The organism is Micromonospora craniellae (genome assembly GCF_014764405.1).
GTDB lineage: Bacteria > Actinomycetota > Actinomycetes > Mycobacteriales > Micromonosporaceae > Micromonospora > Micromonospora craniellae.
The window spans coordinates 5336338-5796476 of the sequence record NZ_CP061725.1; the positions used below are offsets into that span (position 1 = coordinate 5336338).

The window sequence follows — 460139 nt, forward strand, 5'->3', positions numbered from 1 at the left end:
GGACCTCAACCACACCGGCGCGCACAAGGTGCGCAACGTGCTCGGTCAGGCGCTGCTGACCCGACGGATGGGCAAGAAGCGGGTGATCGCCGAGACCGGAGCCGGTCAGCACGGTGTCGCCACCGCCACCGCCGCGGCCCTGTTCGACCTGGACTGCGTGGTCTACATGGGGCAGGTCGACACCGAGCGGCAGGCGCTCAACGTGGCCCGGATGCGGATGCTCGGCGCCGAGGTGGTGCCGGTGACGAACGGCTCGCGCACGCTCAAGGACGCGATGAACGAGGCGATGCGGGACTGGGTCGCCAACGTCGACGACACGCACTACCTGATCGGGACCGCCGCCGGCCCGCACCCGTTCCCGGCCCTGGTGCGCGACTTCGTTCGAGGCATCGGCGACGAGGCGCGGGCCCAGTGCCAGGAGCTCACCGGCGGGCTGCCGGACGCGGTCACCGCCTGCGTCGGTGGCGGTTCCAACGCGCTGGGCATCTTCCACGCCTTCGTCGAGGACCCGCAGGTGCGGCTCTACGGCTTCGAGGCCGGCGGCGACGGCGTGGACACCGGACGCCACGCGGCCAGCATCACCGGCGGCTCCACCGGCGTGCTGCACGGCACGCGGACCTTCGTGTTGCAGGACGAGGACGGCCAGACCGTCGAGTCGCACTCGATCTCGGCCGGCCTGGACTACCCGGGTGTCGGGCCGGAGCACGCCTGGCTGCACGACACCGGCCGGGCCAGCTACCTGCCGGTCACCGACGACGAGGCGATGGCGGCGTTGGAACTGCTCTGCCGTACCGAGGGGATAATCCCGGCGATCGAGAGCGCGCACGCGCTGGCCGGCACCCTGACCGTGGCGCCGAAGCTCGCCGCCGAGCTGGGCCGGGAGCCCACCATCGTGGTCAACCTCTCCGGTCGGGGCGACAAGGACGTGCACACCGCCGGCGAGTACTTCGGCATTCTGGGCGCGGAGCGAAGCGGAGCGCGGGTATGAGCGAGCGTCAGCGAGTGAATCGTCGGTCCAGTGCCGTGGTAGCTCATGACGGCGCGGAGCGAAGCGGAGCGCGGGTATGAGCGAGCGTCAGCGAGTGAATCGTCGGTCCAGTGCCGTGGTAGCTCATGACGGCGCGGAGCGAAGCGGAGCGACGGCATGAGCCGGATCGGGGTGGCGTTCGACAAGGCCCGCGCCGACGGCCGGGCGCTGCTGGTCGGCTGCATGCCGGCCGGCTTTCCGACGGTCGAGGGCAGCATCGCCGCGATGAAGGCGATGGTCTCGGCGGGCGTCGACGTGATCGAGGTGGAGATCCCGTACTCCGATCCGGTGATGGACGGCCCGGTGATCCAGCGGGCCAGCGACATCGCGCTGGCCGGGGGCGTACGTACCCGGGACACGCTGCGCATCGTGGAGGAGGTCGCGGCCACCGGTGCCCCGGTGGTGACGATGACCTACTGGAACCCGATCGAGCGGTACGGCGTGGACGCGTTCGCCCGGGACTACGCCGCGGCCGGCGGCACCGGGCTGGTCACCCCCGACCTGATCCCCGACGAGGCCGAGGAGTGGCTGGCCGCGTCGGACGCGTACGGATTGGACCGGACCTTCCTGGTCGCTCCGTCGTCCACCGACGCCCGGTTGGCGATGACCGTCGAGCACTGCCGTGGTTTCGTCTACGCCACCGCGATCATGGGCGTCACCGGTGCCAGGGCGCAGACCTCGCAGGCGGCGCCGGTGCTGGTGTCGCGGGTCCGGGAGGTCAGCGAGATCCCGGTCGGCGTCGGGCTGGGCGTGGGCACCGGGGAGCAGGCCGCCACCGTCGCCGGGTACGCCGATGCGGTGATCGTCGGCAGCGCCCTGATCCGCTGCCTGCTCGACGCCCCCGACCAGGAGGCTGGGCTGTCCGCCCTGCGGACGCTCAGCGCGGAACTGGCCGAGGGCGTACGTCACCCGGCCCGTTGACCCGACCGGCACGCCACCTGAGCCTGGCGCGCACGATGCTTCAAGGGACAAAAACCCCACCGGGTGGGGAGAACCCGGGACGGTGGGGGCGGACCGGGGTGACGGCACGGGGGTCCGCAGCGGTAGCGTGTGCATCCGTGAGTCTCGCCTCGCCGACGTCCCTGGCCGCCCTGCCCAGCCCGAGCACCGCCGTATGGCATCTCGGCCCGATCCCCCTGCGGGCGTACGCGCTGTTCATCATCGCCGGCATCGTGGTGGCCTGCTGGGTCACCGACCGGCGGCTGCGTCAGCGGGGCGTCGCCCCCGGCGCGGTGCTCGACATCGCCCTCTGGGCGGTCCCGGCCGGCATCATCGGCGCCCGGATCTACCACGTGATCACCTCACCGGCGGCGTACTTCGGCACCGGTGGTGACCCGATCAAGGTCTTCTTCATCCACGAGGGCGGTCTGGGCATCTGGGGTGCGGTCGCCGGTGGCGCGGTCGGCGCCTGGATCGCCGCCCGGCAGCTCGGCATCCCGTTCGCGGTGGTCGCCGACGCGCTGGCGCCGGGCCTGCCACTGGCTCAGGCCATCGGCCGGCTCGGCAACTGGTTCAACAACGAGCTGTACGGCGGCCGGACGGATCTGCCCTGGGGGCTGGAGATCCACCGGATGGACGGCGGTCAGGCGCTGCGCGACGAGGCGGGCCGGCCGATCCTGGAGGAGGGGCTCTACCACCCGACCTTCGCCTACGAGGCGCTCTGGAACGTCGGCGTCGCCGCGCTGGTGTTCTTCCTCGACCGTAAGCTGCGTCTCGGCCGGGGCCGGGCGTTCGCCCTCTACGTGATGGGCTACACCGCCGGCCGGTTCTGGATCGAGATGATGCGTACCGACGACGCCACCACCATCCTCGGCGTACGCCTCAACGTCTGGACGGCGGCTGTGGTCTTCGTCGGCGCGTTGATCTACTTCCTGCGGGTGCGCGGGCCCCGGGAGTACCTGATCCCGGTCGGGCTGCCGGCCGCCACCGCGACACCGGCCGATTCGGACGTCTCCCAGGTCGACCTGTCGGCGACGCGCGGCGGCCGGGTCGAGCCGGAGGTGCCGGAGGGTTACCGGGTGGTCAGCGAGGAGCAGTTCGCGCACTGGCGGCAGACCGGCGAGGCCCCCGACGAGGTGACGAACCCCGCCGAGCCCGACACCGGCGCCTCGACCGACGACGACGGGGACACCCCGACCGCCGCCGAGGGCGCGGCGGCACGTCCCGCCGATCGCGACAGCTGAGGCCATGCGCAGCGCGGTCGTGGTCGGCGGCGGGCTCGGCGGCCTGGCGGTCTCCGGTGCGCTCGCCCGCTCGGGCTGGCAGGTGACCCTGCTGGAACGGGCCGACCGGATCCGTCCCGAGCCGACCGCCGTGGTGCTCTGGCCCAACGGCGTACGGGCGCTGCGTGCCCTGGACCTCGGCGCCGGCCTGGACGCGATCGCGACCCCGCTGCCCGACGGCGGGGTGCGCCGCCCGGACGGGCACTGGCTGGTGCAGCCCCGGCAGACCCCGGCCGAGCGCCTGCCGGTGGTGGTGCACCGGGAGGACCTGCACGACACGCTGATCGCCGGCCTGGGTGAGCGGGTCGAGCTGCGGACCGGCGTGACGGTACGCACCGTACGCGCAGCCCCGGGAGCCCGGCCGGCGGTCGGTGACGGCCGGCAGACCTTCGAGGCCGACCTCGTGGTCGCGGCCGACGGTGCGGACAGCGTGATCCGCCGCCAGCTCGCCCCGGAGGCGAACGTGGTCAGCTCCGGCTGTGCCGCCTGGCGTGCCGTGATCCCCTGGTACCGCGCACCGAGCCTGGCCGCCGACGGGCCCGTCGGCGGGGAGTTCCTCGGCGCCGGGTACCGCTTCGCGGCCGCCTCGCTCGGCGAGCGCGGCTCCTCCGGCGCGTCCAGCCGGGGCGGGATCTACTGGATGGCGACCGCCGCCGGGGCGCCCCGCCCCGAGCCGCCGGAGACCCAGCTGGCGCTGCTACGTCGCTGGTACGCGGGCTGGCCTGCACCGGTCGACGAGCTGCTGGCCGCCACCGACCCGGCCGACCTGGTGCAGCAGGAGATCCGCGAACTGCGTCCGCTGCCCAAATCCTACGGCTTCCCGGTCGGCCCGGGCGGCGTGGTGCTGCTCGGCGACGCCGCCCACGCCATGCCACCGCACCTCGGGCAGGGCACCTGCCTGGCCTTCGAGGACGCCGTCACGCTCGCCGCCCTGTTGCGCGAGTCCACGCTGCCGGACGCGATCGTGGCGTACGACCGGACCCGCCGTCCCCGTGCGGCCACGGTGGTCAGGCAGACCCGCCGGATGTCGGCGGTCCTGCAGACCCGGGGTCGGCTGGCCCTGCGAGCCCGTGACGCGGCCCTGGGCACCATCACCCCCCGCCTGCTCGGCAGCGCCGCCACGGTAGCCGCCCAATGGCACCCCCCAACCTGACCCACCCCACCCCTGTCCGGCAGTCCACCCCTGCCCCGGCCTACTCCTCGCCGTCCCGCCGTCCGCTGCGTTGATCAAGAGGTTCTGGCGCTAGTTGATCGCCAGGAGCGGCCAAAATCTCTTGATCAACGCGGCGGTGGGTGCGGCGATTCCACGCGGCAAGCGGGGCAGCGGTGGGTGCGGTGATCGGGGGGGGGGGGGCGTCGGGGCGCGGACGGGCATAGAACGGCCATCCCGGACCTTCGCGGACGAACAGCACGCAGCCACCGTGTTCTTCCGCGCGGGCCGCGTCGCGGGGCGCCTTGTCGTAGAGCTGCTCCAGCCGATCGAGCAGGTCGGCGTGCCGTGTATCCACCGCGCGAGACTACCCGTCCCAGAGTCTGGACGGTGTGATCAATCTGCACTGGCCTTGCGTACCGCGCCCTAACGTAGACTCAATAGTCCGATAAGGGCCGACGTCGTCCCGACCATGATCCACGCCTGAGTGACGACAGGAGGCCCGGGTGGCCTTTGCGTACCCACACCACCCCCAGCCGGCGCCGCGCGACGGCCAGGTAGCGCCCCCTGCCGGCCTGTACGACGCCTCCCACGAGCACGACGCGTGCGGGGTGGCCTTCGTGGCGGACCTGCACGGCCGACGTTCGCACACGGTGGTCGCCAGCGGTCTCGGCGCCCTGTGCCGGCTGGACCACCGAGGTGCCCGGGGCGCCGAACCGAACACCGGTGACGGCGCGGGCATCATGATCCAGGTGCCGGACGCGTTCCTGCGCGCGGTGGTCGACTTCCCGCTCCCTCCGGCCGGCGAGTACGCCACCGGCCTGGTCTTCGTCCCCGCCGACGACGCCGCCGAGGCGCGCGCCCGGCAGGTGGTCGAGAAGTACGCCCTGGTGGAGGGCGCCGAGCTGCTGGGCTGGCGGGAGGTCCCGGTCGACGCGTCGGACCTCGGCGAGACGGCCCTGGCGGCGATGCCCCGGGTACGGCAGCTCTTCCTCGCCGCGCACCGGCTGACCGACACCCCCGCCGGTCCGGCCGGCTCCCCGCTGAACGGCCTCGAGTTGGAGCGGGTCGCGTTCTGCGTCCGCAAGCAGGCCGAGCGTGAGTCGGCCGAGCGCGGTGTGCCGGCGTACTTCCCGTCGCTGTCCGGGCGGACCATGGTCTACAAGGGGATGCTCACCCCGGACCAGTTGCCCGCGTTCTACCCGGACCTCACCGACGAGCGGGTGGACAGCGCCATCGCCCTGGTTCACTCGCGCTTCTCCACGAACACGTTCCCGTCCTGGCCGCTGGCGCACCCGTACCGGTTCATCGCGCACAACGGCGAGATCAACACGATCCGCGGCAACCGGAACTGGATGCAGGCCCGCGAGGCGCTGCTGCGGACCCCGGAGCTGTCCGGCAACATCCGCCGGGTCTTCCCGGTCTGTACCCCGGCGGCTTCCGACTCGGCCAACTTCGACGAGGTCCTGGAGTTGCTGCACCTGGCCGGGCGCAGCCTGCCGCACGCGGTGCTGATGATGATCCCGGAGGCGTGGGAGAACGACCCGGACATGGCCGCCGACAAGCGTGCCTTCTACCGGTTCCACGCCAGCCTGATGGAGCCGTGGGACGGCCCGGCCTCGGTCGCCTTCACCGACGGCGAGATCGTCGGCGCGGTGCTCGACCGCAACGGGCTGCGTCCGGGCCGCTGGTGGCAGACCGCCGACGGGCTCGTGGTGCTGGGCAGCGAGGCGGGCGTGCTCGACCTCGACCCGGCTCGCGTGGTCGCCAAGGGGCGGCTCCAGCCCGGCAAGATGTTCCTGGTCGACACCACCGCAGGTCGGATCGTGCACGACGACGAGATCAAGACCGAGCTGGCCGCCGCCCAGCCGTACGCGGACTGGCTGCACGCCGGGTTGATCGAGATGGACGACCTGCCGCACCGAGAGCACGAGGTCTACACCCACGACTCGGTACGCCGTCGCCAGCAGACCTTCGGTTACACCGAGGAGGAGCTGAAGATCCTGCTCGCCCCGATGGCCCGCACCGGCGCGGAGCCGATCGGCTCGATGGGCACGGACACCCCGATCGCCGCGCTGTCCACCCGGCCACGGCTGCTCTACGACTACTTCCACCAGCTTTTCGCGCAGGTCACCAACCCGCCGCTGGACGCCATCCGGGAGGAGTTGGTGACCAGCCTGGCGACGACCATCGGGCCGGAGGGCAACCTGCTCGACCCGGGCCCGGCGAGCTGCCGGCAGATCGTGCTGCCCTACCCGATGATCGACAACGACGAGCTGGCCAAGATCCTCTCCATCGACGAGGACGGCGACCTGCCCGGCTTCAAGGCGGTCCGGGTCTCCGGGCTCTATCGGGTCCGGGATGGCGGGGCCGGCATCAAGGCCCGGCTGACCGAGATCTGCCGGCACGTCTCCGAGGCCATCGAGGACGGCGTACGGATCCTGGTGCTCTCCGACCGGGACTCCAACGCCGACCTCGCGCCGATCCCGTCGCTGCTGCTCACCGCGGCGGTGCACCAGCACCTGGTCCGGGAGCAGACGCGGACCCAGGTGGCGCTGATCGTGGAGTCCGGGGACTGCCGCGAGGTGCACCACGCGGCGGTGCTGATCGGCTACGGCGCGGCGGCGGTCAACCCGTACCTCGCCTTCGAGTCGGTGGAGGACATGATCTCCACCGCCGCGCTGGTCGGTGTCGAGCCGCGTACCGCGATCCGCAACTACGTCAAGGCGCTCGGCAAGGGCGTCCTCAAGATCATGTCCAAGATGGGCATCTCCACCGTGTCGTCGTACTGCGGGGCGCAGGTCTTCGAGGCGGTCGGCCTGGAGACCCGCCTGGTCCAGCGGTACTTCCGGGGCACGCCGAGCACGATCAGCGGCGTCGGGCTGGACGGCATCCACGCCGAGGTGGCCGCCCGGCACGCGCTGGCCTGGCCGTCGCCGGGCGCCGAGGCCAGCGGCCGGCTGCCGGTGGGCGGTGAGTACCAGTGGCGCCGCGAGGGCGAACTGCACCTGTTCAACCCGGAGACGGTCTTCCTGCTCCAGCACGCCACCCGCACCCGCCAGTACGACGTGTTCCGCGCGTACACCGCGAAGGTCGACGAACTGGTTGCGAAGGCCGGGTCGCTGCGCGGGCTGTTCCGGCTGCGGACCGGTGACCGGCCGACGGTGCCGATCGAGGAGGTCGAGCCGGCCACTGAGATCGTCAAGCGGTTCGCCACCGGCGCCATGTCGTACGGGTCGATCTCGGCGGAGTCGCACGAGACGCTGGCGATCGCGATGAACCGGCTCGGCGGCAAGTCCAACACCGGCGAGGGCGGCGAGGACGTCGAGCGCCTCTACGACCCGGCCCGCCGCTCGTCGGTCAAGCAGATCGCCAGTGGCCGCTTCGGTGTGACCAGCGAATACCTGGTCAACGCCGACGACCTCCAGATCAAGATGGCGCAGGGCGCCAAGCCCGGCGAGGGCGGTCAGCTCCCCGGCAACAAGGTGTGGCCGTGGATCGCCCGTACCCGGCACGCCACCCCCGGTGTCGGACTGATCTCGCCGCCGCCGCACCACGACATCTACTCGATCGAGGACCTCGCCCAGCTCGTACACGACCTCAAGTGCGTCAACCCGGCCTCCCGGGTGCACGTCAAGCTGGTCAGCGAGGTGGGTGTCGGCACGGTGGCCGCCGGGGTGGCCAAGCTCAAGGCCGACGTCATCCTGATCTCCGGTCACGACGGCGGCACCGGCGCGTCCCCGCTGAACTCGCTCAAGCACGCCGGCACGCCGTGGGAGCTGGGCCTGGCCGAGGCGCAGCAGACGCTGCTGCTCAACAAGCTGCGCGACCGGGTCACCGTGCAGGTCGACGGCCAGCTCAAGACCGGCCGGGACGTGGTGGTCGCGGCGCTGCTCGGCGCCGAGGAGTTCGGTTTCGCCACCGCCCCGCTGATCGTCTCCGGCTGCGTGATGATGCGCGTGTGTCACCTCGACACCTGCCCGGTCGGCATCGCCACCCAGAACCCGGTGCTGCGCGAGCGGTTCACCGGCAAGCCGGAGTTCGTGGAGAACTTCTTCCTCTTTCTCGCCGAGGAGATCCGTGGCTACCTGGCCGAACTGGGTCTGCGCAGCATCGACGAGGCGATCGGCCGGACAGAACTGCTCGACGTCGCCCCCGCTATCGCGCACTGGAAGGCCGGCGGGCTCGACCTCGGCCGGGTACTGCACCTGCCGGAGCTGCCGGAGGGCGCGGCCCGGCGGGGGACCCGGGCCCAGGACCACGGTCTGGAGCTGGCGCTGGACAACGAGCTGATCGCGCTGGCCGCCCCGGTGCTGGCCGCGTCGGCGGCCGGCGAGGGGACGCCGGTCGGGTCGGTGCGGGCCGAGGTGGCGATCCGCAACGAGCACCGCAGCGTCGGCGCGATGCTCGGCGGCGAGGTGACCCGCCGGTACGGCGGTGCCGGGCTGCCCGCCGACACCGTCGAGTTCACCCTGCGCGGCACGGCGGGTCAGTCGTTCGGCGCCTTCCTGCCGCGCGGGGTCACCATGCGGCTGCACGGTGACGCCAACGACTACGTCGGCAAGGGGCTCTCCGGCGGGCGGCTGGTCGTCCGGCCGGACGCGTCGGCACCGTTCGTCGGCACCGGGGCCGAGCCCGGCCACCGCGCCGAGGACCAGATCATCGCCGGCAACACCATCCTGTACGGCGCCACCGAGGGCGAGGTGTTCCTGCGCGGCCGGGTGGGGGAGCGGTTCGCGGTACGCAACTCCGGCGCGGTGGCCGTCGTGGAGGGCGTCGGCGACCACGGCTGCGAGTACATGACCGGTGGCACGATCGTGGTGCTCGGTCCGACCGGGCGCAACTTCGCGGCCGGCATGTCCGGCGGTACCGCGTTCGTCTGGAACCTCGACCGGCGGCGGGTCAACACCGAGCTGGTCGACCTCGCCGCCCTCGGTGAGCAGGAGCGGGTCCGGCTGCACGAGCTGGTGCAGCGGCACTTCGCGGAGACCGACTCGGCGGTCGCCGAGGCGCTGCTCAAGCGCTGGCCGGAGGCGGTGGAGGAGTTCACCGCCGTGGTACCCCGGGACTACCGCCGGGTGATGGAGATCATGCGGGCCGCCGAAGCCGCCGGCCAGAACGTCGACGACGCGGTGATGAGTGCGCTCGCACCGGCCGCGCAGCCGCCGCAGGCGGCGCCCGTCGACGCGTCGATGCCGGTTCCGTCCGCGCCGCGGGCGGTCGCCCAGGAGGTGGCTCGTGCCTGACCCGAACGGTTTCCTGCGCTACCCCCGTCGGGTGCCGGCGCGCCGGCCGGTGCCGGTGCGGATCAGTGACTGGCGGGAGGTCTATCCGCCCGCCGGCGAGGAGCTGATCCGCGAGCAGGCCACCCGATGCATGGACTGCGGCATCCCGTTCTGCCACAGCGACACCGCCGGCTGCCCGCTGGGCAACCGCATCCCGGACTGGAACGACCTGGTCCGCACCGGCAACTGGGACGCGGCGGTGGAGTCGCTGCACGCCACCAACAACTTTCCCGAGTTCACCGGCCGGCTCTGCCCGGCACCCTGCGAGGCGGCCTGCGTGCTCGGCATCGCCGGGGGCGACCCGGTGACCATCAAGCAGGTCGAGGTGGAGATCGCCGACGCCGCGACGGCCCGGGGCCTGACCCCGAGCCCGAGCGCGACCCCGTCCGGGCGGTCGGTGGCCGTGGTCGGTTCCGGCCCGGCCGGGCTCGCCGCCGCGCAGCAACTGGCCCGCGCCGGGCACGCCGTCACCGTGTACGAGCGTGACGACACCCCGGGCGGCCTGCTGCGGTACGGCATCCCCGACTTCAAGCTGGAGAAGCGACACGTCGACGCGCGGCTGGCGCAGCTCACCGCCGAGGGCGTGGTGTTCCGCACCGGAGTGAACGTGGGGGTCGACGTCACCGCCGCGCAGCTCCGCGCCCAGCACGACGCGGTGCTGCTGGCCTGCGGGGCGTTGCAGGGCCGGGACACCGACACCCCGGGCCGGCACCTGCGCGGCGTACACCAGGCGATGGCGCACCTGGTCGCCGCCAACCGGGTGGTCGCCGCAGCCGGCGCGGGCCGTCCCGTGCTGGCCACCCTGCCGGACGGTACGCCCATCGACGCGGCCGACAAACACGTGGTCATCATCGGCGGCGGCGACACCGCGGCCGACTGCCTCGGTGTGGCGCACCGGCAGGGCGCGGCCGGAGTCCACCAGCTCGACCTGTACCCGCGCCCGCCGCAGGCCCGCGACGAGGAGCGCGACCCGTGGCCGACCTGGCCGTGGATCCTGCGCGAGTACGCGGCGCACGAGGAGGGCGGCGAGCGCGTCTTCGCGGTCGCGGTGCAGGAGTTCGTCGACGACGGCACCGGGGCGGTGCGCGCGGTGCGGATCGCCGAGGTGACCGTCGAGAAGCGGGACGGGCGGCGCATCCTGACCCCTGTCCCGGGGACCGAACGGGAGCTGCCCGCCGACCTGGTGTTGCTGGCCATCGGGTTCGAGGGCACCGAGGAGCAGCCGCTGCTGACCCAGTTCGGGGTGACCCGCAACGCCCGGGGCGCGATCGACTCGCGGGCCGACTGGCAGACCGAGGCCGACGGTGTCTTCGTCGCCGGTGACATGCACCGGGGCGCGTCGCTGATCGTCTGGGCCATCGCCGAGGGCCGGGCCGCCGCCGCCGCGATCCACGGGTACCTCGGTGGCGTCGGCACCCTCCCGGCCCCCGTACACGCCGCCGCCCAACCCCTCGCTGTGTAAGGAAGGGTCCCCTGCTAACGCCTCGTGCATAGCAGGGGACCCCTCCTAACAACCGCGCACCACACACGCCCGGCCGTGCCTCGGCCGGGCGTGCTGCGTCCGCGCAGCAACGGCTATTCACTTCATCGGCATGTTTCGATAGCATTACCGGCTAGTAACAACCCCTGGCCACGCGCGCGGTCCATGGGCTCCACCACCGCCCTCTGTGGAGGTCCGCCATGTCCCACCGTCCGCTGGCCCGTGCCCTCGCCACGCTGGTCGCCCTCGCCACCGCCACCCTCGGCGCACTGGCCGTCCCCGGCACCGCCCAGGCCGCCGCACCCGTGCACTACGTCGCGCTCGGCGACTCGTACTCCTCCGGTGTCGGCGCCGGCCCGTACGACCTGTCCACCTGCCTACGCAGCCAGAAGTCGTACGCGCCACTGTGGGCCGCCGCCAACGCGGTGGCCAGCTTCCGCTTCCCGGCCTGCGGCGGCGCGGTCACCGCCGACGTGCTCGCCAACCAACTCGGCGCGCTCAGCGCCACCACCACGATGGTCACCATCACCGTCGGCGGAAACGACGCCGGATTCGCCGACGTGATGACCAGTTGCCGCTTCGGCAGCACGTCCACCTGCACCAGCGCGGTCAACGAGGCCAAGGCGTTCGCCACCGGCACCCTGCCGGCCCGGCTGGACCGCACCTACGCGGCCATCCGTGAGCATGCCCCGAACGCGCGGCTGATCGTGCTCGGCTACCCGCGTCTGTTCGAGACCCGGTCCTGCGGGCTGCTGGCGATGAGCACCTACAAGCGCACCATCCTCAACGAGGCGGCCGACGTCCTCGCCGAGGTGACCGCCGACCGGGCCGCTGCGGCCGGTGCCACCTTCGCCGACACCCGGCCCACCTTCGCCGGGCACGGCGTCTGCGGCGCCCAGCCGTGGATCCGCGACGTCACCGGCGTCATCGAGGCGTACCACCCCAACGCCAGCGGCTACCGGCACGGCTACCTGCCCGCGCTCAACGCGGTCACCGGCTGACCGCTCGCGATGTTAGGAAGGGTCCCCTGCTATGCACGAGGCGTTAGCAGGGGACCCTTCCTTTCACCACACGCCGGGGCGTGACGGGACCGTGCCCGGATCGCCGCTGTCCGATAGGGTTTCAGCGGACCAGGCGGCCGTCGGCGGAGGGGCACACGTTGGGCAGGCTCGCGTCGGCGTACGGGCAGGCGATGGCCGCCCACCGGGCCGCCCGGGCCCACCTCGACTCCGCCCGTGACGCGCTGCGCGGCGCCGTCCCGGTCACCCCGTCCGCCGACGCCGACCTGGTGGCCCGACTGGCCCGGGTCGGCACCGCGTTGGCCACCCCGACGCCCGGCACCCCACTGGTGCGCCAGCCCGTGCCGGTACGCGTCGGCGAAGCGATCGTCGCCGGTGGCGGATTCCCGGTGCTGCTGCCGCTCGGTGCCGGGCACCACCTGGCGGTCGACACCGACGCCCGCGACCCGGCCGTGGCCGCCCTGCTGCGGGCACTCGTGCTGCGGATACTGGCCACCGCCGCGCCCGGTGGCGTCCGGGTCGCCGGGCTGGACAGCGCCGCTCTCGGTGCCACCTTCGGCCCACTGCGGCCACTCGTCGACGCCGGGGTGATCGACCCACCGGCCACCACCGACGCGGACGTCACCGCCCTGCTCGACGCCGCCGAACAGCACGCCCGGGACGCCCGCCGCACCGACCGTCCCGACCAGGAACTCCTGCTGGTGGTCGCCGCGTCCGTCCCGTCACCCCGCGAGGCGGCCCGGCTCGCCGCGCTCACCCACGCCGGCTCCGCCGCCGCAGTCTGCGTCCTGCTGGGCGGCTGGCAGCAGGGCGGGCCCGGGGAGTCCACGCCGCACCTGGGCTCGGCCACTGTGGTCCGGCTCTCCGGCGACCCGGCTCGTGCCGGTGGCGTGCCAGGCGTGCCGTCATCCGGGGACATCGGCGGCCTGGCTCGCGTCGGCGACCCGCCCGGAGCGCCGTTCAGCACCGACGGCAGTGGTCTGGCCGTGCCGGTGCGTCTTGACGGTGACCCGCCGCCGGCCTCGGTCGTCGCCCTCGCCACCCACCTGGGCGACGCCGCCCGACGCGGCGCTTCGGTCAGCTTCGCCGACCTGCTGCCCGGGCAGCGCTGGGCCGCCTCGGCGCGCGTCGGTCTGCGTACGGTGGTGGGCCGCGCCGGACGCGACCCGTTCGGCATGGCCTTCGACGACGCTACCCCGCACTGGCTGGTCGCCGGGCGTACCGGTGCTGGCAAGACGGTCTTCCTGCTCGACGTGCTCTACGGCCTGGCCGCCCGCTACTCGCCGGCCGAGTTGCAGCTCTACCTGCTCGACTTCAAGGAGGGGGTGAGCTTCACCGAGTTCGTCCCCACCAGCCGTGACCCGTCGTGGCTGCCGCACGCCCGCGCGGTCGGCATCGAGAGCGACCGCGAGTACGGCGTGGCCGTGCTCCGCGAACTGCGCCGCGAACTGCAACGGCGGGCCACCGCACTCAAGCGCCACGGCGTCACCAAGCTCGCCGACCTGCCCGCCGACACCCCGGTACCCCGGATCGTCACCGTGATCGACGAGTTCCAGGTGCTGCTGGCTGGCAACGACCCGATCGCCCGCGAATCGGTGAACCTGCTGGAGGAGTTGGCCCGCAAGGGCCGCTCGTACGGCGTGCACCTGGTGCTCGCCAGCCAGAGCACGACGGGGATCGAGGCCCTCTACGGCCGGGCCGAGGCGGTCTTCGGCCAGTTCGCGCTGCGGGTGGCGCTGGCCGGCGGCGGGGGAGTGCTCGACCCGCTCAACGACGCGGCGGCGACCCTGCCGGTCGGCTCCGCCGTGGTCAACACCGCCGCCGGCGCCCTCGGGGCGAACACCGTGATCCGCTTCCCCGACGCGCACGCCGCCGGTGGCACGCTGACCCGGCTGCGGCACGAGCTGTGGCAGGCCCGTCCGCCCGGCGCGCACCCGCCGTCGGTCTTCCGGGGGTACGACACCGCCCGCGTCGAGGCCGACACCACCTTCGCCGGCCTGCGTCCCGGCGGTCGGCGTCCCCTGGCCCTGGTCGGCCGGACGGTCGACGTGGACGGCACCACCGCCATGTTCATCACGGACACCGCCCCCGGCCGGCACCTGGCCGTCGTGGGCACCTCGCCCGCCGGTGCGGAGGTGCTGCGCGCCGCGACCCTGAGCCTCGCCCGGCAGCATACCCCCGGCGAGGCGACGTTCCTGCTGGCTCCGCTGGTCGCCGCCGCCGACTCGGCCGCCGACGACACCGCCGCCGCGCTGACCGCTGCCGGGCACCAGGTCCAGCGGCTGGACACCGCCGCGTTGCGCGCCCAGATCGCCACCCTCGCCGCATCCCCGCCCGTGACCGGCATGTCCGATCCTGGCACGCTTGGCGCTGACACGCTCGGAAGCGGTACGCCCGGGAACGGCGCGCCGCACGCCGCGTCGTCCGACGGAGCGGCCGCTGCGGCACGTACCTATCTGGTGGTGTTCGGGATGGACGCCGCCGCCGGGCGGCTCGCCCAGAGCGACCCGGTGACCTTCCGCTCCGGTCACGACGACCTGCGGACCCTGTTGCGTCAGGGCCCCGGCCACGGCGTGCACCTGTTGGGCTGGTGGCGGGGCCTGCGTCGGCTCGCCGACGACCTCGGCGGCACCCAGAACCGCGACGATGTCGCCTGCCTGGTCGCGTTGAACGTGCCCGGCGCGGACCTCGGCCTGCACCTCGGCGTGCACGACCTGGCGTACACACCCCGAGCCGGCCGCGCGCTGCTGGTGGACCGGCACGACCAGCGGGTCCGGCTGATCGTGCCGTTCGCCCGCGACGGGTACGACACCGACGGGCAGGAGTGAGGCGTGTCCACCTTCGACGAGTACGCCGCGCTGGCCCGTCACCTCTGTGCGCAGCAGCGCGCGGGCGAGCAGGGTGTCGCCGACGAGGCCGAACGACGGCGTCACCTCGAAGCCGCCGTACAGTACCTGGACCAGCGGCTGAACGCCCAGGGCCAGCGCCTCGACGACCTCGGCCGCGCCATCGGCCTGGACCCGGGCGTCGCCGTCCCGCCCCCGGGCGTCCGGCCGGTCTCCGGCCAGCCGATGCCGCCCGGTGCCGCGCCGCTCTCCGCACCACCGGGCGTCCCGCCGGTGCCACCGGGCACCGCCCCGATCTCACGGGTGCCCGGGCCTGCGGAGCCACCATCCATCGCCGGTCATCAGCCGGTCTCCGAACCGTCGTCGGTCGGTGGCGCAGCCACCGCGCCGAGGCGGCCGGGTGTCGGGGCGTACTTCCATTCTGGTGTGGGGGAGGAGGGCCGGGCCCTGCCGGTGGTGGTCGGTACGACGGCGGCCGGGGCACCGGCCCAGCGGGCCGGTGAGGTCGATCCGGCGACGGAGCTGGAGCTCGCCCGGCGCTGGGCCGACGAGGCCGACCGGTACGCCCAGCAGACCGAATTCGTCGCCCAGCGGCCGGCGCTGCTGCCGACGTGGTCGCCGATGGCCCGAGCGGTCGCCGTCTACCTCGGCTTCTCCGGCGTCGCCGTGGTGTTGATGCTGGTCATGGTGCTCGCCTCCGGTGTGGGCGCGGTCAGCTTCGGCACGCTGATCGCCTGGATGTGTGCTGGTCTGCCCGCCGTGGCCCTGATCGGCGGCTGGCTGGTGCTCGGCCGCTGGGGTCGGCCCGCCGCCGGTGCCGCCACCCCACCGCGCTACCCACTGCTGGGCTTTCTGCTCTGCTTCCTGTCCGTCCCGCTCGCCTACTGCGGCTACCTGCTGATCTTCCGCACCCTGCGCTGATCCCGGTCTGCCTGACCCGCCTGTTGCTTGCGCGCCGCCCTGCCCCGGGTGCGATCGCCGTCCGGCTCGGAGGCGTCGCCGTGGTGCTCCTGGTGCTCACCGACGGCGGCTATCTGCTGATTCTCCGCATCCAGTGCTGATTCGGGTGGTTTCTGCTCACTGATGGCCCGGGCGGCGGCCTCCGCCACCGCCTCGGCACCGCCGCTCGTGGCTGCCCAGCCGCCCGTCGAGCAGGCTGCGCAGGGCGAACGTCGTCATCCCGGTCCGACTCTGGGCCCGGTGCGCGGCGTGCCGCCACGGATGGCCCGTAACGCGGTCGCGGCACCCCGGGCGGTGAGGTCGGCGGCGGCGTCCGGGGTGAACGGTGAGACGGGGGTCGGTTCGGCCCGGCCGTCGAGCCCGGCCGCCCATCTGTCGATCGCTCGCGCCGACCGCCAGCCGGGTGGCGACCAGGTCGAGCCGCCGTGCCGCCGCCGCGAAGCGGAGCGCCGCTCCGACCGGCTGCCGGGTGCCGCTCCGTCCGGCCCGGCGGCGCAGCGAGTCGTCGGAGGCGGCGAGCCACCAGCGGGTACGGGCGGCCAGGGCAGCGGCCCGGTCCGCGTCCGCCCGCGCGCTGCGCAGTCCGGCAAGCAGGTCGGCGGCCACGCCGGAGCTGGCCCGTGCCTCGCCGATGCCGGCGTGCACCAGCGCCAACGCCCGCCAGCACTCGGTCACCGCGTCCTGCCAGGGCAACCGCCGCCCCGGCGGCCCGGCACCGTGCAATGCGGCCCCGGCCCGGTCGGCCGCCGCGATGGTCGCCAGCCAGGCAGTGCGCAGCTCGTCGCGCGCGCCCTCGTGGCCCGGCAATGCCGACCCGCCGACATTCATGATTCTGCCCGTACGACGGCAGCCCTGACCAGCCGAGCGAAACGCGCATGATCGCAGGGGTACCCCAGCCCGCACTCGCAGACCTGCCGAAGTGACCCGAGAGGACGATGGAACTCCAGCTCCTCATCGGCCAGCCTCAGGTCTTCAGTGGACGCAAGTGGCACACCGTGTCTGAAGCCGTGTACGCAGCACCTGCCGGGTACGCAGCAACGGTGGTGCGGCTCGGGCACACTCATCGGGACGCCCGTACCGTGGCAGCCTTGACCAGCGTCGCGAAGCGCACCTCCGCGCAGGGGTAGTCGTCGCCGCACCCACACCGCAGGCGCGACACCGCGCGGGGCGCGTGGGCGATCAGGATGTCGTCGGCATCCGCGACGTCCTCCGCCGAGGCGAGCGGTGTCTCGCGCGGATGGGCGCAGCAGTGCTGCTGCACCGGCTGCGGTTGAGGTCGCGGCTGGGGCTGTGAGGTCGAAGGGCCGTCGTGGCGTGGGTCGTCGGGTTCGTGGCGCATGTCGTGGTCTCCCGTCCGTCGGTGCTCGCGATGGGCAGGTGCGGTGGGTGGGTCGTCTGGCCGCGTGCGGCGGCTCGCGGCACGCCCGGTCGGCCGGGGGGAATCGGCCGGCCGGGCGCTCTGTGCGGTGGGTGCGACCGGGCCTCATGGGTGCTGACCAGGGCATCGGATCGATTCGAGCCTACGATAGCAAGCTATCGCTGTCAAGGATTGCTTGCTATCGCAAGGTGGTCAGTGATCGAATGGAGGTGCTGACCAGGGAGTACTGCTATGTCACCGAGCCCGAAGTGGGTTGAACTCGCCGAGCACATCCGCCAACAGGTCGCCAAGGGTGAACTATCGCCAGGCGACAAGCTGCCGTCCACCGCGCAGTTGTGCCAGATCCACGGCGTGTCGGCGATCGTCGTGCGTAACGCGATGCTGACGCTGAAAGCCGAAGGGCTTGTCGTTGGCGTTCCCGGAGTCGGCGTATTCGTTGCGGAGCGGTGACCGTCTCCCGGTAAGTTCGTTGGACGTAGCTGGCCCGGTCATGGGTCAGGCGGTTTGTCGGGTTCGTGGCGCATGCCGTGGTCTCCCGTCCGTCGATGCTCGCGAAGGGCAGGTGCGCTGTTGGGTCGTCGGGCCGCGTGCGGGCGGCTTACGGGACGCCCGGTCGGCCAGAGGGAATCGACCGACCGGTTGCTCTGTGCGGTGAGTGTGACCGGCCTCGACTCTTTGTCGCGGAGCGCTGACCTGCAGCACTCAAGACCGACCTTGCCGTGTCCGTGGCTGCCCCCACCAACGTCGGATGGTCGCTCACGCTCGGATTCGGTGTGCGGGTGGTCGCGGTGCGTGTGCGGGTCTCGTACTCTCCTGTGTGGTCGTCGCTCGTGCGGGAGTGCGGGACCGTGTGCCGGGTGAGGCGGGGGAGGACGTGTGAGTGCTGCGGAGATGATCGCCAGGTTGGCGGCTGCGGTGCAGAAGCTTGATGAGGCGAAGGCGAAGACGGCTGCTGCTGCTCAGGATGCGGCTGAGGCGCGTCAGCTTGTCGCGGGTGCGTTGCAGGGTGTGGCTGCTGGTCCGTTGATCGGCGTGATCGACGCGTATCGGCAGGCGCTTGGTCAGGCTGCTCAGGGAGGGGAGCCGGCCAGGCAGCAGGTCCAGGAGACGATCACGAAGGTTCGTGCCTTGGGAAACTGACCACGGGTGGTGGCAGCGCAACCAGCCAGCCATCCACAGCAGGTACCTCAGTGTTCAGACGGCCGTTCAAGGGCGGCGGCAGGGCGGTGAACCGGCGGTCGGCTCCACCGCCAACCCGCCGAGAGCGATTCAGTTCGGAGGCCATCGCCTTGGGCGGGTCCGGTGCCGCCGTCATCTGGGCGAGCTTTGTGGAGTTTCTGCCGACCGTCCCGAAGACGATCGGTGGGGTCCTCCTGGCAGGCGTCGGTGCGTGGAGCGCGATCAAAGCGTGGCGGAACAAGCCGGACGAACGGAGGGGACGCGATGAAGATCGATGACGAGGTCGAGAACCGAGTTCGTACGACCCTGCATCATGTCGTCAAGCAGCAGTTAGGGGACTTCACGGACTCCGTCGCGTCCTACCCCGATGACCGGAGTCGGCGGCAGGCTCTCGAACTCCTCGTTGCCGTCACCCACTTTGTCGTTCTCGACGCCTATGGCGGGCTACCGACTGACGACGAGGTCCGCGACCTCGCTGAGACTGTCACCGATGCCGAAAGCTGGCTTCCGGTCTCTGTCGATGAGGTCGAGGGATACCTGAGGGCAGTGTTGGTCGGAAGGCCATTGGCCGAGGTGCTGAGTCCGACCACGGCCGTCGTGCTGGCGTTCGCCGTCACGGGGAGTCTGCTGTCGAGCCGATGCCAGCCTGACGGCGAGTGGTGGTTCAACTATTTGGACAAGGTGGAGGCGGCGATCGAGGCGGCGGGGTGATGGGCGTGTCGCGGGGTGGGGGCGAGCTGGATGGGTTCCGCGTCGGGTTCGTGCCGGACGGTATGGGCGGGGAGGTCTCGGACTTTGCCAGCGAGTGGGAGGACGTGGCCTTCGCCAGCCGCTTCTGGGAGCGGCAGACGCCCGACGGGCACCAGGTCGACCTACGTGTTCATGTTCTGCGCGGGGAGCGCCTGGTCGATCGTGAGGCTCTGCGCGAGTTCCTTGCCGCATACCAGGAGCGTGACCCCACGCAGTGGCAACTGGCGGAGTTCCCGCATGATGACGGTCCCGGTCTGGCCGGTGAGGCGGAGGCGTTCTGGCTGGTCGAGCCGGGTGTCGCGGGATGGGTGCTGACGTCGCCGGAGTTCGGCGCGACGACCGTTCCGATCGCGCAGGCCGTCCGGCCGGTGACGGAGGTGCGCTGAGCGTACCGAAGCTAGCTGTGTCTGACATGTAGCGTTCGGTAGAAGTCGATCACTGTGGCGGCTAGCATCCCGGGTAGGAAGCGTATCGATGCATCGCCTGTCCACGGAGGTTTCGGTGAGCAGCCTGCCCGATCAGAGTGGCGACACCGCAACAGTCGTCGAGATGAATGACGATCAATGGCGTGAGGCTGTCGAACAGGCGCTCGGCCGGCTTCACCTGACGTATCGTGAGCTCGCCGAGATGGCGAAGCGACGGGACTTCTCGTCGATCGAAGCCAAGAAGTTGTGGATGTCCATTGGCACCACACGTGCGTAGCTCGCTGGGCCGTAAGGCCCGCGAGTTCGCGGACACGTTGCAAGCTCTGCTCAACCAGACGGTGTGCGACCACGCGCAGGTCACCGTCGACATCACCGCCGACCGGGCCCTGGTGGGCACCCGGCTCGGCGGGTTGATGTCGGAGCCTGTTCCGCTCCGCTCCCACGCGCGTACGAGAATCTGGCTGGATGTGCAGTGTCGCCTCACGATGGACGGTGACGAGGGCGAGTTCCTGGCCGTCGAGGCGTCCTATTGCGGACTCAAGTTCGGCGATTCCATGGAGCCGCTGCTCCACTACGACTTCGAGCGGGACAAGGAGCAGTACACCGAGGCTCACCTCCAGGTGTGCGCGAGTCATCCGACCTTCGAGGCGTTCCTGCAGGAGACCGGCCGTAAGGGGCCGGGCGGCCTCAGCAAGATTCATCTTCCGGTCGGCGGCCGGAGGTTTCGGCCCTCGCTGGAAGACCTCCTCGAATGCCTGATCGACGAGGGTCTGGTGCGGCCGAAAGCGGGCTGGGAACAGGCTATCGGGAGGACCCGAGACGAGTATCGGCGCAAGCAGATCGCGGCGGTCGTCCGGCGGAACACTGGCACCGCCCAGGCCGAGTTGCAGCGGTTGGGATACCGGGTGGTCCCGCCGGACGACCAGCGCCTGCTGGCGAAGATCACGCGACTGATCACGCCGCGTCCCCGTTCCGGAGACCAGGAGCGCGGCGTCGGTCGGCAGCAGCAGTCCGGTGGCGGGCGGCGGACGAGTGATCGGCTGTCGGATATGCGATAACCGTCGCGTCGAGCTGTCCGCCGGCGGTGGACCGTCGATATTCTGACGCGTTCATCGGGGCCTATGGACGTGGGGGAAAGTGGATCCTCGACAGGTACGACGCTTGGCGGAACGCTCCGCGAACTTCGGTTTCCTGAGAGATCATTCTGTGCTGGTCTGGTATGGCGCAGGAGCCGAGTTGCTGGTCTATGTCGACGCCCAGGCGGCGATGTTCAAGATTCGCACCTTCGGCGACGAGATGGCCAAGGATCTGCTTCGCCGGACGAGTCAACAGCCACGCAAGGACTTCTACAGCCGGGTCGAGGCCCTGCACGCTGACGGCACGCTGACCCGCGACGTGTACCAGGCGTTCCACAGCCTGCGGGATCAGGGCAACAGGGCGGTGCACGACCATCTCGCCGAGGTGCGGGCCGCCCTGGAGATGCTGCGTACCGGCTTTGAACTGGGGTTGTGGTTTCATCGCGCGTTGACCGGCGACCGTTCGCCGATCGGGTTCGTCCCTCCCACGCCGCCGCCGCAGCAGGTGCCGCAGAGCGTCGCCGACGCGCTTCAGGCGGAGCTGGCCCGTTACCAGCAGGAACTGGCCGAGACCAAACTGCTGCTGGCCGGTAAGCCTTCGGTGGCGGTGGCGCAGGCCGACGCCGACCGGGACGCCGAGCGGGCGATCCGGCGGGCGGCAGCCGACCGCGACGAGGCCGTCGCCCTGGTGACCAGTCTCGCGCCGGAGGTCCGCGCCGCACAGGACGCGCTCGACGCCTCCGTCACCGGCAAGGTGTCCGCCGCCAAGCGCGAGGAGTTCATCAGCCGCGCCCGGCGGGCCTCGCGCGAGCCGCTCAACGAGACGCAGACCCGGGTCGAGATCGACCGGCAGCTCACCGCCGCCGGTTGGCAGGTCCAGGACGAGAACCAGATCAACCTGTACGCGGCCACGGGCGTCGCCGTCCGTGAGGTCACCCTGGCCACCGGGCGGGCCGACTACCTGCTCTATGTGGACCGGCTGCTGGTCGGCGTGATCGAGGCCAAACGCGAGGGCACCGCACCGCGCGGTGTCGAGGCACAACTCGACCGGTACCAGCGTGGGTTGACCGCCGAGCAGCGCATCTGTGCCTGGCGGCGGGACGAACCGCTGCCGTTCGGGTACGTGGCCACGGGCACCGAGACAGCGTTCGTGAACCGGCTGGACCCGTTTCCGCGTACCCGGGAGGTCTTTGCCTTCCACCGGGCGGAGACGCTGGCGCGCTGGATGCGTGAGGCGGACGACGACCCCGACGCGCCGACGCTGCGGGCCCGGCTGCGCCGGATGCCGACGCTGGACCCGCTCGGCCTGCGCCCGGCGCAGGTGGACGCGATCACCGGTCTGGAACTGTCGCTCGCCCACGACCGCCCGCGCGGGCTGGTCCAGATGGCCACCGGCGCGGGCAAGACCTTCACCGCGGTCACCGGCAGCTACCGGTTGCTCAAGCACGCCCGCGCCAACCGGATCCTCTTCCTGGTCGACCGCAACAACCTGGGCAAGCAGACCCTCCAGGAGTACGCGGGCTACCAGACCCCCGACGACGGCCGCAAGTTCGCCGAGCTGTACAACGTCGACCGGCTCTCCGGCGCCGGCATGCTGGCCTCATCCAACGTGGTCATCTCCACGATCCAGCGGCTCTACTCGGCGCTGCGCGGCGACGACCTGCCCGACCCGGACACCGACGATCGTGCCTTCGACGACTACGACCTGGACGCGCCCGCCGAGGTGGCCTACAACCCGGCCATCCCGCCGGAGACGTTCGACCTGATCGTGGTCGACGAGTGCCACCGGTCGATCTACGGCAAGTGGCGCGCGGTCATCGAGTACTTCGACGCGTTCGTCGTGGGCCTCACCGCCACTCCGGTGAACCAGACGCTCGGCTTCTTCCAGCAGAACATCGTCTCGTCCTACACCTACGAGCAGGCGGTCGCCGACGGCGTGAACGTCGGGTTCGACGTCTACCGCATCCGCACCGAGATCACCGACGGTGGGGCGACTATCGACGCCAGCACCGTCGTGCCGCTGCGTGACCGGCGCACCCGGGCCGAGCGCTATCAGGAGCTGGAGGACGACTTCACGTACGCCAGCAGCCAGGTCGGGCGCTCGGTGATCTCGAAGGGCCAGTTGAAGCTGGTGCTGGAGACGTTCCGGGACCGCCTGTTCACCGAGATCTTCCCGGGCCGTACGACCGTGCCGAAGACGCTCATCTTCGCCCGGGACGACAACCACGCCGAGGAGATCGTCACCATGGTCCGCGCGGTCTTCGGGCGGGGCAACGACTTCGCCACGAAGATCACGTACGCCTCGCGGCGGGACGGCGACAACCCCGACACGCTGATCCAGGCGTTCCGCAACAGCCCCGAACTGCGCATCGCGGTGACCGTCGACATGATCGCCACCGGCACGGACGTACGCCCACTGGAATGTGTCTTCTTCCTCCGCCCGGTACGCAGCGCCACCTACTTCGAGCAGATGAAGGGCCGGGGCGCCCGCACCATCGACGCCGCCGAGTTCCAGGCGGTCACGCCCGACGCTGAGGTCAAGGACCGGTTCGTCATCGTCGACGCGGTCGGCGTCACCGATGCCGAGCTGGACGAGGCGGTGCCGCTGCACCGGCACTCCGAGCAGCAGATCTCGCTGCGGGACCTGCTCCGCAAGGCCGGAACGCTGACCGCCGACCCGGACGAGGTGGCCACCCTTGCCGCCCGACTGGCCCGGCTTCACCAACAGCTCACCGACGACGAACGCGCCGAGCTGGCCGAGCTGGGCGGACAACCACTCACCGGCATCGTGCGCGGGCTGGTCGAGGCGGTCGCACCGGAACAGCTCAACCCCGCGAAGGAAGCCGGCCCCGCCGCCGTACGCGACCTGCTGGCCGACGCGCTGCGTCCGCTCGCCGCGAACCCGCCGCTGCGCGAGCGCATCCTGGAGATCCGGCGCGCGCACGACATCACCATCGACGAGGTGAACACCGACACCCTGCTGTCGGCGCGCGGCGTGCCGCCCGAGGAACTGGCCCAGGTCACGGTCAAGAACTGGCACGAATACCTTCAGGAACACCGCGACGAGATCACCGCGTTGCAGGTCTTCTATGAGGGACGCGGCCGGATCGGCTACACCGAACTCAACGAACTGGCCCGCCGCATAGCCCGGCCGCCGCAGGCATGGACCCCGGAGACGCTGTGGCGGGCGTACGTCCTGCTGGGGCGCGCGGTCGACGCACCCGGCGAGCGTACCGTGACCGACCTGGTCAGCCTCATCCGCTACGAGCTGGGCATCGACGCCGAACTGCGGCCCTACCGCAGCCTCGTGGAGGAACGCTTCCGTGGGTGGCTTCTCCAACAGGAACAGGCAGGCGCTAGGTTCACAGCCGACCAGACATGGTGGTTGGAGAGGATCAAGGACGTGATATCGGTCAGCGTGGAGATAACCCCCGACGACCTCGACGGCGCACCCTTCACCGAACGCGGCGGCATCGACGGGTACGCCGACACCTTCGGCACCCGCGCCGAACCCCTCCTCACCGAACTGAACCAGGAGCTATCCGCGTGACCAACCTGCCACCGGGCTGGGCAGAAGTGCGTCTTGGCGACATCGCTACCTCCGTCAAGAATGGCATATTCGTCTCACGGCCAGGTGCAGATCCTGGCGGCGTGCCGATCTTGCGCATTAGTGCCGTGCGGCCCGGTCATCTTCGAGTAGAGGATATCCGTTACACAGGACAGAATGCAGAAGCTCTGGCAGAGGCGGACTCCCTGCTGGATCCCGGCGATCTGGTTTTTACCCGTTACAACGGAAACATTGACTTTGTTGGGGCATGTGCAATCGTCCCGCAGAACGTTGGGCCGTTGACATATCCCGACAAGCTCATCCGTGTCCGAGTGGCCGCCAGTGTGGCCAGTTCGGCTTTCATTGCATATCTCTTTCAATCTCCCCGTGTTCGGCCCCAAGTTCGCGCGCTGGCGCGGACAACCGCAGGCCAGGCCGGTATTTCGGGGGCCAGCCTGAAGTCGATCAGCATCCCATTGCCGCCGCTCGCCGAGCAGCGGCGCATCGTCGGGTTGCTCGATAATCTACTTTCTCGTTGGAATGCGGGTTTGAATGCGCTGAACGCGACGACTCGTCGTGCTGATCGCTTACGCGAACAGGTGATGTACGCTGCTGGCGTCGGGCGGCTGGCGGGTGAATCATCGAAGAACTCTGCGCCACCTCCTGATCCGGCAGGGGTCGTCGATGGCGAGTTGCCCGACATTCCCGGCACTTGGCAGTGGAAGCGGCTGGGTGAGATCGCCGATGTCGTCGGCGGTGTCACTAAGGATGGCAAGAAGCAGGCAGACCCCGATCATGTCGAAGTCCCTTATCTGCGGGTCGCGAATGTTCAGCGCGCCCGCCTCGACCTTTCCAAGGTGGCGCTGATCAGGGTTTCTCCCAAGAAAGCCGAGCAGTTGAGGCTGCTGCCGGGCGATGTTCTTTTGAATGAGGGTGGCGACCGAGACAAGTTGGGGCGCGGCTGGATCTGGGAGGGGCGGATTCCTGACTGCATCCACCAGAACCATGTGTTTCGCGCCCGGATTGCGGACGGATTTCTGCACTCGAAGTTGCTAGCGTGGCATGCGAATGGCGGATTCGGCCGAAGTTGGTTCCAAGCCAACGGGCTGCAAAGTGTGAATCTCGCGTCTATCAGCCTTGGCAAAATGCGGCTGTTTCCTGTTCCTGTGCCACCTTTGGGTGTCCAGGACTACCTGGTCAAGACGGCTGAATATCACCTTTCGATGCTGGACGGTATGGAGGAAGCCGTATCCGTGGCGCGACAAAGGGCTGCAAACCTGCGGGCGTCGTTGTTGGCGGAGGCGTTCGCTGGGCGGTTGGTGCCGCAGGATCCGGATGACGAGCATGCCTCCGAGTTGCTCGCGCGGATCAGGGCCGAGCGGGAGTCCGCGTTGCCGAAGCAGAAGGCGCGTACCCGGCGTACCAAGAAGGAGCTGGCGGCACCGCCGACCAGGGTGACCGGTGACGACTACCAGCAGGAGGCGTTTCCCCTGTGAGCGTGAGGAGTGAGCGGAGCGAGCCCCGCAGTCGCGAACGGAGGACGGTTCGGTGAGCACTGTGGATTCGCGCCGGTTGGTGCAGAAGCTGTGGAACTACTGTGACGTGCTGAGGGACGACGGCGTGTCGACCATCGACTACGTGGAGCAGTTGACGTTCCTGCTGTTCCTCAAGATGGCCGACGAGCGGGCCCACCGGTCGTTGCGGCCGGAGCAGATCGTGCCGGACGAGTTGAGCTGGCAGACGTTGCTCGACGCGGACGGGGACGCCTTGGAGGTGCAGTACCGGCATGTGCTCACCGGGTTGGCCCGGGAGGGCGGGACGCTCGGCACGATCTTCCGGAAGGCGCAGAACAAGATCCAGGACCCGGCGAAGCTCAAGCGGCTGATCGTGGATCTGATCGACAAGGAGCAGTGGTCGAGCACGGGGGTCGACGTCAAGGGCGACGCCTACGAGGAGTTGCTGGCCCGGGGTGCGGAGGACACCAAGTCGGGGGCCGGGCAGTATTTCACGCCCCGCGCGCTCACCGCAGCGATGGTCGATGTCATGCTGCCCACCCCGGACGACACGATCACCGACCCGGCCTGCGGCACCGGGGGCTTCCTGCTGGCCGCCTTCGAGTACGTCCAGCGGCACCACGGCGCGAGCCTCACCCCCGACCAGCGCCGTCGGCTCGGCGGCGGTGCCGTCACCGGCACCGAGCTGGTCGACGGCACCGCCCGGCTGGCCGCGATGAACATGCTGCTGCACGGTATCGGCAACCCCGGTGGCGACTCCCTCATCACCGTCGGTGACGCGCTGGGCAAGCCGCCGTCGCAGCGGTACACCCTGGTGTTGGCCAACCCGCCGTTCGGCCGCAGCTCCACGATCCGCTCGGTGACCGAGAGCGGGCGGGCCTCCCGCGAGGAGCGGGAGATCGAACGCCCCGACTTCTGGGCGGCGACCGCCAACAAGCAGCTCAACTTCGTACAGCACATCGCGTCGCTGCTGGAGATCGACGGCCGCGCGGCCGTCGTCCTGCCCGACAACGTGCTGTTCGAGGGCGGCGCGGGCGAGACCATCCGCCGTCGGCTGCTCAAACAGTACGACCTGCACACGCTGCTGCGGCTGCCCACCGGCATCTTCTACGCCGGCGGGGTCAAGGCGAACGTGCTGTTCTTCGAGCGTCGGCGGGCCCGCGAGGAACCCTGGACCCAGAAGCTCTGGGTGTACGACTTCCGGACCAACCAGCATTTCACGCTCAAGCAGAACCCGCTGCGCCGCGAACACCTCCAGGATTTCGTCGACTGCTACCTGCCGGGCAAGGACCGGTCGGAGCGGGTGGAGACCGAGCGTTTCCGGGCCTTCACCTATGCGGACCTGATAGCCCGGGACAAGGTGAACCTGGACATCACCTGGCTGCGGGACGCCTCCCTGGACGACGTCGACGCGCTGCTGCCACCCGAGGTGATCGCGCAGGAGATCGTCGAGGACCTCCAGGCGGCGCTCCGCGAGTTCGCGGCCATCGCCGACGCGCTCGGCAGTTCCCGATCCGAGTCGGTCTGACCGATGTGGAGGATCGTGGCGGTGTAGCTGTTCGACACGCCGGGCCTGTGCCTGCTGCACTGCCACGATCCGGGCCGGTGCCGACCAGGCCGCGCCCGGGTGGCCTCCTCGTCGGGCGGGACGGTACGTGCTCGCGGGCGGTCGGCCTGCCCAGCCCCTCCACCGCAGCCTCGGCGCCGTCTCTCGCCCCCGCCAGCGCGCCTGCTCCCCACCACCGCGTCGATCATGGAGTCATGGCTACGACATAACGCTACAGACCATGGCAAACTCCTGACCACAACTCCATGATCGGCGCAGGTGTGGCCGAGGTCCGGCATGACGAGGCGCGGTGATCCGGACGCACGCCCTCGCGGTCAGCCGGGTCGCTCGGCGGTGGTGGCGAGGAGGTGGGCGAGTGCGGTCCGTGCGTTCTGGAGGGTGGAGATCCGGCGGTCGAGGCTGTGGAGCTGGTCCGCCAGGGTCGGCGTCGCGCAGTGTTCGAGCTCCGGGCCGGGCCCCTCGACGCAGGGGAGCAACTCGCGGATGACGCTCGTGGTCAGCCCGACGACCGGGTCCGTGCCCACCTGCGCGCGGCGCTGGAGCAGAGCCCGGACGATGTCTCGCTGCTGGCCACCGTGTACTCGTCGGCGGGTGAGTTCACTGTGGCCGGTCCGGACGACGAGCTGGCGGTGCTGGTGCGTACCGGCCCGGCCGCGTCCGGACCGCAGGGCCCGCTGGCGCTGGCCACAGTCGGGTACGAACGGGTCCTCCCGGCGGTGAAACATGTCGGCGAGGTCGCCAAGACGCACCTCCTCCGCCACGCCGTGGAACGGGGCTTCGACGACGCCGCCTTCGTGGACCGTCGGGGTCGGCTCAGCGAAGGGTTGATCTGGAACCTGGCCTTCTGGGACGGCACGTCGGTGGTGTGGCCGGAGGCCGAGATGTTGGGCGGGACCACGATGGGCATCGTGGCACCGGGCCTACCGGGCCGAACCGCTCACCGCTCCGTGAGGCGGTGCCGCGTCGGCAGACCGGTGCCCTGCGCGACACGCGGGTACGGACCGCGCGGGGTTGCGGCGGGACCTCCGGCACGGTACGCCATGCGTACGCAGATCGGCCGATGGATCCGGGTGCCGACCCGGCGGCGGTCTGAAAGTCGAGGACGAGATGGAATTCTTGACCAGTCCAGAGCTGTGGATCGCATTCGCGACCCTGCTCCTGCTGGAGATCGTGTTGGGCATCGACAACGTCGTGTTCATCTCGATCCTGGCCGGACGGCTGCCCGAGCACCAGCAGGCCCGGGCACGGACGATCGGGTTGTCGCTGGCCCTGATCACCCGTCTGCTCCTGCTGGCCTCGCTGTCCTGGATCATCGGGCTGACCGCGACGCTGTTCACCGTGTTCGGTCAGGAGATCTCCGGACGGGACCTGATCCTGTTCCTGGGCGGGTTGTTCCTGGTCGGCAAGGCGACGTACGAGATCCACGAGCATCTTGAGGGCGGCGATCACGGCCGCGCGAACAAGAAGGTCGTCTCGTTCGGCGTGGTCATCGCGCAGATCCTGGTGCTGGACGTGGTCTTCTCGCTGGACTCCGTGATCACCGCGGTCGGTATGGTCGACGAACTCGCCATCATGGTGGCCGCCGTGGTCATCGCGATGATCATCATGTTGGTCTCGGCCGCCGCGGTCAGCAACTTCGTCAACAAGCACCCGACGGTCAAGATGCTTGCCCTGTCCTTCCTGCTGATCATCGGTGCCAGCCTGATCGCGGAGAGCTTCGACCAGCACATCCCGAAGGGTTACGTGTACGGCCCGATCGCCTTCTCGATCTTCGTCGAGTTCCTCAACCTGCGGGTCCGGTCGCGCCAGCGCCGCCAGCAGGAGGCGCAGCCGGTGCAGTTGCACCCGACGTACGTCAAGGACGGCCAGGCCCGGCCCGAGCCCGAGCCCGAGAAGACCCCGGCCGGCTGACGACCGCACCGGCCCGGACGCCGCACGCACCCCATCGGGTGCGTGCGGCGTCCGCCGTCCGGCGGTGAGCGGGTCGGGTCGAATCCGATGAGCGGCAGATGCCGGTCACCGGTCCGTGCGACGCTCAGGGTTACCGCCGTGCGTGCTGCCGCAGGGCGGGATGAACTGTGGAAAGGAACGTGATGGCAGGAGAGCCTCGGGTCGACTTCGCGCTCGACACGTTCGAGTGCATCGTGCTGTATCCCGGCGCCGCCGGGCGGGCGTTGCCGGCCGAGACCATCCAGCGTCTCCAGGCCGAGCACGCCGAGCACATGGCGGCGTTGCAGCGCCGGGGGATCATCCTGGTGGCCGGGGCGGTGGACGGGAACGACGCCCGGGAGCCGGACCCGCCGCTCGGGTTCGGGCTGGCCCGCACCGGCTCGGTGGACGACGTCCGCAGCGTGATGGAGGCCGACCCTGCGGTGCAGGCCGAGCTCTATCGGGTGGACGTGATGACTTTTCTCTGCCCGGCGGGCTCGCTGGAGTTTCCGCTGGCCAAGACGGAGAGCTGAGTCGAGGGCGGGAGCGCCTCACCGTCCGTTGGTGTCAGGGGCGTACCATTCCGGCGCGCGGTCGCTGTTGCCCGCCGTTGACGTCCGGTGCGGCTTCGCCCGCCGGCTGCGCGCGTACGGCGCGCAGCGTTGGACAAATCGTTCCGCAACGCGCAAGGGGTCGGCCCGTGGTCCGACCCGGAGGAGAGACTAGCCTGATGGGCGTGACACGCCGCGCGAAGATCGTCTGCACTCTTGGCCCCGCCACCTCGTCGCCCGAGCGCATCCGTGGGCTCGTCGAGGCCGGCATGAACGTGGCGAGGCTCAACTTCAGCCACGGCAGCCACGCCGACCACGAAGCGGTCTACCGGCTCGTCCGGGAGGCAGCCGAGGCGGCCGGCCAGCCGGTGGCGGTCCTGGCCGACCTGCAGGGACCGAAGATCCGGCTGGGCCGGTTCGCCGACGGGCCGCACGAGTGGCGTACCGGCGACTCCGTCGTGATCACCGGCGACGAGATCCTGGGCAGCAAGGAGCGTGTCTCCTGCACGTACCGCAAGCTTCCGCAGGAGGTCAAGCCCGGTGACCGGCTGCTGATCGACGACGGCCGGGTCGCCGTCGAGGTCACCGACGTCACCGGCAACGACATCCGGGTACTGGTCACCGAGGGTGGGCCGGTCAGCAACAACAAGGGCGTCTCGCTGCCCAACGTCGCGGTCAGCGTGCCGGCCCTCTCCGAGAAGGACGCGGCCGACCTGCGCTTCGCGCTCGGCCTCGGTGTCGACCTGGTGGCGCTCTCCTTCGTCCGCTCCGCCGAAGACATCAAGCTCTGCCACGCGATCATGAGCGAGGTCGGCGTGCACCGGCCCGTACTCGCCAAGGTCGAGAAGCCGGAGGCCGTCGACCACCTGGAAGCGATCGTGCTGGCCTTCGACGGGGTCATGGTCGCCCGTGGCGACCTCGGTGTGGAACTGCCGCTGGACGAGGTCCCGCTGGTGCAGAAGCGCGCCGTGCAGCTCTGCCGGGAGAACGCCAAGCCGGTCATCGTGGCCACCCAGATGCTCGACTCGATGATCGAGAACTCGCGGCCGACCCGCGCCGAGGCCTCCGACGTGGCCAACGCGGTGCTCGACGGCGCCGACGCGGTGATGCTCTCCGGCGAGACCAGCGTCGGCAGGTACCCGGTGCTCACCGTCAGCACCATGGCCAAGATCGTCACCACCACCGAGGCCGGGTCCATCGCGGTGCCCCGACTCCAGCACGATCCGCGTACGCACGGCGGGGCGCTGACCGTCGCCGCCTCCTCCATCGCCCGGGCCATCGGCGCCAAGGCGCTGGTCGCGTTCTCGCAGACCGGTGACACCGTGCGCCGGTTGAGCCGGCTGCACTGCGACCTGCCGCTGCTGGCCTTCACCCCGGTCCCCGAGGTGCGCCAGCAGCTCGCCCTCTGCTGGGGCGTGGAGACCTTCCTGATGCCGTTCGTCGAGCACACCGACGACATGTTCCGGCAGGTCGACCAGGCGCTGCTCGGACTCAACCGGGGCAACCCCGGTGACCTGGTGGTGGTCGTGGCCGGCAGCCCGCCCGGCAGCCCCGGCTCGACCAACACGCTGCGGGTGCACCAGCTCGGATCGCTCGTCGACGCCGCCACCGCGAGGGCGTTGCAGTGACCGACGGCGAGGGGACCATCGTCGGCCAGGCCGCCGTCGACCAGCTGCTGGAGGTGCTCGACCTGGAGTCGACCGGCGCCATGTCGTTCCGGGGGATGAGCCCCCCGGTCGGCCCGCAGCGGGTCTACGGTGGCCAGGTCGCCGGCCAGGCACTGGTCGCGGCCGGGCGCACCGTCGCCCCGGAACGCGTGGTCCACTCGCTGCACGGCTACTTCGTCCGCCCCGGCGACCCGGTCGAGCCGATCGCGTACGAGGTGGAGAACATCCGCGACGGCCGCTCCTTCTCGGTACGCCGCTCGGTCGCCCTGCAACACGGCAAGCCGATCTTCTTCATGTCCGCCTCGTTCCAGCTCTCCCAGGAGGGGCTGGACCACCAGACCCCGGTCCCGCCGGACGTGCCCGCGCCGGACGCCGTTCCCACGATGGCCGACCGGCTGGCCCGTTACCCCGAACGGCTCGGCATCTGGGGACAGATCCCCCGACCCATCGACGTCCGCTACCTCGGTGAACCCGGCTGGGTACGCCCCGGTGAACGACCGGCCGACCCGTCCCCACGGGTATGGATGCGCATCGACGGCAAACTCCCCGACGACCCGCTGCTGCACGCCTGCGCCCTCACGTACGCCTCCGACCTGACCCTGCTCGACTCGGTGCTCTCCGCACACGGTGAGGTGTGGGGGCCGGGCGGGGTGGTCGGGGCGAGCCTGGACCACGCCCTGTGGTTCCACCGTCCGTTCCGCGCCGACGAATGGATCCTCTACGACTGCGCCAGCCCGTCCGCCTCGGGTGCCCGGGGACTGGCGACCGGCCAGATGTTCACCGTCGAGGGCCGGCACATCGCCAGCGTCGTGCAGGAGGGCCTGCTGCGCCGGGTGTGGGAGTAGGACGACCACGTGAACCGATCGGCCAAGGGGTGATCGTCCAGCTGGACCGGGCGGCCCGCTAACCTGTCCGGCATGCGACTCTCCGCTCGGGTGGACTACGCCCTCCGCGCGGTCACCGAGCTGGCCTCGGTGACCGGGGGTGGGCGCGGTCGCCCGGTGACCGCCGACCAGATCGCCCGCGCCCAGGAGATCCCCCCGAAGTTCCTGGAGAGCATCCTGCTGCAACTGCGCCGGGGCGGCGTCGTACAGGCGCAGCGTGGCCCGGAGGGCGGCTACTGGCTGGCCCGCCCGGCCGAGGAGATCTCCCTCGCCGAGGTGATCCGGGTGATCGACGGACCCTTGGCCCACATCCGTGGTCAGCGCCCCGAACAACTCGGCTACCACGGCGCGGCCCGCGCGTTGCAGGACGTCTGGATCGCCCTGCGCGCCAGCGAGCGCCAGATCCTCGAACTGGTGACCGTGGCCGACGTGGCCCAGGGCACGCTCCCCGAGCCGGTCACCACACTGGTCGCCGACCCTCGCGCCTGGACCTGACCTCTCCCACCCCAGCGGCCCTTCCGCTCCCGCCGAGCTTCGCCGGCACCGAAGCTGTGCGTTGCGCGGGCGGGCACGGGTAGCGGGCGGTGTCCGTGGGTCGTCCCACTGACCGATCAGGGGGTTGACCGGAGGGCATCGCGTACCGCATTCTCGACCAAGTTGATAGGAGATGCCGAAAAGTAGGGGGCGTCCGTGCGCAAGTTGCTCGTCATCGCACTGGTCGGGCTGGCCGCGCAACTGGTCGACGGTGCGCTCGGCATGGGCTACGGGTTGACGTCCACCACCCTGCTGCTGGTGGCCGGCGTCGCACCGGCTGCGGCGTCCGCCTCGGTGCACCTGGCCGAGATCGGCACCACACTCGCCTCCGGGGCGGCGCACTGGCGGTTCGGCAACGTCGACTGGCGGGTGGTTCGCAGAATCGCGCTGCCCGGCGCGATCGGCGCGTTCGCCGGGGCCACCTTCCTCAGCGCGCTCTCCACCGAGTCGGCCGCCCCGTGGATGGCCACCATCCTGTTCACCCTCGGCGCGTACCTGCTGGTCCGGTTCTCCCGGCCGCTGCGCCGCAACCCGGCCGCCGGCCAACTGCGCGGGCGTTTCCTCGGCCCCCTCGGGCTGGTCGCCGGTTTCGTCGACGCCACCGGCGGCGGGGGATGGGGGCCGGTCGCGACGCCGGCACTGCTGGTCTCCGGGCGGATGGAGCCGCGCAAGGTGATCGGCTCGGTGGACACCTCCGAGTTCGTCATCGCGGCTTCGGCCAGTCTCGGCTTCCTGATCGGCCTCGGCACCGGGGGCTTCCTGCTGCCGATGGTGCTCGCCCTGCTCGCCGGTGGTCTGATCGCCGCGCCGATCGCGGCCTACCTGGTACGGATCATCCCGGCACAGATGCTCGGCGCGGCGGTCGGCGGCGTGATCGTGCTGACCAACGCCCGCGTCCTGCTGGGCACCGCCGACCTGCCCAGCGCCGTGCCGGTGGTGGTCTACCTGCTGCTGGCCGCCGGGTGGGTGACCGCGCTGGTGCTGGCGGTGCGGGTGCTGCGGCGCACCCGCCGCGAGGGGGCACTCGCGGCGGCCACCGCCCCGGTCGACGATGCGGCGACGCACGCCGAGGGAACCACCTCCGCCGACGCCGACAGCAGCACCCGCGCCCTCTCCGGCGCGGATCGCTGACGGCCCGCGCGTCATCCGCTGCCGCACCGCCCTCGGCGACCCGACGCCCGGATCGCCGAGGGCCTGCACCCGCCGCCCGCGTCGTCCCGGCCCGCATCCGGCGCTGGCGTCGGCGCCCGGGGCTCAGTCGGCCGCGGGGAGCGCCGCCTGCGAGATCAGCTCCCAGGCCTCGTCCACATGGACCTTGGTGGTCTGCGGCGCGCCGACGGCCAGCCGCAGCGTGTGCCGGCCGGCGACCCGGGTGTGCGTCAGATAGATGCGGCCGGTGGCGTTCACCGCCGCCAGCAACCGCTCGTTCGGCTCGTCGGCGCCGCGCAGCCGGAAGCAGACCAGGGCGTACGGGTGCGGACCGACCAGTTCGAAGCGGTCGTCGGCGCGTACCCGGTCGGCGAAGCGGGCGGCCAGGGCGACGCCGCTGCGGATGTGCTCGCGTAGTCCCTCGACGCCGTACCAGCGCAGCACGAACCACAGCTTGAGCGCGCGGAAACGCCGGCCGAGCGGCACCTGCCAGTCCCGGTAGTCGATCACCGCACCGGACTCGGTGGCCGCGTTGCGCAGGTACTCGGGCAGCACGGTCAGCGCCTCGACCAGCTCGCCGGCATCGGCGACCCAGAACGCGTCGCAGTCGAAGCCGGTGAGCAGCCACTTGTGCGGGTCGAAGCAGTAGGAGTCGGCGTACTCCAGCCCCTCGTGGCCGAACCGCAGCTCGGGGCAGACCGCCGCGGAGCCCGCGTACGCGGCGTCGACGTGCAGGAAGACCCCGTGCTCGGCGCAGATCGGCCCGATCTGCGGCAATGGGTCCACGGCGGTGGTGGACGTGGTGCCGACGGTCGCCACCACCAGGGCGGGTGTCACCCCGGCGGCGATGTCCGCCTCGATCGCGGCGCGCAGCGCCTCCGCCGACATGGCCCGGGTGTCCGGGTCCACCTCGATCAGCCGTACGCCGTCGGCGCCGAGCCCGGCGATGCGGGCGGCCTTCTCCACCGAGGAGTGGCCCTCGGTGGAGGTGTAGACGCGGTAGCGCCGGTCCACACCGACCTGTCGCCACCGTCCTGCGGCGGCCCGGTGCACCGCCACCAGGGTGGCGACCAGCGTGGCGGAGGAGGCGGAGTCCTGGATGACGCCGCCGCCGGGGCCGGTGGAGCGGAACCTCTGCGGCAGGTCCATCAGGTCGGCCAGCCAGTCGAGCAGCACCGTCTCCATCTCGGTGCAGGCCGGGCCGGTGGCCCAGAGCATCCCCTGTACGCCCAGGCCGGAGCTGACCATGTCGCCCAGCACGCTGGGTCCGCTGGTGTTGGCCGGGAAGAAGCCGAAGAAGCCGGGGTGCTGCCAGTGGGTGAGCCCGGGCGTGACCAGCGAGTCGAGGTCGGCGAGTACTGCCTCGACCGGCTCGCCGTGCGTGGGCGGTCCGGCCGGTAACCGGGCGGCGACGGCGCCGGGTGGGTCCTGCGGGGTGACCGGACGCTCGTCGAGGGTGGTCCAGTAGTCGGCGATCCAGTCGACGACCGCGTACCCTGCCTGGCGGAACTCGTCGGGCGTCATGTGGGTTGCCATGCGGCGAGTCGATCAAGAACCGGGCGCGGTGGCAAGCACCCGGCGCGATTGTGTCGAGAAAGCGCTTGCCCTAGCATCACAGCTGCGCGGGGCCGCGTACACCGACGTCGATGCGTCGGGACTTCTGCCTTCAGCGCGGGGACGCCACCGTCGGACCGGGCACGCCGGCGCACGGGCGTGTACCGCGCGTGACCTCCTTCGGAGGGACGACCATGCCCCGCACCACCCGCCGGGCCGCTCTGCTGGCCACGGCAACCGCCACCATTGTCGCGGCCGGAGGGCTGACCACCCTCACCGCCTCGGCCGCCGCCGCCGGCTGCCGTGTCGACTACCGGGTCACCAACCAGTGGTCCGGCGGCTTCGGCGCCGACGTGACCGTGACCAACCTCGGCGACCCGCTCACCGGCTGGACCGTCACCTGGACCTGGCCCGCCGCCGGTCAGCAGGTCAGCCAGGCATGGAACGCCACCGTCAGCCAGTCCGGCGCCCAGGTCACCGCCCGCAACGTGGACTACAACGCGGCACTCGGCACTGGCGCCAGCACCTCCTTCGGCTTCAACGGCTCCTGGTCCGGCAGCAACCCGCCGCCGACCGCCTTCGCCGTCAACGGCACCACCTGCACTGGCACGACCCCACCGACCACCACGCTCCCGCCCGTCACGCCCACCCCGCCGCCGACCACCCCGCCGCCCACCACCCCGCCGCCCACCACGCCACCGCCGACCACGCCACCGCCCACCACCCCGCCGGCCGGCACGATGCAGGCGGAGAACCTCGACCGGGGACTGGTCAGCGTCCGCGCAGGCGCCGGCAACCTGGTCTCCTGGCGACTGCTGGGCACCGAGACCTCCGGCGTGGCGTTCAACCTCTACCGGGGCGGCACCCGGGTCAACGCCACCCCGATCACCGGCGCGACCAACTACCTGGACAACGGCGCCGCCGCCGGTAGCGCGTACACCGTGCGGGCCGTCGTCGGCGGCGTCGAGCAGGCCGCCTCGGCGCCCGCTCTCCAGTTCCCGGCCGGCTACCTGGACGTGCCGTTGCAGATCCCGCCGGGCGGCACCACGCCCAGCGGCGAGGCGTACACCTACTCCGCCAACGACGCCAGCGTCGGCGACCTCGACGGTGACGGCCGCTACGAGTTCGTCGTCAAGTGGGACCCCTCCAACGCCAAGGACAACGCGCATTCCGGCTACACCGGCAACGTCTACGTCGACGCGTACACCCTGACCGGCACCCGCCTGTGGCGGATCGACCTGGGCCGCAACATCCGCGCCGGCGCCCATTACACCCAGTTCCAGGTATACGACTACGACGGCGACGGCGACGCCGAGGTGGCCATGAAGACCGCCGACGGCACCCGCTCCGGCACCGGACAGGTCATCGGCAACGCCGGCGCCGACCACCGCAACTCCGGCGGATACGTCCTCGCCGGACCCGAGTACCTGACCATGTTCGACGGACGCACCGGCGCCGTCCTCTCCACCGTCGACTACGACCCGCCGCGCGGCAACGTCTCATCCTGGGGCGACAACTACGGCAACCGCGTCGACCGGTTCCTCGCCGCCACCGCCTACCTCGACGGGCAGCGCCCCTCGCTGATCATGGCCCGGGGCTACTACACCCGCGCGGTGATCGCCGCCTGGGACTTCCGCAACGGCAGCCTGACCAAGCGCTGGACCTTCGACTCCAACGCCTCCGGCAACGGCGCCGCCGCAGGCCAGGGCAACCACGGCCTCTCCGTGGCCGACGTCGACGGCGACGGCCGCCAGGAGATCGTCTACGGCGCCGCCACCATTGATGACAACGGCCGCCTGCTGCACTCCACCGGCACCGGCCACGGCGACGCCATGCACGTCGGCGACCTGGATCCGGCCCGCCCCGGCCTGGAGGTCTTCAAGGTCAACGAGAGCGGCAGCCAGCCCAGCTCCTACCTCGCCGACGCCCGCACCGGGCAGCGCATCTGGTCCACCCCGGCCGGCGGCGACAACGGCCGAGGCGTCTCCGGCGACATCTGGGCCGGCAGCCCCGGCGCCGAATCCTGGTCGTCCGCCGTCAGCGGCCTGTCCAACACCCGAGGCCAGAACGTCGGCCGCAAACCGTCCTCCACCAACTTCCTGATCTGGTGGGACGGCGACCCGGTACGCGAACTGCTCGACGCCACCCGGATCGACAAGTACGGCCCGAACGGCGACACCCGCCTGCTCACCGGCAGCAACGTCGCCTCGAACAACGGCACCAAGTCGACGCCCGCGCTCTCCGGCGACATCCTCGGTGACTGGCGGGAGGAGGTCGTCTGGCGGACCAGCGACAACCGGGCCCTGCGGATCTACAGCACGCCCACCCAGACGAGCACCCGCCTGCCCACCCTCATGCACGACCTGCAGTACCGGGTGGCCATCGCCTGGCAGAACACCGCCTACAACCAGCCACCACACCCGAGCTTCTTCCTCGGCGACGGCATGACCACCCCGCCGGCACCCCGCATCTACCTGCGTTGACGTCGAGGTGAGAAGGCGGTAGGACAGAAACGGACAGGCACCGGGCCGCGATCGCGGAATCCGCACAATCGCAGCCCGGTGCCCCACACCGCGGCACCCCCGACCCGTCCCGACCGGGGAGTGCCGTACCACCACCGGTAACAAAGTTAAGCGGCCTCCGCGTCGCGAGGGTGACGCTGTCGTGAAGATCGTGTTTCGTCCGCGTCGGACCGCTGTGACCTGGATTACCGCCTCAGCGGCGCAGGCCCCCGGCCACCTCGCCCGCGATCAGCTCGAACGAGCGCACCCGGTCGGCCACGTCGTACACCATCGCGGTCAGCATCAACTCGTCCGCGCCGGTACGCGCCAACAGCTCCCCCAACTGCCGACGGACCGTCTCCGGTGAACCGGTCGCCTGCCCCTCCCGGCGCTGCACCACGAACTCCCGCTCCAGATCCGTGTACGGGTACGCCGCCGCCTCCTCCGGCGTGGCGAGCGGCTCCGGCCGCCCCGACCGCAACCGCAGGAACGACAACCCCGCCGGCCCGGACAACCACTCGGCCCGCTCGTCGGTCTCCGCGCAGACCGCGTTCACCGCCACCATCGCGTACGGCCGCTCCAACCACTGCGACGGGCGGAAACTCTGCCGGTACAACGCCAACGCCGGCAACGTGTTCTGCGCGCTGAAGTGATGCGCGAACGAGAACGGCAACCCCAGCACACCCGCCAGCCGGGCACTGAACCCGCTGGATCCGAGCAACCACACCGCAGGCCGCTGCCCCCGCCCCGGGGTGGCTGTGATCGGCCCCGACCCGTCCTCGCTGAAGTACTCCATCAGGTCGGCCAACTCCCGGGGGAAACCCTCCGCCGACAACCCCTCCATCGTCCGGCGCAACGCCAACGCGGTCACCTGGTCGGTGCCCGGCGCGCGACCGATACCCAGGTCGATGCGGCCCGGATGCAACGCCTCCAACGTGCCGAACTGCTCCGCGACGACCAGCGGCGCGTGGTTCGGCAACATCACCCCACCCGACCCGAGGCGGATGGTCTCGGTGTGCGCGGCCAGGTGCGCGAGCAGCACCGCCGGCGCCGACGAGGCGATGGCCGGCATGTTGTGGTGCTCGGCCACCCAGAACCGGCGGTAGCCCCACTCGTCGGTACGCCGCGCCAACTCGCATGTGTGCCGCAACGCCTCGGTCGCGGAGGCGCCGGCCGCGACGGGGGCCAGGTCGAGGACAGACAACGGTACGTCGATCACACGGCTGCCAACCCGCCGGATGCCGCATCTGTTTTCTACCGCCGGGGACGTGAGTCATCCCATCCCGCGCGCCTGCTCGAAGATCAGGCTGGTCTGGGTGTGCTGCACGGCCGGATCCACGGCCAGGTGATCGAGCACGAAGTCCCGCAGCGCCTCCGCCGACGCCGCCCGCACGTGCAACACGTAGTCGTCCGCCCCGGCCACGTGGAACACCGACACCACCCCCGGCAGCCGGACCGAACGCGTCCGGAACGCGTCCACCGCCGCGCGCGCGTGCTCGGTCAACCGCACCGACACCAACGCCTGCAACGGCAACCCCACCGCCGCCGGATCCACCTCGGCGTGGAAACCCCGGATCGCCCCACACTCCCGCAACGCCCGGGTACGCGCCAGACACGTCGACGGCGCCACCCCCACCCGCTCGGCCAGCGCATTGTTCGGCAACCGCCCGTCCGAGACCAGCTCGGTCAGGATCGCGCGATCGGTGTCGTCCAGGGCCGCGAACGGCCGCACATCGTTCGGAACGAGGGGCATGGCACCATCCTCCACCGAACATCACCAACTCAGATAGGGGTCTGTAGCGAATGATCTTCGGAACTATTGCCCCTGTGTGGCAACTTGTTCGATGCTTGCCGGCATGACGACCGTGGACACCCGAGCCGTGCACGCCGGCCGCGACGACCTCGCCGCGCTGGGCGTCCACGTGCCCCCGATCGACCTCTCCACCACCAACCCGCTGCCCTCGGTCCACGACGGCGGCGACGCGTACGAACTCCTCGCCACCGGCGGCACCCCGCCGCCCGGCACCAGCGCCGTCTACCAGCGGCTCTGGAACCCCACCGTGGCCCGCTTCGAAACCGCCCTCGCCGAACTCGAAGACACCACCGACGCCGTCGCCTTCGCCAGCGGCATGGCCGCACTCACCGCCGCCCTGCTGGCCGCCACCCGCGACGGCAGACGACACCTGGTCGCCGTCCGCCCGCTCTACGGCGGCACCGACCACGTGCTCGCCACCGGCCTGCTCGGCACCGACGTGACCTGGGCCCGCCCCGACGAGGTCGCCGCCGCGGTCCGCCCCGACACCGCCCTGGTCGTCGCCGAGACCCCCGCCAACCCCACCCTCGACCTCGTCGACATCCGCGTCCTCGCCGACGCCGCCGGCGACGTGCCACTGCTGATCGACAACACCGTCGCCACCCCGGTCCTCCAGCAACCCGCCCGCCACGGCGCCGCGCTCGTGCTGCACAGCGCCACCAAGAGCATCGGCGGACACGGCGATGTCCTCGCCGGCGTCGTCGCCGGCGACCCGCACTGGGCCGCCCGGCTGCGCCAGGTCCGCGCGCTCACCGGTGCGGTCCTGCACCCGCTCGGGGCCTACCTGCTGCACCGGGGCCTGCAGACGCTGCCGCTGCGGGTCCGCGCCCAACAGGCCGGCGCGGAGAAGATCGCCGCCTGGCTCGCCGACCACCCCGCCGTCGAACGCGTGCACCACCCCGGACTCGACGACCACGCCGGGCTCATCGGCCGCCAACTCGCCGGCCCCGGCAGCCTGCTCGCCTTCCGGGTACGCGGCGGCGCACCCGCCGCAGCGGCGGTCGCCGGCGCCTGCCGGCTGATCACCCATGCGGTCTCGCTCGGCGGCGTCGACACCCTCGTCCAGCACCCGGCGTCGCTGACCCACCGCCCGGTCGACGGGGACGCCAAACCCGACGGCGGCCTGCTGCGGCTCTCGGTCGGACTGGAGGACCCCGAGGACCTGCGCGCCGACCTGGCCCAGGCGCTCGCCGTCGCCTGACCCGCCGAGCCTGCGGTCACGACTTCGGGCCGACGTGGCGGTCCAACGCGCCGACCGCCTCCCGGCGCGCGACGGAGAGGCTGTTGCGGCGGTTCATCCGCCAGGCCACCCCGAGCAGGTCCAGCGCCCACTGGCACAGCCCCATGATGTCGGCCGACTCGTTGACGAACATGTAGCGCGGATAGACGTACGTCCTGCCCCGAACCGTGACCCGGTTGGCGAACCGGCAGCCGTCGGAGTGGAACAGGCCCCGCAGGAAACTGCCGGCATGCGCCTGCACGATCGGCCGTTGCCAAGCCGCTAGCACGATCGGTCGGCGGTGTTTGGGGCCCGGGCCGTGCTGCGGCAGCAGGCGATTCGCAACACCGGCACCCGGGCGGCGGTGACCAGGTGCCCGTCGCCGAGATAGAGACCGAGCAGGTAGGCGTACTGATCGAGGTCTGTCGGATTCTCGACCTCGCGGCGGCACCGGAAACAGCGCGACGCGGTGCTCAGTTGTCTCGGTTCCGGCTGGACCCGGCACCAGTGGCGGACGGTGGGGTAGGGCACCCCGACGGCGCGGGCGACCTCCGCGACTGTTGCACCGCTGCGGTGCATCCGCAGCGCTCGGGAACGCAGATCAGGTGGGTGCACCGGGGCATTCTCGAACGCCCGTGCGACACTTCTGGTGTCCCCGGTGGGACTCGAACCCACACTGTCGGAGGTTTGAGCTCCGTTTCTCTGCCAATTGGAATACGGGGACGTGCACGCTCAACGCCTGTCGCGTCGGCCCATAGGTTACCCACTACGCTAGGAGCGGCGACACCCGGTACCGCGGGTGTCGGGCACAGACTGGGTGGGAGTGGCTCGTGGCCGAGACGCAGACGGATGCCGCGCGCAGGCGGGTACTGATCGCCGAGGACGAGGCGCTGATCCGGCTGGACCTGGCCGAGATGCTGGCCGAGGAAGGCTACGAGGTGGTCGGGGAGGCCGGCGACGGCGAGACCGCCGTGCGGCTGGCCGAGGAGCTCAAGCCCGATCTGGTCATTCTCGACATCAAGATGCCGATCATGGACGGACTGGCCGCCGCCGAGCGGATCGCCGGCGCCCGGATCGCGCCGGTGATCATCCTGACCGCGTTCAGTCAGCGGGACCTGGTCGAGCGGGCCCGTGCGGCCGGCGCGATGGCGTACCTGGTCAAGCCGTTCCAGAAGTCCGACCTGGTGCCGGCGGTCGAGATCGCCCTGTCCCGCTACTCGGAGATCGCCGCGCTGGAGGCCGAGGTCGCCGGGCTCAACGACCGGCTGGAGGTCCGCAAGAGCGTCGAGCGGGCCAAGGGTGCGCTGATGACCACCTACAACATGACCGAGCCGCAGGCGTTCAAGTGGATCCAGCGCACGGCGATGGACCACCGGATGACCATGAAGGAGGTCTCCGAGCGCATCCTCGCCGAGACCGCAGGTGGCGGCGAGGTCACTCGCCCGGCGGCTCCCTGACCGCCGCCGTCACGGGGCTGTCGTGATCCCCGGTGGCCGTTAGCGGCGGCATGGGTGCCCGGCGTTCCGCGCTGATCCGGCGACCTGGGGCACCTCGTGTGGGCGTACCCGGTGGTCGTCGGTTGGTCCTGGTGGTGTGCGGGCTGCTGGCGGTGGTGCTGGCGGGTTGTCCGGCGCCGCAGCGGCGCGACGCCGACCCGGAGCCGGCCCGGCTGCAGTGGCAGCGGGTGGAGTTGCCGAGCCCGGACGGGCCGGGTCGGGTCCTGGTGCGCGACCTGGTGGTGTGCGCCGGCCACCGGTACGCGGCCGGGGCGGTGGCGGATCCGGGCGGTGTCACCCGTCCGGCGCTCTGGTCCAGTGTGGACGGTGTGGCGTGGACGCCGGTGCCGTTGACCGCGGACTCGTTCTACGGGCGGCAGAGCGTGCTGTTCTCGGTCGGCTGCCGTGACGGCGCGGTCGCCGCGGTCGGCGGCAAGGTCGGTGGCGCGCACGGCAATCCCCGGGTGAGCACCTGGTGGCAGCGTCGGGACGGCACGCTTGTCGAGGTGGCGGCGTCGTTCGAGCTGTACGGCGGTCCGAAGGCGGTCAACGTGTCCCGGTTGGCCGGTGGTCCGGACGGGTGGTTGATCGTCGGGAACCGGGCCGGCGGGGCGGCGGCCTGGGTGTCGCCAGACGCGGCGGAGTTCGCGATCGTCGAGGGGGCGCCGGAGTTGGCCAGTGACGGCCAGGGTGTGACCTGGGCGTTCGACGCGGTGGCCGGGCCGTCCGGTTGGTTGGCGGTGGGCGGCCTGCTGGCGCCGGGTCGCATCGACCGTGACCCGGCGGCGTGGACCTCCTCGGACGGGCGTACCTGGCAGCGGACGGTTCTGCCGGGCGGCCAGGAGTACGAGGAGATGCAGCGGGTGGTCCTGGTCGACGGGGTGCCGCTGGGGGTGGGGTTGCGCGGGTGGGCGTTCGGCGCGTGGCGCCGGGAGCCGGCCGGGTGGACGGCGGCGGGCGGGTTCGGTCGGGTGGCCGGTGGGGTGCCATCGGTCGGGGGGTTGGCCGTCTCCGCCGGGCGGGTGCTGGCGGTGGTGTCCGACGGTGAGCGGTACGGCGGTTGGCTCTCCGAGGACCGAGGCGACGGCTGGCGGCCGGTGGAGCTGCCGGTGGCGGCGCCGGTCGGGGCGGCCCGGGCGGTGAGTCTGTCGGCGGACGGGGGACGGTGGTGGCTGGCGGTGGACGACGGGGCGCAGACCTCGTTGTGGGTGGGGCAGCCGGGTGCGTCACAGAAGTGACGCACCCGTAACTCTCGGTGGTTTTCGCTGTGGAAACATGATCTTCATGAGAGGGCCGCCGGGACGCCTGTCCGGGCGTGTCGGCGATGTTCCGTGGTGTTCCGACTGGCGCACAGGCATCGGCCAACGACCGGTCAGCGGATTGACCTGTTACGGGAGTGGCAGGCTTGACGGCGCTCTTCGTAACGGTTTCGCAGACCCCGCTCCGCCCTCTTCCTTGGCCGAATGAGTGTGGGTACGCTCCGCCAGCACGAGCCGTAATGCAGGGGGCGTCCCTGCCCGGCGGCGGCAGACGGGCCACACCTTGTCGCCGCCCGCCGGGCCCGGTGCCCGCCTGCTTCTGGAGGAGGTCAGGAAGCCGTGAGGCGAAGCTATTCAAGGGCGCTGGGTACTGCCGCGCTCGCCGCGGTGCTGGTCGCCGCCGCCGGGTGCCAGGACGCCGGCGACAGCGGCGACAACACCGCGTCCGGTGACTGCGGTGGCAAGATCGCCATCTTCGGCGCGTTCACCGGCGACAACGCGGGTCTGGTGCTGCCGTCGCTGAACGCCGCGAAGCTCGCGATCAAGCAGCACAACGAGGCGAACGCCGACTGCAAGGTCGAGATGGTCGAGTTCGACACCCAGGGTGACCCGGCGCAGGCGACGCCGGTCGCGAACCAGGTCGCGGGTGACACCTCGTTCCTCGGCGTCATCGGTGGTCACTTCTCCGGTGAGTCGGACGCCACCATGCCGGTCTACCAGGCCGCCGGTCTCGTCATGATCGCACCGTCGGCGACCCGGACCGACCTGACCCAGAAGGGCAACACGTCCTTCTACCGGGTGGTCGGCAACGACGGCACCCAGGCGGGCGCCGTGGCGACCTACCTCAAGGGCGAGAACGCGCAGCGGGTCTTCCTGATCGACGACGCCAGCGCCTACGGCGCCGGTATCACCGCCGAGCTGACCAAGAACCTGGGCGCCACGGTCGCGGCCAGCGACAAGATCCAGGAGCGGCAGTCGCAGTTCGAGGCGACGATCTCCAAGATCAAGGCGGCGAACGCCGACTTCGTCTTCTACGGTGGCTACACCCGTGAGGCCGCGCCGCTGGTCCGCCAGATGCGGGCCGCCGGTGTGACCGCGAAGTTCATCGGCCCGGACGGTCTGTACGACCCGGCGTTCCCGGCCGGTGCGTCCGGTGGCGCCGACGGCTCCATCATCACCTGCCCGTGCCTCCCGCCGGACAAGGCCGGTGGCACCTTCACCGCCGACTACCAGGCCGAGTACGGCCAGCTGCCGGGTTCGTACGGTGCTGAGGGCTTCGACGCCGCGCAGATCTTCATCGACGCCTTCAAGGATGGCAAGAAGAGCCGCGCCGAGATCCTGGAGTTCGTGAAGAACTACGACAAGCAGGGCGTGTCGAAGTACATCAAGTTCGACGCCAACGGCGACGTGGACCCGTCGAGGGTCGTCATCTGGGCGTACCAGATCAAGGGTACGGAGATCTCTCCGCTGCAGGAGCTCAAGCTCAGCTGACGAACAGTGTCGGGGTGCGGCCGGGGTGATCCCCCGGCCGCACTCGATGCAAGGAGACCTGGTGAATTTCGCGGACCTCTTCAGCCACATCGGTCAGCACACCGTCGACGGGTTGTCCAAGGGGGCGATCTATGCCCTGATCGCTCTCGGTTACACCCTGGTGTACGGCGTCCTGCGCCTGATCAACTTTGCCCACTCCGAGGTCTTCATGGTCGGCACCTTCGCGGTGCTGGGCCTGTGGACCGCCCTCGGGGTGGAGAACAACCCGCCGCTCGGCCAGGCGGTGCTCTTCCTGGTACTCGGCCTGATAGTCGCGGCGATAGCCTCCGGCGGCACGGCCCTGGCGATCGAACGGGTCGCGTACCGACCGCTGCGGCGCAAGAACGCGCCGCCCCTCATCTTCCTGATCACCGCGATCGGGCTGTCGCTGGTCCTGGTGGAGATCTTCGGCCTGGTGCTGCCGAAACTGCTGGGCGACCTGGTGCCGTCCATGTTCGGCCGCGGCCGGATCATCCTCGGCATGCCGACGATCATCGAGCAGAAGACGCTGTTCACGATCGGCAACACCGACATCAACAACATTCAGTTGATCGTGATCGTGTCCGCGGTGGCGATGATGGTGGTGCTGGACCGGTTCATCAACCGCACCCGGTACGGCCGGGGTGTGCGGGCGGTGGCGCAGAACCCGGAGACGGCGGCCCTGATGGGCGTCAACCAGGAGCGCGTGATCATGCTGATCTTCGTGCTCGGTGGCATCATGGCGGGCGCGGCGGCGCTGCTGTGGGGCATGCGGTTCGGCTTCACGCAGAACAGCATCGGTTTCGTGCTCGGCCTCAAGGCGTTCACCGCGGCCGTCCTCGGCGGCATCGGTAACCTGCGCGGCGCGTTGCTGGGCGGACTGTTCCTCGGCATCGTCGAGGTCTACGGCGCCACCATCTTCGCGTCCAACTGGGAGGACGTCATCGCCTTCGTGGTGCTGGTCATCGTGCTGATGTTCCGCCCGACCGGCATTCTGGGTGAGTCGCTGGGGAGGGCCCGAGCATGATCGACAAGATTCGTGACCTGGACCGGAAGCGCACCGACGCCCTGCACTCGGTCGGTGACCGGTGGCGGGCGCTGCCGAAGTGGCAGCGGGTGCTGTCCTTCGTCGCCTTCGTGATCTTCCTCTACTACCTGCCGCTGCTCGGCATCCCCGGCCTGACCTGGCTGCGCACCGACTCGATCTCGGGCGGTAGCAACTGGGCCGGTGTGCTGTTCACCTGCGCCGTCTACGTGTTGGTGGCGATCGGTCTCAACGTCGTGATCGGCCTGGCCGGTCTGCTGGACCTGGGCTACATCGGCTTCTTCGCCATCGGCGCGTACGCGGTGGCCCTGTTCGGCTCGGTGAACTCGCCGGTCGTGCAGTGGATCCAGGCGGAGTTCAACCTCCCGACGACCTGGGCGGTGGCCTGGGCGATCTGCGTGTTCATCGCGTTGGTGATGTCGCTGATCTCCGGCGTCATCCTGGGCTGGCCGACGCTGCGGCTGCGCGGTGACTACCTGGCCATCGTGACGCTCGGCTTCGGCGAGATCATCCGGATCGTGGCCCGCAACCTGGAGGGCGTCACCCGGGGTCCGCAGGGCATCTCGGCGATTCCCGGGCCGGAGGGCCCGCCCTCGCCGGACAACCAGATCTTCGGCCTGGTCGACGTCAAGCCGTGGTACTGGCTGGCGATCAGCGTCGTGCTGCTCATGGTCTTCGCGGTGCGCCGGCTGGAGAACAGCCGGGTCGGCCGGTCCTGGCTGGCCATCCGGGAGGACGAGGACGCTGCGGCGGTGATGGGCGTCTACCCGTTCAAGTTCAAGCTCTGGGCGTTCGCCATCGGTGCGGCGCTCGGCGGTTTCGCCGGTTTCCTGTTCGCCAGCCGGTACGCCTTCATCGACCCGACCCAGTTCAACGTGAACCTGTCCATCCTGTTCGTGGCGATGGTCGTGGTCGGTGGGTCCGGCAACATGGTCGGCGTCTCGGTGGGCGCGGTGCTGCTGGCGTACCTTCCGGAGCGGTTCCGTGAGGTCGCCGACTACCGGTGGCTGGCCTTCGGTCTGGCCATGGTGCTGGTGATGATCCTGCGTCCGCAGGGCCTGATCCCCAGCGGACGGCGGGCCCGTGAGCTGAAGGACCGCGCGGCGGAGGCAGAGGAGGCGCCCGCTCATGTCTGACGAGACCAACACCCCGTCCGACGAGACGGAGACCCCGGCGACGCCGAAGATCCCGGCGCAGCCGGGACCGCGCAAGACGCTGCTGGAGATCGACGACGTCACGCTGCGCTTCGGTGGCGTGGTCGCGCTCAACGGGATCAGCTTCGATATCAGGGAAGGCGAGATCCTCGGCCTGATCGGGCCGAACGGCGCCGGCAAGACCACCTGCTTCAACGTGATGACCGGGGTCTACAAGCCGACGTCGGGCGCGGTCCGGTTCCGCGGTGAACGGGTCACCGGCCGTAAGCCGCACCAGATCAGCCGGATGGGCATCTCCCGGACGTTCCAGAACATCCGGTTGTTCCCTGAGATGTCCGCGCTGGAGAACGTCATGGTCGGGACGGACTCCCGGCACAAGACGAGCGTGCCCGGCGCGCTGTTCCGGCTCTACCGGGTGCGGCCCAAGGAGGAGGAGCTGCCGCAGGTCACCGCCTCCGGTGGCATCGTGCGCACCTGGCAGCAGTTGCGGCGGTCCTTCGCCAAGACCTTCGGTCTGTCCCGGCACATCCTTGAGGAGCGAGCGGCCGAGGACAAGGCGATGGAGCTGCTGCGCTTCGTCGGCATCGCCGACCGGGCGAACGACGCGGCCCGTAACCTCCCGTACGGCTACCAGCGACGACTGGAGATCGCCCGGGCGCTCGGCACCGAGCCGAAGCTGCTCTGCCTGGACGAGCCGGCGGCCGGGTTCAACCCGGCCGAGAAGGAGGATCTGCTCGGGCTGATCCGCCGGATCCGGGACAAGGGCGTGACCGTGCTGCTGATCGAGCACGACATGCGACTGGTGATGGGTGTGACCGACCGGATCGTGGTGCTGGAGTTCGGCAGCAAGATCGCCGATGGTCAGCCGGCCGAGGTCAGTCGAGACCCGCGGGTGATCGCGGCGTACCTGGGGGAGCCCGCCGATGCTGCTTGAGTTGAACGACGTCAGCGTCTCGTACGGTCGGATCGAGGCGCTGCACGGCATCAGCCTCACCGTCAACGAGGGCGAGGTGGTGGCCCTGATCGGTGCCAACGGCGCCGGCAAGACCACCACCATGCGGGCCATCTCCGGGATCCGTTCGCTGTCCGGCGGCCGGATCACCTTCGACGGCGAGGACATCAGCAAGCTCCGTGCCGACCTGCGGGTGGTCCGGGGTCTGTGCCAGTCACCCGAGGGCCGGCAGATCTTCCCCGGCATGACGGTGCTGGAGAACCTGGACATGGGGGCGTACACCCGGCGGGACCACGCCGGCATCGCCGCCGACCTGGAGAAGGTGCTGGAGCTGTTCCCCCGGCTGCGCGAGCGGCGCAAGCAGGCCGGTGGCACGCTCTCCGGCGGTGAGCAGCAGATGCTCGCCGTCGGCCGGGCGCTGATGAGCCGGCCGAAGCTGCTGCTGCTGGACGAGCCGTCGATGGGCCTGGCCCCGATGATCATCCAGCAGATCTTCGACATCATCGTGGAGATCAACCAGCAGGGCACCACGGTGCTGCTGGTGGAGCAGAACGCGCAGCAGGCACTCTCCCGCGCACACCGGGCGTACGTCCTGGAGACCGGGCGGATCGTCAAGGAGGGCACCGGGCAGGAGCTCCTGCACGACCCCTCGATCAAGGAGTCGTACCTGGGCGTGGCCTGACCGCCGCGTACCGTCGACGGCCGCCCGCCCCCACACCGGGGCGGGCGGCCGTCGACGTTCCCGGTGGTCCGCCGGTGCCGCCGCGGCGGGGGCTGTCGGGGGTACGGGCTAGAGTCGCAGCCGTGACAGCTACGACGCCGCGCCTGCTCCTCGTCGACGGACACTCCCTGGCATACCGGGCGTTCTTCGCCCTGCCGGTGGAGAACTTCTCCACCACGACCGGGCAGCCGACCAACGCCGTCTACGGCTTCACCTCCATGCTGATCAACGTGTTGCGCGACGAGCGGCCGACGCACCTCGTGGTCGCCTTCGACGTGTCGCGTCGCTCCTTCCGCGCCGACAGGTACGCGGAGTACAAGGCCGGCCGCAGCGAGACGCCGACCGACTTCAAGGGTCAGGTCAGCCTGGTCAAGGAGGTCCTGGCGGCGTTGCGGGTGCCGGTGGTGGAGAAGGAGGGCTACGAGGCCGACGACGTCATCGCCACCCTCGCCTGCCAGGCGCGGGACCAGGGCATGCCGGTGCTGATCTGCACCGGTGACCGGGACGCCTTCCAACTCGTCGGTGAGCAGGTCACCGTGCTCTACCCGCGCAAGGGCGTCTCCGACCTGGCCCGGATGGACCCGGCCGCGATCGAGACGAAGTACGGCGTGGGCCCGCAGCGGTACCGCGATCTGGCCGCGCTGGTCGGCGAGACCAGCGACAACCTGCCCGGCGTCCCGGGCGTCGGGCCGAAGACCGCGGCCAAGTGGATCAACACGTACGGCGGGGTGGAGGGTGTGATCGCCCGCGCTGACGAGATCAAGGGCAAGGCCGGCGACAGCCTGCGGGAGCGGCTGGCCGACGTGATCCGCAACTACGAGATCAACTGCCTGGTCTCCGACCTCGACCTGCCGGTGCGGCCGGAGGACGCCCGCTGGCAGGGGTGGGACCGCGAGGCGGTGCACCAGGTCTTCGACACCCTCCAGTTCCGCATCCTGCGGGACCGGCTCTACCAGTACCTCGACGCCGTGGAGCCGGAGGCCGAGGCGGGCTTCGACCTGACCGGCGAGGTGCTCGCCGCCCCCGGTGCGTTGGCCGGCTGGCTGGAGACGCACGCCACGGCCGAGACCACGGTCGGCGTCGCGGTGAAGCTGGACACCGGCCCCAACCGCCGGCACACCGCCGTGGTCACCGGCATGGCCCTGGCCACCGCCGACGGTGCGGCGGCCTGGTTCGAACCGAGCGGGCTGGCGCAGGCCGACGAGGTGGCCCTGGCAGGTTGGCTGGCCGACGAGAGCCGACCCAAGGTGCTGCACGACAGCAAGCCGGCCGTGCTGGCCTTCGCCGCGCACGGCTGGTCCCTGGCCGGCATCGCCCGGGACACCCAGATCGCGGCCTACCTGGCCCGCCCCGACCAGCGCTCCTACGACCTGACCGACCTGGCGCTGCGCTACCTGCACCGGGAACTGCGGGTCGACGCGCCGGACGACGGCCAGCTCACGCTGGACGGGCTGGGCGGTGACGGCGAGGCCGAACAGAACCTGATGCTGCACGCCCGCGCCACCCTCGACCTGGCCGAGGCGATCGACACCGAGCTGTCCCGCGACGGGGAGCAGTCGGCCCGGCTGATGGCCGGGGTGGAGCTGCCGCTGATGCGGGTGTTGGCCGGCATGGAGCGCATCGGCATCGCGGCCGACACCGACTACCTCTCGGAGTTGGAGGCGCACTTCGCCGCCGAGGTGAAGGCCGCCGCCCAGGGCGCGTACGCGGTGGTCGACCGGGAGTTCAACCTGGGCTCGCCCAAGCAGCTCCAGGAGATCCTCTTCGGCGAACTGAACCTGCCCAAGACCAAGAAGATCAAGACCGGGTACACCACCGACGCCGACGCCCTCCAGTGGCTCTACGCGCAGACCGAGCACCCGCTGCTGCACCACCTGCTGCGGCACCGCGACGTGGCCAAGCTCAGGTCGACCGTGGACGGTCTGCTCAAGTCGGTCTCCGACGACGGGCGCATCCACACCACCTTCAACCAGACGGTGGCCGCCACCGGCCGGCTCTCCTCCACCGAGCCGAACCTGCAGAACATCCCGATCCGCACCGAGGAGGGGCGCCGGATCCGTCGCGCCTTCGTGGTGGGCGAGGGGTACGAGTGCCTGCTCACCGCCGACTACAGCCAGATCGAGATGCGGATCATGGCGCACCTGTCGGCGGACGACGCGTTGATCCAGGCGTTCCACTCCGGCGCCGACTTCCATGCAGCCACCGCCTCGTCGGTCTTCGGGGTGCCGGTCACCGAGGTCACCCCGGACCAGCGGCGCAAGATCAAGGCGATGAACTACGGCCTGGCGTACGGGTTGAGCGCGTTCGGCCTGTCCCAGCAGCTCGGCATCACCGCCGACGAGGCGCGGGGGCTGATGGAGGACTACTTCGCCGGGTTCGGCGGGGTCCGCGACTACCTGCAGGAGGTGGTAGCGCGGGCCCGCCAGGACGGCTACACCTCCACCGTCCTCGGTCGTCGGCGGTACCTGCCCGACCTGGTCAGCGACAACCGGCAGCGGCGTGAGATGGCCGAGCGGATGGCCCTGAACGCACCGATCCAGGGCTCGGCGGCGGACATCATCAAGGTCGCCATGCTGCACGTCGACACCGCGCTGCGGGAGGCGGGGCTGGGTTCCCGGATGCTGTTGCAGGTGCACGACGAACTGGTCTTCGAGGTGGCGCCGGGCGAGCGGGCGGCGCTGGAGGAACTGGTCCGACGCGAGATGGGCGGGGCCTATCCGCTCTCCGTGCCGCTGGAGGTGTCGGTCGGCGAGGGCCGGGACTGGAACAGCGCCGACCACTGACGGCCCGCGCCGGGGGCGACCGCCACCACGCGGACGCCGCGCGGCGCCAGCTCCACCGCCCAGCTGCGGGTCAGCGAGTCGAGGGCGGCCTTGCCCGCCGCGTAGAGCGCGGAGCCCGGCCAGGCCCGCTGCCCGGTGGCCGGTCGCGGTCTCGGCCAGCGGCGCGGCGCGGCGGCCGACCGCGAGCACGTGCGCCCCGGCGGAGCCGAAGGCACGGGCGGTGGCGCGGCCGATCCCGGTGCCGGCGCCGGTCACGATGACCACCCGGCGTGACGTGTCGTCGTTCATGTCCCCGAGCGTCCGACCCTGCCGTCAGTGGCAGGGTCAAGCGGGGGCGGCGCGGCGGGCGGGTCAGCGGGTCGGGCCGCGGCGGTTCCTCGGTGGGGCGCCGTGCCGTTCCAGTGCCCGCCGGGACGGGCCGCCGGGTGGCGGCAGCGTAGCCTTGACGGGATCGTGGCCCCAGTTCATCAGCGAGTAGCGCCACCGTGTCTCGCGGACGTCGCCGCTGGGCCGCTGCGCCATGTGCCGCCGCACGTACCCGACGACCTTGCGCATGTGCTTGTAGTCGGCCGCGCTGAGCTGGTCCCGTTTGCGGCGGAGCAGGTCGACGATCTTCCGGCCGGATTCGTGGCCGACCGACTCGCCGCCCCCGGTCCCCTTCTTCTGCCAGCCGACGTGCTTGGACTCCGGCGTCTCCAACCACTGCTGGAGCTCGCCGGGCTTCATGTTCACCGCCTCGGTGAACTCCCGGTAGGTCTGCTGCTCGTCACTCCCGCTCACGGCGCAGCACCTCCTTGACCACGCCGTACGCCCGGCCGCTGTGGCTGGCCCAGGAGACGTGGTCGCCCCGGCGGAACTCCTTCTCGGCCATGCCGCCGGTTACCCGGGGGAGCGGGGCGGAAACGGGCCGCCCCTGCGGTGGACCTTGAGTGGGAGAAGACCTTCAACGGGGCCTCGGCGCACCACGTTCTTGGCCGCGTTTCTCGGTGACGAAGACGGCGGTGCCGGGGAAGAGGCGACCGCGTAGTGGGCTCCACTGTCCCCAGATCCCGTCGTGCCCCTCGGGCCACTCCGGCTCCACCAGGTCCACCAGGCGGAACCCGGCGCCGACCAGCTCGCGGATCCGGTCGCCGAGGGTGCGGTGCTGCTCGACGTAGGTGGCCACGCCGGTCTCGTCCTGCTCCACGTACGGCTGCCGGTCGAAGTAGGAGTGCACGGCGGTCAGCCCGCCCTCACCCGGGTCGTCGAGGAAGATCCAGCGCATCGGGTGGGTGACCGAGAAGACCCAGCGACCGCCGGGGCGCAGGATCCGACACACCTCGCGCATCAGCGCCGCCGAGTCGTCGACGAACGGCACCGCGCCGAACGCCGTGCAGGCGATGTCGAAGCTGCCATCGGCGAACGGCAGCGCCAACGCGTCGGCCTGGGCCAGCGGCACGCGTACCCCGCTGCGGTCGGCGGCGTGCGCGGCGTGGCGCAACATGCCGGCGGACAGGTCCACCGCGACCGGGTGGGCACCCTGGGTGGCCAGCCAGCGGGCGCAGGACGCGGCCCCGCAGCCGACCTCCAGCACCCGGCGTCCGGCCAGCTCGCCGAGCAGCCGGGCGTCGGCCTCGCGCAGCCCCTCCGGGCACCAGACGAAGTCCACGTCGCCCAGGAAGGCCCCGTGTTCGGCCTGGTAGGCGTTGGCGTCGGTGTCCCACCAGCGGCGGTTGGCGCGGCGGATCTCGGCGTCGCCGACCCGGCGCCGGGTCACCCGGTTGTCGTCGTCCACCCGCTCACGCTAGGCGTCCGCAGGGGGCAGATCGGCGGTGGGCCGGGGTGTCGTGGTATCCGCTGGCCGAAATCTCCGCTTTCGCGGGTGGTGAGGTGATGAGGAGGCGGGAGGGCTTGCACGCTGTGGTAATGCAGCGGGTAGGGTAGACGATGCGCTCGCGGATCGTGTGCCTCGGCAGGGAGCAGGTGCGCGGTCGACGGAGTCACATCAAGATCTCGTTCAGCGATTTCCGGGTGGTGGGTCCGCCGACGGATCCGTTGGCGCGCACAGGTCACCGCGACACCAGCCTGCTGTGACACACCATCCGACCGGAGCAACCGCCCACATGACGAGCAGCATCGAGGCCCCCTCGAGCGCCACCAAGGTCACCGTCGACGATCTCGGCTCTGAGGAGGCTTTCCTCGCCGCGATCGACGAGACCATCAAGTACTTCAACGACGGCGACATTGTCGAAGGCACCGTCGTCAAGGTCGATCGGGACGAGGTCCTGCTCGACATCGGCTACAAGACCGAGGGTGTCATCCCCTCTCGGGAGTTGTCGATCAAGCACGACGTGGACCCGGCAGAGGTCGTCTCGGTCGGTGACCACATCGAGGCCCTTGTCCTCCAGAAGGAGGACAAGGAGGGGCGGCTGATCCTCTCCAAGAAGCGGGCGCAGTACGAGCGGGCCTGGGGCACGATCGAGAAGATCAAGGACGAGGACGGTGTCGTCCGCGGTTCGGTCATCGAGGTGGTCAAGGGTGGCCTCATCCTCGACATCGGGCTGCGCGGCTTCCTGCCCGCCTCCCTGGTCGAGATGCGGCGTGTGCGCGACCTGCAGCCGTACGTCGGCCGCGAGCTCGAAGCCAAGATCATCGAGCTGGACAAGAACCGCAACAACGTGGTGCTGTCCCGCCGTGCCTGGCTGGAGCAGACGCAGTCCGAGGTGCGCACCGAGTTCCTCAACAAGCTCCAGAAGGGGCAGGTCCGCAAGGGCGTCGTCTCCTCGATCGTCAACTTCGGCGCGTTCGTCGACCTCGGCGGCGTGGACGGTCTGGTGCACGTCTCCGAGCTGTCCTGGAAGCACATCGACCACCCCTCCGAGGTGGTCGAGGTGGGCCAGGAGGTCGAGGTCGAGGTCCTGGACGTCGACCTGGACCGCGAGCGGGTCTCGCTGTCGCTGAAGGCGACCCAGGAGGACCCGTGGCGGCAGTTCGCCCGCACCCACGCGATCCAGCAGATCGTGCCGGGTAAGGTCACCAAGCTGGTGCCGTTCGGCGCGTTCGTCCGCGTCGACGACGGCATCGAGGGCCTGGTGCACATCTCCGAGCTGGCCGAGCGCCACGTGGAGATCCCCGAGCAGGTCGTGCAGGTCGGCTCCGAGGTCATGGTCAAGGTCATCGACATCGACCTGGAGCGTCGCCGGATCTCGCTGTCGCTCAAGCAGGCCAACGAGGGCTTCGTCGAGGGCGAGGAGCACTTCGACCCGACCCTCTACGGCATGGCCGCGACCTACGACAACGAGGGCAACTACATCTACCCGGAGGGCTTCGACCCGGAGACGGGCGAGTGGCTCGAAGGGTACGACAAGCAGCGCGAGACCTGGGAGAACCAGTACGCCGAGGCGCGGCAGCGTTGGGAGGCGCACCAGAAGCAGGTGCAGACCTCTCGGGCCGCCGAGGCCGAGGCCGCTGCCAACCCGCAGCCTGCTCCGACCGGCACCACCACCTCGACCAGCGCGGCGCCGAGCCGCCAGGCCGAGGAGCCCGCGGGCACCCTGGCCACCGACGAGGCCCTCGCCGCTCTGCGGGAGAAGCTCGCCGGCGGCAAGTGATCCGCTGCTGACGACGACGGGCCCCGCCCCGACCTGGACGAACCGGGTCGAGGCGGGGCCCTCGACGTCGACGGACCCGCGCGCGTGGCCGGTGGCTTGGCGCAGCCGCCATGGTCAGGTTGACTGGGTGCCGTGTTGAAGATCGGACTCACCGGCGGGATCGGTTCGGGCAAGAGCGCGGTGGCGCGCCGGCTGGTCGAGCGCGGGGCGGTACTCGTCGACGCCGACCGGATCGCGCGGGAGGTCGTCGCCCCCGGCACCGACGGTCTGGCCGAGGTCGTCGCGGCCTTCTCCGAGCGGGTACTCGCCGACGACGGCGCCCTGGACCGGGCGGCCCTCGGCGAACTGGTCTTCGCCGACGAGTCGGCCCGCCGCCGGCTGGAGGCCGTCGTGCACGGCCGGGTGCGGGCGCGTACGGCGGAACTGGTCGCCGCGGCGCCACCGGACGCCGTGGTGGTCAACGACGTACCGCTGCTGGTGGAGGTGGGGCTGGCCGCCACGTACCACCTGGTGGTCGTGGTGCACACGGAGGTGGAGACCCGGCTCGCGCGGTTGGTCCGCGACCGGGGGATGAGGCGGGTCGAGGCGGAACGGCGGATCGCCGCCCAGGCCGACGACGACCGTCGCGTGGCGGCGGCGGATGTGCTGCTGACCAACGACGGCACCCTCGACGCGCTGCATGCGGCGGTCGACGCGCTGTGGCACGACCGGCTGGTGTCCTACGAGGTCAACCTGCGCCAGCGGCGGGCGGCCCGGCTGGACCGGGTACGCCTGGCCGAACCCGACCCGACGTGGCCGCAGCAGTACGCCCGGCTGGCCGCCCGGATCCGGCACGCGATCGCCCCCGCTGACCTGCGCGTCGACCACATCGGGTCGACCGCGGTGCCGGGGCTGGCCGCCAAGGACGTGATCGACATCCAGCTCGGCGTGTCGTCGCTGGCCGAGGCGGACGGGCCGCTGGCCGACCGGCTCGCCGATGCCGGGTTCCCCCGGCTGCCCGGTGAGTGGTGGGACACTGCGCGGACCGGTGGCGGCCGGTGGGAGAAGAGGTTGCACGGCAGCGCCGACCCGGGCCGCCCGGTGCACCTGCACCTGCGGGTGACCGGTTCGCCCGGCTGGCGGTACGCGCTGCTGATGCGCGACCACCTGCGCGCCGATCCGGGCCGGCGGGCCGCGTACCTGGTGCTCAAGCGGGAGCTGGCCGCCTCTGCGCCGGACAGCTTGGCGTACGCCACGGCGAAGGACCCGTGGTTCGACGAGGAGCACCTACGGGCCGAGGAGTGGGCCGCCCGGAGCGGGTGGCGTCCCTGACCGGTGGGCCGCGTACCGGCCGGATGTGTCAGGTCCGCGGGGTCAGCCGGGGCACCCGCCCGGTGGTGAGGTCGAGCTGTGCCCAGGTCCCGGCCGGAGTCGGGGCCTCCAGCCGGCGCAGCGTCCCGGTGCGGTCGATCCAGTAGCGCGTCGGCCCCTGGGCGGTCTCGACCTCGACGACGTCCACCGTGACGCCGGTGTGGCTGTCGCCACGTACCCGCCGGGTGCTGCCCTGCGGACCGCTGCCTCGGGCGGCCCGCAGCGCGGCGGACACCAGCGGGTCCAGGGCCGAGGTGCGGTGCGGGCCGGTCCGCCAGCCGGTGGCCGGCGGGGGCAGCGGCGGCGGTGCCTCGGGGTCTCCGACGGGTCGCGTTTCGATCCGGGCCACCGCCTTGCGGTCCTGCCGCACCAGGGTACGAAGGTCCGCCGCGTCGAGAGCGGTGACACCGAGGTACGCGGTGCCCGACGTCCAGCTCACCCAGCCGGCGCCGCGCAGGTCGAGGCCGGTGCCGACCGGGCCGACCAGGGTGACGGTGGCGCCGCCGGCGGCGCGTAGCCGGGCGGGCAGCCGCTGCCAGCGGTGCCGTTCGGCGGCGGTGAGGGCACGGGGCAGGCCGGGGCGGCCGCCCAACGCGTCGACCGGGCGCAGCGTGGGCCGGTCGGCACGGTGTAGCCGGAGGTGCACCGGTCCGACGCCGGGCAGGGTGGTCTCGACGCGGTGCAGCCGCCCGGCCGCGTCCAGCCAGTACCGGGCGGTGTCGCCAGGGGCGGTGCGGGGCTCGGCGGTGGGCGGACCGGCCGGGGTGGGGCCGCCGGGGGTGGCGGTGCCCCGCAGGGACGCCTCCAGGACGTCGACCGTCTCCCCGTCGACCTCCGCACGCCGCAGCCAGCGGCCGGACAGCTCGTCGGCGGGCTCCGTCCGGTCGCGGGCAAGGTCGAAGATCAGGCCCAGCAGCGGGTCGAGGGACCGGTCGGTGGGCAGTCGCCAGTCGCCGCCCGGCGGCACCAGCGGCGGCATGGCGGGGGTCGACATGGCGTCCGGGTCGGGGCGGACCACCGTCACGGCGGGGGTCGCCTGGGCCAGTCCGCGCAGCGTGCCCGCGCCGGGACCGCTGACGTCGAGATAGACCAGCCGGCGGGCCCAGTCCACCCAGCCGAGCAGGTCGGTGCGGCCGGCGGCGCCGCTCACCGTGAGATGCAGCCCGGAGCGGACGTCCCGGTAGTTGACGACCCGCATGGCGGCCAACCGGTCCCGCTCGGCGGCCGTCAGCTCGCGAGCGGGCGGTGCGGCGGGTGCCCAGTTCACCAGCGTCGCGATCAGGGTGACGGCGGAGGCGGCGGCGGTCAGGGCGAGCGCGGCCAGGACGACGCGGCGGCGCCGGGCGGCGGCTCGCCGGGACTGCGCGGCCTCGTGGTCCGCTCCGGCGAGGTCGTCGTCCTCGCCGGGGTGTCCGGCCGCCGGGTCGTGCATGCCCCGCATCACGGCCGCCCGGCGGACGCCGGGACGCGGCCGGTGGGGTCCGGCGCCCGGGTCGGGGCCGGACAGTCCGAGGATCGCCGGTGGGGTGAGGCCGGCGCGGTGCCGACGGGTCCCGGCACGGTGGCGGCTGCCCCGTCCGGCGGAGGCGTCCGCCGGGCGGTCGGGCGAGGTGCGCGTGTCGGCCGGGATGGGTGCGTCAGACGGGGTCCGCGTGTCTGCCGGGGCTCTGGTGTCGGGGGCCCGCGTGTCGTCAGGGTCGCCGGTGTGGCCGGGGCAGGTGTCGTCGGAGGCCGGTCGTGAGGTGTCCTTCACGGGAGGATGAACGGGGCGGACCGGGCCGGGGTGACGACGTGCCGGGGAATGAGGACGTGCACCGGTGTGAGGAGGTGGCGGCGCTCGCGGCGGCCGGTCTGCGCGTTCGGCGCGACCACGTCGGGCGCGCACGCCGGGCATGCCGGGTGCTGCGGCCTTCGGTGCCGGGGGCGGCGTGGCCTGTGGGGCCCGCCACCGGCCCGGTCGGCCGCCGCGAGCGGCCTACGGCAAAAGCCTAGCCGGGTGAGAAGAACCACACAATGCGAATATTGAAGCCGATCAGGTGCCGCCCGTAGTCGCGGCGGACTGTCGGTCCCCCGGCGTACGGTTGACGTCATGGCGCTCGACATTCCCCGGCTCGACGGCCGTTTCCAGGTCGTCAGCGAGTTCCAGCCGGCCGGTGACCAGCCGGCGGCCATCGACGACCTGGAGCGACGGGTCCGCCGTGGCGACCGGCACACGGTGCTGCTCGGCGCGACCGGCACCGGCAAGAGCGCCACGACCGCCTGGCTGATCGAGCGGCTGCAACGGCCCACGCTGGTGCTGGCACCCAACAAGACGCTCTGCGCCCAGCTCGCCAAGGAGTTCAGCGAGCTGCTGCCGGACAACGCCGTGGAGTACTTCGTCTCGTACTACGACTACTACCAGCCCGAGGCGTACATTCCACAGACCGACACGTACATCGAGAAGGACTCCTCGATCAACGAGGAGGTCGAGCGGCTGCGGCACTCGGCCACCATGTCGCTGCTCACCCGACGCGACGTGGTGGTGGTGGCGACCGTCTCGGCGATCTACGGCCTGGGCACCCCGGAGGAGTATCTCGACCGCGCCGTGCGGGTCGCGGTCGGCCAGGAACTGGACCGGGACCAGTTGCTGCGTCGGCTGGTCGACATCCAGTACACCCGCAACGACATGGCCTTCCAGCGGGGCACGTTCCGGGTCCGGGGCGACACGTTGGAGATCATCCCGGCGTACGAGGAACTCGCCGTGCGCATCGAGCTGTTCGGCGACGAGGTGGAGAAGCTCTACTACCTCAACCCGCTCACCGGGGACGTGGTGCGCGAGGTCGACCATCTGCTGATCTTCCCGGCGACGCACTACGCGGCCGGGCCGGAGCGGATGGAGCGGGCGATCCGCGACATCGAGACCGAGTTGGGCGAGCGTCTGGCCGAGATGGAGCGGCAGGGCAAGCTGCTGGAGGCGCAGCGGCTGCGGATGCGCACCACGTACGACATCGAGATGATGCGGCAGGTGGGCTTCTGCTCCGGCATCGAGAACTACTCGATGCACATCGACGGGCGGTTGCCAGGCAGTCCGCCGCACTGCCTGCTCGACTACTTCCCCGACGACTTCCTCACCGTCGTCGACGAGTCGCACGTGACCATCCCGCAGATCGGCGGCATGTTCGAGGGCGACGCCTCGCGCAAGCGGATGCTGATCGACCACGGGTTCCGGCTGCCCAGCGCCGCCGACAACCGCCCGCTGCGGTTCGACGAGTTCCTGGAGCGGGTCGGCCAGATGGTCTTCCTGTCGGCCACTCCGGGTCCCTGGGAGCTGGAGCACTCCCAGGGCGAGTACGTCGAGCAGGTGATCCGCCCGACCGGCCTGGTGGACCCGGAGGTCGTGGTGAAGCCCACCAAGGGCCAGATCGACGACCTGATGCACGAGATCAAGCTGCGGACCGAGCGTGACGAGCGGGTCCTGGTCACCACGTTGACCAAGAAGATGGCCGAGGACCTGTCGGACTACCTGTTGGAGAACGGCATCCGGGTGCGCTACCTGCACTCCGAGGTGGACACGTTGCGTCGGGTCGAGTTGCTGCGTGAGCTGCGCCGGGGAGACTACGACGTGCTGGTCGGCATCAACCTGCTGCGGGAGGGCCTGGACCTGCCCGAGGTGTCGTTGGTCGCGATCCTGGACGCGGACAAGGAGGGCTTCCTGCGCAGCGGCCGGTCGTTGATCCAGACCATCGGCCGGGCGGCCCGGAACGTCTCCGGTCAGGTGCACATGTACGCCGACAAGATCACCCCGTCGATGGCGGCCGCGATCGAGGAGACCGACCGGCGTCGGGCCAAGCAGATCGCGCACAACGAGGCGCACGGGATCAGTCCCGAGCCGCTGCGGAAGAAGATCCACGACATCCTCGACGACATCTACCGCGAGGCGGAGGACACCGAGGCGACCCGGGTCGGCGGTGCGGTACGGCAGTTGTCGCGGGGCAAGGCGCCGGTCAAGGAGACCCGCAGCCGGGCTCGGGGCGGCGCGGCCACCCCGGCCCGCGAGGGCATGGCGCGGGCCGAGTTGGCGCAGCTCATCCAGGAGCTCAACGACCAGATGTTGGCCGCCGCGCGGGAGTTGCAGTTCGAGTTGGCAGCCCGGATCCGCGACGAGGTCGCCGACCTCAAGAAGGAGTTGCGGGGGATGGACGCGGCCGGGGTGACGTGACGCCGGGGGCGGGTGTGGCGGCGCGCGACGATATCCGGTTCGTTGCGTAGCGCAAGCGAGGTATTGCCGTGAGTGACTGTCCTGCGTACTCTCCGACGGTGGGGAGGCTGGGATGCCGTTGTCAGCAAGTCCTGTCATCCGCCGGGTACGGCTCGGCGCAGAGTTGCGCCAGCTGCGCCGTGGGGAGTCGCTCACTTTGGAACAGGTCTGTGGTCAGCTCGGGTGGGCGTCCACGTCGAAGTTGTCCCGTATCGAGCTGGGTCAGAGTCGGCCGGACCTGGCCGACGTGCTCGACCTGCTCGACGTCTACCAGGTGCCGTCGCAGCAGCGCGAGGCGCTGATCGTCATCGCCCGGGACGCGGCGGCCGGTCGCGGCTGGTCCAGAGCGCTGGGCGAGATGGGGGAGCGGCAGCGCGCGTACGCGGAGCTGGAGGCGGGCGCGGCGGGCATCGTGGAGTACCAGCCGGCTGTGGTGCCCGGGTTGTTGCAGACCCCGACGTACGCCCGGCTGCGGCTGACCGCCGCCGCGCTGATCTGTCCCGAGCTGGATCTGGAGGCCGAGGTGCGGGCCCGCGCGTTGCGGCAGCAGGTGCTGCGTCGGGCCGACCCGCCGCACTACACGGCGCTGCTGGACGAGCGGGTGTGCGCGCCGGTCGGTACGCCGGTGGACGTCTGGCGGGAACAGGTGCGGCACCTGGTGGCGCTGTCGGAGCTGCCGCACGTCACCATCCGGCTGGTGCCGCGCGACGGTTCGCCGCATGACGGCGTGCACCCGTTGGCCGGCTTCTCCTGGTACGTCTTTCCCGATCCGGCGGATCCCCGCACCGTGATGGTGGAGACGCTCACCACCGACCTGCGGTTGGTCGCCGAGGCCGACATCGCGCGGTACGAACGCATGGTCGACTGGCTGTCGGCAGCGGCGCTGCCGGCGACGGAGACCGTGTCGATGTTGGCCCGGCAGGCCGAGCGGCCGGACATCCCCCGGCCCGCCGACCCTGTCGAGGAGGCCCCGGCGTCTGGGGAGAGGGTCCCGGCGGTGGGCCGCGACGCGGAGCGGCTCGCGGGCTGACCCGCTCTGTCGGGCGTGCGGGCGCGGCGACGCGCGGCACGGCGGGCCCGGCGCGCCCCCGAGCCCGTCGGGACCGCCGGCCGCGCGTCGCGGGCACCATAGTCGAGAGGTACGACACTTCCCGCGCACACGCGGTCGCGCACGCCCCTGGATCCGCGCGCGGTGTCCTCAGGCGGGTACGTCGGCGAAGTGCTCGACCAGCGGCGGGCCGGCGAAGTACGGGCCGATCAGCCCACGCCACTGCGCGAAACGCTCGGTCTGCCGGAAGTTGACCTCGTGCGCCTCGACCGAGTCCCACTCGACCAGCAGCACGAAGCGCGAGGGGGACTCGACCCCCCGGGTCATCCGGACCGACCGGCAGCCCGCCGTGTCACGCAGGACCGGGTACGCCGTGCGGTATGCGGCGGCGAACTCGTCCTCCTGGCCGGGAACCACGTCGATCAGGGCGACTTCAAGCACCATCTCAGCAGCCTCGCACGGCGGGTGGGCGGGGGTGGCCGCAGGGGTCTGTTCCGTCGTCGCTCGGCGATCCAGGGTGAGCGCGCGAGGGCGGGGAGGACCTCCTAGGAACTCGTGGGCGCGCCCAACGCACGGGACCTGGGTGGTCTGGTCGGGGCGCGGGGACGACGGGTGCGGCCGGGGCGGCTGATCCGTACCCCCCGCTGGGGCGGCTGACCGACGACGGCCTGACGGTGCTGGCCGGACTCGGCCCGGCCGCGTGGTAAACCTGCGGGACCACGACGCCGGGTACGCGCAGGTGCGGCGGGTGCACGGGTCGTTCGACGCGTACCTGCGGGACGGGCTGGGGGTCACCGACGAGACGGTGGCGGCGTTGCGGGCGAACCTGCTGGAGTGAGGCGGTGGCGGTCGCGCCAGAGTCGGGCGGAGACGTCGGCGACCAGCCGGCGGGCGTGCGCGTCGGCCGGACCGCTGGGTTGCTGCGCGGCCAGCGGGGTGGTGGTGCACACGACCAGCAGGTACGGGTCGGCGTCGGCGGGGAGGACCACTGCCGCGCCGTGGCGTACCCCGCGTACCCAGCCGTTCTTGTGGGCCAGCCGGGTGCCGGCGGGCAGCCCCTCGGCGATGTCCTGGCGGACCTGCTGGGCACAGAGCACGTCGAGCATCGCGGCGCAGGCGGCGGGTGAGGCGATCGGCCCGGGGCGGGTGGCCCCGATGGCGACGGCCCGCAGCAGGGCGGCCAGGTCGGCGGCGGTGACCAGATTGGTGATACCCGCGTCGCGGGCGGCGAGGTCCTCGATGCCCCGGGCGGTGACGCTGTGCCGGGCACCGGCCGCCGCCCAGACCTCGGCCAGGGCGGGTCGGCCGACGTGTTCGACGACCAGGTTGGTGGCCAGGTTGCTGGACCGGACGATCATCCGGTCGGCGAGCCAGCGCAGCGGCACCGACTGCCCGATCCGGTCCCAGACGTCCTGGTCGTTGTCGTACTCCCGGACGCAGGAGAACGCGGGTGCGTCCGGCCGGGCGGAGGTGAACCGGTTGCAGACCGGCACCGGGGTGTCCAGGTCGAGCTGTCCGGCCTCGGCGGTGCGGTGCAGCGCGGCGAGCACCGCGAGTTTCATGGTGCTCGCCGCGTAGTGGGTGACCTCGGCGTGCCGGGTCCAGGTGGGCGGGGCGTCGAGGCGCCCCGCGTACACCGAGATCGTGCCGGGTTCCCGGTCCAGCCGCGCGTCGAGGTCGTCGGCGGACATCGCAGGGGTCAGCCGGCGTGCTTGCGGCGGGCGGCGGTGCGCGCCCGCTGGGTCTGGTCGAGCACGACCTTGCGCAGGCGTACGGCGGCGGGGGTGACCTCGACGCACTCGTCCTCGCGGCAGAACTCGAGGGCCTGCTCCAGCGACAGCTTGCGCGGCGGGATCAGCTTCTCGGTCTCGTCGGCGGTGGAGGAGCGCATGTTGGTGAGCTTCTTCTCCTTGGTGATGTTGACGTCCATGTCGTCGGAGCGGGAGTTCTCCCCGACGAGCATGCCCTCGTACACCTCGGTGCCGGGCTCGACGAAGAGCTGGCCGCGCTCCTGGAGGTTGGTCATCGCGAAAGCGGTGACCGCGCCGGACCGGTCGGCGACCAGCGAGCCGTTGTTGCGTGTCCGGAGCTCGCCGAACCACGGCTCGTACGACTCGAAGACGTGGTGCAGGATGCCGGTGCCCCGGGTCTCGGTGAGGAACTCGGTGCGGAAGCCGATCAGGCCGCGCGCCGGGACCAGCCACTCCATCCGGATCCAGCCGGTGCCGTGGTTGACCAGTTGCTCCATCCGGCCTTTGCGGGTGGCCAGCAGTTGGGTGATCGCACCGAGGTACTCGTCGGGCGAGTCGATGGTGAGCCGCTCCACCGGCTCGCAGGTCCGGCCGTCGATCTCCCGGGTCACCACCTGCGGCTTGCCGACGGTCAGCTCGAAGGACTCGCGGCGCATCTGCTCGACCAGGATCGCCAGCGCCAGCTCGCCCCGGCCCTGCACCTCCCAGGCGTCCGGGCGCTCGGTGGGCAGCACCCGCAGCGACACGTTGCCGACGAGTTCCTTGTCCAGCCGGTCCTTGACCATCCGGGCGGTGACCTTGGCGCCCTTGACCCGGCCGACCAGCGGCGAGGTGTTGGTGCCGATGGTCATCGAGATGGCCGGCTCGTCGACGGTGATCAGCGGTAGCGGCTGCGGGTTCTCCGCGTCGGCGAGCGTCTCACCGATCATGATCTCGGGGATGCCGGCGACGGCGATGATGTCGCCCGGGCCGGCCGAGTCGGCGGGCTTGCGCTCCAGGCCCTCGGTCATCAGCAGCTCGGAGATGCGGACCCGCTGGGTGCTGCCGTCGGTGCGGCACCAGGCCACGCTCTGGCCCTTGGCGATGGTGCCCTGCCGCACCCGGCACAGCGCGAGGCGGCCGAGGAACGGGGAGGCGTCGAGGTTGGTCACGTGCGCCTGGAGCGGGGCCTGCTCGTCGTACGCGGGCGGCGGGATGGTGTCCAGCAGGGTGCGGAACAGCGGCTCCAGGCTCTGGCTGTCCTGGGGGACCGAGCCGTCGGCGGGCTGGGTGAGCGAGGCGATGCCGTCGCGGGCGCAGGCGTAGACGATCGGGAAGTCGATCTGCTCCTCGTCGGCGTCGAGGTCGAGGAAGAGTTCGTAGGTGTCGTCGACGACCTCCTTGATCCGGGCGTCGGGACGGTCCACCTTGTTGATCACGAGGATGATCGGCATCCGGGCCTTGAGGGCTTTGCGGAGCACGAAGCGGGTCTGCGGCAGCGGGCCCTCGCTGGCGTCGACCAGCAGCACCACGCCGTCGACCATGGTCAGGCCGCGCTCGACCTCGCCGCCGAAGTCGGCGTGGCCGGGGGTGTCGATGATGTTGATGGTGACCGGGTCGGAGCCGTCCGCCGGCAGGTAGCGCACGCCGGTGTTCTTGGCGAGGATGGTGATGCCCTTCTCCCGCTCCAGGTCCATCGAGTCCATCACCCGCTCGGTCACCTCGCCCCGGGCGCCATAGGCGCCAGCCTGCCGCAACATGGCATCGACCAGGGTGGTCTTGCCGTGGTCGACGTGAGCGATGATGGCGACGTTGCGAAGGTCGGTGCGCAGCTGCATGAGCTCCATCCTCCCGCCTGCGCGGTAGCCCCGTGGCGTCGGGGTCACCGGAGAGCGGGGCCGTACGTGACGGAGAGCACTGTCACACTTACCGGGCAGTCCTGCCGAGGTGATCCGGGGGTGCCGTGCACGACCTGCTGAACTCGGTGCAGAGCCTGCCACCGGGGCTGATCTACGTGGTGGCGGCCCTCGTCGTGGCGGCCGAGACGGCTCTGATCGTCGGGCTGGTCGCGCCCGGCGAGGCCACCCTGCTGTTGGTGGGCTTCCTCACGTACACCGGCACGTTGCGGCTCGGCCCGGCGCTGGCGGTGATGATCGTCGCCGCGGCGGCGGGGGACGCGGCGGCGTTCCGGGCCGGGCGGCGCTACGGGCCCCGGTTGCGGGCCGGCCGGTGGGGCGCGCGGGTGGGGCCGCAGCGGTGGGCCCGGGCGGACGCGATGCTCGGGCGGATGGGCGGCCGGGGTGTGCTGACTGCCCGCTGGGTGGCGTTCGCCCGGACCCTGGTGCCCCGGCTGGCCGGCGCCGCGGGGATGCCGTACCGCCGGTTCGCACCGTGGAACCTGGCCGGGGTGGTGACCTGGGTGGGCGGGTCGGTGCTGGTCGGGCATCTCGCGGGCGAGTCGTACGAGACGGTGTCGCGGCTGCTTGGCCGGGCCACCGGCGCAGTGCTGGTGCTGATCGCCGCCCTGCTCGTGGTGGTGCTGGTCGGGCGGTGGCTGGGGCGTAACCCGGACCCGGCATGGACGTTGTTGACTCGGGCCGTGGGGCTGCCGCCGCTGCGCTGGCTGTCGGCCCGGTACGGGCTGCTGTTCTTCCTGCTCAGCCTGCGGCTCGGCCCGGCCTGGGCGTTGCTGGCGAACCTGGCGGCCGGGGTGGTGCTGCTGTTCGTGGTCGGTCTGGTGATCGCCTGGACGCTGCGGGCGGTGGTCCGCCACAGCGGTCTTGCGCTGGTGGACGGGGCGATCGCGGGCTGGTTCGCGGCCCGGCGTACGCCCGACGCGGTGGAGGCGACGCAGGCAGCGGTGTCGGTGTTGCGCGGGTCGTCGCTGATCGTGGTGGTCGCGGTGGTGGCGTTGGTGCAGGCGTGGCGGCACCGGCCCTGGCAGGCGGACCTGCTCAGTGTGGTCGGCACGGTGGGCGCGTTCGTGCCCCTGGTGGTGTTGGCGGTGGTGGCCGACCTGGCCGCCGGGGGCCGGACGGTGCTGTTCTCGACCCAGAACGTGGTGGTCACCGCCAGTCTCTGCACGCTGGCCTGGCTGCTGTCGCGGGGTGCGCGTTGGCCGCTGGCGGTGGCGGCCTGGACGGTCGCGGCGGCCGGGGTGGTCGCCATCGGCGGGGCACGGCTCTACCTGGGCGTGAGCACGGCCAGCGGCACGGTGGGCGCGGTGCTGTTGGGCGCGGCGTGGCCGGCGGTGTTCATGGTCGCGTGGGCCACCCGGGACCGGGCGGTGACGGCCGCGTCGGGGCGCGATGCGGGCTTCGGCGGGACAGTGTAGCCGAGTAGGGGTTGACCTGGGCGGGGTGAATGTGCGCGCTCCGGATCACGGTCGACGGCTGTTAGGGTGCGGCGGGCTCGTCACTGCCGAAGGGGGGCGACATGGGACGGAGCGTCACCAGGCTGGGCGTCGCGTTGCTCGCCGGACTGTTGGTGGCGACAGGGGGTGCCTGCGCCAGAGTGGACGCTTCCGCGCCGGAGGCGCCGGCGCCGGTCGTGTTGCCGCAGGAGGCGACGGAGCCGACGCAGGCCGCCGTGGCGGAGGTGCCGGACGAGGCGAGTCCCACGCCCACGGCGGTCCAGTCGATGGGTGCCGCGCCCCGGTCCGCTGCCGCGCCGTCGCCAACGGCGGCCAGTGCGAAGCCGACGCCGCGACGCAGCGCTCCGGCGCCTCGGGCGGTGCCGAAGCCGCCGACGGAGACCAACGTGCCGCCGAAGCCGCCGAAGCCCGCGGCCAGCGGCTGCCGGCCCACGTACAAGGGCGAGCAGGCCAGCCGGGCGCAGGCCAAGGTGGCGTTGACCGACGCGGCAGGCCGGACCTACTGGCCGACCTCCGCGCCGGACATCCGCGTCCCGCTGAACCTGATCACGGCGACCGCGTGGCAGGAGAGCGGGTGGCAGTCCAACATCGTCGCCTGCGACGAGGGCATCGGCCTGATGCAGGTGATGCCGGACACCGCGACCTGGATGAACCAGCGGTTCGGGCAGAACTACGACGTGTGGGACTACCGGGACAACGCCTACCTCGGCGGCACCTACCTGGCCTGGCTCACCAAGTACATCGGTGACATGTACTTCGACGCCGACTACCGGCTGGACGCGAGCCTGTGCACCTCGGGCGTACTGGACTCCTGTCTGCTCAACGCGGTCATCGCCGCGTACAACTTCGGTCACGGGGCGGTGGCCCGCCCGGGACAGCCGCTGGCCATCCCCAACCCGAGCTACGTGCGCAACGTACGGGCGCTCATGACGGAGTGCGTCTGCTTGGGGTTCTGATCGCGGGTGATCCGACCGGGCCACCAGAACTTCTCGCCGAGCAGGAACGCCAGCGCCGGCACGACGACCGTGCGGACGAGCAGGGTGTCCAGCAGGACGCCGAGGCAGACGATGATGCCGATCTGGGTCAGCGTGATCAGCGGCAGTACGCCGAGCAGGGCGAAGACCGCGGCGAGCAGGATGCCGGCGCTGGTGATGACGCCACCGGTGGCGCGGAGCGCGGAGAGCATGCCGTCGCGGGTGCCGGTGGCGCGGGCGTCCTCCCGGGCCCGGGTGACCAGGAAGATGTTGTAGTCCACGCCGAGCGCGACGAGGAAGACGAAGGCCAGCAGCGGGACCGTGGTGTCCAGTGCCGGGAAGCCCAGCACGTGGTCGAAGAGCAGCCACGCGCCGCCGAGGCTGGCGAAGTACGACGCGACCACGGTGACCACCAGCAGCACCGGGGCGATGATGCCGCGCAGCAGCAGGACGAGCACCGCGCCGACCAGCAGCAGGATCAGCGGCAGGATCACCCGCAGGTCCCGGTCGTCGGCGGCGGCGGAGTCGTAGTCGCCGGCGACGCTGCCGCCCACCACGGCTCCGGACAGCTCGTCGACACCGGCCGGGGTCGGGGGCGCTGATCCGGGTACTCCGGCGACGGCGTCGCGCAGCGCGGCCAGGGTGCGGTCCGAGGCGGCGGTGCCCGGTTCGGCGTCGAGGACGACGTCGATCTGGGCGACGGCGGGTCCGGCCGGGCCGGGTCGGGCCGAGGCGACCCCGTCGACCGTGGTGGCGGCCTCCGTGACGGCCGGCACCGCGCCCGGGTTGGTCATCACCGCGACGGGTTGGGTGGTGCCGGCGGGGAGGGCACGGCCGAGGGTCTGCGCGCCGGCCACCGCCTCCGGCTGCACCCGGAACTGCTCGGTCTCGGACAGGCCGGTGCGGATGCCCACCCCACCGAGGGAGAGCGCGGCCAGCAGCAGGGTGGCCAGCGCCGCGACCGGCACCGGGCGGCGGATCACGGCGGCGCCGAGGCGACCCCAGATCCGGCCCTCGCGGCCGACGCTGCCGACCTCGGGCACGAGCGGCCAGAACAGGCGGCGACCGCCGAGCACCAGGGCGGCGGGCAGCACCAGCAGCGCCGAGGCCATCGCGAGCAGGATGCCGGTGGCGCAGGCCACGGCGAGGGCACGGTTGAGTTCCCGCTCGCTGAGCAGCAGCGTGAGTACGCCGAGCATGACGGTGCCGCCGCTGGCCAGGATCGGCTCGGCGGTGCGGCGCAGCGCCTTGCGCATCGCGACGAAGCGGTCCGCCTCGCGGCGGAGTTCCTCCCGGTAGCGGGCGATGAGCAGCAGGGCGTAGTTGGTGGCGGCTCCGAAGACGAGGACGCTGGCGATGCCGGTGACGGCGCCACCGGCGAAGTTGATGCCGACCGCCGGGATGATGGTGTCCAGGACGCGCAGGGTGATCTGCTCGGTGGCCGCCACGATGGCCAGCGGCACCAGCCAGAGCAGCGGGCTGCGATAGGTGACCAGCAGCAGGACCGCGACGACGGCGGCGGTGAAGGCGAGCAGGGTGAGGTCGGCGCCCTCGAAGACCTTGGTGAGGTCGGCGGTGAACGCCGGCCCGCCGGTGACCTCGACGGTCAGCTCCCCGGGCAGCGCGGTGAGCGCCTCGCGGAGTTCCGCGACCCGTTCGGTGACCGCCTCCTGACCGCCGGCGGTGGACATCGGCACGGCGACCAGGGCCACCGTGCCGTCGGGGGAAACCTGGGGCGGGGCGGCCTGGCCGCCGACGGCGAACTGGCCGAGCCCGGCGGAGCCGCTGGTGATCGCGGCCTGGTCGGCGTCGGTCAGCGGAGCGTCGTCATCGCGGCTGACCACCACGACGGCAGCGGCGACGTCACTGGCGGGAAGTTCGTCCTGGAGCAGCTCGACCTGGGTCGACTCCCAGCTCTCGGACAGCCCGGTGGCCGAGACCGGCGCCGGGTTGTCGGGGGTGGGCAGGGCGAAGACGAGCGCCCCGGCGACGACCGCCAGCAGGACGGTGAGCCAGGCTGCGCGGCGGCTGCGCGCCACGCGGGTTAACACGGACATCCGTAAAGCCCCTCGGACAGGTCTCTCGACAATCATGTATCTAGACAGTCGAGAGTTTCACCCATCAAGATAGCTGTGGCAACCACTGCCGGGGTGAGAATCTCGACAGCTGTGGTGAACGCCGGGCTGGGTATGCTCCGAACCCGGGCGTTCGGAAGGGGAAGCGGCGCGACGTGGCGGCTCAGGGGATGTACCGGCGGCGGGATACCCGTCGGGACCTGCTGATCGCTGAGATCACCGCCGAGCTGCGCCGCTACGGCGTGGACGCCCAGCACGTGGGTCACGCCTTCGCCGGGCAGCACGGCCTCAACGTCACCGACCTGCAGGCCCTGATCGCGGTGATGGACGCCGAGCTGACCGGTGCGCCGATCACCCCCGGGCGGCTCGGCGAGCACCTCGGCATCTCCTCCGGATCGGTCACCGCCCTGATCGACCGGCTGGAACGGGCCGGGCACATCCGGCGTGACCGGGATCCCACCGACCGGCGCAGGGTCCTGCTCCGCTACGCCGACCGGGGCGCCGCGCTGGCGATGGACTTCTTCCGGCCGCTGGGCGAGCGCACCGACCGGGTGATGAGCGGCTTCCGCGACGACGAGCTGGAGGTGGTGTACCGCTTCATCACCGCCATGGGCGCCTCGCTGCGGGAACACCGGGACATGGTCCGCGCCGCCCGACCCGAGTCGCCCCGACGCCGGACGGACTGACCCGATGTGGGATCGGCTGACGTCCACGCTCGCCGGCGCCGCGTTACGGCTGCCGCCGGCGCGAACCCGGCGGATCACCGTCACCCGGGACATCCCGGTGCGGGCCCGCGACGGGGTGAACCTGCGCACCGACCACTACCGCCCCGACCTGATGGACGCGGCCACCGTGCTGATCCGTACCCCGTACGGGCGGGGCGGGCCGATGCGGCTGCTCTGCCGGCTCGCCGCCGAGCGTGGATTCCACGTGGTCATCCAGTCCTGCCGGGGCACCTTCGGCTCCGGCGGGTCCTTCGACCCGTTCGTGTTCGAGCGCGACGACGGGCTGGACACCCTCGACTGGCTGCGCCGGCAGCCGTGGTGGCGCGGTGCGTTCGGCATGTTCGGCGCGAGCTATCAGGGCTTCGTGCAGTGGGCGCTGGCCGCCGACGCGGGTCCGGAGCTGCGGGCAATGGTCGCCGTCGCCACCGCCTCGACCACCCGCGACTCCACCTACGCGGGTGAGTCGTTCGCCCTGGACACGGTGCTGACCTGGGTGGAGCTGCTCCAGGCGCAGACCGTGCCGTGGCTGGCCCGGCAATGGGAGCTCAAACGGGGGCAACCCCGGCTGGCTGCCGCCCTGGCGCACCTACCGCTGGTCGAGGCGGACCGGATCGCCACCGGGGGCACCGTGCCGTTCTTCCAGGAGTGGCTGGAGCACCACACCCCGCAGGCCGACTACTGGCGTACCCGGGTCTTCGACGACCGGCTCGACCGGGTGCGGGCCCCGGTGGCGATGGTCAGCGGGTGGCACGACATCTTCCTCCCCGCCCAGTTACGGGACTACGCTGCCGTGCGCGCCACCGGAGCCCGGCCGCGACTGGTGGTGGGCCCATGGACCCACGGCAGTCCCGGCCTGTTCGTGGCGGCACTGCGCGAGGGGCTCGGCTGGCTCGACGAGCATCTGTTCGACCGCACCGCCGAGCCGGTGGACGAGCCACCGGCACGAGCCGGCCGGGACGCGGGCGTCGGCGCGCCGGTGCGGGTGCACGTGGGTGGTGTCGGCGGCGGGTGGCGTGACCTGCCCGACTGGCCGCCGCCGGCCCGGCCCACCCGCTGGTTTCTGCACCCGGGCTCCGCCCTGCGCACCTCGGCGGCGGTGCCGTCGCCGCCGGACGGCTTCTGGTACGACCCGACCGACCCGACCCCGTCGCTGGGCGGCCCGCTGCTGGTGGCCCAGCGCGCCGGGCCGTTCGACAACCGCCCGGTCGAGGCCCGTCCCGACGTGCTGACCTGGACCACCGACCCGCTGGACAGCGCGGTCGAGGTGATCGGCCCGGTGCGGGCGGAGATCCATCTGCGCAGCGAACTGGCCCATCTGGACGTCTTCGTGCGACTGTGCGACGTGGACCGGCGTGGCCGGTCCTGGAACGTCTGCGACGGGCTGGTGCGGGTCGACCCGCAGCGGTTTCCGCCCGACGCCACCGGCACGGTGGCGGTGCCGGTGGAGATGTGGCCGGCGGCCCACCGGTTCGCCGCCGGGCACCGACTGCGGTTGCAGGTCTCCGGCGGTGCCCATCCCCGCTACGCGCGCAACCCGGGTACCGGCGAGCCGCTCGGCGCTGCCATCACTCTCCGTGGTGGACGGCGGGAGATCTTTCACGATCCCAGACGTCCGTCCGCAGTGGTCCTACCGGTCGTCCACTCTGCCTCACAGCCTGTTCCAAGCTGAATAAAGCGGCTCTGAACTGGGCATTCGTCCAGAAGTGGGGCTATGGTGGGAGTACGCCCGGCGCTGTGCAACAGATGGCCGGGAGCGCTTGTGCAGCCTTCCTATCGCGCACGCGGTGTCACTGCCGTGCCCGGCCCCCGACGAATCGGCAGAGGGGGACTCATGACGCGGGCACCGGCAAACCTGATGGCCGTCCGCAGCTTGCTGCTCAAACACCTCAACCGCGACCCCAACCGGGTACGCGACGAGGACCTGGAACCCAACGAGGTGGGCATCGTCGGCGACGCCAACCACCGTGGGGGCTACCACTGCGGGTCGGACCGGGTCGTCTCGAACGACTACTCGGTGGTCGAGTCGCCCCGGGACCGCAACGGTCTGACCCTGGACGCGGCCGCGCTGGACGTGGGCATGTTCCGGGTCAGCAGCCGCGGTCGCACCCACGACCTGTTCACGTTCTCGACCTGGTGTGTGGCCCAGTGCGTCGCCAACACGGCGGACACCCGGGACATCCGCGAGATCATCTACTCGCCGGACGGCAAGGTGGTGCGGCGCTGGGACCGGCTGGGGCGGCGCAGCACCGGCGACCGTTCCCACCTGTGGCACACCCACTTCAGTTTCTTCCGCGACTCGATCAAGGCGGGACGTGGCCAGACGCCGCTGTTCCGCCGCTATCTGACCACCATCGGACTCATCACGCCGGAGCAGGAGGACCCTGACATGACCCCCGAGGAGCACAACTGGCTCAAGACCGTTCACCGCAACCTCACCGTCCTGGACGGGCGCAACCCGATCGGGCAGACGTACACCCGGACGACCATGGGTGAGGACCACACCGACCCGACGTTCAAGGTCGGGCACCCGACGCTGCGCAGCCTCGGCGCGCAGTTGACCGCATTGCAAGCCGCGGTGGAATCGCTGGCCAGCCGCGACTTCACCGACGAGCAGGCGATCATCAGCGGCGTACTGGCGGGCCTCACGCCCGAGGAGATCGCGGCGGCGATCCCGCCCACCGTCGCCGAGCAGGTCGTGCAGGAGCTCGGCCGACGACTGGCCGCCTGACGGTCCGGCGTGTGGCGGCGGCCGATCCACCGGCCGCCGCCGCCCCGGCACGGGTCACATCGGTCGGACGTTGTCCGCCTGCGGCCCCTTCTGCCCCTGGGTCACGTCGAACTCGACCTTCTGGCCCTCGGTCAGTTCCCGGTAGCCACTGCTCGCGATCGCCGAGTAGTGGACGAAGACGTCCGGGCCGCCACCATCCTGTTCGATGAAGCCGAAGCCCTTTTCCGAGTTGAACCACTTCACGGTGCCGGTTGCCATGCGTTCTCTCTCCCTGTTCCAGGCGGGCGACCGCCCGCTCCACGCCGGTGGCCGCCCGATACCTTCCCGACAGTAACCGGTAGATAGCGGATTTGCCGGGCGAAGCGCCTCAGGGAGTCGACGATGGCGTGAGCCGGGCGGTGGAGAGACGGATCAGGGATGACCCGGAGCACACCACACGCATTGTGGGTAGGAATCCCGATGTCGACACCGGCGGTCAGGCAATAGCGTACGAGGCATGGCGAACCAGTTGGCCCAGGTCGGGGAACTTCCCGTCGCCCTGTTGATGGCGGTGCTCGGGGTGATCATGCTCTTCGACGCGGTTCCGCTGTTCGGTGTCCTCGTCCCCGGCGACGTCGCGATCCTCGCCGCCGTGGCGGTCGGCACCCCGACCACCGGGCTGGCGACCTTCGTCTCCGTGATCGCCGGATGCCTGGCCGGATGGTCCCTGACCTTCCTCGTCGGCCGGCGGTGGGGCTTGGACCTGCGCCGCAGCCGCTTCGGCGACTGGGTCGGCGAGAGCCGCTGGGCCACCGCCGAGGCCATCCTGCGCCGTAACGGCGGACGGCTGGTGTTGGTCGCCCCGTTCCTGCCGGTGTTCAACGCGCTGTTGCCGCTCGCCGCCGGCGGCCTGAACATGTCGTACCGGCGCTTCCTCGGCTTCGCCTCGCTCGGCGCGGGCGCGTGGGCCGGGCTCTACCTGGCGGTGGGCACCGCGTCGCGGTCGCTGGCCGGACTGCTGCCCAGCGGCGCCAGCCCGATGCTGGTCACCATGGTCGGCGGCCTGCTGCTGGCCGCCCTGGTGCTGCTCGGCGTGCGGCGTCGGCTGCGTGAGGTCACACCCTGACCTGCGGACACCGGTCCGGATCCGGCGGCTGCGTATCGAACCCGGACCGGCGTCGGCCGGGTCACCAGCCCCGGGCGCGCCACTCGGCCAGGTGCGGGCGTTCCGCGCCGAGCGTCGAGTCCCGCCCGTGGCCCGGATAGAACCAGGTCTCGTCCGGCAGGCGGCCGAACAGCTTGTGCTCCACATCGTCGATGAGCGCGGCGAAGCGCGCCGGGTCGCTGTCGGTGTTCCCGACGCCGCCCGGGAAGAGGCTGTCGCCGGTCCACAGGTGCGGGGTGCCGGCCGGGTCGCGGTAGAGCAGCGCCACCGAGCCCGGCGTGTGCCCCTTGATGTGGATGACCTCCAGCGTGCAGTCACCCACCGGCACCGTGTCCTCGTCGGCCAGGGTCTGCGCCTCGATCGGCAGGCCCGCCGCGTCGTCGGCGTGCACCAGCGCGCGGGCCCCGGTCGTGGCGACGACCTCCTCCAACCCCACCCAGTGGTCCATGTGCTGGTGGGTGGTGACCACGGTGTTCAGGCCGCCGTCACCGATCAGCTCCAGCAGCCGGGGCGCCTCGTTGGCCGCGTCGATCAGCACCTGCTCGCCGGTGTGCCGACAGCGCAGCAGGTACGCGTTGTTGTCCATCGGACCGACCGACACCTTGGTGATGGTCAGGGCGTCGAGTTCGCGTACGGCCGGCGGGCCGCCGGGGGTGACTTCTCCGCTGTAGGTCATCGCTTCCTAGATCCATTCCGGTGGGCGGGGCAGGTCACCGTCGGGGGTGACGGTCAGGGCGGTGCCGGTGCTGCGGCCGGTCAGCCAGGCGGCGAGTTCCGCGGCCGGACCGGTGACGACGGGCGCCCCCGCGCGCTCGCCCACCACCAGTTCGTGGCCGGCGCCGTCGAAGCGCAGCACCACCGGCGGCGCGTCGTCGCGGCCGGCGAACCCGGTGGACACCTCGTGCAGCAGCCGGTGGCCGAAGGTCGGCGACCAGTCCGCCGGCCGGTACCCGGCGGCCAGGTCGACGTGGTGGACCTCCAGCTCCCGGAGCCGTCCCCAGACCAGTAGGGCGGCCGGCCAGGGGCCTCGCCGGGTCTCGACGGTGGCCGCCCAGGCCGGCACCGGCATCGCCGCGACCGCCTCGGCGAACCGGTCCGCGCTGCGGCGCAGGTCGTCCAGGTGTTCCTCGGGCGGTCGGGACGCGCCTGCCTCGATGTCGGCGTCGCGTGCCTGCGCGCTGGTGTACTGCGGGATCGGCTCGCCGGTGCGTGCCGAGGTGAGCAGGTTGGCGAATCCGTCGGCGTTGCGGCAGAGGTGGGCCAGGACGTGGCCGCGGGTCCAGCCGGGCAGCAGCGACGGTGCAGCCAGGTCGGCGGCGTCGAAACCGGCAGCCGTACGCAGCAGCCGGGCGGTGGCGTCGGTCACGTCACCGGTCAGCAAAAGGGGATCCGTCGTCACGTTCCGACCCTAGCCGTCCGGGCGTGCCGCGTCGCCGGGGAATTCACTTCCGGCGCGGCGTCGCCGGGCCTACCGTCTGCGGTGACTGACGACGCCGGTGTGGAAGAGGTGGCGGTCGAGCATGAGCATCACGTTGACCGCCCTGGGCTGGGATGCCGAACGGGCGGCACACCTTCGACGGATCCGTACCGATCATCGTCTGGGCCGGGTGGCCCGGGTCGACCGTGGGGTCTGCACCGTCCTGACCGAGGCGGGGCCGGTGCGTGCCACCTCGGGTGGGGCGGTGCTGGTCGCCGCCGCCGGTGATCCCACCCGGCTGCCCGCTGTGGGTGACTGGGTGCTGCTCGGGCGCTGGCCCGACGCCCGGGTCACCGTGGAGGCGGTGCTGCCCCGGCGGACCGCGTTGGTCCGGCGGACCGCCGGCAAGGACGCCGGTGATCATCTGCTGGCCGCCAACCTGGACGTGGCCGCCGTGGTCGAGGCGGTGCACCCGGCACCCGACGCCGCCCGCGTCGAGCGGCTGCTGGCACTGGCCCACGAGTCGGGCGCCCGTCCCCTGGTGGTGCTGACCAAGACCGACCTGGCGGCCGACCCGGTCGCGGTGGCGCGGCAGCTCGCGACTCTCGCCCCCGGGGTGCCGGTGCTGCCGGTCAGCGCCGAGCGCGGGACCGGGCTGGAGCCGTTGCGCGCCGAGGTCGGCCCGGGTCGCACCCTCGGCCTGCTGGGGCCTTCCGGTGCGGGCAAGTCGAGCCTGGTCAACGCGCTGGCCGGGGCGACGGTGATGCCCACCCAGGCGATCCGGCGGGTGGACGGCAAGGGCCGGCACACCACCACCTGGCGGGCGTTGGTGCCGCTGCCCGGCGGCGGGGCGGTGGTGGACACCCCCGGGGTTCGGGCGGTCGGCCTGCTGGACGGCGCGGCCGGGCTCGACCGGGCCTTCGGCGACATCGCCGCCCTGGCCGGCGAGTGCCGGTACGGCGACTGCGGGCACGAGGCCGAGCCGGGCTGTGCGGTCCAGGCGGCGCTGCGGGACGGTGAGCTGACCGCCCGGCGCTGGGAGAGCTGGCGGCGGTTGCACCGCGAGATCGCGCACGAGACCCGTCGCCGCGCTGCCCGCCGGAGCCGCCGCCGGGGCAGATTGTCGTAGGGCAGGTCTACAGTTGCCGGGGCGCTTTCTCCGCGCCGGCACAACCGCTGGGGCCACCTCCCAAAACGTGGGGTTCGCTCCGAAAGCGGACAGATCTTCCTTCGACATTCTCACCGGGAGTACACGGACCGTGGCCGACCGTTTGATCATTCGTGGCGCACGCGAGCACAACCTGCGTGACGTCAGCCTCGACCTGCCCCGGGACGCCCTGATCGTGTTCACCGGGCTGTCCGGGTCGGGCAAGTCGAGCCTGGCCTTCGACACGATCTTCGCCGAGGGGCAGCGCCGTTACGTCGAGTCGCTGTCGTCGTACGCGCGGCAGTTCCTCGGTCAGATGGACAAGCCGGACGTCGACTTCATCGAGGGGCTGAGCCCGGCGGTCTCGATCGACCAGAAGTCGACCTCGCGCAACCCGCGCTCGACCGTCGGCACCATCACCGAGGTCTACGACTACCTGCGGCTGCTGTTCGCCCGGGTCGGCGAGCCGCACTGCCCGGTCTGCGGCGAGCGGATCTCCAAGCAGAGCCCGCAACAGATCGTCGACCGGGTCCTGACGATGACCGAGGGCACCCGCTTCATGGTGCTCGCCCCGGTGGTACGCGGCCGCAAGGGCGAATACGTCGACCTCTTCTCCGAGCTCCAGGCCAAGGGGTACGCCCGGGCCCGGGTCGACGGGGTGGTGCACCAGCTCACCGACCCGCCGAAGCTCAAGAAGCAGGAGAAGCACACCATCGAGGTGGTGATCGACCGGCTCAGCGTCAAGCCGAGCGCCAAGCAGCGGCTGACCGACTCGGTCGAGGCGGCGCTCGGTCTCTCCGGCGGTCTGGTGCTGCTGGACTTCGTCGACCTGGCCGAGGACGACCCGGACCGGGAGCGTCGCTACTCCGAGCACCTGGCCTGCCCGAACGACCACCCGCTGGCGATCGAGGACCTGGAGCCCCGGGTCTTCTCCTTCAACGCGCCGTACGGCGCCTGCCCGGAGTGCACCGGCCTGGGCACCAAGAAGGAGGTCGACCCGGAGCTGGTCGTCCCGGACCCGGAGCGCAGCCTGCGCGAGGGCGCGATCCAGCCCTGGGCGACCGGGCACAACCTGGAGTACTTCCTGCGGTTGCTGGAGGCGCTCGGCGAGGCCGAGCACTTCACCGTCGACACCCCGTGGCGAGCGCTGCCGTCGCGGGCGCAGAAGACCATCCTGCACGGCTCCGACGACCAGGTGCACGTGCGCTACCGCAACAAGTACGGCCGGGAGCGCTCGTACTACACCGGTTTCGAGGGCGTGGTGCAGTGGATCGAGCGCCGGCACTCCGACACCGAGTCGGAGTGGTCCCGGGACAAGTACGAGGGGTACATGCGCGACGTGCCCTGCGCGGCCTGCGGCGGTGCCCGGCTCAAGCCGGAGGTGCTCGCCGTCACGCTGGCCGGGCGCAGCATCGCCGAGGTGTGCAACCTGTCCGTCGGTGAGTGCGCCGACCTGCTGGCTGGCATCGAGTTGACCGACCGGCAGAAGCTGATCGCCGAGCGGGTGCTCAAGGAGATCAACGCCCGGCTGCGCTTCCTGCTCGACGTCGGTCTGGACTACCTCTCCCTGGACCGGCCCGCCGGCACCCTCTCCGGTGGCGAGGCGCAGCGCATCCGGCTCGCCACCCAGATCGGCTCCGGACTGGTCGGGGTGCTCTACGTGCTGGACGAGCCGTCGATCGGGCTGCACCAGCGGGACAACCACCGGCTGATCGAGACCCTGGTCCGGCTGCGTGGCCTGGGCAACACGCTGATCGTGGTCGAGCACGACGAGGACACCATCCGCACCGCCGACTGGATCGTGGACATCGGTCCCGGCGCGGGGGAGCACGGCGGGCAGATCGTGCACAGCGGCTCGGTGCCGGAGCTGCTGGCGAACCCGGAGTCGATGACCGGGGCGTACCTGTCGGGTCGCCGGGAGATCCCGATCCCGGCGGGGCGTCGTTCGCAGACGCCGGGGCGGGAGCTGGTGGTGCACGGCGCCCGTGAGCACAACCTGCGCAACCTGACGGTGACCTTTCCGCTCGGCCAGTTGATCGCCGTCACCGGGGTCAGCGGGTCGGGCAAGTCGACCCTGGTCAACGACATTCTCTACGCGGTGCTGGCCAACCAGATCAACGGTGCCCGGCTGGTGCCGGGCCGGCACACCCGGGTCGGCGGGCTGGAGCACGTGGACAAGGTCGTCGGGGTCGACCAGTCACCGATCGGCCGGACGCCCCGCTCGAACCCGGCCACCTACACCGGTGTCTGGGACCACGTGCGCAAGCTGTTCGCCGAGACCACCGAGGCCAAGGTCCGGGGGTACGGGCCGGGTCGGTTCTCGTTCAACGTCAAGGGCGGGCGCTGCGAGGCGTGCTCCGGCGACGGCACCATCAAGATCGAGATGAACTTCCTGCCCGACGTGTACGTGCCGTGCGAGGTCTGCAAGGGCGCCCGGTACAACCGGGAGACCCTGGAGGTGCACTACAAGGGCAAGACCGTCTCCGACGTGCTGGAGATGCCGATCGAGGAGGCGGCCGAGTTCTTCTCCGCCATCCCGGCCATCCACCGGCACCTCAAGACGCTCGTCGACGTGGGCCTGGGCTACGTCCGGCTGGGCCAGCCGGCGCCGACCCTCTCCGGTGGTGAGGCGCAGCGGGTCAAGCTCGCCTCCGAGTTGCAGAAGCGGTCCACCGGGCGGACGGTGTACGTGCTCGACGAGCCGACCACCGGCCTGCACTTCGAGGACATCCGCAAGCTGCTGCTGGTATTGGAGGGGCTGGTCGACAAGGGCAACACGGTGATCACCATCGAGCACAACCTCGATGTGATCAAGAGTGCCGACTGGCTGATCGACATGGGTCCGGAGGGGGGTCACCGGGGCGGCACGGTGCTCGCCACCGGCACCCCGGAGGAGGTCGCCGAGGTGACCGAGAGCCACACCGGGCAATTCCTGCGTTCCGTGCTCAAGCTCGACGGCGCCGCCAAGGGCGCGACGGCGGCCACCACCCGGGCCGCGAAGGCCAACGGTGCGAAGGCCAACGGCACCAAGGCGCGCGGTCGCAAGGCCGCCGCCGCCCGCTGATCCGCAGCCCGGCCGTCGCCCGTGACGGCGGCCGGGCGTACCCGTTGGGATGTGCCCGAGCGGCCGATCGGGTGAACCACCGGGCAGAGTGGTGCGTGTCGTGAGACGTGACCACGGATCATGCACGGTGGTAGCCGAACAGAGAAGCGAGGCGGCATGAGTGACGATCAGGTGCTGGCCGGCCCGGACGCGCGTACCCGACGGAGCCTGCTGACCGGCGTGGGCGCGGTCGGTGCGGCGGTGGTGCGGTCTTCGCCGCGCAGGGCGTGGTGATCACCCAGCCCAGTGCCGGCGAGTTCAAGGGGTTCGACCCGATCTGCACGCACCAGGGCTGCCCGGTGTCGAACGTCGACGGCGGGACGATCAACTGCACCTGCCACGGCAGCAAGTTCTCCATCGAGGACGGCTCGGTCAAGGCCGGCCCGGCGACCACCGGCCTGCCGCCCAAGGAGGTCAAGGTCGACGGGGACCAGATCTCGCTGGCCTGACCGGGGCTCGCGGACACGGGCGCGGCCGGGGCGATCTCGCCCCGGCCGCGCCCGTCTGCGTCACTGCGCGTACGCGGACAGCTCCCACAGTGAGAAGCCGTACGTGGTGGCCCGGGTCAGCCCGTACACCCGCACGTAGCGGGCCTGTTGCGGGGCGAACGTGAGCACGTCGGCGCCGCCGTCGCCGGCCGTGGTCGACCAGACCGTACGCCAGGTGCCGCCGTCGTTGGAGACCTCGATCCGGTACGACCGGGCGTACGCGGACTCCCAGGCCAGGACCACCCGGCCGACCTGCCGCACCGAGCCCAGGTCCACCCGCAGCCACTGGTTGTCCGACCAGGAGCTGGCCCAGCGGGTGTTCAGGTCACCGTCGACGGCGCGGCCGGCGCCGTTGCCGAGCTGGCTGCTGGAGGCGGTCACCGGACGCCCGGTGGCCAGGTTGGTCACCGCGTCGCCGCGCCGGGCCGGGAACGACATCACCTGCTGGTAGGTGGGGCGGTTCTGCCAGGCGATGGTGGCGTGTCTGATTCCGCCCAGCGGGGACTGGACGATCGCGTCCGCGCACCACTGGTCCCCGGCGGCGCAGGTGGCGTCGCCCGGGTAGGTCTGGGCGGCGGGGGTCGTCGACGCGGTCCGGAGCGTGTCCAGCAGCACCTGACGGCACGCGCCCAGGTTGCCGGCGCCGCAGAAGGTCCGCCCGGGGCCACCGGCGACCGGATCACCCAGCACCGCCCGCAGGTCCTTGTCGACGTAGCCCCACCAGCCGTACTGGAACGCCGAGCCCTTGTGGGTCTGCGCGCTGTTCGCCGAGGACGGCAGGTTCGACACGTCGCCCTGCTGCAGGCCGGACGGGGACTCGTTGACCTGCATCGTGTTGATCAGGGACTGGTACAGGTCCGTGCCGAGCTGGTCGCGGAACATGCCCCGCACCAGCAGCGGCCACCAGGCGTCGAAGGTGCGGATCGCCTCGGCGTGCTGGTACGCCTTGGAGCCCTTGGCGGTCTCCACCCGCAGCGCACCCGCCTGCCGCCAGGCCTTCAGTCGGTTGATCTCGGTGGTCAGGGCGCTGTCGGTGACCGGTTGGCTCTCCAACACCCGGATCAGCTCGCCGAGCACCTCGGCGCCGCGCAGGTCGGTCAGCCCGGCCCGCTGCACCAGCTCGGTCAGCGAGGCCCGGTCGAACTTGCGGCCCGCCGAGATGGCCGCCTTCATCGGCTTGTCCAGCAGGTCACCCCGGTGTACGGCGCCGAAGCTGAAGTTGCCGTCGGCGGCGCCGAAGTCCTTGGCCTGCTTGTTGTTCCAGCTGATGTAGTAGTCCTGGTTGATCGACTGCGGGTGCGCCGAGCGCGGCGCGTACCGGGCGGTGCCGGTCGTCGGGTCGAAGTCCTGCCACTCGTAGGCGCGTTCGGCCTTCATCGGCAGGTTCGGGTTGGTGCCGGCGGCCCGCACCGGGTTGAGCCCGGAGTTGAAATACCCCGACTGGGTGGAGTTCACATAGAACCAGTTGAAGGCGAACTCGACGTGGTGCGCGGAGGTGAGGAACGCCTCGGCGGAACCCATCTGGGTCGGGTCGTTGAACATCTGGAAGCCGATGGCCGAGTCGGCCTCGCGCCCGTAGGTGGACCGCAGTTGGGTGAAGGCGTGCGGCACCCCGCCCACCGTCCCGCGCCAACCCACCAGGCCCAGCTTGGTGCGCCAGGCGACCAGCTTGTACGACCCGGCCGCGGTGCCGTCGGCGACGGTCGGGGTCCACCGGTTGACCCGGGACAGTTCCTCCATCGCCAGGCACTGACCCCGGAACAGGTAGTGGTTGCTGGCCAGCGTCGGCGTACCGCCGCCGGGGACGCAGAGCGGCACCGCGTAGGTGTCGGTGATGTCGTGGACGGAGGAGGTGGCGCTCCACGCGTAGTCCTGGCCCCGGCCGAGCAGGACATAGAGGTTGAGCCCGGCGAAGGCGGCCCCCCGGGCGCTGATGCCCGGTCCCTGCAACTCCTGCACCATCAGCAGTTGCGGGGAGAAGTAGCCGGTCTGCGGCCCGAAGACGGCGATCGGGTGGCCGGTGGCGGAGTGGGCGGCGGAGACCACGGCCGCGTTGGACATTCCCCGGTGCGCCGGGTCGATGGTCAACCCGGAGAGCGCGGCGGCCAACTGGGAGCTGCGGTTGGAGGTCGTGGTGGCGGCGGCGGAACCGGTCGGGTCGGTGAAGATCGGCTCGACCCGGGCCGACCCGGCGTCCGGCAGCGCGACGCTGGGCGCGTTCGGCGAGGCGTCACCGTACGGGAAGCTCTGCCCGTCGTGCAGGGTCAGCACGGTCTCCGGGTCGTTCTGTCCCCGGAAGCCGTTCCACACCCGGTCGCCCTCGGTCGCGCCGAACTTGGCCCGCGCGGCGATGCGGACCAGCGCGGACTGCATCTCGGTGCCGCCACCACCGCCGAACAGACCGCCGACCACGCCGGCGATGGCGATCAGGTCGGTCATCACGAACGGCTTCGGGCCACCGGCGTTGGTGATCGCGTCGAGGTGACCGGTCAGCACGTACTCGCCGGGACAGTTGCGGTTGGCCATGCAGGTCTGGATGTAGGCGTTGACCCCGGCGACGTACTCCTGCACGTCGGCGTAGAGCTGCTCGCCGCGGGCCCCGCCCTTGCTGCGCAGCGCGTTCACCTGGGCCTGGAGATCTGCTTCCGTGTACGGGGAGGTGCGCCACACGCTCTGCTCCAGCGCCCGGTTGCCCGGTGCGCCCCCGGCGAACGGGGTCAGCGTGCCCCGGCCGACGTGCCGCAGCAGGTCCATCGTGAAGAGTCGGTCCTCGGCGCCGGCGTAGCCGGCGCCGTACATGGTGCCGCCCCGGGTGGTGCCGGTGATGTGCGGGACACCGTTGGTCCTGTCGCGCACGATCCGCACGTCGGAGCGCGGGGAGTAGTCGCGTTCGACCTGGCTGGGGGCGACGCCGAAGGAGGCGTCCCGGAAGAACGTGCTGACCTGGTCCTCGCGCAGCCCGGCGTAGCCGTAGACCAGGTTGGCGTACGTGTCGAGCTGGTCGGCGGAGTGCCGGGGCAGGGTGCCGAACGCCTGGTTGCCCAGGACTTCGACCAGGGTGGCGTTGCCGTTCTGACCGGGCGGCAGGATCTCCGAGCACTCGCCGAGGCAGTAGTCGTTGCCGGCGAAGGCGCTGGCGACGTTCGCCGCGAGAGTGCCGGCGTCGAGGGCGTCGGGGGTGGCGATGGCGGGGGCGGGGGACGAGACGCCGACGAGTGCGGTGGCGACCGCGACGGCGGCGGTCGCACCGGCGAGCAGCCGGCGGGTGGCGGTGTGACCAGGCATGGCGATCCTCTGTGGACGGGGGACCATCGGACAGGATCATTACATGAAGAACATTCGGTTACTGGATGGTAGGCGGCGGCACCCGAGATTGGAAGGCATCAATCACGACTTCCCGGTACGCCGGCCCCACCCGATCGGGGAAAGGGTCAAGTGGGGATGATCAGGGTTGTCGGAGGTGGCGACTAGTCTCGGAGCGTGGCTGATCCGTCGACCTACCGTCCCGCGCCGGGCACCATCCCCGAGGCGCCGGGGGTCTACCGCTTCTACGACGGCACCGGCCGGGTGATCTACGTCGGCAAGGCGCGGAACCTGCGCAGTCGGCTCAACTCCTACTTCGGTGACCTCTGGGGCCTGCACCAGCGCACCCAGCAGATGGTCACCACCGCCGAGTCGGTCGACTGGGTCACCGTCGGCACCGAGGTCGAGGCGCTCCAGCTCGAATACCTCTGGATCAAGCAGTACGACCCGAGGTTCAACGTCCGCTACCGCGACGACAAGTCGTACCCGTACCTGGCGGTCACCCTCGACGAGGAGTACCCCCGGTTGCAGGTGATGCGGGGAACCAAGCGCAAGGGGGTGCGCTACTTCGGGCCGTACTCGCACGCCTGGGCGATCCGCGAGACGCTCGACCTGCTGCTGCGGGTCTTCCCGGCGCGGACCTGCTCCGCCGGGGTGTTCAAGCGGGCCGGTCAGGTGGGTCGTCCGTGCCTGCTCGGTTATATCGGCAAGTGCTCGGCGCCCTGCGTCGGCAGCGTCACCGCCGAGCGGCACCGCGAGATCGTCGACGACTTCTGCGACTTCATGGCCGGACGCACCGACACCATGGTGCGCAAGCTGGAACGCGAGATGGCCGAGGCCAGCGAGGCGCTGGAGTTCGAGCGGGCGGCCCGGCTGCGCGACGACGTCGCCGCGTTGCGTCGGGCGATGGAGAAGCAGACCGTGGTGCTCGGCGACGGCACCGACGCCGACGTGGTCGCGTTCGCCGACGACCCGCTGGAAGCCGCGGTGCAGGTCTTCCACGTACGCGGCGGTCGGGTACGCGGCCAGCGCGGCTGGGTGGTGGAGAAGACCGAGGAGCTCACCACCGGCGACCTGGTGCACCACTTCTGCACCCAGGTCTACGGCGGCGAACAGGGCGAGACCGACGTCCCGCGCGAGCTGCTGGTGCCGGAGTTGCCCGCCGACGCCGAGGCCCTCGCCGACTGGCTCTCGAACCACCGGGGCGGCCGGGTGACCCTGCGGGTGCCGCAGCGCGGCGACAAGCGCACCCTGATGGAGACCGTCGAGCGCAACGCGAAGGACGCGTTGGCCCGACACAAGCTCAAGCGGGCCGGCGACCTGACCACCCGGGGCAAGGCGCTCGACGAGATCAGTGACGCGCTCGGCATGCGGACCGCGCCGTTGCGCATCGAGTGCTACGACATCTCGCAGATCCAGGGCACCGACGTGGTCGCCAGCATGGTCGTCTTCGAGGACGGCCTGCCCCGCAAGAGCGAGTACCGCCGGTTCATCATCCGGGGCGCCACCGACGACCTCTCCGCGATGTCCGAGGTGCTGCGCCGCCGCTTCGCCCGCTACCTCGACTCCCGCGCCGAGACCGGCGAGGCGGGCGTGGAGTCCGCCGGTGACGAGCCGGAGGTGGGTGTGTTGGTCGACCCCACCACCGGGCGGCCCCGGAAGTTCGCGTATCCGCCGCAACTGGTGGTGGTCGACGGCGGCGCACCGCAGGTGGCCGCCGCCGCCCAGGCCCTGGTCGAGCTGGGTGTCGACGACGTGGCGCTGTGCGGTCTGGCGAAGCGGCTGGAGGAGGTCTGGCTGCCCGACGACGACTTCCCGGTCATCCTCCCGCGCACCTCGGAGGGGCTCTACCTGCTCCAACGGGTACGCGACGAGGCGCACCGCTTCGCCATCGGCTTCCACCGGCAGCGCCGGTCGAAGCGGATGACCACCTCCGCGCTGGACAGCGTCCCCGGCCTCGGCGAGGTACGCCGCAAGGCGCTGCTGCGCCACTTCGGCTCCCTCAAGCGCCTCTCGGCCGCCACTGTGGACGAGATCACCGAGGTCCCCGGCGTCGGCCGCCGCACCGCCGAGGCGATCCTCACCGCGCTCGGCGGGGGCACGTCGCCCACTGCCGCCGACTGAGGCTCAGCCCACGTGGTCACCCCTCAGGGCGTCCATCGGCGACACGGGTTGATGCGGTTGTCCGAATCCGGTGTGCTGGTGAGCCCACAGAACGACGACCCGCACACCCGCGACAAGAACATCGTCGTGAGCAGCGGCTGGGACGACAGTCCACAGCGTACGGTCAAGGACCTCTCCGCCGTGGTCACCGATGCTGACGGCGAGCCGGTCGCCTGGGAGTACACCGCGAAGTGCCGCTGGTACGAGACCCACGTCAGCCGGCGATCCGGGCAGGGCATGCACGGCTACGCCGGTCAGGTCGTAGTCGTGGACGACGACGAGTTCCCCTGCGGCGGTGAGTTGTACGTCGAGTTCGCAGGCGGAGGCGGCGGCCTCGAAGGCGGCGAGCGAGTTGGCGGGGCGGTCGGTCGCCACCAGCCCGCGGTGTGCAATCGGGGTGTGCGCCAGCCAACTGGACCCGGACGCCACCAGTTCCCTCCCCAAGTTGCCGTTGACGATAGGCCAGGAACGCTACGGCGTAGGGGCCCCGGCGAGCACCCCGAGGATCGGCTCGCCGTACTTGGCCAGCTTGTTCTCGCCGACACCGCTGATCCGCGACAGCTCGGCCAGCGAGGACGGGGCGTCGGCGGCGATCTGCCGCAACGTGGCGTCGTGGAAGATGACGTACGCGGGTACGCCCTGCTCCTTGGCGGTCGCCGCGCGCCAGGCGCGCAGGCGCTCGAACGTGCCGGCGGCCTCGGCTGGCAGCTCCGCGACCACGGTGGCCGCGCCCCGGGGCTTGGCCACCTTCGCCGGACGTGCCGGCTCCCGGCGCATCATCACGGTACGCCGACGGCCGAGCACCTCGGCGCTGGCGTCGGTGAGCGCCAGGGTGCCGTAGTCGCCCTCGACGGCGAGCAGGCCCTCGGCGAGCAATTGGCGTACCACGCCCCGCCACTCCGCCTCGCTCAGATCGTCGCCGATGCCGAAGACGGTGAGTGAGTCGTGCCGGTGTGCGACGATCTTGTCGGTGCTGCGGCCCAGCAGGATGTCGACGCAGTGCCCGGCCCCGAATCGCTGGTTGCGTTCCCGGTCCAGCCGGAACACCGTGGACAGCAGCTTCTGCGCGGCAACCGTGCCGTCCCAGGACTCCGGCGGGGCCAGGCAGGTGTCGCAGTTGCCGCAGTCACCGTCCAGGCGCTGGCCGAAGTAGTCGAGCAGCTGCACCCGGCGGCAGCGCACCGTCTCGCAGAGCGCCAGCATCGCGTCGAGGTGCGCGGCGAGGTTGCGCCGGTGGGCGAGGTCGCCCTCGGAGGTGTCGATCATCTTGCGCTGCTGGACGACGTCCTGGAGCCCGTACGCCAGCCAGGCGGTCGACGGCAGTCCGTCCCGGCCCGCGCGACCGGTCTCCTGGTAGTAACCCTCGACCGACTTGGGCAGGTCGAGGTGGGCGACGAAGCGGACGTCCGGCTTGTCGATGCCCATGCCGAAGGCGATCGTCGCCACCATCACCACGCCGTCGGCGCGCAGGAACCGCTGCTGGTTGGCGGCGCGGGTCGCCGCGTCCAGACCGGCGTGGTACGGCAGCGCGTCGACGCCGTTGGCGACCAGGAACTCAGCCGTCTTCTCCACCGAGGAGCGGGACAGGCAGTAGACGATCCCGGCCTCGCCCGGGTGTTCGTCGCGCAGCAGGGCGAGCAGTTGCTTGCGCGCCTCCCGCTTGGGCACGATCCGGTACTGGATGTTGGGCCGGTCGAAGCTGGCCACGAAGTGCCGCGCCTCGGTCAGGTTGAGTCGGGTGGCGATCTCCGTGCGGGTGGCGCTGGTCGCGGTGGCGGTCAGCGCGATCCGGGGCACGCCCGGCCAGCGCTCGTGCAGCATCGACAGGTTGAGGTAGTCCGGCCGGAAGTCGTGGCCCCACTGCGACACGCAGTGCGCCTCGTCGATGGCGAACAGGCTGATCCGGCCCCGGTCCAGCAGGCTCAACGTGGCCCGGCTGGCCAGCGCCTCCGGGGCGAGGTAGAGCAGGTCGATCTCCCCGGCGACGAACTCCGCCTCGACCAGCCGACGGGTGTCCAGATCCAGCGTGGAGTTCAGGAAACCGGCGCGTACCCCGACGGCGGTCAACGCGTCGACCTGGTCCTGCATCAGCGCGATCAACGGCGAGATCACCACCGCCACGCCGTCACGGACCAGCGCCGGAACCTGGTAGCACAGCGACTTGCCGCCGCCGGTCGGCATCAGCACCAGCGCGTCACCGCCGGCCACCACGTGCTCGATGACCTCCTGCTGGAAACCACGGAACGCGTCGTACCCGAAGACCCGCCGCAGCACGTCGAGCGCCGCTGTCACCTTCTCACCGGCAGGCGCGTCGGAGGTGGCCAGGTCGGTGACGCTCACGTCGGCGGGGGAGACCATCCGAGGATTCTACGAGGCACACCGTTGGCTGTCGGGGCCGCCATTCCCGAATACGTCATCATCTCCCGCATCGGGTGTACGTCACCAGCGCCATACCGCACGTGGCATGACAGTGGTCCGGCGATCATCGGCTCGCGTCGCCGTCGCCCCAGCAGAGCCCGCCGAGGCCGGTCGCGCGGTGGAAGCCGGGGTGGCCGGTGACGTCCATGCAGATCTCGTTGTCCGGGCCTGTCCGACCGCAGAACACCGGCTCGACGTGGTTCCAGGCGTCGGCCCGCGACAGCAGCGCGGCACCCGCAGGCAGTTCGGGCCGGAGGATCGTCAAGCCCTCCGTGTACGTGACCGCGTGTTCCCGAGCCTCCTGCGGGTCGACGGCCAGGTAGGTCAGGTGCAGCGTCCAGCGCCGGGGAAAGCGCCCCGCGTTGGTGGGTGGCCGGTCGTCCGACCGCCGCTCGCGCTCCGTCGTGTACCGGTCGACCAGCGCATCGACGTACGAGGTGAGGGCGCTCGACCTGGTCAACGCGTGCGCGATGGCGGCCCGCTGTCGTTCGGAAACGTCAGCCCCATCGAGTACGGCGGACAGATCCTCCTGGAAGCCGTTGGGTCGCGCGCTCCACCGCCCCCATTGCGACGACCGGTTGTCAGTCATACCCTCTCCTGCCCGTGAGTAGTGAAGCGGTTACAGTAATCCTGGGTCATGTCGGCGAAAAATGCAACGTCTTGTTTTTCGAGGCGACGACTTGATTCAATCATGGCTGTTAGTCAAGAATCGGTGGCTCTGGGTGGAGGTGTGAGCGTGGCGCAGGTGCCGAGCCCGACGATCAGAGCCCGTCGCCTTCGACGGGAACTGCGTCGTCTTCGTGACCGGACAGGTCGCACCGCTGAGGAGGTGGCCAAGCAGCTCGGCTGGCATCGAACGAAGGTCATCCGATTCGAGGTCGGGCATTCGCGGGTGATGGCCAAGGACGTGGAGACGTTGCTCGACCTTTACGGTGCCACCGAGAAGGAACGGGAGACGCTGACCGCGCTGCACCGTCAAGCCCGTCAAAAGGGTTGGTGGAGTGCATACGGTGACGTGTTGCCGGACGACTACGTCGGCTTCGAGGCCGAAGCGGACTCCATCAGCACGTTCCAGAGCCTCTACGTGCCGGGTCTGCTGCAGACCGAAGAGTATGTCCGCGCGATTGTCAGGGCCGGTCGCGGCACCGCCGACCAGGATGAGATCGATCGGCGGGTGGCGGCTCGGCTTGCTCGGAAGGCGCTGCTCGCCAGGGACCAGCCGCCGAGGTTGTGGATCGTCATCGACGAGGCGGCCGTTCGTCGGGTGGTCGGCGGGCCGAAGGTGATGCGCGCGCAGGTCGCACGGTTGGTCGAGGCGTGTGAGCTACCGAGTGTCGAGGTGCAGATCCTGCCCTTCTCGGCTGGCGCCCACGCGGCGATGGGCGGCCCCTTCGCCCTGCTTGACTACGCCGATCCCTTGTTGGACCCAACGGTGGTCTACGTCGACAACGACTCCAGCACCATCCTGTTTGAGGAGGAGAGGCATGTGACTCGATATAGACTCATGTTCGACCACCTCAGGGCCAAGGCGCTCGACCCCGACGAGTCGGTTGCCTTCCTGGGCCGGGTGGCTGACGACTATCCGGTTTGACCTGCATTCACAAGGGGCCGCCCGATGACCACTGACGACCTGAAGTGGCGTAAGAGCAGCCGCAGCAGCGCGAGCGGGTCTGATTGCATCGAGGTGGCCGAGGTGGGTGGCGGGTTGGCGGTGCGGGATTCCAGGGATCCGGTGGGGCCGGTGCTGCGCTTCGAGCGGGCCGCCTGGTCGGCGTTCGTGACCACGCTGCGCGACTGATCAGCCAGCACGCGGATCGTGGCAGTGCAGCTGGTCTCACCCCGGCGTGTCGGCTAGCTGTGGTGCCACGTTGAGGCTGGGTCGCTGGTCTGACCATGACAGTTCCCGTCAGCTGCTCAGTGTGATCGAGGCGCTTTCGCTGGATGCGCCACCCGACGAGGCCCTCGGCCCTCGGTGGCACCCCGGCTCCGCCTGAACGGGAATTGCACGACAGGCCGCCCTCACCCCCCGCCCCGTCGATCATGGAGTTGTGGCGGACGCATTGCCTTGGTAAATGATGTTTTGTGAGCGCCGCAACTCCATGATCGACGGGGGAGGGGCGGGTGTGGCGGGGCAGCAGGGGCGGGGTGGGTGGGTTCAGTAGCTTGGGGGGACGGGGACGCGCTTGGCCCAGCGCACCTCGCCGTCGGCGTCGACGTGGCAGAAGGCCACCACCAGGCGGGACGGGTCGTCCAGCGGCAGTGCCCCGGGATCGAGCCGGAAGACCGCGATCAGGCTGCCGTCGCCGATGGCACGGGTGCCGATCGCGCCGGCGTGCGGCGCGCCGCTCTCCGTACCGTCGGACTCCTCGCGGGCGGCGGTGTCGGCCAGCCAGTCGTACCGGGCGGCCAGCACCTCGTACGCGTCAGCCCAGTTGAAGCCGGTGTCACCGGCGGCGTCCGAGCCACCCTCGGGGCTGAGCGCCCGGGGTGGTGAGTTGCGGTTGTCCAGGACCATGACCTGGTAGGAGCCCTTGCGCGGCGGCCCGGACCAGCGCAGTCGCAGCACCACCGACTGCCGGTCAGGATCGCCGCGGACGCGGTCGGTCGCGTGCGGCCAGCCGAGCGCGGCAGCGGTGCCCGTCACCTGGTCCGGCTCCGGCAGACGGGCCTCGACGGTCACCGCGACCTGGTCGCCGCCGTGTGCCCACTCACGTTCGCGTTCGACGAAGCGGTCCACCGTGGCCAGCACCGCGATCGTGACCGAGACAAGGGCCACCACCCAGCGCAGCCGCGCCCCGTGCCTCCCCATTTCCGGAGGATAACGGCCCCGGGCGTCACGTGCCGTCAGTCAGCCGACACGACCCGTGTAAGGAAGGGACCCTTTCTAACGCCTCGTGTATAGCAGGGGTCCCCTCCTTACACCCCAGGGCGTGCGGGGAGGTGCTGGTGGGCGGGTGCGGCGGTGCGTTCCGTCGGGTCGGGAGCGGCGAGCTAGAGTCGGCGCTTGACCATGCCCGGTCGGCACCGACCGCGGCGCCACGGCTTGGGGGTTGATGGGTGGGCGAGGCGTACACGACCGGTCACCACGGCGGCGTACCCGCTGAGCAGTCCGGGATGGTGGCCGGCGAGACGGACACCACCCTGGTCGTGGTCACCGGCCTCTCCGGTGGCGGGCGCAGCACCGTGGCCCGGGCCCTGGAGAACGTCGGCTTCTACGTGGTGGACAACCTGCCTCAGGCGCTGCTGCTGGACATGGCCGAGCTGGCGGTGAAGGCCGGTGGGGCGGCCCGGCGTACGGCCATGGTGCTGGACGTGCGCTCACGCGCCTTCTCCACCGACCTGGCCGAGGCGATCCGGGAGTTGAAGGAACGCGGCTACGCCCCCCGGGTGGTCTTCGTCGACGCCGACGACGAGGTGCTGATCCGGCGCTTCGAGAGCGTGCGGCGCTCGCATCCGTTGCAGGGTGACGGGCGGCTCGCCGACGGCATCGCCGTCGAGCGGGGACTGTTGGAGGAGGCCCGCGACCAGGCCGACGTGATCATCGACACCAGCCACCTCAATGTCAACCAGCTCCGCCGACGCGTCGAGGAGCTGTTCGGTGCGGAGGACGCGCGGCGGCTGCGACTGACCGTGATCTCGTTCGGCTTCAAGTACGGCCTGCCGCCGGACGCCGACTTCGTGATGGACGCCCGGTTCCTGCCCAACCCGTACTGGGTGCCGGAACTGCGCGAGCACACCGGTCGGGAGGAGGCGGTCAGCGCGTACGTGCTGAGCCAGGCCGGCGCCGACGCGTTCGTGGACGGGTACGCGGACCTGGTCGGCGCCACCACCTCGGGGTTCGAGCGGGAGGGCAAGCGGTATCTGACCGTGGCGATCGGCTGCACCGGCGGCAAGCACCGCAGTGTGGCGATCGCCGAGGAGTTGGCCGCCCGCTTGCGTCGTGCCGGGCTGGCCGCCAACGCACAGCATCGGGATCTGGGGCGGGAATGACGGTGCGGGTGGTGGCCTTCGGGGGTGGACACGGCCTGTCCGTGTCCTTGCGGGCGTTACGTCGCTGCGCCCCCGGACTCGATCTCGACATCACGGCGGTGGTGACCGTCGGTGACGACGGTGGCTCCAGCGGGCGGCTGCGCGCCGAGCGGGGCGGACTACCCCCGGGCGACCTGCGGCAGGCGCTGGTCGCGCTGGCCGGCGACCATCCGGCCACCCGACGCAGCGCCGGGCTGTTCCAGCATCGTTTCGGCCCGGCGACCCGCGGTCTGCCCGGTCGGGGTGACGGGCTGGGCGGGCACGCGGTGGGCAACCTGGTGATCGCCGGGTTGATGGAGCAGCTCGGCGACCCGGTGGCGGCCCTGGAGCACGCCGGGGCGATGCTCGGCGCGGTCGGGCGGGTGCTGCCGATGTCCTGCCAGCCGGTCGACATCGAGGCCCGGGTACGCGGCGCGGACCCCGGCCGCCCGGACGAGGTGTGCACGGTACGCGGCCAGCATCAGGTGGCGGTCACCACCGGCCGGGTCGAGTCGGTGCGACTGACCCCGCAGGCGCCTGCGGCGTGCCCGCAGGCGGTCGCCGCGATCGGCGCCGCCGACTGGCTGATCTTCGGCCCGGGAAGCTGGTACACCAGCGTCCTGCCGCACCTGCTGGTGCCGCAGTTGGCCGCGGCGATCCTGGCCAGCCCGGCCCGGCGGCTGGTCACCCTCAACCTGGCCGCCGAGAAGGAGACGCTCGGTCTCTCCGTCGCCGACCACCTGGCGGCGCTGCGCTGGTATCTGCCGGAACTGACGGTCGACGTCGTGCTCGCCGACGCCAAGGCGGTCGGTGCTCCCGAACCGGTCGACCGTGCGGCAGAATCTCTGGGAGCCCGACTGGTCCTCGCTCCCGTCGCGGTCGATGACAGCACTCCCCGGCATGATCCGGCCGCCCTGGGCGCCGCCCTGGTGCCCGTACTGGGCGCCGATCGTTAGACACGTACGTAATCTCCGGCGACACGCCGGAACGGGTCCGTGAGGGGACGCACAATGGCGATGACGGCTGCGGTCAAGGACGAGCTGAGTCGGGTCGACGTGCCCAAGCCCTGCTGCCGGCGGGCGGAGATGGCCGCGCTGCTGCGGTTCGCCGGTGGGCTGCACATCGTCTCCGGGCGGGTGGTGGTGGAGGCGGAACTCGACACCGGCGCGGTGGCCCGCCGGTTGCGGCGCGAGATCGCCGAGGTCTACGGCTACCCGAGCGAGATCCACGTACTGGCCTCCGGCGGGCTGCGCAAGGGCAGCCACTTCATCGTCCGGGTGGTCAAGGACGGCGAGGCCCTGGCCCGGCAGACCGGTCTTCTGGACGTGCGGGGCCGGCCGGTGCGCGGGCTGCCGCCGCACGTGGTCGCCGCCAACGTCTGCTGCGCGGTGTCCGCCTGGCGGGGGGCCTTCATGGCGCACGGCTCGCTGACCGAGCCGGGCCGTTCCAGCGCCCTGGAGATCACCTGCCCGGGGCCCGAGTCGGCGCTGGCGCTGGTCGGTGCCGCCCGCCGGATCGGCATCACCGCCAAGCAGCGGGAGGTGCGCGGCGTCGACCGGGTGGTGGTCAAGGACGGTGACGCGATCGCCGCGCTGCTCACCCGGGTCGGTGCCCACTCCAGCGTGCTGGCCTGGGAGGAACGCCGGGTCCGCCGCGAGGTGCGGGCGACGGCCAACCGGCTGGCCAACTTCGACGACGCCAACCTGCGGCGTTCGGCGCGGGCGGCGGTGGCCGCCGCCGCCCGGGTGACCCGGGCCCTGGAGATCCTCGCCGACGACGCGCCCGAGCACCTGACCTCGGCCGGCCGGCTGCGGCTGGAGCACCGGCAGGCGTCGCTGGAGGAGTTGGGCGTGCTGGCCGACCCACCGTTGACCAAGGACGCCATCGCCGGGCGGATCCGCCGGCTGCTGGCGCTGGCCGACAAGCGGGCCCGCGACCTGGGCATCCCGGATACCGAAGCGGCCGTCACGCCCGACATGCTCGTGGTCTGATAGGACGGTGGGTCGTCCCGGCGCGGGCGGGCCGGCGAGGCGCGTCCTCGTCGCCGCGCGTCGTCGTGGCGGTGCGGCGTCCGGCGGCGCGGGTGAGGGCAACCACCCGGCGCGGCACGGCTCGCCGGGCTCGGATATGGTCGCTGCGTACGGCAAGGGGGCCGGCACCGGCGCTCCCCGCCGTACCCACCGCCTCGGGGCGGTCAGGTCCCTCGGACCGTGGCGGGGTGGCCGAGATGAACCGTCAACGGCCGGCTCCAACGGTCGGCGCACATCACTTCGCCGGCCGAGGGTCTCCACGCCGGCGAACCAGAACGCGAGGAGATGGGACCTGTGACCATCCGGGTTGGCATCAACGGCTTCGGCCGGATCGGCCGTAACTTCTTCCGGGCAGTGCTGGCGTCCGGCGCTGACGTCGAGGTCGTGGCCGTCAACGACCTGACCGACAACGCGACGCTCGCTCACCTGCTCAAGTACGACAGCATTCTGGGTCGTCTCCCGCACGAGGTCAAGGCCACCGCCGACGAGATCACCGTCGGCGGCAAGACCATCAAGGCGTACGCGGAGCGGGACCCGGCGGCGCTGCCGTGGGGTGACCTGAACGTCGACATCGTCATCGAGTCCACCGGCTTCTTCACCGACGCCACCAAGGCCAAGGCGCACGTCGACGGCGGCGCCAAGAAGGTCATTATCTCGGCGCCGGCCAAGAACGAGGACGTCACCGTGGTGATGGGCGTCAACCAGGACGAGTACGACCCGGCCAAGCACACCGTCATCTCGAACGCCTCCTGCACCACGAACTGCCTCGCGCCGATGGCGAAGGTGCTGCACGACACGTTCGGCATCAAGCAGGGTCTGATGACCACCATCCACGCGTACACCCAGGACCAGAACCTGCAGGACGCGCCGCACTCCGACCTGCGTCGGGCCCGGGCCGCCGCGCTGAACATCGTGCCGACCTCGACCGGTGCCGCGAAGGCGATCGGCCTGGTGCTGCCGGACCTCAAGGGCAAGCTCGACGGGTACGCGCTGCGGGTGCCGATCCCCACCGGCTCGACCACCGACCTCACCGTGACCGTCGGTCGGGAGACCACGGTGGACGAGGTCAACGCCGCGCTGAAGGCCGCCGCCGACGGCCCGCTCAAGGGAATCCTGGTCTACAACGAGGACCCGATCGTGTCGGCCGACATCGTCACCGACCCGGCGTCCTGCATCTTCGACGCGCCGCTGACCAAGGTGATCGGCAACCAGGTCAAGGTCGTCGGCTGGTACGACAACGAGTGGGGCTACTCGAACCGCCTGGTCGACCTGGTGAAGCTGGTCGGTAAGTCGCTGTGAGCATCCGCAACCTCGACGACCTGCTCGCCGAGGGGGTGTCGGGTCGGCGCGTGCTGGTGCGCGCCGACCTGAACGTCCCACTCGACAAGCAGACCGGCCACATCACCGATCATGACTCCGCCTCCGCGCCGCAAGGCGGCGCTCCGGACGGAGTGAGGATCGCCGACGACGGTCGGATCCGGGCGGTGCTGCCGACGCTGGGTGCGCTGGTCTCCGCCGGTGCGAAGGTGGTCGTCTGCTCGCACCTGGGTCGGCCGAAGGGCGCACCGGACCCGCAGTTCAGCCTCGCCCCGGTCGCCGGCCGGCTCGGTGAGCTGCTCGGCGCGCCGGTGCACTTCGCCACCGACACGGTCGGTGAGTCGGCTCAGGCCACCGTGGCGGCGCTCGCCGACGGCGAGGTCGCGCTGCTGGAGAACCTGCGCTTCAACAAGGGCGAGACCAGCAAGGACGACGCTGAGCGTGGCGCCTTCGCCGATCAGCTCGCCGCGTTGGGCGACGCGTACGTCGACGACGCGTTCGGTGCGGTGCACCGCAAGCACGCCAGCGTCTACGACGTACCCGCGCGGCTGCCGCACGTCGCGGGCCGCCTCGTGCTGCGCGAGGTGGAGGTGCTCTCCACGCTCACCTCCTCGCCCGAGCGGCCGTACGTGGTGGTGCTGGGCGGCTCCAAGGTCTCCGACAAGCTCGCCGTGATCGAGGCGTTGCTGCCGACCGTGGACCGGCTGCTCATCGGTGGCGGCATGTGCTTCACGTTCCTCAAGGCGCAGGGTCACGAGGTGGGCACCTCGCTCCTTGAGAAGGACATGGTCGACACCTGCCGCAACCTGCTGGAGCGCGGCGCGGGCAAGATCATGCTCCCGGTCGACGTGGTGGCCGCGGACGCCTTCGCCCCGGACGCCGCGCACGACGTGGTGCCGGCCGACGGCATCCCCAGCCACCGGGTCGGGCTCGACATCGGCCCGGAGACCGTGGCCGGGTTCGCCGCCGCGCTGCGCACCGGCACCCGGACGATCTTCTGGAACGGCCCGATGGGCGTGTTCGAGATGGCCGCGTTCGCCAACGGCACCCGGGGGGTCGCCGAGGCGATCGCCGAGTCCGAGGCGTTCAGCGTGGTCGGTGGCGGCGATTCGGCGGCGGCGGTGCGGTCGCTCGGCCTGGACGAGAAGTCGTTCGGCCACATCTCCACCGGCGGTGGCGCCTCCCTGGAGTACCTGGAGGGCAAGACCCTCCCCGGCATCGCGGCCCTGGAGAACTGACTGATGACGAGCGCTCCCCGCCGGCCGCTGATGGCTGGCAACTGGAAGATGAACCTCAACCACCTAGAGGCGAACCTGCTGGTGCAGAAGCTGGCGGCCAGCCTCACCGAGAAGCAGCTGACCGACGTGGAGACGGTGGTCCTGCCGCCCTTCACCGACCTGCGCACGGTGCAGACCGTCGTGGAGGGGGACAAGCTGCTCATCGGCTACGGCGCGCAGGATCTCTCGGCGCACGCCTCCGGCGCGTACACCGGTGAGATCGCCGGGTCGATGCTGGCGAAGCTGGGCTGCACCTACGTGGTGATCGGGCACTCCGAGCGGCGTGCCTACCACGACGAGGACGACGCGCTGGTCAACGCCAAGGTGCAGGCCGCGCTGGCCAATGCGCTCACCCCGATCCTCTGCGTGGGGGAGGGGCTGGACGTCCGCGAGCAGGGCGGGCACGTGGCGCACTGCGCCGACCAGCTCGACGGGGCCCTCAAGGGGCTCTCCGCCGAGCAGGTCACCAAGGTCGTGGTCGCGTACGAGCCGGTCTGGGCAATCGGCACCGGCAAGACGGCGACCCCGGACGACGCCCAGGAGGTGTGCGGCGCGGTGCGGTCCCGGCTCGCCGAGACCTTCGACCAGGCCACCGCCGACCAGGTCCGGGTCCTCTACGGGGGTTCGGTGAAGTCGTCGAACGTCGCCGCGATCATGGCGCAGCCGGACGTGGACGGTGCCCTGGTGGGCGGCGCCAGCCTGGACGCCGAGGAGTTCGCGAAGATCTGCCGGTTCCCGGAGCACATCTCCGGCTGATCGCTCGCTATCCTTGACTCCGCCCGTCCGCCGGTCGGTGCCGCCGTGCCCGAACTGTCCGGGCGAGGATCGTAACGAGAGGACTGACCCCCGCCATGCCGATCTGGTTCGCCTACACGTTGATCGTGTTGCTGGTCATCACGAGCTTCCTGCTCGTCCTGCTGATTCTGCTGCACCGGGGCAAGGGCGGTGGGATGTCCAGCATGTTCGGCGGTGGGGTCAGCTCCAGCCTGGCCGGGTCGTCGGTGGCCGAGAAGAACCTCGACCGCTACACCGTCCTGGTGGGCATCGTCTGGTTCGCCTGCATCGTCGGGCTCGGGCTCTGGCTCCGGCTCGAAGTCGGCACGGGGGTCTGAGCCGAGCCCTCCAGTCGTACAATCTGCGCGCGGTCCGTCACTCGACGGGCCGCGCGCAGTCCGTTTCACCCGCTGCACCGCGTCGCCCGCCGTCCACCCCTCGACGGCGGTCCCCTCCGACGACAGGAGCGAGCGCCGTGTCGAACGGCAATGTCATCCGGGGCGCCCGGGTCGGGTCCGCGCCCCCACGCCATCCTGAACGCCATCAGCCGGTCCCGTGCCGGTCGGTCAGCTACTGGTGCCGCAACGGGCACCGCACCGACATCCGTCTCGTGGCCGAGGTGCAGGCCCCGCCCACCTGGGACTGCCCGCGTTGCGGTCTGCCGGCCGGTCCGGACGCCCACGACCCGCCCGGCCGGGTCCGAGCCGAGCCACACAAGAGCCACCTGGCGTACGTGAAGGAGCGGCGTACCGAGGCGGAGGGGGAGGCGATCCTCGCCGAGGCCCTCACGGCACTGCGCCGCCAACGCGGCGCCCGCTGAACCCGGTGCCCGCTGAACCCGGTGCCCGCTGAACCCGGTGCCCGCTGAACCCGGTGCCCGCTGAACCCGGCGCCCGCGCTGAATCCGGTCCGGCCGACCACGCCACCGGATGTTAGGAAGGGTCCCCTGCTATGCACGAGGCGTTAGTAGGGGACCCTTCCTTTCACTCAGCGCAGGCTGCGGAAGCGGGCGGGGAGGTCGGCGGCAGCGGCGCGGTCCAACAGCCAGAGAGTGCGGCTGGTGCCCTGGACGCCGGCCGCCGGCACCTGCACCGGCCCGGCACCGGCCAGCGCCATGCCGACCGCCTGAGCCTTGTCGGAGCCGCCGGCCACCAGCCACACCTCTTCGGCGGTGTTGATGGTCGGCAGGGTCAGGGTGATCCGCACCGGCGGCGGCTTGGGGCTGCCCCGGACCGCGCTGACCGGACGGCTCTCGTAGTGCACCGGGTGCTCGGGGAAGACCGAGGCGACGTGCCCGTCCTCGCCGACGCCGAGCATCAGCACGTCGAAGTGGGGCAGGGCAGCGGTGCCGGGCCGGGCGGCCCGGGCCAGCTCGGCCGCGTACCGGGCGGCGGCCTCCTCCGGGTCGGCGCCCGCGTCCGACGGCGGCATCGGGTGGATCCGGTCCGGGACGACCGGCAGCGCGTCGAGCAGCGCGGCGCGGGCCTGCGTCTCGTTGCGGTCCGGATCGCCGGCCGGCAGGAACCGTTCGTCGCCCCACCAGAAATCCACCCGGGACCAGTCCACCGCGTCCTTGGCCGGCAGGGCGCCGACCGCCCGGTAGACCGCCGCGGCGATCCGTCCGCCGGTGAGCACCACCGCCGCCTGGCCCCGTTCGGCCTGCGCGTCGAGCAGCTTCACCACCAACCGCGCCGCGACCGCCTGCGCCAGCAGATCCGCGTCGGCGTGTACGGCGACACTCGCCTCACTCATGCTGTCCTTCCGCGACCGCACGGCGGTCGGTGTCGTGGTGGGATTCCCGGGCCGGACGGTCAGGAAACGGTGCTGGTGGAGTTGTGCGCGGTGACGCCCGCCTCGGCCCGCCGGGCGGTGCTCGGGTCCTTCCAGACGTGCACCCGCTGGCCGGAGCGCCGGTCCAGGTTGGTCAGCCCGGCGAAGGCACCGAGCGCCTCGGCGTACACCTGGTCGGAGCCGAGCCGGCGCAGCTCCTCGGCCAGTTCGTCGCCGAGCGGCCGACGCACCAGCGGCAGCAGCCGGTCCTCCTGGCCGGTGCGCCGGAAGACGGCCATGCTGTCGTCCCGGGTCAGCGTCAACTCGTCGCCGTTGGCGCAGCGCAGCTGCACCTCGCGCATCCGGGGGAACTCCTTGGTCCGCTCCCAGCGCGGCTTGATGCCCAGCCGGCTGCGCAGCCAGCCACGCATCAGCGCGGCCGTCGGATCGGTCGGCGGTGCGACCACCGCAGCCTCGGTGAGCTGCGCCTCGGTGGTGTCGAAGGCGCCGGCGACGAGGGTGCGCCACGGGGTGATCCGGGTCCAGGCGAGGTCGGTGTCGCCGGGCGCGTAGTCGCGGGCACGTTGCCGTAGTGCCTCGATCGGGTCGGCGGCCTGGGCGGTGTCGGTGATCCGCCGGTCGGCGACCACGCCGAGGAAGTCGGTGGCGATCTCGTCCGGCGGTTCGCCGTGCCACCAGGTGACCACGGGTACGTCCGGCACCAGCAGCGGCATCACCACCGACTCGGCGTGCAGCGCCAGGCGGCCGTACATCCGCATCACCACGGCCTCGCACGGGCCCAGCCGGCCACCGACGACGATCTCCGCGTCGAGGCGGTTGCGGTCCCGGTCGACGTCGGAGCGGACCACCACCAGCAGCCGGCACGGGTGCGCGGCGGCGGCGATGGTGGCCGCCGCCTCCGCCTCGCGGACGCGCTTCTCGTCCACCACCACGATCAGCGTCAGGGCCATGCCGCTGGCCACCCCACCGGCATTGCGTCGTTCGGCGGCGAGCGCCTTCACCACCTCGTTGCCGGTGGTGTCCCACAATCCGATCAACGGAGCCTCCTGGTTCGCTCGCGGTGCCCGGTCACGCCCGCCGCCAGGCGCGGCCTTCGCGGGCCAGCATCTCGTCGGCGGCCCGGGGACCCCATTCACCGGACCGGTACGGCTCGGGCTTGGTGCCCTCCCAGGCGTGTACCAGCGGGTCCACCACGGCCCAGCTCTGCTCCACCTCGGCGGCGTCCGGGAACAGCGTCCGGTCGCCGATCAGCACGTCCAGCACCAGACGCTCGTACGCCTCCGGGCTGGACTCGGTGAACGCCTCGCCGTACTGGAAGTCCATCGCGATGTCGCGGACCTCCATCGTGGTCCCCGGCACCTTGGAGCCGAACTTGAGCACCACGCCCTCGTCCGGCTGGACCCGGATGACGAGCTGGTTGTTGCCGAGCATCTCCATGTCGGCCGGGTTGAACGGCAGGTGCGGGGCCCGCTTGAAGATCACCGCGACCTCGGTGACCCGCCGGGGGAGTCGCTTGGCGGCCCGGATGTAGAACGGCACCTCGGCCCAGCGGCGGTTCTGGATGCCCAGCCGCACGGCGACGTACGTCTCGGTGGTCGAGGTCTGCGGGACGCCGTCCTCCTCCAGGTATCCCCTGGCCCGCTGGCCGCCGACCCAACCGGGCAGGTACTGCCCGCGTACGGTGCCCTCGGCGATGTCGCGCGGCAGGGTGATCGCCTTGAGCACCTTGAGCTTCTCGGCCCGGATCTCGTCGGCGTCGAAGCTGGTCGGCTCCTCCATCGCGACCAGGGCGAGCAGTTGCAGGAGGTGGTTCTGCAGCACGTCACGGGCGGTGCCGACGGAGTCGTAGAAGCCGGCCCGGGAGCCGATGCCGACGTCCTCGGCCATGGTGATCTGCACCGAGTCGACGTACTGCGAGTTCCACAGCGGCTCGAAGAGGCTGTTCGCGAACCGCAGCGCGAGGATGTTCTGGACCGTCTCCTTGCCCAGGTAGTGGTCGATGCGGAAGACGTCCTGCCGGGTGAACACGTCGTCGACCAGGTCGTTGAGCGCCTTGGCCGAGGGCAGGTCGTGCCCGAACGGCTTCTCCACCACGACCCGCCGCCAGCCGCCGCACTTCTCGTTGTCGGCCATGCCGGTGCGGGCGAGTTGCTTGAGGACCACCGGGAAGGCCGCCGGGGGGATGGAGAAGTAGAACGCCGCGTTGCCGTGGATGCCGTGGCTGTCGCGCAGCCCCTCCAGGCAGGCGGCGAGGTTGTCGAACGCGGTGTCGTCGTCGAAGGAGCCGCCGACGAACTTGATGTTGTGCTCCAGCCGCGACCAGACCTCCTCCCGCCACGGGGTGCGGGAGTGCGCCTTGGCCGCCTCGCAGGCCAGCGACGCGAAGTCGCTGTCGCTCCAGTCCCGCCGGGCGAAGCCGACGACCACGAAACCGGGTGGCAGCAGCCCCCGGTTGGCGAGGTCGTAGACCGCGGGCAGCAGCTTCTTCTGGGCCAGGTCACCGGTGACTCCGAAGATCACCAGAGCGCACGGCTCCGGGATCCGCGGCAGCCGCCGGTCCTGCGGGTCGCGCAGCGGGTTCACGCCGCCTCCTCGCTCCGCTCGTCCACGTCGTTCATCGTCATGCCCGCAGCGACCCGACCGCGTCGATCAACCGGGTCAGGCCCGCCGACCGCTCAGTCAGGTGCAGGTGCAGCATCGGGCGTCCACGACCGGCCAGGGCCCGCCGGTCGCCGGCGGCCTGCGCCGCCTGTAGTTCCCCGAAGGTGTACGGCTTGCCGGGCACCGGCAGATCAACTTTGACCGTACCGGTTATCTGAAGAAAACTACCCACCTGGGGACCGCCCTTGTGGTACTGCCCGGTGGAGTGCAGGTAGCGGGGTCCCCAACCGAAGGTGACCGGTCGCCGGGTCAGCGCGGCCAGCAGCGGGCGCAGCCGTGCGGCGGCGGCCTCGGCGTGCGGGTCGAGATAGGCGGTGACCGCCAGGTAGCCGTGGTCGCCGAGCCCGGCCAGCAGGTGGCGCAGGGCGTCGGGCAGGTCGTCCGGGGTGCCGGACGGGGCGTACACCTCGATCACGCCGGTGGTGGACGACGGCGTCGGCACCGGCGGCGGGTCGGCCAGGATCGCCTCGGTGTGCCGGGCGGATTCGGCCGTGTCGGGACGGTCGGACGGGTCGACGCCGAGCACGGTGGCGGCGACGGCGGCGGCGTACTCCCAGGCCAGGAAGTGGGCGCCGAGTGGGCCGTTGACCGCGACGTCGGGCGTCACGCCGCCCACGGGCACCGCCCCGGCGGCCAGCGCGCCGCCGTAGCTGACGGTGAGGACGTCCGGGCCGGTCAGGCCGGGGCCGTCCGGTGACTCGACCACCACCGGCAGGACGCCCTGACCGTCCTTGCCGGTGGACCCGGCGAGCAGGTGCTCCACCCAGTCGCCCAGCCCCTCGACGCCGGTGCCGTCGCCGACCAGCGCGACCGTGTCCCGGCCCGACGTCGCGGCGGCGGCCAGCGCGGCACCGAGCGCCAGGGCGGGATTGTCCTGCGGGCGTGGCAGCGAGGCCGCGAACGCGTCGGCCTGGTCGAGCAGGTCGGCCACCGGCACACCGGCCAGCGCGCACGGCACCAGCCCGTACGTGCTCAGCGCCGAGGAGCGTCCGCCCACCGGCGCGTCGGCGGGCACGGTGATCGCGCTCCACTCGGCGGTGGCCGCCGCCAGCGGCGAGCCCGGCTCGGTGACCACCACGAGGTGCCGCCCCGCCTCGGCCTCGCTCAGCCCCGCGTCGAGGAAGGCCCGCCGGTAGGCGCGTCGAATGCTGTCGACCTCCGGGGTCACCTCGGCGCTGCCGATCAGGACGACCACGGTGCGCGTCAGCCGGTCCTCCAGGGTGGCCCGGACCCGCCCGGGATCGGTGGTGTCGAGCACGGTCAGCGGATGACCGGTGGTGCGGGCGAGAGCCTGCGACGCGAGCGGCGACCCGCCCGTGCCGAGGAGCACCACGTGGTCGAGGTCGGCCAGTTCCGCCGCCAGTTCGGCGAGCCGGGGGAGTAGCCCGGCCCCGCTTCCGGGCCGACCGGCCGCCGTCCGGAGGTCCCACAGTGGTGGGTTCTGGGCGGCCAACCGGCCTGGCACGTCTGCGTCGACCAGGGCCTGCCGGGTGGAGGCCGGCGTGCTGCCGTCCACGGCCCGCGCGCCGTGCACGGCCAGACCTCCCGCCGTCTCGGCGGGTGCGGCCAGCAGGTCATCCACGCCGCCACCCCGGCGGGGCGGCGGCGTGGATGACGCCCGGTCGCAGGGTCATGCATTGCCTCCGGCGCGCGCGGCGGCGTCGGCGTTGTCCCGGGCGGCGTCGCTCGGGTGGCCGCTGCCCTGCCCGGCGGCGTCGAGCGACTTGCGGACGCCGTCGAGCAGTTCGTTCCAGCTCGCCTCGAACTTCTCGACGCCCTCGCGCTCCAGCGTGTCGATCACGTCGGCCAGGTCCACACCGACATCGAGGAGGTCGGCGAAGACCTGCCGCGCGTCGTCGTACGCGCCGGTGACGGTGTCCGGCCGGGTCTCCCCGTGTCCGGCGTAGGCCTGGATGACCGACTCCGGCATGGTGTTGACCGTGCCCGGCGCGATCAGCTCCTCGACGTAGATGACGTCCCGGTAGTCCGGGTTCTTGGTCGAGGTGGAGGCCCACAACGGACGCTGCGGGTGCGCCCCGGCGGCGGCCAACGCCTGCCACCGGTCGCCGGAGAAGACCTCGGCGTACCGCTCGTAGGCCAGCCGGGCGTTGGCCACCGCCGCCTTGCCGCGCAGTGCCTTGGCCTGCTCCGAGCCGAGCTTCTCCAGCCGCTTGTCGACCTCGCTGTCGACCCGCGAGACGAAGAACGAGGCCACCGACGTGATGGTGGTCAGGTCGTGCCCGTTCGCCCGGGCCTGCTCCAGGCCGGCGAGGAACGCCTCCATCACCTGCGAGTAGCGGTCCAGCCCGAAGATCAGCGTCACGTTGACGCTGATCCCCTCGGCGAGCGCGGCGGTGATCGCCGGCAGGCCGTCCTCGGTCGCCGGAATCTTGATGAACAGGTTGGGCCGGTCGACCAGCCACCACAGCGCCTTGGCCTCGGCGACCGTCTTCGCGCTCTCGTGGGCCAGGCGCGGGTCCACCTCGATGGACACCCGCCCGTCGACGCCGCCGCTGGCGTCGTAGGACGGGCGCATCACGTCGCAGGCCCACCGCACGTCGTACGTGGTGAGCATGCGGACGGCCTCTTCCACCTCGATGCCCCGGGTGGCCAGGTCGCGAAGCTGCCAGTCGTACTCGTCGGCGTCGCTCAACGCCTTCGCGAAGATCGTCGGGTTGGTGGTCACCCCGACCACGTGCTTCTCCCGGCGGAGCTGGTCGAGTCCGCCGGAGCTCAGCCGCACCCGGGAAAGGTCGTCGAGCCAGATCGCCACGTGTGCGGCGGAGAGTTCACCCAGCCTGTCGGTCGTCATGTACGTGCTCCCCTCAGTTGCCGGTCGTGAAACCGGTGATGTCACCGACGCGGGTCAGCGCCGCGTGCGCGGCGGCGACGATCCGGTCGGGGGTGAAGCCGAACTGTTCGAAGAGCACCGAGTGCGGGGCGCTCGCGCCGTAGTGCTCCAGGCTGACGCTCTCACCGCAGTCGCCGACGATGGCCTGCCAGGACATCGCGATGCCCGCCTCCACGCTCACCCGGGCTTTTACCCCGCGCGGCAGCACCGACTCCCGGTACGCCTCGTCCTGCGCGAAGAACCACTCCTGGCAGGGCATCGAGACGACCCGGGTGGGGGTGCCGTCGGCCTCCAGCCGCTCCCGCGCGGTCAGGCAGAGCTGCACCTCGGAACCGGTGCCGACGATGATCACCTGAGGCTTGCCGTTGCTGGCCTCGGCCAGCACGTAGCCGCCCTTGGCGACCCCCTCGGCCCCGGCGAGCTGCGAGCGGTCCAGCGTGGGCAGCGCCTGCCGGCTCAGCGCCAGCGCGGTCGGGCGGTCGGTGTGCTCCAGGGCCTGCCGCCAGGCCCACGCCGTCTCGTTGGCGTCGGCCGGCCGGACCACGTCCAGACCGGGGATGGCCCGCAGCGCGGTCAGGTGCTCCACCGGCTGGTGGGTCGGACCGTCCTCGCCGAGACCGATCGAGTCGTGCGTCCAGACGTAGACCACCGGCAGCTTCATCAGCGCGGCCAGTCGGACGGCGGGGCGCATGTAGTCGCTGAACACCAGGAACGTGCCGCCGTACGGGCGGGTGCCGCCGTGCAGGGCGATGCCGTTGAGGATGGCGCCCATGGCGTGCTCGCGGATGCCGAAGTGCAGCGTCCGGCCGTACTCGTGGCCGGGGAACTCCTTGGTCGCGTACTGGCTGGGCACGAAGGAGGGCTCGCCCTTCATCGTGGTGTTGTTGCTCTCCGCCAGGTCGGCGGAGCCGCCCCAGAGCTCGGGCAGCACCGGTGCGAGCGCGGCGAGCACCTTGCCGGAGGCAGCCCGGGTGGCGACGCCCTTGGCGTCGGCGGGGAACTCCGGCAGCGCCTCGGTCCAGCCCTCGGGCAGGACCCGCCCGGCCATCCGGTCGTACAGGGCGCGGCGCTCCGGGTTGGCCTCGGACCAGGTCCCGAAGGCGGTGGTCCACTCCTGCTGGACGGCGTCGCCGCGACCGAGCGTCCCGCGGGTGTGGGTGAGCACCTCCTCGGAGACCTCGAACGAACCGGCCGGGTCGAAGCCGAGGATCTCCTTGGTGGCGGCCACCTCGTCGGCGCCCAGGGCCGAGCCGTGGATCTTGCCGGTGTTCTGCTTGTTCGGTGCGGGCCAGCCGATGATGGTGCGCAGCCCGATGAACGACGGGCGACCGGTCTCGGCCTTGGCGGCCAGTAGCGCCTGGTACAGCTCCTCGACGTTCTCGTGGTAGTCGCCCTGGTCGGCGTCGCCGGTACGCCAGTCGACCGTCTGCACGTGCCAGCCGTACGCCGCGTAGCGGGCCGCGACGTCCTCGCTCATCGCGATGCGGGTGTCGTCCTCGATCGAGATCTCGTTGTCGTCGTAGATCAGGCAGAGGTTGCCCAGCTGCTGGTGCCCGGCCAGGGCGCTGGCCTCGTGGCTGATGCCCTCCTCGATGTCGCCGTCCGAGGCGATGCACCAGATGTGGTGGTCGAAGACCGACTCACCCGGCTCGGCCTCCGGGTCGAACAGGCCACGCTCCCGGCGCGCCGCCATCGCCATGCCGACGGCGTTGCCCAGGCCCTGCCCGAGTGGACCGGTGGTGGTCTCCACGCCCGGCGTGTGCCCGTGCTCGGGGTGACCGGGAGTGAGCGAGCCCCACTGCCGCAGCGACTTGAGGTCGTCCAGGCTCAGCGGGTAGCCGGCGAGGAAGAGCTGGATGTAGAGCGTCAGGCTGGAGTGACCGGCGGAGAGCACGAAGCGGTCCCGGCCGGGCCAGTTCGGGTCGGCGGGGTTGTGTCGCATCACCCGGTTGAACAGCAGGTACGCCGCAGGGGCGAGGCTCATCGCGGTGCCCGGGTGGCCATTGCCGGATTTCTCCACGGCATCCATGGCCAGGACGCGGACGGTGTCCACGGCACGGCGGTCGAGGTCGGACCAGTCAAGTGCGGGGTGCGCAGGTCGGTTGGCAGCCACGGTGGTTTGTGCTCCTCGGCGAGATGGGCGGAACCCTCACAGGTGACCCTATCGAGCGCGGCTAAACGTGCGCCCGAGGATCTCAGCATGCTGGTCTGTACGTTTCCGTTCCGCGTGGCGGTTCAGTCGCCGGTGTGACGGCCCGCACCGTAACCGGGTCGCCCGGGCAGCCAAAACGACAACGCGTAGTGTGTGGGGCGGTGTGTGGACCCGGGCCGGGTCCCGCCGCCTCGACCTCCCCTGCCGACGCCGGAAGGTGGCAATCCGTGAGCATGATCACCGAGCGCCCCGTCAGCAACCCTGCCGGGCAGACGCCGGTGCGTGCCACGGAGGAGGTGCCGGTCCGCTCCCGCGACCTGCGGGCGGTGGTGGCGGCGTACGTGACGCTGACCAAGCCGCGGATCGTGGAGCTGCTGCTGGTCACCACGGTGCCGGCGATGATGCTCGCGCACGGCGGGATGCCGTCGCTGTGGCTGGTCGCCGTGGTGCTGGTCGGCGGGTCGCTCGCGGCCGGTGCGGCCAGCGTCCTGAACTGCTACATCGACCGGGACATCGACCAGGTGATGCGGCGCACCAAGCGTCGGCCGTTGCCGGCGCACACGGTGACGCCGCGTAACGCACTGGTCTTCGGTCTGGCGCTGGCGGTGGTCTCGGTCGCGCTGATGGCGGTGTTCACCAACCTGCTCGCCGCCGGGCTGACGCTCGCCGCCATCGTCTACTACGACGTGGTCTACACGCTCTGGCTCAAGCGGACCACGGCGGCGAACACCTTCTGGGGCGGTGCGTGCGGGGCCGCCCCGGTGCTGATCGGCTGGGCGGCGGTGACCGGGTCGCTGTCGCCGATCGCCTGGGCGCTGTTCGCGGTGGTCTTCTTCTGGCAGATGCCGCACTTCTACCCGCTGGCGATGAAGTACAAGGACGACTACGCCCGGGCGGGCATCCCGATGCTGCCGGTGGTGGCGTCGGTGCGGCGGGTCAACACCGAGATCGTGCTGTTCGCCTGGCTCACGGTGCTGACCTCGCTGGCCGTCTGGGCGTTGGGCCTGAGCCCGATCTACGGCGTGCCCACGCTGGTGGTGGGCGCGATCTTCCTGGTCGAGGCGCACAAGTTGGCCGGTCGGGCCAGCCGGGGGGAGCCGGTCAAGCCGATGCGGCTGTTCCACTGGTCCACGACCTACCTGACAATCGTCTTCGCCGCCGCCGCGCTGGACGCCCTGATCTGAAGTAAGGAAGGGGCCCTTCCTAACGCCTGGTGCATAGGAAGGGCCCCTTCCTAACAACCGGGCCAGAGTGAACGAATGCGATTTGTCTGCTTTGTCGCTCTATGTCAACCTGACAGGAGATGAGTCCGACCCGCTCAGGGGTGGAATGGTTGGCAGCGCTATGCGGTACCCATTAGGTTTATTTTGTCCGGATAAAAGCGGGCGAAAAGCCTTTGGTCTTCCTTAAACCTGCGGGTAATCGGTATCACAAAAGCTTGATGGTTCTCGCCCTTTCGCTTGCATCTCTGCTTAGGCTTCGCGTTATGGCAGATGGTTCCGATACGACGCTGACGGCTGACCAGACCGCCTCCGGCGTGGCCCCGAGCGGGCTGGTCGCGGGTATCAAGTCGTTCGCCGCCGGACACGGCGGGGCGAAGGCGGTCATCGAGTACGTCGGCAAGCGCGGGGCGCGTATCGTTCTGGTGGGTTCGGACGGTGCGTGGGGCGACCAGTTCGCGGAGGACACGGGCGTCGCCCGGGAAGCCTGCGCGGCGGCCGGGGTCGCCGTGGAGAACGCCTGGGAGCGGGAGTTGATGGACCAGATGCGGCCCAGCAACGACCTCTGGCGTTCGATGGCCCGCCGCACCATGGCCCGATAGACAAAACGCACCTCGGATAGATAGAGATAGATTGAACAACCACCACCAGTCGACCCGGGGGAAACCCCGGGTCGCTCTCGTCACCTGTACCGAACTGGCCGATCTCGAGCCGGACGACCGTCTCGTGATCGCCCCGCTCGCCGACCGTGGGGTCATCGCCGAGCCGGTCGTCTGGGACGACCCGGCCGTCGACTGGTCCGGGTACGACCTGGCGATGCTCCGTTCGCCCTGGGACTACATGTTCCGGCGCGACGAGTTCGTCGCCTGGGCGGCCCGGGTGCCACGGCTGGCCAACCCGGCCGACGTGGTGCGCTGGAACACCGACAAGCGCTACCTCGACGAGTTGTCCGCCGCCGGTGTGCCGACGGTGCCCACCGCCTGGGTGGACCCCGGCGAACAGTGGCGGCCCCCCGCCGACGAGGGCGAGTACGTCGTCAAGCCGTCGGTCAGCGCGGGCAGCCAGGACACCGGCCGCTACGACCTGGCCGACCCGGAACACCGGGAACTCGCGGCGGCCCACGTACGCCGACTGGGCGCGGCCGGCCGGGTCGCCATGATCCAGCCGTACCTGAGCGCGGTCGACGCGGCTGGCGAGACCGCGCTGCTCTTCTTCGCCGGGCCGGACGGGCCGGCGTTCAGCCACGCCATCCGCAAGGGGCCGATGCTGGCCGGGCCCGATCTCGGGGTGGGCGGGCTGTACAAGGCCGAGGACATCACTCCGCGTACCGCCGGGGCCGACGAGCTCGCGGTGGCGCAGCGGACCCTCGCGGCCGTGCCCGGCGGGCCGGGGCGCCTGCTCTACGCCCGGGTGGACCTGATCCCGGGCCCGGACGGGGCGCCCGTGCTGGTGGAGCTGGAGCTGACCGAGCCGTCGCTGTTCCTCGGGCACGCCGACGGGGCCGCCGAGCGTCTCGCGGACGCCATTCTCACCCGGATGGCCTGATCGTCGGAGTTCCGGCCGGGATCGTCCCCGGCCGGAACCGCTCGCCGCTGCCTCAGGCGTGCGCGGGTACCGGCTCCTCGGCAGAGGTGGCGCTCTCGTCCGGCGTCGGTTCGACGGGTCGGCGTTCCCGGATCGACCAGAGCACCGCCAGCGTCGACAGCCAGACCAGGCAGGAGCCGAGCATGTGCGCGCCGACCAGCAGCACCGGGAGGTTGGTGAGGTACTGCACGAAGCCGATCACACCCTGGGACAGCTCGACCACGAGCAGCATCCCGGCGGCCCGCACGGCGCGGGCCGGGGCGCCGACCGCGCGGAGCGCCAGCCAGAGGCCGACGCTCAGGCCGATCAGCAGGAAGACCAGGTCGGCGTGCACCTGGGAGATGGTCTGCGGATCGAGGCCGTTGCGGACGGCGTCGGCGTCGCCCGCGTGCGGGCCGCTGCCGGTGACCGCGACGCCGACCACGATCACGGCGGCGCTGACCACCACGGTCAGCCAGGTCAAGTTCCGCAGCGCGGACGGCACCACCGGCGCCTTCGGCCCCTCCGGCTCGGCCACCCGACGCCACAGGGCGTACGCGACGAGCAGCAGCAGCATCGAGACCACGAAGTGGATGCCGACGACCGAGGGGTGCAACTGGGTGCGGACGGTGATCCCGCCGATCACCGCCTGCGCCACGATGCCGAGGACCACCGCCAGGGCCAGCGGCACCGCCCCACGGCGACGCGGCCGGTGCGCCAGCGCGGCCAGCAGGGTGGCGCCCGCGATGAACACCAGCACGAAGGTGAGCAGCCGGTTGCCGAACTCGATCACCCCGTGCACGCCCATCTCGGCGGTGGTGGTGTAGGAGTCGTCGGTGCACCGGGGCCAGGTGGGGCAGCCGAGCCCCGAGGCGGTGAGCCGGACCGCCCCGCCGGTGACGACGATCACCGTGTTCGCGACGATGTTGGCGTACGCGAGTCGGCGCAGCAGGGTGGTGGAGACCGGGAACCGGGCGGGTCGCTTCACGGAGCGAATCCTACGCACCGTAGTTGACGCCGATCGGGTGACTCCGCCCGCGTGGTGGGCCGGCTCACCGGACCCCGCGTTTGCAGGCACCCGGCGAATTACGTAACGTGGGCGTTGTGAAAAAGGCGGCAGGGCTCCCCGGGCACCCGCCGGCAGCCGGTTCGGCTGCCGGCGGCCCGGTGCCGCCCGCCCCGGAGGCGCCCGCCGCCGACCTGTCGACCCGGGACCGGGTCACCCAGTTGCTGCTGGAACGTCGCACCGCCACCGCCGCCCAGCTCGGCGACGCGCTGGGGCTCAGCCCGGCGGCGATCCGCCGGCACCTGGACGCGATGCTCGCCGACGGTGACGTGGTGGCCCGCGAGCAGACCGTACGCGGACACCGTGGGCGAGGCCGCCCGGCCAAGGTGTTCCTGCTGACCGACGCGGCACGCAGCCGCTGCGGCACCCACCACTACGACAACATGGCCACCGAGGCGCTGCGGTGGATCGCGCGTACCGGCGGCGCCCGTGCGGTGGAGGACTTCGCCGCCGAGCAGGTGGCCGCGCTGGAGGCGCGTTGCCGGGCCGCCCTGGCCGACGCCGGGGACGACCCGATGGCCCGTGCCGAGGCACTCGCCACGGCGTTGACCGCTGAGGGATACGCTGCCAGTGCGTCCACGATCGCTTCCGGCGGCCAGCTCTGCCAGCACCACTGCCCGGTGGCGCACGTGGCCGCCGAGTTCCCGGCGTTGTGCGAGGCCGAGACCACGGTGATCTCTCGCCTGGTCGGCACCCACGTGCAGCGTCTGGCCACCATCGCGCACGGCGACGGGGTGTGCACCACGCACATCCCGGGCTCGTCGCCTGCCCAGTCCGGTAAGACCGTCACCACTGTGAGGACAGATAGATGACCGAGCAGATCGTCCAGCCCCTGACCCAGGAGGAGCAGCTCGCCGCCCTGGGCAACTACGAGTACGGCTGGGCCGACCCGGACGTCGCCGGAGCGGTCGCCCAGCGTGGCCTCAGCGAGGCGGTGGTGCGGGACATCTCGGCCAAGAAGAACGAGCCCGCGTGGATGCTCGACCTGCGGCTCAAGGGCCTGCGGCTGTTCGGCCGCAAGCCGATGCCGGCCTGGGGCGCCGACCTCACCGGGATCGACTTCGACAACATCAAGTACTTCGTGCGTTCCACCGAGAAGCAGGCCGCGAGCTGGGAGGACCTGCCGGAGGACATCAAGAACACCTACGACAAGCTGGGCATCCCGGAGGCGGAGAAGCAGCGCCTCGTCGCCGGTGTGGCCGCCCAGTACGAGTCCGAGGTGGTCTACCACAAGATCCGCGAGGACCTGGAGGAGCAGGGTGTCCTCTTCCTGGACACCGACACCGCCCTCAAGGAGCACGAGGACGTCTTCAAGGAGTACTTCGGCACGGTGATCCCGGTCGGCGACAACAAGTTCGCCGCCCTGAACACCTCCGTCTGGTCCGGCGGCTCGTTCATCTACGTGCCGAAGGGCGTGCACGTGGAGATCCCGCTGCAGGCGTACTTCCGGATCAACACCGAGAACATGGGCCAGTTCGAGCGGACGCTGATCATCGTCGACGAGGGCGCGTACGTGCACTACGTCGAGGGCTGCACCGCGCCCATCTACTCCTCGGACTCGCTGCACAGCGCCGTGGTGGAGATCATCGTCAAGAAGAACGCGCGGTGCCGCTACACGACCATCCAGAACTGGTCGAACAACGTCTACAACCTGGTCACCAAGCGCGCGGTCTGCCACGAGGGCGCGACCATGGAGTGGATCGACGGCAACATCGGCTCCAAGGTGACCATGAAGTACCCGGCGGTCTACATGACCGGCGAGCACGCCAAGGGCGAGGTGCTCTCGGTGGCCATGGCCGGCGAGGGCCAGCACCAGGACGCCGGTGCCAAGATGGTGCACGCCGCGCCGCACACCAGCAGCACGATCGTGTCGAAGTCGATCGCCCGGGGCGGCGGCCGGACCTCGTACCGGGGTCTGGTGCAGGTCCTGGAGGGCTCGCACAGCAGCGCCAGCACGGTCAAGTGCGACGCCCTGCTGGTGGACACCATCTCCCGCTCGGACACCTACCCGTACGTCGACATCCGCGAGGACGACGTGTCGATGGGGCACGAGGCGACCGTCTCCAAGGTCAGCGAGGACCAGCTCTTCTACCTGATGAGCCGGGGTCTGAGCGAGGACGAGGCGATGGCGATGATCGTGCGTGGCTTCATCGAGCCGATCGCCAAGGAACTGCCGATGGAGTACGCCCTGGAGCTCAACCGCCTGATCGAGCTGCAGATGGAGGGCGCGGTCGGCTGACCCGCCCACCGGCGGGCCGGCCCGCGTCGGCCCGCCACCTTCGCACCACAGACCGTCGTCGTGAGAACAGACCAAGGACGAGATGACTACCCAGGCTTCCGCACCGCCGAGCACCAAGTCGCAGGCGCTGCGCTCGTACGACGTCGCCGACTTCCCGGCCCTGACCGGCCTGGAGGAGGAGTGGCGCTTCACCCCGCTCAAGCGGCTGCGCGGGCTGGTCGGTGACGACCGTACCGCGACCGGCACGGTCCGGCACGAGTACGCCGACCTGCCCGAGGGCGTGACGGTGGAACGGATCGACCGGGACGACCAGCGGGTCGGCAGCGTGCTCACCCCGTTCGACCGGGTCAGCGCGCTGGCGTACGGCGGTGCCGGGCAGGCGCTGCTGGTGCGGGTCGCCCGGGAGGCCGTGCCGGCCGATCCGGTGACCGTACGGGTGGTCGGCGAGAGCGCCGACGGGCTGGCTTTCGGGCACACCGTCGTGCAGGTGGAGCGCTTCGCCGAGGCGACCCTGGTGCTGGAGCACGTCGGTTCGGCGACGCTGGCCGACAACGTCGAGGTGACCGTCGCCGACGGCGCGAAGCTCATCCTGGTCACCGTCGCCGACTGGGCCGACGACGCGGTGCAGGCGCAGCACCTCAAGGTGAAGCTGGGCCGGGACGCGCGGGTGCTGCACGTCCAGGTGACCCTCGGCGGCGACCTGGTGCGCCAGTACACCACCGTCGAGTACACCGACCGGGGCGGCGAGGCCGAGTTGTACGGCGTCTACTTCGCCGACTCCGGCCAGCACCAGGAGCACCGCCAACTGGTCGACCACACCGTGCCGGACTGCCGCAGCTACGTGGGTTACCGGGGCGCGTTGCAGGGCGAGAGCGCCCGGACGGTCTGGGTCGGTGACGTGCTGATCCGCGCCGAGGCGACCGGCACCGACACGTACGAGATCAACCGGAACCTGCTGCTGACCGACGGCGCCCGGGCCGACTCCGTGCCGAACCTGGAGATCGAGACTGGCGAGATCGCCGGTGCCGGGCACGCGAGCGCCACGGGCCGCTTCGACGACGAGCAGTTGTTCTACCTGATGGCCCGGGGCATCCCGGAGGCCGAGGCCCGCCGGCTGGTGGTACGCGGCTTCTTCGCCGAGCTGCTCAACAAGATCCCGGTCGAGGAGTTGCGCGAGCGGCTCGGTGAGGCGATCGAGGCCCGCCTGACGAAGGCCGGCGCCTGATGATCCGTCTCTGCGCCGTCGAGGACGTGCCGAAGGGCACCGCGATCAGCGCGGACGTCGACGGCACCGCGATCGCGCTCGTGCACGCCGAGGACGACGTGTTCTACGCCGTGCACGACGAGTGCTCGCACGCCGCCGTGGCTCTCTCCGAGGGGGAGGTGTCCGGCTGCACGCTGGAGTGCTGGCTGCACGGCTCCCGCTTCGACCTGCGTACCGGCGAGCCGAGCGGGCTGCCGGCGACCGAACCCGTACCCGTCTATCCCGTCGAAGTCCGCGACGGCGACATCTACGTCAGCCTGACGCCGAGTAATGGAGTGACCCGATAATGAGCACCCTGGAGATCCGTGACCTGCAGGTGTCGGTCAAGCTGCCCGAGGGTGAGCTCAAGCCGATCCTGGCCGGTGTCGACCTGACCGTGCGCTCCGGTGAGACGCACGCGATCATGGGCCCGAACGGCTCCGGCAAGTCGACCCTGGCGTACTCGATCGCCGGTCACCCGAAGTACGAGATCACCGGCGGGTCGGTGACCCTCGACGGCGTCGACGTGCTGGAACTCTCCGTCGACGAGCGGGCCCGTGCCGGTCTGTTCCTCGCCATGCAGTATCCGGTCGAGGTGCCCGGCGTGTCGGTGGCGAACTTCCTGCGGACCGCCAAGACCGCGCTGGACGGCGAGGCGCCGAAGCTGCGTACCTGGGGCCGCGAGCTGCGCGGCGCCATGGAGCGCCTGCACATGGACCCGGCCTTCGCCCAGCGCAACGTCAACGAGGGCTTCTCCGGCGGTGAGAAGAAGCGGCACGAGATCGTGCAGCTCGAACTGCTCAAGCCGAAGATCGCCATTCTCGACGAGACCGATTCCGGCCTCGACGTGGACGCGCTGCGCGTGGTCAGCGAGGGCGTCAACCGGGTCCGGGACACCGGTCACACCGGCCTGCTGCTGATCACCCACTACACCCGCATCCTGCGCTACATCAAGCCCGACCACGTGCACGTCTTCGTGGCCGGCCGGATCGTCGAGGAGGGCGGCCCGGAGCTGGCCGACAAGCTTGAGGAAGAGGGCTACGAGCGGTACGTCGCCGGGGCCGGGTCGGCGCGGGCCTGACATGTCCACCATCGCGATCCCGTCCGGGATGCCGCAGTACGACGACGTACCCGGTTACGACGTGGCGGCGGTACGCGCCGACTTCCCGATCCTCGATCGGGAGGTCAACGGGCATTCGCTGGTCTACCTGGACAGCGCCAACACCTCGCACAAGCCGCGTCAGGTGCTCGCCGTGCTGGACGAGCACTACCGCCGGCACAACGCCAACGTGTCCCGGTCGGTGCACACCCTGGGCACCGAGGCTACCGAGGCGTACGAGGGGGCCCGGGCGAGGATCGCCGCGTTCGTCAATGCGCCGAGCGTGGACGAGGTGGTGTTCACCAAGAACTCCACCGAGGCGATCAACATCGTCGCGTACGCCTTCTCCAACGCCTCGCTGCGCGCCGACGCCGACCCCCGGTTCCGGCTCGGGCCCGGTGACGAGGTGGTGATCTCCGAGATGGAGCACCACTCGAACATCGTGCCGTGGCAGTTGCTCTGCGAACGGACCGGCGCGACGCTGCGCTGGTTCCCGGTCACCGACAACGGCCGGCTGGACGAGTCGGGGCTGGCGGACCTGGTCAACGAGCGGACGAAGATCGTCTCGCTGGTGCACATGTCCAACATCCTCGGCACGGTCAACGCCACCGCGCGGATCACCGCGCGCGTGCGTGAGGTGGGTGCGCTGCTGCTGCTGGACTGCTCGCAGTCGGTGCCGCACATGCCGATCGACGTGGTCGACCTGGACGCCGACTTCATCGTCTTCACCGGGCACAAGATGTGCGGCCCGACCGGCATCGGGGCGCTCTGGGGCCGTGCCGAGCTGCTGGCGGCGATGCCGCCGGTCTTCGGCGGCGGTTCGATGATCGAGACGGTGGCGTTGGGCGGCTCGACGTACGCGCCCCCGCCGGCCCGGTTCGAGGCGGGCACCCCGCCGATCGCCGAGGCGGTCGCGCTCGGTGCCGCGGTGGACTACCTGACCGGCCTCGGCATGCGGGCGGTCCAGTGGCACGAGAAGCAGCTCACCGCGTACGCGTTGGACGCCCTGGCCACCGTGCCCGGCCTGCGGATCTTTGGCCCGGAGGTGCCGGTGGGCCGGGGCGGCACGATCTCGTTCGCCCTGGGCGACGTGCACCCGCACGACGTGGGGCAGGTGCTCGACTCCCTCGGCGTGCAGGTGCGGGTGGGTCACCACTGTGCCCGTCCGGTCTGCACGCGCTTCGGGGTGCCGGCCACGACGCGGGCCTCGTTCTACCTCTACACCACCACCGAGGAGATCGACGCCCTGGTGGCGGGTCTGGAACAGGTGCGGAAGGTGTTCCGATGAGCCGGGCGACGTCCGGCGAGTCGACGGGAGGTCGGCCCGATGCAGCTTGAGTCGCTCTACCAGGAGATCATCCTGGATCACTACAAGCACCCGCACGGCCGTGGCCTGCGGGACGCCGCGGACCTGGCGGCGCAGGTCGGCGAGGCGCACCACGTCAACCCGACCTGCGGCGACGAGGTGACCGTCCGGGTGGCGACCGACGGCATCGTGCTGCACGACGTGTCGTACGACGGTATGGGCTGCTCGATCAGCCAGGCGTCGGCGAGCGTGCTGCACGAGCTGCTGACCGGCCGCGACGCGGCAGCGGCGTTCGAGGTGCACGAGGCGTTCGTGGCGTTGGTGTCCGGCCGTGGCCAGGTCACGGCGGACGAGGAGATGCTCGGCGACGGGGTGGCGTTCGAGGGTGTCGCCCGCTATCCCGCCCGGGTCAAGTGCGCGCTGTTGCCGTGGATGGCGTTCAAGGACGCCGCGGCACGCGCCGGTGTGGGCGCGAGCCCGACGGAGGTGAAGGCATGACCGAGGAAACCAGTACGCCGGAGAACGGGGCCGTGGCCACCGAGGGTGCCTCGCCGGTCGCGTCGACCGGCGGCAGGGCCGCCGCCGCCGCCGACATCGAGGAGGCGATGAAGGACGTCGTCGACCCGGAGTTGGGCATCAACGTGGTCGACCTGGGTCTGGTGTACGGCGTCCACGTCGACGACGACAACGTCGCGACCCTGGACATGACGTTGACCTCGGCGGCCTGCCCGCTCACCGACGTGATCGAGGACCAGACCCGCCAGGCGCTGACCACGGGTCCGGGTGGCGGCCTGGTCGACGACATCCGGATCAACTGGGTCTGGCTGCCCCCGTGGGGGCCGGACAAGATCACCGACGAGGGGCGCGACCAGCTCCGCTCGCTCGGCTTCAACGTCTGACCTGACGAAACGGCGCCCGGAGCCCGGTCGATGGCCGGAACTCCGGGCGCCGTCGTGTGCGCTGCGGCGTGGAGCGCGACCGGCAACAGGACCGGCGGGACTGGGGCGAACCCGGCACGGTCGATGAATGCCGTCCAGATGACGCGTGAGCTCTGCCACTCGTCGGAATATCCGCAGGTCGGAGCCGTATTGTCGCGAAGGTGATCCCGATTGCCTAGATAGGAAATCCGGCGACAGGAGGACTCATGGCCAGCACCCTCGACCTGCCCACCCCGCTCGTGTCCACCGAGTGGCTCGCCCAGCACCTCGACCACCCGAACCTGCGGATCCTCGACGCGACCGTGCACCTGGCCCCGCCGAACGAGGCCGGCCAGGACTGGTCCCAGACCTCCGGTCGCCCCGACTACCTGACCGCGCACATCCCGTCGGCGGCGTTCGCCGACATCATCGACGACCTCTCCGAGCCGGACGGCGGCTGGTTCACCCGGCCCTCTCCGGAGCGCTTCGCTGCGGCGGCCGGCCGACTGGGCATCGGCCCGGACACGGCGGTCGTGGTCTACGCGGCCAACGTCTTCTGGGCCACCCGGGTGTGGTGGCTGCTGCTCGCGAACGGCTTCGACAACGTGGCCGTCCTCGACGGCGGATTCGGCAAGTGGACCGCTGAGGGCCGGCCGACCCGGACCGGCGAGGAGAACTACCCGCCCGCGCAGTTCGTCGGTACGCCCCGCCCGGGGCTGTTCGCCGATCTCGACGAGGTCAAGCAGGTGGTGGAGAACGTCAGCGGCGCCTGCTTGATCAACTCGCTGTCGCCGGAGGAGCACCACGCCACCGAGACGATCAACTACGCCCGCCCGGGCCGGATACCGGGCAGCCGCAACGTCTTCGTCGCCGCGCTGCTCGACCCGACCGACGGGACCTTCCGGCCGGTGCCGGAACTGCGGGAGATCTTCCAGGAGGTGCAGGCCCAGCCAGGTCGGAAGGTCACCTACTGCGGTGGCGGCATCGCGGCCACCGGCGACGCCCTGGCACTCCGTCTGATCGGGGAGACCGACGTGGCCGTGTACGACGGCTCGCTGCGCGAGTGGACCAGCGACCCGTCGCTGCCCGTCGAGGTCGGCTGAGCGCGCCGCGCCGCCCGTACGCCTTCCGGCCCGCCACGCTTTCGCGCTGGCGGGCCGGAAGGCTGTGTGGCGCCGAGATGCTCAGCGGGACGGTGCCGCCACGATCTGCCGGAGGGCGGCCCGGACGCCGCCGGTCCGGATCAGTCGCAGGGCCTCGACGTAGGCCTCGACGAACCGGGGGGACTCCGCGAGGGTGCCGAACAGCGACCGGTCCTCGATGAAGGCGGTCGGAGCGTCCCCGTTGCGCCGTGCGGCAGCCATCAGGCTGTCCCGGCGCGGATCCACCACGTCGATCGGCCGGCCCTGCTCGTCGGTGCCCTCGGCGTACCGGGCCCAGGCCGCCACGACGGCGGCGCAGACGCCCACCGGCCCGCCGTCGGCGAGCTGTGCGGTCACCACGGGCAGCAGGAACTTCGGGATCCGGTCCGAGGTGTCGGCGCAGATCCGGGTCAACGGGTCCTGGATCTCCGGGTTGGCGAAGCGCGCGACGACGGTGCGGCCGTACGCCCGGAAGGCGACCCCGGCGATGGGCTTGAGCGTCGGTACCGCCTCCTCGTCGACGTAGCGCAGCAGCAGCGCCTGGACGTCCGGGTCGGTGATGGCCTCGTGCACGTACCGGTGCCCCAGCAGGAAACCGAAGTAGCAGAGCGCCTGGTGCGTGCCGTTGGCAAGGCGCAGCTTCATCAGCTCGTACGGCTCGACGTCCCCGACGATGTCCACGCCGACGTCCTCCAGCGGCGGGCGGCCGGCGACGAACGCGTCCTCCAGCACCCACTGGTGGAACGGCTCGGCGGTCACCGGCCACCGGTCCCGGTAGCCGAAGGTCCGCTCCAGGTACGCCCGGTCGGCGTCCACCGTCGCCGGTGTCACCCGGTCGACCATCGAGTTCGGGAAGGACACCTCCTGCTCCATCCACCGGGCCAGCTCGGGGTCCTTCATCCCGGCGAAGCCCAGGAACGCGGCGCGGGACACCGTGCCGTTCTCCTGGATGTTGTCGCAGGACATGACGGTTAACCCGCCCAGGCCACGGTCACGTCGCAGACGCATCGCCTGGAGCACCAACCCGAACGGCGTCGTGTTCGGCACGTCGGCGTCCAGGTCTGCCCGGATCGGGGCGGAATCGCCGGTGAACTCGCCCGTCACCTGGTCGATCCCGTATCCACCCTCGGTAATGGTCAGCGACACCACACGGGTGGCCGCGTCGGCGATGCGCTCCACGACGCCGGTCGGGTCCTGCGGGGAGTACCCGGCGCTGAGCAGCGAGCCGATCACCCGGTTGCGTCGGCTGCCGTCCGGCTCCTTCACCGTCAGCGTGTAGAGATGGTCCTGCGCGGCGAGTCGGTTGCGGGTGCCCTCGTCGGCGGGCCGTACGCCCACGCCGTGCACCGCCCAGTCCATGCTCTGCCCCCGGCGCATGAGTTCGTCGAGATACATCGCCTGGTGCGAGCGGTGAAAGTGCCCGACTCCGAAGTGCACGATCCCGCCGCGCAGAGCCGTACGGTCGTACCGGGGCGCGTCGACCTCGCTGGGCAGCGAGGTCAGGCTCGCGTTGCTCAGTTCCCTCATCGCTCTTTCCGTTCTGTGGGCCGCAGCGCGGCCAGGTTGCCGCCGGAGATCCGGCAGATGTCGGCCGCGAGGTCCATCGCCTCGCGGGCCAGATCGCGCCACCGCGTCGCGTCCAGGTCGACGCCGTCCTCGGCGAAGCCGCACACCAGTCGGGCAAGGGTGGCGTCTCCCGCACCCATCGTGTCGACGACTGGTCCGGGCCGGTCCGGTACGGGTGCCGTCGCCACCACCCCGTCAGCCGCGTGCACCGACATGCCGTCGGCGGCCCGGGTCAGCACGACCACCCGTACCCCCGATCGCAGCAGCTCGGCCACGAACTGCTCGGGGTCTTCGACGTGCAGGTCGGCGATGTCCTGCAGGCTCAGCTTGACCACGTCGGCGACGGCGGCGAGCCGACGGAGCCCCGACCGGTAGGCCGCGATGTCGCGCACCAGCGTGGGCCGCACGTTGGGGTCGACCACGAACGTCCGCCCGGTCCGGCGGACGACGTCGACGAGCGCCTGCACCTGGCCGGGGTCGTCCATCGGGTACGAGTTGACCACCATGACGGCACCGCTGCCCATGGCCGCGACGTCCGCCTCCGGGTACGCGTACCGTCGATTGTGGATCGCCTCGGAGAACTCGTAGACCGGCTCTCCCGCCACCCGCCGGGACGTCGCCGTTCCGGTCGGCAGCGCGCAGGCCAGCGGCACCAGGGTGACGTCCTCGGCGGTCACCGCAGACCGCAACCACTCGCCGAGGCGGTCGGCGGAGACCGGTGACACCAGTGCCGCCGGTGTCCCGAGTCGCCGGACGCCGACGGCGAGGTTGAGCCCGGCGCCGCCGGGGTGGCGGGTACGGCTCCCGTCCTCGTGCTCGATGATGTCGGCGAGGAGGTCACCCACCACGACCACGCCGGACGGCGCCACCCCGGCTCCGGTCGACGCGGTCACTGGAGATTGGTGTGGTGGTAGCTCATCGTGCCGGCCGGGTCCGGCAGCGCCCGCATGAGCTCCAGCACGACGGAGTCGAGCAGGATCAGCGCCGACTGCTCGAAGAGCGTGCCGCCGAACTGTCGGCTGGCGTCCGTCGGCAGGACGATGGAACCGTCCGAGAGATCCCGCAGCGGGCTCTCCCGTTGGTGGGTCACCAGCAGCACCTTCGCTCCCTCCGACCGGGCGATCCGCGCGAAGCCGACGCTGACGGGGGTCCGCCCGCTGCCGGACACGATCACCAGGGTGTCGCCCGACCGCACCGACGGTGCGGTGGCCTCGCCGACGAAGTGCGCCGCCAGGCCGAGGTGCATGAAACGCATCGCGGCCATCTGCGCGGCGAGCCCGGAGCGGCCCTGCCCGGAGAGGAACAGTCGGCCCTCGGCCACGCCGTCGAAGCAGGAGACGAACCGGTCGTACTCGTCGACGGGCAGCGCCGCGAGGACGGACCTGAGCTCGGTGCCGCTCAGGTGCCAGGAGTCGACAGGTCGACCTGTGCTCTGATCCATGCCGCTTCTCCTTCCGGGTCGGTGGCCTCGGTTACTCCCGAGCCGATCACGACGATGTCGGGGGCGACCTCCAGGGCGCGGGCCAGGTTGGCGCGCCCGATGCCGCCGGCCAGGGAGACGCGGAATCCGCGCGCCCGGCGCTGGGCCACCCGGTCGATGTGGTCCTCGTTACCGAGACCGGCCCGCCGGGCGTCGGACGGGGAATGCAGGGCCAGCCAGACGTCCTGCGGTGCCCGGCCGTCCAGCAGCGGTTCCACGTCCAGTTCGCCGTCGAGGATGGTGTCGAGCACCACCTCCCGCCCGTACCGTCGGGCGACCTCGTCGGTGTCGCGGCGGGTGGCGGGGGAGGCGTGCGCGAGCACGGTCATCATGGCGGCCCCGGCGGCGAAGACCATCTCGGCCTCCAGGCTCCCGCCGTCGGCCGTCTTGGTGTCGGCGAGCACCGGTGTGTCCGCGCCGAGTTCCCGGACGGTACTGATGGCGGCGAGCCCGAAGCGCTTGAGCACGGGCGTGCCGACCTCGATGATGTCGAAGTACCGGCCGACTCGCGGGATGAGCGCGAAGTGTTCCGGCGCGTCGATGGCGAGTTGCAGTCGGATCGCCACGGCCTAGCTCCTCGGCTCGGGAGTGTGCAGACCGGTGATCACCTTCAGCAGCGAGTCCGGGGTGAACGACGACGTCGGCTCGTCGGCCACGACCCGGCCGAGTCGCAACACGACGATGCGGTCGGTCACCTGGAGCACGTGCGGCAGTGTGTGCGAGATGAAAATGACGCCCAGACCGCGTTCCCGCGCACTTTCGATCACCTTCAGCACCTCGCCCGACTGCCGGGCACCGAGGTGGTTGGTGGGCTCGTCCAGGATGATCACCTTGCGGGCCCAGGCGACGGCGCGGCCGATGGCCACGGCCTGCCGCTGCCCGCCGGAGAGTTGGTTGACGTTGCGGCGTACGCCGGTCGTCAGGCCGATCCCGGCCCGCTCCAACTCCTCGTGCGCGACGCGGGCCATGGCCTTGTTGTCGAGGAATCCGAGCTTGCCGAGCAACCCCGGCCGTCGGCGTTCCCGGCCGAGGAAGACGTTGCCGCTGATGGTGAGGTCGGGGCAGAGGCCGGAGTCCTGGTACAGCGTCTCGATGCCCGCCTGGAGGGCGTCGTGCGGCGACTTCCACTCCTGCGCCACGCCGTCGAGATACACGCCGCCGGTGTCCGGCCGGTGCACGCCGGAAAGCACCTTCACCAGCGTCGACTTGCCGGCGCCGTTGTCGCCGACCAGACCGATGATCTCACCGGCCCGGACGGACAGGTTGACGTCGGTCAGCGCCCGGACGCTGCCGTAGGACTTGGTGACCTCGCGGGCCTCGTAGATGGGTGCGTCAGCCACGGCCGGCTCCCCTCCTGGTACGAACGTTGATCTGCTGGACGCCGACGGCCACGGCGATCAGGACGCCGATGACCACCTGCTGCCAGTTCGGTGCGACGCCGATCAGGATCAGGCCGCTCAGCACCGCCGTCGTGATGAGTGCGCCGAGCACGGTGCCGGACATCCGGCCGATGCCGCCGGCCAGGCTGGTGCCGCCGATGACCGCTGCGGCGATCGCCGCCAGTTCCTGGCCCTGGCCCGAGGTGGGCGAACCCGAGCCGAGCCGGAAGTAGACGAACAACCCGGCCAGTCCGGCCATCAACCCGGCCAGCATGTACACCTTCAGCAGGTGCCGCTCGACGTTGATTCCGGCGCCCCGGGCGGCGAAGCCGTTGGAGCCCACCGCGTACGTCCAGCGGCCGAAGCGGGTGAAGCTGAGCGTCAGCCAGCCGACCACCAGCACCGCGAGCACGACGATCAGTGGGATGGTCAGCAGATTCAGGTACTGCGTGTTACCGAGCCGGATCACCTCGGCGGGGCCGCCGGCGATCTGGACCCCGCCGGTCAGCACCAGGGTCAGTCCGGCGGCGGCGCCCATGGTGGCCAGCGTGGCGATGAACGGCGCCAGCTTGGCCCTGGTGATGAGTAGCCCGTTGACCAGGCCGACCGCGAGACCGGTGGCGAGGGCCACCACCACGCCGACGGCGATCGTCGTGGTGGCGGCCGTGCCGCCCTCGTTCAGGGACCGTATCGTCATCGCGGCGGCGACACCGCTCAAACCGAGAGTGGACCCGACCGACAGGTCGATGCCGCCGGTGATGATGACGTACGTCTGCCCGATCGCCAGCAGCATGACCGGGGCCCAGTCCTGCAGGATGTTGGCGAAGGCGAACCGGCTGAAGAACAGCGGGTTCATCGCGGTGAAGAAGACCACCATCACGATGAGGACGCCGAGCAGGATCACGTCCTGCCGCAGCAGTGTCGCCAGCAGGCGGCTGCCGCGCGTCTCGCTCGTCGGCTGGGTGATGTCGGCCGTCATGGCGCTCCTCCTCTGGAGATCCGCATTGCCTGGCGACCGGCTACTGGGTCGGGTACTGGAACTGCTCGGTCTCGGCCAGGTTGTCGTTGGTCATCACCACGTTCGCCATGACGACGTTCTTCTCGATGCTGTCCACGTTCTGGTTGCGAATCGTGTCCACCAGGTTCTGCAGCGCCAGCGCGGCCTGGTCGCCGGGCTTCTGGGCGACGAGAGCGCTGTAGATGCCGGCCTTGAGGTCGGCGACCTGGTTGTCGTAGGCGTCGTAGCCGATGAGCTTGACCTCGTCGGCCTTGCCCGCGTTGCGCAGCGCGGCCACCGTGCCGGAGCCGGAGGTGCCGTCCACGGCGAAGATGCCCTTGAGGTCCGGGTGCTTCAGCAGGATCGTGTTGACGGCGGAGGTCGCTTGGGCCGGTTGGCTGTTGGCGTACTCCTTGCCGACGAGGGTGATGCCCGGGTACTTCTTCAGCTCCTCGGTGAAGCCCTCTTCGCGGAGCTGGTTGGTGGTCGCCGTCGGCGAGCCTGACATCAGGAAGACCTCACCGGACTCGCCGATCTGCTCGGCCAGGGTCTGAGCAGCTTGCCGGCCGCCCTCACGGTTGTCACCGGTGATCGCCGAGGTGAGGTAGCTCTGGTCGGTGACCGTGGTGTCGACGGTCACCACCGGGATGTTCGCCGACTGCGCCTTGGTGACGCTGGGCTGCAGCGCGTCCGGGTCGGTGGGGACGAGGACGAGCCCGTCCACCTGCTGGGTGAGCATCGAGTCGACGAACGGGAGCTGTGACTGCGGCGAGTACTCGTCCGGCGCGCCCTGCCACAGCAGCCTGATGCCCAGCTCCTGGGCCTTCGCCTCGGCGCCGACCTGCATGGCCTTGAAGAACGGGTCGGAGGCGATGCCCGGGACGAACCCGATGGTCAGCTGCTCCTCGCCGCCGCCTTCCGCGGCGGAGTCGTTGCCACAGGCGGCCACCGAGAAGGCGAGCGTGCCGGCCATGGCCACACCGACAAATGTCCGGAATGTTCTTTTCATGCCACCTGATCCTTATCGTTGGTCGGACCGATCTTTGGGTTAGAGTTCCGCCTCCCGGCGTCCGGTCGGGCCGTCTTGCGCCGTCGGGTGCCTCCACCAGCACTTCAATGGCTGCGCAACCGCTTGCGCGCCTTGAAGATGGCGGAACTTTACCCCCGCGCAACCGCTTGCGCAAGGGCTTGCCTTTGGTTAGATTGAGCTCCTTCTCGTCGTGGTCCGGCAGTCGTAGGACTAGTGACGAGCCGGGGGAAAGGGTGCAAAAACGACGTGGCGACGATGGCGGAGGTAGCACGGATCGCCGGGGTGTCGACGACGACCGTGTCCCATGTGCTCAACAAGACACGCAAGGTCGCCCCGGAGACCGAGGAACTCGTGCGCAAGGCGCTGGAGTCGACCGGCTACCGGCACAACCTCGCCGCCCGGGCCCTGGCCACCCAGTCCACGGACACCATCGGGCTGGCGATGTCCGTGGTCACCAACCCGTACTTCGCCGCGCTCATCCGGGACATCGAGCGGCACCTGCGCCGGGCCGGGTACACCCTGATCCTGGCCGACACCAACGACGACCCCGAGGTCGAGTTGGACGTGATCAACCACCTGCTGGCGCGGCGGGTGAGCGGCCTCATCGTGAATCCGCTCGAAGGCCACAGCGAACTCACCCAGTGCCTGCAGAAGCTGCTCGACGAGCAGTTGCCGACCATCTTTCTCGACCGCCGGTCCACGCTGCCGGGCGACCAGGTGTACTCCGAGTGCCTGGACTCGATCCATCACCTCACGGCCCACCTGGCGGCCCAGGGGCACCACAGGATCGGCTACGTCCGGGGTGCCGTGCGGGAGATGTCGGCCCAGGACCGGCTTGCCGGCTACCACCGGGCCGTCGCGGAACTGGGGCTGGCGACCGACCCGGCTCTGGTCATCGCCGGTGAGTCCGACGAACGGGTCGCGGAGCAGCGCCTGGTCGAACACCTCGCCTCGGACGAACCGGCCACCGCCCTGGTCGTCTCGAACAACCAGATGACCCTCGGCGCGCTCCGCGCCATCCGGCGTGCCGGGCTGAAGGTGCCCCACGACATCGCCCTGGTCTGCTACGACGACTTCGAATGGGCCGACCTGTTCGACCCGCAGATCTCGGCGATGGCGCAGGACGCCGCCCGGCTCGCTTCGACCGCCGTCGAACTCCTGCTCGCCCGGATCCGGCGACCGGACCGGGCGCCGCAGTCCGTGGTGGTGCCGGCCACCTTCCGGCACCGCGACTCGTGCGGCTGCGGGGCCGTGCCGCACCAGGCACAGGGGAGTGTGGACAGTGTCCTGGCCGCCGGCTGACACCCTGACGCTCTGTGGACTCGCCGACCGCGCCCGGGCGATGTCGGCGGGTGCCGACCGTACGCTCATCGGCATCGTCGGTCCGCCCGGCGCCGGCAAGAGCACCGTCGCGGAAGCCCTCGTCCGTCAGCTCGGCCCGCAGGCCGTCCTGGTGCCGATGGACGGCTTCCACCTGAGCAACGCGGTCCTCGGAGCACTCGGCCGCACCGACCGCAAGGGCGCCGCGGACACCTTCGACGCGGACGGCTACCTCGCCCTCCTGCGCCGGCTGCGCGACCAGACCGACGAGGTCGTCTACGCGCCGACGTTCCGTCGCGACATCGAGGAGCCGATCGGCGCCAGCATCCCGGTGCCCCGCACCACCCCGATCGTCGTCACCGAGGGCAACTACCTGCTACTCGACTCGCATCCGTGGAAGTTCGTCCGAGACCTGCTCGACACCACCTGGTATCTGGAGGTGGCCGACGAGGCCCGTCTCGAACGGCTCGTCGCCCGCCACGTCGCCTTCGGCAAGACGCCCGACGCGGCCCGCGCCTGGGCGCAGGGCAGCGACCAGGCCAACGCGGCCGTCATCGCCGAGTCGCGTCGCGCCGCCGACCTGCTGGTCCACCTCGTGCCGACCGACTGAGGGGCACTCCCGCCGCCACCTGTCCCCGCCCGGCGGTGCCGTCCCGTCCGTCTGCCGTAGGGTCGGGTGATGAGCAGCCGACCCGCCGCCGGGGGAGGCCGGTGGGTCGAGGTCGACCCGGCCCGGATCGAACGCTGGGTGGCCGGCTTCACCGGCCGGCACGGGCCACCCACCACCACCGCGCAGGAGTACGGGCTGCTGCTCTCCGCCCCGGACGGCGCCACCGCCGAACTGCATACACCGCCGGGCGCGCCGGTCGCCCCGGACCTGGACACCTTCGTCGCGGAGGCCGTCGCACCGCGCCGGATCGGGCTGCTGCTGGCCCGCAAGGGCGCGGTGGCGGTCGGCGTCGCGGAGGGGGAGCGGCTGCCGGTGCACAAGGTCGACACGCGATACGTGCAGGGGCGTACCGCCGCCGGAGGCTGGTCGCAGCAGCGGTTCGCCCGGCGGCGCGACAACCAGGCCAAGGCCGCGCTCGCCGACGCTGTCGACCTGGCGGTCCGCCTGCTGCTGCCGCAGGCCGAGCGGCTGGACGCAGTGGTCGCCGGTGGTGACCGTCGGGCCGTGGACACCGTGCTGGCCGACCGTCGGCTCGCCCCACTCGCCGCGCTGCGCGCCGACCGGCTGCTCGACGTACCCGAGCCCCGGCACGCGGTGCTGGTCGCCGCCGTCACCGCCGCCCGCGCGGTGCACATCCTGATCCGCGAAACGGACAGTAGACCGGCCACCTGATCCCCTGGTGGCCGCCGCACGCCGCGACATGGTCGACGCGGACCTAGCTAGCCTGCTGGTGCCGGGACAGCCCCTGCCGCATCGACGTCCTGCTCCTGGTCGTCGCCGGCCACGCCCCGCTCACCGCAGCAGCCCTGGTGCTGGCGCACCAGCCCACCTACGCCTCCAGCCCGGCCGTGACCACGCACGACGGGCGGTGCACACCGCCAGCGGTCGAGGTACTCGCGGGCTGGCCGCAGGATGGGGGTATGACCATCGTGCTGACGACACCGACCGGGAACGTGGGCTCGCACCTCGTACGGCTGCTCGTTCAGGCCGGGGAACGGCCACGGGTGTTGGTCCGCGACGCTGCCAGTCTCGATCCCGGGGTTGTCGACGGTGTCGACATCGTCGAGGTCGACCTGACCGATGAGGACGGGGTGGTCGATGCGACCCGGGACATTGCGGCGCTGTACTGGGTGGACCCGATCGTCGGGGGAGACGACCCGCTCGACGGGTACGCGCGTCTGACCCGCAGCGTGACGCGGGCAGTGCGGGAGAACACGATCGACCGGGTCGTCTTCCAGTCCAGCGTGGGGGCGGAGAAGCGGCACGGTGTGGGGGAGATCGACGGTCTCGCCGTCACGGAGCAGGCTCTCGACGCGGCCGGCTGTGCGGTAGCGCATTTGCGGTGCGGATACTTCTTCACGAACCTGCTGATGGACATCGACTCGCTCAGGGGCGGGGTCCTGACGACCACCATGTCGCTGGACCGGCCCCTGCCGTGGGTGGCACCGCAGGATATCGCCGCGGTGGCGGCTGGCCGGCTGCTGTCCCGGACCTGGGACGGGCGGGTCGTGCAGGCCGTGCACGGTCCCGAGGATCTCAGCTACCGCGACGTCGCCGCGGTCCTGTCCGAGGCCGCCGTCGGGATGGGCGCCGGAACTCGGGACGACTTCGTACCCGAGAACCCGCGCTCGTACGCGACCACGACCCCGACGTCGCTCGCCGCCTGGGCCGGCCAGCATCTGCGTCCGGCCCTGCGTTGACGTCACGATCCAGGTTGCGGCACCGGCGCCGGCGGCCGACCCAACCGCACATTCCGATCCCGGGCCGCCGCTATCCCCGTGCGCTCGACGTTGGGCAGGGGCTGTGAACTTGCCCCTGTGCTGCTGGCGATGGATGCCTGCGCGGTGCTGCCCACGCGGGGCGAGGACTGGTGGGAGCTGTCGTACTGGCTGGGGTGACCAGTCGGGTCGACCTGGCAACGACGGTGCTGGCGTCGCTGGAGCACGGGGCGCAGATTTTGACCGGGGAGGGTCATCGCTACGGCGAGGGCCTGCCGATCAACTACCTGCCGAATCAGTGCCGGGGCGCCAGCCCCGAGGCCAGAATCGGTATCCGACGATCTTGGTCGGTAATCCGCGTTCGCCGTCCACCCGGGCCCGGTACAATCGAGCCGTGCTGCTCTGCGAAGGCTGAACGCCCCGCGCCGACGGGTCACCATGATCCGCCGGCGCTTTCGTGTGCCCTGAGTCAGCCCTGCGGATCCCGAGAGCGAGTACCCCGACATGATCACTGCCAGCGGCCTGGAACTGCGCGCCGGCGCCCGGATCCTGCTGTCCGACACCACGCTGCGGGTGCAGCCTGGGGACCGGATCGGCCTGGTCGGCCGCAATGGCGCCGGCAAGACCACCAGTTTGAAGGTGCTGGCCGGTGAGGGCCAGCCGTACGCCGGGCAGGTCGACCGGCGCAGCCCCGTCGGCTATCTGCCGCAGGATCCCCGTACCGGCGATCTGGAGGTCACCGGCCGCGACCGGGTGCTCTCCGCCCGCGGCCTGGACACCCTGATGGCCGGGATGAAGGACCTGGAGAACCAGCTTGCCGACGGCGGCGACGAGAAGCTGGTCCGCCGCTACGGCGCGCTGGAGGACCAGTTCGCCGCCCTCGGCGGGTACGCGGCCGAGGCCGAGGCGGCCCGGATCTGCGCCAACCTGGGGCTGCCCGACCGGGCCCTGGCCCAGACCATCGGCACCCTCTCCGGTGGTCAGCGTCGTCGCATCGAACTGGCCCGGATCCTGTTCCGGGACGCGGGCGACAACGGCGGCGGCATCCTGCTGCTCGACGAGCCCACCAACCACCTCGACGCCGACTCGATCACCTGGCTGCGCGGCTTCCTGGCCAACCACAAGGGCGGTCTGGTGGTCATCTCGCACGACGGTGACCTGCTGGAATCGGTGGTCAACAAGGTCTGGTTCCTGGACGCCACCCGTTCCGTGGTCGACGTCTACAACCTGGGCTGGAAGGCGTACCTGGAGGCGCGGGAGACCGACGAGCGGCGGCGACGCCGGGAGCGGGCCAACGCCGAGAAGAAGGCCGGCGCGCTGATGGCCCAGGCGGACAAGATGCGGGCGAAGGCCACCAAGACGGTGGCCGCGCAGAACATGGCCCGCCGGGCCGAGCGCCTGATGTCGGGTCTGGAGGAGGTCCGGGTCGCCGACAAGGTGGCCAAGGTGCGTTTCCCGGCCCCGGCGGCGTGCGGCAAGACCCCGCTGACCGCGAGCGGCCTGTCCAAGTCGTACGGGTCGCTGGAGATCTTCACCGACGTGGACGTGGCGGTGGACCGGGGTTCCCGGGTGGCCATCCTGGGGCTCAACGGCGCCGGCAAGACCACGCTGCTGCGGATGCTCGGCGGGTTGCTGGAGCCGGACACCGGCGAGGTGCGGCCCGGGCACGGGCTGCGGTTGGGCTACTACGCGCAGGAGCACGAGACGCTTGACGTCGGGCGGACCGTGCTGGAGAACATGCGGGCCGCCTCGATCGAGCAGACCGACACCGACCTGCGCAAGATCCTCGGTGCCTTCCTCTTCTCCGGGGAGGACGTGGACAAGCCCGCCGGGGTGCTCTCCGGCGGGGAGAAGACCCGGCTGGCGCTGGCGACGCTGGTCTGCTCCGGGGCGAACGTGCTGCTGCTGGACGAGCCGACCAACAACCTCGACCCGGTGAGCCGCGAGCAGGTGCTCGACGCGATCGCCAACTACCCGGGCGCGATCGTCCTGGTCACGCACGACCCGGGCGCGGTGCTGGCGCTCAAGCCCGACCGGGCCATCCTGCTGCCGGACGGCGACGAGGACGCCTGGAGCGACGACCTGCTCGAACTGGTCGAGCTGGCCTGACAGGGTGTCAGGAAGGGCACCCTACTAACGCCTGGTGTATAGCAGGGGTCCCTTCCTGACACCGGTGTCAGCGGCAGGAGCGTGCCCTGTCCGGCGGGCCGTTACGGGGTCGCGCCCGACTGTCGTCACCTATCGGGAAGCTGACATTGCATAGCGTGTCGGTTGGCGAATAGTTGATATCTGGCGCATGATCGTTCGAGGCGGTCTAATAGGTGGGACCGTATCCGAACCGCACAGTCTGGGACGTGAGGACACAGCATGGCAGCCACTGGCACAGCCACCAGCACTGAGAAGGGTCGCCGGATCGTCGGAGCCGAGCGTCAGACGCTCGCCAAGGACCTCGTCAAGCGGTACACCGGAGGAGAGAGCATTCGTGCTCTCGCGGCCTCGACCGGCCGATCCTACGGGTTCATCCACCGCGTGCTCACCGAGTCCGGGGTGCAGCTGCGGCAGCGCGGCGGCGCCCGGCGCCGCAAGAAGGCGTGACCCGCCGCCCGTCAGCGTCATTCACCACCACCGTGACCCGGGCCGCCCGGTGACCACCGAGGCGACCGGGGTCCGGCTGGAATGTGACGGGCCGATCGCCACGGTCACCCTGTGTCGGCCCGACGTGCTCAACGCGCAGACCCCGTCGATGTGGCGCGCGATGAGCGACTTCTCCCGGGACCTGCCCGGTGACGTACGTGTCGTGGTCGTGCGGGGTGAGGGCCGGGCGTTCTCCGCCGGCCTCGACCTGGCGGTCGCGGGTGCCACCGGGCCGGGTTCGTTCGCCGAGTTGGCCGCACTGCCGGAAGCGGAGTGCGCCGACCAGATCGCCGCCTTCCAGGGTGGTTTCACCTGGCTGCACCGCCCGGACGTCATCTCGGTGGCGGCCGTGCAGGGGCACGCCATCGGCGCCGGATTCCAGCTCGCCCTCGCCTGTGACCTGCGGGTGCTGGCGCAGGACGCGAAGCTGTCCATGGCCGAGGTCACGCTGGGCCTGGTGCCGGACCTGGCCGGCACGAAGCGTCTGGTCGAGTTGGTCGGCTACGCCCGTGCGCTGGAGATCTGCGCGACCGGCCGGCGGATGGACGCCGCCGAGGCGGACCGGATCGGCCTGGCCACCCTGGTGGTGCCGACCGCGGAGCTGGACGACGCGGTGCGTGACCTCGCCGCCGGGCTGCTCGCCCACCAGCGCGACGCCGTGGTGGAGATCAAGGCGCTGCTCGCCGGTGCGGCCGGACGGACCCACGCCGAGCAGCAGCGGGCCGAGCGGGAGGCACAGACCCGGCGGATCCGCGATCTCGCCGGGTACGCAGAATAGTAAGGACCGTTTGGGAAGTTCCGGGTTACTCACGAGGTTGTCGTAGCTGTCGGGAGAATTGACCCGACGGCGTACCGAGGCCTCGACCCGGAGGTGAGCGTGTCCAACCCGATGGCCGCTGGCGGCATGGGCGGTTGGAGCATGCTGCGGTCGATGCGCAACGGTGACGAGATCTCCAGCCACCGGTTGCAGCGCGGAGTCGCCCGGCGGATCGTGGCGTTCGCCCGGCCGTACCGGCGCGACATCGTCGTGTTCCTGCTGACCGTGATCGTCGCGGCGGTGATCGGGGTCGCCACCCCGCTGCTCGCCGGCCAGGTCATCGACGCGATCACCCGGGGCGGCTCCGAGGCCGGTGCGCTGGTGATCCGGCTGGCGTTCTTCATCGCCGGTCTGGCCGTCGCCGACGCGATGCTCTCCCTCGCACAGCGCTGGTACTCGGCGCGTATCGGCGAGGGAATCATCCTCGACCTGCGCACCCGGGTCTACGACCACGTGCAGCGGATGCCGTTGCAGTTCTTCACCCGCACCCAGACCGGTGCGCTGGTCAGCCGGCTCAACAACGACGTGATGGGGGCTCAACGGGCCTTCACCTCGACGCTCTCCGGCGTGGTCAGCAACGTGATCCAACTGCTGCTCACCGCCACCGTGATGCTCACCCTCTCCTGGCAGATCACCGCGTTGTCGCTGGTGCTGCTGCCGGTGTTCATCATCCCGGCCCGGCGGGTCGGCCGGCGGCTGGCCGAGATCACCCGCGAGTCGTACAACCTCGACGCCAAGATGAACGCGACCATGACCGAGCGGTTCGGGGTCGCGGGCGCGTTGCTGGTGAAGCTCTTCGGCCGTCCGGACGCCGAGGCCGGCCGGTTCGCCGCCCGCGCCGAGCGGGTACGCGACATCAGCATCACCTCCGCGATGTACTCGCGGACGTTCTTCGTGGCGATGCTGCTGGTCGCCTCGCTGGCCCAGGCGCTCACCTATGGTCTCGGCGGGTGGCTGGCGGTCACCGGCGAGGTCAGCGCCGGCACGGTGGTGACGCTCGCGTTGCTGTTGACCCGGCTATACGGTCCGCTCACCGCGCTGAGCAACGTTCGGGTCGACGTGATGAGCGCGCTGGTCTCGTTCGACCGGGTCTTCGAGGTGCTCGACCTGGATCCGGCGATCAAGGAGCGGCCCGGCGCGGTCCCGGTGCCCCGCGACGCGGGCCGGGTCGAGTTCAACGACGTGCGCTTCCGCTACCCGAGCGCCGCCGAGATCTCCCTCGCGTCGCTGGAGGAGGTCGCCACGCTGGACCGTACGGTCAATGAGCCGGTGCTCAAGGGCGTCTCCTTCCGGGTCGAGCCCGGGCAGATGGTCGCCCTGGTCGGACCCTCCGGCGCAGGCAAGTCCACGCTGTCCATGCTGATCTCCCGCATCTACGACGTCACTGATGGTCAGGTGCTGGTCGGCGGGGTGGACGTACGCGACGCCACCCTCGACTCGCTGCGGGACGAGATCGGCGTGGTCACCCAGGACTCGCACCTGTTCCACGAGACGATCGCCGAGAACCTGCGCTACGCCAAGCCGGACGCCACCGACGACGAGCTGTGGGCGGCGCTGGCCGGTGCGCAGGTCGCCGACCTGGTCCGGTCGCTGCCCGACGGGCTGGACACCACCGTCGGTGAACGCGGCTACCGCTTCTCCGGGGGCGAGAAGCAGCGCATCGCGGTCGCCCGGCTGCTGCTCAAGGCGCCGTCGATCGTGATCCTCGACGAGGCGACCGCGCACCTCGACTCGGAGAGCGAGGCGGCGGTGCAGCGGGCGCTGGCGGTGGCGCTGACGGGGCGTACCGCGCTGGTGATCGCGCACCGGCTATCCACGGTCCGCGACGCCGACCAGATCCTCGTCCTCGACGAGGGGCGCATCGTCGAGCGAGGCCGGCACGACGAACTGGTCGCCGTCGGCGGCCTCTACGCCGAGCTGTACCGCACCCAGTTCGCGGTCGCCGACTCGCCGACCCCGTACATCGGCCAGGCGATGGTGGAGCCGGTGGTCATCCCCTCGCGGGAGTACCTCGCCGACGAGGCGCTGCCGCCCGCCGCCGCCAACTGAGGGCGTTCACTCCCGGGTCGTCGCCTCGCGCAGTTCGGCGAAGGCGGCACCGAGCGTCTGCGGGGTGTAGTGCGCGTTCAGGCCGCTGGGATTCGGCAGTACCCAGAGGTGGGCGCCGGCCAGCGACTCGGGCTGCCGGCCGAAGGTGGCCTTCGGCCGGGCGAACCCGATCCGGTACGCGGTCACCCCGACCACCGCCACCCAGCGCGGCCGGTACGCGTCGACCTTGCCGGTCAGCTCCCGTGCCCCGTCGACCAGCTCGGCGGCGGACAGCTCGTCGGCGCGGGCGCTGGCCCGGGCCACCATGTTGGTGATGCCCAGCCCGAGGCCGGGCAACTCGTCCTGTTCGCTGGGGTGCATCAGGCGCGGGGTGAATCCGCCCCGGTGCAGCGCCGGCCAGAATCGGTTGCCGGGGCGGGCGAAGTGCCAGCCGGTCGCGGCCGACCACAGCCCGGGGTTGATCCCGACGAAGAGCACGTCCGACCCGGGCGCGACGACATCCGGCAGCAGCTGGTCCACGGCCGCCGCCAACTCCTCCCGGGTCGGTCGGCGTTCCCGATCGGCGTGGCTGGCGCGGGACGCGGATCCGGGGCCGGGACCCGTGGTGCGGCGGGTCCGTCGGGCCTGGCTGCCCTCCGGTTGCCCGGTCACAGGCCGCGCAGCGCGCCGCCGTCGACCGGGATGGTGACCCCGGTCAGGTAGCTCGCGGCCGGGGAGAGCACGAACGCGGCCACCCGGCCGAACTCGTCGGGGTCACCGATGCGGCGCAGAGGGATGCCGGCCTCTGCCTCGGCCCGGGCCCGTTCGGGGTCGCCGCTGGCCGCGAAGAGTTCCCGGTTCCGATCGGTCATGATCCGCCCCGGCAACAGCCCGACCACCCGTACGCCACGGGGGCCGTACTCGTCGGCGACGTCCTTGGCGACCCCGGCCAGGCCGGGGCGGAGCCCGTTGGAGATGCCCAGCCCGGGCACCGGGTCCCGCACCGAGGTGGACAGCACCAGCGCGATGGCGCCCCCGTCCGGCAGCGCCCCGGCCACCGTGCGCACCGTGCGTACGCTGCCCAGGAAGATGGTCTCGAAGGCGTGCCGCCACTGGTCGTCGTCGACCGAGGCGGCGCTGCCGGGGGGTGGTCCGCCCACTGAGACCAGGGCACCGTCGAGCCGACCGAAGTGCTGGTGGGCGGCCTGCACCAGCCGTTCGGGAGTGTCCGGGTCGGTGAGGTCGGCGGTGATGCCGACGGCGTGCTCCGGCCCGCCCAGTCCGGCCGTGGCGGCGGCCACCGTGTCGGCGTGCCGGGCCGAGAGCACTACCCGGGCACCGTCGGTGACCAGGCACCGCGCCGTGGCGTGACCGAGGCCGCGGGAGGCGCCGGTGAGCACGTACACCCGGTCGGTGAGTCCTAGATCCATGCCACCGATCCTGCCGCAGCCGGTGCCGGCCCGGCATCCCCGGGTCCGTCCGACGCACCGGCCCTGGATGTTAGGAAGGGCCCCTTCCTATACCGCAGGCGTTAGGAAGGGACCCTTCCTTACCTCCGGGCGGGGCGGAGGAGGCGCGCTCGGCCGGCGAGCTGGACCGCGACGGCGCCGTCGACGCGGCCGACGGCGGGGGACCGGCGTGGGCGTGGTGCCCGGCGTCCGTCGTAGCGCAGGGCTGCCTCCCGCACGGCGAGTTCCTCGGCGCCCAGCGGCGGTAGTTCGGCGCGTTCGCGCAGCGCGCGGGCCAGGTCCCAGCCGTCGCGCAGACCGCCGCCGGTGGGCCGGTCGGCGGCCCAGGTGAGGAAGGCTGACGGCCAGCGTGGACCGAGCGCGGCGGCGAGCAGCGGCCAGTGTCGGGCGACCTCGCCGGCGCGCTTGCGCAGCAGCGCCGCGCGGGCGGCGGCCAGCGGTGCGGGGGCGAACCCTGGTGGCGGCGGGCCGCCGGCCACCAGCGCGGCCACCAGCCGCGCCTGCCGTTCGGCCAGCGTTCCGGGCGGCTCGTGGGCGTCGGTGGTCACGTCACCACCGGGAACCCGCAGGCGGCGGCCACGGCGTCCAACTCGGCGCGCAGTTCGGTGGCGGGCGGGTAGTGGCCGTCGCGTTCCAACATGACCGCCGGTGGCCGGTGCCGCGCGCACAACTCGGCGAGCAGGTCGAGTACGTCCGCACCGACCGGGTCGGTGTGGGTGTCGTGATAGAACCCACCGTGGTCGGCGCCCCCGGCGACGTGCACGTACGCGACGCGTTCCAACGGCAGCCGGTCCAGCAGGGCCAGCGGATCGGTGCCCCGGTTACGGGCATTGGCGTGCACGTTGGCGATGTCGAGCAGCAGCAGCGCGTCGGTGCGGTCCAGGATCTCGCTGAGGAACGCCGCCTCGTCGAGTTCGTCGTCCGGCCAGTCGAACAGCGCGGCGATCGGTTCCAACGCGATCGGCACCGGCAACTCGGCCCGGGCTCGCGCGACGTTGGCACAGAGCACGTCGACCGCCTCCCGGGTGCGGGGCAGCGGCAGCAGGTGCCCCGCCTCCAGACCGCCGGCCCGGACGAAGGCGATGTGCTCACTGACCAGCGGGGCCGCCAGTGCCTCGGCGACCGCCGCCAGGTGGCTGACCCGGGCCGGCTCGACCGGCTCGGCGCCGCCGAGGGAGAGCCGTACCCCGTGCGGCACCACGGTCACGCCGTGCCGCCGCAGCTCGACCAGCCCGTCGGGTGGGTCGGTGGGGGACACGCCCTCGGCGACCACCTCGACGAAGCGCAGGCCGGGCAGGTCGGCGACGAATCCGGCGATCTCCGGTCGCCAGCCGATGCCCACCCCGTGCGGGCCGGTCATCCGCCGCACCCGCCTCCGCCGCCTCCGCCGCAGCCTCCGCCGCTGGCGTCCGCGGTGCTGCTGCCGCCGCACGCCGCGGTGCCGCTGGTGCTGGCCGCCGCCTGACGTTGGAGTTCGGCCTGCTGAGCGAAGGTGGGATCCAGTGCCCAGATCGTGGCGCTGCCGTAGAGGGCCACCGCCATCGCGGTGCCGGCGGCACCGTAGGTTGCGTACGACGGGTTGCTGTGGGGGGCCAGGTGGCTGTTGCGCATGCGCAACAGCCGCAGTGCCGCGTTGGCGGCCTTGGTGCGTCGGGGCACCAGGGCGAACAGCAGCGTGCACAGCACCATGAGCCCGAGCACGACGGCCACGAGATACCAGACCGGTCGTCCGTTCATCACCCCGGCGACGATCCGCGCGATGCCGACCGCTGACAGCACGGCCATCAGCAGCGGGCCGATCCGCAGGGCCACCCGCTGCTCCGGGGTGATCAGCAGCCCGTGCCGGTCCAGGCCGTCGCGGAGTTCGGCGAGCGCGCGGACCACCCACTCGGTCCTGGCGACCTGTCGGGCAGGGCAGCGCTGGGTCGCGGCGTGGTGGACGGCGCGGTCGAGCGGGGTCGCGCCGGTTGGCAGGGGAGCGTCAGCGGTCAGTCGATGGCGCCGGTCCACCCCGATCACGCCCTGGCCGCGCAGGGCGCCGATGGCGGTCCAGACCGCCAGGTTCTTCCCGCCGTTGAGGTAGGCGACCTGCTGCGGACCGAGCTGGTCGGCGGGGGGCGCGGTACGGCCGGACAGCAGCGTCCGGCGGTGGATCAGGGTGCCGACGGCGAGTACGACAGCCGCCGCCAGGTAGAAGAACAGGAAGGTGAGGCTGGGAATGCCCCACGTGTGGAAGTCCGCCGCGAAGTCCGTCATGGTCTGCTCCTGTAGCGCGAAGGGACGCGCATTCATTGTGGAGCGTGGACGCCACTGCGCCGAGACGGGGGCGGCGAGGTTATCGGGCCGTTACCGGTTGCTCAGCGGCGGCGGACGGCCTCCTCGACCAGGTCGAGGACGGGACCGAGGTCACCGGCGGGTCGTCCCATGGCCAGGTGCAGGACCAGGCCGTCGTAGGCGAGTTCGAGGAAGCGGGCCAGCACGTCGATGGGTAGGTCCTCGCGCAGCACCCCGGCCTCGCGTTGCCGGGACAGTCGCTCGCGGGTGGCGTCGGCGATGGCCGCCGAGCGCTCGGCCCACCGCTTGGCGAAGGCCGGGTCGGTCCGCAGCCGCCGGGAGACCTCCAGTTGGCTGCCGAGCCATCCGGTGGTGTCCGGGGAGACCGCCCGGGCGAGCAGATCCCGCATCACCTGGACCAGACCGTTGCGGGCGACCGTCTCCACCATCGTCGCCGCGTCGTCCTCGGCGACGGCCAGGAAGAGGGAGTCCTTGTCGCGGAAGTGGTGGAAGATGGCCCCTCGGGACAACCCGGTCGCCTCCTCGAGCCGGCGAACGGTGGCGCCCTCGTAACCGTGTCGGGCGAAACAGGCGCGCGCGGCGGTGAGGATCTCGTGTCGGCGAGCGTCGAGCTGGTCCTGACTTACTCTGGGCACATCTCGATCGTGTCAGCTCACCCGGGGTAATGCAAACCGTACGTACGGCTTGGAAGTGGGCCCCGGTGCGTGGTCAGTGCCGGTACGACATCACCGCGTAACCTCCGGCCCTGTCGGGCGGGTACCGAATTCCCGTAAGGTGCCCGAGTGCCGCTGCTCCTGCTGGATCTGGACAACACCCTGCTCGACCGGGCCGGGCCGTTCCGCACCTGGGCAGAGCGTTTCCTCGACGGCATCGGTGCGCCCGCACACGACATCGAATGGCTGTTGTCGATCGATGCCGACGGGTTGACCGACCGTTGGGACGTCGCGGACGCCATCCGGGACCGCTACCGCCTGCGGATTCCGTCCATCGACCTGGTGGAGGAGCTGCACGACGGCGTCGTCGAGTACACCCGGCTCGATCCCCTGGTCGCCTGCGCGCTGCGGATCGCCGACGACGCCGGCTGGATGCCGGTGGTGGTCACCAACGGCACGGTACGCCTGCAGGACGCCAAGATCCGGCGTACCGGGCTGGATCGCTACGTGGCCGACTGGGTCATCTCCGAAGAGGCCGGGGTCAGCAAGCCCAACCCGCGGATCTTCGCGCTGGCCGCCCAGCGGGCCCGGATGCCGCTGCGCGGCGCCTGGGTGATCGGCGACGGCCCGGAGGCCGACATCGGCGGCGCCACCGCGGTCGGCCTGCCCAGCATCTGGCTGCACCGGGGCCGGCCCTGGACGGACGCCCGGTTCGCGCCGACGGTCACGGTCGACACGGTGATCGCCGCCATCGCCGCGATCATGGGCGCGTAAAACCGGTTGGCCGAGCTGCGCCCCGCCCCGGACGAGCTGCGCGGGCTGTGGGAGCAACTGGTCGAGGCCCTGATGGTGCTGGCCCGCGAAGCCGGTCTGCGCTGACGCTACGAGTCCGCGAGGTGCCTACTGCAGGTACCGCTCGACCTCGGGCACCGGACGCGCGCCCTGGGCGTCGGGGTCGCCGTGTGCCTGTCGCGCGGCGCGTCGGCGGCGTAGCAGGTCCCAGCACTGGTCGAGGGACTCCTCCAGCTCACGCAGCCGGGTGCGGGCCTCGTCGTCGGTGCCCGCCTCGTGGGCCTGCGCCTCGGCGCGCAGCCGGTGCTCCTCGTCGACCAGACCGGAGATCCGGCTCAGGATCGTCTTGTCGTCCATGCCCCTGAGCCTGGCACAGCGTGCCCTGCCGCGTCCGGGTTCTCCGTGGCGGGACCCGGCCGGTGGCCCGCCCACCCGGTGGACCGATAGCTGTCGTGGACTCCGAACCCCGATCTGAGCAGGGATGATATAGATCACCTGAGTGTGCGAGGCGGGCTCGCCGGATGCCTCGCGTCGCGGCGGCGCGGCGTGTGAGGTGGCCCCGTTCAGATCGGTGCTGAGCAGGCGCGACGAGCGGCGGGCCGGGTCGCGGGCCGGGTGCGGCGTCCCTGGCGTGGACGGATCGGGCGGCACACCTCTGTTGTGGACGGCGGGAATGTCGACGGTGAAGATTTCTCGTCGCGTGACTAGTGAGGAGTGCTACCGCAATGTCATGCTCATCGCAATCATGCCATTCCAAAGAGTAACGCCCCCCACCCCCGGGGCCCGCAACTGGGAGCCGACGACGTGAACTGCGCCCGAATCCGGCGAGCAGCATCGATACCTCTATGGCACACGCTACCCAACCTGCTGCGTGATCCGGCCCGGGCCCTCGTGGAGTTCGGTGAACGCTCTGCGGGCCAGGTCGTCCGGCTCAATCTCGGCTCGCTGCGCCCGTACCTGGTCACCCACCCCGAGCACCTGCAACAGGTGCTGCGCGAGCGGTCCGGCAACTACGTGCGTGCCGGCGACGGTCTGCAGTGGCGTCCGTTGAAACGCCTCTTCGGCGAGGGCATCCTCGGTGACGGCGAGCACTGGGCCGACAGCCGACAGATCCTCCAGCCGCTGTTCACCGCCCGCCGCATCGACACGATGGTCGACCGTCTGGCCGTGGCGATCGAGGAGGCCGTCGACGAACTGGCGGAGCCGGCGCGTACCGGCCGGCCGGTGGACATGGGCACGGTGCAGGCCCGGATCGTCTGTTCGGCGATCATGCGGGTCTTCTTCGCGGACAGGATCTCGGTGTCCGACGCGATGCGGATCATGCAGGCGCAGGATGCCATCGCCCGGTCGGTGATGCCCAGGATCCTGGTGCCATGGGCACCGCTGGCCGTGCCCATGCCGGGCGACCGGACGTTCCGCCGGGCCGTACAGCTCATCGACGACCTGCTGTTGCCGACCGTGCGGGCCACCCGCCACGAGGCCGTCGACGGCGCCGACGACATCATCAGCACGTTGTGGCGGGGACGCACCGAGGACGGTGGTCGACTCGACGAGCAGCAGGTCCGCAACGACACCGTGGCGATGGTGGCCACCACCACCGAGACCACGATCAGCGTCCTCACCTGGCTGTGGCCGCACATCGAGCGCAACCCCGAGATCGCCGCCCGTCTGCAGGCCGAGATCGACGAGGTGGTCGGCGGCCAGCCGGTACGCCGGGAACACCTGCGCGACCTGCGGTACACCCGGCAGGTGCTGGACGAGTTGCTCCGGCTCTATCCGATCGGCTGGCTCTTCCCCCGCAACGCGGTCGAGGAGGACGTCGTCGGCGGAGTCCGGATCCCGGCTGGCTCCACCGTGGTGGTCAGCCCACTGATCACCCACCGAATGTCGATGTTCTGGGAGCGGCCCGAGGTCTTCGACCCGGACCGGTTCCGGCCCGAGCAGGCCCGGCAGCGGCACCGGTACACGCACTTCCCGTTCGGTGGGGGCCCGCACCAGTGCCTGGGCATGCACCTGTTCTACCTGGAGGCGACGCTGATCGTGGCCAGCCTGCTGAGCCGGTTCCGGTTCCGGCTGTGCCGTCCGGCCGTACCCGGCATCAAGGTGGCCGCCGCGTTGCGTCCCCTTGCGCCGGTCGAGGCGGTCCTGCGGCCGGCGGCGGGTGTCGCGGCGTGACCGCCCGGACCGACACGTCGCCGGGCGGCCCCGGCGACCAGATGACCGACGCCGCCGAACAGGGCCGGATCTGCGCCCTCGCCGCGCAGGGACAGCGTGACCTGGCGGCGGTCGCCGCCTCGTACCCCGAGCTGTTCCCGCCCCGGCCCTTTGACGCCACCCTGTTCGGCAACGTGGCGATGGCGATCGCCTTCGGCGCGCCCTGGTGCGACCTCGACCGGCTCCGGGTCACCAACCGGGCGGTGCTGTGGGGCTTCGCGGTGGACTGGCTCGTCGACCACGAGGCCCGCGCGCGCGATGAGATCGACCGGCTGGCCGTCCGCTGCCTGGCGGTCGTCGACGGCGGTACGCCGGACGAGGGCGACCAGCTCGGTGCCTTCCTGGCCGAGCTGCGCGACGAACTCGTCACCGTGCCGGCATTCGCCGCGCACCGCGAGCGCTGGCGGGAGGAAACTCGCAAGGTGCTCGCCGCGATGGCGCGGGAGTGGGACTGGAAGCAGACGCCGGACACGCTGCCCGGGTTCGAGGAGTACCTGGACAACGCCGCCAACCTGGCCTGCACCGTGGTCAACGTCGTGCACTGGATCCACGCCGACGACCCGGCCACCCTGGCGCACCTCGACGCGCTGCTCGCGGCGAGCGACCAGGTGCAGCGGATCCTGCGCCTGGTCAACGACCTCGGCTCCTACGAACGCGACCTGCGCTGGGGAGACCTCAACGCGCTGCTGCTGGTGTCCCGCGCCGAGGTGGAGAAGCGGATCGCCGAGCTGGTCGCCGAGGCTCGGGACCGACTCGCGGCACTCCGCGGCGACTGCCCGGTGGCGGCCGACTACCTGGCCCGGCAGATCGGTTTCAGCAGCGGCTTCTACCGGTCCACCGACTTTTGGGGCACGCCGTGACGGCCGCAGGTGTGACCAGGCCGCCGGAGACGGCGCAGACCGTCGCCGACGCGGCCGGGGAACTGGTCGCCGACCTGGACCGGAAACCGGCCGGGCGGGTGAGCGCCTCGGTCTACGAGACGGGCCGTCTGGTCGCCGACGCCCCGTGGCTCGGCGGCCACGGCCGGCGATTGGCGTACCTGCTCGGCGAGCAGGGACCGGACGGCGCCTGGGGCCTGCCCGACGGGTACGGCCTGGTGCCGACGGCGAGCGCGGTCGAGGCCCTGGTCACGGTCCTCGTCCGGGACGAGCCCACCGACCTCACCGGACCGGCGCGATCCGATGTGGAGGCCGCCGCCGCTCGCGGGCTGAGGGCGCTGGCCCGGCGTCTGGAAACCGGCGCACCGTTACCGGACACCCCGGCCGCCGACCTGATCGTACCGGCGCTGACCGATCGCATCGACACGCACCTGGCCCGGCTGCGCGACCGGGACGCCCCGGCGCTACCCGGCGCCCTTCCGCTGCCCCGGGTGGACCGGCGGCGCCTCGACGCGGTCTCCGCGTTGCTCGCCACCGACCGCCCGATGCCGCGCAAGCTGTGGCACGCTTACGAGGTCCTCGGGCCGAGGGCCGCCACCCGCGACGAGGTCCGCCCCATCGACGGTGCGGTGGGCGCCTCACCCGCCGCGACGGCCCGGTGGCTCAACCACCGGCGTACGCCGGACCGGGCCGCGCGGGCATACCTGGACGAGGTGGTGGCCCGGCACGACGGCCCAGTGCCGTGCTGCACCCCGATCACCGTCTTCGAACGGTCCTGGACGCTCAGCACGCTTCTCCGGGCAGGTGTGTCGGTCCGACCGTCGCCCGCACTGGTGGCCGGATTGGCCGCCGCGCTCGGCCCGGACGGCGCGGCGACCGGACCGGGGCTACCGGCCGACGCGGACACCACCTCGGCCACCCTGTACGCCCTGGCCAGGCTGGGACGACCGGTCGAGCCGGCGAGCCTGTTCCGCTACGACCTCGGCACTCACTTCTGCACCTGGCGCGGGGAGGACGGCAACTCGATCACCACGAACGCGCACGTGTTGGAGGCGCTGGGCTGGCACGCCCGGCACACCCGCGACGGCGCGAGCCGGTACGCCGTCCGGGTGGCCGCCCTCGGCGGCTGGCTGCGGGACGTCCAGCAGCCGGACGGCCACTGGACGGACCGCTGGCACGCCTCGCCCTACTACGCCACCTACTGCGCGGCCCTGGCGTTGGCCGGTCACGCCACGCCCGAGGTCGCCGGGGAGGCCGTCGACCGGGCGATCGGCTGGGTGCTCGCCACTCAACGCGCCGACGGCGGCTGGGGACGATGGTCGACTACCACGGAGGAGACCGCGTACGCCGTGCACGTCCTGCTCGGCGCGGGCGGCCCGCAGCGGCCCGATGCGGCGGAGGCGGCCCATCGGGCGCTCCGACACCTACAGGTCAGCGTCGCCGACGACCCTCCACTGTGGCACGACAAGGACCTCTACACTCCGGTCCTGGTGGTTCGCGCGGCTGTGCTCGCGGCACGGCTTCTGGCGCTCGGTCGCGGCGCGGCGCGCCCGGGCGGCGAGGGCGCCGACGTGTCCCACCAGGGCATGATCACGAGCGCTTGAGTTGCTACGGTGACGCTGTTAGCGTGCGCCGGGGTCGGTGCGTGTGTCGCCCGCCTGACTGACCGATCAACTCGCTCCGGCCCAGGGACGGTGTAATGGGTTCCCGCAGTTCGAATCTGCGTACCAAGGTCGTGGCCCTGTTGGCCTCGCTGGTGGCACTCTGGAGCTTCACCGCCTGGGTGACCGTCCGAGAGGGGGTCAACCTCGTCGGCGTGCAGGCGCTCGACGTCCGGGTGTTCGACCCCACCGAGCCGCTGCTGTTGCAGTTGCAGCTCGAACGCCGGACCTCGCTGGCCTACCTCGGGCGGCCCGAGGACCGCCGGCGCGGTGAACTCGCGCAGATACGTCAGCGCACCGACGAACTGGCCGCAGAGTTTGAGGAGTCGGCCGGGAACTGGCAGGTCGGCCTGCTCGGCAGCGACGCCCTGCAGCAACGGATCGGCGAGCTGAACCGTGGGCTCGCCGCGCTGGCGGACACCCGGACGGCCGTCGACGGCCGCAACATCGGCCGCAGCGATGCCGGTGGGGCGTTCACCCAGGTGATCGAGTCGATCTACCAGGTCTACGACGCACTGGGCAACCTCGACGACGACCAGGTCGCCGATGACACCACCCAACTGATCCAGCTCAACCGGGCCCGGGAACTGCTGTCACAGGAGGACGCCCTCCTCGCCGGGGTGCTGGCCGCAGGCCGGATCACCTCCAGCGAGCGCGCGGAGTTCACCCGGGTCGTCGGTGCCCGTCAGTTCGTCGCCGAGCAGGCGGTCATCCGGCTACCGCAGGCGGACCAGGCCCGGTACCAGCAGATGTCCTCCGGGGCGAACTTCCGCCGGCTGGCCGAACTGGAGAACCAGGTGATGCTGGCCGGCAACAGCACGCGGCTGCCGTTCAGCGCCGAGGCGTGGACCGACGCCACCGGCCCGGCGTTGATCGAGATCGGTGACGTGGTGCTGACCGGTGGTGACGACGTGGTCGAACGGGCCACCCCGGTGGCCGTCGGCGTCATCATCCGGTTGGTGCTCGCCGCCGGTCTCGGCCTGCTCGCCGTCATCGCCTCGGTGGTCGTCTCGGTCACCACCGCCCGCGCGTTGGTGCAGCAGTTGCAACGCCTGCGGGACGCCGCGTTCCAGCTCGCCAACGAACGGCTGCCCAACGTGGTGGATCGGCTCGGCCGGGGCGAGCAGGTGAACGTGGCCAAGGAGGCGCCACCGCTGCAATTCGGTGACGACGAGATCGGCCAGGTGGGCAAGGCGTTCAACGTGGTGCAGGAGACGGCCATCCGGACCGCGGTGGAGCAGGCGGAACTGCGCCGCGCGGTGCGCGACGTCTTCCTCAGCCTAGCCCGGCGTACCCAGGCCCTGGTGCACCGCCAGCTCACCCTGCTGGACTCGATGGAGCGTCGGGAACAGGACGCGGAGGAACTGGAGGACCTGTTCCGCGTCGACCACCTGGCCACCCGGATGCGGCGCAACGCGGAGAACCTGATCGTGCTCTCCGGCTCCACGCCCGGCCGTGCCTGGCGCCGGAGCGTGCCGATGGTGGACGTGATCCGTGGCGCGGTCGGCGAGGTCGAGGACTACACCCGCGTCCAGGTGCTCCCGATCAGCGGGGTGTCGTTGGCCGGGCGGGCCGTCGGCGACGTCATCCACCTGCTCGCCGAGCTGATCGAGAACGGGTTGTCGTTCTCGCCGCCGCACACCACCGTCGAGGTGCGCGGGCAACTGGTCCCCAACGGTTTCGCCATCGAGATCGAGGACCGTGGCCTCGGCATGACCGAGGAGGACCTGGCCGCCGCCAACCATCGCATCGTGGACCGCTCCGAACTCAACCTCGCCGACGCGTCCCGGTTGGGTCTCTACGTGGTGAGCCGGCTGACCGACCGGCACGGCGTGCGGGTGCGCCTCAAAGAGTCGCCGTACGGCGGGACGACCGCAGTGGTGCTGGTCCCGAGTGACCTGATCATCGTGGACGGCGCACAGCCGGCCGTACCGCCTGCCACCCGGAGCGACACCCCGGAGTTGCCCGCCGGGACCCCCACCACGGACGAGCGGTTGCCCGCACCGGTGGCGGTGGCGGCGCCGGTGGCCACCGCGCCTCGGACGGAGGCATGGGAGGCCGAACCGGCCGCGCCGACCTCGGCCGAGTCCGCTGAGGAGGTGTCCGGCCTGCCGACCAGATCCCGCCGTCGGCCGGGTCAGGCGGCGCTGGACGGGCCGACCATCCCGATCGAGCTGCCGGTGACCCCGCCGCCGGGCGAGGGGCTGGCACGACCGCCCCGCCTGCCGGTCGACACCGCGCCCGGTGCGGCACCGTCGGCTCCACCTGTGCCGGCGGCGACCCCGCCCGAGCCGGGCACGCCCGTGGTGGCCGAGGCCGACCTGGGGCGTACCGAGTCGGGCCTGCCGGTCCGGGTACGGCAGGCCAGTCTCGCCCCGGCGCTGCGTGACGAGAGCGCGGCGGCCGACGACAGCGAGGACGTGATCCGCGAACCAGAACAGGTTCGACGCATGATGAGTTCGTACCAGACGGGCACCCGGCGCGGACGCTCCGACGCCGCTAGGTTGCTCGATGGTGGCCGACGTGCCGAGGACGAGTCCGACGGCGCCGACCAACAGGCGACCTGACCCGCGTCGCTGGCCCGGTGGCCCGGGTCAGCGCCGGCCAGGCCCAGATGAGCACGGCGAAAAAGCCGGGGAGAAGAGGACGACGAAGTGGCGGAGAAGACGGCTTCGAGTGCCGACCTGACGTGGTTGTTGGATGACCTCGTCGGTCGGGTCAAGCAGGCCGAACACGCGGTGGCGCTGTCCGCCGACGGTCTGCTGATGGCCTCGTCGCAGGGGCTCAGCCGCGACGACGGCGAGCACCTGGCAGCGATGGCGGCGGGCATCCAGAGCCTGGCCCGTGGTGCGGGCAAGCGGTTCGGTGGCGGGCAGGTCCAGCAGACGATCATCGAGATGCAGTCGTCCTTCCTGTTCGTCACAGCCGCCGGCCGCAACGCCTGTCTCGCGGTTCTGGCCTCCGAGGACGCCGACGTGGGTCTGATCGCGTACGAGATGGCGATGCTGGTCACCAGGGTCGGCAAGTATGTCGCCTCGCCGTCGCGGTCCGCCGAGCAGACAAGCGGGGAGAAGTAGCCCGGATGGCGGAGCAGGGAGAGTTCGCGGACCACCAGTGGGTGGACGACCATGCCGGTCCGGTTGTCCGTCCGTACGCGGTGACCGGCGGCCGGGCCCGTCCGGTCACCGGCACGTTCGACCTGATCTCCCTGGTGACGGCGACCCGCACGGACGTCTCCCCGGAAATCGGTCTGGGCCCGGAGCACCTGGCGATCGTCGGCCTCTGCCAGCGGATTCAATCCGTCGCCGAGATCGCGGCACACCTGGACCTGCCGGTGGGCACCGTGCGGGTACTGCTTGGCGATCTGGTGGCGCGCAGCCTGGTGCGGATCCGCGAGCCGCACACCACCGTCGGCCTTCCCGACCACAGCATTTTCGAGGCGGTTATCAATGGACTACGGGCACTCTGAGCGGCCGCCGGGTGCGGTCGTCCTGCCCACGGCGATCAAGATCCTGGTGGCCGGCGGCTTCGGGGTCGGCAAGACCACGCTGGTCGGCGCGGTCAGTGAGACGCGTCCGCTGCGCACCGAGGAGGTGCTGACCGAGACGGGGGTCGGCGTCGACGACCTCTCCGGCGTCGAGGCGAAGCAGACCACCACGGTGGCGATGGACTTCGGCCGGATCACTGTCAGCGACGACCTGGTGCTGTACCTCTTCGGTACACCGGGCCAGGACCGGTTCTGGTTCGTCTGGGACGAACTGGCGCTCGGCGCCATCGGCGCGGTGGTGCTGGCGGACACCCGTCGGCTCGCGGACTGCTTCCCCTCCATCGACTACTTCGAGGGGCGGGGGACACCGTTCCTGGTCGCGGTGAACTGCTTCGAGGGGGCGCGTTCGTACCGCCTCGACGAGGTGCAGGCCGCGCTGAACCTCGACCCCGAGGTGCCGGTGCTGCTCTGCGACGCCCGCGACCGGGAGTCGGTCAAGGCGGTGCTGATCACCCTGGTGGAGCACGCGATGAAGATCCGGGAGGCCCGTGGCCGCGCCGTCGAGTGACGGCGTGTCCGCAGCCCACGGCCGGACGGACGAAGGGCACCCTCCGTAGGGAGGGAGCCCTTCGGCGTTCGTCGCCTCAGCCGGCGATCATGCGCCGCAGCACGTACTGCAGGATGCCGCCGTGCCGGTAGTAGTCCGCCTCACCCGGGGTGTCGATCCGCACCACCGCGTCGAACTCGACACCGCTGTCGGTGGTGACCCGCACGGTACGCGGGGTCGAGCCCTCGTTGAGCGCGGTGACGCCGGTGACGGTGAACGTCTCGGTGCCGGTCAGCCCCAGCGAGTCGGCGCTCTCGCCGACCGGGAACTGCAACGGCAGCACACCCATGCCGATCAGGTTCGAACGGTGGATCCGCTCGTACGACTCGGCGATGACCGCCTTGACGCCCAACAGCATGGTGCCCTTGGCCGCCCAGTCCCGCGACGAGCCCGAGCCGTACTCCTTGCCGGCCAGGATGACCAGCGGGATGCCGGCCTCCTGGTAGGCCACCGAGGCGTCGTAGATCGAGGTCTGCTCGCCGGTCAGGTGGTTGACGGTGAAGCCGCCCTCGGGGAGCGGAGCTCCCGCAGCCTGCCCAGCACCTGGGATCCGCAGTTGGTTGCGCAGCCGGATGTTGGCGAAGGTGCCCCGGATCATCACCTCGTGGTTGCCCCGGCGCGAGCCGTACGAGTTGAACTCGTGGCGGGGCACGCCGTGCCCGGCCAGGTACTCGCCGGCGGGGGAGTCGGCCTTGATGGAGCCGGCCGGGGAGATGTGGTCGGTGGTCACCGAGTCGCCCAGCTTGGCCAGCACTCTTGCGGGACCGATGTCGAGAACAGGCGCCGGCAGGCGCCGCATCCCCTCGAAGTACGGGGGCTTGCGGACGTAGGTGGACTCGCCGTCCCAGGCGAAGGTGTCCCCGGTCGGGGTCGGCAGCGACTGCCAGCGCTCGTCACCGGCGAAGACGTCGGCGTACGCGGCGCTGAAGCCACCGGCGCCGATCGCCGAGGCGATCACGTCCTGGATCTCGGCGGTGCTCGGCCAGATGTCGCGCAGGTAGACCGGCTGGCCCGTGCCGTCCTCACCGATCGGCTCGTTGGCCAGGTCGATGTCCATCGTGCCGGCCAGCGCGTACGCCACCACCAGCGGCGGGGACGCCAGGTAGTTCATCTTGACGTCCGGGTTGATCCGTCCCTCGAAGTTGCGGTTGCCGGAGAGCACCGACACCACGGCGAGGTCGGCCTCGTTCACCGCGGCGGAGACCTCCTCCGGCAGCGGCCCGGAGTTACCGATGCAGGTGGTGCAGCCGTAGCCGACCAGGTGGAAGCCGAGCTTCTCCAGATACGGCGTGAGGCCGGCCCGCTCGTAGTAGTCCATGACGACCTTGGAGCCGGGCGCGAGGGTGGTCTTCACCCAGGGCTTGCGGTTGAGGCCCTTGTCCACGGCGTTGCGGGCGAGCAGCGCCGCACCGATCATCACCTGCGGGTTGGACGTGTTGGTGCAGGAGGTGATGGCGGCGATCACCACCGCGCCGTGGTCCAGCTCGTACTCGTTGCCGTCGGCGCCGGTGACCCGGATCGGGTTGCTGGCCCGCCCGCCGGAGCCGACCGCGGCGGTCACCAGGTCGCGCGGGGCGTCGGCCGGGTCGTTGATCTCGTTGGCCGGGGAGTCGCTGGCCGGGAAGGACTCGGCGCTGGCCTCGTCGGCCGGTCCCGCCGTGCCGAACGGCTTGTCCAACTGCGGCACGCCGGGGCGGCGGCCCGGGTCGCCACCGGTCTCGTCGGCCGCGACGTAGTCGGTGAGCGCCGCCCGGAACAGCGTTTTGGCGCTGCCCAGCGGTACCCGGTCCTGGGGACGCTTGGGTCCGGCGAGCGAGGGCTCGATGGTGTCCAGGTCCAGTTCCAGGTGCTCGGAGTACTGCGGCTCGGCGGCCGGGTCGTGCCAGAGGCCCTGCTCCTTGGCGTACGCCTCGACCAGCGCGACCTGCTGCGGGTCCCGGCCGGTCAGCTCCAGGTAGCGGACGGTCTCCGCGTCGATCGGGAAGATCGCGACGGTCGAGCCGTACTCCGGGGACATGTTGCCGATGGTGGCCCGGTTGGCCAGCGGCACGGCGCTCACGCCGGGGCCGTAGAACTCGACGAACTTGCCGACCACACCGTGCTTGCGCAGCATCTCGGTGATGGTCAGCACCAGGTCGGTGGCGGTGGTGCCGGCCGGCATCTCGCCGGACAGCTTGAAGCCCACCACCCGGGGGATCAGCATGCTGACCGGCTGGCCCAGCATGGCCGCCTCGGCCTCGATGCCGCCGACGCCCCAGCCGAGCACGCCCAGGCCGTTGACCATCGTGGTGTGCGAGTCGGTGCCGACGACGGTGTCCGGGTACGCCTGGCCGCCGCGCTCCATCACCGTACGGGCCAGGTACTCGATGTTGACCTGGTGCACGATGCCGGTGCCGGGCGGCACCACCTTGAACTCGTTGAACGCGGTCTGCCCCCAGCGCAGGAACTGGTAACGCTCCTTGTTGCGGGTGTACTCCAGCTCGACGTTGCGCGCGAAGGCGTCCTCCCGGCCGAACAGGTCGGCGATGACCGAGTGGTCGATGACCAGTTCGGCGGGGGCGAGCGGGTTCACCTTGGTGGGGTCGCCGCCGAGGTCGCGGACGGCCTCACGCATGGTGGCCAGATCGACCACGCACGGTACGCCAGTGAAGTCCTGCATCAGCACCCGGGCCGGGGTGAACTGGATCTCGACGTTGGGGTCCGCGGTCGGGTCCCACGCGCCGAGCTGGCGGATGTGTTCGGCGGTGATGTTCGCGCCGTCCTCGGTCCGCAGCAGGTTCTCCAGCAGGATCTTCAGGCTGTAGGGGAGCCGTTCGTGGCCCTCCACCTGGCTGATCCTGAAAATCTCGTAGCTCGCGTCTCCGACGCGTAGCTGGGTCTTCGCACCGAAGGTGTCGAGGCTCGCCACGTCGTACTCCTTCACACCAGCGACCGTGAGTAGTCCTGAGCAGTCTGTCGCACCGGGCGGAGGGCTGCCGTGGTTAGGCAACACTTACCGCCGATACGCGCTGTCAACAAAACCGTACGTCCGTCTTGCTATGAGTGCAACCCGTCGATCACGGAGTGGACGCCGTGCACGCGGAACGGCCGGCCCCCGTGGTGGGGGGCCGGCCGTTCGTGGTCAGGAGGTGGCGTAGCCGCGGGTGGCGATCCAGTTGGCGAGGTTGTCGATGTCGAGGTGGTAGCGGGCGTGGTGGGGGTTGGCGGAGTCGGCGATGGTGACGGTGTTGCCGTTGTCGGTGTAGCCGGTGACGCTGATGTAGTGGCCGCCTTCGAAGCTGTGGGTGGCGCCGGTGGTGTCGGTGGTGGTGCCGGCGATGTTGGCGACTACTGCGCGGCCGTCGTTGATGGTGCGGACGATGTCGTCGCGGAGGGTGTCGGTCTGGGTGGTGTTGGCGGTGGGGGTGTTGATTTCGACGGATTTGTAGACGTCCTTGCCGGTTTCGCGGTTGAGGACGGGGGTGATGTCGTTGATGGAGTCGGTGCCGTTCTCGGTGGTGCCCATGTCCTTGGCCATGGTGTGGACGTCGATGTTCTTGCCCTGGACGCTGAGGGCGTTGCGGGCGGCGGCGGGGCCGCAGTAGTAGAAGTTGGGCTGGGCTTCGTAGCGGACGTCGAGCTGGCGTTCGCTGTGGCCCTTGCGGTCGGCCTGCACGGCGACGGCCTGGACACCCGGGGTGGCCTGGGCGGCGATCGCGGGTGCGGCGATGCCTCCGGCGGTGGCGGCGGCAGCGGCGATGGTCAGAGCGGTCTTGCGCAGCATGGTGGTACGCATGATGATCTGAACCTTTCGTCGGGGGTGTGCGGCGATCACCCGTGGGGGACGGGTGTGCCGCGGGGGATGTCCCGGGTCGTCGGGGTCCACGCGGTGGGGACTGCTCAGGACGTCCGGGCCAGGTGTAACGCCGGGGGGTGCCCGGTCATTCCGACCTGCGGTGCGGCGCCGGGGGAGGCGTCGCGGTCATGCCATGTACAACCCCCGGCCGGGGCTGATGATTCCGCGATCGCGGTGGCCACGGCCACCCCGCACCCGGCCACGAACTGGACAAACAGCCGCGAACCTCCGGCACGCCACCGGCGATCGCGGGGACGCGTTTCCGGCACACCGGAGCGGGAAAGCGCGAGGCCCGTCGGCGAGAGGGGAGCGCGTCGTGTGGCAGGAGAGCCGGTACGTCGCCACGCGGGAGCGCCTGTCCCCGGTGGCCGGAGCGCCGCTCTGGTGCGACGCGCACGAATTCGGCCTCCGGGGCGACGGTGTCACCAATGACCAGCCGGCGTTGTCCGCCCTGGTGGACCGGCTCGGCGAGGGGTACGCCGCCGACGGGCGGGCCCGGGTCATCTACTGCCCGCCCGGGATCTACTCGATCCGGGACGCGGGCACCGTCTGGCGCAGCGGTGTTTCACTGATCGGTGCGGGGCCGGGCGCGACCCGGTTCCTGCTGAGCAACGAGGGCAACCGTGCGGATCCGACGCCGTTGGCCTTCTGGACCACTGTGCAGCACGGCGCGGACCGCGACCGGCACATCGCCGACTGCACCTTCGCCGACTTCGAGATCGACGGTTCGGGTGTGGCCATGGCCGAGTACAACTACCTTGCCAAGGGCCTCGGTCTCCAGTACGTGGTGCGGGGTGTGTTCCGCAACCTCTACATCCACCACACCGGCGCGACCGGCCTGGGCTGCGATTTCCTCCAGGACAGCCTGATCGACGGCGTGGTGGTGGTCGGCTGCGGCCGGCTGGACAACGGCGAGGAGATGGGCGGCGCGGGTATCGGCATCGGCATCGGCGGCTGGGGCGAGGTGGAACGCTGCACGATCGCCAACTGCACCACGCTCGGCAACGGCACCAACGGGATCTTCCTGGAGTTGCAGAAGTCGTACTGGACGCCGCCGCGTGGGTACCGCATCATCGGCTGTCACAGCCAGGCCAACCGGTTCGGCATCTCCGACTGGGGTGCGGACGGGCTGATCGTCTCGGCCTGCACCATCACCGGGAACCTGGAGGCCGGCTTCGACGTCTCCGCCAACGGCACGGCGGGCATCGCGGGCCGGGGCGGCATCCTCAGCGACTGCGTCATCGACCGCAACGTCCGCGACGGGATCAGCATGGGCAACACCCCCGGGCCGTACGCCATCCGGGGCAATCGGATCAGCGGCAACGGCTGGCACGGCTATCACCAGCACGACCTGGGCGCCGGGTACCAGGGCGCATCGTCGGACGTGGTCATCAGCGGCAACGAGTTCTGGGACAACGGCCTGGACGCGATCCGGATCGACCGGCCGATGGTCGACGCGGCGATCGTAGACAACCGGATCCGCAACAACGGTCGCCAGTGTGCTCCGGAGGCGACCGGCTCCGGCGAGTCGGTGCGCTACGCCCGTCGGGCGGTGACCGACCGCTCGGCCAACTGGCCGGCCAACGGACACCGGGGCAAGGTGCTGCGGGTGGGCTCCCGGGTGGCGGTGGTGGTCGGCAACAGCGACACCGACCTGGACCTGGCCGACCTGCGACCGGACGCGGCCACCGCGTGGAACGAGGACGTCCCGGCGCCGGGTACGGCGTACGAGTTGCCGGCCGGCGCACCGGTGCGGGCCGGCATCGTCGTCAACTCGCACGTCGACTCCGCGTCGGTGCGTGGCAACCGCATCTGGGACAACCGCGAGGACCCGACGCAGACGCACGGACTGTGGATCACCGACCAGGGCTCCTGCGTGTCCTGCCGGGTCGAGGACAACGACCTCGCCGGCAACGCCGAGAGTGCGCTGCGGTTGGACAGCCCGCCGGTGGGCGGTCGTTGGGACCGCAACCACGTCGAGATCGACTGAGCGGGTCTCAGCCCGCGTCGCCGGGCGCGGTGGCCTCGGCGTGGCGGTCGCGCAGCCGGGCCCGGATCTCCTCCGGGGTGTACGCGCGCCGTCGCCGTTCCGCCCGGGCGATGACCACGCCGGAGGCCGCGACCCCGGCCAGACCGGCCAACCCGAGGACCTTCCACCACCGCATCCGTCGCCGCATCCGCATAGGGTAGTCCTTCATGAGCATCAGCCTGGACGAGGCGGTGGAGCTGACGCGTACCGGTGACGTGTGGGTCTTCCGCGGCCGCAGCGTGCCCGACCGCGCCATCCAGTCGATCACCAACAGCCCGGTCAACCACGTGGGCATGGCGGTCGTGCTGGACGACATGCCGCCGCTGATGTGGCACGCCGAGCTGGGCCGGTCGCTGCCGGACATGTGGACCGGCACCCATCAGCGCGGGGTGCAGCTGCACGACCTGCGCGACGCGGTCTGCGTCTGGGCGAACCGGTACGGCCAGCGGGCCTGGCTGCGCCAACTCGACCCGTCGGCGGACGCCGAGATGGAGCGGTCGGTGCTGCGGACCGTCGCCCGGCTGAATGGCACGCCGTTCCCGTCCACCGCACAGCTCGCCTGGCGGTGGCTGCGGGGGCGGGTGCCGGCGGTGCGGTTGCCGGTGCCGCAGCGGAAGCGGGCGCCCACCGCGCGGGAACGGACCCTGGAGACGGCGTACTGCGCCGAGGTCGTCGCGGTCACCTACGAGGCGATGGGCCTGCTGCCTCCGGGCAAGCGGCCGAACTGGTACGACCCGGGCCGGTTCTGGAGCGGTGACGATCTCGGCCTGCAGGGCGGTGCCCGGCTGGGCAGCGAGATCGAGGTGCGGATCCCGGAGCGCTGAGGTTTCGCCGACCGGCGTGGCGGCAATTGCTTGCGATGTGAATGCTTCCACCGATCTCGACACGCTGACCGAGTTCTTCGACCGGTACGGAGTGGCCCTGACCGCCGGCGACCTGCCCGCGATCGCCGGTTGCTATGCCCTGCCGGGGCTGGTGGTCGCGGACACCTACAGCTTCTCGTTCACCTCACCGGCGGCGGTGGCGCTGTCCTTCGTGGGCGCTGCTCCCGACTACGCCGAGCGTGAGTTGGTCGCCGCGCACGCCGACATCGAGGAGGTGCAGCAGATCTCCGCGCTGCTGACCGAGGTGGCGGTGCGCTGGGAGTTCCTGGACAGCCAGGGCCGGCAGGTGCCCGGCGAGCGGTACCGCTACCTGCTGCGGGCCGTCACGGAGGGTCCCGTCATCTGCACGGTCATCCGTACCGGCTGACCCACCCCCACCCGTTCCGTCCCCGGTGCCGGCGTGACTAGGCTGTCGCGTCGGTGCGACGAGGGGGGGACCTCAATGGCAGAGCGGCCGTCGGGTGCCGAGACCGAGGAGCTGGCCCGTCGCCGGGCCCTCCCTCGGATGATCGCGTCGGTCCCCTGGGTGGTGGTCTCGGTCGGTGTCGCGGTGCTGGCGGTGCTGCTGGTGGTCGCGGCGTTGGCCTTCCGGGGCCCGGAGCAGCCGTCGGCGTGGAAGCCCGGACCGGCGATGGCGCTGCCGACACCGTCCACGTCGGACCGACCCGTGTCGGTCTCGCCCGGTCCGGTGCGGCACAGCCCGGTGCCGGGCGGCTCCGTCACGTCCGCGTCGCCCGGGCCGTCGGCGTCGCCGGGGCCGGAGTCGCGGACCACCTCCCCGGCCGGGCGGTCGGAGGCCAGCCGGTCGCCGAGCCGGTCGCCGAGCCGGCCGACGTCCGCCCCGTCCGCCTCACCCGACACGCCCGGCGCACTCACCGCCAGTTACCGCGTCAGCGGCGACGTCGAACCGAACTCGTTCCGGGCCCAGGTGGTGGTGCGCAACGGCACCGGAGAGTCGCGTGGCTGGCAGGTGGAGTTGCGCTTCACCGCCGAGGTCACCGGCGTACGCGCCTCCAGTGGCCCGGGCGTCTCGGTGGGCATCAAGGGCGGTGGATGGTATCTGCTCAGCGGGACCGGACAGCTCGCCGCCGGAGCGCAGCAGACGGTGGATCTGCGGTTCAGCCGCATCGGCGGCGGGGAGTACCCGGCCCACTGTGTGGTCAACGGAACCTCGTGTGCCCGGTGATGACCGTACTCTTAGGACGGTTCGGTGTTTCCCTGGGCACTTTTCCCTTTCGTTGAAGATCGTTACGCTTGCCCGGCTGCCCGCTGAGGAGATTCATGTCCGGTATGCGTCGCGCTCCGCGTCATCTCTCATCCCATGGCCCCGCCGTCGCTTCCTCTCCCTGGATTCTGATGTCGATCGGCCTGCTCGCCATGGTGGTGCTGCTCGTCATCGCGATCGGGGCGTATCGCGGGCCGGGGCCGGAGTTCGGCCCCGCGCCGCCGGGACCGGCCGCCGCCCCACCCATACCCGAGCGCGCGTCCTCTGCGGGGCGGGAGGCGGCGAGCCCGCCGGCACCGGCGGTGCCGGGGCTGTCGCCGCGCAAGACCGACCCGCCGAGCGGGGCGGGCACCGCCTCGCCGAAGCCGTCGTCGTCGCCGGCCTCGGAGGCGCCGCCGGTGGCGTCGGCCCCGCCGCGCAGCAGTGCCCCGCCGTCGGCCAAGCCCGCGCCGTTCGAGGCGCGGTACCAGGTGATGAACACCTTCCAGGGCGGCTTCATCGCGGAGGTGCTGATCCGCAACACCGCCCGGAGTGACCAGGGGTGGGTGGCGCGGGTGGAGTACTCGGGCGGCCGGGTGGTCACCGCGTGGCTGGAAGGGGTTCCGCAGGGGACGTTCAGTGGGCGTCGGGGCACGCTGACCTATCGCAGCGGCCCGGACCTCGCCGCGGGCGCCACGGTGGCGCTGCGCTTCCACATCGAGTTCGCCGATCCGTCGCCGGTGAGCTGCGCCGTCTCGGGGCGTGCCTGTAGCCGCCGGTGACTGCTGGTCCGTCGATCGCGGACCGCCACCGACCTCCACTTTGCGCAAGACACTGCTCTGTTGCCGCCATGTTTGCAAGGCACTGCAGACTGTTTCGGCAAGGGCTAGCGTGCGGGCCAATCAGCAGCCAGAGGAAGGCCGTCGATGAAACCTCCGCCGCTGTCGCGCAAGGCCCTGCTCGCATTCGTCTTCCTGCTCACCCTCACGCTGGCCGGCGCGCCGGTCGCGGTTCCTGAGAAAGCCATCGCCGTTGGTCGATCAAGCGCAGGTGCGCCCGGTGCCACCGGTGCCGTCACCTGGCCCACCGAGCCGTCCGCCGCCGCCCTGCTGGCGGCGGGTACCGACGACCGGGCCACCGCGGAGCAGTTCTACTTCGTGCTGCCGGACTGGGACGCGCAGGGGCGGCCGTTCGAGGACCGCAACTTCGCCGACGGCACCCGGCCCTTCCCTGAGGTGAACACGCGGTCCTTCCCGTACACGCCGACCTTCCGCACACCGGCGGACGCGACGGTGAAGGTGCCACACCTCGGCCGCCGGCACCGACCCGCGCTCGGTGCTCGACCAGATCGTCCCGGGCTACTACCACCGGCTGCTCGACGACGGCGCGGTGGCGACCTCCATCTGCTGCGCCAACACCGCGCCCGAGCACGCCATGATGCGCTGGACCGGCTGACCGTGGCCCGCGACGGCGTCGACGGCAAGAAGATCCTGCTCTACGGCGAGGGCTGGAACTTCGGCGAGGCGGTCAACGGCTCGGCGGCCGAGCAGCGCACCCGGCTGCTGCACCAGCACGACCTGGTCAAGGTCGGCCTGACCGGCAACCTGCGCGGCTACCGGTTCACCGACTCCGGCGGCCGGGCGGTGACCGGTGCGCAGGTGGACTACAACGGCGCGCCCGCCGGGTACACCGACGCGCCGGGCGAGGCGATCACCTACGTCGACGCGCACGACAACGAGATCCTGTACGACGCGTTGGCCTACAAGCTGCCGCAGGGCACCTCGGCCACGGACCGGGCCCGGATGCAGGTGCTGGCGCTGAGCACGGTGGTGATGAGCCAGGGCGCCGGGTTCGTGACCACCGGCACCGAGCGGCTGCGGTCGAAGTCGCTGGACCGCAACTCGTACAACTCGGGGGACTGGTTCAACCAGATCCGCTGGGACTGCACCCAGGGTAACGGGTTCGGCCTCGGCCTGCCGCCGGCCGAGGACAACCGGGACAAGTGGCCGTACGCCCGGCCGCTGCTGGTCGATCCGGCGCTGGTCCCGGACTGCGCTGCGGTCGCCTTGACCGACGCCCGGTACGCCGAACTGCTGCGGATCCGGGCCTCCACGCCGGTCTTCGGGCTGCCCACTGCACGGGAGGTGCAACGGCGGGTCGCCTTCCCGCTCTCCGGCCCGGCGGAGACGCCCGGGGTGCTCACCATGACCCTGGACGCGCGTGGCCTGGGCGGGCCGTGGCGGTCGGTGACGGTGGTCTTCAACGGCACCCCGCAGGCGGCGACGCAGCGGGTCGACGCGCTGCGGGGAGCGGACGTGTCGTTGCATCCGGTGCTGCGTTCCTCGGCCGACCCGGTGCTGCGTACCGCGTCGTTCGCGCGTTCCAGCGGTACGTTCCAGGTGCCGGCGCGCAGCGTGGCGGTCTTCGTGCAGCGGTGACACGTGGTCCGGCCCCGCCGCACCGATCCGCAGATCGGTCCGGCGGGGCCGGGTCGTCACCTCGGCCTGGTGATCAGCCGAAGCAGTTCGGAATCGCGGTGATGGTTCCGGCGCAGTTGGTCGGCTTGTTGGCGGTGATCGCGGACTTGTCGTCCACGTTCACCTGGCCGATGAAGCTGAACACGCCGCCCGGCGCCAGAGTGGCGAAGTTGTGCGACACCCTCGTCTTCTCCAGGTCGATCTCGCCGGAGACGGTGAAGATGCCCCCGCCGACACCCAGCGGGCCGACGGCCCGGTTGCCGCTGATCTCGCTGTTGCGGAAGGTCGCCTCGCCGGTGCCGTTGAAGACACCGCCACCGAAGAAGCCAGCCTTGTTCTCGACGATCTTGCTGTCCGTGACGTTGGCGATGGCGGTGAAGCCGAGCGCCAGCCCGCCGCCGACACCGACGGTGGTGTTCTTGGCAAGCTCGACATGCGTCAATTCCAGCGTGCTGTCGTCGCCCGCAGCGGTCACCCCGCCGCCGGCCAGGACGGCCGTGTTGTGCAGGATCTCCGAGTGCCGCACGGTGGTGTTGCCCTCGATGTCGAGCAGGCCACCGCCGAAGCCGAGCACCTCGTTGCCGGTGATCTCGCTCTTCTCGATCAGCGTGGTGCCGCCGTCGATGTCCTCGCGGAAGATGAAGGCGGCACCGTTGGCGACGCCGCCGCCGCCGATGATCGCATCGTTGTTGATGACCCTCGACTGGGCGACCCGCAGCACGCTGGCGTTGAAGATGCCACCGCCGTACAGGAACGCGGTGTTGTCGGCGACGGTGCTGCGGTGCAGGTTGGCCTTGCCGAAGTTGGCCAGGCCACCGCCGACGCCACCGGCCTGGTTGGCGACGATGTGCGTCTCGGAGAAGGACGCGGTGCCGCCGGGCTGCACGAGCACGCCGCCGCCGTCGTTGGACTCCGGCTCCAGCAGCACCGAGGGAGCGGCCTTGGCCTGGGCGGCCTTGAGCGCGGCGCCCTTCGGTGCGGCCTGCAGCAGCGGCAGGTACTCCTTCTTGGCCTCGGCGGCCTTGGTCGCCTCCACCGAGTTGGAGAACCGCGACCACACGGCCTCGGGGGTGTCCCCGTTGACGGGTAGTGCCCGGGTCTGGCCGTTCTTGATGGTCAGGCCCTTGACGGTCAGGTTGCCGCCGCGACCCACGTTGAGGATGCGGAACTCCTCGGCCGTGGCGTCCCGGACGATCTTCGTGTCGTGCCCCTTGAGAACGACGTTCTCCGTGATGACCGGCAGGCCGTTGGGGCCGGTGCCGTCGCCGACGTCGGAGCGGGTCAGCGTGTAGGTGCACCCCTTGGCGAGGTTGAGCACGCCGCCGTGGTTGTCGTTGGCGAAGACGAGCGCTTGGATCAGCTTGTCGGAGTCGCAGGGCACCTCCTTCTCGTGGTCCCTGCGGTCGTCGCCGCCACGGTCCTTGTGCTCGTCGCCACTGCGGTCCTTGCGCTGGTCGTCGCGCTGGTCGCCACCGCGGTCCCGCTTCTTGCCCTCGTGCCCCTCGGCGGCACCCGGGCCCCGGCCGCTGTCCGAGCTGACCTGCTGCGCGGTGGACCAGCGCAGACCGTCGGCGTTGACCGCGCCGGCGCCGATACCGACGGCGGCGATGCTCACCACACCGGTGAGACCGGCGACGCCGCTGGCGATCCAGAATGCGCGACGCCGCTTTGGCGTCACCTCCGGCTCCGCAGCGTTGTTCTTAGCTTGGTAGTTGGACATCGGAGCTCTCTGCCCTCTCGTCGTACCAGACAGGGTCGTCACACGCGGGTGAGCTTCCCCTGCTACAAATCGGTTGTAGCTCCCACATGCACCATATGAGAGTGTTCCTCGCTTCGCGCCCATATCCGAGACAACCCCACATTGGGTACGGTCTGCGTGGGAGTGGTGCAAGCGCTCCGAAGGGTGCAATCTGGGCCAAGTCCGTGGCGATCGACCGCCGACGCCCCGCCGGGACGGGTACGCGACCCGGGCTCCTCCGCACGTGGCGGAGGAGCCCGTCTATGTGGTCGTGCTCTGGATTCACCCGTACGCAGAAGGAACGATCAGCCGAAGCAACGCTCCGGCACGACCGGGCTGCCGGAGCAGTTGGTCGGTCGGTTGGCGGTCACCGCGGAGCTGCGGTCGATCCGCACGCCGTCGTTGGTGGTGTAGATGCCACCGGGCGGCAGCACCGAGAAGTTGGCCTGGACCGTGGAGCGCTCCAACCGGACCTGGCCGCCCTCGTTGTAGATGCCGCCGGCCACCGAGTTCTGGCCGACCACCCGGTTGGCCACGATCGCGGTGTCCCGCACGACGGCGGTGCCCCCGTAGGTGGCCAGTCCGCCACCGTTGCGCTCGGCGACGTTCTCGGTGATCTCACTGTGCGCGATCACCGCCGTGCTCTCAAGGCCCACGCCCAGCCCGCCGGACGTGTCGTCGGCGGAGTTGCGGGCCACCAGGACCTTCTCCAACGCGAGCTGGCCGTCGCCAAGGGCGAGCAGACCACCGCCGTCCTCCCCGCTGTGGTTGCCGACGACCCTGCTCTGGGTCAGCGTCGCGGTGCCCCGATAGGTGAGCACGCCACCGGCGTTGTCGGTGGCCCGGTTGTGCTCGATCGTGCTCTTCCAGACCCAGAGCGTGCCACCGGCGCCGGGGAGCCCGAGGCCGGGCACACCGTTGCCGATGCCGCCACCGGCGACCGCGCTGTTGTCCGTGATCGAGGATTCCTCGAGCCGGAACACCCCGGCGTTGAACACGCCGCCGCCGACACCACCGGCGCTGCTGGTCGCCACCCGGCTGTAGGCGACCCGGGCGGTGCCGAAGTTGGCGATCGCGCCGCCGTTGCCGCCGGCGTGGTGTAGCAGGAACTCGCTGTGCTCGACGTCGGCCCGGCCGCCCCGCTGCACGAGCAGGCCGGCACCGTCGCCCGGCGCGACGTGGACGAGTGTGGCGTCGCCACCGGCACCCCGGGCGGCCTCGGCGGCCGAGGCACTCGTGGCGGCGGGGACCTTCGTGGCGGCCTTGGCGGCAGGGGCCTTCGTCGGCGTGGCCGCCTTCGCGTTCGTGCCCGCCCCCGCCTTCGTCGGCTTCGCGACGACCTTCGCGGAGAGGTCGACCTTCGCCCGTGCCGCCGCGATCGGGTCGGCCTCGGTCAGCCCACCCTTGACGACGACGTTCTTCAGGGTCAGGTGACCGCTGCGACCCACGTTGAGAATCCGGAACGCCTCGGCGTTCGGCGCCCGGACGATCGTGGTGTCGCGCCCGGCGAGCGTGACTGCCTGGGTGATCACTGGCAGACCGTTGCGGCCGGTGCCGTCGCCGACGTCGGAGCGGGTCAGCTCGTAGGTGCACCCCTTGGCCAGTTCCAGCGTGCCGCCGCGGTTGTCGTTGGCGTACTCGATGGCCTGGATCAGCTTGTCGCTGTCGCAGGGCACCTCGCGTCCCCGCTCCTTGTCGTCGCGGCGCTGCTCGCCCGAGGACGCCTCGCGGCCCTTGCGGTCCGCGCCCTGCTCCGCGCCGCTCCGGGTGGCCTTGTGGTTGGTCCGGCCGCCCGCCTCGGCGGTCGGGCCGGGAGCATCCGGTGTCGGTGCGGCCGCCGGCTGGGCGTCCGAGGTGTTGTGCCGGTCGCCGGACTTCTGGTCCCGGGCGGCCACGCCGCCCAGAGCGGCCAGACCGACCACCCCGGTGAGCCCGGCGACTCCGGCGGCCACCCATATCTTGCGTCGTCGTCGACCTGGCGGTACCGGAGGCGGCCCACCGTACGAAGTCAACTCGTCATCGGACATCAGAGCCTTCCGCCCTTTCCTCCTACCAGACTGACCCGCACCCGTACGAAACAGTGCGAGTAGCTACAAACAGCCTGTAGCCTCTGATGACCACCGTATGAGAAGTATCTTCGCGAGGATGGCTAATACGAAGAAACTCTATAAGTGGCTCAGTTCGGGCATGCGAGTGCCAATCAGAGCAGCGGCACCGAAAGCGCTGGCCACCATCGGTAAGACGACGGAGGGCGGGCCCTCCGCAGCGGCGAACTTCCGCCCCTGGGAAGGCCCGCCCTCCGGCGGGTCGTACGGGTCAGACCGGCAGGCGGGGCCCCGCCTCACGCTGCTCGGCCAGCCAGGTCTCCACCTCGTCGGCCCGGCGCGGCAGGCCGGCCGACAGGTTCACCGCACCGGCCGCGGTGACCAGGACGTCGTCCTCGATCCGGATGCCCACACCGCGCAGTTCCGCCGGCACCAACTCGTCCTCCGGCTGGAAGTACAGCCCCGGTTCGACGGTGAGCACGTAGCCCTCACCCAGGGCGCCGTCCCGGTACTTCTCCTTACGGGCGCTGGAGCAGTCGTGTACGTCGATGCCGAGCATGTGCCCGAACCCGTGCAGCGTCCACCGCCGGTACACGGTCGACGACTCGTCCATCGCCTCGTCCACGCTCACCGGCAGCAGCCCCAGGTCGGCCAGCCCCTCGGCGAGCACCCGCATGCAGGTCAGGTGGACGTCCTTGAACTTCACGCCCGGCTTGATGAACTCGATGCCGGCCTGCTGCGAGGCGTACACGATGTCGTAGACCTGACGCTGCAACGGGGTGAACCGGCCGTCGACCGGCAGCACCCGGGTCACGTCGGCGGTGTACAGGTGGTGCCCCTCCACGCCCATGTCCATCAGCAGCAGCTCACCCGGACGGGTGACACCGTGGTTGTGCACCCAGTGCAGGATCGTGGCGTGCTCGCCGGCCCCGACGATCGAGCCGTACCCGACGTCGTTGCCGTCGTGCCGGGCGCGCAGCGCGAAGACGCCCTCCAGCAGCCGCTCCGAGACGCCCCGGTCGGCCGGCAGCACCCGGGCCACGTCCTCGAAGCCGCGTACCGTCGCGTCGATCGCGTCCTGGAGCTGGGCGATCTCCCACTCGTCCTTGACCAGCTTCAATTCCGCGACGGCGATCGCGAGCTCGCGGTCGCGGGCCGGTTGGCCGTCGGCCCGGGGCCCGTCGTACGGGCGTACGGCGGAGTCGACCGAGGCGTCGAACCCGCGCAGCACCCGGGTACGCGCCGGAGCCGAGTCGCCCAGCACCGCCTCCAGTTCCGTCAGGCCAGCGGTGGGCAGTCCCAGCTCGGTCGACTTCTCCGCCAGGGTGTGCCGCCGGCCCACCCACAGCTCACCGTGCCGGCTGCGGAAGAACTCGTCGGTCTCCCGTGAGGAACGGGGCCGCATGTAGAGGGTGGCGTCGTGCCCCGAGCCGTTCGGCCGCATCACCAGGACACCGTCCGGGTCGTAGTCCCCGGTGAGGTACGCGAAGTCGCTGCCCGGACGGAACCGGTACTCGGTGTCGTTGGCGCGGACCTTCTCCCCGCCGGTGGGGATCACCAGTGTCTCGCCCGGGAAGGCCGCGGAGAGGGCCGCGCGGCGCTTGGCGTAGTTCGGCACCTCTGGTCGCGGACCGACCGGCAGGTCGGTGTCGCGCCACCCCTGCCGCATGAACGACAGGAACGCCGGTGGGAAGTCCGGGTCGTGTGACTCCGTGCCGTCGGCCGGCTTGCCGTCGGTGCGCTCCTCGGTCATTGCCCGCTCCCTTCGCCTCATCGGTGGTCCGACGGTACCCTGAAACCCGTTCCGGTCCAGAGGTCGGCAGTGCCGCGACGCCTGATCCGGACGCGTGGAAAGATGGCGGCCATGTGCGGACTCCTGGCCTTTTTCAGTGCCCGCGGCGACGCCGCCGCCCACCGCGACAACATCGCCGCAGCGCTGGAATGCCTGCACCACCGTGGCCCGGACGAGACCGGTGTCGAGGTGGTCGGGGACGCCTCCGGTCGGTACGCGGACGGGGTGTTCGCCCACAAGCGGCTCGCGATCATCGACGTGGCGCTCAGCCACGAGCCGCTGCCCTACGCCGACGGCCGATACCTGCTCACCTTCAACGGCGAGATCTACAACTACATCGAGCTGCGCGAGGAGCTGATCCGCGACTACGGGGCCCGGTTCGCCACCAACGGTGACGGCGAGGTGATCGTCGCCGGCTACCACTACTGGGGCGAGCAGGTGCTCACCCGGCTGCGCGGCATGTTCGCCTTCGTCATCTGGGACCGGCAGGAGCGCCGGGCGTTCGGCGCCCGCGACTACTACGGCATCAAGCCGCTGCACTACCTGGAGACCGTGGACGGGCTCTACCTCGCCTCGGAGAAGAAGGCCCTGCTGCCGTTCGCGCAGTCCGCGTACGCCGGGGACGCGGGGGTGGACACCGCGAACCTCAGCCACTACCTGACCCTCCAGTACGTTCCCGAGCCGGGCACCCTGCACAAGGGGATCAGCCGGATCGGCTCGGGCGAGTACCTCACCTGGACCCCGGGCAGCCGGATCGACGTGCGGCGGTGGTACCGGCCGGTGTTCCGGCCCGGGCCGATCGCCGACGAGCAGAAGCTGTACCACGAGATCCGCGAGACGCTGCGCGAGAGCGTACGCATGCACATGCGCTCGGACGTGCCGGTCGGGTCGTTCCTGTCCAGCGGGATCGACTCCACCGCGGTGGTGGCGCTGGCCCGCGAGTTCAACCCGAACATCCTCACCTTCACCGTCGGCTACGACGTGCCGGGGTACTCGGAGATCGACGTCGCCCAGGAGTCGGCCCGCCATCTCGACGTGACCACGATCCCGACCAAGATCGGGCCGCAGGACATGATCGACGCGCTGCCGAAGATCGTCTGGCACCTGGACGACCCGGTGGCCGACCCGGCGCTGGTGCCGCTCTATTTCGTTGCCAAGAAGGCCGCCGAGCACGTCACCGTGGTGCTCTCCGGCGAGGGCGCGGACGAGTTCTTCGGCGGGTACACGATCTATCGGGAGCCGCTCTCGCTGAGCGGCGTGAACGGGCTGCCCGGCGGGGTGCAGAAGGGGCTGCGAGCGGTCTCCAAGGCCATCCCGCAGGGGGTCAAGGGCAAGAGCTTCCTGGAGCGCGGCACCACGCCGATCGAGGAGCGCTACTACGGCAACGCGCGGATGTTCACCGAGGAGGAGAAGCAGCACCTGCTGCGCCGGTACGACCCCTCGGTGCGCTACACCGACGTCACCGCGCCGATCTACGCCGAGTGCACCGAACTGGACGACGTCACCAAGATGCAGTACGTCGACCTCTACACCTGGCTGCGCGGGGACATCCTGGTCAAGGCCGACCGGATCTCCATGGCGCACTCGCTGGAGGTGCGGGTGCCCTTCCTCGACCGGGACGTGTTCGAGGTGGCGGCGAAGATCCCGGTCGACCTCAAGCTGCCGCCCCGCTCGGACGCCACCAAGTACGCCATGCGCCAGGCGTTGCAGGGCGTGGTGCCGCCGGCCATCGTCAACCGCAAGAAGCTGGGCTTCCCGACCCCGACCCGGGTCTGGCTGCGCGGCGAGATGTACGAGTGGGCCCGGCACGTGCTGAGCACCTCCGGTGCCGGCGACCTGCTCGACCTTTCGTACGCGCTGCGCCTGCTGGAGGAGCACAAGCGGGAGGAGGCCGACCACTCCCGCAAGGTGTGGACGGTCCTGATCTTCTGCGTCTGGCACGCGATCTTCGTGGCGAAGACGCTCGACCCGGGCATCCAGCGCAACCAGTCGGCGCTGCTCACCAAGCCCGTCGTCGGCTCCATGGTGCGCTGACCGCGACGAACGAGCCCCCCTGCGGAACTCCGCAGGGGGGCCGTTTCGCGCTCGACCGCGATCAGCGGGCGGCGCAGGTGACCGTCGGTAGCGAGGTGCTGCTGCCACTGGCCAGGAAGCCGAACGTCGTGCTGCCGTTGGCGCCGACACTTCCGTTGTACGACACGTTCGTGGCGGTCACCGTCGACCCGGACGAGGTCTGGGTCGCGCTCCAGATCTGACTGATCTGTTGACCGCTCGGCCAGGTCCAACTCGCGGTCCAGCCGTTGAGCGCCGAGGTGCCGTTGTTCTTGATCTCGACTTCGCCCTGGAAACCGCCGGACCAGGAGCTGGCTACCCGGAGGGTGGCCGCGCAGCCACCGGGGCCGGGCGGCGGGGTGGTCGGCGGAGCCGTGGTGGGCGGAGGCGTGGTCGGCGGCGGGGTGGTGGGCGGAGGCGTGGTGGGCGGCGGGTTGGTGCCGCCACCGATGCCGGTCACCTCACCGTTGCCGCCGTCGAAGGCCACGTCGGAGCAGCCGAAGAAGTTCTCCTGGCTGTCCGAGCGGACCCACCGGGAGTAGATGATGTGCCGGCCGGTCTTGTTCGCCGGCAGGTTCCCGGTGAAGTAGTAGTGGCCGTCGTTGGTGCCGACCGCGCCGCGCTGCGGCGGGTTGGTCACCGTCAGGAACGGCTGCTCCTCCAGGTCGCTCCAGGCCAGCGCGCGGGTCGGGCTCCAGCTGTTCTTGGTCACGTAGAAGTAGAACGTGCCCGGGTGGTGCGCCCAGTTGCTGTACCGGAACTCGATGGACCGGCCGGCGGTCAGGTGGGTCACCGGCCAGTCGGTGCGGGCCAGGTCGTAGCCGCGGAACCCGGTGGCGCCGCCGCTGCACAGCTGGCCGTCGGGGATGAAGCCGGTGGTCCGCCCGTTGGCGTCCGAGCGCAGCACGCTGAACCAGTTGTACAGCGAGTTGGCACCGGACTGGGCGACGGCGGCGGCACAGGCCGGGTTCTGCGGCCGGATCTCACCGGTGGGGGAGAGGCCGTCGCGCCAGCACAGGTAGGTGCGGGCGCCCGGCGTCATCGCCGCGCCGTGCGCGGCGGCCGGGTCGGGGCTGGCCGTCACGGCGACGACCGCGCTCGCGGCGAGAGTGACGGCCGCGAAGAACATCGCGGCCAGACGAGGTCGGTGCACAGGTTCTCCTGACTCGCGGGGCACACCGTGCGGGGTGGCCCCGCCGAAACGTGCGGGATGGCGAACGTCCGCTCCCGCAGCTAGGGCGAATGCGACGATGCGGCGACGTGTGTACGGGGTCGATGCCCTCCCGGCACGATGCCGCCAGTGATCTGTCCGCGTGTGTGAATGCCCTCGCGTGTCTGAACCCGGCGCCGATGACGCGCAGCCCCCGCGCCATCCGGCAGCATCATCCCAGCATGTCGCAGCCGTCGACGCAATAGCTGTTCCTCGATGTGCACGACGTCGACTCGCGCGGGTCCGCGCACGCCAATACCGTGGCGTGCACGCCCGGCGGCGGATCGCTGTGCCAGCCTGGGCGGCAGCGGACGGCCGAACGGGAGGGACCGGAATGGGATACGCGGTGGTGCTCGGCGAGGCGCTCGTCGACCTGCTCGACACCGAGAGCGACGGCGGGCCCGTGTTCCGGCAGGCCGTCGGCGGCGGCCCACTGAACGTCGCCGTCGGCATCGCCCGGCTCGGCGGCGCGGTGCAGTTCGTCGGCTCGCTCGGCGACGACGTGCTCGCCGGACGGATCCGCGACCTGCTGGCCGCCGAGCGGGTCGGCACGGCCGGGACGGTCACCGCGCCGGTGCCGACCACGTTGGCCGTCACCACCTTCGCAGGCCCCGAACCGGACTTCCGCTTCTACGGCGACCCGCCCTCCTACTCGCTGCTCACCGCCGACGACGTCGACGCGACGCTGGTCGAGGGCGCCGACGTGCTCTGCTGCGGGTCGATCGTGCTGCTGGCGCCGACCACCCTGGCCGCCGCCCGCCGCGCCTGGTCGCTGGCGCCGGGGCTGCGGGTGTTCGACCCCAACGTCCGGCCCCGGCTGCTGGACGGTCCGCAGGCACTGGCCGAGCTGCGCGGGGTGGTCGCCGAGTTCGCCGCCGGCGCGCACCTGGTCAAGCTGAGCACCGCCGACGCGGAGTTGCTCTACCCGGGCGAGCCGGTGGAGTCGGTGGCGGCGTACCTGCGCGAGGTGGGCGCGGGCACCGTCGTGGTCACCCTGGGACCCGAGGGCGCCGTGGTCGCCGCCGCCGGTGCCGATCCGGTACGCGTACCGGCGCGGAGGGTGGCCGCGGTCGACGCCACCGGCGCGGGCGACTCGGTGATGGCCGCGCTCGTCGCCGACCTGCTCGTCGACGGCGAGCCGGCCGAGCCGGGCGGCTGGACCGAGCGGGTGGCCTTCGCACTGCGGGTCGCCGGGCTCGTCTGCGAACGGCCGGGCGGTGCCGTGGCGATGCCGACCCGGGCGCAGGTGCGCGAGCGCTTCACCGGCTGAGCGCGCCGTCCGGGACAGCGGCTCAGGCGGTGCCGTCCAGCTCGGCGTAGCCGCGGCGGGCCGCGATCAGCGCTGGGCGGGCCGGGAAGGGCGCCTCGGCGGCGACCCGCTCCGGCGGTGCGCAGCCGGTGTGCCCGGCACGGATCAGCCAGGCCAGCTCGACCAGGTCGGCGTGCTGCGCCCGGACGAACCCGACGTCCACCGGCTCGCCGTGCCCCGGCACCACCACCGTCGCCGGGGTGGTCGACCGCAGCAGCTCGGCCACCGCGTCGGGCCACTGCAACGGGAAGGAGTCCTCGAACGCCGGTGGACCGGACTGCTCCACCAGGTCCCCGGTGACCAGCACGTCGGCGTCGGGCACCTGCACCACCAGGTCGGCGTCGGTGTGGCCACGCCCGGGATGCCGCAGCACCACCCGCCGCCCGCCGACGTCGAGGACGGCCTCGGTACGGACGGTGTGGGTGGGCGCGAGCAGCGTGGTGTCGGCCAGTTCGGCGGCCAGCTCCGGATGCTCGTCACGCAGTTCCTCGTACGCCTGCCGGCGCAGCCCGTCCGGGTCGTCGCGCATCGCCTCGGCGGCCAGGTCGTGCGCCCAGACCGGGCGGGGCGGTTCGGCGGCGAACGTGGCGTTGCCGAACCAGTGGTCGTAGTGGTGGTGGGTGTTGACGAGCGTCAGCGGTGCACCGGTGACCGCCCGTACGGCGGCGGCCAGCTCGGCGGCCTGCCCGGCGCTGGAGAGCGTGTCGACCAGCAGTGCCTCGCCGTCACCGCAGACCAGTGTGACGTTGACCGCGAGCAGTGGCTCGCGCAGCACGTGCACCCTGTCGGCGATCTCGACGAAGCGGCCGGTCATGACGGCCGGCCGGCGCGTTCGACGAACCGCCGCCGATCGACCACGACGCGTTCCACCCGGCCCTCGGCCACCCGCTGCCCGCCCTCGGTCACCTCGACGTCGAAGACCAGCCGCCGCCCCTCGACCGTGGTCAGCCTGGCCTGCGCGACCACCGTCCGGTCCACCGGGGTCGCGGCCAGGTGCGTCAACTCGACCCGGGTGCCCACGCTTGTCGAGCCGGCGGGCAGGTACGGCGCGCTCGCCGCCACCGTCGCCGCCTCGGCCAGCGCCAGTACCCGGGGAGTGCCGAGTACCGGCACGTCACCGGAGCCGACCGCCTCGGCAGTGTCGGCGTCGGTGACGGTCAACTCGACCCGGGCGGACAGACCCGGCGTCAGGGCGAGATCCGACTGCACCTGCATGGCCACAGCCTAGGGGCTCGGCGCGTCCCCGGCGACGCGTGCCGCTGGATGGCCCCGCCTTCGCCGGGCCGGGACACCGGCCCGGCCCGGCGACGCGGCGCGCAGGTGGTCCTGCGTGGGACGCCCCCGGGTACGCCGTTAACCTTGTCCGCGATGTCTGCTGTGACCGACCCCCAGCCCTCGGCCCCGACCGAGCCGACCGCCGCGCCCGACGAGGGTCGCCGCCGCGTGATCGCGATGTCGGTGTGGAGCGTCGCCTTCGTGGCGGGCTGGCTCGTCATCGGCCTGCCCACCGACCCGCTGTACGCGTTCTTCTGGATCTGGGCGGGCACCATCGCCTGGAACTCCGCCCGCCCGTGGCGCAGTCACCTGCGCTTCGCCCGGGACTGGGCGCCGGTGGTGCTGCTGCTGGTGGCCTACAACCTCTCCCGCGGCTTCGCGTACCACGACGGGACGATCCCGCACGCGTACGAGCTGATCCTGGCGGACCGGTGGATGTTCGGCTGGGCCATGGACGGCCAGGTGCCCACCGTCTGGTTGCAGCAGCGCCTGTACCACCCCGAGGTGCGGTGGTGGGACGTCCTGGTCAGCTGGGTGTACTTCTCGCACTTCGTCGCGGCGCTGGCCGCCGCCACCGTGCTCTGGATGCGCGAGCGCAGCCGGTGGGCGGCCTTCATGCGGCGCTGGTTCTTCCTCTGCGCCACCGGCCTGGTCACCTATTTCCTGTACCCGGCCGCGCCGCCGTGGTGGGCGGCGCAGAACGGCCTGATCGAAGAGGTCGCCCGGATCTCCACCCGGGGCTGGCGGGCGTTCGGCATGCACGGCGCCGGCAACCTGCTCAACGCCGGCCAACTCGCCTCGAACCCGGTGGCCGCGATGCCGTCGCTGCACACGGCCTTCGCGCTGTTCGTGGTGCTGTTCTTCATGAACAGCGTCCGACGCCGGTGGTGGCCGCTGCTGCTGGCGTACCCGTTGGCGATGACCTTCACCCTGGTCTACAGCGGCGAGCACTACGTGATCGACGTGCTGGTCGGCTGGGCCTACGTCGGGATGACCTTCCTGGCGGTCGGCGCGGCCGAGCGGTGGTGGGCCAACCGCAAGGCCCGCCGGGCCACCACCGACCCGCCGCCCGACGACAGGGACGCACCGGCCGAGCCACCGGTGGTCCCGGCCACCCGCTGACCGGCTGCCGTCAGCCGCGACGGGCGGCGTGACTGCGGGCGGTCAGCTCCACCGCCAGGGCCCAGGCGTCGGCGAGGTCGCGGTCGACCGCCGCCGCGCCGGCCCCGCCGGCGGTGTCCACGTGCACGGTGGCGAGACCGAGCAGCCGCTGGATCGGGCCCTGCACCACCCGGACGCTCTGGAACCGGGCGTACGGCACCATCGTGAGTTGACGGGTGAGCAGCCCGGACCGGACGGCGAAGACCTCGTCGCTGAGCCCGGCACCGAGCACCTGGCGGCTCAACGGGTTGACCCAACGGGCCCGGGGCGGCGGCGGGTGGAGCGGCAACGACGCCAGCGTGACCCCGGGCAGCACCTCGGCGAGGATGGTCTCGCCGGTCGCCAGGTCACCCACGGGCAGCAGGCGGTCCGGCCGGTTGCGCTGGTCGGGCTCGCCCGCCGAGTAACCCGCCACCTCCAGGCGCATCCGTAGCCACCCCTTCATCCGCCAGAGCAGCGGCCAGGTCACCCCCACCGTCTGCACCCGGTGCAGCGGCACCGTCTGCACCCGCGTCTCCAGCAGGCCGTTGCGGATGCGCAGCCGGTCGCCGTCCCGGGCGAGCTGGAACCGCCAGTCGTCGAGGACCCGGCGGACGGGTTGCAGCAGGATGCCCGCCATCGCGGTCAGCGTGCTCGCCACCGCGATGAACGACCACGACCCCTCCGACAGGAACTGCACGGTGACGAAGGCCACCCCGAACGGAAGCAGGAAGGCCTGCGGGGTCAGCAACTGACTGACCAGCAGATCCCGGTTGGCGACCGCGTGCAACGGCCGTCCCGGCTGCGGGCCGGCCGCCTCACCGGCCGCCGGCACCGGCTGTTGATCCGCCAAATCTTCCGTCGCCACCGCCCCTGCGCGGGCCCGGGCAGCGACGGCCGGCCCGCCCGCGAGCGCCAGCAGCCGCTGCCGCAACGCGGACGCCTCCGCCACGCTGAGGTACGCCAGCGGCGCCTCCGTCTTGCCGCCCCCGACCACCTCCAGCCGCAGTTCGGCCAGGCCGGTGAGCTGGGCCAGCAGGGGGCGGACCACCTCGACGGCCTGGAGCCGCTCCAGCGGGATGGCCCGGGTCCGCCGCCAGAGCAGCCCCTCGTGGATGCGCAGTTCCCGGCCCACCACCTGGTAGCCCGTGTAGTACCAACTGATCAGGGCCAGCACGGTGGCGCCGAGCGCGAGCACGATCACCATGACCACGAACCACCCGAACCCGACCCGGGACAGCGTCGACCAGGACAGTCCGACGATGACCACGGCCAGCGACTTCGCACCGTGCAGGGCCGGGCTCAGCGGGTGCAGCCGCTGCCGCACCTGCGCAGGGTCCGGCGGATACCCCGGCCCGACGGGATACGGCGGATAGGGCGTCCCCGGCGGATGGGGCCCGCCTTGCGGGTAGGGCCCGGCGGGCGGGTACGGCGCGCCCGGCTGGTGGGGCGTCGCCTCCGGGTACGGGATGCCGGGCGGGTGGGGGGTGCCGGGCGTGACCGGCGGGGCAGGGGTCTCGGGCCGCGCCGGTGGCCCGGCGTCGGTCGTGCGGGACTCGGGCCGGTCCGGTTCCGACCCGACCGGGCCCGTCACAGCCCTTCCGCCCGGTCCTCGCCCAGCGCGGTGAGCCGGTCGCGCAGCCGGGACGCCTCGGCCGGACGCAGGCCCGGCACCCGGGCGTCACTGGCGGCCGCCGCGGTGTGCAACTGCACGGTCGCCAGGTCGAACGCCCGCTCCAACGGACCGGCGCTGACGTCGACGAACTGCATCCGGGAGTACGGCACGATGGACAGGCGGCGCACCAGCAGCCCGTGCCGGACCAGGAGATCGTCCTCACGTTCGGCGTAGCCCCAGGCGCGTACCGCGCGGACGATGGTCACCGACCGCCAGACCGCGAACAGCAGCATGGCACCGAGCGCCGCGCCGAACGGCCAGGTGCCGCTGAGCGCCCAGCCGATGCCGATCCCGGCCGAGACGACGGCCACCACGGCGGACAGGCGCAGCAACTCCACCCAGATCAGGTCGGACGAGATCGACTGCCACCGGACGGCGTCCGGCCACGGTTCGAGCGGGCCGGGCGGCTGGGCGGGCGGCACCAGTGGGACACCCGCGTCATCGCTCACTGAGCCCGCCTTTCGTTCGCGACTGCGGGGCTCGCAAGCTCGCTCCTCGCGCTCACTGAGCCCGCCTTTCGTTCGCGACTGCGGGGCTCGCAAGCTCGCTCCTCGCGCTCACCATGACAATCCGTTGTCAGCGTTCACTCTTCGAGCGTAGGCGATCCCGGGAGCGGGGTTACCTCGCGCAGGAAGCCCCGCGCGGTCAGGAAGTCGCCGAGCGAGGGGCGGTGGACTTCGCAGGCGAGCCAGGTCTTGCGTCGCTCGGGCGTGTGCAGCCGGGGATTGTTCCAGCGCAGTGCCCACCCGGCAGGGGCGCGACAACCACGGGCCGAACAGATCAATGCCTCGGCGAGGGTGTCGGATTCGTCCATCGCAGCCAGTCTAGGGCGGCGGGAGAGAGAGTGAGCGCCGGGCGGCCACGGGGGAAGCCGCCCGGCGACGGAAGAATGGTACACACGCGGGGGCGGCATCTGTCCACTGGCGATCGGCGATTCGCCTTGCCCGCAACGGCGTGGCGGAGACCCGGCCCGCAACGGCGTGGCGGAAATCGGTCGCTCCCCCAGTCGGTACTCAGTCGGGCATGCGAGGCTTGGTGACGCACACGCCGCTACGACCGAGCACGCTGTGGAGGACCGGTGGCCCAGCCGACCACGCCCGACGCTCCGACGCCGAACGGGGCAACGCCCTCGGCGGTCACGCCGCCGACCACTCCGGCGCAGGACGCCACGCTGCTGGAGCGGGCGCTGTTCGAGATCAAGCGGGTGATCGTCGGGCAGGACCGGATGGTCGAACGGATGTTCGTGGCGCTGCTCGCCCGGGGACACTGCCTGCTGGAGGGCGTACCCGGGGTGGCCAAGACGCTTGCGGTGGAGACGCTCGCCCGGGTGGTCGGCGGGTCGTTCGCCCGCGTGCAGTTCACCCCGGATTTGGTGCCGGCCGACATCATGGGTACCCGGATCTATCGGCAGTCCAGCGAGAAGTTCGACGTCGAGCTGGGTCCGGTGTTCGTCAACTTCCTCCTCGCCGACGAGATCAACCGGGCGCCGGCCAAGGTGCAGTCGGCGCTGCTGGAGGTCATGAGCGAGCGTCAGGTCTCGATCGGCGGCGAGACGCACCGGGTGCCCAACCCGTTCCTGGTGATGGCGACGCAGAACCCGATCGAGCAGGAGGGCGTCTACCCGTTGCCGGAGGCGCAGCGGGACCGGTTCCTCATGAAGATCGTGGTGGGCTATCCCACCGACGCCGAGGAGCGGGAGATCGTCTACCGGATGGGGGTGGCCCCGCCCGTACCCACCGCGGTCTTCGACACCGACGACCTGATCGCCCTGCAACAGAAGGCGGACCAGGTCTTCGTGCACAACGCGTTGGTCGACTACGCGGTCCGCCTGGTGCTGGCCACCCGTACGCCCGCCGAGCACGGCATGCCCGACGTGGCGCAACTGATCCAGTACGGTGCCAGCCCACGGGCCTCGCTCGGTCTGGTCCGGGCGACCCGGGCGCTGGCGTTGCTGCGCGGCCGGGACTACGCCCTGCCGCAGGACGTGCAGGACATCGCGCCGGACATCCTGCGTCACCGGTTGGTGCTCAGCTACGACGCGCTCGCCGACGACGTGCCAGCCGACCACGTGGTGCACCGGGTGATGGCGACCATCCCGCTGCCGTCGGTGGCACCCCGCCAGCAGGCCACGCCGCCGGGCGCGGTGGCACCGACCTCGGGGTGGCCCGGGCAGCGGCCGTGACCTCGAACACCCCTTCGCCTCAGCAGCCCCCGACCGTGGCGGACAACCGCTCCGGCGCGGTGCTGTCCCGGTTGCAACTGATGGTCACCCGCAAGCTGGACGGGCTGTTGCAGGGCGACTACGCCGGTCTGTTGCCCGGCCCGGGCAGTGAGGCGGGCGAGTCGCGGGAGTACCGGCCCGGCGACGACGTCCGGCGGATGGACTGGCCGGTGACCGCGCGGACCACCACCGCGCACGTGCGGCGTACGGTGGCCGACCGGGAACTGGAGACGTGGCTGGCGGTCGACCTGTCGGCCAGCCTGGACTTCGGCAGCGGCCGGTGGCTCAAGCGGGACGTGGTGGTGGCCGGGGCGGCGGCGATCACGCACCTGACCGTGCGCGGCGGCAACCGGATCGGCGCGGTGGTGGGCAGCGGCGGCGATCGTCCCGCGTCCCGGTGGGGTCGGCGGGCGGCACCCGTGCCGGCCGGGCCGGGGCACCTGGTCCGGCTGCCCGCCCGGTCCGGACGCAAGGAGGCGCAGGGCATGTTGCGTGCCATCGCCGGTACCCCGACCCAGCCGGGCCGGGGCGACCTCGGCGCGTTGGTCGACATGCTCAACCGCCCGCCTCGGCGGCGCGGTGTCGCGGTGGTCGTCTCCGATTTCCTCGCCCCGCCGGCCCAGTGGGCCCGGCCGCTGCGCAAGCTGCGGGTACGCCACGACGTGTTGGCGATCGAGGTGGTCGACCCGCGCGAGTTGGAGCTGCCGGACGTGGGGGTGCTGCCGGTGGTCGATCCGGAGACCGGTGAGCTGCACGAGGTGCAGACCGCCGATCCGAGCCTGCGGCGCCGTTACGCGGCGGCGGCCGCCGCCCAGCGGGCGGAGATCTCCGCCGCGTTGCGCGCCGCCGGTGCCGCGCACCTGCGACTACGTACGGACCGAGACTGGCTGCTGGACATGGTGCGGTTCGTGGCTGCCCAGCGGCACGCCCGCACCCGGGGGACGACGCGGTGACGATTCAGGCGTACCGGTTCGCCCTTGACCTCACCCCAGCACAGCAACGGGCAGTGCTCGCGCATACCGGGGCGGTACGGGTCGCGTACAACTGGGCGTTGGCGCGAGTGAAGGCCGTGATGGACCAGCGAGCGGCTGAACGCTCTTACGGAATCGGCGAGGCGGATCTGACGCCGGTGCTCGTGTGGTCGCTGCCCGCGCTACGTAAGGAATGGAACACGGCGAAGTCCGAGGTGGCGCCGTGGTGGTCGCAGTGTTCGAAGGAGGCGTTCAATTCTGGTCTGGACGCCCTCGTCCGTGGGCTGAAGAATTGGGCCGACTGCCGATCTGGGAAGCGCGCCGGCCGGCCAGTCGGCTTCCCGCGGTTCAAGTCACGCCGCCGTAGCACTCCGTCGGTACGGTTCACCACCGGCGCCATCCGGGTAGAGCCGGACCGTAAGCATGTGGTGCTGCCTCGCCTCGGGCGGTTGAAGCTGCACGAGTCCGCCCGCAAACTGGCCCGTCGCCTCGACAACGGCACCGCACGGATCATGTCGGCGACGGTGCGCCGTGATGGCTGTCGCTGGCACGTCGCGTTCTGCGTCGAGATTCACCGAGCAGAACGTCGACCCGCCCGACCCGCGTCCGCGATCGGTGTCGACGTCGGGGTCACGTATCTGGCGACGTTGTCAACCGGCGAACACGTGCCCAACCCGCGCCCGCTTGACGCCGCGCAACGCCGCCTGTGCACCCTCGGCCGGCGGCTGACCCGCCGCCTTGGCCCGGATCGCCGCACAGGGCGGCGACCATCGAACCGGTGGCGCGCGGCTCAGGCTCAGCTCGGCCGAGCGCACGCCCGGGTGGCGAACCTGCGTCGTGATGGCATGCATAAGCTGACCACCCGCCTGACCCGTGAGCATGGCACGGTCGTGGTGGAAGACCTCAACGTGGCCGGGATGCTGCGGAATCGACGGCTGGCCCGGCACATCGCCGACGCAGGTTTCGCCGAGGTGCGCCGGCAGTTGGCGTACAAGACAAAATGGTACGGCGGCCATCTCGTTGTGGCCGATCGCTGGTATCCGTCCTCGAAAACGTGTTCGGGCTGTGGTGCGGTGAAAGCCAAGCTGCCCCTTTCTGAACGCATCTACACCTGCACCAGATGCGGCTTGACCTTGGACAGGGACTTGAATGCCGCACGGAACCTCGCCGCACTCGCGCACGAGGCCACCGACGCCCGGAGTGGTCGGGAGTCGCTGAACGGACGTGGAGCCGACCGTAAGACCCCACTCGTAAGGCAGGTGGCTGCGAAGCGTCAACCCGGCATCGCGTTCGCGGGTCAGACCGGGACCATCCCACCGCAAGGCGGGACTACTGACCATGTGCTCGTTAGAGCACACTGAGAGGTAACGGACGACGAGATGATCCGACTGCTCCAACCGTGGTGGCTGCTGGCGGTGCTGCCGGTGCTGGCGCTCGCCGCGTTGTACGTCTGGCGGCAGTTGCGCCGCCGCGATTACGCGATGCGGTTCACCAACGTCGACCTGCTGCGGACCGTGGCGCCGAAGGGGCTGGGCTGGCGGCGGCACGTGCCGGCGACGGCGTTCCTGCTCGCCCTGCTGGTGCTGGCCGGCGCGCTGGCCCGTCCGGCGGTGGACACCCGGGAGCCGCTGGAACGGGCCACCATCATGCTGGCCATCGACGTGTCGCTGTCGATGCAGGCGGACGACGTGTCGCCGAGCCGGCTGGAGGCCGCCCAGGAGGCGGCCAAGCAGTTCGTCGGGGAGTTGCCCGAGACGTACAACGTCGGGTTGGTGTCGTTCGCCAAGTCGGCCAACGTGCTGGTGCCGCCGACGAAGGACCGTCCGGCGGTGACCGGTGCCATCGACGGGCTGGTGCTGGCCGAGGCGACCGCGACCGGCGAGGCGGTCTTCACCTGTCTGGAGGCGATCCGCTCGGTGCCGGCCGACGGCGCGGCGGGTATCCCGCCGGCCCGGATCGTGCTGCTCTCCGACGGCTTCCGCACGGCCGGCCGGTCGGTGGAGGAGGCGGCCGCGGCGGCGCAGGCGGCGAACGTGCCGGTCTCCACCATCGCCTTCGGCACCGACGCCGGGCACGTGGACATCGGTGGGCAGTTGCAGCGGGTGCCGGTGGACCGGATGGCGCTGGCCGAGTTGGCCGAGACGACCGAGGGCTACTTCTACGAGGCGGCCACGGTCAGTGAGTTGAAGCAGGTGTACCAGGACATGGGTAGCTCGATCGGTTTCCGTACCGAGGCGAGGGAGATCACCCAGTGGTACGCGGGCATCGCCCTGTTGCTGGCGCTCTGCGCCGGAGCGCTCAGCCTGCTCTGGTCCTCCCGCATGCTCTGACCGGACCGTACGGTCAGTGGGTGCTGCTGGCCAGGACGAAGAGCACGGCCACCCAGACGGCGGCGAGGGTGAAGCCCAGCGGGGCGACGTAACGGCTCATGGAACGCTCCGGGTGGCGACGGCGGTCCGGGCAGGGTGGACCGCGTGGGGGTGGATCGAGGAGGCGCACACGAAGTCGTGACCGGACTGCTTCCGGTCGCACCCGCGCGCTCCGTCGCCCCGGCGGATGGGCCGGGCGGTGGGGCAGAGGGGTGCGTGGGGAGCGGGCCAGCTCAGGCGGAGCGGTGCTCAGCGTGGCTGGTGATCGGCCCGGCCACGACTGGGAGGATCGCTATCTCGCACAGCGATCACCTCCTGAGGTCGGGGTCCGGGCGGGCGGCGCCGTCGGGCGGCCCGCGAACGCGATGATCGTACACCCGCTGTGGCGCGGGGGCCCACTCGGCCGACCGGCCCCGCTCCTCGACCACGACGGCGCCGTTCCCGGGCGGGGCGGGTTAGTGATTACCGTGCGGTAGCGCCTAGTCTCCAACCCGCAGCGATCTTCCGGAGAGGACCCACCGTGTCTCGAACTGTGCTGGTTACCGGCGGCAACCGCGGCATCGGCCTGGCCATCGCCCAGGCGTTCGCCAAGCAGGGCGACCGGGTGGCGATCACCCACCGGGGCAGTGGGGCGCCGGAGGGGCTGTTCGGCGTGCGGTGCGACATCACCGACGCCGCGTCGGTCGACGCCGCGTTCAGCGCGGTCGAGGCGGAGTTGGGGCCGGTGGAGGTGCTGATCGCCAACGCCGGGATCACCGACGACACGTTGCTGTTGCGGATGTCCGAGGAGCAGTTCACCCGGGTGCTGGACACCAACCTGACCGGTGCGTACCGCTGCGCCAAGCGCGCCTCGGGGAAGATGCTGCGGGCCAGGTGGGGACGCATGATCTTCGTGTCCTCGGTGGTCGGCCTCTCCGGCGGCGCCGGTCAGGTCAACTACGCGGCCAGCAAGGCCGGCCTGGTCGGGGTGGCCCGCTCGATCACCCGGGAGTTGGGCACCAGGAACATCACCGCCAACGTGGTCGCGCCCGGCTTCATCGAGACCGACATGACCGCGGGACTGAGCGCGGACCGCAAGGCGGAGATCCTCAAGTCGATCCCGGCCGGCCGGATGGCCGCGCCGGACGAGGTCGCGGCCGTGGTCACCTGGCTGGCCGGCGACGGCGCCGGTTACGTCTCCGGCGCGGTCATCCCGGTCGACGGCGGCCTCGGCATGGGCCACTGACCCTGAGCACGGAGGAACTGAGCGTAATGTCCGGACTGCTGGCCGGTAAACGGCTGCTCGTCACCGGCGTCATCACCGACGCCTCCATCGCCTTCTCCGTGGCGAAGCTCGCCCAGGAGAACGGCGCGCAGGTCGTGCTCACCGGGTACGGCCGGCTCTCGCTGGTGGAGCGGATCGCCAAGCGGCTGCCCGAGCCGGCACCCGTGATCGAGCTGGACGTGACCAACCCCGAGCACCTGGCCGGGCTGGCCGACAAGGTCCGGGAGCACGTCGACGGGCTCGACGGGCTGGTGCACTCGATCGGGTTCGCCCCGCAGAGCTGCCTCGGCGGCGGTTTTCTCGACGCCTCCTGGGAGGACGTGGCGACCGCGCTGCACGTCTCCACGTACTCGTACAAGTCGCTCGCGACGGCGGCGCTGCCGCTGATGTCGCCGGGCGGCGCGGTGGTCGGTCTCACCTTCGACGCCACCCAGGCGTGGCCGGTCTACGACTGGATGGGCGTGGCCAAGGCCGGGCTGGAGTCCGCCTCCCGCTATCTCGCCATGCACCTGGGCAAGCAGGGCATCCGCAGCAACCTGGTCTCCGCCGGGCCGCTGCGCACCATGGCCGCCAAGTCGATCCCCGGCTTCGAGCAGTTCGAGGACGCCTGGTCCGAGCGGGCCCCGCTGGGCTGGAACCTGACCGACCAGGAACCGGCGGCGCGCGCCTGCCTGGCGCTGTTGTCGGACTGGTTCCCGGCCACCACCGGCGAGATCGTGCACGTCGACGGCGGCTACCACGCCATCGGCGCCTAGAGATGCAAGGAGGGGTCCCCTGCTAACGCCTGCGGTATAGCAGGGGACCCCTCCTCACATCCGCCGACCCGGGGACGTTACCGCCCGGAGCCGGGGGCGTTGCCGGGGCGTCGTCGACCACCGGCAAGAATGGGACCATGGCGTACGACGCGGTGGTCCTGCTCTCCTTCGGCGGCCCGGAGGGGCCGGACGACGTGCTGCCCTTCCTGCAGAACGTGACCCGGGGGCGGGGCGTGCCGCCGGAGCGGCTGGCCGAGGTGGCCGAGCACTACCAGCACTTCGGTGGGGTGTCCCCGATCAACCAGCAGTGCCGGGACCTGCTCGCCGCGATCCGCGCGGACTTCGCCGCCCACGATCTCGACCTGCCGGTCTACTGGGGCAACCGGAACTGGCACCCGATGCTCGCCGACACCGTGGCGCAGATGCGCGACGACGGCGTACGGCGGGCGTTGGCGTTCGTCACCAGCGCCTACGGCGGGTACTCCTCCTGTCGGCAGTACCAGGAGGACGTCACCGCCGCCCGGGCGGCCGTCGGTGCGGACGCGCCGCTGATCGAGAAGCTGCGCCAGTTCTGGGACCATCCCGGTTTCGTCGAGCCGCATGTCGACGCGGTACGCGAGGCGCTGTCCCGCCTCGACCCGGCCCGGCGGGACAGCACCCGGCTCGTCTTCACCGCCCACTCCGTGCCGATCTCCGCGGCCGACAGCGCCGGCCCGCACGGCGGCCGGTACACCGCCCAGCTCGCCGAGACGGCGCGGCTGGTGCACGCCGCCGCGGCCCCGGACCTGCCCTACGACCTGGTGTGGCAGAGCCGCTCCGGGCCGCCGCACGTGCCGTGGCTGGAGCCGGACGTCAACGACCACCTGGCCACTCTCGCCGAGCAGGGCGTGACCGGGGTGGTGGTCAGCCCGATCGGGTTCGTCTCCGACCACCTGGAGGTGGTGTGGGATCTGGACACCGAGGCGTTGGACGCCGCCAAGCAACTCGGCCTGGACTTCGTCCGGGCCGCCACCCCCGGCGTCGACCCGCGCTACGTGACCATGGTGCGGGAACTGGTGCGGGAACGGATCGACCCGGACGGCGCGCAGCTGCGTCGCCGCCTCGGCGAGCTGTCGATGTGGGACACCTGCCCCACGGTCTGCTGCGTTCCGCCGCGCCGTCCGTCCTGACCGCGCCGACGGCCCGACACCCCCAGGGATGACGATCATGCTGGACCGCAAGCCCGTGCAGAGCTGGCTCACCGACATGGACGGTGTGCTGGTGCACGAGGGGCAGCCCGTGCCGGGCGCGCCGGAGTTCGTCAACCGGTTGCGTGCCTCCGGCAAGCCGTTCCTGGTGCTGACCAACAACTCGATCTACACGCCGCGCGACCTTCAGGCCCGGCTGGCCCGGATGGGGCTGGACGTGCCGGAGCAGGCGATCTGGTCGTCCGCCCTGGCGACCGCCCAGTTCCTGGCCGACCAGCGGCCGGGCGGCACCGCGTACGTGATCGGGGAGGCCGGGCTGACCACGGCCCTGCACGCGGTGGGCTACGTGCTCAGCGACTTCGCGCCCGACTACGTGGTGCTGGGGGAGACCCGCACCTACAGCTTCGAGGCGATCACCAAGGCGATCCGGCTGATCGACGACGGGGCCCGGTTCATCTGCACCAACCCCGACGCCACCGGCCCGTCCGTGGAGGGCGCGCTGCCGGCCGCCGGGTCGGTGGCCGCGATGATCTCGAAGGCGACCGGGGTGGAGCCGTACTTCGTCGGCAAGCCGAACCCGATGATGATGCGCTCGGCGCTGAACACGATCGACGCGCACTCGGAGAGCACCGCGATGATCGGCGACCGGATGGACACCGACATCCTCTGCGGCCTGGAGGCCGGGCTGGAGACGATCCTGGTGCTGACCGGGATCAGCACCAGGACGGAGGCGGAGCGCTATCCGTACCGCCCGTCCCGGATCGTCGACTCGGTGGCCGACCTGATCGACGAGATCTGAGCCGGCGGGTCGGTCTCAGGGCCGTAGGGGAGCGTTGCAGGCGGCGACCAGTGCCTGCCGGCAGGCGGTGGTGAGCGGGCGCAGCGCGGCGTCGCGTTGCTGGGCCTCGTAGTTGTTCACCGCGCCGCCCGGTGCCGCGTGCCCGGCCAGCGCGAGCACCCGGTCGAGCACGGCGGCGCGGGCGAACAGCCGGCGGGAGCGGGGGTCGAACCCGGGCGGCAGGTCGGTGGTGCCGTCGGGGCGGCGCAGCGCCTCCAGGGCACCGGCCAACTCGGGGCGCCACTGGGCCACGTCGAGCCGGGTGAGCGCGTCGGTGGTGTCGGCCAGCGCGGCGGCCAGTTCCGCCTCCGCCTCGGCCGCGCCGGGCAGGGTGAGCGCTGCCGCCGGGGCGTTGGGCGGCAGCGGGTAGACCCGCCAGAGCACCGTCTCGAAGGTGTCGCCGGAGCCGGAGGTGTGCACCCGTACCTCGGGGATCAGACCGAGCGCACCGGCGACCACCGCCTCACCGGCCACCAGCGCGGCGCCGGCGAAGTCACCGGGGCCGGGCAGGCCGCGCGGGTCGCCGGGGGCCGGCAGCACCAGCCGGATCTCGTCCGGCGAGAGCTTGGCCAGGGTGGGCAGGGCGTCCCGCAGCGGCACGTCCGTCCAGGTGCCGGGCGCGTCGGCGACCAGGTGCTCCTCGTCACCGGCGACCTCGTCGGGGACCTCGTCGAAGGGCACCAGCCCGGCGCGCCACGCGCGTACCCAGGCAACGAACCGGCTCGACCGGCGCGGCGCAAGGATGGCCGCACCCGCAGCGGGGGTGGACATGCCGAAAGAGTACGTGCTGACGCCCACCCCTGTCTCGGCTGCCGCGCGCCCACCTCCCCGGCGCGCCGATCAGGCGACGACGTCACGTGATTTGTTATTTGACGCGGCTTTTGCGGGCCGTCGCGCCCTCTTGGCCCGACTGCGGGGCGGCGAGTCGGCGGCGGCGCGGGCGGGCCCGGCGGTTAGCGTGGCCGGATGGGGCGGCGGTATGGCGACGACGTGTTGGCGGGGGACTGGCGGCGGCGGAAGGTGACCCCGGAGGTCGACGCCGAACCGGATCTGGTGGTCGAGGACGCCGACTCGGGCTTCTGCGGAGCGGTCGTCGGCTTCGACTCCGGGACGGTCGTGCTGGAGGACCGGCACGGCAAACGGCGCAACTTCCCGCTGCTGCCGGCCGCGTTCCTGCTCGACGGTCGTCCGGTGACCCTGCGTCGACCGGCCCGCGCCCCCGTGCCGGCCGCGCGCCGGCGTACCGCGTCCGGCTCGGTGGCGCTGGACGGGGTCCGCGCCCGGGTCGCCCGTGCCAGCCGGATCTGGGTCGAGGGCGTCCACGACGCCGCTCTGGTGGAGCGGATCTGGGGCGACGACCTGCGGATCGAGGGCGTGGTGGTGGAGTCGCTGGAGGGCGTCGACGCGCTCCAGGACCGGGTACGCGAGTTCGCTCCCGGGCCTGACCGTCGGCTCGGCGTCCTCGTCGACCACCTGGTGCCCGGCTCCAAGGAGAGCCGGATCGTGGCCCGGGTGGACTCCCCGCACGTCCTGGTCACCGGCCATCCCTACGTCGACGTGTGGCAGGCGGTCAAGCCGTCGGCCCTGGGCGTCGCGGCGTGGCCCGTGGTGCCACCGGGACGCCCGTGGAAGGAGGGCGTCTGTGCCGCGCTCGGCGTCGCCGAGCCGGCCGACATGTGGCGGCACATCCTGTCCCGGGTGAACACCTTCGCCGAGGTGGAGACCCCACTGATCAACGCCATGGAACGCCTGATCGACTTCGTCACCGAGCCTGGGTGAGCGGTTGCGGTTGGGGCGGGGGCTGCCGATCGGTCCAGCTCGTCGAGGTTGAGTGTCTGGGACGTGTGCCGTTCTCTGCGAGCGGGGGGTTACGGGGTGTCGTCGGGGGTGCGGGTGAAGAGGAAGGTGGCGATGTCGAGGGCGATCGGGTGGCCGGCGAGGTCGCGGTGGACCCGGAGAATCTCGCCGGTCTCCGGGCCGCTGTGCCCGCGCCAGCGGTCCGGCCCTTCCGCGTGGTAGCGGCTGACCCGGTCATCGCGCAGGGTCCCCACCAGGTCTGCGGTGCTGTGGTCCCAGGTCACGTCCAGCGCGGTGCCCATCCACCACCAGCGGCCGGTCAGCGCGGCCACGTCGGCCGGGGGCGGGGCGTCGGCGGGTCGCCACGGCCGGGCCGGTGCCGGCTCGGCGTCGAGCACCAGGTTCAGCGCCTGGAGACCGAGCGGACTGATGCCGCCGGTGCGGAAGCCGTACGAGTTGGCGAAGCCGACCAGACCGGTACGGCTGGACCGGTGCACCGCCAGGACGGCGACGTGGCCGGGCATCGAGCCGCCGTGCCCGACGTAGACCCGATCGCCCTGGCGGGTGAGTTGGATGCCCAGGCCGTAGCCGCCCCGCCAGGAGTCCAGGTCGCTGAGGAACACCGGGGCGCACATCTCGTCGAGGGTGGCCGGGGCCAGCACGGCGGGGTCGGGGTCGGCGAGGAACGCCGCCCACCGGGACAGGTCGGCCACGGTCGACCAGAGCTGTCCGGCGGGGGCCATCGCACCGGTGTCGGTACGCGGCTCCTCGCGCAGCGTGTCGTGCCACGGGTGCACCACGTACCCGGGGGCGAACGGCGCGGCGGCGGCGTACGTGGTGCGGTGCATGCCCAGCGGGGCCAGGATCCGCTCCCGCACCAGTTGCGCCCATCCGGTGCCGGTGACCCGTTGCAACGCGCCGCCGAGCAGGCCGAACGCGAGGTTCGAGTAGTGGTGGGTGCGGTACGCGGGCAGCGCGACCTTGGGGGTGCCGAAGTCGGCCAGCAGGGTGGCCAGGTCGACGCCCTCGCTCCGCTCCCACCAGGGTCCGTCCGGCTCGCGTTGCAGCCCGCCCGCGTGCCCCAGCAACTGGCGCAGAGTGATCGGCCCGGCGGCCTCGGCCTCGGGCAGGTGCCGCCGCAGCGGATCGTCCAGCGCCAGCCGTCCGGCGTCGCGCTCCTGCATGATCAGCACGGCGGTCATCGTCTTGGTGATCGAGCCGATCCGGTACTGCAGGTCGACCTCCGGGCGGGGGTGGTCACCGGCGCCGGCCAGGTGCGCCAGCGCGCCGTCCCGGACCACGCCGACGACCAGCGACGGCACGTGACCGGCGGACTGCGCGTCGGCCACCAGGGCGTTGACGTGCCGTATTGTTTCCGGACGCAGGGACACGAAGGCTCCTTCGACGGCGGTGGTCGGGCGCCTCCGATCATGACAGTTCGATGACACGTGCATTGTCATGTCACGATCGTTACGTGGATGCCGTGATGTGGATCGTGCTGGGTGTGGTACTGGCCGTCGCTGAGATCTTCACGGCGACCCTCTTCTTGATCATGTTCGCGGTCGGTGCGTTCGCCGCCGCGGGCGCCGCCGCGTTCGGAGCGCCGGTGGCGATACAGGCAGTCGTCTTCGCCGCCGTGTCGGCGTTGACCGTGCTCGCGGCGCGGCCGGTGATCCAGCGGCACAGACAGACCGCGATGGAGACCGGCGAGACCGCCTTCGGGGTGGAGGCGATCGAGGGCTCGTCCGCTCTGGTTCTTGAGCAGGTCGACGCCGGTCAGGGCATGGTGAAGATCGACGGCGAGGTGTGGAGCGCGCGTGCCTACGACGCCACCCAGGTTTTGGAACCCGGTGAACGGGTGCAGGTTATTCAGGTCAAGGGAGCGGTAGCCCTGGTCTGGCGGGACGTTGCGACGCCCGGTGAGCTACCCGAAGCGGAAAGGTGAACGGATGGAACTTATCGTCCCCGTCCTGTTGATAGCGGTCGCCCTGATCTCGGTGATCACCCTGGCGAAGTCGGTGCGGATCGTGCCGCAGCAGCGTCAGGACGTGGTGGAGCGGCTCGGTCGGTACAAGCGGACGCTCAACCCCGGGCTGAACATCCTGGTGCCCTTCGTCGACGCGGTGCGGACGAAGGTGGACATGCGCGAGCAGGTGGTCAGCTTCCCGCCGCAGCCCGTGATCACCTCGGACAACCTCGTCGTCTCGATCGACACCGTGCTCTACTTCAAGGTCGTCGACTCGGTGCGGGCCACCTACGAGATCTCCAACTTCCTTCAGGCGATCGAGCAGCTCACCGTCACCACGCTGCGTAACGTGATCGGTTCGCTCGACCTGGAGCGCGCGCTGACCAGCCGTGAGGAGATCAACCGGCACCTCTCCGGCGTGCTGGACGAGACCACCGGCCGGTGGGGCATCAAGGTGACCCGGGTGGAGATCAAGGCGATCGAGCCGCCGCCGAGCATCCGCGACTCGATGGAGAAGCAGATGCGCGCCGAGCGGGACCGCCGGGCCGCGATCCTGAACGCCGAGGGCCACAAGCAGTCGCAGATCCTCTCGGCCGAGGGCGAGAAGCAGGCCGCGGTGCTGCGTGCCGACGGTGACCGGCAGGCCCGTATCCTGCAGGCCGAGGGCCAGGCGAAGGCGGTCCGGACCGTGTTCGACGCCATCCACCAGGCCAACCCGAGCCAGAAGGTGCTGGCCTACCAGTACCTCCAGGCCCTTCCGCAGATCGCCAACGGCACGGCCAACAAGGTGTGGATCGTGCCGGCCGAGCTGACCAAGGCCCTGGAGGGCATGGGCGGCGCGCTCGGCGGGTTGAGCCAGATGGTCGGCGACGCGCCCACCCAGCAGGCGTCCGCCGACGCCAGCGCGGTGGAGCGGGAGGCGGCCGAGGCGGCGGAGGCCGCCGCCCAGGCGGCCCAGGAGATCCACAACGAGGTACGCGTCGCCGAGGCGCAGGCCACCGGCGGCAAGGAGCCGCAGGGCCTGCCCGCGCCCGAGCCGGTCTCCCCGGGGAGTCTGTTGAACGACCCGGCCGACCAGCGCGAGCGGGGCTGATCCGGGGTCGGTCCGGGCCGGAGTGACCGGTCCGGACCGCCCCGCCAGTCCTGTCGCCGGTCGCGCTAAATGCGAGAAATGCTCATGAGGCGCTCCGGTGCCTGCCACCATCAGTCCTAGGCGGGTGGTGACCAGGTATCGGGGCGCCTCGGCGCGTTCCGGCACCGCTCGTGGAGGAGCGAGGTGGCCGATGGATCCGCTGAAACGGTTGTGGTCCGCGCCGGACGTACCCGGGGCACACCATCCCGCCGGACCGCTCGGCAGCCGACGTACCGGCGGTGGGTTCGGCGTCCTGCCCTTCATGGACGAGCCGGCGCCACCCGGCCCCGCCACCAACGCGAGCTGGGCCTGGTCGTTGCGCCGCCTGGCCCGCGCCGCGGTCTGGCTGCTGCCCGCGTACGCGATCCTCTATGGCGCGGTGGCCATGGCCAGCGACGGTGGGGTGGGCAACGACCCGTACCCGGCCGACGGCCGCGCGGTGTACCTGATCGGCTGGGTCGCCGCGATCTGGCTCGGCCTGCTGGCCCTGCTCGGCTTGGCCGGCCTGCTCGCCGCCACCCGCAGCCGCCGCAGTGCCGTCACCGGGCTGCTGGTCAGCATCGCCGGCACGGTGCTGATGCTGCCCTTCGCCGGGTTCGCCGAGGACACCCCGGTCTTCGGTGCCACCGCCCGGTCGCTGGTGCTGGTCGGAGCGACCTGCTACAGCGTGGGCTGGCTGTTCACCGGGTGGGCGGTGGCCCGGTCCGGGATGTTCAGCATGGGCGACGGCACCATGCTGATGATCGCCAGCCCGCTGCTCGGCCTCGGCGGGGCGCTGATCGGTTCCCTGCAGACGTTCGGAGCGATCTTCGTGCTGATCGCCGGCGTCGGTATCGCCTACCGGTCCGGTCGGTTGCTGCCCCGGGAGATCCTGCGCGACGCCACCAGCGCCAGCGTCGCGACGGCGGGCCCGGCAGGTCCGTCGGGCCCGGCAGGCTAGGTGTAAGGAAGGGACCCTTCCTATACACCAGGCGTTAGTAGGGGACCCTTCCTTACACTTGCCAGCCGCGCCAGGTGTCCCGTACGTCCCGGTTTCCTCTATCCAATGGCGCTGGCCAGCGCAGAGACCTCTGGCATCCGGCCGTGAATTGGCTGACAACTGGCCCGATTCAGTGGTCGGATCGTGGCTTTCGCGGCAATCCTGGTGACCATGGCCACCCCTACGCCACTGTCGCGACTGTTCACCGTGCTGGTGACCGGTGTGCTCGCCGGCCTGGTCGTGGCGGCCGCCGCGCTCCCGGCCAACCTGCTGGTCGGGCTGACCGCGAAGGCGGCGCTCGGCAGCTACGCCGAACTGCCGGACGTGTTGCGGACCCCGGCCACCCCGCAACGCTCCTACCTCTACGCCAACGACGGCAAGACGCTGATCACCACGTTCTACGACGTCAACCGCACCGACGTCACGCTGGCGGAGATCGCGCCGGTGATGCAGCAGGCGATCGTGGCCGCCGAGGACCGGCGCTTCTACGACCACAGCGGGGTGGACCTGCGTGGCCTGGCGCGGGCCCTGGTCACCAACGTCACCGAGGGCGGCACCGAGCAGGGCGGCTCGACGCTGACCATGCAGTACGTACGCAACGTGCTCAAGACCGACCAGGCCCGCACGGCCGAGGAGCGGGCCGCGGCCACCGACCAGACCGTCGGACGCAAGCTCCAGGAGATCCGGTACGCCAACGCGCTGGAGCAGCGCCTCGGCAAGGACGAGATCCTCAACCGCTACCTGAACATCGCGTACTTCGGTTCCGGGGCGTACGGGATCGCCGCCGCAAGTGAGCGCTACTTCTCCACGGTGCCGGCGGAGCTGACCCTCGCCGAGGCGGCGCTGCTCGCCGGTCTGGTGCAGGCGCCGGAGGCGTACAGCCCGATCGACGGCGACGCCGACGCGGGGCTGGCCCGGCGGGCGTACGTGCTGGACGCCATGGCCGCGACCGGTGCGATCACCGCGGACCAGGCCGCCGACGCCAAGGCCGAGGAGTTGCGCCTGAACCCGAGCGAGCAGGCCAACGGCTGCGCCGCCACCGCCGGTGGCCGGGACGGCTGGGGCTTCTTCTGCGACTACCTGCGCCGCTGGTGGATGGAACAGCCGCAGTTCGGCGAGACCGCGGCCGAGCGCGAGCAGGCGCTGCGCCGGGGCGGCTACACGGTCGTCACCTCGCTGGACCCGGAGATTCAGGCCACCGCGCAGGAGCGGGCCACCAGCGTCTACGGGTACCGCAACCCGCGCGCCCTGCCGATCGCGGCGGTCGAGCCCGGCACCGGCCGGGTGCTCGCCATGGCCGTCAACCGCCACTACAGCCTCGCCGCCAACCCGGACGGGCAGGTCAACTATCCGAACACGGTCAACCCGCTGATCTCCGGCGGGGGCGACGTGACCGGCTACCAGGGCGGTTCGACGTTCAAGCTGTTCACCATGCTCGCCGCGCTGGAGTCCGGCCGGCCACTGGCCACCGGGTACGACGCGCCCAGCCGGCTGCCCACCCGGTACCCGGCGGACGGGGACAGCAGCTGCGACGGCCGATGGTGCCCGGCCAACGCCAACCCTGCCTGGATGGACGGCTACCGGATGATGTGGGATGGCTTCGGCCGCTCCGTGAACACGTACTTCGTCTGGCTGGCCGAGCAGGTCGGGCCGGACAAGGTGGTGGAGATGGCGCAGCGACTGGGCATCACCTTCCGGGCCGAGGCGGACGCGACCTTCGCCACCGAGCGTGCGGCCGACTGGGGTGCGTTCACCCTCGGGGTGTCCGCCACGACCCCGCTCGACGTGGCCAACGCGTACGCGACGGTGGCGGCGGAGGGGACGTACTGCGCGCCACTGCCGGTGGTGTCGGTGACCGGGCCGGACGGTGAGCGGCTGTCGGTGGGCGACCCCTCCTGCCGGGAGGTGCTCGACGCCGACGTGGCCCGGGCCGCCACCGACGCGGCCCGCTGCCCGGTTGGCCAGCAGTCCGAGTTCGGGCAGTGCAACGGCGGCACCGCCACGGCGGTGAATCGGATCCTGGAAGGGCGCCCGGCGGCCGGCAAGACCGGCAGCTCCGACGGCGCCGCCACGGAGAGCTTCGTCGCGTACACCCCGCAGGTCGCGGTCGCCGGCATCGCGGCGAACCCGGACGACCCGAACGACTCGGTCGGTGCCACCGTGCAGTCCCGGGTGATCGACGGGGTGGCCCGGATCATCGCCACCGCGGTCGACGGCGAGTCCGAGCAGACGTTCACCGCGCCCAGCCGGGAGCTGGTGGGTACGCCGCGCCGGCCGGTCGAGCGGGACCCGGCCGCCGACCGCCGTACCAGCGACGGCCCGCTGTCCGACCTGCGCCGCTGGTTCCAGGGCCGAGGCTGACCGCACCATCCGCGCCGCCCACCGCCGGCACGCCGGAAGGTTAGGAAGGGTCCCCTGCTATACACCAGGCGATAGCAGGGGACCCTTCCTTACATCCCAGCCTCAGCGGCGGGGGCGGTAGGTGCTGACAACGCTGGGCAGGCCACGGCGGATGATGCCGGCCCAGTCGGTGTCGCCGCGCAGCATCGCCGCAGCCGTATTGCGAGCCTGCTCGGCGGTGAAGTGCGGCGGCATCATCAACTCGGCCGGGTCCACCAGCGCGTTGATCACCGTGGGGCGGTCGGCGCGGAGCGCCCGGTCCCACGTCTGCGTCACCTGGTCCGGGTGGTCGACCAGCTCGCCGCGCAGCCCCAGCACCTCGCCCCACTGGTGGTAGCCGATGTCGGGCAGCTGCTGGCTGTCCGGAAACATCGGCGTGCCCTCGGTGGAGCGTTGCTCCCAGCTCACGAACGCCAGGTCACGGTTGTTGAGCACCAGCACCACGAAGCGCGGGTCGGCCCAGCTGCGCCAGTACTTGGCCACCGTGATCAGCTCGTTGACGCCGTTCATCTGCATCGCGCCGTCGCCGATCAGGGCGATCAGCGGGCGGTCCGGGTGGGCGAACTTCGCCGCCAGGGCGTACGGCATCGCGCCGCCCATCGAGAGCAGGGTGCCGGAGAGGCTGGCCAGCATTCCGGGACGTACCTTGAGGTGGCGGGCGTACCAGGCGGTGGCGGTGCCGCAGTCGACGGCGATCATCACGTCGTCGGGCAGCCGTTCGCTGAGCGTGGCGAAGAGCATCTGCGGGTTGACCGGGTCGGCGGCCTGCTCGGCGAGCTTCCGCTGGGCCTGCCGCCAGGCGGCGGTGGCCCCGGCGATGGTCTGCCGCCAGCGGGTCGGTCCGGGGCCCGGCCCGAGTTCACGCAACAGGGCCCGCAGGGTCGGTGCGGCGTCGCCGGTCAGGTTCACCTCGGTGGGGTGGCGCAGGCCGAGTTGGGTGCCGTCGATGTCGATCTGCACCGCGCGGGCCTGTCCGGGCGGCGGATAGAACTCCGAGTACGGCATGTTGCTGCCGACGATCAGCAGCCGGTCGCACTCCTTCATGAGTTGCCAGCTCGGGCGGGTGCCGAGCAGACCGATGGCCCCGGTGACCCAGGGTTCCCGGTGGTCCACCGCGGTGAACCCGAGCAGCGCGGTGGCCACCCCGGCCCCGAGCCGGTGTGCGATCTCGCGTACCTCGTTCGCGGCGCCGAGTGCGCCCTGCCCGACCAGCATGGCCACCCGTTCGCCGCTGCCCAGCACCTCGGCGGCGTGCCGGACGTCCGCCTCCGGCGGCACGGTCGGAACGCTGCTCGGCACGCTGCTGGTGTGGTAGTAGCCGTGCGCGTGCGGCGGATTCGGCACGGCGGCGAAATCCTGCACGTCGAGCGGCAGGACCAGCGCGGTCACGGTACGCCGGGCCAGCGCGGTCCGGCAGGCCCGGTCGACCAGGTGCCGTACCTGGGACGGGTGGTCGAGTTGGGCGAGGAAGGCCGCCGCGACGTCCTTGTAGAGGGCGAGCAGATCCACTTCCTGGTAGTAGCCGCCGCCCTCCGCGGTGAGCGCGGTGTGCCCAACCAGCGCCACCACCGGCTGGTGGTCCAGCTTGGCGTCGTAGAGACCGTTGAGGGCGTGGATGGCGCCCGGACCGCTGGTGACCAGTACGCAGCCGATCGGCCCGCCGCCGTACTTGACGTGTGCCGACGCGGCGAAACCGGCGGTCTCCTCGTGGCGTACCTGGACGAACTGCGCCTGCTCGTCGGTGCGTTGCAGGGCGGAGGTCATGCCGTTGATGCCGTCACCGGGGAAGCCGAAGTACCGGCGCACACCCCAGCAGGCGAGCCGCTGCACGATGTGGTCGGCGACGGTGGCGTCCCGGGGCAGGGGCCACGGGTCGGCCGGTACGAGGGTGTGGTCTGCGCTCACCTGGTCCGCCTTTCCTCCTCGGGCCCACCCGCGAAGGGTGGGCCCGACATTCCCCGGCTTCCCGGGACGAAACCAGGCCACCCGCTCCGGGCGAGCCCGACGAACGCCGGGCGGGCCGGCTCAGACGGAGCGGCCGATGTGGGACAGGGCGAGGTTGCCCTTGACCACCAGCTTCGGGTCCAGCAGTAGGGCGCGAAGCGCGTCGATGTCGGCCGGTGACATGCCGGCGGCCACGAGCCGGTCGCGGATGACGCCGAGGGTGGCGCGGGGCAGTCGGCAGCCGGCCTGGCCGCCGACCCAACTGGTGGTGTGGCCGTTCGTCTCGATCTCCAGGCCGAGGCCCCGCAGCGCTCCGTGGGCCCGGCGGCCCCAGTTCAGGTCGTTGCCGGAGTCGCGCAGGGTGGCCTGGAACGCGTCGTGGTACGCCGCGAACAACCGGTCGGCCTTGTCGAGGTCCGGCGCGTCGAGGGCGCTGGTACGCCAGGTCGCCTCGAACTCCTCCACGATCAGCACACCGCCCACGGCGAGGGCGCCGGCGAGTCGCGCGCGCACGGCCTCCCGCCCCTCGGGCGCCAGGTGGCCCAGGAGCAGCCGGACGTGTACGACGTCGAAGTTCCCCGGCGGCAGCGGATCGGTCAGGATGTCGTGCCGCAGCAGCTTGGCCATCGGATGCCGGCGACAGGCGTCCAGGTCGATTTCGGTGGCGATGATCTCGCCCTGTGGTGCCATCTCGGCGAGGGGGCGGCGATACAGCTGGCCCCGACGGCGACCACCAGGCAGCGGGCGTCGGGGCGTACCTTGGCCAGGCGCAGTCGCTGCCGGGAGAACGGGTCGAACAGGCCCGCCAGCGCGTCCAGCATCGCGCCGTTCTCGCGGTCAGCCTGCGGCGCGGCGTCGTGGAACACGTACGTCGGCTTGGACATGGGTCTCTCCTCGTGGTGTCGGTCGCGCGATCGGCGCGGGGAAGGGCCCCGGGCGGCGCAGGTCAGGCGGTCGTGTGGTCGATCCAGGGCGCCGCCCGGTCGCAGGCGGCGGCGAGCAGATAGAACAGGCTGGTGCTCATCGCCGCGAGCAGCACGATGGCGGCGAAGGCGAGATCGGCGCGGGTGCCCGCCATCTGGATGACGACGCCGAGGCCACCGAGCCCACCGAACAGCTCGGACACGACGGCGCCGACGAGGGCGAGTGGTAGCGATATCCGCAGGCCGGAGAAGAGGTGCGGGAGCGCCGCCGGCACCCGGATCAGGACGAACGTCTGCCAGCGGAGGCGTTCAGGGAACGGGCCAGCTCGACCAGTTCCGACGGAGTGGCGGACAACCCGGCGTTGGTCGCCAGCACGATCGGGAAGAAGCACATCAACCAGACCAGGACGACCTTCGGTCCGGGCCCGAACCCGAGCGCGACGATCAGGACCGGCACCACGGCCGGCTTCGGGATCGTGCTGAGGACCAGCAGCGTGGGGGTCAGCGCCCGGGCCAGTCGTCGGGACATAGCGAGGACCATCCCGAGTGCCGTGGCCGTGGCGACGGCGAGCGCGTAGCCCGCCAGCGTCGTACCGAGCGTGGTGCCCGCATTCCGCAGCAGGTATCCCGGCTGGTCGACGATCGCTTCGGCGACCGCCGGTGGGGAGGGGACGAGGTACGGCGCGACCTCGAACAGTTCGACCGCCGCCCACCAGGCGACGAGCAGCCCGTCCAGGCCCAGCAGCGGTGCGGCGGCGTGGGACAGCGTCGTGCGGGCCCGCCCGGGCCCGCCGCCGGTGTGCACAGGCATCAGTGACCGGGGCTGTCTACTCGACCAGGTCGGCGGCGACGACGTCCTCCGGCTTCAGCCCTCGGCCGATCGTGCCGGCGCCCTGCAGGATCGCGATGTTGCGGGCGACCCGGCCGAGGTCGAAGTGGCCGATCCTGCCCTGTCCGAGCGGCGCGACGTAACCCTGGATCGCCGTCAGCTCCACCGTCGCGGCTGCGGCCTGCTGACCCTGCGTCTCCGGTTGGCCGGCATAGATCCGGCCCGCCTCCTCGGGCTGCTCGACGGCGTGGCGTAGCCCCTTGAGCAGCGCCCGGTTGAAGCGGCGGACGAGGTCCGCCCGGTTCTCGACGGTCTCGGTGGAGACGGCCATCGCCGAGCCGTAGAGGTCGCCGATGTGGTCGACGAACGGCAGCGTCGTCACCTCCTCCTTGGCGATGGTCCGGACCGAATCGACCGCGGGCACGAACTGACTGATGGCGTCGACCCGCTTGGCGGCCAGCAGCGCCGCGTGTTGGGCCGGCACCGGGTTGCTCACCCGCTCCACCTTGGAGGCGTCGAAGCCGGCCATGCGGGCGTACGTGGGGAAGAGGGTGTAGTTGATGCCACCGGGCAGGTAGCTCAGCTTCCGGCGTCGCGATGTCGGCCTGGCCAGCAGCCAGCAGTTTTAGGTTCTCGCCGCTGCCCTTGCCGGGCAACAGCTGCACGTCGAGCCCTTCGGCCTTGAACCAGCCCTACACCCGGGCGACCAGCAGCGGCGCCTCCCGCCCCTGGAATCCCGCTCCTGTCAACACGGTGAGCCGCTCGACGCCGGAACTGGCCGGCCGGGATGAACCTCCGCCGGTGCAGGCCGCGGCGGAGACGGCTCAGGTCAGGAGGGCGGCGCCGCCGAGCAGCCGGCGACGAGTGATGGTGCGTGCCATGGGACCTCACCTAGGCCGTGTGTCATAAGTGCCCGTGGCCCTGCTGTGAGGTGATCGGCTGGGTGTGTCGGTGATCGATATGCGGTGAGGTCTCCGGTAGATGGGTTATCGACCAAGACAACCATCTGCACGGAGACCTCGTGGCCAGCGTAGCGGTGACGAGGCGGCACGACCTGACCGACGCGCAGTGGGCGGTGCTGGAGCCGTTGCTGCCCGGGCGGAAGAAGCCGGGTCGGCCGCCGAAGTGGAGCAAGCGGCAGCTCATTGACGGGATCAGGTGGCGGGTCCGTACGGGTGCGCCGTGGCGGGACGTGCCGGACTGCTATGGGCACTGGCGGACGGTGTACGGGCTGTACCGGCGCTGGCAGCGGGCGGGGGTGTGGGCGGGGATCCTGGCCGGGTTGCAGGGTAGGGCCGACGCGCTCGGGTTGATCTCCTGGGACGTGAGTGTGGACTCCACGATCGTGCGGGCGCATCAGCACGCCGCCGGCGCCCGCCGGGGCAGTCACACGCAGGTCGAGCCGCCGGGCGGCAGCAGCGCCGCCGAGCCGGCGGATCACGCGCTGGGCCGGTCCCGGGGCGGTCTGACGACCAAGCTGCACCTGGCCTGCGAGCAGGGCCGCATGGTGCTGGCGTTCGTCATCACCGGTGGGCAGCGCGGCGACAGCCCGCAGTTCACCACTGTGCTGGACCGCATCCGGGTGCCTCGTCTCGGTGTCGGCCGGCCCCGGTGTCGGCCGCAGCGGGTCCTGGCGGACAAGGCGTACAGCAGCAAGGCCAACCGCGGCTACCTGCGGCGCCGTGGTATCGGCTGTGTCATCCCGGTCAAGGCCGACCAGGCCGCGAACCGTCGTAAGAAGGGCTCGGCGGGTGGCCGGCCACCCGCCTTCGACCCCAGCGCATACCGGCAGCGTCACGCCGTGGAGTGCGGCATCAGCCTGCTCAAACAGCACCGTGCCGTGGCTACCCGCTACGACAAACTCGCAGTGCGCTACGAAGCCACCGCCACCATCAGCATGATCGACAACTGGCTCCGGCGCCTCGAACGGCACTTATGACACACGACCTAACAAGCTTTAGTAAGCCAAGTTCGCCCGCATTCGGCGGGCATGCGGATTCACCCCTTCCCCTGTCCGGCGACCGCGCTCGTCGAAGAGGGGAAGGGGCAGGGGGTGCGGCCCAGGCGTCGACCCTGGCGCGACGCGCGGACACCTTGGCCGGCCTGGCGAACCTATGTTGCTAAGCGATACAAGTCAACATGGCTTATTATCTTGAGCTGTCAGTGCAGGTAGGGCGTGATTGACGGGGGCGCCAACTCACAGGAGCCCCGTCATGTCCAAACCATCCCCGTCGGCCGAGCCGGTATACCGGCGCATCATGCATGCCATCGAGACCGCGATCGAGAGCGGCGAACTGAAGCCGGGCGACCGGCTGCCCTCGACCGCCCAACTCAGCGACCAGTACGACTGCTCGCCGCCGACCGTGCGTCAGGCGCTCAGTCGGCTTCAGGAACGAGGAGTCCTGCAAGGACATCAGGGGCGCGGGGTGTACGTCACCGAGGCGCCGAAGTGACCGGGCCCGCTCACCCTGCGGTCTGCGGTGGCACGCAGCCGGCGCGTGCAAGCGCCTCCCCGGCGCTGTCCTGGAAGACGACCGGGTAGGTCAACTGCTCGGGCTGCCGGTTCTCGGTCCGCACCGCGAAGCGCAGCGGCAGCGGCAGCGGCCCGGGGCCCGGGGCCCGGCCGGGAACGCCATGGCGCACTCGACCCTGATGCGCCGACCGGTCGGGTTCAGCGCTGGGTGACGATGACCCGGGCGGGGCCGTGATGGCCGAGGGCGACACTCACCGCGTCGGCGGCCTCGATCACCGCGGTCGCCAGGGCTGCCTCCCGAGCGGCGAGGTTGATCGCGGACAGCGGCCCGGAGATGGACAGCGCGGCCACGATCTCGCCCGAGGCGTTGCGGATGGGCGCGGCGAGGCAGGCCCGACCGAGGGCGAGTTCCTCCTCCTCGGTCGAGTAGCCGCGTGCCCCGCTCATCGCCAGTTCGGCGTCGAGCCGGTCGTGGTCGGTGATGGTGCGGTTGGTGAACCCGACCAGCGACTCACCCAGCAGGACCCGGCGCTGCTCCGGGTCGACGCCGAGCAGGAGTGCCTTGCCCAGGCCGGTGGCGTGTAGCGGGATCGACTGGCCGATCAGCGAGAACGCGCGAGGTGCCGACCGGCCCTCGAAGTTGCCCAGGTAGAAGCCGTGGTCGTCGCGGCGGATCGCGAGGTTGACCCCCAGAGCGTGTTCGGCGGCGAGATTCTGGGCGGTCTGCCGGGCGGCGCGGTAGACGGCGGACTGGTTGAGCGCCACCCCACCGAGGGTCACCGTCTTCGGCCCCAACCGGTAGAGGTTGGAGATCGGGTCGCGTTCGACCAGGCCGAGGGATTCCAGGGTGCTCAGCAGCCGGGACGCGGTGGAGACACCGAGCCCGGCCTGCCGCGCCACGTCGGTGACCCGCAACTCGGGGCGCCCGAGCAGGAAGGCGTCGAGGATCGCCACTGCTCGCAGGATGCTCTGATTCGATCCGTTGTCGGAAGTCACGTGCGTCCTCTGATATCGGGTTGCGGCATCGACACTGTAGCGGCCGGCCGGGCCAATCTCGGTTTCAGTCCTGGGTACTGCGCGCCCGTATCCGGGCGGTCAGGGCGAGCGAGACCGGGATGTCGAAGGGCAGTGACGAGTGCCCCAGCGCCGACCGCGCGTGCCGCCCCCGCCCACCGAAGACGTCCCGCAGCAGCTCCGAGGCGGTGTCGGCGACCGGGACGTGCTCGGTGAACCCGGGGGTGGCGTTGATCGCCACGGTGAGCGTCAGCAACTGCTCCACATCGTCGAGGGAACCGGCAGCGGCGCGCAGGCTGGCGAGCAGGTTCAGCGTCGCCAGGCGTACCGCCGCCTGCCCCTCCGGCACGCCCAGCTCGGCGCCGAGCTTGCCGGTGGGCAGCGGGTGTCCCGGGCGGACCGGACCGTGCCCGGAGAGCACGGCCAGATCGCCGCTGACCACCACGGTGTCGTACGCCCCGGAGGCGGTACGGGCCGGCGGAAGCGTGATGCCGAGGTCGGCGAGGCGACGCTCGGGGGACCTGTCGTCGGTGCCGCTCATCCGCGTACGCCCCAGTCCGCGCTGATCGCGGCGGCCCGCTTGGCGCTGATCGCGTCCGCCGTCGGCGCCTCGGCGAGGTGCCGGATCAGCGTGACCGTCCGGTCCCGGACCGCCTCGAAGAGTTTGCGACCTTTCTCCACGTCGTGCTTGGCCGGGTCGCCGAGGGCCCCATTGGTGCTGAACTCGGCCAGCGACCGGGGCGTGAACCCGCCGACGGCCCGGTCCGGGATGGCCTGGCCGCGCAGCAGCTCGTGCGCCGAGGGCAGCAGCGGAGCGGGCCCGCCCAACTCCTCTGTCACCACCACGTCCGGCACCAGGTGCAGTGCCAGGCTCGTCTCCACCTCGCAGGCGTGTCCGTACATCTCGGACTGGGCGATGTCCACCACCACGTCGCGGCCCATCATCGACCAGTGGACCACCGCCACGGTGTGCCCGGTGCGCTGCTTGTACTCGGTCAGGAAGGCGGGCAGGAAGGCCAGGTTCCCGCCGTGGCCGTTCATGATGACGAACCGTTCCAGGCCGTGCCGGGCCAGGCTGGCCAGGTAGTCCTCCAGCAGCGAGCAGAGGGTGCTCACCCGGGCGGTGAGGGTGCCGGGGAAGTCCATGTGGTGCGGGGAGAAGCCGACCGGGATCGGGGGCGTCATCAGGGCCGTACCGTCGGCGGCGGCGACCACCTCCTCGGCCAGCCGTTCCGCGATCCGGTAGTCGATGCCGGCCTTGAGGGCGGGCCCGTGCTGCTCGGTGGCGCCGAACGGGATGACTCCGACGGTGGCCGTGGTCAGTGCCGCGCGGACCTGGGGCCAGGTCATGTGGTGAAGTCGGTAGTCGCTCATCACGGTGCTCCTTCGTCGCTCTGCGGGGCGTCGGCCGGGAACGGATGCGGGGCGAAGACGTTGGGTGAGCCGCCGGTGTGCAGGAACAGCCACGAGCCCGGGCGGTAGTCGGCGAGCAGCGCCGCCATCGCCTTGCTGTTGTAGGTCAGGTCGAGGAACGCGCCGCTGGCCCGCGCGGTGGCCCGTTGCGCGGCGACGGCCGCCTCGGTGGGCACTCCGTGGCCGCCGCCGAGCTGCCCGTCGGTCACCTCCAGGGACACCTCGTCGAGCAGTGCGGTGGGCAGCCCGACCCGGTCGAGCGCGGCAGCCGCCCGGTTGCGGACCAGCGCCCGCAACTGGGCCGCCGGGGCGAGCGCGGAGGCGACCACCAGGCTGACCGTGGCGCGGCGGGCGGCCAGCACGGCCAGGACGCCGCCGGCGGTGTTGCCGGCCCCGCCGGCGAGCATGATCCGGTCCGGCGGTCGGTCGGCGAGGGCGTCGGCGAGTTCGTCGACGACTGCGGTGGTGGCCAACGCGCACAGGGTGCTTCCGGGTGCGGTGCGGACGTCGACGACGGCCGTCGTCGACCCGTTCGCCCGGGCCTCGTCGGCGATGGCGGTCATGGTCTCGGCCTGGACCGGATCGAACGCGTCGGTGGTCCGCACCCAGTGCAGCCGGGCGCCGGCGAGCTCGTAGAGCACCTGGTTGCGGCTGGGTTCGGCTGGTGGTTCGCCGCGCAGCACGAGATGGACGTCGAGGCCGGCGGCGCGGGCGGCGGCGGCCACCACCCGGCAGAGGTTGGAGTGCGGTCCGGCCGAGGTGACGACGGTGTCGGCGCCGGCCTGGCGGGCCTGGCCGAGCAGGATGTCGACCTGACGGACCTTGTTGCCGCCGAAGGCGAACCCGCCGTGCTCCTCGGCGATCACGACGGCGTTGCCGCCGGGGTGCAGGGTGGGCGCCGGCCAGCAGGTGACCGGCCAGCGATGGATTCCGATGCGGGGCAACGCCCGCACGGTGTCGGTCAGTCGGGGCTCGGGGCGTCCCCAGGACGGTGCGTCGCCGCCCATGGTCAGAACCGTTCGTACTGCTGGTAGAGGGTGCCGACCGATTCGCCGGCGCGGACCCGCTGCCGGATCTCCGTCTCGGTACGGACCGTCGCCTCGGCCTCGACGAGCACGTCCATCGCGATCGCGCGGGGTACGACGACCACCCCGTCGCTGTCGCCGACGATGATGTCGCCAGGGTGCACCCGGACGCCTCCGCAGACCACCGGGGACTGCATGTCGACGACGTTCCAGCGCCCCTTGGCGTCGCGGGCGCTACGGAACCGGTTGAAGATCGGGAACTTCAGCGGCAGGATCGCGCCGGTGTCGCGGACACCGCCGTCGATGACGGCGCCGACGGCGCCGCGGGCCATGGCGCCGTTGGTCAGCAGCTCGCCCCAGTGACCGACCGTCCGGTCACCGGCGCAGTCGAGCACCGCGACCTCGCCCGCGGAGAGTTCGTCGATCATCCGGGCGCCCAGCCGTACGGAACGGTCGGTGCTTCGTTCGGGGCGGCCCAGCGCGGTGAAGGCCACGCCCGCCACCGCCATGTCGGTGGTCAGCGGCAGCACATCGGTCATCACCTGGTGCCACAGGCCGGCATCGTCCAGCGCGTCGGCGATCGCCGCCACGTAGAGCTTGCCGAAACGGCGGCAGATCTCGTCGACCGGCGGGGTTTCCATCGAACTCCATTCATAGAGTGAAACCTGATTGCAGGGACAGTACCTGAAGTTTCATTCTTAGAACATCCCTTGCAGCCAGTGGAATGGGCTGGTAGGAATCCCTGCAACAGGTTGCACTGGCTGCATGTGAGTCTGCCGGGGCCGCGAGGAACGGAGAGACGATGCTGAGAGCGGCAGTCGTGGGGATGGGCTGGATGGGCCAGCTCCACGCCGGGATCTACCACCAGCACCCGCGGGTCGACCTGGTCGGTCTGGTCGAGCCGGATCCCGCCGCGGAACAGCCGCTCCGCGACCGGTTCGGCGTACCCGTGCACCGCGACGTCGCCGAGCTGCTCGACCGGGTCGACGTGGTCAGCGTCTGCACCCCGGACCACCTGCATCCGCAGACCACCATCCCGTTCCTGCGGGCCGGGGTACGGGTGCTGGTCGAGAAGCCACTGGCCACCAGCTCCGCGGACGCGCAGAGGATCCTCGACGCCCGACCCGACCTGCACGCCCTCTCGGTCGGTCACATCCTGCGCTTCGACCCTCGGGTGATCCGCGCCCGTGAGCTGGTCCGCTCCGGTGAACTCGGTCCGTTGTGGCATGTCGACGTCTGGCGCGACACCAGCCGCGCGGTGGCCGTTAAACCGTCCGAGCGCACCAGCGTGGCGTGGTTCCTCGGCATCCACGACGCCGACCTGGTCCGCTTCGTCACCGGGCTGACCGCTGTCCGGGTGTCCGCCCTCGGCCGGGCCGTGCTCTCCGCCCACGCCGACGCCGTCTACGCCACCGTCCGCTACGACGGCGATGTCATCGGCTCGATGGAGAACAACTGGACCCTGCCCGACGGGCGGCCCAACCGGGCGCTGGCCGGCCTGCGGGTGGTGGGTGAGCGCGGCTCGATCGAGATCGACCTCGGGCACGTCGACCTGCTGCACGCCACCGCGGACGGCGCGGTCAACGGCGACACCCGCAACTGGCCCAGCCGCGCCGCCACCGGCGTGTCCAACATCCGCACGGAGGTGGAGGAGTTCGTCCGGGCCGCCGCCGACGGGGCGCCCGCGCCGGTGCCCGGTGAGGAGGGCCTCGCCGCGGTCCGGGTGGTCGAGATGATCCACGCCTCGCTGGCCGCCGATGGCGCGCCGGTCGCCTCCGGAGACACCTGGTGACCGCCGACATCCGATCCTGGCTCGGCGGCCGGTACACCGACTCGGCTGCCGCGCGCTACCAGGTGCGCAGCCCGGTCGACGGCGAGGTCGTGGCCGAGGTGCACCGTGCCGGACCGGACACGGTGGACGAGGCCGTCCGGGCCGCGTCGGCGGCGGTCGTCGCCGACCGGCGCAGCAGCCCGTACGCGCGGCGGGACCGTTGCCTGGCGATCGCCGACCGGTTTCTCGCCCGGCGCGAGGAGATCGCCGCTCTGGTCACCGCCGAGACCGGCCGTATCTACCAGGGCACGCTGGCCGAGGTGGACAAGGCTGCCGACGGGTTCCGGCTGGCCGGCGAGGAGGCGGTCCGGCTGGCCGGGCGTACGCTGCCGGTCGCGGCCACCGACAAGCTGGTGATGACCCGGTGGCGGCCGACCGGTGTGTGGGCCGTCGTCACGCCCTGGAACTTCCCGGTGAACATCCCGGTCGAGTACCTCGGTCCGCTGGTGGCCACCGGCAACGCCGCCGTCTGGAAGCCGGCTCCGACCACTGTCGCCTCGGCCGACCTGGTGCTGCGGTGCATGGTCGAGGCGGGCCTGCCCGAGGGGCAGGTGACCCTGGTGGCCACCGACGACACCGCCGTGGCCGGACACCTGGTGGGGCACCCGCAGGTGGTGGGGGTCGGGCTGACCGGCAGCACCGCCACCGGCGAGGCGGTCAGCCGTCGGGCGGCCGGCAAACGACTCCTGCTCGAACTCGGCGGCAACGGCCCGATCATCGTCTTCGCCGACGCCGACCTGATGCACGCGGCCGAGGCGATCGCCCTGTCCTGCTTCACCGCGTCAGGGCAGGTCTGTAGTGCCGGCGGCCGGATCCTGGCCGACTCGCGGATCGCCGGCCCGCTCGCCGAGGCGGTCGCGGCCCGCGCCGGGGACTACCCGACCGGCGACCCCTACCAGCCGGCCACCGTGCTCGGGCCGGTTCACCTCCCCGCGCTGGCCACCCGCTTCGAGGAGCAGGTCACCGCCGCGACCCGCGACGGTGCCCGGGTGCTCACCGGCGGTCGACACCTGCCGGACTTCCCCACCGGGCAGTACCTGCCGGCCACCGTGGTCGGCGACGTCGCAGTGGAGGCGGCCCTGAGCCGGCAGGAGTCCTTCGCGCCGGTCGCCCCGATCGTGCCGCTGCCCGCGTCGGAGCTGGTCGCCGAGGCGAACCGCAGCGGGTACGGGCTGTCCACCGCCGTCTTCACCGCCGACCTGGGCCGGGCCATGGACGCCCTCGACGACCTGGAGTTCGGCAGCGTCGTCGTCAACGACCGCTCCACCTACTGGGAGCTGCACCTGCCCTTCGGCGGATGGGAGGGCAAGGACTCCGGGACCGGCCGGGTGGGTGTTCCGGCCGTCGTCCGCGCCGTCTGCCAGCAGCAGACCCTCTCCCTGTCCCGCCCGTGACTCCGCCCAGCGGCAGAACCGGAAGGTGGTGACCCTTTGATCAACTACACGGTCCGGAGACTCCTGCTCGCCGTGGTCATCCTGTGGGGCGCGCTCACCCTGGTCTTCGCGGTGGTCCGGCTGGTGCCCGGTGACCCGGTCAGCGTCATCCTCGGCCCCGACGCCACCGCCGACGAGGTCGCCGACGCCCGCCGGGAACTCGGGCTGGAACGCAACGTCGTGATCCAGTACGCCAACTTCCTCGGCCGGGTGACCCAACTCGACTTCGGGCAGTCGTTCCGGCACAACCGGGACGCCTTCGAGATGGTCATCGAACGGCTGCCCGCCACCGTCACCCTGGCCCTGACCGCGATCTGCATCGCGCTGGTGGCCAGCTTCCTGCTCGGCATCGCCGCGGCGCTGCGTCCGCGCGGTGTCGCCGACCGGGTGATCTCGGTGCTGTCGCTGGTCGGCCAGTCGCTGCCCAGCTTCTGGGTCGGCATCATCCTGCTGCTGATCTTCGCCCGGCAGCTCGGTTGGCTGCCCAGTGCCGGTAACAGCACTCCGCAACACCTGATCCTGCCGGCGGTCACGCTGGCGCTTCCCTTCACCAGCATCCTGGTCCGGCTGATCCGTTCCGGGCTGCTGGAGGTCCTCGGCGAGGGCTACATCCAGACCGCCCGATCCAAGGGGCTGCGGGAGAGCATCGTGCTCTTCCGGCACGCGCTGCGCAACATGTTGATCCCGGTGGTCACCGTCGCCGGACTCCAACTCGGGGCGCTGCTCGGCGGCACGGTCGTGGTCGAGGAGGTCTTCTCCTGGCCCGGCCTGGGACGGCTGCTCGTGGACGCGATCGGCAACCGGGACTACACCGTGATCCAGGCCAGCATCGCCTTCGTCACCACCGCGTTCGTCCTGGTGAACCTCGTCGTGGACCTGCTCTACGCGTACATCGATCCTCGCGTGCGGGTGGTGAACTGATGGCTGACGCTACTGCGACCACGGCCCTGCGGACCCGATCCCGACGCCGACCACCGGCGCTGCTGTTCCGGCTCTGCCTGGGCATCATCGGCCTGGCCGTGCTGGCCGGCGTGATCGGTCCGCTCCTGGTGCCGTTCGACGTCACCGAGACCAACCTCGCCGACCGGCTGCAACCGCCGGGCGCCGTGCTCTCCGACGGCTCCCGTGCCTGGTTCGGCACCGACGACGTCGGACGCGGCATGCTCAGCCAGATCCTCATCGGCGCCCAGGTCTCCCTGCTGGTGGGGGTGGCGACCCTGCTGATCTCCGGCCTGTTCGGCACTGTGGTCGGCATCGTCGCCGGCTTCGTCGGCGGGTGGGTGGACGGGCTGCTCATGCGGCTGGCCGACATCCAGCTCGCCTTCCCCTCCATCCTGTTGGCCATCCTGATCGCGGCTCTGCTCGGGCCCAGCCTGGTCAACGTCATCGCGGTGCTGGCGGTGACCATCTGGGTGATCTTCGCCCGGGTGGCCAGGGCGCAGACCCTGGCCGTGCGCAACCGGGAGTACGTCGACGCCAGCCGGGTGCTCGGCGCCCGGCCGCTCTTCCTGATCTGGCGGTGCATCCTGCCCGCCTGTGCCGCGCCGCTGCTGGTGGTCGCCACCGTGGAACTCGGCATGGTGATCATCACCGAGGCCGCCCTGAGCTTCCTCGGGCTCGGCACTCCGACCGCGACCCCGAGTTGGGGGCTGACCATCGCCAACGGCCGCGGCTACGTGGCCGACGCGTGGTGGATCTCCACCCTGCCCGGTGTCGCGCTCTCCCTGCTCGTCGTCGCCTGCGGGGTGGTCGGCGACGAACTCCGCGACCGGCTCGACCCACACCTGAAGCACCGGTGAGGTCGCGGCCGACCCTTCACGAGCGAACGATGGAGGAGACAATGACATGGATAAGCAGAGCACGTCGGTCGTTGCTGGCCGGCCTGCTCGCGATGACCGTCGTCGGTGCGGCCGCCGCCTGCGGCGGTGGTTCCGGTGACGGCGACCAGGACCAGACGTTGCGGGTCGGGGTGCCGATCCGGATGCTCTCGGTCGACCCGCACGGCACCGCCATCTCCGACCGCAGCACCCTGACCCTGGCGCTGCACCTGTTCGACCCGCTGGTCGCCAGCGAGGGCGGCGAGATCACCGGCCGCCTGGCCGAGAGCTGGGAGAACGTCAACGACACCACCACCCGGTTCACCCTGCGCCAGGGTGTGACCTTCCACGACGGGTCGCCGCTGACCAGCGCTGACGTCAAGGCGTCACTGGACCGGCTCTTCGCGGCGAGCACCGCCCTCGCGCCGCTGTTCGCCACCATCGACGAGGTCAAGATCATCGACGAGCAGACCGTCGAGATCCTCACCAGCAGGGCCACCGGCTCACTGCTGACCAACCTCTCGATGGCGTACATCGGCAGCAAGGCCCAGATCGAGTCGGGCGAGATCGAGAGCCGCCCGGTCGGCACCGGCGCGTTCAAGCTGGAGGACTTCCGCTCCGGCGAGCGGGCACACATGGTCGCCAACGAGTCGTACTGGGACGGCGCGCCCAAGTACGAGCGGTTGGAGTTCCAGGAGATCTCCGAGGACGCCGCCCGGCTCACCGCGCTGCGCACCGGTGAGATCGACGTGACGTACTCCCTGCCGCCGGACCAGCTCGACCAGGTACGCGGGTTCGACGAGGTCACCGTCGAGAGCGGACCGAGCGCCACGTTCTACGTGATCTGGCTGAACAACGCGCGCAAGCCGTTGGACGACCCCAAGGTCCGGCAGGCGCTGTGGCACGCGGTCGACTTCTCCTCCATCCAGGAGAACCTCTTCGGTGAGAGCGCCGTGCTGGCCAAGGCGCCGGTGCCGCAGCCGGTGTTCGGCGCGGCGCAACTGCCCGGCTACACCTACGACCCGCAGCGGGCCCGGCAACTGCTGGCGGAGGCCGGCTACCCCAACGGCTTCAGCACCAGCATCCAGTGGAGCGCGAACTGCTGCGCCAACATCCGTCCGCTGGTCCAGTCGATCCTCAGCGCCTGGAAGGAGGTCGGTGTGACGGTGGAGATGCAGGAGAAGGAAGCCGGGCAGTGGCTTGACGACCTGCTCGCCCTCGACTGGGACATGAACATTCAGGACGGCGTGGTGGTCACCCAGGACGCGGAGTTCGTGCTCGGACGGCTCTACACCTGCGCCGCCAAGCGACTCGGCTACTGCAACGAGGAGTACGACCGGGTGATCGCCGACGCCTCCGAGGAACTGGACCCGCAGGAGCGGCAACGCAAGCTCCAGCGGGCGCAGGAGATCCTCTGGGCCGACGCGCCGGGTGCCTGGCCGTTCGAACTGACCGCCTCGGCCGCCTGGCGGGACCGGGTCAGCGGCTTCGGTCCGCCGCCGACCAACGTGCCCGACTTCCGTGGTGTCTCGCTGAACTGACCGCACCGGTCGGGTGCACCGGCCGACGAGGAGGACCTGATGTCCCTGCTGTCCCTGCATGACGTCGTCGTCGAGTTCGACTCCCGGGTGGGTCCGGTGCGGGCTTTGGACGGGGTCAGCCTGGACGTCGCCGAGGGGGAGACCCTCGCCCTGCTGGGCGAGTCCGGCAGCGGCAAGAGCGTCACCGCGCAGGCCATCCTCGGCCTGCTGCCCCGGCCCGCCGGCCGGATCGCCGCGGGCCGGATCACCTTCGACGGTACGGAGTTGACCACGGCCTCGGCCCGGCGGATGCGTGCCGTACGCGGTGGCGAGATCAGCATGGTCTTCCAGGATCCGCTCTCCTCGCTCAACCCGGTGCACCCGATCGGTCGGCAGATCGGCGAGACGCTGCGGGTGCACCGGGGCCTGTCCAAGGCCAAGGCCCGCGCGGAGGCGCTCGATCTGATGCGCCGGGTCGGTATCCCCGACCCGGCGCGCCGGATCGACGACTACCCGCACCAGCTCTCCGGCGGGATGCGGCAACGCATCATGATCGCCATCGCGATCGCCCTGCGCCCACGCCTGATCATCGCCGACGAGCCGACCACCGCGCTCGACGTCACCGTCCAGGCGCAGATCCTGCAACTGCTGTCCGAGCTGCAACGCGACTACCGGATGGCACTCATCCTGATCAGTCACGACCTCGGCGTGGTGGCCGCGCACGCCAGCCGCATCGCGGTCATGTACGCCGGGCGCATCGTCGAGACCGGCCCGCTGCGCCAGGTGTACGAGAACCCGGCCCACCCGTACACCCGCAGCCTGCTCCAGTCGGTGCCGACGCTCACCGCGCCCACCGCACGGCTCACCCCGATCCCGGGTACACCGCCGTCGCCGGAGGCCCTGCCACCCGGCTGCCCGTTCCACCCCCGGTGCGCGTGGCGGGTCGACCTGTGCGCGGAGCAGCGGCCCACGCTGGAGCTGCTCCCCACCGCCGACGGCCCGGGACGCGCTGCGGCCTGCCACCGTTCCGAGGAGGTACGCGACGATGCCTGAGCCCACCCCGGCCCTGCTGGAGGTCGAGGACCTCCGGGTGCACTACCCGATCCGGTCCAGCGTGCTGCGCCGGACGGTCGGTCACGTCCGCGCCGTCGACGGCGTCTCCTTCCGGATCGGGGCCGGCGAGACCCTGGCGCTGGTCGGCGAGTCGGGCTGCGGGAAGACCTCCACCGCCCGCGCCCTGATCGGTTTGGAACGCGCCACCGGAGGCACCATCCGTTTCGACGGCAGGAACCTGACCCGCCTGAGCGCGGCCGAGCGTCGACAACTCACCCGCCGGGTGCAGTACGTCTTCCAGGACCCGTACGCCTCGCTGAACCCCCGGCTCACCGTCCGGGAGATCCTCCGCGAGGGCTGGCTGATCCACCGTGACCTGGTGCCGCGCCGCGAGCAGGCCGACGAGGTGGTCCGGTTGCTGGAACAGGTGGGGCTGACCGCCGCGCACGCCGACCGGTACCCGCACCAGTTCTCCGGCGGGCAGCGGCAACGCATCGGGATCGCCCGGGCGCTGTCGATGCGGCCCGCCCTGATCATCTGTGACGAGCCGGTCTCCGCGTTGGACGTGTCGATCCAGGCGCAGATCCTCAACCTGCTCGCCGACCTGCGCGCCGAGATGGGACTGTCCTACCTGTTCATCTCGCACGACCTGCACGTGGTACGCCACGTCAGCGACCAGGTCGCGGTGATGTACCTCGGCACCGTCGTCGAGCAGGGGCCGACGCGGGAGGTCTTCGAGTCGCCGACCCACCCGTACACCCAGGCGCTGCTCTCCGCGGCGCCCGACCCGTTCCCGTGGCGGCAGCAGGGTCCGGAGCCGATCGTGCTCGCCGGTGACCTGCCCTCCCCGGCGGACCCGCCCTCCGGCTGCCCGTTCCGCACCCGCTGCTGGCTGGCCCGACCGGAGTGCGCTGAGCACCGGCCGCCGCTGGTGGGGGAGCGACACCGGTGGGCCTGTCCGGTCGTGTCCGCTCCGGCGGTCTCCCGGTGAGCAGGCGGGTCCTGGTCACCGGCGCGGCCGGGGCGATCGGCGGCGAACTGGTCGCCGCCTTCCTGGCCCGAGGCTGGCGGGTCGCCGGGCTGGATCGGCGACCGCCCGAGCCCTCGACCACCGCCGGACCGGCCCGGCGGCGACCCGAGCATCCGGGCGCTGCGGCGCTGGACACTCCGCCCACCGCCGGGCTGACCTGGCTGTCCGCCGACGTGACCGACGCGTCGGCCGTCGAGGCCGCCGTCGACCGGCTCCGCGCCGACTGGGGCGGGCTCGACGTCCTGGTCAACAACGCCGCCGTCGGCCCGCCCCGGGCGCCGGTGGGCCGGGAGACGGCAGCGCACCTGCGCAGCGTGTTGGAGGTGAACCTCGTCGCCCCGCTCGCGCTGGTCCAGGCCACGCTGCCCCTGCTCACCGCCGGGGACGCCCCCGCCGTCGTGCAGCTCTCCTCGATCGGCGGCTCCCGGGCGTTCCGGGGCAACGCGGCCTACGTGGCCAGCAAGGGCGGCATCGAGGCGATGACCCGCGCCCTGGCGCTGGACCTGGCCGGACGCGGTATCCGGGTCAACGCGGTCGCCCCCGCGATGGTGCGTACCCCGGGTTGGGACGACGCCGGACCGAATGAGGTCGCCCGGCGTACCGGTCTCGTCCCCCTCGGCCGTGCGGGCACCCTCGCGGAGGTCGCCGCCGCGGTGAGCTTCCTCGCCGGGTCGGAGTCCGGCTACATCACCGGGGTGGTGCTGCCGGTCGACGGCGGCCTGGGCGCCCAGGCGTACAGCCCGGTGGAGGAACCCGGAGTCGCCGCCACCCTCGACCCGTCCACCGGGGACGACTGATGCGGATCGCCACGCTGGCCCGGATGCTGCCGCACCCGGAGGCGGTCTGCGTCGGCGCGGACGGGCACCTCTACGCCGGACTCGCCCTGGGCAGCCCGCAGGGGCGTGGTCCGATCGTCCGGATCGACCCCGGCGACGGCTCCGCGCAGTGGTTCACCGACACCGGCGGACGCATCCTCGGGCTCGCCCGCGCCGGAGACGGCCTCGTCGGGTGCGACGTGGCCCGGGCGGAACTGGTCCGGATCTCCTCCGACGGCACGGTCACCGCCCGCACCGGCACCGCCGACGGTCGACGTCTGCTCCGCCCGAACGGCTGCGTCGTGGACGCCGCCGGAGGTGTCTGGTTCACCGACTCCGGCACCGCCACGGCCGGCGAGCCGACCGGGTCGGTCTGCTACGCGGCCCCGGGACAGACCCGGACGTGCCGGGTCACCGCCGCCGGCCTGGTCTATCCCAACGGCATCGGGATCAGCCCGGACGGCAGCACCCTGTACGTCTCCCTGACCCGGGACAACACGCTGCTCGCCTTCGACGTGGTGGCTCCCGGTCGACTCTCCGGCCGCCGCACGGTGGCCACCGGCGGCGCGCTGGCCGACGGGCCGGACGGGCTCACCGTCGCCCCCGACGGGACCTGCTACCTGGCCGTCACCCGGGGCTCCCGGGTCGTCCGGATCACCCCCGACGGCCGGGTCGACACCGTGATCGAGGCACCCGACCTGCTGCGGATGCCGTCCCACGCGGCGCTGCACGGTGATCGGCTGCTGGTGCCTTCGCTGTTCGGCGACACCGTCACCGCCATCGACCTGGACGCATAACGCGTCACGGCAGCCGGGTTGCATGGCGGGCTGGCGCTGGCTCAGTGGCGCTTGGCGGAGGCGACGAACGACCGCCAGGCGGCGGGGTCGAAGGCGAGTACCGGACCGGTGAGGTCCTTGCTGTCGCGCACGGCGACCACACCGGTCAGGTTGTCGGCGACCTCGACGCATTCGCCGCTGCTGGTGCCGCTGCGGGTGGACTTCCGCCAACGTGCGTTACTGAGGTCCATGCTGGCTCTCAACTTCCTTGATCAGGGCGACCGAGAGGGTTCTGGGAAGGGCGACGCCCCTTACGCATTCCCATTTGGCCAGAAGTGTAGTTACTCGCTCCTCGGTGCCGGCCGCCTCGCCGCCGAGGTGGTTCTCCAGGTGCCGTCCCGTAGCCGGGCCAGGGACAACGGCCCGTCCAGCCCGACGTGCAGACCGGCGCTCGCGGGAATGACGTGGATGTCGACGAATGACAAGTCCGCCATCCGCAGCAGATGGGCGAGCTGCTCGGCCATGATGGCGTCGGTGCGGCGGGCGTAGGGCAGGTCGACCGGGCGGGTGCCGGTCTCGACAGCCGACACGGTGGAGGCCGAATCATTCGTCCGCTTGCCGAACTCGTCCTGGTTCATGCCGGCCAACGCCCGTCCCGCGCCCCCCCCGGGTACGCCGGTGTGGCCGGCGGTGACGGGTCCGGCAGAATCGGCGGGTGCCCGTCCACCTGATCACCGACCCGGACGACGAGCGGATCGGCGACTACCGTGCGCTGACCGACGTCGAGCTGCGGACCCGCTGGGAGCCACCGCACGGCCTGTTCATCGCCGAGGGGGAGCTGGTGCTGCGCCGGGCGTTGCGTGCCGGGTACCCGGCACGGTCCTACCTGGTCGACGCCAAGCGGGTCGACCAACTCGCCGACCTCGACACCGGTGACGCCCCGGTTTACGCCGCCAGCCAGGACGTGTTGCGCGAGGCCACCGGGTTCCACGTGCACCGGGGAGTCCTCGCCTCGTTCCGGCGCACGCCGCTGCCGAGCGCGGCCGAGGTGCTCGCCGCCGCCCGCCGGGTGGTGATCCTGGAGGACGTGAACAACCATACGAACCTGGGGGCTATCTTTCGGGCGGTCGCCGCGCTCGGGGTGGACGCGGTGCTGCTCTCGCCGTCCTGCGCCGACCCGCTCTACCGGCGCAGCGTACGGGTGAGTATGGGCGAGGTCTTCGCCGTGCCGTACGCGAAGCTGGACCCCTGGCCGGCGGCGCTGGACGAGGTGCGGGCCGCCGGGTTCACCGTACTGGCGATGACCCCGGCCCCGGACGCGGTGCCGATCCAGCGGCTCACGCCCGCCCAGCGGGAGCGCGCCGCGCTGCTGCTCGGTGCCGAGGGGGCCGGGTTGACGGCGGCGGCGATGGCGGCCAGCGACGTACGGGTGGTGATCCCGATGCGGCGGGGCGTGGACTCGCTCAACGTCGCCGCCGCCACCGCCGTGGCCTGCTGGGAGCTGGGCCGCGACGACGCCTGACCGTCGAGGTTCGGGTCGACCTGCGGGTACCGTGTCGCTCGTGTTCCCTACCGTCCGTGAGGTTCTCGCGCTGGGCCCGGTCCGCCACGGTGCGCCGCGCCTGGTCGCCGGGGAGGCGGGGCTGGACCGGCCGGTGCGCTGGGTGCACGTGGCCGAGGTGCCGGACATCGCCACCCTGCTGCGGGGTGGTGAGTTGGTGCTGACCACCGGCATCGGGCTTCCCGGCGCGGACGCCGGGCTGCGGGCCTTCATCGGCGATCTGGCCGGCGTCGGCGTCTCCGGGCTGGTGGTGGAGTTGGGCCGCCGTTATCACACCGGCGTGCCCCGGGTGATGGCCGCCGCCGCCGAGCGGCACGGCATGCCGCTGGTGGAGTTGCGGCGGGCCACGCCGTTCGTCCGGGTCACCGAGGCGGTGCACGCGCTGATCGTGGACGCGCAGCTCACCGAGTTGCGAGCCACGGAGGAGATCCACCAGCGGTTCACCGAGCTGTCGGTGGAGGGGGCCGACCCCGGCGAGGTGGTCCGGCAGGTCGCCGAGCTGTCCGGCTGCCCGGTGGTGTTGGAGAATCTGTCCCGGCAGGTGCTCGCGTACGACCCGGCGCGAGAGAACGCCGAGCTGCTGCTCGACGGGTGGGAGCAGCACTCGCGGCGGATCCAGCCGGCCGGACGCACGGTGTACGACCCTGACAGCGGCTGGCTGGTCACCACGGTCGGCGCGCGGGGCGAAGACTGGGGGCGGCTGCTGCTGCGCTGGCCGGGCGGGGGCGAGTGGAGCTCCGTGAGGGACGCGGTGACCGGCGCGGTCTCGCCGCCGACCCGGCTGACCATCCTGGTCGAGCGGGCCGCTTCGACGCTGGCGCTGGGCCGGTTGATCCGGCGGGACGCCGAGGGCCTGGAACGGCAGATCCACCGCACCCTGCTCACCGCGTTGCTGGACCGCTCCCGCCCAGTGGACGAGGTGGCCCTGCGAGCCCGAGGGCTCGGGCTGGTGCTGGAACGCCGGCACCTGGTCGGGGTGGTGGTCCGGCACCGGGCCGACGACCCGGAGAGCGGCCCCACCGGCACCGGCAACGGCGGTGACCCCGGCCCGGCCCGGCTGCGGGACCTGGCCGAGGCGGTCGGCCAGGCGGTGCGGGAGGCGAACCTGACCGGGCTGACCAGCGCCGTGGACGACCAGGCGGTGGGGACACTGCTGGCCCTGCCCGACCCGGCGGCGGAGGACCGGGCGCTGGCCTCGTTCGCCGCAGCACTGCGCCGAACCCGACCCGAGTCCCGACCTGCCGATGTGGCGTCGATCCGGGCGGCCGGAGGCGGGCGAGGGGTCGAGCCGGGCCGGGGGGCCGGAGGGCTCATCATCGCGGCCGGGGCGGGGGTGGGCAGCCTGCGGGAGGCGGGTCGGTCGCTGATCGAGGCCCGGCAGGTCGCCGAGGCCGCCCGCAACGACCGGCGGGACCTGCCGATCTTCCGGCTGCCGCACGTCGGGCTCGCCGGGCTGCTGCACCTGCTGCGCGACGAGCCGCGCCTGCAGACGTTCGTCGAGCGCGAGCTGGGTGCCTTGCTGGTGTACGACGCCCAGCACCCGCGGGAGCACCTGCTCGGCACCCTGCGGGCGTACCTTGAGCAGGGCCGAAACAAGTCGGCGGCGGCCAGCGCGGCGCACCTGTCCCGCCCGGCGTTCTACGAGCGGCTGGCCCGCATCGGCCGCATCCTCGACGTCGACCTCGACTCCGTGGACGCCTGCCTCTCCCTACACGTCGCCCTCCTGGCCCTAACCGCCATCCGCCCCTCCTGACCGTCCACCCTCGCCCCGCCGATCATGGAGTCGTGGCGAGGACAAATGCTGTCAAGATGTCGATAACGACTGCCACAACTCCGTGATCGACGGGGAAAGTGGCGGGCGGCTCGGCTGACGCCCGTCACTCGGTCAGCGAGTGCAGGGCCTTGGTGTAGGCGGGCGGGACATAGCTGGGGCCGCCGCCGGAGGTGAAGGCGTCGGAGGTGGCGGCCGTCGCCCACGCGCTGTCCGGCACGGCGGCTACCAGGGCGCGTACGACGGGTGCGTCCCGCCAGTCGGGTTGCTGGGCGAGCAGGCTGAGCGCCACCACCGACTCCTCCACCTCGCCGACGCACTCGAACGGCTTGTGCCCGTCGACGCCGAGCAGTTCCCGGTAGCCGGGGATCTGCGTGGAGTCGGCGAGCAGGTCACCGCCGAAGACGCGGGTGATCCGCTCGCGGGGCATGAACGGGGCGAGGGCCAGGAACACGAAGCGGCACTTGGGGCAGTCGCGGCACCAGCGCTCGCTGGCGTCGCGCAGCTTGAACGCCGCGTTGCAGCTGGTCACCACGTCGTCGTACCGGTCGATGGTGGCGAACAGCCGGGCGATGTGCAGCTCCGACAGCGGGCGCAGCAGGGAGAAGTACGGTTCGACCAGCCCGGCGTGCTCGGCGAGGGCCGCCCGGAGCATTCCTTCGGCCTCCACCCCCTTGGACCACTGGTGGTTGACCTCGTGGCCGTTCCAGATCAGGTTCGGGTCGGACGCGGAGCGCTCGTTGGACATCACCACCGGGCCCAGCCCGTGCAGCACGGCGGTGGCGACCGCGATCAGCGAGTTGATCGCGGTGACCGGGATGTGCCCGTTGCGGGCGCCGGCCGCGTTCAACTCGAACAGCACCGGGTCGAGTCGTCGCCGGGCGGCCAGCGAGGTGAGCCCGGAGGCCGCGTTCACCGCGTTGATCACGTGGTTCGGATTGACCGAGAAGGGGACCGGGTCCAGGCCGGCGCGACGCATCGCCTCCAGGCTGACGATCGAGTCCTTGCCGCCGCCGACCGCCGAGAGGGGCCGCCGGCCGGAGTTGTCGTACTCCGGGGCGGCGGCGACCCGGCCGTCCGGGATCACCGGGGCCAGTTCGAGCACGTACGGCAACTGGTTGCGGTACGCGTACTCGGCCAGGCCCTTGGTGTAGACGGCGGTGACGAACCCGGCGGCGGCCGGGCCCAGCGGCGCCGGCAGCACCAGCTGCCCCGGCGCGGCGGCCTTGTAGTAGCTGACGCCGGCCACGACGTGCAGCAGCTCCAGCACCCGGCCGAGCGCCGCCTCGGCGGCGTCCGACGGTGACTCGTCGGGCACCGGGAGCGTGATCACCTCGGTGAATCGTTGCTCGCCGTCCGGCCCGGTCAGGGCGTAGTCGAACAACGCCTCCCCGGTCGAGAGATCGATCGAGTAGGACGGGAAGGTGAACGCGTCCATCCGCGCCAGCTGCGTATTGGGCACACGCCATACTAGGCCCTGGTTCGTCCGGCCGTGCCCGGCTCCGCCGGACCCCGCACGTGCCCCGTTGCCGCCACACCCGAGGAGAAGCTGTGCGCCTGTCTGACCTGCGCGGACGTACCGTCGCCGTCTGGGGGGCGGGTCGGGAGGGCCGGGCCGCGGTGATCGCGATCGCCGCTCACGGCCCGGCCGACCTGGTCGCCGTCGACGACAGCGCCAACTTCCTCTCGCTGCCCTGGGAGGGGCCGCTGGCGGAGGCGGCCCCGCTGGTCACCGGCGAGGAGGGCTTGGCCCGGTTGGTCGCCGCCGACGTGGTGGTCCGGTCGCCGGGCGTGCCGCAGACCCACCCGTGGCTGGTGGAGCTGCGTCGCCAGGGCGCCACCGTCACCCAGGGCACCTCGCTGTGGATGGCCGACCACGGCCCGCGCACCGTCGGGGTGACCGGCAGCAAGGGCAAGAGCACCACGTCGAGCCTGATCCACCACCTGCTGACCGCGGTGGACCGGCCGAACGTCTTCGGCGGCAACATCGGCGTACCGACGCTGGACCTGCCGGAGTCCGAGCTGTACGTGCTGGAGCTGTCCAGCTACCAGTGCAGCGACCTGACCGACTCGCCCCGGGTCGCGGTGGTCACCGCGCTGTTCCCCGAGCATCTCGACGCGCACGGCGGTGAGCGGGAGTACTACCGGGACAAGCTCAACCTGCTGGCGTACGGCCCACGGACGGTCGTGGTGAACGGCGCCGACCCTCGGCTGGCGTTCGAGCTGGGCGACCGGGCGGCGGTACGCGCCGGCAGCGCGGAGTCGGTGAACGTGGCCGCCGGGCCGGACGGTACGCCCTGGTTCCACCGGGTCGACCAGCCGTTGTTCCCCCGGGCGGTGCTGCCGCTGGTCGGCCGGCACAACGAGGGCAACCTGTGCGTGGCGTTGGCCGTGCTCGACGCCCTGGGAGTGGACCTGGTCGACCGGAAGGACACGCTGGCCGTGGCGGTCGCCGGGTTCCAGGGGTTGGCGCACCGGTTGACCGAGATCAGCGACCCGTCGGGCCTGACGTTCGTCGACGACACGCTGGCGACCAGCCCGTACGCGGCCATGCACGCCATCGATGCGTACGACGGGCGGCCGTTGACCGTGATCGTCGGTGGCGCCGACCGGGGTGTCGACTACACCCCGCTGCGCGAGCACCTGGCCGAGCGGGAACTGACCGTGATCGGCATCCCGGACAGCGGGGCACGCATCGTGGAGGCGCTGGACGGGCTGCCCAAGGTGCGTACCGACCTGGTCGAGGACCTGGCCGACGCGGTCCACCTGGCCCGGCAGGTCACGCCGGCCGGTGGCGTGGTCCTGCTGTCGCCGGCCGCCCCCAGCTACGGGCGGTTCCGCAACTTCGAGCACCGCTCGGAGGTCTTCGCCGAAGCGGTACGCACCACCGCCCCCGCCTGAGCGGCCCGGGTCCTCTCGATCGTCAGCCGGTCCGGCGGGCGTGCTGACCGACCTCGGCCAGCGTGGTGTGCAGGGCACGCATGGAACGGATCGCCGAGCGGATCTCCTGGAGGTAACGGCCGGGGGTGAGGGTGGGCTCCGGCAGGCGGGTCAGGTCGGGCAGGGTGGGGTCGACGCCGACGGTGTCGATCTCGCAGCCGTACGGCACGGCCAGGGTGCGCAGCGCGTCGCAGTGCTGGAACGGCACGTAGATCGGTGCGGTGACCAGCAGGACCGGTTCGTCGGGGAGGAGCCGGGCATGCTCGGCCCAGAACCGTTGGGTGTCGGCGGTGTGCGCGCGACGCCGCTGTGGCTCGCTGGACGGGGCGGCCAGTACCCGCACCTGCGGCAGCCCGGTCGGCCGGTAGGTCCGCGACGACCAGGAGTGGTGCGGATGGCCGGCGTCCAGGCCGTCCTCGGAATCCGGCACGCTGCGCCCGAACGTGCGCCGGACCGCCGCGTCGAGCACGTCGACCTCGGTGTCGCAGCCGGTCACACCGGCGTCGGCGAGCGTGCGTCGTTCCACTTCCGACAACGGCCGGTAGCTGCCCAGCACCGCCACCTCGCCGGTGACGCCGACATCGCCGCGCAGCAGATGGGCGGCGTAGGCGACCCGCCGCAGGCAGGCGTGGGCCAGGCCGCCCAGCACCACCAGGTGCGCGTAACGGGTGCGGGCCGGTGGTCGCGGCCGGACCAGGCCGAGCGTGCTCGCGGCGGCGTGGACCTGGGCGGCGCTGCGCTCGTCGAGGTCGGGTTCCCGGGCCTCGGGTCGCTCGCGCCCGGCCCGGAAGTCCCAGTGGCGGGCGGAGAACCCGTCGAGCGCGGCCAGCACGGCACCGAGGTCGCCGGCGGGCCACCTTCCGCCGAAGCCGGCCACCAACTCCCGTATCGGCGGGCTGCCGACCCAGCGGCTGATGCCGTCGAAGATCGCGGCAGCCGGATCGGCAGGGTCGCTGCACGGCAGCGGGACGGGATCGCGCCCACCGGTGAGCGGCGGTGGTCCGGTCGGTCCGGCGTCGGGGGGTGACACGGCCACGGGCGGTGGGACGGGACGCTCGGGCACGGATCGGATCGTACCGGCCGGTGACGCTGCACGGACCGGCGTACCGGCGGAGGATTGGCGGAAAACGTGAGCAGGAGGCTCTGTCCGTTGCCGGAAACGTGGTCGAAACTGCGGTCGACGACGGAAAGCGTTGACGTTCTGTCAACGGGTGCCGGTCACTGGGCGACACGTTGGCTCTTGTCCGGGCAGCGACGGCGGTGACACCGTCGCGGTTACCGCGAACCGAAGGGTGCGACGATGACCGACGATCTGCTGGCACGGCACAGGGCCGTGCTGCCGTCCTGGATGCCGCTCTACTACGCCGAGCCGATCGAACTCGTCTCCGGCGAAGGCCGCCGCGTCACCGACGCGCAGGGGCGCACCTACCTGGACTTCTTCGGCGGGGTGCTGACCAACATGATCGGCTACGACATCGCCGAGATCCGCGAGGCGGTGCAGCAACAGTTGGCCAGCGGGATCGTGCACACCTCGACGCTCTATCTGATCCGGCAGCAGGTGGAGTTGGCTGAGAAGATCGCCCGGCTCTCCGGGATCCCGGACGCCCGGGTCTTCTTCACCAACTCCGGCAGCGAGGCCAACGAGGCCGCGCTGCTGATGGCGACCAACTACCGCCGCTCGCACCAGATCCTCGCGGTCCGCAACAGCTACCACGGCCGCACGTACGCGACGATGGGCGTCACGGGCAACCGGGGCTGGTCGCCCAGTGCGCTCAACCCGCTCCAGGTGGCCTGGCTGCACTCCGGTGAGCGGCTTCGCGGTCTGCTCGCCCGGCTGCCCGAGGGCGACCGGATCGACGCGGCGGTGGAGGACCTGCGCGAGGTGCTCGCCACCCAGACCTCCGGCGACGTGGCCTGCCTGATCGCCGAGCCGATCCAGGGCGTCGGCGGGTTCGTGCACCCGCCGGACGGCCTCTTCGCCGGCTGGAAGAAGGTCCTCGACGAGCACAGCATCCTGCTTGTCTCCGACGAGGTGCAGACCGGCTGGGGGCGTACCGGCGAGCACTTCTGGGGTTACCAGGCCCACGGCGTCACGCCCGACCTGCTCACCTTCGCCAAGGGCATCGGCAACGGGTTCGCCCTGGCCGGGGTGGTCGGTCGGGCGGACGTGCTGGAGTCGGTGCCGGCGATCAGCTTCTCCACCTTCGGCGGCAACCCGGTCAGCGCCGCCGCCGGCAACGCCGTCCTGGACTACCTGCTCGACCACGACCTTCAGGCCAACGCCGCCCGGGTCGGCGCGATCCTCGGCGACGGCCTGCGCGCTGCGGTGGCCGGGCTCGACCAGGTCGCCGAGGTACGCGGCAAGGGCCTGATGCTCGCCGTGGAGTTCGTCCGGCCGGGCACCGGCGAACCGGATCCGGCGCTCACCGGGAAGGTGTTCGAGGCGTGCCGACAGGGTGGGCTGCTCGTCGGCAAGGGTGGCCTGCACGGCAACGTCCTGCGGATGGGGCCGCCGTTGACGCTCACCGAGGGGGAGGCCCGCGAGGGACTGGCCATCCTGGTCGAGGCGATCCGCGTGGAGGTTGTTCGATGAACCTGATCGGGCACTTCGTGGACGGCAAGCGGGTCGGCGGCACCTCGACCCGACGCGGGGACGTGTTCGACCCGGCCACCGGTCGGCGTACCGGGCAGGTGGAGCTGGCCTCCGCCGCGGACGTGGCGGTCGCCGTCGAGGCGGCCGAGCGCGCGGCGCGTACCTGGCGGGACGCGTCGCTGGCGAAGCGAACGGCGGTGCTGTTCGCCTTCCGGGAGCTGGTCAACGCGCGTCGGGACCGGCTCGCCGAGGTGATCACGGCCGAGCACGGCAAGGTGCTCGCCGACGCCGCCGGGGAGGTGCAGCGCGGTCTGGAGGTCATCGAGTACGCCTGCGGCATCCCGTCGGCGCTGCGCGGCGGTTTCAGCGAGAACGTCTCCACCGAGGTCGACTCGTACAGTCTGCGGCAGCCGCTCGGGGTGGTCGCGGTGATCAGCCCGTTCAACTTCCCGGTGATGGTGCCGCTGTGGTTCGTGCCGGTGGCGGTCGCCGCCGGCAACGCGGTGGTGCTCAAGCCGAGCGAGAAGGACCCGAGCGCGGCGTTGCTGCTGGCCGAGTGGTTCGCCGAGGCGGGACTGCCCGACGGGGTGCTGAACGTGGTCAACGGCGACGCCGAGGCCGTCGACGCGCTGCTGGACCACCCGACGGTCAGGGCGGTGTCCTTCGTCGGCTCCACCCCGGTGGCCCGGCACGTCTACCAGCGTGGCACCACGGCCGGTAAGCGGGTGCAGGCGCTCGGCGGTGCGAAGAACCACATGGTGGTACTGCCCGACGCAGATCTGGACCTGGCCGCCGATGCGGCGGTCAACGCCGGGTTCGGGTCGGCGGGGGAGCGGTGCATGGCGATCTCGGCGCTGGTCGCCGTGGAGCCGGTCGCCGACGACCTGGTGGCCCGGATCGCGGACCGGGTGGCCGGGCTGCGCACCGGCGACGGGCGGCGTGGCTGCGACATGGGTCCGCTGGTCACCGCCGCGCACGCGGACCGGGTCCGGTCCTACGTCGAGGCGGGGGTAGCGGCCGGCGCGGTGGCGGTGGTGGACGGCCGGGACGTGACGCCCGACGGTGACCCGGACGGCTTCTGGCTGGGTCCGACGCTGTTCGACCGGGTCACCCCGGACATGTCGATCTACACCGACGAGATCTTCGGCCCGGTGCTCTCGGTGTTGCGGGTGGGCTCTTACGACGAGGCGGTGGCGTTGGTCAACGCCAGCCCGTACGGCAACGGCACAGCGATCTTCACCAACGACGGCGGTGCGGCCCGCCGCTACCAGCACGAGGTGGAGGCCGGCATGGTCGGCGTCAACGTGCCGATCCCGGTGCCGATGGCGTACTACTCGTTCGGCGGCTGGAAGGCGTCGCTCTTCGGTGACCTGCACGCGCACGGCGCCGACGGGGTGGCGTTCTTCACCCGGGGCAAGGTGGTCACCAGCAGGTGGTTGGACCCCCGCCACGGCGGGGTCAACCTCGGCTTCCCCACCCAGACCTGAGCAGGCGCAGGACGCCCGCCCCGGCCAGGTAGGCGACCAGGGCGGCGACGGGCAGCCCGAGCGGTTCAGGCGCGGTCTTCGCGGTGGCGCTGTTGGCCACCAGGGCGTATCCGACGGCGGCGAAACCGGCGACGGTCAGCGCGCCGCGCACGGCCGCCCGCCGGCTGATCGGCCGCCCGCCACCTGGTGGATGGCCGTCTTCCGGCGGGTGGGCGGCACCGTCGTCGGTCCGGGCCGGGGCGGGCTTCGAGTCGTCGGGCCCGTCCCGGCGACTCGCGGTGGAGCGGCCGGTGCGGGCCTCGATCGGGCCGAAGACCGCGACCAGCGCGGCGAGCACCACGGCGAGCAGCAGCACCCAGGGCAGCCGCCAAGCCAGCCAGGCCGCCGACCCGGCCGGAGGGGTGGGTAGGACGCCCAGCCAGTCCAGCGCGCCGACCAGCAGGATCACGGCGCTCAGGTGCCACAGGAAGACGGTGAGCACGACCGAGTTGACGGCGATCACCGCCTGCCACGGGCGGCTGCGGTGCAGCCACCGTTCGGCCCGCTCCCGCAGCAGCAGGATCAGCCCGAGTTGGGCGGTGGCCACGGCCAGCAATGCCACGCTCGGCGGTGCGGCGTTGTCCAGCCGCTGCCCGGGCAGATTGATCATACTGACCGGGTACGGGCCCGGGCCGGTGAGCAGCACCGCGACCCCCAGACCGGCGACGAGCAGGACCAGGGCGGCGCGGCGGGACATCGGCAGGCAGCGGGTCCGCAGGCCGAGTCGGGCGCCGGCCGGGCGGTTTCCGGTCGGATGGCAGTGCCCCCGGCGAGCGTCGAACCAGGCGAAGCCGACCTGGTGCACGGCCAGCCAGCCGAGCAGGTAGTTGGGCAGGGCCGCCGCCTCAGGACCGACCGCCCGGCCGAGGTCTCCGGCGGCCACGAGCAACGCCAGCGCGACCGGTACGGCCAGTCCGAAACGGCGGTGCAGCGCGTACATGAGCGGGGTCAGCGGCACCACCACGAGATAGGCGGCGAGGAACCACAGCGGGATCGTGGCGAACCAGACGACGGTGCGCACCATGCTCGGCTCGACGCCGACCACCCTGGCGACCAGCGCGCCCCCGGCCAGCACCAGCACCAGCGCGCTGGTCGGGCGTAACAGCCGGGCGCTCCGCCCGAGCAGCCACCCGGCCGCGTCGCCGCCACGCCCCCGGTGCGCGGCCAGCGAGGCGGCGTTGGCGTAGCCGCCGACCAGGAAGAACACCGGCATCACCTGGACCGCCCAGGTCAGCGGATAGGCCCATGGGATCGCGGGCAGGGCGGAGTGGCCGTCGGGCTGCCCGTGCTCGTCGTAGCGGATCGCCGCGACCGCCCAGTGCCCGAGGACGACCATCATGATCGCCATGGCCCGCAGCAGGTCGAGGTAGCGCTCACGGTCGGCCGGCGTCCGGGCGGCGAGTCGGGCCAGGCGGCGCATGATCCCGAGGGTATGCGCTCGCGGCGGCGAGCGTGCGGCTGACAGCCCCGGAGTCGTTCCGGAGTGCCTGAGTGTCCGAGTGCGAGTCCCAGACGAGTGCCCAAAGTGGGATGCCCGAGTGCGAGTGTGCACGGCGGGTGGAGAAAGAGCGGCGGATGGCGAACGGGCGGCCGGTGGGTCAGGTGAGTGAGGGGACCAGGCGGGCGTGCAGGGCGGCCGGGTCGGTTGCCTCGGGGAGGTCCCGGGCGGCCAGCCAGGCGGCTGCTGCTGCGCCGTCCCCGGCCCGTCGGACCGGTGCATGTGGCCAGCGTCGCCGGGCCTCGGTGCGGACGGCGGCGGCGTCGAGCACCAGCGGGGCGAGTCGGGACAATTCCACCGGAGGGCGGCGGGTGACGGCCTGTACGAGCGCGTCGACGGTGGCCCGGGGGCGGGCCGCGATCTGGGCGGAGCCGATCAGTTCGGTGAGCACCCGCCGGCCGAGTTCGCCCGGGTCGGTCCCGCTGTCGAGCCAGCCCGATGACACCGGCGCGGACCCGGGTCGGGTCGATGCCGGCGAGAGCCGCGCGCAGTGCGGTCAGGAGTTCCCCGGCGGCGCGGGTGGCACCGTGACTCGTGGGGTTGCCGCCGCCGGCTCGGCCGGTGCCGAGGCGGTCGCCGTCGAGGGTCACGGCGAGCGCCCGGGTGGACGTACCGCCGATATCGAGGCCGAGCACGACGGTGCCGGACATCGGCGCCCACCTCCTTGATCGATCTGCGTTCATGCTGGTCGCGGTACACCTCGTGGACAAGCCGTAGCCGAGGCCCGACGCTGTGCCCCAGGTAACAGTTTGAAAACTTCGCCCACGGTCTTGACACGGAGGTGGCTTCAGTAAGAACTTTTACCACTATCAGTTAACAGTCTTTTCCGAAAGGCGTCCCATGGTTGATCACGAGGCGGACACCTCCGCGGGCACCGCGGTGGCCGACGCCGACCGGGTTGACCGGCGGGGCGCCCTCGGCGTCGCCTCGGGCGGGATTCTCGCTCGGGTGCGCAGCGGGGCCGACGAGCTGACCGGCGCGTTGCGCCGGGTCGCCGAGCACGTCCTCAGCGACCCGGAGGCGGCGGCCCGGGCCACCATCGTCGAGTTGGCCGAGCGCAGCGGCACGTCACCGGCCACGGTCACCCGGTTCTGCCGGGCGATGGGCTTCGACGGCTACGCCGACCTGCGGCTGGGCATCGCCGCCGAGACCGGGCGGGCCCGGTCCGCCGGGTGGACGGTCGACATCGGACGCGAGATCCAGCCCGGCGACCCGCTGGACCGGGTGCTGGAACAGATCATGGCGGCCGACACCCGGGCCATGCACGACACCGCCGCGTTGCTCGACCTCGGCGAGGTGGAGCGGGCCGCGACCGCCATCGCCGGGGCCAGCCGGGTGAACATCTTCGGCGCCAGCGGCAGCGCCCTGGTCGGCGAGGAGATGCAGTTCAGCCTGCACCGCATCGGGGTGGCCGCCTGGGCGTGGAACGATGTGCACTCCGGGCTCGCCTCCGCCGCGCTGCTGCGACCGGGCGACGTCGCGCTGGGCATCTCGCACAGCGGCCAGACCCGGGAGGCCATCGAGATGGTGGCCGAGGGCGGCAGCCGGGGCGCGACCACCATCGCGCTGACCGGATTCCGCCGCTCGCCGCTGGCCGAACTGGCCGACATCGTGCTGCTGACCGCCAGCCACGCCACCACGTTCCGCCCGGACGCGCTGTCGGCCCGGCATCCGCAACTGGTCGTCCTCGACCTGCTCTACATCGCGGTCGCCCAGCGCACCCACGACCGTGCCCACGCGGCCTTCCGGCGTACCGCCCAGGCCGTAGACGGGCACAAGGCCGCGAGGGGAGCCAGCGCATGATCAGCGCCCAGGGGTACGCGGCCGCCGTCCGTCCGGTCCTCGACCGGCTCGTCGACCGGGAGGCCGAACCGCTCGGCCGGGCGGCCGACCTGATCGCCGCCAGCCTGCGCGACGGCGGGGTGCTCCAGGCGTTCGGCGCCGGGCACTCCGAGGCGTTCGCCGCCGAACTGGTGGCCCGGGCCGGCGGGCTGGTGCCCTCCAACCGGATCTCCCTGCACGACCTGGTGCTGCACGGCGACGCCCCGCGTGACGTGCTCGCCGACCCGAAGCTGGAGCGCGACCCGGCCATCGCCCACCAGCTCTACGAGATCGCCGCGCCGCAGCCGCAGGACGTGTTCGTGGTGGCGTCCCAGTCCGGCATCAACGGCTCGGTGGTCGAACTGGCCCTGCTGGTCACCGGTCGCGGTCACCCGTTGATCGCGGTCACCTCGGTCGAGCACACCGGACGGGTCGCCCCGCGCCATCCGTCCGGCCGGCGGCTCGTCGATCTCGCCGACGTCGTGCTGGACAACGGCGCGCCGTACGGCGACGCACTGCTGCCGCTCGAGGGCGGCGGCGCGGTCTGTGCGGTCTCCTCGGTCACCTCGGCGCTGCTGGCGCAGCTGTTGACAGCGGAGGTCGTACGACGGTTCCACCAGGCCGGAGAGGCACCCCCTATCTACCTCTCCGCCAACGTCCCCGGTGGGGACGAGCACAACCTCGCCCTCGAGTCGCGGTACGCCGGACGTCTCCGGCGCACCGCCTGACCCGACACCACAAGGAGAGTCAGAGATGTCCGTTTCCTCCGATCTGAACCGCCGGACCCTGCTGCGCCGCGCGGCCGCCGCGGGCCTCCTGGTGACCCCGGCCGTGGGTCTGCTCAGCGCCTGCGCGGGCAGCACGCCGAGCGAGAACACCGACAACGCCGGGGAGAAGAGCACCGACAACCCCTTCGGCGTGCAGGACGGCAGCGCCGTGAAGGTGGTCATCTTCAACGGTGGACTGGGTGACGCCTGGGCCAAGGAGGACCAGGCGATCTTCAACGCCAAGCACCCGAACGTCACCGTCAACATGAGCTCCACCCAGAAGATCAAGACCGAAGAACAGCCCAAGATGGCGACCACGCCCAGCGACGTCGTGATGAACTCGGGCGCCGACATGATGGACGTCAGCACCCTGGTCAACGAGGGTGCCATCGAGCCGCTGGACGACCTGCTCGCCGCCCCGGCCTGGGAAGGCGGCGGCACCGTCGCCGATACCCTGCTGCCCGGGACGGTCGCCGACGGCACCTTCCAGGGCAAGTTCTTCGTGGTGAACATCGCCTACACGGTCTGGGGCAACTGGTACAACTCCGCCCTGTTCGACCGGGAAGGCTGGACCCCGCCGAAGACCTTCGACGAGTTCTTCGCGCTGGCTCCGAAGATCAAGGCCAAGGGCATGTCGCCGTACGTCTACGACGCCGTGCACGGCTACTACCCGCGCTGGGCGCTGATGGCCACCATCTGGAAGTCGGCCGGCAAGCAGGCGGTCATCGACATCGACAACCTCAAGGAGAACGCCTGGCGTGCCGAGGGCATCCTGCCCGCTCTGGAGGTGTGGGAGAAGCTGGTCAAGGACAAGCTGGTGCTCCCGGGCAGGCTCGACCACACCCAGTCGCAGCAGGCATGGCTCGACGGCAAGGCGGCCTTCATCCAGGTCGGCACCTGGCTCAAGAACGAGATGGCGGCGACCATCCCGCCGGGCTTCGAGATGAAGATCTCCGACTACTGGGGCCTGGGCGCCACCGACAAGGCGCCCAACGACGTCTATGCCGGTGCCGGTGAGGGCATCGTGGTGCCGAGCAAGGCCCCGAACAAGGCGGCGGCCAAGGAGTTCCTGCGGGCCGTCCTCTCCAAGGCCGGTTCGGCGAAGTTCGCCGAGCTGACCAAGTCGCTCGCCTCCACCGTCGGCTCCGGCGACAACGTCCAGGACTCGGCCCTGGCCAGCGCCAACGAACTGATGAAGAACGCGCCGAAGGACCTGGTCTCGATCAAGTTCTGGAACTTCTACGCGGACATGGACAAGGAGAGCCAGAACCTCTCCCAGGAGTTGATGGCCGGCCGGCTCACCGCCGCGCAGTTCGTCGACAAGATGCAGGCTGCCGCCGACAAGGTGGCCAAGGACTCGTCCATCACCAAGCAGACCCGCGACGCGTGACAGCCGCCCGGACCTAACCGAACGAGGAAGTGGGAGAAATGCGGCACGGTGTTGCGCGTTTCGTCACGGGTTTCCTGGCACTGCCGGTCGGGCTCTACGTCTTCTACGTGGTGTGGCCCTTCCTGCAGGCTGCCGGGTACTCGCTGACCGACTGGGGAGGCTACTCCGACAGGCAGCAGTTCGTCGGGCTGGACAACTACATCCGGCTGTTCTCCGACGAGCTGATCAGAAAGGCGTTCTGGCACAACGTCTTCTTCCTGATCACCGTGCCGCTGTTCACCATCGCGCTGGCCCTGTTCCTCGCGTTCCTGCTCAACGTGGGCGGCCGCGAGGACAAGGCCGGCGTCCGGGGCGTCTTCGGCTCCGGTTTCTACAAGGTGATCTTCTTCTTCCCGCAGGTGCTGTCCCTGGTCGTCATCGCGGTGATGTGGCAGCAGATCTACCGCGCCGACAGCCAGGGCCTGATCAACGGCGTCCTGATGAAGATCGGGCTGGTCAGCGAGGAAGACCCGATCACCTTCGTGTACGACCCGGAGCCCTTCCTCGGCGTACCGGCGGTGCTGTGGTGGCTGTTGCTGATCGCGGTCTGGAGCGGCGCCGGTTTCTACATGGTGCTGTTCTCGGCGGCCATGCAGTCGATCCCGAAGGACGTGTACGAGGCGGCCATCCTCGACGGTGCGGGACGCTTCCACACCTTCTTCCGGATCACCCTGCCGCTGCTGCGGGACACCGTCTCGGTGGCCTGGGTCTACCTGGGCTTCATCGCCCTGGACATGTACGCCCTGGTCTTCGTGATGACACCCAGTCAGGGCGGTCCCAACCACGCCAGCGAGATCTTCGCGTCGGTGCTGAACTTCACCGCCTTCCAGAAGGGCCAGTTCGGCTACGCCTGCGCGATGGGTGTGGCGCTGGCGATCTTCACGATCCTGCTGGCCGCGCTCCAGCTCCGGATCACCCGTCGTGAGCGGATCGAGTACTGAGGAGACCTGGACGATGAGCACGGTGACCCACACCCCGGGTGGACCGGCCGGGCCCCACCATGCCCCGCCACCGGGGCGTACGCCGGCCGAGCGTGCCGCCGTAGGTGGCGGTCGTGCCGGGGCACGGTTCTTCAACGGCTTCTCGCACCTATTCCTCGCCGTCTGGGCGATCATGGTGATCTACCCGCTGCTGTGGGTGGTGATGTCGGCGCTCAAGACCGACTCGGAGGTGATCCGCAGGCCGCTGTCGCTGATCCCGGAGCAGTTGCAGTGGGGCAACTTCGCCCGGGCCTGGACCGAGGGCCGCATCGGCGACTTCTTCCTCAACACCGTGCTGGTGTTGACCGGCAGCGTGTTCCTCACCATGCTGCTCGGCTCGATGGCCGCCTACGTGCTCGCCCGTTACGAGTTCCGCGGCAACCGGCTGATCTACTACATGTTCCTGTCCGGCCTGACCCTGCCGATCTATCTCGCTGCGGTGCCGTTGTTCAAGGGCGTCCACAACACCGGTGTGGTGCTGCCGTTCCTCGGCCCGAACAAGCACCTGATGCTGATCCTGGTCTACGTGGCGTGGTCGCTGGCGTTCACCGTCTTCTTCATGCACTCGTTCTTCCGGACGCTGCCCACCGCGATCGCGGAGGCGGGCATGGTCGACGGGGCCTCGCACAGTCGACTGTTCTTCAACGTAATGCTTCCGATGGCCAAGCCCGGCCTGATCAGCATCGGCATCTTCAACGTGCTCGGTCAGTGGAACCAGTGGTACCTGCCGACCCTGTTGATGCAGTCGGTGGCCGGTGAGCCGAAGAACCAGGTGATCTCCCAGGGCCTGATCGAGTTGTCGGTGAACCAGGGCTACCGCTCCGACTGGTCCGGCCTGTTCGCCGGGGTGACGATGGCGATGCTGCCGGTGCTGATCGTCTACATCGTCTTCCAGCGCCAGGTGCAGTCCGGTCTCACCGCCGGCGTCAGCAAGTAGCCCACACCGTCCGTCCCCGACCCGTCGGGTCGGGGACGGACAGCGGCCGAGTGAGATGGCCGGCGTCTGGTCGCAGGTAACAGTTCGGCTCAGACCGCCAGCACCGGTACGTCGTACTTCTGTACGACGGAGTCGCGGGTGGTGTCGAGCAGGAGCGTCACGCTGTCGTGCCGAAGTCGTCTGCGATGCTGTCGTTCACCTCAGAAGAGTCCCAGTCGTCCGAGAACACCACCCTGCCGCGCAGGGATCCGCGTGCGGTGCGATTGACCCGGCGCACGAGCGGGATGACCTTTGCGACCGGTTGGCCGGCCCGACTGATCACGATCTCTTCGCCGTGCTCGACGCGTTCGATGATCCGCGACAGGTTCGTCCTGGCCTCGTGGATGTTGAACTGGGCCGCAGCCTCACTTCCCATCTGACCTCCTTGGCTAACAGGTGAGTCCACCCGGCTGCGCCGGTCGAGGAACTTGACCTCGACATTGGTTGAGGTTGCACGATGCTCTCGGCCTGCCGAGGGAGCAATCATGATCGACCCTGCCGCGAGCATCCGTATCGCCCGACCGTCCCGTGATCTCGCCGCTCCCGACTCGAATCCGCCGGCGGTCGCCGGGTCTCCCAGGGCGCCTACTGGGACCGGTGGGGGATCACCGTCGAGGATCCGGACGGCTACCGCCTCGCACTGTCCCACCGTTCGTGGTCGAACGCCGACTGACTCTGCTCCGGTCCCGCGGGCAGGTGCCCGCCGGGTTGTCGCACCCGGACGGAAGAATGCCGTTCGTGCTGGTGGCGGTGGCGCCCGACGAGCGGGGTGGGGGAGTGCTGCAACCCCTCGACCCCGCGGGCACCGCCGTGGGGCCGCCGGAGCCCGTCGCCGACCTGGCCGCCGCGGTGGCCGTCCGGGAGCGGGTCGACTCGCCGCGCTGGGTCTGGGCCTGCGGCGCCACGCTCTATCCGGCGCTGCTGCGGGCCGGCGTCCGTGTCGCGCGGTGTCACGACGTGGAGCTGACCGAGGCGCTGCTGCTCGGGTACGCCGGCCGCTGGGGCGAACCCCGGGCGCTGGCGGCGGCGTGGGCGCGGTTGACCGGTGCGCCGGTGCCGGCCGATCCGCCGCCGCGTGTGGCCGCCCCGCCGGGCGGTGGGCAGGGCGCGCTCTTCGACGCCGTGCCCGGGCCGCCGGGTCCGGGCATCACGGCGTTGGCCGGGGTGTACGCGGACCAGCTCGGCCGGATCGCGGCGACCGACGCGCCGGGGCGGTTCCGGTTGTTGGTGGCCGCCGAGTCGTCCGGTGCGCTGATCGCCGCCGAGATGGGCGCGGCCGGCCTGCCCTGGCGGGCCGACGTGCACGACGCGATCCTGGCAGAACTGCTCGGGGAGCCGTCTCCGGTGGGCGGGCCGCCCCGCCGGCTGGCCGAGTTGGCCGCGCGGATCGCCGAGGCGTTCGGCGTACGGCAGGTGCACGCGGACAGCCCGGCGGAGCTGCTGCGGGCGTTCGCGCGGGCCGGGGTGGAGCTGCCGAACACCCGGGCCTGGGTGTTGCGGGGGGTGGATCATCCGGCGGTGCCGCTGGTGCTGGAGTACAAGGAGCTCTACCGGATCTGGACGGCACACGGCCGGGCCTGGCGGGACGCTTGGGTACGCGAGGGGCGCTTCCAGCCGGAGTACGTCCCCGGTGGGGTGGTGTCGGGCCGGTGGGCGACCCGGGGCGGTGGCGCGTTGCAGATCCCGAAGGTGATCCGTCGCGCGGTGGTGGCCGACCCGGGGTGGCGGTTCGTGGTGGCCGACGCGGGGCAACTGGAGCCGCGGGTGCTGGCTGCGGTGTCCGGCGACGCCCGGCTTGCGGCAGCCGGTGCCACCGGTGACCTGTACGCCGCGTTGGCCCGGGACGCGTTCGGTGGTGACCGGGGTCGCGCCAAGCTCGCCCTGCTGGGGGCGATGTACGGGCAGACGGGCGGCGAGGCGGTGCCGGCCCTGGCGGTGTTGCGGCGCAACTACCCGACCGCGTTCGGCCATGTCGAGGCGGCGGCCCGCACCGGTGAGGCGGGCGGCCTGGTGCGGTCGTGGCTGGGGCGTACCTGCCCGCCGGGGACGGCCGGCTTCGGCGCGGGCGACGACGGGCCGTCCGACCCGGACTCGGCCGGTGACCCGCAGTCGCCCCGGGCCCGGGCGGCCCGGTCGCGGGGGCGGTTCACCCGCAACTTCGTCATCCAGGCCACCGCCGCCGAGTGGGCTTCGACGCTGCTCGCGGTGCTGCGGGGCGAGCTGACCGGCACCGACGCGGAGTTGGTCTTCTTCCAGCACGACGAGGTGATCGTGCACTGCCCGGCCGGGCAGGCCGAGCGGGTCGCCGAGGCGGTCGACCGGGCCGGGCGGCGGGCCGCCGCGCTGTTGTTCGGCGAGACCGCGGTGCGGTTCCCGCTGGATCTGTCGGTGGTGGAGTGCTATGCCGACGCGGCATAGGCGGGTCGGCTGCATTCCCGTCGCGCAGAGTTCACCCCGATTTCGATCTCCAAGCATTGTGGCAAAGGGTCGGCTGACCGTGTCTCACCTGCGGTTTCTTCCACGCTTTCGGTTGTTCGTCCAGCAGCGGGCCACCCGGGTGCTCCAGGTGCTGGACCAGAACGCGAACACCCGGACCACCGAGGTGATCCACTACTCGACGACCTACGTCGTCAACGGCAACACCCCGGACGAGGCGACCCGCAACGCCGAGAAGCAGAAGACCGACAGCAACAAGATCCTCTTCGAGGGGCTCGGCAAGTCGGTCGGCATCCTCTCCACCCTGATGGGCTTCACCGACGAGGAGTTCGGCGGCCAGCTGAAAGAACATGTCGCGCTACGGCGTCGACTGTGAGCAGGTCGAGGTGGAGGGCAAGCCTCGGGACCCGGTCAGCGCTTGCATCGTCAGCGCCGCCAGCCTTAGCCTGGAGCAGCTCAGCGACCGGTACGACCACTGGTCGGGCCGGATCAAGGCGGGCAGCCACGTCGAGGGGCTGCCGAAGATGAAGGCACTTGTCGACATGACCCGCGCCACCAACACCAACCTGCACTGACAACCTGAGGACCACCAGGTCACCGGCCGCACCGGCCCGACCGTCCGACACGGACGGCCGGGTGTCGGGTGCGGCCGGTGCCTTTCGGGGCAGCCCCGGACGGCGTCGGTCCCGGCGGCTTTGGCAGCCGCCGGGACCGGCTCTCGTGCTTCTCGTCAGGCTCCTGCGGCCGACTTGAGGTCGGCGGCCCGATCGGTGTTCTCCCACGTCAGGTCCGGCAACTCCCGACCGAAATGACCATACGCCGCGGTCTGCCCATAGATCGGACGCAACAGATGCAGATCCCGAATGATCGCCGCCGGACGCAGATCGAACACCTCCGACACCGCCTTCTCAATCGACGCCACCGGCACCGTCTCCGTACCGAACGTCTCCACGAACAAACTCACCGGATGCGCCTTACCGATCGCATACGCCACCTGCACCTCACACCGCTCCGCCAACCCCGCCGCCACCACATTCTTCGCCACCCACCGCATCGCGTACGCCGCCGACCGATCCACCTTCGACGGATCCTTCCCCGAAAACGCCCCACCACCATGCCGCGCATACCCGCCATACGTGTCCACGATGATCTTCCGACCCGTCAAACCGGCATCCCCCATCGGACCACCGATCTCAAACCGCCCCGTCGGATTCACCAACAACCGATAACCCTCAGTATCCAACCCCAAACCCTCCAACTCCGGCCCGATCACATGCTCCCGCACATCCGGAGTCAACAACGACTCCAACGAGATGTCCGCCGCATGCTGCGACGACACCACCACCGTGTGCAACCGAACCGGACGCAAACCCTCATACTCGATCGTCACCTGCGTCTTACCATCCGGACGCAGATACGGCACCGAACCAACCTTCCGCACCGCCGACAACCGACGCGCCAACCGATGCGCCAACGCGATCGGCAACGGCATCAACTCCGGCGTCTCCGCACACGCAAAACCAAACATCATCCCCTGATCACCGGCACCCTGCGCATCCAACGCCGACTCCGACGAACCCGTCCGCAACTCGAAGGCACTATCCACACCCTGCGCAATATCCGGCGACTGCGCCCCAATCGACACACTCACCCCACACGACGCCCCATCAAACCCCTTCTTCGACGAGTCGTACCCGATCCCCAGGATCGTCTCCCGCACGATCGACGGGATGTCGGCGTACGCCTTCGTCGTCACCTCACCCGCCACATGCACCTGACCAGTGGTGATCAACGTCTCCACCGCCACCCGACTATGCGGATCCTGAGCGAGCAGGGCATCGAGAATACCGTCACTGATCTGATCAGCGATCTTGTCCGGGTGGCCTTCCGTGACCGATTCGGACGTGAAGAGGCGGCGTGACACGCTTGTCCTTCCCAGAGCGATACGGGGTCAGTGGATGGGGCGTTCCGTGGAAGCACCCGTTAGCGCAGCCTGCCATGCGGCGACCGGTGGCGGCGAGTCCATGTGTTCGGGGATGCGGGCGTGGACGACCGAGCGGGGGCGCTGCGGCCGACCGACTCCTTGACGAGAAGGCCGAGTTGTGTCAGGAGCGGTCGGCGTCGACTGTCGGATACGTCCGACGCATGCCGAAGGATGAGCTAGTTACCTAATTTATCCGATTTGCCCCGCCACTCTCCTTGCGCCGTGGTCGTTGCAAACGATGTGCGTCGGACGGGACGGACAGCGCCACGGTGCTCACCCGGTCCCACTCTGGAGGGAACGTGGCTCTGAACCGGATCGCAGGAATGATCATCGCTGCGGGAGGTGGCCGTCGGATCGGCGGCCCCGAAGCCCTGCTGCACCAGGGGGACAGACCGCTGGTCGACCAGATGATCGACACGCTGACGGAGGCGGGCTGCGGGCAGATCGTCGTCGTCCTCGGGGCCGCTGCCGACCAGGTCCGCGACACCGCGCACCTGGACCGGGCCACGGTGGTGGTCAACCGGGCGTGGGGCACCGGGGTCGGCTCGTCCATCCGCGCCGGCCTGGCCGGGATCGACGACGACCGGGTGGAGGCGGCGGTGGTGGTCCCGGTCGACATGCCCGGGCTGACCGCCGAGGCGATCCGCCGGGTCACCGCGCTGCCCTTCCCCGACGTGCTGGTCTGTGCCACCTACAACGGGCTGCGCGGCTACCCGATGCTGTTCGGCCGCCGGCACTGGCCGGGCATCGCCACCCTGGCTAGTGCCGACGTCGGTGCCCGGCCCTACCTGCTGGCGCACAAGGACCAGATCGTCGACATCGCCTGCGACGCGGTGGCCGACGGCAGCCGGGTGGACACCCCGGAGCTGATGGCGTTGTACGGCCTGACCGTGCCGGAGCAACGCGTCGGCGTCTGACCGGCCCGTTGGCTGTGCCGGGCGGGACAGGTCACCGCTGGTAGGGGTCGACGATCTCCTTGGGGCGTAGTGCCGGTGCGGCCAAGTCCCGGAGCGTCGCCGAGGCGACGTAGCGCCTACCGTGCGTCTGGCCACGCTGTTCGAGTAGGCCCACCTTGACCAGCGCCCCAAGGTCACGGACGGCCTGGTCGTCCGTGAGGGCCTCGTCGTGTTGGTACACCGTGCGGCGGACCCGGCCGCCGGTCGCCGCCAGTTGCAGGGCGCTGACGACCCGCTCGGGCAGCGCGTGTCGGCCGACCCAGCCGTCGAGCAGATCCCACAGGCGGGCGGCCTGGTCGATCCGTTGCCGGACCAGTTGGGCCTGCTGATGGTGGGCGCTGAGGCAGAACCGGATCCACGGCCCGGTGTCGTTGTCCGGCTGCCATGTCGCGCCGCCGACCTCGGCGACCGGCTGGACACCGCGCTCCAGCAGCCCGTCCACCAGCCGGGAGTAGAAGTCCACCCCGGCCTGGTTGATCGGGCCCGAGCCGCCGGGCTGCACCCGGGGCCAGGCGATGGAGAATCGGTAGGCGTCCAGCCCCAGCGCGGCGATGTGGTCCAGGTCGGACTCCCACCGGTGGTAGTGGTCGGCGGCGACGTCGCCGGTGTCCCCGTTCAGGGTGCGTCCCGGTGTGTGACTGTAGGTGTCCCAGATCGACGGCCCGCGTCCGTCGACCCGCGCCGCGCCCTCGATCTGGTACGCCGCCGTGGCCGACCCCCAGACAAAGCCCTCGGGAACACGACGACACTCACTTCGTCACCTCCGTGACCTCGCAGCGGTACCCCGACGAGTCGCCCGCCACCACCTCGGCGGTGGCCGTCCCGTCGTGGTGGTACACCTCGAACTCGGTGCCGGGCCCGCCGTCCGGTGCCGGCACCCGTACCCGGGTCCGTTGCCCGGGCGCGGGAGCGTACAGGCGCAGCGTGACGCCGTCGGCCCAGCGGTAGTCGGGCCGGTCGGTGACCGTACCGAAGGGGATGACCGCTCCGGGCCGGGCCAGCACCGGGACGCTGTCGAAGCCGTGCTTCTCGGTGACCCAGCCCGGGCCGGTGACCTGCGCGCCGCTGGTCAGGTGGGTCCATGCGCCGGCCGGCACGTAGTAGGTGACCTGCCCGTCGGCGCTCATCACCGGCGCGACCAGCAGGTCCGGGCCGAGCATGTACTGCCGGTCCAGGTACGCGGCGGTCGGGTCGTCCGGGAACTCCAGAACCATCGGCCGCATCACCGGTACGCCCTCGCGGTGCGCCTCGTCGGCGGCTGCCGCCAGGTACGGCATCAGTGCCATCTTGAGCCGGGTGAACCGGCGCAACACGTCGACCGCCTCCTCGTCGTACGCCCACGGCACCCGGTACGAGCCGGAGCCGTGCAGCCGCGAGTGCGAGGAGAGCAGCCCGAAGGCGATCCACCGTTTGAACACCGCCGGGTCGGGCGTGCCCTCGAAGCCGCCGATGTCGTGGCTCCAGTAACCGAAGCCCGAGGCGGCCAGCGACAGGCCGCCGCGCAGCGACTCGGCCATCGCCACGAAGGTGGACTCGCAGTCGCCACCCCAGTGCACCGGGAACTGCTGCCCGCCCGCGGTGGCGGATCGGGCGAAGACCACCGCCTCGCCCTCGCCGCGTTCGGCGGTCAACAGTTCGAAGACGGCCTTGTTGTAGAGGTGCGCGTAGTAGTTGTGCATCCGCTGCGGGTCGGCGCCGTCGTGCCACACCACGTCCGTCGGGATGCGTTCGCCGAAGTCGGTCTTGAAGCAGTCGACGCCCATGTCCAGCAGCACCTTGAGCTTGTCGGCGTACCAGCGTGCCGCGTCCGGGTTGGTGAAGTCGACAAGCGCCATCCCGGCCTGCCACTTGTCCCACTGCCAGACCGACCCGTCCGGGTTACGGACCAGGTAGCCGGCCTGCCGGCCCTCCTCGAACAGGTACGACCGCTGGGCGATGTACGGGTTGATCCAGACGCACACCTTGAGGCCGCGTTCGTGCAGCCGGCGCAGCATCCCCTCCGGGTCGGGGAAGGTCGCCGGGTCCCAGATGAAGTCGACCCAGTGGAACTGCCGCATCCAGAAACAGTCGAAGTGGAACACCGAGAGCGGCAGGTCCCGCTCGGCCATCCCGTCGATGAACTCGGTGACCGTCTTCTCGTCGTAGGAGGTGGTGAACGAGGTGGACAGCCACAGCCCGTACGACCAGGCTGGCACCCAGGCCGGGCGGCCGGTCAGCGCGGTGTAGCGGCGCAGCACGTCCTTCGGGGTGGGGCCGTCGATCACGTGGTACGTCAGCGACTGCCCCGGCACGCTGAACTGGGTCTGCGACACCACCTCGGAGCCCACCTCGAACGACACGTGCTCGGGATGGTCCACGAACACCCCGTAGCCCGCGCTGCTGAGATAGAACGGCACGTTCTTGTACGCCTGCTCGCTGGCGGTGCCGCCGTCGGCGTTCCAGATGTCGACGGTCTGGCCGTTCTTGACGTACGCGCCGAAGCGCTCGCCCAGGCCGTAGATCGTCTCGCCGACGCCGAGCGAGAGCCGGTCGTGCACGTACTTGCGGCCCTCGGCGTCGGTGACCACGCCGATGCTGCGTTCGGTGGACGAGGTGACTAGCCGGTCGCCACGCAGGAAGTCGACCCGCCACGGGCCGGTCAGCGCGACCCGTACGGTCAGCTCACCGGTGGTCAGCCGCGCGCTGAGCCCGGTGACGTCCACCTGCACCGGGTGCGCGGTGGTGTCGGCGAGGGCGAAACGGGGCTGTTTGGGCAGCCCACCGGAGTGGTGCCCGACGGTCACCCCGACCACGCCGGGGGCGGGGGAGAAGAAGCGTACGGTGACCACCGGGCGGTTGAGGGTGTCGCCGCGCCCGGTGATCTTCCCGATCGGGGCGAAGACGGTGAAGGACCGCTCGTCCGGCTCCACCGACTCGACCGTGCCCGGGCGCAGCACGCTCACCCCGGGACGCAGTTGCCAGTATCCGTCGGTGAACTTCACTTGTCGGCTCCTGCCGTGATGCCGCGCGCGAGGGTGCGCTGGAAGACGAGGAAGAACAGGATGGCCGGGAGGAGGCTGAGCAGCGCCCCGGCGTTGGTGGTGGGGGCGTCCATCAGTCGGTCGCCCTGCAACGAGGCGAGCGCGACCGGCACGGTCTGGGTCTGGTTGTCGATCAGCATGACCAGGGGGATGAGGAACTCGTTCCAGGTCCAGATGAAGAAGAAGACCAGCAGCACCGAGATGGTGGGCCGGACGTTGGGCAGCACCACCCGCCACAGGATCCGCCACTTGCCGGCCCCGTCGAGCGCGGCGGCTTCCAGCAGCGTGCGCGGGAAGGTGCTGAGCACGGAGGCGAGCAGGTACGTGCCGAAGGCGGCCTGGATGACGGTGAAGATGATGATCACCGCCAGTCGGGTGTTGTAGAGCCCGGCCTCCTTGGCGAAGTGGTAGAGCGGGTAGATCAGGGCCTCCTGCGGCAGCATGTTGGCCAGCAGGAACAGCCCGATGATCCAGAGTCGGCCGCGGACCCGTCCGATGCCGAGCGCGTACGCGCTGAGCAGGGAGACGACCACGGCGAGGACCGCGACCGAGCCGGAGATGAGGATCGAGTTCCACAGCTTGACCGGGAAGTCGACCTGCTCCCAGTAGGTGCGCAGCCCGGTGGTGTAGAACTCGGTCGGCCAGCTCAGCGGGCCGTTGTTCGAGTAGTCGCCGGGCGACTTGAACGCGTTGAGCAGCATGAACGCGAACGGCACCAGCATGACCAGCGCGGCGACGGTGACCAGCGCCAGCACGATCCAGCGGGTGACGCCCCGGTGGTGCCGGTCGGGCACCCGGCGGGTACGCCCGCCTGCGCGGGGCGGGGTGAGCGTGACGGCCATCTACAGCCCTCCGTCCCGTCGTTCGGCGCGGTTCTGCGCCCGGATGAACAGCACCGCCACCACGACGATGATCAGCGTCAGCACCATCGAGATCGCCGAGCCGTAGCCGACGTTGAGCCGCTTGAAGAAGGTGAAGTAGGCGAAGTAGGAGGGCACGTTGGTGGCGTTCTCCGGCCCGCCCCGGGTCAGCGCGTAGATCGGGCCGAACACCTTCATCGCGGCGATGGTGCAGGTCAGGCCGACCACGAAGGTCTCCGGCCGGATCTGCGGAAGGGTGATCGCCCGGAACCGACGCCACCAGCCGGCGCCGTCGATCTCGGCCGCCTCGTAGAGTTCGGGGTCGACCCTTTCCAGCGCCGCCATGAAGACGACCACCGGGTAGCCGAGTTGCACCCAGATCATCACCGCCATCACCACCGGCAGTGCGGTGCCCGGGTCGCCGAGCCAGTCGTGGCTCAACGCGCCGAGCCCGATCGCGTCGAACAGCCCGTTGAGCGCGCCGTCGGGTCGCAGGATCCAGCCCCAGACGATGCCGGCCACCACGACCGGCAGCACCTGCGGCAGATAGAAGGCGGCCCGCAGGGCGGCGGCGGTACGCGGCCGGAACCGGCGTCCGATGGTGTCGAAGAGAACGGCGGCGAGAACCAGGCCGATCAGGGTGGGCAGCACCACCATCGCGACGATCATCGCGATGGTGTTGCGGAACGAGGTCCAGAAGACGTCGTCGGTGAGCAGGGTGCGGTAGTTGTCCAGGCCGATGAAGCTGGGGTCGCCGACGCCGGACCACCTGGTCAGGGAGAGGTAGCCGGTGTAGATCAGCGGGCCGCCGATGACGAGCAGGAACATCACCGCGCCGGGCAACAGGTAGAGCCAGTAGCCGGCGTCGGGGCGTCGGGGTCGGCGCGGGGTCTTGCCCGTCGGGGGAGACGGGGTCGCCCCCGGGCGGGCGGCGACGGTGTCGGGCACTGCCATGGGAGGTCCTTCCAGGGTGGGGCGGGCGCCTCGGGTGACGCCGACGGGTACGCCCGCCCCGGCCGCCGCTCAGTCGCGCGTGATCTCCGCGACGCCGTCCTGGTAGGGCTTGGCGATCGCGTCGAGGACCTGCTCGGGCGACCTGGACTGGTTGATCAGGCCCTGGAAGCCGGAGACCAGCACGTCGTAGTAGCCGGGTACCGGCCAGTCCGGGTAGAAGGCCAGACCGTCCTGGCCGCTGATGGTGTTGAAGTTCTCGATCAGCTTGCGGTCCTTCTCGTCGCTGATCGCGGCCGGGTCGCCGGCCACCGGCACGCCGCCGTTGTTGCCGATCAGCGCCTGGATCTCGGGCCGCATGGTGATGTCGATGAAGTCGTACGCCAGGTTCTTGGCCTTGCTGGTCTCCGGGACCACCCAGAGGTTGCCGGAGGAGCCGGCGTGCATCGTGTTGCCGGGGAAGAGGAAGCTGTCCCAGTCGTAGGAGATCTCGCTCTTGAAGCGGCCGTACCACCAGCTGCCGGAGACGATCATCGGGACCTTGCCGGAGATGAACGAGGTGCCCATGTCCTCGGCCTTGAGGCTGGCGGAGTCCTTGGCGATGTAGCCCCTGCGGACCCACTCGGCGAAGGTCTCCGCGCCGTACCTGAGCGGGTCGGCCTTGAAGTCCACCGGGTTGGCGTAGAGCTGGTAGTCGTTGACGAAGTCGCGGTCCGCGCGGGAGAGCGCGAGCTGGTAGAAGAGCTGACCGGCCGGGTACTCCGCGCCGGACATGCCCAGCGGCGTGACGCCCTTGGCGACGAAGGTGTCCATCGCGGCGGTCATCTCGGCCAGCGTCGTCGGGACGGTCACGCCGTGCTCGGCGAAGAGTTCCTTGTTGTAGTAGACCATCACGTACTCGCCGTAGTTGGGTACGCCGTACCAGTTGCCCGAGCCCATCACGCCCTTGTCGTACCGGGCGGTGGTCTGCAGGCTGGGGCTCAGCGCCTTGTCCCAGCCGCGCTCGGTGGCCTCGGCGGTCAGGTCGGTGAGCAGGCCCTGCGAGGAGAGCAGCCCGGCGGTGGCGTTGCCCTTGTTGTACTCCATGATGTCGGGGCCCTCGGCCGAGTTGATGATCATGCCGGCGTTCTGCTGGATCTGCTCGAACGCCTTGCGCTCGAAGCGCACCTCGACCCCGGGGTGTTCGTCGGAGAAGATCTCGATCGCCCGGTCCCAGGCGATGCCCATCGCGCTGTTCGCGCTCTCGTAGTGCCAGAGCTTGAGGACGTTCGCCCCGCTGTCGTCCCCGTCGCCGCCGCAGGCGGCCAGGCTCGTCGCCGTGAGCGCGGCCACCGTGGCCGCCACGGCTACGCTGCGGAATCGTCGCATTGCTAGTCTCCCTGGTGAGTATCGAGCCGGTACTCCTCAAGCCCGTCGTCGCGTGGCAGCGCGACGGCGGGCTGCTTCGTTGCCCGGAGCCGGCTGGTCGCCGCCGGCCCCCGTGTCACTCTCGTCGGCCGTGCGCGGCGGAGCGCTGGAACCCCGGACCTCCAACGCGCACGGCAACAGTTGCTGCTGGATCTCGCCCCGCCCGCCGTCGAGATGGCGCAGCAGCGTCTCGATGGCGATCCGGCCCACCGCCGAGCCGGGCGAACTCATCGCGGTCAGCGCGGGCGTGGCCAGTTCGGCGACCTGAGGTGAGGTGACCATCGAGACGACCGAGACGTCGTCGGGGACCGAGCGGCCCCGGTTGGCCAGCTCGCCGAGCAGGCCGAACACGGCGTTCTCGTTCATGGCCAGGATCGCGGTCAGATCGGGTGCCTGCCGAAGGGCGGTGTCCAGCGCGGCCCGACCCCCGGCGGCGCTGTCCTCGGCGGGGATCATCAGCGGTTCCAGGCCGTGTCCGGTCATCGCGGTGGTGAACGCGTCCCGGGTACGCAGCGCCGGGCCGTAGCCCTCGGCGAGGGTGTCGGCGGAGTGGTTGACGTACACGATCCGGCGGTGACCCAGATTGACCAGGTGACCGACGGCCTCCTGGACGGTCTGCTCGAAGTCGATGTCCACGTAGGACAGGCCGGTGGTGTCGGCGGTGCGACCGATCAACACCAGCGGTACGCCGACCTCCCGCAGCACGTCCACCCGGAGGTCGTGCAGCTGCACCTCCATCAGCAGCGCGCCGTCGAGCATCCGCTGGCTGGCCAACCGGCGCAGCTCGTCGAGGTCGCCGACGCCGATGGGGGATAGCACCAGGTGGTAGCCGGCCGCGCCGGCCGCGGCCGCCGCGCCGGTGACGAAGGCGGTCTCGGTGGCGCCGAGACCGCGCTCGTCCATCGGCAGCAGCAGCCCGAGAATCCGGCTGCGTCGGCTGGCCAGCCCACGCGCCATGGCGTTGGGCTGGTAGTCCAGCTCGGCCATCGCGGCGAGGACCTTGTCCCGGGTGGCCTGCGAGATCGGGCGGGTGCCGGTCAGCACGTACGACACGGTGCTGACCGAGACCCGGGCGAGGCGTGCCACGTCCTGCATGGTGGCCACGGGCACCTCCCTCGCAAGCTCGTCGAAACGCTTCGACTAAGCGGTTCGGCAGAAGGTAGGTCACGTGTTACAGCCACGTCAATAGCCAATGACGAACCGACGTCAAGACCCCTGGCGCTCGCCCCAGCACCCCACCTACCCGTGGATCATGGAGTTATGGACACCCCAGATGCCCTGTGTCCGGGGCAGTTCGCCAGCCCGTACCCTCGTTGCCGAGATCGTCCCGCAGTGGCCCGGGAAGGCTGGGTGGGTCTCGTCTCGACGGCGGTCAGATGTCGAGGTTGAATCTCTCCAGCACCGAGGGGGCTACCAGGCCGAGCGCGGCCAGCACCGAGACGACCATGAGCCCGGTACGCACGAAGACGGTCTCGACCCGCCCGCCGGCCCGCATCGCGATCTTGTCGGGCAGGCTGATCGGTGTCCACATCCGCCGTTTGATCGGAATCGGCCACAGGATCGGTACGCCGGCTCGGGTGATCATGTCGCCGAGGATGTGCACGAACGAACCCACGCCGACCGCCAGCCCGATCATCGGATACCCGCGATCACCGGGCAGGTTGGCGGCGACGAACACGGCGGCACCGGCCGAGACCAGCGTGACGATGAGCCACCCGGCGCGCTCGGCCCACTTGTCGAACAGGCCGCGTAGCGCCAGACCGATCATGAAGAACAGGATGCCGATGACCGCCCACTTGCCGTACCGGGCGCACAGCGTGGTGGTGCCCCAACCGACCAGCAGGGTGAACGGGATGGTGTGGGTCAGCGTCCGGTGGCCGTTGTTGCGCTTCGGATCCCGGCTGAGCTTGGTGGCGTAGTAGACACCCAGCGAGATCTTCTCTACCACCTCGGCGACGAACAGCGAGAATACGCCGAAGGTGCGGGCCACGGTCGCGCCGCCCCGGTTGCGGGTCACCTTGCCGGACAGGTCGATGTCCGGCAGCAGTGCGGCACCGGCGCAGACGGCGGTGCCGACGGCCAGCGCCAGCGGCGACTGTTCGTAGTCGTAGAATTGCTGGAGCGCCCAGGACCCGCTCAGCCATACCGCCGCGCCCGACAGCGCGTGCGACGGACCCATCATCTCGGCTCGCCCTCCCCAGGGATCTTGAGCGCCCAAAACTACGTCACTGTAGTTCGCCGCGCAGCCGCAGGGGGGACCGTCGTTACCCTCCACAGGGGACACCGTCGTGGCGCTGCCCGGGGACCGGCCTGACCACCAGGGATTATGGCAGTCGGAGCCGGCTCGCCGGCCCACTGTGTCGGCCATAGGACGTGGCGAACCGCCGACCTGTCGCAGTCGGGCGGTACGGTCATCGGGACGCCGCCTGGGCCGCATCGGGTGTCGAAGGTCGGCTGGGCGAGCCCCCACGACACCCCGTACGGGCTACGTGAGTTCGCCTTCGTCGACCCGGACGGCACGCTGCACCGGGTAGGGGCGCCCGTCCCCGCACCGGTTTGACCGGTCGTTGACCGGACCACCCCAACCATCGGTGTGCCCGCTGACGTTCTAGAGCGGTGAGGGGGTGGGCATGGTCCAGTCGTTCCACGAGTTCGTGGTGCATCGTTCGCCGAGGTTGTCGCGTACGGCGTATCTGCTGACCGGGGATCATCAGCTCGCCGAGGATCTGTTGCAGGTGGCGTTGGCGCGGACGTATCGGCATTGGCGGCGGGTTGCCGATGGTGACCCGGAGGCGTACGTGCGGCGGGTGATGTATCACCAGCAGGTGTCCTGGTGGCGGCGTCGTCGGTTGGTGGCGCGGCCGCCGGAGCGGTCAGCTGGTGACGGCACCGAGGCCAGCGTTCTGCGTCTCGGTCTCGCTGCCGCGTTGCGGAAGCTGACTCCGCGTCAGCGGGTGGTGATCGTGTTGCGGTTCTACGAGGACCTGACGGAGGCGCGGGTCGCCGAGGTGTTGGGTTGCTCGGTGGGCACGGTCAAACGCCACGGGCATGACGCGTTGCGGCGGCTGCGGGAGATCGCCCCCGACCTGGTCGACGACACGGCCGAGGAAGCGGACCTTCAACCGATCTTCGCTCGCTCGGTCGCGTTCACGCCGGCCGGCGACCGGCTCGCGTACCAGATCGGCAACACGGTCTGGGTGACCGCGCGGGACGGTACGCGGCTGTCGTCGTTCCCGCTGCCCTACGAATCCACGTTGGCCGGCAAGGGAGCGCGGACACCGGACGGTCGATGGCTGACCCTGGCCACCGTCGCGTGGACAGCACCGAATGGCACCTGCGCCGGGTGGATCCGGTGACCGGCCGCGACGCAGGACCGCTCGACGTGCCGGCCGTCTCCGACGTGACCACCATCCGCCTGCTCGGCTGGGGACCGGACGGGTCGGCATTGGTCGTGGCGTACCGGCCGGAGCCACTGGCACCGACCCGATTCGACCAGCCGTTGGAGATCGATCAGCGCACCGCGTACGGGAACGTGAGGGGTGTGCGGGTGCTCGCGTTGTCGCCGGGTGCTGCCGAGCCGCGTACGATGCTGACCGCTCCGGATCAGATCCTCGCGATCGACGTGGCCGACGGTGTGATCGAGAGCGGTCGGGTGCGGGAGGCGAGTCCGTCCGGTGGGGTGGGCGGCCGGTTCTGGTGGTGGACGGGGCTGATCATCCTGGTCTGGGGCGGGATCGCCGCCTACCGGGGCCGGGTCGGGCTGGCGCTCTGGTTCGGCGACCGGAGGGTCCGGCGGGCCCGTGCCGCAGCGGGCGAAGACTGATCAGCTCCACCAGCGTTTGCGGGGCGCCCGGACGGTCACGTCGCCCAAGATCGCGCGGCAGTGCACCTCGATGACCGGGGCGCCCGGGGTGACCGGCCCGGTGAGCTTGGACTTCCTCTCGCCGAGGATCGCGCTGCCGGTGAGCCGGACGTCCGTGCCCTCCGGTACGACGATCGTGACGTTGCCGAAGATCGCTTCTGCCTCGATCCGAGTCACCCGACTGGAGAGCTGGGCCTGATGCAACTCGATCCGGCAGTCCCCGAAGACGGCCCGAGCCTCGATCGACTCCGGTGCCTGCCAGGCGCCCGCGCGCACGTCGTTGCCGAAGACGGCCAGGAGCTTCTCCGTCACTGGGAGGGCGCCGGCGGTGCTGGCAGGTCGACCGTCCGGCAGGTCCGTGGTCAGCCGGGCCAGCTCACCACGCGTCTGCGAGGCGTGTGCGGCACCGGCCCGCTCCGAGTACTCGTCGAGGGTGATCCGGCCCTCGGTGACCGCCTTGCCGAGGAGGTTTACCACCTCTTCCCGCTCCCGGTCGGAGACGCGTAGCCGGTCAGTGTCGTCGTGCCGTTCCCTGTCCACGCTCTGAGCCTAGCGACGTCACGCATGGCACCGGCAAGGGAGATGTCGCGGGCTTGCCATTGCCTCTCCGCCAAATTAGGTTTGCCTAACCAAAGTTGAAGGAGAGTTGATGGCACCGAAAGCCACGACCGTCGAGGCGGTCGACGGGCGCAACGACACCGTCGTGATCACGAACGAGGTGGATGTCGAGGTGCTCGCCGCGGTCTACCGGCAGGTGCACGCGGCGGATCTCCGCTTGGTGGACCACAGCGTGCCGACGGTCGAGGAGCGTCTGGAGTGGACCGCTGCGGCGCCCGGATTCGAGGCGGCCGTCGGCTATCTCGGCGGTCAACTCGTCGGTGCCGTGATGGGCTGCCCACTGCCACCGGAAACCCTGTGGTGGCGCGACCTGACCTCGTCCGACGACTCGGACCTCGCCGTCGAGTGGGCGGGGCGCACGTTTGCTGTGTGTGAGGCGTTCGTGCTACCCGAGATGCGGCGATACCGCCTCGGGCACAGGATGACGGTCGAACTCCTCGGCCGACGTTCCGAGGAGCGGATCGCGCTCGCGGTCGCGGAAACCAATACCCGGGTCTGGCGTGCGCTGCAACGCGCCGGATTCGACTACGTCGGCGACGTCGTACCGTTTCCGGACTGGCGACCGCACCGGATGCTGGTACGGCGGCTGACACCGGGTGCCCCCGATGACCGCCACAGCGGTCGACGGTCTGCGGGACACCGGTAGCACGCCCGGCCGGTCAGCGGTCGTGCCAGAAACTGGCGCGCACGATTGCCAGTGGGGCGGCCGCGTTCTGCCAGTCCCCTTCCCGGGTGATCCAGCCCAGCGTCCAGGACCGGCCGGAGCGAGCCGGCCGGTCCGGCACGATCTGAACCGCGCGGAGCCGGTCGCCGTGAGGGGTCAGCCAGGCGAACTCCCACTCGGTGCTGTCGCCGATCCGGCCGAGACGGAACTCCTGATAACCGGGGAGGGTGCCGGCCGCGAGCTCCCGGTCCCGTACCGCCCGCAGCCGGGCGAGCGGACCCGTGCTCGGGTCGGCTCCCGTGGCGACGCTGAACGCCCGGCCGGTAGTCGGATCCTGGAAGCAGGCCACGTCGCTGTCGCGCGAGTACCGCCATCCGTCGGGTATCGCCACCCGGAAGCCGCTGCGGTCGGTGTGCCATGCCCAACCGGCCGGTGGCCGGAACTCCCTGTCGGCCACGGGCGTCGCCGTGTCGATCGGTCCACCGTGAACCCAGGGTCGCACGCAGGGCAACGGGGGCGGCACGAACCCGCCCGGTGGCGGTGGTGGCGGATATCTGCCGTCGCGTGGACGGGGTCCGCCGGGCCCCGGGGCACCCACCTCGTCGGGGGCCGTCCCGGGCGGGAGGTCGGTGGCCTCGTGGCGTGAGTCGGAGCGGTCACCGCCGGTGCCGACCACGGTCAACGCGGTCCCGATACCCGCTGCCATCGCGACCAGGACGGCGACTGCGGCGAGCGCCCAGGGGCGTGCCACGCCGCCCCGGCCGTGGGAGCCTCGGTCGGCGCCCTCGACGTCGTGCGGATGCTCGTCGGGTCCGGCCTGAGCAGCAGGGCCCCGGCCCGGCTCGGTGGGTAGGGGAGCGGTCTCGTCGCCGGTCTCGGGTGGGGTCTCGTCGGGGCCGGCGGCGGCGAGCAGCCGGCGGCGGGCCTCGGGGTGGTCGGCGCGGTGCGCGGGCTCGCGGCGCAGCAGCCCGGCCAGCGCCGCCGACAGCGGTCCGGCGTGCCGGGCCGGGTCCGGTGGCGCGGAGGCCAGCGCGCTGAGAGTGGCCATGGCGGTGCTGCGGGCGTACGGTGAGCGGCCCTCGACGGCCGCGTACAGGGTGGCGCCCAGCGACCAGAGGTCGGCCGGCACGCTGGACACGCCCTCGGCGGCGCGTTCGGGGGCGACGTACTGCGGGGAGCCGAGGATGGTGCCGGCGCCGGTCATCGCCCCGTCGCCGTCGAACACGGCCAGCCCGAAGTCGGTCAGCAGCACCCGGCCGTCGTGGGCGAGGAGCACGTTGGCGGGCTTGACGTCGCGATGCAGGACGCCGGCGTCGTGCGCGGCCCGCAGCGCGTCCAGCAGGGCCAGACCGATGCGCGCGGTGCGGTGCGGTGGCAGTCGGCCGTCGGCGTCGAGGACGTCCTGGAGGGTGCGCGAGGGCACGTACTCCATGACGATCCACGGTGTGCCGGCGTCGGAGACGACGTCGTAGACGCGGACCACGTTGGGGTGGTTGAGCCGGGCGGCGGTGCGGGCCTCGCGCAGGGTACGGGCGCGCAGGTGGTCGAGTTCGTCACCGCCGAGCCGGTCCGGCAGGACGACCTGCTTGACGGCGACCTGCCGGTGCAGCAGTTCGTCGTCGGCCCGCCACACGGTGCCCATCCCGCCGCGACCGACCAGGTCGAGCAGTCGGTACCGGCCGGCGATCAACGCTCGCACGTGTCCCCCATCCACCGTCCGGCGTACACATTAGCCAGCGGATCGGGGATCACCTATTCGCGCGCGCGTGTCTCGACCGTCAGCAGGCGGCCCCTCCCACGGCCAGCAGGTTGCCGTCGGGGATGGTGATGGTGCGGCGGCGCAGCGACGCGTCGACGGCGGGGCGCCGGGAGGGCGTGGGCCCGTGCTCGCGGCGGGCGGTCGCGTAGGTCTCGGCGGTGCGGGCGGCGATGGTGGCCCAGCCGTACCGTCGCCCGACCATGGTGCGGGCCGCTCGGGCGACCCGGCGGGCGAAGACCTCGTCGCCGAGGAGCTGGCCGACCGCGCCGGCCAGCGCCGACGGGTCACTGTGCGGGAAGGTGACGCCGGTGACGCCGGGTTCGACGATCTCGGCCAGGCCGCCGGTGCGGGCCACCGCCAGGGGTGCACCGGCCGCTGCGGCCTCCAGCGCGACCATGCCGAAGGGTTCGTAGAGGCTGGGGACGACGGTCGCGTCGGTGGCGCCGAGCACCGCCGGAAGCTGGGTGTTGTCCAGGAACCCGGCGAAGCGGACGGTGCCGCCGAGCCCGAGCTGCCCGATCCGGTCCTCCAGTTCGCCACGGTAGGGGCCGTCGCCGGCGATCAGCACCCGCAGCCCGGGGTGCCGGTCCCGCAGCTCGGGTACGGCGTCGACCAGGTGCTGGACGCCCTTCTCGTAGACCAGCCGGCCGGCGTACCCGATCAACGGGCCGTCCCCGGCGAAGCGGGCACGGGCGGTGGCGACCGCGCGGGGGCGGGCCCGCCAGGCCCGGTCGTCGACGCCGTTGGCGACCACGTCGACGTGTCCGGCGGGTACGTCGAACAGCGTGGTGACCTGGTCGCGCATGTAGCCGGAGCAGGCGATCAGCCGGGTGGAGGCGTTGCTGAGCCAGTGTTCGACGCCGTGGATGGTGCGGTTCATCTCCTCGGGCAGCCAGCCCTGGTGCCGGCCCGCCTCGGTGGCGTGGATGGTGGTGACCAGCGGCAGGTCCAGGTGCTCGGCCACGGTGATCGCGGTGTGCGCGACCAGCCAGTCGTGGGCGTGGACGACGTCGTAGTCGCCGGTGTCGGCGGCGCGCAGGGCGGCCCGGGTCAGGGTGTGGTTGAACGCCATGGTCCAGGCCAGCAGGGAGCCGGTGGCCAGGGGGAAGGTAACCGGGTCCTCGGCGGCGCGGACGACGCGTACACCGTCGACGTGTTCTTCCAACGGCGTGCCGTCGGCGTGGCGGGTGACGACGGTGACCTGGTGGCCGGCGGCGACCAGGGCGACGGAGAGGGCGTGCACGTGGCGACCGAGACCGCCGACGAGGACGGGCGGGTACTCCCAGGACAGGATCAGCACTCGCTGCGAGCGTGCGGCGTTGATGTCGATCACGTCGGCGTTCGGTGACATACGCGCCCCCTTGGAGTTGTCCCCGCGCGCCCGGCGTCAGGCCCCCCGGCGGGCCCGTCGGTGTCGCGGCTGGATCGGGACCAATCCTGCTCGGGGCTGGATAACCGGCGGAGACGTAGCCGTTGCGGGGGTGTAAAGGGCTACCGGCGGGCGCGCAGCAGTTCCGCCACCGACCAGGCCTGGAACGGGCAACCGGTGGCGATGTGCGGGGCCGTGCCGTCGGCGGTCTCGCTGACCGAGCCGAGGCCGTACTCGGTCAGGTGCGCCTCCAGCCCGGTGAACAGCGTGTCGACGGGCAGACCGGCCCGTCGAGCGGCGTCGGCGTACGGGCCGATCAGCCACGGCCAGACGGTGCCCTGGTGGTAGGCGCTGTCCCGTTCGGCCGGTCCGCCCCGGTGCCGCCCGGTGAAGCCGGGGCAGTCGGGGGAGAGGCTGCGCGGGCCGAGCGGGGTGAGCAGCCCGGCCCCGACCAGCCCGACCGCGCGCGGATCCGCCTCCAGCGGTGCGAACGGCAACGACCAGGCCAGGAGCTGGTTGGGCCGGAGCAGGTCGTCGTCGTGGAAGGCCGCGCCACCGAGCGGGTACGCCGGGGCGGGCGCGTCGACGACGTCGTGCAGCCAGCCGGACGGGGTGGGGAAGCGGTCCCGGAACGCCTTGACCGCCCGCTCGTGAAGGCGGTGCAGCCCGTCGGCGTCCTGCCCGGCCAGCTCCGCCAGCTCGGCGACCCCGGCCAGCCCATTGATCCACAGCGCGTTGACCTCGACCGGCTTGCCGTGGCGCGGGGTGACCGGCACCCCGTACACGCGGGCGTCCATCCAGGTCAGCGCGGCACCGGGGGCGCCTGCGGTGAGCAGCCCGTCGGCCGGGTCGACGGCGATCCCGTAGCGGGTACCGGCCAGGTGGGCGTCGACCACGCCGCGCAACGCCGGCAACAGCTCGTCACCGAGGTCGGTGTCGCCGGTGACGGTGACGTGCCGGCTGACCGCGTGCAGGAACCACAGCGTGCCGTCGACGGTGTTGTACTCGACCCGGCCGGTGTCGGCGGTGTTCGCCAGCATCCCCTCGGACAGCGTCGCCGCGTACGAGCGCAGCAGCTCACGGCCGAGATAGGCCCGGCCGGTCCGCAGGAACAGACCCTCGTAGGAGATCATCGTGTCCCGGGACCAGGCGCCGAACCACGGGTAGCCGGCGACCACCTCCACTGGCGTGTCGTTGGTGCGCACGATGAACGCGTCGGCGGCCAGCGCCAGCGTCGCCTCGACGTCGTCGGCGGGCTTGGCCGACGCGACCACCTCCCGGTTGCGTCGCCGGGCCGACGCGACCACCTCGGTGGCCGGCGGCGGGGCCGGAGCCGGGCCCGGGTCCTGCGCCCAGGCCAGCACCGACATCGTGTCGCCGGGGTGGCGCAGCGTGTCGCGGAACTGGCCCGCGTACCAGAGGTCCTCCTCCGGGTGCAGGCCCCGCGCGGCCTCCTCGCGGTGGTAGACGCCCCGCCACCAGTTGCCCTGCGGCGTCCAGCCCGGTCCGGACAGCCGGTACGCCCCCTCGATCAGCGCGCCGCCGTCGACCGGGTCCATCCGCAGCGGCGGCCCGTCGGCGCGGCGCTCACCGTGGGCGTCCCGCCAGGTGCAGGCGGCGGCCAGTTCCAGCTCGACCGGCCCGCCGCTGATCAACCGGTGCACCACCGCCACACAGGAGCGGCCGTGCAGCATGGCCAGCTCCCGCTCGATCACCACGTCGCCGATGCGCCACCGCCAGCGGGGCAGCCCGTCGGCCAGGTCGAAGCGTTCCAGCAGCTCGAAACCGCGCGGGTCGACGTCGCCGGAGATCCACTCGTGCGCGCCGAGGCGGACCCGGGCGCCGGAGGGCAGCAGCACCGCCGGATCGAGGCTGGCCAGGCCCACCTTGCGGGCTGCCGGGGCTTCTCCCGGCACCACCAGCAGCCCGTGGTAGCGGCGGGTGCGCAGCCCGCCGACCGTGCCCATGGCGTACCCGCCGAGGCCGTCGGGCACCAACCACTCGCGGCCGGCGGCGCTGGCCAGCTCTCCGCAGACCTGCGAGCCGAAGCGAATCTCGATCAACTTTCCTCCACCGGCGGCGAGGTGCAACACGACACGACGACAATGGCCGCTGTGGTGAAGTACCCCGGCGGCGTCGAAGATGTACAAGTGATCATTGACGGTTCGTCCTCTGCACCGGCTCCCGACGCCGAACGGGTCCGGCTCGCCCAGGCCGATGCCGGCGAGCAGGACTGGCGTGCATGGGGTCCCTATCTGTCCGAGCGGGCGTGGGGGACGGTACGGGAGGACTACAGCGAGCACGGCACAGCCTGGGACTACTTCCCCCATGACCACGCGCGGTCCCGAGCCTACCGGTGGTCCGAGGACGGCATGGCGGGCGTGTGTGACGACCGGCAGACCTTCTGTTTCGCCCTCGCGCTCTGGAACGAGCGTGATCCGATCCTCAAGGAACGGATGTTCGGACTCGGCGGGGACGGCGGCAACCACGGCGAGGACGTCAAGGACTACTGGTGGTACGAGGACTCCACGCCCACCCACTCGTGGATGCGCTGGCGCTACCACTACCCGCAGGCCGCCTTCCCGTACGACGAGCTGGTCGCGGTCAACGGGCTGCGCGGTCGCGACGACACCGAGTACGAGCTGGTCGACACCGGCATCTTCGACGACGACCGGTACTGGGCGGTGACCGTCGACTTCGCCAAGGCCACCCCGACGGACCTGTGCGTGGTGGTGACCGTGGTCAACCGGGGGGACCGGCCCGAACGGCTGCACGTGCTGCCGCACCTGTGGTTCCGCAACACCTGGTCGTGGGGGCTGCCCGGCGGTGACCGGGTGCCGCAGATCGTCGGGGAGGGTGCCCGGCTGGTCGGTGAGCACTGGGTGCTCGGGCAGGTCCGGCTGGAAGGCGACGGCGACCCGACCCCGCTGCTCTGTGACAACGACACCAACGCCGAGCGGCTCTGGGGGCTGCCGAGCCGGACGCCGTACCCGAAGGACGGCATCAACGACCACGTGGTCGACGGGGCCGAGACGGTGAACCCGGAGCTGACCGGCACCAAGGGCGCGCTGCACTACGTGCTGGACGTGCCGGCCGGCGGGCAGCGCCAGATCCGGTTGCGGCTGACCCGGACGGCCCCGCCGCCCGGCGGCGGCGACGCGCCCCCGGCGGACCTGGGCGACGGCTTCGAGGCCGTGGTGTGGGCGCGGCGGGCGGAGGCGAACCGGTTCTTCGACGGGGTGATCCCGGCCAAGGCCAGCGCCGACGAGGCGCTGATCGCCCGGCAGGCCATCGCCGGACTGATGTGGGGCAAGCAGTTCTACCACTTCGACGTCAAACGGTGGCTCGACGGCGATCCGGGATCGTCGCCGCCGGCCGGGCGTCGGCACGGGCGCAACAGTGCCTGGTGGCACATGACCAGCTTCGACGTGATCTCCATGCCGGATCCGTGGGAGTACCCCTGGTACGCGGCCTGGGACCTGGCCTTCCACTGCGTGAGCATCGCCCGGGTCGACCCCGGCTTCGCCAAGGAACAGCTGCTGCTCCTGCTGCGCGAGTGGTACCTGCACCCCAACGGGCAGATCCCGGCGTACGAGTGGGCGTTCGGCGACGTCAACCCGCCGGTGCACGCCTGGGCGGCGTTGAAGGTGTTCGAGATCGACGGCAGCCGGGACCACGACTTCCTGGCCCGGATGATGCACAAGCTGCTGATGAACTTCACCTGGTGGGTCAACCGCAAGGACACCGGCGGCAACAACGTCTTCGAGGGTGGCTTCCTCGGGCTGGACAACGTCGGCCCGTTCGACCGGTCGGCCGCGCTGCCGGTGGCCGGGGTGCTGGAACAGTCCGACGGCACCGGCTGGATGGCGATGTACGCGCTCAACCTGCTGGACATCGCCATCGTGCTGGCCGAGCACGACCGCACCTGGGTGGACACCGCGACGAAGTTCTTCGAGCACTTCACCTACATCGCGGCGGCCGCGTACGACCAGGGGCTCTGGGACGACGAGGACGCGTTCTTCTACGACGTGCTGCGGCTGGCCGACGGCACGAAGGTGCCGCTGAAGGTGCGTTCGGTGGTGGGGCTGCTGCCGCTGGCGGCGGTGACCCGGCTGCCCGCGCGGACCCTGCACCGGCTGCCGGAGTTGGGTGCCCGGTTGCGCTGGTTCCTGACAAACCGCCCCGAGTACGCCTCGGTGGTCGGCGCCCGACGCATCGGCCCGGACGGGCGGCAGCAGCGGCTGCTGTCCATGTGCGGCCCGGAGCAGGTGGTCCGGGTGCTCGCCCGGATGCTGGACACCGACGAGTTCCTCTCCGAGTACGGCCTGCGGACGCTGTCCCGCGCGCACCTGGACAAGCCGTTCGCGGTGACCCTGGGCGGGCAGGAGTTCTGCGTCGGTTACGAGCCGGCCGAGTCGACCAGCGGCCTGTTCGGCGGCAACTCCAACTGGCGCGGCCCGATCTGGATGCCGACGAACTTCCTGCTGATCAGCGCGCTGCGCGACTACGCGGCGTTCTTCGGCGAGGACCTCCAGGTGGAGTACCCGACCCGCTCCGGGGTGAAGAAGACCCTGGACGAGATCGCCGACGACCTCTCCGCCCGGCTGATCGCGTTGTTCACCCGCGACGACTGGGGGCGGCGGCCGATCTACGGCGCGGCGCAACTGTTCCAGACCCATCCGGACTGGCGGGACCTGATCGCCTTCCCGGAGTACTTCCACGGCGACAACGGCGCCGGGCTCGGTGCCTGGCACCAGACCGGCTGGTCGGCCCTGGTCGCCGACCTCATCCTCACGCTGCGGCGCTGACCGGCCGGTGCACAGAGTCGCCATTCCGTCGCGACAGGTTCACCGCGATGTACCGCGACTACGCTCGACGGGGTGTCCGGAGCAGAGCAGGGAGACGGTGAGCCGGGCGGCGACGCGATCGTCGCCACCGCCTGGCGGTTGGCCGAGGCCGAGGGCTGGGCGGGGGTGACCGCGCGCCGGTTGGCCGAGCGCGCCGACGTCGACCTCGGGGCCCTCTACGAACGCTTCGCCGACCGCGATGCGGTGGTCGCCGCGGTCGCGGTGCGGGGCTTCGCCGACCTGTCCGCCGCGCTGACCGCTGCCCGTACGGCGGTCGACTGCCCGGCCGAGGTGTGGCCGGCGGTGATGGCGGCCTATCTCGATTTCGCCTACGCGCATCCGGAGATCTACGACGCGATGTTCGCTCACACTCCGGACCTCACCCTCGGGGCCGAGGAGGTGCCGGCGACCGTCGCGGCGGCCTTCGGCGAGCTGCGGGCGGCGCTGACCGCGTCCGCCGTCGCTCAGGACGACGACACGCTCGCCGAACTCGGGTGGAGCCTGCTGCACGGCATGGTGATGCTCACCCGGGGCGGTCGACTGCGCCCCGAGGCCCAGGACCGGCGCGAACAATTCGTCGGCAACCACCTCTTCGGCCTGCGCGACCGGTGATCCAAGATTGGTGCCTGCTGCTGCCGTTCGGGGCAAGGTAACTGGGTCGCCGGGGTCGGGTCGGGTTGCCTAAGGTCGCAGCGTGACGCATGACGGGTTGATCGAGCCGGGCCGGGTGCTCGTCTTCGACGCGGACGACACGCTCTGGGAGAACAACGTCGTCTTCGAGCGGGTGATCGACGACTTTCTGAGCTGGGTGGACCATCCGACGCTCGACCGGACGCAGTTGCGGGCGGTGCTCGACGACATCGAGCGGGCCAACGCCGTCGCGCACGGGTACGGCAGCAAGGTCTTCCTGCGCAGCCTGCGGGAGTGCCTGGAGCGGCTGCGGGAGCGGCCCGCCACCGAGGCGGAGCGCCACGAGATCGACGAGTTGGCGGTGGCGCTGGTGAACCATCAGGTCGAGCTGATGCCGGGAGTAGCCGACGCGCTGGACGAGTTGGCCGAGCGGCACGAGTTGCTGCTGCTGACCAAGGGGGAGCGCGAGGAGCAGCAGCGCAAGCTGGACGCGTGCGGGCTGCTGCACCACTTCACGGCGGCGCACATCGTGCCGGAGAAGAACGTCGAGACGTACCGTTGGTTGGTCCGGGAGCACGCCGTCGCCCCGGCCCGGGCGTGGATGATCGGCAACTCGCCGCGGTCGGACATCCTGCCGGCGCGGGCGGCCGGCTGGCGGGCGGTGTTCATCCCGAACGACAACACCTGGGTGTTGGAGCACGACGAGTTGGACCCGAGCGACGAGGGCGTACTGCATCTGCGCGCTTTTCCCGACCTGCTCACGCACTTCTGAAGCGGCCGGCCGGTGGGCTGGTCGGCCGGTCCGATCGAGTCAGCGCTCGGCGTCGGCCGGGTGGTGCGCTGCCCACGCCGGACGGGTCAGGGCCGGAGCGTGCGGGTCCGGTCCTGACCCGTGCCGTCGTCGAGCCCGGCTCAGGTGGTCTCGCCGCGCACGATGGCGACGGCGACCCGGCAGAACTCGTCCATGTCGGGCTGGAAGCCCGCGGCGATGTCCGGGTGCAGACCGGCCCGGGTCTCGTCGAGCAGCCGCTGGCAGACCTGCTCCACCGGCTCGCCGGTGTAGGAGTCCCGGATCCGGTCGGCGGCGACCTGGAGTGCCGATGTCAGCTGCTGCTCCAAGGGCCCGCGCAGTTTCTCCTGGACCGGGTCACGAGGTTCCAGCGTGACATGTGGCTCCGACATCGGTGCTCCCTTCGTCGGCGGCTGCGGTACCCGACCGCGACCGTCCGTCAAACCACGTTCGGTACCGCGGCGACGCGGACCTGGTACGAGAAGTCCTCGCCCGGTTCCTCCATGTAGGACAACCGGCGGATCTGCTTGTCGTCGTCGTAGAGGGCGACGTCGACCAGGACACCGAGGTGGGCCAGGCCGATGCTGGTCACCCGCTTCTTGTCCTGCAACACCGCACACACCCCGCCCAGCAGGGTGCTGGCGTCGGAGGTGCGGTGCCCGGGCGGGCACCGCAGCGTCAGGTCCACCTCGATCGGGCCGGACAACGGGGTCCAGCCGGTCTTCTGCGCCGCCTCGCAGGCGGCCTGGAGCAGAGCGCGGACCCTCGTCGCCTGCCGGTGGCCGGCAGCGAAGATGGACAGCGCCTTCGGTCTTGACCGGTGGCAGGCCGCTCACCTCGAACGTCAGGGCGATCGCGCGGGTGTCCTGCACCACGGCGGCACCTCCTCGTTGGGGACGATCCTGCCCAACCGGTGGACCGGTGACGGGGTGTTCCCGCGAGAACCCACCGATCGGCGGATCGGCGTGGGCCGGTGGCGTAACGGCGGCGACGGCGTACGCGCTGACGGCACGGCAGGTGCCACGCTAGTCGACCCGTCGGTCAGCCGGTATCACTCAAGTGGTGGGACGCGGCGCGAACGCACAGAATTCGTTGCCCTCCGGGTCGGCCAGCACCCACCAGTCGATCTCCGAGTCGGGCTTGCGGACGATCCGCGCCCCGGCCGCCAGCAGCGCCGTCGGCTGCGGCTCGGCCAGCCACAGATCAAGGTGTACGCGGGTCTTGACGCTTCGTGGCTCCGGCACCCGGTTGATCCAGATCGCCTCGGCCGAGGACCGCTCCGTCGGCGGGTCGACCCTGCCGTCACCGTCCCCGGTGTCGACCAGGCATCCGCCGAGGATGCCGGCCCAGAACCCGCCCAGGGCACGGGCGTCGGCGGCGTCGAGACAGAGGTCCTTGAAGCGCGCGAGCATGCCACCGATCCTGCCCCCAACCCCGCCCGCGCGCACCCCGCCCCGCCATGTCCGCCGCTGCCCGCCCTGGCACGCCGATCATGGAGTTGAGATCACCGTCGATGCGGAGTGTCCGGACATCTCGGGTGCCACAAGGCCATGATCGACGTGGCGGGGGGCGACCAGGGCGGGAAGGCAGGTTCCGCACAGTGGCCGCGCCGCCCGGGGGGACCGAGCGGCGCGGGGCGGCGAGGTGGGTGTGCGGCGGGGGAGAGGTCAGCGGCGGCCGCGCTTGACCTCGTGGAAGGCCGACATGCGGAACAGGGGGAGCAGGCTGTCCCAGAGCAGCAGGGTGTCGTCGAGGTCGGGGACCTCGGTGAGGATCGGGCCGTGCAGACCCCGGTCGGCGCCGGGGACCATCAGCACCGGCGAGCCGATGTCCGGCCCGGCCGAGCCGAACGCCAGCGCGTGCGAGGTGTGCACCTCGGCGTCCCAGCGGTCGTCGTCCAGCGCGGCGGCCATGTCGTCGAGACCGGCTGCCGTCACGGCCTCCGCGACCAGCTTGTCGCTGGGCGGGTTGCCGGCGTCGTGGGTACGGGTGCCCAGTTCGGTGTAGAAGCGGCCGGCGTCCTCGTGGCGTCCCTCCGCGCGCAGCGCTTCCACCAGCCGCAGTGCGCGGCTCGACGCCGCCATCGCTTCGGCGTGCTCCAGTGGGGCCTGACCGCCGCTGAGGATGCTCAGGCTGAACGCCCGCCACTCGATGCGCAGGTCACGGGCTTCGGCGGCGGCGACCAGCCAGCGCGACGTGCGCCAGGTCCACGGGCAGGCGGGATCGAAGAAGAAGGTGGCGTCCACCGCCCGAGGGTAACGCCCACCGTGCGGGTCGGCCTCCGGTGTGACCTGCACCACGCGAAGTGACGTTTATATAAGAAGGGCAGACTGCCCTGCAGGGCCAGGACGCAGAGACGCTCGATCTCCCAGGAGAACTGCTCCTCGGCCGGTCCGTCCAGGTGGGTGGGGGGGGGGCTTGTCCAGCTGCCAGAACGCGCGGGTGGGCGCCACGAACACCCCGCGCCGGTCGTGGTCGGAGTCCGGGCCGTGCAGCCCGTACGCCCGCGACCCGACCACGACCGCGAGGACGGTGTGCCGTTCGACGAACTCGATCACGACGGGCAGGCTACCCATGAACTAAGCTCCGGTGAGCGTCGCGTGCCGGTGGCAGACCGTGTCAGGCATGGAGGCGCCCTACCGAGGGAGGCCGACGGTGTTCACGTCGCATCCTTCGTCTTCGCGTGACTGAGCGCGAGACGACCAGGCTCGTCGCCTGGAGCTACGAGCTTCGCCAGGTCCACACCCGCCTGCGCCATGCGCTCGACCTCGTCCGCAGCGCGGTCGCCGACGGGACATCCGGCGAGGCGGCCACCCGTGACCTGCTGCTCTACTGCCACGGGTTCTGCGCCGCACTCGACGGGCACCATCGGGGCGAGGACGACACCCTGTTCCCGGCGATCGAGGCGGCCCACCCGGAGCTGGCACCCGTGCTGCGCCGGCTCCGCCAGGATCACTCGATGATCGCGCACCTGCTCGGCGGCCTGCAGGCCGCCATCGACCGGTCCGCGCCGGTCGCCGAGCTTGATCGGCACCTGGAGGGTGTCGCCGCGATCATGGAGAGCCATTTCCGGTACGAGGAGCGTCAACTGCTCCAGGTGCTGGAGACACTCTCCCTGGACGCCTCACCCGACGAGGTCCTGGGCCCCCTTTGAGCTCGGGCATGGGCTGACGGCCCGATCTCCGCACGTGATCGTCTGTTTTCCCGCTACGGCGGACGGGCTCGCTCGACGATCGCGGGTGGGGCCTCTCGCGAAGGACCGGCTCAGCGTCGACGCGCATTGTCCTGAAGCAGCCTGCGGGCGGCCATGAAGGCCCGTAACGTCTCGGCGTCCTCGGCGGACATCAGCCGGCGGGGGATCACGGTCGCCGGCATCCGGTCGACGTACACGACCCAGAACTCCGGGGTGTCCTTCACCCGGGACACACCCTCCCAGGCGATGCCGCCGAACTCCGAGCCGCTGCGCATCATGATGTTGTCGTCGGTGATCTCGTAGCTGCCGTCCACGGCGTAGCGGCCGGAGCGGCGCCGGGCGCGCCATTGCACCCACGGCCAGTACAGCATCGCCAGCAGACCGCCGACGGCCATCGCCATCCACAGCGGCGTGATCTGCTCGCCCCACGACGACCCCCACGAGACGACGAGACCGATCACGCCGATCGTCGCCAGCACCGCGCCGACGCAGGCGTACCTGCGCAGTTGGTCACTGCTCATCGCGGCGGCCACGCGGCCGGGGTAGGCGGGATCGGCGGGGATGTCGAAACGGATGAGCACGCCGCAACGATAGTGCGCCTGCCTACCTGGTGGGCAGCGTCGTACACACGCCCGCCGGTCGGACCGCCCGTCACCGGCGGCAGGCGGTCACCCGGACGCCGACTGCGGCGGCCTGGCCTTCTGCGGGGGGATGGTCTCGTGCCGGGCCAACATCGCGACGAACTCGACGATCTTCCGTTCCCGGGTCCGGGCCTGCTTCACGGCGTTGAGGCGGTGCACGAACGCGTACCGGTTGGTCTTGGTGAGCACGTCGAACATGGCCTGGGCGGCGGGCTCGGCGGCGATCGCGGCGAGGAGGTCGTCGGGCACCTCGGCCTCCGAGGACGGCGCGTACGCGGCAGCCCACCGCCCGTCCGCCTTCGCGGCCTCCACGGCGGCACGCCCGGCGGGCAGCATCCGCCCCTGCTCCTCCAGCCGCGCCACATGTGCGACGTTGCGTTGCGGCCAGATGCTGCGCGGTCGGCGGGGAGTGAACCGGATGCAGGAGGTGTGCTCGTCCCGCTTTCTGGCCTGCCCGTCGATCCACCCGACGTACAGTGCCTCGTCGACCGCCTGCTGCCAGGTCAGCGTGGTGACCGTGCCGCCCTTCTTGGTCAGGGCGAGCCAGACACCGGGCGACGTGGCATGGTTGGCCGACAACCACGCACGCAACTCCTCGGCGTCCGCCACGATCAACTCATCCAGTTCGGCGCTCGCCATGTCGGTAGGCTAGCCGTTTGGCCCTGAGCCCGTCTCAGGCGCCGAGGCGGCTGGCCAGGACGTCCCGCAGGTCGTCGGGTAGACCCTCGATCTTCAGCAGTACGGGCAACAGTTCCGGTGACGCCGACCCGTTTGGCGGTGCTGCGCTCCGGCACGGCCAGGTTGACAGCGGGGATTCTGCCCATGGGCGGCAACCTAACGGCTGCCCGGACATCACCTTTGGCCGCCCGGCCGGGTGGCAAGCTGACATCCGTGGACAGGAAGCAGGTGACCGGCTGGCTCGCGGCCTATGAACAGGCGTGGCGGACACCACCGCCGCGACCGGTCCCTTACCGGCCAAGGACTTCGGCATGCTGGTCAACCTGGCCGGTGCGGCACTGGCCATCTGCGGACGCAGCGACCAGGCGCTGCAGTTGCTCAGCACGGGAATCGACGCCGCTCGGCAGGGTGGGGACCTGACCACCTTCGGCTACCTGTCGGTGCTCCGGTCACACACGGCGATCGACGTCGGCAAGCTGATGGAGGCCGAAGCCGACGGCCAGACGGCGATGGAGATCTACCAGGAGAGACCCGAGGAGCGACCGCTGGCCGCCGCAGTGCTCGTGGACGCGCTCGTCGCCTGTGGTGAGACCGTCGCCGCCCAGGGCGTACTCACTAGCCTGGGCCCTCGAAACACACCTGCCGTTGAACTGGTTGATCTCCCACTTCTTCCACCTCGCCAGAGCCCGACTCCGTCTCCAGCAGCACCGTCCGGCCGACGCGCTCGCCGACCTGACCGTCTGCGGTGACGCGCTCACCGCCGCCGGGTACACCAATCCGGCCTTCGCGGGTTGGCGCTTCGAGACGGTGCAGGCCCATCTGGCGATGGGCGACACCGCCAAGGCTCGCGCCCTGGCCGCCGAGGAACTCGGACTGGCCCGGCGGTTCGGATCCCCGGCGCGTTCGGCACCGCCCTCCACACGGCCGGCACGGTGGCGAAGGGCGCGGAACGTGTCGCTCTGCTCCAGGAGGCCGTGGCCATCCTTGAGGGCGTCTCCGCGAGGCTCCACCACGCACGTGCCCTGGTCGACTACGGTGCGGCGCTGCGCCGCAACGGCGAGCGCACCGCCGCGCAGGAGCCACTGCGCCAGGCCCTGCACCACGCCAGCCGTTGCGGGGCACAGTCGCTGACCAGCAGGGCGACCGACGAACTGCTGGCCGCCGGCGCCCGCCCCCGCCGTGTCACGTTGTCGGGACCCGAGGCGTTGACCGCCCAGGAACTCCGTGTCGCCCAGTTGGCCGCGCGGGGCGCCACGAACCGCGACATCGCTCAGCAACTCTTCGTCACCCGCCGCACTGTCGAGATCCACCTCACCAGCGCCTACCGCAAGCTGAACATCACCTCTCGCCAGCATCTTGCGGCGGCACTCGGCGTACCCGAGTGACATCGGAGGCGTCGGCGTCAGCGTCCGGTGACGCCGTCGACGAGTTCCCGCAGGATGTCGGCGTGCCCGGCGTGCCGGACAGTCTCGCTCGTCATGTGGGCGAGCACCCAGCGCAGGGTGCGCGGCTCGTCAGCCACCGGTTGGGCGGTGCGGCTGTCGATGCCGTGCGCCGCGCGGATGTGTGCGTCGCTGTCGGCGATCGCGCGGCGGGTACGTCGGCCGTCGAAGTCGTTGTCGCTCCAGCCGACCCCGCGCAGCAGGTCGTCCGCGTGATCGCGAGCCGCGGCGAGCTCCGCATCGGACAGCGCACCCCGCAACACCACGAAGCCGTCGTCCTGTAGCGCGGCGAAAGCGGAAGCACAGGCATCGCCATCGATGGCAGTCATGGCAGCAGATCCTAGGCGCGCATCGATCACCGCCGCAGCGGCGCGTACGCGGTCAGTCGTCAGACGGCACGGTGCGCGCCTCCGGCCGGGCTGGTTCGTACGGCCCGACATCTCGGGGTTTCGGCGGCTGTCGGCTCCGGGTAGCGGACTGCTCATGGACCGCAATCTCGTCAAGGCCCTACAGGTTGCGTGGGAGCTGCCGGAGTTCCGGAGCGGGGTGCGTCACCTCGTCGATCTCGACGAGGTGACGCAGTTGCTGGCCCGGTTGTCCGTGGCGGATCAGGACCACGAGGTGGAACGCAGCCTGTTGCGGCTGCTGCGGTCCGGCCTGGACACGGTGGAGATCCGGGAAGCGGTGTTGCTGCTGCTGGAGCAGGACGAGGTGCGTCGACCGCTCGTCGTGGCGGTGCAACCGCTGGTCAAGCAACCGGGTCAGGCGGCGGCCATCGCTTCGGCGGCCGAGGATCCCACGGTACGGCGCGAGGCGCGGGCGGTGCTGGACAGCGTCCAGGTGCGCGAGCTGATCTGGCAGGCGATCGACAACCAGGTGAGCCACAACCGGTTCGGCCTGATCCGTCGGGCGACGGTGCTGTTCGTGCGGCATTCGAGCGTACGGCGCCTCGCCTGGGCCCTGCGCCGGCACGGCGTGCTCCGCGAACTACGTCGGGGACCGTGACGCCCCAGGAGGGTCGGGCTCACTCGGCGATGGCTGCCGTTGCTGCCGGGGCCCATCGGGTCAGCCACTGCACGATCGCCGTCGGGTTCCGTAGCTCCAGATCGCCGTCGGATCCCCACCTGAGCCAGCCACAATGCAGAAGACCGGGCGTGGTCGACCGCGCGTCGTCCGGTCCGAGCAGTTCGAGCCAGAGAACGGGCCACTCCATCCAGTCCATGACCTGGGTGTCCGGTCGGGGTGCCAGCGCTTCTCGCAGGTGGATCAGCGCCTCCGGGGCGCGCTCGTCAGCGAGGGCCGGACGACGGGTGCGCCGTTTCTGAGTGGGCGTGCCCGGCCCGGCCCGGTCAAAGACGCGTACCCGGGTCGTCCTGTGCAGGGTGTCGGCCACGTCAGCGAGAAGATGACTGATCATGCGTGCCGTTGTTGTCGCTCGGTGACATCACCTGCTCGAAGTGGAACTCGCGGATGAAGCAGTCCCGTGGTTGACCGACCGCGAAGATGACGCAGTCGACGACCGACTGTGCGGTGAGGTCGCTGTCCGCCCGCCGGGGCCCGTCCTGGACGAAGTCCGGTGGGAACAGGGAGATCACCCGGATGCCTTCCGGCCGGAGCCGGTGCGACAGGATGTCGGCGAGCCCGGCGTGGGCGTGCTTGGCCGCGTAGAACGCGGGGAGCGCGCCCGACCGGCGGTGGCCCACCTCGCCACAAGCGGAGATCATGTTGACGACGTCGGGCCGTGCCGACGCGCGCAGCAGGGGCAACAGGTGCTTGGTCAGCAGCACGGTGCCGGTGCCGCCTGCGGCCATCACGCTCTCGATCGTGTCGTCCGTGGCGTCTGCCAGGTCGGCGCCGTCGATGTACGGGGCGCCGTTGTTGACGAGTACGTCGAGATGGCTCGTCCGGTCGGCCACGGCGGCGGCGAATCCGCGCACCGAGTCGGGTACGGCGAGGTCGCAGTGGAACGCGTCGGCCCCGCCTGCTCCCCGCCGGCTGATCGCGCCCGCGACCTGCCGTGCCGCCGCCAGGGCGCGGGCCGACAGGAAGACCTGTGCACCGCGTTCGGCGAACGCCTCGGCGAGAAGCCGACCCGTGTCCCGTGCCGCGCCGGTAATGGCGACGCGCTCCATGGCCGCCAGTGAAGCACCTCTTGTGAACACGAACGTGGAAAGCGAGGCAAAGATTGATGACGGTCTCGTGGACTGCGGTGCTGTATGGGAGATGGAGGTTGTTTGGCCCTCCGGAGCCGGCTTGCGGAAGCAGGCTTCAAACCACCACGAGGGGCGTTGGCTGAAGACCGTCGTCCTGAGCGTCGTTGGAAAAGGCGTGACTGTGATCGCGTCAGGTATGGACCGGGAAGATGAGCGATGAACGTCGAGTTCTCTGTCGTTGACGTGTCGAAACTCAGTCAGACGACATCAGAACCGAGGCCGGAGGTGAGTAAACATTCAGGGCCACTCCGGGTGGTGGCCGTGAGTGGCTGTCTGTGATTGACGGGCTGGGTCGATCTTGACGGTGTGTCGATGCGCGGCCGGGTGCGATCGATGTGTTGTGATCGGTGGGTGCCGGGCTTGGAGGAGTTGTCGCGCGAGGAGTTGATCGGACTCACGCGACGGCTGATCGTTCAGGTGGAACAGTTGACCCAGGCGAACCGGGAGTTGACTGATCGGGTCGCGCGGTTGGAACGCCTGGTGTCGCGTAACAGTGGGAACTCGGGGATGCCGCCGTCGAAGGATGATGATCCGGGACGGACGCCGCCGGCGGAGGTGTCCACGCCGGTGCCGGCAGCCGGTGCTGGTAAGCGGTCGCGGGGTAAGCAGCGGGGTGCGCCGGGTGCGCAGCTGTCCTGGTCACCGTTTCCGGACGGCATTGTGGATCATTTTCCGGGCGGGCCGTGTGGATGCGGATCGGATCTGGCATCGGCGGCTGATCTGGGGGTTTACGCCTCGCATCAGCAGGTCGATGTGCCGGTGATGACGGCGACGGTCACCCAGCATGATCGGCACGCGGTGCGCTGCGGGTGCGGGGCGATGCACGTGGCGGCCCGCCCCGAGGGGGTGCCGGACGCAGGCGTCTCGTACGGGCCGAATCTTCAGGCGTGGTGCGTCTATCTGATGGTGGTGCACGCGATTCCGGTGGCCCGGTGCGCTGACCTGGTCGCCGCGTTGACCGGCTCGCGTCCGTCGGACGGGTTCGTCCACGCGTTGATCGGCCGGGCCGCGGCGGGGGTGGCCGAGTCGAACCGGATCATCCGCACGCTGATCGCCCTCGCGCATGTGGTCTCCTGCGACGAGACCCCGATCCGGGTCGGTGCCCGCAAGGTCAAGAAGTACCTTCTGGTCGCCTGCACCCGCCTCTACACCTGGTACCTGCTCGGTGACCGCAGCCTCGACACGTTCAAGGTGTTCGTCCTGCCGGACCTGACCGGGGTGGTCGTGCACGACCGTTACCAGAACTACGACGCGAAGATCTTCGCCCACCTGGTCCACCAACTCTGCGTAGCCCACCTGATCCGCGACTGTCAGGACGCCGCCGAGACCTACCCCGACGCGCACTGGCCGATCCAGATCCGCCAGGCGCTACAGGGACTCGTCCACGCCGCGAACCTCGCCCGCGCACAGAACCTGCCCGCGATCGGCGAACACATCGCCGGCCCGCTGATCGACGCCTACCGGCACGGCGTGCGGATCGGGCTCAAGGAGGTCGCCCGGGTGGACGGCCGTAAACAGCCGAAACACCGGGCACTGCTGGAAGACCTCCACGACCGAGAAGCCGACATCCTGCGATTCACCACCGACCTGCGCATCCCACCCACGTCGAACCAGGCCGAACGCGACCTACGGCCCGCGAAGACCCAGCAGAAGATCTCCGGACGGCTCACCAGCGAGAAGGTCACCGAACACCGCTACGCCATCCGCGGTTACGTCTCCACAGTGACCAAACACGGCGCGGATGTCATGACCGCCATCCGCGACGCCATCCTCGGCCGACCCTGGACACCACCCGCCTGGGCACCCGGCTAACCCACCACGAGCAACGACCGCCACCACCCATCACACACTGCCACCAACGGCTACGTCATGGAGTGGCCCTGAATGCTTACGGAGGTGAGTCTCGGGATGAGCCTGGGGGATATCCGCTTACTGCCCAGGTGGTGTCCGGCATATAGGCAGCATGAGCCCGGTCCAGGCTCTCATACGGAACGTGTGAAGGCGGACCCCGATACCGTCCGTCGGTTGACCGGCGGCGAGAGGGAGGACTCCAAGCGGAGGAAACCGCGAGGAGCAGAGTACCGATGCGGGGACGCTGGCGGACTCGCCCGTAGTGAGGTGATCTCAGCAACGCATATGGGTTGATTGGCGCGACACGGGCGAAGGCGGCGAGTCGGGCGGCAGTGGAAACAGGCGTGGAGCCATCGATAGACATGTCCTTGCGACAGATCCACGTCTTCGAGAGGGCTCCACGTGATTGCCTATCGTGCCATGATCGACGTCCCGAGGGAACTCGTGCAGCATCTCGCGCGGCTGCTGTACGTGCAGCGCCGGGCCTGCGGCACTCGCCGTGGCACTCGTGCGTTGACCTGCTTCTACCAGGCCCTGATGGTGCTCGTGTGGTTCCGCAAGGGTGAGGACATGACCTTGCTGGCAGCCGGCTTCGGTATCTCCCGGGCGACGGCGTACCGCTACCGCGACGAGGGCATCACGGTGCTCGCCGCCCAGGCGGCCGACCTGCACACCGCTCTGCGTCGGGCCGCCGCCGACGGCTGGTCCCACGTGATCCTCGACGGCAAACTGTTCGACTGCGACCGGCTCACCGAGACCACCCTGTCGGTCAAGGGCGAGGTAATCGACGCCTGGTACTCCGGAAAACACCGCGACTTCGGCGCGAACATCCAAGCGATCATGCGTCCAGACGGGCTGCCGATCTGGACCTCGGAAGCGATGCCCGGGCATCTACACGACACCAGCTGCGCCCGCGACCTCGGGATCACCGCCGCCCTGAACTGGTCCGCCGCCGAACTCGACCTGCCCGCCCTGGCCGACTCCGGCTACGAAAGCACAGGCCACGGCATCAAGACCCCGATCAAGCAGCCCACCGACGGCAGCCGCCTCGCGCCCGACAACCGCGCCTACAACCGACTGCTCCGCGGCCTGCGATGGCAAGGCGAACGCGGCTTCGCCATCCTGATCGGACGCTGGAAGACGCTCCGCCACACGAACATCAGCCCACGCCGAATCGGCGACATCGTCGCCGCCGCATTACACCTGACCCACTTCGAATACAAATACCTATCCGAATCTTGTTGAGATAACTTCTTGTGAACACGAACGTGGAAAGCGAGGCAAAGATTGATGACGGTCTCGTGGACTGCGGTGCTGTATGGGAGATGGAGGTTGTTTGGCCCTCCGGAGCCGGCTTGCGGAAGCAGGCTTCAAACCACCACGAGGGGCGTTGGCTGAAGACCGTCGTCCTGAGCGTCGTTGGAGAAGGCGTGACTGTGATCGCGTCAGGTATGGACCGGGAAGATGAGCGATGAACGTCGAGTTCTCTGTCGTTGACGTGTCGAAACTCAGTCAGACGACATCAGAACCGAGGCCGGAGGTGAGTCTCGGGATGAGCCTGGGGGATATCCGCTTACTGCCCAGGTGGTGTCCGGCATATAGGCAGCATGAGCCCGGTCCAGGCTCTCATACGGAACGTGTGAAGGCGGACCCCGATACTGTCCGTCGGTTGACCGGCGGCGAGAGGGAGGACTCCAAGCGGAGGAGACCGCGAGGAGCAGAGTACCGATGCGGGGCCGCTGGCGGACTCGCCCGTAGTAGCTGTGAACCGCCTGCGTATCGCAGTGGGTTGGGGAGCGAAGGGGCGGGGTCGTTCAGGCTGGTTTGTGCGGTCAACCGTGAGGGAGGAACCGCGTGAGTCAGCCAGGGTTGACAGGCAAGTCGCACGATATCCCAAAGCGGCTGATCTGGGCCGCGTGGTTGAAGGTGAAAGGTAATGGCGGAGCGGCCGGGGCCGACGGAGTGACGATCGAACAGTTCGAAACGAGGTTGGCTGACAACCTCTACCGGCTGTGGAACCGTATGTCGTCGGGCAGCTATTTCCCCGGCCCGGTCCGGGCGGTGGAGATCCCGAAGAAGGGTGGGGTCAGGATTCTGGGCATTCCCAATGTGGTCGACCGGGTGGCGCAGACGGTGGCGGTGCTGGTGTTGGAGCCGGAGGTGGAGAAGGTGTTCCACGACGACTCCTACGGATATCGTCCCGGACGGTCCCCGATTGATGCGATTCGGGTGTGTCGGCAGCGGTGTTTCAAGAAGGACTGGGTCGTCGATTTGGACGTCAAGGCCTTTTTCGACTCCGTGCGGTGGGATTTGATGCTCAAGGCGGTGGCGCGTCACACGACTCACCCGTGGGTCATGCTGTATGTGAGCTGATCTCAGCGACGCGAATGTGTTGATTGGTGCGACACGGGCGAAACTGTTGAGATCGGACGGTGCTGGAAGAGGACGCGGAGTCCTCGGTAGGTAGTTCTCACCACAAGATCACCTACACCATGAGGACTCCGCGTGATCGCCTATCGTGCCATGATCGATGTCCCCAGGGAACTCGTGCAGTACCTCGGCCGGCTGCTGGCCGCCGAACGCCGAGCCCGCGGAACCCGGCGTGACACCCGCGCCCTGACCTGCTTCCACCAGGCACTTCTCGTGCTCATCTGGTTCCGCAAAGCCGAGGACCTGACCCTGCTGGCCGCCGGATTCGGGATCTCCCGGGCCACCGCCTACCGCTACCGCGACGAGGGCGTAGCCGTACTCGCCGCCCAGGCGACCGACCTGCACACCGCTCTGCGTCGGGCCGCCGCCGACGGCTGGTCCCACGTGATCCTCGACGGCAAACTGTTCGACTGCGACCGGCTCACCGAGACCACCCTGTCCGTCAAGGGCGAGACCATCGACGCCTGGTATTCGGGAAAGCACCGCGACTTCGGCGCGAACATCCAAGCCGTCATGCGCCCGGACGGGCTACCGATCTGGACATCGGCGGCGATGCCCGGGCATCTGCATGACACCAGCTGCGCCCGCGAACTCGGCGTCACCGCCGCCCTGAACTGGTCCGCCGCCGAACTCGACCTGCCCGCCCTGGCCGACTCCGGCTACGAAAGCACAGGCCACGGCATCAAGACCCCGATCAAGCAGCCCACCGACGGCAGCCGCCTCGCGCCCGACAACCGCGCCTACAACCAGCTGCTCCGCGGCCTGCGATGGCAAGGCGAACGCGGCTTCGCCATCCTGATCGGACGCTGGAAGACGCTCCGCCACACGAACATCAGCCCACGCCGAATCGGCGACATCGTCGCCGCCGCATTACACCTGACCCACTTCGAATACAAATACCTATCCGAATCTTGTTGAGATAACTTCTGTGGAGCGCTGGTTGAGAGCGCCGATGCTGATGCCCGACGGGACCCTGACCCAATGCCGTTCAGTTAAGGCATCAGTGCTGGTCAGCGCGGTGAGCTGACTAGGGGTCGGCGGGCCGGTACCGTGCCGTGGCGTGACGTCGTCTGGGGTGGAGTCGCTGCGGCCGTAGGGCCGGTTGACCGATCACATCGGGCTCGGGGTGGTGTCGGCCCGGTTCAACCGGGATCTGCTGGAAGAGGTACTCAACCGCAGCGGGCGGCGTGAGAAGCGGGTCCGGCGGCTGCCGGCGCACGTGATGATCCGTTACGTGATCGCGATGGGGTTGTTCTGCGCCGAGTCTTCTGACGAGGTGATGCGCCGGCTGGTGGGTAACCTGCGCAGACTTGGTTCCTGGGACGATGACTGGCAGGTCCCGACGGCGTCGGCGATCACCCAGGCACGTCAGCGGCTGGGCGCCGAGCCGGTGAAGATGTTGTTCGACAGGGCGTGCGTGCCCTTGGCTGGACCGGGCACCAAGGGCGCCTGGCTGGCCCGGCGCCGGCTGATGGCGATCGACGCGACCACCCTCGACGTGGCCGACACCCCGGCCAACGTGGAACGCTTCGACCGGATGGGGTCGGGGCCGAAGGCGTCGGCGTACCCGAAGCTGCACATCGCGGCGTTGGCCGAGTGCGGCAGCCACGCGATCGTCGGGGCGGTACTCGGGTCGTGCCGCACCGGGGAACGTACCCTGATCAAGGATCTGGCCGGGCGGGTCGGGCCGGGCATGCTGGTCCTGGCCGACGCGGGCCTGTACTCCTTCGACCTGTTCAACTCCTTCGCCGCCACCGGCGCGGACCTTGCCTGGCGAGTCGGCGCGAGCGTGTCCATCGGGCATCTGCGGTGGCTCGCGGACGGCTCCTACCAGGCACTGATCTTCAAGGCGGGGTTGTCCGCGCAACGCCGGGCCAGGCTGGTCGAGCAGGCCCGGACCGGCCAGGAGATCCCGGCCGATCTCGCCCGCCTCGTCAGGGTGGTCGAGTACACCGTCCCGGACCGCAACCCCGACGGCGAACTCATCGTGGTGGTCACCACCCTCACCGACCACCACGAGGTCCCCGCGATGGAACTGGCGGGTGCCTACCAGCAGCGCTGGGAAGAAGAGTCCACTCTGAACGAGATCAAGACGGACCTGCGCGGCCGCGGCGAAGTCCTCCGATCGAAGGTCCCTGACCTGGTCGAACAGCAGATGTGGGGACTACTGCTGGCCCACTACGCCATCCGCGCACTGCTGCTGGAAGCCGCCGACCCGGCCGGCTACGACCCCGACCGCATGTCGTTCGTCAAAGGCCTACGCGTCGTACGCCGCCAGGTCACCGACCAGGCGGCCATTACCCCCTGAGCACCTTTCCACCGCCCTCGACGATGCCCTCACCGAGATCCGCCACCAGCCGAACCCGCCCCGACGCGACCGCAGCTGCCCCCGCGTCATCAAACGCGCCCGCCACAACTCCTACCGCGTCAAACGACCCACCGACCGGACCACCCGCCACGACGGGCCCGCCATACCCAGGCTGGCCTGCCCAGACGCCTTAACTTAATGGCATTGGGACCCTGACCCATCGGAACAAGGGGACACCGCAGGGTGGTCCGATCTCCCCGTTGATCGCCAACATTTTTCTGCACTACGGCTTCGACACCTGGATGGGCCGTGAGTTTCCCGGGGTCGGGTTCGAGCGGTTCGCAGACGATGTGGTGGTCCACTGCGTGACCGAACGTCAGGCGCAACAGGTGCGTCAGGCGATCGATCGTCGGTTCGCGGACATCGGGTTGCAGTTGCACCCCGACAAGACGCGCATCGTGTACTGCAAAGACGACCGGCGCCGTCTCGACTACGAGCTGGTGACGTTCACGTTCTGCGGGTACGCGTTTCGTCCCCGGAAGGCATGGGACAAGATCCGCGGAAGGGCCCGGACCGGGTTCCTACCCGCGGTTGCCCCGGGGAAGCTGACCGATATGAGCCGCAAGGTCGCGTCCTGGCGGCTACATCGACGCACGACCGGCAACCTGGCAGACCTCGCCGTAGAGGTCAACCCTGTCCTTCGGGGCTGGTTGAACTACTTCACCGTGTTTTACCCGAGCGCGGTCTACCCGATCGGCAAGCGCATCGATCGTCATCTGATGCGCTGGGCGAAGTGGAAGTACAAGCGACTCAAACGCAGCGACGACAGAGCTCGAGTATGGCTACGAGACGTCCGGCAACGGTCGCCCGACCTGTTCGCGCACTGGGCGATGCGGTACACGACCTGACAACCGAACGGCACGAGCCGGATGAGTCGAGAGGTTCACGTCCGGATCTGTGGGGGACGGCGGGTGAAACTCCCGCCGTCTACCCGGCAATTCAGGTTGAGGTCAACGGGCGGCACCGCCTCCGCCTACGGCGCAGGTTCCAGTACGACGACGGGGATCTGGCGGCTGGTCTTCCGCTCGTAGTCGGCGAAGCCCGGGTAGGCGGCCTTCTGCGCGCTCCAGATCCGCTCCCGTTCGTCCCCGACGGCGACCCGGGCGACCAACCCGACCGTGTCCGAGCCGATCTCCGCCTCGACCTGCGGCTGCGCGAGCAGGTTGTGGTACCAGTCGGGATTGGTGGGCGCCCCGCCCTTGGACGCGAACACGGCGTAGCCGCCGTCCACCTCCTGGTACATCATCGGGCTCACGCGCGTCTGGCCGCTCTTGGCACCGACGGTGTGCAACAGCAGCAGCGGCGCACCCGTGAACTGGCCACCCACCTGCCCACCGTTGGCGCGAAACTCAGCGATGATCTTCTCGTTCCAGTCGCTCATGGATTCTCCTCGCCCGCGTACATCGGCTCCGTGAACACGATTCTGTCAGTCCTGGCGATCGATGACACGGCGACGCGGGTGAGCGGCGGCGGCCCGTCGTCCGCAGCCGGTCGTTAGCTCGACCAACAGGTCACCTCCGGGTGCGCGGAGATGCAGCACGGACCGGCCCGACCGCCGTCGCCCGACGAGCTGCGCCTGGAGCAGGACATTGAGGTGACCACCGACGGACCCGAAGCCGTACCCGGTCAGGGCGACCAACTGGGTCGGGATCTTCGGAGCGTCCAGCAGGGTGAGGATTCTTGCGCGAACCGGGCCGAGCAGGCGGCTCAGCGCCTCTGGTGGTGGGTTGCGGGACGGGTCGGCCAGCATCGCGGAGCAGGGATACACGACTGCGTAGCGATGCGGCCTGGCCGAGCTGAGCCACCCCCGACGGGTGCTGCTCGAGATGAGCAGCAGCGGGGCGTCCGCCAGGTCCTTCGCAGGCAGGTCGTAGGTGTTGACCTGTAGCCGGCCGTCGCCGAGCCAGCGCATCCCCGGTCGCATCCGGTCGAGCGCGCAGGCCCATCCGCCGGAGCTGAGTTGGTCGGTCCGAGCGACGATGTCGGCCTCCAGAACGCGCCGACGGCGCGGCCAGGCGGATTCCACCGTGTGGGTCCAGATCCAGTCGAGTGGATCGGCTGTCCGGGACGGCAGGTCCGTCCGTTGCAGTTCCGGGGGCAGCGGCGTACCCGTACCGATGCCCTGCTCAGCCTCGCGGACCGGGTACCGCCTCGGGCCGCGATGACCGTCATGGGCCTGTTCTTCGGGCTGGGCAGCGTGGCCATGGCGCTGCCCGGTGCTGCTGCTCGGCGCCGCGCTGTACCTGGTCGCCGCGATCACCGCACGACTCGGTCTCACCTCACGGCCACCGCGGGCAACCGGCCGGGCGTCGGCGGGGCAGACCTGGCGGATCAACGTCGAGCTCTGGTCGGTTCCCGCCCGCCGGTACGCCTACCTCGCCATGTGGGTGCCCAACGGCCTCGTGGTCGGCTGCCAGGCACTGTTCATTCCGTACGCGCCGGATCCGGCCGGGGTGCTCTTCGTCTTCGGCGCCCTCGGGATGCTTGCCGGAGACGTGATCATCGGGATGTTCCTGCCACCCCGTTGGCGGGCTCGGGTGATCATTCCGATGATGATGCTGCTGGCCGTGCCGTACCTGCTCTTCGCCGTCCATCTCCCGCTTCCCGTGGCGGCCGTGGCCGTCGCCGCCGCGTCGTTCGGGTCCAGTGCCGACCTCCTCTTGCAGGAGCGTCTGATCGCGTTGACCCCGGACGACCTTCGGGGCCAGGCGCTCGGGCTGCACTCGGCCGGCATGCTGAGCATGCAGGCGGTCGCGGCGTCGGTCGCGGGTGCGCTCGCGCAGTGGGTGCCGGTGGCCACCGCGATGGTGCTGATGGCCCTGCCGTCCCTGCTGGTGACCGCAGATCTCGTGCCCAGGCTGCGTCACCGGTATCCTGGGGACGACGCATGCCGGCGGGAACGGCTGAAAGCAACGGTGCGCACTGTCGGCTGCGGACCAGCGCACCGGGCAGAAGCTCGCCGCACGGATCCGACCCAAGCTCGAGGCCCTCCGCGCAGCGGGGGACTTCGCTCCGGCGTCCACCCAGCGTGCGTTGCTCGATCTGGGCATCGAGGCAGACGCGATCGAGGTCACCGGCACGCGACACCCTATCGGGCAGGAGACAGCCCCACCGGGTGCCGTGTACGCGGTCCACTTCGCGGACGTGGGCTGCGTCATCGGATCGATGGCACCCGGTCGCCCGTGGCCGATTGGAGCGGTGTCGTTAGCATGCCAAGGGTGACTCAGGACAAGGGTGCCGAGGGGCGTGGCAGGCTCGCCGGTCTCGACGGTGTGATGCTCCTCGCGACGATGCTTACCCTCTTCGGTTACCTGCTCCCGTGGTTCCGGCAGTCGTCCCGGAGCCGGTGGTCGTACTCCGGCTGGGAGTACGCCAGCCTCAGCACCGGCGGAGGTTGGACGCTCTGGACGTTCGCCTTCCTGCTGGTCGCCGTCGTGGTGAGCTTCTGGGCCCGGACCGCGGTCGAGGCGGCGATGACCGCGTTGGCCGCGGGCATCGGTGCGCTCGTCATGATCCTGGCCGTGGTGGCGGCGAGCTTCGGCAACATCGGGCGACGCGACGACCTAAACTCGATCGCGGAACTTCCCTTCGGGCTCGGGCTGCCGCTCCTGGCGGTCGGCTTGGGCCTGCTGATCGCCACCGCCTGTCGGGACATCGCCCGCGCTTGACACTCCCACGGCAATTCGCCTGCCTGAGGTTCCCCGTATTCCGGTAGTGCCGGGTCCGGTGCGTCGCCGGGGTCAGGCCCGGAACGTGGTCAGCAGCCACTGCAACGGGGTGGTGCCGGTTGCCGCGCGGAAGTGGCGAGCCAGGTGACCAGAGTCCGCTGTTGAGGTCCTGGGCCTGCATGGCACCGAACCATTCGACGACCTCGCCCACCGTCTGCGCAGCGGTGGCGGGGGCGGGGGCCAGCAGGAGACTGCTCATCCGCAGTGCGAGCGCTTCGGCGCCGGTCAGAGCCGTCGAGCCGGTCAGCGTTGTGCCGGTGGGTGCCACTGCGTCGCCTTCCGTCGTCGGTCGAGCGCAGCATAGGCCCGGGCACCGACAGCCGGGCGGTTTTCGGTGGTGTCGGTCAGCCCTGGCGGGGCTGCGGTACGCGTACCGCAGCCATGCCGGCCGCGACGGCGGCCTCGATGCCCAGGTCGGCGTCCTCGAAGACCAGGCAGGCGTGCGGCGATACGCCGAGCAGTTCGGCGGCGCGCAGGAACGGCTCCGGGTCGGGCTTGGGGCGGGTGTAGTCGCCGGCGCAGACCAGCACGTCGAACCGGTCGAGGATGCCGAGCGCGTCGAGGGAGGCGGTGACGGCCTCCCGGGTGCTGCCCGAGACCACGGCGAAGGGGATGCGTCCGTGCGCGGCCTCGATGTGGTGCAGCACCCCGGGGATTCCGGCGGCGGTGGGCAGCAGCCGCTGGTAGTGCTCCTCGCGTCGGGCGACGACGGTGTCGACCGGCATGTTCAGGCCCTGCTGCTGGTTGAGGGCGTCGACGATGTCGAGCGTCGGCCGGCCGGCCCAGGCATAGAACAGGTCCTCGGGGAAGGCGCACTTCCACTCGTCGAGCGCCTGTCGCCAGGCGGTGTAGTGCAGCGGCATCGAGTCGACGATGGTGCCGTCGCAGTCGAACAGGTACGCCTGGAACTCACCGAGGGGCAGGGGCAGCATCACCGGCACAGGCTATCCGGCGTCGCCGGGGACGCGGTCGGCCAGGTCGAAGCCGCACCAGCGCCACCACGCCGGCCGGCGGGTTCAGAGCAGGCCGGCGGCCATGGCGGTGGTGACCGCGGCGGTGCGGTCGGAGACGTCGAGCTTGTTGAAGGTACGCAGCAGGTGGGTCTTCACGGTCGCCTCGCCGATGTGCAGTTCCCGGCCGATCTCGGCGTTGGACAGCCCTCGGGCGACCAGCCGGAGCACCTCCACCTCCCGGGGTGACAGGGTGTCGCGTCCGATCGGTCGGCGTACCTGGTGCAGCAGCCGGGTGGCCACCGAGGGGGCGAGGACCGTGCCGCCGCGTACGGCGGTTCGTACCGCGCTGATCAGGTCGGCGTGGGAGGTGTCCTTGAGTAGGTAGCCGGCGACTCCGGCGCGGACCACCGGATGGTCGTCCACCAGCAGCACGGTGATCATTGGTACGGCACCTCCACCCGGATCGTGGTCCCCTCGCCGGGGGCCGAGCGTACGGCGACGCTGCCGTTCACCTGCTCGACCCGGGTGCGCAGCCCGGCCAACCCGTAGCCGCCGTTCTCGGCCGGGTACGCGCCGGCGGGGTCGAATGCGGTGCCGTCGTCGCCGATCTCCAGCGTGACCCGGTCCTCGTCGCCGTGCAGCAGGACGGCCACGGCGGTGGCGTCGGCGTGTGCAGCGCCTGCTCCAGCGGGGAGTCGTCGATCTGCGTCGGGGTGAGGGCGGCGACCAGGGCGCGTACGTCGAGCAGGTTCTCCCGGGCGGTCTGCCGGGCCAGGTCCAGATGGCGGCTGGCCTGGGCCGGGTCGCGGTCCAGGTCGGCTCGGCGGCCTGCACCAGCATCACCACGCTGGCACGTCGGCCGCTCTCGGCGACGGTGCGTTGCGACCAGACACCCAGCACGCTGACCACGAACACGGTCATCAGGGCGATCAGCAGGGGCGCGACCACGTCGCCCAGGTCCGGGAGCCGGACGGCCAGGACGACCACGTGCACCGAGTTGAGCAGCAGCACCGCGCCGATCGCCGGGACGGCCGGCAGCACCATGAACACCTGCGGGTTGAGCACGAACAGCAGGAACGAGGCCGTGCCGCTGAGCAGGACCGCCGGCACGTAGAACAGGGCCACCCCGGCGAGGTAGAGGTAGCTGCGCCAGTCCTCGACCGAGTCGCGCATCAACCTGCGGCCGAAGCCGAGATATCAGCCGGTCAGGGCGAGGAACAGCACGAGACAGCCGAGGCGGGCGGCCGGCGTACGGCTGCCGTCGGCGGCCACGGCCACGGCGACGCCGACGGCGGCCAGCGCGAAGTAGGCGTTTCAGAGCCAGAAACGTCCGCTCCACGTGTCGGTCGGTGGGCTCATCGGGCGCGTCGACCCCGCCAACGGAAGGTGGTCAGGCACAGCACCATTCCTCCGATGCACCAGGCGGCGAGCACGAGCGCGACCCGCCCGTGCTCCCAGGAGGGTACGACCTCCTGGGGGAGGATGCTGTCGGGCAGGAACACCGAGCGGAGGCCCTGGGCCATCCACTTGAGCGGGAACAGTGAGCCGATCGTGACCAGCGGTTCGGGCAACTGCCCGACGGGGGGTGTAGAAGACGCCGGAGATGAAGGCCAGCACCAGGTAGGGCAGGTTCATCACGGCCCCGGCGCTGCGTGCCGAGCGGGCCAGGCTGCTCGCGGCGATGGGCCGACGTCACGTCGCTGCCCTCGTAGATGCCGTCGAAGATCGAGCCGAGCAGGGCGAGGATCACCGCGGGCATGGCGAAGGTGAACACCACGGCGTCGCGTTCCCGGAAGAAGCATCTCAGTTCGATGCCGGCGCGGTGCAGACCGAGCCGCAGGGCGGAGGGGCGGCGGGTGGCGGCCCGGTCGGCGGTGGCGGTCACGGGGTTGCTCCGATCAGGTCGAGATAGACGTCTTCGAGGCTCGGTCGGCTGACGGTCAGTCCGGGCACGGTGCCGCCGTAGCGGCGGGTGAGGGCGGCGACGAGGGTGGCCGGGGTGCCGTCGGCGACGATCCGGCCGCCGACGATGATCGCGACACGGTCGGCCAGCGCCTCGGCCTCGTCGAGGTAGTGGGTGCTGAACAGGATGGGGGTGCCCTCGTCGGCCAGCCGGCGGATCAGCGCCCAGAATTGGCGGCGGCGTTGACCGCCGGAGAGGGTACGGACCCGGGCGGTGGTCTTGTCGGTGAGGCCGACCAGTTCGATGACCTCGGCGGGGTCCCGGTGACCGGGGTAGTAGCGGGCGAAGTGGCGGACCGCCTCGGTGACGGTCAGTTCGGTCAGGTCGTCGCTGTCCTGGGCGACGACGCCGATTTCGGCGCGCCAGTCGAGGTCGACGTGGGCCGGGTCGCGGCCGAGCACGCTCACCTCACCGGAGTCGCGGTCGCGGTGACCCTGGAGGATGTCGATGGTGCTGGTCTTGCCGGCGCCGTTGGGTCCGAGCAGGGCCACCACCTCACCGGTGGCGACGTCCAGGTCGACGCCGGCCACGGCGGTGGTGTCGCCGTAGGTGTTGCGTAGTCCGCGGACGCGGATGACGGGGAAGTCGGTCATGTCCTGATCGTCGGTGGACGCGGGGGTGTCGCGGGACGACCGGTGGACGGAATCGTGGTGTCCGTCGACCGGTGGACAGGGCGTCGGCGGCGGGCCGGTTGAATCCGACGGATGTTTGTCGACGCAAGTATCGGGTAGTCGCGGAAGCTTACCGACGATCACGGCAGGAAGGACGCAGGCGATGGCGGCACAGGTCAAGGTGGCGGTGATCTACTACAGCGCGACCGGCATCACCTACCAGATGGCGCAGTCGGCCCGGGAGGCCGCCGAGGAGGCCGGTGCGGAGGTCCGGTTGCGCAAGGTGCGCGAGTTGGCCCCGGACGAGGCGATCCGCTCGAACTCGGGCTGGGAGGCGCACCGGCTGGAGACCCAGGACGTTGACGAGGCGCAGCCGGACGACCTGAGCTGGGCCGATGTGGTGATCTTCGGTTCCCCGACCCGGTACGGTCTGATCGCCGCGCAGCTCAAGCAGTTCATCGACACCACCGGGCCGCTGTGGGCGCAGGGCGCGCTGGCCGACAAGGTGTACTCGGCGTTCACCTCGACCGCCACACATCACGGTGGGCAGGAGTCGACGCTGCTGTCGCTGTTCCACGTCTTCTACCACTGGGGCGGGATCGTGGTCGCGCCCGGCTACACCGAGCCGAGCCAGTTCGTCGCCGGCAACCCGTACGGCGCCTCGCACACCAGCAACAACGGTGAGACCGCCCCGGACCAGGTGGCCCTGGGGGCGACGGCGTTGACGGCCAAGCGGGCGGTACGCATCGGCGCGGCACTCAAGCAGGGCCTGACCGGCTGACCAAGGACCGGCGGTCCGGGCGGGGGCTCTCATACCCGCCCGGACCGCCGGCCGTCCACAGCGCTACCCCGGATCGGGCCGGCTATGCCTGCCCGGTGGTGGACAACTCGCCGGCCGGTGCCGGCAGCAGTTCCGCCAGCAGCTCGGCCAGCACCGCGACCCCGTCCGGGCTGAGCACCGACTCGGGATGGAACTGCACCCCGGCGAAGCCCCGGCCGCGCAGCGCGTGCACCGCCCCGTCGGTCTCGTCGCGGGCCGCCTGCACCGGGCCGTACCGGCTGTCGAAGCGGTCGGTGTCGGCGTGCGCGGTGAAGGTGGCGTAGAAACCGACCCGGCGGGGCGTGCCGTACAGCGTGACGGTGCGTTGCAGCCCCTGGTAGGGCGCGTCGCGGCGGCGTAACGACAGCCCGAGCAGGCCGGCGAGCAGCTGGTGACCGAGGCAGACCGCCAGGGTCGGGTGCCCGGCGTCGAGCAGTTCGGTGAGCAGGTCGCGCAGCCGGGTCATCTTCGCGGTGTCGCCCGTCGGGTCGCCGGGGCCGGGGCCGACGACGACCAGGTCGTCCGCTCGTACCGGGCCGGCGGCGTGCCACGGCCGCACGGTCACCGACAGGCCGAGGGCCCCCAACTGGTGGGCCAGCATGCCGGTGAAGGTGTCCTCGCCGTCGACGACGAGAGCCCGCCGGCCGGTCAGGGCGGGCAGGGCGAGGGCACCCACCGGCCGCTGGTCCAGCCAGAACCGGGCCAGTGGGGCGTTGCGGGCGGCCAGCGCGGCCTGCACCTCGGGGTCGTCGGCGAGGCGCCGGGCCGGCTGCGGCCCGGCCTGCGGTGCCTGCGGCCCCAGGCCGAGCGCGGCCAGCACCCCGGCGGCCTTGGCGTGGGTCTCGGCGACCTCGGCGGCGGGCGTGGAGTGCCGGACCAGCGTCGCCCCGACCGGCACCCGCAGCTCACCGGTGGGGGAGATCTCGGCGGTACGGATGAGGATCGGCGCGTCGAGGGTCTGCCGGCCGTTGTCGTCGTGACCGAGCAGCGCCAGCACCCCGGCGTAGTAGCGGCGGCCGGTGCGCTCGTGCCGGGCGATCACCCGACAGGCGTTCTCCATCGGACTGCCGGTCACCGTCGGCGCGAACATCGTCTCCCGCAGCACCTCGCGTACGTCCCGGCTGCCGTGCCCGGCCAGCAGGTACTCGGTGTGCGCCAGGTGCGACATCTCCTTCAGGTACGGCCCGACCACCTGACCGCCCCGATCGGCCACCGTGGCCATCATCTTCAGCTCCTCGTCGAGGACCATGTACAGCTCCTCGGTCTCCTTGGTGTCGGCGAGGAAGCGCAGCAGGGCGGCCCGTTCGGCGGACTGGCGTGGGCGGTGACGCGCGGCGCCGACGGCAACGGGTACGTTGACCGCGATGAACATTCTCGCGCTGGACCTGGGCACCTCCTCGGTGCGGGGGCTCCTGCTGGACGGTGACGTCCGGCCCCTGCCGGGCGCGTTGGCGCGGCGCAAGACCGTGCTGACCGCCGACGGCGACGGCGCCGGGACCCTGGACCCGGGTCAGTACCTGGCCTGCCTGATCGAGTGCCTCGACGAGCTGCACGAAGGCGGTCACCTGCGCGAGGTGGACCTGATCGCGGTCAGCGCCCAGTGGCACTCGGTGCTGCCACTGGGAGTCGACGACGAACCGCTCGGTCCGGTGCTCACCTGGCTGGACACCCGCCCCGAGCCGTCGTCGGCCTCGGGCGGACCGGCCGACCAGGTCGACTACCACCAGCGCACCGGCACCTGGTGGCACCGCTGCTACTGGTCGGTGCGCCTGCCGTGGCTGCGGGCACACGCCGGTACCCGGGTGGGCCGCTTCACCGGCCTGGTCGAGTACGCGCTGGGACGGCTGCTCACCGACGCGCCGATGTCGATGTCCCAGGCGTCCGGCACCGGCCTGCTGGACCTGCGGACGCTGGACTGGGATCCCGAGGCGTGCGCGTTGGCCGAGACCCGGGGCGGGGACCTGCCCGACCTGGCCACCCGGGACTGGCGGGGACGGCTGCGTCCCGAGTACGCCCGTCGCTGGCCCGCCCTGGCACAGGTGTCCTGGGCGGCCCCGGTGGGTGATGGCGCCGCCTCCAACGTCGGCTCCGGATGCGTCGACGACAGTCGGGCGGCGGTGACCGTCGGCACCTCCTCGGCGGTACGGCTGTTGCAGCGGATGCCGGCGCACGCCGCCCAGACGCCGCTGCCGCAGCGGTTGTGGCGCTACCGCGTCGACCACGACCACGTGGTCACCGGGGCGGCGTACTCCTCGGGCGGAAATCTGTTCGCCTGGGCCGACCGGGTGCTGCGGCTGCCCACCGGTCCGGCGCTGGAGCAGGCCCTGGCGCTGCTGCCGCCCGGCGACGGCGTCCCGGTGCACGTCGGCTTCGGCGGTGACCGCCCCCCGGGCGACCGGGGGGCCGGCTCCGGTGAGCTGCGTGGGCTGGGCTTTGACACGACCGCCGTGCAGATCCTGGCCGGGCTGATGCACGGGGTGTGTGAGCAGGTCGTGGACGACCTGGTGCTGCTGGAGTCGATGGCCGGGCGACCGGTGGACGTAGTCCTCGGCGGCGGGGCGATGGCTGCCTCGGCCTGGTGGCGTCGCGCGTTCGCCCAGGTGCTCACACCCCGGCGGGTCGACTTCGGACGTCACCCGGAGATCGGGGCCACCGGCGCGGCGCTCGTGGCGACCGGCCGGATCACCGATGCCGTGGTGGTGGCCGACATCAGCCGGACGGATGATCAAGCTCCGGCGACCCAGGCATAGGGTGGCGACCGGCGGTCTCGTCCTGAACCGGTCGTAAGGGCAGGGCGTTGACACTGCTCGGGGGCCTGGTTGGATGGACGGCGCTCCCCGAGGTCGCGGCGGACGCGTGGGGAGGAGGAACCCGTGGGTGCAGCACATCAGACGCCCGAGGTGTCACCACATCGCCGGCGTCGTTTCGACGTCCGGGTGGTGCCCCACCGGCGTCGTTCCGCACTGCGTCTGCGGGACTGGCGGATGCGGACCAAGCTCGCCGCCGTGCTGGTCATCCCGTCGGTGGCGTTCCTGGTGATGGCCGGCGTGCAGACCCAGAGCCTCTTCGGTCGCGCGAGCACCCTCGCTGACTTCGCCGCGCAGGTCAGGATCGGCCAGGACATCACCTACCTGGTGCACATGCTGCAGCAGGAACGCGACCGTACCGCCGGTGAGCTGCCCGTCCTGCGCGCCAACGCCGACGAGCAGGGCCGCGCGGCGATGCTGGCCGCGTTGCAGCCCTACCGGGACGCCACCGACGACGCGGCGCGGGCACTGCGGGAGGCGGCCGAGCCGCTGGCCGCGGCCGACACTGCCTGGCGGGACACCTACTCGGTGGCCTCCCAGGCAGTGCAGCAGATCAACTACATCCGCGGCGTGATGGAGACCGTGGTGCTCAGCGACGACACCATCATCGGCAACTACCACCGGGCCGTCGAGGGGCTGCTGACCCTGCTCGCCCAGCCGTCGCCGGGCACCGACCGCCCGGACCTGGCCGACGCGGTGCTGCGGTACGTGCAGTTCGCCCGGGCCAAGGACATGTCGGCGCGGGTCCGCGCGGAGCTGTACACCGCCGCACGCGACAGCGGCTACAGTGCCGACGGCGGGGCACGGCTGGCCGAACTGCGCTCCCGCCAGCTGAACGCGCTGGGCGCGTTCCGGATCGCCGCCACCAACGCGCAGGTGGCCCGCTACGACGAGATGAGTGTGGAGCCGACCTTCGTCGCCGCCGGCGAACTGGAGGATCGGGCGACCGCCCAGATCGCGGCCGGTCGGGTGGTGCTGACCGCCGGGCAGTGGTGGGAGGCCAGCGACAACCGCCACGAGCTGCTGCGCCAGTACGAGGCGGAAATGCTGGCCACGGCATTGGACCAGGCTGAATCGGCCAGCAGCACCCAGTTGCGCCAGACGCTGCTGCTGGTCGGTGTGATCATCACGGTGCTGCTGGTGGCGGTGCTGATCTCGGTGCTGGTCGGCCGCTCGATGGCCCAGTCGATCCGGCTGTTGCGGTCGCAGGCGCTGCGGATCGCCCAGGTCGAACTGCCGGAGGCGCTGGCCCGGCTGCGATCGGTCTCCGGCGGCCTACCGTCCATCGAGGTCTCGCCGGCGGCGGTCCGGTCGCTCGACGAGATCGGTGAGCTGGCCGAGTCGTTCGTGGCCGTGCACCGCAGCGCGGTCGGCGTGGCGGTCGAGCAGGCGACCATGCGGCGTAACGTCAACGCGATGTTCGTCAACCTCGCCCGGCGTAGTCAGGTGCTGGTCGAACGGCAGTTGGAACTGCTCGACGACCTGGAGCGGGAGGAGGGCGACCCGGAGCAGCTGGAGAACCTGTTCAAGCTCGACCACCTGGCCGCCCGCATGCGGCGTAACGACGAGAGCCTGCTGGTGCTGGCCGGCACCGAGTCCACCCGGCGGTGGAACCGACCGATCGGGCTCGGCGCGGTGCTGCTGGCGGCCAGCGCCGAGATCGAGCAGTACCAGCGGGTGCGGCACGAGGACGTGGCCGACCTGTACGTGGTCGGACACGCCGTCGGCGAGCTGGTGCACCTGCTGGCCGAGCTGCTGGAGAACGCCACCGCGTTCTCCCACCCCGCTACGGTGGTGCAGGTGATGGCCCGGGTCGAGGGCAGCGGTGCGGTGATCGAGATCGCCGACCAGGGCCTGGGGATGACCGAGACCTCGCTGGCCGAGGCGAACGCCGTCCTGGCCACCCCGCCGGCCGCCGACGTGGCGTCTGTGGAGCGGATGGGTCTGTTCGTGGTCAGCCACCTGGCGGCCCGGCACGGCATCGAGGTGCGGCTGCACGGTGGCATCGGTGGGCTGGTGGCCCGGATCCGGCTGCCCGGCGCGCTGCTGGCGGCGGCGCCGGCACCGAGTGTCGACCCGGCACCGGCGCCTCGGGTGCCGGCCGGCATGACCGCCCGTGTGGCCGGACGGACCGGCCCGGTGGATCTGCCGGTCGCCGGCCGTCGGCCGAGCACCGTGCCACGCCAGACCCCTCCGGTACGCGCCGAGGACGTGCTCGCCCCGGCAGCGGCCGTCCCGGCCGGCTCCGGCGGCGGTTGGTGGTCACGGGAAGGGCCGGTCGGGACCGTGCCGACGACGGGAGTCGGGCAGCCGGCACCGCCGACGGTCCCGGTGACCGGCGGCACCAACGCTCGCGGCCTGCCGATGCGGGTGCCGATGGCGCAACTGAGTTCGGTGACCCAGCCGGCCCGCCCGGAGCAGCAGCGGCCAGTCCGGCACGATCCCGACCCGGAGGCGGTCGGCGGCATGTTGTCGAAGTTGTACAGCGGTGTGCGGCGGGCCGAGGCCGAGGAGACCATGCAGATACCCGTGCAACCGTCCGGCGTATGGAATGAAGGGGGACGAAGGTGACCACCTTGTCGCAGCAGGCTCGGGATCTGAGCTGGCTGGTCAGCGCGTTCGCGGATCGGGTGCCGGGAGTGGCACACGCGATCGTGGTGTCCTCCGACGGGCTGCTGGTGGCGATATCGGACAACCTGCCCCGGGATCACGCCGACAAGCTCGCCGCCGTCACGTCGGGCCTGATGAGCATCACCGCCGGTGCCGCGCAGATGTTCGACGGTGACGTGGTCAAGCAGACCGTCGTCGAGATGGGCCGGGGCTACTTCCTGGTGATGCAGGTCCGCGACGGGTCGATCCTGGCCACCCTCGCCGGAGCGGACGCCGACATCGGCGTGGTGGGCTACGAGATGGCCCGGCTGACCAAGCAGGCCGGGGACATGCTGACCCCAGCGCTGCGCGCGGAGTTGCAGCAGGCCCTGCCGCGCTGAGCCGGTCTGGCAGGAGGAGCGAGGACGCCCTGACGTCCCGAATGCTGTGCCCTTGGCCTACCGCAGGCCGAGGGTGCCGAGGGCACCGCGGCGGGAGGCCAGCCACCAGGCCAGGGTGGCGGCGATCACCCGGCCGAGCAGCCCGCCCGGCACGAGTCGTTGCCGTACGGACAGCGCGGCCACGTTGAGCACGGCGAACGCTGCGCTGGTGGTGACCACCACGACCACGGCGGCGGCGCGGTGGGGCGTGACGGCCAGCAGCGCCGGCACACCGGCGGTGACGGCCATCGACCAGGTGAGCACGTGGCGGTGGCGGAGCCGGGCGACCAGTCGGTCGGCGGCGAACGAGCCGATCAGGCCACCGGTGGCGCCGGTGGCCAGCAGCAGGCCGAAGCCGAGCGCGCCGAGGCCGAGGGCGTCGCGGGCGTAGAGCACGAAGATCGCGAACCAGGCGGTGTCGGCGGCGGCCACGGCGGCGGTGACCAGCACCAGGGTGCGCAGCATCGGCTGGCGGACCAGCCACCGCAGGCCGGCCAGGATGCCGTCGCCCTGGGCGGTGGACGTGTCGTCGGCGGTGGGTGCGCCGGTGCCGACTCTCGTGCAGGGCCGGTGGCAGGCGTGGTCCCGCGTCGCTGCCGCTACCTCGTGGCGATCGTGTCGGTCGGGCCCTGTGGTGGGTCGGTCGGGAGTCTCGCCGGGCCCAGCGGCGGCGCGCCGTGACTGATGGAACGGAGTGTTCGCGGGCCGAAGAAGAGCCTGATCGCGCGGCCGGAGGCGGGCTATGGCTGGGTGTCTGTGCCCTTTCGAGCTGAACCGTTTATGCCGTCAGCGATGGACAGCACGGGGGTCAATCCCGGATGGGGACCCGTCTGCGCTATCAGCTCGACAGCCCTCGCTCCACACATCCGGCGGCCCCGGAGCCAGGCGGGCGGTGTAAGAAGGGGTCCCCTGCTATGCACGAGGCGTTAGCAGGGGACCCCTCCTTACACCTCAGAGGGCGTTGTCGGCGATGACCTGGCGGTACCAGTGGGCGCTGCGCTTGAGGACGCGGCGCTGGGTGGCGTAGTCGACGTAGATCAGGCCCCAGCGCTGGTCGTAGCCCTCGGCCCACTCGAAGTTGTCGAGCAGCGACCAGACGTGGAAGCTCTCCAGCGGCACGCCGTCGGTGACGGCGCGGTGGGCGGCGGCGAGGTGGTCGCGCAGGAAGGTGACCCGGCCGGTGTCCTCGACGGTGCCGTCGGCGGCGAGCACGTCGGGCGTGGGCAGGCCGTTCTCGGTGACGGTGAGCGGGATGGGGCCGTAGTCGCGGGTGACCCGGGTCAGGATGTCGTACATGCCGTCGGGGTAGATCTGTTGCCACTCCGCCTCGGAGGTGGGCCAGCGGCGTACGGTGCTGCCGGTGGCGGTGACGTAGATCGGGGTGTAGTACTGCACCGCGAGCAGGTCGACGGGGGCGGAGATGATCTCCAGGTCGCCGTCGCGGATGCCGCGCACCATGCGGCTGTCCGGTCCGAGGTCAGCCAGCACGTCCTCCGGGTAGCTGCCCTTGAGGGCGGAGTCGAGGTAGATGCGGTTCTCGTAGCCGTCGTAGAGGCGGGCGGCCTCGGCGGCGGCGGGGGAGCCGTCGGCGGGGTAGCAGGGGTGCAGGTTGAAGGCCGGGCCGATGCGGCCGGTGCTGCTGGTCTCGCGGAGTGCGCGGACCGCGAGGCCGTGGGCCAGCTGCAGGTGGTGGGCGACCAGGTAGGCGGCGTCGGGGTCGCGCAGGCCGGGGGCGTGGTGGCCGGTGAGGTAGCCGTTCTGCACCACGGTCTTGGGCTCGTTGATGGTCAGCCAGACCGGGACGCGGTCGCCGAGGGCGTCGAAGAGGATGGCGGCGTAGTCGGCGAAGCGCTGGGCGACGTCGCGGGACTCCCACCCGCCGGTGTTCTGCAGAGCCTGGGGCAGATCCCAGTGGAACAGCGTGGCCATCGGGGAGATGCCCCGCTCGTGGAGGCCGTCGACCAGGCGGCGGTAGAAGTCGAGGCCGCGTTGGTTGGCGGCGCCGGTGCCGTCGGGCTGGATGCGCGGCCAGGAGATGGAGAACCGGTAGCTGCGCAGCCCCAGGTCGCGCATCAGATCGAGGTCTTCGGCGTAGCGATGGTAGTGGTCGGCGGCGACGTCACCGGTGTCGCCGTTGCGGATACGTCCCGGTGCGTGGCTGAAGGTGTCCCAGACCGATTCGCCGCGACCGTCCTCCTTGGCGGCGCCCTCGATCTGGTAGGCGGAGGTGGCCGCGCCCCAGCCGAAGTCCTGCGGGAAGGGCAGCCGGGCGGCCGGGCTGGGGTCTGGTGCGGTGGTGTCGCCGGGCTGGCAGCCGTCGAGCGCCGCCGTGGTACCCACGGCCGCGGCGGTACCGAGGGCGGCACCGGCGGGGGTGACGGCAGTGGCCGAGAGTGCCGCGTGGCGCAGCAGGTGGCGCCGGGTGAGTATCGACATGGAGTTCTCCTCGTGGATGGGTTGACCGCCTGAGCCCTCGGGAGCGCTCCCAAATAAGGGTAAAGGGTGGGCGGTGCCCGCCGGGGACCGGATCGTCGCAGGTCCGCAGGTGCCTCGGCGGCGGGGACGGCTGGGGGGTGGGAAAGCTGGCGCTGGCCGGTCGGGCGTCAGGTCGGCTGGACCGGGTGCGTCGGGTTCCGCAGGGCGCGGACCGGGATGGCGCGCGCCCGGGGCGGTCGGCGGGCGTCGCACGGTCGGCGGGCGGGTCGACTGCCGGTGCGGGGCGCGCGTGTGACGCGCGTCTGACCCGTCGGCCTCTTTTCCCATCGTGAACGGGGGTTTAGTGTGGGGACGGGGGAGGGCAACCCCCGTCCCCACCGTGTTGCGGTACACGCACGTGCGGATTGGCGTCCCAGTCGTGCGTGTCGCGCGGGAGCCGGGCCACGCGAGTGGCTTGAGGATCCACCTCCCTCCACTGTGTGAGGCGGCGGCTGGCGGCGGTGTCCGGGCTGGCCCGCCGTCGGCCTGTGGTCAACTCCCCGGTGCCGTGGGCACGACTCCGGGTGATCTTCTTTTTGGAACCCTGTCGATGGAAGCGCTCCCATCGACGTTGTTGCGACTGTAACGCCCGTCACGACTTTGTGAAAGCCCCAAAACGAGATCGAAACAAGCTGGTGTTTCCGGAAGTCCTGGCGCTGGCGTTGGGAGCGCTTCCATGACACACTGTCGATCGACCGCGTGGAGCCAGAGACGCGTGAGTGCAGGTCGCCGAGGGCATCCCGGCCACGTCCGGTACGGCGTCCTGATCGCAGCGGGGAGCAGCAGTCGTGCAACCGCGCCCCCGCCGCCCCCGGCCTTCGTGCCGACAGAGACCACCATCCACTGACGCGACGCGGACACCCCTGTCGGCGTCGGCGTCGTTGCCGGGGCGGCACCGCCCCCGGCCTGGTCCGAGGAGACACCGCGCAGATGAGAAATCTGGCAAGACGTCGGCGCCTGGCGTGGCTCGCCGCCGCGGCGCTGGCGATCGGCGGGGTGACCGTGCCCGCCGCCGCCGCACAGGCCGCACCGGCCTGCGACGTGGTCTATGCGACGAACGACTGGAGCAACGGCTTCACCGCCAACGTCACCATCAAGAACCTCGGCGACCCGATCAACGGCTGGACGTTGAAGTTCGCCTTCCCGGGCAACCAGCGGGTGACCCAGGGCTGGTCGGCCCGGTGGACCCAGAGCGGCACCGAGGTCACCGCCGTCAACGAGTCGTACAACGGCAACCTGGCCACCGGTGCCAGCACCACCATCGGCTTCAACGGCTCCTACACCGGCAGCAACCCCAAGCCGACATCGTTCTCGGTCAACGGGGTCACCTGCGGCGGCGTACCGCAGCAGCCGCCGACGGTGAGCCTGTCGGTGCCCGCCGGGCCGTTCGTGGCCCCGGCCGACGTGCCGCTGACCGCGACGGCCAGTGACGCTGACGGCACCATCACCAGGGTCGAGTTCTACCGCAACGGGTTGCTGGTCAACACCGACACCACCGCCCCGTACGCGTACACGCTGGAGGATCTGCCGGCCGGCGCGTACACGGTGCAGGCGCGGGCGTACGACAACGCCAACCTCTCGGCGGTGGCGGAGCGGTCCTTCACCGTCACCGCGGCCACCGGCCCGGCGCTGGTCGCCACGCCGTCGTCGGTCAGCGTGCCGGAGGGCGGCACCGCGACGTTCAACCTCAAGTTGGACCGGGCACCCACCTCGAACGTGGCGGTGAGCCTGGCGCGGACCGGTGACTCGGACATCACCGTCACCCCGACCTCGCTGACGTTGACGCCGAGCAACTGGAACACCGGCGTCAACGTGACCGTCCGGGCGGCGGAGGACGCCGACACCGCCGGCGGTACCGCCACCATTACCGCCTCGGCCACCGGCTACGCGCCGCTGGCGATCACCGCCACCGAGATCGACAACGACGTGCCCGGTGGCGGCGACGGCGAGTACGTGGAGCGGTTCCTCGCCCAGTACGGCAAGATCAAGAACTCGGGGTACTTCAGCCCCGAGGGCGTGCCGTACCACTCCATCGAGACGCTGATCATCGAGGCGCCGGACCACGGCCACCAGACCACCTCCGAGGCGTTCAGCTTCTGGCTGTGGCTGGAGGCGTACTACGGGCGGGTGACCCAGAACTGGGCGCCGTTCAACAACGCCTGGACGGTGATGGAGAACTACATCATCCCGTCCTCGGCCGACCAGCCGACCGCCGGCTCCCCCGGAGACGCCCAGTACGCCGGCGAGTTCGACCTGCCCAACCAGTACCCGGCGCAGTTGGACGCGTCGGTCCCGGTGGGCCGCGACCCGCTGCGCGCGGAACTGCAGCAGACCTACGGCACCGGTGACATCTACGGCATGCACTGGCTGCTGGACGTCGACAACACCTACGGCTTCGGCCGCTGCGGTGACGGCACCACCCGGCCGGCGTACATCAACACCTTCCAACGGGGCAGCCAGGAGTCGGTGTGGGAGACCGTGCCGCAGCCGTCCTGCGACACCTTCCGCCACGGCGGCCAGTACGGCTACCTGGACCTGTTCACCAAGGAGTCGAACGCCCCGGCGCGGCAGTGGAAGTACACCAACGCGCCGGATGCCGACGCTCGTGCCGTGCAGGCCGCCTACTGGGCGCTGACCTGGGCCAAGGAGCAGAACAAGCAGGCCGACGTAGCGGCCACCGTGGCCAAGGCCGCCAAGATGGGCGACTACCTGCGGTACGCGCTGTTCGACAAGTACTTCAAGCGCATCGGTAACTGTGTCGGGCCCAGCCAGTGCCCGGCGGGCAACGGCCGCGACTCCGCCCACTACCTGCTCTCCTGGTACTACGCCTGGGGTGGCGCGTACGAGGCCAGCCAGAACTGGTCGTGGCGGATCGGCTCCAGCCACAGCCACTTCGGCTACCAGAACCCGTTCGCGGCATGGGCAATGACCAACGTCGACGAGCTCAAGCCGCGCTCGGGTACCGCCGCGGCGGACTGGACCAACAGCCTCAACCGGCAGTTGGAGCTCTACACCTGGCTCCAGTCGGCCGAGGGCGGCATCGCCGGTGGCGCGACCAACAGCTGGAACGGGCGCTACGGCGAGCCGCCGGCAGGCACGGCGACCTTCTACGGCATGTTCTACGACGTCGACCCGGTATACCACGACCCGCCGTCGAACCAGTGGTTCGGGATGCAGGCCTGGTCGATGCAGCGCATCGCCGAGCTGTACCTGGTCAGCGGCAACGCCCGGGCCAAGGCGCTGCTGGACAAGTGGGTGCCGTGGGCGATCTCGCATACCACGCTGGGCACCAACTGGTCCATCCCGTCGGACATGCGGTGGACGGGGCAGCCCAACAACTGGAACCCGAACAACCCGCAGCCGAACACCAACCTGCACGTCGAGGTGACGGTCAAGGGCCAGGACGTCGGGGTCGCCGCCGCCTACGCCCGTACGCTCATCGCGTACGCGGCGAAGTCGGGCAACGCGGCGGCGAAGACCACCGCCAAGGGTCTGCTGGACGCGCTGCACGCCAACAGCGACGCGCAGGGTGTCTCGACGGTGGAGAAGCGGGGCGACTACCGCCGCTTCGACGACGTCTACGACGCCTCCACCGGGCAGGGTCTCTACGTCCCGCAGGGATGGAGCGGCCGGATGCCCAACGGTGACGTCATCGCCCCGGGCAAGAGCTTCCTCGACATCCGGTCGTTCTACAAGAACGACCCGGCGTGGCCCAAGGTCCAGGCATACCTCGACGGTGGGCCGGAGCCGGAGTTCCGCTACCACCGGTTCTGGGCGCAGGCGGACGTCGCCATGGCGTACGCCGACTACGGGAAGTTGTTCCCCAACGGCTGACCGGAGCTCCTCCGGGTGGGCGGTGACCCACCCGGAGGCTTCGGCCGGGCCTCGGGGGTAGAGGCAGGCACCGGCCGACGACGGCCTGACACCCACGGTCAGGCCGGGGTGGGTCGGCCGCTCTGGCCGACGCAGCGGAGCGGTCGACCCACCCCACCGCCCTCGATCCTGAGGGCGGGTACACAGATCGCGGAAAATCGTGACCGTCCCGGGATCACAACCCGGCCCGGGACGGAGTAACGTACATCACCGGAGAGGCCGCTCCCCCCGTGGCGGCCTCTCCCTTATTGTGCGGATTCCTTCCCGTTCGTCTCGGCGTCCGGCGCGGGCTCCGCCCCCGGCACGACCGGATGCCGCAACCCCGGGTGACCGGCCGGCAGCGACCGGCGTACCACGGCCCAGCTGACCGCCAACGCCGCCGCCACCAGCGGCCAGGTCATCCCCACCCGGGCCGCGGCCAACGCGAGCACCTGCCCGCCCAGGTACAGCGGCAGGAAGACCGCCAGCCGCAGCACGTAGGTCGCCGTCCAGACCCAACTGGCCCGACCGTACGCGCGCAGCAGCGCCGGATCGCGCCGCCACCGCCCGCGCTGGCCCAACGCCGTACCGACCACCACACCGAGCAGCGGCCAGCGCAGCACGATGCTGGCCGCCCACGCCAGGGCGCTGGCGGCGTTGGCCAGCAACTGGACGAGGAAGAAGTCCTCGGCGCGGCCGGTACGCACCACCACCAGCGCGGCCACGCAGACGGCCAGCAGCCCGATCACCACCGACCGGGGCCGGTCGCCGCGCCGCAGCCGCCAGGCGGCCACCACCGCCCCGGTCACCAGGGCCGCAGCGACCCCGACGCGTACCGACTGGCCGGCCACCAGCCACCCCAGCGTGAAGGCGACCGGCGGCAGTGTGGCGTCGATCGCTCCCTGTCGCCCGCCGAGCAGATCGGCCAGCGACTCCGGTCGCTGCGCCGCAGTCGGTTCGCGTTCCGACGTACCGGTCACCATCGCCTCCTTCACCTGCGCCCCAACCTATCCCCGCGACACCGGCGGGCCAGCGGCCGTCCGGCCGCATGGTGCCGCTAAGTTGTCCGGGTGCGCGTGACGCCCCGGGGTGGGACTGCGGTGTGGCTGGTCGTCCTGGTCCTCGTCCAGGTGGCGGCCTTCGTCGTCCTGTGGCGGCTCGCCCTCTACACCGGGCTCGGCCAGTGGATCGACACGGTGGCGCTGACCGGCAACAGGATCGGCCGCGACCACATCGAGGAACCGGTCGACCGCATCCTCAACGCCATGTCCGTGGTGTCGCTGCTGGCGGTCACCGTGACGATCGGGTTCATCGCGTTGATGCGGGGTCGGATCGCGCTGGCGGTCGCCGCCACCGCATTGATCGCCGGCGCCAACGTCAGTACCCAACTGCTCAAGTACGGCCTGTCCCGCCCCGACTACGGCATCGACCCCGAACGCGCGTTCGTCGGCAACAGCCTGCCCAGCGGCCACACCACCGTCGCCGCCTCCGTGGCGGTGGCCCTGGTGCTGGTGCTGCCGCCACGCGTACGGGCCCTCGGCGCGGTGATCGGTGCCGCCTACGCCGCCGCCGCCGGAGTAGCCACCCTGTCGGCGGGCTGGCACCGCCCCAGCGACGCGGTGGCGGCGTTCCTCGTCGTCGGCGTCTGGGCGGCCCTGGCCGGACTGCTGCTGCTGATCACCCAGCGCGAGCAGGCCGAGGTCGCCCCGGGCGACGCGCACCGGCTCACCGTGACACTGCTCGGCGTCGGCGGGCTCCTGGCGATCGCCGGCTGCGTCCTGGCCCTGTGGTGGCTGATCGGCGTGCGAGCCACACCTCCGCAGGACCTCGGCCGCCGACCACTGTTCCTCGGGTACGCCGGCAGCGCCGCCGGCATCGCCGGGACAATGGGTGTCGTGATGGCATTGGTGCTGGCCTCCGTGCACCGCATCGTCCCCCGCCACCAGGGCTGACCCGTGTCGACCGAGAAGTTCCGGATGATCCGCGCCGCCTTCGCCGACGAGTGCGCCCGGCTGGGCGAGGTGCTGACCACCCTCGACGACGCGGACCTGGCCCGCCCCACCGACTGTCCACCCTGGAACCTGGCGGAACTGCTGGCGCCCTGAACCGGCCGGCCTGGCTGACCCCCGCCGCCGAACAGGCGCTGCTCGACGGCTCGGGAGTGCCGCTGCTGTCCATCGGCCGCTGAGGCGAGCCGGGCCTGCGGCCCTCTCCGGCAGCCTGGCCGTGTCGGGTATGGCGACGAGCGGGACGAGAGATGGGTAGATTGAATCTACGTATTTTTGGTCTACGTAGATTGGGATTACTTCATGGCAGGATCCTTCGTCGGCCGAACGATCGAGCTTGCCTCGTTGCAGAAACGGCTGGACCGGGTCCGAACAGGGGCGGCCGGGCTGGCGGTCACTATCCGGGGCCGGCGTCATCGTTGTCGACGAGGTCCCATGGCTTGCCGAGCAGGATGCGATCTTCGACGGCGCGTTGCAGACGGCGTGGGACCGGCTGCTGTCCACCAAGCCCGTTCTCCTTCTTCTCCTCGGCAGCGACGTCCACATGATGGAGCGCCTGACCGCATACGACCGTCCGTTCTTCGGCCGCGCCGACGCGCTCGTGCTCGGTCCGCTGAACCCTGCGGAGACGGCGCATGCGCTGGATCTCAGCGGGGCAGACGCAATCGACGCCCATCTGATCTGCGGAGGTCTCCCGGGCATCGTTCGGGCCTGGCCACCGGCCACGCCGCCACTGGCCTTCCTCGAGGAGGAGTGCGCGGATCCCGCCTCGGTCGTCTTCAGCATCCCGGAAGCGGCGCTGCTGGCCGAGTTTCCCACGCCGGACCAGGCACGCCGCGTCCTTGAGGCGATCGGTGGCGGGGATCGAGCCTATGCCAACATCGCCTCGACGGCAGGCGGTGCCCAATCTCCGCTCGCGTCCGGTCTGCTCTCCCCACTCCTGCGTAGGCTGGTGGAGGAGAAGAGAGTGCTGGCCGTCGACGAGCCGCTGTCAACGAAGCCCAGCAGACCGGCGTTGTATCGGGTCGCCGACAGCAACCTGCGCCTGTACCTGACCATTCTCCGTAGCGCGCAGGAGCAGGCCCGCCGAGGCCGCCCAGAGGCAGCCTTCCAACTCGTCCAGCGGCGGTGGACGAGTTGGCGCGGTCGCGCCGTCGAACCGCTCATCCGAGAGTCCCTGGAACTCGCCGCGATCTCCGGAATCCTGCCGTGGTCAGATGTGCAGGCGGTGGGGGGCTGGTGGAACCGCCAGTTCAACCCGGAGCTCGACATCATCGGCGCGGATCGGGCACCGGTGGCGCAGACCGTCTACTTCGCAGGCTCCATCAAGTGGCTCGGTAGCCCATTCGACGCGCGGGACCTTGCCGATCTGGCTTCGGGCGCGGCGCAGGTGCCCGGCTTCGAACCCGGTCGTTGTGGGCTTGTGATCGTCTCCCTCAGCGGCCTGTCGCCACAGGTCGACTCGACGAAGGCAGATGTGGTGTGGGGCCCTTCGGAGGTCGTGTCTGCCTGGAGAAGGTAACCGCGTCGACCGCCTACGCCGCTCGACAGTCCAGATGCTCCTCCAATCGCTCCCGCAACCCGCGATTCAACACTGCCTTGACCAGCTGCTCATGGCGCGCTAGCGGCAGTGCGCTGCCAGGGACTTCAGCGGCCGGAGTATCTTTCGGCGTCGTGCGCTGGATCGGACAGTGCGGGGATCTGGTCGAGTTGGTCCGGGCGAAGGTGGGTCGTAACGATCCCCGGGAGGTCTTTGCGCGGGCCGAAGCTCAGTACCTCGTGCGGAGTGACGACGAGGTCGACTGGGAAGTCGTGGGCCGCGTGAGGCAGGTCGGAGTCGAGAAGTTGGCTCTCGTGGACGGTCGTGGCGATGGTGGTGTCCGTGGTGGCGAGGCCGGCGTCAGCGAGCAGAGCGACCTCCAGATCCGAGTAGCCGGCGCCCTTGCCGATCCGTGTGCCGTCGTATCGGCTGATGGCGACGCTGCCGCAGACGATCAGGTCAATTGGTTGCATCTCGTTCACGGCGACGGTGGGGGCGACCTCTGGTGCTCGGGTGCTGGTGGCAGCGATGTCGAACGGGGTAGTCAGGGTGGTGGGGTCGAGGAGATAAAAGGGCTTGGGGGTGGCGAGGCGCGGTACCGCCATGTACAGCAGTTTGCCGTCTAGGAGCGCGCGTATCCGGACGGGAAGCTGGGCGCGGTCGGGGTTGCACTTGATGACTCGTGCTGCTTTCCAGGCTTCCAGATTGGCGAGTCGGTCGGCGGCGGTGTCCTTGCCGACGAAGTCGGGGATGTGCCCGTGTACCCCAATGGGGGCGGTGCCCTCACGTTCCAGCAGGTTCCAGACGTGCTGCCGAACGGTCTGCTTGGCGCGGTCGATCTCGGCGAGGCTGGTCACGCGGTGGCTCCTACTGGCTCATGAGGGTGAGGAGTCGGTCGTTGACGTCCTGAACGCCTGGCTGATCCCGCCAGGGGCGTAGCTGGCGGGCCGCGCCGAAGGTGAGGTTGAGGCCGCCTCCGGCGCGGGTTCGTTCGATCACGTCGATGGCCTCGTGAAGGTAGGTGGTGGCCGCGTCGATGTCGCGTTGCAGGATGCTGGCGAGAGCCAGGTTGCCCAGGACGACTGCGGTGGACTTGCTGCGGTTGGCGATGAGATGTCTGGCGTTCTCCAGGGCGGAGATCGCCTCGGCGGGCTTGTTCAGGAACAGCCAGCACGAATCCACGAGCCGGGTGAAGTGACTCGGGCAGAAGAGAGCGGCTGCTGGATCGTCAGCGTTGACTGCATCAATGTGCTCCTCGGCGGTTACGAGGGCGTCCGAGCAGGCTCGGGACTGGCCGAGCATCGCGTGGGCCTCGGCGCGATGCAGGTGCGCGAGGCCGGCGATGACGTGACTGTCGTTGCTGCTGACAGTTGCGGCGTTGGTGGTCAGGACCAGGCTGCTGGTGGGCTGCTTGGTGCCGTAGAGGGAGAGGTAGCTCTTGCGTAGGAGTGCGTTGGCCTCTGTGACGACATCGCGGATCTCCCGGGCGGCGCTGATCGCTTGGTCGAAGTACGCGGCACTGGCTTTGTGATCGCGCCGCTGGGAAGCGTCCCAGACGAGTTGGCCCATCAGCGTGGCGGACTCGGCGACGGCTGCCGTCAGCTCGCGGTGCACCGCGCCGGCGCTTGCGTGCTGACGGAGAAAGATTGCCTGCCCGTGGAGTTGCCCGGCTTCGGCAAGAAGGCGGGTAGAAGGCAACCGATCGTACTGTTGGTCGAGAACCCCCACCCGCTCGCGAAGGTGCGCGACGGCGACCAGGTCAACGCGACGGGGATGGCGCAGCACGTAGGCGAGACGCTCGTCTGGTGGGTCGGGAGGCTGGCCGACATCGGCCAGAAGGTCGGCCAGGTCCTCGATCGACAGCCGGAGGGCCGCTGCTAAGCGTGGTCGATGCCAGGGTTGAGGATCGGTGTCCGCGCGTTCCCAGCGCACCACTGTCGAACGGTCGACGCCGAGGGAGACGGCCAGGCATTCCTGGCTCAGCCCGATCGCCTTGCGGCGCTGCGCCAGCCGGTGCCGGCGTTTGCCCGCCACGTGATCCTCCCTTGGTCGTCGGTTATCACGACAACATTCACGCAGGTCACGCCTGGTGACGCAATGGGTATGCATCAGTTCTGCGTCATCGCCGCAATGGGCATGGTCGGCTGGTTCCGGTTGGTTGGATGCATGGGCCTTGGCGGACGGCGGTGCGGCGGCACAGCCGCGTATGGCTGCCACGCGAGAACAACTCCCCGCCTGCGTACTGCCCACGGGGCTGCGTGGGTGGGTGACCGGCGGTCCGCTCCCAGCCGCCGCCTGGGTGGCGGTGGGCTTGCCTCGCCAGTGGCGGGCCCACCGCTGCCGACATTCCGAGGTGAAGGGTGAGGAAAGGCGTGAGCCTGTATATCTCCAGCAACGTGAGATCGGGTCAGCCGGGGAGACCGCGCCTGGTGCATGCGGTGTCGTCCCTGTCTGCCAGGGTGAGTTGAGGCCAGCGGTTCATAGCAAGTCCGCCGGACAGGGCGAGTTGAGGATTGAGAAGCGTTGACTACTGCTGTTGACATGGCCGTGGCCGAGGATGGGGTCATGAGTCGTAAGAAGGGACCGCGTTCGGGTGGTCCGCGTGCCCGCCGGTCGTTCACCCCGGGTCAGAAGTTGGAGCTACTGGCCGGATACGAGAAGGCCGTCGCGGCCGGTGACGGTGGGGCGTTCCTGCGGCGTGAGGGCTTGTACTCGTCGTTGATGTCGGAGTGGCGCCGGGCCCGTGACGCCGGGTTGTTGCAGGGCAAGCCGGCTGGGCAGACGGTAGGGCGGCCGTCGGCGGAGCAGGCGGAGATCGCCCGGTTGCGCCGTGAGCTGGAACTGGCGCAGGCGAAGTTGGCGCGGACGGAGACGGCGTTGACGATCATGGGAAAAGCGCGCGAGCTCTTGGAGGACATCTCCAGGAGCGAGCCGGACGGTCCGGACGTGTTCGGGCTCGGCAGACGCTGATGGACACCTACCACCAGCTGACCAGCGCGAAGGTCCCGACGCGGGAGGCGAAGCGGCTGACCGGGATCGCTCGGTCCAGCGCGGATCGGGACCGGCGGCGTCCGACACCGGCCCGGCCGATGCGACGCACGCCAGCGAACGCGCTCACCCTGGCCGAGCGGGAGCATGTGCTGCGGCTGGTGAACAGCCCGGAGTTCGTCGACGCGGCCCCGGCGCAGATCTACGCGGCGCTGCTGGATCAGGGTGTGTACGTCGGCTCGATCGCCACCATGTACCGGATCTTGCGCGAACACGAGCAGGTCCGCGAGCGTCGCCGGCAGGCCCGGCGCCCGGCCCGGCAGCGCCCGGAGCTGGTCGCCGACGCGCCGCGGCAGGTCTACACGTGGGACATCACGAAACTCGCTGGCCCCGTGAAAGGGATCTACTACGACGCGTACGTGATGATCGACGTCTACTCCCGGTACATCGTCGGCGTCCGCGTGCACGCCCGCGAGTCCGGCCCGCTTGCCGAGAACATGATGCGCGAGGTGTTCGACGTCCACGGCGTCCCCCACGTGGTCCACGCCGACCGGGGCACGTCTATGACCTCGAAATCGGTCGCTGACCTGCTCGAAGACCTTCAGGTAGCCCGCTCGCACTCGCGGCCCAAGACGTCCAACGACAACCCGTACAGCGAAGCATGGTTCAAGACGTTGAAGTACGCGCCGGTCTTCCCCAACCGGTTCGCGTCGCTCGCCCACTCCCGAGCGTTCATGAACGACTTCGTCACCTGGTACAACCACGCCCACCGGCACTCCGGAATCGGCCTGCACACCCCCGCCGACGTCCACCACGGCCGCCACCACCAAGTCCACGCCGCACGCCTCGACACTCTCGCCGCAGCCCGCGCCGCGCATCCGGAACGGTTCGGCGCCACCACCCGGACCACACCAAAGATCCTCGACCTGCCCGAACAGGTCTGGATCAACCAACCCCAGCCCCAGCCGCAACAACAAGCCGCTTAACTCCCGTTGGCCTCAAACCCTTGACACGTTCCGCGTTGGCGGCGGATCCGCCGTTGTTCACCTACGCGTGGCGTCGTTTCTTCCACCGCCGCGGTCGAGTGACGGGTCACCGGTGAGCCTGGAAGCGGCGGGGGCCGGCGAGCACTCTCCTCTGGGTCATGTGCCGTCGCAGCCGGGATGGAACTGTCGGGCCTGTGGTCTTGCCTGGCCCTGCGGTCCGGCGAGGGAATCACTGATCGCGGAGTACGAGGGCAACACCACCGCGTTGTCGCTGTACCTCGCGGCGTGTCTGCACGAGGCTATCGACGATCTGCGGGAACTCGACGTCAGGAGCACGGGCGGCTGCGGTGGCGTCTTCGACCGCTTCCTCGGCTGGATCGACCAGCAGCCCAAACCTGACCAGATGCCGCCGCACGAACCAAGGGTAGGGCCATAGGTGGTGTCGAGGCGTCGGGTCTGTCACGGGCCTTCACCGCGATCTTCGTACTCCCTCAGGATCAGCTGAGGGCTTCCGCAAGTCAGACCAGAAACGGACTCTCATCGTGGTCTATCGACCAAGGCCGAACAATCTGCTCCGCGCGGCGCGGTTGGCGCGGCTGTCTCCGTCAGGTTCGGGGCGGCCGATGTCCCGGCAGGATCTGGCGGATGCCGTCAACGCCTACACCTACAAGCACATGGGACGTCGTGTCGCGGTGGATGCCCGCTATGTCGGCAAGCTCGAACGCGGTGAGCACCGGTGGCCGTTCGAGCCCAACCGCACGGCACTGCGGCAGGTGTTGGGCAAGGCCACCAACGCCGAACTCGGCTTCTTCGTGATTCAGGGGCACGGGCGAGACCCCGAACTGCACTCGGCCCCACCGGCGGAGGCTCCTCCTGTCTTCGCGGACGCCCCAGGCGTGGCAGCCGCAGGCTACGAGTCCGGTGAGCAGGGCGGTGGGGTGGTCGCTCCCGACGGCGTGCCGACGGCACGGGTGACGCTGACCGTCGAGGCGACACAGGTCAGGATCGTGCATGACGATGATCAGGCCGGACGTGTCGTGATCATGGCAGGGCCGGTCGAGCTGCGCATCGAACCATCCGTCATCGCGGAGGTCGGAACCGACACGGCATGCCGGGCGTGATCTAGCGCGGCTCGATGCGGTGGTACGGGTGGGTGGTCATGGTGAGCTGGCCGCCGACGACCGCCGGATCGGTGGCGACCAGGTCGGCGGCCGGGCCCGGGGGCAGGGCGAGGACCAGGGCGCCGATGAGGTCTCCGGACGGTCGTTCGTCGGGTCGCCAGATCGGGCCGGCGACCACGGCTGTGCCGGCGTCGACCTGGCGCTGGATCCAGGCCATGTGGGCTGCGGCGTTGCGCTGTGCGGCCAGCGGCCGGGAGCGGTCCCACGCCGGGCCGGCGTGGACCAGGACGAGACTGTTGGCGGGCGGTTGATCCATCAGGCCAGGATGACCGCCCGGATGAGCGTCTGTCGATATCCCGGTCTGTGCAGGGCGTGGCACGAACAGGCGAGGCGCGGTCAGGCGGGGGAGCGCGGTGCCGGGACGTGCGGGACGGCGGTGCGCAGATGGGCCAGCACGACCGGGTCGATGCGGCCGGGCACCAGGCGTTCCTCCAGGTTCTCCATCCCGGCCCAGGCGACCAGGGCGTCCTCCGGCTCGGTCGGGTCGGCGGGGTGCCCGAGCGCGGTCAGCAGTCCGGCCACCTCGACGGCGAGCGTGCCGGCCAGGTCGAGCAGGGTGGCCGGGTCGGGGCGGCTGAACATCCGGGTGTGTACCGCCAGCAGCCGCTCCAGTTCGGTGATCGGGTCCGGGTGGTCGTCGACGCGCAGGTCGATGGACACGTCGCCGGTGCCGGCGTACCCGCTGCCGCGCTGGACCACCAGCAGGCCGGCGCTCTGCTGGCCGCGTCGGTCGCCGCCGGCGGTCTGGCCGGCGCGCAGCGCGGCGACCAAACGTTGCGCGAACGGCAGGTCGGCGCCGGTCAGCCAGGTGTCGCGCAGGGCGTCGATCACTTCGGGGCCGGTAAGGATGTTGCCCTGGGCGGCCCAGCCGTCGCCGGTCTGGCCGCCGGCCCAGTCGCGGCAGTGCGGGCCGGTCCAGGTGGCGCCGGGGCCGGTGGCGGCGACCACACCGAGTTGCCGGTGGTCGCGTTCCGGGTCGGCGGCGACCAGGCCGGCGACCACGTGGGCGGCGGGGACCCCGGTACGCAGCAGGGCCAGCCCCTGCGGCCGATAGGCGAGGTTCACGTGGGCCTGGGTGGCGATCGCGCCGATGTCCGCCTCGGCCGCCGGGACGAGGGCACCGGCGGCCAGGAACCGGCTGGCCACGGCGATGCCGTGCGTCTGGCCGTCGGCGGAACGGGCGACGATCGAGAAGGTCACGCCAGACAGATTAGCGCTGGTCAGGGTCGTGTTGCCGGTGCCAGGCGGCGGGGTGTCAGAAGGGTGGGGCGGCCGGTTCGGGGGCCTTGTTGTGGGCGGGCAGGGAGTCGGTGAGGGCGACCACGCCGAGCACCACGAGGACCAGCATCTGCGAGTAGACCGGCGGGTGCTGGATGGCCAACTCGTAGCCGATGGCGGTGGCGGTGAGACCGGCCACCATCACCAGGTGGGTGTCGGCAGCCGGCCGATGCCGGCCGGCTGCCGGGCGTGGGCGACCGCCTCGGCGAGGATCTGGCCGGCACGCTGCACGTAGATGCGCCACAGCAGGATCGAGATGGCCAACGTCAGCGCGAACGTCACGGTCTCCGCCAGCGGGTAGGGGTAGTCACTGTAGGAGAAGCTGGCGACCAGCACGGTCTCGCCGAGGGCGATGAGGAAGAACTGCTGGTAGCGCTCGGCCAGGTGCTCGCCGGAGATGTCCCACCGGGAGACCGTCGAGCGGCCCAGCCCGGGCACCGGATAGCCGTACCTCCCGCAGACGTACTCCAGGCCCAGCGCGCCCGTCCACAGGACCACCCGCAGGCTGATCGGAAGCAGCGCGCCCACGATCCACAGCACCCCCGAGGCGGTGAAGGTGATCGCGGTCCGCGACTTCAGGGCACGTTCGGGGGTGCCGTACGCGAGCAGGATCAGCGGGCGGGCGACCTGCGCCACCACGTACGCCACCGCGAAGGCCAACCCGGTGTCGGTGAGCGCGTGGGGGATCGCCACGCCCATCACCATGCTGCAGACCAGGGCGATCATCACGATCAGCTGCACCCCGGCGTGGTACGGGTCGTAGCGGCTGGTCGCCCAGGCGGTGTTCTGCCACAGTGCCCAGAGCGCGAGCAGCAACAGCAGTGTCTTCAGGCCCCCGGTCACCGGGGTCCACCCCGAGGCGCCCCCGGGTTCCAGCGCCAGTCCCTCGAACGAGCGGGCGGAGATGCGGGTGAGCGCGAACACGAAGACCAGGTCGAAGAAGAGTTCCAGGAACGTGGCCCGGCCCGGCTGGGAGACCGGCGCCAGCCGGCCGGCGACGTGCGTCACGGTCGGCCGCCCCGTCCCCCGGGTCCAGCTCATCCTGCTGTCGTAACACCGTCAGGGGCAGCTCAGGGCGTCAATCCGGGAAGCCGACCAGATCTTGCTCGCCGGGCGCGACAGCGGGCACCATCGACCGATGACGACGCGATGGGCAATGACGGTGCCGCTGGGCGCGATCCCGCTCGCCGACCACGCCGCGATGTACGCGGCGCTCGCCGACGCCGGTTTCACCGACGTGTGGTCCGCCGAGGTCAACGGGGCCGACGCGTTCACTCCGCTGGCCCTCGCCGCGGCCTGGCAGCCGCGACTGCGCCTGGGTACCGCCGTCACCCCGGTGTTCACCCGAGGGCCGGGACTGCTGGCGATGAGCGCCGCCGCGCTCGCCGACGTCGCCCCCGGCCGGTTCGCCCTCGGTATCGGCGCGTCGTCGCCGGTGGTGGTCAGCGACTGGAACGCGGTGGAGTTCACCGAACCGCTGCGGCGTACCCGCGATGTGCTGGCGTTCCTGCGGGCCGCGCTGCGCGGGGAGACCGTCGACGGGGCCTTCGACACCTTCGCCGTACGCCGCTTCACGTTGGAACGACCGCCGCTGGTGCCGCCGCCGCTGCTGCTGGCCGCGCTGCGTCCCGGCATGCTGCGGCTGGCCGCCGCCGAGGCCGACGGGGTGATCCTGAACTGGCTGGCCGCCACCGACGTGCCCCGGGCGGTGGCCGAGTTGGGTGAGCGGCGCCCGCAGTTCGAGGTGCTCTCCCGGATCTTCGTCTGTCCGACCGAGGACGTCGACCACGCCCGCGCCCTGGGCCGACGGATGATCACCAGCTATCTGACCGTGCCCGCCTACGCGGCGTTCCACCGCTGGCTCGGACGCGAGGAGGCGCTGGCCGGCATGTGGCGGGCCTGGGCGGCCGGTGACCGGTGCGGCGCCCTGGCGGCGGTGCCGGACGAGGTGGTCGACGCGCTGGTCCTGCACGGCTCACCCGAGCGGTGCCGCGCCCAGGTACGCCGCTACACCGAAGCCGGTGTGGACGTGCCCGTGCTGGCTCTGCTGCCCACGCCGGAGGTGCCCGCCGGGGACCCCGCAGCCCTGGCCACGCTGGTCGCCCGGCTCGGCGTCGACGCGGCGGAGGCGGCGTGAACCTCACCGCTGGTGCTGGGGCCTCTGCGGCCGCCCCGTGGCGGCGCCGTGCGGCGGACCTGCGGGGTGGCCGCCGTGGCGGCGGTTGGCCGCTGTCACGTGTCGTCGGGAGCGCGGCCCGCCGCCGACGCCTCACCTGCCATGCCACGGCGACTCCGGTCACCGCGACGATTGTGCCGATCACCACCAGCCACATGTCCATGGCTCGATGCTAGGAGGTGGGGTCGAGGGTCACCGGTGCCAGCGCAGTGGCCCCGGGTGCACCGACCACAGCAGCCGCCGCCACCAGGACCGCCCGGCCCGCAACCGGCTCGTGTAGGCCCCGGCCGCTCCGGCGGCGGCTCCGGCCTGTTCCTCGGTGACCGCACCGGGAGCGAACCCGACCTGGTTGACCAGCCGGGCCAGGTCGTCGACGGCGACGCAGGCCGGATCCGCCGGCCCGCCCTCGACGTTTCCGGTCGCGTCGGTGGTCCCGGTCGCCCCGGTCCCGTGGCCGGACGCCTGCGCGATGTCGGCCCCGATTCCGGCGTCGGGTCCGCGTGCAGTGTCGGCCCTGAGTTCGGCGTCGGCCCTGGATCCGGTATCGGTCAGGGCCTGTCGGGCGCGTGCGGCGACCTCGCTGGCGGACAGGTCGGCAGGCACCGGCTGCCCGGCCAGCCGCAACGCGTCGGTCAGCTCCCGCCAGGCGCCGACGACCCGGTCACCGGGGTCACCCCGCGACAACCGGGCCCGGGTCTGCGCCCGCCGCAACACCGCCAGCGTGCCCAGCACGCCCACCACCACGAGCAGCAGACCGCCGCCGGTCCCGGCCGCCAGCACCGACCTCGGCACCCCGCCGGAGCGCTCAGGCCCGCCCGGGGCCGCCTGCGCCGGGGGCGAGGCAGTCGGTTCCAGCGTCGGCTCCGGCTGCTCCGACGGCGGCGGATCCTCCGGCTGCGGCCGGAAGTCCTCCTCCACCGGCCGGGGCTCCTCGTCGGGGCGGGGCAGCGGATCGAACGACACCCATCCCAACCCCTCGAACAACACCTCCGGCCAGGCGTACGCGTCGGCCGCCCGCACCGGACCGGCACCCGGCGCGGCGAACCCGACCACCACCCGCGTCGGCAACCCCGCCAACCGGCCCAGCACCGCGAAGGAGGCGGCGAACTGCTCCGAGGTGCCGCGCTGCCCACCGGCGTTGCGTGGTCCGAACAGGAAGAACCCCAGATTCGGGTACGCGTGCCCGCTGGGCGCGTCGGCGACCAGCCGGTAGTGCTCGGCGAGCCACTGCTCGATCGCCGCCGCCCGCGCGTACGGGGCGCCGTTCTCCTCCATCAGTTGGGTGGCCAACCGTCGTAGCTGCTCCGGCACCCCGTCGGCGACGTGCAGCACCCGTGCCACCTCGTCACCGGCCGGTGTGTTCGCGGTGGCCAGCAGGTTCGCGTCGGGGTGTTCCCGCGCCGACGTCACGGTGTACCGCAATCCAGGGGAGAGCCCGTCCGGACGGATCAGCGTGCCGGTGTCCGGGTCGTACGCGACCCGCGCCCCGCTGACCTCCCAGGGCGTTGGTACGGCGGGCAGCAACCGTCCACTGAGTTCACCGACCGTGATCTCCTGCCGGACCGTGTCCACGGTGGCGTACGGGGACGGCTCGGGGGCGGGCAGGATCCGCCCGGCGTTGCGGTAGGTGGCACCGACCCGCCAGGTGACCCCGTCGTAGTCGCTGAGCACCGCCAACCGGATCCGCACCCCGTCCGACGACGGCGTCGCGTCGGGCCGCTCGGTCGACACCTGGAACAACTGCTGGTCCGGGTTCAGCGCCCACCCGGAGATCCGGATCAGCGGGTTCTCGTCCAACGTCTGCACCTGAGGCGGCTCCACGTAGCGGCGCGGATCGACCGGCCGGGTGTCCACCAGCGCCGCCACCGCCGGGCCGAGTACCGCCGCGACCCCGACCATCACCGCCGTCCCGGCCGCCGACGCGGCAGCCAGCCGGGCCCGCACCCGGGCGCGTACCGCCGGGGCCAGGTCCGCCACCGGGTCGGGGCCCGCCGCCCGGCCGGAAGCCGCCAGCCCGACCGCCGCCACCGCCACCAGCGCCACCGTCACCCCGACCGCCGGCGCCGCGTTCGGCCCCACCACGTACACCGCGCCGACGTAGAGCAGCACCGGCGGCAGGTAGCCCAGCAGCACCCGCCCGGCCCGCACCGCCACCTCCGCCCCGGCCAGCCCGGTCAACCAGGCGGCCACCACCGGCAGCAGCACCGTGTCCGGGGTCGGTTCCACCGGGATCATCGCGGTCAACAACCGGGGGATCGCGTTGCGGGCGGCGTCGCCGACGATCTCCGCGAAACCGCCCGGAAGCTGCGCCCGGCCCGCCGACAGGTGCAGGCACCACGCGGTGTATCCGGCCATGGCCAGCACCGACACCGGCGCCACCAGCCACGACGGCAACCGCCGTGCCACCACGCTGACCAGCACCGACCCGAGCGCCGCACCGGCCACCAGCGTGGTCAGCAGCGCGTCGGCGTACACCCGGCCCAGCACCACCCCGGCCAGCGTGACCATGGTGATCAGGGCCAGCGGCACCGGCACCGCCCGCAGCCACCTCACCACCGGCGTACCCCGTCCCACTCGGCGGCGAACGCCGCACCGTCGGCCGCGTCGACGACCACCAGCCCGGCGGCGCCCGGCGGCGTCGGCTCGGCCGCGCCGAACACCCCGACCACCACCGACGGGTACGCCCCGCGCAGCGCACCGACGTGACCCAGGTCCTCGCGGCCACCCGGCCCGGTCAGCACGACCAGGGTGTCGCCGAGCCGGTCCCGACGCAGCCGGGCAGCCGCCTGCTGCACCGTCCCTTCGGCACTCAGGGCCACCGCCGCCAACCGGTCCAGCGGCCCCACCGCACCGTCGTCCTCGGCGACGCCCGACTCCGGTGCGGCGACGAAGAGCAGCACCACCGGCAGGTCCTCCCGGACAGCGGCGGCGACCACCGACGCGGCCGCCTCACACGCCGCCTCGAACGACTCGGCGACCCCGTCCACCCGGTTCGGATGAGCGGCGACCCGGTTGTCCAGCAGCACCACGATCCGGGGCAGGCTGGTGTCCACGTTCTCCCGCACCATCAGCTCACCGACCCGGGCACTCGTGCGCCAGTGCACCCGCCGCAACTCGTCGCCGACCACGTACTCGCGCAACGAGTCGAACGTGATCGACCCGTGCGGGACCGCGTCGACGCGCCCGTCCAGGCTGCGACCGGCGCCCGTGGGCACCGCCGACAGCGGGTGGATCCGCGGATGCACCCACACCGGCACACTGTCGCCGTAGGACCGGGCCAGCACCACCAGGCCGAGCGGATCACGGCGGGTGACCCGCAGCGGCCCGACCGGCACCACCCCTCGCCGTACCGTCGGCACGTCGTAGCGGACCACGGTGTCCGTGCCGGGGCGCAGCCGCAGCACCGGCACCGGCACCACCTGGTCACCGCAGCGGTCGGTGGCCAGCAGGTTCGCCGCCCCCCACCGCCCCGCGTTGCGGACCGTCACCGTCATCGACGCCGGGTCACCCCGACTCACCCGGTCCGGGTGCGCCTTCCGCCGCACCTCCAGTCGAGGCCGGCGGGCGGCGGTCACCGTCGCGACCGCGACCGCGCCGCCCGCCGCGACGCCGAGCAGCGTCAACTCCGGGTACGCGAACCGGAAACCGGCACCGGCCAGCACGACCGCCGCCACGAGCAGCCCGATTCCCCGGGCGGTGATCCGCACGACAGACGTCTCGTGGTCAGGGAGTCGCCGGGGCGGGCTGCCCCGACGGCAGCGGCACCGGCACCGAGGCGACGGACTGACGCAACACGTCGGCGGCGGTCACCCCGCGCACCTGGGCGTCCGGGGTGAGCAGCAGCCGGTGCGCGAACACCGGCTCGGTCAGCGTCTTGAGGTCCTCCGGCATGATCCAGCCCCGGCCGTCGATCAACGCGTACGCGCACGCCGCCCGGGTCAACGCGATCACCCCACGCGGGCTCACCCCCACCCGCACCTGCGGATGCGTACGCGTCGCCGCCGCCAACCGCACCGCGTACGCGTACAGCGGCTCGGCGATGTGCACCCGGCGGGCCATCCGCACCATCTCGCCCACGGTGGCGGTGTCGGTGACCGCCGTGAGCGCCTCGGGGGAGCGCACCGTCGCCCCGCGCAGCACCTCCACCTCCACCGACTCGTCTGGATACCCGACCGACAGCTTCACCAGGAACCGGTCCAACTGCGCCTCCGGCAACCGGTAGGTGCCGTCCATCTCCACCGGATTCTGCGTGGCCACCACCAGGAACGGCTGCGGCACCGGATGCCGAACCCCGTCGACGGTGACCGTGCGTTCCTCCATCACCTCCAGCAATGCCGACTGCGTCTTCGGCGACGCCCGGTTGATCTCGTCGGCGATCACGATGTTGGCGAACACCGGCCCCGGATGGAACTCGAACCCCCGGGTGGCCTGGTTGAAGATCGTCACCCCGGACACGTCCGACGGCAACAGGTCCGGCGTGAACTGGATCCGCCGCCACTGCCCCTTCACCGTCGCCGCGATCGCCCGTGCCAACGTCGTCTTGCCCACCCCCGGCACGTCCTCCAACAGCACGTGTCCCTGCGCGAACAGGGCGGTCAGCGCCAGCCTGACCACCTGCGGTTTGCCGAGCACCACCGCGTTGACGTTCTCGGCCAGCCGGGCGGCGAGGGCGGCGAAACCCTGCACCTCCTGCTGGGTGAGCGGTTCGTGGCTGTTCACGGTGGTGCTCCTCGACCGGATTGGATCAGCAGGTGGGCAGGACGGCGATGTCGTCCCCACCCTCCAGGTTGAGCCAGGCCCAGGGGATGTAGTTGCGTCCGCTGTACTCGACCTGCACCCACCAGGTGCTGCGCTTGTCGTTGTTGTAGATGTAGGCGTACACCTCTTCGCCCCGCACCCGGCAGTACGCCTTCAACCGGTTACCCGGCCGCGCCCAGCCGACCTGCCGGTCGTTGTCCTGGCGCGGCACCGAGAAGATCTCGTTGCCGTTACGGCCCTCGCGATCCCGATCGCAGTAGGTGGCCTCCTCGCCGGAACTGCCGTTGTTGCAGGTGGCGATGCCGAACAAGGCGTCGGTCTCCTGCGTCCGCCGCGCCGTACCCTCACCCGCCGCGTTCGTCGCCGTCACCGAGAACGTGTACTCCGTCCCGGGCGACAGGCCGTTCATCGTGATGCGGGAACACGGACCGCTGCGCGCCGTCTGACCCGACCGGGCCAGCGTGCACGTCGCCTGCCCACCACCGGCGTCCACGGTGAACGTCACCGTCGCCGACGTCGCGGTCGCCGACGACCCGGTCACCGTCACCCGTGGCGGCGCCACCGTCCGCGCCGTCGTCGTGGCCTGCGGACCCTCACCCGCCTCGTTGACCGCCCGGACCCGCACCGTCACGTTCTGCCCGTCACCCAGATCACTCACCGTGGTCTGCGTGTCGGTCACCTCGGTACGCCGGTCACCCACCTCCACCACGTACCCGCTGACCGGCCGACCGTTGGCCGCCGCCGGCGCCCACTGCACCGACACCGTCCCGGACCGGTCCGCCACCGTGCCGGCCCGCAACTCCACCGGCTCACCCGGCACCGTGAACGGCACCACCGTGTCGCTGACCGGTGACGCCTCCGACGCCGCACCCTTGTCGTTGACCGCCACCACCGTGAACGCGTACTGCGTGCCGTACTCCAGCTCACCGGCCCTGATCACCAGTTCGGTACCGGTCGCCTCGCCGGCCGGGGCGTTCGTTCCCGCCGACGTGGCCGTCACCGCGTACCGGGCGATCCGGTTGCCCTGTCCGTTCGCCGCAGGCCAGCTCACCACCACCGTGCCGTCCGCGCGGGCCTGGGCCGACGCACTGGCCGGTGCGTCCGGCACCGCCGCCGTCGGCGTCACCGGATTGCTGGTCCGTGTCGGACCCGCCCCCTGGGCGTTGACCGCGTGCACCGAGAACCGGTACGTCTCCCCGTTGGTCAATTCCTTGAGCTGCACCGACCGCTGGTTCGCGCCCACCTCACGACGCTGCCCGGCACCCTCCACTACGTACCGGATGATCTCCGCACCGTTGGCCGCCGCCGGCCGCCAACTCACCCGCGCCTGCGCGTTCCCGGCCTCCGCGGTCACGTTGCGCGGCGCACCCGGCTTACTCACCTGCGGCTTCTTCGGCGGCGGCGGGGGCGGCGGGGGCTCCGCCGGCGGATCGCCACCGAGCACGTCGTTGGCGTACTTGTCGACCTCCCGCACCAGGTGCGAATCGTCCACCACGCGGGCCGTCGACGCCTCCGGCGCGTTGATGAACAGATGGTTCTCCCGCACCTCCAGGTCCAGCGGCCCCCGCCACCTGCCCCGGATGGTGTCCACCAGCTGACCCGCCGCGTCGAACGCGTACACCGTGCCGGACGCCTCGTCTGCGCAGTAGATCCGCCCCGACCAGGCCACCGCCGGACTCAACCGGTCGCCCTCGCCCGGCACCGTGAACGACCGCACCTCACCGGCGTCGGTGATCGCGTGCACCTGCCGCTGCCCGGCCACCGTCACCGGCACCACCTGCCCGCTGGTACGCACCGGCATCGTGCCCGGCCCGGTCAACGTCTCCGCCAACGCGGTCCGCCGCGTCTCGCCGCGCACCACCGTCACCAACGCCCCGGCCGTACGGTCCAGCACCGCCACGCCGTCGTCCAGCGTGGAGACCACCAACTCGTGACTGGCGCCCGCCACGTCGTACGTCTCCACCCGCTGCGGACCCGCCTGCGTGCCCCCGGCCGAACCCGACGGCAGCACCGCCGGGGTGATCGCCGAGACCGTCCCCTCCGCCGGCACCGCGATCCACAACCGGCCCTTACCGTCGAACGCGCCACCGGTGATGCCCGGCGGATAGCGCACCGGCTCACCCACCGGCGCCAGCGACCGGGGGTCCAACTGGCGCACCACACCCTGTACCGCGTCCACCACGAACGCCGCGTCCTCGTGCAACGCCACACTCACACCCAGCCCCGGCGTGGTCGGCGTGGTCGCGGTGATCTGCAACGTGGCCAGGTCCAACGCGCTGATCTGACCGGTGTGCAGATCCCGCAGCACCAACACCCGGTCCGTCTGGGTCACCTGCGTCGGGTGCCGCCGTCCCGCCGGCAGCTCCACCCGCGTGTCCACCCGTGCGGTCACCCCGTTGACCCGCGCCAACTCGCTACGTGCCGAACTCCACAGCCAGGAACTCGCGTCGAAACTGGCCACCGCGTTGTCCGCCGAACCCAGACCGAGCACGGTCAGACCCATCGCCGCCAGCAGCGCCAGCACCGTCCCCACTGTGACCAGACCACCGCGTACCCGCGATCGGGATCGGGCGGTACGGGTCGGAACGGCCTCGTCGGTGCTCGCCACAACCGGCTGCCTCTCGTGTCGTCCTGGCAGGTGGCGCCAGACGGCGACCTCTCCCCTGAGCCGGGAGCCATCATATGGTCACCGCACACACCCCGGGAACCCACACTGTCCGCCGATGAACACCCAGCGTGGCGTGTCGTCGGCGTGTCCCGCCCCGACCGTCCCGCCAGGACTGGTCCGTCCACCGACCGTGAGCAACGCTCAGTTCTGACCCGCGCCGGACTCCCGCGACGTGCAGACCTGGCTGGACGTCGCGAACTCGTTCGTGCCGTACACGGCCAACACCGTGAAGCAGTAGTCCACTCGCGAGTTCAACCCGTTCACCGTGTAGCTGGTCTGCCCCTGACCCACCGTAGCCAGCACCCCCAACGCCTGGCCCGCCCGCCCACCGGCCACCATGAACGGCACCAGCCCGTCCGAAGGATCCGTCCACGTCAACCTGATCGTGGCCGAATCGTCCCGCAACTCCAACCCCGTCGGCGGCGGACCTGGATCCGCCGCCGACGACTCGGCCGGCGTCACCGGAGGCGCGGCTCGCCGATCCATGATCAACACTCCGAGCCCGATCAGCGCGGCCACCGCCACCACCACGGCCACGATCGCCACCACGATCGCCGCCCGACTCCGCCCCGACCCCGCACCCCCCGACGGCACCGGGTACGCCACGTTCCCCGCCGAACCGGGCCCTCCGGCCCCCGGCTGCCCCCAGGACTGCGGCGCGTACCCCGCAGTCCCGCCGTGCCCGACCTGCCCCGCCGGGTACGCCGACGCCGCCTGCCCTCTCGGGTCGTACTGCTGCCCCCCGCCGACCGCCGGAGGAGGCTGCTGCGGCGGGTAGTGGGGGCTTGCCGGTGGGCTGCTGATGGGGGCGTAGCCGGGCGGCCCGCTAGGGGGTTCGTAGCTGAGCGACGGGTAGCTGGTCGGACCCGGCTGGGGCAACGGCGTGGTCAGATCCTGTGGCCCGGACGTCGGGCTCGCGGCCGAGGGCAGGCCGGGGGTCCCCGCTGCCGGCGGCTGATGGGTCGGGCCGGCGGTCGGCGGGGGAGGAGGCAGCGGCGCGCTCATGGGCGCCCAAATGGTCGGAGCGCCGCTGACCGGCGGTGCACTGACAGGATTCGGGCTGATCGGGGTCGCGTCCGTGTGGGGTGCGGCGGCCCGTGGGCCGCTGACCTGTGCTGCGTCGAACGGGACTCCGCTGGCCGGTGTGCCGCTCACCGAGCCGTCGCCCGGCGAAAGCGCCTGTTCGGTCGGCGACGCATTCTGAGGGGAGCGGCTGGCCCGGGCTGCCTCCTCGGCCAACAGCGGACCGATCTGCTGGACCCCGATCGTGGGCCGTGCCCACTGCGACCCGTCCGGCGATGCCGGTTCGGTCTCGTTCGGGGCCGATGCGTCGGGCGCCGGCAGAATCCGGAGCACGCTCGTGTCCTCGTCGGCCTCGGGGGCCGCAAGGTTGGCTGTCGGCGGAGCCGGTGGTGCCGAATGGGGTGCGGCGGGCGGTACCGGTGGCGGTGGAACCTCTATCTCGCGGACCGGCAGGCCCAGCGCGATGGTCGGCTCGCTGCCCTGAGACGAAGCGACCGGGGGTGCCGGCTGCTTGTGGAAAGCTGTCCGGGCCAGCGGCACCGTCGGCGGCTCGGGCACCACCGGAGGCGGAGCGACCTGCGTAGACAGCGGCACCGTCGGCACCTCAGGAGCATGCGATCCCGGTACGGCTCGCGGATGCGGTACGGCGGGCGCCGGTGGGGCCGACGCCGGGGCGGACGAGGCGGCGGCACCCTCCCCGAACCGGGACGTGGACTGTCGGAAGGAGGCGGTGGTGGTCGACGCATCGTGCGGCTTCCAGGCGGTCGACAGCGCCGCCAGCGAGATCGTCGGCTCGTTCAGTGCCTGATGATGGGTCGGCTCGCGCGCCGGTTCCGGCTGGCGAGGCGCGGGTACGGCCGGCTGCGGGGCCGGAGCCGCGTCGCCGAGGTACTCGCGCGCCGTGCGTACCGCCGGATGATCGGCACCGAGCACGGCCGGGCCGGCAGCGGCGACGCGGGTGTAGTTGCGTCGCGCCTCGTGGCGGTTACCCAGCTCGTCCGCGACGGAGCCCAGCTCGAAGGCCAACGCCAACATCAACGGGTCGGCGTGCGGCCACTGCCGCTCCCCGGCGGCGAACGCCTCCTCCAGCACCCGCCGCGCCGCGCTCGGATCGTCGGCCTCCCGGTGCAACCTGGCCAACAGGTGCGCCGTGCTGAGCGCGTCCGGATGACCCTTGCCGAACGGCGGCGGCACGGATTCGACCACGTCGGTCAGCAGCTCACGGGCGGCGGCGAGATTGCCCGTACCGCGCAGCGCCAGAGCCCGCTGCTGGGCGACGGCCAAGGGAGAGGCATGGGACACACCGCCATGCTGCCGGGTACGGGCACCGTGACGCCACCCGACCCTCGCGGACGGCCCGGCAGGACGCGTCGAGCCGGCCGGAACCGGCCCCCGATGCTGATGTGCATGATCCACCGGCGGCGTGTACAGTAACTCCCCGTGCGGCCCGCCGAGCGGCCTCCTGGTGATGGATCACCGAGGCCGAAACGGTAGGCTGGGCAGAGCAAGTCCGGGTGGCGGAATGGCAGACGCGCTAGCTTGAGGTGCTAGTGCCCGTATAGGGCGTGGGGGTTCAAGTCCCCCCTCGGACACGTACAGTTACCCCACAGTAATCAGCGTCAGGCTTAGCCTCGACGCTGATTTTGTTTTGGCCGGGGTTGTAGGTGAGGGCGAGTCGTAGCGCGCGGTAGACGTTGCTCTTGTCCTGGTGGTGGGCGTTCCGCAGGGTGTTGCGGATGTCGTCGAGGCTGCCGACGAGGTGCCGGATGTCGTCCTCAGTGAGGCGTCGGGGTGCTTGTGCTTGTGCTGCTGCTTGGTCGCGTTGAGTGACGGCGGCGGCGCGTTGGGCGTTGACCTCGGCCATCCATGCGGCGACGGTGGCGGGGTCGCCTCCGGCGTCGGCGATGGCGCGGTATTGGAGGAGTTTGGCGTCGCATGCCGTGATGATCTTGTTGGCGGCGGCGACCTCCGCCGCGACGACGCTGGGGCTGGTGTCGGGTTGGGCGGCGTGGAGTCGGCGGATCGTGTCCGTCAGTCGGTGCGGGGCGAACGCGGTGAGGAGCCAGTTGTCGAGCGCGGGGACGATGTCTCGTTCCGCGACGTAGATGTTGCGGGGGTGCTGGACGTGGTTGGCGAGGGCGTACTCGTTGGGGTAGCGGCACCGGTAGTAGGCCATCTCGTGCGCCTGATGGCTTTGCATCTTGCGTCCGCACAGCCCGCAGAGCATGAGTCCGCGAAGAAGGTAGTGGCGGCGTACCCTCCGCTGTCGGTTGCCGGTGCGGCCTCGCCCGCTGGCCGCCATGATCGTCTGAACTAGCTCGAAGTCGTTGACGGTGATGAGCGGCGGGTGGGCGATCGTGTCGGACCACACCCATGAGGTCTTGTCGTTCCAGCGCATGCGGGTTTCGTAGCCGAGGGCGACGTCGTTGACGTCGAGGAGTACCTCGTCCTTGCGCTGTTTGTTCCAGACCTGCCGGCCGGTGTAGCGGGGGTTGGACAGGATGTTCTTGACGGCGCTCTTGGCCCAGCCCTCGCCGGTGCGGTGCGGGTTGCGGGCGGGGTCGGCGGCTGACGGTGACGGGATGCCGTCGCGGGTGAGCGCTTCGGCGATGGCGAGGTAGCCGTTGTTGGCGAGGTACATGGCGAAGATCCGCCGTACGACGGGCGCGGTGGTCGGTTCAGGTTCCAGCTTGTGCAGGCGGCGGCCGTCGGCGGCCTTGCCCGGGTTGGGGTGTGGTCCGGCGTCGGCGAGGCGGTATCCGTAGGGTGGTCGTCCGCCGAGGAACCGTCCTTCGATCTTCGCCTGCGAGGTCATCGCCGTGCGGACGCGGACCTTCACGCGGGTGCGTTCGCCCTTGGACATGCCGCCGAACACGCTCATGATCAGGTCGTGGGCTTCGGACTCGGGGTCGATCGCGCCGCCGACCTCCGGTACCCATAGGTCGACGCCGTAGTGCGAGAAGACGGGCATGGTCAGGCTGTACTGGTTGCCGTAGAACGCCCGTTGGGGCTCGCCGATCACGACTGCGTCGAAACCGCGGTTCGGGTCGGCGAGGGCGTCGAGAAGCTTGGCGGCCTGGGGCCGGCGTTTCCACGGCAGGGAGCGGGACAGGCCGATGTCGAAGAACTCGGTGACGATGATGCCGCCGACCGGTTCGATGAGGCCAGTTGCGCGGCTGAGCTGCCAGTTCCTCGACGCCACTGGGTCTTGCTGGTCCTCGGTGGAGACCCGGCCGTAGAACGCGAATCGTCGGTGTTCGCGGTAGGCGAGCAGCGCGGCGGTAGTGTCTTCGATACGAGGCATGTCGATGGTCACCGAAAGCGCCTTCCGTGGGTTGCGTGGGTTGCGCGTCCGCCGGCCAGCCGGGAATCGGACGGCCGGCGGACGCACTGTTACACGGATCTACGCATACCGGCATGAAGTGATCAAGCGTTGGTGGACTCGTCTGGACCCTGAGCTTGGATGACTGACGGTACGTATTCAGCTTGAGGTAGGGCGACGGCCGCGTGTCCACTCTGGTTGACCGGCTGGCATGATCATGTGGTGTCGTCGGCCCCGCAGGTTCCGCCCTCGTATGAGGATCTGCTGGCGATGCTGGTTGAGCTGCGGGAACGGGTCGATCGGTTGGAGGCGGAGAACGCGGAGCTGCGGCGCCGGCTGGGGTTGAACTCGTCGAACTCGTCCAAGCCGCCGTCGTCCGACGGGTTGGCCAGGCCCCGGCCGCAGTCGGGCAAGCGCGGCGGCAGTGGCCGGTCGCGGGGTAAGCAGCCGGGTGCGCCGGGATCGACACTGGAGTTGGCAGCCGATCCGGATCAGGTGGTGCAGCATCGGCCGGATCGGTGCGTGAACCCGGCGTGCGGGATCGGTCTCGACGGCGGCCGTGAGTACGGGCGGCAGCGCCGGCAGGTGGTCGAGTTGCCCGAGCGCCGGCCGGTGGTCACCGAGCACCAGCTCGTTGCGGTGGAGTGCGCCGGGTGTGGGCAGGTCAGCGAGCCCGCGGCGCCCGCAGGGGTGACGGGGCGGGTGCAGTACGGCACGGACGTCAAGGCCGCCGCCGTGTATGCCCGGGCCGGGCAGTTCCTGCCGTTCGGACGGGTCGCCGCGTTGATGGCCGATCTGCTCGGGGTGCGGGTCTCAACCGGGTTCGTGCATCAGGTGGTCACCGAGGCGGCCCGCCGGCTGGGCCCGTTCGTTTCCCGGCTGGCCGCGTTGCTGCAGGTTCAGGACGTGCTGCACGCTGATGAGACTCCGGCCCGGGTCGGCCCCTGTCTGCCGAAGTCGTGGACCGGTGACCGGGACCGGTGCCGGGCGGCGGCGATTCCGGAAGAGGTGGAGTTCGCCACGAAGCCGCAGCAGGCACAGGCCATGGTGGAGCGGGCGATCGAGGCGTGGGTGCCGTTCTCGTGGTTCACGGCGGACGAGGCCTACGGGCAGAACCCGGGCCTGCGGGGCTGGCTGGAGGATCAGGACATCGCCTATGTGATGGCCACCCGCTGTGACGACGGGGTGCCCTCCGGGCTACACACCACCCTCCGTGTCGATGAGCTGATCGCGAGGGTGCGTGCGGGCGCGTGGCAGCGCCTGTCGTGCGGCGATGGCGCGCGCGGGCCACGCCGCTACGACTGGGCCCGGGTGCCGATCCGGCGCACCTTCGCCCACGGCCGCCGCGGCTGGGTCCTCGCGCGACGCTCGATCAGCGACCCTGGCGAGATCGCCTACTACGTCTGCTTCGGCCGGCGCGGCACCCGACTGCGTGAGTTGGTGCGGGTCGCCGGCAGTCGCTGGTCGGTGGAGGAGTCGTTCCAGACCGCGAAGAACGAGGTCGGCCTGGTCCAGTGCCAGGTCCGCCGCTACGACGCCTGGTACGCCCACATCACCCTCGCGATGGCCGCCGCCGCGTTCCTCGTCGTCACCCGCGCCGCCGAAGCCTCGAAGGGGGCATCACCGCAGACGCGGGCAGCCTGATCCCGTTGACCAGCAACGAGATCCGCCGCCTGTTCGCCCACCTCGTCCTCATCGGGCGTACCGCAGCTGAGCACGTGCTGCACTGGTCAACCTGGCGCCGCCGCCGGCAAGCTCAAGCGAAAGCCTCCCATTACCGTAAACGACTCGAACCGCCATAAGGCACGACCCGCCGTTGCAGTACTAGGATGATTAGGGGGTGTGCGCCGCGCCTCATGGCGGCCGACAGGAGGGCGGACAGGTCGCGCAGTGGCCGTCGTCGTGTGCCGCGATCGGGATCGCCCTCGATGGAAGAAGGACGATCTCGGCCTGTGGGCCGGCGTTGCTGGTGAGGCGGGACGCTCTGGAAAAGCGTGGTCACCGACCAGCGCATCTGCGGGATGAAGCATTCGTTCTTTCTGGTCTGCGACTGCCTGAAGGGGGCTGCGGGAGGTTCCGACGAACGCGTGGCCCAGAGCGGGGCGTAACGGGTGTGATCCATTTGATCCGCGACACGTCCCGCCTGATCTCGCGCCTTCCGGGTCGAACTCCAGCGGCGGGGACGGCTACCTGAGACGGAAGCGGACGATCGTCGTTTCATGACGCGGGTGCGTTGTCCCTACGCACGCGTGATGCTCTGCTCGACGACCAGGGGTAAACATTCAGGGCCACTCCGGGTGGTGGCCGTGAGTGGCTGTCTGTGATTGACGGGCTGGGTCGATCTTGACGGTGTGTCGATGCGCGGCCGGGTGCGATCGATGTGTTGTGATCGGTGGGTGCCGGGCTTGGAGGAGTTGTCGCGCGAGGAGTTGATCGGACTCACGCGACGGCTGATCGTTCAGGTGGAACAGTTGACCCAGGCGAACCGGGAGTTGACTGATCGGGTCGCGCGGTTGGAACGCCTGGTGTCGCGTAACAGTGGGAACTCGGGGATGCCGCCGTCGAAGGATGATGATCCGGGACGGACGCCGCCGGCGGAGGTGTCCACGCCGGTGCCGGCAGCCGGTGCTGGTAAGCGGTCGCGGGGTAAGCAGCGGGGTGCGCCGGGTGCGCAGCTGTCCTGGTCACCGTTTCCGGACGGCATTGTGGATCATTTTCCGGGCGGGCCGTGTGGATGCGGATCGGATCTGGCATCGGCGGCTGATCTGGGGGTTTACGCCTCGCATCAGCAGGTCGATGTGCCGGCGATGACGGCGACGGTCACCCAGCATGATCGGCACGCGGTGCGCTGCGGGTGCGGGGCGATGCACGTGGCGGCCCGCCCCGAGGGGGTGCCGGACGCAGGCGTCTCGTACGGGCCGAATCTTCAGGCGTGGTGCGTCTATCTGATGGTGGTGCACGCGATTCCGGTGGCCCGGTGCGCTGACCTGGTCGCCGCGTTGACCGGCTCGCGTCCGTCGGACGGGTTCGTCCACGCGTTGATCGGCCGGGCCGCGGCGGGGGTGGCCGAGTCGAACCGGATCATCCGCACGCTGATCGCCCTCGCGCATGTGGTCTCCTGCGACGAGACCCCGATCCGGGTCGGTGCCCGCAAGGTCAAGAAGTACCTTCTGGTCGCCTGCACCCGCCTCTACACCTGGTACCTGCTCGGTGACCGCAGCCTCGACACGTTCAAGGTGTTCGTCCTGCCGGACCTGACCGGGGTGGTCGTGCACGACCGTTACCAGAACTACGACGCGAAGATCTTCGCCCACCTGGTCCACCAACTCTGCGTAGCCCACCTGATCCGCGACTGTCAGGACGCCGCCGAGACCTACCCCGACGCGCACTGGCCGATCCAGATCCGCCAGGCGCTACAGGGACTCGTCCACGCCGCGAACCTCGCCCGCGCACAGAACCTGCCCGCGATCGGCGAACACATCGCCGGCCCGCTGATCGACGCCTACCGGCACGGCGTGCGGATCGGGCTCAAGGAGGTCGCCCGGGTGGACGGCCGTAAACAGCCGAAACACCGGGCACTGCTGGAAGACCTCCACGACCGAGAAGCCGACATCCTGCGATTCACCACCGACCTGCGCATCCCACCCACGTCGAACCAGGCCGAACGCGACCTACGGCCCGCGAAGACCCAGCAGAAGATCTCCGGACGGCTCACCAGCGAGAAGGTCACCGAACACCGCTACGCCATCCGCGGTTACGTCTCCACAGTGACCAAACACGGCGCGGATGTCATGACCGCCATCCGCGACGCCATCCTCGGCCGACCCTGGACACCACCCGCCTGGGCACCCGGCTAACCCACCACGAGCAACGACCGCCACCACCCATCACACACTGCCACCAACGGCTACGTCATGGAGTGGCCCTGAATGCTTACGACCAGGGCGGATGGCTGCCGCGTGGGTCCTGCCCACGGGTTTGGGCGTATCGATCTTGTCGAGACTGGCCGAGAGCGGCACAGGCCCCCGGGATGGGTGCCCCTGTCCTTACTCAGGGGCGTAGGCCCTGCAGGAGCGCGCCGTGCAGGACGGCGGAGGGGTCCGCGCCGAGGTCGAGTCGGTCGGGTGTGACGTCGGCGCGGATGAGGAGGTCGCCGACGGCGGCGATCATGGCCCCGTTGTCGGTGCAGAGTCGTGGTGACGGTACGCGTAGCCGTACTCCGGCGTCGGCGCAGCGGTGTTCGGCGAGGGCGCGTACCCGGCTGTTGGCGGCGACCCCGCCGACGAGCAGGAGCGTGTCGACCTGGTGGTCGCGGCAGGCCGCCAGGGCTTTGCGGGTGACGGTGTCCGCGACGGCTTCCTGGAACGACGCCGCGACGTCGGCCACGGGCACCGCCCCGTCGTCGTGTTTCTCGACCCAGCGGGCCACGGCGGTTTTGAGGCCGGAGAAGGAGAACCGGTAGGGCGGGTCGTGGGGGCCGGTCATCGGTCGAGGAAAGGCGATCGCGGTGGGGTTGCCGTCGCGGGCGGTGTGGTCGATGGCGGGTCCGCCGGGGTAGGGCAGGCCGAGCAGGCGGGCGACCTTGTCGAAGGCTTCTCCGGCGGCGTCGTCGACGGTGTCGCCGAGGTGGACGACGGGATCCCGGGCGAGGTCGCCGAGAAGTAGGAGTGAGGTGTGCCCACCGGAGACGATCAACGCGACACAGCGGTCAGGGAGTGGACCGTGTTCGAGGGTGTCGACGGCGGCGTGGCCGGCGAGGTGGTGCACGCCGTAGAGGGGCACGCCGAGGCTGAGGGCGTACGCCTTGCCGGCGGCGAGGCCGACCTGGACGGCGGTGGCGAGGCCGGGGCCGGCGGTGGCGGCGACGGCGTCGATGTCGCCGAAACCGATGCCGGCGCGGTCGAGGGCGTGGCGGACCATGGGGGTGACGGCGTGCAGGTGGGCGCGGGCGGCGATCTCGGGTACGACGCCGCCGAAGCGGGCGTGTTCGTCCATGCTGGTGGCGAGGGCGTCGCCGAGGAGGACGCCGTCGGCGACGATGCCGACGCCGGTCTCGTCGCAGGAGGTTTCGATGCCCAGGACGACCGGCATCGGTCAGTCGTCCTGTCCGGTGCCCGCACCGACGCCGGGGTGTTCGGCGCTGGCGGCCAGGATACGTTTGCGGAGTTTGGTGGGGAGCCGGTCGACGTAGGCGAGGCCGTCGAGGTGGTCGACCTCGTGTTGGAAGCAGCGGGCGAGGGTGCCGGTGCCGTCCAGCTGGATCTCCTGGCCGTTGACATCGAAGCCGGTGACGGTGGCGGTGGCGCAGCGGGCCAGTTCGGCGTGCTGGCCGGGGACGGAGAGGCAGCCCTCCGCGTCGGTCACCAGCTCGCGTTGCTCCGGCAGGTGCAGGACCGGATTGACGACGGTGGCGACGGTGTGGGCGCCGGTGGCGTCGGGGCAGTCGACGACGAAGATCCGCGCGTCGACGCCGATCTGGTTGGCGGCCAGACCGACGCCGTGGGCGGCGTACATGCTGGCGTACATGTCGGCGACGAGGCGGGCGAGGGCGTCGTCGAAGTCGGTCACCTCGGCGCAGCGGCGGTGCAGTACGGGCATGCCGTAGCGGGTGATGGGGCGCGGAGTGCCGGTCGAGGTCTGCACAGTCACCTATCCTATGCAATTGCCAACAATGTGCAGTAAGGGTTGTGCCGGCCGTACGCCGACGGGTTGGGCCCTTATCGGGTCGCTGCCCGGCACACCGCGCACCGTCCGTAGACGACGACACCACTGGGCTGGCCGGCCGGATCCGGGTCGATCCCGACGGCGCGTGCGGCGGCGATGCTCGCGTCGACCGCCTCGTCCGGCAACTGCCGCATGTCGCCGCAGGCGCCGCAGACGGCGTGGTGGTGCGCGTCGTCGGCCAGCCCGAACGTGGTCGTCCTACCGACCGGCACGGTGTGGGCGATGCCCAACTCGACCAGTTGCCGCAGCACCCTGTGCACCGTCGACAGCTCCACGGTCACCCCACGGGCCAGCAGGGCGTGGTGCAACTCGGTCACGGTGAGGTGCCCGCGACCACCTACGGCGTGCGCGAGTTGGCCGAGCACAGCGCGCCGGGCGGCGGTGTTACGCAGGCCGGCGTGGCGTAGTCGCTGCACCGCGGCGGTCACTCGGTCGGTCTCCGATGCGGTCAACCGCCCCTCCTCGCCGCGCGATCGCCGGTTCTATTGCAAGATAGTGGCAAGAGCATCATCTTGGCAGCAACCTCAAGGAGTTCTGATGGCGGTCTACAACCTGCCGGATCTGCCCTACGACTACGGCGCGCTGGAGCCGGCCATGTCGGGGCAGATCCTGGAGCTGCACCACGACAAGCACCACGCCACGTACGTCAAGGGCGCCAACGACGGCCTGGAGCAGCTCGCCGAGGCCCGCGCCAAGGGCGACTTCTCGACCCTGGTCGGCCTGGAGAAGACGTTCGCGTTCAATCTCTCCGGTCACGTGCTGCACTCGATCTTCTGGGGCAACCTCTCCCCGGACGGCGGGGATCGTCCCGACGGAGAGTTGGCCGCCGCGATCGAGGAGCACTTCGGTTCGTTCGATGCGTTCGCCGGGCAGCTCTCCGCGGCCACCAAAGGCGTGCAGGGCTCCGGGTGGGGTGTGCTGGCCTGGGAGCCGCTGGGGCAGCGGCTGATCGTGGAGCAGGTGTACGACCACCACGGCAATGTCGGCCAGGGCTCTACGCCGCTGCTGGTCTTCGACGCCTGGGAGCATGCCTACTACCTGCAGTACAAGAACGTGCGGCCGGATTACGTGGACCGGCTGTGGAACCTGGTCAACTGGTCGGACGTGATTGCCCGCTTCGATGCTGCCCGCGCCGCCACGCCAAAGATCTGATCTGCGTGACCGGTCTCACCCCGGCCGCCGCGGAGCTGGTGCAACGCGCCGCCGGGGTCATCGTGGCCAAGCATCGCGGTGACCTCGGCGGCGCCGAGGAACTCCTCGCCGCGTTCAGTTCCGAGCAGGCCAAGACCCTCGGTTTCTACCTCCTGGCGGACCTGAGCCTCGGACTGCTCCGCGCGCAGAGCGGCCAGTCCCTGGACGACCTCGTCCGTGAGCTGTCCCTGCTCGTCGCCGCCACCGCCACACCGCCCGACGACTGACCGCGGTGTGCCTCCGGTCGGTGTCGCCGGCACCAGGCGTGCCGGCGACACCGACCGGATACGACCACCCTGCCGACTGCCGCGCCCCGCCGTGCGCGCCGGCGTATCCAGGCGGGGTGGTCGGCCGTGGGGTATCAGAAATAAGCGCACTCTGCTGCCGCTAGCATGTAGTTGCAAAACTATGGCAACAAGGGGGCGTTGGTGCGTACGGCGGAGATCAAGCGGCGCTTCCTGGCGCACTTCGAGGCCAACGGACACACGGTAGTGCCCTCGGCGCCGTTGCCCGCGATCTCGGACCCGAACCTGCTGTTCATCAACGCCGGCATGGTGCAGTTCGTCCCGTACTTCCTCGGCCAGCGGGCCGCACCCTACCGGACGGCCGTGTCGGTGCAGAAGTGCATCCGGACGCCGGACATCGACGAGGTCGGCAAGACCTCACGGCACGGCACGTTCTTCCAGATGAACGGCAACTTCTCCTTCGGCGACTACTTCAAGGCCGACGCGATCCGCCTCGCGTGGGACCTGTCGACCACGCCGGTGGAACGGGGCGGTTTCGGGTTGGACCCGGAACGGATCTGGGCGACGGTCTATCTGGACGACGACGAGGCCCACGACCTGTGGCGCACCACCGGAATGCCGGTCGAGCGGATCGTCCGACGGGGCAAGGCGGACAACTACTGGTCGATGGGCATCCCCGGCCCGGCCGGCCCCTGCTCGGAGCTGTACTACGACCGCGGCCCCTCCTACGGCGCAGAGGGCGGTCCCGAGGTCGACGAGGACCGGTACCTGGAGTTCTGGAACCTCGTGTTCATGCAGTACGAGATCGCCGACGTGGCGTCGAAGACCGACTTCCGCATCGTCGGTGAACTGCCGAACAAGAACATCGACACCGGGATGGGCCTGGAACGGATCGCCTCGATCCTGCAAGGCGTGGACAACCTCTACGAGATCGACGAGGTACGTCCCATCCTGGCCCGGGCCGCCGACCTGACCGGCAAGCAGTACGGCGTGCACTCCGGGCCCGCCGCCGCGCAGTCCCACCCCGACGACGTTCGCCTGCGGGTCATCGCCGACCACGTCCGCACCTCGCTCATGCTCATCGGGGACGGGGTCACCCCGTCCAACGAAGGCCGCGGCTACGTGCTGCGGCGGATCATGCGCCGCGCCATCCGCGCCATGCGACTGCTCGGCTGGCAGGACAAGGCACTGCCCGAACTGCTGCCCGTCGCCCGCGACTGCATGTCCCCGTCGTACCCCGAACTCGCCGCCGACTTCGACCGCATCTCCTCGGCCGCCTACGCTGAGGAGGACACCTTCCTCGGCACGCTGCGCGCCGGCACCACCATTCTCGACACCGCGATCGCCGAGACCAAGAAAGCTGGAAGATCCTCGCTTCCCGGCGACAAGGCGTTCCAACTGCACGACACGTACGGCTTCCCGATCGACCTCACCTTGGAGATCGCCAACGAGCAGGGCCTGACCGTGGACGCCGACGGATTCCGGGCGCTGATGACCGAGCAGCGCGCCCGCGCCAAGGCCGACGCGAAGGCCCGCAAGACCGGCCACGCCGACCTGTCGGCCTACCGGGCGGTCCTGGACGCGCATGGACCGACGGACTGGCTGGCCTACGAGACCCTCGACACCGAATCCCGGGTCCTCGCGATCTGGTCCGGCGGCACCACCGTCGACACCGCCCAGGCGGGCGGCATCGTCACCGTTGCCCTGGACCGCACCCCGTTCTACGCCGAGAGCGGCGGGCAGGACTCCGACGCGGGCCTGCTCACCAGCCCGAATCTGCGCGCCGAGATCATCGACGTGCAACGGCCGGTCAAGAATTTGATCGCGCACACCGTCCGGATCCTCGACGGCAGTCTCGCCGTGGGCGACGCGGTACACGCCGCGGTGGATCCGGAGTGGCGCACCGGGGCGCGGCAGGCCCACTCGGGCACGCACGTCGTGCACGCCGCGCTGCGCCAGGTCCTCGGCCCGAACGCCTTGCAGTCCGGCTCGTACAACCGGCCCGGCTACCTGCGCCTGGACTTCGCCTGGCGCGGCGGCCTGTCCGAGGCCACCCGCAGCGAGATCGAGGACGTCGCGAACCTCGCGATCCGCCGCGACCTGCCCGTCGACGTCCGCTACCTGCCACTGGACCAGGCCCGCGCCGAAGGCGCCCTGGCTCTGTTCGGCGAAACCTACGACGAGACCGTCCGGGTCGTCGAGATCGGCGGCGAATGGTCCCGCGAGTTGTGCGGCGGCACCCACGTCGCGCACTCCGCGCAGATCGGCTCCCTCGCCCTCACCGGCGAATCCTCGGTCGGCGCAGGACAACGCCGCATCGAAGCGGTCACCGGCATTGAGGCATTTCGCTACCTGGCCCGCGAACGCGACCTCGTCGGCCAGCTCGCCGCCCAACTCAAAGCCCGGCCCGAGGAACTCCCCGACCGGGTCGCCACCCTGCTCTCGCGCATGAAGCAGATCGAACGCGAAGCCAACGACCTCCGTGACCGGATCATGGACCTCGACGCCGACGGGTACGCCGCTCACGCCGTCGACCTCGACGGCGTCGCCTACGTCGGCGTCACCACCACTGGTGACGGCCGACGCCTCGCCGAGAAGGTCCGCGACCGCCTCGGCCGCCGCCCCGGCGTCGTCGGCATCGTCGCCGGAGCGGGCATCGTCGTCGCAGTCACCCCTGCCGGCCTGGAAAGAGGACTCTCCGCCGCCGACCTGATCAAGCTCCTGCTCGCCGGTCGTGGCGGCGGTAGCGCCGCACTCGCCCAGGGTAAAGCCACCGGCGACCCCGCCGACCTGCTGACGCGACTCCGCGACCTCACCGCCACCGCATGACCTCCCACCCGGCCGATTTGCTGGCCGGCATGCAGCACGCCGTCGGGATCATCGCGGCCCGCCACCGCGGTGACCTCGACGGCGCCCACGCCCTCGCCGAGGCGTTCACCGACGACGCGCAACGCGCCCACGCGTTCCTCCTGCTCACCGAACTCGCCCTCACCATCGTCGCCGACAGCACCGACACCGACCTCCAGATCGTGGTGCGCGACATCTCTCTCCGCATCGCCGCACTGGCCGCCGCCGACTGACCCGCCAGCGGAGTACGACGCCCGCGTTCGACGTAACTCGGTGACGCCGGAAGGTGTCGAGTTCTGGAGGTCAGCGCAGTGCGAGCAGGCGTATTCCGGTGCGGATCAGGACTACTGCGCCGCCGGTGGCCATGACCATGCCGATGCCGGGCATCAGTTGGCCCCAGGCGCCGGTGCTGGCGCTGAGGTTGATGAGGCGGGTGGCTTGCCAGCCGACGATGAGGGCCACGGTCACCCCTGGGATCAGGCTGTGTGCGATGGCCGCCCTGCGGTAGGGCAGTAGGGCGCCGGCGATGGCGAGGAAGGCCACGCTGAGCGTCCACAGACCGGGCCCGGCCGCGCCGTTGATCGAGCCGAATGGCGTGATGACCCAGGGCAGCACCGAGCCGACCAGTACGAGCAGGCCACCGACTGTCATGCCGAGGCTGCCGGCGTGGAGGATGCGACGGCGGACCGGTGTGGCGGGGGATGCGGTGTCTGCCATCTCCGGATGGTAGGTGCCGGGCAGCGGCTGACCGATCGGTGATCGGTGAGCGGTCGTGCTGCGTCGGTGGACGGTCGGTCGGCGGCACGAACAGCGGCAAACTGGACGGCAATCGCCGTTCCTGGCGACCGTTCGACCGCTCATCGATCGGCGGGGACCGTTTACCGATTCGTAGGCGCACCCCGCAGATCAACTATTGCCCGGTTCGGGCAGGTCACGTTCGCTGTCTCAAACCTAAGGGTGTGATCGACCGCACATCCCGTCGGGCGGGATTGCCGCCGGGAGTGCGGATCGGGCCGCGGCGCCGCCACCACACGACCTTCCGGTCGACGTGTCGCAGCCCCTCGCCGGAGCCGGTTCCGTACCGACTAGGAGGCACCACACATGACCGAGGTAACCCCCGACAAGAAAGACGGTGGCGGTGAATCGCCCCCGTCGTCACCACCCCCGGCGTCGCCGCCGGACAACGGCTGGCGCAAGGAGTACTGGAGCCGGAACCTGCGGCTCATGATCATCTTGTTGGCCATCTGGTTCATCGTCTCGTTCGGCTTCGGCGTTCTGCTGGTCGAACCCTTGAACGAGATCGTCATCGCCGGCTTCCCGCTCGGCTTCTGGTTCGCCCAACAAGGGTCGATCTACGTCTTCGTGATCCTGATCCTGGTGTACGCGAAGATGATGGACCGTCTCGACAGCCAGTTCGGTGTCGACGAGCAGGAGACCGAGGGGGCGGCGTCGTGAGCCAGATCCAGCTCTGGACCCTCCTCTTCATCGGCGCCTCGTTCGCCGTCTACCTCTCCATTGCCTGGCGCAGCCGGGTGAAGGAGACCGCCGGCTTCTACGTGGCCGGTCAGGGCATCCCCACCATCGCCAACGGTGCCGCAGTCGCCGCCGACTGGATGTCCGCGGCCTCGTTCATCTCGATGGCCGGCCTGATCGCCTTCCTCGGCTCGGACGGCTCCATCTACCTGATGGGCTGGACCGGCGGTTACGTGCTGCTGGCCCTGCTGATCGCGCCCTACCTCCGAAAGTGGGGCAAGTTCACGGTCCCCGAGTTCGTCGGTGACCGGTACTCGGAACTGGTCCGCACCGTCGCCGCCGTCGCCGCCGTCATCATCTCCTTCACCTACGTGGTCGGGCAGATGCGTGGTGGCGGCATCGTGTTCAGCCGCTTCCTCGGCCTCGACGTCACCGGCGGCGTCGTCGTCGCCGCGGTGATCATCGGCCTGTACGCGGTGCTCGGCGGCATGAAGGGCATCACCTGGACCCAGGTGGCCCAGTACTCGGTGCTGATCGTCGCCTACCTGATCCCTGCGGTGGCGGTGGCCCAGCAGATGACCGGCATCCCGATCCCGCAGGTGTCCTTCGGGCAGATCCTCGACGAGCTCAACGCGATCAGCCTCGAACTGGGGATGGCCCAGTTCACCGACGCGTTCGCGGCCCGACCGCAGATCGACGTGTTTCTGGTGACCATGTCGTTGATGATCGGCACCGCCGGTCTGCCGCACGTGATCGTTCGCTTCTACACCACGAAGAGCGTGCGCGGTGCCCGCTACTCGGCGTTCTGGGCGCTGCTGTTCATCGCCCTGCTCTACACCACGGCTCCGGCGGTGGGCGCGTTCACCAAGCTGAACCTGTTGCAGGGCGTCAACGGCGCATCAACCGACGCGTTGCCCGCCTGGGTCGACAACTGGGCCGCGACCGGCCTGGTCACCGTCGGGGACGGCGTGACGACGATCGGATCGGTCAGCAACAACCCTGCCTCCGGCGCGGATCTGATCGTCAACAACGACATTCTGGTGTTGGCCAGTCCGGAGATCGCCGGTCTGCCGGCGCCGATCGTGGGCCTGGTCGCCGCCGGTGGCCTGGCCGCCGCGATGTCCACCGCCGCCGGACTGCTGCTGGTCATCTCCTCGTCCTTCTCGCACGACCTGTACTTCCGCCGGGTCAAGCGGGACTCGACCGACAAGCAGCGGCTGCTGGCCGGGCGGATCGCAATGGGTCTGGCGGTGCTGATCTCGATCTACGCCGGCATCAACCCGCCCGCGTTCGTGGCCCAGGTGGTGGCGTTCGCCTTCGGTTTGGCGGCGGCGAGCTTCTTCCCGGTGATCGTGCTCGGCATCTTCTGGAAGAGATGCAACTCGGCGGGCGCGGCGGCCGGCATGATCACCGGCATGGTGTTCACCGCCACCTACATGATCTACACATTGCCGGTGTTCGGCACCGAAGCCAACCCGCACATCCTCGACATCAGCCCGGAGGGTATCGGCGCCATCGGCGCCATCGTCAACTTCATCGTGACGATCGTGGTATCGAAGATGACCGCCCCGCCACGGGACGAGATCGCCGAGATGGTGGAGAACATCCGCTACCCGTCCGAGCGTCGCGCCGTGGCTGCCGCCAGCACCACCGAAAACTCCTGACCCGAACCGTCCGCATCCGAACCACACCGGTCGCCGGCCCCGCACCATGACGGTGGGGCCGGCGACCGTTGTCGCTCCGGCCCGGCCACCCGGTCCACGACTCGGGTCAGCGATTGAGTTGGAGCCGTGCCCAGGCGGTGATGGTCAGTGCCGCGGAGATCGCCGGTACGACGGTGACGAGGGCGAGTTGTGCAGGGCTGACGGCGTCGGGTTGCAGCGCCCACAGGGCGGGTGCGGCGATGGGGAACCACGCTCCGGCGCCGGCGATGGCCGTGACCTGTGCAGCGACGATCAGGCCGATGGTGGTGGCGATGCCGGGCAGAAGTCCTCGTCCGAGTGTTGCCGCCCAGGCGGCCGGGGCGGCGATGAGGGCCGACGAGACGGTGAGCACGAGTTGTCGGCCGAGAGCCGCGCTGACGTCGCTGTTCCACGCGCCCAGGCCGAGAAGCGTCCCGGTCAGCGCTGTGGCAGCGGTCAGTGCGATGGCCGACAGTGCCGCCCAGAGCAGGTGCGACAGCAGCTTGGCCGCGACGAGGACCGGTCGGGAGACGGGCTGCGCGAACAGTCCGGTGATGGTGGCGTCGCTGAATTCGCGGCCGACGAGCCAGCTCAGAGCGACACCGAAGGCGAGTAGGCCGCCGGCGGCGGTGATCTGGGCGGCGACGCCGGTCAGCAGTGCCCACCCGGTGGCGTCGGCCAGTGGACCGAGCTGCACGATGACCTGGTCGTTTCCGCTGCGGGCGGCGTGAGTGAGCGCGGTGGTCAGGATGGTGATGCCGACGACGAGCAGGACGGTGGTGGTGCGGATGACCCGGGAGGCCGTCAGTTTGTGGAGTTCGACGTCGAGCGCGGCGGTCAGGGCGGGAGTCATCGTGGACGGTCCTGTTCGTGCTGGTAGACGAGGGCGAAGAAGGTGCGTTCGAGGTCGGCGGTGTCGGGGTCGAGGGTGCCGATCAGCCGGCCGCGGTTGACGACTGAGATGCGGTGGGCGATGCGGGCCACCTCGTCGAGGTGGTGGCTGGAGACCAGGATGCCGGCGCCGGCATCGGCCCGTCGGGACAGGACGGTGCGCAGCAGGATCACCCCGGCCGGGTCGAGGGCGTTGGTGGGCTCGTCGAGCACGATCAGGTCCGGGTGGTGCTGTGTCGCCGCAGCGAGGCCGAGGCGTTGCCGGTTGCCTTGCGACAGCCGTCGGGCGCTGACTGTGGCGTACCGGGTCAGGTCGAGTTCGGTCATGGCGTGTTCGGCCAGGCTGGCGGCTCGTGCGGCGGGTATGCGGCGGAGGCGTGCGGCGAGCCGCAGGTTGGTCCGGACGTCGAGTTCGGGGTAGGCGAAGGGTTGTTCGACGAGATGGCCGACTCGGGCCCAGTCGTCGGCACCGAGGTGGGCCAGGCGGCGGCCGTCGATCTGGCAGGCGCCACCGGTGGGGTGCAGCATGCCGAGGATCAGCCGCATGAGGGTCGTCTTGCCGGCGCCGTTGAGACCGACGAGGGCGTGGATCTCACCGGGGCGCACGGTGAGGTCGATGCCGAACACCCCCGCGCCGTCACCGAAGTCGCGGGCCAGGTCGGTGGTGGTGAGCCGTTCAGTCATGGCGAGCGCCTTCAAGGGTGTCCAGGGCGACGCTGATGGCGTCGGTGAGGCTGGTGGGCGGCGCGGCCGTCGCCCATTCCAGGAGAGCGCAGGTCAGTGCCGCGAGAGCGACGGCGGCGGCGACCCGGGCGGGTAGCGTCGGGACGCCTTCGGCGATGAGTCGGTCGGCTATGGCCGTCTCAGTGGCCCCGGTGGTGCGGGTCATGCCGGCGCGCAGGGCCGGGGTGCGGGCCACGATGCGGATGCGGCGTCGCGTGGTCTCGTCCTCCAGGTCGTCCATGTCGGCCAGCGCGGCGTGCAGACCGCGCGTGACCCGGTGCAGCGGTGGCAGTGTGTCCGGTTGGCCGGCCACTGCCTCGGCGATCAGGGGGTCGTACGAGTCGTCGAGGACGACCATCTCCTTGCTGGCGAAGTAGCGGAAGAACGTCATCTCCGAGACCTGGGCGCGGGTGGCGATCTGGGCGACTGTGGTGCCCTCGAATCCCTGTTGTTCGAAGAGGTCGAGGGCGTGGCCGACCAGACGATGGCGGGTGTCGGCCCGTTTGCCGTGCAGCGGTGGATGCCTCACCAGTCAAATGTTAGTCACTAACATTCGTCGAATCCAGGCCGCGGTGGACGCCGGAACCGCGACTGTCAGGTGGAGTGATCACGGCGGCGCGGGGAAACCTGGGCGGGCGTGTCCGTCGGCGATCGGCCCCGACGGGCATCACGCCCGACGGAGGCTGCTCGCCGCCCGGCCCGGGGTTCGGGAGCCGGCGAGCGTAGGTTCAGCGCAACCTGCCGAACGCTTCGGCTCTGGCCGTCTCGCCGGTCACGATGATGGTGTCGTCGCTGGCGAGAACCGTGTCCGCCGTCGCGTAGCCCCAGGTGCCGGTCCGGGGCTTGACCGCGACCACGGTGATGCCGTGTGTGGCCCGGATGTCGGTGGTCCCCAGCGGCCGGCCGACGACCTGGGCGGGCGGACGCGTCTTGACCATGGCGAACCCGTCCTCGATCTCGATGAAGTCGAGGATGTCGCTGCGGACCAGATGCGCCTCGCGGCGTCCCATGTCGTGCTCCGGATACACCACATGGTGGGTGCCGAGCTGTTTGAGGATCTCTCCGTGTGCGTCGCTGGTGGCTTTGGCCCACACCGTCGCGACGCCGAAGCGCAGCAGCAGCGAGGTCGTCAGGATGCTCGACTGCAGGTCGCTGCCGATACCGACCACCGCCCGGTCGAACTGGTGTACCGACAACTGCCGTAACGTCGTCTCCTTCGTCGAGTCGGCGCGTACCACGTGAGTGAGTCGGCCGTTGAGCGACTGGACGGTCTCCTCGTCGGCGTCGATGCCCAGGACATCGGTGCCGGTGGCCATCAGCTCCAGCGCCAACGCGCTACCGAAGCGTCCCAGGCCGATCACGACGACCGCGTCGGCGCCGAGGGAACGACCGGGCCGCCGGAAGGAGAAGGGGTTCGACCTAGCCAATGATCGGCCGCTCCTTGGGTAGTTCGTACAGACGGGTACGGCGCCGGAACACCAACGCCGTGGCCAGGGTGATCGGCCCCAGGCGGCCGACGAACATCAGCACCACCAGGAAGACCTGCGCCGCTGCCGGCAGATCGGCGGTGATGCCGGTGGACAGGCCGACCGTGGCGAAGGCCGAGACGACCTCGAACAGGGTCCGGTCCAGACCGAAGTCGGTGGCGGCCATCAACGCGATGGTCGAGGACACCACGACGGCCACCGCCAGCAGCGCGATGCTGATCGCCTGGCGGTGGGTGGAACGCGGTAGCCGCTTGCCGAGGATGTTGACGGCTCGTTCACCTCGAATCTCGGTGATGATGACGAACAGCAGCACAGCGAAGGTGGTGACCTTGATCCCTCCGGCGGTCCCGGCCGGCCCGCCGCCGATGAACATCAGGACGCTGGTGCCCAGCCAGGTGACCGGTTCCATCGCCGAGGTGTCGACGCTGTTGAATCCCGCCGAGCGCGCCATCGTCGAGTGGGTGAAGCCGGCGAGGAGTTTGGCGGGCACGCCCAGTGGCCCGAACGTGTCCCGGTTCGACCACTCGCTCACGGTCACGAAGATGCTACCCAGCAGAAGCAGTGTGCCGGACATCAACAGGACGATCCGGGTGTTCATCGTCCAGTGCAGGGGGCGGCCCCACTCCCTGCGCAGTTGCAGCAGCACCGGATAGCCCATCCCGCCGAGGATGACCGCCGCGCACAGCGGCAGACACACCCACGGGTCGGCGACGTAGCGCACCAGGCTGTCGCTGTGCAGGGCGAAACCGCCGTTGTTGAAGGCGGAGACCGCGTGGAACACCGCCAGCCACGCGGCCCGGCCCGGTGCGGACTCGTAGCCGGCGAGCAACCGCACGAACACCACCAGCGCGACCACCGCCTCGATGGCCAGCGTGGTCTTCACGATACCGGTGACCAGCGCGCCGACGCTGCCGATGTCGACGGTCTTGACCTCCTGCGCCATCGACAGCCGCGACCGCAGCCCGATCCGACGCATCACGCTCAGGCCCAGTAACGAGGCGAACGTCATGACACCGATCCCGCCGATCTGGATCAACACGAGGATCACCACGTGGCCCAGCGGCGTCCAGTAGGTCGGCGTGTCCACCACCACCAGGCCGGTGATACAGACCGCCGACACGGCGGTGAACAGCGCCTCGACGAAAGTGGCCCGCCCCGGCCCAGGGTGCGCGGCGGGCAACATCAACGCACCGGTACCCACCACCACCGACACCGCGTAGGCGATGACGATGACCTGTGGGGGATGAAGGAATCGCCTCATACGTCGACTCCGTCCGCGCATCGTCGCGTCCCACCATGCTGATCGGCGACACGGCAATCTGTGGTTCTGGAAACGCGACCGGCGTTCGGCGCACCGGGCCCCTCGGCCTCCTCGGAAAGGTCGCTACGCGGTGTGCCGATATCTGGTTTACTGATCAGGCGGTGTCCCACACTCGCGACACTACGCACGGTGGCGGCCTCTCTTAGCCCAGCAACGCCCACATCTGAGCGCCGGCCGACCAGACTTCCCGGCACACCGGCGGCCATGTTACGCACACTCGGCACTGGGCGCCGACGGGGAGCCGGTGCGCGAGCCACTTCCCACATCCACCACCGCCGCACAGGTGAAGCTTGTGCCCTCCTGGGGGAGATGGGCGGCGCTGTAGCCCCATGGCAGCCGCCGTCGAATTGCCGACGAACGCCGATCATGCTGGTGACAACCGGCTCATCCCAGGCTCACGCAGCTCTGGACGCCGGCTCAGGCGCCACTGGCCAAATCCCGTCGTCGAAAGGTGACCACGGCCGCCTGGAGCAGCGCTGCGGACAGCAGGGCCAGCACCGCCACCGCGACCACGCTGATGTCCTCCAGCGGATACTCACCGACGTGCGCGAACGGTGACAGACGAAGCACGGAGTCATGGATGTCGAGGATCGGTGCGAAGTAGGTGGTGATCAACCCGTAGCCGAGCGACACCCAGATCACCGGCAGAGCCCGAGGTGCGCTCGCGTACAGCAGGGCGGCGATGGTCAGCACGAGCCAGACCGCCGGGGTGTGCGCGACGTGACCGAGCAGCAGGGTCGCAATCAACCCGGCCTCGCCGGTGCTCACCGCAGCGCCGATCCCCATGCCGAGCCCGGCGACCAGCAGCAGCCAGAACACACCGACCGCGGCGACGGCCACGTGGCCGCCGAGCCAGCCGGCCCGGCTCACCGCCGTGGCCAGGACCGGCTCGGCCCGCCCGTCGGTCTCCTCGGCGCGCAGCGTGTGCACCGCCAGCACCGCGTAGACCCCGACGGCCAGTGCCATGGTCATGCCCATCATGCCGAGGTAACCGTCGAGCATGTTCGCCGAGCCGCCCATGATCTCCACCAGATCCGGCGGGGCATCGGCGAAGCCGTCGACCAACGGCTGGGTGAACGAGCCGTAGGCGATTCCGGCCACGAGCAGGGCCAGGCTCCAACCGATCAGGCTGGCGCGTTGCAGGCGGAACGCGAGCGCCAGCGGTCCGGCCAGCCACGCGGCGGCCCGGGGCGAGCCCGGTCGAGGCGGCACCAGGCCGGCACCGAAGTCCCGGCGTGTCGACAGGACGTAGCCCAGCGCGGCGGTCGCCGCCGCGACCAGCAGTGATATGACCAGTGGCCACCAGCGGTCGTAGACGTACGGCGCTGTCTGTTGGGACCAACCGATCGGCGACAGCCAGGACAGCCAGGTCGCTCCGCTACCCTGCACCATCGCCATGTCGCCCAGCCCGCGCAGGACGAACGCGGCGCCGAGCGTGGCACCGGCGGCGCCGGAGGCCGCCCTCGGGTACTCCGACAGTTGGACCGTGAGCGCGGCGATGCCGCCGAAGACCAGCGCCGCCGCCCCGATGGACGAGCCGAACAGCAGTGAACCGCTCAGGGGGTAGCCGCGGGCGGCCATCATCGAACCGATCAGCACAGCGACCAGCACCGCCATCGCGGCGGTGAGGATCAGCGCGGCGGTGAGCGGAGCGTGCCGGCCGACCACGTTTGCCCGGATCAGTTCGGCGCGGCCCGAGCGCTCCTCGGCGCGGGTGTGTCGCACGACGGTCAGCATCCCCATGAGGCCGGCGCCGATGATCACATACAGCCCGTACTGCCCGGCGAGGAACCGCTCGACGGTCAGGTGATCGAACCCGAAGCCGGGTCCGCCGAACAGGGCTCCGGCGGGACTGGAAGTGAAGGCGGTCAGACCCGCCAGGTCCTGCGGGGTCTGGGCGATGGCCTCCAGCGCGGTGGTGAAGTACGTCATCAGCAGTGGCAGACCCAGCGACCAGGCCGGTAGCCGGATGCGGTCCCTACGCAGCATGAACCACAGGAGGGTGCCGGTTCCGGTGGTGACACCGGTACCAGAGGACACGTGGGGTGCCGGGCGGCGCAGCGTCGTCGTGGTCATCACGCCACCTCCGTGGCCGAGGTGCGTGCGGGCTGGTCACCGTAGTGGCGCAGCAACAGCTGCTCCAACGTCGGCGGGCGGACGGTCAGTCCTTGCACCTCCAGGTCGCCGAGCCGGCGCACCACGGCAGCGAGGTGTTCGCCGTCGACATCGAAGCGGAGGTGGCCGTCCTCGGCCCGCAACCCGTGCACGCCGGCCATCCCGGCGACCGCATCGGCGGGCTGATCGGTGACCACGTCGACCGACGTACGGGTCAGGTGACGCAGCTCGGTCAGCGAGCCGGTCTCGACGATCCGCCCCTGCCGGATGATCGATATCTGGTCGGCGAGCACTTCGACCTGGGCGAGGATGTGACTGGACAACAGCACCGTACGGCCGGCCTTCTTGGCCTCGCGGATGCACTCCTGGAACACCGCCTCCATCAGCGGGTCCAGCCCTGCGGTGGGTTCGTCGAGCAGCAGCAGTTCCACGTCGCTGGCCAGCGCGGAGATCAGTGCCACCTTCTGCCGGTTGCCCTTGGAATAGGTACGGCCCTTCTTGCTCGGGTCCAGGTCGAAGCGCTGGCACAACTCGTCGCGGCGGACCGGATCGGCACCACCGCGCAGCCGGGCGAACAGATCGATCGCCTCACCGCCGGTGAGGTTGGGCCACAGTTCCACGTCGCCGGGGACATAGGCGAGCCGGCGGTGCAGGGAAACCGCGTCCGCCCACGGGTCGCCTCCGAGCAGCCGGGCCTGGCCCTCGTCGGCGCGCAGCAGGCCCAGCAGGATCCGGATGGTGGTGGACTTACCGGCGCCGTTGGGGCCGAGAAAGCCGTGCACGGTACCGGTGGCGACGTGCAGGTCCAGCCCGTCCAGCGCCTGGACGCCTCCGAAGGACTTGGTGACGTGTCGGATGTCGATGGCAGCAGTCATCGCAGGAGACCTCGTTCGAGGAAGGCCCGGCGCACCGAGCCGGAACGGATGCCGTCGATCGCGGGGGACCGGCGGTGGGAGGAAGGGCTACGCCCAGACGAGAAGAGGGGACTACGGTGCAGCGCTGTCCGCAGCGGGGGCGGCCGGCGGATCCGGGACGTACATCAGGTACTCGTCGAGCATCGACCGGTCGACGAGCAGCCCTTCGGTGAACAGCTCCAGGGCCGGCGACGCGAGATCGTCGATGTAGCGGCGGAACAGGGCCGCAAACTGGTCCGGAGCAGCGTCCGACCCGTGCAGGGTGAACCAGAGCACCATGCTGCCGGTTGCCTGGAAGGCAAGGTACCGCGCGCGGGCGGCCCGGTCCCGGCTGGGCTTGATCACACCGGCGGCCTCACCTGCGGAGAGGTACTCCTCCGCGTCGATGATCATGTGCTCGATGAGGGTGGCCGCCAACCTGCCACCGGCCTGCATGCTGCGCAGCAGGTATCGCACGATCGGCGCGTACTGCTCGACACCCGCCAACTGCGCCAGCAGGGTCGTGCCCGTGCCGTCGGTCAGAGTCTTGGCCTTCTGCTCACGCATCACGGCGAGCACCTGTTCGTCGCAGGCGCGACGCAGCCCGTCCTTCGAACCGAAGTGATGAACGATCAGACCGGCGGCGACACCGGCGTCGGTGGCGATGGCACGCAGGCCGGCACCGAATCCCTCCCGAGCGAAGCGGGAGATGGCGGCGTCACGGATTCGGCTCGCGGAAGCGAACTCGCCACCGCGCCCTGCCGACATCGCATCGTTCGACGCCACGACACCAGATTAAACAGCTGTTCAATGATTCCGCAATGCCCATCCCGGTCAGGGCCGGACCAGGGAGTGGACAGCTCTGGTCCAGCCCGGGAAGGTGGCGGGTGTACTCCTGGAACAGCTGTAGCGGTACGCGCCGCGCCCCCGCCCCGGGCCGGCCCGCCGCTACGGGCCGTCGGCTGATCCGTCTCGGCGGCGGTGTCGTCGTCCTCCACCGTGTCCCCGGAGGAGACCGCATCGGTGGCGGTCTCGGCCGTCTCGGAGGTGGTCGGGCTCGACCACGTCGCGTCGGCGGCGACGAGGAACGCCGGCGCCGTGTAGGCCGACAGCAGCGCCGCCGGATTCAGCTGGTCCCGCCGGAGCAGTCCGCACCGCGGACAGTCGTCGACGTGCCGGGGCGACCCGTTTCCGCAGGGTCGGGGTCAACCGGCCCTGCCAACCCGCCACCAGGTCGGCCAGGGCCGGGCAGTCCCGGGCACCGCTGCGCGCGACGAGCAGGGCGCCGAGCGCCCGTTCCAACTGCGAGCGGGCCCGGGACAGCCGGGCGTGGGCGTGGTTGGCGGGCAGGCCGAGGGCCGCGCCGATGTCGGCGGACGACAGGTCGTGGCGGACCGCCAGGTGGACCACCTCGCGGTCACCGGGGCTGAGAGACCGTCGGGTAACCAGGTGACTACGTGGCGATAAGTCGTTCAGCGTTGATACGTCGGGCGGCTTCGCGTTCGGTAGTGTTGCTCCACCGGACCGCCTGCCCGGCCAGACGTATCGTCATGAGTCGAATCATCGCTACCTTGATCATGGCCTCAGAGTTGACGGTCAACCGCTCGTAGTCCCGGGCCAGACGCCGATTACGTACCAGCCAGCCGAACGTGTTGGGTCGGGCCCGGGCGCGGTGCCTGGATTGCTCCAGGTCCGTTTCCCGGACCCGCCCGCCGAACCCGGCGTGCGACTCTCACCGCACCGGGCTCTCCACGAGGTCATGCCGTTGGGGGTGGGCTTGTCGGTGTGGGCTGCCAGGGGTTCGGGATCTTGGTGCCGCGATAGCGGTATCGGGTCACGGGGACCTTCGCCATCTTGAACAACTCGACCCCGTCGAAGGCGATGGGCTGCCACCCTTGCGGGGTGCGCAGCCATCGCTGGATGGCTCTCCAGGTCATGCGGTTGCGGCGCATCACCCAGTTGATCACTCGCCACCAGATGAAGTTCTGCAGGTGGGAGAAGGTGTGCTTGGCGACCGCGTGCTTGAAGTAGTTGGCCCATCCACGCTGGATGTAGTTGATCTTGACCAGCGTCTCCCGGTAGCTCAGGTGCGACAACCGGCGGGTCAGTGACTTGATCTTCCGTTTCAGCGCCTGGACCGGCTTGTCGGCGATGAACGTGTATACATGCCACTTGTCCGTTCCTCGTTTCCGCTTCCAGACGATGCGGAAGCCGAGGAAGTCGACCCCGTCGGCAAGGTGGGTGATCCTGGTCTTGGACTCAGATAGGCGCAGGCCCATCGTCGCCAGAACGGTACTCACCTGGTCGCGCAGGTCCTCGACGTGTTCCTGGTTGCCATGGACCAGGACGAGGAAGTCGTCGGCGTAGCGGACCAACTGCCACGTCGCCAGTCCTTTGGCGCGTCGTTGCCTGCGCTGCTGGCCGGTGCCCGCTGCCGCCCATTGCTCGACGAAGAACTCGTCGAGAACCGACAACGCGATGTTGGCCAGCAGTGGTGAGAGGATCCCTCCTTGGGGTGTGCCGGACGTGGTCTCGTTCCGCTCGCCGAGCTCAGTCATGATCCCGGCCTTGAGGAACGCCTTCACCAGCGCGAGCACTCGCTTGTCCTTCACCCGCGCTCGCACCCGACCCATCAAGGCCGGGTGGTCGATACGGTCGAAGCACGCCTCGATGTCCGCGTCCAGCACCCACCGGTAACCGGCGGTGGCCAGATGATGGATCTCGGCGATCGCGTCGTGCGCGCGCCGGTTCGGCCGGAACCCATACGAACAAGGCTGGAAATCCGCCTCGAAGATGGGCTCCAGGACCAGCTTCAGCGCTGCCTGGACCACACGGTCCGTGATGGTCGGTATCCCCAGCCGGCGTAGTTTCCCGCCGGTCTTGGGAATCATCTTCTCCCGTACTGGTAGTGGCCGGAACGTGCCGGTCTTCAGCAGGGAACGGACATGGTCCAGGAACACTTCGGGCCCGGCCATGCTCACGTGGACAGCGGTGACGCCGTCCACTCCGGCAGTGCGGGCTCCGGCATTCCCGGCGACCCGTTGCAACGCCACGACCAGCGTGGCGGGGTCGCTGACGAAGTTGTAGACATCGTCAAACCGGCGACCGTGGTCGGCCGCCGCCCAACGGTGCAGTTTGATCTGCATTCCCCGTACCCGCGTCCATGCCTCTTCCGGGGTCGGCCACGTGACGGCGGTATCCACCACCGTGTCTTCGGGCATTGCAGTACCTCCCTTGCGATCTCGCTGCCGCCCTTCCCCATGTGACCGGCTCTCCCGGCCTCGGAGTACTACGGCGGCTCCGCCCTCTCCCGACCCGATCGGCCGACGGTGAACCCAACCCGAGGCGTCGTCTCTGGCTGAGACGGCCCCGGGCAAAGCCGGGAAAGTTCCCGTGTTCACTGACTGATCGCTCGACGAAGGAGGCACCCGGCTATACCCCCGCGGCATCGCCACGGCTACCCCGCAGCACTTCACCGTGGCCTCCCGGACCGCCGAACGTCAGCAGCCGCAGGAGTTCCCCGTCCCGAGAGAAGAGGACCAGGACGCACCGCACCCAGCCCACATCCGCCAGGTTCGAGCTGGTAGGGATCGTTAGGAGGCTTCAGACACCGGTTCCTCGCGTATACCTCTCCGTCTCGCTTGCCGGACCCGCGCCATCTGGCAGTACTGGTTACGTCCCGGCGTTGTCGGGGCCGCTTGCCACCCTCCCCGGCACCTCCCGGATCAGGCTGCCCCCAGCTTCACCACCCTGCTGCGACAGGACGGCGGCGAAGGTCTCTCACCTCCACTCGATCAATCAGCGCCTCACGGCGCACCCTCTCCACCACCCACCTACGCGGCAGGACCTTGAAGCCCTTGACATCGTCGGTGCGCTTGACGATCTCCAGCAGGATTCCGAGCTTGTCCTTTGCCCAGCTCAACAGGCTGGAGTCGATGCTGTTGGCGTAGCCGCCGTCGGCCCACACCAGCGCGACGGTGGCGAATGCCTCGGCCAGTCGTTGCAGGATCCGCCGGCCTCCAGGACGGTCGTTGACGGAGGCGGAGGTGACCATCACCACCAGGATCAACCCCATCGTGTCGACAACCAGATGCCGCTTACGGCCTGTCGTCTTCTTGCCCATATCGAACCCACGGCATTCGCCACCCTCGCTGGATTTGATCGACTGGGCGTCCAACACCGCCGCGGTCGGCTCCGGCCCACGACCCGCCGCCACCCGTACCTGCCGGCGAAGCTCGTCGTGGATCGCATCCCACGTCCCGTTTCTACGCCAAGCGGTGAACCAGCGATGCGCCGCATCCGGCGGCGCCAGATCACGCGGCATCATTCGCCACGCACAGCCCGACCGCAGCACGTAGAAGATCGAGTCGAGGATCAGCCGGTCGTCCCACTTACGGGGCCGGCCGCCTCTACGCAGGTCACGCACCGGCATGAGAGGGGCCAGGATCGCCCACATCGCGTCGGTCAAGCTCGACGGATAGCATGAGCGGGCGTCATCCCCGCCAAGGTCTACGTTGCACACACAACCCGATCATGGCGGGGATGACCTATTTGTCGAGCGTCCCGCATCGACGTGTCTCGCCGTCACACAACGCCCCGAGCCGGTTACCCGACGGTCTCTGAGGGACGCCGCGGCGGCGTGGACGAGGGCGCGCACCTGGTCGGCGTTGACACCCGCCCCCGGGTCGGGAAGGTCGGCGACCGGGTCGTCGGTCTCGCCCAGCGGCCTGGAACAGGCCCCCTCACGAAGGTGCCGCAGGCACTCGTTGCGCACGATCGCGTACAGCCAGGGGCGGAGCCGGTCGGCGTAGCGCCGGTACACGCCCTCCAGCCCGGCCGGGTTACCTCGGCGTACCGCCTCGACCAGGCTCCTGTCGTCCTGAGCCGCCGTATCCATCACTGCTCCCACCACCCGTCGACGGCTCCATTAGAGCGAAGCGGAATAGTTTCTGAGTTTTTCTGTTGGCATCCCGACCCTCGGCTGCTCCCACCGGTGTCACCGCATCACCGGCATCGAGGAGACACCGATGACACCGACACGTTCCGTCCACCGGCGGGCACCCGTCCGCCGCCTGCTGGCCGCCGCCGTGGTGGCGGCATTCGCTGGTGGGCTCGTCACGTCCACACCGCTGGACGCCGTCGCCGCGCCCACCCCCGGCGACCCGGGTACGGCCTCCGGCACCGCCCCGGCGCAGCCCCTGGCCTTCCGGGTCGACCCGGGACTGTCCGCGCCCCGGGTGCCGATCGACCCGGTGGGTCGGCTCGGAACCGACCGGGAGGTCGGGGTGGTGGCGGGGCCGAGCGGGTCCCCCGCCGACTGGACGGTGCTGCGCCGGCTGGAGAAGGCAGCCGAGGCGACCCACCCGGAGGTGGTCAACCTCAGCTTCACCCGCGACGTCGACCTCGGCAAGTCCCATGCGCGTACCTGGACCGACCGGCGGATGAAGCACGTGCGGGACACCGGCGCGTTGATCGTCGCCGCCGCCGGGAACAACGGTGTGGACATCGACGGCGACACCCTCTACGTGCCCTGCGAGAGCACCCACGTGATGTGTGTGGGGGCATGCGGGACAACGCGGCGGTGGCCGGCGGGTCGAACTACGGCACCAGCGACCACACCCGCTCGGGGGAGATCTACGGTCCGATGTGCGTCAGGGGCCTCGCCGACCCCGGTACGCCGGGGAACAACACGACCCGCTCGAACGCCTGCGGCACCAGTGTCGCCGCGCCGTTCGTGGGCGGGGTCGCCGCCCTGGTGCTGGCCGCCGACCCCACCCTCACCGCCGCCGAGGTCCGGGACATCCTCAACGACACCGCCCACGTCGGTGGGCTGGGCGCCAAGGTGACCGGCAGCCAACGCCGGATCGACGCCCTGGGCGCGGTCGCCGAGGCGCTGGGAGTGCAGGTCGGGAAGCCGACGGTGACCATCAGCACCCCGAAGACCGGTCAGCAGTTCGGGGTGGGGCAGACGGTGGACCCCACCGCGCCTTCGCAGTCGTGGCGGCACCGGCCGGGAAGACTGCTCCGGCGGCCACGATCACCGCACCGGCGCAGGCCCTGACGCTGACCACTGACGACGGCACTCCCCGGTCGGTCGCCTTCGCCGGTACCGGCGCCGACGCCGAGGACGGGGCGATCAGCGGGATGCGCCTGCGGTGGACCGCGTACGGCGACGGGGGTGTCAAGAAGTGCTCTGCCAGGGCAGCGGCGTCCCCACCGGCGGCCCGATCGACGACGTGGTACAGCCGAAGAACTGTTCCGCTTTCACCGCCCCGCTGGGCCTGTTGGACAGCGGGACCACCGTCACCACCTGGGTGGTGTGGCTGGAGGTGTTCGACTCCTCCGGTCTGGTCGGGGTGGACTCCGTGCCGGTCCGGATCCAGTCGGTCACTCCCTGACCTCGGCTGCGACACCACCTGCTTCCGGTGGCATGTCCCGTGTCGCTGCGGCGGCACGGGACACGCCCGGTACGGCGAGACGAGAACCATCACCGCCACGTCGACCGCGGTCGCCCAGAGGCCGGTCCGGTGCAACAGCCCGGTCGCCGGTCTCCACCGCCAGGGTCAGCGCGGCGTCGGGCGACGGTTGTGGACGGGTCAGGCTCTGCGCGCCAGTTCCGCCTGGTAGGCCGCCTCCAAGTGGGCGGCGACTGAGATGGTGCCGGCTGGCCGGGGCTGACCCAGATGCGTCTCCCGTAGTTCGTCCATGAACTGGTGCCACAGGTTCGGGCCGCCCTCGTCGAGTATCCGGGCTCGGATGCTCAGCTCGGGGCTTACCGGTAGGTGCTGTCGTCCCCATGCTCCGAGCGTCGCGAGTACCGGGACGAGTCGGATGGATCGCTCGGTGAGGTGGTAGATGCGTCGTTGTTTGTGTCGGGGGTCCGGGGCTTGCGACAGAAGATCGTTGGCGAGGAGGCGGCGCAACCGGTCGGTGAGGATGTTCGATGCGATCCCTTCCTCGGATCGGGTGAGCAGTTCGCGGAAGTGGCGACGATCGCCGAACATGATGTCGCGGATCACCAGCAGCGACCAGGTGTCCCCGATCACTTCCAGGGCCAGGTTGATCGGGCAGTCCGAGCGGTGCTCACCCACGAACCCTCCTGATGCTCCGGGAACTGCTTGCAGGCTACTCCTGGTTCCCCTAGGGTGTTCAAACCGATTGCATGTCGCAATCGGTTTATGGTCGAGTGTCTAGGGAGAGCCCATGTCAGATCGCCCGGTAGGAGAAGTGTTGTGGCACGCGACCGTCTCGCTCGACGGCTACATCGCCGCCCCGGGTGACGACGTCGCCTGGGTCTTCGATCACTTCGACCCGGAGGAGCCGACAGCGGCCGCCGTGGTCGAGCGCACCGGAGCCGTGATCGCCGGACGACGCAGTTACGAGGCAGGAGAACGAGACGGCAGGGAAGTCTTCGACGGCGCCTGGTCCGGCCCGCAGTATCTGCTCACCCACCGTCCCACCGAGCAACCGCTCCAGGGCGTGGCAGTCCGCGCCGGCGACATCCGACCTGTCGTCGATGAAGCCCGGATCGCCGCAGCAGGACGGGATGTGCTCGTCATCGGCGCGGACGTCGCCCGCCAATGCCTGGCCGCCGGCTTGGTGGACGAGGTCATCGTGCACATCGCCCCGATCCTGCTCGGCGACGGCGTACGCTTCCGCGGCCCCGACAAGCACACCCATCTCACACTCGTCGACGCCAGCCGTCACAAAGAGATCGTCACTCTGCGCTACCGCCCCGGCGTGAACGGACCGTCCCGCGCGGCGAGAGCGGGCCTGGCCTGATCGGGCCTGGATCCGTGGCAGACGCGGGTCGCATGATGGTCGGCGAATACGACATCTGGCCCACGTCCACGGCTGTCCGTGAGTTGGCTGCCCTTCTCGACGACGCTGACCTTGCGGTGCTGCCGTCAGCATTGTGCTGCTGCGCGAGTGGCGGGACTGGGCCGCGTACCAGTTGGTTGTTCGGCAATCGGGGGCTCCAGCTCAGACGGCGGTACGCGACCACTGCTGGTTGGTGCCGGTGTGGCACGGATACTGCGTGAGGATCACACCGTTCGCGGTCGATGCGGACGGCACGTCGACGCACTTGTTGCTGTGCCGTGCGCGTAGCTGGAAGTAGCTGCCGTTGGCGACCATCTGGAACTGCTGGTTGGTGCCGGTGCCACAGGTGTACTGGACGAGTTCGGCACCGTCGGCGGTGGAAGCGCTCACCACGTCGAGGCATTTCCCGCTGTGCCGGCTGATGATGCGCCAGTAGCCGCTGCCGGCGTCCTGGAACTGCCACTGCTGCCAGGCATTGCCGCCGTAGGTGTACTGACCGACGCGCGCACCGTTGTCGGTGTTGGGGGACTGCACGTCCATGGTCTTGCCACTGTGGCGGACGTCGATCCGGTACGTCGCTGGCGGAGGTGTCGTGGGGCCGCCGCCGATGGTGTCGCCCCAGCCGTACCGGATCCGGTCTGCGCCGGAGGTGTTGCGGACGGCCAGGTTGAGGTTGGTGCCGCTGCCGCTGAGGGAGAACATCGAGTACCAGTCGTACCCGATGTTGCCGGGCTTGCCGCCGAGGGCGGGCCAGTAGGTGCCGCCCATCTGGTTGTCCCGCATGACCTGCGCCATCGCGCGGATGTGGCGCACGAAGTTGTCGGTGCTGTTCGCGTCGCCGTAGTTGAGGCCGTTGTCCATGGGGGCGCCGAACTCGGTGGCGACCGCGCGGGAGGCGCAGTTGCCCAGGCGGGTCTGGATGTGGCTCCGGAAGGCGTCGTAGGTCATCGCGTTGTAGAAGAAGGCGTAGTGGTGGAAGGAGAGCAGGGTGGCGTTGAAGCGACTGTCGCTGCAGACGTCCCGCAGGTCCTGGCTGTAGCCGGTGCCACCGATGAGAACCCGGCCGGGTACCGCCGAGTAGTGGTAGCTGAGCCAGTCGGCGGCGACGTTGCGCCACTCTGTCGAGCTGTACCCGTGCGGCTCGTTCATCGGCTCGAAGTACACGTTGGTGTTCGCGCCGTACGTGTTGGTCACCGTGGACCACATCGTGTTCCATGCGGCGAGGTTCGTGATCCGGCCGCCGGAGGCGGCGCCGTCCTCCCAGTAAGCGAGGATGACCTTGAATCCGCGTGCGGTGGCGGCGTCGATGGCGCCCCGGTAGGCGTTCCACCACGTCGTCCCCACGGTGTGGGTGTTGATCGGCAGTCGGATGGTGTTGACCCCCATGGTGGCGGCCATGTCGTCGTAGAGGGCGTTGGCCTTGGCGCGTACGGTCGCGTTGCTGTCGGACGAGCTCAGGCCGTGCAGGACGAGCGGGCCGGTGCTGAAGTTGTCTCCCAGCATCGCCCAGTTCATGCCTCGGAACTGGCGGGTCGCGGCAGTGGCCGACGACGAGGTGACGACGACGCTGCCCACCGCTGCCAGCGCGGTCACCAGGAGGATCAGCAGCCAGCGCGACGACCGGGCGCTCCAGGCTGGTCCTGGTGCGTAGCCACCGGACGACGTGATTCGTGTCATGACGTGTCCAATCACTGAACGTGGCGCCTCCGGTCGACATCGAGCTGATGTCGCCTCGGTTACATCGGTAACGGAAAGGCACACCGGGACGCCAGATTCCGAAGCGACACGTTCAGGAACGATCAGGCTCGAACACCCGCGACCGTCGACCGGGCACTGCCCTGCGGACTTGTCCGGCAGTAGGCCGGCTGGCCGGTCAGAGGGAGGGGATGACGGGCGCGATGGTGCCGTCGGCGTTGAACCGCAGTGGGTCGATGACGACCTCGCGGTTGGTCCCGTTGCCGGCCGGGATGGCGAAGCGGTGGTAGGCGATGTACCAGGTGTCGCTGCCCGGCGCCTGCACCACCGACTGGTGCCCGGGGCCTCTGATGCCGAGGGTGAGGTTCTTGGACAGGATGGTGCCTCGGTGGGTCCAGGGGCCGAACGGTGACGTGCCCGTGGCGTACTCGACGTGGTAGTTCTCGGAGCGGGTGTCGTCCACCGAGTACGTGAGGTAGTAGGTGTTGTCGCGCCTGAACACGAACGCGGCCTCGCGGTAGTTGGGCAGGCTGAAGGTGCGGACCTGTCCGGGGTCGAAGGAGACCATGTCGGCGTTGAGCCGGACGGCGTACGCCGCGCCGTTGCCCCAGTAGAGGTAGGACTGCCCGTCGGTGTCGGTGAAGACGTGCGGATCGATCATCTGGCCGCTGCGGAAGCCGGCGGGGACCAGGGGGCGGCCGAGCGGGTCGCTGAACGGACCGGTCGGGCTGCTGGAGGTCGCGACGCCGATGTTGGTCGCGGCGCTGAAATAGAAGTAGTAGCGGTTGTTGCGGTAGGCGATCGTCGGTGCCCAGGCCCGGTCGTCGGCCCAGCTGATCTGTGGGCCGAGGTCGAGGATGCTGCCGTGGTGGGTCCAGTTCACCAGGTCGGTGGAGGAGAACGCGTCGAACCGGCTGCCGCTCCAGCTGTTGTGGCCGTCGGTGGTGGGGTAGAGGTAGTAGCGACCGTTGAGGTGGGCGATGTTCGGGTCGGCGTACAGGCCCTTGATGGTCGGGGTGCGGCGGCCGGCGACCCATGGCGTGGTGACTCGGAAGGAACTGTCCGCGGCGAACGTGGTCGAGTTGGTGGTGGGCGGGTCGAGCCACAGCTCGTTGTCGCGGTGGCGGATGAACCGTCCGGGATAGTTGATCGACTCCAGACGTACCGATCCGCCGGCCGATCCGTCGCGGACGCAGAAGGTGGCGTCGGCGAGGAACGTGGTGGTGCCGGCGTTGGCCTCCAGCCGGATCCGGTAGTCGCGGTGCCGTAACCACATGCCGTTCGCCGCCTGGAACGACACGCAGCCCGCGCCACCGGCGAGCCCGGGCGCCACCGTGACGGTCGCGTCGCTCTTGAGCTGGGCGGAGCTGGTGGAGCTGACCGTGGTGACGGCACCGAGGTAGTCGACGTGCCGGAGATAGGAGCCGGCCAGGTTCACCGACTGCAGCGATCGGGCGCCGGTGGGGATCTCGGCCGCGTGGGCGGGCGGTGCCGCGACGACCGCCGCCACGCAGGCGCCGAGGACGACGGTCATCGCGCGGGCGACCGGCCTTCGGCCGGGACGGAGCATGGACATGATCACATCTCCTCGGAATAGCGCTGGTGGACACGGGGTGCGGAGGTCGACTCGCGGATTCGCAGCGAGGGACTGATGACGATCCGGTGGGTGGGACGGCCGGGATCGGCCAGTCGCTCGGCGACGAGGCGTACCGCGGCGCGACCGATGGACCGTCGCGGCGGGCGGACCGCCGTCAGCGGGGGGCTGAAGAGGCCGACGACCTCGTCGTCGTAGGCCACGATGGACAGGTCACCGGGTACGGCGATGTGCCGTTCCTCGCACCGCTGCACCAGCGCGATGGCCTCCGCGTCGGCGTGCACCAGGAGCGCGGTGGTCGCGGAGGCCCGGCAGCGGTCGAGGACCTGGTCGAGAAGGGCGTCGCGGTCGGGTGAGCGGATGCCGGGTAGCACGGCTTCCACGGTGTCGTCGGGCGCGATGTCGCATCCGGCTGCCGCGTCGAGCCAGCCGCGGCGGACGTGGGGTCGGGTGGGGCTGTTGGCGTCGACGACGAGGCCGACCCGGCGATGCCCGAGGGAGGTGAGGTGACGTACCGCCATGGCCGCGCCCAGTGCGTGGTCGGTCACCACCGACTCCATGACGGCGTGGTGCGCGCCGACGGTGGCGGTCCGCTCCAGCAGCACGACCGGGATGCCGAGGTGGGCGAGCCAGTCGACGGTGCGTCCGGCGGAGGGGGTGTCCATCCGGGGGACGACGATCAGTGCGTCGACGCCCATCCGATCGACGATCCGGGTCAACTGTGGTCTGTCGTCCTCGGTGTCGTAGGAGGACCCCCGCAGGATCACCCGCATGTCGAGTTCGCGGGCGGCCTCCTCGGCGCCGCGCGCGACGTCGGGCCAGTAGTAGTCGAGGGACGGCACGAGCATGCCGAGGGTCCGTCCGCTGAGGGGGGCAAGCCCGGCGGCCGGTTCCTCGTCGGGTGTCGGCGGATCGCCCGGCTCGATCAGTGCCACGCCGCCGTGGACCCGCTGCACCAGGCCCTCGGCGGCCAGTTGGGCGAGGTCCCGACGAATGGTGACCGGGGCGGCGCCCAGCCGCCGGGACAGGTCGGAGATGCGCATCCATCCGTCCCGTTCCAGGGCCTCCAGCAGGTGCTGGCGGCGGGCGGCCTGCAGCGGCCCCCGGCTGACGGCCTCACCTCTGCTGGGCATCGGGCACCTCCGGGCAGGACACGTCGCGGGTGGGGGACTCCTCGATGGTGAGGACGAACGTGCCGGTCTGCGTGGTCGCGCCGACGTCGATCTCCAGGCGGGTGAGGGCCGGTCCCCACACGCCGACGAGCAGGGGATCGTCGAGGGGGCGCACCGTCGCGGTGCCCGGGGCGGACGCAGGGTGCCAGGTCAGCGTGAGCAGGCCGGCACCCTGCCGTGCGGTGATCACCGCACGGCCCACATCGAGGCGTACGTCCCCGGAGACGAGCAGGTGGACGTGGGTTGGCGCGGAGTCGTCGGCCGGGGCGAGGTCCCAGGCGTCGGTGACCACGACCCGCCCGCTGTCGCGCTCCAGCCGTGCGCTGCGCCTCCAGCGACGTGCGTCCGCGCGGGGGTACGCGGCGGCGATGTCCAGGGACAGCTCGCTTCTGACCGGATCGGTGACGGCCGTGACGTCGCGGGCGCGGTAGGCGTGGCCGGCGGCCTGGGCGGTGCCCCGGATGTGCGGGACGTTGTGCCACGTGCTCTGCATCGTCCAGATGTCGTAGCGGTCAGGCCCGAAGGTCTGTGCGGTGTAGGTGGGGCGGCCGGCGTCGACGAGCACGGGTACGCCGTTGAGGGCGACCACGATGCCGCCGACGTCGTTGTGGTTGTGGTGTTCACCGTTGTGCCCGCCCTTGATCGCCAGCGTCAGACCGGCCGGGCTGCCCTGTGCGGTGCGTGCCAGCAGCACCTGGACGGAGGGGAGCCACACGTCGCGTGGCAGCGGCGGTGCGGCGGGGGCGACGTCGATCCACTCCTGGTGGCTCAACGCCCGTAGCAGCCGGCCGAGGCCCTGGCGCTCGTCGGCCACCGGCGCGGCGCGGTCGCGATGAGCGGCGGCGTGTGCCGACGCCTCGCGGTCGCCGACGCGCTGTGCGGCTCGGTACAGGGCGTGCCAGGGTGGGACGTCCGGCGGCCGGGCCATGCCGTCCGCGTGGTTGAGATACCAGCCGCCGCCGAGGTGCATACGGTGGGGAAAGGCGACGGTGTTCCGGAGGGCCTCGCCCGGTACGCCGTCGAGCTTTCCGCCGCTGGCGTGGGCGAGGACGTCGAGCGCCTCCAGCGCTCGGCACGCTCCCTGCCACCAGTACCCGTAGCCCTCGTCGACGGCACCGTCGACCGGCAGGGACGCCACGTACCGGTCGAGGCCGTCGATGACCAGGTCGACGATCGCGGCTCGACGCGGTGGATCGTCGAGCAGGCGCAGCGCGGCGACGAGCACGTTGGCGTGGATCCACGCGCTCCAGTTGTGCACGTCTCCGTCGAGGCCGAGCCAGTGCCAGTCGCGGCGCTCGGTGAACGGGGTCAGCACGCGCCGGTCGACCTCGTACCGGATGCGCGCGCGCAGGCCCGGTGCGTGCTGGTCGAGTGGCCCGCCGAGCAGATGGTCGATCCAGGCGAGCTGCGCGGCGACCTCGCCCGCGCCGAGATCGAGGACCGGGTCGGTGACGGTCGGCAGCACCGCGCCGTGGCGGGTGTGGGTGTCGTCGTGGGCCGGCCAGCACCAGGAACTCTGCTCGCACAGCGACACGACCCCGTCGACCACCTCGTCGAGCCAGTCCGGGGCCAGCGTCACGGCGGCCAGGACGCTGGCCCTGCTCAGCCGTTGCTGTCGGGCGAATACCAGCTGCTCGTAGGTGTCGCGGTCGCCGTCCCGAAAGTATCTGGCGTAGTGGCGAGCGGGCAGCGAGGGCCAGGGCCGGCCGAGATCTGCCGCGGCACGGGTGCGCAGATACCGCACCGTCGGCACGTCCAACCGCGACTCGGTCCAGACGGCTCGCTCCTGGGCCGGGGGCACGGGCAGCGATCTCTCGGGGGGTGCGAGCACCTGCTCGAGCAGCGCAGGCCCGATACCCGGCCAGGCTGCGGCGAGCGGACCGGTGAAGCGGTCGACGGCGGTCATGGCTCCTCGATGGACGCAGAGCGTGCATGAACGGTAGCGACCGTATCAGGCCCCAGTGAGATTGATCGAGAGCGATGGTGGGCTTTTCATCGGAAGCGGGATTCTCCGGCGCGCGTTCTTGATCGAACATGTTCGTCTGAGCGTGCAGATGGCATTGACATGTTCCTATGCGAGCGCTTTACTTCGGAAACCCGGCTGTTGCCTGTGCGACACACAGCCGGTCACGTCTTCCGTTGCCCGCCTCCCTGAGGCGGATCGATGCGACAGGACCGCCGATGATGTCCGGCACGCCGAGCGACCTGGGTTCCGCCACGACGGTCCCGCACGCCGCCGGGACATGGAACCGCAACGACTGGCTGGCCCTCGCCGATCGGCTGCTCACCGCCGCTGCGCCGTACGCCTCACCGGGGCACGCCCTCATCACCTTTCCCGGCCCGACCGGCGGGTACGGGCGGACCGTCGACGGGCTCGAAGGGTTCGCCCGAACCTTCCTGCTGGCCGGCTTCCGGATCGCCGGCGCGCGGGGACAGGGCGTCGACGAACTCGTCGACCGGTACGCGGCCGGCCTCGCCACCGGCACCGACCCGACCTCGCCCGAGCGGTGGATCCGGCTCGACGAGCACCCCCAGGCGAAAGTGGAGGCCGCCTCGCTGGCCCTGATCCTCGACCTGACCCGGCCGTGGCTCTGGGACCGGCTGCCCACCGCCGTGCAGGAACGCGTGGTGCAGTACCTCGCACCGGCGGTCGGCGACGACACGTATCCGAGGATCAACTGGGTCTGGTTCCGCCTCCTCGTCCAGACGTTCCTGCGTTCGGCGGGCGGCCCGCACTCGCTGGACGAGATGACCGAGGACCTCGCGACCCACGACAGCTTCGTGCGCCCCGACGGCTGGATGTCCGACGGCCCGGAGCGCGCCTACGACCACTACGTCGGGTGGGCGCTGCACCTCTATCCGACCCTGTGGGCGAGGATGGCCGGTGCCGGCGACCTCGCCGCGGACCGCCGGGACCGGGACCGGGCGAACCTCGACCGCTACCTGCGTGACGCGGTCGCCCTCGTGGGCGCCGACGGATCACCGCTCGTCCAGGGCCGGAGCCTGATCTACCGGTTCGCCGCCGCGGCGCCGTTCTGGATCGGCGCCGTCGCCGGCGTACCGTCGGTCAGCCTCGGGCAACTGCGCCGGGCCGCCACGCAGACCGTACGCCACTTCGTCACCCGCGGCGCGCCCGACGCGAACGACCTGCTCACCCTCGGCTGGCATCACCCGTGGCCGCGCCTCGCCCAGGACTACTCCGGGCCCGGATCCCCCTACTGGGCCGGCAAGGGACTGCTCGGCATCGCGCTGCCCGACGATCATCCGGTGTGGCGGGCCCCGGAGGAGCCGCTGCCGGTCGAGGAACGCGACACCGTGCGGGCCGTCCGCGCTCCGGGCTGGCTGATCTCGGCCACCCGCTCCGACGGCATCGTGCGGGTGGTCAACCACGGCACCGACCACGCGACCGAGGATGCCGTCGTCGGGGACTCACCCCTCTACACCCGCCTCGGCTACTCGACAGCGACTACCCCGGTGCTCGACGAGCAGGGCTGGCGGAATCCGCTCGACCAGTCCGTCACCCTGGTCGACGCTGCCGGTCGGGCCACCCACCGCGCCGGCATGCGCCTGCTGGCACTGCGGGTCGGCGACGACGGCATCGGTCTCGCGGCGTCGCGTACCCTCGCCCGTTGGCTCGACCCGGACCCCGACCAGCGCGACCACGGCAGCGGACGCGCCGGCCGTTCGTGGCCGGTCGGTCACCTCACCGTCCGTTCGCTGGTCCGTGGACCCTGGGAACTGCGCCTGGCCCAGATCGAGGAGATCGCCGAGGGGATCGACGCGGCCGGCCTGCACCTGGTCGTCGGCGGCTGGGCGGTGCCCGACGGCGTGGCCCGCACCGTCCGTGGCGGTGTGGTCGACGTGACCGCGGCCGGCCTGACCAGCCGTCTGGAGAGCGTCCTCGGCGCCGGTTCCCCCGGCACCACCTCGATCCCGGACGGCGGCCCGCTGGGCGGCTCGCTGACGGTGCCGTGGCTCGCGTACCCGGCCAGGCCCGGCACCTGGAACGCGTGCCTCGTCGAACTGACCGGCACGGACGGGCGCGCGGATCGGCAGGCATGCCGGGCCGTACTCGACGCCGACGGTGCGTCCGTGACGGTCGACTGGCCGGACGGACTCACCAGCACGATCCGCCTCGACACGGACCCGACCGGGCCGACCGGCCAGCCGGCCCGGCGTCAGCGTGGGCCCACTACCCGGGCCCCTGATCAGAAGGAGAAGGTATGACACGCGCGATACCAGGTGCCGTCTGCACCGCGATGGCGCTGACGCTCCTTCTCGCCGGTTGCGGCGGCGAGGACGAGCCGGTCGATCCGAACGCCCCGGTCACGATCACCCTCGCCGGCTGGAGCCTGTCCTCCACACCGGAGTTCAAGACACTCGCCGACGGGTTCAGGGCGACACACCCCAACGTGACGGTCGAACTCAAGGAGTACGACGCCGCGAACTACGACACCCAGATGATCGCCGACCTGGCCGCCGGAACGGCGCCGGACGTGTACGTGTTGAAGAACCTGAAGAACTTCTACACCTACCAGAGCGGCGGGCAGCTGCTTGACGTGTCCGACGCCGGGTCCGTTCTCGGCGCGCTTCCCGCACTGGCGCCCTACCAGGTCGACGGCAAGACCTACGCGGTGCCGTACCGGCAGGACTCGTGGGTGCTGTACTACAACAAGGACCTGTTCGACACGGCGAAGGTGCCCCACCCGACCGGAGACTGGACCTGGGACGACTACGCCGCCATGGCGAAGCGCCTCACCGCCGGGCTCAAGGCCGCCGGATCCACCGCGACCGGCGCGTACCAACACGTCTGGCAGTCGACCGCGCAGGGCTTCGCGCTCGCCCAGACGCCCGGCGCCGATCTGCTCTCCGGCGACTACGCCTATCTCAAGCCGTACTACCAACGGTCGCTCGACCTGCAGGCCGCCGGGGCGCAGCCGACGTTCGGCACCGCGAACACCAACAAGCTCACCTACCAGGCGCAGTTCGGCAAACAACAGTCGGCGATGCTGCTCATGGGCACCTGGTACGTGGCCACGTTGCTGAACCAGCGCACGAGCGGCGACGCCGACACGTTCGAGTGGGGCATCGCCCCGGCACCGCAGCACGACAGGTCCACCACCGGCACCTCCGCCACCCCGGTCACCTTCGGCGACCCGACCGGCATGGGAATCAACCCGAAGATCAGCAAATCGAAGGTCCCCGCAGCCCAGGCGTTCCTCGCATACGTCGCCGGTGAGGACGCCGGCAAGGCGCTCGCGGGCATCGGCATCACTCCCGCCCGGGCCACCGCCCCGATCACCGAGACGCTGTTCGCCCTCGACGGAGTGCCCGACGACGCCCTGTCGAAGTTCGCGTACGGCACCCACGAGATCCGCCCGGAGAACCCCGTCTCCAGGCACACGACCGGCATCCAGAACGTGCTCGCCGACCTGCACTCGGCGGTCATGTCCGACAGCAAGAGCCTCGACGAGGCCATCACCGAGGCGCAGGCCCGCGCCAGGAGCGAGGTCCTCACCCAGTGACCTCCTCCGCCCGCGGGTCCGGCGCACGAGGCGAGCCGGGCGCCGGACCCGCCACCTGACCCGACCAACGCCTCCGCCGGGAGAGTCCATGGCAGCAACGCTGACCCGGCCGCGTCCCGGACGCAGCCGGCTGGTCTGGCGCAACACCATCGCGGGGTGGTCGTTCATCCTGCCGAACTTCGTCGGCTTCGCCCTGCTCACCCTGGCGCCGGTGATGGCGCTGTTCTACCTGGCCTTCACCAACTGGAACGTGTTCGGCGTGGCCGAGTGGACCGGCCTGGCGAACTTCCGCCGGATGTGGGGGGACGCGAGCTTCTGGACCGCGCTGCGCAACACCCTCTACTACACGGTGCTGCACATCCCCCTGACCATGGCCGCGGCCCTCGGTCTGGCGCTGCTGCTCAACCGCCGGATACGCGGCGTGGGGTTCTTCCGGACCGCCGCGTTCTTCCCCTACATCACGTCCATCGTGGCGATCGCCGTGGTGTGGAACCAGCTGTTCAGCCCGGAGTACGGGCCGGTCAACGCGTTCCTGCGGGCCGTAGGAGTGCACAGTCCGCCCGGCTGGACCACGTCGGCGGACTGGTCGATGCCGGCGGTCGTCATCGTCGGGACCTGGCGGGAGATGGGCTACTACATGCTGTTGTTCCTGGCCGGCCTGCAGACCATCCCCACCCAGTTGTACGAGGCCGCCAAGATCGACGGCGCGACCGCATGGCAACGCTTCCGGCACGTCACGATCCCGGGACTCAGACCCACCACGTTCTTCGTCGTCGTGATGCTGACCATCGGCAGCTTCAAGGTCTTCGACCTCATCCTCGTGATGACCGAGGGTGGCCCGGGCCAGTCCACCCTCGTGCTGTCGCAGTACATCTACCAGAAGGGCTTCGTCGAGAACCAGTTCGGTTACGCCTCGGCGGTCTCCATCGTCCTGTTCGCGATCTGTTTCGGGGTCACGGCCGTGCAGTTCTGGATCAACAACCGCAGGGAGAACCGATGACCACGATCGGCCTCACCACCCCTGCCGCACCCGCCACTATGGACGGCCCGGCCACCCCGGCACCCGGTCGCCGGGTCGCCTCCCGAGGGTGGCGGGCGGCAGGATACGTGGCTCTCGTCCTCGCCGTGGTCGCGCTGCTGCTGCCGTTCTACTGGATGGTGATGTCGTCGCTGAAGACCAACAGCGACGTGTTCACGGTCCCGATCAAGTGGGTCCCGGACACGCTGGTCTGGCGCAACTACGTCGACATCTGGCAGCGGTCGGACATGACGACGTGGCTGAGGAACACCCTCCTGCTGTCGGTTCTCGTCACCCTGCTGCAGGTGCTGACCGGCAGCTTCGCCGCCTACGGCTTCGCCCGGATCCGCTTCCCCGGCCGCAACCTGCTGTTCCTGGCCTACATCGGGACCATCGCCGTGCCGTGGCAGTCGTACATGATCCCGCAGTTCATCCTCATGTCGAAGCTGCACCTGTCAAACACCCTGTGGGCGATCGTCGCACTCCAGGCGTTCGGCGCGTTCGGGGTGTTCCTGATGAAACAGTTCTACGAGACGATCCCCGAGGAACTCAGCGAGTCGGCACGCGTGGACGGCCTCTCCGAGTTCGGCATCTACCGGCGGATCATGCTGCCGCTGTCCCGGCCGGCGCTGGCGAGCCTCACGCTGCTCACGTTCGTCACCACCTGGAACGACTACCTCGGTCCCTTGATCTACCTCCGCAGCCCCGAGCTGCGCACCATCCAACTGGGGCTGCGCACGTTCATCTCGCAGTACAACGCCGAGTACGCGCTGATCATGACCGGCTCCGTGCTGTCCGTCCTGCCCGTGGCGGTCATCTTCCTGCTCGGGCAACGGCATTTCGTCGAAGGCATCGCCACCACCGGGCTGAAGGGCTGACCGATGCGGCACCACACCATCCAGGCCATCTTCGACGGGGTGTACACCGCACTGGTCACCAACATGCTGCTGGTCGCCGGCGGCCTGCCGCTGGTGCTGCTCGCCCTCACCACCGACAGCACCCGGGCCTGGCCGCTGTACGCGCTGACCGCGCCGCTGTGCGCCCCGGGACTCTGCGGGATCTTCGCGGTGATGTCCGCCTACACGGCCGGTCACACCGACGGCCCGCTGCGCACCTTCGGCCGTGCCTGGCGGAGCACCGCCCGACCGGCGATGCTCTGGGGCGCCGCGGCCACCGTCGTCCTGGTCGTCCTCGGCGTGGACGCGTACGCCCTCTGGGGACACCGGATCGGAGCGCTCACGCTGCCGATCCTGGCCATGCTGACCGTCCTCACCGTCGCCACCACACTGCTCGGTCTGGTGGTCATCGCGGAACAGCCCGCCGCGCGGCTGCACCGGGTGGCGCGGGCCTGCCTCTACCTCGCGGTGCGCCGCTGGTACCTCACTGTCGCGTCGCTGCTGGTCCTCGCCCTGCTGGCGCAGCTCGTCACGCTCCGTCCCGCGCTCGCCCTGGGCCTGGCCGCCGCGCCGCTGCTGTACGTGGTCTGGGCGAACAGCCGCCACTGCCTCCGCGCCGCACTCGACCCGCCGACGCGCACCACCTGACGTCGCCCGTCACCACCGCTCGACAACCAGGTCGGTCGCTGACGGTCCGCCCCCAGACACCAGGGAGGACAACCCACATGATGGCTATCGGTGCCCGTCCCAGTCCTGACGCCGCCACGATCTCCGCCGCCACGTCCGCCGCGCTGCGCACGCTGGACGCGAACCTCGACACCTTCGGCGACCGGTATCCGGCGGACACCACCACCGGCAACCGCTACCCGCTGCGCGCCCCGGCCGGCGGGCAACCGCAGGGCGGCAACGTGGGCTGGACCACGAGCTTCTGGCCCGGGATGTTGTGGCTGGCGTACGACCTGACCGGCGAGGAACGCTACCGGTGTGCCGGCCTGACGCACGTACGCAGCTTCGCCGCCAGGGTCGCGAACCGGATCGATCTGGACACCCATGACCTGGGTTTTCTCTACACTCTCGCCTGCGTCCTACCGGCGCGACGCGTCGGTGACGCGTCGGCCAGACAGGCCGCTCTCGCGGCCGCCGACCATCTGATGACACGCGTGCTGGAACCCGCCGGGATCATCCAGGCCTGGGGCGACCTGCGGGATCCCCGTCAGCGTGGCCGCACCATCATCGACAGCCTGATGAACACGCCGCTGCTGTACTGGGCCAGTCACACGACCGGCGACGGAAGGTACGCGGCCGCCGCCCACCGGCACAGCAGCCGACTACGCCGGCACCTCCTGCGTCCCGACGGCACGACCTTCCACACCTTCTACTGGGACCCGGACACCGGCGCGCCGCTGCGGGGCGAGACCGAACAGGGCCGGACCGACGACTCCTGCTGGGCACGCGGACAGGCCTGGGGCATCTACGGGTTCAGCCTCAACCACCGCCACACCGGGGACCCGACGCTGCTCGCGGCCGGGCAGACCTGCGCCGACCACTTCCTGACCCGGCTGCCCGACGACCAGGTGCCGTACTGGGACCTGGAGTTCACCACCGGCAACGGCCAGGAGCGCGACAGCTCCGCGGCGGCCATCGCCGTCTGCGGCCTGATCGAACTGGCGGACAACCTCACGGACACCATGCGCGCCGACCACTACCGCGCGGCCGCCGGCCGGATCCTCCGCTCACTCATCGACCACTACGCCGCCAGCCGGCATCCGGACTCGAACGCGTTGATCCTGCACGGCGTGTACGACAAGCCGAAAGGCATCGGCGTCGACGAGGGCAACCTGTGGGGTGACTACTTCTATCTCGAAGCTCTCGTCCGGGTGACCGACCCGGGCTGGACCAGCCCCTGGTAGCCGCCGCACACCCCACCTCGACAGAAGGGCACCCGATGGACTACCGCTACCACTGCAACCTCCCGGCCGGGACCGGCCTCAACACGTTGCCCGTCAACCCGTGCCGCCTGCTGGACTTCACGCTGCTCAGACTGGCGGCGGGCCAGACCTGGACCGGTACGTCCGGCGATCGGGAGATGCTCGCCGTCGTCCTCGGCGGCACGGCGAGCTTCACCGTCGCCGGACACCACTTCGCGCAGGTCGGCGGGCGTGCCGATGTGTTCTCCGGCAAGCCCCACTCCGTCTTCGTCCCCGCCGGCGCCGACATCGTCGTCGTGGCGGACAGCGCGGTGGAGATCGCCCTGCCGAGCGCGCCGAGTGACCTCGCCGTCGACCCGTACGTCATCGAACCCGCCCGGGTCGCGCGCGGCCGCTGGGGTGCGGCCAACTTCGGCCGGACCTATCACCAGATCCTCACCGAGATCGCCCAGCCGGACCTGCCGGCCGGCCGTCTCATCGTGGGCGAGACCTACACGCCCTCGGGTAACTGGAGCACCTATCCGCCGCACCGACACACGGTCGACGACCTGCCGTCGGAGGCCGCCCACGAGGAGATGTACTACTTCCGGGTGAACCCGTCCGACGGGTTCGGCATCTCCCGGGTGTACACCGACGACGGGTACGAGGAGAACTTCACCGTCCGCGAGCACGGGATGCAGATGATGCCGGAGGGCTACCACACCGTGGTCAGCGCACCCGGCTACACCACCTACTACCTGTGGTTCCTCGCCGGTACCCACCGCACCCAGGGTGCCCGGGAGGACACCGGTCTCGCCTGGGTCGGCGAGACCGTGCCCACCCTGCGCAGCGTGGGCCTGTAGCCCGACCGCTGCCGGCGACCGTCCGGCGGTGTCAGGAAGGCGGGCATGATGGCCGGGCGACTGTTCGGTACGCAGCGGCAGGAGCGACTGCTCGCCGCGCTTCGCGGCAACGGCGCCGTACGGGTGCGCGATCTCGCCCACGAGTTCGGCGTCAGCGAAGTGACGATCCGCCGCGACATCAGTGCCCTGGCCCAACGCGGTCTGCTGTCCAGGGTGCACGGCGGAGCGACCCTGCCGATGCGCGGTGGTGGCCCGGACCGGCAGCCGCGGCGCGCTCCCGTGCGGTTCACCGTCGGCATGGTCGTGCCGTCCCTGGACTTCTACTGGCCCTCGATCGTGGGCGGGGCCCGCGCCGCTGCCGCTGCCCTCGGCGTCACCATCCACCTGCGCGGCTCCAGCTACGACCCGGACGAGGACCGGCGCCAGATCAGCCTGCTGATCGCCGGTCAACAGGTCCAGGGCCTGCTCCTCGCCCCCAGCCTTGAGGACGACCGCGCGGAGGACATGCTCGACTGGATCGGACACCTGCAACTGCCCACCGTCCTCGTCGAGCGCCAGCCACGGCGGTGGACGCCCGCCACCCGGCAGATCGAATGGGTGCGCAGCGACCACGCGCTGGGTCTGGAGATCGCCCTCCACCACCTCCGGCAACAGGGCCACCGCCGGGTGGGCCTGGTCGTGGCCCACGGCAGTCCGACCTCGGCCCACCTGTCACGGGCCTGGCAGGCGGCGCCGGCCGATCCCACCGTGTCCGAACTCCTCGTGCTGCGGGAGTGGGTGACCCTCGGCACGGCCGGCGACCGGGACGTCATCGGGCGCCTCGTGCGGCGGTGCCGGCACGCCGGAATCACGGCCCTGATCATCCACAGTGACTCGCAGGCGATAGCGATCGCGCAGGTCTGCGCCGAACACGGCCTCGCGATCCCCGACGATCTGGCGATCGTCTCCTACGACGACGAGGTCGCCCACCTTGCCGACCCGGCACTCACGGCGATCCGGCCACCGAAGAGCCACGTCGGTCGGCTCGCGGTGGAGCTGATGGTCTCGCGCCTGCTCGACGGCGAACGCCGTCCGGCGTACCGGGTGCTTCTCACCCCCGAACTCGTCGTACGCGATTCGTCGCGGCCGTGGACGCCCATCCGGTAGGACCGGTCCGACCGACGTTCGTTTATGCGCGTTCGTGAATGAGTCGGTGCGAACTGTGGCATGCGCGGTCCGCGTCGATTACCAAGAGGTTGCCCACGTGTTAACCGTCGCTGGACCGGGCGCCGTCACGCCGGCCCTTGCAGAAGGGGGTATACGTAATGAGATCGAGCAGACGACTCCTGTCGCTCGCGACGGCGCTCGCCGTGGCAGCCGGAACGATCGTGGGCCCACCCGCCCACGCGGCAGCGGTCACCATCACCAACGGCACCCAGTTCACCGACACCAGCGGCAACGCCGTGCACGCCCACGGCGGCGGCGTCCTCAAGGTCGGTGCCTACTACTACTGGTTCGGCGAGAACCGCCACCCGAACAACACGTTCCGCGCCGTGTCGGTCTACCGCTCGACCGATCTGCGGAACTGGGAGTTCCGCAACGACGTCCTGACCCAGTCCTCGGCCGCCGAGTTGCAGTCCGCCAACATCGAACGGCCGAAGGTCATCTACAACGCCGGCACCGGGCGCTACGTCATGTGGATGCACAAGGAGAACGGGACCAACTACAGCGAGGCGCGCGCCGCCGTGGCCTCGTCGGCCACCGTCGACGGCACCTACACCTACCACGGCAGCTTCCGCCCGCTCGGACACATGTCGCGGGACATCACGCTCTACAACGACGGCGGCACCGCCTACATGATCTCGGCCGCCGACGAGAACTACGACCTGCACATCTACCGGCTCAGCTCGGACTACCTCACCGTGGCCGGCCTCGTCGGCAACTTCTGGAACGACGCCCACCGCGAGGCGCCCGCCCTGTTCAAGCGGGGGAGCACCTACTTCATGCTGACCTCGGGCGCGACCGGCTGGAGCCCGAACCAGGCCAGGTACGCGACCGCGTCGAGCATTTCCGGCCCGTGGACCGGCTGGACGAACGTGGGCGACTCCACCACGTTCCGCTCCCAACCGGCGTTCGTGCTGCCGATCCAGGGCACCACCACGACCAGCTACCTCTACATGGGCGACCGGTGGGCCGGCGCCTCGGGCGGCCCGGTCAACGACTCGCAGTACGTCTGGCTGCCGATCACCTTCCCGTCCAGCACCAGCATGAGTCTGAGCTGGGCGCCGTCGATCACCGTCGACACGGCCACCGGCACGGTCACCGCGAACTCCCCGACGTACCACCGGGTGACGAACCGGAACAGCGGCCGGGTGATGGACGTGGTGAGCAACTCGACGGCCGACAACGCCGAGGTCAAGCAGTACGGCTGGAACGGTGGTGGGAACCAGCGCTGGGAGTTCCAGGACGCCGGTGGTGGCTACTTCCGCCTGGTCAACCAGAACAGCGGCAAATGCCTCGACGTCGCCTCCGGCTCCACCGCCGACGGCGCCAACATCATCCAGTACACCTGTGGCACGGGCACCAACCAGCAGTGGCAGTGGGCCGCGATCGGCGGCTACCACCAGCTCCGCGCCCGTCACAGTGGCAAGTGCCTCGACGTCGTCAACGCCGGCACCGGCGACGGCGCCGACATCCAGCAGTACACCTGCGGCAGTGGCGCCAACCAGCAATGGTCCCGTACGGCGGTGTGACCGCGGCGGTCAGCGCCCGGCTGAGCGCCGTCGGCTGCTCCGGATGCCGACACGGCACGGCCCCACGGGTGTAGCGGGTCTGTGGACCGGACTCCGGGCTCCGCCGGTACGCCCCCGGTGTCAGCGCTCCGGCCCGGGGTCGTCCGCCGGGACGCGCACGATCGTCACGCCGCTCGTGCGCAGCAGAAGGGTGCCGAGGGGTGATCCCTCGGCATCCTTCCCGTCGGCCACGCGTGGTCCGGGCGGAAGGTCCGGCGCGAGGGTGTCGACGGGCCGCTGCGCCCGGCTGATCAGGAACCGGTGGCGCCCGCGCACCGTCAGCTCCACGTGACCGCGCAGACCGTCGGGTAGTTCACTGTGCACGCCGGCCCGCTCGGCCAGTACGGCCAGGACCGTCGACAGGCCCGTCGGCCCGAGTCGGGTCGAGACGTAGGCGGCCGAGCCGTCGCCCACGGCCCGCCGGGTGACGGCCGGGCGCCCGGCCAGGTCCCCGGTCGTGTAGCGAGCCAGGATCTCGGTGTCGGTGCCGGTGAGGTCGATCCGGTCGGTCCACAGGGTGCCGGTGGCGCCGTTGTCGAGCCCGACGCTCTGGTCGTCGGTGAGCGGGGCGAACTCCTGGACCCGGATGCCGAGCACGTCTCGGAGGGCGCCGGGGTAGCCGCCGAGCCAGACGTGGTTGTGTTCGTCCACGATGCCGGAGAAGTAGGTGGTGGCCAGGTGCCCGCCGGCCTCGACGTAGGCACGGAGCCGGTCGGCCAGGACACCCGGGACGACATGCAGGATGGGGGCGATGAGCAGGTCGTAGTGTTCCAGCGGAGCATCCAGGGGCACGACGTCGACGCGGAGGCCGAGGTCGAGGAAGGCGGTGTACCAGTCCAGCGCCTCCTGGCGGTAACGGAGGCGGTCGGCGGGGCCGGAGTCGAGTTCGGCGGCCCACCAGGATTCCCAGTCGAAGACGATGGCGGCCCGGGCGCGGCTTCGCGTCGTGCCGGCCACCGACGCCAGGGCACGCAGGGTGGCGCCGAGGTCGGTGACGGCACGGAACACGTCGCTGTCCTCACCGGCGTGCGGAACCATGGCGGAGTGGTACTTCTCGGCACCGGCTGCCGACTGCCGCCACTGGAAGAAGCAGACGGCGTCCGCGCCGTGGGCGACGTGGGTCAGCGAGTCGCGGATCAGCTGACCGGGCCGTTTGGGAAGGTTCACCGGTTGCCAGTTGACGGCGCTGGTGGAGTGCTCCATCAGGAACCAGGGTCGCCCACCGGCCAGGTTGGCGGTGAGGTTGGCGGAGAACGACAGCTCGTCGTACGCCTGGGGGCCGGGGGTGACGTAGTGGTCGTTGGCGACGAAGTCGACCTCCCCGGCCCAGTCGGCGTAGTTCAACCCGTTGCTCTCCCCGGTCACCATGAAGTTGGTGGTCACCGGGATGTGCGGGGTCAGCTCGACCAGCAGGTCGCGTTCGGCGCGCAGGTGGTCCTTGAGGGCGTCGGAGGAGAAGCGTCGGAAGTCCAGTTGCTGGGTCGGATTCGGGTACGTGGGGGCCAGCCGGGGCGGCAGGATCTGTTCCCAGTCGCTGTAGTGCTGTGACCAGAACGCGGTGGCCCACGCCTGGTTGAGCGCCTCCATCGTGCCGTAGCGGGCACGCAGCCAGGTGCGGAAGGCGGACGCGGCGTCGTCGGAGTAGTCGTGGACGTTGTGGCACCCCAATTCGTTGGAGACGTGCCACGCGACCAGCGCGGGATGCCGGCCGTAGCGCTGTGCGAGTTCGCGCGTCAGCCGCAGCGCGTGACGCCGGAAGAGGGGCGAGGTGGGTCGCCAGTGCTGCCGGCCGCCGGGCCAGAGTCGGTGGCCCTCACGGTCGACCGGCAGGATCTCCGGATGCGCGGTGGTGAGCCAGGGCGGTGGGGACGCGGTCGCCGTGGCCAGATCCACCGCGATGTCGTACTCGTGCATCAGGTCCACCACCTCGTCGAGCCAGGCGAAGTCCCACACGTCCTCGTCGGGTTGGAGCCGTGCCCAGGAGAAGATCGCCAGCGAGACGATGTTCACCCCGGCGGTCCGCATCGCCCGCGCGTCCTCGCGCCACATGTCGCGCGGCCACTGCTCCGGGTTGTAGTCGGCGCCGAACCCCAGCCGGGCCCGGTCCGGCTCCGACGGCCAGCGTAGCCATCGGTGATCGCGCTGTGCTGCCACGACGAAGCTCCCCACGAAGACGGTGGTGCCGGCCCGAACGCCTGTCCGGCCCCGAGGGGAGACCGGACGGCGGCGGGTCAGCGGATGGTGAAACCCTGATCCCGGCCGTACGTGACCGAGACGTCCTGCCAGGCCAGGAGTCCGTCCTGCAGGGTGGTGCCGCCTTGGTACGCCCTGCCGACGGTGTCGCCGAAGACACTGTTCGCGTAGACCTGGAACGGCAGGTAGGACCAGCCGGGGGAGACCCGGGCGGCGGATTCGGCGAGAACTTGGTTGACCTGCTGGCCGCCGAAGTAGGGGAATTCCTTGTCGAGGAACTGCGGCGCATTCAGCTGTGCGGTGGTGGCAGGGAAGGCGCCGCGGTCGGTCCTCGTCTGGGCGCCCTCGGCGACGGTGGCGTACCGGAGGAAGGCGTAGGCGAGGGTCTTGTTGGCGCCCTGCTCGGGGATCGCCAGCGAGCTGCCGCCGTTCTCGGCGGTGACCGAGCCGCCCGCCTCCCATTGCGGCATGGGCGCGACGCGCCACTTGCCGCTGGCGGCCTGGACGCCGGATTCCAGGTTCGCGGGCATCCATGCGCCGATGACCAGCGTGGCGATGGTGCCGTCGCTCAGGCCCTTGTACCAGGCGTCGCTCCAGCCGACGATCGGCGCGAGCAGCTTGCCGTCGATGAGCCGCTGCCAGGTCGCGGTGAACGTCCGGGTGCCCTGGTCGGCGAGGTCGATCCCGACGCTGGTGCCGTCGACGCGGTAGGGTCTGCCGCCGGCCTGCCAGATCATGCTGGTGGCGAAGCCGGCGTCGCCGGTGTCGCTGGTGATGTACGCGTTCGGGTCGGCCCGGTGCAGCTTCTCTGCTTCGGTGACGTACTCGTCCCAGGTGGTGGGGACCCGCAACCCGTGCTTGTCGAAGACCTCCTTGTTGTAGAACAGGGCCATCGGGCCGGAGTCCATCGGCAGGCCGTGGACGCCGCCGCCGGAGCGCACGGCGGTCCACGGGCCCGGGGTGAAGGTGGCTTCGAGCTTGTCGGCGCCGTACCCGGTCAGGTCGGTGAGCGCCTTGGAGAGCACGAACTGTGGTAGCGCGTAGTACTCGACCTGGGCGACGTCGGGCACGCCGGATCGGGCCGTGACGGCGTTCTGCAGCGCCGTGTACTGGTCGTTGCCGGTACCGGCGTTGACCAGGTCGACGGTGACGTTCGGGTACCTGTCCTGGAAGTCGGCGACGACCTGCTTGAGGGTCGGCTCCCAGGCCCACACGGTGATCCGGCCACCGGCCGCCAGGGCGGCCTCGATGTCGGCGTCGGACACGGCGCCCGGCGACCCGCCGGAGTCGCGGTCGTCGCCGGCGCCGCATCCGGTCACCAGGAGACAGACGGAGAGGGCCGCGCTCACCAGGAGCGCTCGGCGGGGTAGGGCCATCACGATCGTTCCCTTCGTGGTGCTGTCGGTGTGGGATCGGTGAGCGACATGGCCGGCCTACTCCTTGACGCCTCCGGTGGAAAGGCCCGACTGCCAGTACCTCTGGAGCAGCAGGAACGCCGCGATCAGGGGCACGATGGTCAGCAACGAACCGGTGATCACGAGGTGGAAGATCGCCTCCCCGCCCGCGGTGCCGGCCTGCTGGCTCCAGGTCTTGAGGCCGATGGTGAGCGGGTACCAGTCCGGGTTCTTCAACATGATCAACGGCAGGAAGTAGTTGTTCCAGGTGGCGACCACGTTGAACAGCAGGACGGTGATCGTCCCGGGTGCCAGCAGCGGAGCACTGACGGTGAAGAAGGTGCGGAACTCGCCGGCGCCGTCGACCCGCGCTGATTCGATCAGCTCGTCCGGCACCGCGGCGGCGGCGAAGGTCCACATGAGATAGAGGCCGAACGGCGAGACCAGCGACGGGATGATGATCGCCCACGGAGTGTTGGTCAGGCCCAGTCTGGAGAACATCAGGAAGGTCGGCACCGCCAGCGCGGTTCCCGGGACGGCCACCGCACCGATGACCACCGCGAAGATCGCCCTCCGGCCGGGGAAAGCGAACTTCGCCAGCCCGTACCCGGCCAGGGCGGCCAGCAGGGTGGCGCCACCGGCGCCGACGCAGACGTAGAGCAGGGTGTTGAGCAGCCAGCGGAGGAAGATGCCGTCGTCCTGGGTCAGGACGTCGGCGATGTTGTCGACCAACGCGAAGTCCTCCGCGAAGGCCAGCCCGAAGGAGTCGAACAGCCCCTGCTGGGTCTTGGTCGCGTTGATCAGCAGCCAGGCCAGCGGCAGCAGCGTGTAGACCAGCACGAGGCCGGTCAGCGCGGTCAACGCGACGCTGCCGCTGCGGCGGGCTTCGCGTCGTCGTACCCGGGGTGGGCGGCGACCGGCCGAACGGGCGGCGTTGCCGGTGGCGGTCGGGGTGCGGGCCATGGTCAGTCCGCCTTCCGCATGGCGCGGAGTTGGACCAGGTAGGCGACGGCCATCGTGATCACGCCCATGACGATCGCCACCGTGGCGGCGTAGTTGAACTGCTGACCCGCGAAGGACAACGAGTACGCGTAGAAGTTCGGCGTGAAGTACGTGGTGATCGAGTTCGGGGCCAGGGTGTGGAGGATGCTCGGTTCGGTGAACAGGTGGAAACTACCGATGATCGAGAAGATCGTGGCGATCAGCAGCGGACCGCGCAACGCCGGCAGCTTGATCGCGGTGATGATCCTGAGCTGTCCGGCCCCGTCGATCGCCGCAGCCTCGTACAGCGCGGGGTTCACCACCCGTAGAGCGGAGTAGAGGATCAGCATGTTGTAGCCGACGAACTCCCACGTGACGATGTTGCCGATCGACGCGAGGATCAGGTCCGGCGAGAGCGGGTCCGGCACCGACAACCCGAGCGCCTTGTTGAGGTTTCCGACCAGGCCGAACCGGGTGCCGTACATGAAGCCCCACATGAGCGCGGCGACGACTGCGGGCACTGCGTACGGCAGGAACACCGAGATCCGGAAGAACGACGCCCCGTACAGCCGTCCACTGTCGATCGCCAGGGCGACCAGCAGGGCGAGGAACAGCATGATCGGAACCTGTACGGCGAGGAACAACGTGACCCGGCCCAACGCCGACCAGAACTGTGGGTCGGTCAGCGCCCTGGTGTAGTTGTCCAGCCCGACGAACCTGGTGCCGCCGACCAGCTGGGTCCGGAACACGCTCAGGTACAGCGAGTATGCGATCGGTGCGAGGAAGACCAGCGCGAAGACCGCCAGGAAGGGGCCGGTGAACTGCCAGCCGACCCGCGATCGCCGGATGCCGCTCGTCGTCGTTCGGCGGGTGGTCCGGGGCGAAGCCATCGGTGCGGCTCCCTTCCCGTCCGATCCGGGACGATGATGGTTACGTCAACATGCGCGTCCGCACCCGCCTCGACGATGCGGGTAGGCAGCGGAGGTGATCAATGTTTACGTAAACTCGCGTGGCGGTATGGTGGCACCACCCACCACGGTCGTCAAGGGAACGCCGGTGCGGGCGACGTCTGCGGCGCGGCAGTCAGGAGAAGCGATGGATGTGGATGCCCGAGGGTCTCGCCCCCAGGCCGCCCCCGTCGCCCGGCGAGCCGGTGCGGACATCCCCGGAGGACGCCGCAAACAACGCGTCTCCATGGCGGACGTGGCGCGACTCGCGGGCGTGTCGTCCCAGACCGTGTCCCGGGTCTCCAACGGTCATCCCACAGTCGTCGAGACGACCCGCCAGCAGGTGCTCGCGGCGATGCGACAACTGGGCTACCGGCCCAACAGCGCTGCCCGCGCGTTGCGCTACGGGCAGTTCCACACGATCGGCGTGATCCTGTTCAACCTGTCCTCGACGGGCAACAGCCGTACGGTCGAGGCGATCGCGACCCACGCCGCCACGGAGGGGTATGCGATCACCCTGATTCCGCTCGGCGCCCCCACTCAGGACAATGTGCTCGGCGCGTTCACCCGGATGGGCGAACTGGCGGTCGACGGGGTCATCGTCATCATCGAGGTGCACCTGCTCGACACCAACACCGTGGTCCTGCCACCCGGGGTGCACGCCGTGGTGGTGGACTCCGACGCCGGTGACCGCCACTGCGTCGTCGACACCGATCAGGCCGACGGTGCCCGGCAGGCCGTACGCCACCTGCTGGACCTCGGTCACCGCACCGTGTGGCACGTCGCCGGTCCGGTCGAGTCGTTCGCCGGCGAACGACGTACCGCGGCGTGGCGGGCCGCGCTCGAGGCGTACGGCCGCCCGGTGCCGCCGATCGAACGCGGTGACTGGTCCGCGGAGTCCGGATACCGCGCCGGGCTGCGGCTGGCCGAGCAGCCCGACTGCACGGCAGTCTTCACGGCGAACGATCAGATGGCCCTCGGCGTGCTGCGAGCCCTGCACGAACGGGGCCGGGAGGTGCCGGCGCAGGTCAGCGTGGTCGGCTTCGACGACGTCGCGGACACCTCGGCCTACCTTCCGCCGCTGACCACCGTGCACCAGGACTTCGCCGAGGTGGGACGTCGCTGTGTGCAGGCACTCCTGCGGCAGATCCGCAGCGGGCCCGCCGAACCCGGTACGGACCTGGTGCCCACCCGGCTCGTCGTCCGTGCCAGCACCGCACCACCGCCGTGACGCCGCTCGGGACATCGCCGGATCCGTGGACGCTGGTCCGGGAACCGGATCGGCCCTTTCGCCGGTCCACGGACGCACGGATGCACGGGACGCCTGTTTGCGGGTGTCGTGCTCGGGAAAGCGGGGTTTCCGGCGGTGAGCATGGCCGCCCCTGGCGGATGGGACTCGACGATGGGTGACCTGTCGGCGCCGGAGTTCGAGGTGGCCCCACCTTTGACGTTGGGGGTCGAGGAGGAGTTCCTGTTGCTGGACCCGGCGACCGGGGAGAGCATGCCGGTCGCCGCGCAGGTGCGTGCCGCGTTGCACGGTGACGCCCGGCGGCAGAGCCGGCAGGAGTTCCGGCACAGCATGGTGGAGATGGTTACCCCGGTCTGCACCGAGTTGACCGAGCTGCGGGAACATCTACTGACGCTGCGCCGCGCCGCGGCCGACGCCGCCCGCGCGGCCGGAGCGAGCCTGGTGGCCCTGGGCGCCACCCCGGTGCGGGAGGGCCACCGGTCCGTACCGGACGAACCGCGCTACCACGCCATGTCCCGGCGTTTCGGCCCGGTCGCGCACGATCCCGCCGTCTGCGGCTGCCACGTGCACGTGGGCCTGCCCGACCGCGAACTGGCCGTCCAGGTCGGTAACCACCTGCGGGTGTGGCTACCGGTCGTGCACGCCGTCACGGTGAACTCGCCCCTGCACGACGGCTCCGACACCGGGCACGCGAGCTGGCGCTCCATGCAACTGGAACGCTGGCCGAGCATCGGGCCGACCCCCTACTTCGCCTCCGCCGCCGAGTACGACGCCACCGTGGCCGACCTCGTCGAAGCCGGGATCATGCTCGACCCGGCGATGGTCTACTGGTACACCCGTCCGTCGGCCAGCTATCCCACCATCGAGATCCGGGTCGGTGACGTCTGCCCGAGCGTCGACGAGACCGTGCTGCACGCGGCGCTGGTCCGCGCCCTGGTCGCCACCATGGTCGACGACATCCGCCGCGGTACGCCCGCACCCCGGCTCCGCAGTTGCCTCGTCGCCGCCGCACACTGGCGGGCCGCCCACCACGGCCTCGACGGCGACCTCGTCGACCTGCGCACCACCCGGCCCCGGCCCGCCTGGGACCTGGTGGCCGACCTGCTCACCACCGTCACCCCGGCGCTGACCGCGCACGGCGACCTGGACTACGTCCAGCAGCAGCTGTCCCGACTCCGCCGCGCCGGCACCGGCGCCACCCGACAGCGGCAGATCCTCGCCGGCGCCGACGGCGACATTCCCACCCTGCTGCACCACCTCGCCGCCCAGACCACCACCGGCTGACGAGTCTCGCCGAGGGCAGCCGCCCGGCGGTCAGCGGATGTGGTGGATCTGGAGCCACAGTTCGAGCAGGCCGAGCTGCCAGAGCTTGTTGCTGCCGGCCGCCGCCTGCGCCGCGTCGGGCTCGTCGAGCAGATGCGCGACGTACTCCGGCCGGAACAGGCCCCGCTGCCGGGCAGCCGGTGCCCGCAGCGCGTCGACGACCAGGTCCCGCACCGCGCCGTCGACGTTGCGCAACGCGGGGACGGGGAAGTAGCCCTTGGGCCGGTCGATCACGTCGGCGGGCAGCACCTCCCGGGCGACCTCCTTCAGCACACCCTTGCCGCCCTGGGCCACCTTGTGCTCCGGCGGGCAGGCCGACGCCAGAGCCACCAGATCCTGGTCCAGGAACGGGGTGCGGACCTCCAACCCCCAGGCCATGCTCATGCTGTCGACCCGCTTGACCGGGTCGTCGGGCAGCATCCGGTGGGTGTCCAGCCGCAGGACGGCGTCCAGCGCGGTCTGCGCACCGGGCGCGGCCAGTTCGGCGAGGAGCAGCTCGCGGCTGGCGTCGTGGCCGCAGGCGTACGCGGGGGAGACCACCCGGTTCAGCTCGGCGTGGTCACGGTCGAAGAACGCCGACGCGAAGGTCTCCGCCGCCCCGTCGCGGGTCACCTGGGCGAGTGGCTGGTGGTAGCCGTACCCGGCGAACACCTCGTCGGCGCCCTGCCCCGACTGCGCCACCTTGACGTGCCGGGCCACCTGTTCGGACAGCAGGTGGAAAGCGACCACGTCGTGGCTGCCCATCGGCTCGGTCATCGCGGCCACCGTCGCGCGTACCGCCGGCACCAGATCGTCGTCGGCGAGCCGGATCCGCTGGTGGTCGGTGTCGAAGGTGCGTGCGACCAGGTCGGAGAAGCCGAACTCGTCGCCGGCCTCACCGCCACGGCTGTCGAACCCGATGCTGAAGGTCCGCAACTGGTCCTGACCGGCCTCGGCGAGCAGCGCCACGATGAGGCTGGAGTCCAGTCCGCCGGAGAGCAGCACCCCGACCGGTACGTCGGCGACCAGTCGTCGGCGTACCGCCGTGCGCAGTGCCCCGCCCAGCGCCGCCTGCCAGTCCTGAGCGTCCATACCGGCGTGGGCGGGGTCGCGGGCGTAGTCGGGTTGCCAGTAGACGCGCTCGCGGCTGCGTCCGTCGACCTCGATCACGCGCAGCGTCGCCGGTGGCAGCTTGCGCACTCCGCGCAGCACCGTGCGGGGGGCGGGGACGATCGAGTGCCAGGAGAGGTAGTGATGCAGGGCCACCGGGTCGATGGCGGTGTCGACGTCGCCGCCGCGCAGCAGCGCGGGCAGGGTCGAGGCGAACCGTAGCCGTCCCGGCCTCTCGGCCAGGTAGAGCGGCTTGATGCCGAGGCGGTCGCGGGCCAGGATCAGCCGCCGCCGGGGCCGGTCGACCAGGCCGATCGCGAACATGCCGACCAGGTGGTCGACGAACGCTTCGCCCCAGTGCGCGTACGCGACGAGGATGACCTCGGTGTCACTGGTGGAGCGGAACCGGTGCCCGGCGGCGCGCAGTTCCTCACGCAGCTCCGGGTAGTTGTAGACGCATCCGTTGAAGACCAGGGCGAGCCCGAGATCCTCGCGGACCATCGGCTGGGCGCCGGCGTCGGAGAGGTCGATGATGGTGAGCCGCCGGTGCCCGAGGGCCAACCAGTCGTCGCTCCACAGCCCCTCGCCGTCCGGGCCCCGGGACCGCATCGCCGCACTCATCCGGGCGACCGCGTCGGCGTCCGGTGCCGAGCCGTCGAACCGTGCCTCCCCGCCGATGCCGCACACCTCAGTGGGTCCTGGTTCCTGCGGGACAGGTCGGCACCGGGACGACTCCTGTCTTCGGTGGCAGGTCGTGGCGGTGCGCCGCGAGGTGCCGCCGAGTCGCGTGGGCGGCCCGCATACCCACTGGTCAGCGGCCGAAACCGCCACCATGCGGTCGTGCCTGTTGTCGCGTGGCCGTGCCCTCCACCGTGCTGCCGTGCCTGCTGTGTGCTGCCGTGCCCGCTGCCGGGAGTCGTGCCGACGCGACCCGCCGCGGAGCCTCGGCGAAGCGTTGCGGCGTGCTGGGCCAGGTGGGGAGATTTGTTGTCGCTGGAGCGACAACAAATCTCCCCACCCTCACCCATTGGGCGACGCATCGACCCGCAGTGCGCGTTCGGGCCGGCTCCGCGTGAGCGGAGCCGGCCCGAGGACGGCGTGACTGTGAGGTCAGCAGTCGAAGTACATGGCGAACTCGTGCGGGGTCGGACGCAGGCGGACCGGGTCGACCTCGTTGCTCCGCTTCCAGTCGATCCAGGTCGAGATCAGGTCGGGGGTGAAGACGCCGCCGTCGAGCAGGTAGTCGTGGTCGGCCTCGAGCGAGTCGAGAACGGCGGGTAGGGAGCCGGGGACCTGCTTGACGTCGCCCCACTCCTCCGGCGGGAGGTCGTAGAGGTCCTTGTCGATCGGTGCCGGCGGCTCGGTCTTGTTCTTGATGCCGTCCAGACCGGCCATGAGCATGGCGGAGAAGGCGAGGTACACGTTCGCCGACGGGTCCGGCACCCGGAACTCGACGCGCTTGGCCTTCGGGCTGCTGCCGGTGACCGGGATGCGGGTGCAGGCGGAGCGGTTGCGCTGGGAGTAGACCAGGTTCACCGGTGCCTCGTAGCCGGGCGCCAGCCGGCGGTAGGAGTACTCGTGGATCGCCTGGAAGCCCCGGATCGACGACCCGTCGAACGCGAGACCATCAGTGAAGAAGTTGTCGTCGACGGACTCCACCGGCAGATTGAAGTGTTGCATCACGCCGGGCAGGTCGCAAAAGCGTACGTCGACGAACTTCACGTCCTCGGTCGCCAGATAGCGCGGAAGCTCCCGGGGGGGGCGGTGAACACGGAGCCCTCCCTCGTCTGGACATCGGCCAGCACGGCGGCCTGACCTGCACGGTCGGCGAGCCAGACCCGACGGTACGACGACACGTCGGCTCGTGATCGGAATATTCCTTTATGCCATAACTTGTCTGTTTCATCCTCGTTCAGTCGTTGACGGGTGACGCCACGCCGAGCAGGCCCGTCAGTCGATCTGAACGGGGGATTATCGGTGAGACCTGTCCTACGAAGAATCACGAACGCGTCCACCGCGACGCTGGTCGCCAGCCTGGTGACCCTGGGGGTGGGGACGCCGGCACGGGCGGCACCCGGCGATGCGAGTGCGCGCGGTGTTGTCGTCGACCTGTCCGCGCAGGTAGCCGGCATCGCCGTGATCACCGCCGACGCCACCATCGGTACGGCCACCGCTCCGGCCGACGGGGGTACCGACACTGAGACGCTGCTGGCTGTCTCGATACCCGGGGCGCTCGGGGTGACCGCCAGCGGGACCGTCGAGGAGGTGACCGCCACCCGGGCGGCGGGCGTGTCGTCGGCGTCCGCCAGCGTCAACGGCCTCAACCTGGCCGTACTCGGTGTCGACGTGCTGGACGCCACCGAGGTCACCGCCACCGTGACCTGCCCGCAGGTCGGCGCGACCAGTGCGGACACCACGCTCGTCGGGCTGGAACTGTTCGGCTCGGCGGTGACGCTGACGGCGAACGGACCCGTCGTCGTGGGCAGCGCGGCCGTGGTGGTGCCGGGGCTGCTGGATGCGAGCCTGAATGCCTCGTTGACCCGCGTCGAGACCATCACCGCCACCGGTGCCACCGCGATCGCCGTGCGGGCCGCGCTCACCCTGTCGGGCACCGTCCTCGGTACGCCGACGACCATTCCGGTCGGGACCGTGATCGTGGCCGAGGCCATCTGCGAGCGTCCGTCGGCGGCACCCACCACCACCTCGATCACGCCGGACGAGGGCCCGCAGTCGGGTGGTCAGACGGTGACGATAACCGGTACGGGCTTTGTTCCGGGTGGTACGTCGGTCACGTTCGATGGTGCGCCGGCCACCGATGTCACGGTCAACCCGGCGGGTACGTCGCTGACGGCGGTCACTCCGCCTGGCGCGGTCGGTCCGGCGGTGGTCGTGGTGACCAGCGGCGGCGGTACGGCCGCACCGTTGGACTACACGTACCTCGCCGATGGCAGCGCTGCCAACGTGACCGGCCTGACTCCGAGGAGTGGGCCGACCGCCGGTGGTACGACGGTGACGATCACCGGTACCGGCTTCACCGGTGCGACCGGGGTGACCTTCGACGGGGTGCCGGGCACCGGTTTCACCGTCAATCCGGCTGGCAGCACGATCACGGTCGTGACTCCGCCGAATGCTGCGGGACCTGCGGACGTGCGATTGGTGTTCCCTGCGGGCACCGCCGTCGCGCCGACGTTCACCTACCTCGCGCCCACGATCACCTCGATCGTGCCGGACACCGGCCCGGTCACCGGCGGTACCACGGTGACGATCACCGGAACCGGCCTGACCGGTGCCACCGGAGTGAACTTCGGTGACACGCCGGGAACCAATCTCGTCGTGAACCCGAACGGCACCTCGCTGACCGTGGTAACCCCACCCGGGCAGGTCGGTCCGGTGGACGTGACCGTGCTCATCCCGGGCGCGAACGCGACCGCACCGGACGGGTTCACGTACGTGGCGGGACCGCCGACCACCACCTCGATCACGCCGGACGAGGGCCCGCAGTCGGGTGGTCAGACGGTGACGATAACCGGTACGGGCTTTGTTCCGGGTGGTACGTCGGTCACGTTCGATGGTGCGCCGGCCACCGATGTCACGGTCAACCCGGCGGGTACGTCGCTGACGGCGGTCACTCCGCCTGGCGCGGTCGGTCCGGCGGTGGTCGTGGTGACCAGCGGCGGCGGTACGGCCGCACCGTTGGACTACACGTACCTCGCCGATGGCAGCGCTGCCAACGTGACCGGCCTGACTCCGAGGAGTGGGCCGACCGCCGGTGGTACGACGGTGACGATCACCGGTACCGGCTTCACCGGTGCGACCGGGGTGACCTTCGACGGGGTGCCGGGCACCGGTTTCACCGTCAATCCGGCTGGCAGCACGATCACGGTCGTGACTCCGCCGAATGCTGCGGGACCTGCGGACGTGCGATTGGTGTTCCCTGCGGGCACCGCCGTCGCGCCGACGTTCACCTACCTCGCGCCCACGATCACCTCGATCGTGCCGGACACCGGCCCGGTCACCGGCGGTACCACGGTGACGATCACCGGAACCGGCCTGACCGGTGCCACCGGAGTGAACTTCGGTGACACGCCGGGAACCAATCTCGTCGTGAACCCGAACGGCACCTCGCTGACCGTGGTAACCCCACCCGGGCAGGTCGGTCCGGTGGACGTGACCGTGCTCATCCCGGGCGCGAACGCGACCGCACCGGACGGGTTCACGTACGTGGCGGGACCGCCGACCACCACCTCGATCACGCCGGACGAGGGCCCGCAGTCGGGTGGTCAGACGGTGACGATAACCGGTACGGGCTTTGTTCCGGGTGGTACGTCGGTCACGTTCGATGGTGCGCCGGCCACCGATGTCACGGTCAACCCGGCGGGTACGTCGCTGACGGCGGTCACTCCGCCTGGCGCGGTCGGTCCGGCGGTGGTCGTGGTGACCAGCGGCGGCGGTACGGCCGCACCGTTGGACTACACGTACCTCGCCGATGGCAGCGCTGCCAACGTGACCGGCCTGACTCCGAGGAGTGGGCCGACCGCCGGTGGTACGACGGTGACGATCACCGGTACCGGCTTCACCGGTGCGACCGGGGTGACCTTCGACGGGGTGCCGGGCACCGGTTTCACCGTCAATCCGGCTGGCAGCACGATCACGGTCGTGACTCCGCCGAATGCTGCGGGACCTGCGGACGTGCGATTGGTGTTCCCTGCGGGCACCGCCGTCGCGCCGACGTTCACCTACCTCGCGCCCACGATCACCTCGATCGTGCCGGACACCGGCCCGGTCACCGGCGGTACCACGGTGACGATCACCGGAACCGGCCTGACCGGTGCCACCGGAGTGAACTTCGGTGACACGCCGGGAACCAATCTCGTCGTGAACCCGAACGGCACCTCGCTGACCGTGGTAACCCCACCCGGGCAGGTCGGTCCGGTGGACGTGACCGTGCTCATCCCGGGCGCGAACGCGACCGCACCGGACGGGTTCACGTACGAAGCCGCCCCGCCCCGCATCGACACCGTCACCCCGGGGCAGGGACCGATCGGTGGGGGCACGATCGTGACGGTCGGTGGGTCCGGGTTCGTGCCGGGCGCGACCGTGGTCACCATCTGCGGTAGGACCATTCCGGCCAACCAGGTCACGGTGGCAGCGGACGGTCGCTCGTTGACCTTCCGTACGCCGCCCTGCCCGGCCGGGAATACCACGGTCGTCGTGAGCACCGACGGTGGGGCGTCCAACGCGCTCACCTTCCGCTACGTCGCGAAGGTTCTGCCGGTGACCGGTGACCGTGTCACCACGTCACTGACCGCCGGTGCGGTGCTCGCACTTCTCGGCGCCGTCCTCGTGCTGCTGGCCCGCCGTCGGCGGTACGCCGGCCAGGCCGGCTGACCGAGCAGTCCCGGCCAGGGCCCGGAGAGGGCCCTGGCCGGGACGTACCTGGGCTTCCCCGGCCACCGCAGGGCCGTGTGACTCTCCGTATGGCGGCCGTCGCGTCGACGGAAGCAGGGCAAAGGGAGCCGGAGCGTGTCGTGCGGTGGCGGACTCGCCGTGCTAATTCGTATTAGCGTCTTGACCGCCGGGTAACCGCACGCGCAGACTCATCGATCAAATGAACCGGTTCGGGGCGATTATCCGCAGCGTGTCGGCCACTCGTTGGGGGTGAACGGCGTCCGCTGACCTGTCCCGCCCGGTCCCGTCCCCGTCGTCCACTCCGAACGGAGGGAACGCGATGACCCGTACCCCCGAGAACCCCTTCACCCGACGCACACTGCTGCGCGGTGTGGCGGCGGCCGGTGTCGCGGCCGCGACCACTGGCGCCGGCCTCGCCGTCACGTCCGCACCGACCGCCGCCGCCCCCGCCGGCTTCCCCAACTACCGGTACATCCGGGACGCGCTGCCGGCGTGGCTGCGCTACAACCCGACCCGCGAGTTCATCTTCCCGTGCGTCCGAGGGGTCTACGACAAGATCAGCAACTATCTCGGCCGCTACTACCTCTACTACGCGCCGCACGACGCGCCGGGCGGCATCTGCCTCGCCTACGCCAACCGGCTCGAAGGCCCCTACACCGAGTATTCCGGGAACCCGGTCATCGACCGGGTGCTGCCGACCACGACGGTGAGCCACGTGTCGTCGCCGCACGTCGTCTGGGACGCCCCGACGCGGCAGTTCTACCTGTACTTCCACGGCGAGAACTTCACCACCCGGGTGGCCCGTTCCAGCGACGGCGTCCGGTTCACCGACGAGACCCCGATCCTGTCGACCCGGCTGGTGCCGAACACCACCGAGACCTCGTACGCGCGGGTCTTCGAACACTCGGTTGCCGGCAGGGGCAACCGCTACGTGATGGTCTTCATGGGCGCCCACACCATCGGGCCGGGCACCCGGAAGATCTTCTGGGGCTGGTCGCCGAACGGTTGGAGCGGATGGCAGTTCGCGCCGAACCCGCTGGTGTCGCCCGCCGGTGACGGCCTCACCGACATCTCCGCGCCGCACCTGCTCAAGCGCAACGGCACCGCCTACCTGGCGTACCACGGCAACAACGGCAACATGTACCTCACCGAGGTCGGCAACAACTTCGACCGGGAGGTGCACCTCGGCGTCTTCCACCGGCCGATCGCCTCGGACAACGGTCGGGTGGCGTCACCGGCCTTCGGCACCGACGGCGGGGTGTCGTACATGCTCTACGAGGCCGGGCCCCGGCTGAACGCCCGCATCTGCGTGGCCCGCGCGGTCTAGGGACGGCGTCGCCCGGTCCGGTGCGAGGACCGGGCGACGCTTCCTGTCAGCCCTTGAGGCCGGTGTGTGCCAGGCCCTCGACGAACTGCTTCTGCGCGATCACGAAGACCACCAGCACCGGAAGCGCGGTCATCGACGCCGCGGCGAGCTGCACGTCCCACATCGGACCGCCGTACGCGTCGACGAACTGGGTGAGCGCCTGGGGCAGGGTGAACTTCTCCGGCGTGGAGAGGAACACGATCGGCTCCAAGTAGAGGTTCCAGCTGTGCAGGAAGGTGAAGATGGCGACCGCGCCCAGCGCGGGCCGGGACAGCGGCAGCGCGATCCGCCAGAAGGTGGCGAACCGGCCCAGCCCGTCGACCCGGGCCGCCTCCTCCAACTCGCCGGGCAGGGCGAGGAAGAACTGCCGCATGATGAACGTCGCCAGCACGCTGGGCGCGCCGAGGATCGGCACCAGGATCAGCGGCCAGTGCGTGTCGATCAGCCCGAGCCGGAAGAACATCTGGAACAACGGCACGATCGTCACCTCGCTCGGGATGAGCAACCCGGCGAGGACGACCAGGAACAACACGTTCTGGCCACGGAAGCGGATCCGCGCGAAGGCGTACCCGGCCAGGGCCGCCACGGCCAGCGTGCCGACGGTGACCACCAGCGCGATGTAGAGGCTGTTGAGGTACTGCTGCCCGAACGGTTGCAGGTCGAACACCCGATGGTAGGCGTCGAGCCGGGGATCGACCGGCAACAGTTGCGGCGGGAAGGCGAAGATGTCCGCCACCGGCTTCAGCGACGAGGTGACCATCCACCAGGTCGGGAAGACGAAGGGTACGGCCAGCACCAGCAGCGCCCCGTAGAGCACGAGCTTGGTCCGGGGCGACAGGTCACGACTCATGGAAGACCCACCTCTTGCGCATCTGCCACTGCGCCACGGTCAGCGCGAGGACGATGCCGAACAGCACGATCGACAGGGTGGCGCCGTAGCCGAAGTGGTGGAACTGGAACGCCTGTTGGTACAGGTAGTAGACGAGCACCGTGGTCGAGGTGCCCGGACCGCCCTGGGTGAGCACCGCGATCTGGGCGAAGACCTGGAGCGAGCCGACCACCGTGATGATCGAGGTGAGCAGGATCGTCGGGCTGATCAGCGGCACGGTGATCCGCCAGAACTGGCGCAGGCGGCTGGCCCCGTCCACCTCGGCCGCCTCGTACAGTTCGGCGGGCACGCCCTGGAGGGCGGCCAGGAACAGCACCATGTTCAGGCCGACGTTCTTGAACACCTGCACGACGACGACCGAGAGCATCGCGGTGGCCTCGCCGCGCAGCCAGTTCGGTCCGTCGACGCCGATCGTGTCGAGCAGGCCGTTGACGCCGCCGTTGTCCTGTAACAGGAAACCCCAGACGATCGTCCAGGCGACCAACGACACCACGACGGGGGAGAAGAACAGCGTGCGGAACACGATCGTGCCGCGCAGCTTCTGGTTGAGCATGACGGCCAGCAGCAACGCCAGGGCCAGGTTGAACACCACCAGGCCGACGGAGAAGAACCCGGTGGCCCGCAGGACCGCGCCGAGGTTCGGGTCGTCTGCGAGCGCCACGTAGTTGTCGGTGCCGACGAAGTCGAACGTGCCGGCGAGCACGTTCCACTCGTGCAGGCTGTACCAGACCACGAGGACCAGCGGCAGGATCACGAAGACGGCGCTGCCGAGCAACTGCGGGGCGATGAACAGGTAGCCGGTGAGGTGGTCGCGGCGGCGGCCGGTCCAGAACGGCCGGGTCCGGTCCGGGGTGGACCCGGCCGTGGCCGGATCCACCCCGGTGTCCGTACGGGTCATCGGTCGCCTTACTTCGCCAGCAGCGGCTGGATCTTGCCGCAGACCCCGTCCAGGACGGCCTTGACGTCCGCGTCGGCCTTCCACAGCGGATCCAGACCGGCCCGGACCTGCTGGCTGATCTCCGCCTGGCCAGCGTGGCTCGGCTTGACCACACCGTTGGTGATCCCGTCGATGACGACCTTCTGCAACTGCTCCGGCTTGAGCTTCGGGTTCGTCTTGGCCAGTGTGTCGGCGGTCAACTGGGACTGACGCGGCGGCGGGAAGAACTGGGCGAGCTTGGCGGAGTTGGTGGGATTGGTGAGGAAGGCCAGGAAGTCGGCGGCGGCCTCGGCGTTCGGGCTCCGCTTGAGCACTCCGATACCGGCCTGCCCGACCACCGCGTACGGCCCCTTCGGCCCGGCGGGCAGCGGGACCAGGTCCCAGGCGAACCCGCTGTCCTTGAGCAACGAGGCGCGGGAGATCTGGGTGATGGTCATGGCGGCGTCACCGGCGAAGAAGTCCGCGGTGGTGCCCGGGCCGGGCAACGCCTTGTCGGTGAAGACGGCGCGGTGCAGCCGCGTCATCGCCTCGACCATCTCGGGTTCGGCGAAGCCGCAGGTCCCGCCGTCCTCGCTCCACGCCCGAGCACCCCACCCGGTCCAGACGGTGGACAGGTTGCTCCAGTCCTTGTAGTCGAAGTCGCGGATCACCAGTCCGGCCTTGCCGGTCGCGGACCCGGTGGCGCCCGCTGCGGCGAAGGCGTTGTCCCAGGTCCACTGGTCGGCCTCGATCAGCTCGGCCGGGGTCCGCTGGTCGGCCTGCTTGAGCAGGTCGGTGTTGACGAAGACACCGAACGGCGAGGTGGAGAAGGGGTACGCGTACAGCTTGCCGTCGTCCTGCCAGAGCTTGAGCGTGGCCGGCAGGATGTCGTCGTACTGGTAGCCGTCGGTCTTCTTGAGGGTCTCGTCCAGCGGCAGCAGCGCGCCGGAGGCGACGAAGTCAGGCGCCGAGTTCTCGAACACCCAGGCCAGGTCGGGGGCGTTGCCGCCGGCGATCTGGGTGGTCAGCGCCGTGGTGTACGTGTCGAACGGCAGCGGATCGAAGGTGATCTGCGTGACGTCGGGGTTGTTCTGGCGGTACTCGTCGGCGATCTCGTTGAACAGGGCCAGATGCGCCTCGTTGGCCGACCAGACGGTGATCCGCAGGGTGGCCGGGCCGCTGTCCTGCGTCTCACCGCCGCCGCAGGCGGACATGGCGAGAACGCCGGTCAGCGTCGTGGCGACAACGCGTATTCCCTTTCCTGATCTCATCGTCTCTCCTCACCGGGGGGTCAGTAGCCCGCGATCTCCGGCCACCGGCATTCGACGCCGGCGGCCGTGACGCGGTCGGTGAACTCGGCCAGCAGCCGGGGGGTGCCGCGGACCGCGCGCGGGGACTCGCCCCGCGCCAGACAGAAGTCGGCGAGCAGACCGGCGACCTCGCCGACGTTCCACTCGACCGGGTGCAGCCGGTAGCTGCCGTTGGTGACGTGCGTGGTGCCGATGTTCTTGCCGGCCGGCAGCAGGTTCTCCATCCGCTGCGGGATCAGCGCGCCGAGTGGGATCTCGAACGGGCAGGACCCGACGTCGATGTAGTTGTCGCCGCCGGTCGACGGGTGCAGGTCGATGCGGTACATCCCGACGCCGATCGAGTCGGGGTACCGCACGGCGCCGTGGTCGCCGCGTACCGCGAGGGAGAGGTCCTGTTCCACCACGGTGTACTCGGCCCGGATCCGGCGCGACTCCCGGATGTAGGGCGCCTGGGCCAGACCGGCCGGGTTGTCGGTCACGTCGCCGCGTAGCCGCAACCCGGGGAAGCCGGTGCCGCCGTCGGGGCGCGGTGCCTCGGTCTGCAACCAGTAGAAGAGCGAGTACGACAGCTCGCGTGCCTTGGCCAGGTGCCACGACGCGTTGGGCACGTCGATGACCGGGCCCTCGAAGTAGTCGATCATCGGCCAGTTGACCAGGGTGATGTCGCTGGCGTACGCGCCGTCGACGAAGTTGCGCCGGGCCGCGATCCGGCGGAACGTCCACAGGTTGCCGTCGCCGGGGTTGACGCGCTGGTCGGCGTTGACCAGCCACGGCTCGTCGTCCGGGTTCGGGGTGAAGCTGCGCTCCAGGATCTCCAGCGTGCGCGGGTTCGGCGAACGCCAGGACAGCAGCCGGTCACCCCAGAAGTCGGGCTTGTAGTCGCGCCAGAAGTCGTATCCGGCGGGACGGTCGATGGTGTGATCCCCGTCGACGTGGTCGATGGCGAAGCAGATCGACACGGCCTGCATGTTCATCGGCTGCGCCTCGGCCGGGGCGCTCGGCTCGCCGGTCTGTTCCCGCGACTCGAAACCGGTGACGTACTCGGTGCCGGTCAGCGGCAGCAGCTCGCCGGTCTCGGTGGCGTCCAGCACGTACGGCGCGGTGACGTCGATCCGGTCCTCGCGGTCCCGGTGCGCCAGCGTGACGCCGGTGACCCGGTCCCCGTCAGTGGCCGCCGCCACCGGCCGGTACGGCTGGAGCACGGTCAACCGACCCGAGCCCCGGTACGGCGCGAGCATCTGTTCCAGGACGGCGACGGCCACCCGTGGCTCGTGGCAGAGCCGGCTGACCCAACCGGCCCCCGGGTTGAGGTCGGTCCACGAGCGGGAGCGTTCGGTCAGCGGGTAGTGCCGTCGGTAGTAGTCGCGGATGCCCGTGCGCAGCGCCCGGTAGCTGGCGGTGGCGCCGAACTGCTCGATCCAGGAGTGCTCGTCCGGCGGGACGGCCTGGCTGGTGAGCTGCCCGCCGAGCCAGTCGAACTCCTCGGTCAGGATCACCGACCGGCCGGCCCGGGCCACGGCGAGCGCGGCGGCGACCCCGCCCAGCCCGCCGCCGACGATGAGGACGTCCGCACGCATCTGTGCCACTTGCTTCCTTCCAGTCGCGCGGGCCGCCTATCGGCGGTCGACCGCCGGATCGGGGGCGCCGAGGGTGTCGCCCTCGACGAACTCGCAGGGGAGAAGTCGTTGCTGGACGCCGTCGGCGCTGCCGTCGATGACCGCGGTCAGCACCTCGACCGACTGCCGGCCCATCTCCTCGCGGGGGATGTGGAACCCGGTGAAGGCGGTGTCGGTGGGCACCGGCACGGTCGGGTCGCCGAGCGTCAGGATCGACAGGTCACCGGGTACGCGCAGCCCGCGTCGGCGGGCGGCCGACTCCAGCGCCACGGCGGTGGCGAAGTCCTCCACGAAGACGACGGTGCTGCCGCCGGCGACCAGGTCGTCCAGGACGGCGTCGGCGTCGCGGGTCGGGTGGGTCAGGCGGCGGGCGGCCTCCGCGTCCGGTGCGGCGGCGTCGAACCCGCGCCAGCGGTCGGCCGAGGACTCGGCGGTGGCGTCCACGCCCAGGTAGGCCAGTCGCCGGTGCCCGCGTGCCAGGGCCAGCTCGACGAGTTGGCGCACCGCGGCGGCGTAGTCGGTGCCGACGTAGGGGACCGGCCCACCGGCGTCGTCGCGGCGGCCCACCGCGACGTACGGGTACCCGTCGCGGTTGAGCCGGAGCAGCTCGGCTGCGTCGATCTCGCGGCCGAGCAGGATGCACCCGTCGGCCAGGCGCAGCCGGTTGTCCCGGTGGAAGATCCGTCGACGCCCGTCGACCACCGGTGCGCTGGTGAACAGCAGCAGGTCGCAGCCGACCCGTTCGGCGTACTCCTCGATGCCGAGCAGGAAGGGGTGGAAGAAGTCCCGGCTGCCGCTGGGGAACGCCGGCTCGTAGGTGAAGACACCGATGATCCGGTTGAACCGAGACGCGAGACGACGAGCGACCGGGTCGGCGGCGTACCCGGTCTCGGCGATCACCCGCAGCACCCGGTCCCGGGTCTCGGGGGCGATGCGGACCTCCGCGTCGGCGCGGTTGTTGAGCACCAGCGACACGGTCGCCTGGCTGACGCCGGCCATCCGTGCGATGTCACGTTGCGTGACGCGTCGGGGTGCAGGAGGCACGGGGCAGTCCTTCCACTACCGCTAATGCGTATTAGCGTTCGGGGTTGGGAAGGAGCTTCGCGGCCGAACCCGATCTATGTCAAGAGGCTAATCCGTATTAGTGCGCGGCCCGGACACCCCGGCGCCCGCCGTGGGCTGCACTAGTTCAGTACTCCCATAATTCAGCTACGAACTGGCCGACCCTCGGCTGGCACACTCCCTGGGTGACCTGCTCGGGCTGGTCCTGGCCGTCGACCCGGCGGCCTTCCGTACCGGCGCCGGACGGTCAGGGCGAGGTGGCCTTGACCACGACCGCCTCCGGGGCCGGTGGCTGTTCGGCGGGCGGGAGCCGCCGGGCCAGCCGCCGGACCGCGGTGTTGAGCACGGCGATCAGCGGTACCGCGATGAGCGCGCCGAAGATGCCGTCGAGCACCACACCGGCGGTGACCGCCAGCACCACGGGCAGCGGGTGCAGCGCCACCGCCCGCCCCATGATCCACGGCTGGAGGACGTTCCCCTCGACCTGCTGCACCACGATCACCGCGCCGAGGATGAACAGCGCGGTGACCCAGCCGCCGTCGACCAGGGCGACCAGCACCGCCACCGCGCCGGAGAGCGTGGCACCGACGATCGGGATGAACGCGCCGAGGAACACCAGCGCGGCCAGGGCGAAGGCGAACGGCACGTCGAACAGCACCAGCGCGATGCCGATGCCCACTGCGTCGATGAATGCCACCAGCACGGTGGCCCGGACGTAGGCGACCAGGGTCTGCCACGAGGCGCTGCCCGCGTCGTCGAGCCGCCAGCGGGCGGCGGCCGGGAACATCCCGACGATGAACCGCCAGATGCGCTGGCCGTCGCGGAGGAAGAAGAAGGTGGCGAAGAGGACCAGCAGCGCGCCGGTGAAGATCTCCACCACCGTGCCGGCGGTGGAGAGCGCGCCGGTGGTCAGCGCCTGCGTGTTCTCGTTGATCCAGTTCTGTCCGGCCTGGATGTACTGGTTCAGTGTGCCGTCGGAGAGGTTCAGCGGCCCGTCGCGCAGCCAGTTCTGGATCTGGCCGATGCCGTCGGCCGCGTTGCGGCTGAGGTCGGGCAGGCCGGTGATGAACTCGTTGACCACCAAGGTCAACGTGCCGACCACGGCGGCCAGCCCGCCGATCAGCACCACGGCGGTGGCCAGCGTACGGGGGAAACGGGCCCGCAGGAGCCAGCCGACGGCCGGTGCCAGCAGCGCGGAGAGCAGCAACGCCACCAGCAGCGGCACGATCACGACGCGGATGGTGCCCATGAACCGCAGCATCGCCCAGCCGACGATGCCGATGACGATGATCCGCCACGACCACGCGGCGGCGATCCGCAACGAGTGCGGCACCCCGGCGTCGTCCCGGCTGACCGTCGAGGGGTGGCCGTCCTCGGCACCTGCGCCGTTCCCGCTGCGTGGATCGGGGATGGGCCGGGCGAGTTCCTCCGCGCGGTCGGCCCGCCGGGTGCGTTCCCGAGCCCGGGCCACGCGCACCGACTCGCGTCCCCCGTCGTACGCCCGGCGCAGTCGTTGCCGCATCTGCTTGAACCGGCTCAAGGGAACCCCCAGTTGAAGATCGGTCGGTACACCGTAACGGGTCGAGGCACGCACCGACACGGTGACCAGGGCCGAGGGGGCGCTGCCCGGCCCGGGCACGTGCCCGACCACCCACCGAGGGGCGCGCCGCTGCGTAGACTTCCGTCTCGGACGATCGCCCTGCTCACGGTCGCTCTCGACGCGCCACACGGCGGTGCCGACGAGGTGCGGAAGAGGTTCATGACCAAGACGTACGACGTACCGCTGCTGGTGCTGACCGTGGCGACCGGGGCGATCGACGGCGTCAGTTTCCTCGCCCTGGACCGGGTCTTCACCGGCAACATGACGGGCAACGTGCTCTTCATCGGCTTCGGCCTGGCCGGCGTACCCGGCCTGCCGGTGCTCAACAACCTGGTGGCGCTGCTGGCCTTCATGCTCGGCGCGGTGCTCGCCGCCCGGCTGACCCGGGGTGCCGGCGGCCCGGCGAAACTGCCTCGGTCCGGCCTGGTCGTCCTGGTGACCGGGAGCACGCTGACGCTGGCGCTGGCCGTGCTCTGGCTCGGCACCGGAGCACCGGGCACGATTGCCATGATCGTCGTCACCGCGTTGTTGGCGCTGGTGCTCGGCGCCCAGGCCGCAGCGGTCCGACACGTTGGCATCCGGGACCTCTCCACGGTGGTGGTGACGATGACGATGGTCAACCTCTCGGCGGACAGCCGGGCCGCCGGGGGTGCGGGCGCGGCGTGGGTCCGGCGGCTCGCCGCGATCGTCGCGATGGGACTCGGTGCCCTGGTCGCGGCGATCCTGACGCTGCGGGTCGACGGGTCGTGGGCGCTGCTGACGGCGGGAACGGTGATGGCGGCCGGTACGGCGATGGTCGCGGCGGTCCGCCGCCGGGAGGTAGCTGCCGCGAGGGAGGCGACGGCGAGTGACCCGGTCGCCTGACGAGCGGCTGGTGAACTTGTGCTGGTCACGCCGGAGCATCCCGGGGCGGATCTGCGGATGCGACGCGGCGTGCGGCGAGGCCGTCGAGCATGAGGTCGAGTTTTCGGATGAACCAGTCGCGGGGGAGAGTGGCTATCGCCTCGTGCATGGCAGCGCGCACCGCAGCACGACCGGGTGGACTGTCCGGTAGAGGTGTCCAGAGCGCCGCGAGTTGCTCACGGGCGTCGGGGCTGGCTCTGTCCTCTCGCCGGGAGAGGTCTTCGACGCCTCGACGGTGGTCGATGGTGAGGTCGATGGCGGTGTCGACGGCGAGAACGGCTTCGTGGGCTGTGAAACCCCGCTCGGTGAGTGCCAGGGCGAGGTCGTCGTACAGGTCCGTCATCCGTGGCGGCACGACCGAGCCGGACAGCTCGGTCACGGCTCCGGGATGGGTGGCGAGGAGGTCCCAGAGGGTGGTGGCATGCCGGTGGAGGATCTCCCGCCAGGAGCCGGTGACCTCCGGCCAGGTCGTCCTGTCGAGGACGTGGTCCCATGCCAGGGCGAGCAACTCGGCCCGGGTCGGTGTGTATCGGTAGAGCGTCATGGTGGATACGCCGAGCCGCCCCGCGACGGCGGGAACGGTCAGTCCGGCGAAGCCCTCGGCGAGCACCGCGTCGGCGATGTCGGTTTCGGTGATCTTGCGTGGTCGGCCCGATCTGGCGGCGCTCATGGTGCGATCAGCCTCCATGCCGTCGCCGCCGTCAGTGCCTGCCAGTGCGTGGCGTAGCCGCCGTCGTGGGCGAGGAGTTCGTCGTGGGTGCCGCGCTCGGCGATCCGCCCGTTCTCGATGAAGAGGATCTGGTCAGCCTCGGTGATCGTGGTCAGCTGGTGGGCGATGACGATGACGGTGCGGTCACGCGCGAGTTCCTGGATGGCGGCGGTGACCAAGTTCCCGTTCTCGGCGTCGAGGGAGGCGGTGGCTTCGTCCAGGAGCAGTACCGGGGCGTCCTTGAGGAAGGCGCGGGCGAGCGCGACCCGCTGCCGCTCCCCGCCGGACAGGCGCGCACCGCCTTCACCGACCTGGCTGTGCCAGCCTTCCGGGAGCGCGGCGATCACCTCGGTGAGACCGGACCGTGCGGCCACGTCATCGAGGTCGACATCGGTGGCGTCTTCGCGGGCGAGGCGGAGGTTGTCGGCCAAGGTGCCGGAGAACAGGTAGCTGTCCTGGAAGACCGGGGAGATCGCCCGGTGCAGATACTCGGCGCCGAGCCCGGTGAGCGGGACGCCGCCGAGGCGGATCTGTCCGTGCTGGGGGTCGAAGAACCGGGCGGCGAGCCGGATGATCGTCGACTTGCCTCCACCGGACGGGCCGACGATGGCAGTCGTGGTTCCCTGTGCCACTGTGAAGGTGATGTCGTGCAGGACAGGGGTGTCGTCGTAGGCGAAAGAGACGTGATCGAAGGCGAGCGTCGCGTCTGCCGGCGCCGTGGGCGTGACCGGTTCCGGCAGCGGCCTGGTGTCCAGGACGGCATCGGCGGCGTCCATCTGCGCCGCACAGATGCGGATGACGGTGGCGTTGGCGGCGACGTCGCCGAGGGGTGTGACGATCAGATTGATGACCGGGAGCGTGGCCAGCAGCGTCGCCAGCGCCACCGGATCGGTGATGCCTGCGGCAAGCGCGATGACCAGGGACAGCAGTGCGAGGAGAACGAGGCGGGCGATGAACCCGTTGACGATCAGCGGCGGTAGCACGAGCCACAACTGTCTGCGTTCGGCACGGGCCTGCTCCTGGAGCGAGCGGTCGAACTGCTCGGCAGCGGTGCCCTGCCGCCCGAAGGTGCGCAGCACCGGCTGGGACTGGGCGAACTCCACCATCCGGTCGCTTGCTGCCGCCGTGGTTTCGTTGACTGCGGCATCGGCTCGCCGCCCGAGGCGTCCGGCCCACCAGAACACCACCAGCACGGCCGGAACGGCGGCGAGCGCCACCAGCCCGATCCGCCAGTCGACGACGATCAGCGTGACGATGAGCACGAGCGGGACCAGGATCGACCGCAGCAGGGCGGCGAGTTGACGGACCGGCAGGGCGAGGATGTCCATGACGCCCTTGCTCAACGTCAGTCCCAGCGTGCTCGTGTGCTCCGGGGTGAACCAGCCCAGTGGCAGCGTCGCGACGTGGTCACCGAGCCGGTGGCGCAACCGGTCGAGGATGGTGCTGCCGACGTCGAATCCTTTTACCGTGGCCCGATAGTCGACGAGCCACGTCACCACGGCCGAGAGCGCGAAGCCGCCTATCCACCAGACCAGTTCCGCGTGAGTGCCAGTCAGCAGCGCTCGCACGATCGGGATCGTGAACGCCAGGGTGATCCCCTGCAGGAGGGTTGCGGCGATGATCCATCGCAGTTGACGACGCAGCAGGTGGGCCTGCTCGGGGCCGAGGTAGCGGGAGAGCCGACGGATCATCGCGGGTGTCCTTTCGTGGCGTTCTGGATCGCCGGAGGCTGTGCGCGGTCGGCCGGGTGCTGTGCGTGCCACAGCCGGTGATACGTGCCGCGCCGTTCGATCAGATCCCGGTGGGTGCCGTCCTCGACGATGCGGCCGTCGTCGAGGACGAGGATGCGGTCGGCGGCCTTGACCGAATCGAGTCGGTGGGCGATGACGATGATGGTCCGGGAGCGCTGGGAGACCAGCGCCGACAACCCGGCCTGGATGGCCCTGGCGTTCGCGGCGTCGGCGGCGGAGGTGGCCTCGTCGAGCACGAGCACCTCGGGGTCGAGCAGGAGCGCACGTGCGATGGAGACCCGTTGCGCCTCCCCGCCGGACAGTCGTGCATCGTCGCCGATGACGGAGTCGTAGCCACGCGGCAGTTCGAGGATGCGGTCGTGGATGCGTGCGGTCTTCGCCACCTGCTCGAGGTCGGCGAGCGAGGCGTCCGGGCGAGCCAGGGCGATGTTCTCCGCGACACTCATCCGTAGCAGGCGCACATTCTGGAACACGGCACCGACCGTGCGGAACAACTCGTCCGACGCCACATCGGGGAGGGGGACGCCGCCGAGGAGCACCCGGCCGGCAGCGGGATCGGCGTAGCGCAACACGAGCCGGGCCAGGGTCGTCTTGCCTGAGCCCGACGCCCCGACGATCGCGGTGACCGTACCGGGCTCGAAAGCCACGCTGACGTCGCGCAGCACCATCCGCGTGGTGTCGTAGCCGAAGCTGACCCGGTCGAACTCGATCCTCGACCCGTCGGGTAGGGACGGTGCGGGCGGCTCGGGAAGCTGCTCGGTGTCCAGGAGGTCGTGCAAGCGTGCGGCGGCACCGTTCGCCATCTGTAGTGCCATCACGTTCGAGGTCAGCACCGAGATCGGTCCGCCGATCCCCAGACCGACGAGGGCGAACGGGATCACCTGGACCGGCTGCATCCAGCCGAGCGAGACGAACCAACTACCGAACACGAGCGTGAGCAGCAGCAGCGCCGCAGGCGCGACGGCCAGATTCGCGATCGTCTCCGGTGCGATCATCGGCCTGGCCCACCCGATGAAGAATCTGGTGAAACGATCCGACGCCGACCGATAGGCGGCACTCGCCCGTCCCGTCTGGCCGAACGTCTTGACCACGGGGATACCGTCGACGAACTCCACGACCGCACTGTTGACGTCTTCGAGCACCCGGCCGTACTCGGCCATGTCCTTACCCATGCCCGCCAGCATCCGCCCGTAGATCACTATGAACACCGGCAACGGAACCAGCAGAACCAGCGCCAGCCGCCAGTCGACGACGAACAGGTAGGCGTACGCGGCGATCGGCGTGGCGACCGCGCCGGCAAGCTCGGCGTAGGAATGCGCCACCAGATGGTGCAGCGCGGTGACATCGTCCTGCATACCTTGCTTGACCCGCCCCGCACTGGTGTCGGTGAACCATCCCAGCGGTGCACCTCGGAGCCGCGCCGCCAACCTGCGGCGCAGAATCAGTGTCAGGTCGTTGTCCGCCAGGTGCGCGATCAGGTCCGCCGACGCCTTCAACACCAGACCCAGGCCCAGCAACACCAGGCCCGTGACCAGCACCGGCCAGATCCCGGGATCGCGGGCATCCGCGATCAGGCGTTCCGCGATGATCGCCCCCGTCACCAGCGGCGACAGCATCAACGCAGAGGCGATCGCCTGCACGACGATGACCACGATCAAACGGCCCCGAACCGGCCGTAACAGGGTCGCCATCGGACTCGACGTCGACTCCCGGTCACTCCGTGACGGCATGCCACCGCTCCTCTCAGCGGTTGTTCGCCGTCCACACGCCCAGCGGTGAGCCCTCGACAGCGACGAGAACCGTTCTCGGCGCCGAGCTTGCGTTATGCGCATAACAAAAGTCAACGGTGTCACGTGACACAGGCCGTGCTGGCGCATGAGGCAGGCGTCACCTGCGACCCCACCGACCGGGTAACCCTGGGGGTGATCGGTCGGCACCGGAATGCCAGCATGACGGCATGGATATCTACGAGGACGAGCGGACCGTGTCGCGGGCGGATCTGGCCGCGTGGCTGCGTCAGGTGGCGAGCCAGGTGGAGGCCGGGCAGGTCTTCTACGGTGCCGCCGGTGCCGTCGCCGTCGCCGACCAGGTGCACTGCGAGCTGGAGATCGAGCAGGAGGGCAAGGACGAGTACTCGATCGAGATCGAGTTCTCCTGGGTGAACCCGGCGGCCGAGGGGGAGAAGCCCGCGGCGGCCGAGGGGGAGAAGGCCGACGCGGAGAAGGCGGCGGCGACCGAGGCGGACGAGGAGCCGGAGACGGAGTCCTCCGCGACCGCCTAGCGGCGCGCCGATCCCGTCCGGGGAGGGCCGCCGTGACCGGAGCGGGCGGGACGACCCGCCCGCCCGGCGACGCGGCGCGCCCTCGCCGATGGCACCGACCCGGGCCGCAGGGCCGCCCTGCTCACCGCAGCCGGCCGCGCCGCCCGAACCAGTCCCGCGAGACCCGGGTGTTCAGCGCCCACAGCACCCAGACCAGCAGGATCGCCCCGACGCAGGTGATCGCGCCCCAGAGGCCGAGCGAGGCGGCGGCCAGCAGGCCGGTCAGCGCGTACGCCGGATAGGGCGCCCACTGGCGGCGGGCGGCCAGGGTGACCGCCACCAGCGTGCACGCCACGGCCATCACGGCGAAGAAGGCGGCGGCGCCGAGCGAGCCGCCGTCGACCACCGCCCGATGCGCGGTCGCCAACGCGAACAGCAGTGCCAGCACGGCGAACACGAGTACGGTGATCTGGACGGGTGTGGGCGTCGCGGGGTGTCGGAACGTGTCGCGGTAGCCGCCGTCGTGGGCTCGTCCGACCATACGGACAACGATGGGCGTCGACCCGCGACCGGAGTGGGCCACTGTCGCCAATGCGACACTTCCCGGCGGCCTAAGCTTCCCGCCATGGCCAGGTACTTCGACGTGCACCCGGACAACCCGCAGCCGCGCATCATCGGTCAGGTGATCGACGTCGTCCGGCGAGACGGCCTGATCGCCTACCCGACGGACTCGTGCTTCGCGCTGGGCAGCCGGCTCGGCAACAAGGACGGCATGGACCGGATCCGGGAGATCCGCCACCTCGACAGCGGTCACCACTTCACCCTGGTCTGCCGCGACTTCGCCCAGCTCGGCCAGTTCGTGCAGCTCGACAACGCGGTGTTCCGGGCGGTGAAGGCGGCCACCCCGGGCGGCTACACGTTCATCCTGCCGGCCACCCGGGAGGTTCCGCGCCGGCTGCTGCACCCGCGCAAGAAGACCGTGGGCGTACGCATCCCCGCGCATCCGGTCACCCGCGCGCTCCTCGACGAGTGGGGCGAGCCGTTGCTGTCGAGCACCCTGCTGCTGCCCGGCGACGACGAGCCGATGACCCAGGGCTGGGAGATCAAGGAACGCCTCGACCACGCCGTCGACGCGGTGGTCGACGCGGGGGAGTGCGGCACCGAGCCGACCACGGTGATCGACTTCTCGGACGGCGAGCCGGAGATCGTCCGGGTCGGCGCCGGTGACCCGACCCGTTTCGGCTGAGCACCTGCCGCCGGTGTCCCCGGGCCGCAGTCAGGGGCGGTGCCGCCGGGTGGCCGATGCCTGGCGGGTGGGGCGGCGCAGCACCGCGATCCGGTCGCCGCGGGTCTGCACCGACATCCGCCCGCCCGATCGGCGCCGCACCGTCAGGTCGAAGGTGCGCCCGCCGACCCGGACCCCCTCCAGCCGGAGGTCGGGCAGCCACGACGGCAGGTGCGGATCGAGCAGGATCGCCCGCAACGGCGCGGCCGGGCGCAGCGCCAGCAGCGCCTGCACGAGCGCGATGACCGCGCTGGCCGACCACGCCTGCGGGGAACAGGAGTCCGGGTAGACCCCGGGGTGCGGAAAGGTGTCGCGGGGCAGGCCACTGAGCACCTCGGGCAGGCGGTGCTCGGCGAAGAGGGCCGACGCCGCGAACGTCCCCTCGGCCAGCCGGTGCAGGTGGTCCCAGCAGCCGTACCGCGCGAGTCCGAGGCCGATGGTGCCGGCCTCGACCGGCCAGACACTGCCCCGATGGTACCTGAACGGGTTGTACGCCGGGTGCGCGGCGGAGAGCGTCCGGATGCCCCACCCGCTGAACATGTCGGGCGCGAGCAGCCGGTCGGCCACCATGGGCGCGATCCGGGTCGGCACGATCCCGGTGGCGAGCAGGTGGCCGTCGTTGGAGTTGACCGAGCGGACCGGCCGCCCGTCCGGGCCGAGGGCCATGGCGTAGCAGCCCCGGTCCGGCATCCAGAAGGCGCGGTGGAACCGGCGACGCAGGTCGCGCGCCCGGCGGAAGAGGCGGGCACCGACCGCAGGATGACCGGTCACCGTGAACGTCACGGCCGCGTGCCGCAGGGCGGCGTACCAGTACGCCTGCAACTCGCTGGTCGCGATCGGGTTCGGCACCAGCCGGCCGTGCTCGTCGACCACCGCGTCGTCGGAGTCCTTCCAGCCCTGGTTCTTCACCCCGTTGCGGGAGCGGCAGTGGTACTCCAGGAAACCGTCGAGGTCCTCGTCGCCGAACCGGTCGAGCCAGTCCAGGGCGCGGCGAGCCGCCGGCAGCAGTTCGCGGACCGTGTCGAGATCGGCCGTCCAGGCGTAGTACTGACCGAGGAAGACGAGGAAGTCCGGTGCGGTGGACCAGTCGCCGTGGTAGTGCGAGAGCGGGTCGAGGCCGAGTGCCGACATCGGCCCCTGGCGCGCCTCGTGCAGCGGTTTGCCGGGTTCCTCGTCGCGCCAGTCGTCGATCCGCTGCCCGAGGTGCTCGGCGTTGAGCCGGAGGCTGTCGGCGAGCATCGTCGGGCCGGCCAGCAGGGCCTGCCACGAGGCGGTCATCGTGTCCCGCCCGAAGATCTCCTGGTAGATCGGCAGGCCGGCGATCGGCGCGGTCGGTCCGGCCGGCTCGCCGAGGGGCAGCCCGGCCAGGTCCTCCGCCGCACACCGCCAGGCCGCCGTCACATCGAAGTTGGCGCTGGTCAACTGGGTGAACACGCGTTCCAGTCGGGCGCGTGCCGAGCCGGCCATGTCACCGGAGTCGGTGAAGCTCGGTGGCGGCGCGACGAGCCGTTCGCCGTCGAAGACGGGCTCGACGAGGATCTCCACCTGCCGGCGCTCGCGGGACGGCAGCGCCAGGTCGACCTCGAAGCCGTCGTCGGCGTACCGGATCGGCTGGTCCGTCCGGACCCGGATCGCCACCGCCCGGTCCAGGCCGTCGCAGCGGTACGTCAGTCGCAGCTCCCGCTCCTTCGGGTCCCACCGGCGCTCGACCGCGCCGGACTGCACGCGCTGGCCCCGCTCGGCCTCGACGGTGTCCGCGAAGTCGGCGTCCAACTCGATCCGCAGCCGCAGGTCCAGCGGTACGTCGGCGTAGCTGAGCACGGCCAGCCCGGTCCGCAGCCCGGCCCCCACGAACCGCGCCACGGTGAGGTACGCCGCCCGTGAGGGCAGCTGGTCACCGGCGCCCAGCTCGGCGTACGACAGTTGGGTGTACCCCTTGGACGGTCGCGGTGCTGAACGGCACAGGTAGAGCAGGTCGGGGCGGACACGCAGGTTGCGGACCCGGTTCATCCCTTTCCCCCCCCCGGCCTACGGTGGACCCCGCGTGGCGACGGCAGCGACACGCGGGGTCGGCGGTCGGCGGTTCCTACCCCTTCACCGCCCGGGTACACCTGCCCGCTGCCTTCGCCCAGTACCCGCGTAGCTCGTCGCCGTCGGCGTGGTCGCCGCTGAGGCTCACCGACCACATGTAGACACTGTGTGTATAGCACGCGTGTATAGTGGCGTTCATGTCTGTCGGTTACGCCCTTCTGGGTCTGCTGGAGCGGGGCCCGCGACACGGTTACGACCTGAAGCGCTCCTACGACGACCAGTTCGGTCGCGGTCGGTCGCTGCACTACGGGCAGGTCTACGCCACGCTCGCCCGCCTGCTCAAGAACGGTCTCGTCGAGGTCCGGTCCGAGCCCGGCGAGGGACCGGACCGCAAGCGGTACGCCATCACCGAGGCCGGCGTCACCGACGTCGAGCATTGGCTGGCCCGGCCGGAGCAGCCCGAGGTCTATCTGCAGAGCAAGCTCTACACCAAGGTCGTCCTGGCGCTGCTCACCGACCGTGACGCGGCCGACCTGCTCGACGTGCAGCGCGCCGCCCACCTGGGGCAGATGCGGGAGCTGACCCACCGCAAGCTCGCCGGTGACCTGGCCGACCAACTCGTCTGTGACCACGCCCTGTTCCACTTGGAAGCCGACCTGCGTTGGCTGGAGCTGACCGCCGCCCGGCTGGACCAGCTCCGCGCGCAGGTGCGAGAGGAGACGCGATGACCCCCGGAACGGACGCCCCGCTGCTGGAGGCGGAGGACCTGGTCAAGACGTTCGGCGCCACCCCGGCGCTGGACGGTGCGTCGCTGCGGGTGCACGCCGGTGAGGTGCTGGCCCTGATGGGTCCGTCGGGCTCCGGCAAGTCCACTCTGCTGCACTGCCTGGCCGGGATCGTCGCGCCGAACTCCGGCCAGGTCCGGTACGCCGGGCAGGACGTGGTCGCCATGTCGGACCAGCGTCGCAGCGCGCTGCGACGTACCGAGTTCGGGTTCGTGTTCCAGTTCGGGCAGCTCGTGCCGGAGTTGACCTGCCTGGAGAACGTGGCGCTGCCGTTGCGGCTGACCGGCGTACGGCGACGGGAGGCGGCGCGACGCGCGAGCGACGCGCTGGCCCAGCTGGAGGTCGGCGACGTGGCGGACAAGCGCCCCGGCGAGGTCTCCGGTGGCCAGGGCCAACGGGTGGCGGTGGCCCGTGCGCTGATCACCGGCCCTCGGGTGATCTTCGCCGACGAACCCACCGGCGCGCTCGACTCGCTCAACGGCGAGCGCGTGATGCGGCTGTTCGTCGAGGCGGCCCGGCAGACCGGCGCCGCGGTCGTGCTCGTCACGCACGAGGCGCGGGTGGCGGCGTACTCCGACCGGGAGGTCGTGGTGCGGGACGGGAAAATCCGTACCCCGGAGCACGTCCGATGAGCGCCGGGACGCGACGTGGCGCGTCGGCCTGGCTGGACGACCTGGCGCTGGGTGTCCGGCTGAGCGTGGCGGGCGGCCGGTCCGGCTGGGCCCGACTGGCCCTGATCTCGGTCGGCGTGGGCCTCGGGGTGGTGATGCTGCTGACCGCCGCCGCCCTGCCCTCGCTGGCCACCGCGCGCAGCGACCGGGAGGCGGCGCGCCTGCCCGGCCCGGAGGTGTCCGCACCCGGGCCGGACACCCTGCTGACCGTGGAGGTGGAGTCGCGCTACCGGGAGACCGACGTCAACGGTTGGCTGGTGCGGCCGGAGGGCGAGCGGGCCCCGCTGCCGCCCGGCGTCGACCGCCGGCTGGCCCCGGGGGAGATGGTCGCCTCGCCGGCCCTGGCCGAGCTGCTCGACTCGCCCGACGGCGCGTTGCTGCGTGAGCGGTGGGGCGGCCGGGTGGTCGGCACCATCGGCGCCGAAGGGCTCGCCGGCCCGGGTGAACGACTCTTCTACCTGGGCTCCGAGCAGGTGGACGAGGAGACCCTGGGCGCCCGGCGGATCGACTCGTACGGCGGCGACGGCCTGCGGGAGTCCGGGGGAGTGCCTCCGGTGCTGCTGGTGCTGGGCGTGCTGGGCCTGGTGGTCCTGCTGCTGCCGGTGATGATCTTTGTGACCACGGCGGTCCGGTTCGGAAGTGAGGCCCGCGACCGACAACTCGCCGCGATCCGGCTGGTCGGTGCGGACAGCGCGATGACCCGGCGGGTGGCGGCGGGGGAGAGCCTGATCGGCGCGATGCTCGGGCTGGCCCTCGGGGCGCTTGGATTCCTCGCTGCCCGCCGGGTGGCCGACGACCTGTTGCCGCCAGAATTCAGCTTCTTCACCGCCGACATGCGTCCGGTGCCCGGGTTGGCGTTGCTGGTCGTGGTGCTGGTGCCGACCGCCTCGGTCCTGGTCACCCTCTCCGCGCTGCGGCGGGTGGTGATCGAGCCGCTCGGCGTGGTCCGACGCGGTGGCGAGCGACACCGTCGGTTCTGGTGGCGGCCACTGCCGTCGCTGGTCGGACTCGCCCTGCTCGCCCCGCTGCTCGGCGGTCTCTCCGAGCAGACCGGCGGCCTGCTGGTGGAGCTGCAACTCGCCGCCGGAGCGACACTGCTCCTGGTCGGGGTCGCCCTGCTGCTGCCGTGGCTGGTGCAGGCGACAGTACGGCGGCTGGGCGGCGGCGGTGTGGCGTGGCAGCTCGCGGTACGCCGGTTGCAACTGGACAGTGACACCGCCGTCCGGGCCGTCTCCGGCATCGCGGTGTCGGTGGCCGGCGTCATCGCCGTGCAGGGAGTGCTCGGCGCGGCGCAGACGCAGAGTGCGAGCGACCTGAGCCCCGACGACGACTTCCAGGCCGTCGTCTACGTGTACGAACCGGGCACGCCCGACGGTCCGGCGCGGACCTGGGCCGAGGCACTGGCCGCCGCTACCGGAATCCGAGCCACCAGCGGCATGGCGGACCTGGGCACCGCCCCGGACGCGGCGCAGGTTCACCGGGTCTACGTCGCCGACTGCGCGGCCCTGCGCCAGTACGCCGAGCTGCCCTCCTGCGCCGACGGTGACAGCTTCGCCGGCCCGGGGGGCGCGTCGACGGCGGCGGGCACCACGCTCACCTTCGACGACGACGGCACGCCGATCCGCTGGACGGTGCCGGCCGAGGTCCCCACGGTGCGGCAGTACTCCACGCTGGTCGTGGCGGACTTCCTGCTCACCCCCGGAGCGTTGCAGGTGCCACCGGTCAATCCGGGCACCGTGCTCGTCGCGTACGACCCGGCCGACCGGAACGCGGTGGAGCACCTGCGCAACGCCGTCGCGCGGGTGGACCCGACGGCGGTCGTGCAGACGTTCGAGGAACGGCGCACCTCCTCAGTGCTGGCCGGTTACCAACAGGCGCTCCAGATCGGCGCGGCCGTCCTGCTGCTGGTCATCGGCGCGAGCATGTTGGTCAACATCCTCGAACAGTTGCGCGAGCGGCGGCGGCCGTTGGCGGTGCTCAGCGCGTTCGGCGCCCGCCGCCGCAGCCTCTCCGGATCCGTGCTCCTGCAGGTGGCGATCCCGGTGACGCTGGGCATGCTGCTGGCGGTGGTGAGCGGTAGTGCGGTGGCGGCCCTGCTCCAGTCGGCCGCCGGGATCGACGTCGGCGTCAACTGGGCGGCGATCGCCGGGGTGTCCGGCACCGCCGCGGTGCTGGTGCTCGCGGTCACCGCCGCCAGCCTGCCGCTGCTGTGGCGGTTGACCCGGGCCGAGGGGCTGCGTAGCGAGTAGCGCACCCGACCCGCGGATTCGCGGCGCGGCCCCGCCACGCCGCGAATCCGCTTGACCTGAACCGAGGTTGAGGTTGGACGCTCTGCACCATGACGACCTCGACGGGCGCGGCACCCCCGCGCCGGGCGCTCGCCACCGACATGGTCGTCCGGGCGGCCCCGCCGGAGCGGGCCGGTGCGGCGGCGGCGATCTCCTCGACGGCGCCGCAACTGGGCGGCGCCTTCGGCATCGCGCTCCTGGGAAGTCTGATCACGGCGGTCTACCGGCACGACATGGCCACGGCTTCCCGGTGGCGGCTGTGGCGAGCGCCGTGCTGATGGCGGGTACGGCCCTGCTGGTCGTCACCACGCTGCGGCGGCGCGCCGAGCGCCGTCAGCCGGCTTCCGTGTCCGCGGAGGGCACTGGCGGCTGACGGGCTGTGCGTCCACCAGCGGTACGACTACCGTTGCGGTCGGCGACGGGTCGCAGACCGGAGGTGGACGAGGACATGGGTGCCGGCACGCTTCTCGCGGTCAGCGACCTGCACGTGGGCTACGCCGAGAACCGGCAGATCGCGGCGGGACTGCGACCGCGGTCCGACGAGGACTGGCTCCTCGTCGCCGGAGACATCGGCGACGCGTACGCCGACGTGGAGTGGACACTGCGGACGCTCGTCGAGCGGTTCCACACCGTGGTCTGGGCACCGGGCAACCACGAACTGTGGACCCCACGCCACGACCCGGTGCAGCTCCGCGGCGAGCAGCGGTACCAGCACATCGTCGAGCTGTGCCGCACGCTCGGCGTGTACACACCGGAGGACGAGTACCCGATCTGGCGGGGCCCTGGCGGGCCGGTGCTCGTCGCCCCGCTGTTCGTGCTCTACGACTACTCCTTCCGGGCACCCGGCACCGCCACCAGGGAGGAGTCGCTGGCGCGGGCGTACGCCACCGGGATCGTCTGCACCGACGAGTTCATGCTGCACCCGGACCCGCACCCGACCCGGGAGGCGTGGTGCTGGGCCCGGGTGGCGTACACCCGGCAGCGGCTGGACGCCTGCGACCCGAGCCTGCCGACCGTCCTGGTCAACCACTACCCGTTGGTACGCGAGCCGACCGACATATTGCGTTACCCGGAGTTCGCCCAGTGGTGCGGGACGGAACACACGGCCGACTGGCACGTCCGGTACCGTGCGGCGGCGGTGGTCTACGGACACCTGCACATCCCCCGGACGACCTGGCACGACGAGGTGCCGTTCCAGGAGGTGTCGCTGGGCTACCCGCGCGAGTGGCGACCACGTGGCGGACGACCCGAGGTGCCGCGCCCGGTGGTGTTCGGCGGCGTGCCCGCGACCCGGACACCGGACCCCGGCAGTGGGCGTACCGGCTGAGCCTCAGCCCTCGGTCCACCCGTGCCGGGTGGCGATCCGGATCACCTGATCCCGCAACCGGACGATCTGACCCGCCGTGAGATCCGGGGCGGCCTGGATGAACGCCTCCGTCACCTCGGCACGCAGCGCCGCGACGGAGAGCACGTCACAGGTGGCGTCCTCGTCGTAATCGTCGGAGGCGGTGACCGGGGCGGCACTGACCGGGCGGCGCTCCGCGGCGACGAGCCTGACGTCGTAGCCCTTGAGGCCCCGCTCGCCCTCCTTGATCTGGAACTCCACCCTGGTGCCCGGTGTGATCGCCTGCTTGCCGTCCATCAGGTCGTTCGCGTGGACGAACACGTCCTCGCCGCCCTCCTCCGGGGCGATGAAGCCGTATCCCTTCACCTCGTCGAACCGGACCACGCGCCCTATCGCCACAACACTTCCCCTCCACTGACCTGCCACACGCCGTCGTACTGCCGCACCCCGACCGGCCCCGCGACGTCCCGCCGCCGCTCACGGGCGGTGAGTTCACCCTACGTCCGGTGGCCCGCCCGAACCATCGGCCGAGCCGAGGTCCACACCGTCCACTCAGTGCGCGTCCCAGCGGTCGAGATCGCGCAACCAGGCCCGTGCCGACGCGTCCGACGGCGCCCGCCAGTCGCCGCGCGGGGACAGCGATCCACCGGCGACGACCTTCGGGCCGTTCGGCATGGCCGAGCGCTTGAACTGGGCGAAGCCGAAGAACCGGCGGCAGAAGACCTCCAGCCAGCGGCGGATCTCCGGCAGGTCGTAGGCGACCCGCTTGTGCTCGGGGAAGTGGGGCGGCCAACTGCCTGCCGCCGGGTCGTGCCACGCGTGCCAGGCCAGGAAGGCGATTTTCGACGGCCGGAAGCCGTAGCGCAGCACGTGGAAGAGGGTGAAGTCCTGCAGCGCGTACGGGCCGATGGTGCTCTCGGTGGACTGGAGTTCCGCGCCCGGCACCAGTTCCGGACTGATCTCGGTGTCCAGCACCGCGCGCAGCGTCTCGCCCACCTCCTCGTCGAACTGGCCGCTGCCGATCACCCACCGGATCAGGTGCTGGATGAGCGTCTTCGGCAGGCCCGCGTTGACGTTGTAGTGGCTCATCTGGTCGCCGACGCCGTACGTGCACCAGCCCAGCGCCAGCTCGGACAGGTCGCCGGTGCCGAGCACGATGCCGCCGCGCTGGTTGGCCAGCCGGAACAGATAGTCGGTGCGCAGTCCGGCCTGCACGTTCTCGAACGTCACGTCGTAGACCGGTTCGCCAGCACCGAACGGATGGCCGAGTTCCTGGAGCATCAGCCGCGCGGTGGCGGTGATGTCCAGCTCGGCCGCGGTGATCCCGAGCGAGCGCATCAGCTTGTGCGCGTTGTCCCGGGTGTGCGCGCTGGTCGCGAAGCCCGGCATGGTGAACCCGAGGATGTCGCTGCGCGGGCGGCCGGCCCGGTCCATCGCCCGCGCGGCGACGATCAACGCGTGGGTCGAGTCCAGCCCGCCGGACACCCCGATGACGACCTTCGGGTCGCCGGTCGCCGCCAGCCGCTGGTGCAGGCCGGCGACCTGGATGTGGTACGCCTCGTAGCAGTCCTGTGCCAGCCGTGCCGCGTCGGACGGCACGAACGGGTACCGCTCGACCCGACGCCGCAGCCCCAGGTCCCGGGTCGGCGGGTCCAACCGGAACCGCACCTCGCGGAAGCCGCCGGTGCGCTCCGCGTGCGCCCGCCGGTTGTCGTCGAACGTGCCCATCCGGAGCCGTTCCTGCCGCAACAGGTCGAGGTCGACGTCGGCCACCGCGTGCCGTTCGTCGGCCGGGAACCGGTCGGTCTCGGCGAGCAGCGCGCCGTTCTCGTAGATCATCGTCTGGCCGTCCCAGGACAGGTCCGTGGTGGACTCGCCCAGGCCCGCCGCCGCGTAGACGTACGCGGCCAGGCAACGGGCCGACGCCGACCGGCACAGCAGCCGACGGTCCTCGGCCCGGCCCACCGTGATCGGGCTGCCGGAGAGGTTGAGCAGGACTGTCGCGCCCGCCAACGCCGCCTCGGCGCTCGGCGGCACCGGCACCCACAGGTCCTCGCAGATCTCCGCGTACAACGCCAGGCCGGGCACGTCCTCGGCGGTGAACAGCAGGTCCACCCCGAACGGCGCCTCGACGCCGCCGAGCCGGATCGTGCCGCCCCGCTCGTCGACCCCCGCGCCGATCTGCCGGGCCTCGTAGAACTCGCGGTAGTTCGGGATGTAGGACTTCGGCGCGACGCCCAGTACCCGACCCCGGTGCACCAGTACCGCGCAGTTGTAGATCCGGCCCCGGTGCCGCAGCGGGGCGCCGACGACGAGCACTGGCAGCAGCTCCGCCGACTCCGCCACCAGGTGCGCGAGTGCCGCCTCCACCTCGTCGAGCACCGCGTCCTGGAGCAGGAGATCCTCGATCGAGTAGCCGCACAGGCCCAGTTCCGGGAAGACCGCGACGGCTACGCCCTCGGCGGCGCACCAGCGGGCCTGCCGCAGGACGGCCTCCGCGTTGGCGGTGGGCTCGGCGATGCGCGTACGGCCGGTGCAGGCGGCGACCCGGACGAACCCGTGCTGGTAGATGGACCGGAAGTTCACCGCACCATCATCGCCGAACCGGTTCCCCGGCAGCGAGTCAGCCGGCGGTGGACCCGGGCCGGTCGCGCCGACGCCCCCGCCGATCGCCACGCCGTGACGCCGGGCGGTGGTCCGTGGCCCGCGAGCCGCCGGAGCCGGAACCGCCACCGGTACGGGCCTCGGCCTCCCGGGTGAGCATCGTCGCCCGCGTGCTGAGCTCGTCCACCCGCTCGCGCAGCCGCCGCACGGTGGAGTCGGCCTCACCGGCGGCCGAGAGCTCGACGAGCAGCCGGGTGTAGTCGCCGACCAGCCGCGCGTACCCTCGGCCCGTGCTGCGGGCGGAGAGCTGGCCGTACCGCTTGTCGAGGTCGACGATCTGCTGCGCCAAGCCGGCCGCCGCGGCGCTGAGCGCGCTGCGCTCGTCGGCCTGCTCGTCGCGTCGGCGTCGCCGGTCGGCCGCCAGCCGTGCGGCCCGCCGCCCGGCGAACCAGAGTGACGCGGCACCGGCGACCACGCCGCCGACCGCCGCGCCGGCCAGCAGATACCGGGGCAGTGACGGGCTGATCGTCCGAGCCCCGTCGGGAACGGTGCCGGCCCGCACCAGCAGGTCGTAGTTCACCACGACGACCTTGAGCGCCTCCAGCGGCTGGTCCACGAACGAGTCGACGCCCCGGCTGATGATCGTCTCCGCGACCATCGCCCGGCCGAAGTCCTTGCTGTCGCGTTGGGCGATGCGCGAACAGCCGTAGGTGTCCCAGTCGTCGCCGTCGCGGCTCATCGCCAACACCAGCGTGCCCTTCGCGGCCTGCCGCGTCCGGTCACAGGCGGCCCGCAGGTCGTCGCCGGCCGCCATCACCAGCACCACCAGCCGGCGGTTGCCGATGATCCGCTCGGCGGCCGGCTGGTCCAGGTCGACCCCGGGGGCGACGTACACCGACGCGGCGCGGACCTGGCGGGCGATCGGTCCGTCCAGGACTCCGGCCGACCACAGCGCCCACCCGGCCAGCACCAGGCAGGCCAGCACCGCCCAACCGAAGGTGGTGCCGACCAGGGCGACGAGGCCGCGTCGCAGCGTGGCGGTCACGACAGCCTCCCCTGGAGGTAGATGTCGGGGCGGTAACCGGGGATCTCGGTCAGGCGGGCGGTGTCGTCCAGCTCCGCCGTCGCGTCGGCCAGCAGTGACCGTACGTGCCGGTCGGGGAGCCCGTCGTCGAGCGCCTTGCGGGCCGCTTCGAGCTTGCCGATGCCCCGGGTCAACGCGGGATTGCTGCGCGCGTCGGTGAGCAGCGACACCTCGACGGCGAGCGCGGTGAGCCCGGCCAGGCGGGCCCGGGCGCTGCCGCGTTGCGGATCACCGGGGCGGATGCCGGCTCCGCCGGAGCGGCGCAGCGACCGGATCGACAGCACCAGGAAGCCCGCCACGCAGGCCGCGAAGATCCAGGGCAGGGCGGGCAGCGCCACCCGTAGCGGGTCCCACGGCCGGTAGGGCAGCGGGCGGTCGAACAGGCCCGCGTACCGGATGTCGGTCACCCGGCCCAGGTAGACACCGAGCACGTTCTGCTGCGGGTAGTCGTAACGGCTGAGCCGGTCGCCGAAGTGGGCGTAGAAGCTCGTGCCGGCCAGTTCGGCGAAGTCCGCCGCACCCGGACCGTGGTACTCGATCCAACTCCCGTACATCACCACCAGCGGGCGGTCCGGGAAGAGCCGGTGCAACGCCGGCCCGTACGCCGGGAGCGGCTCGCCGTACGGCTGGGCGGGCAGGGCGACGTACCAGGCGCCGTCGGGGAAGGCGGTGCCGGCGTCCTCGGGCACCCGCCGCAGAGTGGACCCGTCGGCCAGGTGCAGCCCGTCGGCGCGCAGGTCGGCGACGACGGTGTCGAGTTCCGGTCCACTCGGGTCGCGCCAGCGCAGCGTGTCCTGGGAGGCCGGGCGAGGCACTTTACGCAGCGCGGTGATCAGCGTGACCAGTTGGTCGGTGATGTCGCCGGTGGCGAACCGGGCCCGCCAGCCGGGCAACGTGTCCGGGGTGGCCTGGAACATGCCGCCGCTGACCTGCGTGCCGATCACCCGGACGGTGGCGCTCCGGACCTCCCGTACCCGGTCACGTTCCTCCTCGTCCAGGCCGGGCGGTGCGACCAGGATGCGGGTGTCCTCACCGCCGATCGCCTCCCGCACCCGCTCCTCGTCCCACCGGGCGATGGCACCCGGCAGGCGCACCACCGGGTCGGCTGCCACCAGGGCGGTCATCTCCTCGGTGGAGGGCACCGTCGCATCGCTCAGCTCACCGGCGGAGCCCTCCTCGACCCGGGTGGACGTGGCCGGTGACTGGCCGTAACTGACGTCGATGCTCTGCCGCTGGGCGAGCACGAAGACCGCCAGGACGACCACGGCGACGGCGAGCAACACCCAGCGCAGCGGTTCGGCGCGACGGATGCCGCGGGGGCCGGTCACCGCCGCGCCTGCCACAGCTCGTCGGCGCGACGGGCGTAGCCGGCCGCTTCCCGGGCCGCCGTGACGCCGCCGTCGTCGGCGGCGAGCCGTTCGGCCCGGGCCAGCAGGCCGTCTGCCTCGGGCACGGGCGTGGTCGCCGCGTCGCGGCTGACCGTGGCGCTGTCGATCGCGGCCCGGGCGGTCGACCAGGCCACCAGGCGGTCCCGCCGTCGCGAGTGCAGGCGCGGAAGCAGGGTGGTGAGGACTCCGGCACCCAGCAGTAGCACGCTGCCGGAGAGCCAGGTGAGCAGGGATGGTGACATGTGCTCCCGCCATCCGAGGGGTACCGGTACGGCTACCTGTCTAGCGCACCGGCACCAGCCCGCCGCAGGCCACCCCTGGTACGGGTGGTCCGGCCGGGCCCGCGAGGGGTGCCGGCCGGACCGGACCGTTCAGCGGGAGTAGTACTCGACGACCAGTTGCTCGTCGCAGAGCACCGGCACCTCGGCGCGCTGCGGCAACCGGATCAGCCGCGCGGTCAGCCCGGCCAGGTCCACGTCGAGGTAGGGGGCGGTGCGTGCCGGAGCGTGCGCCCCGGCGGCGGCCACCACGAACGGCGTCTTGGTGCGGCTGCCCTCCCGTACCGCGATCACGTCGTCGGGACGCAACCGGGCCGAGGGGCGGTCCACCCGCCGTCCGTTGACGTTGACGTGACCGTGGGTGACGGCCTGGCGGGCCTGGTAGATGGTGCGGGCCAGACCGGCCCGCAGGACCAGGGCGTCCAGCCGCGTCTCGAGGTCGATCACCAGTTCCTCGCCGGTCTTGCCCGGTCGGCCCACGGCGCGTTCGAAGGCCAGCCGGAGCTGCTTCTCCCGCAGGTCGTACTGCGCCTTGAGGCGCTGCTTCTCCAGCAGCCGGACCTTGTAGTCGCTCTCCTTGGTCCGCGCCCGACCGTGCACGCCGGGTGGGTAGGGCCGGCGCTCGAAGTACCGCACGCACTTGGGGGTGAGCGGGATGCCGAGGCGGCGGGAGCGCTTGATCTTCGGGCGGGACTGGTTCATCATCACCTCTCTAGTAAGGTGAGGCTAACCTAATGGGAGGTGGGGCTTTGAGCAAGGCACCCCTGGCGGCGACCACCGCCACACCGGCCGAGCGACTGCGTACGCTCCTCGCCGGTGCGGATTCGCTGCGCCTGCGGACGACCCGCCACCGCGCGGACCTGATCGGACGGCACACCCTCGACGCCGACGGGCAGCTCCGGGTGGCGCTGCCCGCCCACGCCGAGCTGGCCCGACACCTGCTCGACACGGGGGAGGCGCCGGCGCTGGTCGAGATCACCGACCTGGCGCCGATCCCGGGCCGCCACCGGGTCCGGTCCCGCGCCACGCTCACCGGCTGGCTCACCCTGGACGACCTCGACGGCGGCGACGTGACCGCCGTCCTCGCGCTCGCCACCGCCGACCTCGTTGACGCCGACGGCGACGCCGCCGTCGACCCGGACGACCTGGCCGCCGCCGATCCTGATCCGCTCGGCCCGTACGAGGCCGACCTGCTGCGTCACCTGCACGACGCGCACCCGGAGGCGTTGGGCGGACTGGCCCGCCTGGTGCCGGCCGACCGGCGGGCCGGTGCCGGCCGGGTCCACCCGCTGCGGCTGGACCGGCACGGGATCGTGCTGCGCCTGGAGGTGCCCGAGGGCCACCGGGACGTCCGGCTCGCCTTCGCCGAACCGCTCGCCGGACCGGACGACGTCGGCGCGGGGCTGGCCCGACTGCTCGGCGTCGAGCCCGGCTGCCCCAGTTGCGTCCACCCGCACCCGCACCCGTGACCTCGACCCGGCCGCCCGCCCGAACGGAGCCCGCCCATGCAACCGAGTAGCGCCGAGATCGCCCGTACCCTGGCCAGCAGCGCGACGCTCGCCACTGTGGTCGCGTACCGCGGGCCGACGGTGACCGACGTACGCCACGGTGCCGCCGCCGACGGCCGCATCCTGCTGGTCTGCCACCGGGACGACCCGCTCGCGGTCACCACCGGCTCGGTGCTCGTGCACATCGCGGACGTGCCGCCGTTGCCGTTCTCGCCGACCTGGGGCCGGTTACGCGTCGGTGGCCGGGCGACCCCACTGGCCGGAGCCGCCGCCCGCGCCGCCGCCGACGCGGTGGCGGTCACCCGGCCCGATCCGGACCTGCTGGACATCGGTGCGGACACGGTCATCGTGGAGGTGGTGCCCAAGCGCATCATGCTCACCGGTCGTGACCGGGACCTGCCGGTACGGCTCGCCGACTACCGGGCCGCCGCGCCCGACCCGATCTCGGCGATGGAGCGACCGCTCCTGGTCGACCTGGTGGACCACCACGGCACGCAGTTCTATCCCTTCCTGCGGCGGCAGTTGGTCGCCGCCGGTGTCGACCTGCCCGCCGACTGCCTGCCGTGCCCGCTGCGGCTGGACCGGTACGGCCTGCTGGTGTCGATACCCACCCCGAGCGGCGGGACCGCCTGCTACCGGCTCTGCTTCACCCCGCCACTGACCGGGCAGGAGGACCTGGTGCAGCGGCTGCATCCGGTGCTGTTCCACTCCTGCGACCACCACTGACCTGACGTGCTGCGCTCACGTCCGTAGCCCGGCGGAGCGCTCCACCACCCCGCCGTCAGGACGGGCCCTCGGGGGCCGATCCGGACACCGTTCGCGGTGGATCGGTGTCTGGTGGAAACCGATCGGACTCCGGTCACGTCGGATCGGTATGAAGATTCATCGAAGCGGGCGGCTGGCGGTCCTTCCTCTGCTGTTGCTGACCTCGGCGGCCTGCGGCCAGCAGGAGGTCGGTGGCGCGGGAGACGCGGGCTCTCCCGAGCGTTCCTACTCGGCGGACACCGTGGTGTTCCGGATGGACCACGTCGGCGGGTTCCTCACGCCGGCCATGCTGGCCACCCGCCTGCCCGCGGTCAGCGTCTACGGCGACGGGCGGGTGATCACCGAGGGGCCGGTCACGCTCGTCTATCCGGGCCCGGCCCTGCCCAACCTCCAGGTGCGCACGATCAGCGCCGAGGAGGTGGAGAGTCTGGTCGCGCAGGCCCGGGCGGCCGGCGTCGGCGGCGGGGCGGACCTCGGGACCCCACCGGTCGCGGACGCTGCCTCGACCCGGTTCACCCTGCTGGGTGACAAGGGCGTCGAGGAGTCCGAGGTCTACGCGCTCGGCGAGGCGACCGGCACCGACAGCGGCCTGAACGCCGACCAGCAGACCGCCCGGGACAAGCTGCGGGCCTTCGCCGAGTCGCTGACCGCCCCGTCCGGTCCGCTCGGTGACACTCTGGGCGACACTGCCGCGTACGCGCCGACCGCCGTCGCGGCCGTCGGCGAGCCCTGGGTCGCCGACCGCCAGGTCGGTGAGCAGCCCGAGGTGGCCTGGCCAGGCCCGGCCCTGCCCGGTACCGCCCTGAGCAAGAACCTGGGGCTGGGCTGCGTGACGGTCACCGGCGACGAGGTGCGGACGCTGCTCGGCGCCGCCGCGAGCGCCAACGCGGCGACCCCGTGGACCTCCGACGGCAAGCAGTGGAAGGTCACCCTGCGGCCGTTGCTGCCCGAGGAGTCGGACTGCGGCGACCTCGCGAACAAGCGCTGACCGACCTGTCCGGGCGGCCGGTCACCGGCGCGGCCGCCCGGCGGACTGTTCGCGCCGACCAGGATCTTGGTACGAAAGTGCCCCTCCAGGGGCGGTTCCGTACCAAGATCCAAGGTGGGCCAAGGGGCCGGTCGACCGCGCGAGGACCACTCGGTAGGCTGCCGCGCGATGAACAGCCCGACTCGCATCCTGGTGTACGGGGTGCACGGCTCCGGCAAGTCGACCCTGGCGCAGCAGTTGGCCCACCGGCTCGGCCTGCCCTGGCACCCGGTCGACGACCTGCTCTGGGAACCCGGCTGGGTGGAGGTGCCGATCGCGCTGCAGCGCAGCCGGATCGAGGCGATCTGCCGCCACGAGCGGTGGATCCTCGACGGGGCGTACCACGGCTGGCGGGACGTGCCGCTGGCCCGTGCCGACCTGGTCATCGGGCTGGACTACCCGCGCGGGCTCTCCTTCCGGCGGCTGCTGCGCCGCACCCGGGACCGGCTCCGGACGGGGGAGGAGTTCTGCAACGGCAACCGCGAGTCGCTGGGCAGCGTGCTGTCTCTGGACTCCGTCCTGGTCTGGCACCTCACCGGGTACGCCCGCGAACGCGCGCGGATGCGCGCCTGGCAGCAAGATCCGGCCGGGCCGCCGGTGCTGCTGTTCGACACCCCACAGGCGCTGGAGAACTGGCTCGCCGGCCTGCCGCCCCGCTGACCCGCCCGCCGGCCTGCCGCCCGCCGTGACCCGCTCGTGGTGACTCGCCCGCCGGTCAGAGCCCCTGCTGGCGGGCCACGCTGATGGCCTGCGCCCGGTCGGCGCCCTGGAGCTTGGCGAAGATGTTGGAGACGTGGTTGCGGATCGTCGTCGTCGGCCATCGACAGGATCAGCACCCGCACGTGCGGACTCATCCGGATCATCCGCTCGGTGGCCGCGATGCCGCCCATGCCCGGCATGGTCAGGTCGAGCAGCACCACGTCGGGTTGCAGCCGGGCGAGCACGGCCAGCGCCTCCTCGCCGCTGGCCGCCTCGCCGCACACCTTCGATGTCGGGGCTCGTGGCGAGCAGCGCCCGCAACCCGGCCCGGAACGGCGCGTGGTCGTCAACCAGCAGTGTGCGGATCTGGTCCATCGGTCTCCTCCGTGCCGGTGAGCAGGGTCGCGGCCACCAGCGTGCCGGCGCCCGGTGTCGAGGTGACGACGAAGGCGCCGCCGAGTTCCTCAGCCCGTTCCCGCATCGAGTGCATGCCCACGCCGTCCGGCCGGTCGGGCCGGCGACCCTGGCCGTCGTCGCGGATCTGCAGGCACAGCCGACTGCCGGCCACCCGCAGCCGCACCTGCACCTGGGTCGCCCGGGCGTGCCGGCGGGCGTTGTTCAGCGCCTCCATCGCGATCCGGTAGGCGGCCACCTCGGCCGCCGCGGTCTGGTGCCGGAGGTGGCACTGCCCGGTGCCCCACCGTCCAGCCGGGAAGGAACCACACCGGGCTCCGGGTGGTCCGTTACAGGTTCCTCTTGTTGAGCAGCAGGTTCGGGGTGCCGGAGAGGCTGCCGGTGACCACGCCGCTGGTGCCGTTGGCCACGATCCAGTTGTGCACCGTCGCCTGGCTCGCGTCGCCGTAGGTCGCCTTGTAGAGGGCGGCCACCCCGGCGGCGTGCGGAGTCGCCATCGACGTGCCGTTGAGCGAGGCGGTCGTCGACGTCGGGTACGCCGAGCGGATGCCCGAGCCGGGGGCGTAGATGTCCACGCAGGACCCCACGGAGGAGTAGCTGGCCCGCGCGTCGGTGTTGGTGGTGGCGGCGACCACCAGCGCGGCGGTCAGGTTGCGGGGCAACCGGTCGCACGAGTTGCCGCCGGTGTTGCCGGCGGAGGCGGCGAGGAACACGCCGCTGTTCATCATGTTCGTCAGCGCGGTGGCGAGGCTGGCGCTGTACGTGTAGTTCCAGGAGGCGTTGGCCACGGCGGGCTTGTTGGCGTTGCGGGTCACCCAGTCCACCGCGCCGACGGCTGCGGAGAGCGTGCCGCCGCCGGAGCAGTTCAGCCACTTGACCCCGTAGAGCCGGACGTTCTTGGCGACGCCGTGGCTGGTCCCGCCGATCGTGCCGGCGACGTGCGTGCCGTGGCCGTTGCAGTCGGTGTTGTTGCTGTCGATGGCGTTGTAGGAGAACTGGGCACGACCGCCGAAGTCGGGGTGGTTAACCTGGATGCCGCTGTCGATCACGTACGCGTGCACGCCGGTGCCGGTCGAGTTGTAGGTGTAGCTGCGCGACAGCGGCAGGGTGGTCTGGTCGATCCGGTCGATGCCCCAGGCTGGCGGGTTGGTCTGGGTGGCGTCGACCACGTCGTACTGGATCACGTCACGCTCGATGCTCAGCACGTTGGCGTTGTGCGCCAGCTCGGCGACCTGCGCGGTGGTGAGGCGGGCCGCGAAACCGTTCACGGCACGGCTGAAGTAGGCCGAGGGGGCGGCCTTGAGCGCACGGGCGGGCACGGTGGAGTCGGCGCCGGGCTTCAGGGTGACGACGTACGCGCCGGGGATCACCGCGACGTCGCCGGCCGCCTGCGGGGTGGTGACGGGGACGGCGACGGCCCGGAACGGCCCGCCCGCGGCCATCGCGGGTTGCGGCAGCGCGAGCAGGCTGGTGACGACGGCGGTCGCGGTGATGCCGGCGGCGAGCACGGCACGACGCCGACGCGGTAGGCGTGCTTGTGACACGGAGCCTCCTTGGGGGCAGACCATCCGTCGTGGATGATCTTCGATGTCACAGGAGGCTATCGGTGCGCGGGTCGACATATAAGTCTGTGGATGTTACGGATTGGTACCGAGTTGGGTCGCGGGTGACGCTCCGCCCCCGCAGGACGACCCACGTCTGCTCGTGGCGGTGTGGCTGTTCGCGCGTCGGCGTGTCGAGCAGTCACACCGCCACGATCAGAGGGACTAGGCTGCGGCGGTGCCGTTGACCTTTCCCGCGCATCTCGCGCCGGTGCTGGCGCTCAAGGTCTGGCGGCCCCGGTGGTGCGACGGCGTGGCGCTGAGCACCGGTGCCGTCGCCCCGGACGTCGCGTACCTGGCCGCCGGGCCGGACGGCCGCACCTTCGCCGACACCCACACCTGGCCCGCCCTGTTCTGGTGGTGCCTTCCCGTGGCATTGGCGTACGCGGCGGTGCTCGGTGCGGCGAGCCACGTCGGGTGGGACTGGCTCACGCACACCGACGACTGGTTGCGGGTGCTGTTCGGGATCGACTGGTCCCGGGTCACCGGTGTCGCCTGGTGGACCGTCTCGGACCTGACGAGCACCGTCGTCGGCAGCGCGCTGGCGGTCGTACTCGCGGCCCGGCTCGGTCGGCGCGGCGAGCGGGAGACGGACGGGCTCGCGCTCCCGGCCCGCCGGCCGACCCTGTTCTGGGGTGTCGCCGGGCTGGTCGCCGTCGCCGGTGCGGCGTGCGTGGCGGCGCTTCCCGGCGCCACCCTCCTCGCGCCGACCGGCGTGCGGCTGATCCACGTCGCCGGTCTGGCGTTGCTGGCCGGCGGTCTGGCCGTGAAGGTCAGCTCGCGCGGGCGGCGCGGCGTCTGGCGGCGTACGGCAGAGCGAACAGGCACAGGCCGGTGAAGAGCAGCAGGAACAGTGGCGGTAGGGGCAGGAAGGACACCCACTGCGCCGGCGCGGCGGGCGACGATCAGGGCTTGCGGCCCACCGCACCATACGCGTCGATCGCCACCGCGTCCGGGTCCGCCGGCCGCCACAGCGGGATCGGCACCAGGCCCGGCTCGACCAGCGTCAGCCCCTCGAAGCAGGTGCCGAGCTGCTCGGGGCTGCGCAGGATGTACGGCACGCCGCCGCTCTGGGCCAGCCGCTCCGCCCCGGCGACGCCCTCGGGGCTGGTGTCGGTGCCGTCCCACAGCACGAGGTGGCTACCGGAGGCGGTGGCCTCCATGGTCCGGCCGACGATGGCGCGGATCACGTCCAGGTCGGGCTCGTAGCCCATCACGCCCATGTACATCACCGCGACGGGCTGGTCGAAGTCCAGCGTCTGGGCGGCCTCGGCGAGGATCTTCTCCGGGTCGTGGTAGTCGGCGGGCACGTACGTGGTGACGCCCTCGGAGGTGGTGCTGGAGAGCAGCGCGCGGGCGTGGACCAGCACCATCGGGTCGTTGTCGACGTAGACGATGCGCGAGTCGGGCGCGATCGCCTGGGCGACCTCGTGGGTGTTCTGCATGGTGGGCAGGCCGGTGCCGATGTCGAGGAACTGCCGGACGCCCGCCTCGGCGGCGAGGTAGCGCACCGCCTGGATGAGGAACGTGCGCGACTGCTGGGCCATCACCACGATCTCGGGGTAGACCTCCGCCACGGCGTCACCGGCGGCCCGGTCGGACTGGAAGTTGTCCTTCCCGCCCATCCAGTAGTTCCAGATCCGCGCGGCATGCGGCACCTCGGGCTGGAGCTTCGCGGCGAGGTCGGGATCCGGGCTGGCCATTCCTGAGCTCCTGTCAGCGGGGTCCGGGGGGACGGACCTACGGTTGATCTCGACATCGTACTCAGGGTCCGTCCACTGTCGAAGATGACCATACCGCCCCGGGCGGGAGTCCCGTCGGCCTTGCCGGCAGGTGGCAGGCTTCGGGCGGTGGGAAACCTCCTCGCACAGTTGCCTGCCCTGCTCGGTGTGCTGATCGGCACCGTCGGCACGATCGTCGCCACCTCGCTGGCCGACCGGTCCCGCTGGCGGCGTACCCAGACAGTGCGCTGGGACGAGCGGCGGCTCGACGCGTACGCCGAGTTCGCGCGGGTGCTCAAGGAGGTGCACGCCATCTCCGGCCGGTTGTTGCCCGGCCGGAGCGGAGTGCAGGTGGACCGGGAGCGGGAACTGGCCAACCTCGTCGAGGCCGACTTCCGCCACACCCTGGCCTGGGAGAGCGTGCTGCTGCTCGGCGACGGCCCGACGGTGACCGCCGCGCGGGCGTGGCGCGACGCGGTCTGGGCGATCGAGCGCGTCGCCCGGGGTACGCCCACCGACGACCTGCCGGAACTGCTGCACCGGGCCAACGAGGCGCGTGACCACTTCTACGACGCGGCCCGGGGCGGTCTGGGCGTCGGAGGCGGCTCGGTAGCCCAGGCCACCCTGCTGGAGGGCCGCCTGCGCGAGCGGGACCTCCCGCCCACCGCGACCCGGCCCCCCGTCGACCGACCGGCCGGGTCGCGGTGACGCCGGCGGTCAGCCCCCGTGGTCGTGGTGCAGCGCGCCGGGCGCCTGGCCCGGTCAGATCAGGCCGGGCGGGGGCCGGGAACGGTGTGGAGCGGAGCGCCGGTCAGGCCGGGTGGGCGGGCTGGTCGAGGATGGCGCTGAAGCGTTCCTCGGCCAGGTCGAGCTGGTCGAGGATGTGCCGCCGCACCGCAGCGGAGAGCGGGGTGTCCGCGCGGGTGACGAGATCCCGATAGACCGGCACCATCGGACGATACTTGCGGGCTGACGACTCGACCTTCGGCCCGACCGAGTGGATCACCCCGACGCCGTTGTCGGTGAAGTCGGAGATCTTGATGACCCGCGCCCACGGCTCCCGCTCCAGGCTGGCGGCGACGTGCTCGTGGTACTGCGCGTTGCGGTCCCGCCCCGGATCCCACGGCGGATTCGTCACCGCCGCCACCAGCCGCGCCACCCGGGGCCCGAACCGCTCCGCGAGCACCCCCAGCGCCGCCCCGGTCTGGTCGAACGCTCTCGGTTTCCCTGGCGCTGCTAGTTCGGACCCACTCGGTTCTTTGGCCCCCGACCCGGCAAGCTCGACCGGATGGTCCTCCACCGCGTCGTGCAGCAGCCCCGCGACGATCACGTCCACGTCGCGCACCTCGTAGTAGTGCACCATCCGGATGGCCACCCGGAGCAGGTGGTTGACGTACGGCTCCCGGGACCGCCGGTCGTCCCGGTGCAGCCGCGAGACCAGCGCCAACGCCTCACCGAGCCGCCGCCGCCCGTCGTCGTCGAAGACCTGGATCTCCAGCCGGAACCGCTCCCGCAGACCGGCCTCGCCGTGCATCTCGGTGATCGCGTGCATCGGCATGGTGACCAAGTACGGTGGCAATTCCATCCGTCCCTTATAGCCGATCATCCCCGCCCGCAGGGGGACCGCCAGTCCGTCCCGAACCCTCCGGCGCGCCGCCTGGTCTCCTCGTCTGTGACACCGTGCCGCATAGGATCTGCCCATGCAGGAAGGCCGGTGGACGACGATCACCCCCTCGCAGTTCGCGCACGAGCGGGAGGCCCTCGCCTACGTACAGGCGCTGCTTCCGGACACCGAGCCCTACCGCGCCTGGTCGAACTTCACCTTCACCGCGCAGACCGGACACCCGTACGAGGTGGATCTGCTCGTCGCCGCGCCGGGCGGGCTCTACCTGATCGAGATCAAGAGCTGGAACGGTCGTCTCACCTCCAGCGGGTCCAACTGGCTACTGCACGGTCCCAGTGGCACCCGCACCTTCGACAACCCGCTCCACCTGGCGGACGCCAAGGCCAAGAAGCTGAAATCGCTGCTCCAGGTCGCGGCGGGACAGCGCAAGGGGCCACGGATCAAGATCCCGTTCGTGCAGGCGGCGGTGTTCCTCTCCAAGCCCGGTCTGCACATCGGGCTCTCCGACCATCACCTGCACGGCATCTACGGGCCTGACCCGGCGCCCGGCCGCGAGCCCGGCCCGCTGCCGACCATCGGCTCGCTCCTGCAGCGTCCGCCGCAGGACGAGAAGTACCGGGTCACCAAGGAGGTGTCCGGGGCACTACCCGATCTGCTCGGCGCGGTCGGTATCGCCCGCAGCCGCAAGCACTACCAGATCGGCTCCTGGGAGCTGGAGACCAAACCATTCGACCTGGGGCCCACCTGGCAGGACCACCACGCCCGCCACCGTGACCTGGAGCGGGAACGCCGCCGTATCCGCATCTATCTGGTCGAACGCAACGCCGGGCAGGCCGAGCGGGCGAGCATCGAGCGGGCCGCCAAACGTGAGATGACGGGTGCTGCACGGCATCAACCACCCGGGCATCGTCCGGGTCGACTCGATGGAGTCGCACGAGGCCGGACCCGCCCTGATCTTCCGCCACGACCCGAGGTCGATGCGGCTGGACCACTACATCACCCAGTACGGCGAGAAGCTCGACCCGCTGACCCGCCTGGCGATGATCCGACAGCTCGCCGAGGCGGTGGCATACGCCCACGGCCGTCGCCTGCACCACCGTGCCCTCTCCGCCCGCAGTGTCCTGGTCGCGCCGGGGCGCAGGCGTCGGGGCGGAAGCGACGAGGAAGCCTGGCTGGTCCCTCAGGTGCAGATCAGCGACTGGCAGGCGGCCACCCGAGCCACCGAGTCGGTCGGGGGCAGCAGCGCCGACCCGGTCGCGCCCTCGTCGCACGCGTCCTCGCACATCGAGTTGTCGGCCGAGGCGTACCTGGCTCCGGAGTCGGACCCGGTCGCGATGGACGTGTTCGGGCTCGGTGTCCTGGCGTATCTGATCCTCACCGGGCAGCCGCCCGCGGCGAAGCGGCAGGAGTTGTTGTCGCGGATCGCCCGCGACAACGGTCTGCGCGCCTCGTCGGTGGCTGACGGGATCACCGAGTTCGCCGACGAGCTGATCCAGGCCGCCACCGCTCCCATCCCGGCCCAACGCCTCACCACCGTCACCGACTTCGTCGAGATGCTCCAGGTGGTCGAGGAGGAACTGACCGCCCCGCCGCTGGCCTCCGTGCATCCGGCGGCGGCCGAACCGGAGGACGTCGACCCGCTGGAGGCGCGCGGCGGCGAGCGGGTCGACGAATGGACGGTCAGGAAGCGGTTGGGCACCGGGTCGACCTGCCGGGCCTTCCTCGCCCACAACGAGCGCACCGGCAGGGACGAGGTGCTCAAGGTCGGTCTCTCCGACGAGAAGGGGGCTCGGCTCGCCCACGAGGCCCGGGTCCTGCGCCCGTTGACCGACTCCCGGGTGATCCGGCTGGCCCGGCCGGAGCCGCTGCAGATCGCCGGCCGTACGGTGATCGTCCTCGAACACGCCGGTGAGCTGACGCTGGCCCGCAAGCTCCGCGACGACGGCCGGCTCACCGTCGACGAGCTGGAGACCTACAGCGACTACCTGTTCGGTGCCCTCGACTACCTGGAGGGCGAGGGCGTCTACCACCGGGACATCAAGCCGGACAACATCGCCATCCGGGTACGCCCCAACCGCACCCGCCAGTTGGTGCTCTTCGACTTCTCCCTGGCCGGTGTCTCCGTCAAGGAGTTGGCCGCCGGCACCCCGCGCTACCTTGACCCGTTCCTCGGCACGGCGAGCCGGCAGGTCTACGACAAGCACGCCGAGTGGTACGCCCTCGCGGTGACCCTGCACGAGATGGCCTCTGGCGAGCTGCCGGTCTGGGGCGACGGCGGCACCGAGCCGCAGCTCACCGAGGGTCCACCGGTGTTGGCTGCCGAGGCGTTCGACCCGGCGATCCGCGACGGACTGGTGGACTTCTTCCACGAGGCGCTGCACCGTGACCGGCGTCGCCGGTTCGCCACCCTCAAGGACCTGCGCGACGCCTGGCAGCAGGTGTTCCGCCGTTCCGACGCGAGCACCCCGGTCGGCACCGAGCACCCGGAGATCGAGACCGAGGAGCCGGACGAGAGGGCCGCCGAGAAGGCCCGCGAGGAGGCTGCCGGCAAGGCCACCCGCGCCACCGCCCTGGAGGCTGCCGGGCTCACCCCCCGGGCGGTCTCCGCCGCCCACCGGGTCGATGCCACCACCGTCGGCGAGCTGCTGGCCGTCGGCAACAACACCTTCGCCACGCTGCCCGGCCTCGGCGCGAAGACACGCAAGGAGTTGCAGCGCCGGGTCAAGGAGTGGCGTACCCGGCTGGGGGAGCGCGAGACCGTGCCGACCTCGGGCGCCGCCCGCAAGGCGGCCACCGTCGAGGTCGCCGGCGAGACCAGCGGGCCGAGCGGCGACACCGACCTGGTACGCGTGGGCCTCGACGCGATCGCCACCCTGCTCGTACCGGGCAACAACGGCCGCAACGCCGCCGAGGTGGAGGCCACCCGGCTGCTGCTGAACCTGCCGGACGCCACCGGCACGCTGCCCGCGTTGCAGCTCTGGCCGCAGCAGCCACAGGTCGCCACCGCCGTCGGGGTCAGCGCCGGACGGATCGCGCAGATCCTCGGCAAGCAGCGCAGGCGGTGGCACGACCTGCCGGTGGTGGGCAGCCTGCGTACCCAGGTCATCGAGTTGTTGCGCGACGGTGGACGGGTGATGGGGGTGGCCGAGCTGGCGGCGGCCCTGCTCGTCAGCCGTGGATCGGTGCGTACCGGCGACGAGTTGCGGCTCGCGGTGGCGGTCGCCGCCGTGCGGGCGGCGGTCGAGGTCGACGCACTGGAGGACGAGCCGCGTCTGCTGCTGCGACGACACGCCCGGGCCGACATCGACGGCAAACCGCACCCGCATGGTGACCGGCTGCTCGTGGCGCTCGAAGCGGGCGAGGACGACGCCCCGGACACCCCGGCCGCGCCGGCCCTGCTCGACTACGCCGACGCGCTCGGCAAGGCGGCCGACAAGCTCGCCGCCAGCGAGGTGCTGCCCAGCGCGGCGACGGTGCTGCGTACCCTCGCGGCGGTGACCGCGCCCGGCGGCGCGGCCGACGCGATCGACGACCGGCGACGGGTGCTGCTCGCCGCCGTGGCCTCCGAGCGGGCCGCCGCGACCGCCCGGCTGGAGCTGTACCCGCGCAACCTCGACCCGGTCCGCGCGCTGCGGCTCGCCCAGGCCGGCGTGGTGCCACCGGCGGCCAGCCCCGAGGGACAGCGGGGTCTGACCCCGGAGCAGGTCGTCCAGCGGGTTACCGCCCGGTTCCCCGAACTGGAGGCATCGCTGCCGCCGCATCCGAAGTTGGACCGGCTGCTCGCCGAGGCCGGCTTCGAGCTGCGCTGGAATCGCGACCGCTACGTCCCGCCACCACCGCGCGCCGGCTCGTCGTCGATGTCGATCGTCCAACGTCGCCCCTCGGCCACGAACGCACCGAGCCACTGGGCCGCCGAATCTCCGGAGCTGGCGGCGGCGATGCGGGCCGAGGAGCGACTGACCGGCGCCAGGTCCGCCGGAGGATTCCGCGCGCTGACGGTACGCCTCAACCGGTACGCGCTGGCCCGCCAGGAACTGGCCCGACGCTTCGACGCCCGGCCGGTCAACGTGGCGGCGGTGTTCCTGCGTGAGCTGCGCGGCCTGGTCGACGCCCGGCCGAAGCCCACCTGGGAGACGGTGCTGGGCGCGGACGTCGCCGAGGCGGGTTCCCGGAGCGCCATCAAGCTCGGCGAGTACGTCGAGCAGGCGTGGCACCTGGCGGTGCCGTTGCTGCACGCCGAGTTGCGCGCCGACGCCGGACCGGTGCTGCTGCACGACGCGGCGATGCTGGCGCGCTACCGGGCGATGGAGCGGCTCCACGACCTGGCGGACGCGGCACGCGGCGGGGCAGGGGAGTTGTGGCTGCTCTGCCCGATGGAGGACCCGGGCACGCTGCCCAAGCTGGACGGCGCGGTGGTCCCGGTGGGCGACAACGAATGGATCGCCCTTCCCGACGCCTGGGCCGTCAACGCCCACCGCAGCACAGCCCCGGCCTGACAGCTCCCCTGCCCGATCGTGGCTGCGCCCCGACCCTGGCGGTTCCTACGATCGTGGCGGTGTAGCTGCTCGACACGCCGACGCGTGAACAGCCACACCGCCACGATGACGCCCGCGAGATGCACGCGCCATAGCAGATCATGGTGGGCGGTGGGGGTTGTCCACAGCGGCTTCCTCGTCCACAGGTGTGGCGCTTCGTCGTTGCGGGACCGTGGCGTTGGGCGGCACGGTCGGTGGCGTGGATGCGGTGTTGGCGGAACTCGTGGAGCGAGGCCGAGGGCTGGTGACCCGATCCGTCGTCGAGCAGGTCGTGCCAGCGTGGATTCTGCAACGGGCGTGCGCCAACGGCGACCTGGTGCGGGTGCTCCCCGAGGTGTTCGCGGCAGCGCACCTGCTCAATGCCCGAATCGAACGCGCCGCCACCTCGCCGCTCACCCGGATCGGCCCCACCCTCGGCCGCCGCGCGGTCGCCGCCTGGGTGGGCGGGCGCGGCGCACTCAGCCACCTCACCGCCCTCGACGTGTGGGGGCTGCGCCGACAACTGCCCGGAGACCTGCTGCACGTGAGCACGCCGGTTGCCTGCGGCCTGCGAAGCTGGCCCGGAGTGCGGGTTCACCGACGCCGTCACCTCAGCATCGCCCCACCGGCGTCGTGGATACGTCAGGGCCTGCCGGTGACCACCATCGAGCGTGCCCTGCTCGACTCCTGGCCGATGCTGCCCCGGAGCGAGCAACGGACGCCGATGATCAGCGCGGTCAACAACCGGCTGACCACGCCTGAGCGGCTGCAAGCTGCGCTCGACGGCACGACGCGGGTGCCCGGCCGAGCAGTGCTCAGCACCCTGCTGACCCGGCTTGCCCAGGGCTGCCGCAGCCCGTTGGAGATCTGGGGACACGAGCGGGTGTTCACCGGCCCGGGCATGCCGACGTTCCAGCGGCAGGTGCGAATCCAGCTCGGCCGCCGCAACGTCTACCTCGACCTCTACGCCGAACCGGAACGCGTCAACATCGAACTCGACGGTGCCACCACCCACGGCGATCCACGACAGCGCGAGATCGATCTGCGCCGCGACGCCCAATTGGCAGCGCTCGGCATCCTGGTAGTCCGTTTCGCGCATCGTCGGCTCGTGTTCGAGCCGGAGGCGGTACGCCGGGAAACCCTCGCCATCCTGGCCAGCCGACGGCCACGATGATCCCCGGAGCCCTCTGGCTCTGTCCGTGCGATGTCGCTACCGTCTCGGCCATGGCGACCTCCGCGCAGCAGCGCGTCGCGGCCTTCTGGGATGCCCATGTCGAGGCGTGGCTCGGCGGTGACGACCACCTGCCGCAGCAGATCGAGGAATGGTTCGACTCCTACGTGGGTGCCGGACCTGGCGAGGTGACCCGAGCGGGTTTCCCGGAGCCGTACCACGGTGACCTGCTCGGTCTGGAGCACACGCCGCGGATGGTGGTGCTCGGTCTGAACCCTGGTGAGTTCCGGCCCCGCTTCCAGGGACGGGACGGCATCTTCGCCGAGGAGATCAGGCAGCTCGGCGCGTACAGCACGTGGGCCACCACCTGCCCCTACAACCGGCCGCCGTGGACACTGCCCGAGGAGATGGGGCGTAACAAGTACTACTGCGCCCGCCTGGAGTTCACCCGGCGCTGGCTCCAGGACCCGGCGGCTGACCACCGTGACCTCTTGATCTTCGAGTGCTACCCGTGGCACTCGAAAGCCATCACCGCCCCGCTGAAACCGCCTCCGCGTATCATCGAGGAGTTCGTGTGGCAGCCGATCGCGGAGCTGCCGGTGCAGGATGTCTTCGCGTTCGGTCGGCCGTGGGACGGCGTCGCTCAGGCGCTCGGGCTGCCGGAGTTGGGCAGGCTGGGTGCCGGCGGCGTCGACTACGGATCAGTGGTGCCGAGCCGGGCGGTACGCCTGTATGCACTGCCGTCCGGCCAACGGCTCGTGGTCGAATGGCACGCGGCTGCGGCCGGGCCGCCGAGTGCGAAGGAGACCATCGTGCTCCGCGAGGCGCTCAGTCGAGGCTGACCGGTGCGGTTGGTGGAGGCCCCTGCCTGATCGGTTGTTCCGTAGCGTGGCTGCGTTCGGTCACCATGTCCATCCGGATCGTCGTGGCCGGACCATTGTGGTCGGACCGGTGGGACAGGGGAGGGCGCGGGTGCGAATCGCGGGAGCGGTGTCGTTGGACTCCGTGATGGAGGAGTTGCGGGCCAAGCGGAGGGTGTTCCACTCGGAGGCTGACTTCCAGCACGCCTTCGCCTGGGCGGTCCACCGGATCGACGCTGCCGTATCGGTCCGGTAGGAGGTGCGGCAGGAGAAGGCCGAATACCTGGACCTCCTGTGCTTTGGCCCGAACGGACGCACCGCGATCGAGTTCAAGTACTTCACGGCCGGCTGGGTCGGCACCGACCCGGGGACGGACGAAGAGTTCCGGTTGCGTGGCCATGCCGCCACCGACCTGGCGCGGCGCAACTTCGTCTTCGACCTCGCGAGGCTGGAACGGTTCTGTCGCTCCGGCGATACGGCCACGAACGGCCTCGCGATCCTCCTGACGAACGACCGCACCCTGTGGAATGCGCCGCCGCCCACCCGGACCACCAGGGACCAGGAGTTCCGTCTCCACGACGGCAGGCGGCTCACCGGCACTCTCCGGTGGGGACACGACGGCAGCCACCATCTGCCGAACCAACGCGACCTGACCGGCGACTACATCCTCAGGTGGCGGGACTACACCGATCTATCCGGCAGCAATGGCCGGTTTCGATGGCTCGGCGTACCCGTCAACGACCTCGACGCACCGGCGGTGCTCGCAGCGGACATCACGGGCTGAGCCCGACAACCGTCGCCTTCACCCATCCGTCGGCGATGCGCCTCACCGACCACTGGGGGCGACTCACCTCGGCGCCGTACCTGGACGGGACGGTCGTGCCGACACTCCGCGCGGCCCACCAGCTTCACCGCGCCGGCTGACCTGGCGAGGGGGAGCGGGCACCGAGGCGGGACGGAGGCCGGCGAGTTGGACGTAGATCTCGCGTTTGGCGGTGGCGTTGCCGTGCCGGTCGATGACGTACCCGGTCAGCCAGATCCAGCCGTCGTACGCCTGCCGGTCGCTGGTCGACACGACGCGCAGGGTCAGCGCCCGGTCTCCGGCGAACTGCACCGAGGCGCGACCGTCGATCCGGAGCAGGTCGCCGGGGACCGGGCGGGCGGTCACCAGCGGCCCTGGTTCGGTGGCCGGCAGTGCCGGGCGTGCATCGACTGCCAGTCGCGCAGGGCCCGCTTGAGCCGCTCGTTCTCCTGGGCGAGCTTGTGGACCTGGCGGTGCAGGTCGGCCAGCTCGTCGGCGACCGTAGCCTGGAACTCGCGTACCTGATCGGGGTCGACCCCACGGCGACGCGGGGCGAACGTGCGGTTGCGTACCTCGTGTGGGGTCAGTCGGGTCGGGCGACCGGTCCCGTAGGGCTGGCCACCTCGATACACCTGGGCCACGACGGTCCTTTCCTCAAAGGCAGGCGGGAGCGCGGAGGGTCGGTGCGGTGGTGGAAGGGCGGACCGTGCGTGGCCGGCGTCCGCACGGCCCGCCCGCTCGGCCGCCGCAGCCCAGTTCGGCGGTACGACGACAGAGCAGCTCACAGGGTCGGGACGGGCACGCGCACCCGCCCCGACCAGGGGGATGAGCCGAACTCGTTGCCACGCGAGGAACGACTCCTAACCAACATAACTAGATATGTCAGATGAGTCAACGTCGCTTGTTAGGCGCGTCGCGGTGTGATCGAATTGGATTGCCACGCGAGGAGTGTTATGCGAGACGTGCCGGACTATTGGCGCATCGCCGACGATGTGATCGCCGACGTCAAGTCCAAGAAGTTGAGGCCGGGGGACAGGCTGCCCTCGATCGCCGACACGCGCGCTACCTACGACGTCAGTCACGGGACCGTGCAGATGGCCTACGCCCGACTCGAAGCCCTGCGGGTGATCCGGCGGCAGCAGGGGAAAGGTGTCTTCGTGACCGACCCGAAGACCTGGATGCGGGAACCCTGAGGGCAACACGGGGTAGCGGAGCTTCCACGGATCGTGTAAACCGGTGGGCGCAGTGCGATGCTGGGCCGGTCATGGGAGAGGAGGCGCAAGATGATCGACAAGCTGCACGACGCGCTTCTGACCCCAAGTGATGCTGCCCGCTACCTCGGCATTCCCCGCAGCACCATGTATTCCTGGCTCGCGGAGAAGGCGGCCGGAGCACCGCTGGTGCACAGCGTGCCGCCGGTGAAGCGCGGGTGGCCGTCCGTGCCGTTCGTCGCCGTCATCGAGGCGTACGTCCTGCGGTCGTTGCGTGATCTCAAGCTGGGGAAGGACAAGATCCGCGACGCAGCGGCGGAGATCCGACGTGTCTTCGGAAGTCCATACGGCTTGGCCGATCAGCGGATCGCCACCGACGGCATCGATGTCTTTGTCCACTACGTCGACACGGATGAGCTTGCCCGAGCCGGTGATCAGCAGATGCCGATCCGCGAAGTGATCTCCGATTATTTGAAGTGCATCGTCTGGGAGCCGTCTGACGCCTACCCGGCGCGTCTGCGGCTGCGGCAGTATCCCGACAACGCGCAGGTGATCATCGATCCACGGTTCGGCTGGGGGGCTCCCGTCGTCGCACGCACCAAGGTCCCAGTCGAGGCGGTTGTGGGGATGTGGCGTGCTGGTGAGTCTTCCGAAGTCGTTGCCGACGAGTACGGGCTGACCGTTGACGAGGTCGAAGCCGTCGTCCGAGTCGCCGCCTGAGTTCTTCGTCGACCGTTGCCTGGGTAAGGGCGCCCCGAAGGCGCTGATCAAGGCTGGGTGGATCGTGCACCTCGTCTCCGACGTCTTCGCCGCCGATGGCCAGTTCACCGGCGACGACGAGTGGACGGAGTATGGCCTCAAACAGGGCTGGACGCTCCTCACTCTGAGAAGGCGCTCGCCGGGCTCAAGTTCAGTGCCGCGCTTCCCGAACGGCTGGCTCACGCCACTCTCGCGGCGAGGCTGGCGGACGTCGGGTCCGCTGCCGCGGTGCTTCGAGAGCCCGCCTGTTTCGTCCATCTGTGAGTGGTCCTCGGAGGGGCGTCGACGCCGCTCCGCTGCCGAGCGCTACTGCACCTTCCCCATCCGGGCGGTGAGGTCGAGGGCGGCGCGGATCGGGTCGTCGGCCCAGCGGCTGGCGAACACGTCGTGCAGGCGCCAACCGGCGCGGACGAGGGTGCGTTGCCGCTCCACGTGGGCGGCGACCCCGTCCGGGTGCACCCCGCACATCACCCCGACCGCGTCCGCGTCTTCGCCGATGCAGAGGTCGATCCGCCAGCGGCCGACCGGGTAGCCGGGCCGTACCGGCACGCCGATCCGGTCGAGTTCGACGGCGAGGGCGCGGGCCCACGGCTCGGACGCGGGTGTGTCGGCAATGGTGGACGCCGGCGGCTGGGCGGCGTACCGGAGGTAGTCGGCGACGATGCCGTCGGGGGAGCGCAGCGAGGTGACCACCGTGAGCTGCTTGCGGGCCCGGGTGACCATGACGTTGAACAGGTTCGGGTCGGCCAGGAAACGGTGCCGGCCCGGCGGGTCGTCGTCGACCAGGCCCAGCGAGACGATCACCACGTCCGCCTCGCTGCCCTGGAAGGCGTGCACCGTCCCGGAGCGCAGGCCGAGGCGTTCGATCTCGTCCACGTCGTACGCCGACAGCAGGGCCGCCTCCACCGCGTCGGCCTGCGCGCGGAACGGGCTGATCACCGCGATGCCGCCGCCGGGTGGCTGGGCGGCGAGCTTCCCGACCAGGTCGAGTACGGCGTCCACCTCGGCCTGGTTGACGCCGTCCACCACGGCGGCGTCGGTGGTCGTCAGCGCGTCGATGGCGTCGGTGTGCTCGGTGCGCGGGTGCCGGGTGACCAGCTTGAGCCGGTCGCCATAGAACCGCCGCGCGGAGAACCCGATCAGGTGGGGCGTGGAGCGGTAGTGCTCGCCGAGCCAGGTGACCGGTGCCGCGCCGGCCGCCAGGTCGAAGGCGCTGGACCGGCGTACGTCGAGCCGGTCGGCGAAGCGGTCCAGCCCGTGCCGGTGCAGGGTGGCGGTCACGTCCTCGTCGGAGACGAAGGAGACGAACCGCAACTGGCGCGGGTCACCGGCGACCAGGGCGCGCCCGGCCCGGGCCAGCACCGGGGCAGCCCGCAACTGGTCGACGTGCGCCGCCTCGTCCAGCACCACCAAATCGAACATGCCGGAGACCGGCGGCAGCAGGTCCTCCACGTCGGCTACCGTGCCCACCCACAGCGGCAGGGCCCGTACCAGCGCCTGGGCGTCCAGCCCGGCGAGCATCTCACGTCGGCGGTTGCGACCGGCGCGCAGGGACGCGCCCAGGGCACCGGCGGCACGGCGGGCGTCGCCGGTCCACCGTCGCGCGCTGGTGGCCTGGTGCCGTAGCGCGGTGCCGACCGCCTCGGCGAGTGCCGCGTCCGCCTCGGCCAGCGCCTGCCAGGCGGCCGACAGGTCGGTGCCGCCGCTCGCCGGCAGTCGCGCCGCCGCCCGTACCGCCTCGGCGGCGTCCACCGCGGCCCGCAGCCGCTTGGCGGGGATCTCGGGGCCGGCGCCGGTCAGTCGCCGCAGCCGCCGGGTGGCCTGGGCCCGGCGCAGTCGGTGCCACCAGCTTGTATCCCCCCGGCCCGTGTCGGCCAGGGCCCGCCGGACCGCGGCGAGGTCGGCGTCGGGCGCGAAGATCGCCGGGGCGTCGTGGCCCAGGGCGGGCAGCAGCGGCTGCCAGCCGGGCAGGGTGGCGGCGAGTCGTTCCTGCTCCAGGGCCGCCGTTATGCCGGACCGGACGGCGGCCACCCGGTCCCGGGCGGCGGCCACGGCGGCGGCGTCGTCGCGTAGCCGGGCGTCGTCGACGCCGACCGCGATCCCTCCGGCGAGGTCGGCCGCGACGGTCTCCCGCCGTTCGGCGTCGCCGAAGAGGACCGGTGACGGGCCGGGATGCCGGCGCAGCAACTCGCCCAGCACCTCCGCGGCGTGCGCCGACTGCGTCGCCACCAGCACCGACCCGCCCCGACCCACGGTGTCCAGCGCGGCGGCGACCAGGGCGTGACTCTTCCCGTTGCCAGGTGCCCCGGAGACCACCACGACCGGTTCGGTCCGGGTCCGCCGGACCACGTCCCGCTGCGCCGCGTTGAGCGCCAGCGGCGAGAGTACGTCGTCCTCGTCCCTCCCGCCGCCGCTGCCACCGGTGTCGGTGCTGGTGCCGGTGTCGGCGGGCGTTCCGCTCGGGCCGAGGTAGATCCTGGTCAGGGCCGTCTCGGTCAGCCCGGGACGGCCCGCCCAGTTCAGCAGGGTGTCCCGCAGCCGGCCGGCGAACACGTCCCGGGTGACGAACAGCGCCGCCGAGGCCACGCCGGTGAGGATCGCCTCGTCGACGCTGCGCGGGGGCCTCGGCACGACCCGCTCCACCGCCAGGCCGGCGGCCTGGGCCGCCGCGGTCACCCAGGCGGCGGTGCCGGGCGCGGTCAGCCAGCCCGGACCGGCGAGCCCCGGCGCGGCCTCCAGCCGGGCGGCGAGATCCCGATCCTCGATCAGCGAGGTCAGTTCGAGGTCACCGGCGGGCACTACCCGATAGGCACGTCGCCCGCGCTCCAGGCGTACCGGCTGGGCCAACAGCGGCAGCCGGACCCGCCGCCTGGTGCCCGCCACGTCGGTGCCGCCGACCAGGAACGTCAGGCCCAGACGCAGGATCCGCTCGTCGCGGTGCAGTGCGTCCAGCGCCGCCAGACGGTCCAGCCGGGCGGTACGCGGACCCCGGTGCGGCTCAGGCAACCAGACCAGCGGCCGTCCGGTCCCGGACACGTCGAACACCCGCTCCGCCCCGGCCGGAGCCAGGTCGGCGAGAGCGGTCAGGATCGTCGCCGCGCGCATCGCCCGCCGATTCTGCCGTACGCCGTCCCGGCCGCCCGCCCGCGTGCCCCGATCTGCGGTAACTCGCCGGTCGCGTCGACTTGCGCGGCGGAGGAGCGGCGGAAGGCGGCGGGCTGAGGCGGGGGCGCGTCGCCGTGCAGCAGCGAAGCGATATTGCAGGGGGGGGGAGTGCCGTAGGAGCGTGACGGCACCGGGTGGGGACGGACGGCGATGGGCGGGAGTCGTCGAGACCGACGGCTCCCGCCCACCTGGTCGGTTGTCAGGCGTACGTCTCGAACTCGGCGATCCTCGGCGTACCGCTGGCACTGGTGATCTCGAAGGTGACCTTGCGCAGCGTGGTCGCCGAGAAGCTGATCACCCCCGCGGTGGTGCCGGAGGCCAGTACCGCGCCGTTGTCGTGGTTGAGCAGGCGCCAGCCACGGACGTTGCCCACCGCGCCGGACGCCTCACGGATGTTGACCCGGGAGATCCGCTTGGCGGCGTCCCACTTGATCGAGATGGAACCCGTCGTGCCGGACGGCGACCAGGCGGTGCTCATGTTGCCGTCGCGGACGTCGCCGTAGCTGGTGCCGCTGGCCTTGCTGGAACCGTCCGAGCCGGCACCGATGCTCAGGTTGGTGCCGCCCGGGTTGGTCGGTCCCGGCGTCGGGTTGGTCGGCCCCGGCGTGGGGTTGGTCGGTCCTGGCGTCGGGTTGGTCGGTCCCGGCGTCGGGTTCGTCGGCGTGCAGTTGCCGTTCGAGGTCCGGATGCCCTTGTTGGCGCCGGCCGTCTCGCGGACGATGCTCGGCACGCAGCTCGCCGCGTCGAGCCGGTACGAGTAGGGGATGCTGACGCTGGTGTTGGACGTCGGGTTCGGTCCGGCCGGGTTGGTGTCACCGCTGCGGCTCGACCAGGTCACGTTGTCGAAGGTGTTGCCGCTGACCTGCCAGTAGCCGGCCTGGCTGGTGTAGAACGTGCCGAGCACGTCCTTGGAGTTCTGGAAGTAGTTGTTGTCCACCTTGGCTCGTGCGCCGGCCCGGGAGTTGATGCCGGACTCGTTGATCCGGACGAAGTGGTTGTTGTAGACGTGGCCCACGCCGCCGCGCAGCAGAGGCGTACGGGAGTCGATGTTCTCGTACAGGTTGTTGTGGTAGGTGACGAAGCCGTTCGACAGGTCGCTCTCGCTGGAGCCGACCAGGCCGCCACGGCCGGAGTTGCGCAGGATGCTGTAGGACAGCGTCACGTACTGGGTGTTGTTCTTCATGTCGAACAGGCCGTCGAAGCCCTGCGACTCACCGCCCGACGCCTCCAGGGTGACGTGGTCGACCCAGACGTTGCGGACGTTGGCCTCCATGCCGATCGCGTCACCGCCGTTGGAGGTGGGCGAGCCGGACTTCTTGACGTTCCGGACCGTCACGTTCTGGATGATGATGTTGCTGGCCTCACGGATGTGGATGCCGAGCTGGTCGAAGACGGCGCCGTTGCCGACCCCGAGGATCGTGACGTTGCTGATCTGCTTGAGCTCGATCACGTCGGCGGCGGTGTTGCAACTCGACCCGGACACCTTGGTGGTGTTGCCGTGGTTGATGGTTCCCTCGACGTGGATGGTGATCGGGGTGCTGCTGCTGGCCCGGTTGCACAGGGCCGCGTGGATCTGGGTGCCGGTGGTGGCGCGTACCGTCTGGCCGCCCGCGCCGCCGGTGGTGCCACCGTTGCGGGACGCGAAGCCGGTGGCGCTGCCGACGGCCGCCGACGCCTGGGGGGTGGTCAGGGCCACGAGGCCCGCGGCACCCATGGCCGTCGCGGACAGCCCCGCGAGGAGTCGCAGTGTCACTGTTCGTCTCATCCTTGCCTACCTTCCGTGCTATCGGTGGTGGTACGGGTTACAGCCGGGTGTGGTCGCCGGGACGCCTGAGGGACGGTCAGAGCGGCAGGCGGTCGGCACCGGCGAGCGGGCCGACGACGAGGGGCACCAGCGGTGCCGGGAGCACCGGACCGTGCCGCAACGTCGGCGTCCAGCCGGCGTCGGGCGACAGGTCGGGGTCGTGCGCGGCGTTGTACGCGGCCACCAGGTCGACCGGCCGGGGCAGCGCGCCGGCCGCCTTCACCCAGTTGCCCCGGGTGGTTATCGCGGTGCCGCTCCAGTCGTAGAGCAGGTCGGCGGCGGTGATGCCGGCGCCGAGGGTGAAGTGGTTGTTCTCCGCGTACACGGCGGACTGCACACCGACGCCGATGGCGTACTCGAAGCCGTCGCCGGCCAGCCGGTACTGGTTGTTGTAGAGGTCGACCTGCCCGAAGCGGACCCGGGGCAGCCGCTGGAAGCCCTTGTCGAACAGGTTGTGGTGCAGGGTGACGTTGAGCCGGCCGACGTCCGGGCCGACGGTGTTGGACGAGCCGATCAGCATCAGCTTGTCCCGTCCGGTGAACCGGTTCCAGGAGGCGGTGACCAGGCTGGCCGTGTGGGTGATGTCCAGCGCGCCGTCGTGCACCTGGTACGGCCGTCCGAAGTGGATCGGCTGGCCGCTGTCGGGGTTGTCGCCGTCGGTGAACGTGTTGTGGTCGATCCAGACGTTCTCGCTGCGGCGTACCGAGACCAGGTCGTACTGGGAGTTCCAGTTGCCGGTCTCGCCGTCGGTGGGGGACCAGGCGGGGAAGCAGTCCCGGGCGTCGTCGAAGGTGATGTTGCGGACGATGACGTTCGTCGCCCGGTCGATCATCAGGGTGAGGCCGGTCAGCCGCGCGCCGCGCAGCCCGACGATGGTGGTGTTCGAGCCGACGTTGATCTGCGTCTGGCGGGTCTGGTTGGTCACCGACCGGACCCGGGCCTCCTCCACCGGGCCGCTCGGCGCGACCCGGCCCCACACCGCCGGGTCGTACGCGGCCAGGTACGCCTCCAGCGAGTACCCGGGGTCGGCCAGGTCGGTGCAGCCGAGCAACCGCCCGTCGGCGTCCTCGAACCCGTCGATCTCGCCCTTGATGTAAATGATCTTCGAAGTGGCGTTGGTCGCGTTGGTGGCGTTGTCGCCGCCGAGCGCGGCGACCAGGTCCTGGCGGCTGTCGACCACGTGGACCTGGTCGGCGGTGGCGGCGGAACCGCCGGTGGTGCCCGGCCCGGCCGCCGCCCACCCGTCGTTCGCCGGCAACGCCTGTCGGCCGAGGTGGCGGGCCAGCGGGGACAGGGTCTCCGCGCCGCCCGCCGGGCCGGGGTGTGCCGCCGCCGGTGTGGGGGCGGCGGTCAGGGTGAGAATGATCAATGCCGCACTGGCGGCAACTCTGCGCATCAGCTCGTTCCGATCCCTCGTCGTTGCTTCTCTATGTGACGAAGGTTACGGTTGTGTTTTTATTGTGGTCAATATTAATTGTGTGCAGCTTTGTTGCAGTAAATGCTTTCGGCCGACATCGCCCCGACCTATCCCGGTCGGGAAACCGCTGGTCATCGCGGGGTGCTCAGTCCTGCTCGGACCGGCGATGTTGCAGTGGCGTTGCGGTGTCCTCCTGTTTTCGTCCGGCCGGATCGGGCTGCCACGGGGCGACCGCCCACGGCACACCCAGCTCGGTGGGCAACGCGCCGCCCTCGGCGGCCCGGCGCAGCACGTCGTTGACGCCCGGAATGCGTCGCACCCGCTGCGGGCCGTCACCGACCGCCTCGACCAGCCCGCCGTCGAGTAGCGTCGGCTCGGGCGCCGCCTGCACCGCGGTCAGCACCGCGGTGAACGGGGCGGTCCGGGCCAGCGGTGCGATCAGCGGCACCCGGGGATCGGCCCGGTGGTCGATCAGGTTCTCCAGCAGTCCCCGCCGGCCGGGCACCTGGCGCGGCTCGGCCTCGCCGGGCAGCAGCAGACGGTCGGTCGGGTACTCCAGCACGGCCCGCCCGGCGTCACCGGTCACGATCACCTCGCCGGGGACGAAGTCCTCCCCGGCCAGCGTCACCGCGGCCACGATCGGCGGGCCCTGCCGGAGGCGTACCCGCAGCACGGCGGTGTCGTCGACCTCGATCGGCCGGACCCGGTAGCGCTCCACCTCGATGGCGGCGGGCTCCACCGGACCGCCGGTGACCGCCTCGGCCACCGCCAGGCACTGCATCACCGCGTGCGCCAGCGGATTGGCCAGCGCGCCGTCGAGCACGGGTCGCCCGTCGAGCTGCCGCCGCCCCGCCCACGGTGCGCGGGCGTAGTAGGCGTCCGGGCGCTGCCAGGCGGCGACCGTGGCGATGCCGGTGACCGTACCCAGCCGCCCGGCGGCCACCGCGTCGGTCAGCGCGCTCAGCGCGGCCGAGCCGAGCGCCTGGAAGCCCACCTGCGCCACCCGGCCGGTGGTGGCCAGCGCCCCGGCCAACTCCTCGTGCTCGGCGGTGCAGAGCACCGGCGGCTTCTCCAGCAGCAGGTCGGCACCGGCGGTCAGCGCGTCGCGGGCGATCGGCAGGTGGGTGTGCGGCGGGGTGCAGATCACCACCACGTCCGGCGCGACGGCGGACAGCATGGCCCGGTGGTCGGTGAAGACCCGGGCGTCGGGAGGTACCGGCGCGGCCGGCTCGTCCTCCAGCGGCCGGGTGTCCACCAGCGCGACCAGCCGTAGCCGTCCGGCGTCGTGCAGCGGGCCGAGCACCCGCCGGTGCCAGCGCCCGTGCCCGTTCGCCCCGATCAGCGCGACCCGTGGCACGGGCGTGGCCGGCGTCGCGGCTGCCGGGGTGTTAGCAGGGGACCCCTGCTCTACCTGAGGCGTTAAGAAGGTGCCCTTCCTTTCACTCATCGGGCGCCGGCCAGCGTGGCGGGGACGCCGTGGCGGTGCAGGTCGGTGAGCCAGGCGGTCACGTCGGCGCGGACCTGCGCGTCGGCGGCCACCTCGGCCGGGACGACCTCGTCGAGGGCGAGGACCGCGTCGACGGCCCCGGCCGGGGTCTGCGGCGCGGCGGCCAGGGCGGCGCGGATCCGCTCCGCCAGCGGGTCGTCCAGCGGCAGCGCGCGGCCGTCGTCGGCGGTGCCCTGGGCGAACCGGATCCAGGCGGCCACGACCAGCGCCGCCCACCGGGCGGACCGGCCGGCCGCGCGCAGGTCGGCGATGGTGTGCAGGATCCGCTGCGGCAGCTTCTGCGACCCGTCCATCGCCACCTGGAGGGTGCGGTGCCGGATCGCCGGGTTGCCGAAGCGGGCCAGCACCTGCTCGCCGTAGCCGACCACGTCGACCCCGTCGGGCGGGGTGAAGCTGGCCGCCACGTCCTCGGCGATCAGTCGGCGCAGCACGGTGGTCAGGTGCGGCAGGGCGAGGGCGTCGGCGATCGTCTCGCACCCGGCGAGCGCGCCGAGGTACGCAGCGGCCGAGTGCACTCCGTTGAGGCCGCGCAGCTTCAGCCGCTCCCACGGGCCGGCGTCGGCGCAGAGCACCGCACCGGCGCGGTCCCAGGCGGGCCGCCCGCCGGGGAAGTCGTCCTCGATCACCCACTGGGTGTACGGCTCGGCGGCCACCGCCGCGAGGTCCTCGACGCCGAGCGCCCGGTGGGCCGCCGCCAGGGTCTGCGCCGTGCTGGCCGGGACGATCCGGTCGACCATCGTGCCGGGGAAGCCGACCTGCGCCTGGACCCAGTCCAGCGTGGACTGCCCGGCGCCCGCGTACACCAGGGCCTGGGTGACCAGGCCGCGTAGCCGGCGGCCGTTGGCGGGCAGGTTGTCGCAGCTCACCAGCGTGATCGGTCCGGCGTCGGCGGCGGCCCGGGCCAGCAGGCCGCGGACCAGCAGCCCCGGCACGGTGGCCGGTGGCCGGTCGCTGGTCAGGTCGGCGACCAGCTCCGGATCGGGGCGCAGCGTCCCGGCCGCCGGGTCCAACTGGTACGCCTTCTCGGTCACCGTCAACGTCACCACCCGGATGGCCGGGTCGGCCAGCAACGCCACCACCGCCTGCGGGTCGGCCGCGGCCAGCCGCACGTCGGCCAGCGCCCCGATCACGCGGGTGTGCTGGTCGGCAGCGGAGAGCGTGCTCACGCTGAACAGGTTGTCCTGCGCGGTCAGGGTCCGCACCAGTTCGGCGTTGCGCGGCGCGACGCCGACGATGCCCCAGTCGCCCCCGGCGAGCGCGAGCGCCTGCTCGGTGTAGACGGCCTGGTGGGCGCGGTGGAACGCGCCGATCCCGAGGTGCGCCACACCGGCCGGCACGGTGCCCGGCCGGATCAGGGGACGGGACTGCGTCGGCAGCCGGCGCAGTGCGCCCAGGTCCAGCCGGGACGCGCCCACGGTCACCGCCACGTCGGGCCGTCCGGGAATCGGAAGGTGGCGATCGACTCGGGACGCATGGTGGCGCTGTAGCCCGGTTCGGTCGGCAGCAGGTACCGCCCGTCGCGGGTGCGTACCGGGTCGACGAAGTGCTCGTGCAGGTGGTCGACGTACTCCACCATCCGGCCGTCGAGGCTGGTGCCCACCCGCAGGTAGTCGAAGATCGCCAGGTGTTGGACGTACTCGCAGAGCCCGACCCCGCCCGAGTGCGGGCAGATCGGCACGCCGAACTTGGCGGCCAGCAGGATCTCGGCGAGCACCTCGTTGACCCCGGCCACCCGGCAGGCGTCGATCTGCATCACGCCGATCGCCTCGGCCTGCAACAACTGCTTGAAGATGACCTTGTTGGCGGCCACCTCGCCGGTGGCCACCCGGCACCGGCCGCCGGTCAGCTCGGTCACCGCACGGGCGATGCGGGCGTGGCCCAGGATGTCGTCGGCGTGCGTCGGCTCCTCGATCCAGTACGGGTCGACCTCGGCCAGCGTCGTCATGTTGGTGATCGCCTCGTCGACGTCCCACACCTGGTTGGCGTCCATCATCAGCAGCGCGTCCGGGCCGATCTCGGCCCGGATGATCCGGGCCCGCCGCAGGTCGTCCTCGGGCGGACCGCCGACCTTCATCTTCATCGCCCGCCAGCCCTGCGCGTACGCGTCGCGGGTCAGCGCACGGACCTTGTCGTCCGGGTAGCCCAGCCAGCCGACCGACGTGGTGTACGAGGGGAATCCGTCCCGCTCCAGCAGGGCCAGCCGGTCGGCGAGCCCGTCGCGACCCTTGTCCAGGATGGCGGCGGCCTCGTCCGGGGTGAGCGCGTCGGTGATGTGCCGGAAGTCGACGTTGGCCACCAGCTCGTCGGTGGACAGCTCGGCCAGGTAGCGCCACATCGGCTTGCCCGCGAGCTTGGCGCGCAGGTCCCACACGGCGTTGACCAGCGCGCCGGTGGCCATGTGGATGACCCCCTTCTCCGGGCCGAGCCAGCGCAACTGCACGTCGGCGACGAGCGAGCGCCAGAACGCCACCGGCTCGGCGGTGATCTCCTCCACGGTACGCCCCACCACGTGGTGCGACAGCGCGCGGACGGCGGCGCAGGTGATCTCGTTGCCGCGGCCGTTGGTGAAGGTGAACCCGGCGCCGGTCGGCCCGTCGTCGGTGCTCAACTCCACGTAGGTGGCCGAGTAGTCGCCCCGGTTGATCGCGTCGGAGCCGTCGCCGCTGGCAGCGGTCGGGAACCGCACGTCGTGCACGGTGACGTCGGTGATGGTGGTCATTTCTGCTTCTCCCCGAACTTGTAGACCTGCTTCGGCAGCCGGTACGCCAGGTCGACGATGGTCTCGGCGGCCTCGTCCATGGGCAGTCGGTGCTCGGCGACCAGGCGGGCCAGGAAACCGGCGTCCACGCGGCGGGCCACGTCGTGGCGCACCGGGATGGAACAGAACGCGCGGGTGTCGTCGACGAACCCGGCGGTGTTGTAGAACCCGGCGGTCTCGGTGACCGTCTCGCGGAACCGGCGCAGCACCTCGGGGGAGTCCAGGAACCACCAGGGCGCGCCGAGCAGCAGGGCGGCGTACCCGCCGGCCAGCGGCGCCAGTTCCCGGGTGAAGGTGTCCTCGTCCAGCGTGTAGAGCACCACCCGCAGCCGGGGGTCGTTGCCGTACGCGTCCAGCAGTGGGGCCAGCGCGTGCACGTACTCGGTGACCTGCGGGATGTCGCCGCCCACGTCGCGCCCGTGCCGGGCGTGCAGCCACCGGTTGTGGTTGCGCACCGCGCCCGGGTGCAACTGCATGACCAGCCCGTCGTCAAGCGACATCCGGGCGAACTCCAGCAGCATGTGCGCCTGGAACGCCTCGGTGTCGCCCGGCTCGGCCCGACCCCGGCGGGCCCGGTCGAACAGCGCCGCCGCGTCCGCGCCGAGGTCCGCCGTGCGGGCGGTGAGGTGCCCGTGGTCCGACGAGGTGGCACCGGCGGCGATGAACGCCTCCCGGCGCGCGCGCAGCGCGGCCAGATAGCCCGGGTACGTGCCGGTGTCCTCGCCGGTGATCTCGCCGAGCCGGTCGACGTTCGCCGACCAGTCCTCGAAGGCCAGGTCCACCACGTTGTCCGGCCGGAAGGTGGTGACCACCCGGCCACCCGGCCCGCCCCAGCCGTCGGCGGCCAGCTTGGCGTGCCGACCCAGGTCGTCCAGGGGCGACTCGGTGGTGGCCAGCACCTCGATGTTGAACCGCTCGAACAGCGCCCGGGGCCGGAAGTCCGGCTCGGCGAGCCGGGCGGCGAGCGCGTCGTACACCTCGTCGGCGGTCTGCGGCGACAGCCGGGTGTCGAGGCCGAAGACCTCGGTGAAGGTCTGCTCCAGCCAGAGCCGGGACGGGGTGCCCCGGAACAGGTGCCAGTGCTCCGCGAAGCGCCGCCAGATCCGCCGCCCGTCGGTCTCCACCGGGCTGCCGTCGCGGGTGGGCACGCCCAGCTCGGCCGGGAGCACCCCCTGGCTGAACAGCATCCGGGTCAGGTAGTGGTCGGGCACGATGAGCAGCCGGGACGGGTCGGGGAACGGCTGGTCGTCGGCGAGCAGGCCCGGGTCGACGTGCCCGTGCGGCGAGATGACGGGCAGCCGCGCTACCAGCGCGTACAGCTCCCGGGCCAGGGCACGCTGGCCGGGCTCGGCGGGTAACAGCAGGTCGGAACGGGTCGAGGTGGGCACGGGGTTCGGCTCCTGGGGTCGAGGTCAGTCGAGGGTGAGCAGGTCGGCGACCCGTACGGGGGCGCCGGTGTCGAAGGACCGGTTGGCGGCCAGGCCGGTGAGCAGGGCCAGGGCGCCGTCGCGGGCGCTCGCCGCGCGGTCAAGCGGATCGGGTACGCCGCCGAACAGCACCTGGGTCATCCGGGCGTCCGCCCCGCCGTGGCCGTGTCGGGTGTACCCGTCGACCTCGATGCGCTGGGGCGGGGACCAGAAGGGCCGCAGGGTCAGCGTGGCCTGACCGCCCTCGGCGGCGGCCTCGGTGCCGTGCAGGGCGGTGCCCTTGAGCGCACCGGCGGCGGCCGGGCTGACGAACTCGCTCTCGGTGACCTCCAGCTCCAACCGGCCCCGACTGCCGTTGATCATCACCCGATAGCCCTCCCACGGCGCGTACGCGGTGAGGTGATAGGTCATCGTCGCGCCGCTGGAGTAGCTGGCGAGCACCGCCATGTCGTCCTCGATGGTCACGCCGGGGGCGAAGACGTTGCGGTCACGGTGGTAGCCGTCCTCGACCTCGGCGTCCAGGTACAGCTCGCGCAACCGGGGGTGCTCGGCCAGGCGCAGGGCGAACGGGTCGTCGGCGGCGGCGGGGGCGGCGTGCGCCCGGTCGTAGTCGCGGGCGTAGCCGTGCCGTCGGCCGTCGTCGCCGTAGAAGAACAGCCGACCGGCGGCGTACACCTGCACCGGTGTGGCGTCCAGCCACCAGTTGACCAGGTCGAAGTGGTGGCTGGCCTTGTGCACCATCAGCCCGCCGGAGCTGGCCTTGTCGCGGTGCCAGCGCCGGAAGTAGTCGGCGCCGTGGCGGACGTCGAGCAGCCACTCGAAGTGCACCGAGCCGATCTCGCCGACCGCGCCCTCGGCGAGCAGCCGCCGCATCTGCTCGTGCAACGGGTTGTAGCGGTAGTTGAACGCCACCGTCACCCGCCGGCCGGTGCGGCGTACCGCGTCGAGGATGCGCTGGCAGCGGGGGGCGTCGGTGGTCATCGGCTTCTCGGTGACCACGTCGCAGCCGGCGTCCAGCGCGGCCACCACGTACTCGTCGTGAGTGACGTCGACCGAGGTCACCAGGACCACGTCGACCCGCTCCTTCGCCAGCATCGTGGTGAAGTCGTCGGCGTGGTAGGTCGGTAGGGAAGGGTGGCCCAGCTCGCCGAGCCACCGGTTGTGGGCGTCCATCCGCGCCTGGTTCACGTCGGCGAACGCGACCAGTTCGGCGGTGTCCGCGTGGTCGCGGACCAGGGCCCGGACGAACATCTCGGCGCGGGCGCCGGTGCCGACCACGGCGTACCGGGCGCGCTTGCCGGGTTGCGGTGACACAGACCGATCCTCCTCGATCTTTGTGCAAACCTTTGCAGTGAAGTAACCACGATCGATCGGGCGGAGTCAACGAAGGGCCCAGAATCGGCGGCTTTTGGTCGTTTTTAGGGGCATTAGAGCGCATGGTGGGAGCGCGGCCGAAACAGATCTGTAACCTCGCGCCGTTGACAGTGGAGCAACCGTTTGCATTAATTGTCGGCACCGTGACCGCCGACACATCAATGAAGGGGGCCTGAGTGCCAGTCACCATCCGGGACGTCGCACGGGCCTCCGGCGTGCACATCTCCACCGTCTCCCGCACCTTCTCCGCACCCCACCTGGTCAACCCCGAGACCCGGGTGCGGGTGCTGGCGTGCGCCGAGGATCTGGGCTACCGGCCCAATCGTGCAGCCCGGGCACTCATCACCGGCCGTACGCACAACATCGGCCTGATCATCGCCGACATCGCCAACCCGTTCTTCCCGCCGCTGATCAAGGCGGCGGAGAGCCAGGCCCGCCACCGCGACTACCACGTCTTCGTCGCCGACACGAACGAGGACGCCGCCGCGGAGGAGGAATTGGTGCACGCCCTGGCCAAGCAGGTCGACGGGGTGCTGCTGTGCAGCCCGCGGATGAGCAACAGCCTGATCGAGCAGCTCAGCCGCGAGGTGCCGCTGGTGGTGGTCAACCGCCAACTGGCCGGTCTGCCCTGCGTCCTGATGGACGTCGGGCAGGGCGCACGCTCCGCCATCGAGCACCTCGCCGGCCTCGGCCACCGCCAGATCGCCCTGCTCGCCGGGCCACGCGGCTCCTGGACCAGCCGGGAGATCCGGCGCGCCGCCAGCGCTGCGGCCCGGACCGCCGGGGCGGACCTGACCGTGCTCGGCCCCAATCCGCCCATTGAGCACGGCGGTCTCGCCCAGGCGGAGCAGGTCCGCCGGGCCGGCGTCACCGCCGTGCTCGCCTACAACGACCTGATCGCGATCGGGCTCCTGGAGGGGCTCGACGCACTCGGGGTCGGGGTGCCGCAGGAGGTGAGTGTCGTCGGGGTCGACGACATCACCCTGAGCCGGCTCACCCGCCCCAAGCTGACGACGGTGGCCACGCCGACCGCGGCCGCCGGCCGGACGGCCGTCGACATGTTGCTGCAACAGGACACCGATCTCCCGCGCACCGGGCGGGGCAGCGGTGCCGGGGCGACAGTCGGCGTCCGTCGTACCACCGCACAGGTAATGCTCCAGACCGAGTTGGTCATCCGCGACTCCACCGGGCCGGGACCTTACGCCGGCCGGGAACGTCCCGGCGCCGCTGCGGTAGGCCCGGGCCCGCATCGCCGTGCGGACCCGGGCAGCCCGATCGTGGCCGCCGGTGACATCGTCGCCTCCTAACGCCAAGGAGTGAGCGCACATGCACCCCGCAACGCACCCCACCGCGAACGCGTCCGACGGGCGCACTTACCGTACCCCCCTGCTCCGCCGCCGGTTGCTGCGCGGCATGCTCGCCGCGATCGTGGCCCTGCCGCTGGTCGGCGCGGCCGCCGCCTGCGGCGACGACGAGGCCGGATCCGACGGCACGGTCAAGCTCTCCATCTTCTGGTGGGGCGGCGAGGCCCGGGCCCAGCTCACCGAGCAGGCCCTCGACCTCTACACGCAGAAGAACCCGAACGTCACGTTCGAGAAGGTGTGGCAGGCCAACCAGGGTTACTTCGACAAGCTGGCCACGCTCACCGCCGGCGGCAACCCGCCGGACATCTTCCAGATCGACGACAACTTCCTCGCCGAGTACGCCGCCCGCAACGCCACCCTGGACCTGAAGAAGTACCAGGACTCCGGCGACCTCGACACCAGCAAGTTCCCGCCCAGCCTGCTCCAGTACGGCGAGGTCGACGGTAAGCTCGCCGGCCTGGCCGCCGGGGAGAACACCCAGGGACTGGTCTACAACAAGACGCTGCTGACCAAGAACGGGCTGCCCGAGCCGACCACCGGGATGAGCTGGGAGGAGCACATCGCCTGGGCCGAGGAGGTCAGCAAGAAGACGGGCGTGCCCGGCACCCAGGACCCCAGCGCCGACTACAAGGCGTTCTGGGTCTGGCTGCGCCAGCAGGGCAAGGACCTCTACTCCGGTAGCGACCTGGGCTTCACCGCCGAGGATGTGACCAAATGGTTCGAGCTGTGGAAGGGCGCGCGGGACCGGGGTGCCACCCCGACCCCCGACATCATCCACGAGGGCAACGCCACCGACATCACCAAGCAGCTCGTGGTGACCGGCAAGTCGGGCACCTCCTGGGTCTGGGTCAACCAGATGCCGGAGCTGAAGAAGAACACCGCCGACGAGCTGGGCGTCATCGCGTACCCCGGTGACCCGAGCGGCCAGTGGGCACGCGCCTCGATGTACTGGTCGGTCTTCAGCGGCAGCAAGAAAGCCGAGGCCGCAGTGGACGTGATCAACTTCCTGGCCAACGACCCGGAGGCGGTCAAGCTGCTCGGCACCGACCGGGGCCTGCCGTCCAACATGGACCTGCGCCGCGTGGTCAGCGACGACACCACCGACCCGGCGATGAAGCAGTCCATCGAGGTCGAGAACAAGCTCGCCGAGACGTTCGGTGAGGCGCCGCAGGTGCCGATCAAGGGCCACAGCAAGGTCCGCGCCGAGCTGACCAAGGCCGCCGAGAACGCCCAGTACGGGCGGGTCACCCCCGCCGAGGCCGCGGCGCAGTTCGTCGAGGCGTGCAAGGCAGCGATCGCCTCCTGACGCCGCCGCGATACCCGGAGAGGAGCAGTTCGTGGCCCTGACCACGGCGCCCGACCCGACCCGCCGCGGCACCGGATCCGTCCGGCCCGACGCCACCCGGCGCGGGACCGGACGGATCCGGCACGGGGAAGGTCTGGCCGGCTACGTCTTCCTGTCGCCCTGGCTCATCGGTCTGATGGCCATCACGGCGATGCCCATGCTGTTGTCGCTCTACCTCAGCTTCACCAACTACGACATCCTCACCCCGTGGTCCGAGGTGGAGTGGGTCGGGCTGGCCAACTACGAACGGATGTTCACCAGCGATCCGTCGTGGTGGCACTCGGTCCGGGTCACGCTCAGCTTCGCGCTGATCGCCGTACCGCTGAAACTGGCCGCAGCCCTCGGGGTGGCGCTGCTGCTCAACCGGGCCTGGCGCGGGGTCGGGCTGTTCCGGGGCCTGTTCTACCTGCCGTCGCTGCTCGGCGGCAGCGTGGCGCTGGCCATCGTCTGGGTGAACATGTTCAACCGGGAGGGTGCGTTCAACTCCTTCCTTGCGCTGTTCGGCATCGAGGGCAAGCCCTGGGTCAACGACCCGGACTGGGCCCTGGAGACCCTGATGGTGCTGGCCATCTGGCAGTTCGGCGCACCGATGGTGATCTTCCTGGCCGGCCTCAAGCAGGTGCCGACCGAGCTGTACGAGGCCGCGTCGGTGGACGGCGCCGGCAGGTTCCGCAAGTTCGTCAACGTGACGCTGCCGATGCTCTCCCCGGTGATCTTCTTCAACCTGGTGCTGGAGACCATCAACGGTTTCCAGGGCTTCACCGCCGCGTTCGTGCTCAGCAACGGCACCGGCGGACCGGTCGACTCGACCCTGATGTACACGCTGAACCTCTACATCACGGGCTTCACCGACCTGGAGATGGGCTACGCCTCCGCGATGGCCTGGGTGTTCCTGATCGCCATCGCCCTCATCACGGTCGTCTTCTTCAGCACCGGCCGGTTCTGGGTGCACTACTCCGACGGGGAGGACCGCTGATGGTCGTGAGCACCGTGGCCCCTCCTGTGGCGGCCCGCCCGCAACGCCCGCGCAACCGCTCCTGGTTGCGGCTGATCGTGCTGCTGGCCATCGTCGCGGTGGTGCTCTACCCGCTGTTCTGGATGATCGGCACCTCGTTCAAGTCTCAACAGGAGATCGTCAACAACATCGGGCTGCTGCCGGAGCACTTCACCCCGGGCAACTACACGAATGGGTGGGGCAACTTCGACGTCAGCTTCGGCCGGTTCTTCCTCAACAGCGCCATGGTCAGCCTGCTGACCGTGGTCGGCAACGCGGTGAGCTGCCTGCTGGCCGCGTATGCCTTCGCCCGGTTGAAGTTCCGGCTGCGCGGGATGTGGTTCGCCGTCATGATCGGCACCCTGCTGCTGCCGGGTCACGTGCTGATCGTGCCGCAGTACATCCTGTTCCGCAGCCTCGGCCTGGTCGGCGGGGACTGGCCGTACCTGCCGCTGCTGATCCCGCAGTTCCTGGCCACCGAGGCGTTCTTCGTCTTTCTGATGGTGCAGTTCATGCGGAGCATCCCGCGCGAGCTGGACGAGGCCGCCCGGATCGACGGCGCCAACGCGTTCGGCATCTTCCGGCACGTCATCCTGCCGCTGAGCCGGCCCGCGCTGGTCACCACCGCGATCTTCTCGTTCATCTGGACCTGGAACGACTTCTTCCGGCAACTGGTATTCCTGTCCAGCCTGAGCGACTACACGGTGCCGGTGGCGCTGACCCTGTTCATCGACTCGACCAGCCAGAGCGCGGTGGGACCGATGTTCGCCATGTCGGTGCTGTCCCTGTTGCCGGTCTTCGTGTTCTTCGTGGCCTTCCAACGGATGCTCGTCGAGGGGATCAACACCAGTGGACTCAAGGGCTGACGACGGTCACGACCGGCGTGCGCCGCGCCGCGACTGGCGGGACACCCTCCGGGACGCCTCCGACCTGGCGCTGGTGGGCATCCTGACGGTGCTCGCCACGATACCGGTGCTGACCGCCGGTGCCGCGGTCGGCACCGCCAGCGCGGCCGTGCACGACTGGCTCACCACCGGCAGTTGGCCGACGGCCCGGCAGACGTTCTCCCGGTTCGGTCGGGGACTGCTGCCGGGCCTGCCGGTGGCGGTGCTCGGGCTCGTCGCCGTCGGTCTGCTCGCCGTCGACCTGGTCGCGCTGGCCACCGGCCGGGTGCCGGGTGGGGCGCTGGCCTTGAGCGTCACCACCGTCGTCGCGGCGGGCCTGCTCGGGTACGCCGCCGCCGTCGTGGTCGAGGTGGGCCGTACCGGCGGCACCGGCTGGCGGTCGGCTGCCGGCCGGGCCGCCCGGGTCTGCCTCGACCACCCCGCGCACTGGGCCGCGCTGGCCGGCACCACCGTGGTCGCCGCGCTGCTCGGCGTGCTGGTCACCCCGGTCGCGGTGCCGATCCTCGCCGGGTACGCGCTGGCCGCCGTGCACGCGGTGGCCCGCCGCCGGCCGGTCGTCGAGGCGGAGCTGTCGTGACCGCCGCCGACCCGGACGCGCCGCCCGCCGGTACGCCGACCGGAGACGATCCGCACCTGACCGTCGGCGGTACGCCGGTCGCCCGGTACGTGCTCGCCCCCGAGCTCGACGCGAAGCACGGACCCCGGCCCTACCTGCACCCGGTACGCACCCTGGCCGGCGTGCCGGTGACCGACGCGCTCCCGGCCGACCACGTCTGGCACCTCGGCGCCTCGCTGGCGGTGCAGGACGTCGACGGCGCCAATCTCTGGGGCGGGCGGACCTACGTCCGCGACGTCGGCTACACCTGGCGTGCCGACCACGGCCGGATCGCGCACGCCGGATGGGAGCACCGCTCACCCGACCGGCTCGACCACCGGCTGCACTGGTGCGACCCGGCCGGTGCAGTGCTGCTCACCGAGCGGCGCACCCTCACCGCCTCGGCGTTGCCCGGTCACGCGAACGCCTGGCGGCTCGACGTCGGCAGCACACTGACCGCTCCCGCCGACCGGGACGTGACGCTGGGCAGCCCGGCCACCAACGGTCGCCCCGGCGGGGCCGGCTACGGCGGGTTCTTCTGGCGGGCGGTGGCGGACGAGGTGCCCGAGGTGTTCACCGCCGCGCTGGACGGCGAGGAGGCGGTCAACGGCTGCGACGAGCCGTGGGTGGCGCTGTGCGGGCGGGCATCGGGGGGTGCGGCGTACACCCTGGTCTTCAGTGGTCTCGGGCCGGGGGACCGGTGGTTCGTGCGGACCACCATGTATCCGGGGGTCTGCGTGGCCTTCGCCTTTGAGGAGACCGCGACCATCCCGGCCGGCACCAGCCGGCACGGCCGCTACCGGGTGATCGTCGCCGACGGGGCACTGGACCGGGAGACCGCCGCCGCTCTGGTGGGCTGACGGATCCACCCACCCACCCATGTGAGCTCAGGAAGGGCCGAGCGGGCGGCAGGTGGCGCGGACCACCAGTTCGGTGGGGAGCCGGATGTGGATGTCGCGTTCCACCCCGGCGATCAGGTCGACGAGCAGCCGCAGCGCCTCGGCGCCCATCCGCTGGATCGGTTGCATGATGGTGGTCAGCGGCGGGTTTACCAGCGCCGACTCGGGGACGTTGTCGAAGCCGATCACGGAGACGTCGTCCGGTACCGACAGGCCCATGTTCCGCGCCACGTCGATCGTCGAGATGGCGGAGAGGTCGTTACCGGCGAAGACGGCGGTCGGCCGGTCGGGGAGGGCGAGCAGTTCGGCGGCGGTGCCGGCGGCGCTCTCGATGCGGAAACCACCGACCCGGACGAGCTGCTCGTCCACGGTCACGCCCGCGTCGGCCATGGCCTGCCGGAAGCCCGCCTCGCGCAGCCGTGAGGACTCGAGGTCGGCGCGGCCGGAGATGTGCCCGATGCGGCGGTGGCCGAGGGACAGCAGGTAGTTGGTGGCGAGCACGGCGCCCGCGAAGTTGTCGGAGTCGACGGTGGGCAGGCCGGACGGGCCGGTGTGCGGGTCGACGGCCACCACGTGGAAGCCCTGCTTCGTCTCCACCACGGTGGGGGTGACGATCACGGCGCCGTCGATGAGCGTCCCGGAGAGCCGGGCCAGGGACCGCCGTTCCCAGCCGACGGCGGCGCCGGCCACGTCACCGCTGGAGTACGCCAGCAACTGGTAGCCGGTGCCGGTGACCTCCGACGAGGCGCCCTTGAGCAACTCGGTGGAGAACGGCTCGAACTCGGCCACCAGGATGCCCAGCACGTTCGTGCGGTGACTGCGTAGGCTCTGCGCGCCGAGGCTGGCCTCGTAGCCGAGTTGGTGGATGACCTGCTGAACCCGCTCCACGGTCGCCTGCGCCACGCCGTATCGGCCATTCACCACCTTGGATACGGTCGCGACCGAGACGCCGGCCGCTCGGGCCACGTCCGACATGTTCACACGCTGCGGGAACGCCACGCCGACGATGATAGAGGGCTCGACGAGAGCCGCGGACGGCGATTCGAAAACGTTATCGACACCGATTGACACTGAGTTACACGGCTGTAAAACTCGCCGGCAGGCCGAGCACCGCGACTGATGTCGAGGAGATACCGATGGCTATAAAGCGCCGCGTCACCACCGCCATAGCGCTGTCCATCACCACAGCACTGCTTGCCGCAGGGTGTGGCGGCGGCGGTGAGTCCGAAGCTCCTCCCGAGAGTGAGCTGTTCAAGAACCCGGTGACCCTGACCTGGTGGCACAACGCCTCCCAGGACGGGCCCGGCAAGACCTACTGGCAGAAGGTCGCCGACGACTTCACCGCGCTCCATCCGACCGTCACGATCGAGATCGAGGCGATCGAGACCAACCAGCTCCAGCGCACCCGGCTGCCCGCCGCGCTGCTCAGCAACGACCCGCCGGACATCTTCCAGGCGTGGGGCGGCGGCGAGATCCGTGAGCAGGTCGAGGCCGACTACCTCAAGGACATCACCGAGCAGGTGAAGACCGAGGTCGGCAACATCGGCAGCGCCGCCGAGATCTGGCAGGTGGACGGCAAGCAGTACGGTCTGCCGTACCGGATGGGCATCGAGGGCATCTGGTACAACAAGGACATGTTCCAGCGGGCCGGCATCGCCGCTCCGCCGACCACGTTCGAGGAGCTCAACGACGCGGTCACCAAGCTCAAGGCGATCAACGTCGTGCCGATCGCGCTGGGCGCCGGTGACAAGTGGCCCGCCGCCCACTGGTGGTACAACTTCGCCCTGCGCGCCTGCTCCGTGGACACGCTGAAGAAGGCCAGCACCGAGACGGTCTTCGACGACCCGTGCTTCGTGAAGGCCGGCCAGGACCTCAAGACCTTCATCGACACCACGCCGTTCCAGGACAACTTCATCGCCACCCCGGGCCAGAACGACCCGACCAGCGCCAACGGTCTGCTCGCCAACGGCAAGGCCGCCATGGAGCTGATGGGCGACTGGAACAAGGGCACGCTGGAGACCGTGGCCTCCGACGAGGAGGCCCTCAAGAAGTTCCTCGGCTGGTTCCCGGTGCCGGCGATCTCCGGCTCCGCCGGTGACCCGAAGGCGGCCCTCGGCGGTGGCGACGGTTTCGCCTGCGCCAAGAACGCCCCGGGCGAGTGCGTCGAGTTCCTCAAGTACATCGTCAGCCCCGAGGTGCAGAAGGGCTACGCGCAGACCGGCACCGGCCTGCCCGTCGCCAAGGGCGCCGAGGCCGGCGTCGAGGACCCGGCCCTGCGTTCCATCCTGGAGGCCACCACCGGCGCGACCTACGTGCAGCTCTGGCTGGACACCGCGTTCGGTAGCACCGTCGGCAACGCGATGAACGACGCGATCGTCGCCATCTTCGCCGGCAACGGGACGCCCGAGCAGGTCGTCGAGGCGATGAAGGCGGCCGCGCGCAAGTGACCTCCACCAACCCCACCACACTGGACCCTGCCGGCGGCGCCTCCGCGCCGCCGGCGGGGCTCCGGCCCGTCCGGCGCGCCTCGCGGGACCGGGCCGCCGAGACGCGACGCAAGTGGTACGAGATCATCGGTCTCACCACACCGGCGATCGTCGTCTACGTGACGTTCGTACTGGTGCCGATGGGCTTCGCCGTCTACTACAGCCTCTTCCGCTGGCGTGGCGTCGGACCGCCCACCGAGTACATCGGGTTCGACAACTACGTCATGGCGTTCCAGGATCCGATCTTCCTCGACGCGCTGCGCAACAACGCCATCATCGTCTTCGGCTCGCTGCTGGTGCAGGGGCCGATCGCCCTCGGCGTGGCCCTGCTGCTCAACCGACACTTCCGTGGCCGCACCGTGTTCCGCCTGCTGGCGTTCGTGCCGTACGTGCTCGCCGAGGTCACCGTCGGCATCATGTGGAAGCTGATCCTGACCCCCGGCGGCAGCCTCGACGCGCTGCTCCAGTCGATCGGGATGGGCGGCCTGGTGCAGGCATGGCTGGCCGACCTGGACATCGTCATCTGGACGCTGCTGTTCGTGCTCACCTGGAAGTACGTCGGCTTCGCCATCATCCTGCTGCTCGCCGGCCTGTCCAACGTGCCGCAGGAGCTGAACGAGGCCGCCGCCATCGACGGCGCGAGCTGGTGGCAGATCCAGCGGCACGTCACCCTGCCGCTGCTGGGCCCCACCATCCGGATCTGGATGTTCCTGTCGATGATCGGTTCGTTGCAGGTCTTCGACGTGATCTGGGTGACCTCGGTGCCCGCCGTACGCTCGCTCGGCGCCTCCGCGACCATGGCCACGTACATGGTGGACAACGGGTTCTTCGCCCGGCTGTGGGGGTACGGCAACGCCGTGGCGGTGATCCTCTTCGTCATCTCGTTCGTCGCGGCACTGCTGTTCCAGCGGTTCCTGCTCCGCCGCGACATCCAGGGCGCCATGACCGGAAGGGCGAACTGACGTGACCGCGAACGCCACCCTGTCCCCGCCCAACCGGCGTCGCCCGGTGTCGTGGGGCAACCCTCTCACCTACGCGCTGGCCCTCGCGGTCGCGGCGGTGTCGATCGTCCCGGTGCTGTACGTGATCATCGGCGGTTTTCGTGCCACCCCGCAGATCGTCGCGGATCCGGCCGGCCTGCCCGACCCGTGGGTCTTCGACAACTACGCCCGGGTGCTGACGCAGAGCGACTTCTGGGCGCAGGCGTTCAACAGCGCGGTGATCGCCCTGGGCACCACGCTCGGCGTCGTCCTGCTCGGGGTCTGCGCCGCGTTCGTGCTGGCCCGGTACACCTTCCGTGGCCGTGAGGTGCTCTACACCTTCTTCACGCTCGGCCTGCTCTTCCCGGCCGGCGCGGCGATCCTGCCGCTCTACCTCATGCTGCGCGACCTGAACCTGATCAACTCGTACTACGCGGTGATCCTTCCGCAGATCGCCTTCTCGTTGCCGTTGACGATCGTGATCCTGCGGCCCTTCCTCTCCGCGATCCCGCGCGAGCTGGAGGACGCCGCCGCGATCGACGGCACCGGTCGGCTCGGGTTCCTCTGGCGCATCATGCTCCCGCTGTCGCGTCCCGCCCTCGTCACCGTCGGCATCCTGGCGTTCGTGGCGAGCTGGAACGCCTTCCTCCTGCCGTTGCTCGTCCTCGGTGACGCCAGCCTGCACACCCTGCCGCTGGGCGTGCAGAACTTCTCCAGCCAGTACACCTCGGACACGGCCGGAATCCTCGCCTTCACGTCGCTGGCAATGCTGCCGGCACTTCTCTTCTTCACGTTCGCCGAGAAGCAGATCGTCGGTGGCCTGCAGGGCGCGGTCAAGGGCTGAGCGGCGCGGCACGACCAGAGCCGACGCGGCACCAGCACAACGCAAAGGGGAAAGCACAGCATGACTGAGGTCCACGGCGTGGTCGGCGCACCGGTCCCGGCACAACCGGGGCCGGGCCACGACCGGCACGACCGGTCCGACCGACCGGACGACGAGGCACGGGTCCGCGAGCTGCTCGGGCGGATGACGATCGAGGAGAAGGTCGCCCAGCTCGTCGGCTTCTGGGAGAAGGAGGACGGCGAGACCGTCGCGCCGTTGCAGGGCGAGTTCGCCGACGTCGGCAAGCTGGAGACCTTCTCCCGGCACGGACTCGGCCACCTCACCCGGGCGTACGGCACCCGGCCCGTCGACGCTGCCGCCCGCGCGTCCTGGTTGTGGAAGTTCCAGTCGGACCTGGTGACCGGCACCCGGCTCGGCATCCCGGCGATCGTCCACGAGGAGTGCCTCACCGGGCTCTCCGCGTGGAGGGCGGCGACCTTCCCCACCCCGCTGGCGTGGGGCGCCGCCTGCGATCCGGAACTCGTCACCGCGATGGCCGAGGCGATCGGGGCGTCCATGCGGGCCCTCGGCATCCACCAGGGGCTCGCCCCGGTGCTCGACGTGATCCGTGACCCCCGGTGGGGGCGGGTCGACGAGTGCATCGCCGAAGATCCCTACCTCGTCGGCACGCTCGGCACGTCGTACGTGCGGGGACTCCAGTCGCAGGGCGTGCTGGCCGCGCTCAAGCACTTCGCCGGCTACTCCGCCTCCCGCGCCGGACGCAACTTCGCCCCGGTGCACGCCGGTCCCCGGGAACTCGCCGACGTGCTGATCCCGCCGTTCGAGATGGCGATCCTGGACGGCGACGCGCGGTCGGTCATGCACTCGTACGCGGAGATCGACGGCGTACCGGTGGCTGCCGACCCGACCATGCTGACCGGGATCCTGCGGGACCGGTGGGGCTTCGACGGCACGGTGGTCGCCGACTACTTCGGCGTGGCCTTCCTGCACCTGCTGCACCACGTCGCGGCCGACCACGCCGACGCGGCGGTGCAGGCGCTGACCGCCGGTGTCGACATCGAGCTGCCGACCGGCGACGCGTACCTGACGGTGGCCGAGTCGGTGCGGTCGGGCCGGCTCGACGAGGCGGTCGTGGACCGGGCGGTGCTGCGGGTGCTACGCCAGAAGCAGGCGCTCGGGCTGCTCGACGCCACCTTCGACGACGAGCCCGAGCCGGTCGACCTCGACTCGCCGGAGCACCGGTCGATCGCCCGCCGGCTCGCCGAGAAGTCCGTCGTGCTGGTCGCCAACAAGGGCGTACTCCCGCTGTCGGTCGGTCGGCGGGTGGCGGTGGTGGGGCCGAACGCGGACCGGGAGGGTGCGCTGTTCGGCTGCTACTCCTTCCTCAACCACGTGCTGGTCCAGCACCCGGACGTGGAGACCGGCATCGAGGTGCCCACGGTCCTCGCGGCGGCGCGGGCCGAGTTCGGCGCCGACATGGTGAGCTGGGCGCGGGGCTGCGACGTGGACACCGAGGACCGGTCCGGGTTCGACGAGGCGGTGGCCACCACCGCCGCGGCGGACGTGGCCGTCCTGGTGGTCGGCGACCACGCGGGCCTGTTCGGGCGCGGCACGGTCGGCGAGGGCTGCGACCGCGAGGACCTGGAGCTGCCGGGTGTCCAGCGTGAGCTGGTCGAGGCGGTGCTGGCGACCGGCACGCCGGTGGTCCTGGTGCTGCTCACCGGCCGGCCGTACGCGCTCGGCTGGGCGCTGGCCCGGTGCGCGGCCGTGGTGCAGGCGTTCTTCCCCGGCGAGGAGGGGGCGGGCGCGATCACCGGCGTACTCTCCGGCCGGGTCAACCCGTCGGGACGGCTGCCGGTCAGCCTGCCCGGCTCGGCCGGGGCGCAGCCGTTCTCGTACCTGCACCCGACCCTCGGCGAAGGCAACGAGGTGACCAACCTGCCGGCGACCCCGGTGGCACCCTTCGGTCACGGCCTGTCCTACACCACGTTCGAGTACGCCGACCTGACCGTCCCCGCCACGGTGCCGACCGACGGTGCGCTGCCGGTGAGCGTCCGGCTCACCAACACCGGTGCGGTGGCCGGCGCCGAGGTGGTCCAGCTCTACGGTCGTGACCTGGTCGCCTCGGTGACCCGGCCGGTGGCCCAGTTGCTGGGCTACCACCGGGTGCACCTGGAGCCGGGCCAGTCGGTCACCGTCGACTTGACGGTGCCCACCACCCGCCTGGCCTTCACCGACCGCAGCCTCACCCGCGTGGTGGAGCCCGGCGAGGTCGACCTCTGGGTGGGCAGCAGTGTCCGCCGGGACGCCGAGGCACGCACCATCCTGGTCGGCGACACCACCCCGGTGACCAACTCGTCGCCGCGCTGGACCACCACCCACGTGCGCTGACAGCCGCCCCTGTGGATCCTGGTGCGTCGCGGCCCCGCGAAGGGCGGCGACGTACCAGGATCCCGGCGGCTATCGGCCGCGCGGCGGGCCCTTGCGGGCGGTGGTCGGCTTCGCGCCCGGCCGGGGCGCGAGCGACCGCGCCGGGGACGGTGTGACGCGCGTCGGGTCGGCGGGCGGCGGGGCCGCCGCCTTCGGTGCCGCGCTGCCGGTGACCGGCGGCGGGTACTTCCGGAGGACCCAGGTCTGCTGGGCGAGGGAGAACAGGTTCGTGGTCACCCAGTAGATGATCACGCCGATCGGGAAGATCAGGCCCGAGACCAGCAGCGAGAACGGGATGCCGTAGAGCATCAGTCGCTGCTGCCCTGGGGCGGGCCCGGCCTGCGGCGTCCGGATCGCGGTGTCGGGGCACGCCCGTGCGCCCGGCCCGCTCCCGCAGGAGCCGGCGGGTGATCCGCAGGTCGGGGGCGGTGACCACCCGATGGACCAGGTTGGCGGCGGCGAGCACGACGGTCAGCAGCACGCCGGTCGCCGCAGCCGTGCCGGACAGCATGCTGGAGGCACCGACGTCGGCGAGCACGCCGACGAGGTACCAGATCATGCCGAGCCCGATCACGGCACCACCATATCCGCCCCGCGCACCCCGCAACCCGTGTGTCGGGCCTAGCGGTCGGGATCGGGCTCGGCGCGGAGGGCGGCGGTGGCGCGGACCGCCTTGACGATCGCCGGGATGGCGCCGATCAGCAGCACCAGCGCCCAGACGATCGCGATGACCGCGAAGATCAGCGCGCCCAGGTCGTCGAGGATGCTCACCAGGATCACCGGCACCAGGTTGTGCAGGAACTCCAGCAGCACCGTGCAGAACAGGCTGGTCAGGATCAGCAGGACCAGACCCTTGTTCTGCAGGAACTTCGGCTGGGCCAGCACGAGCAGCCCGGCCCAGGCGAGCTTGAGCAGCAGCGCCAGACCGAGCAGCACGGCGGCGTCACCGACCGGGAAGAACCCCCACAACGCCAGGTACGCCAGCGTGCCGAACGGCACGGCCAGGAACAACGACACCATGACCATCAGCTCGACGAAGGCCACGATCAACGCCACGAACGCCACGATGATCAGGACGATCGAGAAGATCAGCGTGGCGACGCCCTGCACCCGGCCGTGGATCCGTTCGGGCAGCACCAGCCCCAGGCAGAACAGCCCGGTGGTCCAGAGCGCCACCGCGTCGACGAGCACCAGGTAGCCGGTGCCCCGGCCGGACGGCTCGCTGACCCCGCTCACGTCACCGACCTCGACCCCGAGGTCACCGGCGCTACCGGTCAGCGCCGCACCGGCGTCGCCGCCGCCCAGCAGCAGCCCGGCCCCCACCTCGACGCCCACCGCCAGCACCAGCGCCAGCATCGCCAGCAGCAGGAACGGCCTGCGCAGCGCACCCATCCCGGCCTCCCCGCCTCAGTCCCGCGCGATCGTGACCGGGCAGCCGCCGGGGCAGCTCACCCGTACCGTGGTGGCCCGGTCCACGGCGATCCGGGCCACCGCGCCGGTGCCGTCGTCGGCCGGTGTGACGTCGTCCTCGATGGTGAACTCGGCGTCCCCCGGTGCTGGCGCCTCGACGGTGAACGCTTCCGGGCTGCGCAGGATCAGCGTGCGCAACCCACCCGGGTCGGCCACCCGCAGCTCGCAGTCGCCGCTGACGGCCAGCAGCCCGGATGACTCGACGCAGTCCGCGTCGACCGTGGCCGGCTCCACCGCCTGCGTCCCACCGCCGGCCCGCCCCAGCAGGTCGACCAGCGAATACCGCCCTGCCGGATCCCCCCGGTCCCCGCGCCCCGCCCCCACCGCCACCCCAAACAACACCACCAGCAGGACGCCAAGCACCGCCAGCAGCACCTTCTGCCGCCCACTCACACCCTCACCCCACTCCGTCGCGCGTCGCCATCGCTGCTCTCACCGCGTTGATCAAGAAGTTTGCGTCGGGAACAGGCACTGAGCTGACGCAAAGCTCTTGATCAACCAAGGTCAGGGCGTGGGTGGGAGCTCGGTGAAACGGATCGCGTCCAGGCCGGCGAAGTAGCGGTCGGTGCTCTGCGTCTTGCCGATCGCCACCAGGGTGATCTGGTGCGGGCCCGCCGCCAGCGGCACCCGCGCCACGTCGACCCAGTCGGTGACCCGCACGGTGGGGGAGAAGCCGATGAAGGGGTCGCCGACCTGCCGGCCGTCGATCAGGAACACCGTGTTGGCGTAGTCCGGGGCGGTGGTCCGCACGGCGGAGAACTGCCAGGTGGCCTGGGCCGGCAGCTCCACCGTCACGGTCACCCGGTCGTTGACCGCCCGCGCCAGGAAGAACAACTGGTTGTCCTGCGACCAGGTCACCTCGCAGCAGTTCGGCTGCACCGCCACAGTCGGCGCGGCGCCCGTCGGCGACTCGACCCGGGCACCGGGCACCAGCGTCTCCGCCTCCACGGTCACCACCCGGGCCTGTGGCGGCGGATCGTCGTCGCGGGCCACCAGGAACACCACCACCGCCGAGACCACCAGCACCAGCGCCGCCGCGGCGGCGATCCACGGCCAGGGCGTACGCGTCGGCGGCGCCACGGCACGTACCTCGTAGGTGACCCGGCCGCTGGACCGGGAACTCTCCTCCGGCGCGGTGTTCGCCGAGTACGCGAACCCGGTCATGTCGTAGCGGCGCGGCGGTGTCCCCGCCGGCACGGCCAGGCGGACCAGGAAGGACACCGAGCCCTGCCCGGGCACCACCCGCTGCGGTTCGGTGACGGTGAACCAGGAGCGTTGCGTCCCCTCGCCGGGCGCCACGTCGAACACCACCGTGTCCGGCGCGAGCCCCGGGTTGGAGACGGTGAAGGTCAGCTCACCGGTGTTCCGGGCGTCCAGGGTGAACTGCTCGGCTGCGGCGACGACGGTCCATTCGGTGGTCATGACGGCTCCTCCGGAGCGGGATCGGGCGGGGTGGGAACGAGGGCGGGGGATGGCACGGTGGCCCGGCCGACCGCCGGTGCGCTCTCCGTGACGGTGACGTCGGCGGTGACGGCGGCCGGTTTCTCCGCCGCCACGATCCGGCTGACCAGGTCGAGCTGGTCGGCGGCGGTCGCCGGCACCCGGACGACCAGGTGGAACGGCCGGTCGGCCGGCTCGTCGAGGACGAAACCGGTGACCCCGGTGGCCAGTTCCAGGGCGGTCCGCAGCCCGTCCGGGGTGCCCCGCCAGGTCGCCAGCGCCGCACCGTGCGCCACCAGGTCACGCAGCCGGCTCCGCGGCAGCGGCAGCGGGGCGTCCCGGCGGGGCGCGGCGACCACGTGGTCCATCGCCACCCACCGGGCCAGGTACGCCACCATGCCGTCCGGCGCGCGGTACGGCGCGAACAGCGCGTCAACCTCGGCCAGCACCGCCTCGTCCGGCGCATGCAGCGCCTCCATCACGTCCAGCAGCGCCCACAGCACGCTGCCCGGCACACAGGCCCGCTGGTACGCGGCGGGCAGCAGCCGCTCAATGGCCGGTCGACGCATCCTGCCGCACCACCTCGATGTCGTGCTCGCCGGAGCAGAGCAGCCAGGTGTCCGGGACGGTGACCACGTCGGCGGTGGCCTGGTTGGCGCTGGCCGACCAGTCGACCGCGTCGCCGCTGCGGTGCACGCCACGTTCACCGCCCGCGAGCACTAGCCGGTCCGTTCCGGCGGTTAGCCGGTCCGTTCCGGCGGTGGCGGCGATCGCGTCCACCGGCACGAACCGGGTGCGGTCACGCAGCGGCAGCCCGCAGTTGACCGACACCGACGACCACTGCGGCTGCGCCGCGACGGTGTCCAGCCGCAACACCCCGCCGCTCTGCGTGGCGGCCAGCGCCAGCGTGCCGCTGAAGGTCAGGTCCCGGCAGGTGCCGCCGATCCAGCCGGACTGCATCGTCTGCCACTTCACGTCGGACTCGAACAGCCGGGCCCGGAAGCAGCCCTGACCGGGCCGCTTCGGGTCCGGCTCCCCGGCGCCGCTCCACAGCAGGGTGGCCGGGCCGTCGTACTGCACGGCGAGCAGCCGGTTGTCCACGTTGGCCAGGCCGACGTGGGTGAAGCTGCCCGGCCGTCCCGCGTTGGCGGACAGGTAGACCCCGAATCCGGCCTGCGCGGCCACCGCCACCCCGGGCGCGCCGCGCTCGGAGACGTACGCCCGCACCGCGTAGAAGCCCCGGTCGGCGTCGGCCGGGTCGACCAGGATCTGCAACGGCACCGCGCCGGGCAGCAGCGACACCTCGTACAGGCCGGTGTCGGTGGCGACCAGCAGTGCCCCCGCGCCGTCCCGGTCGATCCAGGCCAGGTCACTGATCCGCGAGTCCAGATCGGCCAGCAGCGACCAGCTCTCGCCGAGGTCGGTGCTCAGGTGCACCCGGGAACCGCCACCGGAGCGGACGGTGGCCACCGCCACCGACCCGGGCCGGGGCACGATGCCGGGCCGGACCGGGGCGGGCGCGGGCGCCACCCGCTGCACGGTCTCCCCGTCGAAACGGCCCGCCGGCTCCCAGCCGGCGCCGGCGTTGGTGGAGCGGAACAGCACCGGGCCGCTTCCCGCGTACCAGGTGCGCGGCTGGTACTGGTCTGCGGCGATGGTGCGTACCTGCTGGTCAGGGGCCTCGTCGACGACGAACCGCACCGATTCGACGTAGCGCACCCCCGGCTCGGCGTGCTCCAGCAGCCGGTACACGTTGGACGCGCGCAGCGGCTCGCCGAACGCCCAGCCGGCCGGGTTCAGCGCGGTGGGCAGCGGGCTCAACGTCTGGTGCAGCCGGTCGTGGATGCGCCGCCGGACCGCCTCCACGTCCTCCTCCCGGCGGACCACCACCCGGGCCCGGATCGACACCGCCTTGTACCGCGCCCAGCTCGCCCGGCAGGTGGTGCCGAGCGAGCGGCGGCGCTCCAGATCCGCCTCGACCCGCAGTCGGGCCTCCTCCACCTCGTGCCCGCGCAGCTCCGTCACCGGCAGCCGGCCGCCCGGCCGGGAGTCGTCCGGCACGTACGGCACCAGCACCACCTCGACCTCGCCGGGCCGGGCGAAGCTGTAGACGGCGGCCCGGGTGAAGGCGCGCGCCCGGCTCACCCCGCCGGAGCCGGTGGCCAGCACCTCGAAGTCGCGGGCGGTCACCGCGCGCTGCTGGGCGAAGAAGGCGTACGGGCCGCGCAGCAGCACCGACTCCATCGCCTCCATCTCCCGGCCACCGGCCGCCGGTGACGGGTTGACCACCTTCACCCCGGGCAGCGGGTCGCGCAGGCTGGTCAGCGTCCCGGCCGCCACGTTGCCGGCGGTGCCGCCACCGGCGCGGTACCAGAGCCGCACCTGCCGCCCGGCGGGCGGCACCGCCGCGACCGGGTCGTCGTCGCCCGACGAGTCCGGCCCGCGCAGGTCCAGCGCCGGGGCGAAGGTCACCGTGCCCGAGCACCGGTCCACCAGGTACGCCTTGTCCTGCGGCCCGAGGCCGGCGAAGCTGTCCACCGCCCGCCAGATCTCGAAGGTGCGTCCCTCGTGCTCGCGGGCCGCCGCGCCCAACTCCACCGAGCCGGTCGGCACCTCGACGCCGAGCAGCAGGTCCAGCGGTTCGGCGGTCCGGGCCAGCGGGGCCCGCCCGGCGCGCAGCACCTGCCCCGGCACGCCGGTGCCGACGCCGAGCAGTTCCGCCTCGACCGGCTCGCAGTGGTGCATCCGCACGGTCACCTCGCGCTGGCCGGCGGCGAGCAGCGCCGGCTCGCAGGTGACGAAGACGACCGGTCGCAGGTCCGCGCCGCGCGCCGCCGCGACCCGGGTGCCGGCCGGGATCCGCAGCGCGTCGTCGGCGCCGGTGCGGGTGAACCGGACGTCCGCCCAGGCCGCCGACGGGGCGTGCCGGGTCACCCCGAGCAGGTTGAGGAAGGAGACGTACGCCTTCTCCGGCAACTGGTTCAGCCGATAGATCATCACCTCGGTGAGGTGCGCGAACGCCTCCAGCAGGGCGATGCCCGGATCGTGCGCGGACAGGTCGGTCCAGCCGGGGCAGGACTGCCGGATCCGCTCCCGGGCCTCGGTCACCAGGTCGAGGAAGGTCCGGTCGTCCAGGTGCGGCACGGGCAGGGTCATCGCCCCTCCTCAGCGTCGGCGCCGGGATCCGGGGTCGGGCCCGACGGGTCGTCGTCGGTCGGCAGCAGGTCCACGGAGAAGACCAACTGTCCGGGGGTGAGGCTGGCCCGGATCCGGTAGTCCAGCCGGATCACCAGCCGCCACGGATCGTCCGGGTCCGGCCCGGCGTCCACGTCGAGCACGTCGACACGGGGCTCCCAGCGGGTGACCGCCGCCCGGACGTAGTGGATGGCCAACCCGGCGGTGGTGTCGTCGTTCGGCGCGAAGACCAACCGGTGTAGCCGGGAGCCGTACCCGGGGCGCATCAGCCGCTCGCCCGGCGTGGTGGACAGCAGCAGGAACAGCGCCTGGCGTACCGTCTCGTCGCCGTCGGTCATGGCCAGCCCGCCGGCCGCGGTCAGCCCGAGCCCACCGCTGCGACCGGCGTTGAAACCCGCGCCGAGGAACCGGATCGCCCTCACCGGTCGGCCCCCAGGAACCGTTGCCGGGGATCGCGCACCCGGTACCGGAACTGGCCCGGTGGGCTGCCGTCGGTGAAGCCCTCCAGGTGCGACAGCACCACCCGGTCACCGTCCACGCGCACGAAGTCGCTGTAGCCGACCCGTACCGGCTCGGTCTTCGTGCACGGCTTGACCGTCGCGCCGTAGTTGGGGCACGCGACGATCTTTCGGCCCTTCGGGTCGTCGGCCACCAGCACCGGTACGCCGACCACCCGCACCCAGCGCTGCGACTCCTCGTTGCGGACCCGGCCGTCGTGGTCGCACCTGATCACCGAGTCGCGATGGATCCAGCGCATCAGCCACCTCCTTGGTGATGGGCGCGGGCCAGGCTGCGGGCCCGCTCGGCGGCGGTGCCCGGGTCCTCGGTCGCCTCGGCGTGCAGGAAGTCGACGCTGCGGGCGCGCACCACCATCGCCCGACCCGGGGCGGAGAGCACCAGGTCGGCGGCGGCGTGCAGGGTGACCAGCTCCGGGGTCAGCTCCAGCCAGCTACCGCCGTCGGTGCTCAGCCGCAGGCTGCGGGCCACGTCGTCGACCACCACCTGCTGCCCGCCCGAGGTCCGCAGCGACCAGCGTCGGGCCCGCCCGTCGTCCACCCCGGTGTCGTACGGCGGGACGGCGCCGAACAGCGCGCCGAGCACCACACCGGAGGCGGGTTCGCCACCGGGCAGCGCCACCAGCACGTGGTCCTGCGGATCGGGCAGCGCCACCAGTCCCTTGCCCCGGCCGGCCCCCGGGCAGAGCACCGCCAGCCAACCCGCGTCCGCCCCGCCGTACGCCGGCAGTTCCACCCGCACCCGGCCCAGCCCGTCCGGGTCGGCCACGTCGGTGACGGTGCCCAGGGTGACCACCGCCGGGGCGGGTGGCCCGGCCGGTGGCGCCGGAGGCGGCACGGTGGAGAAACGACTGAGGTACCCGTCGGCGTCGACGGTGTGCACCACCTCGGTCAGCACGTACGTGCCGGCCATCGGCTCGGTGACCCCGGTCAACCGGATCCGGCGGCCGGGGCGCAACGCGGGATCACCCTCGGCGGTGCCCTCGGCGGTCACCAGCGCCGCCGCGCGTACGTCCAGCCGGGCCTGGGCCAGCGCGGCGATCTCGTCGTCGCTGCGGCCCGGCTGGTCCAGGGCGGTGCGGGTGCCGTCCGCGCCGACGTCGGCGGGATCCGGGTCCACCGGCGTTTCCCGCCCGCACCGGGGCACCCCGGCCTGGGAGGCGAGCGGTTCGGCCCGCTGCGGGTGCCAGCCCAGCGCGGCGCTCTCGCCCACGGCGGTGTCGGCGTTCACCGACAGGCGCAGGCCGTGCACGTCGCGGCCGAACGTGAGCGGGAGCGGTGTGCCGTACCCGTCGAGCGTCAGCAGGCGCAGCACGTCGTCATCGACACTGAGGTGCAGCCCGGCCCGGCCGGCCACCTCCAGCAGCAGGTCCAGGTCGCTCGGGCGGTGGTGCGGCAACCGCTCCAGCCGTGGCCCGTCGACCTCGGCGTCGACCCGCAGTCCCAGGTCGGCGCAGAGCTCGGCGGCCAGCCCGGCGGCGGTCACCGACTCGAACACCCGCAACCGTTGCCGCTTGCGCAGCCGGTGCAGCGCGTCGTACGCCCGGATCCGCAGGATCGCCGCGCCGTCGGCGGCGTACTCGACCTCGACGGCGGTGACCTCACCGCCGAACATTGCCGCCGGGTGTCCGTCGAGGCGGACCTCCAGGCGTGCGCCGACCCGGGCCGTGGCGGCCGGCGTGGCGCTGCCCGGCCCGGTGGTCAGTGCCACCTCGCACTGGGTGGGCCGGTCCAGCCGGGCGGCCACCCGCGCCGAGAGCACCCGCCCGGGGCCGTCGAGCGGGCCGCCGTCGAGCAGTACGGTCAGCGCCCGGGGCGCGCCGCCGCTCATGTCCCGTCGCCCGTGGCGGGGGCGGTGCCCGGCAACGGCGGCACGGCCAGGGCGGTTCCGGCGGGCACGGCGAGCGGGTCGGTGATCCGGTTGTGCTCGGCCAGCAGCCGCCAGCGCAGCGGCGAGCCGAGCGCGTCGTGGGCGAGCAGGTCGAAGCGTACGCCGGTGGAGTCGGCCGTGGCGGTGCCGTCGCCGGCGGCCACCAGGGCGGTGCCCGGCGCGACGGCCGGCGTCTGCGCCTCGGCCAGTTCCTCGGCGAAGCCCTCCTCGGCCCGGGTGGCGTCCTCGGCGACCCGCACCAGCTTGAGCCGCAGCCAGGAGCGGCGCGGCGAACCCGTCGCGGTGAACGCGTCGAACCGTTCCGCCACGGCCACGATCACCCCGGGCACGTTCCAGGTCTTGCCCCAGACCAGCCGCACCAGTGGTGGCCGGACCCAACCGTGCTCGACCGCCGAGTTCTCCGCCAGCATCCACAGCGGACGGGTCAGCGCGCGGACGTCGGCGGGCCGGACCTGCCCCTCCGCGAAGTCGGTGTCGAAGAGCAGGTCGAGGACGAGTTCGGTACGCCCACCACCGGTGAACACCAGCGGGTCGTCGGGGAGCCCGGCACCGGTGAGCAGGCTGCCGGCGCTACTCCGGTGCCGGACTCCGGCCAGGCGACTGACCTGGACGGTCTCCGGGTTGAGCAGGCAGTCCACCCGTTCACCGGTGGCGTCGACGAGGAAGGCGACCCGTTCCATCAGCCGCCCGCCTGTTCCCGGTCCAGCCGGCGCAGGTGGGCCGTGGCGGCGGCCTCCGGATCGGGAACCGCCCACAGCGACCGGTCGTCCGGCAGCACCGGCCACGGGTCGGCGCTCTCCCGCCCGTCGCCCGACCGGACGTCCGTGGCCCCGGAACCGGCGAGGTCCGGCCACGGCCCGCGCGGGAGGCTCGGCCGGTGCCCGCCACGGGCCGGCAGCCCCGCACCGGGCCAGAGCCCGTCACCGAACGCGCCGTCCGCGCGCCGCCGGCCGACCGCATCGCCCCGCCGGGACAGGTCGTCACCACCCACCGTCGTCCGGTCCGCGTAGTCCCCGCCCGCCGCCGGCCGGGACAGGCCGTCCCCACCGACTGCCGGTCCGGCCGCCCCCCACCGCGCCGGGTACCGCGCCCCGTCGGGACCGGTCCCATCCGACCGCGCGGGATGCCAGGCGCCGTCCGGGCCGGTCCCACCCCACCGCGCCGGATGCCGGATCCCGCTGCCGTCCGGGTTCGGGCCGAGCCTGGCGGCGGTGCCGGCCGTCGAGGTGTCCGGCGGCGCTTGGTGTGAACCCCACCGCTGTGCCCGCGCGGACGAGGGGTCCGGGTCCGAGCTCACCAGGCGCAGCACCGCTCTGGTGCGTTCCGGCAGCGCTCGCGGCGCTTCCGGCGGATCCGTCGCTGGTCGTGACCGATCCATCGTCGACCTGAGACCGTGCGCCGAGCCGACGGCGTCCGGAGCGGCATCGGCGTGCCCGGGGTGGTTGCCGCCATCCCGCCGTGGTCGGTCCGATGTGCCCGCCCCTGGGGCGTCCGCCGCGCCCGTCGCCGGGCCGACACCTGCCCCCGCACCGCGCCTTTGCTCTGCTTCACTCCACGCAACGGCCGCCGTGCGGTATCCCGGGGGTTGCGTCGGTTGAAGCAGAGCAAAGGGGGCGGGGGATGACCGGTCGGTCTCCGGCGACGTGGCGTCGGCCCACGGAACTCTCGCGCCCCGGTCGCCATCGGACGCCCGTCGTCCGGTCCACGGACCGGTCACGTCCACCGGCCCCTCGGCCGCGAGGTCGCGGAGCAGCCCCGGGGCGTGGGCGGCGACCACGCGCAGCCAGTGCTCCGGGAGACGGCCCGATTGCCGGTACGCGCGCGACTCCACGCTCGCGCCCGACGACCCCACGGCGTCGGTCCCGCCGCCCGTGCCACCCGCGTTGGGCGCGCCACCCGCATCGCCCGCGCCGCCCGCGGGGTCGGGCGCGGCGTCGACCAGGCTGGCGACGCGGTCCACGGCGCGCGCGGCGGACCGGAGTCGACCGGCGATCCAGCTACGCGGGCGTGGGCGCGGCACCGCCGGTCTCCAGTTCCAGGCTCTCGTAGCGCAGCGTCAGCGCCGCGATGGCGATCTCCTGGCCGAGCGTGTTGAGGTGCGCGCCGCGCCACCGGGTGGGCCAGGCGTTGAGCAGGTTCCAGCGCAGCACCTCGGCCGTGCCGACGGAGTCGAGCAGCACCACCGACACGTTGCGGCGGTCGCTCGTGCCCCGCGCGATGGTGTGCACCCAGTCCCACAGCTCCCGGGACGCGGTCAGGCCGAAGTGCAGCGTGACCGGGCCGTACTCGACCTGACCGGGGATCATCCGGATCCGGTCGTTGCCCTGCTCCCGGTACGGCTGCGCGGGGATGTTCACCTCCAGCCCGCTGACCTCGGTGAAATGGCCGTTGGTGACCCCGTTGACCAGCAGCTTGAAGTTGTACGCCCGGTACGGGTCGACCGGGGCGCCCGGCTGCGGAGTGGCCGTGGTGGGCATGTCAGCCTCCAATCGTCTCGGTCTCGGTGTCGCCGGACCACTGGCTCAGCTTGAACACCACGAACTCGGCCGGCTTGACCACCGCGATGCCGATGTGCGCGACCACCATCCCGGCGTCCCGCACGTCGGCCGGGTTGGTCTCCTCGTCGCACTTGACGAAGAACGCCTCCTCGGGCGTACGCCCCAGCAGCGCGCCGTCGCGCCACACCCGGGTCAGGAAGGCGCCGATGTCCCGGCGGATGGAGCGCCACAGGGTGTAGTCGTTCGGCTCGAACACCATCCAGCGGGTGCCGTTGGCGATGGCCTGCTCGATGGCGATGGAGAGCCGCCGGACGTTGAGGTACCGCCACTCGCTGGCCTCGGCGGCGAGCGTCCGTGCGCCCCAGACCCGGATGCCCTCGCCGGGGAAGTACCGGATCACGTTGACGCCCCTGGGGTTGAGCACGTCGTGCTCGGAGCGGGTGACCAGGTGGCCCAGGTCGACGGCGCCGCGTACCGGCTCGTTGGCGGGTGCCTTGTGCACGCCGCGCAGGGCGTCGGTGCGGGCCCAGATGCCGGCCAGGTGCCCGCTCGGCGGGGTGAGCACCAGGTCGCCGCTGAGCGGGTCGCGTACCCGCAGCCAGGGGAAGTACAGCGCGCCGAAGTCCGACTGCCGGG

General features: G+C 71.1%; 400 protein-coding genes, 2 tRNA genes and 30 pseudogenes (2 of these 432 only partly in view). 228 read left to right on the forward strand and 204 right to left on the reverse strand.

What is annotated here, in order from left to right; all coding sequences use genetic code 11:
• The 9 genes from trpB to ID554_RS24270 all read left to right on the forward strand — a co-directional run.
• Positions 1–988 carry the 3' portion of a tryptophan synthase subunit beta gene (trpB, locus tag ID554_RS24230; RefSeq protein WP_117227097.1) on the forward strand. Its footprint begins 251 nt before the window's first position, so 988 of the gene's 1239 nt are visible here — the last part of the coding sequence; its start codon lies off the left edge, out of view; it ends in the stop codon at positions 986–988.
• 156 nt (positions 989–1144) lie between these two features.
• On the forward strand, positions 1145–1948 hold the full coding sequence (gene trpA / locus ID554_RS24235; protein ID WP_117227098.1) for a tryptophan synthase subunit alpha: 804 nt from the start codon (positions 1145–1147) through the stop codon (positions 1946–1948).
• A 137-nt stretch (positions 1949–2085) separates the two neighbouring features.
• Positions 2086–3210, forward strand: a complete 1125-nt coding sequence (gene lgt / locus ID554_RS24240; protein ID WP_117227099.1) for a prolipoprotein diacylglyceryl transferase — start codon at positions 2086–2088, stop codon at positions 3208–3210.
• Positions 3211–3214: 4 nt separating this feature from the next.
• The gene (locus ID554_RS24245; protein WP_117227100.1) at positions 3215–4402 is read left to right on the forward strand and encodes an FAD-dependent oxidoreductase; all 1188 of its coding nucleotides are present in this window, start codon (positions 3215–3217) and stop codon (positions 4400–4402) included.
• 503 nt (positions 4403–4905) lie between these two features.
• A complete protein-coding gene (gltB, locus tag ID554_RS24250) occupies positions 4906–9645 on the forward strand; it encodes a glutamate synthase large subunit (RefSeq protein WP_117227101.1) in 4740 nt (1579 codons plus the stop codon).
• The gene (locus ID554_RS24255; RefSeq protein WP_117227102.1) at positions 9638–11146 is read left to right on the forward strand and encodes a glutamate synthase subunit beta; all 1509 of its coding nucleotides are present in this window, start codon (positions 9638–9640) and stop codon (positions 11144–11146) included. The genes gltB and ID554_RS24255 overlap by 8 nt, the downstream gene beginning before the upstream one ends.
• Positions 11147–11364: 218 nt before the next feature.
• Positions 11365–12165, forward strand: a complete 801-nt coding sequence (locus tag ID554_RS24260; RefSeq protein ID WP_117227103.1) for an SGNH/GDSL hydrolase family protein — start codon at positions 11365–11367, stop codon at positions 12163–12165.
• Positions 12166–12356: 191 nt separating this feature from the next.
• Positions 12357–15011 (forward strand): FtsK/SpoIIIE domain-containing protein, encoded by a 2655-nt coding sequence (locus tag ID554_RS24265; protein ID WP_396888565.1) that lies wholly within the window; start codon positions 12357–12359, stop codon positions 15009–15011.
• 3 nt (positions 15012–15014) lie between these two features.
• Positions 15015–15950, forward strand: coding sequence for a hypothetical protein (locus tag ID554_RS24270; protein ID WP_117227105.1), 936 nt, complete (start codon positions 15015–15017; stop codon positions 15948–15950).
• A 156-nt stretch (positions 15951–16106) separates the two neighbouring features.
• On the opposite strand, the gene ID554_RS24275 is transcribed toward ID554_RS24270, so the two are convergent.
• Together ID554_RS24275 and ID554_RS24280 are read right to left on the reverse strand one after the other, a co-directional pair.
• Positions 16107–16817, reverse strand: a complete 711-nt coding sequence (locus ID554_RS24275; RefSeq protein WP_147333407.1) for a hypothetical protein — start codon at positions 16815–16817, stop codon at positions 16107–16109.
• 232 nt (positions 16818–17049) lie between these two features.
• Positions 17050–17250 (reverse strand): hypothetical protein, encoded by a 201-nt coding sequence (locus tag ID554_RS24280; RefSeq protein WP_117227107.1) that lies wholly within the window; start codon positions 17248–17250, stop codon positions 17050–17052.
• A gap of 348 nt (positions 17251–17598) precedes the next feature.
• On the opposite strand from ID554_RS24280, the gene ID554_RS24285 reads away from it, so the two are divergent.
• The 16 genes and pseudogenes from ID554_RS24285 (at position 17599) to ID554_RS24360 (ending at position 34121) form a co-directional block, all read left to right on the forward strand.
• Positions 17599–17817: a winged helix-turn-helix domain-containing protein gene (locus ID554_RS24285; RefSeq protein ID WP_117227108.1), complete on the forward strand. Its 219-nt coding sequence runs from the start codon at positions 17599–17601 to the stop codon at positions 17815–17817.
• A gap of 426 nt (positions 17818–18243) precedes the next feature.
• Entirely contained in the window at positions 18244–18507 is a 264-nt protein-coding gene (locus ID554_RS24290; RefSeq protein WP_117227109.1) for a DUF6244 family protein, read from the forward strand.
• A gap of 303 nt (positions 18508–18810) precedes the next feature.
• Complete coding sequence (locus ID554_RS24295; protein ID WP_117227110.1) at positions 18811–19257, forward strand: hypothetical protein; 447 nt, start codon at positions 18811–18813, stop codon at positions 19255–19257.
• Positions 19258–19262: 5 nt separating this feature from the next.
• The gene (locus ID554_RS24300; protein ID WP_147333409.1) at positions 19263–19682 is read left to right on the forward strand and encodes a hypothetical protein; all 420 of its coding nucleotides are present in this window, start codon (positions 19263–19265) and stop codon (positions 19680–19682) included.
• Positions 19683–19797: 115 nt separating this feature from the next.
• Complete coding sequence (locus tag ID554_RS24305) at positions 19798–19998, forward strand: hypothetical protein (RefSeq protein ID WP_117227112.1); 201 nt, start codon at positions 19798–19800, stop codon at positions 19996–19998.
• Positions 19991–20779 carry a hypothetical protein gene (locus ID554_RS24310; protein ID WP_117227113.1) on the forward strand — a complete coding sequence of 263 codons (789 nt, stop codon included), beginning with the start codon at positions 19991–19993 and terminating at the stop codon, positions 20777–20779. The genes ID554_RS24305 and ID554_RS24310 overlap by 8 nt, the downstream gene beginning before the upstream one ends.
• Before the next feature lie 178 nt (positions 20780–20957).
• A complete protein-coding gene (locus ID554_RS24315; RefSeq protein WP_263407305.1) occupies positions 20958–24347 on the forward strand; it encodes a DEAD/DEAH box helicase family protein in 3390 nt (1129 codons plus the stop codon).
• The gene (locus tag ID554_RS24320; protein ID WP_158573698.1) at positions 24344–25840 is read left to right on the forward strand and encodes a restriction endonuclease subunit S; all 1497 of its coding nucleotides are present in this window, start codon (positions 24344–24346) and stop codon (positions 25838–25840) included. The genes ID554_RS24315 and ID554_RS24320 overlap by 4 nt, the downstream gene beginning before the upstream one ends.
• 52 nt (positions 25841–25892) lie before the next feature.
• Positions 25893–27386, forward strand: coding sequence for a type I restriction-modification system subunit M (locus tag ID554_RS24325; RefSeq protein WP_117227115.1), 1494 nt, complete (start codon positions 25893–25895; stop codon positions 27384–27386).
• Between the two features lie 473 nt (positions 27387–27859).
• Positions 27860–28270 (forward strand): annotated as a pseudogene (locus ID554_RS33210) (aminotransferase class IV); the annotation flags it as partial.
• A 262-nt stretch (positions 28271–28532) separates the two neighbouring features.
• Positions 28533–29336 carry a TerC family protein gene (locus ID554_RS24335; RefSeq protein ID WP_117227116.1) on the forward strand — a complete coding sequence of 268 codons (804 nt, stop codon included), beginning with the start codon at positions 28533–28535 and terminating at the stop codon, positions 29334–29336.
• A gap of 182 nt (positions 29337–29518) precedes the next feature.
• On the forward strand, positions 29519–29887 hold the full coding sequence (locus ID554_RS24340; RefSeq protein WP_117227117.1) for a YciI family protein: 369 nt from the start codon (positions 29519–29521) through the stop codon (positions 29885–29887).
• A 197-nt stretch (positions 29888–30084) separates the two neighbouring features.
• On the forward strand, positions 30085–31533 hold the full coding sequence (gene pyk, locus ID554_RS24345) for a pyruvate kinase (RefSeq protein WP_117227118.1): 1449 nt from the start codon (positions 30085–30087) through the stop codon (positions 31531–31533).
• Entirely contained in the window at positions 31530–32417 is an 888-nt protein-coding gene (locus ID554_RS24350; protein ID WP_223884223.1) for an acyl-CoA thioesterase, read from the forward strand. The genes pyk and ID554_RS24350 overlap by 4 nt, the downstream gene beginning before the upstream one ends.
• Positions 32418–32489: 72 nt before the next feature.
• A complete protein-coding gene (locus tag ID554_RS24355) occupies positions 32490–32951 on the forward strand; it encodes an RrF2 family transcriptional regulator (protein ID WP_117227119.1) in 462 nt (153 codons plus the stop codon).
• Between the two features lie 195 nt (positions 32952–33146).
• Positions 33147–34121 carry a sulfite exporter TauE/SafE family protein gene (locus tag ID554_RS24360; RefSeq protein ID WP_117227120.1) on the forward strand — a complete coding sequence of 325 codons (975 nt, stop codon included), beginning with the start codon at positions 33147–33149 and terminating at the stop codon, positions 34119–34121.
• A gap of 123 nt (positions 34122–34244) precedes the next feature.
• On the opposite strand, the gene ID554_RS24365 is transcribed toward ID554_RS24360, so the two are convergent.
• Positions 34245–35675, reverse strand: coding sequence for a pyridoxal-dependent decarboxylase (locus tag ID554_RS24365; RefSeq protein ID WP_223884224.1), 1431 nt, complete (start codon positions 35673–35675; stop codon positions 34245–34247).
• Positions 35676–35887: 212 nt separating this feature from the next.
• Here ID554_RS24365 and ID554_RS24370 point away from each other — a divergent pair, with 212 nt between their 5' ends.
• Positions 35888–38176, forward strand: a complete 2289-nt coding sequence (locus tag ID554_RS24370; RefSeq protein ID WP_117227122.1) for a rhamnogalacturonan lyase family protein — start codon at positions 35888–35890, stop codon at positions 38174–38176.
• Positions 38177–38408: 232 nt separating this feature from the next.
• Here the strand turns inward: ID554_RS24370 and ID554_RS24375 are convergent, their stop codons facing one another.
• Both ID554_RS24375 and ID554_RS24380 read right to left on the reverse strand, forming a co-directional pair.
• Positions 38409–39413, reverse strand: coding sequence for an LLM class flavin-dependent oxidoreductase (locus ID554_RS24375; RefSeq protein ID WP_191088623.1), 1005 nt, complete (start codon positions 39411–39413; stop codon positions 38409–38411).
• Positions 39414–39467: 54 nt separating this feature from the next.
• Positions 39468–39947, reverse strand: a complete 480-nt coding sequence (locus ID554_RS24380) for an Lrp/AsnC family transcriptional regulator (RefSeq protein ID WP_117227124.1) — start codon at positions 39945–39947, stop codon at positions 39468–39470.
• A gap of 103 nt (positions 39948–40050) precedes the next feature.
• Here ID554_RS24380 and ID554_RS24385 point away from each other — a divergent pair, with 103 nt between their 5' ends.
• A complete protein-coding gene (locus ID554_RS24385; RefSeq protein ID WP_191088624.1) occupies positions 40051–41208 on the forward strand; it encodes a trans-sulfuration enzyme family protein in 1158 nt (385 codons plus the stop codon).
• 16 nt (positions 41209–41224) lie between these two features.
• On the opposite strand, the gene ID554_RS31925 is transcribed toward ID554_RS24385, so the two are convergent.
• From ID554_RS31925 to ID554_RS24395, 3 genes are all read right to left on the reverse strand, one after another.
• Positions 41225–41488 (reverse strand): hypothetical protein, encoded by a 264-nt coding sequence (locus ID554_RS31925; RefSeq protein WP_223884225.1) that lies wholly within the window; start codon positions 41486–41488, stop codon positions 41225–41227.
• A 20-nt stretch (positions 41489–41508) separates the two neighbouring features.
• Complete coding sequence (locus tag ID554_RS31930) at positions 41509–41841, reverse strand: helix-turn-helix domain-containing protein (protein WP_223884226.1); 333 nt, start codon at positions 41839–41841, stop codon at positions 41509–41511.
• Between the two features lie 32 nt (positions 41842–41873).
• Positions 41874–41950 (reverse strand) — tRNA-Leu (locus tag ID554_RS24395).
• A gap of 106 nt (positions 41951–42056) precedes the next feature.
• Between ID554_RS24395 and ID554_RS24400 the strand changes: the two genes are divergently transcribed.
• The 8 genes from ID554_RS24400 (at position 42057) to polA (ending at position 52145) form a co-directional block, all read left to right on the forward strand.
• Positions 42057–42683 carry an ANTAR domain-containing response regulator gene (locus ID554_RS24400; protein ID WP_117227126.1) on the forward strand — a complete coding sequence of 209 codons (627 nt, stop codon included), beginning with the start codon at positions 42057–42059 and terminating at the stop codon, positions 42681–42683.
• Positions 42684–42814: 131 nt separating this feature from the next.
• Positions 42815–43960, forward strand: coding sequence for a hypothetical protein (locus tag ID554_RS24405; RefSeq protein ID WP_396888566.1), 1146 nt, complete (start codon positions 42815–42817; stop codon positions 43958–43960).
• Positions 43961–44320: 360 nt separating this feature from the next.
• Complete coding sequence (locus ID554_RS24410) at positions 44321–45472, forward strand: branched-chain amino acid ABC transporter substrate-binding protein (RefSeq protein ID WP_117227128.1); 1152 nt, start codon at positions 44321–44323, stop codon at positions 45470–45472.
• Positions 45473–45518: 46 nt separating this feature from the next.
• Complete coding sequence (locus ID554_RS24415; protein WP_396888567.1) at positions 45519–46517, forward strand: branched-chain amino acid ABC transporter permease; 999 nt, start codon at positions 45519–45521, stop codon at positions 46515–46517.
• Positions 46514–47671, forward strand: a complete 1158-nt coding sequence (locus ID554_RS24420; RefSeq protein WP_117227129.1) for a branched-chain amino acid ABC transporter permease — start codon at positions 46514–46516, stop codon at positions 47669–47671. The genes ID554_RS24415 and ID554_RS24420 overlap by 4 nt, the downstream gene beginning before the upstream one ends.
• Entirely contained in the window at positions 47664–48623 is a 960-nt protein-coding gene (locus tag ID554_RS24425) for an ABC transporter ATP-binding protein (protein ID WP_117227130.1), read from the forward strand. Before ID554_RS24420 ends, ID554_RS24425 begins: the two co-directional genes overlap by 8 nt.
• The gene (locus tag ID554_RS24430) at positions 48613–49323 is read left to right on the forward strand and encodes an ABC transporter ATP-binding protein (protein WP_117227131.1); all 711 of its coding nucleotides are present in this window, start codon (positions 48613–48615) and stop codon (positions 49321–49323) included. Before ID554_RS24425 ends, ID554_RS24430 begins: the two co-directional genes overlap by 11 nt.
• Before the next feature lie 122 nt (positions 49324–49445).
• The gene (gene polA, locus ID554_RS24435) at positions 49446–52145 is read left to right on the forward strand and encodes a DNA polymerase I (protein ID WP_117227132.1); all 2700 of its coding nucleotides are present in this window, start codon (positions 49446–49448) and stop codon (positions 52143–52145) included.
• Here the strand turns inward: polA and ID554_RS33215 are convergent.
• The 5 genes and pseudogenes from ID554_RS33215 to ID554_RS24455 all read right to left on the reverse strand — a co-directional run bounded on the left by ID554_RS33215 (position 52076) and on the right by ID554_RS24455 (position 53919).
• Positions 52076–52360, reverse strand: coding sequence for an SDR family oxidoreductase (locus ID554_RS33215; protein ID WP_396888409.1), 285 nt, complete (start codon positions 52358–52360; stop codon positions 52076–52078). The genes polA and ID554_RS33215 overlap by 70 nt on opposite strands.
• Positions 52335–52433 (reverse strand): annotated as a pseudogene (locus ID554_RS33220) (ketoreductase); the annotation flags it as partial. The pseudogene ID554_RS33220 and the gene ID554_RS33215, both read right to left, overlap by 26 nt.
• A gap of 63 nt (positions 52434–52496) precedes the next feature.
• Positions 52497–52925, reverse strand: coding sequence for a DUF3140 domain-containing protein (locus ID554_RS24445; protein ID WP_117227133.1), 429 nt, complete (start codon positions 52923–52925; stop codon positions 52497–52499).
• Positions 52912–53016, reverse strand: coding sequence for an HVA1 family protein (locus ID554_RS24450; protein ID WP_223884227.1), 105 nt, complete (start codon positions 53014–53016; stop codon positions 52912–52914). Before ID554_RS24450 ends, ID554_RS24445 begins: the two co-directional genes overlap by 14 nt.
• Positions 53017–53088: 72 nt before the next feature.
• Positions 53089–53919 carry a class I SAM-dependent methyltransferase gene (locus tag ID554_RS24455; protein ID WP_117227134.1) on the reverse strand — a complete coding sequence of 277 codons (831 nt, stop codon included), beginning with the start codon at positions 53917–53919 and terminating at the stop codon, positions 53089–53091.
• A gap of 328 nt (positions 53920–54247) precedes the next feature.
• Between ID554_RS24455 and rpsA the strand changes: the two genes are divergently transcribed.
• Both rpsA and coaE read left to right on the forward strand, forming a co-directional pair.
• Positions 54248–55735, forward strand: a complete 1488-nt coding sequence (rpsA, locus tag ID554_RS24460; protein ID WP_117227135.1) for a 30S ribosomal protein S1 — start codon at positions 54248–54250, stop codon at positions 55733–55735.
• Positions 55736–55867: 132 nt separating this feature from the next.
• A complete protein-coding gene (gene coaE / locus ID554_RS24465; protein WP_117227136.1) occupies positions 55868–57046 on the forward strand; it encodes a dephospho-CoA kinase in 1179 nt (392 codons plus the stop codon).
• Between the two features lie 28 nt (positions 57047–57074).
• Here the strand turns inward: coaE and ID554_RS24470 are convergent, their stop codons facing one another.
• A complete protein-coding gene (locus ID554_RS24470) occupies positions 57075–58838 on the reverse strand; it encodes a hypothetical protein (protein ID WP_117227137.1) in 1764 nt (587 codons plus the stop codon).
• 336 nt (positions 58839–59174) lie between these two features.
• Here ID554_RS24470 and uvrB point away from each other — a divergent pair, with 336 nt between their 5' ends.
• Both uvrB and ID554_RS24480 read left to right on the forward strand, forming a co-directional pair.
• On the forward strand, positions 59175–61283 hold the full coding sequence (gene uvrB / locus ID554_RS24475) for an excinuclease ABC subunit UvrB (RefSeq protein WP_117227138.1): 2109 nt from the start codon (positions 59175–59177) through the stop codon (positions 61281–61283).
• Between the two features lie 112 nt (positions 61284–61395).
• On the forward strand, positions 61396–62352 hold the full coding sequence (locus tag ID554_RS24480) for a helix-turn-helix domain-containing protein (RefSeq protein WP_117227139.1): 957 nt from the start codon (positions 61396–61398) through the stop codon (positions 62350–62352).
• Between the two features lie 168 nt (positions 62353–62520).
• Here the strand turns inward: ID554_RS24480 and ID554_RS24485 are convergent, their stop codons facing one another.
• The gene (locus ID554_RS24485; RefSeq protein ID WP_117227140.1) at positions 62521–62814 is read right to left on the reverse strand and encodes an antibiotic biosynthesis monooxygenase family protein; all 294 of its coding nucleotides are present in this window, start codon (positions 62812–62814) and stop codon (positions 62521–62523) included.
• A gap of 111 nt (positions 62815–62925) precedes the next feature.
• On the opposite strand from ID554_RS24485, the pseudogene ID554_RS31935 reads away from it, so the two are divergent.
• A pseudogene (locus ID554_RS31935) lies at positions 62926–63088 on the forward strand (tyrosine-protein phosphatase); the annotation flags it as partial.
• 21 nt (positions 63089–63109) lie between these two features.
• A complete protein-coding gene (locus ID554_RS32830) occupies positions 63110–63208 on the forward strand; it encodes a tyrosine-protein phosphatase (RefSeq protein ID WP_317985233.1) in 99 nt (32 codons plus the stop codon).
• Here ID554_RS32830 and ID554_RS24495 read toward each other — a convergent pair.
• Positions 63162–64061, reverse strand: coding sequence for a serine hydrolase (locus ID554_RS24495; protein ID WP_117227141.1), 900 nt, complete (start codon positions 64059–64061; stop codon positions 63162–63164). The genes ID554_RS32830 and ID554_RS24495 overlap by 47 nt on opposite strands.
• 8 nt (positions 64062–64069) lie before the next feature.
• Complete coding sequence (gene typA, locus ID554_RS24500) at positions 64070–65938, reverse strand: translational GTPase TypA (RefSeq protein ID WP_117227220.1); 1869 nt, start codon at positions 65936–65938, stop codon at positions 64070–64072.
• Positions 65939–66063: 125 nt separating this feature from the next.
• On the opposite strand from typA, the gene ID554_RS24505 reads away from it, so the two are divergent.
• Positions 66064–67434: a DedA family protein gene (locus ID554_RS24505; RefSeq protein WP_117227142.1), complete on the forward strand. Its 1371-nt coding sequence runs from the start codon at positions 66064–66066 to the stop codon at positions 67432–67434.
• Positions 67435–67535: 101 nt separating this feature from the next.
• Positions 67536–68429 carry a lytic transglycosylase domain-containing protein gene (locus ID554_RS24510; protein WP_117227143.1) on the forward strand — a complete coding sequence of 298 codons (894 nt, stop codon included), beginning with the start codon at positions 67536–67538 and terminating at the stop codon, positions 68427–68429.
• Here ID554_RS24510 and ID554_RS24515 read toward each other — a convergent pair.
• Positions 68375–70504, reverse strand: coding sequence for an MMPL family transporter (locus tag ID554_RS24515; RefSeq protein WP_117227144.1), 2130 nt, complete (start codon positions 70502–70504; stop codon positions 68375–68377). The two genes, ID554_RS24510 and ID554_RS24515, sit on opposite strands and share 55 nt — an antisense overlap.
• A 188-nt stretch (positions 70505–70692) precedes the next feature.
• Here ID554_RS24515 and ID554_RS24520 point away from each other — a divergent pair, with 188 nt between their 5' ends.
• The 3 genes from ID554_RS24520 to ID554_RS24530 all read left to right on the forward strand — a co-directional run bounded on the left by ID554_RS24520 (position 70693) and on the right by ID554_RS24530 (position 73975).
• Entirely contained in the window at positions 70693–71208 is a 516-nt protein-coding gene (locus ID554_RS24520; RefSeq protein WP_117227145.1) for a MarR family winged helix-turn-helix transcriptional regulator, read from the forward strand.
• A gap of 4 nt (positions 71209–71212) precedes the next feature.
• On the forward strand, positions 71213–72916 hold the full coding sequence (locus ID554_RS24525) for a CocE/NonD family hydrolase (protein WP_117227146.1): 1704 nt from the start codon (positions 71213–71215) through the stop codon (positions 72914–72916).
• Between the two features lie 162 nt (positions 72917–73078).
• Positions 73079–73975: a hypothetical protein gene (locus tag ID554_RS24530; RefSeq protein ID WP_117227147.1), complete on the forward strand. Its 897-nt coding sequence runs from the start codon at positions 73079–73081 to the stop codon at positions 73973–73975.
• A gap of 54 nt (positions 73976–74029) precedes the next feature.
• Here ID554_RS24530 and ID554_RS24535 read toward each other — a convergent pair whose 3' ends face one another.
• Positions 74030–74233: a cold-shock protein gene (locus tag ID554_RS24535; protein WP_111219891.1), complete on the reverse strand. Its 204-nt coding sequence runs from the start codon at positions 74231–74233 to the stop codon at positions 74030–74032.
• A 238-nt stretch (positions 74234–74471) separates the two neighbouring features.
• On the opposite strand from ID554_RS24535, the gene ID554_RS24540 reads away from it, so the two are divergent.
• A complete protein-coding gene (locus ID554_RS24540) occupies positions 74472–75080 on the forward strand; it encodes a DedA family protein (RefSeq protein WP_117227148.1) in 609 nt (202 codons plus the stop codon).
• A 61-nt stretch (positions 75081–75141) separates the two neighbouring features.
• On the opposite strand, the gene ID554_RS24545 is transcribed toward ID554_RS24540, so the two are convergent.
• Positions 75142–75795 (reverse strand): MBL fold metallo-hydrolase, encoded by a 654-nt coding sequence (locus ID554_RS24545; RefSeq protein ID WP_117227149.1) that lies wholly within the window; start codon positions 75793–75795, stop codon positions 75142–75144.
• Between the two features lie 6 nt (positions 75796–75801).
• Positions 75802–76518, reverse strand: coding sequence for a maleylpyruvate isomerase family mycothiol-dependent enzyme (locus tag ID554_RS24550; RefSeq protein ID WP_117227150.1), 717 nt, complete (start codon positions 76516–76518; stop codon positions 75802–75804).
• A 121-nt stretch (positions 76519–76639) separates the two neighbouring features.
• On the opposite strand from ID554_RS24550, the gene rsgA reads away from it, so the two are divergent.
• The 3 genes and pseudogenes from rsgA to ID554_RS24565 all read left to right on the forward strand — a co-directional run.
• A complete protein-coding gene (rsgA, locus tag ID554_RS24555; RefSeq protein WP_117227151.1) occupies positions 76640–77665 on the forward strand; it encodes a ribosome small subunit-dependent GTPase A in 1026 nt (341 codons plus the stop codon).
• Between the two features lie 130 nt (positions 77666–77795).
• On the forward strand, positions 77796–80747 hold the full coding sequence (uvrA, locus tag ID554_RS24560) for an excinuclease ABC subunit UvrA (protein ID WP_117227152.1): 2952 nt from the start codon (positions 77796–77798) through the stop codon (positions 80745–80747).
• 236 nt (positions 80748–80983) lie between these two features.
• Positions 80984–81235 (forward strand): annotated as a pseudogene (locus tag ID554_RS24565) (Rieske (2Fe-2S) protein); the annotation flags it as partial.
• Positions 81236–81295: 60 nt separating this feature from the next.
• Here ID554_RS24565 and ID554_RS24570 read toward each other — a convergent pair.
• Positions 81296–84559, reverse strand: a complete 3264-nt coding sequence (locus tag ID554_RS24570) for a penicillin acylase family protein (RefSeq protein ID WP_117227153.1) — start codon at positions 84557–84559, stop codon at positions 81296–81298.
• A gap of 195 nt (positions 84560–84754) precedes the next feature.
• Between ID554_RS24570 and uvrC the strand changes: the two genes are divergently transcribed.
• Complete coding sequence (gene uvrC, locus ID554_RS24575; RefSeq protein WP_117227154.1) at positions 84755–86701, forward strand: excinuclease ABC subunit UvrC; 1947 nt, start codon at positions 84755–84757, stop codon at positions 86699–86701.
• 3 nt (positions 86702–86704) lie between these two features.
• On the opposite strand, the gene ID554_RS24580 is transcribed toward uvrC, so the two are convergent.
• The 3 genes from ID554_RS24580 to ID554_RS24590 form a co-directional block, all read right to left on the reverse strand.
• Positions 86705–87169, reverse strand: coding sequence for a glycerophosphodiester phosphodiesterase family protein (locus ID554_RS24580; protein ID WP_191088625.1), 465 nt, complete (start codon positions 87167–87169; stop codon positions 86705–86707).
• A 42-nt stretch (positions 87170–87211) separates the two neighbouring features.
• On the reverse strand, positions 87212–89098 hold the full coding sequence (recQ, locus tag ID554_RS24585) for a DNA helicase RecQ (protein WP_223884228.1): 1887 nt from the start codon (positions 89096–89098) through the stop codon (positions 87212–87214).
• Between the two features lie 124 nt (positions 89099–89222).
• Positions 89223–89747 (reverse strand): hypothetical protein, encoded by a 525-nt coding sequence (locus ID554_RS24590; protein ID WP_117227155.1) that lies wholly within the window; start codon positions 89745–89747, stop codon positions 89223–89225.
• A 147-nt stretch (positions 89748–89894) separates the two neighbouring features.
• Here ID554_RS24590 and ID554_RS24595 point away from each other — a divergent pair, with 147 nt between their 5' ends.
• Both ID554_RS24595 and ID554_RS24600 read left to right on the forward strand, forming a co-directional pair.
• Positions 89895–90749 carry a helix-turn-helix domain-containing protein gene (locus ID554_RS24595; protein ID WP_117227223.1) on the forward strand — a complete coding sequence of 285 codons (855 nt, stop codon included), beginning with the start codon at positions 89895–89897 and terminating at the stop codon, positions 90747–90749.
• A 24-nt stretch (positions 90750–90773) separates the two neighbouring features.
• The gene (locus ID554_RS24600) at positions 90774–90956 is read left to right on the forward strand and encodes a DUF397 domain-containing protein (RefSeq protein ID WP_117227156.1); all 183 of its coding nucleotides are present in this window, start codon (positions 90774–90776) and stop codon (positions 90954–90956) included.
• Positions 90957–91313: 357 nt separating this feature from the next.
• On the opposite strand, the gene ID554_RS24605 is transcribed toward ID554_RS24600, so the two are convergent.
• Positions 91314–91967, reverse strand: coding sequence for a hypothetical protein (locus ID554_RS24605; RefSeq protein ID WP_117227157.1), 654 nt, complete (start codon positions 91965–91967; stop codon positions 91314–91316).
• Positions 91968–92272: 305 nt separating this feature from the next.
• Between ID554_RS24605 and rapZ the strand changes: the two genes are divergently transcribed.
• From rapZ to ID554_RS24645, 8 genes are all read left to right on the forward strand, one after another.
• Positions 92273–93148, forward strand: a complete 876-nt coding sequence (gene rapZ / locus ID554_RS24610) for an RNase adapter RapZ (protein ID WP_117227224.1) — start codon at positions 92273–92275, stop codon at positions 93146–93148.
• A complete protein-coding gene (locus ID554_RS24615) occupies positions 93145–94122 on the forward strand; it encodes a gluconeogenesis factor YvcK family protein (protein ID WP_117227158.1) in 978 nt (325 codons plus the stop codon). The genes rapZ and ID554_RS24615 overlap by 4 nt, the downstream gene beginning before the upstream one ends.
• 54 nt (positions 94123–94176) lie before the next feature.
• Positions 94177–95157, forward strand: coding sequence for a DNA-binding protein WhiA (gene whiA / locus ID554_RS24620; protein ID WP_117227159.1), 981 nt, complete (start codon positions 94177–94179; stop codon positions 95155–95157).
• Positions 95158–95490: 333 nt separating this feature from the next.
• Positions 95491–96495 (forward strand): type I glyceraldehyde-3-phosphate dehydrogenase, encoded by a 1005-nt coding sequence (gene gap / locus ID554_RS24625; protein WP_117227160.1) that lies wholly within the window; start codon positions 95491–95493, stop codon positions 96493–96495.
• Positions 96492–97751: a phosphoglycerate kinase gene (locus ID554_RS24630; RefSeq protein WP_117227161.1), complete on the forward strand. Its 1260-nt coding sequence runs from the start codon at positions 96492–96494 to the stop codon at positions 97749–97751. The genes gap and ID554_RS24630 overlap by 4 nt, the downstream gene beginning before the upstream one ends.
• Before the next feature lie 3 nt (positions 97752–97754).
• Positions 97755–98546 carry a triose-phosphate isomerase gene (gene tpiA / locus ID554_RS24635; RefSeq protein WP_117227162.1) on the forward strand — a complete coding sequence of 264 codons (792 nt, stop codon included), beginning with the start codon at positions 97755–97757 and terminating at the stop codon, positions 98544–98546.
• Positions 98547–98641: 95 nt separating this feature from the next.
• Positions 98642–98902, forward strand: a complete 261-nt coding sequence (gene secG / locus ID554_RS24640; RefSeq protein ID WP_117227163.1) for a preprotein translocase subunit SecG — start codon at positions 98642–98644, stop codon at positions 98900–98902.
• A 137-nt stretch (positions 98903–99039) separates the two neighbouring features.
• Positions 99040–99384, forward strand: a complete 345-nt coding sequence (locus ID554_RS24645; protein ID WP_117227164.1) for an RNA polymerase-binding protein RbpA — start codon at positions 99040–99042, stop codon at positions 99382–99384.
• A 167-nt stretch (positions 99385–99551) separates the two neighbouring features.
• On the opposite strand, the gene pgl is transcribed toward ID554_RS24645, so the two are convergent.
• From pgl to tkt, 6 genes are read right to left on the reverse strand one after another with little or no spacing between them, the layout of a single operon-like run.
• The gene (gene pgl, locus ID554_RS24650; protein WP_117227165.1) at positions 99552–100316 is read right to left on the reverse strand and encodes a 6-phosphogluconolactonase; all 765 of its coding nucleotides are present in this window, start codon (positions 100314–100316) and stop codon (positions 99552–99554) included.
• A gap of 59 nt (positions 100317–100375) precedes the next feature.
• The gene (locus ID554_RS24655; RefSeq protein WP_117227166.1) at positions 100376–101392 is read right to left on the reverse strand and encodes a glucose-6-phosphate dehydrogenase assembly protein OpcA; all 1017 of its coding nucleotides are present in this window, start codon (positions 101390–101392) and stop codon (positions 100376–100378) included.
• Between the two features lie 31 nt (positions 101393–101423).
• Positions 101424–102938 (reverse strand): glucose-6-phosphate dehydrogenase, encoded by a 1515-nt coding sequence (gene zwf, locus ID554_RS24660; protein WP_117227167.1) that lies wholly within the window; start codon positions 102936–102938, stop codon positions 101424–101426.
• A gap of 37 nt (positions 102939–102975) precedes the next feature.
• Positions 102976–104598, reverse strand: a complete 1623-nt coding sequence (locus ID554_RS24665; protein ID WP_117227168.1) for a glucose-6-phosphate isomerase — start codon at positions 104596–104598, stop codon at positions 102976–102978.
• A gap of 48 nt (positions 104599–104646) precedes the next feature.
• Positions 104647–105828 (reverse strand): transaldolase, encoded by a 1182-nt coding sequence (gene tal, locus ID554_RS24670; RefSeq protein WP_117227169.1) that lies wholly within the window; start codon positions 105826–105828, stop codon positions 104647–104649.
• Between the two features lie 13 nt (positions 105829–105841).
• Positions 105842–107980, reverse strand: a complete 2139-nt coding sequence (tkt, locus tag ID554_RS24675) for a transketolase (RefSeq protein ID WP_117227170.1) — start codon at positions 107978–107980, stop codon at positions 105842–105844.
• Positions 107981–108246: 266 nt separating this feature from the next.
• On the opposite strand from tkt, the gene ID554_RS24680 reads away from it, so the two are divergent.
• The 3 genes from ID554_RS24680 (at position 108247) to ID554_RS24690 (ending at position 110784) form a co-directional block, all read left to right on the forward strand.
• On the forward strand, positions 108247–109203 hold the full coding sequence (locus ID554_RS24680) for a heme o synthase (RefSeq protein ID WP_117227171.1): 957 nt from the start codon (positions 108247–108249) through the stop codon (positions 109201–109203).
• Positions 109204–109505: 302 nt separating this feature from the next.
• Positions 109506–109841, forward strand: a complete 336-nt coding sequence (locus tag ID554_RS24685; protein WP_117227172.1) for a hypothetical protein — start codon at positions 109506–109508, stop codon at positions 109839–109841.
• 31 nt (positions 109842–109872) lie between these two features.
• Complete coding sequence (locus tag ID554_RS24690; RefSeq protein ID WP_117227173.1) at positions 109873–110784, forward strand: ATP-grasp domain-containing protein; 912 nt, start codon at positions 109873–109875, stop codon at positions 110782–110784.
• Between the two features lie 52 nt (positions 110785–110836).
• On the opposite strand, the gene ID554_RS24695 is transcribed toward ID554_RS24690, so the two are convergent.
• Positions 110837–111790, reverse strand: coding sequence for a COX15/CtaA family protein (locus ID554_RS24695; protein WP_117227174.1), 954 nt, complete (start codon positions 111788–111790; stop codon positions 110837–110839).
• Between the two features lie 116 nt (positions 111791–111906).
• On the opposite strand from ID554_RS24695, the gene ID554_RS24700 reads away from it, so the two are divergent.
• The 9 genes from ID554_RS24700 to ID554_RS24740 all read left to right on the forward strand — a co-directional run bounded on the left by ID554_RS24700 (position 111907) and on the right by ID554_RS24740 (position 119775).
• A complete protein-coding gene (locus ID554_RS24700; protein ID WP_117227175.1) occupies positions 111907–112680 on the forward strand; it encodes a helix-turn-helix transcriptional regulator in 774 nt (257 codons plus the stop codon).
• Positions 112677–114107 (forward strand): Fe-S cluster assembly protein SufB, encoded by a 1431-nt coding sequence (gene sufB, locus ID554_RS24705; protein ID WP_117227176.1) that lies wholly within the window; start codon positions 112677–112679, stop codon positions 114105–114107. Before ID554_RS24700 ends, sufB begins: the two co-directional genes overlap by 4 nt.
• A gap of 82 nt (positions 114108–114189) precedes the next feature.
• Positions 114190–115332 (forward strand): Fe-S cluster assembly protein SufD, encoded by a 1143-nt coding sequence (sufD, locus tag ID554_RS24710; RefSeq protein ID WP_117227177.1) that lies wholly within the window; start codon positions 114190–114192, stop codon positions 115330–115332.
• Complete coding sequence (locus ID554_RS24715; RefSeq protein WP_117227178.1) at positions 115332–115658, forward strand: non-heme iron oxygenase ferredoxin subunit; 327 nt, start codon at positions 115332–115334, stop codon at positions 115656–115658. Before sufD ends, ID554_RS24715 begins: the two co-directional genes overlap by 1 nt.
• Positions 115658–116431, forward strand: a complete 774-nt coding sequence (gene sufC, locus ID554_RS24720) for a Fe-S cluster assembly ATPase SufC (protein ID WP_117227179.1) — start codon at positions 115658–115660, stop codon at positions 116429–116431. The genes ID554_RS24715 and sufC overlap by 1 nt, the downstream gene beginning before the upstream one ends.
• A 1-nt stretch (position 116432) precedes the next feature.
• Complete coding sequence (locus ID554_RS24725) at positions 116433–117737, forward strand: cysteine desulfurase (protein ID WP_117227180.1); 1305 nt, start codon at positions 116433–116435, stop codon at positions 117735–117737.
• 39 nt (positions 117738–117776) lie between these two features.
• Positions 117777–118253 carry a Fe-S cluster assembly sulfur transfer protein SufU gene (gene sufU / locus ID554_RS24730; protein WP_117227181.1) on the forward strand — a complete coding sequence of 159 codons (477 nt, stop codon included), beginning with the start codon at positions 117777–117779 and terminating at the stop codon, positions 118251–118253.
• Entirely contained in the window at positions 118250–118654 is a 405-nt protein-coding gene (locus tag ID554_RS24735) for a metal-sulfur cluster assembly factor (RefSeq protein ID WP_117227182.1), read from the forward strand. The genes sufU and ID554_RS24735 overlap by 4 nt, the downstream gene beginning before the upstream one ends.
• Before the next feature lie 245 nt (positions 118655–118899).
• The gene (locus ID554_RS24740) at positions 118900–119775 is read left to right on the forward strand and encodes a sulfurtransferase (protein WP_117227183.1); all 876 of its coding nucleotides are present in this window, start codon (positions 118900–118902) and stop codon (positions 119773–119775) included.
• Positions 119776–119856: 81 nt separating this feature from the next.
• Here ID554_RS24740 and ID554_RS24745 read toward each other — a convergent pair whose 3' ends face one another.
• The 7 genes from ID554_RS24745 to ID554_RS24775 are packed head-to-tail and all read right to left on the reverse strand — an operon-like array spanning position 119857 to position 126245.
• Complete coding sequence (locus tag ID554_RS24745) at positions 119857–121341, reverse strand: mannitol dehydrogenase family protein (RefSeq protein WP_117227184.1); 1485 nt, start codon at positions 121339–121341, stop codon at positions 119857–119859.
• Entirely contained in the window at positions 121338–122273 is a 936-nt protein-coding gene (locus ID554_RS24750; protein WP_117227185.1) for a PfkB family carbohydrate kinase, read from the reverse strand. The genes ID554_RS24745 and ID554_RS24750 overlap by 4 nt, the downstream gene beginning before the upstream one ends.
• On the reverse strand, positions 122270–122821 hold the full coding sequence (locus ID554_RS24755; RefSeq protein WP_117227186.1) for an SIS domain-containing protein: 552 nt from the start codon (positions 122819–122821) through the stop codon (positions 122270–122272). Before ID554_RS24755 ends, ID554_RS24750 begins: the two co-directional genes overlap by 4 nt.
• Positions 122779–123426 (reverse strand): orotidine 5'-phosphate decarboxylase / HUMPS family protein, encoded by a 648-nt coding sequence (locus ID554_RS24760; protein ID WP_117227187.1) that lies wholly within the window; start codon positions 123424–123426, stop codon positions 122779–122781. Before ID554_RS24760 ends, ID554_RS24755 begins: the two co-directional genes overlap by 43 nt.
• A 3-nt stretch (positions 123427–123429) precedes the next feature.
• Positions 123430–124200, reverse strand: coding sequence for an ATP-binding cassette domain-containing protein (locus ID554_RS24765; RefSeq protein ID WP_117227188.1), 771 nt, complete (start codon positions 124198–124200; stop codon positions 123430–123432).
• On the reverse strand, positions 124193–125218 hold the full coding sequence (locus ID554_RS24770; RefSeq protein ID WP_117227189.1) for an ABC transporter permease: 1026 nt from the start codon (positions 125216–125218) through the stop codon (positions 124193–124195). Before ID554_RS24770 ends, ID554_RS24765 begins: the two co-directional genes overlap by 8 nt.
• A 40-nt stretch (positions 125219–125258) precedes the next feature.
• Complete coding sequence (locus ID554_RS24775) at positions 125259–126245, reverse strand: ABC transporter substrate-binding protein (protein ID WP_117227190.1); 987 nt, start codon at positions 126243–126245, stop codon at positions 125259–125261.
• Positions 126246–126521: 276 nt separating this feature from the next.
• On the opposite strand from ID554_RS24775, the gene ID554_RS24780 reads away from it, so the two are divergent.
• The 9 genes and pseudogenes from ID554_RS24780 (at position 126522) to ID554_RS24815 (ending at position 135474) form a co-directional block, all read left to right on the forward strand.
• Positions 126522–127568 carry a LacI family DNA-binding transcriptional regulator gene (locus tag ID554_RS24780; RefSeq protein ID WP_199489157.1) on the forward strand — a complete coding sequence of 349 codons (1047 nt, stop codon included), beginning with the start codon at positions 126522–126524 and terminating at the stop codon, positions 127566–127568.
• On the forward strand, positions 127549–128196 hold the full coding sequence (locus ID554_RS24785) for a nucleoside/nucleotide kinase family protein (RefSeq protein ID WP_223884229.1): 648 nt from the start codon (positions 127549–127551) through the stop codon (positions 128194–128196). Before ID554_RS24780 ends, ID554_RS24785 begins: the two co-directional genes overlap by 20 nt.
• A 69-nt stretch (positions 128197–128265) precedes the next feature.
• A complete protein-coding gene (locus ID554_RS24790) occupies positions 128266–128928 on the forward strand; it encodes an acVLRF1 family peptidyl-tRNA hydrolase (protein WP_117227192.1) in 663 nt (220 codons plus the stop codon).
• A 248-nt stretch (positions 128929–129176) separates the two neighbouring features.
• Positions 129177–129956, forward strand: coding sequence for an NAD(P)H-binding protein (locus ID554_RS24795; protein ID WP_117227226.1), 780 nt, complete (start codon positions 129177–129179; stop codon positions 129954–129956).
• Positions 129957–130076: 120 nt separating this feature from the next.
• A pseudogene (locus ID554_RS31945) lies at positions 130077–130267 on the forward strand (hypothetical protein); the annotation flags it as partial.
• A gap of 211 nt (positions 130268–130478) precedes the next feature.
• The gene (locus tag ID554_RS24800) at positions 130479–132083 is read left to right on the forward strand and encodes an ABC-F family ATP-binding cassette domain-containing protein (RefSeq protein WP_117227193.1); all 1605 of its coding nucleotides are present in this window, start codon (positions 130479–130481) and stop codon (positions 132081–132083) included.
• 258 nt (positions 132084–132341) lie between these two features.
• Complete coding sequence (locus tag ID554_RS24805) at positions 132342–132569, forward strand: helix-turn-helix domain-containing protein (RefSeq protein WP_007072022.1); 228 nt, start codon at positions 132342–132344, stop codon at positions 132567–132569.
• 49 nt (positions 132570–132618) lie between these two features.
• Positions 132619–133386, forward strand: a complete 768-nt coding sequence (locus ID554_RS24810; protein ID WP_117227194.1) for an enoyl-CoA hydratase/isomerase family protein — start codon at positions 132619–132621, stop codon at positions 133384–133386.
• Between the two features lie 111 nt (positions 133387–133497).
• Positions 133498–135474: an ABC transporter ATP-binding protein gene (locus ID554_RS24815; protein ID WP_117227227.1), complete on the forward strand. Its 1977-nt coding sequence runs from the start codon at positions 133498–133500 to the stop codon at positions 135472–135474.
• Between the two features lie 6 nt (positions 135475–135480).
• On the opposite strand, the gene mug is transcribed toward ID554_RS24815, so the two are convergent.
• The 6 genes from mug to ID554_RS24845 form a co-directional block, all read right to left on the reverse strand.
• Entirely contained in the window at positions 135481–136125 is a 645-nt protein-coding gene (gene mug / locus ID554_RS24820; RefSeq protein ID WP_117227195.1) for a G/U mismatch-specific DNA glycosylase, read from the reverse strand.
• Complete coding sequence (locus ID554_RS24825) at positions 136122–136883, reverse strand: SDR family oxidoreductase (protein WP_117227196.1); 762 nt, start codon at positions 136881–136883, stop codon at positions 136122–136124. Before ID554_RS24825 ends, mug begins: the two co-directional genes overlap by 4 nt.
• 119 nt (positions 136884–137002) lie before the next feature.
• Positions 137003–137470 (reverse strand): hypothetical protein, encoded by a 468-nt coding sequence (locus ID554_RS24830; RefSeq protein WP_117227197.1) that lies wholly within the window; start codon positions 137468–137470, stop codon positions 137003–137005.
• Complete coding sequence (locus ID554_RS24835) at positions 137467–138282, reverse strand: DUF692 domain-containing protein (RefSeq protein WP_117227228.1); 816 nt, start codon at positions 138280–138282, stop codon at positions 137467–137469. The genes ID554_RS24830 and ID554_RS24835 overlap by 4 nt, the downstream gene beginning before the upstream one ends.
• The gene (locus tag ID554_RS24840; protein ID WP_117227198.1) at positions 138279–139178 is read right to left on the reverse strand and encodes a TIGR04222 domain-containing membrane protein; all 900 of its coding nucleotides are present in this window, start codon (positions 139176–139178) and stop codon (positions 138279–138281) included. The genes ID554_RS24835 and ID554_RS24840 overlap by 4 nt, the downstream gene beginning before the upstream one ends.
• 101 nt (positions 139179–139279) lie before the next feature.
• On the reverse strand, positions 139280–139852 hold the full coding sequence (locus ID554_RS24845; protein WP_117227199.1) for a TetR/AcrR family transcriptional regulator: 573 nt from the start codon (positions 139850–139852) through the stop codon (positions 139280–139282).
• Positions 139853–139999: 147 nt separating this feature from the next.
• Here ID554_RS24845 and ID554_RS24850 point away from each other — a divergent pair, with 147 nt between their 5' ends.
• Positions 140000–140644: an HAD family hydrolase gene (locus tag ID554_RS24850; protein WP_117227200.1), complete on the forward strand. Its 645-nt coding sequence runs from the start codon at positions 140000–140002 to the stop codon at positions 140642–140644.
• 126 nt (positions 140645–140770) lie between these two features.
• On the opposite strand, the gene ID554_RS24855 is transcribed toward ID554_RS24850, so the two are convergent.
• On the reverse strand, positions 140771–141019 hold the full coding sequence (locus tag ID554_RS24855; protein WP_117227201.1) for a DUF2630 family protein: 249 nt from the start codon (positions 141017–141019) through the stop codon (positions 140771–140773).
• A 480-nt stretch (positions 141020–141499) separates the two neighbouring features.
• On the opposite strand from ID554_RS24855, the gene ID554_RS24860 reads away from it, so the two are divergent.
• The 7 genes from ID554_RS24860 (at position 141500) to ID554_RS24890 (ending at position 149470) form a co-directional block, all read left to right on the forward strand.
• Positions 141500–142837 (forward strand): cytochrome P450, encoded by a 1338-nt coding sequence (locus tag ID554_RS24860; RefSeq protein WP_117227229.1) that lies wholly within the window; start codon positions 141500–141502, stop codon positions 142835–142837.
• 41 nt (positions 142838–142878) lie between these two features.
• The gene (locus ID554_RS24865; RefSeq protein ID WP_117227230.1) at positions 142879–143736 is read left to right on the forward strand and encodes a terpene synthase family protein; all 858 of its coding nucleotides are present in this window, start codon (positions 142879–142881) and stop codon (positions 143734–143736) included.
• Between the two features lie 11 nt (positions 143737–143747).
• A complete protein-coding gene (locus ID554_RS24870; protein WP_223884231.1) occupies positions 143748–145358 on the forward strand; it encodes a prenyltransferase/squalene oxidase repeat-containing protein in 1611 nt (536 codons plus the stop codon).
• A gap of 95 nt (positions 145359–145453) precedes the next feature.
• Entirely contained in the window at positions 145454–147982 is a 2529-nt protein-coding gene (locus tag ID554_RS24875) for a sensor histidine kinase (RefSeq protein ID WP_117227203.1), read from the forward strand.
• An 87-nt stretch (positions 147983–148069) separates the two neighbouring features.
• Positions 148070–148492 (forward strand): roadblock/LC7 domain-containing protein, encoded by a 423-nt coding sequence (locus tag ID554_RS24880; RefSeq protein ID WP_117227204.1) that lies wholly within the window; start codon positions 148070–148072, stop codon positions 148490–148492.
• Positions 148493–148497: 5 nt separating this feature from the next.
• A complete protein-coding gene (locus ID554_RS24885) occupies positions 148498–148884 on the forward strand; it encodes a DUF742 domain-containing protein (RefSeq protein WP_117227205.1) in 387 nt (128 codons plus the stop codon).
• A complete protein-coding gene (locus tag ID554_RS24890) occupies positions 148865–149470 on the forward strand; it encodes a GTP-binding protein (RefSeq protein ID WP_117227206.1) in 606 nt (201 codons plus the stop codon). The genes ID554_RS24885 and ID554_RS24890 overlap by 20 nt, the downstream gene beginning before the upstream one ends.
• A gap of 76 nt (positions 149471–149546) precedes the next feature.
• On the opposite strand, the gene ID554_RS24895 is transcribed toward ID554_RS24890, so the two are convergent.
• Both ID554_RS24895 and ID554_RS24900 read right to left on the reverse strand, forming a co-directional pair.
• Positions 149547–152432, reverse strand: a complete 2886-nt coding sequence (locus ID554_RS24895; protein WP_117227207.1) for an aconitate hydratase — start codon at positions 152430–152432, stop codon at positions 149547–149549.
• A 198-nt stretch (positions 152433–152630) separates the two neighbouring features.
• On the reverse strand, positions 152631–153284 hold the full coding sequence (locus ID554_RS24900) for a C39 family peptidase (protein WP_191088626.1): 654 nt from the start codon (positions 153282–153284) through the stop codon (positions 152631–152633).
• Between the two features lie 376 nt (positions 153285–153660).
• Between ID554_RS24900 and ID554_RS24905 the strand changes: the two genes are divergently transcribed.
• Positions 153661–155334, forward strand: a complete 1674-nt coding sequence (locus tag ID554_RS24905) for a right-handed parallel beta-helix repeat-containing protein (RefSeq protein WP_117230512.1) — start codon at positions 153661–153663, stop codon at positions 155332–155334.
• A 7-nt stretch (positions 155335–155341) separates the two neighbouring features.
• On the opposite strand, the gene ID554_RS24910 is transcribed toward ID554_RS24905, so the two are convergent.
• Complete coding sequence (locus tag ID554_RS24910; RefSeq protein ID WP_191088949.1) at positions 155342–155542, reverse strand: hypothetical protein; 201 nt, start codon at positions 155540–155542, stop codon at positions 155342–155344.
• Between ID554_RS24910 and ID554_RS24915 the strand changes: the two genes are divergently transcribed.
• From ID554_RS24915 to ID554_RS24935, 5 genes and pseudogenes are all read left to right on the forward strand, one after another.
• Entirely contained in the window at positions 155541–156197 is a 657-nt protein-coding gene (locus ID554_RS24915) for a hypothetical protein (RefSeq protein ID WP_117230514.1), read from the forward strand. The two genes, ID554_RS24910 and ID554_RS24915, sit on opposite strands and share 2 nt — an antisense overlap.
• Before the next feature lie 37 nt (positions 156198–156234).
• Positions 156235–156624 carry a hypothetical protein gene (locus tag ID554_RS24920; RefSeq protein ID WP_117230515.1) on the forward strand — a complete coding sequence of 130 codons (390 nt, stop codon included), beginning with the start codon at positions 156235–156237 and terminating at the stop codon, positions 156622–156624.
• A gap of 75 nt (positions 156625–156699) precedes the next feature.
• Positions 156700–157443 (forward strand): hypothetical protein, encoded by a 744-nt coding sequence (locus tag ID554_RS24925; RefSeq protein ID WP_117230516.1) that lies wholly within the window; start codon positions 156700–156702, stop codon positions 157441–157443.
• A gap of 170 nt (positions 157444–157613) precedes the next feature.
• Entirely contained in the window at positions 157614–158243 is a 630-nt protein-coding gene (locus ID554_RS24930; RefSeq protein WP_223884232.1) for a cellulose binding domain-containing protein, read from the forward strand.
• 520 nt (positions 158244–158763) lie between these two features.
• Positions 158764–159899: pseudogene (locus ID554_RS24935) on the forward strand (alpha-1,6-glucosidase domain-containing protein); the annotation flags it as partial.
• A 73-nt stretch (positions 159900–159972) separates the two neighbouring features.
• Here ID554_RS24935 and ID554_RS24940 read toward each other — a convergent pair.
• The 3 genes from ID554_RS24940 to ID554_RS24950 all read right to left on the reverse strand — a co-directional run bounded on the left by ID554_RS24940 (position 159973) and on the right by ID554_RS24950 (position 165474).
• Entirely contained in the window at positions 159973–161658 is a 1686-nt protein-coding gene (locus ID554_RS24940; RefSeq protein ID WP_117230517.1) for a hypothetical protein, read from the reverse strand.
• A gap of 323 nt (positions 161659–161981) precedes the next feature.
• Positions 161982–163703: a right-handed parallel beta-helix repeat-containing protein gene (locus ID554_RS24945; RefSeq protein ID WP_117230518.1), complete on the reverse strand. Its 1722-nt coding sequence runs from the start codon at positions 163701–163703 to the stop codon at positions 161982–161984.
• A gap of 289 nt (positions 163704–163992) precedes the next feature.
• Positions 163993–165474, reverse strand: coding sequence for an aminopeptidase P family protein (locus ID554_RS24950; protein ID WP_117230519.1), 1482 nt, complete (start codon positions 165472–165474; stop codon positions 163993–163995).
• A 111-nt stretch (positions 165475–165585) separates the two neighbouring features.
• Between ID554_RS24950 and asnB the strand changes: the two genes are divergently transcribed.
• Positions 165586–167547, forward strand: coding sequence for an asparagine synthase (glutamine-hydrolyzing) (gene asnB / locus ID554_RS24955; RefSeq protein ID WP_117230544.1), 1962 nt, complete (start codon positions 165586–165588; stop codon positions 167545–167547).
• A 61-nt stretch (positions 167548–167608) separates the two neighbouring features.
• On the opposite strand, the gene ID554_RS24960 is transcribed toward asnB, so the two are convergent.
• The gene (locus ID554_RS24960; RefSeq protein WP_117230520.1) at positions 167609–168694 is read right to left on the reverse strand and encodes a lytic polysaccharide monooxygenase auxiliary activity family 9 protein; all 1086 of its coding nucleotides are present in this window, start codon (positions 168692–168694) and stop codon (positions 167609–167611) included.
• 415 nt (positions 168695–169109) lie between these two features.
• Here ID554_RS24960 and ID554_RS24965 point away from each other — a divergent pair, with 415 nt between their 5' ends.
• Entirely contained in the window at positions 169110–170045 is a 936-nt protein-coding gene (locus ID554_RS24965) for a carbohydrate kinase family protein (protein WP_117230521.1), read from the forward strand.
• A 22-nt stretch (positions 170046–170067) separates the two neighbouring features.
• Here ID554_RS24965 and ID554_RS24970 read toward each other — a convergent pair whose 3' ends face one another.
• Both ID554_RS24970 and ID554_RS24975 read right to left on the reverse strand, forming a co-directional pair.
• Entirely contained in the window at positions 170068–170898 is an 831-nt protein-coding gene (locus ID554_RS24970) for an MBL fold metallo-hydrolase (protein ID WP_117230522.1), read from the reverse strand.
• Complete coding sequence (locus ID554_RS24975) at positions 170895–171299, reverse strand: thioesterase family protein (protein WP_117230545.1); 405 nt, start codon at positions 171297–171299, stop codon at positions 170895–170897. Before ID554_RS24975 ends, ID554_RS24970 begins: the two co-directional genes overlap by 4 nt.
• A gap of 153 nt (positions 171300–171452) precedes the next feature.
• Here ID554_RS24975 and ID554_RS24980 point away from each other — a divergent pair, with 153 nt between their 5' ends.
• On the forward strand, positions 171453–172481 hold the full coding sequence (locus ID554_RS24980) for a phosphatase PAP2 family protein (protein WP_117230523.1): 1029 nt from the start codon (positions 171453–171455) through the stop codon (positions 172479–172481).
• Between the two features lie 10 nt (positions 172482–172491).
• Here ID554_RS24980 and ID554_RS24985 read toward each other — a convergent pair whose 3' ends face one another.
• The 3 genes from ID554_RS24985 to ID554_RS24995 all read right to left on the reverse strand — a co-directional run bounded on the left by ID554_RS24985 (position 172492) and on the right by ID554_RS24995 (position 174988).
• The gene (locus tag ID554_RS24985; RefSeq protein ID WP_117230546.1) at positions 172492–173970 is read right to left on the reverse strand and encodes a PH domain-containing protein; all 1479 of its coding nucleotides are present in this window, start codon (positions 173968–173970) and stop codon (positions 172492–172494) included.
• A 119-nt stretch (positions 173971–174089) separates the two neighbouring features.
• The gene (locus ID554_RS24990) at positions 174090–174623 is read right to left on the reverse strand and encodes a PH domain-containing protein (RefSeq protein ID WP_117230524.1); all 534 of its coding nucleotides are present in this window, start codon (positions 174621–174623) and stop codon (positions 174090–174092) included.
• A gap of 134 nt (positions 174624–174757) precedes the next feature.
• Positions 174758–174988 (reverse strand): hypothetical protein, encoded by a 231-nt coding sequence (locus ID554_RS24995; protein ID WP_117230525.1) that lies wholly within the window; start codon positions 174986–174988, stop codon positions 174758–174760.
• Positions 174989–175252: 264 nt separating this feature from the next.
• On the opposite strand from ID554_RS24995, the gene ID554_RS25000 reads away from it, so the two are divergent.
• From ID554_RS25000 to ID554_RS25015, 4 genes are read left to right on the forward strand one after another with little or no spacing between them, the layout of a single operon-like run.
• Positions 175253–176356, forward strand: coding sequence for an AAA family ATPase (locus ID554_RS25000; RefSeq protein ID WP_117230526.1), 1104 nt, complete (start codon positions 175253–175255; stop codon positions 176354–176356).
• A complete protein-coding gene (locus tag ID554_RS25005) occupies positions 176335–177348 on the forward strand; it encodes a DUF58 domain-containing protein (protein ID WP_117230527.1) in 1014 nt (337 codons plus the stop codon). Before ID554_RS25000 ends, ID554_RS25005 begins: the two co-directional genes overlap by 22 nt.
• Entirely contained in the window at positions 177345–178727 is a 1383-nt protein-coding gene (gene tnpB, locus ID554_RS25010; RefSeq protein ID WP_117230528.1) for an IS607 family element RNA-guided endonuclease TnpB, read from the forward strand. The genes ID554_RS25005 and tnpB overlap by 4 nt, the downstream gene beginning before the upstream one ends.
• 18 nt (positions 178728–178745) lie before the next feature.
• A complete protein-coding gene (locus ID554_RS25015; RefSeq protein WP_117230529.1) occupies positions 178746–179696 on the forward strand; it encodes a VWA domain-containing protein in 951 nt (316 codons plus the stop codon).
• A gap of 13 nt (positions 179697–179709) precedes the next feature.
• Here the strand turns inward: ID554_RS25015 and ID554_RS25020 are convergent, their stop codons facing one another.
• On the reverse strand, positions 179710–179865 hold the full coding sequence (locus ID554_RS25020; RefSeq protein ID WP_158573818.1) for a hypothetical protein: 156 nt from the start codon (positions 179863–179865) through the stop codon (positions 179710–179712).
• Positions 179866–180255: 390 nt separating this feature from the next.
• Here ID554_RS25020 and fabG point away from each other — a divergent pair, with 390 nt between their 5' ends.
• The 4 genes from fabG to ID554_RS25040 all read left to right on the forward strand — a co-directional run bounded on the left by fabG (position 180256) and on the right by ID554_RS25040 (position 183740).
• Positions 180256–180960, forward strand: coding sequence for a 3-oxoacyl-ACP reductase FabG (fabG, locus tag ID554_RS25025; protein ID WP_117230530.1), 705 nt, complete (start codon positions 180256–180258; stop codon positions 180958–180960).
• Positions 180961–180986: 26 nt separating this feature from the next.
• Complete coding sequence (gene fabI / locus ID554_RS25030; protein WP_117230531.1) at positions 180987–181754, forward strand: enoyl-ACP reductase FabI; 768 nt, start codon at positions 180987–180989, stop codon at positions 181752–181754.
• Between the two features lie 137 nt (positions 181755–181891).
• Positions 181892–182923, forward strand: a complete 1032-nt coding sequence (locus ID554_RS25035; RefSeq protein ID WP_117230532.1) for a ferrochelatase — start codon at positions 181892–181894, stop codon at positions 182921–182923.
• Between the two features lie 37 nt (positions 182924–182960).
• Positions 182961–183740, forward strand: a complete 780-nt coding sequence (locus ID554_RS25040; RefSeq protein ID WP_117230547.1) for an HAD-IIA family hydrolase — start codon at positions 182961–182963, stop codon at positions 183738–183740.
• Between the two features lie 15 nt (positions 183741–183755).
• On the opposite strand, the gene ID554_RS25045 is transcribed toward ID554_RS25040, so the two are convergent.
• Positions 183756–184550 carry a hypothetical protein gene (locus ID554_RS25045; protein ID WP_117230533.1) on the reverse strand — a complete coding sequence of 265 codons (795 nt, stop codon included), beginning with the start codon at positions 184548–184550 and terminating at the stop codon, positions 183756–183758.
• Between the two features lie 195 nt (positions 184551–184745).
• On the opposite strand from ID554_RS25045, the gene ID554_RS25050 reads away from it, so the two are divergent.
• On the forward strand, positions 184746–185558 hold the full coding sequence (locus ID554_RS25050; RefSeq protein ID WP_117230534.1) for a DUF3097 domain-containing protein: 813 nt from the start codon (positions 184746–184748) through the stop codon (positions 185556–185558).
• A gap of 89 nt (positions 185559–185647) precedes the next feature.
• Here ID554_RS25050 and ID554_RS25055 read toward each other — a convergent pair whose 3' ends face one another.
• The gene (locus ID554_RS25055; protein WP_117230535.1) at positions 185648–186967 is read right to left on the reverse strand and encodes a serine hydrolase domain-containing protein; all 1320 of its coding nucleotides are present in this window, start codon (positions 186965–186967) and stop codon (positions 185648–185650) included.
• A gap of 83 nt (positions 186968–187050) precedes the next feature.
• On the opposite strand from ID554_RS25055, the gene ID554_RS25060 reads away from it, so the two are divergent.
• The 4 genes from ID554_RS25060 (at position 187051) to ID554_RS25075 (ending at position 192014) form a co-directional block, all read left to right on the forward strand.
• A complete protein-coding gene (locus ID554_RS25060; RefSeq protein ID WP_117230536.1) occupies positions 187051–187521 on the forward strand; it encodes an NfeD family protein in 471 nt (156 codons plus the stop codon).
• Positions 187522–187525: 4 nt separating this feature from the next.
• Positions 187526–188635 carry an SPFH domain-containing protein gene (locus tag ID554_RS25065; RefSeq protein WP_117230537.1) on the forward strand — a complete coding sequence of 370 codons (1110 nt, stop codon included), beginning with the start codon at positions 187526–187528 and terminating at the stop codon, positions 188633–188635.
• A 190-nt stretch (positions 188636–188825) separates the two neighbouring features.
• Positions 188826–189614 carry a hypothetical protein gene (locus tag ID554_RS25070; protein ID WP_117230538.1) on the forward strand — a complete coding sequence of 263 codons (789 nt, stop codon included), beginning with the start codon at positions 188826–188828 and terminating at the stop codon, positions 189612–189614.
• 210 nt (positions 189615–189824) lie between these two features.
• Positions 189825–192014: a transglycosylase domain-containing protein gene (locus tag ID554_RS25075; protein WP_223884705.1), complete on the forward strand. Its 2190-nt coding sequence runs from the start codon at positions 189825–189827 to the stop codon at positions 192012–192014.
• A 102-nt stretch (positions 192015–192116) separates the two neighbouring features.
• On the opposite strand, the gene ID554_RS25080 is transcribed toward ID554_RS25075, so the two are convergent.
• The 6 genes and pseudogenes from ID554_RS25080 to ID554_RS33225 all read right to left on the reverse strand — a co-directional run.
• The gene (locus tag ID554_RS25080; protein WP_117230540.1) at positions 192117–193958 is read right to left on the reverse strand and encodes a thiamine pyrophosphate-requiring protein; all 1842 of its coding nucleotides are present in this window, start codon (positions 193956–193958) and stop codon (positions 192117–192119) included.
• A gap of 120 nt (positions 193959–194078) precedes the next feature.
• Positions 194079–194687, reverse strand: coding sequence for a class I SAM-dependent methyltransferase (locus tag ID554_RS25085; RefSeq protein ID WP_117230541.1), 609 nt, complete (start codon positions 194685–194687; stop codon positions 194079–194081).
• Positions 194594–194881, reverse strand: a complete 288-nt coding sequence (locus tag ID554_RS25090; protein ID WP_158573819.1) for a hypothetical protein — start codon at positions 194879–194881, stop codon at positions 194594–194596. Before ID554_RS25090 ends, ID554_RS25085 begins: the two co-directional genes overlap by 94 nt.
• A gap of 62 nt (positions 194882–194943) precedes the next feature.
• Positions 194944–195731 (reverse strand): annotated as a pseudogene (locus ID554_RS25095) (ABC transporter permease).
• Between the two features lie 16 nt (positions 195732–195747).
• Positions 195748–196365 (reverse strand): ABC transporter substrate-binding protein, encoded by a 618-nt coding sequence (locus ID554_RS25100; protein ID WP_191088928.1) that lies wholly within the window; start codon positions 196363–196365, stop codon positions 195748–195750.
• A pseudogene (locus ID554_RS33225) lies at positions 196352–196429 on the reverse strand (hypothetical protein); the annotation flags it as partial. The gene ID554_RS25100 and the pseudogene ID554_RS33225, both read right to left, overlap by 14 nt.
• Positions 196430–196770: 341 nt before the next feature.
• Here ID554_RS33225 and ID554_RS25110 point away from each other — a divergent pair.
• Together ID554_RS25110 and ID554_RS25115 are read left to right on the forward strand one after the other, a co-directional pair.
• Positions 196771–197688, forward strand: a complete 918-nt coding sequence (locus ID554_RS25110) for an IS5 family transposase (RefSeq protein ID WP_113974896.1) — start codon at positions 196771–196773, stop codon at positions 197686–197688.
• Between the two features lie 274 nt (positions 197689–197962).
• Positions 197963–198202 (forward strand): GntR family transcriptional regulator, encoded by a 240-nt coding sequence (locus ID554_RS25115; protein ID WP_223884234.1) that lies wholly within the window; start codon positions 197963–197965, stop codon positions 198200–198202.
• Positions 198203–198212: 10 nt separating this feature from the next.
• On the opposite strand, the gene ID554_RS25120 is transcribed toward ID554_RS25115, so the two are convergent.
• The 6 genes from ID554_RS25120 to ID554_RS25145 all read right to left on the reverse strand — a co-directional run bounded on the left by ID554_RS25120 (position 198213) and on the right by ID554_RS25145 (position 202315).
• The gene (locus ID554_RS25120; protein ID WP_117230598.1) at positions 198213–198392 is read right to left on the reverse strand and encodes a hypothetical protein; all 180 of its coding nucleotides are present in this window, start codon (positions 198390–198392) and stop codon (positions 198213–198215) included.
• A gap of 28 nt (positions 198393–198420) precedes the next feature.
• Positions 198421–199218 carry an IclR family transcriptional regulator gene (locus tag ID554_RS25125; protein ID WP_117230597.1) on the reverse strand — a complete coding sequence of 266 codons (798 nt, stop codon included), beginning with the start codon at positions 199216–199218 and terminating at the stop codon, positions 198421–198423.
• Positions 199219–199282: 64 nt separating this feature from the next.
• Positions 199283–199777, reverse strand: a complete 495-nt coding sequence (locus ID554_RS25130; RefSeq protein ID WP_117230596.1) for a RidA family protein — start codon at positions 199775–199777, stop codon at positions 199283–199285.
• The gene (locus ID554_RS25135; protein WP_117230595.1) at positions 199774–200610 is read right to left on the reverse strand and encodes a creatininase family protein; all 837 of its coding nucleotides are present in this window, start codon (positions 200608–200610) and stop codon (positions 199774–199776) included. Before ID554_RS25135 ends, ID554_RS25130 begins: the two co-directional genes overlap by 4 nt.
• A complete protein-coding gene (locus tag ID554_RS25140) occupies positions 200610–201656 on the reverse strand; it encodes a pyridoxal-phosphate dependent enzyme (protein WP_117230594.1) in 1047 nt (348 codons plus the stop codon). The genes ID554_RS25135 and ID554_RS25140 overlap by 1 nt, the downstream gene beginning before the upstream one ends.
• 2 nt (positions 201657–201658) lie before the next feature.
• Positions 201659–202315, reverse strand: a complete 657-nt coding sequence (locus ID554_RS25145; protein ID WP_117230593.1) for an RraA family protein — start codon at positions 202313–202315, stop codon at positions 201659–201661.
• A 161-nt stretch (positions 202316–202476) separates the two neighbouring features.
• Between ID554_RS25145 and ID554_RS25150 the strand changes: the two genes are divergently transcribed.
• From ID554_RS25150 to ID554_RS25190, 9 genes are read left to right on the forward strand one after another with little or no spacing between them, the layout of a single operon-like run.
• Entirely contained in the window at positions 202477–203466 is a 990-nt protein-coding gene (locus ID554_RS25150; RefSeq protein ID WP_117230592.1) for a Gfo/Idh/MocA family protein, read from the forward strand.
• Positions 203463–204899 (forward strand): aldehyde dehydrogenase family protein, encoded by a 1437-nt coding sequence (locus tag ID554_RS25155; protein ID WP_158573823.1) that lies wholly within the window; start codon positions 203463–203465, stop codon positions 204897–204899. The genes ID554_RS25150 and ID554_RS25155 overlap by 4 nt, the downstream gene beginning before the upstream one ends.
• Positions 204900–204935: 36 nt before the next feature.
• The gene (gene nikB / locus ID554_RS25160; RefSeq protein WP_117230590.1) at positions 204936–205859 is read left to right on the forward strand and encodes a nickel ABC transporter permease; all 924 of its coding nucleotides are present in this window, start codon (positions 204936–204938) and stop codon (positions 205857–205859) included.
• Positions 205859–206737, forward strand: a complete 879-nt coding sequence (locus tag ID554_RS25165) for an ABC transporter permease (RefSeq protein WP_117230589.1) — start codon at positions 205859–205861, stop codon at positions 206735–206737. Before nikB ends, ID554_RS25165 begins: the two co-directional genes overlap by 1 nt.
• 41 nt (positions 206738–206778) lie before the next feature.
• The gene (locus tag ID554_RS25170) at positions 206779–208296 is read left to right on the forward strand and encodes an ABC transporter substrate-binding protein (protein ID WP_158573822.1); all 1518 of its coding nucleotides are present in this window, start codon (positions 206779–206781) and stop codon (positions 208294–208296) included.
• A 39-nt stretch (positions 208297–208335) separates the two neighbouring features.
• The gene (locus ID554_RS25175; protein ID WP_117230587.1) at positions 208336–209328 is read left to right on the forward strand and encodes an ABC transporter ATP-binding protein; all 993 of its coding nucleotides are present in this window, start codon (positions 208336–208338) and stop codon (positions 209326–209328) included.
• Positions 209321–210319: an ABC transporter ATP-binding protein gene (locus ID554_RS25180; protein ID WP_117230586.1), complete on the forward strand. Its 999-nt coding sequence runs from the start codon at positions 209321–209323 to the stop codon at positions 210317–210319. The genes ID554_RS25175 and ID554_RS25180 overlap by 8 nt, the downstream gene beginning before the upstream one ends.
• The gene (locus tag ID554_RS25185; RefSeq protein WP_158573821.1) at positions 210316–211155 is read left to right on the forward strand and encodes an SDR family NAD(P)-dependent oxidoreductase; all 840 of its coding nucleotides are present in this window, start codon (positions 210316–210318) and stop codon (positions 211153–211155) included. Before ID554_RS25180 ends, ID554_RS25185 begins: the two co-directional genes overlap by 4 nt.
• Positions 211155–211970: an SMP-30/gluconolactonase/LRE family protein gene (locus tag ID554_RS25190; protein ID WP_117230584.1), complete on the forward strand. Its 816-nt coding sequence runs from the start codon at positions 211155–211157 to the stop codon at positions 211968–211970. Before ID554_RS25185 ends, ID554_RS25190 begins: the two co-directional genes overlap by 1 nt.
• A 41-nt stretch (positions 211971–212011) precedes the next feature.
• On the opposite strand, the gene ID554_RS25195 is transcribed toward ID554_RS25190, so the two are convergent.
• Positions 212012–212200 carry a DUF397 domain-containing protein gene (locus ID554_RS25195; protein ID WP_117230583.1) on the reverse strand — a complete coding sequence of 63 codons (189 nt, stop codon included), beginning with the start codon at positions 212198–212200 and terminating at the stop codon, positions 212012–212014.
• Positions 212187–212587, reverse strand: a pseudogene (locus ID554_RS25200) (Scr1 family TA system antitoxin-like transcriptional regulator). The gene ID554_RS25195 and the pseudogene ID554_RS25200 overlap by 14 nt, the downstream one beginning before the upstream one ends.
• Positions 212588–212664: 77 nt before the next feature.
• Here ID554_RS25200 and ID554_RS25205 point away from each other — a divergent pair.
• Both ID554_RS25205 and ID554_RS25210 read left to right on the forward strand, forming a co-directional pair.
• A complete protein-coding gene (locus ID554_RS25205) occupies positions 212665–213471 on the forward strand; it encodes a TrmH family RNA methyltransferase (RefSeq protein ID WP_117230582.1) in 807 nt (268 codons plus the stop codon).
• Positions 213472–213511: 40 nt separating this feature from the next.
• A complete protein-coding gene (locus tag ID554_RS25210) occupies positions 213512–215263 on the forward strand; it encodes a PucR family transcriptional regulator (RefSeq protein WP_449560071.1) in 1752 nt (583 codons plus the stop codon).
• Positions 215264–215387: 124 nt separating this feature from the next.
• Here the strand turns inward: ID554_RS25210 and ID554_RS25215 are convergent, their stop codons facing one another.
• A complete protein-coding gene (locus ID554_RS25215) occupies positions 215388–216743 on the reverse strand; it encodes a hypothetical protein (RefSeq protein WP_117230580.1) in 1356 nt (451 codons plus the stop codon).
• An 89-nt stretch (positions 216744–216832) separates the two neighbouring features.
• Between ID554_RS25215 and murD the strand changes: the two genes are divergently transcribed.
• Positions 216833–218182, forward strand: coding sequence for a UDP-N-acetylmuramoyl-L-alanine--D-glutamate ligase (gene murD / locus ID554_RS25220; RefSeq protein ID WP_117230579.1), 1350 nt, complete (start codon positions 216833–216835; stop codon positions 218180–218182).
• A gap of 22 nt (positions 218183–218204) precedes the next feature.
• Here murD and ID554_RS25225 read toward each other — a convergent pair whose 3' ends face one another.
• On the reverse strand, positions 218205–219284 hold the full coding sequence (locus tag ID554_RS25225; RefSeq protein ID WP_223884235.1) for a hypothetical protein: 1080 nt from the start codon (positions 219282–219284) through the stop codon (positions 218205–218207).
• Positions 219285–219521: 237 nt separating this feature from the next.
• Between ID554_RS25225 and ID554_RS25230 the strand changes: the two genes are divergently transcribed.
• Complete coding sequence (locus ID554_RS25230; protein WP_117230578.1) at positions 219522–220814, forward strand: aspartate aminotransferase family protein; 1293 nt, start codon at positions 219522–219524, stop codon at positions 220812–220814.
• A complete protein-coding gene (locus tag ID554_RS25235; RefSeq protein WP_117230577.1) occupies positions 220811–222301 on the forward strand; it encodes a CoA-acylating methylmalonate-semialdehyde dehydrogenase in 1491 nt (496 codons plus the stop codon). Before ID554_RS25230 ends, ID554_RS25235 begins: the two co-directional genes overlap by 4 nt.
• On the opposite strand, the gene ID554_RS25240 is transcribed toward ID554_RS25235, so the two are convergent.
• A complete protein-coding gene (locus tag ID554_RS25240) occupies positions 222273–223760 on the reverse strand; it encodes an acyltransferase family protein (protein WP_117230576.1) in 1488 nt (495 codons plus the stop codon). The two genes, ID554_RS25235 and ID554_RS25240, sit on opposite strands and share 29 nt — an antisense overlap.
• A gap of 178 nt (positions 223761–223938) precedes the next feature.
• Positions 223939–224428, reverse strand: a pseudogene (locus ID554_RS25245) (hypothetical protein).
• Here ID554_RS25245 and ID554_RS31950 point away from each other — a divergent pair.
• From ID554_RS31950 to ID554_RS25270, 6 genes are all read left to right on the forward strand, one after another.
• The gene (locus tag ID554_RS31950; RefSeq protein WP_223884729.1) at positions 224366–224506 is read left to right on the forward strand and encodes a hypothetical protein; all 141 of its coding nucleotides are present in this window, start codon (positions 224366–224368) and stop codon (positions 224504–224506) included. The pseudogene ID554_RS25245 and the gene ID554_RS31950 overlap by 63 nt on opposite strands.
• 172 nt (positions 224507–224678) lie before the next feature.
• Entirely contained in the window at positions 224679–225641 is a 963-nt protein-coding gene (locus ID554_RS25250) for a MurR/RpiR family transcriptional regulator (protein WP_117230575.1), read from the forward strand.
• Entirely contained in the window at positions 225638–226387 is a 750-nt protein-coding gene (locus ID554_RS25255; RefSeq protein ID WP_117230574.1) for a sugar isomerase domain-containing protein, read from the forward strand. The genes ID554_RS25250 and ID554_RS25255 overlap by 4 nt, the downstream gene beginning before the upstream one ends.
• 25 nt (positions 226388–226412) lie before the next feature.
• Positions 226413–227816 (forward strand): N-acetylglucosamine/diacetylchitobiose ABC transporter substrate-binding protein, encoded by a 1404-nt coding sequence (ngcE, locus tag ID554_RS25260; RefSeq protein ID WP_117230573.1) that lies wholly within the window; start codon positions 226413–226415, stop codon positions 227814–227816.
• Between the two features lie 38 nt (positions 227817–227854).
• Complete coding sequence (locus ID554_RS25265; RefSeq protein ID WP_117230572.1) at positions 227855–228796, forward strand: carbohydrate ABC transporter permease; 942 nt, start codon at positions 227855–227857, stop codon at positions 228794–228796.
• 13 nt (positions 228797–228809) lie between these two features.
• Positions 228810–229772, forward strand: coding sequence for a carbohydrate ABC transporter permease (locus tag ID554_RS25270; protein ID WP_117230571.1), 963 nt, complete (start codon positions 228810–228812; stop codon positions 229770–229772).
• A gap of 157 nt (positions 229773–229929) precedes the next feature.
• On the opposite strand, the gene ID554_RS25275 is transcribed toward ID554_RS25270, so the two are convergent.
• The gene (locus tag ID554_RS25275; RefSeq protein ID WP_117230570.1) at positions 229930–230187 is read right to left on the reverse strand and encodes a type II toxin-antitoxin system Phd/YefM family antitoxin; all 258 of its coding nucleotides are present in this window, start codon (positions 230185–230187) and stop codon (positions 229930–229932) included.
• A gap of 171 nt (positions 230188–230358) precedes the next feature.
• Here ID554_RS25275 and ID554_RS31955 point away from each other — a divergent pair.
• The 4 genes and pseudogenes from ID554_RS31955 to ID554_RS25290 form a co-directional block, all read left to right on the forward strand.
• A pseudogene (locus ID554_RS31955) lies at positions 230359–230484 on the forward strand (VOC family protein); the annotation flags it as partial.
• A 56-nt stretch (positions 230485–230540) separates the two neighbouring features.
• Positions 230541–232229, forward strand: coding sequence for a bifunctional 3'-5' exonuclease/DNA polymerase (locus ID554_RS25280; protein WP_117230569.1), 1689 nt, complete (start codon positions 230541–230543; stop codon positions 232227–232229).
• A gap of 79 nt (positions 232230–232308) precedes the next feature.
• Positions 232309–232623, forward strand: coding sequence for a hypothetical protein (locus ID554_RS25285; RefSeq protein ID WP_147333566.1), 315 nt, complete (start codon positions 232309–232311; stop codon positions 232621–232623).
• Positions 232598–232822: a hypothetical protein gene (locus ID554_RS25290; RefSeq protein WP_117230567.1), complete on the forward strand. Its 225-nt coding sequence runs from the start codon at positions 232598–232600 to the stop codon at positions 232820–232822. The genes ID554_RS25285 and ID554_RS25290 overlap by 26 nt, the downstream gene beginning before the upstream one ends.
• A gap of 155 nt (positions 232823–232977) precedes the next feature.
• On the opposite strand, the gene metK is transcribed toward ID554_RS25290, so the two are convergent.
• Positions 232978–234171 (reverse strand): methionine adenosyltransferase, encoded by a 1194-nt coding sequence (gene metK, locus ID554_RS25295; protein WP_191088627.1) that lies wholly within the window; start codon positions 234169–234171, stop codon positions 232978–232980.
• 383 nt (positions 234172–234554) lie between these two features.
• Between metK and ID554_RS25300 the strand changes: the two genes are divergently transcribed.
• A complete protein-coding gene (locus ID554_RS25300; RefSeq protein WP_117230719.1) occupies positions 234555–235148 on the forward strand; it encodes a nucleotidyltransferase family protein in 594 nt (197 codons plus the stop codon).
• Between the two features lie 442 nt (positions 235149–235590).
• Here the strand turns inward: ID554_RS25300 and ID554_RS25310 are convergent.
• The 7 genes and pseudogenes from ID554_RS25310 to ID554_RS25340 form a co-directional block, all read right to left on the reverse strand.
• Positions 235591–235881 (reverse strand): annotated as a pseudogene (locus ID554_RS25310) (family 1 glycosylhydrolase); the annotation flags it as partial.
• Positions 235882–235936: 55 nt separating this feature from the next.
• Positions 235937–238168 carry an alpha-xylosidase gene (gene yicI, locus ID554_RS25315; protein WP_117230718.1) on the reverse strand — a complete coding sequence of 744 codons (2232 nt, stop codon included), beginning with the start codon at positions 238166–238168 and terminating at the stop codon, positions 235937–235939.
• Positions 238165–239049, reverse strand: coding sequence for a carbohydrate ABC transporter permease (locus ID554_RS25320; RefSeq protein ID WP_117230717.1), 885 nt, complete (start codon positions 239047–239049; stop codon positions 238165–238167). The genes yicI and ID554_RS25320 overlap by 4 nt, the downstream gene beginning before the upstream one ends.
• Positions 239050–240021 carry a carbohydrate ABC transporter permease gene (locus ID554_RS25325; RefSeq protein ID WP_117230716.1) on the reverse strand — a complete coding sequence of 324 codons (972 nt, stop codon included), beginning with the start codon at positions 240019–240021 and terminating at the stop codon, positions 239050–239052. It abuts the gene before it with no gap.
• 69 nt (positions 240022–240090) lie between these two features.
• The gene (locus tag ID554_RS25330; RefSeq protein WP_117230715.1) at positions 240091–241386 is read right to left on the reverse strand and encodes an ABC transporter substrate-binding protein; all 1296 of its coding nucleotides are present in this window, start codon (positions 241384–241386) and stop codon (positions 240091–240093) included.
• Between the two features lie 36 nt (positions 241387–241422).
• Entirely contained in the window at positions 241423–242520 is a 1098-nt protein-coding gene (locus tag ID554_RS25335) for a LacI family DNA-binding transcriptional regulator (protein ID WP_223884706.1), read from the reverse strand.
• 277 nt (positions 242521–242797) lie between these two features.
• The gene (locus ID554_RS25340; protein ID WP_117230713.1) at positions 242798–243607 is read right to left on the reverse strand and encodes a metal-dependent hydrolase; all 810 of its coding nucleotides are present in this window, start codon (positions 243605–243607) and stop codon (positions 242798–242800) included.
• Positions 243608–244055: 448 nt separating this feature from the next.
• Here ID554_RS25340 and ID554_RS31960 point away from each other — a divergent pair.
• Positions 244056–244520, forward strand: a pseudogene (locus ID554_RS31960) (SigE family RNA polymerase sigma factor); the annotation flags it as partial.
• Between the two features lie 218 nt (positions 244521–244738).
• Positions 244739–245248 (forward strand): hypothetical protein, encoded by a 510-nt coding sequence (locus tag ID554_RS25355; RefSeq protein WP_117230712.1) that lies wholly within the window; start codon positions 244739–244741, stop codon positions 245246–245248.
• Here the strand turns inward: ID554_RS25355 and ID554_RS25360 are convergent, their stop codons facing one another.
• On the reverse strand, positions 245249–245827 hold the full coding sequence (locus ID554_RS25360) for a DUF1707 SHOCT-like domain-containing protein (RefSeq protein WP_117230711.1): 579 nt from the start codon (positions 245825–245827) through the stop codon (positions 245249–245251). It lies immediately after the preceding gene.
• Positions 245828–245936: 109 nt separating this feature from the next.
• On the opposite strand from ID554_RS25360, the gene ID554_RS25365 reads away from it, so the two are divergent.
• Positions 245937–246551: a GNAT family N-acetyltransferase gene (locus ID554_RS25365; RefSeq protein WP_117230710.1), complete on the forward strand. Its 615-nt coding sequence runs from the start codon at positions 245937–245939 to the stop codon at positions 246549–246551.
• A 13-nt stretch (positions 246552–246564) separates the two neighbouring features.
• On the opposite strand, the gene ID554_RS25370 is transcribed toward ID554_RS25365, so the two are convergent.
• The 3 genes from ID554_RS25370 to ID554_RS25380 form a co-directional block, all read right to left on the reverse strand.
• Positions 246565–248268: a serine/threonine-protein kinase gene (locus ID554_RS25370; protein WP_223884236.1), complete on the reverse strand. Its 1704-nt coding sequence runs from the start codon at positions 248266–248268 to the stop codon at positions 246565–246567.
• 79 nt (positions 248269–248347) lie between these two features.
• On the reverse strand, positions 248348–249679 hold the full coding sequence (locus tag ID554_RS25375) for a glycosyltransferase family 4 protein (RefSeq protein ID WP_117230709.1): 1332 nt from the start codon (positions 249677–249679) through the stop codon (positions 248348–248350).
• A 140-nt stretch (positions 249680–249819) separates the two neighbouring features.
• A complete protein-coding gene (locus ID554_RS25380) occupies positions 249820–251760 on the reverse strand; it encodes an amylo-alpha-1,6-glucosidase (protein ID WP_117230721.1) in 1941 nt (646 codons plus the stop codon).
• A gap of 42 nt (positions 251761–251802) precedes the next feature.
• Between ID554_RS25380 and ID554_RS25385 the strand changes: the two genes are divergently transcribed.
• The 3 genes from ID554_RS25385 to ID554_RS25395 all read left to right on the forward strand — a co-directional run bounded on the left by ID554_RS25385 (position 251803) and on the right by ID554_RS25395 (position 255946).
• Positions 251803–254505 carry an MGH1-like glycoside hydrolase domain-containing protein gene (locus ID554_RS25385; RefSeq protein WP_117230708.1) on the forward strand — a complete coding sequence of 901 codons (2703 nt, stop codon included), beginning with the start codon at positions 251803–251805 and terminating at the stop codon, positions 254503–254505.
• Positions 254506–254577: 72 nt separating this feature from the next.
• Positions 254578–255156, forward strand: a complete 579-nt coding sequence (locus tag ID554_RS25390) for a TetR/AcrR family transcriptional regulator (RefSeq protein ID WP_117230707.1) — start codon at positions 254578–254580, stop codon at positions 255154–255156.
• Between the two features lie 115 nt (positions 255157–255271).
• Positions 255272–255946: an HAD family hydrolase gene (locus ID554_RS25395; RefSeq protein ID WP_117230720.1), complete on the forward strand. Its 675-nt coding sequence runs from the start codon at positions 255272–255274 to the stop codon at positions 255944–255946.
• A gap of 140 nt (positions 255947–256086) precedes the next feature.
• Here ID554_RS25395 and ID554_RS25400 read toward each other — a convergent pair whose 3' ends face one another.
• The 5 genes and pseudogenes from ID554_RS25400 to ID554_RS25420 all read right to left on the reverse strand — a co-directional run.
• Positions 256087–256356 (reverse strand): hypothetical protein, encoded by a 270-nt coding sequence (locus ID554_RS25400; RefSeq protein WP_117230706.1) that lies wholly within the window; start codon positions 256354–256356, stop codon positions 256087–256089.
• Between the two features lie 47 nt (positions 256357–256403).
• Positions 256404–256836 (reverse strand): annotated as a pseudogene (locus tag ID554_RS25405) (hypothetical protein).
• A 183-nt stretch (positions 256837–257019) separates the two neighbouring features.
• Positions 257020–257376 (reverse strand): VOC family protein, encoded by a 357-nt coding sequence (locus ID554_RS25410; protein ID WP_117230705.1) that lies wholly within the window; start codon positions 257374–257376, stop codon positions 257020–257022.
• Positions 257377–257631: 255 nt separating this feature from the next.
• Positions 257632–258210, reverse strand: a complete 579-nt coding sequence (locus tag ID554_RS25415) for a DsbA family protein (RefSeq protein ID WP_117230704.1) — start codon at positions 258208–258210, stop codon at positions 257632–257634.
• Positions 258211–258293: 83 nt separating this feature from the next.
• Positions 258294–258522, reverse strand: a pseudogene (locus tag ID554_RS25420) (DNA polymerase beta superfamily protein); the annotation flags it as partial.
• 125 nt (positions 258523–258647) lie between these two features.
• Between ID554_RS25420 and ID554_RS25425 the strand changes: the two are divergent.
• A complete protein-coding gene (locus ID554_RS25425) occupies positions 258648–259118 on the forward strand; it encodes a hemerythrin domain-containing protein (RefSeq protein ID WP_117230703.1) in 471 nt (156 codons plus the stop codon).
• Positions 259119–259228: 110 nt separating this feature from the next.
• Here the strand turns inward: ID554_RS25425 and ID554_RS25430 are convergent, their stop codons facing one another.
• From ID554_RS25430 to ID554_RS31965, 3 genes and pseudogenes are all read right to left on the reverse strand, one after another.
• Positions 259229–259678: a YcxB family protein gene (locus ID554_RS25430; RefSeq protein WP_396888568.1), complete on the reverse strand. Its 450-nt coding sequence runs from the start codon at positions 259676–259678 to the stop codon at positions 259229–259231.
• A 147-nt stretch (positions 259679–259825) separates the two neighbouring features.
• Positions 259826–260437, reverse strand: coding sequence for a YdeI/OmpD-associated family protein (locus ID554_RS25435; protein WP_117230701.1), 612 nt, complete (start codon positions 260435–260437; stop codon positions 259826–259828).
• Between the two features lie 109 nt (positions 260438–260546).
• Positions 260547–260622, reverse strand: a pseudogene (locus tag ID554_RS31965) (MOSC domain-containing protein); the annotation flags it as partial.
• Positions 260623–260736: 114 nt separating this feature from the next.
• Here ID554_RS31965 and ID554_RS25440 point away from each other — a divergent pair.
• Both ID554_RS25440 and ID554_RS25445 read left to right on the forward strand, forming a co-directional pair.
• A complete protein-coding gene (locus tag ID554_RS25440) occupies positions 260737–261225 on the forward strand; it encodes a hypothetical protein (protein ID WP_117230700.1) in 489 nt (162 codons plus the stop codon).
• A gap of 183 nt (positions 261226–261408) precedes the next feature.
• Positions 261409–261861 (forward strand): helix-turn-helix transcriptional regulator, encoded by a 453-nt coding sequence (locus tag ID554_RS25445; protein ID WP_158573833.1) that lies wholly within the window; start codon positions 261409–261411, stop codon positions 261859–261861.
• 17 nt (positions 261862–261878) lie between these two features.
• Here the strand turns inward: ID554_RS25445 and ID554_RS31970 are convergent.
• A pseudogene (locus ID554_RS31970) lies at positions 261879–262070 on the reverse strand (mycothiol transferase); the annotation flags it as partial.
• A 331-nt stretch (positions 262071–262401) separates the two neighbouring features.
• On the opposite strand from ID554_RS31970, the gene ID554_RS25455 reads away from it, so the two are divergent.
• Complete coding sequence (locus ID554_RS25455; protein WP_117230697.1) at positions 262402–262923, forward strand: hypothetical protein; 522 nt, start codon at positions 262402–262404, stop codon at positions 262921–262923.
• A 19-nt stretch (positions 262924–262942) separates the two neighbouring features.
• Here the strand turns inward: ID554_RS25455 and ID554_RS25460 are convergent, their stop codons facing one another.
• On the reverse strand, positions 262943–263335 hold the full coding sequence (locus ID554_RS25460) for a hypothetical protein (protein ID WP_147333576.1): 393 nt from the start codon (positions 263333–263335) through the stop codon (positions 262943–262945).
• Entirely contained in the window at positions 263313–264050 is a 738-nt protein-coding gene (locus ID554_RS25465; RefSeq protein WP_191088628.1) for an SDR family NAD(P)-dependent oxidoreductase, read from the reverse strand. The genes ID554_RS25460 and ID554_RS25465 overlap by 23 nt, the downstream gene beginning before the upstream one ends.
• Positions 264051–264482: 432 nt before the next feature.
• Here ID554_RS25465 and tnpC (ID554_RS25470) point away from each other — a divergent pair, with 432 nt between their 5' ends.
• The 6 genes from tnpC (ID554_RS25470) to ID554_RS25495 all read left to right on the forward strand — a co-directional run bounded on the left by tnpC (ID554_RS25470) (position 264483) and on the right by ID554_RS25495 (position 271628).
• Positions 264483–265943 (forward strand): IS66 family transposase, encoded by a 1461-nt coding sequence (gene tnpC, locus ID554_RS25470; protein ID WP_191088629.1) that lies wholly within the window; start codon positions 264483–264485, stop codon positions 265941–265943.
• 441 nt (positions 265944–266384) lie between these two features.
• Positions 266385–267227, forward strand: coding sequence for a transposase family protein (locus tag ID554_RS25475; protein WP_396888414.1), 843 nt, complete (start codon positions 266385–266387; stop codon positions 267225–267227).
• Positions 267228–267836: 609 nt separating this feature from the next.
• On the forward strand, positions 267837–268355 hold the full coding sequence (locus ID554_RS25480; RefSeq protein WP_223884237.1) for a reverse transcriptase domain-containing protein: 519 nt from the start codon (positions 267837–267839) through the stop codon (positions 268353–268355).
• Between the two features lie 150 nt (positions 268356–268505).
• Positions 268506–269330 (forward strand): transposase family protein, encoded by an 825-nt coding sequence (locus tag ID554_RS25485; protein WP_191088878.1) that lies wholly within the window; start codon positions 268506–268508, stop codon positions 269328–269330.
• A 184-nt stretch (positions 269331–269514) separates the two neighbouring features.
• Positions 269515–270720: an IS4 family transposase gene (locus ID554_RS25490; RefSeq protein WP_191088630.1), complete on the forward strand. Its 1206-nt coding sequence runs from the start codon at positions 269515–269517 to the stop codon at positions 270718–270720.
• Between the two features lie 212 nt (positions 270721–270932).
• Positions 270933–271628: a reverse transcriptase domain-containing protein gene (locus ID554_RS25495; protein ID WP_223884707.1), complete on the forward strand. Its 696-nt coding sequence runs from the start codon at positions 270933–270935 to the stop codon at positions 271626–271628.
• A 125-nt stretch (positions 271629–271753) separates the two neighbouring features.
• Here ID554_RS25495 and ID554_RS25500 read toward each other — a convergent pair whose 3' ends face one another.
• Together ID554_RS25500 and ID554_RS25505 are read right to left on the reverse strand one after the other, a co-directional pair.
• Positions 271754–272161 carry a nitroreductase family deazaflavin-dependent oxidoreductase gene (locus tag ID554_RS25500; protein WP_117230882.1) on the reverse strand — a complete coding sequence of 136 codons (408 nt, stop codon included), beginning with the start codon at positions 272159–272161 and terminating at the stop codon, positions 271754–271756.
• A gap of 45 nt (positions 272162–272206) precedes the next feature.
• Complete coding sequence (locus ID554_RS25505; protein WP_223884238.1) at positions 272207–273040, reverse strand: ArsR/SmtB family transcription factor; 834 nt, start codon at positions 273038–273040, stop codon at positions 272207–272209.
• Between ID554_RS25505 and ID554_RS31975 the strand changes: the two genes are divergently transcribed.
• A complete protein-coding gene (locus ID554_RS31975) occupies positions 272997–274448 on the forward strand; it encodes an MFS transporter (protein WP_223884239.1) in 1452 nt (483 codons plus the stop codon). The two genes, ID554_RS25505 and ID554_RS31975, sit on opposite strands and share 44 nt — an antisense overlap.
• Before the next feature lie 404 nt (positions 274449–274852).
• Here ID554_RS31975 and ID554_RS25515 read toward each other — a convergent pair whose 3' ends face one another.
• The 3 genes from ID554_RS25515 to ID554_RS32545 all read right to left on the reverse strand — a co-directional run bounded on the left by ID554_RS25515 (position 274853) and on the right by ID554_RS32545 (position 276114).
• Positions 274853–275440, reverse strand: a complete 588-nt coding sequence (locus tag ID554_RS25515) for an HAD family hydrolase (protein WP_396888569.1) — start codon at positions 275438–275440, stop codon at positions 274853–274855.
• Between the two features lie 84 nt (positions 275441–275524).
• Complete coding sequence (locus ID554_RS25520; RefSeq protein WP_117230884.1) at positions 275525–275902, reverse strand: response regulator transcription factor; 378 nt, start codon at positions 275900–275902, stop codon at positions 275525–275527.
• On the reverse strand, positions 275899–276114 hold the full coding sequence (locus ID554_RS32545; RefSeq protein WP_233527488.1) for a sensor histidine kinase: 216 nt from the start codon (positions 276112–276114) through the stop codon (positions 275899–275901). The genes ID554_RS25520 and ID554_RS32545 overlap by 4 nt, the downstream gene beginning before the upstream one ends.
• 17 nt (positions 276115–276131) lie before the next feature.
• On the opposite strand from ID554_RS32545, the gene ID554_RS31990 reads away from it, so the two are divergent.
• Positions 276132–276575, forward strand: a complete 444-nt coding sequence (locus ID554_RS31990; RefSeq protein ID WP_223884240.1) for a hypothetical protein — start codon at positions 276132–276134, stop codon at positions 276573–276575.
• A gap of 241 nt (positions 276576–276816) precedes the next feature.
• On the opposite strand, the gene ID554_RS33230 is transcribed toward ID554_RS31990, so the two are convergent.
• Both ID554_RS33230 and ID554_RS25535 read right to left on the reverse strand, forming a co-directional pair.
• The gene (locus ID554_RS33230; RefSeq protein WP_396888416.1) at positions 276817–277032 is read right to left on the reverse strand and encodes a hypothetical protein; all 216 of its coding nucleotides are present in this window, start codon (positions 277030–277032) and stop codon (positions 276817–276819) included.
• A 310-nt stretch (positions 277033–277342) separates the two neighbouring features.
• Entirely contained in the window at positions 277343–278017 is a 675-nt protein-coding gene (locus tag ID554_RS25535; protein ID WP_117230885.1) for an ABC transporter ATP-binding protein, read from the reverse strand.
• Between the two features lie 181 nt (positions 278018–278198).
• Between ID554_RS25535 and wrbA the strand changes: the two genes are divergently transcribed.
• On the forward strand, positions 278199–278816 hold the full coding sequence (wrbA, locus tag ID554_RS25540; RefSeq protein ID WP_117230886.1) for an NAD(P)H:quinone oxidoreductase: 618 nt from the start codon (positions 278199–278201) through the stop codon (positions 278814–278816).
• Between the two features lie 82 nt (positions 278817–278898).
• Here wrbA and ID554_RS25545 read toward each other — a convergent pair.
• A pseudogene (locus ID554_RS25545) lies at positions 278899–280194 on the reverse strand (anthranilate synthase family protein); the annotation flags it as partial.
• Between the two features lie 25 nt (positions 280195–280219).
• Here ID554_RS25545 and ID554_RS25550 point away from each other — a divergent pair.
• The 3 genes from ID554_RS25550 (at position 280220) to ID554_RS25560 (ending at position 284652) form a co-directional block, all read left to right on the forward strand.
• The gene (locus ID554_RS25550) at positions 280220–281605 is read left to right on the forward strand and encodes an FGGY family carbohydrate kinase (protein WP_117230887.1); all 1386 of its coding nucleotides are present in this window, start codon (positions 280220–280222) and stop codon (positions 281603–281605) included.
• A gap of 123 nt (positions 281606–281728) precedes the next feature.
• Entirely contained in the window at positions 281729–284233 is a 2505-nt protein-coding gene (locus ID554_RS25555) for a sensor histidine kinase (protein ID WP_223884241.1), read from the forward strand.
• A complete protein-coding gene (locus ID554_RS25560; protein ID WP_117230889.1) occupies positions 284230–284652 on the forward strand; it encodes a roadblock/LC7 domain-containing protein in 423 nt (140 codons plus the stop codon). Before ID554_RS25555 ends, ID554_RS25560 begins: the two co-directional genes overlap by 4 nt.
• Before the next feature lie 57 nt (positions 284653–284709).
• Here the strand turns inward: ID554_RS25560 and ID554_RS25565 are convergent, their stop codons facing one another.
• Positions 284710–285435 carry an MFS transporter gene (locus ID554_RS25565; protein WP_263407349.1) on the reverse strand — a complete coding sequence of 242 codons (726 nt, stop codon included), beginning with the start codon at positions 285433–285435 and terminating at the stop codon, positions 284710–284712.
• Between the two features lie 207 nt (positions 285436–285642).
• Positions 285643–287127: a GH1 family beta-glucosidase gene (locus tag ID554_RS25570; RefSeq protein ID WP_117230890.1), complete on the reverse strand. Its 1485-nt coding sequence runs from the start codon at positions 287125–287127 to the stop codon at positions 285643–285645.
• Between the two features lie 969 nt (positions 287128–288096).
• Here ID554_RS25570 and ID554_RS25575 point away from each other — a divergent pair.
• Positions 288097–291000, forward strand: coding sequence for a glycoside hydrolase family 48 protein (locus ID554_RS25575; RefSeq protein WP_117230891.1), 2904 nt, complete (start codon positions 288097–288099; stop codon positions 290998–291000).
• A gap of 284 nt (positions 291001–291284) precedes the next feature.
• Here the strand turns inward: ID554_RS25575 and ID554_RS25580 are convergent, their stop codons facing one another.
• Positions 291285–291998 carry a DUF3159 domain-containing protein gene (locus ID554_RS25580; RefSeq protein WP_223884242.1) on the reverse strand — a complete coding sequence of 238 codons (714 nt, stop codon included), beginning with the start codon at positions 291996–291998 and terminating at the stop codon, positions 291285–291287.
• Between the two features lie 90 nt (positions 291999–292088).
• On the opposite strand from ID554_RS25580, the gene ID554_RS25585 reads away from it, so the two are divergent.
• From ID554_RS25585 to ID554_RS25595, 3 genes are all read left to right on the forward strand, one after another.
• Complete coding sequence (locus ID554_RS25585; RefSeq protein ID WP_117230892.1) at positions 292089–292970, forward strand: phosphatase PAP2 family protein; 882 nt, start codon at positions 292089–292091, stop codon at positions 292968–292970.
• Positions 292971–292973: 3 nt separating this feature from the next.
• Positions 292974–293123: a maleylpyruvate isomerase N-terminal domain-containing protein gene (locus ID554_RS25590; protein WP_223884243.1), complete on the forward strand. Its 150-nt coding sequence runs from the start codon at positions 292974–292976 to the stop codon at positions 293121–293123.
• A 373-nt stretch (positions 293124–293496) separates the two neighbouring features.
• The gene (locus ID554_RS25595; RefSeq protein ID WP_223884244.1) at positions 293497–294546 is read left to right on the forward strand and encodes an ATP-binding protein; all 1050 of its coding nucleotides are present in this window, start codon (positions 293497–293499) and stop codon (positions 294544–294546) included.
• Between the two features lie 125 nt (positions 294547–294671).
• Here ID554_RS25595 and ID554_RS25600 read toward each other — a convergent pair whose 3' ends face one another.
• Together ID554_RS25600 and ID554_RS25605 are read right to left on the reverse strand one after the other, a co-directional pair.
• The gene (locus ID554_RS25600) at positions 294672–295421 is read right to left on the reverse strand and encodes a 5-formyltetrahydrofolate cyclo-ligase (RefSeq protein ID WP_117230894.1); all 750 of its coding nucleotides are present in this window, start codon (positions 295419–295421) and stop codon (positions 294672–294674) included.
• 10 nt (positions 295422–295431) lie between these two features.
• On the reverse strand, positions 295432–296598 hold the full coding sequence (locus tag ID554_RS25605) for a helix-turn-helix transcriptional regulator (RefSeq protein WP_223884245.1): 1167 nt from the start codon (positions 296596–296598) through the stop codon (positions 295432–295434).
• Positions 296599–297105: 507 nt separating this feature from the next.
• On the opposite strand from ID554_RS25605, the gene ID554_RS25610 reads away from it, so the two are divergent.
• A protein-coding gene (locus ID554_RS25610; RefSeq protein WP_396888540.1) for an IS3 family transposase occupies positions 297106–298538 on the forward strand; the annotation gives its coding sequence in 2 pieces (ribosomal slippage) (positions 297106–297463 and positions 297463–298538; 1434 coding nt in all).
• 229 nt (positions 298539–298767) lie between these two features.
• Here ID554_RS25610 and ID554_RS25615 read toward each other — a convergent pair.
• Complete coding sequence (locus ID554_RS25615) at positions 298768–298953, reverse strand: hypothetical protein (protein ID WP_158573864.1); 186 nt, start codon at positions 298951–298953, stop codon at positions 298768–298770.
• Positions 298954–299161: 208 nt separating this feature from the next.
• On the opposite strand from ID554_RS25615, the gene ID554_RS25620 reads away from it, so the two are divergent.
• On the forward strand, positions 299162–299659 hold the full coding sequence (locus tag ID554_RS25620; RefSeq protein WP_117230983.1) for a hypothetical protein: 498 nt from the start codon (positions 299162–299164) through the stop codon (positions 299657–299659).
• A gap of 1 nt (position 299660) precedes the next feature.
• On the opposite strand, the gene ID554_RS25625 is transcribed toward ID554_RS25620, so the two are convergent.
• From ID554_RS25625 to ID554_RS25635, 4 genes are all read right to left on the reverse strand, one after another.
• Positions 299661–299975: a YciI family protein gene (locus ID554_RS25625; protein ID WP_117230982.1), complete on the reverse strand. Its 315-nt coding sequence runs from the start codon at positions 299973–299975 to the stop codon at positions 299661–299663.
• Between the two features lie 80 nt (positions 299976–300055).
• Positions 300056–300919, reverse strand: coding sequence for a DUF1028 domain-containing protein (locus ID554_RS25630; RefSeq protein ID WP_117230981.1), 864 nt, complete (start codon positions 300917–300919; stop codon positions 300056–300058).
• 55 nt (positions 300920–300974) lie between these two features.
• Complete coding sequence (locus ID554_RS31995) at positions 300975–301139, reverse strand: hypothetical protein (RefSeq protein WP_223884246.1); 165 nt, start codon at positions 301137–301139, stop codon at positions 300975–300977.
• The gene (locus tag ID554_RS25635) at positions 301139–302038 is read right to left on the reverse strand and encodes a low temperature requirement protein A (protein WP_223884247.1); all 900 of its coding nucleotides are present in this window, start codon (positions 302036–302038) and stop codon (positions 301139–301141) included. The genes ID554_RS31995 and ID554_RS25635 overlap by 1 nt, the downstream gene beginning before the upstream one ends.
• A gap of 115 nt (positions 302039–302153) precedes the next feature.
• Between ID554_RS25635 and ID554_RS25640 the strand changes: the two genes are divergently transcribed.
• Positions 302154–303134 carry an LLM class F420-dependent oxidoreductase gene (locus ID554_RS25640; RefSeq protein WP_117230980.1) on the forward strand — a complete coding sequence of 327 codons (981 nt, stop codon included), beginning with the start codon at positions 302154–302156 and terminating at the stop codon, positions 303132–303134.
• Between the two features lie 231 nt (positions 303135–303365).
• On the opposite strand, the gene ID554_RS25645 is transcribed toward ID554_RS25640, so the two are convergent.
• From ID554_RS25645 to ID554_RS33390, 5 genes and pseudogenes are all read right to left on the reverse strand, one after another.
• Positions 303366–305681: a transglutaminaseTgpA domain-containing protein gene (locus tag ID554_RS25645; RefSeq protein ID WP_117230987.1), complete on the reverse strand. Its 2316-nt coding sequence runs from the start codon at positions 305679–305681 to the stop codon at positions 303366–303368.
• Positions 305682–305722: 41 nt separating this feature from the next.
• Complete coding sequence (locus tag ID554_RS25650) at positions 305723–306880, reverse strand: DUF58 domain-containing protein (RefSeq protein ID WP_117230979.1); 1158 nt, start codon at positions 306878–306880, stop codon at positions 305723–305725.
• Positions 306881–306896: 16 nt separating this feature from the next.
• The gene (locus tag ID554_RS25655; protein WP_117230978.1) at positions 306897–307892 is read right to left on the reverse strand and encodes an AAA family ATPase; all 996 of its coding nucleotides are present in this window, start codon (positions 307890–307892) and stop codon (positions 306897–306899) included.
• A gap of 25 nt (positions 307893–307917) precedes the next feature.
• Complete coding sequence (locus ID554_RS25660; RefSeq protein ID WP_223884248.1) at positions 307918–310539, reverse strand: fibronectin type III domain-containing protein; 2622 nt, start codon at positions 310537–310539, stop codon at positions 307918–307920.
• A 1917-nt stretch (positions 310540–312456) separates the two neighbouring features.
• Positions 312457–312924, reverse strand: a pseudogene (locus ID554_RS33390) (tetratricopeptide repeat protein); the annotation flags it as partial.
• 206 nt (positions 312925–313130) lie between these two features.
• Between ID554_RS33390 and ID554_RS25675 the strand changes: the two are divergent.
• Positions 313131–313214, forward strand: a tRNA-Leu gene (locus tag ID554_RS25675).
• Here the strand turns inward: ID554_RS25675 and ID554_RS25680 are convergent.
• Positions 313196–314926, reverse strand: a complete 1731-nt coding sequence (locus ID554_RS25680) for a recombinase family protein (protein WP_117230977.1) — start codon at positions 314924–314926, stop codon at positions 313196–313198. The genes ID554_RS25675 and ID554_RS25680 overlap by 19 nt on opposite strands.
• 288 nt (positions 314927–315214) lie before the next feature.
• On the opposite strand from ID554_RS25680, the gene ID554_RS25685 reads away from it, so the two are divergent.
• Positions 315215–316588 (forward strand): IS701 family transposase, encoded by a 1374-nt coding sequence (locus tag ID554_RS25685; protein WP_147333600.1) that lies wholly within the window; start codon positions 315215–315217, stop codon positions 316586–316588.
• Positions 316589–317340: 752 nt separating this feature from the next.
• Positions 317341–318801, forward strand: a complete 1461-nt coding sequence (gene tnpC, locus ID554_RS25690; RefSeq protein WP_117231431.1) for an IS66 family transposase — start codon at positions 317341–317343, stop codon at positions 318799–318801.
• Positions 318802–318994: 193 nt separating this feature from the next.
• On the opposite strand, the gene tsaD is transcribed toward tnpC (ID554_RS25690), so the two are convergent.
• The 3 genes from tsaD to ID554_RS25705 all read right to left on the reverse strand — a co-directional run bounded on the left by tsaD (position 318995) and on the right by ID554_RS25705 (position 321120).
• Positions 318995–320035, reverse strand: coding sequence for a tRNA (adenosine(37)-N6)-threonylcarbamoyltransferase complex transferase subunit TsaD (gene tsaD, locus ID554_RS25695; RefSeq protein ID WP_117231020.1), 1041 nt, complete (start codon positions 320033–320035; stop codon positions 318995–318997).
• A 3-nt stretch (positions 320036–320038) separates the two neighbouring features.
• On the reverse strand, positions 320039–320593 hold the full coding sequence (gene def / locus ID554_RS25700; protein WP_223884250.1) for a peptide deformylase: 555 nt from the start codon (positions 320591–320593) through the stop codon (positions 320039–320041).
• Between the two features lie 68 nt (positions 320594–320661).
• The gene (locus ID554_RS25705) at positions 320662–321120 is read right to left on the reverse strand and encodes a Fur family transcriptional regulator (RefSeq protein ID WP_117231018.1); all 459 of its coding nucleotides are present in this window, start codon (positions 321118–321120) and stop codon (positions 320662–320664) included.
• An 85-nt stretch (positions 321121–321205) separates the two neighbouring features.
• On the opposite strand from ID554_RS25705, the gene ID554_RS25710 reads away from it, so the two are divergent.
• The 4 genes from ID554_RS25710 (at position 321206) to ID554_RS25725 (ending at position 325184) form a co-directional block, all read left to right on the forward strand.
• The gene (locus tag ID554_RS25710; RefSeq protein ID WP_117231017.1) at positions 321206–321820 is read left to right on the forward strand and encodes a superoxide dismutase; all 615 of its coding nucleotides are present in this window, start codon (positions 321206–321208) and stop codon (positions 321818–321820) included.
• 5 nt (positions 321821–321825) lie between these two features.
• A complete protein-coding gene (locus tag ID554_RS25715) occupies positions 321826–322086 on the forward strand; it encodes a superoxide dismutase (RefSeq protein ID WP_117231016.1) in 261 nt (86 codons plus the stop codon).
• Between the two features lie 201 nt (positions 322087–322287).
• Positions 322288–324933, forward strand: coding sequence for an alanine--tRNA ligase (gene alaS / locus ID554_RS25720; RefSeq protein WP_117231015.1), 2646 nt, complete (start codon positions 322288–322290; stop codon positions 324931–324933).
• Entirely contained in the window at positions 324930–325184 is a 255-nt protein-coding gene (locus tag ID554_RS25725) for a superoxide dismutase (protein ID WP_117231014.1), read from the forward strand. The genes alaS and ID554_RS25725 overlap by 4 nt, the downstream gene beginning before the upstream one ends.
• A 70-nt stretch (positions 325185–325254) precedes the next feature.
• Here ID554_RS25725 and ID554_RS25730 read toward each other — a convergent pair whose 3' ends face one another.
• Positions 325255–325668, reverse strand: coding sequence for a hypothetical protein (locus ID554_RS25730; protein WP_117231013.1), 414 nt, complete (start codon positions 325666–325668; stop codon positions 325255–325257).
• A 384-nt stretch (positions 325669–326052) separates the two neighbouring features.
• Here ID554_RS25730 and ID554_RS25735 point away from each other — a divergent pair, with 384 nt between their 5' ends.
• Both ID554_RS25735 and ID554_RS25740 read left to right on the forward strand, forming a co-directional pair.
• Positions 326053–326406, forward strand: coding sequence for a DUF4212 domain-containing protein (locus ID554_RS25735; RefSeq protein ID WP_117231012.1), 354 nt, complete (start codon positions 326053–326055; stop codon positions 326404–326406).
• Complete coding sequence (locus tag ID554_RS25740) at positions 326403–328088, forward strand: sodium:solute symporter family protein (RefSeq protein ID WP_117231011.1); 1686 nt, start codon at positions 326403–326405, stop codon at positions 328086–328088. Before ID554_RS25735 ends, ID554_RS25740 begins: the two co-directional genes overlap by 4 nt.
• Positions 328089–328194: 106 nt before the next feature.
• Here ID554_RS25740 and ID554_RS25745 read toward each other — a convergent pair whose 3' ends face one another.
• From ID554_RS25745 to ID554_RS25805, 14 genes and pseudogenes are all read right to left on the reverse strand, one after another.
• A complete protein-coding gene (locus ID554_RS25745; RefSeq protein WP_117231010.1) occupies positions 328195–328959 on the reverse strand; it encodes an ABC transporter permease in 765 nt (254 codons plus the stop codon).
• Positions 328956–329681, reverse strand: coding sequence for an ABC transporter ATP-binding protein (locus ID554_RS25750; RefSeq protein WP_117231022.1), 726 nt, complete (start codon positions 329679–329681; stop codon positions 328956–328958). Before ID554_RS25750 ends, ID554_RS25745 begins: the two co-directional genes overlap by 4 nt.
• The gene (locus tag ID554_RS25755) at positions 329674–330249 is read right to left on the reverse strand and encodes a TetR family transcriptional regulator (protein WP_199489308.1); all 576 of its coding nucleotides are present in this window, start codon (positions 330247–330249) and stop codon (positions 329674–329676) included. Before ID554_RS25755 ends, ID554_RS25750 begins: the two co-directional genes overlap by 8 nt.
• 199 nt (positions 330250–330448) lie before the next feature.
• Positions 330449–331147: a potassium channel family protein gene (locus ID554_RS25760; RefSeq protein WP_117231009.1), complete on the reverse strand. Its 699-nt coding sequence runs from the start codon at positions 331145–331147 to the stop codon at positions 330449–330451.
• Complete coding sequence (locus ID554_RS25765; RefSeq protein WP_199489307.1) at positions 331140–332468, reverse strand: TrkH family potassium uptake protein; 1329 nt, start codon at positions 332466–332468, stop codon at positions 331140–331142. Before ID554_RS25765 ends, ID554_RS25760 begins: the two co-directional genes overlap by 8 nt.
• Before the next feature lie 477 nt (positions 332469–332945).
• On the reverse strand, positions 332946–334604 hold the full coding sequence (locus ID554_RS25770; RefSeq protein WP_117231007.1) for an ABC transporter permease: 1659 nt from the start codon (positions 334602–334604) through the stop codon (positions 332946–332948).
• Entirely contained in the window at positions 334604–335518 is a 915-nt protein-coding gene (locus ID554_RS25775) for an ABC transporter ATP-binding protein (RefSeq protein WP_117231006.1), read from the reverse strand. Before ID554_RS25775 ends, ID554_RS25770 begins: the two co-directional genes overlap by 1 nt.
• 111 nt (positions 335519–335629) lie before the next feature.
• Positions 335630–335758, reverse strand: a pseudogene (locus tag ID554_RS33240) (TetR/AcrR family transcriptional regulator); the annotation flags it as partial.
• A 15-nt stretch (positions 335759–335773) separates the two neighbouring features.
• Positions 335774–336304 (reverse strand): annotated as a pseudogene (locus ID554_RS33245) (TetR family transcriptional regulator); the annotation flags it as partial.
• Positions 336305–336484: 180 nt separating this feature from the next.
• A complete protein-coding gene (locus ID554_RS25785; protein ID WP_317985234.1) occupies positions 336485–337012 on the reverse strand; it encodes an RNA polymerase sigma factor in 528 nt (175 codons plus the stop codon).
• 58 nt (positions 337013–337070) lie between these two features.
• A pseudogene (locus ID554_RS33250) lies at positions 337071–337187 on the reverse strand (IS5/IS1182 family transposase); the annotation flags it as partial.
• 106 nt (positions 337188–337293) lie between these two features.
• Entirely contained in the window at positions 337294–338757 is a 1464-nt protein-coding gene (gene ltrA / locus ID554_RS25795; RefSeq protein ID WP_199489335.1) for a group II intron reverse transcriptase/maturase, read from the reverse strand.
• Between the two features lie 521 nt (positions 338758–339278).
• Complete coding sequence (locus ID554_RS25800; RefSeq protein WP_191088632.1) at positions 339279–340004, reverse strand: IS5 family transposase; 726 nt, start codon at positions 340002–340004, stop codon at positions 339279–339281.
• Positions 340005–340067: 63 nt separating this feature from the next.
• The gene (locus ID554_RS25805; RefSeq protein WP_147333452.1) at positions 340068–340433 is read right to left on the reverse strand and encodes an RNA polymerase sigma factor; all 366 of its coding nucleotides are present in this window, start codon (positions 340431–340433) and stop codon (positions 340068–340070) included.
• Between the two features lie 130 nt (positions 340434–340563).
• Between ID554_RS25805 and ID554_RS33255 the strand changes: the two are divergent.
• The 3 genes and pseudogenes from ID554_RS33255 to ID554_RS25820 all read left to right on the forward strand — a co-directional run.
• A pseudogene (locus tag ID554_RS33255) lies at positions 340564–341082 on the forward strand (hypothetical protein); the annotation flags it as partial.
• 17 nt (positions 341083–341099) lie between these two features.
• The gene (locus tag ID554_RS25815) at positions 341100–341597 is read left to right on the forward strand and encodes a S8 family serine peptidase (RefSeq protein WP_117228192.1); all 498 of its coding nucleotides are present in this window, start codon (positions 341100–341102) and stop codon (positions 341595–341597) included.
• Between the two features lie 127 nt (positions 341598–341724).
• Positions 341725–341934: a hypothetical protein gene (locus ID554_RS25820; RefSeq protein ID WP_117228191.1), complete on the forward strand. Its 210-nt coding sequence runs from the start codon at positions 341725–341727 to the stop codon at positions 341932–341934.
• Positions 341935–342132: 198 nt separating this feature from the next.
• Here ID554_RS25820 and ID554_RS25825 read toward each other — a convergent pair whose 3' ends face one another.
• Positions 342133–342627: a winged helix-turn-helix transcriptional regulator gene (locus tag ID554_RS25825; RefSeq protein ID WP_117228190.1), complete on the reverse strand. Its 495-nt coding sequence runs from the start codon at positions 342625–342627 to the stop codon at positions 342133–342135.
• 112 nt (positions 342628–342739) lie between these two features.
• Here ID554_RS25825 and ID554_RS25830 point away from each other — a divergent pair, with 112 nt between their 5' ends.
• Positions 342740–343318 carry a dihydrofolate reductase family protein gene (locus tag ID554_RS25830; RefSeq protein ID WP_117228189.1) on the forward strand — a complete coding sequence of 193 codons (579 nt, stop codon included), beginning with the start codon at positions 342740–342742 and terminating at the stop codon, positions 343316–343318.
• 201 nt (positions 343319–343519) lie between these two features.
• Here the strand turns inward: ID554_RS25830 and ID554_RS25835 are convergent, their stop codons facing one another.
• The 4 genes from ID554_RS25835 to ID554_RS25850 all read right to left on the reverse strand — a co-directional run bounded on the left by ID554_RS25835 (position 343520) and on the right by ID554_RS25850 (position 349724).
• The gene (locus ID554_RS25835) at positions 343520–345034 is read right to left on the reverse strand and encodes an RICIN domain-containing protein (protein WP_117228188.1); all 1515 of its coding nucleotides are present in this window, start codon (positions 345032–345034) and stop codon (positions 343520–343522) included.
• 196 nt (positions 345035–345230) lie between these two features.
• On the reverse strand, positions 345231–346628 hold the full coding sequence (locus tag ID554_RS25840) for a family 43 glycosylhydrolase (protein WP_117228187.1): 1398 nt from the start codon (positions 346626–346628) through the stop codon (positions 345231–345233).
• A gap of 2 nt (positions 346629–346630) precedes the next feature.
• On the reverse strand, positions 346631–347779 hold the full coding sequence (locus tag ID554_RS25845) for a substrate-binding domain-containing protein (protein ID WP_117228186.1): 1149 nt from the start codon (positions 347777–347779) through the stop codon (positions 346631–346633).
• Positions 347763–349724, reverse strand: coding sequence for a heparinase II/III domain-containing protein (locus tag ID554_RS25850; RefSeq protein WP_117228185.1), 1962 nt, complete (start codon positions 349722–349724; stop codon positions 347763–347765). Before ID554_RS25850 ends, ID554_RS25845 begins: the two co-directional genes overlap by 17 nt.
• A gap of 275 nt (positions 349725–349999) precedes the next feature.
• On the opposite strand from ID554_RS25850, the gene ID554_RS25855 reads away from it, so the two are divergent.
• From ID554_RS25855 to ID554_RS25895, 9 genes are all read left to right on the forward strand, one after another.
• Positions 350000–352045, forward strand: coding sequence for a DUF2264 domain-containing protein (locus ID554_RS25855; RefSeq protein WP_199489186.1), 2046 nt, complete (start codon positions 350000–350002; stop codon positions 352043–352045).
• Positions 352042–353343 (forward strand): ABC transporter substrate-binding protein, encoded by a 1302-nt coding sequence (locus ID554_RS25860; RefSeq protein WP_117228184.1) that lies wholly within the window; start codon positions 352042–352044, stop codon positions 353341–353343. The genes ID554_RS25855 and ID554_RS25860 overlap by 4 nt, the downstream gene beginning before the upstream one ends.
• Positions 353344–353431: 88 nt before the next feature.
• Complete coding sequence (locus ID554_RS25865) at positions 353432–354343, forward strand: carbohydrate ABC transporter permease (protein ID WP_117228183.1); 912 nt, start codon at positions 353432–353434, stop codon at positions 354341–354343.
• A complete protein-coding gene (locus tag ID554_RS25870) occupies positions 354340–355239 on the forward strand; it encodes a carbohydrate ABC transporter permease (RefSeq protein WP_158573728.1) in 900 nt (299 codons plus the stop codon). The genes ID554_RS25865 and ID554_RS25870 overlap by 4 nt, the downstream gene beginning before the upstream one ends.
• A 3-nt stretch (positions 355240–355242) precedes the next feature.
• Positions 355243–355905 (forward strand): ferredoxin-NADPH reductase, encoded by a 663-nt coding sequence (locus ID554_RS25875; RefSeq protein ID WP_117228181.1) that lies wholly within the window; start codon positions 355243–355245, stop codon positions 355903–355905.
• A 77-nt stretch (positions 355906–355982) separates the two neighbouring features.
• The gene (locus tag ID554_RS25880; RefSeq protein WP_117228180.1) at positions 355983–357167 is read left to right on the forward strand and encodes a glycoside hydrolase family 88 protein; all 1185 of its coding nucleotides are present in this window, start codon (positions 355983–355985) and stop codon (positions 357165–357167) included.
• 35 nt (positions 357168–357202) lie between these two features.
• Positions 357203–358027, forward strand: coding sequence for a 5-deoxy-glucuronate isomerase (gene iolB, locus ID554_RS25885; protein ID WP_117228179.1), 825 nt, complete (start codon positions 357203–357205; stop codon positions 358025–358027).
• A 45-nt stretch (positions 358028–358072) separates the two neighbouring features.
• Positions 358073–359173: a substrate-binding domain-containing protein gene (locus ID554_RS25890; RefSeq protein ID WP_117228178.1), complete on the forward strand. Its 1101-nt coding sequence runs from the start codon at positions 358073–358075 to the stop codon at positions 359171–359173.
• A 158-nt stretch (positions 359174–359331) separates the two neighbouring features.
• Positions 359332–360759: an RICIN domain-containing protein gene (locus ID554_RS25895; RefSeq protein WP_117228177.1), complete on the forward strand. Its 1428-nt coding sequence runs from the start codon at positions 359332–359334 to the stop codon at positions 360757–360759.
• 120 nt (positions 360760–360879) lie between these two features.
• Here ID554_RS25895 and ID554_RS25900 read toward each other — a convergent pair whose 3' ends face one another.
• The 4 genes from ID554_RS25900 to ID554_RS25915 form a co-directional block, all read right to left on the reverse strand.
• Positions 360880–362952 carry a beta-galactosidase gene (locus tag ID554_RS25900; RefSeq protein WP_223884252.1) on the reverse strand — a complete coding sequence of 691 codons (2073 nt, stop codon included), beginning with the start codon at positions 362950–362952 and terminating at the stop codon, positions 360880–360882.
• Positions 362953–363029: 77 nt separating this feature from the next.
• Positions 363030–364367, reverse strand: a complete 1338-nt coding sequence (locus tag ID554_RS25905; protein ID WP_117228176.1) for an ABC transporter substrate-binding protein — start codon at positions 364365–364367, stop codon at positions 363030–363032.
• A gap of 57 nt (positions 364368–364424) precedes the next feature.
• Complete coding sequence (locus ID554_RS25910) at positions 364425–365348, reverse strand: carbohydrate ABC transporter permease (protein WP_117228175.1); 924 nt, start codon at positions 365346–365348, stop codon at positions 364425–364427.
• Between the two features lie 2 nt (positions 365349–365350).
• Positions 365351–366256 carry a carbohydrate ABC transporter permease gene (locus ID554_RS25915; RefSeq protein ID WP_117228174.1) on the reverse strand — a complete coding sequence of 302 codons (906 nt, stop codon included), beginning with the start codon at positions 366254–366256 and terminating at the stop codon, positions 365351–365353.
• Positions 366257–366461: 205 nt separating this feature from the next.
• Between ID554_RS25915 and ID554_RS25920 the strand changes: the two genes are divergently transcribed.
• Entirely contained in the window at positions 366462–367544 is a 1083-nt protein-coding gene (locus ID554_RS25920) for a LacI family DNA-binding transcriptional regulator (protein WP_223884253.1), read from the forward strand.
• 171 nt (positions 367545–367715) lie between these two features.
• Positions 367716–368846, forward strand: a complete 1131-nt coding sequence (locus ID554_RS25925; RefSeq protein ID WP_117228172.1) for a carboxylate-amine ligase — start codon at positions 367716–367718, stop codon at positions 368844–368846.
• Positions 368847–368876: 30 nt separating this feature from the next.
• On the opposite strand, the gene ID554_RS25930 is transcribed toward ID554_RS25925, so the two are convergent.
• From ID554_RS25930 to ID554_RS33395, 3 genes and pseudogenes are all read right to left on the reverse strand, one after another.
• Positions 368877–370661: an N-acetylglutaminylglutamine amidotransferase gene (locus tag ID554_RS25930; protein WP_117228171.1), complete on the reverse strand. Its 1785-nt coding sequence runs from the start codon at positions 370659–370661 to the stop codon at positions 368877–368879.
• A gap of 423 nt (positions 370662–371084) precedes the next feature.
• Positions 371085–371549: pseudogene (locus ID554_RS25935) on the reverse strand (type I glutamate--ammonia ligase); the annotation flags it as partial.
• 12 nt (positions 371550–371561) lie between these two features.
• Positions 371562–371696 (reverse strand): annotated as a pseudogene (locus ID554_RS33395) (glutamine synthetase); the annotation flags it as partial.
• Positions 371697–371900: 204 nt separating this feature from the next.
• Here ID554_RS33395 and ID554_RS25940 point away from each other — a divergent pair.
• Both ID554_RS25940 and ID554_RS25945 read left to right on the forward strand, forming a co-directional pair.
• Positions 371901–375362, forward strand: coding sequence for a beta strand repeat-containing protein (locus tag ID554_RS25940; protein WP_191088633.1), 3462 nt, complete (start codon positions 371901–371903; stop codon positions 375360–375362).
• A 340-nt stretch (positions 375363–375702) separates the two neighbouring features.
• Entirely contained in the window at positions 375703–376710 is a 1008-nt protein-coding gene (locus tag ID554_RS25945; protein WP_117228168.1) for a glycoside hydrolase family protein, read from the forward strand.
• A gap of 46 nt (positions 376711–376756) precedes the next feature.
• On the opposite strand, the gene ID554_RS25950 is transcribed toward ID554_RS25945, so the two are convergent.
• Genes ID554_RS25950 through ID554_RS25970 form a run of 5 tightly spaced genes read right to left on the reverse strand, consistent with a single transcriptional unit; the run spans position 376757 to position 382524 of the window.
• Positions 376757–377599 carry a carbohydrate ABC transporter permease gene (locus ID554_RS25950; protein ID WP_117228167.1) on the reverse strand — a complete coding sequence of 281 codons (843 nt, stop codon included), beginning with the start codon at positions 377597–377599 and terminating at the stop codon, positions 376757–376759.
• Positions 377589–378536, reverse strand: coding sequence for a carbohydrate ABC transporter permease (locus ID554_RS25955; RefSeq protein WP_117228166.1), 948 nt, complete (start codon positions 378534–378536; stop codon positions 377589–377591). Before ID554_RS25955 ends, ID554_RS25950 begins: the two co-directional genes overlap by 11 nt.
• Positions 378537–378544: 8 nt before the next feature.
• The gene (locus ID554_RS25960; protein WP_117228165.1) at positions 378545–379825 is read right to left on the reverse strand and encodes an ABC transporter substrate-binding protein; all 1281 of its coding nucleotides are present in this window, start codon (positions 379823–379825) and stop codon (positions 378545–378547) included.
• Between the two features lie 20 nt (positions 379826–379845).
• Positions 379846–381441 (reverse strand): FAD-dependent oxidoreductase, encoded by a 1596-nt coding sequence (locus ID554_RS25965; RefSeq protein ID WP_117228207.1) that lies wholly within the window; start codon positions 381439–381441, stop codon positions 379846–379848.
• A 36-nt stretch (positions 381442–381477) separates the two neighbouring features.
• The gene (locus ID554_RS25970; protein WP_117228164.1) at positions 381478–382524 is read right to left on the reverse strand and encodes a LacI family DNA-binding transcriptional regulator; all 1047 of its coding nucleotides are present in this window, start codon (positions 382522–382524) and stop codon (positions 381478–381480) included.
• A gap of 166 nt (positions 382525–382690) precedes the next feature.
• Here ID554_RS25970 and ID554_RS32015 point away from each other — a divergent pair.
• A pseudogene (locus ID554_RS32015) lies at positions 382691–382768 on the forward strand (transcriptional regulator); the annotation flags it as partial.
• Positions 382769–382789: 21 nt separating this feature from the next.
• Here ID554_RS32015 and ID554_RS25975 read toward each other — a convergent pair.
• Positions 382790–384064: an AI-2E family transporter gene (locus tag ID554_RS25975; RefSeq protein ID WP_117228206.1), complete on the reverse strand. Its 1275-nt coding sequence runs from the start codon at positions 384062–384064 to the stop codon at positions 382790–382792.
• Positions 384065–384301: 237 nt separating this feature from the next.
• Between ID554_RS25975 and ID554_RS25980 the strand changes: the two genes are divergently transcribed.
• Positions 384302–385006 carry a YoaK family protein gene (locus ID554_RS25980; protein WP_117228163.1) on the forward strand — a complete coding sequence of 235 codons (705 nt, stop codon included), beginning with the start codon at positions 384302–384304 and terminating at the stop codon, positions 385004–385006.
• 25 nt (positions 385007–385031) lie between these two features.
• Here the strand turns inward: ID554_RS25980 and ID554_RS25985 are convergent, their stop codons facing one another.
• The 3 genes from ID554_RS25985 to ID554_RS25995 are packed head-to-tail and all read right to left on the reverse strand — an operon-like array spanning position 385032 to position 389235.
• Positions 385032–385715, reverse strand: a complete 684-nt coding sequence (locus ID554_RS25985) for a TetR/AcrR family transcriptional regulator (RefSeq protein WP_158573726.1) — start codon at positions 385713–385715, stop codon at positions 385032–385034.
• Positions 385712–387445, reverse strand: a complete 1734-nt coding sequence (locus tag ID554_RS25990; RefSeq protein WP_117228161.1) for an ABC transporter ATP-binding protein — start codon at positions 387443–387445, stop codon at positions 385712–385714. The genes ID554_RS25985 and ID554_RS25990 overlap by 4 nt, the downstream gene beginning before the upstream one ends.
• Entirely contained in the window at positions 387442–389235 is a 1794-nt protein-coding gene (locus tag ID554_RS25995; RefSeq protein WP_199489184.1) for an ABC transporter ATP-binding protein, read from the reverse strand. The genes ID554_RS25990 and ID554_RS25995 overlap by 4 nt, the downstream gene beginning before the upstream one ends.
• Positions 389236–389462: 227 nt before the next feature.
• Between ID554_RS25995 and ID554_RS26000 the strand changes: the two genes are divergently transcribed.
• Positions 389463–389786, forward strand: a complete 324-nt coding sequence (locus tag ID554_RS26000; protein ID WP_117228159.1) for an amphi-Trp domain-containing protein — start codon at positions 389463–389465, stop codon at positions 389784–389786.
• 121 nt (positions 389787–389907) lie between these two features.
• On the opposite strand, the gene ID554_RS26005 is transcribed toward ID554_RS26000, so the two are convergent.
• Entirely contained in the window at positions 389908–390306 is a 399-nt protein-coding gene (locus ID554_RS26005) for a hypothetical protein (RefSeq protein WP_117228158.1), read from the reverse strand.
• An 84-nt stretch (positions 390307–390390) separates the two neighbouring features.
• Here ID554_RS26005 and ID554_RS26010 point away from each other — a divergent pair, with 84 nt between their 5' ends.
• Positions 390391–391011, forward strand: a complete 621-nt coding sequence (locus ID554_RS26010; protein ID WP_117228157.1) for an L-threonylcarbamoyladenylate synthase — start codon at positions 390391–390393, stop codon at positions 391009–391011.
• 30 nt (positions 391012–391041) lie between these two features.
• Here the strand turns inward: ID554_RS26010 and ID554_RS26015 are convergent, their stop codons facing one another.
• Positions 391042–393060 carry a glycogen debranching N-terminal domain-containing protein gene (locus ID554_RS26015; protein ID WP_117228156.1) on the reverse strand — a complete coding sequence of 673 codons (2019 nt, stop codon included), beginning with the start codon at positions 393058–393060 and terminating at the stop codon, positions 391042–391044.
• Between the two features lie 218 nt (positions 393061–393278).
• Here ID554_RS26015 and ID554_RS26020 point away from each other — a divergent pair, with 218 nt between their 5' ends.
• The 5 genes from ID554_RS26020 to ID554_RS26040 all read left to right on the forward strand — a co-directional run bounded on the left by ID554_RS26020 (position 393279) and on the right by ID554_RS26040 (position 398152).
• Positions 393279–393809 carry a PadR family transcriptional regulator gene (locus tag ID554_RS26020; protein ID WP_117228205.1) on the forward strand — a complete coding sequence of 177 codons (531 nt, stop codon included), beginning with the start codon at positions 393279–393281 and terminating at the stop codon, positions 393807–393809.
• Entirely contained in the window at positions 393806–394498 is a 693-nt protein-coding gene (locus tag ID554_RS26025) for an ABC transporter ATP-binding protein (protein ID WP_117228155.1), read from the forward strand. The genes ID554_RS26020 and ID554_RS26025 overlap by 4 nt, the downstream gene beginning before the upstream one ends.
• Positions 394495–396786: an ABC transporter permease gene (locus ID554_RS26030; RefSeq protein WP_117228154.1), complete on the forward strand. Its 2292-nt coding sequence runs from the start codon at positions 394495–394497 to the stop codon at positions 396784–396786. Before ID554_RS26025 ends, ID554_RS26030 begins: the two co-directional genes overlap by 4 nt.
• Before the next feature lie 89 nt (positions 396787–396875).
• Positions 396876–397103: a hypothetical protein gene (locus tag ID554_RS26035; protein ID WP_117228153.1), complete on the forward strand. Its 228-nt coding sequence runs from the start codon at positions 396876–396878 to the stop codon at positions 397101–397103.
• Between the two features lie 170 nt (positions 397104–397273).
• Entirely contained in the window at positions 397274–398152 is an 879-nt protein-coding gene (locus ID554_RS26040; RefSeq protein ID WP_117228204.1) for a metallophosphoesterase family protein, read from the forward strand.
• Between the two features lie 3 nt (positions 398153–398155).
• Here ID554_RS26040 and ID554_RS26045 read toward each other — a convergent pair whose 3' ends face one another.
• The 6 genes from ID554_RS26045 to rpsD form a co-directional block, all read right to left on the reverse strand.
• Entirely contained in the window at positions 398156–398554 is a 399-nt protein-coding gene (locus ID554_RS26045) for a cold-shock protein (RefSeq protein WP_263407306.1), read from the reverse strand.
• Positions 398555–398722: 168 nt separating this feature from the next.
• Positions 398723–400756, reverse strand: coding sequence for an NAD(+) synthase (locus ID554_RS26050; protein WP_117228203.1), 2034 nt, complete (start codon positions 400754–400756; stop codon positions 398723–398725).
• Positions 400757–400793: 37 nt separating this feature from the next.
• Positions 400794–401819: a hypothetical protein gene (locus ID554_RS26055; protein ID WP_191088634.1), complete on the reverse strand. Its 1026-nt coding sequence runs from the start codon at positions 401817–401819 to the stop codon at positions 400794–400796.
• A complete protein-coding gene (locus tag ID554_RS26060; protein ID WP_223884255.1) occupies positions 401816–403186 on the reverse strand; it encodes a hypothetical protein in 1371 nt (456 codons plus the stop codon). The genes ID554_RS26055 and ID554_RS26060 overlap by 4 nt, the downstream gene beginning before the upstream one ends.
• Entirely contained in the window at positions 403183–403488 is a 306-nt protein-coding gene (locus ID554_RS26065; protein ID WP_117228151.1) for a DUF6403 family protein, read from the reverse strand. The genes ID554_RS26060 and ID554_RS26065 overlap by 4 nt, the downstream gene beginning before the upstream one ends.
• 129 nt (positions 403489–403617) lie before the next feature.
• Positions 403618–404226 (reverse strand): 30S ribosomal protein S4, encoded by a 609-nt coding sequence (gene rpsD, locus ID554_RS26070; protein WP_117228150.1) that lies wholly within the window; start codon positions 404224–404226, stop codon positions 403618–403620.
• Between the two features lie 47 nt (positions 404227–404273).
• On the opposite strand from rpsD, the gene ID554_RS26075 reads away from it, so the two are divergent.
• The 4 genes from ID554_RS26075 to ID554_RS26090 all read left to right on the forward strand — a co-directional run bounded on the left by ID554_RS26075 (position 404274) and on the right by ID554_RS26090 (position 407484).
• Positions 404274–404993: a DUF2470 domain-containing protein gene (locus ID554_RS26075; protein ID WP_223884256.1), complete on the forward strand. Its 720-nt coding sequence runs from the start codon at positions 404274–404276 to the stop codon at positions 404991–404993.
• A gap of 36 nt (positions 404994–405029) precedes the next feature.
• Positions 405030–405758, forward strand: coding sequence for a DUF2470 domain-containing protein (locus ID554_RS26080; RefSeq protein ID WP_117228148.1), 729 nt, complete (start codon positions 405030–405032; stop codon positions 405756–405758).
• A gap of 148 nt (positions 405759–405906) precedes the next feature.
• On the forward strand, positions 405907–406785 hold the full coding sequence (locus ID554_RS26085) for a hypothetical protein (RefSeq protein WP_117228147.1): 879 nt from the start codon (positions 405907–405909) through the stop codon (positions 406783–406785).
• A gap of 168 nt (positions 406786–406953) precedes the next feature.
• Positions 406954–407484 carry an AAA family ATPase gene (locus ID554_RS26090; protein ID WP_117228146.1) on the forward strand — a complete coding sequence of 177 codons (531 nt, stop codon included), beginning with the start codon at positions 406954–406956 and terminating at the stop codon, positions 407482–407484.
• 203 nt (positions 407485–407687) lie between these two features.
• Here ID554_RS26090 and ID554_RS33260 read toward each other — a convergent pair.
• The 3 genes and pseudogenes from ID554_RS33260 to ID554_RS26105 form a co-directional block, all read right to left on the reverse strand.
• Positions 407688–407807 (reverse strand): annotated as a pseudogene (locus ID554_RS33260) (response regulator transcription factor); the annotation flags it as partial.
• 62 nt (positions 407808–407869) lie between these two features.
• Entirely contained in the window at positions 407870–408175 is a 306-nt protein-coding gene (locus tag ID554_RS26100) for a sensor histidine kinase (protein WP_117228145.1), read from the reverse strand.
• Between the two features lie 91 nt (positions 408176–408266).
• On the reverse strand, positions 408267–409481 hold the full coding sequence (locus ID554_RS26105; protein ID WP_117228144.1) for a S8 family peptidase: 1215 nt from the start codon (positions 409479–409481) through the stop codon (positions 408267–408269).
• A gap of 235 nt (positions 409482–409716) precedes the next feature.
• Between ID554_RS26105 and ID554_RS26110 the strand changes: the two genes are divergently transcribed.
• Complete coding sequence (locus tag ID554_RS26110; RefSeq protein ID WP_117228143.1) at positions 409717–410376, forward strand: DUF4184 family protein; 660 nt, start codon at positions 409717–409719, stop codon at positions 410374–410376.
• Between the two features lie 67 nt (positions 410377–410443).
• On the opposite strand, the gene ID554_RS26115 is transcribed toward ID554_RS26110, so the two are convergent.
• Positions 410444–411241, reverse strand: coding sequence for an SAM-dependent methyltransferase (locus tag ID554_RS26115; protein ID WP_117228142.1), 798 nt, complete (start codon positions 411239–411241; stop codon positions 410444–410446).
• 147 nt (positions 411242–411388) lie between these two features.
• On the opposite strand from ID554_RS26115, the gene ID554_RS26120 reads away from it, so the two are divergent.
• Positions 411389–411967, forward strand: coding sequence for a hypothetical protein (locus ID554_RS26120; protein ID WP_223884257.1), 579 nt, complete (start codon positions 411389–411391; stop codon positions 411965–411967).
• 103 nt (positions 411968–412070) lie between these two features.
• Here the strand turns inward: ID554_RS26120 and ID554_RS26125 are convergent, their stop codons facing one another.
• Positions 412071–412844 (reverse strand): HD domain-containing protein, encoded by a 774-nt coding sequence (locus ID554_RS26125; protein WP_117228141.1) that lies wholly within the window; start codon positions 412842–412844, stop codon positions 412071–412073.
• Between the two features lie 115 nt (positions 412845–412959).
• Between ID554_RS26125 and ID554_RS33265 the strand changes: the two are divergent.
• The 6 genes and pseudogenes from ID554_RS33265 to ID554_RS26145 all read left to right on the forward strand — a co-directional run.
• Positions 412960–413343, forward strand: a pseudogene (locus ID554_RS33265) (NERD domain-containing protein); the annotation flags it as partial.
• 418 nt (positions 413344–413761) lie between these two features.
• Complete coding sequence (gene pglW, locus ID554_RS26130) at positions 413762–417379, forward strand: BREX system serine/threonine kinase PglW (RefSeq protein WP_199489183.1); 3618 nt, start codon at positions 413762–413764, stop codon at positions 417377–417379.
• A gap of 238 nt (positions 417380–417617) precedes the next feature.
• Positions 417618–418571, forward strand: coding sequence for a DUF559 domain-containing protein (locus ID554_RS26135; protein ID WP_117228201.1), 954 nt, complete (start codon positions 417618–417620; stop codon positions 418569–418571).
• A 50-nt stretch (positions 418572–418621) separates the two neighbouring features.
• The gene (brig1, locus tag ID554_RS26140; protein WP_117228140.1) at positions 418622–419410 is read left to right on the forward strand and encodes an anti-phage DNA glycosylase Brig1; all 789 of its coding nucleotides are present in this window, start codon (positions 418622–418624) and stop codon (positions 419408–419410) included.
• Between the two features lie 130 nt (positions 419411–419540).
• Positions 419541–419684 carry a hypothetical protein gene (locus ID554_RS32030; protein WP_199489182.1) on the forward strand — a complete coding sequence of 48 codons (144 nt, stop codon included), beginning with the start codon at positions 419541–419543 and terminating at the stop codon, positions 419682–419684.
• 3 nt (positions 419685–419687) lie between these two features.
• Positions 419688–420212 (forward strand): hypothetical protein, encoded by a 525-nt coding sequence (locus ID554_RS26145; RefSeq protein ID WP_199489181.1) that lies wholly within the window; start codon positions 419688–419690, stop codon positions 420210–420212.
• Positions 420213–420275: 63 nt separating this feature from the next.
• On the opposite strand, the gene ID554_RS26150 is transcribed toward ID554_RS26145, so the two are convergent.
• Both ID554_RS26150 and ID554_RS26155 read right to left on the reverse strand, forming a co-directional pair.
• Complete coding sequence (locus tag ID554_RS26150; protein WP_223884258.1) at positions 420276–420596, reverse strand: hypothetical protein; 321 nt, start codon at positions 420594–420596, stop codon at positions 420276–420278.
• Positions 420593–420871 carry a DivIVA domain-containing protein gene (locus tag ID554_RS26155; RefSeq protein WP_223884259.1) on the reverse strand — a complete coding sequence of 93 codons (279 nt, stop codon included), beginning with the start codon at positions 420869–420871 and terminating at the stop codon, positions 420593–420595. Before ID554_RS26155 ends, ID554_RS26150 begins: the two co-directional genes overlap by 4 nt.
• Before the next feature lie 312 nt (positions 420872–421183).
• Between ID554_RS26155 and ID554_RS26160 the strand changes: the two genes are divergently transcribed.
• From ID554_RS26160 to ID554_RS33270, 3 genes and pseudogenes are all read left to right on the forward strand, one after another.
• Entirely contained in the window at positions 421184–421423 is a 240-nt protein-coding gene (locus ID554_RS26160) for a winged helix-turn-helix domain-containing protein (protein ID WP_117228139.1), read from the forward strand.
• A gap of 90 nt (positions 421424–421513) precedes the next feature.
• Complete coding sequence (locus ID554_RS26165) at positions 421514–422161, forward strand: DUF433 domain-containing protein (protein ID WP_117228138.1); 648 nt, start codon at positions 421514–421516, stop codon at positions 422159–422161.
• Positions 422124–422264, forward strand: a pseudogene (locus tag ID554_RS33270) (hypothetical protein); the annotation flags it as partial. The gene ID554_RS26165 and the pseudogene ID554_RS33270, both read left to right, overlap by 38 nt.
• A gap of 242 nt (positions 422265–422506) precedes the next feature.
• Here ID554_RS33270 and ID554_RS26170 read toward each other — a convergent pair.
• From ID554_RS26170 to ID554_RS26205, 8 genes are all read right to left on the reverse strand, one after another.
• Positions 422507–425305 carry an AAA domain-containing protein gene (locus tag ID554_RS26170; RefSeq protein ID WP_117228136.1) on the reverse strand — a complete coding sequence of 933 codons (2799 nt, stop codon included), beginning with the start codon at positions 425303–425305 and terminating at the stop codon, positions 422507–422509.
• 259 nt (positions 425306–425564) lie between these two features.
• A complete protein-coding gene (locus ID554_RS26175; protein ID WP_117228135.1) occupies positions 425565–427130 on the reverse strand; it encodes a pectate lyase family protein in 1566 nt (521 codons plus the stop codon).
• A gap of 76 nt (positions 427131–427206) precedes the next feature.
• The gene (locus tag ID554_RS26180; protein ID WP_117228134.1) at positions 427207–428565 is read right to left on the reverse strand and encodes a pectate lyase family protein; all 1359 of its coding nucleotides are present in this window, start codon (positions 428563–428565) and stop codon (positions 427207–427209) included.
• A 166-nt stretch (positions 428566–428731) separates the two neighbouring features.
• Entirely contained in the window at positions 428732–429943 is a 1212-nt protein-coding gene (locus ID554_RS26185) for a Gfo/Idh/MocA family protein (protein WP_223884260.1), read from the reverse strand.
• A gap of 86 nt (positions 429944–430029) precedes the next feature.
• Complete coding sequence (locus ID554_RS26190) at positions 430030–431520, reverse strand: mannitol dehydrogenase family protein (protein ID WP_117228132.1); 1491 nt, start codon at positions 431518–431520, stop codon at positions 430030–430032.
• Positions 431511–432812 carry an enolase C-terminal domain-like protein gene (locus tag ID554_RS26195; protein WP_117228131.1) on the reverse strand — a complete coding sequence of 434 codons (1302 nt, stop codon included), beginning with the start codon at positions 432810–432812 and terminating at the stop codon, positions 431511–431513. The genes ID554_RS26190 and ID554_RS26195 overlap by 10 nt, the downstream gene beginning before the upstream one ends.
• Entirely contained in the window at positions 432809–434239 is a 1431-nt protein-coding gene (uxaC, locus tag ID554_RS26200; RefSeq protein ID WP_117228130.1) for a glucuronate isomerase, read from the reverse strand. The genes ID554_RS26195 and uxaC overlap by 4 nt, the downstream gene beginning before the upstream one ends.
• 24 nt (positions 434240–434263) lie before the next feature.
• Positions 434264–435592, reverse strand: coding sequence for a Gfo/Idh/MocA family protein (locus ID554_RS26205; protein ID WP_117228129.1), 1329 nt, complete (start codon positions 435590–435592; stop codon positions 434264–434266).
• 236 nt (positions 435593–435828) lie between these two features.
• Here ID554_RS26205 and ID554_RS26210 point away from each other — a divergent pair, with 236 nt between their 5' ends.
• Genes ID554_RS26210 through ID554_RS26235 form a run of 6 tightly spaced genes read left to right on the forward strand, consistent with a single transcriptional unit; the run spans position 435829 to position 441715 of the window.
• Positions 435829–436959, forward strand: coding sequence for a LacI family DNA-binding transcriptional regulator (locus ID554_RS26210; RefSeq protein WP_117228128.1), 1131 nt, complete (start codon positions 435829–435831; stop codon positions 436957–436959).
• Positions 436960–436978: 19 nt separating this feature from the next.
• A complete protein-coding gene (locus tag ID554_RS26215) occupies positions 436979–438322 on the forward strand; it encodes an ABC transporter substrate-binding protein (protein WP_117228127.1) in 1344 nt (447 codons plus the stop codon).
• Positions 438323–438353: 31 nt separating this feature from the next.
• Positions 438354–439337 carry a carbohydrate ABC transporter permease gene (locus ID554_RS26220; RefSeq protein ID WP_117228126.1) on the forward strand — a complete coding sequence of 328 codons (984 nt, stop codon included), beginning with the start codon at positions 438354–438356 and terminating at the stop codon, positions 439335–439337.
• Entirely contained in the window at positions 439337–440221 is an 885-nt protein-coding gene (locus tag ID554_RS26225; protein ID WP_117228125.1) for a carbohydrate ABC transporter permease, read from the forward strand. Before ID554_RS26220 ends, ID554_RS26225 begins: the two co-directional genes overlap by 1 nt.
• Positions 440205–440837, forward strand: coding sequence for a hypothetical protein (locus ID554_RS26230; protein ID WP_117228124.1), 633 nt, complete (start codon positions 440205–440207; stop codon positions 440835–440837). The genes ID554_RS26225 and ID554_RS26230 overlap by 17 nt, the downstream gene beginning before the upstream one ends.
• On the forward strand, positions 440834–441715 hold the full coding sequence (locus tag ID554_RS26235) for a DUF6807 domain-containing protein (protein WP_191088636.1): 882 nt from the start codon (positions 440834–440836) through the stop codon (positions 441713–441715). Before ID554_RS26230 ends, ID554_RS26235 begins: the two co-directional genes overlap by 4 nt.
• A 27-nt stretch (positions 441716–441742) precedes the next feature.
• Here the strand turns inward: ID554_RS26235 and ID554_RS26240 are convergent, their stop codons facing one another.
• On the reverse strand, positions 441743–442753 hold the full coding sequence (locus ID554_RS26240) for a LacI family DNA-binding transcriptional regulator (protein WP_117228123.1): 1011 nt from the start codon (positions 442751–442753) through the stop codon (positions 441743–441745).
• A gap of 137 nt (positions 442754–442890) precedes the next feature.
• On the opposite strand from ID554_RS26240, the gene ID554_RS26245 reads away from it, so the two are divergent.
• From ID554_RS26245 to ID554_RS26260, 4 genes are read left to right on the forward strand one after another with little or no spacing between them, the layout of a single operon-like run.
• Complete coding sequence (locus tag ID554_RS26245) at positions 442891–444201, forward strand: ABC transporter substrate-binding protein (protein ID WP_117228122.1); 1311 nt, start codon at positions 442891–442893, stop codon at positions 444199–444201.
• The gene (locus ID554_RS26250) at positions 444198–445202 is read left to right on the forward strand and encodes a carbohydrate ABC transporter permease (protein ID WP_117228121.1); all 1005 of its coding nucleotides are present in this window, start codon (positions 444198–444200) and stop codon (positions 445200–445202) included. The genes ID554_RS26245 and ID554_RS26250 overlap by 4 nt, the downstream gene beginning before the upstream one ends.
• A 1-nt stretch (position 445203) precedes the next feature.
• The gene (locus ID554_RS26255; protein WP_117228120.1) at positions 445204–446064 is read left to right on the forward strand and encodes a carbohydrate ABC transporter permease; all 861 of its coding nucleotides are present in this window, start codon (positions 445204–445206) and stop codon (positions 446062–446064) included.
• A 60-nt stretch (positions 446065–446124) separates the two neighbouring features.
• A complete protein-coding gene (locus tag ID554_RS26260) occupies positions 446125–448455 on the forward strand; it encodes a beta-xylosidase/alpha-l-arabinosidase (protein WP_117228119.1) in 2331 nt (776 codons plus the stop codon).
• 69 nt (positions 448456–448524) lie between these two features.
• Here ID554_RS26260 and ID554_RS26265 read toward each other — a convergent pair.
• The 13 genes and pseudogenes from ID554_RS26265 to ID554_RS26325 all read right to left on the reverse strand — a co-directional run.
• Positions 448525–448812: pseudogene (locus tag ID554_RS26265) on the reverse strand (membrane protein insertase YidC); the annotation flags it as partial.
• Positions 448813–449115: 303 nt separating this feature from the next.
• A complete protein-coding gene (locus ID554_RS26270) occupies positions 449116–449886 on the reverse strand; it encodes a hypothetical protein (RefSeq protein WP_117228117.1) in 771 nt (256 codons plus the stop codon).
• Positions 449887–449901: 15 nt separating this feature from the next.
• Positions 449902–450357, reverse strand: a complete 456-nt coding sequence (locus ID554_RS26275) for a hypothetical protein (RefSeq protein ID WP_117228116.1) — start codon at positions 450355–450357, stop codon at positions 449902–449904.
• Positions 450358–450468: 111 nt separating this feature from the next.
• Positions 450469–451386 (reverse strand): hypothetical protein, encoded by a 918-nt coding sequence (locus tag ID554_RS26280; RefSeq protein WP_117228115.1) that lies wholly within the window; start codon positions 451384–451386, stop codon positions 450469–450471.
• A complete protein-coding gene (locus ID554_RS26285) occupies positions 451383–451973 on the reverse strand; it encodes a phage tail protein (protein WP_117228114.1) in 591 nt (196 codons plus the stop codon). The genes ID554_RS26280 and ID554_RS26285 overlap by 4 nt, the downstream gene beginning before the upstream one ends.
• The gene (locus ID554_RS26290; RefSeq protein WP_117228113.1) at positions 451954–454560 is read right to left on the reverse strand and encodes a putative baseplate assembly protein; all 2607 of its coding nucleotides are present in this window, start codon (positions 454558–454560) and stop codon (positions 451954–451956) included. The genes ID554_RS26285 and ID554_RS26290 overlap by 20 nt, the downstream gene beginning before the upstream one ends.
• On the reverse strand, positions 454557–455021 hold the full coding sequence (locus tag ID554_RS26295; protein ID WP_117228112.1) for a GPW/gp25 family protein: 465 nt from the start codon (positions 455019–455021) through the stop codon (positions 454557–454559). The genes ID554_RS26290 and ID554_RS26295 overlap by 4 nt, the downstream gene beginning before the upstream one ends.
• On the reverse strand, positions 455018–455356 hold the full coding sequence (locus ID554_RS26300) for a hypothetical protein (protein WP_117228111.1): 339 nt from the start codon (positions 455354–455356) through the stop codon (positions 455018–455020). Before ID554_RS26300 ends, ID554_RS26295 begins: the two co-directional genes overlap by 4 nt.
• The gene (locus ID554_RS26305) at positions 455356–456945 is read right to left on the reverse strand and encodes a phage baseplate assembly protein V (RefSeq protein ID WP_117228110.1); all 1590 of its coding nucleotides are present in this window, start codon (positions 456943–456945) and stop codon (positions 455356–455358) included. Before ID554_RS26305 ends, ID554_RS26300 begins: the two co-directional genes overlap by 1 nt.
• Positions 456942–457685, reverse strand: a complete 744-nt coding sequence (locus ID554_RS26310) for a CIS tube protein (protein WP_117228109.1) — start codon at positions 457683–457685, stop codon at positions 456942–456944. Before ID554_RS26310 ends, ID554_RS26305 begins: the two co-directional genes overlap by 4 nt.
• Positions 457685–458302: a hypothetical protein gene (locus ID554_RS26315; protein WP_147333450.1), complete on the reverse strand. Its 618-nt coding sequence runs from the start codon at positions 458300–458302 to the stop codon at positions 457685–457687. The genes ID554_RS26310 and ID554_RS26315 overlap by 1 nt, the downstream gene beginning before the upstream one ends.
• Positions 458303–459002: 700 nt before the next feature.
• A complete protein-coding gene (locus tag ID554_RS26320; RefSeq protein WP_117228107.1) occupies positions 459003–459482 on the reverse strand; it encodes a phage tail protein in 480 nt (159 codons plus the stop codon).
• A gap of 1 nt (position 459483) precedes the next feature.
• Positions 459484–460139 carry the 3' portion of a phage tail sheath family protein gene (locus ID554_RS26325; protein ID WP_117228106.1) on the reverse strand. It continues 616 nt past the right edge of the window, so only the last 656 of its 1272 coding nucleotides appear in the window; its start codon lies beyond the right edge, outside the window — the gene reads right to left on this strand; the stop codon is at positions 459484–459486.

Bases quoted from the DNA above. Each gene is read 5' to 3' on its own strand.
- trpA (WP_117227098.1), top strand. From the start codon at position 1,145: ATGAGCCGGATCGGGGTGGCGTTCGACAAGGCCCGCGCCGACGGCCGG.
- ID554_RS24245 (WP_117227100.1), top strand. From the start codon at position 3,215: ATGCGCAGCGCGGTCGTGGTCGGCGGCGGGCTCGGCGGCCTGGCGGTC.
- ID554_RS24260 (WP_117227103.1), top strand. From the start codon at position 11,365: ATGTCCCACCGTCCGCTGGCCCGTGCCCTCGCCACGCTGGTCGCCCTC.
- ID554_RS24265 (WP_396888565.1), top strand. From the start codon at position 12,357: ATGGCCGCCCACCGGGCCGCCCGGGCCCACCTCGACTCCGCCCGTGAC.
- ID554_RS24275 (WP_147333407.1), bottom strand. From the start codon at position 16,817: ATGAATGTCGGCGGGTCGGCATTGCCGGGCCACGAGGGCGCGCGCGAC.
- ID554_RS24285 (WP_117227108.1), top strand. From the start codon at position 17,599: ATGTCACCGAGCCCGAAGTGGGTTGAACTCGCCGAGCACATCCGCCAA.
- ID554_RS24295 (WP_117227110.1), top strand. From the start codon at position 18,811: ATGAAGATCGATGACGAGGTCGAGAACCGAGTTCGTACGACCCTGCAT.
- ID554_RS24335 (WP_117227116.1), top strand. From the start codon at position 28,533: ATGGAATTCTTGACCAGTCCAGAGCTGTGGATCGCATTCGCGACCCTG.
- ID554_RS24340 (WP_117227117.1), top strand. From the start codon at position 29,519: ATGGCAGGAGAGCCTCGGGTCGACTTCGCGCTCGACACGTTCGAGTGC.
- pyk (WP_117227118.1), top strand. From the start codon at position 30,085: ATGGGCGTGACACGCCGCGCGAAGATCGTCTGCACTCTTGGCCCCGCC.
- ID554_RS24355 (WP_117227119.1), top strand. From the start codon at position 32,490: ATGCGACTCTCCGCTCGGGTGGACTACGCCCTCCGCGCGGTCACCGAG.
- ID554_RS24365 (WP_223884224.1), bottom strand. From the start codon at position 35,675: ATGGCAACCCACATGACGCCCGACGAGTTCCGCCAGGCAGGGTACGCG.
- ID554_RS24370 (WP_117227122.1), top strand. From the start codon at position 35,888: ATGCCCCGCACCACCCGCCGGGCCGCTCTGCTGGCCACGGCAACCGCC.
- ID554_RS24380 (WP_117227124.1), bottom strand. From the start codon at position 39,947: ATGCCCCTCGTTCCGAACGATGTGCGGCCGTTCGCGGCCCTGGACGAC.
- ID554_RS24385 (WP_191088624.1), top strand. From the start codon at position 40,051: ATGACGACCGTGGACACCCGAGCCGTGCACGCCGGCCGCGACGACCTC.
- ID554_RS24415 (WP_396888567.1), top strand. From the start codon at position 45,519: ATGCAAGGAGACCTGGTGAATTTCGCGGACCTCTTCAGCCACATCGGT.
- ID554_RS24420 (WP_117227129.1), top strand. From the start codon at position 46,514: ATGATCGACAAGATTCGTGACCTGGACCGGAAGCGCACCGACGCCCTG.
- ID554_RS24425 (WP_117227130.1), top strand. From the start codon at position 47,664: ATGTCTGACGAGACCAACACCCCGTCCGACGAGACGGAGACCCCGGCG.
- ID554_RS24430 (WP_117227131.1), top strand. From the start codon at position 48,613: ATGCTGCTTGAGTTGAACGACGTCAGCGTCTCGTACGGTCGGATCGAG.
- ID554_RS24450 (WP_223884227.1), bottom strand. From the start codon at position 53,016: ATGGCCGAGAAGGAGTTCCGCCGGGGCGACCACGTCTCCTGGGCCAGC.
- rpsA (WP_117227135.1), top strand. From the start codon at position 54,248: ATGACGAGCAGCATCGAGGCCCCCTCGAGCGCCACCAAGGTCACCGTC.
- uvrB (WP_117227138.1), top strand. From the start codon at position 59,175: ATGGCGCTCGACATTCCCCGGCTCGACGGCCGTTTCCAGGTCGTCAGC.
- ID554_RS24480 (WP_117227139.1), top strand. From the start codon at position 61,396: ATGCCGTTGTCAGCAAGTCCTGTCATCCGCCGGGTACGGCTCGGCGCA.
- ID554_RS24485 (WP_117227140.1), bottom strand. From the start codon at position 62,814: ATGGTGCTTGAAGTCGCCCTGATCGACGTGGTTCCCGGCCAGGAGGAC.
- ID554_RS24495 (WP_117227141.1), bottom strand. From the start codon at position 64,061: ATGTCCGCCGACGACCTCGACGCGCGGCTGGACCGGGAACCCGGCACG.
- typA (WP_117227220.1), bottom strand. From the start codon at position 65,938: ATGCAGCTGCGCACCGACCTTCGCAACGTCGCCATCATCGCTCACGTC.
- ID554_RS24510 (WP_117227143.1), top strand. From the start codon at position 67,536: ATGGGACGGAGCGTCACCAGGCTGGGCGTCGCGTTGCTCGCCGGACTG.
- ID554_RS24515 (WP_117227144.1), bottom strand. From the start codon at position 70,504: ATGTCCGTGTTAACCCGCGTGGCGCGCAGCCGCCGCGCAGCCTGGCTC.
- ID554_RS24520 (WP_117227145.1), top strand. From the start codon at position 70,693: ATGTACCGGCGGCGGGATACCCGTCGGGACCTGCTGATCGCTGAGATC.
- ID554_RS24525 (WP_117227146.1), top strand. From the start codon at position 71,213: ATGTGGGATCGGCTGACGTCCACGCTCGCCGGCGCCGCGTTACGGCTG.
- ID554_RS24530 (WP_117227147.1), top strand. From the start codon at position 73,079: ATGACGCGGGCACCGGCAAACCTGATGGCCGTCCGCAGCTTGCTGCTC.
- ID554_RS24535 (WP_111219891.1), bottom strand. From the start codon at position 74,233: ATGGCAACCGGCACCGTGAAGTGGTTCAACTCGGAAAAGGGCTTCGGC.
- ID554_RS24540 (WP_117227148.1), top strand. From the start codon at position 74,472: ATGGCGAACCAGTTGGCCCAGGTCGGGGAACTTCCCGTCGCCCTGTTG.
- ID554_RS24545 (WP_117227149.1), bottom strand. From the start codon at position 75,795: ATGACCTACAGCGGAGAAGTCACCCCCGGCGGCCCGCCGGCCGTACGC.
- rsgA (WP_117227151.1), top strand. From the start codon at position 76,640: ATGAGCATCACGTTGACCGCCCTGGGCTGGGATGCCGAACGGGCGGCA.
- ID554_RS24570 (WP_117227153.1), bottom strand. From the start codon at position 84,559: ATGCCTGGTCACACCGCCACCCGCCGGCTGCTCGCCGGTGCGACCGCC.
- recQ (WP_223884228.1), bottom strand. From the start codon at position 89,098: ATGGTCTCCCCCGCCGACGTGAGCGTCACCGACCTGGCCACCTCCGAC.
- ID554_RS24590 (WP_117227155.1), bottom strand. From the start codon at position 89,747: ATGACTGACAACCGGTCGTCGCAATGGGGGCGGTGGAGCGCGCGACCC.
- ID554_RS24600 (WP_117227156.1), top strand. From the start codon at position 90,774: ATGACCACTGACGACCTGAAGTGGCGTAAGAGCAGCCGCAGCAGCGCG.
- ID554_RS24605 (WP_117227157.1), bottom strand. From the start codon at position 91,967: ATGGGGAGGCACGGGGCGCGGCTGCGCTGGGTGGTGGCCCTTGTCTCG.
- rapZ (WP_117227224.1), top strand. From the start codon at position 92,273: ATGGTGGCCGGCGAGACGGACACCACCCTGGTCGTGGTCACCGGCCTC.
- ID554_RS24615 (WP_117227158.1), top strand. From the start codon at position 93,145: ATGACGGTGCGGGTGGTGGCCTTCGGGGGTGGACACGGCCTGTCCGTG.
- whiA (WP_117227159.1), top strand. From the start codon at position 94,177: ATGGCGATGACGGCTGCGGTCAAGGACGAGCTGAGTCGGGTCGACGTG.
- tpiA (WP_117227162.1), top strand. From the start codon at position 97,755: ATGACGAGCGCTCCCCGCCGGCCGCTGATGGCTGGCAACTGGAAGATG.
- secG (WP_117227163.1), top strand. From the start codon at position 98,642: ATGCCGATCTGGTTCGCCTACACGTTGATCGTGTTGCTGGTCATCACG.
- pgl (WP_117227165.1), bottom strand. From the start codon at position 100,316: ATGAGTGAGGCGAGTGTCGCCGTACACGCCGACGCGGATCTGCTGGCG.
- tal (WP_117227169.1), bottom strand. From the start codon at position 105,828: ATGACGACCGACAGGCTGGGTGAACTCTCCGCCGCACACGTGGCGATC.
- ID554_RS24685 (WP_117227172.1), top strand. From the start codon at position 109,506: ATGGCAGATGGTTCCGATACGACGCTGACGGCTGACCAGACCGCCTCC.
- sufB (WP_117227176.1), top strand. From the start codon at position 112,677: ATGACCGAGCAGATCGTCCAGCCCCTGACCCAGGAGGAGCAGCTCGCC.
- sufD (WP_117227177.1), top strand. From the start codon at position 114,190: ATGACTACCCAGGCTTCCGCACCGCCGAGCACCAAGTCGCAGGCGCTG.
- ID554_RS24715 (WP_117227178.1), top strand. From the start codon at position 115,332: ATGATCCGTCTCTGCGCCGTCGAGGACGTGCCGAAGGGCACCGCGATC.
- sufC (WP_117227179.1), top strand. From the start codon at position 115,658: ATGAGCACCCTGGAGATCCGTGACCTGCAGGTGTCGGTCAAGCTGCCC.
- ID554_RS24725 (WP_117227180.1), top strand. From the start codon at position 116,433: ATGTCCACCATCGCGATCCCGTCCGGGATGCCGCAGTACGACGACGTA.
- sufU (WP_117227181.1), top strand. From the start codon at position 117,777: ATGCAGCTTGAGTCGCTCTACCAGGAGATCATCCTGGATCACTACAAG.
- ID554_RS24735 (WP_117227182.1), top strand. From the start codon at position 118,250: ATGACCGAGGAAACCAGTACGCCGGAGAACGGGGCCGTGGCCACCGAG.
- ID554_RS24740 (WP_117227183.1), top strand. From the start codon at position 118,900: ATGGCCAGCACCCTCGACCTGCCCACCCCGCTCGTGTCCACCGAGTGG.
- ID554_RS24745 (WP_117227184.1), bottom strand. From the start codon at position 121,341: ATGAGGGAACTGAGCAACGCGAGCCTGACCTCGCTGCCCAGCGAGGTC.
- ID554_RS24755 (WP_117227186.1), bottom strand. From the start codon at position 122,821: ATGGATCAGAGCACAGGTCGACCTGTCGACTCCTGGCACCTGAGCGGC.
- ID554_RS24770 (WP_117227189.1), bottom strand. From the start codon at position 125,218: ATGACGGCCGACATCACCCAGCCGACGAGCGAGACGCGCGGCAGCCGC.
- ID554_RS24775 (WP_117227190.1), bottom strand. From the start codon at position 126,245: ATGAAAAGAACATTCCGGACATTTGTCGGTGTGGCCATGGCCGGCACG.
- ID554_RS24780 (WP_199489157.1), top strand. From the start codon at position 126,522: ATGGCGGAGGTAGCACGGATCGCCGGGGTGTCGACGACGACCGTGTCC.
- ID554_RS24790 (WP_117227192.1), top strand. From the start codon at position 128,266: ATGAGCAGCCGACCCGCCGCCGGGGGAGGCCGGTGGGTCGAGGTCGAC.
- ID554_RS24795 (WP_117227226.1), top strand. From the start codon at position 129,177: ATGACCATCGTGCTGACGACACCGACCGGGAACGTGGGCTCGCACCTC.
- ID554_RS24800 (WP_117227193.1), top strand. From the start codon at position 130,479: ATGATCACTGCCAGCGGCCTGGAACTGCGCGCCGGCGCCCGGATCCTG.
- ID554_RS24805 (WP_007072022.1), top strand. From the start codon at position 132,342: ATGGCAGCCACTGGCACAGCCACCAGCACTGAGAAGGGTCGCCGGATC.
- ID554_RS24815 (WP_117227227.1), top strand. From the start codon at position 133,498: ATGGCCGCTGGCGGCATGGGCGGTTGGAGCATGCTGCGGTCGATGCGC.
- ID554_RS24825 (WP_117227196.1), bottom strand. From the start codon at position 136,883: ATGGATCTAGGACTCACCGACCGGGTGTACGTGCTCACCGGCGCCTCC.
- ID554_RS24835 (WP_117227228.1), bottom strand. From the start codon at position 138,282: ATGACCGGCCCGCACGGGGTGGGCATCGGCTGGCGACCGGAGATCGCC.
- ID554_RS24840 (WP_117227198.1), bottom strand. From the start codon at position 139,178: ATGACGGACTTCGCGGCGGACTTCCACACGTGGGGCATTCCCAGCCTC.
- ID554_RS24855 (WP_117227201.1), bottom strand. From the start codon at position 141,019: ATGGACGACAAGACGATCCTGAGCCGGATCTCCGGTCTGGTCGACGAG.
- ID554_RS24865 (WP_117227230.1), top strand. From the start codon at position 142,879: ATGACCGACGCCGCCGAACAGGGCCGGATCTGCGCCCTCGCCGCGCAG.
- ID554_RS24875 (WP_117227203.1), top strand. From the start codon at position 145,454: ATGGGTTCCCGCAGTTCGAATCTGCGTACCAAGGTCGTGGCCCTGTTG.
- ID554_RS24885 (WP_117227205.1), top strand. From the start codon at position 148,498: ATGGCGGAGCAGGGAGAGTTCGCGGACCACCAGTGGGTGGACGACCAT.
- ID554_RS24890 (WP_117227206.1), top strand. From the start codon at position 148,865: ATGGACTACGGGCACTCTGAGCGGCCGCCGGGTGCGGTCGTCCTGCCC.
- ID554_RS24900 (WP_191088626.1), bottom strand. From the start codon at position 153,284: ATGCGTACCACCATGCTGCGCAAGACCGCTCTGACCATCGCCGCTGCC.
- ID554_RS24915 (WP_117230514.1), top strand. From the start codon at position 155,541: ATGAGCATCAGCCTGGACGAGGCGGTGGAGCTGACGCGTACCGGTGAC.
- ID554_RS24910 (WP_191088949.1), bottom strand. From the start codon at position 155,542: ATGAAGGACTACCCTATGCGGATGCGGCGACGGATGCGGTGGTGGAAG.
- ID554_RS24925 (WP_117230516.1), top strand. From the start codon at position 156,700: ATGGCAGAGCGGCCGTCGGGTGCCGAGACCGAGGAGCTGGCCCGTCGC.
- ID554_RS24930 (WP_223884232.1), top strand. From the start codon at position 157,614: ATGTCGATCGGCCTGCTCGCCATGGTGGTGCTGCTCGTCATCGCGATC.
- ID554_RS24940 (WP_117230517.1), bottom strand. From the start codon at position 161,658: ATGTCCAACTACCAAGCTAAGAACAACGCTGCGGAGCCGGAGGTGACG.
- ID554_RS24945 (WP_117230518.1), bottom strand. From the start codon at position 163,703: ATGTCCGATGACGAGTTGACTTCGTACGGTGGGCCGCCTCCGGTACCG.
- ID554_RS24950 (WP_117230519.1), bottom strand. From the start codon at position 165,474: ATGACCGAGGAGCGCACCGACGGCAAGCCGGCCGACGGCACGGAGTCA.
- asnB (WP_117230544.1), top strand. From the start codon at position 165,586: ATGTGCGGACTCCTGGCCTTTTTCAGTGCCCGCGGCGACGCCGCCGCC.
- ID554_RS24960 (WP_117230520.1), bottom strand. From the start codon at position 168,694: ATGTTCTTCGCGGCCGTCACTCTCGCCGCGAGCGCGGTCGTCGCCGTG.
- ID554_RS24965 (WP_117230521.1), top strand. From the start codon at position 169,110: ATGGGATACGCGGTGGTGCTCGGCGAGGCGCTCGTCGACCTGCTCGAC.
- ID554_RS24970 (WP_117230522.1), bottom strand. From the start codon at position 170,898: ATGACCGGCCGCTTCGTCGAGATCGCCGACAGGGTGCACGTGCTGCGC.
- ID554_RS24975 (WP_117230545.1), bottom strand. From the start codon at position 171,299: ATGCAGGTGCAGTCGGATCTCGCCCTGACGCCGGGTCTGTCCGCCCGG.
- ID554_RS24980 (WP_117230523.1), top strand. From the start codon at position 171,453: ATGTCTGCTGTGACCGACCCCCAGCCCTCGGCCCCGACCGAGCCGACC.
- ID554_RS24995 (WP_117230525.1), bottom strand. From the start codon at position 174,988: ATGGACGAATCCGACACCCTCGCCGAGGCATTGATCTGTTCGGCCCGT.
- ID554_RS25015 (WP_117230529.1), top strand. From the start codon at position 178,746: ATGATCCGACTGCTCCAACCGTGGTGGCTGCTGGCGGTGCTGCCGGTG.
- fabI (WP_117230531.1), top strand. From the start codon at position 180,987: ATGTCCGGACTGCTGGCCGGTAAACGGCTGCTCGTCACCGGCGTCATC.
- ID554_RS25035 (WP_117230532.1), top strand. From the start codon at position 181,892: ATGGCGTACGACGCGGTGGTCCTGCTCTCCTTCGGCGGCCCGGAGGGG.
- ID554_RS25040 (WP_117230547.1), top strand. From the start codon at position 182,961: ATGCTGGACCGCAAGCCCGTGCAGAGCTGGCTCACCGACATGGACGGT.
- ID554_RS25045 (WP_117230533.1), bottom strand. From the start codon at position 184,550: ATGTCCACCCCCGCTGCGGGTGCGGCCATCCTTGCGCCGCGCCGGTCG.
- ID554_RS25050 (WP_117230534.1), top strand. From the start codon at position 184,746: ATGGGGCGGCGGTATGGCGACGACGTGTTGGCGGGGGACTGGCGGCGG.
- ID554_RS25065 (WP_117230537.1), top strand. From the start codon at position 187,526: ATGGAACTTATCGTCCCCGTCCTGTTGATAGCGGTCGCCCTGATCTCG.
- ID554_RS25070 (WP_117230538.1), top strand. From the start codon at position 188,826: ATGGATCCGCTGAAACGGTTGTGGTCCGCGCCGGACGTACCCGGGGCA.
- ID554_RS25075 (WP_223884705.1), top strand. From the start codon at position 189,825: ATGGCCACCCCTACGCCACTGTCGCGACTGTTCACCGTGCTGGTGACC.
- ID554_RS25085 (WP_117230541.1), bottom strand. From the start codon at position 194,687: ATGGCACCACAGGGCGAGATCATCGCCACCGAAATCGACCTGGACGCC.
- ID554_RS25090 (WP_158573819.1), bottom strand. From the start codon at position 194,881: ATGTCCAAGCCGACGTACGTGTTCCACGACGCCGCGCCGCAGGCTGAC.
- ID554_RS25115 (WP_223884234.1), top strand. From the start codon at position 197,963: ATGTCCAAACCATCCCCGTCGGCCGAGCCGGTATACCGGCGCATCATG.
- ID554_RS25130 (WP_117230596.1), bottom strand. From the start codon at position 199,777: ATGAGCGGCACCGACGACAGGTCCCCCGAGCGTCGCCTCGCCGACCTC.
- ID554_RS25135 (WP_117230595.1), bottom strand. From the start codon at position 200,610: ATGAGCGACTACCGACTTCACCACATGACCTGGCCCCAGGTCCGCGCG.
- ID554_RS25140 (WP_117230594.1), bottom strand. From the start codon at position 201,656: ATGGGCGGCGACGCACCGTCCTGGGGACGCCCCGAGCCCCGACTGACC.
- ID554_RS25145 (WP_117230593.1), bottom strand. From the start codon at position 202,315: ATGGAAACCCCGCCGGTCGACGAGATCTGCCGCCGTTTCGGCAAGCTC.
- ID554_RS25150 (WP_117230592.1), top strand. From the start codon at position 202,477: ATGCTGAGAGCGGCAGTCGTGGGGATGGGCTGGATGGGCCAGCTCCAC.
- ID554_RS25165 (WP_117230589.1), top strand. From the start codon at position 205,859: ATGGCTGACGCTACTGCGACCACGGCCCTGCGGACCCGATCCCGACGC.
- ID554_RS25170 (WP_158573822.1), top strand. From the start codon at position 206,779: ATGACATGGATAAGCAGAGCACGTCGGTCGTTGCTGGCCGGCCTGCTC.
- ID554_RS25175 (WP_117230587.1), top strand. From the start codon at position 208,336: ATGTCCCTGCTGTCCCTGCATGACGTCGTCGTCGAGTTCGACTCCCGG.
- ID554_RS25180 (WP_117230586.1), top strand. From the start codon at position 209,321: ATGCCTGAGCCCACCCCGGCCCTGCTGGAGGTCGAGGACCTCCGGGTG.
- ID554_RS25190 (WP_117230584.1), top strand. From the start codon at position 211,155: ATGCGGATCGCCACGCTGGCCCGGATGCTGCCGCACCCGGAGGCGGTC.
- ID554_RS25195 (WP_117230583.1), bottom strand. From the start codon at position 212,200: ATGGACCTCAGTAACGCACGTTGGCGGAAGTCCACCCGCAGCGGCACC.
- ID554_RS25230 (WP_117230578.1), top strand. From the start codon at position 219,522: ATGACCGACGATCTGCTGGCACGGCACAGGGCCGTGCTGCCGTCCTGG.
- ID554_RS25235 (WP_117230577.1), top strand. From the start codon at position 220,811: ATGAACCTGATCGGGCACTTCGTGGACGGCAAGCGGGTCGGCGGCACC.
- ID554_RS25240 (WP_117230576.1), bottom strand. From the start codon at position 223,760: ATGCGCCGCCTGGCCCGACTCGCCGCCCGGACGCCGGCCGACCGTGAG.
- ID554_RS25250 (WP_117230575.1), top strand. From the start codon at position 224,679: ATGGTTGATCACGAGGCGGACACCTCCGCGGGCACCGCGGTGGCCGAC.
- ID554_RS25255 (WP_117230574.1), top strand. From the start codon at position 225,638: ATGATCAGCGCCCAGGGGTACGCGGCCGCCGTCCGTCCGGTCCTCGAC.
- ngcE (WP_117230573.1), top strand. From the start codon at position 226,413: ATGTCCGTTTCCTCCGATCTGAACCGCCGGACCCTGCTGCGCCGCGCG.
- ID554_RS25265 (WP_117230572.1), top strand. From the start codon at position 227,855: ATGCGGCACGGTGTTGCGCGTTTCGTCACGGGTTTCCTGGCACTGCCG.
- ID554_RS25270 (WP_117230571.1), top strand. From the start codon at position 228,810: ATGAGCACGGTGACCCACACCCCGGGTGGACCGGCCGGGCCCCACCAT.
- ID554_RS25275 (WP_117230570.1), bottom strand. From the start codon at position 230,187: ATGGGAAGTGAGGCTGCGGCCCAGTTCAACATCCACGAGGCCAGGACG.
- ID554_RS25280 (WP_117230569.1), top strand. From the start codon at position 230,541: ATGCCGTTCGTGCTGGTGGCGGTGGCGCCCGACGAGCGGGGTGGGGGA.
- ID554_RS25290 (WP_117230567.1), top strand. From the start codon at position 232,598: ATGTCGCGCTACGGCGTCGACTGTGAGCAGGTCGAGGTGGAGGGCAAG.
- ID554_RS25300 (WP_117230719.1), top strand. From the start codon at position 234,555: ATGATCATCGCTGCGGGAGGTGGCCGTCGGATCGGCGGCCCCGAAGCC.
- ID554_RS25320 (WP_117230717.1), bottom strand. From the start codon at position 239,049: ATGGCCGTCACGCTCACCCCGCCCCGCGCAGGCGGGCGTACCCGCCGG.
- ID554_RS25325 (WP_117230716.1), bottom strand. From the start codon at position 240,021: ATGGCAGTGCCCGACACCGTCGCCGCCCGCCCGGGGGCGACCCCGTCT.
- ID554_RS25330 (WP_117230715.1), bottom strand. From the start codon at position 241,386: ATGCGACGATTCCGCAGCGTAGCCGTGGCGGCCACGGTGGCCGCGCTC.
- ID554_RS25335 (WP_223884706.1), bottom strand. From the start codon at position 242,520: ATGCAGGACGTGGCACGCCTCGCCCGGGTCTCGGTCAGCACCGTGTCG.
- ID554_RS25340 (WP_117230713.1), bottom strand. From the start codon at position 243,607: ATGATGGGTCCGTCGCACGCGCTGTCGGGCGCGGCGGTATGGCTGAGC.
- ID554_RS25365 (WP_117230710.1), top strand. From the start codon at position 245,937: ATGGCACCGAAAGCCACGACCGTCGAGGCGGTCGACGGGCGCAACGAC.
- ID554_RS25375 (WP_117230709.1), bottom strand. From the start codon at position 249,679: ATGTCACCGAACGCCGACGTGATCGACATCAACGCCGCACGCTCGCAG.
- ID554_RS25385 (WP_117230708.1), top strand. From the start codon at position 251,803: ATGGCCGCTGTGGTGAAGTACCCCGGCGGCGTCGAAGATGTACAAGTG.
- ID554_RS25400 (WP_117230706.1), bottom strand. From the start codon at position 256,356: ATGTCGGAGCCACATGTCACGCTGGAACCTCGTGACCCGGTCCAGGAG.
- ID554_RS25410 (WP_117230705.1), bottom strand. From the start codon at position 257,376: ATGCTCGCGCGCTTCAAGGACCTCTGTCTCGACGCCGCCGACGCCCGT.
- ID554_RS25430 (WP_396888568.1), bottom strand. From the start codon at position 259,678: ATGAGCAGTGACCAACTGCGCAGGTACGCCTGCGTCGGCGCGGTGCTG.
- ID554_RS25435 (WP_117230701.1), bottom strand. From the start codon at position 260,437: ATGGCGAGCGCCGAACTGGATGAGTTGATCGTGGCGGACGCCGAGGAG.
- ID554_RS25455 (WP_117230697.1), top strand. From the start codon at position 262,402: ATGGACCGCAATCTCGTCAAGGCCCTACAGGTTGCGTGGGAGCTGCCG.
- ID554_RS25460 (WP_147333576.1), bottom strand. From the start codon at position 263,335: ATGATCAGTCATCTTCTCGCTGACGTGGCCGACACCCTGCACAGGACG.
- ID554_RS25465 (WP_191088628.1), bottom strand. From the start codon at position 264,050: ATGGAGCGCGTCGCCATTACCGGCGCGGCACGGGACACGGGTCGGCTT.
- ID554_RS25485 (WP_191088878.1), top strand. From the start codon at position 268,506: ATGATCGATGTCCCCAGGGAACTCGTGCAGTACCTCGGCCGGCTGCTG.
- ID554_RS25500 (WP_117230882.1), bottom strand. From the start codon at position 272,161: ATGAGCGACTGGAACGAGAAGATCATCGCTGAGTTTCGCGCCAACGGT.
- ID554_RS25515 (WP_396888569.1), bottom strand. From the start codon at position 275,440: ATGCTGCCCCTGCCCCTCGGTGAGTTCCAGGCGTACCTGTTCGACTGC.
- ID554_RS25520 (WP_117230884.1), bottom strand. From the start codon at position 275,902: ATGATCACCGTGCTGCTGGTGGACGACCATCCGGTGGTCCGCGCCGGA.
- ID554_RS25535 (WP_117230885.1), bottom strand. From the start codon at position 278,017: ATGACCGACTTCCCCGTCATCCGCGTCCGCGGACTACGCAACACCTAC.
- wrbA (WP_117230886.1), top strand. From the start codon at position 278,199: ATGGCGGCACAGGTCAAGGTGGCGGTGATCTACTACAGCGCGACCGGC.
- ID554_RS25550 (WP_117230887.1), top strand. From the start codon at position 280,220: ATGAACATTCTCGCGCTGGACCTGGGCACCTCCTCGGTGCGGGGGCTC.
- ID554_RS25570 (WP_117230890.1), bottom strand. From the start codon at position 287,127: ATGTCGATACTCACCCGGCGCCACCTGCTGCGCCACGCGGCACTCTCG.
- ID554_RS25575 (WP_117230891.1), top strand. From the start codon at position 288,097: ATGAGAAATCTGGCAAGACGTCGGCGCCTGGCGTGGCTCGCCGCCGCG.
- ID554_RS25620 (WP_117230983.1), top strand. From the start codon at position 299,162: ATGTCCCGGCAGGATCTGGCGGATGCCGTCAACGCCTACACCTACAAG.
- ID554_RS25625 (WP_117230982.1), bottom strand. From the start codon at position 299,975: ATGGATCAACCGCCCGCCAACAGTCTCGTCCTGGTCCACGCCGGCCCG.
- ID554_RS31995 (WP_223884246.1), bottom strand. From the start codon at position 301,139: ATGGTGGCCGGTCTCACCGCCACCGCCATCGGCTACGAGTTGGCCATC.
- ID554_RS25635 (WP_223884247.1), bottom strand. From the start codon at position 302,038: ATGAGCTGGACCCGGGGGACGGGGCGGCCGACCGTGACGCACGTCGCC.
- ID554_RS25640 (WP_117230980.1), top strand. From the start codon at position 302,154: ATGACGGTGCCGCTGGGCGCGATCCCGCTCGCCGACCACGCCGCGATG.
- ID554_RS25645 (WP_117230987.1), bottom strand. From the start codon at position 305,681: ATGGTCACGCTGGCCGGGGTGGTGCTGGGCCGGGTGTACGCCGACGCG.
- ID554_RS25680 (WP_117230977.1), bottom strand. From the start codon at position 314,926: ATGCCTCGTATCGAAGACACTACCGCCGCGCTGCTCGCCTACCGCGAA.
- ID554_RS25685 (WP_147333600.1), top strand. From the start codon at position 315,215: ATGCTGGTTGAGCTGCGGGAACGGGTCGATCGGTTGGAGGCGGAGAAC.
- tsaD (WP_117231020.1), bottom strand. From the start codon at position 320,035: ATGCCGGTCGTCCTGGGCATCGAAACCTCCTGCGACGAGACCGGCGTC.
- ID554_RS25710 (WP_117231017.1), top strand. From the start codon at position 321,206: ATGGCGGTCTACAACCTGCCGGATCTGCCCTACGACTACGGCGCGCTG.
- ID554_RS25725 (WP_117231014.1), top strand. From the start codon at position 324,930: ATGACCTCCCACCCGGCCGATTTGCTGGCCGGCATGCAGCACGCCGTC.
- ID554_RS25730 (WP_117231013.1), bottom strand. From the start codon at position 325,668: ATGGCAGACACCGCATCCCCCGCCACACCGGTCCGCCGTCGCATCCTC.
- ID554_RS25735 (WP_117231012.1), top strand. From the start codon at position 326,053: ATGACCGAGGTAACCCCCGACAAGAAAGACGGTGGCGGTGAATCGCCC.
- ID554_RS25745 (WP_117231010.1), bottom strand. From the start codon at position 328,959: ATGACTCCCGCCCTGACCGCCGCGCTCGACGTCGAACTCCACAAACTG.
- ID554_RS25750 (WP_117231022.1), bottom strand. From the start codon at position 329,681: ATGACTGAACGGCTCACCACCACCGACCTGGCCCGCGACTTCGGTGAC.
- ID554_RS25765 (WP_199489307.1), bottom strand. From the start codon at position 332,468: ATGAGGCGATTCCTTCATCCCCCACAGGTCATCGTCATCGCCTACGCG.
- ID554_RS25770 (WP_117231007.1), bottom strand. From the start codon at position 334,604: ATGACCACGACGACGCTGCGCCGCCCGGCACCCCACGTGTCCTCTGGT.
- ID554_RS25775 (WP_117231006.1), bottom strand. From the start codon at position 335,518: ATGACTGCTGCCATCGACATCCGACACGTCACCAAGTCCTTCGGAGGC.
- ltrA (WP_199489335.1), bottom strand. From the start codon at position 338,757: ATGCCCGAAGACACGGTGGTGGATACCGCCGTCACGTGGCCGACCCCG.
- ID554_RS25805 (WP_147333452.1), bottom strand. From the start codon at position 340,433: ATGGATACGGCGGCTCAGGACGACAGGAGCCTGGTCGAGGCGGTACGC.
- ID554_RS25815 (WP_117228192.1), top strand. From the start codon at position 341,100: ATGCGGGACAACGCGGCGGTGGCCGGCGGGTCGAACTACGGCACCAGC.
- ID554_RS25830 (WP_117228189.1), top strand. From the start codon at position 342,740: ATGTCAGATCGCCCGGTAGGAGAAGTGTTGTGGCACGCGACCGTCTCG.
- ID554_RS25835 (WP_117228188.1), bottom strand. From the start codon at position 345,034: ATGACACGAATCACGTCGTCCGGTGGCTACGCACCAGGACCAGCCTGG.
- ID554_RS25840 (WP_117228187.1), bottom strand. From the start codon at position 346,628: ATGTCCATGCTCCGTCCCGGCCGAAGGCCGGTCGCCCGCGCGATGACC.
- ID554_RS25845 (WP_117228186.1), bottom strand. From the start codon at position 347,779: ATGCCCAGCAGAGGTGAGGCCGTCAGCCGGGGGCCGCTGCAGGCCGCC.
- ID554_RS25850 (WP_117228185.1), bottom strand. From the start codon at position 349,724: ATGACCGCCGTCGACCGCTTCACCGGTCCGCTCGCCGCAGCCTGGCCG.
- ID554_RS25855 (WP_199489186.1), top strand. From the start codon at position 350,000: ATGATGTCCGGCACGCCGAGCGACCTGGGTTCCGCCACGACGGTCCCG.
- ID554_RS25860 (WP_117228184.1), top strand. From the start codon at position 352,042: ATGACACGCGCGATACCAGGTGCCGTCTGCACCGCGATGGCGCTGACG.
- ID554_RS25865 (WP_117228183.1), top strand. From the start codon at position 353,432: ATGGCAGCAACGCTGACCCGGCCGCGTCCCGGACGCAGCCGGCTGGTC.
- ID554_RS25870 (WP_158573728.1), top strand. From the start codon at position 354,340: ATGACCACGATCGGCCTCACCACCCCTGCCGCACCCGCCACTATGGAC.
- ID554_RS25875 (WP_117228181.1), top strand. From the start codon at position 355,243: ATGCGGCACCACACCATCCAGGCCATCTTCGACGGGGTGTACACCGCA.
- ID554_RS25880 (WP_117228180.1), top strand. From the start codon at position 355,983: ATGATGGCTATCGGTGCCCGTCCCAGTCCTGACGCCGCCACGATCTCC.
- iolB (WP_117228179.1), top strand. From the start codon at position 357,203: ATGGACTACCGCTACCACTGCAACCTCCCGGCCGGGACCGGCCTCAAC.
- ID554_RS25890 (WP_117228178.1), top strand. From the start codon at position 358,073: ATGATGGCCGGGCGACTGTTCGGTACGCAGCGGCAGGAGCGACTGCTC.
- ID554_RS25895 (WP_117228177.1), top strand. From the start codon at position 359,332: ATGAGATCGAGCAGACGACTCCTGTCGCTCGCGACGGCGCTCGCCGTG.
- ID554_RS25905 (WP_117228176.1), bottom strand. From the start codon at position 364,367: ATGGCCCTACCCCGCCGAGCGCTCCTGGTGAGCGCGGCCCTCTCCGTC.
- ID554_RS25910 (WP_117228175.1), bottom strand. From the start codon at position 365,348: ATGGCCCGCACCCCGACCGCCACCGGCAACGCCGCCCGTTCGGCCGGT.
- ID554_RS25915 (WP_117228174.1), bottom strand. From the start codon at position 366,256: ATGGCTTCGCCCCGGACCACCCGCCGAACGACGACGAGCGGCATCCGG.
- ID554_RS25920 (WP_223884253.1), top strand. From the start codon at position 366,462: ATGGATGTGGATGCCCGAGGGTCTCGCCCCCAGGCCGCCCCCGTCGCC.
- ID554_RS25925 (WP_117228172.1), top strand. From the start codon at position 367,716: ATGGGTGACCTGTCGGCGCCGGAGTTCGAGGTGGCCCCACCTTTGACG.
- ID554_RS25945 (WP_117228168.1), top strand. From the start codon at position 375,703: ATGACCCGTACCCCCGAGAACCCCTTCACCCGACGCACACTGCTGCGC.
- ID554_RS25950 (WP_117228167.1), bottom strand. From the start codon at position 377,599: ATGAGTCGTGACCTGTCGCCCCGGACCAAGCTCGTGCTCTACGGGGCG.
- ID554_RS25955 (WP_117228166.1), bottom strand. From the start codon at position 378,536: ATGACCCGTACGGACACCGGGGTGGATCCGGCCACGGCCGGGTCCACC.
- ID554_RS25960 (WP_117228165.1), bottom strand. From the start codon at position 379,825: ATGAGATCAGGAAAGGGAATACGCGTTGTCGCCACGACGCTGACCGGC.
- ID554_RS25965 (WP_117228207.1), bottom strand. From the start codon at position 381,441: ATGCGTGCGGACGTCCTCATCGTCGGCGGCGGGCTGGGCGGGGTCGCC.
- ID554_RS25975 (WP_117228206.1), bottom strand. From the start codon at position 384,064: ATGCGGCAACGACTGCGCCGGGCGTACGACGGGGGACGCGAGTCGGTG.
- ID554_RS25980 (WP_117228163.1), top strand. From the start codon at position 384,302: ATGACCAAGACGTACGACGTACCGCTGCTGGTGCTGACCGTGGCGACC.
- ID554_RS25985 (WP_158573726.1), bottom strand. From the start codon at position 385,715: ATGAGCGCCGCCAGATCGGGCCGACCACGCAAGATCACCGAAACCGAC.
- ID554_RS25990 (WP_117228161.1), bottom strand. From the start codon at position 387,445: ATGATCCGTCGGCTCTCCCGCTACCTCGGCCCCGAGCAGGCCCACCTG.
- ID554_RS25995 (WP_199489184.1), bottom strand. From the start codon at position 389,235: ATGCCGTCACGGAGTGACCGGGAGTCGACGTCGAGTCCGATGGCGACC.
- ID554_RS26000 (WP_117228159.1), top strand. From the start codon at position 389,463: ATGGATATCTACGAGGACGAGCGGACCGTGTCGCGGGCGGATCTGGCC.
- ID554_RS26005 (WP_117228158.1), bottom strand. From the start codon at position 390,306: ATGGTCGGACGAGCCCACGACGGCGGCTACCGCGACACGTTCCGACAC.
- ID554_RS26010 (WP_117228157.1), top strand. From the start codon at position 390,391: ATGGCCAGGTACTTCGACGTGCACCCGGACAACCCGCAGCCGCGCATC.
- ID554_RS26015 (WP_117228156.1), bottom strand. From the start codon at position 393,060: ATGAACCGGGTCCGCAACCTGCGTGTCCGCCCCGACCTGCTCTACCTG.
- ID554_RS26020 (WP_117228205.1), top strand. From the start codon at position 393,279: ATGTCTGTCGGTTACGCCCTTCTGGGTCTGCTGGAGCGGGGCCCGCGA.
- ID554_RS26025 (WP_117228155.1), top strand. From the start codon at position 393,806: ATGACCCCCGGAACGGACGCCCCGCTGCTGGAGGCGGAGGACCTGGTC.
- ID554_RS26030 (WP_117228154.1), top strand. From the start codon at position 394,495: ATGAGCGCCGGGACGCGACGTGGCGCGTCGGCCTGGCTGGACGACCTG.
- ID554_RS26035 (WP_117228153.1), top strand. From the start codon at position 396,876: ATGACGACCTCGACGGGCGCGGCACCCCCGCGCCGGGCGCTCGCCACC.
- ID554_RS26040 (WP_117228204.1), top strand. From the start codon at position 397,274: ATGGGTGCCGGCACGCTTCTCGCGGTCAGCGACCTGCACGTGGGCTAC.
- ID554_RS26065 (WP_117228151.1), bottom strand. From the start codon at position 403,488: ATGTCACCATCCCTGCTCACCTGGCTCTCCGGCAGCGTGCTACTGCTG.
- rpsD (WP_117228150.1), bottom strand. From the start codon at position 404,226: ATGAACCAGTCCCGCCCGAAGATCAAGCGCTCCCGCCGCCTCGGCATC.
- ID554_RS26080 (WP_117228148.1), top strand. From the start codon at position 405,030: ATGCAACCGAGTAGCGCCGAGATCGCCCGTACCCTGGCCAGCAGCGCG.
- ID554_RS26085 (WP_117228147.1), top strand. From the start codon at position 405,907: ATGAAGATTCATCGAAGCGGGCGGCTGGCGGTCCTTCCTCTGCTGTTG.
- ID554_RS26090 (WP_117228146.1), top strand. From the start codon at position 406,954: ATGAACAGCCCGACTCGCATCCTGGTGTACGGGGTGCACGGCTCCGGC.
- ID554_RS26115 (WP_117228142.1), bottom strand. From the start codon at position 411,241: ATGGCCAGCCCGGATCCCGACCTCGCCGCGAAGCTCCAGCCCGAGGTG.
- ID554_RS26125 (WP_117228141.1), bottom strand. From the start codon at position 412,844: ATGGAATTGCCACCGTACTTGGTCACCATGCCGATGCACGCGATCACC.
- brig1 (WP_117228140.1), top strand. From the start codon at position 418,622: ATGGCGACCTCCGCGCAGCAGCGCGTCGCGGCCTTCTGGGATGCCCAT.
- ID554_RS26160 (WP_117228139.1), top strand. From the start codon at position 421,184: ATGCGAGACGTGCCGGACTATTGGCGCATCGCCGACGATGTGATCGCC.
- ID554_RS26165 (WP_117228138.1), top strand. From the start codon at position 421,514: ATGATCGACAAGCTGCACGACGCGCTTCTGACCCCAAGTGATGCTGCC.
- ID554_RS26170 (WP_117228136.1), bottom strand. From the start codon at position 425,305: ATGCGCGCGGCGACGATCCTGACCGCTCTCGCCGACCTGGCTCCGGCC.
- ID554_RS26175 (WP_117228135.1), bottom strand. From the start codon at position 427,130: ATGAGACGAACAGTGACACTGCGACTCCTCGCGGGGCTGTCCGCGACG.
- ID554_RS26180 (WP_117228134.1), bottom strand. From the start codon at position 428,565: ATGCGCAGAGTTGCCGCCAGTGCGGCATTGATCATTCTCACCCTGACC.
- ID554_RS26195 (WP_117228131.1), bottom strand. From the start codon at position 432,812: ATGACCACCATCACCGACGTCACCGTGCACGACGTGCGGTTCCCGACC.
- ID554_RS26215 (WP_117228127.1), top strand. From the start codon at position 436,979: ATGCACCCCGCAACGCACCCCACCGCGAACGCGTCCGACGGGCGCACT.
- ID554_RS26225 (WP_117228125.1), top strand. From the start codon at position 439,337: ATGGTCGTGAGCACCGTGGCCCCTCCTGTGGCGGCCCGCCCGCAACGC.
- ID554_RS26245 (WP_117228122.1), top strand. From the start codon at position 442,891: ATGGCTATAAAGCGCCGCGTCACCACCGCCATAGCGCTGTCCATCACC.
- ID554_RS26260 (WP_117228119.1), top strand. From the start codon at position 446,125: ATGACTGAGGTCCACGGCGTGGTCGGCGCACCGGTCCCGGCACAACCG.
- ID554_RS26270 (WP_117228117.1), bottom strand. From the start codon at position 449,886: ATGGGTGCGCTGCGCAGGCCGTTCCTGCTGCTGGCGATGCTGGCGCTG.
- ID554_RS26280 (WP_117228115.1), bottom strand. From the start codon at position 451,386: ATGACCACCGAATGGACCGTCGTCGCCGCAGCCGAGCAGTTCACCCTG.
- ID554_RS26285 (WP_117228114.1), bottom strand. From the start codon at position 451,973: ATGCGTCGACCGGCCATTGAGCGGCTGCTGCCCGCCGCGTACCAGCGG.
- ID554_RS26290 (WP_117228113.1), bottom strand. From the start codon at position 454,560: ATGACCCTGCCCGTGCCGCACCTGGACGACCGGACCTTCCTCGACCTG.
- ID554_RS26300 (WP_117228111.1), bottom strand. From the start codon at position 455,356: ATGCGCTGGATCCATCGCGACTCGGTGATCAGGTGCGACCACGACGGC.
- ID554_RS26305 (WP_117228110.1), bottom strand. From the start codon at position 456,945: ATGAGCGGCGGCGCGCCCCGGGCGCTGACCGTACTGCTCGACGGCGGC.
- ID554_RS26310 (WP_117228109.1), bottom strand. From the start codon at position 457,685: ATGGAACGGGTCGCCTTCCTCGTCGACGCCACCGGTGAACGGGTGGAC.
- ID554_RS26320 (WP_117228107.1), bottom strand. From the start codon at position 459,482: ATGCCCACCACGGCCACTCCGCAGCCGGGCGCCCCGGTCGACCCGTAC.